424 protein-coding genes, 4 tRNA genes, 1 pseudogene and 1 riboswitch (1 of these 430 running past the window's edge) are annotated in these 454,046 nt (G+C 63.6%); of the genes and pseudogenes, 222 read left to right on the forward strand and 207 right to left on the reverse strand.

Features of this window, described 5'->3' with window-relative positions; translation table 11 throughout:
- Positions 1-929 (reverse strand): isomerizing glutamine--fructose-6-phosphate transaminase (locus KVT37_RS00005; RefSeq protein ID WP_217568422.1); only part of this gene is annotated, 929 nt, incomplete at its 3' end.
- A gap of 215 nt (positions 930-1,144) precedes the next feature.
- On the opposite strand from KVT37_RS00005, the gene KVT37_RS00010 reads away from it, so the two are divergent.
- Complete coding sequence (locus KVT37_RS00010; RefSeq protein ID WP_217568424.1) at positions 1,145-1,513, forward strand: ADP-ribosylation/crystallin J1; 369 nt, start codon at positions 1,145-1,147, stop codon at positions 1,511-1,513.
- Between the two features lie 4 nt (positions 1,514-1,517).
- On the opposite strand, the gene glmU is transcribed toward KVT37_RS00010, so the two are convergent.
- Together glmU and KVT37_RS00020 are read right to left on the reverse strand one after the other, a co-directional pair.
- Positions 1,518-2,888 carry a bifunctional UDP-N-acetylglucosamine diphosphorylase/glucosamine-1-phosphate N-acetyltransferase GlmU gene (gene glmU, locus KVT37_RS00015; protein ID WP_217568426.1) on the reverse strand — a complete coding sequence of 457 codons (1,371 nt, stop codon included), beginning with the start codon at positions 2,886-2,888 and terminating at the stop codon, positions 1,518-1,520.
- A 148-nt stretch (positions 2,889-3,036) separates the two neighbouring features.
- On the reverse strand, positions 3,037-3,783 hold the full coding sequence (locus KVT37_RS00020) for a cytochrome c biogenesis CcdA family protein (protein WP_217568428.1): 747 nt from the start codon (positions 3,781-3,783) through the stop codon (positions 3,037-3,039).
- Positions 3,784-3,980: 197 nt separating this feature from the next.
- Between KVT37_RS00020 and KVT37_RS00025 the strand changes: the two genes are divergently transcribed.
- From KVT37_RS00025 to rpmG, 9 genes are all read left to right on the forward strand, one after another.
- Positions 3,981-4,358, forward strand: coding sequence for a hypothetical protein (locus tag KVT37_RS00025; protein WP_217568430.1), 378 nt, complete (start codon positions 3,981-3,983; stop codon positions 4,356-4,358).
- A gap of 331 nt (positions 4,359-4,689) precedes the next feature.
- Positions 4,690-7,257: a type I DNA topoisomerase gene (gene topA / locus KVT37_RS00030; protein ID WP_217568432.1), complete on the forward strand. Its 2,568-nt coding sequence runs from the start codon at positions 4,690-4,692 to the stop codon at positions 7,255-7,257.
- A gap of 6 nt (positions 7,258-7,263) precedes the next feature.
- Positions 7,264-9,573 (forward strand): ribonuclease R, encoded by a 2,310-nt coding sequence (rnr, locus tag KVT37_RS00035; RefSeq protein WP_217568435.1) that lies wholly within the window; start codon positions 7,264-7,266, stop codon positions 9,571-9,573.
- Positions 9,573-10,016: a DUF983 domain-containing protein gene (locus KVT37_RS00040; protein ID WP_217568437.1), complete on the forward strand. Its 444-nt coding sequence runs from the start codon at positions 9,573-9,575 to the stop codon at positions 10,014-10,016. The genes rnr and KVT37_RS00040 overlap by 1 nt, the downstream gene beginning before the upstream one ends.
- Positions 10,017-10,107: 91 nt before the next feature.
- Positions 10,108-10,848: an NUDIX hydrolase gene (locus tag KVT37_RS00045; RefSeq protein ID WP_217568439.1), complete on the forward strand. Its 741-nt coding sequence runs from the start codon at positions 10,108-10,110 to the stop codon at positions 10,846-10,848.
- Between the two features lie 22 nt (positions 10,849-10,870).
- Positions 10,871-12,046, forward strand: coding sequence for an MFS transporter (locus KVT37_RS00050; protein WP_217568441.1), 1,176 nt, complete (start codon positions 10,871-10,873; stop codon positions 12,044-12,046).
- An 82-nt stretch (positions 12,047-12,128) separates the two neighbouring features.
- A complete protein-coding gene (locus KVT37_RS00055; protein WP_217568443.1) occupies positions 12,129-12,587 on the forward strand; it encodes a hypothetical protein in 459 nt (152 codons plus the stop codon).
- A 261-nt stretch (positions 12,588-12,848) separates the two neighbouring features.
- Positions 12,849-15,677, forward strand: coding sequence for a TIR domain-containing protein (locus KVT37_RS00060; protein WP_217568445.1), 2,829 nt, complete (start codon positions 12,849-12,851; stop codon positions 15,675-15,677).
- A 328-nt stretch (positions 15,678-16,005) separates the two neighbouring features.
- Complete coding sequence (rpmG, locus tag KVT37_RS00065; protein WP_006201775.1) at positions 16,006-16,173, forward strand: 50S ribosomal protein L33; 168 nt, start codon at positions 16,006-16,008, stop codon at positions 16,171-16,173.
- Between the two features lie 499 nt (positions 16,174-16,672).
- Here rpmG and KVT37_RS00070 read toward each other — a convergent pair whose 3' ends face one another.
- On the reverse strand, positions 16,673-18,046 hold the full coding sequence (locus KVT37_RS00070) for a PleD family two-component system response regulator (protein ID WP_217568447.1): 1,374 nt from the start codon (positions 18,044-18,046) through the stop codon (positions 16,673-16,675).
- A 33-nt stretch (positions 18,047-18,079) separates the two neighbouring features.
- The gene (locus KVT37_RS00075; protein WP_027166515.1) at positions 18,080-18,451 is read right to left on the reverse strand and encodes a response regulator; all 372 of its coding nucleotides are present in this window, start codon (positions 18,449-18,451) and stop codon (positions 18,080-18,082) included.
- A 239-nt stretch (positions 18,452-18,690) separates the two neighbouring features.
- Here KVT37_RS00075 and KVT37_RS00080 point away from each other — a divergent pair, with 239 nt between their 5' ends.
- Entirely contained in the window at positions 18,691-18,990 is a 300-nt protein-coding gene (locus KVT37_RS00080) for a DUF3572 domain-containing protein (RefSeq protein ID WP_127227217.1), read from the forward strand.
- On the forward strand, positions 18,987-19,640 hold the full coding sequence (locus tag KVT37_RS00085) for a hypothetical protein (protein ID WP_217568449.1): 654 nt from the start codon (positions 18,987-18,989) through the stop codon (positions 19,638-19,640). The genes KVT37_RS00080 and KVT37_RS00085 overlap by 4 nt, the downstream gene beginning before the upstream one ends.
- A gap of 8 nt (positions 19,641-19,648) precedes the next feature.
- On the opposite strand, the gene KVT37_RS00090 is transcribed toward KVT37_RS00085, so the two are convergent.
- Together KVT37_RS00090 and KVT37_RS00095 are read right to left on the reverse strand one after the other, a co-directional pair.
- Positions 19,649-21,259, reverse strand: coding sequence for a hypothetical protein (locus KVT37_RS00090; RefSeq protein WP_217568451.1), 1,611 nt, complete (start codon positions 21,257-21,259; stop codon positions 19,649-19,651).
- A 101-nt stretch (positions 21,260-21,360) separates the two neighbouring features.
- Positions 21,361-21,936, reverse strand: coding sequence for a GNAT family N-acetyltransferase (locus KVT37_RS00095; protein WP_217568453.1), 576 nt, complete (start codon positions 21,934-21,936; stop codon positions 21,361-21,363).
- Positions 21,937-22,001: 65 nt separating this feature from the next.
- Between KVT37_RS00095 and KVT37_RS00100 the strand changes: the two genes are divergently transcribed.
- Positions 22,002-23,330, forward strand: coding sequence for a DNA polymerase IV (locus tag KVT37_RS00100; RefSeq protein WP_217568455.1), 1,329 nt, complete (start codon positions 22,002-22,004; stop codon positions 23,328-23,330).
- 28 nt (positions 23,331-23,358) lie between these two features.
- On the opposite strand, the gene KVT37_RS00105 is transcribed toward KVT37_RS00100, so the two are convergent.
- The 5 genes from KVT37_RS00105 to KVT37_RS00125 form a co-directional block, all read right to left on the reverse strand.
- Positions 23,359-23,865, reverse strand: coding sequence for a hypothetical protein (locus tag KVT37_RS00105; protein ID WP_217568457.1), 507 nt, complete (start codon positions 23,863-23,865; stop codon positions 23,359-23,361).
- 157 nt (positions 23,866-24,022) lie between these two features.
- On the reverse strand, positions 24,023-25,201 hold the full coding sequence (locus KVT37_RS00110; protein ID WP_217568459.1) for a hypothetical protein: 1,179 nt from the start codon (positions 25,199-25,201) through the stop codon (positions 24,023-24,025).
- 44 nt (positions 25,202-25,245) lie between these two features.
- The gene (locus KVT37_RS00115; RefSeq protein ID WP_217568461.1) at positions 25,246-26,256 is read right to left on the reverse strand and encodes a succinylglutamate desuccinylase/aspartoacylase family protein; all 1,011 of its coding nucleotides are present in this window, start codon (positions 26,254-26,256) and stop codon (positions 25,246-25,248) included.
- Between the two features lie 10 nt (positions 26,257-26,266).
- Complete coding sequence (locus KVT37_RS00120; RefSeq protein WP_217568463.1) at positions 26,267-26,611, reverse strand: RidA family protein; 345 nt, start codon at positions 26,609-26,611, stop codon at positions 26,267-26,269.
- 34 nt (positions 26,612-26,645) lie between these two features.
- On the reverse strand, positions 26,646-27,971 hold the full coding sequence (locus tag KVT37_RS00125; RefSeq protein WP_217568465.1) for an alanine racemase: 1,326 nt from the start codon (positions 27,969-27,971) through the stop codon (positions 26,646-26,648).
- A 65-nt stretch (positions 27,972-28,036) separates the two neighbouring features.
- Here KVT37_RS00125 and KVT37_RS00130 point away from each other — a divergent pair, with 65 nt between their 5' ends.
- A complete protein-coding gene (locus KVT37_RS00130) occupies positions 28,037-28,978 on the forward strand; it encodes an amidohydrolase (RefSeq protein ID WP_217568467.1) in 942 nt (313 codons plus the stop codon).
- Here the strand turns inward: KVT37_RS00130 and KVT37_RS00135 are convergent.
- From KVT37_RS00135 to KVT37_RS00150, 4 genes are read right to left on the reverse strand one after another with little or no spacing between them, the layout of a single operon-like run.
- Positions 28,952-29,923, reverse strand: coding sequence for an ABC transporter permease (locus KVT37_RS00135; RefSeq protein WP_217568469.1), 972 nt, complete (start codon positions 29,921-29,923; stop codon positions 28,952-28,954). The two genes, KVT37_RS00130 and KVT37_RS00135, sit on opposite strands and share 27 nt — an antisense overlap.
- Positions 29,924-29,925: 2 nt before the next feature.
- On the reverse strand, positions 29,926-30,885 hold the full coding sequence (locus tag KVT37_RS00140) for an ABC transporter permease (protein WP_217568471.1): 960 nt from the start codon (positions 30,883-30,885) through the stop codon (positions 29,926-29,928).
- The gene (locus KVT37_RS00145) at positions 30,882-32,390 is read right to left on the reverse strand and encodes a sugar ABC transporter ATP-binding protein (RefSeq protein ID WP_217568473.1); all 1,509 of its coding nucleotides are present in this window, start codon (positions 32,388-32,390) and stop codon (positions 30,882-30,884) included. The genes KVT37_RS00140 and KVT37_RS00145 overlap by 4 nt, the downstream gene beginning before the upstream one ends.
- A gap of 18 nt (positions 32,391-32,408) precedes the next feature.
- Positions 32,409-33,461 carry an ABC transporter substrate-binding protein gene (locus KVT37_RS00150; RefSeq protein WP_217568474.1) on the reverse strand — a complete coding sequence of 351 codons (1,053 nt, stop codon included), beginning with the start codon at positions 33,459-33,461 and terminating at the stop codon, positions 32,409-32,411.
- Positions 33,462-33,699: 238 nt separating this feature from the next.
- Here KVT37_RS00150 and KVT37_RS00155 point away from each other — a divergent pair, with 238 nt between their 5' ends.
- Positions 33,700-34,494 carry an IclR family transcriptional regulator gene (locus KVT37_RS00155; RefSeq protein WP_217568476.1) on the forward strand — a complete coding sequence of 265 codons (795 nt, stop codon included), beginning with the start codon at positions 33,700-33,702 and terminating at the stop codon, positions 34,492-34,494.
- Between the two features lie 72 nt (positions 34,495-34,566).
- Positions 34,567-35,454 (forward strand): DMT family transporter, encoded by an 888-nt coding sequence (locus KVT37_RS00160; RefSeq protein ID WP_217568478.1) that lies wholly within the window; start codon positions 34,567-34,569, stop codon positions 35,452-35,454.
- Between the two features lie 102 nt (positions 35,455-35,556).
- On the opposite strand, the gene dnaE is transcribed toward KVT37_RS00160, so the two are convergent.
- Positions 35,557-39,084: a DNA polymerase III subunit alpha gene (dnaE, locus tag KVT37_RS00165; RefSeq protein ID WP_217568479.1), complete on the reverse strand. Its 3,528-nt coding sequence runs from the start codon at positions 39,082-39,084 to the stop codon at positions 35,557-35,559.
- A gap of 92 nt (positions 39,085-39,176) precedes the next feature.
- Positions 39,177-41,189 (reverse strand): acetyl/propionyl/methylcrotonyl-CoA carboxylase subunit alpha, encoded by a 2,013-nt coding sequence (locus KVT37_RS00170; RefSeq protein WP_217568481.1) that lies wholly within the window; start codon positions 41,187-41,189, stop codon positions 39,177-39,179.
- A gap of 251 nt (positions 41,190-41,440) precedes the next feature.
- On the opposite strand from KVT37_RS00170, the gene KVT37_RS00175 reads away from it, so the two are divergent.
- The 9 genes from KVT37_RS00175 (at position 41,441) to KVT37_RS00215 (ending at position 47,196) form a co-directional block, all read left to right on the forward strand.
- Entirely contained in the window at positions 41,441-42,568 is a 1,128-nt protein-coding gene (locus KVT37_RS00175) for an S-(hydroxymethyl)glutathione dehydrogenase/class III alcohol dehydrogenase (RefSeq protein ID WP_217568483.1), read from the forward strand.
- Positions 42,569-42,832, forward strand: a complete 264-nt coding sequence (locus tag KVT37_RS00180) for a hypothetical protein (RefSeq protein ID WP_217568485.1) — start codon at positions 42,569-42,571, stop codon at positions 42,830-42,832.
- A gap of 23 nt (positions 42,833-42,855) precedes the next feature.
- Positions 42,856-43,425, forward strand: a complete 570-nt coding sequence (gfa, locus tag KVT37_RS00185; RefSeq protein ID WP_217568487.1) for an S-(hydroxymethyl)glutathione synthase — start codon at positions 42,856-42,858, stop codon at positions 43,423-43,425.
- 56 nt (positions 43,426-43,481) lie between these two features.
- Positions 43,482-43,808 (forward strand): hypothetical protein, encoded by a 327-nt coding sequence (locus tag KVT37_RS00190; protein ID WP_217568489.1) that lies wholly within the window; start codon positions 43,482-43,484, stop codon positions 43,806-43,808.
- Complete coding sequence (locus KVT37_RS00195) at positions 43,795-44,295, forward strand: YaiI/YqxD family protein (RefSeq protein WP_217568491.1); 501 nt, start codon at positions 43,795-43,797, stop codon at positions 44,293-44,295. The genes KVT37_RS00190 and KVT37_RS00195 overlap by 14 nt, the downstream gene beginning before the upstream one ends.
- 27 nt (positions 44,296-44,322) lie before the next feature.
- Positions 44,323-45,012 carry a DUF1345 domain-containing protein gene (locus tag KVT37_RS00200; protein WP_217568493.1) on the forward strand — a complete coding sequence of 230 codons (690 nt, stop codon included), beginning with the start codon at positions 44,323-44,325 and terminating at the stop codon, positions 45,010-45,012.
- Positions 45,013-45,099: 87 nt separating this feature from the next.
- On the forward strand, positions 45,100-45,972 hold the full coding sequence (locus tag KVT37_RS00205; RefSeq protein WP_217568495.1) for a cytochrome b/b6 domain-containing protein: 873 nt from the start codon (positions 45,100-45,102) through the stop codon (positions 45,970-45,972).
- A 1-nt stretch (position 45,973) separates the two neighbouring features.
- Positions 45,974-46,765 (forward strand): molybdopterin-binding protein, encoded by a 792-nt coding sequence (locus KVT37_RS00210; RefSeq protein ID WP_217568497.1) that lies wholly within the window; start codon positions 45,974-45,976, stop codon positions 46,763-46,765.
- Entirely contained in the window at positions 46,765-47,196 is a 432-nt protein-coding gene (locus tag KVT37_RS00215) for a GNAT family N-acetyltransferase (RefSeq protein ID WP_217568499.1), read from the forward strand. The genes KVT37_RS00210 and KVT37_RS00215 overlap by 1 nt, the downstream gene beginning before the upstream one ends.
- Here KVT37_RS00215 and KVT37_RS00220 read toward each other — a convergent pair.
- Positions 47,193-48,197 (reverse strand): hypothetical protein, encoded by a 1,005-nt coding sequence (locus tag KVT37_RS00220; RefSeq protein ID WP_217568501.1) that lies wholly within the window; start codon positions 48,195-48,197, stop codon positions 47,193-47,195. The genes KVT37_RS00215 and KVT37_RS00220 overlap by 4 nt on opposite strands.
- Before the next feature lie 254 nt (positions 48,198-48,451).
- Positions 48,452-48,538, forward strand: a riboswitch (glycine riboswitch).
- A gap of 149 nt (positions 48,539-48,687) precedes the next feature.
- Here KVT37_RS00220 and gcvT point away from each other — a divergent pair.
- The 3 genes from gcvT to gcvP are packed head-to-tail and all read left to right on the forward strand — an operon-like array spanning position 48,688 to position 52,988.
- Entirely contained in the window at positions 48,688-49,788 is a 1,101-nt protein-coding gene (gcvT, locus tag KVT37_RS00225; RefSeq protein WP_217568503.1) for a glycine cleavage system aminomethyltransferase GcvT, read from the forward strand.
- 7 nt (positions 49,789-49,795) lie between these two features.
- Entirely contained in the window at positions 49,796-50,164 is a 369-nt protein-coding gene (gene gcvH, locus KVT37_RS00230; RefSeq protein WP_217568505.1) for a glycine cleavage system protein GcvH, read from the forward strand.
- A gap of 16 nt (positions 50,165-50,180) precedes the next feature.
- On the forward strand, positions 50,181-52,988 hold the full coding sequence (gene gcvP / locus KVT37_RS00235; RefSeq protein WP_217568507.1) for an aminomethyl-transferring glycine dehydrogenase: 2,808 nt from the start codon (positions 50,181-50,183) through the stop codon (positions 52,986-52,988).
- Positions 52,989-53,001: 13 nt separating this feature from the next.
- Here the strand turns inward: gcvP and KVT37_RS00240 are convergent, their stop codons facing one another.
- The 9 genes from KVT37_RS00240 to cpaB form a co-directional block, all read right to left on the reverse strand.
- Positions 53,002-54,174, reverse strand: coding sequence for a GGDEF domain-containing protein (locus tag KVT37_RS00240; protein WP_217568509.1), 1,173 nt, complete (start codon positions 54,172-54,174; stop codon positions 53,002-53,004).
- Positions 54,175-54,572: 398 nt separating this feature from the next.
- Entirely contained in the window at positions 54,573-55,046 is a 474-nt protein-coding gene (locus tag KVT37_RS00245; protein ID WP_217568511.1) for a hypothetical protein, read from the reverse strand.
- Between the two features lie 187 nt (positions 55,047-55,233).
- Entirely contained in the window at positions 55,234-56,199 is a 966-nt protein-coding gene (locus KVT37_RS00250; RefSeq protein ID WP_217568513.1) for a type II secretion system F family protein, read from the reverse strand.
- Between the two features lies 1 nt (position 56,200).
- Positions 56,201-57,166 carry a type II secretion system F family protein gene (locus KVT37_RS00255; protein ID WP_217568515.1) on the reverse strand — a complete coding sequence of 322 codons (966 nt, stop codon included), beginning with the start codon at positions 57,164-57,166 and terminating at the stop codon, positions 56,201-56,203.
- Positions 57,167-57,170: 4 nt separating this feature from the next.
- Entirely contained in the window at positions 57,171-58,592 is a 1,422-nt protein-coding gene (locus KVT37_RS00260; protein WP_217568517.1) for a CpaF family protein, read from the reverse strand.
- Positions 58,589-59,803, reverse strand: a complete 1,215-nt coding sequence (locus KVT37_RS00265) for a response regulator/pilus assembly protein (protein ID WP_217568519.1) — start codon at positions 59,801-59,803, stop codon at positions 58,589-58,591. Before KVT37_RS00265 ends, KVT37_RS00260 begins: the two co-directional genes overlap by 4 nt.
- 13 nt (positions 59,804-59,816) lie before the next feature.
- Positions 59,817-60,095, reverse strand: a complete 279-nt coding sequence (locus KVT37_RS00270; RefSeq protein ID WP_254633731.1) for a hypothetical protein — start codon at positions 60,093-60,095, stop codon at positions 59,817-59,819.
- A 4-nt stretch (positions 60,096-60,099) separates the two neighbouring features.
- A complete protein-coding gene (locus KVT37_RS00275) occupies positions 60,100-61,467 on the reverse strand; it encodes a type II and III secretion system protein family protein (RefSeq protein WP_254633732.1) in 1,368 nt (455 codons plus the stop codon).
- 101 nt (positions 61,468-61,568) lie between these two features.
- Positions 61,569-62,489, reverse strand: coding sequence for a Flp pilus assembly protein CpaB (gene cpaB, locus KVT37_RS00280; protein ID WP_217568523.1), 921 nt, complete (start codon positions 62,487-62,489; stop codon positions 61,569-61,571).
- A 254-nt stretch (positions 62,490-62,743) separates the two neighbouring features.
- Here cpaB and parE point away from each other — a divergent pair, with 254 nt between their 5' ends.
- The 3 genes from parE (at position 62,744) to KVT37_RS00295 (ending at position 67,448) form a co-directional block, all read left to right on the forward strand.
- A complete protein-coding gene (parE, locus tag KVT37_RS00285) occupies positions 62,744-64,798 on the forward strand; it encodes a DNA topoisomerase IV subunit B (protein WP_217568524.1) in 2,055 nt (684 codons plus the stop codon).
- A 41-nt stretch (positions 64,799-64,839) separates the two neighbouring features.
- On the forward strand, positions 64,840-66,921 hold the full coding sequence (locus KVT37_RS00290; protein ID WP_217568526.1) for an FUSC family protein: 2,082 nt from the start codon (positions 64,840-64,842) through the stop codon (positions 66,919-66,921).
- An 89-nt stretch (positions 66,922-67,010) separates the two neighbouring features.
- Positions 67,011-67,448 (forward strand): VOC family protein, encoded by a 438-nt coding sequence (locus KVT37_RS00295; RefSeq protein WP_217568528.1) that lies wholly within the window; start codon positions 67,011-67,013, stop codon positions 67,446-67,448.
- Positions 67,449-67,463: 15 nt separating this feature from the next.
- On the opposite strand, the gene KVT37_RS00300 is transcribed toward KVT37_RS00295, so the two are convergent.
- Positions 67,464-68,585 (reverse strand): DUF2336 domain-containing protein, encoded by a 1,122-nt coding sequence (locus KVT37_RS00300; protein WP_217568530.1) that lies wholly within the window; start codon positions 68,583-68,585, stop codon positions 67,464-67,466.
- A 152-nt stretch (positions 68,586-68,737) separates the two neighbouring features.
- Between KVT37_RS00300 and KVT37_RS00305 the strand changes: the two genes are divergently transcribed.
- Both KVT37_RS00305 and KVT37_RS00310 read left to right on the forward strand, forming a co-directional pair.
- Positions 68,738-69,190, forward strand: coding sequence for a MaoC family dehydratase (locus KVT37_RS00305; protein WP_217568532.1), 453 nt, complete (start codon positions 68,738-68,740; stop codon positions 69,188-69,190).
- A complete protein-coding gene (locus KVT37_RS00310) occupies positions 69,190-70,071 on the forward strand; it encodes a CoA ester lyase (protein WP_217568534.1) in 882 nt (293 codons plus the stop codon). Before KVT37_RS00305 ends, KVT37_RS00310 begins: the two co-directional genes overlap by 1 nt.
- A gap of 4 nt (positions 70,072-70,075) precedes the next feature.
- Here KVT37_RS00310 and KVT37_RS00315 read toward each other — a convergent pair whose 3' ends face one another.
- Positions 70,076-70,750, reverse strand: a complete 675-nt coding sequence (locus KVT37_RS00315; protein WP_217568536.1) for an isoprenylcysteine carboxylmethyltransferase family protein — start codon at positions 70,748-70,750, stop codon at positions 70,076-70,078.
- Between the two features lie 132 nt (positions 70,751-70,882).
- Here KVT37_RS00315 and KVT37_RS00320 point away from each other — a divergent pair, with 132 nt between their 5' ends.
- A complete protein-coding gene (locus tag KVT37_RS00320) occupies positions 70,883-71,620 on the forward strand; it encodes a TetR/AcrR family transcriptional regulator (RefSeq protein ID WP_217568538.1) in 738 nt (245 codons plus the stop codon).
- On the opposite strand, the gene KVT37_RS00325 is transcribed toward KVT37_RS00320, so the two are convergent.
- Complete coding sequence (locus KVT37_RS00325) at positions 71,574-72,182, reverse strand: flavin reductase family protein (RefSeq protein ID WP_217568540.1); 609 nt, start codon at positions 72,180-72,182, stop codon at positions 71,574-71,576. The genes KVT37_RS00320 and KVT37_RS00325 overlap by 47 nt on opposite strands.
- 2 nt (positions 72,183-72,184) lie before the next feature.
- Positions 72,185-72,769, reverse strand: coding sequence for a nitroreductase (locus KVT37_RS00330; protein ID WP_217568542.1), 585 nt, complete (start codon positions 72,767-72,769; stop codon positions 72,185-72,187).
- 161 nt (positions 72,770-72,930) lie between these two features.
- On the opposite strand from KVT37_RS00330, the gene KVT37_RS00335 reads away from it, so the two are divergent.
- Positions 72,931-73,896 carry a hypothetical protein gene (locus KVT37_RS00335; protein WP_217568544.1) on the forward strand — a complete coding sequence of 322 codons (966 nt, stop codon included), beginning with the start codon at positions 72,931-72,933 and terminating at the stop codon, positions 73,894-73,896.
- 12 nt (positions 73,897-73,908) lie between these two features.
- Here the strand turns inward: KVT37_RS00335 and KVT37_RS00340 are convergent, their stop codons facing one another.
- Positions 73,909-74,850 (reverse strand): lysophospholipid acyltransferase family protein, encoded by a 942-nt coding sequence (locus tag KVT37_RS00340; RefSeq protein ID WP_217568546.1) that lies wholly within the window; start codon positions 74,848-74,850, stop codon positions 73,909-73,911.
- A 76-nt stretch (positions 74,851-74,926) separates the two neighbouring features.
- Entirely contained in the window at positions 74,927-76,900 is a 1,974-nt protein-coding gene (gene thrS, locus KVT37_RS00345) for a threonine--tRNA ligase (protein ID WP_217568548.1), read from the reverse strand.
- A 225-nt stretch (positions 76,901-77,125) separates the two neighbouring features.
- On the opposite strand from thrS, the gene KVT37_RS00350 reads away from it, so the two are divergent.
- On the forward strand, positions 77,126-77,959 hold the full coding sequence (locus tag KVT37_RS00350; RefSeq protein ID WP_217568550.1) for an SAM-dependent methyltransferase: 834 nt from the start codon (positions 77,126-77,128) through the stop codon (positions 77,957-77,959).
- Positions 77,960-78,066: 107 nt separating this feature from the next.
- Here the strand turns inward: KVT37_RS00350 and blaOXA are convergent, their stop codons facing one another.
- The 3 genes from blaOXA to yidD all read right to left on the reverse strand — a co-directional run bounded on the left by blaOXA (position 78,067) and on the right by yidD (position 79,654).
- Entirely contained in the window at positions 78,067-78,879 is an 813-nt protein-coding gene (gene blaOXA, locus KVT37_RS00355; protein ID WP_217568552.1) for a class D beta-lactamase, read from the reverse strand.
- A gap of 122 nt (positions 78,880-79,001) precedes the next feature.
- Positions 79,002-79,205, reverse strand: a complete 204-nt coding sequence (locus tag KVT37_RS00360) for a hypothetical protein (RefSeq protein WP_217568555.1) — start codon at positions 79,203-79,205, stop codon at positions 79,002-79,004.
- Between the two features lie 74 nt (positions 79,206-79,279).
- Positions 79,280-79,654 (reverse strand): membrane protein insertion efficiency factor YidD, encoded by a 375-nt coding sequence (yidD, locus tag KVT37_RS00365; RefSeq protein ID WP_217568557.1) that lies wholly within the window; start codon positions 79,652-79,654, stop codon positions 79,280-79,282.
- Between the two features lie 320 nt (positions 79,655-79,974).
- Here yidD and KVT37_RS00370 point away from each other — a divergent pair, with 320 nt between their 5' ends.
- Positions 79,975-80,892 carry a LysR substrate-binding domain-containing protein gene (locus tag KVT37_RS00370; protein ID WP_217568559.1) on the forward strand — a complete coding sequence of 306 codons (918 nt, stop codon included), beginning with the start codon at positions 79,975-79,977 and terminating at the stop codon, positions 80,890-80,892.
- A gap of 30 nt (positions 80,893-80,922) precedes the next feature.
- On the opposite strand, the gene KVT37_RS00375 is transcribed toward KVT37_RS00370, so the two are convergent.
- Both KVT37_RS00375 and KVT37_RS00380 read right to left on the reverse strand, forming a co-directional pair.
- A complete protein-coding gene (locus tag KVT37_RS00375) occupies positions 80,923-81,318 on the reverse strand; it encodes a cell envelope integrity protein TolA (RefSeq protein WP_217568561.1) in 396 nt (131 codons plus the stop codon).
- A 40-nt stretch (positions 81,319-81,358) separates the two neighbouring features.
- Positions 81,359-81,805 (reverse strand): iron-sulfur cluster assembly scaffold protein, encoded by a 447-nt coding sequence (locus tag KVT37_RS00380; protein ID WP_217568563.1) that lies wholly within the window; start codon positions 81,803-81,805, stop codon positions 81,359-81,361.
- A gap of 236 nt (positions 81,806-82,041) precedes the next feature.
- Here KVT37_RS00380 and folE point away from each other — a divergent pair, with 236 nt between their 5' ends.
- From folE to KVT37_RS00395, 3 genes are all read left to right on the forward strand, one after another.
- Positions 82,042-82,674, forward strand: coding sequence for a GTP cyclohydrolase I FolE (gene folE, locus KVT37_RS00385; RefSeq protein WP_112101201.1), 633 nt, complete (start codon positions 82,042-82,044; stop codon positions 82,672-82,674).
- Positions 82,675-82,712: 38 nt separating this feature from the next.
- Positions 82,713-83,171, forward strand: a complete 459-nt coding sequence (gene hisI, locus KVT37_RS00390; protein ID WP_217568565.1) for a phosphoribosyl-AMP cyclohydrolase — start codon at positions 82,713-82,715, stop codon at positions 83,169-83,171.
- 84 nt (positions 83,172-83,255) lie between these two features.
- Entirely contained in the window at positions 83,256-84,221 is a 966-nt protein-coding gene (locus KVT37_RS00395) for a patatin family protein (protein ID WP_217568567.1), read from the forward strand.
- Between the two features lie 260 nt (positions 84,222-84,481).
- On the opposite strand, the gene recJ is transcribed toward KVT37_RS00395, so the two are convergent.
- The 5 genes from recJ to KVT37_RS00420 all read right to left on the reverse strand — a co-directional run bounded on the left by recJ (position 84,482) and on the right by KVT37_RS00420 (position 90,564).
- Positions 84,482-86,266 (reverse strand): single-stranded-DNA-specific exonuclease RecJ, encoded by a 1,785-nt coding sequence (recJ, locus tag KVT37_RS00400; RefSeq protein ID WP_217568569.1) that lies wholly within the window; start codon positions 86,264-86,266, stop codon positions 84,482-84,484.
- A gap of 139 nt (positions 86,267-86,405) precedes the next feature.
- Complete coding sequence (gene glpX, locus KVT37_RS00405) at positions 86,406-87,389, reverse strand: class II fructose-bisphosphatase (protein WP_217568571.1); 984 nt, start codon at positions 87,387-87,389, stop codon at positions 86,406-86,408.
- Between the two features lie 207 nt (positions 87,390-87,596).
- On the reverse strand, positions 87,597-88,910 hold the full coding sequence (locus KVT37_RS00410) for a homoserine dehydrogenase (RefSeq protein WP_217568573.1): 1,314 nt from the start codon (positions 88,908-88,910) through the stop codon (positions 87,597-87,599).
- 41 nt (positions 88,911-88,951) lie between these two features.
- A complete protein-coding gene (locus KVT37_RS00415; RefSeq protein WP_217568575.1) occupies positions 88,952-90,169 on the reverse strand; it encodes an LL-diaminopimelate aminotransferase in 1,218 nt (405 codons plus the stop codon).
- A gap of 41 nt (positions 90,170-90,210) precedes the next feature.
- The gene (locus KVT37_RS00420; RefSeq protein WP_254633734.1) at positions 90,211-90,564 is read right to left on the reverse strand and encodes a hypothetical protein; all 354 of its coding nucleotides are present in this window, start codon (positions 90,562-90,564) and stop codon (positions 90,211-90,213) included.
- 151 nt (positions 90,565-90,715) lie between these two features.
- Between KVT37_RS00420 and phaC the strand changes: the two genes are divergently transcribed.
- The 4 genes from phaC to KVT37_RS00440 all read left to right on the forward strand — a co-directional run bounded on the left by phaC (position 90,716) and on the right by KVT37_RS00440 (position 95,146).
- The gene (gene phaC, locus KVT37_RS00425) at positions 90,716-92,551 is read left to right on the forward strand and encodes a class I poly(R)-hydroxyalkanoic acid synthase (RefSeq protein ID WP_217568578.1); all 1,836 of its coding nucleotides are present in this window, start codon (positions 90,716-90,718) and stop codon (positions 92,549-92,551) included.
- 327 nt (positions 92,552-92,878) lie between these two features.
- A complete protein-coding gene (locus tag KVT37_RS00430; RefSeq protein WP_254633772.1) occupies positions 92,879-94,051 on the forward strand; it encodes a YcbK family protein in 1,173 nt (390 codons plus the stop codon).
- 474 nt (positions 94,052-94,525) lie between these two features.
- Positions 94,526-94,600, forward strand: a tRNA-Glu gene (locus KVT37_RS00435).
- Positions 94,601-94,657: 57 nt separating this feature from the next.
- Complete coding sequence (locus KVT37_RS00440; protein ID WP_217568582.1) at positions 94,658-95,146, forward strand: hypothetical protein; 489 nt, start codon at positions 94,658-94,660, stop codon at positions 95,144-95,146.
- A gap of 132 nt (positions 95,147-95,278) precedes the next feature.
- Here the strand turns inward: KVT37_RS00440 and KVT37_RS00445 are convergent, their stop codons facing one another.
- Together KVT37_RS00445 and KVT37_RS00450 are read right to left on the reverse strand one after the other, a co-directional pair.
- Entirely contained in the window at positions 95,279-95,572 is a 294-nt protein-coding gene (locus KVT37_RS00445; protein WP_217568584.1) for a hypothetical protein, read from the reverse strand.
- Between the two features lie 72 nt (positions 95,573-95,644).
- Entirely contained in the window at positions 95,645-96,538 is an 894-nt protein-coding gene (locus tag KVT37_RS00450) for a LysR substrate-binding domain-containing protein (RefSeq protein ID WP_217568586.1), read from the reverse strand.
- 96 nt (positions 96,539-96,634) lie between these two features.
- On the opposite strand from KVT37_RS00450, the gene KVT37_RS00455 reads away from it, so the two are divergent.
- From KVT37_RS00455 to KVT37_RS00475, 5 genes are all read left to right on the forward strand, one after another.
- On the forward strand, positions 96,635-97,657 hold the full coding sequence (locus tag KVT37_RS00455) for an agmatine/peptidylarginine deiminase (RefSeq protein ID WP_217568588.1): 1,023 nt from the start codon (positions 96,635-96,637) through the stop codon (positions 97,655-97,657).
- Positions 97,658-97,713: 56 nt separating this feature from the next.
- Positions 97,714-98,745 (forward strand): agmatine deiminase family protein, encoded by a 1,032-nt coding sequence (locus tag KVT37_RS00460; protein ID WP_306796721.1) that lies wholly within the window; start codon positions 97,714-97,716, stop codon positions 98,743-98,745.
- Positions 98,746-98,753: 8 nt separating this feature from the next.
- Entirely contained in the window at positions 98,754-99,644 is an 891-nt protein-coding gene (aguB, locus tag KVT37_RS00465) for an N-carbamoylputrescine amidase (protein WP_217568592.1), read from the forward strand.
- Between the two features lie 36 nt (positions 99,645-99,680).
- Positions 99,681-100,769, forward strand: coding sequence for an extracellular solute-binding protein (locus tag KVT37_RS00470; RefSeq protein ID WP_217568594.1), 1,089 nt, complete (start codon positions 99,681-99,683; stop codon positions 100,767-100,769).
- A 162-nt stretch (positions 100,770-100,931) separates the two neighbouring features.
- Complete coding sequence (locus KVT37_RS00475; RefSeq protein WP_217568596.1) at positions 100,932-101,183, forward strand: hypothetical protein; 252 nt, start codon at positions 100,932-100,934, stop codon at positions 101,181-101,183.
- A 24-nt stretch (positions 101,184-101,207) separates the two neighbouring features.
- Here KVT37_RS00475 and KVT37_RS00480 read toward each other — a convergent pair whose 3' ends face one another.
- Both KVT37_RS00480 and KVT37_RS00485 read right to left on the reverse strand, forming a co-directional pair.
- Positions 101,208-102,455 carry an ATP-binding protein gene (locus tag KVT37_RS00480; protein ID WP_217568598.1) on the reverse strand — a complete coding sequence of 416 codons (1,248 nt, stop codon included), beginning with the start codon at positions 102,453-102,455 and terminating at the stop codon, positions 101,208-101,210.
- Positions 102,452-103,177: a response regulator gene (locus KVT37_RS00485; protein WP_217568600.1), complete on the reverse strand. Its 726-nt coding sequence runs from the start codon at positions 103,175-103,177 to the stop codon at positions 102,452-102,454. Before KVT37_RS00485 ends, KVT37_RS00480 begins: the two co-directional genes overlap by 4 nt.
- A gap of 214 nt (positions 103,178-103,391) precedes the next feature.
- Between KVT37_RS00485 and KVT37_RS00490 the strand changes: the two genes are divergently transcribed.
- From KVT37_RS00490 to KVT37_RS00525, 8 genes are all read left to right on the forward strand, one after another.
- A complete protein-coding gene (locus KVT37_RS00490; protein WP_217568602.1) occupies positions 103,392-104,060 on the forward strand; it encodes a hypothetical protein in 669 nt (222 codons plus the stop codon).
- A gap of 107 nt (positions 104,061-104,167) precedes the next feature.
- Positions 104,168-104,371, forward strand: a complete 204-nt coding sequence (locus KVT37_RS00495; RefSeq protein ID WP_254633735.1) for a hypothetical protein — start codon at positions 104,168-104,170, stop codon at positions 104,369-104,371.
- Positions 104,364-105,491 carry an efflux RND transporter periplasmic adaptor subunit gene (locus KVT37_RS00500; protein ID WP_217568603.1) on the forward strand — a complete coding sequence of 376 codons (1,128 nt, stop codon included), beginning with the start codon at positions 104,364-104,366 and terminating at the stop codon, positions 105,489-105,491. The genes KVT37_RS00495 and KVT37_RS00500 overlap by 8 nt, the downstream gene beginning before the upstream one ends.
- Complete coding sequence (locus KVT37_RS00505) at positions 105,488-108,634, forward strand: efflux RND transporter permease subunit (RefSeq protein WP_254633736.1); 3,147 nt, start codon at positions 105,488-105,490, stop codon at positions 108,632-108,634. The genes KVT37_RS00500 and KVT37_RS00505 overlap by 4 nt, the downstream gene beginning before the upstream one ends.
- On the forward strand, positions 108,618-109,907 hold the full coding sequence (locus KVT37_RS00510; protein WP_217568606.1) for an efflux RND transporter periplasmic adaptor subunit: 1,290 nt from the start codon (positions 108,618-108,620) through the stop codon (positions 109,905-109,907). The genes KVT37_RS00505 and KVT37_RS00510 overlap by 17 nt, the downstream gene beginning before the upstream one ends.
- 3 nt (positions 109,908-109,910) lie before the next feature.
- A complete protein-coding gene (locus KVT37_RS00515; protein WP_217568608.1) occupies positions 109,911-113,054 on the forward strand; it encodes an efflux RND transporter permease subunit in 3,144 nt (1,047 codons plus the stop codon).
- Between the two features lie 13 nt (positions 113,055-113,067).
- A complete protein-coding gene (locus tag KVT37_RS00520) occupies positions 113,068-114,561 on the forward strand; it encodes an efflux transporter outer membrane subunit (protein WP_217568610.1) in 1,494 nt (497 codons plus the stop codon).
- 114 nt (positions 114,562-114,675) lie between these two features.
- Entirely contained in the window at positions 114,676-115,362 is a 687-nt protein-coding gene (locus KVT37_RS00525; protein WP_217568612.1) for an aspartyl/asparaginyl beta-hydroxylase domain-containing protein, read from the forward strand.
- A gap of 16 nt (positions 115,363-115,378) precedes the next feature.
- Here the strand turns inward: KVT37_RS00525 and KVT37_RS00530 are convergent, their stop codons facing one another.
- The 3 genes from KVT37_RS00530 to KVT37_RS00540 form a co-directional block, all read right to left on the reverse strand.
- Positions 115,379-115,684, reverse strand: a complete 306-nt coding sequence (locus tag KVT37_RS00530; RefSeq protein ID WP_217568614.1) for a DUF982 domain-containing protein — start codon at positions 115,682-115,684, stop codon at positions 115,379-115,381.
- 180 nt (positions 115,685-115,864) lie between these two features.
- Positions 115,865-116,101 (reverse strand): hypothetical protein, encoded by a 237-nt coding sequence (locus KVT37_RS00535; RefSeq protein ID WP_217568616.1) that lies wholly within the window; start codon positions 116,099-116,101, stop codon positions 115,865-115,867.
- A gap of 112 nt (positions 116,102-116,213) precedes the next feature.
- Positions 116,214-116,546: a hypothetical protein gene (locus KVT37_RS00540; protein ID WP_217568619.1), complete on the reverse strand. Its 333-nt coding sequence runs from the start codon at positions 116,544-116,546 to the stop codon at positions 116,214-116,216.
- Between the two features lie 268 nt (positions 116,547-116,814).
- On the opposite strand from KVT37_RS00540, the gene map reads away from it, so the two are divergent.
- The 15 genes from map (at position 116,815) to KVT37_RS00615 (ending at position 131,022) form a co-directional block, all read left to right on the forward strand.
- Positions 116,815-117,642: a type I methionyl aminopeptidase gene (gene map / locus KVT37_RS00545; RefSeq protein WP_217568621.1), complete on the forward strand. Its 828-nt coding sequence runs from the start codon at positions 116,815-116,817 to the stop codon at positions 117,640-117,642.
- 32 nt (positions 117,643-117,674) lie between these two features.
- A complete protein-coding gene (gene radC, locus KVT37_RS00550; protein WP_217568623.1) occupies positions 117,675-118,439 on the forward strand; it encodes a DNA repair protein RadC in 765 nt (254 codons plus the stop codon).
- A 259-nt stretch (positions 118,440-118,698) separates the two neighbouring features.
- Positions 118,699-119,877, forward strand: a complete 1,179-nt coding sequence (locus KVT37_RS00555) for a PfkB family carbohydrate kinase (RefSeq protein ID WP_217568625.1) — start codon at positions 118,699-118,701, stop codon at positions 119,875-119,877.
- 66 nt (positions 119,878-119,943) lie between these two features.
- Complete coding sequence (locus KVT37_RS00560) at positions 119,944-120,720, forward strand: glutamine amidotransferase (protein ID WP_217568627.1); 777 nt, start codon at positions 119,944-119,946, stop codon at positions 120,718-120,720.
- 28 nt (positions 120,721-120,748) lie between these two features.
- Positions 120,749-121,519, forward strand: coding sequence for an ATP-binding cassette domain-containing protein (locus KVT37_RS00565; protein WP_217568630.1), 771 nt, complete (start codon positions 120,749-120,751; stop codon positions 121,517-121,519).
- A gap of 32 nt (positions 121,520-121,551) precedes the next feature.
- Positions 121,552-122,538: an autoinducer 2 ABC transporter substrate-binding protein gene (locus KVT37_RS00570; RefSeq protein WP_217568631.1), complete on the forward strand. Its 987-nt coding sequence runs from the start codon at positions 121,552-121,554 to the stop codon at positions 122,536-122,538.
- Between the two features lie 68 nt (positions 122,539-122,606).
- Positions 122,607-123,533 (forward strand): ABC transporter permease, encoded by a 927-nt coding sequence (locus KVT37_RS00575; protein ID WP_254633737.1) that lies wholly within the window; start codon positions 122,607-122,609, stop codon positions 123,531-123,533.
- Positions 123,530-124,489, forward strand: coding sequence for an ABC transporter permease (locus KVT37_RS00580; RefSeq protein ID WP_217568635.1), 960 nt, complete (start codon positions 123,530-123,532; stop codon positions 124,487-124,489). Before KVT37_RS00575 ends, KVT37_RS00580 begins: the two co-directional genes overlap by 4 nt.
- Entirely contained in the window at positions 124,489-125,805 is a 1,317-nt protein-coding gene (locus KVT37_RS00585) for a M20 family metallopeptidase (protein WP_217568637.1), read from the forward strand. Before KVT37_RS00580 ends, KVT37_RS00585 begins: the two co-directional genes overlap by 1 nt.
- A 116-nt stretch (positions 125,806-125,921) precedes the next feature.
- A complete protein-coding gene (locus KVT37_RS00590; protein WP_217568639.1) occupies positions 125,922-126,809 on the forward strand; it encodes a cytochrome c oxidase subunit II in 888 nt (295 codons plus the stop codon).
- A 17-nt stretch (positions 126,810-126,826) separates the two neighbouring features.
- Positions 126,827-128,596 carry a cytochrome c oxidase subunit I gene (ctaD, locus tag KVT37_RS00595; RefSeq protein ID WP_217568641.1) on the forward strand — a complete coding sequence of 590 codons (1,770 nt, stop codon included), beginning with the start codon at positions 126,827-126,829 and terminating at the stop codon, positions 128,594-128,596.
- On the forward strand, positions 128,593-129,297 hold the full coding sequence (locus KVT37_RS00600; protein WP_217568643.1) for a cytochrome c oxidase subunit 3: 705 nt from the start codon (positions 128,593-128,595) through the stop codon (positions 129,295-129,297). The genes ctaD and KVT37_RS00600 overlap by 4 nt, the downstream gene beginning before the upstream one ends.
- A 10-nt stretch (positions 129,298-129,307) precedes the next feature.
- A complete protein-coding gene (locus KVT37_RS00605) occupies positions 129,308-130,030 on the forward strand; it encodes a heme-copper oxidase subunit III family protein (RefSeq protein WP_217568645.1) in 723 nt (240 codons plus the stop codon).
- Positions 130,031-130,039: 9 nt separating this feature from the next.
- Positions 130,040-130,444, forward strand: a complete 405-nt coding sequence (locus KVT37_RS00610) for a cytochrome C oxidase subunit IV family protein (RefSeq protein WP_217568647.1) — start codon at positions 130,040-130,042, stop codon at positions 130,442-130,444.
- Positions 130,445-130,548: 104 nt separating this feature from the next.
- A complete protein-coding gene (locus KVT37_RS00615; RefSeq protein ID WP_217568648.1) occupies positions 130,549-131,022 on the forward strand; it encodes an aminoacyl-tRNA deacylase in 474 nt (157 codons plus the stop codon).
- A gap of 42 nt (positions 131,023-131,064) precedes the next feature.
- On the opposite strand, the gene KVT37_RS00620 is transcribed toward KVT37_RS00615, so the two are convergent.
- Together KVT37_RS00620 and KVT37_RS00625 are read right to left on the reverse strand one after the other, a co-directional pair.
- Positions 131,065-131,883 carry a DUF2189 domain-containing protein gene (locus KVT37_RS00620; RefSeq protein ID WP_217568650.1) on the reverse strand — a complete coding sequence of 273 codons (819 nt, stop codon included), beginning with the start codon at positions 131,881-131,883 and terminating at the stop codon, positions 131,065-131,067.
- Positions 131,884-132,352: 469 nt separating this feature from the next.
- Positions 132,353-132,733 carry a cytochrome c family protein gene (locus KVT37_RS00625; protein WP_217568653.1) on the reverse strand — a complete coding sequence of 127 codons (381 nt, stop codon included), beginning with the start codon at positions 132,731-132,733 and terminating at the stop codon, positions 132,353-132,355.
- A gap of 269 nt (positions 132,734-133,002) precedes the next feature.
- Between KVT37_RS00625 and KVT37_RS00630 the strand changes: the two genes are divergently transcribed.
- A complete protein-coding gene (locus tag KVT37_RS00630) occupies positions 133,003-133,629 on the forward strand; it encodes an isochorismatase family protein (protein ID WP_217568655.1) in 627 nt (208 codons plus the stop codon).
- A 10-nt stretch (positions 133,630-133,639) separates the two neighbouring features.
- Here KVT37_RS00630 and KVT37_RS00635 read toward each other — a convergent pair whose 3' ends face one another.
- From KVT37_RS00635 to KVT37_RS00665, 7 genes are all read right to left on the reverse strand, one after another.
- The gene (locus KVT37_RS00635; RefSeq protein WP_217568657.1) at positions 133,640-134,518 is read right to left on the reverse strand and encodes an SMP-30/gluconolactonase/LRE family protein; all 879 of its coding nucleotides are present in this window, start codon (positions 134,516-134,518) and stop codon (positions 133,640-133,642) included.
- A gap of 37 nt (positions 134,519-134,555) precedes the next feature.
- Complete coding sequence (locus KVT37_RS00640) at positions 134,556-135,518, reverse strand: 3-keto-5-aminohexanoate cleavage protein (protein ID WP_217568659.1); 963 nt, start codon at positions 135,516-135,518, stop codon at positions 134,556-134,558.
- A complete protein-coding gene (locus tag KVT37_RS00645) occupies positions 135,515-136,462 on the reverse strand; it encodes a 3-hydroxyacyl-CoA dehydrogenase (RefSeq protein ID WP_217568661.1) in 948 nt (315 codons plus the stop codon). Before KVT37_RS00645 ends, KVT37_RS00640 begins: the two co-directional genes overlap by 4 nt.
- Positions 136,463-136,472: 10 nt before the next feature.
- Positions 136,473-137,279 carry an SDR family oxidoreductase gene (locus KVT37_RS00650; RefSeq protein WP_217568663.1) on the reverse strand — a complete coding sequence of 269 codons (807 nt, stop codon included), beginning with the start codon at positions 137,277-137,279 and terminating at the stop codon, positions 136,473-136,475.
- 12 nt (positions 137,280-137,291) lie between these two features.
- Positions 137,292-139,367: an ABC transporter permease gene (locus KVT37_RS00655; RefSeq protein ID WP_217568665.1), complete on the reverse strand. Its 2,076-nt coding sequence runs from the start codon at positions 139,365-139,367 to the stop codon at positions 137,292-137,294.
- Positions 139,364-140,896 carry a sugar ABC transporter ATP-binding protein gene (locus tag KVT37_RS00660; protein ID WP_217568667.1) on the reverse strand — a complete coding sequence of 511 codons (1,533 nt, stop codon included), beginning with the start codon at positions 140,894-140,896 and terminating at the stop codon, positions 139,364-139,366. The genes KVT37_RS00655 and KVT37_RS00660 overlap by 4 nt, the downstream gene beginning before the upstream one ends.
- Positions 140,897-140,995: 99 nt before the next feature.
- The gene (locus KVT37_RS00665) at positions 140,996-142,123 is read right to left on the reverse strand and encodes a sugar ABC transporter substrate-binding protein (protein WP_217568668.1); all 1,128 of its coding nucleotides are present in this window, start codon (positions 142,121-142,123) and stop codon (positions 140,996-140,998) included.
- 217 nt (positions 142,124-142,340) lie between these two features.
- Here KVT37_RS00665 and KVT37_RS00670 point away from each other — a divergent pair, with 217 nt between their 5' ends.
- Positions 142,341-143,021, forward strand: a complete 681-nt coding sequence (locus tag KVT37_RS00670; protein WP_217568669.1) for a GntR family transcriptional regulator — start codon at positions 142,341-142,343, stop codon at positions 143,019-143,021.
- 25 nt (positions 143,022-143,046) lie between these two features.
- On the opposite strand, the gene KVT37_RS00675 is transcribed toward KVT37_RS00670, so the two are convergent.
- On the reverse strand, positions 143,047-143,574 hold the full coding sequence (locus KVT37_RS00675) for a hypothetical protein (protein ID WP_308642531.1): 528 nt from the start codon (positions 143,572-143,574) through the stop codon (positions 143,047-143,049).
- 175 nt (positions 143,575-143,749) lie between these two features.
- Positions 143,750-145,234: a trigger factor gene (gene tig / locus KVT37_RS00680; protein WP_217568670.1), complete on the reverse strand. Its 1,485-nt coding sequence runs from the start codon at positions 145,232-145,234 to the stop codon at positions 143,750-143,752.
- Positions 145,235-145,577: 343 nt separating this feature from the next.
- On the opposite strand from tig, the gene KVT37_RS00685 reads away from it, so the two are divergent.
- Together KVT37_RS00685 and KVT37_RS00690 are read left to right on the forward strand one after the other, a co-directional pair.
- Positions 145,578-145,662: transfer RNA gene (locus tag KVT37_RS00685), tRNA-Leu, on the forward strand.
- A 335-nt stretch (positions 145,663-145,997) separates the two neighbouring features.
- Complete coding sequence (locus tag KVT37_RS00690) at positions 145,998-146,924, forward strand: hypothetical protein (RefSeq protein WP_217568671.1); 927 nt, start codon at positions 145,998-146,000, stop codon at positions 146,922-146,924.
- 48 nt (positions 146,925-146,972) lie between these two features.
- On the opposite strand, the gene KVT37_RS00695 is transcribed toward KVT37_RS00690, so the two are convergent.
- Entirely contained in the window at positions 146,973-147,554 is a 582-nt protein-coding gene (locus KVT37_RS00695) for a GDYXXLXY domain-containing protein (protein ID WP_217568672.1), read from the reverse strand.
- Positions 147,551-148,669, reverse strand: coding sequence for a DUF2157 domain-containing protein (locus KVT37_RS00700; RefSeq protein WP_217568673.1), 1,119 nt, complete (start codon positions 148,667-148,669; stop codon positions 147,551-147,553). Before KVT37_RS00700 ends, KVT37_RS00695 begins: the two co-directional genes overlap by 4 nt.
- A gap of 302 nt (positions 148,670-148,971) precedes the next feature.
- Here KVT37_RS00700 and KVT37_RS00705 point away from each other — a divergent pair, with 302 nt between their 5' ends.
- The 6 genes from KVT37_RS00705 (at position 148,972) to KVT37_RS00730 (ending at position 152,288) form a co-directional block, all read left to right on the forward strand.
- Positions 148,972-149,112 carry a DUF1127 domain-containing protein gene (locus KVT37_RS00705; protein WP_006335194.1) on the forward strand — a complete coding sequence of 47 codons (141 nt, stop codon included), beginning with the start codon at positions 148,972-148,974 and terminating at the stop codon, positions 149,110-149,112.
- Positions 149,113-149,163: 51 nt separating this feature from the next.
- Positions 149,164-149,304: a DUF1127 domain-containing protein gene (locus tag KVT37_RS00710; protein WP_084508100.1), complete on the forward strand. Its 141-nt coding sequence runs from the start codon at positions 149,164-149,166 to the stop codon at positions 149,302-149,304.
- Between the two features lie 398 nt (positions 149,305-149,702).
- Positions 149,703-151,112, forward strand: coding sequence for a methylenetetrahydrofolate--tRNA-(uracil(54)-C(5))-methyltransferase (FADH(2)-oxidizing) TrmFO (gene trmFO, locus KVT37_RS00715; RefSeq protein WP_217568674.1), 1,410 nt, complete (start codon positions 149,703-149,705; stop codon positions 151,110-151,112).
- Between the two features lie 3 nt (positions 151,113-151,115).
- Positions 151,116-151,625, forward strand: coding sequence for a hypothetical protein (locus KVT37_RS00720; protein WP_217568676.1), 510 nt, complete (start codon positions 151,116-151,118; stop codon positions 151,623-151,625).
- A 65-nt stretch (positions 151,626-151,690) separates the two neighbouring features.
- Entirely contained in the window at positions 151,691-151,981 is a 291-nt protein-coding gene (locus KVT37_RS00725; protein ID WP_217568678.1) for a type II toxin-antitoxin system ParD family antitoxin, read from the forward strand.
- Entirely contained in the window at positions 151,965-152,288 is a 324-nt protein-coding gene (locus KVT37_RS00730; protein WP_217568679.1) for a type II toxin-antitoxin system RelE/ParE family toxin, read from the forward strand. The genes KVT37_RS00725 and KVT37_RS00730 overlap by 17 nt, the downstream gene beginning before the upstream one ends.
- A gap of 8 nt (positions 152,289-152,296) precedes the next feature.
- Here the strand turns inward: KVT37_RS00730 and KVT37_RS00735 are convergent, their stop codons facing one another.
- The 7 genes from KVT37_RS00735 to yajC all read right to left on the reverse strand — a co-directional run bounded on the left by KVT37_RS00735 (position 152,297) and on the right by yajC (position 159,151).
- On the reverse strand, positions 152,297-153,247 hold the full coding sequence (locus KVT37_RS00735) for a sterol desaturase family protein (RefSeq protein WP_217568681.1): 951 nt from the start codon (positions 153,245-153,247) through the stop codon (positions 152,297-152,299).
- Complete coding sequence (locus KVT37_RS00740; protein ID WP_217568683.1) at positions 153,247-153,672, reverse strand: hypothetical protein; 426 nt, start codon at positions 153,670-153,672, stop codon at positions 153,247-153,249. The genes KVT37_RS00735 and KVT37_RS00740 overlap by 1 nt, the downstream gene beginning before the upstream one ends.
- 82 nt (positions 153,673-153,754) lie before the next feature.
- Entirely contained in the window at positions 153,755-154,603 is an 849-nt protein-coding gene (locus KVT37_RS00745) for a phytoene/squalene synthase family protein (RefSeq protein WP_217568685.1), read from the reverse strand.
- A complete protein-coding gene (locus tag KVT37_RS00750; protein ID WP_217568687.1) occupies positions 154,604-154,993 on the reverse strand; it encodes an Mth938-like domain-containing protein in 390 nt (129 codons plus the stop codon). It lies immediately after the preceding gene.
- A 113-nt stretch (positions 154,994-155,106) separates the two neighbouring features.
- The gene (secDF, locus tag KVT37_RS00755; RefSeq protein ID WP_217568689.1) at positions 155,107-157,662 is read right to left on the reverse strand and encodes a protein translocase subunit SecDF; all 2,556 of its coding nucleotides are present in this window, start codon (positions 157,660-157,662) and stop codon (positions 155,107-155,109) included.
- An 89-nt stretch (positions 157,663-157,751) separates the two neighbouring features.
- Positions 157,752-158,765 (reverse strand): hypothetical protein, encoded by a 1,014-nt coding sequence (locus KVT37_RS00760; protein WP_217568691.1) that lies wholly within the window; start codon positions 158,763-158,765, stop codon positions 157,752-157,754.
- Positions 158,766-158,815: 50 nt separating this feature from the next.
- A complete protein-coding gene (yajC, locus tag KVT37_RS00765) occupies positions 158,816-159,151 on the reverse strand; it encodes a preprotein translocase subunit YajC (RefSeq protein ID WP_217568693.1) in 336 nt (111 codons plus the stop codon).
- Positions 159,152-159,417: 266 nt separating this feature from the next.
- Between yajC and KVT37_RS00770 the strand changes: the two genes are divergently transcribed.
- Positions 159,418-160,290, forward strand: a complete 873-nt coding sequence (locus KVT37_RS00770; protein ID WP_217568695.1) for an ATP-binding protein — start codon at positions 159,418-159,420, stop codon at positions 160,288-160,290.
- Positions 160,291-160,390: 100 nt separating this feature from the next.
- Here KVT37_RS00770 and KVT37_RS00775 read toward each other — a convergent pair whose 3' ends face one another.
- The 13 genes from KVT37_RS00775 to KVT37_RS00835 all read right to left on the reverse strand — a co-directional run bounded on the left by KVT37_RS00775 (position 160,391) and on the right by KVT37_RS00835 (position 176,445).
- Positions 160,391-161,911: a peptidoglycan DD-metalloendopeptidase family protein gene (locus KVT37_RS00775; RefSeq protein ID WP_217568697.1), complete on the reverse strand. Its 1,521-nt coding sequence runs from the start codon at positions 161,909-161,911 to the stop codon at positions 160,391-160,393.
- Positions 161,912-162,170: 259 nt separating this feature from the next.
- Complete coding sequence (locus tag KVT37_RS00780) at positions 162,171-162,824, reverse strand: protein-L-isoaspartate(D-aspartate) O-methyltransferase (RefSeq protein ID WP_217568699.1); 654 nt, start codon at positions 162,822-162,824, stop codon at positions 162,171-162,173.
- Positions 162,821-163,579: a 5'/3'-nucleotidase SurE gene (surE, locus tag KVT37_RS00785; RefSeq protein ID WP_217568701.1), complete on the reverse strand. Its 759-nt coding sequence runs from the start codon at positions 163,577-163,579 to the stop codon at positions 162,821-162,823. The genes KVT37_RS00780 and surE overlap by 4 nt, the downstream gene beginning before the upstream one ends.
- Before the next feature lie 4 nt (positions 163,580-163,583).
- Positions 163,584-164,888, reverse strand: coding sequence for a serine--tRNA ligase (serS, locus tag KVT37_RS00790; RefSeq protein ID WP_217568703.1), 1,305 nt, complete (start codon positions 164,886-164,888; stop codon positions 163,584-163,586).
- 94 nt (positions 164,889-164,982) lie between these two features.
- The gene (gene tatC, locus KVT37_RS00795; protein ID WP_217568705.1) at positions 164,983-165,858 is read right to left on the reverse strand and encodes a twin-arginine translocase subunit TatC; all 876 of its coding nucleotides are present in this window, start codon (positions 165,856-165,858) and stop codon (positions 164,983-164,985) included.
- The gene (gene tatB / locus KVT37_RS00800; protein WP_217568707.1) at positions 165,855-166,589 is read right to left on the reverse strand and encodes a Sec-independent protein translocase protein TatB; all 735 of its coding nucleotides are present in this window, start codon (positions 166,587-166,589) and stop codon (positions 165,855-165,857) included. The genes tatC and tatB overlap by 4 nt, the downstream gene beginning before the upstream one ends.
- Positions 166,590-166,672: 83 nt before the next feature.
- Positions 166,673-166,891, reverse strand: a complete 219-nt coding sequence (locus KVT37_RS00805; RefSeq protein WP_027167260.1) for a twin-arginine translocase TatA/TatE family subunit — start codon at positions 166,889-166,891, stop codon at positions 166,673-166,675.
- Between the two features lie 179 nt (positions 166,892-167,070).
- Entirely contained in the window at positions 167,071-167,826 is a 756-nt protein-coding gene (gene scpB / locus KVT37_RS00810) for an SMC-Scp complex subunit ScpB (protein ID WP_217568709.1), read from the reverse strand.
- Positions 167,823-168,623: a ScpA family protein gene (locus KVT37_RS00815; RefSeq protein WP_217569847.1), complete on the reverse strand. Its 801-nt coding sequence runs from the start codon at positions 168,621-168,623 to the stop codon at positions 167,823-167,825. The genes scpB and KVT37_RS00815 overlap by 4 nt, the downstream gene beginning before the upstream one ends.
- A 62-nt stretch (positions 168,624-168,685) precedes the next feature.
- Positions 168,686-169,705, reverse strand: coding sequence for a beta-N-acetylhexosaminidase (gene nagZ / locus KVT37_RS00820; RefSeq protein WP_217568711.1), 1,020 nt, complete (start codon positions 169,703-169,705; stop codon positions 168,686-168,688).
- 132 nt (positions 169,706-169,837) lie between these two features.
- Positions 169,838-173,293, reverse strand: a complete 3,456-nt coding sequence (locus KVT37_RS00825) for an SPOR domain-containing protein (RefSeq protein WP_217568713.1) — start codon at positions 173,291-173,293, stop codon at positions 169,838-169,840.
- 103 nt (positions 173,294-173,396) lie between these two features.
- Positions 173,397-175,154, reverse strand: coding sequence for an arginine--tRNA ligase (gene argS / locus KVT37_RS00830; RefSeq protein WP_217568715.1), 1,758 nt, complete (start codon positions 175,152-175,154; stop codon positions 173,397-173,399).
- A gap of 61 nt (positions 175,155-175,215) precedes the next feature.
- A complete protein-coding gene (locus KVT37_RS00835; RefSeq protein ID WP_217568717.1) occupies positions 175,216-176,445 on the reverse strand; it encodes a deoxyguanosinetriphosphate triphosphohydrolase in 1,230 nt (409 codons plus the stop codon).
- A 70-nt stretch (positions 176,446-176,515) separates the two neighbouring features.
- On the opposite strand from KVT37_RS00835, the gene erpA reads away from it, so the two are divergent.
- The 3 genes from erpA to KVT37_RS00850 all read left to right on the forward strand — a co-directional run bounded on the left by erpA (position 176,516) and on the right by KVT37_RS00850 (position 178,170).
- A complete protein-coding gene (gene erpA, locus KVT37_RS00840; protein ID WP_217568719.1) occupies positions 176,516-176,863 on the forward strand; it encodes an iron-sulfur cluster insertion protein ErpA in 348 nt (115 codons plus the stop codon).
- 154 nt (positions 176,864-177,017) lie between these two features.
- The gene (xth, locus tag KVT37_RS00845) at positions 177,018-177,812 is read left to right on the forward strand and encodes an exodeoxyribonuclease III (RefSeq protein WP_217568721.1); all 795 of its coding nucleotides are present in this window, start codon (positions 177,018-177,020) and stop codon (positions 177,810-177,812) included.
- A 64-nt stretch (positions 177,813-177,876) separates the two neighbouring features.
- On the forward strand, positions 177,877-178,170 hold the full coding sequence (locus KVT37_RS00850; RefSeq protein ID WP_217568723.1) for a hypothetical protein: 294 nt from the start codon (positions 177,877-177,879) through the stop codon (positions 178,168-178,170).
- Positions 178,171-178,475: 305 nt separating this feature from the next.
- Here KVT37_RS00850 and KVT37_RS00855 read toward each other — a convergent pair whose 3' ends face one another.
- From KVT37_RS00855 to KVT37_RS00900, 9 genes are all read right to left on the reverse strand, one after another.
- Positions 178,476-179,303, reverse strand: coding sequence for a tetratricopeptide repeat protein (locus KVT37_RS00855; RefSeq protein ID WP_217568725.1), 828 nt, complete (start codon positions 179,301-179,303; stop codon positions 178,476-178,478).
- Complete coding sequence (gene ilvD, locus KVT37_RS00860) at positions 179,290-181,014, reverse strand: dihydroxy-acid dehydratase (protein WP_217569849.1); 1,725 nt, start codon at positions 181,012-181,014, stop codon at positions 179,290-179,292. The genes KVT37_RS00855 and ilvD overlap by 14 nt, the downstream gene beginning before the upstream one ends.
- Before the next feature lie 289 nt (positions 181,015-181,303).
- Positions 181,304-182,542: an OmpP1/FadL family transporter gene (locus KVT37_RS00865; RefSeq protein WP_217568726.1), complete on the reverse strand. Its 1,239-nt coding sequence runs from the start codon at positions 182,540-182,542 to the stop codon at positions 181,304-181,306.
- Between the two features lie 362 nt (positions 182,543-182,904).
- A complete protein-coding gene (locus KVT37_RS00870) occupies positions 182,905-185,688 on the reverse strand; it encodes a valine--tRNA ligase (RefSeq protein WP_217568728.1) in 2,784 nt (927 codons plus the stop codon).
- A gap of 577 nt (positions 185,689-186,265) precedes the next feature.
- Positions 186,266-187,114, reverse strand: coding sequence for a PopZ family protein (locus KVT37_RS00880; protein WP_217568730.1), 849 nt, complete (start codon positions 187,112-187,114; stop codon positions 186,266-186,268).
- 250 nt (positions 187,115-187,364) lie between these two features.
- On the reverse strand, positions 187,365-188,747 hold the full coding sequence (locus KVT37_RS00885; RefSeq protein ID WP_308642532.1) for a TolC family outer membrane protein: 1,383 nt from the start codon (positions 188,745-188,747) through the stop codon (positions 187,365-187,367).
- Between the two features lie 184 nt (positions 188,748-188,931).
- The gene (locus KVT37_RS00890; protein WP_217568732.1) at positions 188,932-189,606 is read right to left on the reverse strand and encodes a protein-L-isoaspartate O-methyltransferase; all 675 of its coding nucleotides are present in this window, start codon (positions 189,604-189,606) and stop codon (positions 188,932-188,934) included.
- 89 nt (positions 189,607-189,695) lie between these two features.
- Positions 189,696-189,769: transfer RNA gene (locus KVT37_RS00895), tRNA-Cys, on the reverse strand.
- A 175-nt stretch (positions 189,770-189,944) separates the two neighbouring features.
- On the reverse strand, positions 189,945-190,205 hold the full coding sequence (locus KVT37_RS00900; protein ID WP_127227111.1) for a hypothetical protein: 261 nt from the start codon (positions 190,203-190,205) through the stop codon (positions 189,945-189,947).
- 220 nt (positions 190,206-190,425) lie between these two features.
- Here KVT37_RS00900 and KVT37_RS00905 point away from each other — a divergent pair.
- The 10 genes from KVT37_RS00905 (at position 190,426) to KVT37_RS00950 (ending at position 198,307) form a co-directional block, all read left to right on the forward strand.
- Positions 190,426-190,500: transfer RNA gene (locus KVT37_RS00905), tRNA-Asn, on the forward strand.
- A 301-nt stretch (positions 190,501-190,801) separates the two neighbouring features.
- A complete protein-coding gene (locus KVT37_RS00910; RefSeq protein WP_217568733.1) occupies positions 190,802-191,845 on the forward strand; it encodes a PilN domain-containing protein in 1,044 nt (347 codons plus the stop codon).
- Entirely contained in the window at positions 191,835-192,452 is a 618-nt protein-coding gene (gspM, locus tag KVT37_RS00915; RefSeq protein ID WP_254633738.1) for a type II secretion system protein GspM, read from the forward strand. The genes KVT37_RS00910 and gspM overlap by 11 nt, the downstream gene beginning before the upstream one ends.
- Entirely contained in the window at positions 192,449-193,003 is a 555-nt protein-coding gene (locus KVT37_RS00920) for a hypothetical protein (protein WP_217568734.1), read from the forward strand. The genes gspM and KVT37_RS00920 overlap by 4 nt, the downstream gene beginning before the upstream one ends.
- On the forward strand, positions 192,996-193,895 hold the full coding sequence (locus KVT37_RS00925) for a general secretion pathway protein GspK (protein ID WP_217568736.1): 900 nt from the start codon (positions 192,996-192,998) through the stop codon (positions 193,893-193,895). The genes KVT37_RS00920 and KVT37_RS00925 overlap by 8 nt, the downstream gene beginning before the upstream one ends.
- 3 nt (positions 193,896-193,898) lie before the next feature.
- A complete protein-coding gene (locus tag KVT37_RS00930) occupies positions 193,899-195,542 on the forward strand; it encodes a GspE/PulE family protein (RefSeq protein WP_217568738.1) in 1,644 nt (547 codons plus the stop codon).
- On the forward strand, positions 195,542-196,759 hold the full coding sequence (locus KVT37_RS00935) for a type II secretion system F family protein (RefSeq protein ID WP_217568740.1): 1,218 nt from the start codon (positions 195,542-195,544) through the stop codon (positions 196,757-196,759). Before KVT37_RS00930 ends, KVT37_RS00935 begins: the two co-directional genes overlap by 1 nt.
- On the forward strand, positions 196,756-197,226 hold the full coding sequence (locus KVT37_RS00940) for a GspH/FimT family pseudopilin (RefSeq protein ID WP_217568742.1): 471 nt from the start codon (positions 196,756-196,758) through the stop codon (positions 197,224-197,226). The genes KVT37_RS00935 and KVT37_RS00940 overlap by 4 nt, the downstream gene beginning before the upstream one ends.
- A complete protein-coding gene (locus KVT37_RS00945) occupies positions 197,223-197,588 on the forward strand; it encodes a type II secretion system protein J (RefSeq protein ID WP_217568744.1) in 366 nt (121 codons plus the stop codon). The genes KVT37_RS00940 and KVT37_RS00945 overlap by 4 nt, the downstream gene beginning before the upstream one ends.
- A 140-nt stretch (positions 197,589-197,728) precedes the next feature.
- Positions 197,729-198,307: a hypothetical protein gene (locus tag KVT37_RS00950; RefSeq protein ID WP_308642533.1), complete on the forward strand. Its 579-nt coding sequence runs from the start codon at positions 197,729-197,731 to the stop codon at positions 198,305-198,307.
- 47 nt (positions 198,308-198,354) lie between these two features.
- Here the strand turns inward: KVT37_RS00950 and gspG are convergent, their stop codons facing one another.
- From gspG to KVT37_RS00985, 7 genes are all read right to left on the reverse strand, one after another.
- Positions 198,355-198,822, reverse strand: a complete 468-nt coding sequence (gspG, locus tag KVT37_RS00955; RefSeq protein ID WP_217569855.1) for a type II secretion system major pseudopilin GspG — start codon at positions 198,820-198,822, stop codon at positions 198,355-198,357.
- Positions 198,822-199,316 (reverse strand): A24 family peptidase, encoded by a 495-nt coding sequence (locus KVT37_RS00960; protein ID WP_217568746.1) that lies wholly within the window; start codon positions 199,314-199,316, stop codon positions 198,822-198,824. The genes gspG and KVT37_RS00960 overlap by 1 nt, the downstream gene beginning before the upstream one ends.
- Before the next feature lie 2 nt (positions 199,317-199,318).
- Positions 199,319-201,445 (reverse strand): type II secretion system secretin GspD, encoded by a 2,127-nt coding sequence (gspD, locus tag KVT37_RS00965; RefSeq protein WP_217568748.1) that lies wholly within the window; start codon positions 201,443-201,445, stop codon positions 199,319-199,321.
- Between the two features lie 378 nt (positions 201,446-201,823).
- Complete coding sequence (locus KVT37_RS00970) at positions 201,824-202,069, reverse strand: hypothetical protein (protein WP_217568750.1); 246 nt, start codon at positions 202,067-202,069, stop codon at positions 201,824-201,826.
- 5 nt (positions 202,070-202,074) lie between these two features.
- Positions 202,075-208,281, reverse strand: a complete 6,207-nt coding sequence (locus KVT37_RS00975; protein ID WP_217568752.1) for an RHS repeat-associated core domain-containing protein — start codon at positions 208,279-208,281, stop codon at positions 202,075-202,077.
- A gap of 331 nt (positions 208,282-208,612) precedes the next feature.
- Entirely contained in the window at positions 208,613-209,455 is an 843-nt protein-coding gene (locus KVT37_RS00980) for a plasmid partitioning protein RepB C-terminal domain-containing protein (RefSeq protein WP_217568754.1), read from the reverse strand.
- A complete protein-coding gene (locus KVT37_RS00985) occupies positions 209,431-211,020 on the reverse strand; it encodes a recombinase family protein (RefSeq protein WP_306796724.1) in 1,590 nt (529 codons plus the stop codon). Before KVT37_RS00985 ends, KVT37_RS00980 begins: the two co-directional genes overlap by 25 nt.
- Positions 211,021-211,286: 266 nt before the next feature.
- On the opposite strand from KVT37_RS00985, the gene KVT37_RS00990 reads away from it, so the two are divergent.
- The 7 genes from KVT37_RS00990 (at position 211,287) to KVT37_RS01020 (ending at position 222,885) form a co-directional block, all read left to right on the forward strand.
- Positions 211,287-211,604, forward strand: a complete 318-nt coding sequence (locus KVT37_RS00990) for a YMGG-like glycine zipper-containing protein (protein WP_127234358.1) — start codon at positions 211,287-211,289, stop codon at positions 211,602-211,604.
- A gap of 121 nt (positions 211,605-211,725) precedes the next feature.
- The gene (locus KVT37_RS00995) at positions 211,726-212,337 is read left to right on the forward strand and encodes a methyltransferase domain-containing protein (protein WP_217568756.1); all 612 of its coding nucleotides are present in this window, start codon (positions 211,726-211,728) and stop codon (positions 212,335-212,337) included.
- Positions 212,338-212,614: 277 nt separating this feature from the next.
- Positions 212,615-214,246 carry a serine protease gene (locus KVT37_RS01000; protein ID WP_217568758.1) on the forward strand — a complete coding sequence of 544 codons (1,632 nt, stop codon included), beginning with the start codon at positions 212,615-212,617 and terminating at the stop codon, positions 214,244-214,246.
- Positions 214,247-214,258: 12 nt separating this feature from the next.
- Positions 214,259-215,332, forward strand: a complete 1,074-nt coding sequence (locus KVT37_RS01005) for a MoxR family ATPase (RefSeq protein WP_217568760.1) — start codon at positions 214,259-214,261, stop codon at positions 215,330-215,332.
- 16 nt (positions 215,333-215,348) lie between these two features.
- The gene (locus KVT37_RS01010) at positions 215,349-218,390 is read left to right on the forward strand and encodes an acyl carrier protein (protein WP_217568762.1); all 3,042 of its coding nucleotides are present in this window, start codon (positions 215,349-215,351) and stop codon (positions 218,388-218,390) included.
- Positions 218,387-221,557: a WD40 repeat domain-containing protein gene (locus KVT37_RS01015; RefSeq protein ID WP_217568764.1), complete on the forward strand. Its 3,171-nt coding sequence runs from the start codon at positions 218,387-218,389 to the stop codon at positions 221,555-221,557. Before KVT37_RS01010 ends, KVT37_RS01015 begins: the two co-directional genes overlap by 4 nt.
- A 44-nt stretch (positions 221,558-221,601) precedes the next feature.
- Complete coding sequence (locus KVT37_RS01020; protein WP_217568766.1) at positions 221,602-222,885, forward strand: S8 family serine peptidase; 1,284 nt, start codon at positions 221,602-221,604, stop codon at positions 222,883-222,885.
- A 108-nt stretch (positions 222,886-222,993) separates the two neighbouring features.
- Here the strand turns inward: KVT37_RS01020 and hxsA are convergent, their stop codons facing one another.
- The 4 genes from hxsA to KVT37_RS01040 form a co-directional block, all read right to left on the reverse strand.
- Positions 222,994-223,545 carry a His-Xaa-Ser repeat protein HxsA gene (hxsA, locus tag KVT37_RS01025; protein ID WP_217568768.1) on the reverse strand — a complete coding sequence of 184 codons (552 nt, stop codon included), beginning with the start codon at positions 223,543-223,545 and terminating at the stop codon, positions 222,994-222,996.
- On the reverse strand, positions 223,542-224,528 hold the full coding sequence (gene hxsC, locus KVT37_RS01030) for a His-Xaa-Ser system radical SAM maturase HxsC (protein WP_306796725.1): 987 nt from the start codon (positions 224,526-224,528) through the stop codon (positions 223,542-223,544). The genes hxsA and hxsC overlap by 4 nt, the downstream gene beginning before the upstream one ends.
- A gap of 116 nt (positions 224,529-224,644) precedes the next feature.
- On the reverse strand, positions 224,645-226,054 hold the full coding sequence (hxsB, locus tag KVT37_RS01035) for a His-Xaa-Ser system radical SAM maturase HxsB (protein WP_217568772.1): 1,410 nt from the start codon (positions 226,052-226,054) through the stop codon (positions 224,645-224,647).
- A gap of 462 nt (positions 226,055-226,516) precedes the next feature.
- Positions 226,517-226,831 (reverse strand): hypothetical protein, encoded by a 315-nt coding sequence (locus tag KVT37_RS01040; protein ID WP_217568774.1) that lies wholly within the window; start codon positions 226,829-226,831, stop codon positions 226,517-226,519.
- A 116-nt stretch (positions 226,832-226,947) separates the two neighbouring features.
- Between KVT37_RS01040 and KVT37_RS33970 the strand changes: the two genes are divergently transcribed.
- Together KVT37_RS33970 and KVT37_RS01045 are read left to right on the forward strand one after the other, a co-directional pair.
- A complete protein-coding gene (locus tag KVT37_RS33970; protein ID WP_368860633.1) occupies positions 226,948-227,160 on the forward strand; it encodes a helix-turn-helix domain-containing protein in 213 nt (70 codons plus the stop codon).
- Positions 227,157-227,426, forward strand: coding sequence for a hypothetical protein (locus KVT37_RS01045; RefSeq protein WP_217568776.1), 270 nt, complete (start codon positions 227,157-227,159; stop codon positions 227,424-227,426). The genes KVT37_RS33970 and KVT37_RS01045 overlap by 4 nt, the downstream gene beginning before the upstream one ends.
- Before the next feature lie 89 nt (positions 227,427-227,515).
- On the opposite strand, the gene KVT37_RS01050 is transcribed toward KVT37_RS01045, so the two are convergent.
- Positions 227,516-228,148: a hypothetical protein gene (locus KVT37_RS01050; RefSeq protein WP_217568778.1), complete on the reverse strand. Its 633-nt coding sequence runs from the start codon at positions 228,146-228,148 to the stop codon at positions 227,516-227,518.
- Positions 228,149-228,365: 217 nt separating this feature from the next.
- Between KVT37_RS01050 and KVT37_RS01055 the strand changes: the two genes are divergently transcribed.
- Complete coding sequence (locus KVT37_RS01055; protein WP_217568780.1) at positions 228,366-229,520, forward strand: tyrosine-type recombinase/integrase; 1,155 nt, start codon at positions 228,366-228,368, stop codon at positions 229,518-229,520.
- Between the two features lie 462 nt (positions 229,521-229,982).
- Here KVT37_RS01055 and KVT37_RS01060 read toward each other — a convergent pair whose 3' ends face one another.
- Together KVT37_RS01060 and KVT37_RS01065 are read right to left on the reverse strand one after the other, a co-directional pair.
- Positions 229,983-231,011 (reverse strand): bifunctional 2-polyprenyl-6-hydroxyphenol methylase/3-demethylubiquinol 3-O-methyltransferase UbiG, encoded by a 1,029-nt coding sequence (locus KVT37_RS01060; RefSeq protein WP_217568782.1) that lies wholly within the window; start codon positions 231,009-231,011, stop codon positions 229,983-229,985.
- Positions 231,012-231,111: 100 nt separating this feature from the next.
- Entirely contained in the window at positions 231,112-231,345 is a 234-nt protein-coding gene (locus KVT37_RS01065) for a hypothetical protein (RefSeq protein WP_217568784.1), read from the reverse strand.
- A 188-nt stretch (positions 231,346-231,533) separates the two neighbouring features.
- On the opposite strand from KVT37_RS01065, the gene KVT37_RS01070 reads away from it, so the two are divergent.
- Both KVT37_RS01070 and KVT37_RS01075 read left to right on the forward strand, forming a co-directional pair.
- Positions 231,534-231,980, forward strand: coding sequence for a MucR family transcriptional regulator (locus KVT37_RS01070; protein ID WP_217568786.1), 447 nt, complete (start codon positions 231,534-231,536; stop codon positions 231,978-231,980).
- A 273-nt stretch (positions 231,981-232,253) separates the two neighbouring features.
- Positions 232,254-232,544, forward strand: a complete 291-nt coding sequence (locus KVT37_RS01075) for a hypothetical protein (protein WP_217568788.1) — start codon at positions 232,254-232,256, stop codon at positions 232,542-232,544.
- A 12-nt stretch (positions 232,545-232,556) separates the two neighbouring features.
- Here the strand turns inward: KVT37_RS01075 and KVT37_RS01080 are convergent, their stop codons facing one another.
- Positions 232,557-232,874 carry a hypothetical protein gene (locus tag KVT37_RS01080; protein WP_217568791.1) on the reverse strand — a complete coding sequence of 106 codons (318 nt, stop codon included), beginning with the start codon at positions 232,872-232,874 and terminating at the stop codon, positions 232,557-232,559.
- 99 nt (positions 232,875-232,973) lie between these two features.
- Here KVT37_RS01080 and KVT37_RS01085 point away from each other — a divergent pair, with 99 nt between their 5' ends.
- From KVT37_RS01085 to KVT37_RS01115, 8 genes and pseudogenes are all read left to right on the forward strand, one after another.
- Positions 232,974-233,564 carry a hypothetical protein gene (locus tag KVT37_RS01085; protein ID WP_217568793.1) on the forward strand — a complete coding sequence of 197 codons (591 nt, stop codon included), beginning with the start codon at positions 232,974-232,976 and terminating at the stop codon, positions 233,562-233,564.
- Positions 233,565-233,577: 13 nt separating this feature from the next.
- Positions 233,578-233,828: pseudogene (locus tag KVT37_RS33430) on the forward strand (hypothetical protein).
- A gap of 19 nt (positions 233,829-233,847) precedes the next feature.
- Positions 233,848-234,540 carry an SOS response-associated peptidase gene (locus tag KVT37_RS01090; protein WP_217568795.1) on the forward strand — a complete coding sequence of 231 codons (693 nt, stop codon included), beginning with the start codon at positions 233,848-233,850 and terminating at the stop codon, positions 234,538-234,540.
- 199 nt (positions 234,541-234,739) lie between these two features.
- The gene (locus tag KVT37_RS01095) at positions 234,740-235,198 is read left to right on the forward strand and encodes a hypothetical protein (RefSeq protein WP_217568797.1); all 459 of its coding nucleotides are present in this window, start codon (positions 234,740-234,742) and stop codon (positions 235,196-235,198) included.
- A 221-nt stretch (positions 235,199-235,419) separates the two neighbouring features.
- Complete coding sequence (locus tag KVT37_RS33435; RefSeq protein ID WP_308642548.1) at positions 235,420-235,521, forward strand: excalibur calcium-binding domain-containing protein; 102 nt, start codon at positions 235,420-235,422, stop codon at positions 235,519-235,521.
- A gap of 25 nt (positions 235,522-235,546) precedes the next feature.
- Positions 235,547-235,711: a hypothetical protein gene (locus KVT37_RS01105; RefSeq protein WP_217568799.1), complete on the forward strand. Its 165-nt coding sequence runs from the start codon at positions 235,547-235,549 to the stop codon at positions 235,709-235,711.
- A 348-nt stretch (positions 235,712-236,059) separates the two neighbouring features.
- Positions 236,060-236,392 carry a hypothetical protein gene (locus KVT37_RS01110; protein ID WP_217568801.1) on the forward strand — a complete coding sequence of 111 codons (333 nt, stop codon included), beginning with the start codon at positions 236,060-236,062 and terminating at the stop codon, positions 236,390-236,392.
- 355 nt (positions 236,393-236,747) lie between these two features.
- Positions 236,748-237,044 carry a hypothetical protein gene (locus KVT37_RS01115; protein WP_217568802.1) on the forward strand — a complete coding sequence of 99 codons (297 nt, stop codon included), beginning with the start codon at positions 236,748-236,750 and terminating at the stop codon, positions 237,042-237,044.
- 90 nt (positions 237,045-237,134) lie between these two features.
- On the opposite strand, the gene KVT37_RS01120 is transcribed toward KVT37_RS01115, so the two are convergent.
- The 5 genes from KVT37_RS01120 to KVT37_RS01140 all read right to left on the reverse strand — a co-directional run bounded on the left by KVT37_RS01120 (position 237,135) and on the right by KVT37_RS01140 (position 244,550).
- Positions 237,135-237,539, reverse strand: coding sequence for a hypothetical protein (locus KVT37_RS01120; RefSeq protein WP_217568804.1), 405 nt, complete (start codon positions 237,537-237,539; stop codon positions 237,135-237,137).
- Positions 237,536-238,000 carry a Panacea domain-containing protein gene (locus tag KVT37_RS01125; protein WP_217568806.1) on the reverse strand — a complete coding sequence of 155 codons (465 nt, stop codon included), beginning with the start codon at positions 237,998-238,000 and terminating at the stop codon, positions 237,536-237,538. Before KVT37_RS01125 ends, KVT37_RS01120 begins: the two co-directional genes overlap by 4 nt.
- Before the next feature lie 218 nt (positions 238,001-238,218).
- Positions 238,219-241,155 (reverse strand): hypothetical protein, encoded by a 2,937-nt coding sequence (locus tag KVT37_RS01130; RefSeq protein WP_217568808.1) that lies wholly within the window; start codon positions 241,153-241,155, stop codon positions 238,219-238,221.
- A 72-nt stretch (positions 241,156-241,227) separates the two neighbouring features.
- Positions 241,228-241,938, reverse strand: coding sequence for a hypothetical protein (locus tag KVT37_RS01135; RefSeq protein WP_217568810.1), 711 nt, complete (start codon positions 241,936-241,938; stop codon positions 241,228-241,230).
- Positions 241,935-244,550, reverse strand: a complete 2,616-nt coding sequence (locus KVT37_RS01140) for a tape measure protein (protein WP_217568813.1) — start codon at positions 244,548-244,550, stop codon at positions 241,935-241,937. Before KVT37_RS01140 ends, KVT37_RS01135 begins: the two co-directional genes overlap by 4 nt.
- A gap of 150 nt (positions 244,551-244,700) precedes the next feature.
- Here KVT37_RS01140 and KVT37_RS01145 point away from each other — a divergent pair, with 150 nt between their 5' ends.
- Positions 244,701-245,441: a hypothetical protein gene (locus KVT37_RS01145; RefSeq protein WP_217568815.1), complete on the forward strand. Its 741-nt coding sequence runs from the start codon at positions 244,701-244,703 to the stop codon at positions 245,439-245,441.
- Here the strand turns inward: KVT37_RS01145 and KVT37_RS01150 are convergent.
- Together KVT37_RS01150 and KVT37_RS01155 are read right to left on the reverse strand one after the other, a co-directional pair.
- Positions 245,383-245,601, reverse strand: coding sequence for a hypothetical protein (locus tag KVT37_RS01150; RefSeq protein WP_217568817.1), 219 nt, complete (start codon positions 245,599-245,601; stop codon positions 245,383-245,385). The genes KVT37_RS01145 and KVT37_RS01150 overlap by 59 nt on opposite strands.
- A gap of 380 nt (positions 245,602-245,981) precedes the next feature.
- On the reverse strand, positions 245,982-246,323 hold the full coding sequence (locus tag KVT37_RS01155; protein WP_217568819.1) for a P27 family phage terminase small subunit: 342 nt from the start codon (positions 246,321-246,323) through the stop codon (positions 245,982-245,984).
- 244 nt (positions 246,324-246,567) lie between these two features.
- Between KVT37_RS01155 and KVT37_RS01160 the strand changes: the two genes are divergently transcribed.
- Both KVT37_RS01160 and KVT37_RS01165 read left to right on the forward strand, forming a co-directional pair.
- The gene (locus KVT37_RS01160) at positions 246,568-247,056 is read left to right on the forward strand and encodes a hypothetical protein (protein WP_217568820.1); all 489 of its coding nucleotides are present in this window, start codon (positions 246,568-246,570) and stop codon (positions 247,054-247,056) included.
- 554 nt (positions 247,057-247,610) lie between these two features.
- A complete protein-coding gene (locus KVT37_RS01165; RefSeq protein ID WP_217568822.1) occupies positions 247,611-248,228 on the forward strand; it encodes a hypothetical protein in 618 nt (205 codons plus the stop codon).
- A 23-nt stretch (positions 248,229-248,251) separates the two neighbouring features.
- Here the strand turns inward: KVT37_RS01165 and KVT37_RS01170 are convergent, their stop codons facing one another.
- The 5 genes from KVT37_RS01170 to KVT37_RS01190 all read right to left on the reverse strand — a co-directional run bounded on the left by KVT37_RS01170 (position 248,252) and on the right by KVT37_RS01190 (position 252,524).
- Positions 248,252-248,836, reverse strand: coding sequence for a hypothetical protein (locus tag KVT37_RS01170; RefSeq protein WP_217568825.1), 585 nt, complete (start codon positions 248,834-248,836; stop codon positions 248,252-248,254).
- Between the two features lie 646 nt (positions 248,837-249,482).
- On the reverse strand, positions 249,483-249,713 hold the full coding sequence (locus KVT37_RS01175) for a hypothetical protein (protein ID WP_217568827.1): 231 nt from the start codon (positions 249,711-249,713) through the stop codon (positions 249,483-249,485).
- A gap of 208 nt (positions 249,714-249,921) precedes the next feature.
- Positions 249,922-250,116: an AlpA family transcriptional regulator gene (locus tag KVT37_RS01180; protein ID WP_217568829.1), complete on the reverse strand. Its 195-nt coding sequence runs from the start codon at positions 250,114-250,116 to the stop codon at positions 249,922-249,924.
- Positions 250,117-250,352: 236 nt separating this feature from the next.
- On the reverse strand, positions 250,353-251,630 hold the full coding sequence (locus KVT37_RS01185; RefSeq protein WP_217568831.1) for an integrase arm-type DNA-binding domain-containing protein: 1,278 nt from the start codon (positions 251,628-251,630) through the stop codon (positions 250,353-250,355).
- 702 nt (positions 251,631-252,332) lie between these two features.
- Positions 252,333-252,524, reverse strand: a complete 192-nt coding sequence (locus KVT37_RS01190) for a DUF1059 domain-containing protein (RefSeq protein WP_217568833.1) — start codon at positions 252,522-252,524, stop codon at positions 252,333-252,335.
- An 869-nt stretch (positions 252,525-253,393) separates the two neighbouring features.
- Between KVT37_RS01190 and KVT37_RS01195 the strand changes: the two genes are divergently transcribed.
- The 7 genes from KVT37_RS01195 (at position 253,394) to KVT37_RS01225 (ending at position 259,457) form a co-directional block, all read left to right on the forward strand.
- Positions 253,394-254,887, forward strand: coding sequence for a pilus assembly protein TadG-related protein (locus KVT37_RS01195; RefSeq protein WP_254633779.1), 1,494 nt, complete (start codon positions 253,394-253,396; stop codon positions 254,885-254,887).
- Between the two features lie 151 nt (positions 254,888-255,038).
- Positions 255,039-255,230 (forward strand): DUF6074 family protein, encoded by a 192-nt coding sequence (locus tag KVT37_RS33440; protein WP_308642549.1) that lies wholly within the window; start codon positions 255,039-255,041, stop codon positions 255,228-255,230.
- Between the two features lie 570 nt (positions 255,231-255,800).
- Entirely contained in the window at positions 255,801-256,274 is a 474-nt protein-coding gene (locus KVT37_RS01205; RefSeq protein WP_217568838.1) for a hypothetical protein, read from the forward strand.
- 405 nt (positions 256,275-256,679) lie between these two features.
- A complete protein-coding gene (locus KVT37_RS01210) occupies positions 256,680-256,823 on the forward strand; it encodes a hypothetical protein (RefSeq protein WP_217568840.1) in 144 nt (47 codons plus the stop codon).
- Positions 256,824-257,021: 198 nt separating this feature from the next.
- On the forward strand, positions 257,022-257,207 hold the full coding sequence (locus tag KVT37_RS01215) for a hypothetical protein (protein ID WP_217568842.1): 186 nt from the start codon (positions 257,022-257,024) through the stop codon (positions 257,205-257,207).
- 233 nt (positions 257,208-257,440) lie between these two features.
- Complete coding sequence (locus KVT37_RS01220) at positions 257,441-258,517, forward strand: histidinol-phosphate transaminase (protein WP_308642534.1); 1,077 nt, start codon at positions 257,441-257,443, stop codon at positions 258,515-258,517.
- 22 nt (positions 258,518-258,539) lie between these two features.
- Positions 258,540-259,457, forward strand: a complete 918-nt coding sequence (locus KVT37_RS01225) for an allantoinase PuuE (protein WP_217568844.1) — start codon at positions 258,540-258,542, stop codon at positions 259,455-259,457.
- Positions 259,458-259,544: 87 nt separating this feature from the next.
- Here the strand turns inward: KVT37_RS01225 and KVT37_RS01230 are convergent, their stop codons facing one another.
- The 4 genes from KVT37_RS01230 to KVT37_RS01245 form a co-directional block, all read right to left on the reverse strand.
- On the reverse strand, positions 259,545-260,447 hold the full coding sequence (locus tag KVT37_RS01230; protein ID WP_217568846.1) for an SMP-30/gluconolactonase/LRE family protein: 903 nt from the start codon (positions 260,445-260,447) through the stop codon (positions 259,545-259,547).
- Between the two features lie 69 nt (positions 260,448-260,516).
- A complete protein-coding gene (locus KVT37_RS01235) occupies positions 260,517-262,934 on the reverse strand; it encodes an FAD-dependent oxidoreductase (protein WP_217568848.1) in 2,418 nt (805 codons plus the stop codon).
- 149 nt (positions 262,935-263,083) lie between these two features.
- Entirely contained in the window at positions 263,084-264,739 is a 1,656-nt protein-coding gene (locus tag KVT37_RS01240) for an ABC transporter substrate-binding protein (RefSeq protein WP_217568850.1), read from the reverse strand.
- A gap of 176 nt (positions 264,740-264,915) precedes the next feature.
- Positions 264,916-265,809, reverse strand: a complete 894-nt coding sequence (locus KVT37_RS01245) for a LysR substrate-binding domain-containing protein (RefSeq protein WP_217568852.1) — start codon at positions 265,807-265,809, stop codon at positions 264,916-264,918.
- A 172-nt stretch (positions 265,810-265,981) separates the two neighbouring features.
- Between KVT37_RS01245 and KVT37_RS33925 the strand changes: the two genes are divergently transcribed.
- The 9 genes from KVT37_RS33925 to KVT37_RS01290 are packed head-to-tail and all read left to right on the forward strand — an operon-like array spanning position 265,982 to position 277,292.
- Positions 265,982-267,379 carry an MmgE/PrpD family protein gene (locus tag KVT37_RS33925; RefSeq protein ID WP_308642535.1) on the forward strand — a complete coding sequence of 466 codons (1,398 nt, stop codon included), beginning with the start codon at positions 265,982-265,984 and terminating at the stop codon, positions 267,377-267,379.
- 7 nt (positions 267,380-267,386) lie between these two features.
- Positions 267,387-268,628: an FAD-dependent oxidoreductase gene (locus tag KVT37_RS01255; RefSeq protein ID WP_217568854.1), complete on the forward strand. Its 1,242-nt coding sequence runs from the start codon at positions 267,387-267,389 to the stop codon at positions 268,626-268,628.
- A 3-nt stretch (positions 268,629-268,631) separates the two neighbouring features.
- Complete coding sequence (locus KVT37_RS01260; RefSeq protein ID WP_217568856.1) at positions 268,632-268,898, forward strand: sarcosine oxidase subunit delta; 267 nt, start codon at positions 268,632-268,634, stop codon at positions 268,896-268,898.
- Positions 268,895-271,750, forward strand: coding sequence for a 2Fe-2S iron-sulfur cluster-binding protein (locus tag KVT37_RS01265; RefSeq protein WP_217568858.1), 2,856 nt, complete (start codon positions 268,895-268,897; stop codon positions 271,748-271,750). Before KVT37_RS01260 ends, KVT37_RS01265 begins: the two co-directional genes overlap by 4 nt.
- Entirely contained in the window at positions 271,751-272,332 is a 582-nt protein-coding gene (locus KVT37_RS01270) for a hypothetical protein (RefSeq protein ID WP_217568860.1), read from the forward strand.
- A gap of 9 nt (positions 272,333-272,341) precedes the next feature.
- A complete protein-coding gene (locus KVT37_RS01275) occupies positions 272,342-273,250 on the forward strand; it encodes a dihydrodipicolinate synthase family protein (protein ID WP_217568862.1) in 909 nt (302 codons plus the stop codon).
- Between the two features lie 7 nt (positions 273,251-273,257).
- A complete protein-coding gene (locus KVT37_RS01280; RefSeq protein WP_217568864.1) occupies positions 273,258-274,226 on the forward strand; it encodes a D-2-hydroxyacid dehydrogenase in 969 nt (322 codons plus the stop codon).
- Between the two features lie 21 nt (positions 274,227-274,247).
- Positions 274,248-275,789, forward strand: a complete 1,542-nt coding sequence (locus tag KVT37_RS01285; RefSeq protein ID WP_217568866.1) for a trimethylamine methyltransferase family protein — start codon at positions 274,248-274,250, stop codon at positions 275,787-275,789.
- A 12-nt stretch (positions 275,790-275,801) separates the two neighbouring features.
- The gene (locus KVT37_RS01290) at positions 275,802-277,292 is read left to right on the forward strand and encodes an amidohydrolase family protein (RefSeq protein WP_217568868.1); all 1,491 of its coding nucleotides are present in this window, start codon (positions 275,802-275,804) and stop codon (positions 277,290-277,292) included.
- On the opposite strand, the gene KVT37_RS01295 is transcribed toward KVT37_RS01290, so the two are convergent.
- The 7 genes from KVT37_RS01295 to KVT37_RS01325 are packed head-to-tail and all read right to left on the reverse strand — an operon-like array spanning position 277,277 to position 284,410.
- Positions 277,277-277,942 (reverse strand): cysteine hydrolase family protein, encoded by a 666-nt coding sequence (locus tag KVT37_RS01295; RefSeq protein WP_217568869.1) that lies wholly within the window; start codon positions 277,940-277,942, stop codon positions 277,277-277,279. The genes KVT37_RS01290 and KVT37_RS01295 overlap by 16 nt on opposite strands.
- Positions 277,939-279,216, reverse strand: a complete 1,278-nt coding sequence (locus tag KVT37_RS01300; RefSeq protein ID WP_217568870.1) for a Zn-dependent hydrolase — start codon at positions 279,214-279,216, stop codon at positions 277,939-277,941. Before KVT37_RS01300 ends, KVT37_RS01295 begins: the two co-directional genes overlap by 4 nt.
- Positions 279,213-280,373, reverse strand: a complete 1,161-nt coding sequence (locus KVT37_RS01305) for an FAD-binding oxidoreductase (RefSeq protein ID WP_217568871.1) — start codon at positions 280,371-280,373, stop codon at positions 279,213-279,215. Before KVT37_RS01305 ends, KVT37_RS01300 begins: the two co-directional genes overlap by 4 nt.
- Complete coding sequence (locus tag KVT37_RS01310) at positions 280,370-281,677, reverse strand: Coenzyme F420 hydrogenase/dehydrogenase, beta subunit C-terminal domain (RefSeq protein ID WP_217568872.1); 1,308 nt, start codon at positions 281,675-281,677, stop codon at positions 280,370-280,372. The genes KVT37_RS01305 and KVT37_RS01310 overlap by 4 nt, the downstream gene beginning before the upstream one ends.
- A gap of 13 nt (positions 281,678-281,690) precedes the next feature.
- A complete protein-coding gene (locus KVT37_RS01315) occupies positions 281,691-282,605 on the reverse strand; it encodes a nitrilase-related carbon-nitrogen hydrolase (protein ID WP_217568873.1) in 915 nt (304 codons plus the stop codon).
- Positions 282,590-284,020, reverse strand: a complete 1,431-nt coding sequence (hydA, locus tag KVT37_RS01320) for a dihydropyrimidinase (protein ID WP_217568874.1) — start codon at positions 284,018-284,020, stop codon at positions 282,590-282,592. The genes KVT37_RS01315 and hydA overlap by 16 nt, the downstream gene beginning before the upstream one ends.
- Before the next feature lie 39 nt (positions 284,021-284,059).
- On the reverse strand, positions 284,060-284,410 hold the full coding sequence (locus KVT37_RS01325; protein WP_041007422.1) for a RidA family protein: 351 nt from the start codon (positions 284,408-284,410) through the stop codon (positions 284,060-284,062).
- 234 nt (positions 284,411-284,644) lie between these two features.
- On the opposite strand from KVT37_RS01325, the gene KVT37_RS01330 reads away from it, so the two are divergent.
- From KVT37_RS01330 to KVT37_RS01360, 7 genes are all read left to right on the forward strand, one after another.
- Complete coding sequence (locus KVT37_RS01330) at positions 284,645-285,898, forward strand: MFS transporter (protein ID WP_217568876.1); 1,254 nt, start codon at positions 284,645-284,647, stop codon at positions 285,896-285,898.
- Positions 285,898-286,656 (forward strand): SDR family NAD(P)-dependent oxidoreductase, encoded by a 759-nt coding sequence (locus KVT37_RS01335; RefSeq protein ID WP_254633739.1) that lies wholly within the window; start codon positions 285,898-285,900, stop codon positions 286,654-286,656. The genes KVT37_RS01330 and KVT37_RS01335 overlap by 1 nt, the downstream gene beginning before the upstream one ends.
- 30 nt (positions 286,657-286,686) lie before the next feature.
- Entirely contained in the window at positions 286,687-287,709 is a 1,023-nt protein-coding gene (locus KVT37_RS01340; RefSeq protein WP_217568878.1) for an NAD(P)-dependent oxidoreductase, read from the forward strand.
- Between the two features lie 27 nt (positions 287,710-287,736).
- On the forward strand, positions 287,737-288,669 hold the full coding sequence (locus tag KVT37_RS01345) for a polysaccharide deacetylase family protein (RefSeq protein ID WP_217568880.1): 933 nt from the start codon (positions 287,737-287,739) through the stop codon (positions 288,667-288,669).
- Between the two features lie 11 nt (positions 288,670-288,680).
- On the forward strand, positions 288,681-290,015 hold the full coding sequence (locus KVT37_RS01350) for a dihydroorotase family protein (RefSeq protein ID WP_217568882.1): 1,335 nt from the start codon (positions 288,681-288,683) through the stop codon (positions 290,013-290,015).
- A gap of 5 nt (positions 290,016-290,020) precedes the next feature.
- Entirely contained in the window at positions 290,021-290,794 is a 774-nt protein-coding gene (locus KVT37_RS01355) for an SDR family NAD(P)-dependent oxidoreductase (RefSeq protein WP_217568884.1), read from the forward strand.
- Between the two features lie 153 nt (positions 290,795-290,947).
- Positions 290,948-291,379 carry a cupin domain-containing protein gene (locus tag KVT37_RS01360; RefSeq protein WP_217568886.1) on the forward strand — a complete coding sequence of 144 codons (432 nt, stop codon included), beginning with the start codon at positions 290,948-290,950 and terminating at the stop codon, positions 291,377-291,379.
- Positions 291,380-291,419: 40 nt separating this feature from the next.
- Here KVT37_RS01360 and KVT37_RS01365 read toward each other — a convergent pair whose 3' ends face one another.
- A complete protein-coding gene (locus KVT37_RS01365) occupies positions 291,420-291,875 on the reverse strand; it encodes a carboxymuconolactone decarboxylase family protein (protein WP_217569867.1) in 456 nt (151 codons plus the stop codon).
- Positions 291,876-292,069: 194 nt separating this feature from the next.
- On the opposite strand from KVT37_RS01365, the gene KVT37_RS01370 reads away from it, so the two are divergent.
- From KVT37_RS01370 to KVT37_RS01380, 3 genes are all read left to right on the forward strand, one after another.
- Positions 292,070-292,822, forward strand: a complete 753-nt coding sequence (locus KVT37_RS01370) for a copper homeostasis protein CutC (protein WP_308642536.1) — start codon at positions 292,070-292,072, stop codon at positions 292,820-292,822.
- A gap of 11 nt (positions 292,823-292,833) precedes the next feature.
- Positions 292,834-293,331, forward strand: coding sequence for a GNAT family N-acetyltransferase (locus KVT37_RS01375; RefSeq protein ID WP_217569871.1), 498 nt, complete (start codon positions 292,834-292,836; stop codon positions 293,329-293,331).
- A gap of 75 nt (positions 293,332-293,406) precedes the next feature.
- A complete protein-coding gene (locus tag KVT37_RS01380) occupies positions 293,407-293,892 on the forward strand; it encodes an SRPBCC family protein (protein ID WP_217568888.1) in 486 nt (161 codons plus the stop codon).
- A gap of 2 nt (positions 293,893-293,894) precedes the next feature.
- On the opposite strand, the gene KVT37_RS01385 is transcribed toward KVT37_RS01380, so the two are convergent.
- From KVT37_RS01385 to KVT37_RS01400, 4 genes are all read right to left on the reverse strand, one after another.
- Positions 293,895-294,917 (reverse strand): acyltransferase, encoded by a 1,023-nt coding sequence (locus KVT37_RS01385; protein WP_217568891.1) that lies wholly within the window; start codon positions 294,915-294,917, stop codon positions 293,895-293,897.
- A 203-nt stretch (positions 294,918-295,120) separates the two neighbouring features.
- Positions 295,121-295,918 carry a xanthine dehydrogenase family protein subunit M gene (locus tag KVT37_RS01390; protein ID WP_217568893.1) on the reverse strand — a complete coding sequence of 266 codons (798 nt, stop codon included), beginning with the start codon at positions 295,916-295,918 and terminating at the stop codon, positions 295,121-295,123.
- Positions 295,919-295,930: 12 nt separating this feature from the next.
- Complete coding sequence (locus KVT37_RS01395; protein ID WP_217568895.1) at positions 295,931-298,279, reverse strand: xanthine dehydrogenase family protein molybdopterin-binding subunit; 2,349 nt, start codon at positions 298,277-298,279, stop codon at positions 295,931-295,933.
- 108 nt (positions 298,280-298,387) lie between these two features.
- The gene (locus KVT37_RS01400) at positions 298,388-298,888 is read right to left on the reverse strand and encodes a (2Fe-2S)-binding protein (RefSeq protein ID WP_217568897.1); all 501 of its coding nucleotides are present in this window, start codon (positions 298,886-298,888) and stop codon (positions 298,388-298,390) included.
- A 259-nt stretch (positions 298,889-299,147) separates the two neighbouring features.
- Between KVT37_RS01400 and KVT37_RS01405 the strand changes: the two genes are divergently transcribed.
- Positions 299,148-300,341: an FIST N-terminal domain-containing protein gene (locus KVT37_RS01405; RefSeq protein ID WP_217568899.1), complete on the forward strand. Its 1,194-nt coding sequence runs from the start codon at positions 299,148-299,150 to the stop codon at positions 300,339-300,341.
- Positions 300,342-300,346: 5 nt separating this feature from the next.
- Positions 300,347-301,684: a hybrid sensor histidine kinase/response regulator gene (locus KVT37_RS01410; RefSeq protein WP_217569873.1), complete on the forward strand. Its 1,338-nt coding sequence runs from the start codon at positions 300,347-300,349 to the stop codon at positions 301,682-301,684.
- 594 nt (positions 301,685-302,278) lie between these two features.
- Here the strand turns inward: KVT37_RS01410 and KVT37_RS01415 are convergent.
- A complete protein-coding gene (locus tag KVT37_RS01415) occupies positions 302,279-302,962 on the reverse strand; it encodes a response regulator transcription factor (RefSeq protein WP_217568901.1) in 684 nt (227 codons plus the stop codon).
- Between the two features lie 201 nt (positions 302,963-303,163).
- Here KVT37_RS01415 and KVT37_RS01420 point away from each other — a divergent pair, with 201 nt between their 5' ends.
- From KVT37_RS01420 to KVT37_RS01430, 3 genes are read left to right on the forward strand one after another with little or no spacing between them, the layout of a single operon-like run.
- Complete coding sequence (locus KVT37_RS01420) at positions 303,164-303,862, forward strand: fumarylacetoacetate hydrolase family protein (RefSeq protein WP_217568903.1); 699 nt, start codon at positions 303,164-303,166, stop codon at positions 303,860-303,862.
- Positions 303,859-304,509, forward strand: a complete 651-nt coding sequence (maiA, locus tag KVT37_RS01425) for a maleylacetoacetate isomerase (protein WP_217568905.1) — start codon at positions 303,859-303,861, stop codon at positions 304,507-304,509. Before KVT37_RS01420 ends, maiA begins: the two co-directional genes overlap by 4 nt.
- Positions 304,499-304,972, forward strand: coding sequence for a DUF4262 domain-containing protein (locus KVT37_RS01430; protein ID WP_217568907.1), 474 nt, complete (start codon positions 304,499-304,501; stop codon positions 304,970-304,972). Before maiA ends, KVT37_RS01430 begins: the two co-directional genes overlap by 11 nt.
- Here KVT37_RS01430 and KVT37_RS01435 read toward each other — a convergent pair whose 3' ends face one another.
- A complete protein-coding gene (locus KVT37_RS01435; protein WP_217568909.1) occupies positions 304,973-306,202 on the reverse strand; it encodes an MFS transporter in 1,230 nt (409 codons plus the stop codon). It lies immediately after the preceding gene.
- A gap of 91 nt (positions 306,203-306,293) precedes the next feature.
- Here KVT37_RS01435 and KVT37_RS01440 point away from each other — a divergent pair, with 91 nt between their 5' ends.
- Both KVT37_RS01440 and KVT37_RS01445 read left to right on the forward strand, forming a co-directional pair.
- Positions 306,294-306,752 carry a helix-turn-helix domain-containing protein gene (locus KVT37_RS01440; protein WP_217568911.1) on the forward strand — a complete coding sequence of 153 codons (459 nt, stop codon included), beginning with the start codon at positions 306,294-306,296 and terminating at the stop codon, positions 306,750-306,752.
- Positions 306,753-306,857: 105 nt separating this feature from the next.
- Complete coding sequence (locus KVT37_RS01445; RefSeq protein ID WP_217568913.1) at positions 306,858-307,898, forward strand: zinc-dependent alcohol dehydrogenase family protein; 1,041 nt, start codon at positions 306,858-306,860, stop codon at positions 307,896-307,898.
- 7 nt (positions 307,899-307,905) lie between these two features.
- On the opposite strand, the gene KVT37_RS01450 is transcribed toward KVT37_RS01445, so the two are convergent.
- On the reverse strand, positions 307,906-308,769 hold the full coding sequence (locus KVT37_RS01450; RefSeq protein WP_217568915.1) for a DMT family transporter: 864 nt from the start codon (positions 308,767-308,769) through the stop codon (positions 307,906-307,908).
- A gap of 106 nt (positions 308,770-308,875) precedes the next feature.
- Here KVT37_RS01450 and KVT37_RS01455 point away from each other — a divergent pair, with 106 nt between their 5' ends.
- Positions 308,876-310,297, forward strand: coding sequence for a PLP-dependent aminotransferase family protein (locus KVT37_RS01455; RefSeq protein WP_217568917.1), 1,422 nt, complete (start codon positions 308,876-308,878; stop codon positions 310,295-310,297).
- 172 nt (positions 310,298-310,469) lie between these two features.
- Here KVT37_RS01455 and KVT37_RS01460 read toward each other — a convergent pair whose 3' ends face one another.
- From KVT37_RS01460 to KVT37_RS01470, 3 genes are all read right to left on the reverse strand, one after another.
- Positions 310,470-310,964 carry a MaoC family dehydratase gene (locus KVT37_RS01460; RefSeq protein ID WP_217568919.1) on the reverse strand — a complete coding sequence of 165 codons (495 nt, stop codon included), beginning with the start codon at positions 310,962-310,964 and terminating at the stop codon, positions 310,470-310,472.
- 183 nt (positions 310,965-311,147) lie between these two features.
- The gene (locus KVT37_RS01465) at positions 311,148-311,573 is read right to left on the reverse strand and encodes a phasin family protein (protein ID WP_217568921.1); all 426 of its coding nucleotides are present in this window, start codon (positions 311,571-311,573) and stop codon (positions 311,148-311,150) included.
- A gap of 65 nt (positions 311,574-311,638) precedes the next feature.
- A complete protein-coding gene (locus KVT37_RS01470) occupies positions 311,639-312,934 on the reverse strand; it encodes a DUF445 domain-containing protein (protein WP_217568923.1) in 1,296 nt (431 codons plus the stop codon).
- Positions 312,935-313,145: 211 nt separating this feature from the next.
- On the opposite strand from KVT37_RS01470, the gene rirA reads away from it, so the two are divergent.
- Positions 313,146-313,607: an iron-responsive transcriptional regulator RirA gene (gene rirA / locus KVT37_RS01475; RefSeq protein WP_217568925.1), complete on the forward strand. Its 462-nt coding sequence runs from the start codon at positions 313,146-313,148 to the stop codon at positions 313,605-313,607.
- A gap of 317 nt (positions 313,608-313,924) precedes the next feature.
- Here rirA and KVT37_RS01480 read toward each other — a convergent pair whose 3' ends face one another.
- The 5 genes from KVT37_RS01480 to hemP are packed head-to-tail and all read right to left on the reverse strand — an operon-like array spanning position 313,925 to position 318,053.
- Positions 313,925-314,713: a heme ABC transporter ATP-binding protein gene (locus KVT37_RS01480; protein WP_217568927.1), complete on the reverse strand. Its 789-nt coding sequence runs from the start codon at positions 314,711-314,713 to the stop codon at positions 313,925-313,927.
- A gap of 7 nt (positions 314,714-314,720) precedes the next feature.
- Complete coding sequence (locus KVT37_RS01485) at positions 314,721-315,821, reverse strand: iron ABC transporter permease (protein ID WP_217568929.1); 1,101 nt, start codon at positions 315,819-315,821, stop codon at positions 314,721-314,723.
- 6 nt (positions 315,822-315,827) lie between these two features.
- A complete protein-coding gene (locus tag KVT37_RS01490) occupies positions 315,828-316,727 on the reverse strand; it encodes a hemin ABC transporter substrate-binding protein (RefSeq protein ID WP_217568931.1) in 900 nt (299 codons plus the stop codon).
- Between the two features lie 11 nt (positions 316,728-316,738).
- Positions 316,739-317,800, reverse strand: coding sequence for a hemin-degrading factor (locus KVT37_RS01495; protein ID WP_217568933.1), 1,062 nt, complete (start codon positions 317,798-317,800; stop codon positions 316,739-316,741).
- Between the two features lie 46 nt (positions 317,801-317,846).
- Positions 317,847-318,053, reverse strand: a complete 207-nt coding sequence (gene hemP / locus KVT37_RS01500) for a hemin uptake protein HemP (protein ID WP_040981784.1) — start codon at positions 318,051-318,053, stop codon at positions 317,847-317,849.
- 266 nt (positions 318,054-318,319) lie between these two features.
- Here hemP and KVT37_RS01505 point away from each other — a divergent pair, with 266 nt between their 5' ends.
- From KVT37_RS01505 to KVT37_RS01520, 4 genes are read left to right on the forward strand one after another with little or no spacing between them, the layout of a single operon-like run.
- Complete coding sequence (locus KVT37_RS01505; RefSeq protein ID WP_254633740.1) at positions 318,320-320,470, forward strand: TonB-dependent hemoglobin/transferrin/lactoferrin family receptor; 2,151 nt, start codon at positions 318,320-318,322, stop codon at positions 320,468-320,470.
- Between the two features lie 6 nt (positions 320,471-320,476).
- Complete coding sequence (locus tag KVT37_RS01510) at positions 320,477-320,929, forward strand: hypothetical protein (RefSeq protein WP_217568937.1); 453 nt, start codon at positions 320,477-320,479, stop codon at positions 320,927-320,929.
- Positions 320,930-320,983: 54 nt separating this feature from the next.
- On the forward strand, positions 320,984-322,018 hold the full coding sequence (locus KVT37_RS01515) for a TonB family protein (RefSeq protein ID WP_254633741.1): 1,035 nt from the start codon (positions 320,984-320,986) through the stop codon (positions 322,016-322,018).
- Between the two features lie 45 nt (positions 322,019-322,063).
- Positions 322,064-322,378, forward strand: coding sequence for an antibiotic biosynthesis monooxygenase (locus KVT37_RS01520; RefSeq protein ID WP_140647668.1), 315 nt, complete (start codon positions 322,064-322,066; stop codon positions 322,376-322,378).
- 110 nt (positions 322,379-322,488) lie between these two features.
- Here the strand turns inward: KVT37_RS01520 and KVT37_RS01525 are convergent, their stop codons facing one another.
- Positions 322,489-323,073: a TetR/AcrR family transcriptional regulator gene (locus KVT37_RS01525; RefSeq protein WP_217568939.1), complete on the reverse strand. Its 585-nt coding sequence runs from the start codon at positions 323,071-323,073 to the stop codon at positions 322,489-322,491.
- A gap of 98 nt (positions 323,074-323,171) precedes the next feature.
- Between KVT37_RS01525 and KVT37_RS01530 the strand changes: the two genes are divergently transcribed.
- On the forward strand, positions 323,172-324,236 hold the full coding sequence (locus KVT37_RS01530; protein ID WP_217568941.1) for an alcohol dehydrogenase catalytic domain-containing protein: 1,065 nt from the start codon (positions 323,172-323,174) through the stop codon (positions 324,234-324,236).
- A 188-nt stretch (positions 324,237-324,424) separates the two neighbouring features.
- Here the strand turns inward: KVT37_RS01530 and putA are convergent, their stop codons facing one another.
- Positions 324,425-328,033 carry a bifunctional proline dehydrogenase/L-glutamate gamma-semialdehyde dehydrogenase PutA gene (putA, locus tag KVT37_RS01535; RefSeq protein ID WP_217568943.1) on the reverse strand — a complete coding sequence of 1,203 codons (3,609 nt, stop codon included), beginning with the start codon at positions 328,031-328,033 and terminating at the stop codon, positions 324,425-324,427.
- Positions 328,034-328,199: 166 nt separating this feature from the next.
- Here putA and KVT37_RS01540 point away from each other — a divergent pair, with 166 nt between their 5' ends.
- A complete protein-coding gene (locus KVT37_RS01540) occupies positions 328,200-328,652 on the forward strand; it encodes an Lrp/AsnC family transcriptional regulator (RefSeq protein ID WP_217568945.1) in 453 nt (150 codons plus the stop codon).
- On the opposite strand, the gene KVT37_RS01545 is transcribed toward KVT37_RS01540, so the two are convergent.
- Together KVT37_RS01545 and KVT37_RS01550 are read right to left on the reverse strand one after the other, a co-directional pair.
- Positions 328,649-329,857: a cytochrome-c peroxidase gene (locus KVT37_RS01545; protein WP_217568947.1), complete on the reverse strand. Its 1,209-nt coding sequence runs from the start codon at positions 329,855-329,857 to the stop codon at positions 328,649-328,651. The genes KVT37_RS01540 and KVT37_RS01545 overlap by 4 nt on opposite strands.
- Positions 329,858-329,864: 7 nt before the next feature.
- Positions 329,865-330,308 (reverse strand): FixH family protein, encoded by a 444-nt coding sequence (locus KVT37_RS01550; RefSeq protein ID WP_217568949.1) that lies wholly within the window; start codon positions 330,306-330,308, stop codon positions 329,865-329,867.
- A gap of 158 nt (positions 330,309-330,466) precedes the next feature.
- On the opposite strand from KVT37_RS01550, the gene KVT37_RS01555 reads away from it, so the two are divergent.
- A complete protein-coding gene (locus KVT37_RS01555) occupies positions 330,467-331,384 on the forward strand; it encodes a sugar kinase (protein WP_217568951.1) in 918 nt (305 codons plus the stop codon).
- 44 nt (positions 331,385-331,428) lie between these two features.
- Here the strand turns inward: KVT37_RS01555 and KVT37_RS01560 are convergent, their stop codons facing one another.
- From KVT37_RS01560 to KVT37_RS01570, 3 genes are all read right to left on the reverse strand, one after another.
- The gene (locus KVT37_RS01560; RefSeq protein ID WP_217568953.1) at positions 331,429-332,454 is read right to left on the reverse strand and encodes an aldose epimerase family protein; all 1,026 of its coding nucleotides are present in this window, start codon (positions 332,452-332,454) and stop codon (positions 331,429-331,431) included.
- A gap of 95 nt (positions 332,455-332,549) precedes the next feature.
- The gene (locus KVT37_RS01565; protein WP_217568955.1) at positions 332,550-334,007 is read right to left on the reverse strand and encodes an NAD-dependent succinate-semialdehyde dehydrogenase; all 1,458 of its coding nucleotides are present in this window, start codon (positions 334,005-334,007) and stop codon (positions 332,550-332,552) included.
- Between the two features lie 178 nt (positions 334,008-334,185).
- Positions 334,186-335,136: an AEC family transporter gene (locus KVT37_RS01570; RefSeq protein WP_217568957.1), complete on the reverse strand. Its 951-nt coding sequence runs from the start codon at positions 335,134-335,136 to the stop codon at positions 334,186-334,188.
- A 160-nt stretch (positions 335,137-335,296) separates the two neighbouring features.
- Here KVT37_RS01570 and KVT37_RS01575 point away from each other — a divergent pair, with 160 nt between their 5' ends.
- The 6 genes from KVT37_RS01575 (at position 335,297) to KVT37_RS01600 (ending at position 341,093) form a co-directional block, all read left to right on the forward strand.
- Positions 335,297-335,845: a histidine phosphatase family protein gene (locus KVT37_RS01575; RefSeq protein ID WP_217568959.1), complete on the forward strand. Its 549-nt coding sequence runs from the start codon at positions 335,297-335,299 to the stop codon at positions 335,843-335,845.
- Positions 335,846-336,068: 223 nt separating this feature from the next.
- A complete protein-coding gene (locus KVT37_RS01580; protein ID WP_040981809.1) occupies positions 336,069-336,350 on the forward strand; it encodes an acyl carrier protein in 282 nt (93 codons plus the stop codon).
- Positions 336,351-336,465: 115 nt separating this feature from the next.
- Complete coding sequence (locus tag KVT37_RS01585; protein WP_217568961.1) at positions 336,466-337,653, forward strand: beta-ketoacyl-ACP synthase; 1,188 nt, start codon at positions 336,466-336,468, stop codon at positions 337,651-337,653.
- A gap of 12 nt (positions 337,654-337,665) precedes the next feature.
- Positions 337,666-338,937 carry a beta-ketoacyl-ACP synthase gene (locus KVT37_RS01590; protein WP_217568963.1) on the forward strand — a complete coding sequence of 424 codons (1,272 nt, stop codon included), beginning with the start codon at positions 337,666-337,668 and terminating at the stop codon, positions 338,935-338,937.
- A 116-nt stretch (positions 338,938-339,053) separates the two neighbouring features.
- Positions 339,054-340,082 carry a zinc-binding dehydrogenase gene (locus KVT37_RS01595; RefSeq protein ID WP_217568965.1) on the forward strand — a complete coding sequence of 343 codons (1,029 nt, stop codon included), beginning with the start codon at positions 339,054-339,056 and terminating at the stop codon, positions 340,080-340,082.
- An 18-nt stretch (positions 340,083-340,100) separates the two neighbouring features.
- Positions 340,101-341,093 (forward strand): lipid A biosynthesis lauroyl acyltransferase, encoded by a 993-nt coding sequence (locus KVT37_RS01600; protein WP_217568967.1) that lies wholly within the window; start codon positions 340,101-340,103, stop codon positions 341,091-341,093.
- Positions 341,094-341,116: 23 nt separating this feature from the next.
- Here KVT37_RS01600 and KVT37_RS01605 read toward each other — a convergent pair whose 3' ends face one another.
- Positions 341,117-341,548, reverse strand: coding sequence for a L,D-transpeptidase (locus tag KVT37_RS01605; protein ID WP_217568969.1), 432 nt, complete (start codon positions 341,546-341,548; stop codon positions 341,117-341,119).
- A gap of 261 nt (positions 341,549-341,809) precedes the next feature.
- Here KVT37_RS01605 and KVT37_RS01610 point away from each other — a divergent pair, with 261 nt between their 5' ends.
- From KVT37_RS01610 to KVT37_RS01630, 5 genes are all read left to right on the forward strand, one after another.
- Complete coding sequence (locus KVT37_RS01610; RefSeq protein WP_217568971.1) at positions 341,810-343,087, forward strand: acetylornithine deacetylase/succinyl-diaminopimelate desuccinylase family protein; 1,278 nt, start codon at positions 341,810-341,812, stop codon at positions 343,085-343,087.
- Between the two features lie 109 nt (positions 343,088-343,196).
- Positions 343,197-344,678 carry an ABC transporter substrate-binding protein gene (locus tag KVT37_RS01615; protein ID WP_217568973.1) on the forward strand — a complete coding sequence of 494 codons (1,482 nt, stop codon included), beginning with the start codon at positions 343,197-343,199 and terminating at the stop codon, positions 344,676-344,678.
- 28 nt (positions 344,679-344,706) lie between these two features.
- Entirely contained in the window at positions 344,707-345,654 is a 948-nt protein-coding gene (locus KVT37_RS01620) for an ABC transporter permease (protein WP_217568975.1), read from the forward strand.
- Positions 345,651-346,520, forward strand: a complete 870-nt coding sequence (locus KVT37_RS01625; RefSeq protein ID WP_217568977.1) for an ABC transporter permease — start codon at positions 345,651-345,653, stop codon at positions 346,518-346,520. The genes KVT37_RS01620 and KVT37_RS01625 overlap by 4 nt, the downstream gene beginning before the upstream one ends.
- The gene (locus KVT37_RS01630; RefSeq protein ID WP_217568979.1) at positions 346,517-348,139 is read left to right on the forward strand and encodes an ABC transporter ATP-binding protein; all 1,623 of its coding nucleotides are present in this window, start codon (positions 346,517-346,519) and stop codon (positions 348,137-348,139) included. Before KVT37_RS01625 ends, KVT37_RS01630 begins: the two co-directional genes overlap by 4 nt.
- Position 348,140: 1 nt before the next feature.
- Here the strand turns inward: KVT37_RS01630 and KVT37_RS01635 are convergent, their stop codons facing one another.
- Entirely contained in the window at positions 348,141-348,572 is a 432-nt protein-coding gene (locus tag KVT37_RS01635) for a TerB family tellurite resistance protein (protein ID WP_217568981.1), read from the reverse strand.
- A gap of 198 nt (positions 348,573-348,770) precedes the next feature.
- Here KVT37_RS01635 and KVT37_RS01640 point away from each other — a divergent pair, with 198 nt between their 5' ends.
- The 4 genes from KVT37_RS01640 (at position 348,771) to KVT37_RS01655 (ending at position 351,253) form a co-directional block, all read left to right on the forward strand.
- Positions 348,771-349,556 carry a TSUP family transporter gene (locus tag KVT37_RS01640; protein WP_217568983.1) on the forward strand — a complete coding sequence of 262 codons (786 nt, stop codon included), beginning with the start codon at positions 348,771-348,773 and terminating at the stop codon, positions 349,554-349,556.
- 51 nt (positions 349,557-349,607) lie between these two features.
- The gene (locus tag KVT37_RS01645) at positions 349,608-349,778 is read left to right on the forward strand and encodes a hypothetical protein (protein WP_112127440.1); all 171 of its coding nucleotides are present in this window, start codon (positions 349,608-349,610) and stop codon (positions 349,776-349,778) included.
- Between the two features lie 138 nt (positions 349,779-349,916).
- On the forward strand, positions 349,917-350,750 hold the full coding sequence (locus KVT37_RS01650; protein WP_217568985.1) for an AraC family transcriptional regulator: 834 nt from the start codon (positions 349,917-349,919) through the stop codon (positions 350,748-350,750).
- Positions 350,751-350,833: 83 nt separating this feature from the next.
- On the forward strand, positions 350,834-351,253 hold the full coding sequence (locus tag KVT37_RS01655; protein ID WP_217568988.1) for a VOC family protein: 420 nt from the start codon (positions 350,834-350,836) through the stop codon (positions 351,251-351,253).
- 273 nt (positions 351,254-351,526) lie between these two features.
- Here the strand turns inward: KVT37_RS01655 and KVT37_RS01660 are convergent, their stop codons facing one another.
- Both KVT37_RS01660 and KVT37_RS01665 read right to left on the reverse strand, forming a co-directional pair.
- The gene (locus KVT37_RS01660) at positions 351,527-353,002 is read right to left on the reverse strand and encodes a cobyric acid synthase (protein WP_217568990.1); all 1,476 of its coding nucleotides are present in this window, start codon (positions 353,000-353,002) and stop codon (positions 351,527-351,529) included.
- The gene (locus KVT37_RS01665) at positions 353,002-353,607 is read right to left on the reverse strand and encodes a dimethylsulfonioproprionate lyase family protein (protein WP_217568992.1); all 606 of its coding nucleotides are present in this window, start codon (positions 353,605-353,607) and stop codon (positions 353,002-353,004) included. Before KVT37_RS01665 ends, KVT37_RS01660 begins: the two co-directional genes overlap by 1 nt.
- A gap of 139 nt (positions 353,608-353,746) precedes the next feature.
- Here KVT37_RS01665 and KVT37_RS01670 point away from each other — a divergent pair, with 139 nt between their 5' ends.
- The 3 genes from KVT37_RS01670 to mmsB all read left to right on the forward strand — a co-directional run bounded on the left by KVT37_RS01670 (position 353,747) and on the right by mmsB (position 356,288).
- Positions 353,747-354,913 carry an isobutyryl-CoA dehydrogenase gene (locus KVT37_RS01670; RefSeq protein ID WP_217568994.1) on the forward strand — a complete coding sequence of 389 codons (1,167 nt, stop codon included), beginning with the start codon at positions 353,747-353,749 and terminating at the stop codon, positions 354,911-354,913.
- Between the two features lie 48 nt (positions 354,914-354,961).
- Positions 354,962-355,330 (forward strand): four helix bundle protein, encoded by a 369-nt coding sequence (locus KVT37_RS01675; RefSeq protein ID WP_217568996.1) that lies wholly within the window; start codon positions 354,962-354,964, stop codon positions 355,328-355,330.
- Positions 355,331-355,403: 73 nt separating this feature from the next.
- Positions 355,404-356,288: a 3-hydroxyisobutyrate dehydrogenase gene (mmsB, locus tag KVT37_RS01680; RefSeq protein WP_217568998.1), complete on the forward strand. Its 885-nt coding sequence runs from the start codon at positions 355,404-355,406 to the stop codon at positions 356,286-356,288.
- Positions 356,289-357,248: 960 nt separating this feature from the next.
- Here the strand turns inward: mmsB and KVT37_RS01685 are convergent.
- From KVT37_RS01685 to KVT37_RS01695, 3 genes are read right to left on the reverse strand one after another with little or no spacing between them, the layout of a single operon-like run.
- Positions 357,249-358,628: an aspartate aminotransferase family protein gene (locus KVT37_RS01685; RefSeq protein WP_217569000.1), complete on the reverse strand. Its 1,380-nt coding sequence runs from the start codon at positions 358,626-358,628 to the stop codon at positions 357,249-357,251.
- Between the two features lie 51 nt (positions 358,629-358,679).
- Positions 358,680-358,802, reverse strand: coding sequence for a hypothetical protein (locus KVT37_RS01690; protein ID WP_041003987.1), 123 nt, complete (start codon positions 358,800-358,802; stop codon positions 358,680-358,682).
- A gap of 45 nt (positions 358,803-358,847) precedes the next feature.
- On the reverse strand, positions 358,848-360,923 hold the full coding sequence (locus tag KVT37_RS01695; protein ID WP_217569002.1) for a prolyl oligopeptidase family protein: 2,076 nt from the start codon (positions 360,921-360,923) through the stop codon (positions 358,848-358,850).
- A 117-nt stretch (positions 360,924-361,040) separates the two neighbouring features.
- On the opposite strand from KVT37_RS01695, the gene KVT37_RS01700 reads away from it, so the two are divergent.
- Positions 361,041-361,577, forward strand: coding sequence for a hypothetical protein (locus KVT37_RS01700; RefSeq protein ID WP_217569004.1), 537 nt, complete (start codon positions 361,041-361,043; stop codon positions 361,575-361,577).
- A 14-nt stretch (positions 361,578-361,591) separates the two neighbouring features.
- Here KVT37_RS01700 and KVT37_RS01705 read toward each other — a convergent pair whose 3' ends face one another.
- Together KVT37_RS01705 and KVT37_RS01710 are read right to left on the reverse strand one after the other, a co-directional pair.
- Positions 361,592-362,752 carry an MFS transporter gene (locus KVT37_RS01705; protein ID WP_217569006.1) on the reverse strand — a complete coding sequence of 387 codons (1,161 nt, stop codon included), beginning with the start codon at positions 362,750-362,752 and terminating at the stop codon, positions 361,592-361,594.
- A 164-nt stretch (positions 362,753-362,916) separates the two neighbouring features.
- Positions 362,917-363,609, reverse strand: coding sequence for a helix-turn-helix transcriptional regulator (locus KVT37_RS01710; protein ID WP_254633743.1), 693 nt, complete (start codon positions 363,607-363,609; stop codon positions 362,917-362,919).
- Positions 363,610-363,781: 172 nt separating this feature from the next.
- On the opposite strand from KVT37_RS01710, the gene KVT37_RS01715 reads away from it, so the two are divergent.
- The 6 genes from KVT37_RS01715 (at position 363,782) to KVT37_RS01740 (ending at position 372,688) form a co-directional block, all read left to right on the forward strand.
- On the forward strand, positions 363,782-364,837 hold the full coding sequence (locus tag KVT37_RS01715; protein WP_217569010.1) for a hypothetical protein: 1,056 nt from the start codon (positions 363,782-363,784) through the stop codon (positions 364,835-364,837).
- 122 nt (positions 364,838-364,959) lie between these two features.
- Positions 364,960-366,537 (forward strand): trimethylamine methyltransferase family protein, encoded by a 1,578-nt coding sequence (locus tag KVT37_RS01720; protein WP_217569012.1) that lies wholly within the window; start codon positions 364,960-364,962, stop codon positions 366,535-366,537.
- A gap of 138 nt (positions 366,538-366,675) precedes the next feature.
- The gene (locus tag KVT37_RS01725) at positions 366,676-367,161 is read left to right on the forward strand and encodes an endonuclease domain-containing protein (protein ID WP_217569014.1); all 486 of its coding nucleotides are present in this window, start codon (positions 366,676-366,678) and stop codon (positions 367,159-367,161) included.
- Positions 367,158-369,740: an FAD-dependent oxidoreductase gene (locus KVT37_RS01730; protein WP_217569016.1), complete on the forward strand. Its 2,583-nt coding sequence runs from the start codon at positions 367,158-367,160 to the stop codon at positions 369,738-369,740. Before KVT37_RS01725 ends, KVT37_RS01730 begins: the two co-directional genes overlap by 4 nt.
- 31 nt (positions 369,741-369,771) lie before the next feature.
- On the forward strand, positions 369,772-371,334 hold the full coding sequence (locus KVT37_RS01735; RefSeq protein WP_217569018.1) for a glycosyltransferase family 39 protein: 1,563 nt from the start codon (positions 369,772-369,774) through the stop codon (positions 371,332-371,334).
- A 52-nt stretch (positions 371,335-371,386) separates the two neighbouring features.
- Entirely contained in the window at positions 371,387-372,688 is a 1,302-nt protein-coding gene (locus KVT37_RS01740) for a Xaa-Pro peptidase family protein (RefSeq protein WP_217569877.1), read from the forward strand.
- Here KVT37_RS01740 and KVT37_RS01745 read toward each other — a convergent pair.
- A complete protein-coding gene (locus tag KVT37_RS01745) occupies positions 372,656-373,495 on the reverse strand; it encodes a phosphate/phosphite/phosphonate ABC transporter substrate-binding protein (protein ID WP_217569020.1) in 840 nt (279 codons plus the stop codon). The two genes, KVT37_RS01740 and KVT37_RS01745, sit on opposite strands and share 33 nt — an antisense overlap.
- Before the next feature lie 77 nt (positions 373,496-373,572).
- Positions 373,573-374,574 (reverse strand): fatty acid desaturase, encoded by a 1,002-nt coding sequence (locus KVT37_RS01750; protein ID WP_217569021.1) that lies wholly within the window; start codon positions 374,572-374,574, stop codon positions 373,573-373,575.
- A gap of 250 nt (positions 374,575-374,824) precedes the next feature.
- On the opposite strand from KVT37_RS01750, the gene KVT37_RS01755 reads away from it, so the two are divergent.
- The 3 genes from KVT37_RS01755 to bmt all read left to right on the forward strand — a co-directional run bounded on the left by KVT37_RS01755 (position 374,825) and on the right by bmt (position 377,456).
- Positions 374,825-375,682, forward strand: a complete 858-nt coding sequence (locus KVT37_RS01755) for a helix-turn-helix domain-containing protein (protein WP_217569023.1) — start codon at positions 374,825-374,827, stop codon at positions 375,680-375,682.
- Positions 375,683-375,752: 70 nt separating this feature from the next.
- Positions 375,753-376,355 carry a DUF1989 domain-containing protein gene (locus tag KVT37_RS01760; RefSeq protein WP_217569025.1) on the forward strand — a complete coding sequence of 201 codons (603 nt, stop codon included), beginning with the start codon at positions 375,753-375,755 and terminating at the stop codon, positions 376,353-376,355.
- 84 nt (positions 376,356-376,439) lie between these two features.
- Positions 376,440-377,456 carry a betaine--homocysteine S-methyltransferase gene (gene bmt / locus KVT37_RS01765; RefSeq protein WP_217569880.1) on the forward strand — a complete coding sequence of 339 codons (1,017 nt, stop codon included), beginning with the start codon at positions 376,440-376,442 and terminating at the stop codon, positions 377,454-377,456.
- Between the two features lie 10 nt (positions 377,457-377,466).
- On the opposite strand, the gene KVT37_RS01770 is transcribed toward bmt, so the two are convergent.
- From KVT37_RS01770 to KVT37_RS01795, 6 genes are all read right to left on the reverse strand, one after another.
- On the reverse strand, positions 377,467-377,736 hold the full coding sequence (locus KVT37_RS01770; protein WP_254633745.1) for a hypothetical protein: 270 nt from the start codon (positions 377,734-377,736) through the stop codon (positions 377,467-377,469).
- A gap of 147 nt (positions 377,737-377,883) precedes the next feature.
- Positions 377,884-380,079, reverse strand: a complete 2,196-nt coding sequence (locus tag KVT37_RS01775) for a VWA domain-containing protein (protein WP_217569027.1) — start codon at positions 380,077-380,079, stop codon at positions 377,884-377,886.
- Positions 380,080-380,081: 2 nt separating this feature from the next.
- The gene (locus tag KVT37_RS01780) at positions 380,082-380,642 is read right to left on the reverse strand and encodes an RNA polymerase sigma factor (RefSeq protein WP_217569884.1); all 561 of its coding nucleotides are present in this window, start codon (positions 380,640-380,642) and stop codon (positions 380,082-380,084) included.
- 176 nt (positions 380,643-380,818) lie between these two features.
- Positions 380,819-381,550 carry a dienelactone hydrolase family protein gene (locus tag KVT37_RS01785; RefSeq protein WP_217569029.1) on the reverse strand — a complete coding sequence of 244 codons (732 nt, stop codon included), beginning with the start codon at positions 381,548-381,550 and terminating at the stop codon, positions 380,819-380,821.
- Positions 381,551-381,654: 104 nt separating this feature from the next.
- Complete coding sequence (locus KVT37_RS01790; RefSeq protein ID WP_217569032.1) at positions 381,655-382,344, reverse strand: 4Fe-4S dicluster domain-containing protein; 690 nt, start codon at positions 382,342-382,344, stop codon at positions 381,655-381,657.
- Between the two features lie 89 nt (positions 382,345-382,433).
- Complete coding sequence (locus KVT37_RS01795; RefSeq protein WP_217569034.1) at positions 382,434-384,008, reverse strand: trimethylamine methyltransferase family protein; 1,575 nt, start codon at positions 384,006-384,008, stop codon at positions 382,434-382,436.
- 272 nt (positions 384,009-384,280) lie between these two features.
- On the opposite strand from KVT37_RS01795, the gene KVT37_RS01800 reads away from it, so the two are divergent.
- Complete coding sequence (locus KVT37_RS01800) at positions 384,281-384,979, forward strand: B12-binding domain-containing protein (RefSeq protein WP_126099636.1); 699 nt, start codon at positions 384,281-384,283, stop codon at positions 384,977-384,979.
- A gap of 82 nt (positions 384,980-385,061) precedes the next feature.
- On the opposite strand, the gene KVT37_RS01805 is transcribed toward KVT37_RS01800, so the two are convergent.
- Positions 385,062-385,196: an entericidin A/B family lipoprotein gene (locus tag KVT37_RS01805; protein ID WP_041003961.1), complete on the reverse strand. Its 135-nt coding sequence runs from the start codon at positions 385,194-385,196 to the stop codon at positions 385,062-385,064.
- 52 nt (positions 385,197-385,248) lie between these two features.
- Between KVT37_RS01805 and KVT37_RS01810 the strand changes: the two genes are divergently transcribed.
- Positions 385,249-385,878 carry a DUF1638 domain-containing protein gene (locus KVT37_RS01810; protein ID WP_217569036.1) on the forward strand — a complete coding sequence of 210 codons (630 nt, stop codon included), beginning with the start codon at positions 385,249-385,251 and terminating at the stop codon, positions 385,876-385,878.
- 5 nt (positions 385,879-385,883) lie between these two features.
- Here the strand turns inward: KVT37_RS01810 and KVT37_RS01815 are convergent, their stop codons facing one another.
- Complete coding sequence (locus tag KVT37_RS01815) at positions 385,884-386,798, reverse strand: NAD(P)-dependent oxidoreductase (RefSeq protein ID WP_217569038.1); 915 nt, start codon at positions 386,796-386,798, stop codon at positions 385,884-385,886.
- 125 nt (positions 386,799-386,923) lie between these two features.
- On the opposite strand from KVT37_RS01815, the gene KVT37_RS01820 reads away from it, so the two are divergent.
- From KVT37_RS01820 to KVT37_RS01845, 6 genes are all read left to right on the forward strand, one after another.
- Positions 386,924-387,499 (forward strand): DUF4893 domain-containing protein, encoded by a 576-nt coding sequence (locus tag KVT37_RS01820; protein WP_217569040.1) that lies wholly within the window; start codon positions 386,924-386,926, stop codon positions 387,497-387,499.
- 159 nt (positions 387,500-387,658) lie between these two features.
- On the forward strand, positions 387,659-388,441 hold the full coding sequence (locus KVT37_RS01825; protein WP_217569042.1) for a formyl transferase: 783 nt from the start codon (positions 387,659-387,661) through the stop codon (positions 388,439-388,441).
- Between the two features lie 134 nt (positions 388,442-388,575).
- A complete protein-coding gene (locus KVT37_RS01830; RefSeq protein ID WP_112099163.1) occupies positions 388,576-388,878 on the forward strand; it encodes a virulence factor in 303 nt (100 codons plus the stop codon).
- Positions 388,871-389,461, forward strand: a complete 591-nt coding sequence (locus tag KVT37_RS01835; protein WP_217569044.1) for a methylenetetrahydrofolate reductase C-terminal domain-containing protein — start codon at positions 388,871-388,873, stop codon at positions 389,459-389,461. Before KVT37_RS01830 ends, KVT37_RS01835 begins: the two co-directional genes overlap by 8 nt.
- Positions 389,458-390,549 (forward strand): methylenetetrahydrofolate reductase, encoded by a 1,092-nt coding sequence (locus KVT37_RS01840; protein ID WP_217569046.1) that lies wholly within the window; start codon positions 389,458-389,460, stop codon positions 390,547-390,549. Before KVT37_RS01835 ends, KVT37_RS01840 begins: the two co-directional genes overlap by 4 nt.
- A gap of 80 nt (positions 390,550-390,629) precedes the next feature.
- Entirely contained in the window at positions 390,630-391,604 is a 975-nt protein-coding gene (locus tag KVT37_RS01845; protein ID WP_217569048.1) for a methyltetrahydrofolate cobalamin methyltransferase, read from the forward strand.
- Positions 391,605-391,683: 79 nt separating this feature from the next.
- On the opposite strand, the gene KVT37_RS01850 is transcribed toward KVT37_RS01845, so the two are convergent.
- A complete protein-coding gene (locus tag KVT37_RS01850) occupies positions 391,684-391,926 on the reverse strand; it encodes a hypothetical protein (RefSeq protein WP_254633746.1) in 243 nt (80 codons plus the stop codon).
- 89 nt (positions 391,927-392,015) lie between these two features.
- Between KVT37_RS01850 and KVT37_RS01855 the strand changes: the two genes are divergently transcribed.
- Positions 392,016-394,085 (forward strand): ASKHA domain-containing protein, encoded by a 2,070-nt coding sequence (locus KVT37_RS01855; RefSeq protein WP_217569050.1) that lies wholly within the window; start codon positions 392,016-392,018, stop codon positions 394,083-394,085.
- 4 nt (positions 394,086-394,089) lie between these two features.
- On the opposite strand, the gene KVT37_RS01860 is transcribed toward KVT37_RS01855, so the two are convergent.
- Positions 394,090-395,106, reverse strand: a complete 1,017-nt coding sequence (locus KVT37_RS01860) for an acyltransferase (protein WP_308642537.1) — start codon at positions 395,104-395,106, stop codon at positions 394,090-394,092.
- 290 nt (positions 395,107-395,396) lie between these two features.
- Between KVT37_RS01860 and KVT37_RS01865 the strand changes: the two genes are divergently transcribed.
- The 3 genes from KVT37_RS01865 (at position 395,397) to KVT37_RS01875 (ending at position 396,806) form a co-directional block, all read left to right on the forward strand.
- Complete coding sequence (locus KVT37_RS01865) at positions 395,397-395,582, forward strand: hypothetical protein (protein WP_217569052.1); 186 nt, start codon at positions 395,397-395,399, stop codon at positions 395,580-395,582.
- Positions 395,582-395,767 (forward strand): hypothetical protein, encoded by a 186-nt coding sequence (locus KVT37_RS01870; RefSeq protein ID WP_217569054.1) that lies wholly within the window; start codon positions 395,582-395,584, stop codon positions 395,765-395,767. The genes KVT37_RS01865 and KVT37_RS01870 overlap by 1 nt, the downstream gene beginning before the upstream one ends.
- Positions 395,768-395,843: 76 nt before the next feature.
- A complete protein-coding gene (locus KVT37_RS01875; protein WP_217569056.1) occupies positions 395,844-396,806 on the forward strand; it encodes an alpha/beta hydrolase in 963 nt (320 codons plus the stop codon).
- 102 nt (positions 396,807-396,908) lie between these two features.
- Here KVT37_RS01875 and KVT37_RS01880 read toward each other — a convergent pair whose 3' ends face one another.
- Complete coding sequence (locus KVT37_RS01880) at positions 396,909-397,808, reverse strand: LysR substrate-binding domain-containing protein (protein ID WP_140627085.1); 900 nt, start codon at positions 397,806-397,808, stop codon at positions 396,909-396,911.
- 219 nt (positions 397,809-398,027) lie between these two features.
- Here KVT37_RS01880 and KVT37_RS01885 point away from each other — a divergent pair, with 219 nt between their 5' ends.
- From KVT37_RS01885 to KVT37_RS01895, 3 genes are all read left to right on the forward strand, one after another.
- Positions 398,028-398,213, forward strand: a complete 186-nt coding sequence (locus tag KVT37_RS01885; RefSeq protein ID WP_217569058.1) for a hypothetical protein — start codon at positions 398,028-398,030, stop codon at positions 398,211-398,213.
- 339 nt (positions 398,214-398,552) lie between these two features.
- Positions 398,553-398,699 (forward strand): hypothetical protein, encoded by a 147-nt coding sequence (locus KVT37_RS01890; protein WP_167509393.1) that lies wholly within the window; start codon positions 398,553-398,555, stop codon positions 398,697-398,699.
- Positions 398,700-399,003: 304 nt separating this feature from the next.
- The gene (locus tag KVT37_RS01895) at positions 399,004-399,942 is read left to right on the forward strand and encodes a GlxA family transcriptional regulator (protein ID WP_254633786.1); all 939 of its coding nucleotides are present in this window, start codon (positions 399,004-399,006) and stop codon (positions 399,940-399,942) included.
- Positions 399,943-399,959: 17 nt separating this feature from the next.
- Here KVT37_RS01895 and KVT37_RS01900 read toward each other — a convergent pair whose 3' ends face one another.
- The 4 genes from KVT37_RS01900 to KVT37_RS01915 all read right to left on the reverse strand — a co-directional run bounded on the left by KVT37_RS01900 (position 399,960) and on the right by KVT37_RS01915 (position 403,438).
- The gene (locus KVT37_RS01900) at positions 399,960-400,751 is read right to left on the reverse strand and encodes an ABC transporter ATP-binding protein (RefSeq protein ID WP_217569062.1); all 792 of its coding nucleotides are present in this window, start codon (positions 400,749-400,751) and stop codon (positions 399,960-399,962) included.
- A complete protein-coding gene (locus KVT37_RS01905; protein WP_217569889.1) occupies positions 400,748-401,521 on the reverse strand; it encodes an ABC transporter permease in 774 nt (257 codons plus the stop codon). Before KVT37_RS01905 ends, KVT37_RS01900 begins: the two co-directional genes overlap by 4 nt.
- 158 nt (positions 401,522-401,679) lie before the next feature.
- Positions 401,680-402,630 (reverse strand): ABC transporter substrate-binding protein, encoded by a 951-nt coding sequence (locus tag KVT37_RS01910; protein ID WP_217569064.1) that lies wholly within the window; start codon positions 402,628-402,630, stop codon positions 401,680-401,682.
- Between the two features lie 130 nt (positions 402,631-402,760).
- Positions 402,761-403,438: a class I SAM-dependent methyltransferase gene (locus KVT37_RS01915; RefSeq protein ID WP_217569066.1), complete on the reverse strand. Its 678-nt coding sequence runs from the start codon at positions 403,436-403,438 to the stop codon at positions 402,761-402,763.
- A 210-nt stretch (positions 403,439-403,648) separates the two neighbouring features.
- On the opposite strand from KVT37_RS01915, the gene KVT37_RS01920 reads away from it, so the two are divergent.
- Positions 403,649-404,497 (forward strand): hypothetical protein, encoded by an 849-nt coding sequence (locus KVT37_RS01920; protein WP_308642538.1) that lies wholly within the window; start codon positions 403,649-403,651, stop codon positions 404,495-404,497.
- Between the two features lie 8 nt (positions 404,498-404,505).
- On the opposite strand, the gene KVT37_RS01925 is transcribed toward KVT37_RS01920, so the two are convergent.
- The 13 genes from KVT37_RS01925 to KVT37_RS01985 form a co-directional block, all read right to left on the reverse strand.
- Positions 404,506-405,354, reverse strand: a complete 849-nt coding sequence (locus KVT37_RS01925) for a DUF1194 domain-containing protein (RefSeq protein WP_217569068.1) — start codon at positions 405,352-405,354, stop codon at positions 404,506-404,508.
- Between the two features lie 77 nt (positions 405,355-405,431).
- The gene (locus KVT37_RS01930; RefSeq protein ID WP_217569070.1) at positions 405,432-406,373 is read right to left on the reverse strand and encodes a phosphoribosylaminoimidazolesuccinocarboxamide synthase; all 942 of its coding nucleotides are present in this window, start codon (positions 406,371-406,373) and stop codon (positions 405,432-405,434) included.
- 59 nt (positions 406,374-406,432) lie between these two features.
- A complete protein-coding gene (locus KVT37_RS01935) occupies positions 406,433-407,197 on the reverse strand; it encodes a site-2 protease family protein (protein ID WP_217569072.1) in 765 nt (254 codons plus the stop codon).
- 110 nt (positions 407,198-407,307) lie between these two features.
- Complete coding sequence (locus tag KVT37_RS01940; RefSeq protein ID WP_217569074.1) at positions 407,308-409,869, reverse strand: FAD-dependent oxidoreductase; 2,562 nt, start codon at positions 409,867-409,869, stop codon at positions 407,308-407,310.
- 143 nt (positions 409,870-410,012) lie between these two features.
- On the reverse strand, positions 410,013-410,765 hold the full coding sequence (locus KVT37_RS01945) for an FkbM family methyltransferase (RefSeq protein ID WP_217569076.1): 753 nt from the start codon (positions 410,763-410,765) through the stop codon (positions 410,013-410,015).
- Entirely contained in the window at positions 410,762-411,994 is a 1,233-nt protein-coding gene (locus tag KVT37_RS01950) for a hypothetical protein (RefSeq protein ID WP_217569078.1), read from the reverse strand. The genes KVT37_RS01945 and KVT37_RS01950 overlap by 4 nt, the downstream gene beginning before the upstream one ends.
- Positions 411,995-411,997: 3 nt before the next feature.
- Positions 411,998-413,464, reverse strand: a complete 1,467-nt coding sequence (locus tag KVT37_RS01955) for an aspartate aminotransferase family protein (protein WP_217569893.1) — start codon at positions 413,462-413,464, stop codon at positions 411,998-412,000.
- Between the two features lie 33 nt (positions 413,465-413,497).
- Positions 413,498-414,505, reverse strand: coding sequence for an NAD(P)-dependent oxidoreductase (locus KVT37_RS01960; protein ID WP_217569080.1), 1,008 nt, complete (start codon positions 414,503-414,505; stop codon positions 413,498-413,500).
- Positions 414,502-414,936, reverse strand: a complete 435-nt coding sequence (locus KVT37_RS01965) for an EamA family transporter (protein ID WP_217569084.1) — start codon at positions 414,934-414,936, stop codon at positions 414,502-414,504. The genes KVT37_RS01960 and KVT37_RS01965 overlap by 4 nt, the downstream gene beginning before the upstream one ends.
- 122 nt (positions 414,937-415,058) lie before the next feature.
- Positions 415,059-416,411, reverse strand: a complete 1,353-nt coding sequence (locus tag KVT37_RS01970; protein WP_217569086.1) for an FAD-binding oxidoreductase — start codon at positions 416,409-416,411, stop codon at positions 415,059-415,061.
- Complete coding sequence (locus tag KVT37_RS01975) at positions 416,411-417,844, reverse strand: UbiA family prenyltransferase (RefSeq protein WP_217569088.1); 1,434 nt, start codon at positions 417,842-417,844, stop codon at positions 416,411-416,413. The genes KVT37_RS01970 and KVT37_RS01975 overlap by 1 nt, the downstream gene beginning before the upstream one ends.
- A gap of 261 nt (positions 417,845-418,105) precedes the next feature.
- Complete coding sequence (locus tag KVT37_RS01980; RefSeq protein ID WP_217569090.1) at positions 418,106-418,369, reverse strand: hypothetical protein; 264 nt, start codon at positions 418,367-418,369, stop codon at positions 418,106-418,108.
- Between the two features lie 181 nt (positions 418,370-418,550).
- Positions 418,551-421,040: a mechanosensitive ion channel family protein gene (locus KVT37_RS01985; protein ID WP_217569092.1), complete on the reverse strand. Its 2,490-nt coding sequence runs from the start codon at positions 421,038-421,040 to the stop codon at positions 418,551-418,553.
- Between the two features lie 194 nt (positions 421,041-421,234).
- On the opposite strand from KVT37_RS01985, the gene KVT37_RS01990 reads away from it, so the two are divergent.
- The 5 genes from KVT37_RS01990 (at position 421,235) to KVT37_RS02010 (ending at position 428,047) form a co-directional block, all read left to right on the forward strand.
- Positions 421,235-422,494: a sarcosine oxidase subunit beta gene (locus tag KVT37_RS01990; protein WP_217569094.1), complete on the forward strand. Its 1,260-nt coding sequence runs from the start codon at positions 421,235-421,237 to the stop codon at positions 422,492-422,494.
- Between the two features lie 71 nt (positions 422,495-422,565).
- Entirely contained in the window at positions 422,566-422,859 is a 294-nt protein-coding gene (locus tag KVT37_RS01995; RefSeq protein ID WP_217569097.1) for a sarcosine oxidase subunit delta, read from the forward strand.
- Entirely contained in the window at positions 422,856-425,849 is a 2,994-nt protein-coding gene (locus KVT37_RS02000) for a sarcosine oxidase subunit alpha (protein WP_217569099.1), read from the forward strand. Before KVT37_RS01995 ends, KVT37_RS02000 begins: the two co-directional genes overlap by 4 nt.
- Positions 425,850-425,856: 7 nt before the next feature.
- Positions 425,857-426,444, forward strand: a complete 588-nt coding sequence (gene soxG, locus KVT37_RS02005; protein WP_217569894.1) for a sarcosine oxidase subunit gamma family protein — start codon at positions 425,857-425,859, stop codon at positions 426,442-426,444.
- Positions 426,445-426,664: 220 nt separating this feature from the next.
- Positions 426,665-428,047: an MFS transporter gene (locus KVT37_RS02010; protein ID WP_254633748.1), complete on the forward strand. Its 1,383-nt coding sequence runs from the start codon at positions 426,665-426,667 to the stop codon at positions 428,045-428,047.
- Positions 428,048-428,060: 13 nt separating this feature from the next.
- On the opposite strand, the gene KVT37_RS02015 is transcribed toward KVT37_RS02010, so the two are convergent.
- Positions 428,061-428,765: a nitroreductase gene (locus KVT37_RS02015; RefSeq protein WP_217569103.1), complete on the reverse strand. Its 705-nt coding sequence runs from the start codon at positions 428,763-428,765 to the stop codon at positions 428,061-428,063.
- A gap of 236 nt (positions 428,766-429,001) precedes the next feature.
- On the opposite strand from KVT37_RS02015, the gene KVT37_RS02020 reads away from it, so the two are divergent.
- From KVT37_RS02020 to KVT37_RS02040, 5 genes are read left to right on the forward strand one after another with little or no spacing between them, the layout of a single operon-like run.
- Complete coding sequence (locus tag KVT37_RS02020; RefSeq protein WP_254633749.1) at positions 429,002-429,589, forward strand: helix-turn-helix domain-containing protein; 588 nt, start codon at positions 429,002-429,004, stop codon at positions 429,587-429,589.
- A gap of 18 nt (positions 429,590-429,607) precedes the next feature.
- The gene (locus KVT37_RS02025) at positions 429,608-432,061 is read left to right on the forward strand and encodes an FAD-dependent oxidoreductase (RefSeq protein WP_217569105.1); all 2,454 of its coding nucleotides are present in this window, start codon (positions 429,608-429,610) and stop codon (positions 432,059-432,061) included.
- Positions 432,058-432,957, forward strand: a complete 900-nt coding sequence (locus KVT37_RS02030) for a homocysteine S-methyltransferase family protein (protein ID WP_217569107.1) — start codon at positions 432,058-432,060, stop codon at positions 432,955-432,957. Before KVT37_RS02025 ends, KVT37_RS02030 begins: the two co-directional genes overlap by 4 nt.
- Positions 432,957-434,138 (forward strand): pyridoxal phosphate-dependent aminotransferase, encoded by a 1,182-nt coding sequence (locus KVT37_RS02035; protein WP_217569109.1) that lies wholly within the window; start codon positions 432,957-432,959, stop codon positions 434,136-434,138. The genes KVT37_RS02030 and KVT37_RS02035 overlap by 1 nt, the downstream gene beginning before the upstream one ends.
- Entirely contained in the window at positions 434,135-436,582 is a 2,448-nt protein-coding gene (locus KVT37_RS02040) for an FAD-dependent oxidoreductase (RefSeq protein ID WP_217569111.1), read from the forward strand. The genes KVT37_RS02035 and KVT37_RS02040 overlap by 4 nt, the downstream gene beginning before the upstream one ends.
- A gap of 208 nt (positions 436,583-436,790) precedes the next feature.
- Here KVT37_RS02040 and KVT37_RS02045 read toward each other — a convergent pair whose 3' ends face one another.
- The 7 genes from KVT37_RS02045 to KVT37_RS02075 all read right to left on the reverse strand — a co-directional run bounded on the left by KVT37_RS02045 (position 436,791) and on the right by KVT37_RS02075 (position 443,582).
- On the reverse strand, positions 436,791-437,378 hold the full coding sequence (locus tag KVT37_RS02045) for an NAD(P)H-dependent oxidoreductase (protein ID WP_217569113.1): 588 nt from the start codon (positions 437,376-437,378) through the stop codon (positions 436,791-436,793).
- On the reverse strand, positions 437,378-437,959 hold the full coding sequence (locus KVT37_RS02050) for an NAD(P)H-dependent oxidoreductase (protein ID WP_217569116.1): 582 nt from the start codon (positions 437,957-437,959) through the stop codon (positions 437,378-437,380). The genes KVT37_RS02045 and KVT37_RS02050 overlap by 1 nt, the downstream gene beginning before the upstream one ends.
- 205 nt (positions 437,960-438,164) lie before the next feature.
- Positions 438,165-439,562: an FAD-binding oxidoreductase gene (locus KVT37_RS02055; RefSeq protein ID WP_217569898.1), complete on the reverse strand. Its 1,398-nt coding sequence runs from the start codon at positions 439,560-439,562 to the stop codon at positions 438,165-438,167.
- Positions 439,562-440,863, reverse strand: coding sequence for a cytosine deaminase (locus KVT37_RS02060; protein WP_217569118.1), 1,302 nt, complete (start codon positions 440,861-440,863; stop codon positions 439,562-439,564). Before KVT37_RS02060 ends, KVT37_RS02055 begins: the two co-directional genes overlap by 1 nt.
- Before the next feature lie 42 nt (positions 440,864-440,905).
- Positions 440,906-441,757 carry an ABC transporter permease gene (locus KVT37_RS02065; RefSeq protein WP_217569120.1) on the reverse strand — a complete coding sequence of 284 codons (852 nt, stop codon included), beginning with the start codon at positions 441,755-441,757 and terminating at the stop codon, positions 440,906-440,908.
- Positions 441,744-442,562: an ABC transporter ATP-binding protein gene (locus KVT37_RS02070; RefSeq protein WP_217569122.1), complete on the reverse strand. Its 819-nt coding sequence runs from the start codon at positions 442,560-442,562 to the stop codon at positions 441,744-441,746. Before KVT37_RS02070 ends, KVT37_RS02065 begins: the two co-directional genes overlap by 14 nt.
- A 15-nt stretch (positions 442,563-442,577) precedes the next feature.
- Complete coding sequence (locus KVT37_RS02075; RefSeq protein ID WP_217569124.1) at positions 442,578-443,582, reverse strand: ABC transporter substrate-binding protein; 1,005 nt, start codon at positions 443,580-443,582, stop codon at positions 442,578-442,580.
- Between the two features lie 254 nt (positions 443,583-443,836).
- Here KVT37_RS02075 and KVT37_RS02080 point away from each other — a divergent pair, with 254 nt between their 5' ends.
- From KVT37_RS02080 to KVT37_RS02090, 3 genes are all read left to right on the forward strand, one after another.
- Positions 443,837-444,220, forward strand: a complete 384-nt coding sequence (locus KVT37_RS02080) for a RidA family protein (RefSeq protein ID WP_217569126.1) — start codon at positions 443,837-443,839, stop codon at positions 444,218-444,220.
- A gap of 59 nt (positions 444,221-444,279) precedes the next feature.
- Positions 444,280-445,077: a creatininase family protein gene (locus KVT37_RS02085; protein WP_217569128.1), complete on the forward strand. Its 798-nt coding sequence runs from the start codon at positions 444,280-444,282 to the stop codon at positions 445,075-445,077.
- A 66-nt stretch (positions 445,078-445,143) separates the two neighbouring features.
- Positions 445,144-445,563 carry a lipocalin-like domain-containing protein gene (locus KVT37_RS02090; protein WP_217569130.1) on the forward strand — a complete coding sequence of 140 codons (420 nt, stop codon included), beginning with the start codon at positions 445,144-445,146 and terminating at the stop codon, positions 445,561-445,563.
- Between the two features lie 43 nt (positions 445,564-445,606).
- On the opposite strand, the gene KVT37_RS02095 is transcribed toward KVT37_RS02090, so the two are convergent.
- Both KVT37_RS02095 and cobD read right to left on the reverse strand, forming a co-directional pair.
- On the reverse strand, positions 445,607-446,116 hold the full coding sequence (locus KVT37_RS02095; RefSeq protein WP_217569132.1) for a tyrosine phosphatase family protein: 510 nt from the start codon (positions 446,114-446,116) through the stop codon (positions 445,607-445,609).
- Positions 446,113-447,168, reverse strand: coding sequence for a threonine-phosphate decarboxylase CobD (gene cobD, locus KVT37_RS02100; protein WP_217569134.1), 1,056 nt, complete (start codon positions 447,166-447,168; stop codon positions 446,113-446,115). The genes KVT37_RS02095 and cobD overlap by 4 nt, the downstream gene beginning before the upstream one ends.
- Here cobD and cbiB point away from each other — a divergent pair.
- Positions 447,167-448,156: an adenosylcobinamide-phosphate synthase CbiB gene (gene cbiB / locus KVT37_RS02105; RefSeq protein WP_217569136.1), complete on the forward strand. Its 990-nt coding sequence runs from the start codon at positions 447,167-447,169 to the stop codon at positions 448,154-448,156. The two genes, cobD and cbiB, sit on opposite strands and share 2 nt — an antisense overlap.
- Here the strand turns inward: cbiB and cobO are convergent.
- The 3 genes from cobO to KVT37_RS02120 all read right to left on the reverse strand — a co-directional run bounded on the left by cobO (position 448,153) and on the right by KVT37_RS02120 (position 450,150).
- Positions 448,153-448,782, reverse strand: coding sequence for a cob(I)yrinic acid a,c-diamide adenosyltransferase (gene cobO / locus KVT37_RS02110; protein WP_217569138.1), 630 nt, complete (start codon positions 448,780-448,782; stop codon positions 448,153-448,155). The two genes, cbiB and cobO, sit on opposite strands and share 4 nt — an antisense overlap.
- A 1-nt stretch (position 448,783) precedes the next feature.
- Positions 448,784-449,329 (reverse strand): bifunctional adenosylcobinamide kinase/adenosylcobinamide-phosphate guanylyltransferase, encoded by a 546-nt coding sequence (cobU, locus tag KVT37_RS02115; RefSeq protein ID WP_217569140.1) that lies wholly within the window; start codon positions 449,327-449,329, stop codon positions 448,784-448,786.
- 134 nt (positions 449,330-449,463) lie between these two features.
- Positions 449,464-450,150, reverse strand: coding sequence for a gamma-glutamylcyclotransferase (locus KVT37_RS02120; RefSeq protein ID WP_217569142.1), 687 nt, complete (start codon positions 450,148-450,150; stop codon positions 449,464-449,466).
- Positions 450,151-450,254: 104 nt separating this feature from the next.
- Between KVT37_RS02120 and KVT37_RS02125 the strand changes: the two genes are divergently transcribed.
- A complete protein-coding gene (locus tag KVT37_RS02125; RefSeq protein WP_217569144.1) occupies positions 450,255-451,433 on the forward strand; it encodes an aromatic ring-hydroxylating dioxygenase subunit alpha in 1,179 nt (392 codons plus the stop codon).
- Here KVT37_RS02125 and KVT37_RS02130 read toward each other — a convergent pair.
- Complete coding sequence (locus tag KVT37_RS02130) at positions 451,425-452,624, reverse strand: MFS transporter (RefSeq protein ID WP_217569146.1); 1,200 nt, start codon at positions 452,622-452,624, stop codon at positions 451,425-451,427. The two genes, KVT37_RS02125 and KVT37_RS02130, sit on opposite strands and share 9 nt — an antisense overlap.
- 227 nt (positions 452,625-452,851) lie before the next feature.
- On the opposite strand from KVT37_RS02130, the gene KVT37_RS02135 reads away from it, so the two are divergent.
- Both KVT37_RS02135 and KVT37_RS02140 read left to right on the forward strand, forming a co-directional pair.
- Complete coding sequence (locus tag KVT37_RS02135; RefSeq protein WP_217569147.1) at positions 452,852-453,853, forward strand: heparan-alpha-glucosaminide N-acetyltransferase; 1,002 nt, start codon at positions 452,852-452,854, stop codon at positions 453,851-453,853.
- Positions 453,850-454,046 carry the 5' portion of an isoprenylcysteine carboxylmethyltransferase family protein gene (locus KVT37_RS02140; protein ID WP_217569148.1) on the forward strand. Its footprint extends 283 nt past the window's final position, so the window shows 197 of its 480 coding nt (coding positions 1-197); it begins with the start codon at positions 453,850-453,852; the stop codon falls past the right edge of the window. The genes KVT37_RS02135 and KVT37_RS02140 overlap by 4 nt, the downstream gene beginning before the upstream one ends.

The raw sequence follows: 454,046 nt of genomic DNA on the forward strand, positions 1-454,046 counted from the left end.
TATTTCGAGATCAGTCCGGCGAGATAGGCTGTGCCGCAGGCCGACAGCGCCAGCCGGCCGATCTTGGCGAAGTCGAACGGCAGGTCGAGCGGCTTCGACATACCGGAGACGAAGTCGACATAATGCGCCAGCGTGTGCGAGATCACCTCCGGCTGCTCATGGATTTCCTTTTCCATGAAATGCCGGCGGTTGCCCTTGTCGACCATGAAGCTGGTCGACAGCGACTGCTGCCGCTTGCGATCGACCTTCCTGCCATCGATATCGTAGATGGCCACGCCGTCGCGGCGCACCACCGCCCAGTCGCCGTCCTCGAGATAGGTGATCGAGTTGGTGAAGGGCGCCAGCGCGATCGCGTCCGAGCCCAAAAACATCTCGCCCTCGCCATGGCCAACGGCCAAGGGCGGACCGTTGCGGGCGCCGACGATGAGGTCCTCGTCGCCCTTGAACATGATCGCCAGCGCGAACGCGCCCGAAAGCCGCTTCAGCGCGGCATGCGCCGCCTCGATCGGCTTCAGCCCCTTGGCCAGCTCGCGCGCCACCAGATGCGCCACGACCTCGGTGTCGGTCTGCGAGGAGAAGCTGTAGCCGTCGCGGGTGAGTTCGTCGCGCAATTCGGCGAAATTCTCGATGATGCCGTTGTGGACGATGGCGACGCCGTTGGAAAAATGCGGATGCGCGTTGGTCTCGTTGGGCACGCCATGCGTGGCCCAGCGCGTGTGGCCGATGCCGATCGTGCCATCGAGCGGTTCGTCCTTCAGCCGCCGTTCGAGGTTGACCAACTTGCCTTCGGCGCGGCGGCGGCCGAGTTCGCCCTTCTCGATGGTGGCGACGCCGGCGGAGTCATAGCCACGATATTCAAGCCGCTTCAGCGCATCGACGATAAGCGGCGCGACTTGGCTTCGGCCGACGATTCCAACGATGCCGCACATGCGATACCCCCCCGATTCCCAGCGGAAAACCCGGCGTTATCTAGGGATCGCCGGGCTTTCGCGAAAGTCACTTTGCGTTTCGTTCCGTATCAACCGAAACGGTCTTTTTGCTCCATGCACCATGCCAGACGGCGCTTGCAATCCGGTTACTGCAAATGTTCGCCTTTTCAGGCATTTGGTTCTCTTTTCAGCAGGATTTGGCTAAATATCCAGCCATGAGCGAACCCACCACGACACTCTGGCGTCCAGTCGGACCGAAGGAGCTGGAACTGATCGAGGCTTCGGGCATGCGCGAGTTTCCGCCGCGCCTGCCCGACCAGCCGATTTTCTATCCCGTGCTCACCGAGGCCTACGCTGTCCAGATCGCCCGCGACTGGAACGTGCCGGCGAGCGGCGCCGGCTTCGTCACCCGGTTCGAGGTCCTCAAAAGCTTCCTCGACGGCTACCGCGTCGAGCACGCCGGCAGCAGGGCGCATCTCGAATACTGGATACCTGCCGAGGACCTGCCTCAATTCAACAGGGCGATCGTCGGCAGGATCGAGGTGACGGCGGCCTTTGGCAAAACCACCGAAAGCACCGCCTGAAACGCTATTCCGCCGCTGCTTTCTTCCGCGCCGCGGCAGCCGAGGCAAAGCGCTCGCGCAATTCCTTGCCCTTGCCAGGGATCGTCTTCTGGCGCGCGCGACCGAAGGCGAGTGCGTCGTCGGGCACGCTTTCGGTGATCACGCTGCCCGAGGCGATGTAGCCGCCCTTGCCTATGGTGACCGGCGCCACCAGCGAGGAATTCGAGCCGACAAAGGCGCCCTCGCCGATATCGGTGAAGAATTTCGAGTAGCCGTCATAATTGCAGGTGACGGTCCCCGCGCCGATATTGGCCGCGGCGCCGACGCGCGCGTCGCCGATATAGGTCAGGTGGTTGACCTTGGCGCCTTCCTCGATCGTCGCCTGCTTGACCTCGCAGAAATTGCCGACCTTGGCCTTCTGCTTGAGGTCCGCGCCCGGCCGCAGCCGCGCGAACGGCCCGACATCGCAATTGGAGGCGACGGTCGCGCCTTCGATGTGGCTGAAGGCGTGGATCTTGGCGCCCGACGCGATCTTGACGCCCGGCCCGAACCAGACATTCGGCTCGACGATGGTATCGGCGCCGATCTCGGTGTCGTGCGAGAAATAGACCGTTTCCGGCGCGATCAGCGTGACGCCCGCAAGCATCGCCTCGCGCCGCCGGCGCGCCTGCCAGATCGCTTCCGCCTCGGCGAGCTCGGCGCGGTTGTTGATGCCGAGCGCGTTCTCGAAGCTCGCCTCTGTAGCCACCACGTCGAGCCCCTCCGCCCCGGCGATCTCGACGATGTCGGTGAGGTAGAATTCGCCCTTGGCGTTCTTGTTATCGACCTTGTCGAGCAGTTTCAGCGCATGCTTGCCCGCCACCGCCATTATACCGGCATTGCAGAAGCCGATCTTTTTTTCCTGTTCGGAGCAGTCCTTTTCCTCGCGGATGGCGATCAAATGGCCAGCTTTTTCAATCAAACGGCCATAACCGGTCGGGCTCGGTGGGCGAAAACCAATGACAGCAACGGCGGCACCCTCAGCCAGCTTCTGCCGCGCGGCGGCCAGCGCCTGCGCATCGATCAACGGTGTGTCGCCGAACATCACCAGGATATCGTCGTAACCCTTTGATATCGCTTCGCGAGCGGCCAGCACCGCATGCGCGGTGCCGAGCCGCTTCTCCTGCACGAAGGACTCCGCCTTCGGCGCGAATTTCTGCACCGCCTTGCGCATCTCATCTGCGCCGTGGCCGATCACCAGCGCCAGGCCGGTAGCCCCAGCCGCCTCGGCGGCCTTCACGACATGCGCCACCATAGGCAGGCCGGCAATGGCATGCAGCACCTTGGGCATGGCGCTTTTCATGCGCGTGCCCTCGCCGGCGGCGAGGATGACGGACAGGCAGGTTCTCTGGCTCATGGATGGCAACCGTATGAAAAGCGTTTGAATCAATGCATGTTAGCAGCGGCGTGATGCTGCACCAATGCGGTTAAATTCCGGTGAGATGGCGGAACTGCTGACTCTTAGTCAGCGGGTCGATTGCTCAACCTACGTGCAGATTGCAGGCCTACCCCAACCTTCCCAGCACCGGGAAATTCTCCAAGAGCCAGTAGGACGCGCTCTGTACGCCGCCCGTGAGGAAGAACACGCCGGCGACGACCAGCAGCGCGCCGATCGCTTTTTCGACGCGGCCGAGATGGACGCGGAATTTGCCCAGGAAGCGCATGAAAGCGCCGGAAAACAGCGCCGCGATGAGGAACGGGATACCGAGGCCTAGCGAATAGGCGGCAAGCAAAAGCGCGCCCTCGCCCACCGTCTCGCGCCCGCCAGCCAGCGTCAGGATCGGCCCCAGCACCGGGCCGATGCAGGGCGTCCAACCGAAGGCGAAGGCCAGCCCCATGACATAAGCCGCAACCATGTTGGCCGGCTTGCCTTGCGACTGGAAGCGTGCCTCGCGCGACAACAATGGGATGCGCAGGATGCCGAGGAAATTGAGGCCCATGATGATGATCAGCGCGCCCGCGACCATCGCCAGCGGTTCCTGCCAGACGCGCAGCAGGCGCCCGATCGTCGAGGCGCCGGCGCCGAGCGCTACGAACACGGTGGAAAAGCCGAGCACGAAGGCTAAAGAGGCATAAAGCAGCGCACCGCGCGCGCCTTCCTTCGCCGTGACGCTCTGATTGCCGCGAAAATCCTCGACCGAAACGCCGGCCATGTAGCAGAGATAGGGCGGCACCAACGGCAGCACGCAAGGCGACAGGAACGAGATCGCCCCGGCCCCGACCGCGCTGACATAGCCGATGTCCAATGCCATTTCGTCCGCCCTGCTTGTGCTGGCGCCGATATAGCGACGCGAATGGCTCTTCGCCAATCACCATTGTGTGGCACGTGGTCGCCTCGCCCGGAAGAATTGGAAGAGAAGAATTGGAAGAAATTGTGCCTCGAACGCGTTGACTAGAGGAGGCTGCCGGTTTTTCCGCCTGCTTCGTTTTTCACCTCAGGGAGGTTGTCATGAAATCGATCGCAATAGGCTTCGCGGCGCTTTTGCTCGGAACCGCGGCATCCCATGCCGCCGAGGCATGGAAGGAAGCGACTGTCGGAGGCGTCAAGATCTATACGGATGCCAAGGGCATGACGCTCTATACCTATGACAAGGACGGGAAGGGCAAGTCCAACTGCGACGACAAATGCGCCGCCAACTGGCCACCGCTGAAGGCCGCGGCCGGCGCGAAGGCTACCGGCGGATGGACAGTCGTCAAGCGCACCGACGGAACCAAGATGTGGGCCTATGACGGCAAGCCGCTCTACACGTTCGTCAAGGACAAGAAGGCCGGCGACACGGCCGGTGACGGCGTCGCCGGCGTCTGGCACGTCGCCAAGGCCGACTGATTTTTCACGGGTATCGGCTGGCTGCCGCATATTCGCACAGGCAGCCAGCCTCGTTGCGCCTTCGATGACGTTGGCCTCGACGGTCTCCATCGCTGTCTCGACTCTGCCGGGACGCACTGCGTTCGCCGCGATTTGAGCGCCTACCTCGCCGTCCCCAAAAATGTGATCTTTGCCATACACTCTTAGAGTGTATTGCCGATTGGCGCTTCGCAAATTGGCCGCCTCCCCTTGACCGATCGCAAAAGCGCGGCCATGTGAGCGACGAAAAGAGTGGGATTTCGTCGTGCGTCGCGGAGTTCTTCCGCCACCTCACAGCTGATTAAGAGACCTCATGGACGTCGTCGTCGTCGAATCGCCGGCCAAGGCGAAGACAATCAACAAATATCTCGGCAAGAACTATAAGGTCCTGGCCTCGTTCGGCCACGTCCGCGATCTGCCGGCCAAGGACGGCTCGGTTCGCCCGGACGAGGATTTCGCCATGTCCTGGTCGGTCGATACCGCCTCGGGCAAGCGCCTCGCCGACATCGCCAAGGCGGTCAAGGATGCCGACGGGCTGATCCTCGCCACCGACCCGGATCGCGAAGGCGAGGCGATTTCCTGGCATGTTCTGGAAGTGCTGAAGCAGAAGCGCGCGCTGAAGGACAAGCCGGTCAGCCGCGTCGTCTTCAACGCCATCACCAAGGCCTCGGTGCTGGATGCGATGGCCAATCCGCGCCAGATCGATGTGCCGCTGGTCGACGCCTATCTCGCCCGCCGCGCGCTGGACTATCTCGTAGGCTTCACGCTGTCGCCGGTGCTGTGGCGCAAATTGCCGGGCGCCCGTTCCGCCGGCCGCGTGCAGTCGGTGGCGCTGCGCCTGGTCTGCGATCGCGAGTCCGAGATCGAGCGCTTCATCCGCGAGGAATATTGGCAGATTGCCGCCATCCTCAACACGCCGCGCAACGACAGTTTCGAGGCACGGCTGACCGCCTTCGCCGGCAAGAAGCTGCAAAAACTCGACATCGGTAACAAGGCGCAGGCCGACGACATCAAGGCGATGCTCGAAGGCGCGACCTTCAAGGCTTTGTCGGTCGAGGCCAAGCCGACAAAACGCAATCCCGGCCCGCCCTTCACCACCTCGACGCTGCAGCAGGCAGCATCGTCAGGGCTCAGCTTTTCGGCCACGCGCACCATGCAGGTGGCGCAGAAACTCTACGAAGGCATGGATGTCGGCGGCGAGACCGCCGGCCTGATCACCTATATGCGAACCGACGGCGTGCAGATGGCGCCGGAGGCGATCGAGGCCGCCCGCAACGCCATCGTCAGCGAGTTCGGCGCGAAATACCTGCCGGAAAAGCCGCGTTTCTACACCACCAAGGCCAAGAACGCGCAGGAAGCGCATGAGGCGATCCGTCCGACCGATTTCCGACGCACGCCGGCTTCCGTGCGGCAATATCTCGACGCCGACCAGGCCCGCCTCTACGAACTGATCTGGAAGCGCGCCATCGCCAGCCAGATGCAGCCGGCCGAGATCGAGCGCACCACGGTGGAGATCGAGGCGGTCAACGGCGCCCGCACCGCCGAGCTGCGCGCGGTCGGCTCGGTCGTCCGCTTCGACGGCTTCATCGCCGCCTACACCGATCAGAAGGACGAGGACGCCGAGGACGAGGAAAGCCGCCGCCTGCCCGAGATCCGCGCCGGCGAGCAGCTCGCCCGCCAGGCGATCAACGCCACCCAGCACACCACCGAGCCGCCGCCGCGTTATTCGGAAGCCTCGCTGATCAAGAAGCTGGAAGAACTGGGCATCGGCCGGCCGTCGACCTACACCGCCATCCTGAAGACGCTCGAGGACCGCGACTACGTCACCATCGACCGGCGCAAGTTGGTGCCTCAGGCCAAGGGCCGGTTGCTTTCGGCCTTCCTCGAGAGCTTCTTCGAGCGCTATGTCGAATATGACTTCACCGCCTCGCTGGAAGAGAAGCTCGACGAGATCTCCGACGGCAAGCTCGCCTGGAAGGACGTTCTGCGCGATTTCTGGAAGGATTTCTCCGGCGCTGTCGACGACATCAAGGAATTGCGCGTCACCGACGTGCTCGACGCCCTCAACGACGAGCTGGCGCCACTGGTGTTCCCCGAGCGCGAGGACGGCTCCAATCCGCGTATCTGCCCGAAATGCGGCTCGGGCAATCTGTCGCTGAAGCTCGGCAAGTTCGGCGCCTTCGTCGGCTGCTCGAACTATCCGGAGTGTTCCTACACCCGCCAGCTCGGCGACGCCGCCAATCCCAACGGCGAGAACGGCAATGGCGACGACGGCGTCAAGCTGCTGGGGAAAGACCCTTACACCGCCGAGGAAATCACGCTGCGCAGCGGCCGTTTCGGCCCCTACATCCAGCGCGGCGAGGGCAAGGAGGCCAAGCGCTCCAGCTTGCCCAAGGGCTGGACTCCCGAATCGATTGACCACGAGAAGGCGCTGGCGCTTCTCGCACTGCCGCGCGACGTGGGAAAACATCCGGAAACCGGAAAAATGATCTCAGCCGGACTCGGGCGCTATGGCCCGTTCGTGCTGCATGACGGCACCTATGCCAATCTGGAAAGCATCGAGGACGTGTTCTCGATCGGCTTGAACCGCGCCGTCTCGGTGATCGCGGAGAAGCAGCAGAAGGGCAAGGGCGGCCGCAACGGCGCGACGCCCGCGGCGCTGAAGGAACTCGGCGACCATCCCGACGGCGGCGGCAAGATCGTCGTGCGCGACGGCAAATACGGGCCCTATGTCAACTACGGCAAGGTCAATGCGACGCTGCCCAAGGGCAAGGACCCGCAATCGGTGACGATGGAAGAAGCGCTCGCTTTGATCGCCGAAAAGGAAGCCAAGGGCGGAGGCGGCAAAAAACCCTTCCGCCGAGTGGCAAAGAAAGGCTAGCGGGACGTGGCGCGCAGGATCTCCGGAAGAAGCCACGGCGATCCGCGCCACGCCGACACGAGGGCCAAGGTGGTCAAGGACGATTACCGGCCCTCGCGTGACGAGATCCTGCGCTACATCGCCGAAAATCCCGACCGCTCCGGCAAGCGCGAGATCGCCAAGGCCTTCGCGCTGCGCGGCGAGGACCGCGTCTGGCTGAAGGACCAGTTGCGCGACCTGCAGGACGAGGGTCTGCTCAACAAAGAGCGGAAGCGTCTCACCCGCGCCGGCGCCGTGCCCCATGTCGCCGTGCTCGACATTTTCGGCCGCGACGACGACGGCGTGCTCCTGGCGCATCCGAGCGAATATACCGGCAACGGCTCGCCGCCCGTCATCGCCATCCGCATCTCGCGCGGCGCCGGCGGCCCGGCGCCGGGCATCGGCGACCGCGTGCTCGCAAAAACCTTCCCGACCGACGATCCGTCGGGCCCCGCCTATACCGGGCGGGTGATGAAGATCTTCGAGAAGCGCAGCGACGCGGTTCTCGGCGTCTTCCGCGTGCTGAAGGACGGCACGTTCCGCATCGAGCCGGTTGAGCGCCGCCAACCCGAGTTGATCGTCGACAAGGAATTCCAGAACGGCGCCAGGAATGGCGACCTGGTCGAGGTCGAGCCGGCGCGGGCGTCCCGCTACGGCCTGCCGCGCGCCAAGGTGCTGGCGGTACTGGGCTCGCTGAGTAGCGAGAAGGCGGTCTCGATGATCGCCATCCACGCCCACGATATTCCCCACGTCTTTCCGGCGGACGTAATCGCCGAAGCCGACGCAGTGAAGCCGGCGACGCTTGATCACCGCGAGGACTGGCGCGACCTGCCGCTGGTGACCATCGATCCGGCCGACGCCAAAGACCATGATGACGCCGTCTTCGCCACGCCCGACACCGACGAGAAGAATCCCGGCGGCATTGTGGTCACGGTGGCGATCGCCGATGTCGCCGCCTATGTCCGCTGCGGCACGCCGCTCGACCGCGAGGCGCTGAAGCGCGGCAATTCGGTCTATTTTCCGGACCGCGTCGTGCCGATGCTGCCAGAGCGCATCTCGAACGATCTCTGCTCGCTGCGCGAAGGCGAGAACCGGCCCGCGATTGCCGTGCGCATGACCTTTTCCTCGGAGGGTCGCAAGCTCAGGCATTCGTTCCACCGCGTCATGATGAAGTCGGCGGCCAAGCTCGCCTACCCGCAGGCGCAGGCCGCGATCGACGGCGTCCCCGACGACAAGACGCGGCCCATCCTCGACAGCGTACTGAGGCCGCTCTGGGATGCCTATGCGGTGCTGAAGCGTGGCCGCGACGCCCGCCAGCCGCTGGAGCTAGACCTGCCGGAGCGCAAGATCCTACTCAAGGCCGACGGCACGGTCGACCGCGTCGTCGTGCCCGAGCGCCTCGACGCGCATAAGCTCATCGAGGAGTTCATGATCCAGGCCAATGTCGCGGCCGCCGAGACGTTGGAGGGCAAGAAAGAGCCCCTCGTCTACCGCATCCATGACGCGCCGTCGCTCGCCAAGCAGGAATCGCTGCGCGATTTCCTGCAAACGCTCAGCCTGTCCCTGGCGCGCGGCGCGCAGATGCGGCCGAGCCAGTTCAACGGCATTCTGGAGCGGGTGCGCGGCGCCGACAACGAGGCGTTGGTCAACGAGGTGGTGCTGCGCTCGCAGAGCCAGGCCGAATACTCGCCGAAGAACATCGGCCATTTCGGCCTCAACCTCAGGCGCTACGCGCATTTCACCTCGCCGATCCGGCGCTATGCCGATCTTATCGTGCACCGCGGATTGATCGCGGCGCTCGGTCTCGGGCCAGGCGGCCTGACGCAAGCCGAGGCGGATCGGCTGGAAGAGGTCGCGGCGCTGATCTCGGCCACGGAACGCCGCGCCATGGCCGCCGAGCGCGATACGGTCGACCGGCTGGTCGCCGCTTATCTCGCCGAGCGCGTCAACGACACGTTCGACGCGCGCATCTCGGGCGTCACCAAGGCGGGACTTTTTGTCCAATTGCCGCAGTACGGCGCGGACGGCTTTATTCCGGTTTCAACTTTGGGCGGCGACTACTACATTTACGACGAAACCGCCCGCTCGCTCTTCGGGGAACGCACAGGCAAGGGCTATCAGCTCGCCGATCGCGTCGAAGTCCGGCTGGTCGAGGTCGCGCCAATGGCCGGCGCGATGCGTTTCGAGATGCTGACCGACCCGAAGCCCCTGCCCGGCTCGAAGCGGTCGTTCCATAAGGCCAAAGGCCGCGCCCGCGCCTCGCAATCGCGCGTCGGTCCGCGCGGCAGGAGACGATAATGCCAGGCAACTTGCCGGTGGAAGAACAGGTTTTTGGCGGCGAGCATCATTCCGGCCGCGTCGCGCGTCCGCTGTGGACGGCGATGAAGCGCGGCTTGCTCGGTCGCTGCCCGCATTGCGGCGAGGGAAAGCTGTTCAGCGCTTTCGTGAAGCCGGTGGACAAATGCGAGGTCTGCGGCGAAGAGCTGCATCATCACCGCGCGGACGACCTGCCCGCCTATCTGGTCATCGTCATTGTCGGCCACATCGTGGTTGGCTCCTTCATGGCAGTGGAGGCGACCACTACGCTGTCGACCTGGCAGCACGCGCTGATCTGGGTGCCGCTGACCATTATTCTGGCCGTCGCGTTGCTGCAGCCGGTCAAGGGCGCTGTCATCGGCCTGCAATGGGCGCTTTATATGCACGGCTTCGGCGGCGAGAAGGACGAGTTCGAGAGCCATTGATAAGCCGGAATGCATCGCTCTGCGCCCTGGTGCAAAGACCGCGGCGCGCAAGCCACTTTCACATCCGAGAAGTTTCCGCTAGGTCGAGCGCATGGAACGAATGACCAAGGCGGATGTCGACAAGCTCGATAAAGGCCTGGCCGTACGCAGCGGCCGGGCATTGCGTCCGCGTGATGCCGCGACCCTCATTCTGCTCGATCGCAAGGACAAGGACGTTCTGGTGCTGATGGGCCGGCGCCATGCCGGCCACGCCTTCATGCCGGGGAAATTCGTCTTTCCGGGCGGCCGCACCGATCCGGCGGACAGCCGCATTGCCGTCGCCGCCGCCCTGCCCGGCGAAGAAGAGAAAAAGCTGGTCGCGGGTCCTGGCCGCGCGAGCGCGGCGCGGGCGCGGGCAATTGCCCTGTCGGCGATTCGCGAGACCTATGAGGAGGCCGGCCTGCTGCTCGGCCGCAAAGGCGCCTTCTCGACCGCGAAGCGCGATTGGCAAGGCTTCGTCGAGCATGGCGTCGTGCCCTCGCTGGACGTGCTCCGCTTCATCGCCCGCGCCATCACCCCGCCCAATCGCGTGCGCCGCTTCGACACCCGCTTCTTCAGCGCCTGGCGGCACGACGTCGCCGTGGAACTGCCAGATGGCGGCCCAACCAACGAGCTGGAAGAACTGGTCTGGCTGCCGCTTTCCGATGCCCGCAAGGCCGACATCCCCGACATTACCGGCATGATCCTGGAAGAACTGGAAAGACGGCTTGCCGACGATCCCTTGCTGCGGCCAGGGGGCGCTGTGCCGTTCTTCCGGCTTGTCCGCAACCGCTTTGTCCGCGAAGTCCTTTAGAAAAGCAGAGCATTTTGATCCCATGACGGTCGATACCCAACAACAGGGCGACGAACGCGTACACTGGCTGCCAATGATCGCGGCGATCTCCTCGATCAGCGTCGTCGGCATCGCCATCGGCCTCGGCATGCCGCTGCTGAGCGTCATCCTGGAGACGCGCGGCCACTCGGCCTCGATGATCGGCCTCAACACCGCGGTTGCCGGCCTCGCCTCGATCGCCGGCGCGCCGCTCGCCACGCCGCTTGCCATGCGTCTCGGCGTCGCCTGGACCATGCTCCTCATGATCTTCCTCGGCGCGCTTGCCTTTGTCGGCTTCCATTTCGCGCCCGATTTCTGGATGTGGTTTCCGCTCCGCGTCGTGCTGCACATTTCGCTGACGGTGCTGTTCATCCTGTCGGAGTTCTGGATCAGCACCTCCGCGCCACCGCATCGGCGCGGCCTGGTGCTCGGCATATACGCCACGGTCCTGTCCCTGGGCTTTGCCGCCGGGCCGTGGCTGTTCGCGCATCTTGGAAGCTCGGGGTTCAGGCCCTTTGGCGTCATCATCGCCCTGGTGACGCTTGCCGCCATCCCGGTGCTAGCCGCCCGCAATGAGAGCCCGACCATCGTCGCCGACAGCGAGACCAGCCATTTCCTGCGCTATATTTGGCTGGTGCCGACCGCCACCTTCGCCGTGCTGGTCTTCGGCGCGGTCGAGACCGGCGGCTTCGCGCTGTTCCCGGTCTATGGCAACCGTATCGGCTATTCGGAGGCCGACGCGGCGCTGCTTCTGACCATGATCGGTCTCGGCAATGTGCTTTTGCAAATCCCGATCGGCATGATCAGCGATCGCGTCTCCGACCGCCGCTATCTGCTCCTCGTCTGCGCCACGGTCGGGTTGATCGGAACCGCCTTCATGCCGTTCTTCGCCCAGAACTGGCATCTGATGGCGGCGCTTCTGTTCGTCTGGGGCGGCGTCGTCGCCGCCATGTACACGATCGGCCTTGCCCATCTCGGCTCGCAGCTTTCCGGCCATGAGCTGGCCTCCGCCAACGCCGCCTTCGTGCTTTGCTATGGCGTCGGCATGGTGCTGGGTCCACAGGCGATCGGCATCGGCATGGATGCCTTCGGCCCATCCGGTTTCGGCTGGTCGCTGGCGCTCTTCTTCGCCGCTTACATGCTTCTCGTTCTGGTCAGACTGGTGCGCAAGATTCTCTAGGCGAATGTCGGGCATCCTGACATCACCGTGTCAGCAGCCCCCCTGCTATACCCTGCCTCCAACGCGAGGTAGGAGAATTGCGATGATCGACAGCGGCTTTGAAACCAAATCCCTCAGGATGGAATTGCTTCTGCTCGTCACGTTCCAGGCGCCGGCCGCCGATGTCGAGCGCATCATGGAGGCCGTGGTGGCGATCACACCGCTGCGCATGGGTAAGTATGACGCCAACGCCTATCAGTCGGCGCAAGGCATCGAGCGCTACCGGCCTCTGGAAGGCGCTGCCGCAGGCGCTGAGACGGAGTTGCGCCGCCGGCCTGGCACCGTGGAAGTATCGTTCGAGATCGCCGACGACCAGGCGCTTGCCGCCCGCATCGTCGAGGCGATATTCCAGGCCCATTCCTACCAGGAGCCCGTCATCCGCATCCAACCGCTGCTTGCCAGCCGTTCCAAGGGCCTTGACGACCGCGCCAATCCGAACCGCTGGTGGAACACGACAGGCGACTGGAAAAAGGTTGCTGCGTCGGAGGCGGAAATCGCATGATTTCAAGCCACTACCTGGCCCTGGCGGATCGCCAGGGCCGCTGAGCGGTCGCCAGCCAGATGGGCGATCACTTGCTGGCGGCAAGATCGGACGACGAATATTCGTATCGGCGCTTGCCGCCCCCTTCTTGATCGAACGCCTGTAACAGGATAGCAATCGCGACCGGGCCAACCGACGTTCGCTACGATCGATACAGAATTACTGCCGGGGAATTACTGGACGCTGTCCGCTTGATATTTGATGGCTGGATCGTGTGGGCAGATGCTCTACAAAGCCTTCATATCCTATAGTCACGCCGCCGATGGCAAGCTGGCGCCGGCCCTCCAGCGGTCGCTCCATAACATCGCCAAGCCCTGGTATCGGTTGCGTTCGATGCGCGTCTTCCGCGACGAGACCAATCTGGCGGCATCTCCCGGGCTCTGGTCCAAGATCGAACAGGCCCTGAATCAGGCCGATTACTTCGTCTTCCTTGCTTCACCCACCGCCGTCTCGTCAGGCTGGGTGCAAAAGGAGGTCGACTGGTGGTTGACCAACCGCTCGTCACAGACTTTCCTGATTGTTCTCACCGACGGCGCCATTCATTGGGACGTCGCCGCTGGGGATTTCGACTGGCCGTCGACCACGGCGCTGCCGCGATCTGTTGCCAAGGCCTTCGCGGAGGAGCCGCTTTATATTGACATCACTTGGGCCCGCGGCGTCGACCAGCTCTCGCTCCGCCATTCGCAATTCCGCGCCGCCGTGCTGAACCTTGCCGCAACGCTGCTCGATCGGCCCAAGGACGAACTCGATGGCGACGATGTGCGCCAGCATCGCCGCACTCGCAGGATAGCCTGGTCGGCAGCCGGAGTGCTGGCGGGCCTACTGGTCATCGCCTCGCTTACCGCCTGGTTCGCGATCCAGCAGGGGCTCGTCGCCACCTCCCGCTCGCTCGCTGCCAGTTCCGAAGCCGTGCTGCCTACCAATCCCGAGCTTGCCCTTCTGCTCGCGCACGAAGCCCTGCGCTACGCCGATGGAGACCAGGTCGACTATGCCTTGCGTGAGGCCGTGCTCCACAATCCCGAAACGATCATTCATCATTCTCAAGTGGCAGCCACCTTGACGGCGCGCTTCCTGGGCGATGACCTCGTGGTCGGTGAGGAGACGGACAAGAACCCTGTCGTGTGGAGCGTGACCACCAAGCAGCGCCGAGGTGCACTTCCCTCCGTTGCCAACAACTGGCTTCGCGCATCCAGTGTTGTGTCCGACCAGTCACTCGTTGCAGTCTCCTCGGGAGAAGAGGTCACGCTTTACGATGCGGCGCGCTCGAAGGTTCTCGCCACGCTGCCGGGACAAGGCGTGCGCATCAGCCATGACGGCAAAGTGCTGACGGTGTGGCACGAGGGCAAGATTCAGCAGTGGGATCTGCCGTCGCTGCAACAGCACAAGGTGACTGCCGCCCTGCCGGAAGGCTTCTCGGTGCTGGATGTCAGTGCCGACGGCAGCGTCCTGCTGCTGGGGGAGGAGGGCATTCGATCGGCCGTGATCATTGCCGAAGCCCTGTCAGGCAAGGTCCTCCTGAAACTGCCCGAGCGCCCGCTGGAAGATGGCAGCGGGCTCACTCCAGACGGCCGCTTCTTCGTCTCCCAGACACCGGAGGAGACCGTCTTTGAAGTTTGGAACACCTCGACCGGCAAAAAAGTACGGTCGCTGGAGCAACCAAGCTTCGGCCTCGGTGCGGTGACCTACCTCGCCTTCAGCCCGGACGGTAAGCTGTTCGTGTGCGGCGACCGTTCAGGCGCCATGCACCGATGGAACCTGGAGACGGGCGAATGGCTCGGCATGGAAGACAGCAGCCATGGCGTCGACATCCGCGCAATAGAGTTCAGTCCTGACGGCAACACCATGCTGTCAGTTGCAGGCGATGGCAGCGCCTTTCTATGGGACGTGACGACGTGGCGGCGGATTGCAGCTTTGGGCGGTAAGGGCAACGAGGCATGGGATGTGGCATTCGCTCCCGACTCCCGGCATTTCCTCACCACCCACCGGGACGGCACGATCCGCATCTGGGACCGTGAGACCTGGTATCCGAGCCTGACATTTTCAGCCGGCCAGGCCGTCGCGGGCGAGGCAGGCCGGCTTGTCGCGGGCACACGCGAGGACGGCCGGATCGGCCTGTGGAGCACTGAAACCGGTGCTATGACGGGCAGCCTCGACAGGGCGGCCGGCGATATCAATGCCATGGCGCTGAACAAAACGGGCGACCTCCTGGCGCTTGCACCGGCCAAGGAACCCGTCGAGCTCTGGAACCTTGCAACCCGCCAGGCAGCGCACCGTCTCGCGGCTCCTTCCGCCGACGCGACGTCGCTGGCCTTCTCGGACGACGGCAGCCAATTGGCGACGGGGGATCAGGAGGGAAATCTCCGCCTCTGGGGCATGCCTGCCGCCAGCATGCGGAACGAGTGGCGACCGGCACAAAGCAGGATCACCAGTATTGCCATCCATCCGGACGGTGTTCGCGCTGCTGTCGCCACGCTGGAGGATGGTGTTTTCCTGCAGAATCTGAGTACGGGAAAAGTCAATTTCCACGCCGGGCCCAGCGACGATTCCCGCGTCTGGGACGTCACCCTCAGTCCCGGCGGCGCTTTGCTTCTCGTCAGCAAAGAGAAATCCGCCGAGGTCTGCGATTTCAGCTCGCTAGCCCTGAAGATGGCCCTGACGGGCTACAGCGACGAGGCAATCTCCGGGGCTTTTAGCCAAAGCGGCAGGTTTCTGCTGTCGGGAAGCGGCAACGGTCCGGCTGACCGGGCCGGTCCGGTCGACGGAAACGCGGCCTATCTTTGGGACATGCGCAGTGGCCGCCTTCTCCAGACCTATCTGTCGGCCGGGGATTCCGTCCGCATGGTCTCGTTCGTCGGCGACGAAACCCGCTTCATTACCGGCAGCGATGACCGCCTCGTGCGACGCTACGAATGCAAAGCTTGTCTGCCCCTGCCCGAACTCGCAAAGCTGGCCACATCGCGGCTCGGACGAGCGCTGACGGACCAGGAGCGTAATCAATACCTGCCGCAAAACTCCCTGTTGGCCTGGATAGGCGATCATCTGCCGCGTTAGGTCCCGGATCGAGGCACGCTTTCTGCGCACGGCGGGTTCGCTGCCTGCCGCGGGGCGGACGGGCCGGAAAATTCCGGCTGATCCGCTGTGGAACGATCCGAAAACGCCTGCTCGTCGACCCGTAAGCGGCGGAGGTTTCCGCCCTCGCTCGTTGTCGGGGGGAGCTCGAGCAGACAAGATAGCGGACCTCTTCTTGCTGCCGGGTGGTCGGACACGGGCTTGACTTTCCGGGCGCGTTCTTTATGTGTCGCGCCAAGTTTCCCGCGTCCGGGCGTTTTCCCCCGTGCTCCAGCGGCCAAAACTCCACGAACATTAACGGACGAAAATCATGGCCAAAGCCGCAAACATCAAGATCAAGCTTCTGTCGACCGCCGACACCGGGTTCTTCTACGTGACCAGCAAGAACAGCCGTACCAAGACGGACAAGCTCTCGTTCCGCAAGTACGATCCGGTTGCCAAGAAGCACGTCGAGTTCAAGGAAACCAAGATCAAGTAATCTGGTTATCCCGAGAAATCAAAACGCCGCCCTCCGGGCGGCGTTTTTGTTTATGGAAACGACCGGACGACAAAGGAACCGCGCCGCTGTTCAGCGCAGGTTCCCCCGTCGGTTTCAGTCTTTTGAAAAAGGGGGCCGGTCGGCGTTTGGCAGCGGTACGAGGAGGCCACTATGTGCCAGCGCCGGCCGGCCGACCCCACGGACCCAGGAGATGCGGCGGACCTGAGCATCATGGGGTATTTTTCGGATCGGGCCGGCTTGTCTACCCTCGTGCCGGCCTCGTCTTCGGTCTATGGGCCGCAGATTTGCGCAAGACCTTATAAAAATCAACCATTTCTTAACCACCGCTCGCGAATCGCTTGGGTTAAGGTAAATTCGTAACCCTGTGGGGGCGGCCAGGAATCAGCGCCTTTTGCGAAGCATGTCTCCGAAAGTGGGAATATGCGCAAAGCCTAAATGTAAAGCATAAACGGCGGATCTGGAAGTCCGGCGACGCGCGTCAGGCAGCCTTGGCGACCACCCGGTTGCGGCCGCCGCTTTTGGCTTCATAAAGCGCAAGGTCGGCGCGCTTCATCAGCGCCTGGACGCTGTCGGCCCCCTTCAGCAGCGAGGATACACCGACGCTGACCGTGACCTCGATCGTCTTGCCGTCGGTTCCGATGGCAAAAGGCGCCTGCGCGATCTCGGCGCGGATGCGCTCGGCCACCTTCTCGGCGACCGCGCCGTCGGTGTCCGGCATCACCACGACGAACTCCTCGCCGCCGAAGCGGCAGGCGAGATCGATGCCGCGCACATTCTTGCGCAGCCGCCTGGCGAACTCGCGCAGCACGTCGTCGCCGCCGTCATGGCCATGGGTGTCGTTGATCGACTTGAAGCGGTCGAGGTCGGTAATCATCACCGACAACGGCCGCCGCCGCGCCACGGCACGATCGAACAGCGTCTGCAGATGGCTGTCGAGGTAGCGCCGGTTGTGCAGCCCCGTCAGCCCATCGATCACCGCCATCTCGATCGTCTGGGCGACGCTGGCGCGCAATTGGTCGTTGTAGCGCTTGCGCCGCACCTGCGTGCGCAGGCGCGCCGTCAGCTCGTGCTGGTCGATCGGCCGGATCAGGTAATCGTTGATGCCGAGTTCCAGGCCGCGCAGGATGCGACCCTCCTCGCCCTCGTCGGCAAGCAGCATGATCGGCAGAAAGCGCGTGCGATCGAGCGAGCGCAGCTGCGAACACAGCCTGAGCGCATCGAAGTCGGCGAAGGCGGTCGAGATCAGCACGCATTCATAGGGCGTCTCGGCCGCCTGGAAGAATCCCGCATTCGGATCGGTCGCGACATCGAGCTCGGCGCTGTTGCGCAGCATCTTCTGGATGCGTTCGACGGAAGACCGGCGTTCGTCGATCAGCAGCACCTTCGGCTTGACGTCTTCGGTCGCGAAATCGCGGCTCAGGAGTTCCTCGATGCCGATATTGCGCGTCGTGGAGGCGCGCAGCCTGAGCTCGTCGGTCAGCGATTTCAGCCGGACCAGGCTCTTCACGCGCGTCATCAGTTGCAGGTCGTTGACCGGCTTGGTCAGAAAATCGTCGGCGCCGGCCTCGAGCCCGCGCACCCGGTCCGAGACCTGGTCGAGCGCGGTGATCATGACGACCGGGATATGCGAGGTCGCCGGATCGCTCTTCAGGCGCTTGCACACCTCGAAGCCGTCCATGTCGGGCATCATCACATCGAGCAGCACGACGTCGACCTTGCCGTTTTCGCAGGTTTCGATCGCATCCGGGCCGTTGTTGGCCGTCAGCACCTCGAAATACTCGGCCAGCAGCCGAACCTCCAGCAGCCGCACATTGGCGGGGATATCGTCGACGACGAGGATCCGCGCGGTCATCTCAAAAGGCTCCGGTTCTGCTGGTGTTCGGCATCAGGCATCGCCCAGATAGGATTTGATCGTCTCGATGAAGCGCGGCACCGAGATCGGTTTGGAAATATAGGCCTCGCAGCCGCCCTGGCGGATGCGCTCCTCATCGCCCTTCATGGCGAAGGCGGTGACGGCGATGACGGGAATCGAGTGCAATTCGTCGTCTTCCTTCAGCCATTTGGTCACTTCCAGGCCGGACACCTCGGGCAGTTGGATATCCATCAGGATGAGGTCCGGTCTGTGCTGGCGCGCCAGATCCAGCGCTTCCAGCCCATTGCGGGTGCGAACCGTCTCGTAACCGCTGGCTTCGATGAGGTCACGAAAGAGCTTCATGTTGAGCTCGTTGTCCTCGACGATCATGACCTTCTTAGCCATCAATTTCCCGTCCCGATCGCCCTCGAAGCCGAAGGCGATCGCAATGCGTCCCCTTCGGACCGCACCCAACCCTTTTCCACTCTAGCCCAATATGATTGACGAAACGGAAACCGGAGGTTGGAAAGCTGCACCAATTCCACCTTCGGACGTTGTACGGGAGAGAGCGGAGGCTTGCCGCAAGCGACGCTAGCCGCTACTGCGAAGGGAGACTCAAAAAATCCACCATTGCAAAGGTAATGATGGCGAACGCAGCGTCAATGCGCGAGGAAGCGGAAACCATTGCCGTCAAGGCGCTGGGCTTCGTCGCCGCCGACCCGGAACTTCTGCCCCGCTTCCTGGCGATCACCGGCATCGACGCGCAGTCGATCCGCAAAGCCGCCGCGGAGCCTGGCTTCCTCGCCGGCGTGCTGCAATTCATCCTCGCCCATGAGCCGACTCTGCTGCGCTTCGCCGAGGAGACCGGCACGCCGCCGGCCGCCGTCGGCAAGGCATTGCGCGCGCTTCCGCTAGGCAATGACGATCACGAGCGCTCGACATGAGCGACGATCCAGAGACGGCGCGGCAGATCGAGGAGCTTGCCGCCGATGACCGGCCGCTGCTGGTGCTCGACGTCGACGACGTCGTGCTGGAATTCATCCGGCCCTTCCCGCACTATCTGAAGTCGCGCGGTTTCGGCCTGACTCTCGCCTCCTTCCGCCTCACCGGCAACATCGCCGAGACCGCGACCGGCCGGCTGATCGAGCAGCCGGAAGTAACCGCGCTTCTCGGCGAATTTTTCGACGCTCAGGCCGATTGGCAAAGCATCACCGACGGCGCGTCGGATGCGCTGGCGATGCTCGGTCGAGGCGCCGAGATCGTCCTGCTGACCGCCATGCCGCACAGGCATCGCGCCGTGCGCCGCGCGCATCTCGATGCGCTGGGGCTCGACTACCCGCTGCTGACGACGGAGATGGCCAAGGGCCCGGCCATTGCGAAACTGCGCGGCACGAAAGGCCGGCCGGTCGCCTTCGTCGACGACCAGCCCTCCAACCTGGTCTCGGCGCGCAATTCCGTGCCGGACGCGCACCTCTTCCATCTTATGGCCGACAACGCGCTGCGCGCCTTCCTGCCGCCAACGCCCGAAGACATCATCTCGGTCGACAACTGGCGGGAGGCGGCCCCGAAGATCGCGGCCGCGCTCGGGCTGTAGAGCAGGCGTTAGGGCTGCAGCTTGGCGCCGGCCCCGCCATTGTCGCCGCCGCCATTGTCACCACCGCCTGAATCGTCGCCCCCGGTTGAATTGTCCGTTCCGTTCGCGCCGCCGTCGCCCGAGTTGTTGTCCTGGCCGGCGTTGTTGTCCTGACCCGCGCTGTCGTCCTGGGGGGCATCCGGCCCCTTCAGCATGGCGCCGTTGACCGTGACGGACCCGTCGGCCTTGGTGTTGATCATCCACTCCAGCCGGCCGTCCGGCAGCGTCTTGCCAAATCCCTTGACGGCCAGCGCAAACGGGAAGGCCTGCGCCATCTGCTCATCGCTCTTGGCTCCTTCCTTCAACGCATCGACGATCTTGTCATAGCCGGCGACGTCGATGGTCACGGTCGCGTCGGGTTTCTCGCCGGGAAACGTCATCTCGCCTTCCAGCGCAACCTCGATATTGCCGTTCTTCACCGTGCTGTGCGCGATCACCACCTTCGGATTCTTGGCCTTGAAATCAGCGACCAAAGCCGTGCCGAACTCGTCCGAAAGCGGCGGATTCTTATTGAGATCAAAGGCTTCGATCGCCTTCTTCGCCATCGTATCGAGATCGAGATTGGCGCCGCCGAAGTTGAGGTCGATATCGGTCGGCAGCAACGGGACGGTCCATTCGGGCAGGGTCTGATGCGGGATCGTCAGGCCGCTGGCCTTGATCGTGTAGTCGACCTTGCCGTTCTGGGAGACGCCGTCCATGCCGAATGCGGCGCTGAATTGCGCCGCCCCGAATTTGCCGACGGGGCTATCCACCTCGAAATCCTTGAAGCCGTAATTGCCATTGACCCTTTCCCAGACGGGCAGCGCGGCCAGCATCAGCGATTTGAGCTCTGCCTGGTTCGCCTTGAGCTGGGCTTCGTCCTCATTGGCCACGGCGAAGGCAAGCAGGTCGAGCAGGGGCTTCGTCCGCACGCCCTTGCCGTTCGCGTCCACCGACAGTTCCGGCGTTTTCAGGGTGAGCGGGAAGTTCAATCCATTTTCGGGATCATCGACCTTGATCATCTCGACGAAGTTCGAGATTTTTTGCGTGGCCGTGAAGTCGACGCCGCCACTGGCGGACTTGGTCGCGGTAATGGTGGCCGTGCCGGCGCCGGTCGAGACATCGGCTTGCTGCTTGGCTTCCCGGGACGTCATGGTCATCCCGGCCAATGAGCTGGTCGCGTTGGTGAAGGCCGCGAGCGCCGGATCGTAAACGCTGGTCAGCTTGCCGTCCTTGATCGTGAAGTCCATGCTCTGACGGCCTTCCGGCCCATCGAACTCGAAGGATGCGCCCTGCGAGAAATTCGACGAGACATCCCATGACCCGTCGCTGCGCGGCTTCACCATCAAGGCGTATGGCGCCATGTCGAATTTCAGGAGCTTTTGTTCCGGCACAAGATTGACGAGCGCTTTGACGTCGAGTGCGATCTTGTAGGCGTCGCCCTCCACCGAAACCTTGAGCACGCCCTTGTCGAACGCCTGCTTGCCGAAATAGCGCGCCAAATTGTCTGACAGCTGTTTGGCGCCCTGGTTGTCTACGGTTTGGGCAAAGCCGGGCGCGCTGAACGCAAGGGCAAAGGCAAGTGGCAAAATACGCTTCACGTCGGTTCTCCGTTGGTCTCGGAAGACGAAACAATCCGCCTCTGGTAGGCAAGAAGCGTTACAGCCGCAAGACGCCGACTGTAGGCCAAAAGCGCATCCGGCTAAAGCACCAGCCGCATCAGCGGCCGGCCCGGCTTGCGTTCGAGAAGCCTCTCGAAGCCGGCCTTCTCGAACACCCGCGAGGAGCCGACGAAAAGCCCGATCGAACGCGAATCGCGCGACAGGTCGATCGGGCAGGCTTCAAGCAGCCTGGCGCCGTTCTCACGCGCAAAGGCGATGCCGCTCTCGACGAGCCGGTGCGAGACGCCGCGGCCCCTCGCCTTGACGCGGATGAAGAAACAGGAGATCGCCCAGACGTTCGGGTCGCCTGCATCGGCCGGGTCGACCGGCGCCGACCCCCTGCCCAGATTGTTCCACTCGGGCACGTCGGCGCGCGGGCCGACCTGCATCCAGCCGACGGCCTTGCCGTCCTCGAACGCCAGCAGCCCCGGCGGCGGGCCCGCCTCTATGCGCGCCTTGATGAGATCCTTGTTGCGTTCCTTGTCGCTGGCGCGGCGTTCCGCCGGCGCCAGCCGGAAATGCGTGCACCAGCAGCCGTAGCAGGCACCCTGCTTGCCGAAGAGGTCTTCGAAATCGGGCCAGAGCTCGGGGGTCAGCGGTGCTATGGTCGTGCTCATGCGTTCTCCCCAGGCCAAGCTTGTTGCCAGCCTTGCGCTGTCGTACCATTGCGTTTGTTCTCTTTATGTTCGCAGCGATGGCGGCTCCTGTCAACAATCCCGAACACGGTTTTTGCCGTGACTGCCTGGCGCTCCAGCGCTCGGAGACGCGTCGCTGCGATCGCTGCGGCAGCCCGCGCCTTGTCCGCCACGCCGAACTTTACCGGCTGAGGATCGCCCATATCGATTGCGATGCCTTCTACGCGGCGATCGAAAAGCGCGACAACCCGGCGCTGAAGGACAGGCCGGTCATCGTCGGCGGCGGCCGGCGCGGCGTCGTCTCCACCGCCTGCTACATCGCCCGCATTCAGGGCGTGCGTTCGGCCATGCCGATGTTCAAGGCGCTCGAACTCTGCCCGGAAGCCGTCGTCGTTCCGCCCAATATGGAAAAATATGTCGGCGTTGGGCGCGAAGTCCGCGCGTTGATGCAGGCCTTGACGCCGCAGGTCGAGCCGCTGTCGATCGACGAGGCCTTTCTCGATCTCGCCGGCACCGAGCGACTGCACGGCATGCCGCCGGCACTGGTGCTGGCGCGCTTCGCGCAAACGGTGGAAAAGGAGCTCGGCATCACCGTTTCGGCCGGCCTCTCCTACTGCAAGTTCCTGGCCAAGATCGCCTCGGACTTCCGCAAGCCGCGCGGCTTTTCGGTGATTGGCGAGGCCGAGGCGCCGAGCTTTCTCGCCGCGCAGCCGGTGACCATGATCTGGGGCGTCGGCAAGGCGTTGGCCGCGACGCTGGAACGCGACGGCATCCGCATGATCGCCCAGCTGCAGCGCATGGATCGCGGCGACCTGATGCGCCGCTACGGCGTGATGGGCGACCGGCTCTACCGGCTGTCGCGCGGCGAGGACGACCGCCCGGTCAACCCTGACGGCGACGCCAAGAGCGTTTCGGCCGAAACCACCTTCGACACCGACATCGCCGCCCTGGCGGAACTGGTACCGGTGCTGCGCGGCTTGTCTGAAAAGGTCTCGGCGCGGCTGAAGAAATCCGGCATCGCCGGCCGCACCGTGGTGCTGAAGCTGAAGACGCAGGATTTCAAGCTCCGCACCCGCAACCGGCAGCTCGGCGACCCGACCCGCCTTGCCGACCGCATCTTCCAGACCGGGCTCGATCTGTTGCGCCGGGAGACCGACGGCACCAAATTCCGCCTGCTCGGCATCGGCGTCAGCGATCTTTCCGACGACGAAAAGGCCGATCCGCCCGACCTGGTCGACGTCCAGTCACGCAAGCGCGCGCTGGCAGAAGGCGCCATGGACGCGTTGCGCGACAAATTCGGCAGGAAAGCCGTCGAGACCGGCTACACATTCGGCAAGGGCCGCGCCGCCAATCCGCCGGAGCCGCTAGAGGAGTGACATCGAGGCAAGTCGATGTCCCTGGGGGCTATTTGGCGCGTTTGAGGTCGATCTGGCTCGTCACGACCATTTTGCCCGTGGCCGGATCCATGTCGGTGACCGTCATACGCATATCGTCGCCATCGACCTTCTCGACGGTCAGCTCCGCGTCGCGGTCGCCATTGATGATCTTCGCCCAATGGATGTCGAGGTTTATCGCGTTGCCTTCCCGGGCGCCGCTGAGCCCGGCCGGTCCGCTACGTGAGCCGATATAGGTGCCGGTATAGGTCTTGCCGTCGGTCTTCAGATCCGCCCGGATCTCGCGCGTCATGATCAGCAAGGCGCGGCAGGTGCCGTCGAGCGACAGCGAGTCCGCCGTGGCGTCCGACGTGAAGGAACAGGTGATGTTCATGATCGGAGAGTTCGTCCTGATCCGCACCGTTCCCTTGCCAGCGAACTTTCCCTGCAAAGAGCGCAGGAAGCCCGCCTCGTCGGCATGCGCGCCGGTCGCGCTGAGCAGGCAGGCGGCAAGGATGAGCGAGACGGTTGACCTCATCGATTCATGTCTCCCGGCGTGAATTGATTGAAAGCGTGGATTGGAAAGCGGCTTGCGGCTGTATAGGCGACAGAAGACTCAAAACGCCAGCGCCGGCGGCAGGTTCCGCCTTCGACATGACCGTTTTGCAACAATGCCAGGTTGAGCGAGCTCGCTCTCAGCCCCTCAGGGCCGAGCCGACCCAATCGAGCCGCGCGGCCGGCACAAGGCCATAATTGTAGAAATTGATGCCGTCGATGCCGGCCGCTCCCGCCGGCTTCACCTTCGCCGCCAGCACCTCTTGGCCCGACATCTCCGGGTAAAACAGCCGGTAACCGGTGCCGAGGAATTTCTCCGCGCCAAGCGCGGCGCGCCCCGCTTCGAGCAGTTCCCCGACATCGTCCGGCTGCATGTCGTAGGCGCACAGGATCGCCCCGTCGCAGACCTTGCCGAGCGCCGCAAGATCGCAGCCGCCGAGCCAGCCGTCCTTGAGGTCGATGATGAGCACCTTCGTCGCCGGATGCGCCACCTCGCGCAGTTCGGCGACCAGGCTGGTGACCGGCTCGAAGCGCCACAAGAGATAGGCGTGGAGTTCGGGCCAGGGCCGGAAGACATCGAGCCCGCCCGCCGGAAAATCGGGAAAGCGCCGCGCCGGTACCTCCCGCTCACAGGTCTCGACGATCCATTGCGCGACCAGCTTTCGCGCCGCCTCACCGTGGACGCCGGCTTTGGCCGCGCGTTCCAGACAAGACGGGCAGAAGCATAGCGAGAGGAGAAAATCATCCTCCGGTGCCAGCCCGACGCCGTCCTTTTCATGATGGTATTCATGCGCAAAGCCCATGAAACAAGGGCTTTCGAGCTCGATCCTGTCCGGCCTGTAGCCATGTGAGATATCGGCGACCAGCGCGCGGACATAGGCGCGCGCGTCGGCATGCGATGGACAGAGATTGTAATAATTGGGATCGCCGAAGGCGTTGCGGGTGACGGCTTGCGGGTACAGCATACCGAGGCGCGTGTTGTGCAGGCACACGGTCCAGCATGAGACTCCCGGCCCGCCTGCCTCACGGTGGCGGACAAGCTGGCCAAGCACGTCACCGCCCTTCTCGATCACATCCGCGACCTTCGGCTGGATGGCGAGATCGGCCCATCGCGCGGCCGTCGGCTTGAAATAGATCGTGCCATCCTCCGGAAAATAGGCTTTCCGCTTCGGGCTGCGCGGCTGCAGGAAGCGTCCGGCATGATAGGAGGTCGCCAGGCTGATCATGTTCAGCCCGGCGCGGTGCACAATGTCGCGCTCGACGGTCTCCAGGCCGAGATCCTGGATGTCCCACGGATAGGTCCATATCGAAAGCTGCATGCTGGTCCTCGGGTTTGCTGGCGCCGCCAGGCACTGGTTCGTTGTCAGCCTTCGACCGGCTCGGCCACCTGCAGCAGGCAGTCGCCGGCCTCGCACATCGTGTGCAGCCGGCGCGACAGCACGATGCCGCTTTCGGCAAAGTGCAAGGCTTCCTCGGCGGCGTCCAGCCGTTCGAAATCATGGTACCAGCCCGCCACCTGTCCGGCGCTGACGCTGTCGCCGAGCTTGACCGCCGGTTCGAACCAGCCGCGCCGCGTCGCGTAGAGACCCTGGCTGTGGCGCGACAGCGAAAGCAGCCGCGTCGGCGCCGCCGGCTCGGCCCCGGGCGCGAGCACCGGCGTCTCGACCACGCCCAGCGCAATCATGAGGCTGTCGAGCGCGCGGGCGGTCAGAGCCATCGTATCGACCGTCGCCGTGCCGCCGCCGCCGAACTCGCCGCTGACGCCGATGGCTCCAGCGCGACGCGCCGCGCCCATCGAGGTCGGCGATGCGTGGCCGTTGTCGGCGATGAAGCCATAGGGCATCCCGAGGGTGCGCATCAGGTCGACGCCGCGCCGGTGGCGTTCGGGTTCGGCGTTGCGTTCGACCAGCGCCGTCGGCAGATGCTCCATCGAGGTGCCGCCGGAATGGACGTCGAAGACGACGTCGTGACGGGCAAACAGTTCCTTCTCCAGAAAATGCGCAAGCCGGCTGGTCGGCGTGCCCGATGGGTCGCCTGGAAACGCCCGGTTGAGATTGCCGCCGTCGAGCGGCGAGCAGCGCTTGGCCGCCATCACCGCCGGAGCATTCGCCATCGGCAGGATGGTGACGCGGCCGCGGATTGCCGCCGGATCGAGGCGGCGCACCAGCTTCGCCAGCGACAGCTCGCCCTCATACTCGTCGCCGTGATTGCCGGCCATCAGCAGCAGCGATGGACCTTCGCCGTTGCGAATCAGGCAGATCGGCACCTTGACCTGGAAATAGGGCGACCGGTCGATCGAGAACGGGATGCTCAGATGAGCGAGCGTCTTGCCGTCACGGTCGAAATCGAGCGAGTGGACGAGGCCGGTATGCATGGCTCCCCTTTCAGACAGCCGCGACCGCGGTGACTTCGATGCGCAAGTCCGGATCGGCCAGCCGCGCCTCGACGCAGGCCCGGGCCGGCAGCCGCGCCGGATCGACCCAGGCGTCGTAGATCTTGTTCATCGCTTCGAAGTCGCCGATCTGCGGCAGGAAGATGTTGACCGCCACCAGCTTCGACTTGCTGCTGCCGGCCTCATCAAGAAGCGCCTCGACCTTGGCCAGCACGTCGCTCGTTTGCGCCTCGATTCCTGCCTTGCGGTCATTCGCGACCTGACCGGCTATGTGCACCATGCCGCCATAGGCCACCGCCTGCGACATGCGGGAGCCGGACTGGAAGTACTTGATCATAGCGGGTCCTTTCGAGGTTCTCTTCTTTGGCCGGTCAGCCGAAATAGGTGGGAAAAGCATGGGCGACGCGCCCGCCTTCGTCGACGCCGAAGATGACGCGATAGCGGTCGAGGCAGGTGCAGGGATGCGAGATACCGAATTCGATGACGTCGCCGACGGCGATGTCGTCGCCCGGCTGAAGCGACAAGAAGGCGTGCTGATCGTTGAGCTTGATGACTTGCGGCTTCACCGGCGAGGCGGGTAGCGGCTCACCGGCGCGATAAACGGCGAGCGGCTTCGGAAAACCCTGGTCGAACGAGACGTCGCGCATGCCCATGCCGCAGATGGCGAGGCCAGGTTCCGGCCGCGACAGCACTTCGGCCCAGACGCGCAGCGCCGGGCGGAATGAACGCCGCGCCGAAGCGCCGGCGCCGCCGATCGCGAAGCCGTCTCGCGCGTCGACCGCGCCGAGCGAGCGGTCGTAGACACCGTGGTCGTGGAAGAAGATGGCGCCGCTGCGCAGCACCAGCGTCGCATTGGGATCCTTGGCGACAAGGGCAGGAAGCAGCGCGACGACCCTGTCGAAGAACACTGACCCGCCGGCTGTCACCATCAATGGCGCCTCACCGCCGACCCGGGCGCGAAGCCTGAGGAACATGTCGCCGACATTGGCCAGCAACGCGGAGACGACTTCGTCGGTTCGCACCGGATCGGGTTGGGCGGCAGCCCCTTCATAGGTGGCGACCCCGGCGATCTGGAGCCGTCCGCCGGTCGCCGCGATGGCATCGGCGATCGCCTCGGCCTCGGCCGTGGTTCGCGCGCCGGCCCTTGCCACGCCGAGCTCGACCAGGACGCGCAAGGGCGGCAGAGCGCTATCGGCGCGCCAGGTCTGCGCAAGCGCGTCCACGGCAACGACCGAGTCGGCAAACACATAGAGCTCGGCTTCGGGCCAGGCGCCGACCAGTTTCGCGAGCCGGCCCGCGCCGCCAGCGCCGCCGACCTCATTGGCAATGATCAGCCGCGTCAGCCCGCCCTTCAGCATCACTGTCGCCTGCCTGATATCGGCGACCGTCGTGCCCCATGCCCCCGCTTCGACCAGCGAGCGGGCAAGGTCCGGCGCCATCGGCGTCTTGGCATGCGGCGCGACCTTGGCGCCGTGCTCGCGGGCATAGCGCAGGAACAGGTCGCGGTTGGATGTGAAGGCCGCCTCGTCGAGCGTGAGCAGCGGCAGGGCCATGCGTCCGTCGGCCGGATGCCAGCCTTGCGAAGCGACAAGGCCGCTGTCCAAGCCGGATGTGCCCGGCGGCACGCCGCGGATACGGTCGTCGAGCACGAAATTTTCATGCACGGCAAGCGGCAGGCCGGGTGTGTTCTCGCTCATCCGATGCTAACCCTTTCGCCGTTCCAGACTGATCGCCGGCGCCGGCCGTCGCCACGGAGAAACCTATGTCCAGCCCGTACTCCGGACCGATCGTCGACGCCCATCATCATCTGTGGGATCTCTCCCTCGGCCGACATCCCTGGCTCGCCGCAACCGCGGGCGAGCGTGGTGGATTGGGTGATCTTGATCGCCTGCGGCGGAACTATCTTCCCGAGGACTATCGGCGCGACGCCGCGAGGCACGACGTCGTCGCCACCGTCCATGTCGAAGCCGGATGGACCGCCGATGACAGTGTCGGCGAGACGCGCTGGCTGGAGACGCTGGACAAGGAGCGAGGCGTCGCCGCCCGCTATGTTGTCCACGTGCCGCTGGCTAGCCCGAATGCGCCGGCGCTCATCGAAGCGCAGGCCGCCTTCGACCGCGTCGCCGGCGTGCGCGAGATATTGAGCTGGGATCCCGATCCCGCCCGCCGCTTCGCCGCGCGCGACGGCATCATGGACGATCCGGCCTGGCGCGCCGGCCTTGGCCTGCTTGCCCGGCACGGGCTGTCCTTCGACCTGATGGTGTTCCCGCGCCAGCTGGCCGGCGCGGCGCGCCTCGCGGCATCGTTCCCGGACCAGCAATTCGTCCTCAACCATTGCGGCAGCCCGATCGACCGCGACGCCGAGGGCATGCTGAGATGGCGCGATGGGCTGCGGCTTCTCGCCGAGCGCGAAAACGTCGCCATCAAGATCTCGGACCTCGTCGCCTACGATCATGACTGGACGCTCGACAGCTTGCGGCCGGTGGTGCTGCACTGCATCGACTGTTTTGGCGCCCGCCGAGCCATGTTCGGCTCCGACTTTCCGGTCGCCGGAATGCATGCCTCGTTCGACGAGGTGTATGACAGCTTCAAGGCCATCACGGCCGACCTTTCCGCGGACGAGCAGGCGGCGCTGTTCTTCGGCAACGCAAGGCGCATCTACCGGCTGGACGACATCTCATCGGCGCGCCTGCTCCCTGCCTGAGAGAAGCAGCAGGCCCAGGATCAGCGAACCGAACAGGATGCTGCGCCAGCCGGGCGACGCATTGACCACGGTGATCAGCGCGGTGATCGTCACCAGAAGGATCGCCCCGGGGATCGTGCCGGCATAGGTGCCGAGCCCGCCCAGGATCGAGGTGCCGCCGAGCACCACGGCGGCGATCGAGGCGAGCAGGTATGGATCGCCGATCCCGACATAGCCCTGGCCGTTCATGCCGAGCACCAGCACGCCGGCCAGGCCCGCCGTGAAGCCGCTGATGCCGTAGACGGCGAGTGTCGTCGACGTCATGGGAACGCCCGACAAGGAAGCCGCCAGCGGATTGGCGCCCATGGCGAAGATGCGCGCGCCGAAAGGCGTTGCGTGCATGACCGTGAGCACGACGGCCGAGGTCGCAATCCACAGGATGATGCCCGCAGGAATGCCGGCCGGCCGCGCATTGCCGAGCCAATGGACCAGCGGGTTTTCGGCGGTGACGGCGCTGCCGCCGGCGATGATGATCAAAAGGCCCTGCAGGAAGGTCGCCATGGCGAGCGTCATGATCATCGGATGGACGCGCAGCAACGCCACGCCCAGACCGTTTATCACGCCGATGATCGTGGTCAGCACGAGCACCGCCAGGATGGACACGAGGCCGGTCGGATCGGCCTGCCATGACAGCAGCGGCAGGCTGATGGCGCTGACGGTGACGATCGCAGCCACCGACAGGTCGATGCCGCCGGCGATCACGACGAAGGTCTGACCCGCCGCGACAAGGCCGATGACCGCGCCGAGCTCGACAAGGTAGCGCAGATGACCATAGGCGCCGAAGCCGCGCGAGACGAAGCTCGCCACGATCCAGACGGCCGCGACGATGGCGAGCGTGAGAAACGGCCGGCTTTTCAGGATCGCGCTCGCGCGTTTGCCGCCGGCGCTGTCGTTCCAGGCTGTCATTTCTACACCTTGCGGAATTGCGGGATGGCGACGGCGCCGATGATGATCAGGCCTTGCGCGACATATTGCGCGACCGGCGTGAAGCCGAGGAAGAACATGACGCTGATCATCAGGCTGAGCAGCAGGCTGCCGGCGAGCGCGCCGCGCATCGTGCCTTGCCCGCCGAGGAAGCCGATGCCGCCAAGCACCGCCGCGGCGATCGAGTTCAGCGTGAAGGCCGTGCCGATCACCGGATCGCCCGAGCCCGTCTGCGCGGCGACGAACAGCCCAGCGCCCGTCGACAGCAATCCGCTGATCGCATAGGCGGCGACGCGCGCCGCGTCGACCGGCACGCCGGAGCGATAGGCACCGACCGGATTCTCGCCGGCAGCATAGAGGCTGAGGCCGAGCGGCGTGGCGAGGTAGAGCTTCCATAGCAGGACGATGACGACGAGCAGCACGAACGCCGCCGGCGTATCGCCGGCGAGCAGATCCGAGAGCCATGCCGGAATGGCGCCGCCCGGCCGCGGCAGGATCAACAGCGCCGCGCCGCCGATGATGAAGGAACCGGCAAGCGTCACCACGATCGCCGGCAGGCGTAGCTTGACGACAATGAAGCCGGTCGCCGCCCCGATACCCAGCCCTGTCAGCGCCACGGCGGCCGCGCCGCCGGCGACGCCAAACGGCCCGGCCATAGTGGTCGCGGCGATGACGGCGCCCAGGCTGACGGTGGCGCCGATCGCCAGGCTGATGCCGCCGGTCAGCATGAGGATCGCCTGCGCCATTGCCACCAGCGCCAGCGGGAACCAGCTCTGGGTGAACTTGGCGAAGCCGGAGGCGGCGAATAGGCCGGGAAACAGGACGCCATAGGCAATGAGGAATGCCAGCACGACGAGGAACAGGCTGCGCACGCCGATATTGCGGCGCGCCTGCACCGGCCAGTAGAGCGCGCCGGTGGATTTCGCGGAAGGAACGATGCTCATGCCGCGACCTTCTGCTTCTCTGCACCCATGGCCGCCGACACGATTGCCTCCTCGCTCAGCGCCGCTCGCTCCAGCGTCGCCGTGATGCGGCCTTCGCGCACGACGGCGACGCGATCGCATAGATGCACCAACTCCGACGTGTCGGAACTGAGCAGCACGACGGCCTTGCCGGCGGCGGCGAAGGTGCGCAGCATCAGATAGATTTCGCGCTTGGTCTCGACGTCGACGCCGCGCGTCGGGTCGTTGAGCAGAAGCACAAGCGGATCATGCGGCATCCATTTGGCCAGCGCGACCTTCTGCTGGTTGCCGCCGGACAGCGCCTGCGCCGGCCGCTGCAGATCGCCCTTGATGGCAAGCTGGGCGGCAAGGCTTTTTCCCGTCTCGCGTTCGGTCTTGCGGCTGCGCAGCTTCAGTGCCGGCAGCCTGGCGAAGGCAGGCAGCATCATGTTGGTGAGGATCGGATGGATCAGGTGCAAACCTTCCCGCTTTCGGTCGGCCGGCACGTAGGCGAGCCCAAGCGCGTTGGCCTTCGGCACACCGCCCGGCAGGCCCGATATTCCATTGACCACCGCCGATGCAGTCCTGCCTGGAATGGCGCCGTAGAGCCCGAGCAGCAGATCCTCCTGCCCCTGCCCGACCAGGCCGCCGATGCCCAGCACTTCTCCGGCCCGGATGTCGAGATCGACATCGCGCATCAGGCCGGCCGAGAATTTGCGCACGGAGATGGCCGTGGTCGTTGATACGAATGGCTGCCATTTCGGGAAAAGATCGCCGGGATCGCGGCCGACCATCAGCCGCACCAGGCCGGTGGCGTCGGTTCCCACCAGCGAACGGTCGGCCGTGCAAGTGCCGTCCTTGAGCACTGTGACATGCTGGCAGAGCGCCATCACCTCGTTCAGCCGGTGGGAGATATAGAGAATGGCGATGCCTTCTCCACGCAGCCGTTCCAAAAGGTCCGTCAGGATCTTCGTTTCGGTGGACGACAGCGATGAGGTCGGCTCGTCGAGGATGAGCACCCGCGGCTTGCGATAGAGCGCCTTGGCGATCTCGACCATCTGCCGGCGCCCGAGCGCAAGGTGCCCGACGGGCGTCGACAGCGGCTCGTTGAGCCCGACCAGCGCGCAGGCGGCTTTCGCTCGCGCGGCGAGCTCCTTGTAATCGATCAAGCCGAACCGTTTGGGATAGGCGCCCAGCCCGACGTTTTCGGCGATCGAAAGACTGGCTGTCAGGCTGAGCTCCTGCTGCACGACGGCAATGCCGGCCTGGCGCGCGAGCGCCGGCGTCATGCGCGGCACGGCGCGTCCGTCGACTTCGATCTCCCCGCCGTCCGGCCGCAGCGCGCCGGACAACAGGTTGATCAGGGTCGACTTTCCGGCGCCGTTCTCGCCGAGCAGCGCATGCACGCGGCCCGGCTGGAGAGCGATGGAAACGCCGCGCAGGACCGGGTTGCCGAAGAATGCCTTCGACACACCCCGCGCGGCCAGGAGCGGAGCCACGGTTGTCAATGCTACAACCCTTCCGGCTTATTTTTGCGCCAGCAGCTTCTTGAACAGCTCCTCATCGTAGGGCGAATAGATATAGCCGTCAGCCGGGAAATCCTTGGCGCGGGCGAGGTATTCGTCGATGTTGGAATTGTCGATGACCGGCAGCGGGATCTTGACGAAGGCCGGCACATCCTTGCCCTGCAGCGCCTGGACCGCTGTGTAGGCGGCGAAGGCGCCCAGCCAGTTCGGCTGCATGGTGGCCCAGCTCTTCAGGCCCTTTTCCTTCCACAGCTCGAGGAACTGGCGCGCGTTCTCGCCGGTGATCGGCACCTGGTCGCGGCCCTGCTTGTCGAGCGCCAGCACCGCGCCGGCGGACAGCGCGCCGCCGAGCGACAGGATGCCGTCGATCTCGGGGTTGGCGAAGAGCAGGCTGGTGACGGCTTCCTGAGCAGGCGCGACGTTGTAAGGCGTGTTCGTCTCGGCCAGGACCTTCACGTCGGGATGGGCCTTCAGCTCCGCGTCGGCGCCCTTGCGGCGATCGTCGCTGACCGAAATCCCGGCCGGGCCGTTGAGGATGAGGATCTTGCCCTTACCGCCGATGGCGTTGATCAGGAACTTGGCGGCCTGGTCGCCCCATTGCGAGGAATCGGTGTTGACCTTGGCGGTCACCTTGTCGGTGTCGACGAGGCTGTCGAAATTGATGATGGCGATACCCTTGGCGCAGGCGTCGGCCAGCACGCGCGCCGGCGCCGTCGAGGAGCCGGCGATCAGGATGATGGCATCGATGTTGGAATCGATCATCGACTGGATCTGCTGGATCTGCACATTGGCGTCGCCCTGGGCGTCGGTCACGACCAGCTTGTCGACAAGTCCCTGCTTCTTCAGCGTCTCGACCTCGGCTTCGATCGTGCCCTGCGTCTGCTTCATCCAGGTCGGCACGGAATAGATGTCGGCCCAGCCGATCGTATAGGGCGGCTTGCGATCGCCCTTGATGCAGTTGGCGGCCGCGTTGGCCGTGGTGCCGGCGCTCACGGCCAGGACGAGACCGAGGCAAAGGGCGCTGGCGGATGCGAAAAACGACGATTTCTTCATGACGGTTCCCCTTGGTGGCTATGTCCGGACGCGCGAAGTCGGGACGACAAAGACCCTCGGTCGCCGCATCGCGGAAACCGCTGCTTTCTCGTCTGGACTTTCTCTGCCCGGCTCGTTAGTTTGTCCGGTATTTCAGACATTGTGTCTGTATATCGGACAAAGCGGATGCTAGACTCAGCCTTGACTTCTTTCAAGCGTCTTGAGACGAGGGCCTGAAAAATGATCATGGGCGGCTGGTATGACTGATGGGGCAAGCGATCTGATCGAAGCGAGCGCGCAGCCGCAGGGCGGCGAGCGGCGCCGCGGCATCGACCGCGTCATCATGCTGCTGGAAGCTCTGCTGAAACATCGCGCGCCGGTGCGCGTCGGCGACCTCGCCAAGATGATCGGCGCGCCGCGCTCGACGACCTACGAGATCGTCAACAGCCTGCTCGAGGCGGAAATGCTCGAGACTGTCGGCTCCGAGGGCTATGTCTATTTCGGCCGCGCGATGCATCTGTTCGGCTGGGCCTATTCGCATCACAACGCGCACTATCGCCGCATTCTCGAAACCCTGGACAAGATGTCCGCGGAGACCGGCGAGACCGTTCAGCTCTGCGGACTGCGCGGCAACAAATATGTCGTGCTCGACTGCCGCGACTCGCCCGGCCCGTTCCGCATCTCCAGCGATGTCGGCGTCGAGGTGCCGATCCCATGGACGGCGTCCGGGCGGCTGCTGGTCGGCCATATGGACGAGGCTGAGCTCAAAAGCTTCATTCCGGCCGACGACTACAAGCTGCCGGATGGCCGCACCGTCGCGACGCAGGACTTCTTTTCCGATGTCGAGCGCGCGCGTCTGCAGGGTTTCAGCGAGACCTCGGCCCTTGCCGACCGCTTCACCTGGTGCATGGCCGCCCCCATCCGCGACGGCCATGGCGCCATCAACCGGACGCTTTGCTTCGTGCTGCCCGTCGACACGCCGGAACCGCGGCGCAACCAGCTGCTCGACCTGCTGCGCGAGCGCGCCAAAGGATTGTCGCTCGCCGGAGGCTAACCCTCCGGCTGGCCCAGTCGAATGCCGCCACTATGGGTTGCGGCAGGAGCCCTGGCTTGCGAGATAGCGCCAATGGCACCCGCTCCCTCGATCCCAAAAGCCGCGTTCTGGATGGCTCTGTCAATTGCCTCGTTCCTGGGGATGTCGGTTGCCGGCCGCGAGACGACGGCCGAACTGAACGTCTTCCAGGTGCTGGAACTGCGCTCGGTAATCGGCTTCTTCATCCTTTTGCCGCTGGTGATGACGAACGGCGGCTTTGCCGCCATGCGCACCGGGCGCCCATTCGCCCATCTCGCCCGCAACGTCATCCACTATACCGGCCAGGCTGCCTGGCTTTACGCGCTGACGCTTATCCCGCTCGCCGTGCTGATCTCGATCGAGTTCACCACGCCGATCTGGACGGCGGTTTTCGCAGTCGGTTTTCTTGGCGAACGCCTCTCCAGGCCAAGGCTGGCGGCGATCGTGATCGGCTTGATCGGGGTGATCATCATCGTGCGTCCAGGCGTCAGCTCGGTCAATCCGGGGCAGCTCATCGTGCTGGGCGCCGCAGTCTGCTTCGGCACCTCGGTGGTCATGGTAAAGTCGCTGACGCGGACCGAAAGCGTGGTGCGCATCATCTTCTGGATGCTGATCATCCAGTCGGTGCTCGGCCTGCTGCCAGCGCTTTACGAGTGGCGCAGCCCGCCGCTTGCGCTTTGGCCATGGATCGTCGTGATCGCTTTTACGGGCATGTCGTCGCACTTCTGCATGGCGCGCGCACTGGCCTACGCGGACGCCACCCTCATCTCGCCGATGGATTTCCTGCGCGTGCCGCTGTCGGCGCTGGTCGGCTGGCTGCTCTATCATGAGCAGATCGATGTCTTCACCGCCGGCGGCGCGGCGCTGATCCTGGCCGGCAATTTGCTCAACCTGCAGCGCAAAACATCGCAGGTGGCGGAGGCGGAAGCGGCAACGCCCTGAGCTAAAGCAATTCCAGGAAAAGTGTGATCGGTTTTCCGTCCGGAATTGCTTTAAATCAAAGAGATAGAGCGGTTCGCCGTTTCCGTGAAACGGTGAAACGCTCTAGACCAGTTCCACCTCGACCACACCGGGTACCGCGCGCATCGCCGAGGCAACCTGCGGCGAGATGCGGTAGCGGTTGGGCAATTCGATCTCGATCTCGCCCTGTCCGGCTTCCTTGATCAGCACGAAGCTTACCTGCCCCTCGCCCTTGACCGAAAGCTGGTTGGCGAGCGTGCCGAGCGGTCCCGAATCGCGCACGAAGATGCGCAGCGCCTTCTGGATGCGGCTGGCCTCATCCTCCAGCGACTGCACGGTCTGGATGCGCAGATTGATGCCTTCCGGCCTGTCTTCCGCCGAAACGGTGATCACCACCGAGCGTCCCGGCTCAAGCATGTCGCGATATTGCGCCAGCCCTTCGGAGAACAGCACCGCTTCGTACTGGCCCGTCGTGTCGGAAAACTGCACCACGCCCATCTTGTTGCCGGTGCGCGTCTTGCGTTCCTGCTTGGTGGTGACGGTGCCGGCGAGCCGGCCTGCGGCAGCACCGCGTTTGACCGCGGCCGAGAATTCGCCCCAGTTCTGCACCCGCATCTTCTGGAGGGCTGCCTTGTACTCGTCGAGCGGATGCGCCGAGAGGTAGAAGCCGACCACCTGGAACTCGCGGTGCAGCCGGTCTGCGGCAAGCCACGGATCGGTCGCCGGCAGGTTGAGCGCCTGCGACTGGCTGCCGAGCGAAGCGCCGAAAATGTCGGCCTGCCCAGAGATGGCGTTCTGCTGCGCCAGCGAGGCAAGCCCCATCATCCGCTCGACACCCGCCACCATCTGGGCGCGGTCATGCCCGAAGCAGTCCAGCGCGCCGGCCATGATCAGGCTTTCGAAGACGCGCTTGCCGACGATCTTCGGATCGACCCGCTCGCAGAAATCGGCAAGGTTCTTGAACGGTTTCTCGCCGCGCTTCTCGACGATGTGTTCGACCGCCGCGTCGCCAACGCCTTTCAGCGCCGCCAGCGAATAGAAGATCTTGTTTTCGCCGACCTCGAAGGGGCGGAAGCTCGACATGACCGACGGCGCCACCACCTCGATGCCAAGGCGCATGGCGTCCTGGCGGAAATCGGCCAGCTTGTCGGTGTTGCTCATGTCGAGCGTCATCGACGCCGCCAGGAATTCGACCGGGTAATGCGCCTTGAGATAGGCGGTCTGGTAGGAGACGACCGCGTAGGCGGCCGCGTGCGACTTGTTGAAGCCGTAGTCGGCGAACTTGGCCAGGAGGTCGAAGATGAAGTCGGCCTGCGGTTTGGAGACGCCGCGCTCGACCGCGCCCGTGACGAAGCGCTCGCGCTGCTTGTCCATCTCGGCGCGGATCTTCTTGCCCATGGCGCGGCGCAGAAGGTCGGCTTCGCCGAGCGAATAGCCGGACAGCTCCTGCGCGATCTGCATCACCTGTTCCTGGTAGACGATGACGCCTTGCGTCTCCTTGACCAGATGGTCGATCTTGGGATGAATCGAGGCCATCTCCTCCTCGCCATGCTTTCTGGCGTTGTAGGTCGGGATGTTCTCCATCGGACCGGGGCGATAGAGCGCCACCAGCGCGATGATGTCCTCGATGCAGTCCGGCCGCATACCGATCAGCGCCTTGCGCATGCCGGCACTTTCAACCTGGAACACGCCGACCACCTCGCCGCGCGACAGCATGGCGTAGGTGTCCTTGTCGTCGAGCGGTATCGTCGCGAGATCGATGTCGACGCCGCGCCGGCGGATCAGCTTCACCGCCGTTTCCAGCACGGTCAGCGTCTTCAGGCCGAGGAAGTCGAATTTCACCAGGCCGGCCTGCTCGACATATTTCATGTTGAACTGCGTGACCGGCATGTCCGAGCGCGGATCGCGATACATCGGCACCAGCTCCGACAGCGGCCGGTCGCCGATGACGATGCCGGCGGCGTGTGTCGAGGCGTGGCGGTAGAGGCCTTCGAGCTTCTGCGCCGTGTCGAGCAGCGTCTGGACGATCGGCTCCTTCTCCGCCTCCTCGGCGAAGCGCGGTTCGTTGGCGATCGCATCCGCCAGCTTGACCGGGTTGGCCGGGTTCTGCGGCACCATCTTGGAAAGCTTGTCGACCTGGCCGTAAGGCATCTGCAGCACGCGGCCGACGTCGCGCAGCACCGCGCGCGCCTGCAGCGTACCGAAGGTGATGATCTGGCCGACCTGGTCGCGCCCGTATTTCTGCTGGACGTAGCGGATGACCTCCTCGCGCCGGTCCTGGCAGAAGTCGATATCGAAGTCCGGCATCGACACGCGATCCGGATTGAGGAAGCGCTCGAACAGCAGTGAGAAGCGCAGCGGATCGATGTCGGTGATGGTGGTCGAATAGGCGACCAGCGAGCCGGCGCCCGAACCGCGCCCCGGTCCGACCGGAATGCCTTGCGCCTTCGCCCATTTGATGAAGTCGGCGACGATCAGGAAGTAGCCCGGGAACTTCATCTTCTCGATGATGCCGAGCTCGAATTCGAGCCGCTCGCGATATTGCTCGACCGTATAGCCGGGCGTCGGCCCGTGCGCGGCAAGCCGTGCATCCAGACCTTCGCGGGCCTGGCGGGCGAGTTCGGCCGCCTCGGCCTTCTCCGCCGCATCCTTGTCGGTGGCGTCGGCGCCGGTGAAGCGCGGCAGGATCGGGCTGCGGTTCTTCGGATAATAGGAACAGCGCATCGCGATCTCGACGGTGTTGTCGATCGCTTCCGGCAGGTCCGAGAAGAGCCGCGCCATATCGGCCTGGCTGCGCAGGAAATTGTCCGCCGCGAGCCGCCGCCGGTTGTCGGCGGCAACGACTGAACCCTCGGCGATGGCGATCAATGCGTCATGCGCCTCATAGTCGTCACGCTTGGAAAAGAACGACTCGTTGGTCGCGACCAGCGGCAATTCATGCGTATAGGCAAGGTCGACCGTCGATTTTTCGACCATGCGGTCATAGCCGGCGACGCGTTCCAATTCGACATAGAGCCTGTCGCCGAACAGGCCTTTGAGGAACAGCAGCCGCTGTTCGGCGAGGTCGCGCCGATCGGCTTTCAGCGCGGCGCCGATCGGCCCGCGCGGCCCGCCGGTCAGGCAGATCAGCCCGTTGCTTTTGCCCTCCAGCGCCGCGCTGGTCAGATGCACCGGCTCGCCGGGCGGCGTCTCCAGATAGACCTTGCTGATCAGCCGCACGAGATTGCTGTAGCCGTCCTCGCTGGCGGCGATCAGCACGATCGGCGACATCTCCGGCCCATGGCGGCGACGGTCGCGCTGGCCGTCGCTCGCCTCACCGGAAAAGGCGAGATCGATCTGACAGCCGATGATCGGCTGGATGCCGTCCTTGACCGCCTTCTGGGCGAATTCGAGCGCGCCGAACAGATTGTTGGTGTCGGTCACCGCGATCGCCGGCGCCTCGTCCTTGACCGCGTGGCCGACGATCGCGCCGAGCTGCAGCGCGCCTTCGAGAAGCGAATAAGCCGAGTGCACGCGCAAATGGATGAAGGTGCGCGCCGGCGTTTCGGGCGGCGCGGTCTTCAAGGCCGCTTCGCGCTGCAACGGGTCGCGGGGAAGTCGTTCATCCGCCATGGGGGCTCGTGTCGCTCGAAAGACTCAACATCGGTGGAGATGTATTGTCCGGGAGCGCGTCTTGCGAGTCCAGCGATAGACTGTGCACAGGCTCAGGCAAATTCCATGATCACGGCGTCTACCGCCAGGCTGTCGCCGGGCTTGGCGTTGAGCTTTGCGACGGTCAGGTCGCGCTCGGCGCGCAGCACGTTTTCCATCTTCATCGCCTCGACCACAGCCAGCGTCTCGCCGGCCTTCACCTCCTGCCCTTCGGCGACGGCGATCGAGACGACGAGGCCGGGCATCGGGCAGAGCAGCATCTTCGAAGTGTCGGGCGCCACCTTCTCCGGCATCAGCCTTTCGAGCTCCGCGGTGCGCGGCAGCATGGCGCGCGCCGTCACCGACATGCCTTTCCAGGCGATGCGCAAACCGTTCAGCATGGGACGGATCTGCGCCGCCACTTTGTCGGCGCCGACCGTGCCCTGCCAGATCGCGTCGCCCGGCCGCCAGTCGGAGGCAACCGTCAGCGGCTTGCCGCCGTCGATCGACAGATCGACCTCCATCGGTATGGAAATCATGCCGTCGACGATCTCGGCCGAAAGATACTCCGCGCCGATCTTCACCACCCAGTCGCGCTTGAGATGGCCGGAATGCGGGGCCAGCCGGCCGCTCAGGCGGTCGAGCCGGTCGCGGCGCAAAAGTTCGATCGCCGTTGCGACGGCGGCGAATACCGCCCTCTCCTCGCCGTCCGGCGCGACCGGCGCGAAGCCGTCCGGATATTCCTCGGCGATAAAGCCGGTCGACAGCCGCCCCTCGCGCCAACGCGGATGCTGCATGAGCGCCGAAAGGAACGGGATGTTGTGCTCGATGCCGTCGACGACAAAGCTATCGAGCGCCTCAGACATCGCGTCGATCGCTTCCAGTCTTGTCGGCGCCCAGGTGCAGAGCTTCGCCACCATCGGGTCGTAGAACATCGAGATCTCGGACCCTTCGGTGACTCCGGTGTCGTTGCGCACGACGATGTCGCCGAATGTGCCTTCTTCCGGCGGCCGGTAGCGGGTCAGCCGGCCGATCGACGGCAGGAAGTTGCGGTACGGGTCTTCGGCATAGAGGCGGCTCTCCACCGCCCAGCCGTTCAGCTTGACGTCGCTCTGCTTGATCGCGAGCTTTTCGCCGGCGGCGACGCGGATCATCTGCTCGACCAGGTCGATGCCGGTGACGAGCTCGGTCACCGGATGCTCGACCTGCAAACGCGTATTCATTTCAAGGAAATAGAAGTTCTTGTCCTTGTCGACGATGAACTCGACGGTGCCGGCGCTCTGGTAATCGACGGCCTTGGCCAGGGCCACCGCCTGCTCGCCCATCGCCTTCCTGGTCCTGGCGTCGAGGAATGGCGACGGCGCCTCCTCGACCACCTTCTGGTTGCGGCGCTGGATCGAGCATTCGCGCTCACCGAGATAAAGCGCCGTGCCATGCGCGTCGGCCAGCACCTGGATCTCGATATGACGCGGATCGACGACGAATTTTTCGATGAAGACGCGGTCGTCGCCGAAGGAGCTTTTCGCTTCCGAACGCGCCCGGTCGAAGCCGTCGCGCACTTCCGCCTTGCTCCAGGCGATGCGCATGCCCTTGCCGCCGCCCCCGGCCGAGGCCTTGATCATCACCGGATAGCCGATCTCGCCGGCGATCTTTTCAGCATGGTCGGCGTCTTCGATGACGCCGAGCCAGCCCGGCACGGTCGAGACCTTGGCCTCGCTGGCAAACTTCTTCGATTCGATCTTGTCGCCCATCGCCTTGATCGCCTTGGGTTTCGGCCCGATGAAGACGATGCCTTGTTTCTCGAGCGCCTCGCAGAAAGAGGCGCGCTCCGACAGGAAGCCATAGCCCGGATGCACGGCTTCAGCGCCGGTTTCCTTGCAGGCGGCGATGATCTTCTCAGGCAGGAGATAGCTCAGCGCGGCGGGCGGCGGGCCGATATGCACCGCTTCGTCGGCCATGTCGACATGCACGGCATCGCGATCGGCATCCGAATAGACCGCCACGGTGGCAATCCCCATCTTGCGCGCCGTCTTGATCACGCGGCAGGCGATCTCGCCGCGATTGGCGATCAGGATCTTCTTGAACATTCGGATGTCGTTCCTCCGGCGAAGCGGTCCAGTTCTATGGATAATTCCGGCGCGCCTCAAGTGTCCGCGGATTGGCCTTCCCGGCCGATGCCGATTGCAGAAACCGCGCCGAAAAACGTCGCAAGAGACGTTGGCCGCCAGCGCGGAACTCGCTAATGTTACCCACAAGGCTGAAGGGATGGCAGGCTGGCATTCGCCACGGGCAGCTTGCCGTTAGCTAAAACTTACAAATCGCTTGGGAGGAATGCCTCATGAAAACGCGTGCCGCCGTTGCCGTCGCCGCCGGAAAGCCGCTGGAGATCATGGAGGTGGACCTCGAAGGGCCGCGCGAAGGCGAGGTGCTGGTCGAGGTCAAGGCCACCGGCATCTGCCACACCGACGAGTTCACGCTGTCCGGCGCCGATCCGGAAGGTCTGTTCCCGGCGATCCTCGGCCATGAGGGTGCCGGCGTTGTCGTCGATGTCGGCAAGGGCGTGACCTCGGTCAAGAAGGGCGACCATGTCATCCCGCTCTATACGCCCGAATGCCGGCAGTGCCCGTCCTGCCTGTCGCGCAAGACCAATCTGTGCACCGCCATCCGCGCTACCCAAGGCCAAGGCTTGATGCCGGATGGCTCCTCGCGCTTCTCGATGGGCAAGGACAAGCTCTTTCATTACATGGGCTGCTCGACCTTCTCCAACTTCACAGTGCTGCCCGAGATCGCGCTGGCCAAGGTCAATCCCGACGCGCCCTTCGACAAGATCTGCTACATCGGCTGCGGGGTGACGACCGGCATCGGCGCAGTGATCAACACCGCCAAGGTCGAGCAAGGCGCGACCGCGATAGTCTTCGGCCTCGGCGGCATCGGCTTGAACGTCATCCAAGGTCTTCGCCTTGCCGGCGCCGACATGATCATCGGCGTCGACCTGAACAACGACAAGAAGCCCTGGGGCGAGAAATTCGGCATGACGCATTTCGTCAATCCGAAGGAGATCGACGGCGACATCGTCCCGCATCTGGTCAACATGACCAAGCGTGGCGCCGACCAGATCGGCGGCGCCGACTACACTTTCGACTGCACCGGCAACACCAAGGTGATGCGCCAGGCGCTGGAAGCCTCGCATCGCGGCTGGGGCAAGTCGGTCATCATCGGCGTCGCCGGCGCCGGCCAGGAGATCTCGACGCGCCCGTTCCAGCTGGTCACCGGCCGCACCTGGATGGGCACCGCCTTCGGCGGCGCGCGCGGCCGCACCGACGTGCCGCGCATCGTCGACTGGTACATGGAGGGCAAGATCCAGATCGATCCGATGATCACCCACACGCTGAAGCTCGAAGACATCAACAAGGGCTTCGACCTCATGCATGAGGGCAAGTCGATCCGGAGCGTCGTGGTTTACTAGGTGTCCGTCCGTGTCCGGATACGCTTCGTCGATTGGGAACAGTCGACGATCCACCGGATACGCAATTTTGGCGAGGATCTGTGGCGCAGCTTTCGGGAGAGCAAACAGGTTGAAGTCGATCTGGAGGAGATCGACCGTGCCTTGGACGAAATCACCTATCTCGTTCGGCGCAGATTTTTGAAGAGGAGCCTGAGTGAGGTGCATCACTTGCTGAAGGTGCATTTCATGGAAAATGAGGTGGTCATCGACACAGCGTCGGCATGACCGAAACATGGGAGGAAGTAGGAATGGCGGAAAAACTGCATCACTCGATCGACAACGGCCTGCCGAAGGAAAGCGCGAGTTTTGCCGGCGGCACGCTCGTCTGCCTCTGCACCAGCAAGCCGGTGAAGGTGAAGGTCAAGGGCCAGATCGCCCACAACCATGCCTGCGGCTGCACGAAGTGCTGGAAGCCGGAAGGCGCTATCTTCTCGGTCGTGGCCGTTGCCGGCAGCGGCGACGTCACCGTCACGGAGAACGGCGACAAGTTGAAGGTGGTCGATCCCTCGGCGCTGATCCAGCGCCATGCCTGCACCGGCTGCGGCGTCCACATGTACGGCCCGGTCGAGCGCGACCATCCGTTCAAGGGCCTGTCCTTCATCCATCCCGAGCGCTTCGAGGAGGACGGCTGGTCGCCGCCGGGCTTCACCGCCTTCGTCTCCTCGATCATCGAATCCGGTGTCGATCCCAAGCGCATGGACGGCATCCGCGCTCAGCTGAAGTCGATCGGGCTCGAACCCTATGACTGCCTCAACCCCGGCCTGATGGACTACATCGCCACCTGGACCGCCAAGAAGTCCGGCGCGCTGCCGGCATAATTCAGAGTAAGGAGGGCTGGTCGACAGACCGGCCCTTCTTACCTACAAAGCGCTCCATGGATCTTCGCGGCGTCAAGAACTGGAAGCTGAAGCTCCGCTACGGAAGAGCGAAAACGCAATTTCGTCATTTCACCATCTTGGCCGACGGCGATGTGACGGCGCCTAATACGGACTTCGAGACCCGACTTGGTCCGGCATTCTTCGGAATGAGTGCCTGGGCTTCAGATTCCGATCAGGCAATCGACATGGCGCGGGCAATCGGCAAGCACCTAGGTTTCACCTGTACCGGCAACGTTTATGTCTATGATACCGAGCCTGCGGAACCACCCGGCGATGAGCCGCGCGGCTATAACCTGAATTTCACGCCCTATGAACGCGATTGAAGGCCAGGCTCCCCAAGAGCGCATTCGCCCGCAAATTTATGTCGATGCCGACGCCTGCCCGGTGAAAGCCGAGGTCGAGAAGGTCGCCGAGCGTCATGGCGTCGTCGTCACCTATGTCTCCAATGGCGGCCTGCGGCCGTCGCGCGATCCGATGATCCGCAACGTCGTCGTCTCCAAGGGCGCGGATGCCGCGGACGACTGGATCGTCGAGAACGCAAGGGCCAACGACATCGTGGTGACGGCCGACATCCCGCTTGCCGCGCGCACGGTCGCGTTCGGCGCGCATGTGCTGGGGCCTACCGGCCGTCCCTTCACGCCCGAGACCATCGGCATGGCGGTGGCGATGCGCGATTTGAAGCAGCATCTGCGCGAAACCGGCGAAAGCCGGGGCTTCAACGCCTCGTTCACGCCGAAGGATAGGTCGCAGTTTCTCGGCGAACTCGACCGCATCTTGCGGCGCGCCTTGAAATCCGTCACACCGGACTGATCCGAACGCCTTCCAGAAGGCCGGGCCATGGGTGACGACACATCCTTGAAGACGCCGATGCATCGGCATATGCAATTCGCCCTGGCCGCGGCCATCGGCATCGTCGCGCTACTGCTTGCCCTTTTGCTGCGCTGGCCGCTGCCTTACTCCATCGGCGCCAACGTGTTCTTTGTGAGCTATATCGGCCTGGTGCTGGCCCTGATGCCCAGCCTTACCGGCCGCTATCTCAGCAAGAACGCGCGCGCCACCGACATGCCCGTGCTGCTGATCTTCGCCGTCACGCTCTTCGTCGTCGTCGCGGCCATCGTCTCGCTGTTTCTTTTGATCAACCAGAAAGACGCCGCGCACCCCTGGCAACTCGGCTTTGCCATGCTGTCGATCCCGCTTGGCTGGTTCACGATCCACGCCATGGCGTCGCTGCACTATGCGCATGTTTACTGGAAGGACGGCGACGAGGTTGACGAGAAAACGCAAAAGAAGATGCCGGTCGGCGGCCTCGATTTTCCCGGCGACAAACGCCCGGAAGGCTGGGATTTCCTGTATTTCGCCACCGTGATCGGCATGACGGCGCAGACCGCCGACACGGCCATCACCACCTCGCACATGCGCATGGTCGTACTCGTCCATTCGATCCTGACCTTTTTCTTCAACACGGTGATCGTCGCCGCGGCAGTCAATCTCGCGGTCGGCCTCGGCGCTCCCGTAATAAATCCGTGATCGCATGAAACATTGCCTTGTGCGGCGACGTATTGAGGGGGAGACAATGACCTGAGAAGCCGCCTCCATGAGGCGGCCGGAGGCAAGATGGATACTGCTGCCAACAACCAATCCGCCGCCAAGGCGGATGGCAACGATACGACCCTCATCTATCGGCAATCGCGCTGGACGCGGTTGACTCACTGGATCTGGGCTTTCTCGCTGTTCTTCATGCTGCTTTCGGGCCTGCAGATCTTCAACGCGCGGCCGCAACTCTATATCGGCAAGCAGTCAGGCTTCGAGTTTCACAACACCATCCTAGAGATTGGCGCCGAGAACACCGCGAACGGTCCGCGCGGTTTCACGCAAATCTTCGGCCATCGCTTCGACACCACCGGTGTGCTCGGCTGGTCAGGCCCGCCGGGACAGGAGACGCAGCGCGCCTTCCCTTCCTGGGCGACGATCCCCTCCTATTACGATCTCGGCACCGCCCGCGTCGTGCATTTCTTTTTCGCCTGGGTGCTCAGCGCGACGCTGCTGATCTGGCTGATCGCCGGCCTGATCAACGGCCATGTCCGCCGCGATCTCGCCCCTCGCCTGTCCGATCTGCGCAAGCTGCCGCGCGACATCGTCGACCACGCCAAGCTGAAGTTCCATCACACGCGGGAATACAACACGCTGCAGAAGATGGCCTATGGCGGCGTGCTGTTCGTGCTTCTACCGCTGATGATCATAACCGGCCTCGCCATGTCGCCGAGCATGGATTCGGTGCTGCCCTGGCTCAACGAAATCCTGGGCGGTCGGCAGACGGCGCGCACCATCCACTTCACGATCATGCTGCTTCTGGTCGGCTTCTTCATCATCCACATTCTGATGATCCTTGCCGCCGGCCCGATCAACGAGTTGCGCTCCATCATCACCGGCTGGTACCGCACCGACCCACCCGCAGAGCACGACCAGCCGACCGAGAGGAGCGTCTGAGATGGCAAAGTTTCAGATCACCCGCCGCAAGTTCCTGACCGCCAGCAGCCTCGGCCTGTCAGGTATCGCGCTGTCCGGCTGCGATGCCTTCGACAGCGGTCTCGGTATCGGCGGCGGCCTGCGCAGCTTCCTCGAAAACGCCAACGGCCTGACCTACCGCGCACAGCGCCTGCTTGCCGGACGCGACGCGCTGGCGCCCGAATTCACCGAAGCCGATATCCGCCAGCCGCAGCGGCCGAACGGCGTCACCGCACCCGACGACGACACCTATAAGGGCCTGCTGGCCAACAATTTCTCCGACTGGCGGCTGGAGGTAACCGGGCTTGTCGAAAAACCGCTGTCGCTGACCCGAGAGCAGCTCCAGAACATGCCGAGCCGCACCCAGATCACCCGCCATGACTGCGTCGAGGGCTGGAGCTGCATCGCCAAATGGACCGGCACGCCGCTATCGCTGGTGCTCGACCAGGCGGTGGTGAAGCCGCAGGCGCGTTATGTGATGTTCCATTGCCTCGACACGATCGAACAAAGTCTGTCCGGCGACATCAAATATTACGGCACGATCGATCTTATAGACGCCCGCCATCCGCAGACCATCCTGGCCTATGGCCTGAACGGCAAGCCGCTGCCGGTCGAGAACGGCGCGCCGCTGCGCGTGCGGGTCGAACGCCAGCTTGGCTACAAGATGCCGAAATATCTCTACAAGATCGAGCTGGTCGACAGTTTCGCCAATGTCGGCGGCGGCCGCGGCGGCTACTGGGAAGACAATGGCTACGACTGGTATGGCGGGATTTGATGGTTCCTCGCCTGCTGGCCGAGCATGATCTTGCGCCGGCCGAACTTGATGCCATCGAGGAACGTCTCGATGGTCACAACCGGCGTCTGACAGGCTGCGACGATGATCGTGGCCTGGTCTTTCTGCTGCGGGACACAGCCGGATGCCCGATCGGCATCGCCGCGGGTTATTCCTGGGCGGGAATCGCCGAATTGAAGCTGATGTGGGTCGATGAGGCTCATCGAAGTCTTGGCCACGGCGGCAAGCTGCTCGATGCCTTCATAGCCGAGGCTTCCGCGCGAAGCGTTCGACGCATCTGGGTGTCGACACACGACTTCCAGGCGCCGGCCCTTTACGAAAAGGCCGGCTTCGAGCGCATGGCCGAACTGGCGGGATGGCCCGAAGGCCATTCCAACATCATCCTCTGCAAGACACTTCGAGGAAACGCCTAGGCGACCTTATCCAACAGCGGCTTCAGCGCCGGATGGATTTCCGGCGAAGCGTGCTTGATCAGCGTCAGCAGCGCGCGTTCGTTGTCGCGCAGCGGCCGCTGGCCGCCGCCGACGCGCTCGGCCAGCCATTGGGCTTCGTCGGCGTCGATGGTCTCGGCGCGGCGGGCGAGCGCCTCGCTGGCCCGGTTCCTGGCTTCCCATTCGGCCTCGATGTTGTCAGGGGAATTATAGGCCTCGAGGATCGCGGAAAATCCGCCCGAGACCATGCGGCTGAAGAACCCGCCAAGCGTCGGCGCCGCCTCGTCGAGGAAGTTTTCATGGCGAAGTGCTGCCTCGCGCGTCGGCGGTTCGTAGCCTGCCGAGCACATGACATAGTTGGCGATCGCTTTGACGAAGAGGTCATTCCACGATGGATCGTTGTCTGCGGCCGCGGCCCGGTCGTTGATCCTGAACAGGACCTCCGCCTCGGCCTTGCTGATGGCGATGTTGCCGTCGCCGCCATAGGCATAGAGGATGCGGCGCAGGAGATCGACTTCGGCTTTCGCGATCAGTCCGGGCACAAGTTCGCCGCCGAGCATCAGCGGCCCCTTGCCGTCGATCACCGCATGCGCGACTTGCTCCAGCGCATAGGCCGAAAGCTGATTGGGCGAGGATTTCGCCTCCTCCAGCACATGCACCAGCAACTCGAGCTCGGTGCGGCTGTCGACCATGCCGTCGCGCGAGATGGTACGGACCAGCCAGTCGGCGTTTTCCTGCGAGATATAGCCTTCCGGCTTTTCCTGGTGGACGATGTAGTCGGTCACCGCCTCGACGAAGAACGGCGCCCACTCGCCGCATTTGTCGCGAGCCGTCTGGTCGAGCGCGAACAACGCCTCGGCCTCGCCGCGACTCACCACGCCGTCCGCGAACACCTCGCGCCGCAGCATCGTCACGTCCTCGGCCGTGATCTTGTTCTTCGAGGTCAGCCCCGCCACCGGAGCGCTCATGATCAATTCGCCCATCTGCCCCTGCCCGTCGCCTGTTGCCGGCGAACTTAATGCGTCATGCGGCGGGTATATCAGAAGTATCTTGAGAAACCGGCAAATGGCGTGGTTAGCGAAGGCTTGTCGGCCAATGCATGTCGCCGAAGGTGTGCTGCAGTTTGGAAGGGGCCGGCCTCACCTGAATATCAACGCGCCTAAGATGTCGCTGGGAGGTGACAACGTGTCGCCGACGGGCTATGGATTGCGCGTCGAGGGCTCAGGCGACTGAGTCCTTCCTGTTTGCGGGAGAGAACAGCGCAAGCTGTCGCCGAAGGGGAAATCGCCCGAAATCTCTCAGGCAAAAGAACCGTGGACGGGAAAGACAACTCTGGAAAGTCGGGAATCTTCCCGCGCCGAAGGTGTAAGCGCTGCCGACAGGGTTACGGGGCGCGAGTCTCTCAGGCTTCAGACAGAGGGGCACGACTAGGCCGCCATTGGCGGTCGATTGCCGTGCGACTCTGGAGAAGACATGACAGGCGAAGACACCAGACACCTACCCCTCGAGGATTTGCATCAGGCCGCCGGCGCGCGTTTCGGCGCCTTCGCCGGCTGGTCGATGCCGCTCACCTACCCACCCGGCGTGATGAAGGAGCACCTTCACACGCGCGAGCATGCCGGCCTGTTCGACATCTCGCATATGAAGCTTTTTGCGGTCAGCGGTCCGGGTGCGGCGGCGCTGCTGAACCGCGCCTGCCCGCTCGATGCCGGCGCGCTGGAAGCCTCGCAGTCCAAATACACCTTCTTCCTCAATGAGGCGGCAGGCATCATAGACGACCTGATCGTCACCCGCCTTGGCGACGACCGCTTCATGGTCGTGGCCAACGCCGGCAACGCCGTCGAGGACGAGAAGCATCTTCGCGCTCTGGCCGCCGGTTTCGACGCCAAGGTCGAGCCGCTCGACCGGGTTTTCCTGGCGATCCAGGGTCCGGACGCCTGGGCGGCTTTGGCGCGGGCCGGCATCGAGACCGGCTCGCTGCTGTTCATGCATGGCATCGAGCCGCGCCAGAACTGGTTCATGAGCCGCTCCGGCTATACCGGCGAGGACGGTTTCGAGATCGGCCTACCGGAGGCGGATGCCCGCGGTCTCGTCGCCAAACTCCTGGAAGACGAGCGCGTGCAATGGATCGGCCTTGCCGCCCGCGACAGCCTGCGCCTCGAGGCCGGGCTCTGCCTGCACGGCCAGGATTTGACGCCCGAGATCGATCCAGCCAGCGCCGGGCTGATGTGGGCAATCCCCAAGGAGGTCCGCGCCGCCGGCCATTTCATCGGCGCCGATGCGCTGCGCTCGATCCTCGATCGCGGGGCCCCGCAGAAGCGTGTTGGCCTTAAGCCCGACAGCCGCCAGCCGGTGCGCGCCGGCGCGGCGCTCGTCGATGCCGACGGCAACCCGGCCGGCCACGTCACCTCCGGCGGCTTCGGCCCTTCGACCGGACACCCGGTCGCGATGGGCTACATCAACACCGCGCTGGCCAAGCCCGGCACGAAACTCTTCGCCGACGTCCGCGGGACGAAAATTCCCGTCGACATCGCCGCCCTGCCCTTCACCCCACATCGCTACCGCAAAGGATGATTTCCAGATGGCAAAGACCTATTTCACCGAAGATCATGAATGGCTGCGCGTCGAAGGCGGCGTCGCCACTGTCGGCATCACCGACTATGCGCAGGAGCAGCTCGGTGATCTCGTTTTCGTCGAGCTGCCGGAAATCGGCCGCAAGCTCGCCAAGGGTGACACCGCGGTCGTCGTCGAATCCGTCAAGGCGGCATCGGACGTCTACGCGCCGGTCGACGGCGAGATCACCGAAGCCAACGGCTCGCTGTCGGCCGACCCCTCGCTGGTCAATTCGGCGGCGACCGGCGACGGGTGGCTCTGGAAGATGAAGCTCGCCAACGAAAGCCAGCTCGACAGCCTCCTGGATGAGGCCGCCTACAAAGCCCATATCGGCTGATATCAGGATTTTGGAAATGACCGCAGCACTTACTCCCTTTTCGGCCCGCCACATCGGTCCCGGCGTCAGCGACGTCAGGGCAATGCTCGCCACCATCGGCGTGCCATCCGTCGAGACGCTGATCAGCCAGGCCGTGCCGAGATCGATCCGCCTCGACCAGCCGCTCAACCTGCCCGCCCCGGCGAGCGAAGCCGAGGCGCTGGCCGAATTGTCGGCGATCATGGCGAAGAACACGGTGCTGAAGAGCTTCATCGGCGCCGGCTATCATGGCGTCTTCGTGCCGCCGGTCATCCAACGCAACCTGTTCGAGAATCCGGCCTGGTATACCGCCTATACGCCCTACCAGGCCGAAATCAGCCAGGGCCGGCTGGAAATGCTGTTCAACTTCCAGACTTTGGTTGCCGAGCTCACCGGCCTGCCGGTGGCTTCGGCCTCGCTGCTCGATGAAGCCACCGCCGTTGCCGAAGCCGTCGGCATTGCGCTCCGCCACCACCGCGACAAGCGCACCAAGGTGGCGCTTGCCGGCACGCCGCATCCGCAGACGCTGGATGTCGTGCGCACCCGCGCCGAGCCGCTCGGCACCGAGGTGGACGGTGAGACGATCGACGACAACACCGCAGCCCTGCTCGTCTCCTGGCCGGACACTTTTGGCGTTTATGGCGACCACAAGGCGGCGATCGAGAAGGCCCGCGCCGCCGGCGCGCTTGTCATCTTCATCGCGGACCCCCTGGCGCTCACGCTGACCGATGCGCCGGCAGCGCTCGGCGCCGACATCGCCGTCGGCCCGATGCAGCGCTTCGGCGTGCCGATGGGTTTCGGCGGCCCGCACGCCGCCTATTGCGCCGTTTCCGACAAGCTGACCCGTCTGATGCCCGGCCGCCTTGTCGGTCAGTCGACCGACACCAAGGGTCGCCCCGGCTACCGGCTGGCGCTGCAGACGCGCGAGCAGCACATCCGCCGTGACAAGGCCACCTCCAACATCTGCACGGCGCAGGCGCTGCTGGCCAACATGGCGACGGCCTATGCGATCTGGCACGGCCCCGCCGGCCTGCAGGCGATCGCCGGGCAAATCCATGGGTTGGCCGACCGCCTTGCTTCCGGCCTCAAGGCCGCGGGCATTACCGTGCTCGGCGCGAGCCGCTTCGATACGGTCACAGTCGAGGCGAAGGGCAAGGCCGCTTCGCTCGCGCAGGCCGCCGAGAAGACCGGCCGGCTGCTGCGCGTCATCGATGCCGACCATGTCGGTATCGCCTTCGACGAGACCTCCACCGAGGCCGATCTCGAGGCCATCGCCGGCCTCTTCGGCGCCAAGCCCGGCATTGAGGGGCTCTCGATGCCCGGCAAGCCGCGCGGCAAGGCATTCCTGACGCAGCCGGTCTTCCACGAGAACCGTTCCGAGACCGAGATGATGCGCTTCCTGCGCCGTCTCGCCGACAAGGACCTGGCGCTCGACCGCACCATGATCCCGCTCGGATCCTGCACCATGAAGCTCAATGCCGCCGCCGAGATGATGCCGGTGAGCTGGCCTAGCGTCGCCAATCTGCACCCCTTCGCGCCGGCCGGCCATTCACAAGGCTATCGTAAGATGGCCGGCGACCTGGAGGCCTGGCTGTCGGAGATCACCGGCTTCGACGCCGTCAGCCTGCAGCCCAATGCCGGCAGCCAGGGCGAATATGCCGGCCTGCTTGCCATCCGCGCCTATCACCGTGCGCGCGGCGAAGGCCACCGCACCGTTTGCCTGATCCCGTCCTCCGCGCATGGCACCAATCCGGCGAGTGCCGCGATGGCGGGCATGAGCGTCGTCGTGGTGAAATGCCTGGACGACGGCAACATCGATATGGACGATCTGCGCGCCAAGGCCAACGAGCATTCGAAAAACCTTGCCGCGCTGATGTTCACCTATCCTTCGACGCATGGCGTCTATGAGGAAGGCGCGCGCCATCTCTGCGCGCTGATCCACGAGCATGGCGGCCAGGTCTATTTCGACGGCGCCAACCTCAACGCCCTGGTCGGCCTCGCCCGCCCCGGCGATATCGGCGCCGACGTCTGCCACATGAATCTGCACAAGACCTTCTGCATCCCGCATGGCGGCGGCGGCCCGGGCGTCGGTCCGATCGGCGTCAGGGCGCATCTGAAGCCCTATCTGCCGGGTCATGTCACCGAAGGCTCGGCGCATGCCGTGGCGGCGGCACCCTTCGGCAGCGCCTCCATCCTGCCGATCACCTGGATGTATATCCGCATGATGGGCGGCTCCGGCCTGAAGCAGGCGACCGAGACGGCGATCGTTTCGGCCAATTACGTGGCGACGCGGCTCGCGCCGTATTTCCCGCTCCTCTACAAGGGTCGGAGCGACCGCATCGCGCATGAATGCATCCTCGACACCCGCGTGCTCAAGGAAAGCGCCGGCATCAGCGTCGACGACATCGCCAAGCGCCTGATCGACTACGGTTTTCACGCGCCGACCATGTCGTTCCCGGTTGCCGGCACGCTGATGGTTGAGCCGACCGAGTCCGAGCCCAAGCGCGAGCTCGACCGCTTCTGCGAGGCGATGATCGCCATCGCCGGCGAAGCGGCGAAAGTGGCAAAAGGCGAATGGCCGTCCAACGACAACCCGCTGGTCAACGCCCCGCACACCGCGGCTGAAGCGCTGGCGGGCGCGTGGACCCATCCCTATTCGCGGCTGGAGGCGGCCTATCCGGCGGGTGACGCCGATCTGGCGGCGAAATACTGGCCGCCGGTGTCGCGCATCGACAATGTCGCCGGCGACCGCAACCTGGTCTGTTCGTGCCCGCCGCTGTCTGAATATCTCGGCGCCGCCGAATAGCCGCGCGGGCCTTTCAGGCAGTCTTCAGGACCGGCCCGGAATCGGGCTGGTCCGCTTCGTCCCGGGCAATGACGCGGTTGCGCCCGGCACGCTTGGCCGCATAAAGCGCCGCGTCGGCTTGCGCCAGCACCTCGTCCAGCGGGCGGCCCGCGGCCGAGCCGAAACCCATGCCGCCGCTGACGCTGCTGCGCAGCGGGCCGCGCTGGGTGGGAACGATCTCGGTGCCGAAAGCGACGCCGAGCCGGCTTGCCAGGTCATGCGCCTTCTCGGGCGTGATACGCGTCATGACGAGCGCGAATTCCTCGCCGCCCAACCGGAAGGCGTCGACCCCCGTCCTGCCGTATTTCTTGATCACCGCGGCGAAGCGGCAAAGGACCTGGTCGCCGACGGGATGGCCGAAGACGTCGTTGGTCATTTTGAAATGGTCGAGATCGAACATGGCGATCGCCATGAACGGGCCGAAGCTGCGATCGCCGTAGAGCTCGTTGAGCGCCCTGCGGTTCATCAGGCCGGTCAGCGGATCGGTCATCGTCTCCGCCTTGAGCTCGATCTGCGCCTGCAGATGGTGCAGCGAAAGCGTCAGCGCGCCGAGGCCCGTCATGCAGGCGACCGCGACGACGGAGTTCAACCGTTCCGCCCAATTGTCGGGCGCGGCGCCAAGCACCCATTGCCCCTTGACGAGCAGCGCCATGCAGCACAGCGCGAAGGACAGGCCGCAGGCGCCGCTCAGGAACGAAACGACGAGCAGGATGCGGCGGTCGTGATCGCCTTTCATCCAGAACATCGCTCCGATCGCCGCGAGCAGCGCCGTCACGGAAGCGTAGGTGATCTGGAAGCCGATGCCGTCGAAGCCGAGATAAGTGACCATCGCGCAGGCGGCCATCGCGGCCAGCGTCGGCACGACGGCGCGGCGGTAGTCGCGAAAACCGAGATACTGCATGGCCGACAGGCAGATCACCAGGAAACCCAGGGTCAGCAGTGCCAGCACTGCCTGGCACAGCCAGGGGTCGGCATCCTTGGTATAGCGCCAGAACGCGACGACATGAGCGACGAGCACGAGGATGCCGCAGGCGACGGTGAGCACGAAGCGCGCGCGCGGAGCAGTGAACCAGATCGCTAGCATAGTGATGCTGAGGCATGTGCCCGACAGCGCCGCCGCGAGCAGGAGCGAACTAAAATCCAACATTGTTGAGCCGCAGCCTTTTGGGAGTCGTCAGTTACGCTGCATTCTAGGTTAACGGCGGCCCGCTGATACCGTTTTCAGCTAATCTTTCGACCCAACCTTCCGACAAGGTTTACAAAGCATCCACTACTGCATCTGGCAGACAGGAAGACTAGAAATTTTTGGTTTATATTGAGACAGTTCTTCTCCCACAAGCTCGAGCGATCCGCGCGAAAACGGCATTCTTCCGATGTTGTACACTTGGTAACCGGCTGACAAGCGGGCGTCGGCCCGCCGGAAACTCCGCCCTGTCGCTTTCGCCAATCGACAAACGGAGTGGAACCTGTCCCGTTTCGCAGAAACGGCGTTCGACCGTGGCGGGTGAATTCTACCAGAGCGATTCAATCCAAGCCCGATAAGCCCTAGCTCTTGTTCAGGAGCGCCAGATTGGCGTTGACCACCGTCGGATCGGCCATGCCGGCCCTGGCCTCGAGCAGCAGGGCGCGCGCCTTTTTCTTGTTGCCGCGCAGGAGCTGCGAGTAACCCATATTGTTGACGATCTGCGGCTTGCGTCCGGCGACCTTCAACAGCTGCGCATAGGCGCGATCGGCGAAGTCGAAACGGCCGAGTTCGTCATAGGATGCGGCAAGCCCCATCCAGGCTTCGGCATTGTCGGATTTGAGTTCGACCGCCTTGCGGAAATGCTGTTCGGCAAGGCCGAAATTAGCTTCGCGGAACTGTGCCTTGCCTTCGACGAGATCGTTGGCGCTAACGTCCTTGGCCACCGGCTGGATCGCCGTGGTCTTGGTCGTGTCGACGTTGTTGTTCGTCGTGCAGCCGGTAATCATCAAGACGGCCGCCAATGCCGCCGCTGCCCTGGGAAGTCTCTGACGCATGCCCCTGCCCCATCGCCCGATTTGCCGGGTCGTTCTTCAGGGAAAGACCATACAGAAGAGCGATTAACCTTCGGTGCCGAAATGCAGCTAAAATTTGGTTCCGCGCCAAGGATGCGTTAACCAGCCCCCAGCGACCGTTAAGGTGGGTTCAGCTTCAGGTCAGGCGGAGCTTGAATATCGCCACACCTCAGTGGTGCGCCGTCAGCTTCACGATGATCGGAATGATCGCGATCATCAGCACCACCGGCAGGATGCAGACCGTCACCGGTACCGACATCTTGGCCGGCAAGGCGTGCGCCTTCTCCTCGGCCAGCGACATGCGCTTGTGCCGCATTTCGTCAGAGAAGACGCGCAGCGAGCCGGACAGGCTGGTGCCGAGTTCCTTGGATTGCTGCAGCAATGTCGCGAAGGACCGCACCTCATCGAGGCTGAGGCGGTCGGCGAGCGCTTTCAGCGCATCGTCGAGGCTGCGGCCGGCCCGCAATTCCAGCGACACCAGGATAAGGTTCTGGCTGAGCGAGGGATAGGTGCGGGAAAGCTCCTTGGAGACGCGCTCGATGCCGGCCTCCATACTCATGCCGGCATCGGAGCAGACGATCATCAGGTCCATGAAGTCGGGAAAGCCGTTGCGGTATTCCCGCATCTTTTCCCGCACCTTCTGCGTCAGCACCAGGCCCGGCAGGAAATAGCCGCCGGCGCCCGACAGGATGATGAAGGTCCAGCGGCTGGTCATGGTCGACTCGGCGCTTGCCGCCCAATGGTTGATCAGGAACGCGCCAAGCGCTCCGCCGACCAGGGCGGCGAAACGGATCAGGAAGAACGTGCCGACGGCGCGCGGCTCCATATAGCCGGCCTGGATGAGCTTCAGGCGCAGCCGCGCGACGTTTTCCGGGTCGCTCTTGGCGTAGAATTCCTGCGCCCGCTTCACCGCCTTTTCGCGCACGGCATTGGCGTTCTTCTTGGGCGCGGCCTCGACCTGCTCGGCCGGCTGCATCACCTCGACCTTCAGCCGGCGCTTGACCTCGCCGCGATCGCCCTTGGCGAGCACCAGCGGCCAGGCGACGGCGCCGCCGCCCAGCACCAAAAGCAGCACGGCAACCGGCACCAGCGAGGTCGGCGCGAGCGAAGCGAGGAAGCGGATGATGTCTTCCATCTCAGAACCTGAAATTCGACATCTTGAACATGATGGCGTTGCCGAGCAGCAGCCAGATGATGGAGCCGCCCAGCATGTACCAGGTCTTCGGCACGTCCCAGACATCCTGGTAGAACTGCGGCATCAGCACCATGATGGCGGTGAACAGAAGCACCGGCACCGCGGTCAGGATGTAGGCCGACATGCGCCCTTCCGTCGAAATGGCGCGCACCTTGCGGCGCAGCTTGCCGCGGTCGCGGATCGTCGCTGACAGGCCGTCGAGGATCTCGCGCAGATTGCCGCCCGAACTGCTCTGGATCGACACCGCGGTAACGAACAGCGGCAGATCCTCATGCCCCACCCGGTCGAACAGATTGTTCAGTGCCGAGACCAGGTCGGAGCCATAGGTCACCTCGTCGGCGATGACGCCGAACTCGGTGCCGATCGGGTCGGCCATTTCGCGCGACACCATGGCGATGGCCACCGGCACCGGATGGCCGGCCTTCAGGCCGCGCGTGATCAGTTCCAGCGCCTCGGGCAGCTGCATCCCGAACCGTTTGTGACGGCGCTTGCGCCAGAAGCGCATGACCATCACGGGCAGCACCGGCAACAACACGACGAACAGGCCAAGGCCGAACAACGGCGGCAAGCCCTTCCAGATTGCCAGCAGCGCCAATGCCGCGGCCACACCCGAAGTGATCATCAGGAACTTCGGCAGCGGCGTTGTCATGCCGGACTGCGTGCGCAAGGCGCGGAAGCGGTCGAGGGAAAAGAACGAGCTGCTGCCGTCGATGCCGCGCTCCTTGCGCAGCTGGATCAGCACCTGCTCCTGGCTGATCTTGTTCTCGGCGAGCTTCATGCGGCGGTTGATCGCGGTACGTTTGTCGCTGCGCCCGGCATAGAGCAGGTAGCAGCCTTCGGCGATCATGATGCCGGTGAGCGCCGCCGCCGCGTAGACGACATAGACCGGGCTGAATCCCTCGAACACCGGCCTAGTCCTGCGGCCGGCCGGGTTCGAAATACCTGCCCGGAAATTCGATGCCCATATTGCGCAGGTCCTCGAGGAAGCGCGGACGGATGCCGGTCGCCTCGAAGTGACCGAGGATCCTGCCGTCCGCCTCCATGCCGGTGCGCACGAAGCGGAATATCTCCTGCATCTGGATGACGTCGCCTTCCATGCCGGTCACCTCGGCGACGCTGGTCACCTTGCGCTTGCCGTCGGAAAGGCGCGTCAGCTGGACGATGATGTCGATGGCACTTGAGATCTGGCTGCGGATCGACTGCACCGTCATCGGCATGCCGGTCATGCCGAGCATCTGTTCCAGGCGCGAGATGGCGTCGCGCGGCGTGTTGGCGTGGATGGTGGCCATCGAGCCTTCATGGCCGGTGTTCATCGCCTGCAGCATGTCGAAGGCTTCCTCGCCGCGGCACTCGCCGAGGATGACGCGGTCCGGACGCATGCGCAGCGCATTCTTGACCAGGTCGCGCTGCTTCAATTCGCCGTGGCCTTCGATGTTGGCCGGACGCGTTTCCATGCGCGCGACATGCGGCTGCTGCAATTGCAGCTCGGCCGCGTCCTCGATGGTGATCAAACGCTCATCCTCGGGGATGAACGCCGACAGCGCGTTGAGCATCGTCGTCTTGCCGGTGCCGGTGCCGCCGGAGATGATCGTGGTCTTGCGGGCATGCACCGCCGCCGCCAGCACCTCGGCCATGTTCTGGGTGATGGCGCCGAATTCGACAAGCTTGTGCAGGCCGAGCTTGTTCTTCGAGAACTTTCGGATCGACACCAGCGGCCCATCGACGCCGACCGGGCGGATCGCCGCGTTGAAGCGCGAGCCGTCGAGCATGCGGGCGTCGACCATCGGCTGCGATTCATCGACGCGCCGGCCGACAGCCGCGACGATTTTATTAATGATCCGAAGCAGATGCGCCTCATCCTTGAACGGGATGTGGACCTGCTGCAGCTTGCCGCGTTTTTCGACGAAGCAGTTCTGGTGGCCGTTGATCAGAATGTCGTTGATTTCAGGGTCCTTGAGCAGCGGCTCGAGCGGTCCGAGGCCGACCATCTCGTCGACGATGTCGTCGACAAGCGCGTCGAGCTCGGCGTTGTTGATCGCCATCCGCTCCTCGCGCGTCTTTTCCGACACGAATTCATAAACCTGGCGCCTCATCTCGTCCTTGGGCAGCCGCTCGAGCGCCACGAGGTTGATCTCTTCGAGCAGCATGCGATGGATACGCACGCGCGCATCGAGCACCTTGTTGGCGCTTTTTACAGGCTGGGCTTCAGGCTTCGGCGGCGCCGGCTTGCGGGTCGTCGGGATGACCACCGCATTGTGGACGACGGGTGTGGGTTCCGGCGCCCGCAGCGGACGCGCGTCGCGGCTCTGCAGGTTGGAAAAGCGGCTGTTCATCCTGCCTTCCTCTTCAGCAAGCCCTTGCCCAGGCCGAACAGCGACTTCGACTTGACCGCCGTCTGGACGGCCTCTTCCGGCAGGATGATCTTCTTCAGGTCGTTGACGACATTGGCGTTGGGGTCGATGGCGTGCAGCGGCACGCCGCGGTCGACGGCCTCGCGCACCAGCCGGTAGTTGTTGGAGATGCCGCCGACGAAATGCTCGCCCAATATGTCCTGGACATCGGCCTGCTTGATGCCGCTGTCGAACATCTTCTGCTCGAAGCGGTTGACGATGACGTTGGGCTTCACTTCCTTGCCGGCGGTCTCATAGACGGCCTGGATGAGACGCTGCGTGTGGCGCAGGCAAGGCACCGTCATCTCGGCGACGATATAGAGCTTGTTGGAACCGAGCAGCACCGTCTCGGTCCAGGGGAACCAGGTGCGCGGCATGTCGATGACGACATTGTCGAAATAGGCCGCCACGAGGTCGAGCATGCGCACCACCACATCGGTCTTGAACGAGCGCATGTCCGAAGGGCGCGTCGGCGCGGCAAGCACGCACAGCCCGCTCGCATGCTTGGACAGCATCACGTCGAGCAGTTGCCGGTCGAGGCGCTCCGGCTGGTTCTCGATTTCGGTGATGTCGAAGCGCGGTTCGAGATCGAGATATTCGGCGCAGGCGCCCTGCTGGAAATTGAGGTCGACCACGCACGTCGAGGCGCCGCGCGTCACCGAGTGATGCAGTTGGAAGGCTGTCTGCAGGGCAAGCGTCGTGGTGCCGACGCCGCCAGCCGCCGGCATGAACGTATAGATATGCGATTCTGTGTTCTCCTCCCGTCCCGGCCCTTGCAGCGCGCGGATCACGGAACGCACGAGGTCGGCCGTGGTGATCGGCTTGACCAGGAAATCGGCGACCTTGAGCTGCACCAGGATGCGTACCGCCGCCGCGTTGAATTCCTGGGTCACGACGACCACCGGAACGCTGCCTTCCAGCCGCCGCATGACGCGCTGCAGCGACTCGATCTCTTCGAGCTTCGCCGCATCCATGTCGACGATGACGGTGCCGAAATCCGCCTCGAGGACCTCGCCGCGCAGTTCGTTGACGCTCTTTTCCAGCGTCAGGAGCTCGATGATCTCGGAAGCCGCGAAAGCCGTCCGCGTGTCCTGCAGGAACGCCCTGTCCGTCGAAACAAGCAGGATCTTCTTGGTCTTGGTGCCAGATGCCATCGTCGTCAGCCGATCAGTTCGATGTCGTTGATGCGGATGTCGGCGGCGGCGCCGACCCGGAGCCGGCCTTGGCACCAACGGCGGCGCTCTCCTGACCCGGGCGCTGGGCCGGCACCAGCAGCCTGGTGTTCTGGACGCCGTATTTCCAGGGATCGACCATCTGCATGGCGGTGTTGGACGCCTGCGCGTTGCCAGCCGCCAGCGTCACCCCTTCGGTCCGTGTATAGTCGTCGCTGGTGCAGCCGCTGACGAAGCCGGCCACGAGCAGAGCGATGCAAAGCGGTGCACGCATGGCTTTAGTCCTTTGGCAGGTCGAGGAAATGGCCGGATATGGTGGCGGCCACGGGGCGGGCGGTGCTGCCGTCGGCCAGTGCCACCGGACGCTTCGGCGCCGAGGCGTCGACTTCCTCACTGTTGTTGAGGAAATAGTCGGCGGAACTTGGCGGCTGCGTGCCATCGGTCGGTTCGACCATCTTCTTCGACGGATCGACCGGCTTGACCAGGTAAGGGGTGACGATGATCACCAGGTCGGTCTCGCGCCGCTGATAGGATTTCGAGGAAAACAGCGGACCGAGCACCGGCAGCTTGCCTATCCCCGGCACCCGCGACGTCGTGATGTCGTTCTGCGACTGCAGCAGGCCGGCGATCATGAAGCTCTGGCCGTTCTTCAGGTCGACCGATGTCCTGGCGCGGCGCACGATGAAGGCCGGGATGGAAATGCCGCTGCTGACCTGGATCGAGGCGGACGGGTCGATCGACGAGACTTCCGGCGCGATGTCGAGGCTGACCAGCCCGTCCTTCAGCACCGTCGGCGTGAAATCGAGGCCGACGCCGTACTTCTTGTAGGTGACGCTGATCTTGCCGTTGTCTTCGGAAACCGGGATCGGGAACTCGCCGCCGGCGAGGAAGCTCGCCGTTTGGCCCGAGCGCGCAATCAGGTTCGGCTCGGCAAGCCGCCGTGCCAGACCGCGTTCTTCCAGCGCCTTGATGGCGATGTCGATCGAAACGCCGTTCGACAGCAGGCTGCCGATGATCTCACCGGTTCCGGCCCCCGTCAGGCTCCCCCCGTCCGGGTTCAGCACAACTTTGCGGTTGCCGATGCCATAGGCGAAATTGGCAGCGTATTTGGCGCCGAGATCCTGACCGGCCTGGCGGTTGATTTCGACGAAGCGGACGTTGAGCTGCACCTGCTGCGACGACGAGATGTTGACCGAGTTGATCACTTCCTCGTTGCCGGAAAAGCGCGATGCGATCTTGCTGGCCTTGTCGGCGGCGACCGCATCGTCTGCCTCGCCCGACAGCACGACGCGGCCGTTTGCCGAACCGACCTTGATCTTGGCGTCGGGCACGCTGGCGCGGATGGTGCTTGCCAGTTGGTCGGTGTCCAGCGTCACCTCGATGTCGATGGTGCCGACAAGCTGCTTGTTCTGGTCGAACAGGGCGATACCCGTGGTGCCCAGATTGTTGCCGAGCACGTAGAAGGACTTGTCGGTCAGCGGGTTGACGTTGGCGATCTCCGGATCGCCGATGACGATCTGGTAGAAGGCGGCGCTCGTCATGATCGTCTTCGGCTTGCCCTTGGCGACCTTAATCGAGGCGTTCTTGTTCGCCGAGACGTAGACGACGTCGTTGTCCGCCTTCGCCGACGCGGTAACGCCGAGCATTGCAACCGCCAGCGCGATCACGCCAAGAAGGCGCCATCCTCCGGTCGTCCGAAATGTATGAAGCCCGAACATCTTGCCCTGTCCCCGCCGGTCCCCACCGGCTATTGCTGCAGTTCCTGCGGCGGTTCCCGTGAAGGAACCTTGTATTCCTCGACCTTTTCACCGCGCGTCACGATCACCGTCTTGAATTTCGGCCCCTCCGGCTCCTTCGTCACCGCATTGACGAGCGAGGCGGCGCTCGCCTCAGCGCTTGCGGCAACCGAACCGCCGAAGGACGAAATGGTGGTCAGCCCGCTCTTGCTGGCGCTGGCATCGGCTGCGGAGCGCAGCGACAGCGACAGGGTGCCGACGGTGCGGGCAAGCGCCACTTTCTGCGCGCCTTCGTTGGTCACCTCGAGGGTCACGGAATTGGCGACCTGCGGCTCGGTCTTGCGCTCGTCCGCGCCCTGCCCGACCGAAAGCACCTTGGCGTCGGAGACGACGATCTCGGACGTGACCGTCGAGCCGGCCGCGCCCTGCGCATTCTTCGAGACTTCCTGGATCTCTCCCGCGTCACGCGTCAGCACGACGTCGACCCGGTCTCCCGGCGTGACGAAGCCGCCGACGCCGGCGATCTCATCGGTGCGGATGGTGACGGCCCGCATTCCAGGCGACAGCATGTTGGAAAGGGTGGCGCGACCGTTCGGTCCCGACAATTTGGTCAGCAGCACCGGTTCGTTGACCTCGATCGGCGACAGCACGACCCGGCTGCCGTCGGCCAGCAGCTTGTCGATCGTCGGGAAGGCGCCTTGCGGCAGCGAATCCTGCGGCCACGGGATCTCGGCCAGTTGCGCTCGTCCGAGCTCCATGCCGTAGCGCAGCGGCGCTTGAGCCACGACGATGGTCTTGAACTCGACCTTAGGCTGCTGCGGCGCTTCGACCGTGACGACCTTGACCTCGGGCTGAGCCTTTGCCTGGCTCTTGACCCAGAAGTCCGCCGCAAAGATCGAGATCGCGCCGAAGACGGCTGCGATACCGATCATGGTTATGGCTCTGCCCCGCACGATGAAATCCCTGACGCCCGTGGTCTTTTGTTGGTTGGGCCTCACGCTAGGCATTAATGTTAAAGAATAAGGAACGCCGCGCCGCGCGGACCGCCCTATTTCGGCCGGCTTGGTTATCGAATGGTTTTAGAATAAGAGACAGTTTGATCCCTGAACGGAACAGGAACTCGTTCGCCCGCCAAAAGCGTGGCAGTATCGAGACGTGATTCGCATTACCGGACGCTAGGCCCAGCATGGACGACAGCAACGACCTCTTCGGCAAGATGGAAAAGCCTGCACAGCCGGTGCGCGCGCCCTCGCGCCCCGCCGATCCGCTCGTGCAGGCAGCGAAGCGTTCGACCGCCGTCCGCGACGGCAGCGAAGGCTACAGCGCCGCCGACATCGAGGTGCTGGAGGGGCTAGAGCCGGTGCGCCGGCGTCCAGGCATGTATATCGGCGGCACCGACGACAAGGCGATGCATCACCTGTTCGCCGAGGTCATCGACAATTCGATGGACGAGGCGGTGGCCGGCCATGCCACCTTCATCGACGTCGAACTCTCCGCCGACGGCTTCCTGACCGTCACCGACAATGGCCGCGGCATTCCGGTCGATCCGCATCCGAAATTCAAGAAGCCGGCGCTCGAAGTCATCATGACGACGCTGCATTCGGGCGGCAAGTTCGACTCCAAGGTCTATGAGACCTCCGGCGGCCTGCACGGCGTCGGCGTCTCCGTCGTGAACGCGCTGTCCGACCACCTCGAGGTCGAGGTCGCGCGCGGCCGCCAGCTCTACCGCCAGCGTTTTTCCCGCGGCGTTCCGGTGAGCGGTCTCGAGCATCTCGGCGAAGTCCACAACCGCCGCGGCACCAGGACGCGCTTCCACCCCGACGAGCAGATCTTCGGCAAGGGTGCGGCCTTCGAGCCGGCGCGCCTTTACCGCATGACGCGTTCGAAGGCCTATCTGTTCGGCGGCGTCGAGATCCGCTGGACCTGCGATCCGTCGCTGATCAAGGAAAAGGACCAGACGCCGGCCAAGGCCGAGTTCCATTTTCCTGGCGGCCTCAAGGACTATCTCAAGGCGACGCTGGGCGACGAGTTCCAGGTCACGCGCGAGGTTTTCGCCGGAAAGAGCGACAAGCAGGGCGGCCACGGTTCCCTGGAATGGGCCGTGACCTGGTTCGGCGGCGACGGGTTCCTCAATTCTTACTGCAACACCATCCCGACCCCCGAAGGCGGCACGCATGAGGCCGGCTTCCGCAACGTGCTGGCGCGCGGGCTGCGCGCCTACGCCGACCTGATCGGCAACAAGCGCGCCTCGATCATCACCACCGAGGACGTGATGATCTCGGCCGCCGGCATGCTGTCGGTGTTCATCCGCGAACCGGAGTTCGTCGGCCAGACCAAGGACAGGCTGGCGACCATCGAGGCGATGCGCATCGTCGAAAACGCCATCCGCGATCCATTCGATCACTGGCTGGCCGACAATCCGCAGGAAGCCTCGAAGCTCTTGGAGTGGGTGATCGCGCGCGCCGACGAGCGCGTGCGCCGCCGCCAGGAAAAGGAAGTCTCGCGCAAGAGCGCGGTGCGCAAGCTGCGCCTTCCGGGCAAGCTGGCGGATTGCACGCAGAACGCCGCCGCGGGCGCCGAGATCTTCATCGTCGAGGGCGACTCGGCCGGCGGCTCGGCCAAGCAGGCGCGCGACCGCGCCAGCCAGGCGGTGCTGCCGCTGCGCGGCAAGATCCTCAACGTCGCCAGCGCCGGCAACGACAAACTTGCCGCCAACCAGCAAATCTCCGACCTGATCCAGGCGCTCGGCTGCGGCACGCGCTCGAAATACCGCGACGAAGACCTGCGCTACGATCGTGTGATCATCATGACCGACGCCGACGTCGACGGCGCGCATATCGCTTCGCTGTTGATCACCTTCTTCTACCAGGAGATGCCCAACCTGATCCGCGGCGGCCATCTCTACATGGCCGTGCCGCCGCTCTATTCGATCCGGCAGGGCGGCAAGGTCGGCTACGCCCGCGACGACGCTCACAAGGACGAGTTGCTGCGCACCGAATTCACCGGGCGCGGCAAGGTCGAGATCGGCCGCTTCAAGGGCCTGGGCGAGATGATGGCCTCGCAGCTCAAGGAGACGACGATGGATCCGAAGAAGCGCACGCTTCTCAGGGTCGACGTGATCGATGCCGAGCAGTCCACCAAGGATGCCGTCGACGCGCTGATGGGCACCAAGCCCGAGGCCCGCTTCCGCTTCATCCAGGAGCGCGCCGAATTCGCCGAGACGGACGTGCTGGATATCTGAACGCGGACTGGTCCATAACAGGCTCCGGTACGGAGACGATTGTGACCTGGACGCGTCTGAAAGAGCTTGTCGAGACCCCGCTCAGCGGTCTGACGCGGCCGACCCGTTCCGACTGGATCTTTGCGCTCCGCACGGTTTCGGCCGGGCTGATCGCGCTGCTCGTCGCCTACGCGCTGAAACTCGACCATCCGCAATGGGCGATGATGACGGTGTTCATCGTCGCGCAGCCGGTGGCCGGCATGGTGCTGGCAAAGGGTTTTTACCGGCTGATCGGCACGTTGGCGGGTGGCCTTGCCGCGGTCGGCATCACATTGGTTTTCTGCACCAATCCCTGGCTCTTGGTCACAATCCTGGCCTTGTGGATCGGCGTCTGCACGCTCGTCTCATCACTGCTGCGCAACCCGGAAGCCTACGGCGCCGCCCTTGCCGGCTATACGGCGATGATCATCGCCCTGCCGGCGCTCGGACAGCCGCATATCGTCGTCGACTTGGCGATCGCGCGTTGCGCCGAGATTGTGCTTGGCATCGTCTGCGCCGGCGTCACCAGCCGGCTGATCCTGCCGAAGCTCGCGGCCGACGCCATCATTTCGAGGCTGAAGCGCAGCATCCTCGACCTCGCCGAATATGCGTCGGGCGCCTTTTCCGGCGGCGATCCGGCAAATCTTGCCGCGCTGCAGCGCAAGCTGATCAGCGACGCCCAGACGCTCGCCGAGATGCGCACTTATGCGCGGCTTGAAGCGCCGAGCTTCGCCACCCGCGCCCATCCGGTGCGGCGCACGATCGGTCAGCTTCTGTGGGCGCTCTCGGCGGCACGCGCGCTGCACAGCCATCGCGCGCCGAAGAATGCGGCGCTGATCCCGATGCGCCGGGATCTGAAAAATTTCGTCGGCGAACTGGCGGCGACACCTGGCGCGCTCGACGACACGGGCCCCTGGGTCGCCCGGCTCGACGCGATCGCGGGCAAGGCCAGGGAGATGCCCGAGTTGCCCGACGCTACTGGCCCCAACGCTACCGGTGAAGACAAGGTCGGCACCATCACCCGACTGACCATTGCCGGCGATTTCGCAGAGGCGCTGAAGCAAGTCATGCGTGGGCTGGACGCGCTGCGCTCGCCCGTTTCCCGCAAATCGAGCGAGCGCGGCCAGCCGGCGCTGGTCGTCCACCGCGATTACCAGGCCGCGTGGCGCAATGCCGTGCGCGCCGCGCTGGCCACCTTGCTGGTGGCGATCTTCTGGTTGACGACCAAATGGTCGGAAGCGGCCGGCACCGTCATCCTCGTCGCCGTCGTCTCCAGTCTGTTCGCGGCGCGCCCCGACCCCGTGCAGTCCGCCTGGGGTTTCTTCACCGGCACGCTGATCGCGCTGCCCTTCGCGTTCCTCGTCGGCCAGGTCGCGCTGCCGGCGCTGCCCGGCTTCGGCTGGTTCACGCTCTTCGTCGTGCCGATCCTGGTGCCGGCGGCGCTCGGCATGGCCAATCCGCGCCATGTCGGCGTCGCCACCGCTTTCGCCATCAACTTCCTCGCCTTCCTCAGCCCGCATCAGCAGATGATCTACGATCCCGGACCGTTCTTCGCCGGATCGGCCTCGATCCTGGTCGGCATCCTGATCGCCATCGGCGTCTTCATCGTCGTGCTGCCCGCCGATCCCTGGGTCACTGTCGAGCGCATCTCGCAGGCGATGCGCGAGGACCTGGCGCGGCTTTGCCTGCATGAGCGCATTCCCCGGCGCTCGGCCTTCGAAAGCCTCGCTTATGACCGGATCAACCAGCTTATGCCGCAGGTGCAGCAGACGGGCCGCAAGGGCGACCCCATCCTTGGCGGCAGCATCGCAGCGGTCACCGTTGGATTGGAGGTGCTCAGGCTACGCCACGCGCAGCTGAACTCCGCCGTGCCGCATGAAACGGTCGAGTCCATCGGCAATTTCCTGCGCGGCCTGGCCCGCGAATTGCTGTTTAGGCGACCTGGCGAGCCGCAGACCGCGACCATCTCGGTGGCGCGTCAATATGCGGCCAGCATCGCCAAACGCAGCGACCGGCTCGAAATGCTGCAGATCGCCGCCTCGCTGCGCATCATCGCCGCGGCGATGGAAGATTATCCGGATTTCTTTGCAAAGGGTCGCACTTAGAAACAGCTCAAGGCATGTCGAGGTTCAGGCCCGTGCCGTATCCAGGATCGTTCCTTGTTAGACCAGACGCCACTTTGTAGGGTGGACACATGGCACTCAAACGGATGGACAACATAGGAATCGTCGTCGATGATCTCGGTGCGACGATTGATTTCTTTCTTGAGCTCGGCCTCGAACTCGAAGGGCGAGCCACGATCGAAGGAGAATGGGCCGGACGCGTCACTGGACTGGGCGATCAGCACGTCGAGATTGCCATGATGCGCATGCCGGACGGCCACGGCCGGCTCGAACTGTCCCGTTTCATCAGGCCGCCTGTCGTCGCGGATCACCGCACCGCCCCGGTGAACGCTCTGGGCTACCTCCGTGTCATGTTCGCCGTGGACGATATCGACGGGACACTTGAGAGGCTCCGCAAGCGTGGCGCCGAACTCGTCGGCGAAGTCGTTCAGTACAAGGACGCGTATCGGCTCTGCTACATCCGCGGGCCCGAAGGGCTTCTCATCGGACTCGCCCAGGAGCTCGGTTGAGACCTGACGCGTGGATTAGGCGGCAGCAATCGCCAGCGCATGCCCGCGCGCGTTTTCGCGCAAGGCGTCGAGATGGATCGACTTGACCAGCCCGGCAAGATCGCCCTCGGCGGATTGGCCGCCGAGTTCCTTCAGCATCAGCCAGCTCACTTCCTGCACGCCGGCGACACGCCGGCCATTGGCGACCTCGCGCCAGATCTTGAGCGCGCGCAGGATGATGGCGTGCGTGGCCGGCGCAAGTCCGGCGCTGCGGAACAGCGCCTGCAGCGCCACGTCGTGCCCGCCGGCCAGAAGTGCCGTCACCCGCTGCTCGGACTGTCGGGCGAGCGCCACCAATGTCGAGCCGAAGAAGTCGACCTTGCCATGCGCGATGGTGCGGATGATGAAGCCGGCGGTGAGGTCGCCGCGCAGTCTCAGATGCTCGATCAGCGCGGCATGCTCTTCCATGCGCGTGCCTTCGATCAGCGTCACCGAGGCCTTCACGCAGGCGTCGCGCATCACGCGATCGGCGCGCGCGGCGCCCATCATGGCCAGCACCAGCGGCGACCCTTTCAGGCTCTCGCCGAGCTTGACCAGCAGCATGTGCCGGCAGTCGGCCGGCAGGCGCCGGTCGGCAATCAGCGCCTCGCGCACCAGCGGCAGATGGCCATGCCGCTCGGCCATGCGGCGGAAGCTCAGCGAAGCGATCTCGGCGCCGCTGTTGCCGACCAGCGTGGCACAGGCTTCCGGCTCGCCGATCTCGGCGATCGCCGCCGCCAGCGACATCGAGACGACCGGGCGGTTGGCGATCAGCTTCTGTGTCGCCTTCTGGCCGCAGGCGACACGCTCGACGAGATCGGCATCGGTAAGCAGTGGCGAACGCGCCAGCACCAGCGCCGCCACTTCCGGCTGGTCGGAGGCCAGGGCGCTGATCACCTGCGGCGGCGCGTGATGGCTCATCGACAGCGCTTCCGCGAGCGCCTGGCGCACCTTGGAGGAAGCATCGTCCAAAAGCAGCGTCAGCGCCGCCTCGGCGGCGCAGCGATCCTCGAACGGCAGATCGGAATTGATATAGGCGCGCGCCAGCGCGCTCGCGGCCGCGGCGCGCTCGGAAACCCTTGCCGTATCAATCCATTTTAGAAAGTGCGAAACAACCATACCAACCAGCTACGCCCTTGCCGGAATGGTCCCGGCCCCGTTGTGAACGGTAGGCCGGAAATGGTTTACGAACGGTTCACCATGTTTCTTAACCGGCTTGATGGCGCCGCGACCAACGCCTATCAAACAGGGACATTTGCAGGAGATCGACCATGGCCGGGCTTTATCTGGAAGAGTTTGTCGTCGGCCATGTCTTTCGCCACACGCTGCGCAAGACCGTGACCGAAAGCGACAACATGCTGTTTTCGGTGATGACGCTGAACCCGCAGCCTCTGCACATCGATTTCGACTTCGCCGCGAAAACCGAATGGGGCAAGCCGCTGGTCAACTCGCTGTTCACGCTCGGCCTGATGATCGGCATTTCGGTGAACGACATCACCGTCGGCACCACCGTCGCCAATCTCGGCATGAAGGAAACGATCTTCCCGCATCCGGTCTTTCACGGCGACACCATCCGGGTCGAGACGACGGTGGTCTCCGTGCGCGAGTCCAAATCGAAACACGATCGCGGCATCGTCGAGTTCGAGCACCGCGCCTACAATCAAAACGACGTTCTTGTCGCCAAATGCACCAGGCAGGCGATGATGCTGAAGAAGGTTTCCTGATGCGCTCGCTGCTGTTCGTGCCCGGCGATTCCGAGCGGAAGCTGGAAAAGGGATTTGCGGCCGGCGCCGACGTGGTCATCGTCGATCTCGAAGATTCCGTCGCCGCCGCCAACAAGGTTGCGGCGCGTGCGACCGCGGCCGATTTCATATCGAGCCGAAGCCGCCGGACGGGTTCGGTCATCTATGTGCGGGTCAACGACCTTTCCACCGGCTTGACCGACGACGATCTAGCCGCACTTGTCCCGGTGAAGCCCGACGGCATCATGCTGCCGAAGTCGAACAGCGGGCAGGACGTCCAGCAACTGGCGGCGAAGCTTCGGGTGCATGAAGCCGAAAGCGGGCTGCCGGACGGCGGCGTGAAAATCCTGCCGATCATCACCGAAACGGCGGCGGGCGTGCTGGCGGCGGCAAGCTATGCCGGAGCAAGCGCAAGGCTCACCGGCCTCACCTGGGGTGCTGAGGATTTGTCGGCGGCGATCGGCGCGCGCGCGGCCCGCGACGGGAACGGCCGCTACACCGACGTGTTTCGCCTGGCGCGTGCCATGACCATTCTGGCGGCCGGCGCGGCCGAAGTCGCCGCCATCGACACCGTCTTTCCCGATTTCCGCGACATGGCCGGTTTCGAAGCCGAGTGCAGAGAGGCTGAGCGGGACGGCTTCACCGGCAAGATGGCAATCCATCCGGCGCAGGTGCCGGTCATCAACGCCGCTTTCTCGCCATCCGCCGAAGCCGTCGAGCGATCGCAGGCGATCGTCGATGCCTTCGCGGCGGCGGGAAACCCGGGTGTCGTCGGCATCGGCGGCAAGATGTACGACCGGCCGCATCTGCGGCTGGCCGAGCGCCTGCTCGCCCGCGCCAAGGCGGCCAAGGCTCCTGCCTGAGCCGCTACCAGACCATCGGGATCAGTTTGTAACGGACGCGCGCGGCGTAATCGTCATAGCCGCGCAGGCCGGTCCTCAAGGTCTTTTCCTCGATGAAGGTGCGGATGGCGAGCAGCACGATGAAGGCGAGGACCGACGCCAGTCCCCACCAGGAGCCAAGCAGCAGCGCCGTGCCGGCGAAATAGAGTATGGCGCCGGCATACATGGGGTGGCGGACATAACCGTATGGACCGGTGGTGATCACCTTCTGGCCACGCTCGTCCTGGATCTTCACGACAGGCGCCGCGAAGCTGTTTTCCAGCATCGTGAGATAGCAAATCCAGATGCCGACGAGCAGGACCAGCATGCCGATCGCCTGCACCCAGACGGGAGCTGCCGACCAGCCGAAACGGAAGTCGAGCCCCATCAGCACCAGCCAGGCGAAGATGCTGAGCAGCAATATGCTCAGCACGATCTTGTCGGCCGCTGTCTGGGTCTTCTGGATCGGCGGGCGGAGGCGTTCATTCATCAGGCCTGGATCGCGCCGGGCCAGTGCCACGCCCATGGTAAGGCTCAGTCCGACCATCACGACTATGTACACCCAGGCTCCGCTCCACCGCAGCGTGCCGGCCGACAGAAACATCAGCGCGCCCATGACGCCGAACCATATGAATGTCTGGAAAACCAATCTCGATATCATGACCAACCTTCCGTGCCGTCCCTATTGGCCGAATCCGACCAGTGGTCTATTATACCGACCGACGGTCTATTCTCAAGCGCAATCGCATCGGCCTCTGGACGAGAACGGCCGCCATATGCACAAGGTTTCGCCATGCCCCGCATCATCAAGCATCCGGAACTCAGGCGCGAGGAACTGCTGGACCATGCCCAGGCGCTGTTCCTGACGCATGGCTACGACAGAGCGAGCCTCAATGATGTCATCGCGGCGGCCGGCATCTCGAAAGGCGCCTTCTATCACTACTTCCCTTCCAAGGAGGCCCTTCTGGAGGCACTGGCCGAGCGCTTCGCCAGGCAGGCGCTGGCCGGCGTTCAGGATGTGTTCGCCGATCCGGCGCTCGATCCGCTTGGACGCCTCAACGCCCTGCTCGCGAAATCACGGCAGGCCAAGGTCGAGACCGCGGCGGAAGCCTGGGCGCTGTTCGAGACAATGTTCCGGCCGGAAAACCTGGTGCTGTTCCACCGCATCAACCTGGCGGCAAGCGCGGCCTTTTCGCCCTTACTGGTCGCAATCATCAAGCAAGGCGTGGCGGACGGAACATTCCGCACCTTCGATCCGGAAGGCGTCGCCGACATCGTCATGCAGTTCGGCATGGCCACGCATGACGTTGTCGCCAAGGCCATTGTCGGCGGCAGCGAGTTGGATATGGACATGGCCATAGAAGCCCTGGAGAGGCGCGTCAGGCTCTACGAGATCGCGCTCGACCGCATTCTGGGGCTTGCCGACGGCAGCATCCGGATCGGCGAGCCCGGTTATGTGCGCGCCGTCATGACGGCACGGCGCTCTAATCCCGCCCCCAGCGCGGCCGCCGCATCGAAAAGATCTCGTTGACGCTGGCGTAGTCCATATAGCCGAGACGGCCGACATTGCCGGCTTTGACGATGTCGAAAAGGCCGCCCCTGAGAAAGTCGTCGTCGATATGCACGCCGACGACCTCGCCGGCCACGACGACAGCGCCGGTCTCGCTGCCGTCCAGTGCCCGCGGGCGCAGGATTTCCGTCACCTTGCACTCCAGAGCCGCGGGTGCCTCGGCCACACGCGGCGGCGCAACCAGGCGCGACGGCGCCATGGTGAGACCGGCGTAGCCGAATTCGCTGACGCCGCGCGGCGCGTCGACCGCGGTACGGTTCATCTTTTCCGCCAGCTCGCGGCTGACGAGATTGGCGACGAACTCGCCCGTTTGCGCTGCGATCGCGGCAGTGTCCTTCTCGCCTTCCGATGAAAACCAGACGATGAAGGGGCGTGTCGAAAGCGCGTTGAAGAAAGAATAGGGAGCGAGGTTTACCTTGCCCTCCCCATCGATGGTCGAGATCCAGCCGATTGGCCGCGGCGCCACGATAGCCTTCGACGGATCATGCGGCAGGCCATGCCCCTTGGACGGCTCGTAGAACACGGCTATCCGACCCAGGGACCTGCATAGTCGGCATAGAGCTTCGCCGGATCGGGCCTCGGCCGCTCTGGCGCTGGGCCCTGGTAGGAGCCGATATGGACGAAGCCGACGACGCGCTCCTGTGGCGAAAGCCCCAGGACCGCCCTGCCCTCCGGAACGTCGGAATACCAGTTGCTGATCATGTTGGTGCCATAGCCCAGCGCGTTGGCCGCGATCATCAGGTTCATGGCCGCCATGCCGCCCGACAGGAACATCTCCCATTGCGGGATCTTCGGGCTCTCCCTCGGCACCGACACGACGCCGATCACCAGCGGCGCGCGCGAGAAGCGCGCCAGTTCCTGGTTGCGCCGGCCTTCCGGCAGCGGTCCCTCGCGCTGTTCGGCTAGTGCCGCCAGCTTCTTGCCGATCTCGATACGCGCCTCGCCGCGATAAAGGATGAAACGCCAGGGTTCGAGCCTGCCATGGTCGGGAACGCGCGAGGCCGCCGCGATCATCGTCGCGATTTCGGCATCGCCCGGCGCCGGCTCCTTGAGGTCGGGGATCGGCGCGGAATTGCGGGTAAGCAGGAAGTCGATGATTGGCGACGCCATGGGCGCAAGTCTCCTAGCATTCAATTTTGAGCTGAAGCACGCCATCGGGAGGTCGGGCGGCTTGGGCGGGTAGCGCATTGCGCCGGATAAAGAGCCGCCGGCGCAAGGCCTCGAACTCTTAAGCCTTGAAATTGCCACCGGCTTGGGCTTCAACGCAAGGCATGTTTGAGGGGACACTGCGCCTTTTCGTGATCGCACTCGTCGCTGCGTTGTTCGCGGTGCCGGTTTCCTTCGCGCTGGCCCAGAACGCCAACGATGTCGGCGACCTCAAGCTTCCAGGCATTTCGAGTTACGCGACGCCGAAGACCGGAGCGCCGTTGGCGCTTGGCAATGGCGGCGCCATCACCCTGTCGGCCCAGCTGACCGACAAGGGCGCCGACATTACCCGCGGCATTGTCTGGCGGGTGTTCAAGCCTCAGCCGGCCAGCGACGGCAAGCTTCCGATGGTGGCGTCCGCCCATGGCGGCACGGCGGTCTTCCAGCTCGACCCCGGCAGCTATCTCGTCCACGCCTCCTATGGACGCGCCGGCGCCACCAAGCGCATCACCGTCGGCAAGGACGCCAGGCGCGAAAGCCTGGTGCTCGACGCCGGTGGCCTCAAGCTCGACGCGGTGACATCGGGCGGCGCGCCGATCCAGTCGAAGAAACTGCGCTTCTCGATCTATGAAGACCATGCCGCTACCAATGGCGACCGCGCGCTGATCGCCCCCGACGTCGCGCCGAACACGGTGGTTCGGTTGAACGCCGGCACCTATCATGTCGTCTCGACCTATGGCGCGGTCAACGCCGTGATCCGCTCCGACATCCGCGTCGAGGCCGGCAAGCTGACGGAGGCGACCGTCGAGCACCGCGCCGCCGAGATGACGATGAAGCTGGTGCGCGAGCCCGGCGGCGAAGCCATCGCCGACACCTCCTGGTCGCTGCTCAACGAGAGCGGCGATCCGATCAAGGAAGCGGTCGGCGCCTTCGCCTCGATGGTGCTGGCCGAAGGCCAGTACACCATCATCGCCAAGAACCGCGACCGAATCTATCAGAAGGATTTCACGGTCGTCGCCGGCCAGAATCAGGAAATCGAGGTCGTGGCCAACGAATCCTCGGCCATCGATCCCGAGGAAGGCGCGGACTAGAACGCTTTAGCGTCAGGCCGCCTTGCGCATCCGCTTCGGCAGGAAGGGCACGCGGCCACGCTGCGCCCTCGGCGTCGCAAGGTCGAACACCGAGCGGTAGAGGCGGTCGAGCAACGCCTTGCGGTCGCGCAGCGGTTCGAGTTCGCTCCATGTCAGCACGTCGCCGATACGCACCTCGATCGCCTTGCCCGACAGGCGGGCGAACTCGCGGATGAGCAAGGAAAGGCGCAGCGTCAGCGACGTCCTGCCGATGAATTTGGCCACGCGGTTGTCGCGCTCGGCCATGTTCATCGGGCCGCTGACGAGGTGAAACAGTCGGCCATTCTGACCGGAAAAGTGCATCGGGATGACAGAGGCCTTGGCCTCCTGCACCAGCTTGGCCGGAAACATCTTCCATGGCAGGTCGATGGCACGACCAAAGACCTTGGGCGCGGTGGCGACACCGCCAGCGGGGAAGATCACTATGGTGACTCCTTCCTTCAACAGCCGCACCGCTTCGTGGCGCACCGCCATGTTGTTCTTCAGCGCTTCCTTCGTCTCGGAAAAATCGACTGGCAGCGAATAGGGCTCCATCTCGCGGATCCTGAGCAGGTCCTTATGGATCATCACCCGGAACGGGCGGCCCAGTTGCTCGACAAGCGACAGCACCGCGATGCCGTCGCCGATGCCGAAGGGATGGTTCGCCACGATGACCAGCGGCGTCTCCGGCAGCGCTGCCGGCGGCCACTGGACGGCGTTGCGGACCTTGACGTCGATCAGGTCCAGCATGCGGGTGAACACGCGATCCCGGGTTGGCACCACCTGGCTGCGCCAGAAGTCATAGAGCACCGCGAAGCGGTCGCGGCCCGACAAGCCCTCGACGGAATGGATGAACCAGCGCGTCAGCACCGGCTGATCCGCGTTGGCATAGGAGAGCTCGGGAAAACGTCTTTCCCGAAGTTTCAGCTTGAGCATGGCGGCTGGTTACAGAACTGGCGTGACAGGCGTGTGAAAATGGCGGTGGACGCACCACCGCCATTCAGTTCGTAAGTCAGGCGGCGCGACGCTTGCGGTCAGGCGAGACCGCCTCGTCGGAAAGCTGCTTCACCGCATCCTCGAGCTTCAGCGATTCCTGGTCGCGGGAGCCCAGCCGGCGGATATTGACGGTTTCCTCTTCCGCCTCGCGCTTGCCGCAGACAAGGATGACCGGAACCTTGGCCAGGGAATGCTCGCGCACCTTGTAGTTGATCTTCTCGTTACGAAGATCGGCTTCGGCCAGCAGCCCCGCAGCCTTCAGCCGCTCGACCACCTTCGTCGCGTAATCGTCGGCATCCGAAGTGATGGTCGCCACCACCACCTGCAGCGGCGCGAACCACAGCGGGAAATGACCCGAATAGTTCTCGATCAGGATGCCGAGGAAGCGTTCCATCGAGCCGCACACGGCGCGATGCACCATGACCGGCTGCTTCTTTTCCGAATCCGAGCCGATATAGAAGGCGCCGAAGCGTTCCGGCAGGTTGAAGTCGACCTGCGTGGTGCCGCATTGCCATTCGCGTCCGATGGCGTCCTTCAGCACATATTCGAATTTCGGTCCGTAGAAGGCGCCCTCACCCGGATTGATCGAGGTCTTGATGCGGTTGCCGGAGCGCGCGCGGATCGTCTCCAGCACATTGCTCATGATCGCCTCGGCATGGTCCCAGGCCTCGTCGGTGCCGACGCGCTTGTCCGGCCGCGTCGACAGCTTCACGCTGACCTCTTCGAAGCCGAAATCGGCATAGGTCGACAGGATCAGATCGTTGATGCGCAGGCATTCGGCGGCGAGCTGCTCCTCGGTGCAGAAGATATGCGCGTCATCCTGCGTGAAGCCGCGCACCCGCATCAGCCCGTGCAGCGCGCCGGACGGCTCATAGCGATGCACATTGCCGAACTCCGCAAGTTTCACGGGCAGTTCGCGGTAAGACTTCAACCCATGCTTGAAGATCTGTACGTGACCGGGACAGTTCATCGGTTTCAGCGCGAAGACGCGGTCGTCGTCGGTGTCGTCGCCGGCGACCGTGACCTTGAACATCGCGTCGCGATACCAGCCCCAGTGTCCCGACGTCTCCCACAGGCTCTTGTCCAGAACCTGCGGCGCGTTGACTTCCTGGTAGCCGTGCTCGTCGAGGCGGCGACGCATGTAGTTGATCAGGTTCTGCACCATCTTCCAGCCCTTGGCGTGCCAGAAGACCACACCCGGGCCCTCTTCCTGGAAATGGAACAGGTCCATCTCGCGGCCGAGCTTGCGGTGATCGCGCTTTTCGGCTTCCTCCAGCAGCGTCTGGTAGGCATCGAGCTGCGCCTGGTCGGCAAAGGCGGTGCCATAGATGCGCGTCAGCATCGGATTGTTCGAGTCACCGCGCCAATAGGCGCCCGCCACCTTCATCAGCTTGAAGGCATTGCCGATCTGCCCGGTCGAAGCCATGTGCGGACCGCGGCAGAGGTCGAACCAATCGCCCTGCGCATAGATCTTGAGGTCCTGGTCTTCGGGAATGGCATCGATCAGCTCGAGCTTGTAGCGCTCGCCCTTGTCGGCGAAGACCTTCTTTGCCCTCTCGCGCGACCAGACCTCCTTGGTGAACGGCTTGTTGCGCTGGATGATCTCGCGCATCTTCTTCTCGATCACCGGGAAATCGTCCGGCGTGAACGGCTCGTTCCTGGCGAAGTCGTAATAGAACCCGTTCTCGATCACCGGCCCGATGGTCACCTGCGTTCCCGGCCACAGCTCTTGCACGGCCTCGGCCAGCACATGCGCCGTATCGTGGCGGATGAGCTCCAGCGCGCGCGGATCCTCGCGGGTGATGATCTCGACCTTGCCGGACTTGCCGAGCGGATCGGAAAGATCGCGAAGGGTGCCGTCGAGGCTGTAGGCCACGGCCTTCTTGGCCAGCGACTTGGAGATCGACTCGGCCAGGCCGGCGCCGGTCATCGCCGCGTCGTAGTCGCGGACCGAGCCATCGGGAAACGTCAAGGAAACGGAACTCGGCATCAAGGTTCTCCTATCCAGTCCCGCAAACGAGCGCGGGTGGTTAAATGCATGTCGCAGGATGCGTTGCCGCATGCAGAGGGTTAGCCGGAGGCGTCCGGCAAGCGGCGCGGTTTTAGAGGCAGTGCCGCGCCAGGTAAAGAGCGGCCGTCAGGAAATGTCGCCAGCGATGTCGCAGGCGCTTCGCGACGGCTTGTGAATGCGGCGCGGGGCGGCTTCAATATAGGTATGGAAGACGCATCACCCAGCCGAACCGCCCTTCGCGTCGCGCGCTTGCGGGCATTGCATCAGTTGTCACCGCAGGCAGCGCTGTTTCGCGATCCCTATGCTTTAGCGATTCTGGGCGAAGCCGCGCCGGATGCCGGGGAACTCGAACAGGAAGACGAACACGGCCGTCGCATGCGCCTGTTCGTGGCGTCGCGGGCCCGCCTCGCCGAGGACTGGCTGGCGGCGGCGGTGCGGCGTGGCGTCGCCCAAGTCGTGGTGCTCGGCGCCGGTCTCGACACGTTTTCGCTGCGCAATCCATATCCGGGCCTCGCGGTGTTCGAGGTCGATCATCCGGCGACACAGGCCTGGAAACGCCAACGCATTGCCGAGACGGGTCTTGCCGAGCCGGCAGGCGCCGCCTTCGTGCCGGTCAATTTCGAACGCCAGAGTTTGCCGGCGGAATTGGCGGCCGCGGGTTTGAAACCGACCGAACCGAGCTTTTTCATCTGGCTGGGGGTCGTGCCTTACCTGACACGCGAAGCGATTTTTGCCACGCTTGGCTACATTGCCGGCGTCGCCGGCTCGGAAGTCGTCTTCGACTACAGCGAACCGGCCGAGAACCGCGACACGAAGGGTCGGGCGACGCTTGCCTTCTATGCCGCGCGCGTCGCGGCGATCGGCGAGCCATGGATCAGTTTCTTCGTTCCCGATGAATTGGCGAAGTCGCTCGCCGATCTCGGCTTCGACGACATCGAGGATCTCGACAGCGGCGATATCGCAGCGCGCTTTGCCAGGTCCCCGAGCACCAAAAGCAATTCCGGCGGGCACATCCTGCGCGCGCGCCGCAGCGTCTAGAGCAATTCCAGGAAAAGTGTGAGCGGTTTTCCGTTCGGAATTGCGTAAAAACAAGGAGATAGAGCGTTTCGCCGTTTCCGTGAAACGGTGAAACGCTCTGAGAGACGCTACTTCACCAGCTGCGGCAAATCCTTCAGGAAGGCCGCGCGCGTTGCGAGGCCCTTCGGCGTATCGGTGCGCTTCGTGTCCGCGATCAGCCTGGCAAAGACGATGCGGCGGCCGCCCTTCTCGGCCCAGCCGACGAACCAGCCGAGCGAGCGCTTGCCGTCCTGGCCAAGCTTGGTGCTGCCTGTCTTGCCCTGCACGGTCCAGTCCCCTGCCGTGAAGGTCGGGAGGATCCCCCTGGTCATTTCATGCGCCTTCGCCGACACCGGCATCTTGCCGGCGAGCAGCTGGCGCAGGAAAGCCGTCTGCTCGACCGGCGATATTTCGAGCGAGGAATTGATCCAGGACTGCGTCAGCCCATTGCCCTTGCCGGCATCGCCCGAGACATCCTTGTTGCCATAGCCGAGTTTCGAAACGTAGCCGGCAAACTTTTCGGCACCGAGCCGCCGTGTGATCTCGCGCGAATACCAGACGATGGAATCGCGTTCCCAGATCGTCGGACCGACGGTTTTCTGGTCGCGCTTTGCCGCCTTAAACTCGGGCTTGTAGTCCCAGCTCGGCGTATGCGCATCGCTTAGGATCCCGGAATCGTAGCCGATCAGCGCCAGGGGCACCTTGAACGTCGAGGCCGGGCTGACGCGCTTGTCGCAGACGCCGTCCTGAAAGAGCGTTGCGCCGCTTTGCTGATCCTGGATCAGCGTACAGTGGATGTCGCCGAGCGGCGCCGATTGCGCCCGCACCGGCCAGCCAAGCATCCAGGCCAGAAGGAAAAGGACGATGGCAAAAATGAAGGGATAGCGGTCCATCTGGCGCATGGCGAAGTCACTCCGGTATGAGATTACAGGAGCGGCTTAGCGAAGCGGCTTGTCTCGATTTTGTCTCAAATTCGCAGTGTTTGTGCAGCCTGCCGTTAACCTTACCGAAGCGTAAATACGGCCTACAGGATGACTGGCCTGCGCACGGTCTTGCGCGGCTGCGGATCGGGCTTTGAAGAGCCTTTCGGCTGCTCGAAGCAGACCGGATTCTCATTCACGACTTTGGGTGCATCGTGCGGCCGAGGCGTCACTCCGAGGAATTGGGGCAGCAATCCGTCACCCTGCTTGGCGGCATGGACGTGAAAGGCCAGGAACAGCGACATCATGGGACAACCTCATCTTGTGGAGGTTCCAGTGTCGCTTCGGTCAGCGGACGCAGCCACCCGTTTCAGGGCAAGCTTCAGCCGTTGGCTTCGCCGCGTTTCTTGCCGATGTGCCAATAGCGCCAGGGCATGAACCAGACATAGCGTTGGGCAAGCGTCTCCGGCACGCGGTCGATGCCATGCGTGCCGAACGGCCCGCAGCGCAGCACCCGGAACAGTCCCATCCAGCCGCCGGCCCACAGGCCGTGGCGGGCGATCGCCTCATGCGCATATTCGGAACAGGTCGGCAGATGCCGGCAACTGTTGCCGACGAAGCCTGAAAGCGTCAGCTGATAGAAGCGCACGAGCGATGTGCCGAGCACGCGCCCCGGCGTCTTGCGCCATGGCCCCGGCCAGTTGCGCCCTCGCTGTATCGGCCGGGCGCCGTGCGTATGTCCGTGATGGTCGCCCATCTCTCCGCAGCCTGCTTGACTGCGCGATAGATGTGGGTTTCGACGCTGAAACGCAATGTCTTTGCCTCTCACGACCTGGAGCGGCGGATGGGATGCCTGTCAGTCCACTCGGCATGGTGAGAAGGAAGATCGCAATGGTCATGGTGGCGGCTGCGTATGGCTGTCCCATGCCACTGGAACGTTGCGATCCGTATGACGTCGTTCAGAATGTCCAGAAGCTGGTTCATGGCAGCGGCTCCTTTGAGCGCCGATTAGACTGCCGCTGGTCTTCCTCCTCAAACGAGTATAATTTCCGCGTCGGATAACCTGAGGTTATGCGAATGAAGCGAGGACGGCTGCCCCTGACGGCGTTGCGAAGCTTCGAGACAGCCGGGCGGCATTTGAGCTTCAGCCGGGCGGCGGAGGAGCTTTACGTTTCGCAGGCAGCGATCAGCCGGCAGATTCGCGAGCTCGAGACCTTCCTGCGCCAGCCGCTGTTTCTGCGCCTGCATCGCCGCGTCGAGCTGACCGATGCGGGGCAACGGCTGCTCGGCCAACTGGTCAGAAGCTTCGACGATATCGACCGGGTGCTCTCGGACCTGATCGCATCGCCGGCGCAATCCGTAGTCCGCGTCAGCGTCGAACCTTCGCTGGCCGCCGTGTGGCTGGTGCCGCGGCTCAATCGCTTTCGCCAGTTGCGGCCCGACATCGACGTATCCCTCGAGGTCGATGCCCGTCCGATCGAGTTCCGCGGCGATCAGCCCGAACTCGCCTTGCGCTTCAGCGCGCACGCCACGTCATGGCCGCGCACAGAGGCCGAGCGTCTGGCTTCAACCGTCGACTCACCGGTCCTTTCGCCGGGTTTGCTGGCATCCGGCCCTCCCCTGGAAAAGCCCATCGACCTTCGCCACTACACGCTGCTGCACGAGGAAAACCGCCAGGGTTGGGCGCGCTGGTTCCAGGCAGCCGGCGTGCCGGCCGACGCGGTACCCGCGCGGGGTCCGATGCTGGCCGACGTCTCGCTTTCGAAACAGGCCGCGCTGCTCGGCCACGGCGTGGCGCTTGGCGATCTCCTGCAGATCGGCGAGGAGCTTGCGTCGGGCACCTTGATCAAGCCGTTCGATATCGATGTCGCTTCCGGCGCATATTGGCTGGTGGCCAGGAACTTGCGGGAACTGCCGGAACCGGCCAAGGCATTCGCCGACTGGGTGAGAAGTGAATTCGCAGAAAACAGGCAAGCGCTGATACGGCAGCGATAGGCCGTATCATATGATCTTTCCAGACTTGTTTTATTTCGGCTGTCCACTGGAGGATATCACGCGGGCATCGAAAGAGACGGTCATTTCGCGCCAGGTCTCATAGCTGTCGGCATAGGCTGCCAACCCTGAGTAAGGTGCGCAGCGAACAACAGCGCGCACCGCGCTATCGTTCAGTATCTTACGCTGGGGTTCTGTCTGGCGGTCGAGTGGCTCTGGCTTTTCGGCCAAGGAGCCATCCCGATTGAGCCTTACCTTGACACGCGTGACAACAGATAAGTCGATATCCGCTGGAATGATCCAGCAGCTCCCGACCGTGCTCTCAAAATACTTGGAGACGTTCTTGAGTGCCGGGTTTTCGGCTCCGGCTGCCTGATTAGTCAAGATGATCGAACCGGCAAAACCCAAGATCGATATCAAACGCCGCAAGTTCCCCCTCCGTGATAGCCTGGCAGGACGAAAGACGCTGTCACGCCGCCTCTCCGGCGCGCTTCTTCTCGATCTGGCCGATCGCATCGACCACCGCGTCAAAGGTCAGCATGGTCGAGGCATGACGCGCCTTGTAGTCGCGCACCGGCTCCAGATACTTCAGGTCTGCGAAGCGGCCCTCCGGCGGCGCGCCGTTCTCCTTGAGCATCTTCAGCATGGTCTCGCGCACGGCGCGCAATTCGTCGGCCCTGGCGCCCACCACATGCTGGGCCATGATCGAGGACGAGGCCTGGCCGAGCGCGCAGGCCTTCACGTCATGCGCAAAATCGGTCACCACGTCGCCGTCCATCTTGAGGTCCACGGTGACGGTCGAGCCGCACAATTTGGAATGCGCCCTGGCCGTCGCGTCGGCATCGTCGAGCCGGCCGATCCGCCCGATATTTCCGGCGAAGCCGAGAATTTTCGCATTGTAGACGTCGTCGATCATATTTTTCCAATCCGTCGCCGCCCAGCGAACAGGCTTTGCCGCTCTCGCGTCTTCCTTTCGCTCCGCTGGAACCATATATAATGGTGGCAGTCGGGCATCGACAAGGCGACGACAAGCCATTGTCCCTGCTCAAATGTTCACGCCGCTTGCGGGATGGAAATGGGCGATTTTCTCCCCAAAGGTCGTGGTCCGTTCAACTCGTTCCACCTTTGAGTGGGACTACGGGAGACGCCTTTATGGATGCCGTCATCAAGAAAATCATGCCCCCGTCCGAATATATGGAAAAGCCGGTCACCGACCGGCCGACCGAGGCCGAGGTCGAAGCCGCCGTGCGCACGCTCTTGCGCTGGACCGGCGACAATCCGGAGCGCGAAGGTCTGATCGACACGCCCAAGCGTGTCACCAAAGCCTTCCGCGAGATGTTCAACGGCTATGATATGTGCCCGGCCGACGAGCTCGGCCGCACTTTCGAGGAAGTCGCCGGCTATGACGATCTCGTGATCGTCAGGAACATTAAATTCCATTCGCATTGCGAGCACCACATGGTGCCGATCATCGGCAAGGCGCATGTCGGCTATCTGCCGGACGGCAAGGTCGTCGGTCTGTCCAAGATCGCGCGCGTCGTCGACATCTTCGCGCATCGCCTGCAGACGCAGGAGGCAATGACCGCGCAGATCGCCGGCGTCATCCAGGACGTGCTCAACCCGCGCGGCGTCGCCGTCATGCTCGAGGCCGAACATATGTGCATGGCCATGCGCGGTATCCGCAAGCAGGATTCGACGACGCTGACCTCCACTTTCACCGGCGTCTTCAAGGACACGCCCGAGGAGCAGGTTCGCTTCGTCACCATGGTGCGCGCAGGCGGCTGATCGCCGGCCCTCGCCGGCCAAACATATAAGGACCGGCGATGTCGGCACTGCAATTTCCGCAAGCTCCGTCAGACAAGAAAGCGCTGGAGGAAGGCGCCGTTCTTTCTCCGCGCTTCGATGCCGCAGGCCTCGTCACCGTGGTGGTGACGGACGCCGCGGATGGCATGCTGTTGATGGTCGCGCATATGAATGCCGAGGCGCTTGCGCTTACGCTCGAAACCGGCATTGCCCATTACTGGTCGCGCTCGCGCAGCGCGCTGTGGAAGAAGGGCGAGACGTCGGGCAATTTCCAGCACGTCGTCGAGATGCGCACGGATTGTGACCAGGACGCGATATGGTTGCGCGTCAAAGTGTTGGGCCACGACGCAACTTGTCACACCGGGAGACGTTCCTGCTTTTATCGGACGGTGGGGTTGAACGACGGCAAGGCGACGCTTGCCGACGACGGCAGCAGGCCGCTGTTCGATGCGGACAGGACGTATCGGAAGCCGGTGTGAACCATTCAATATTCACAAACCACTCAGATTCACTATTCTCAAATATCCTTTTGGTAGAAGGGATATGGGACAAGGGAGATCGTGATGCTCGAATGGGCGTCATTGCGCAGCAAACCTGACGTTCGGGAGGCCAACGGCCCCTCCTCGTCCGGCGGCGCGCCTGCTCCGAAACCACCGACGAAGAAAGGCATCTCGTTGGCGCTCGGCGGCGGCTGCGCGCGCGGCTGGGCCCATATCGGCGTGCTGCGCGCGCTCGACGAAGCCGGCATCGAAGTGTCGATGATCGCCGGCACCTCGGTCGGCGCCCTGGTCGGTGGCTGCTACCTGGCCGGCAAGCTCGACGAGTTGGAAGAGTTCGCCAGGAGCCTGACCAAGCGGCGCATCTTCGGCCTGCTCGACCTCAATCTGCGCGGCAGTGGCCTGTTCGGCGGCATGAAGCTCGATCAGCGCCTGCGCGAGCACCTCGACGGCGCTCGCTTCGACGATCTGTCGAAGCCTTTCGTCGCCGTCGCTTCCGAAATCCGCACCGGCCACGAGATCTGGCTGTCGAGCGGCTCGCTGGTCACCGCGATGCGCGCCTCCTACGCGCTGCCCGGCGTCTTCGAGCCGGTGGCCTGCAACGGCCGCGTGCTGGTCGACGGCGCGCTGGTCAATCCCGTGCCGGTCTCGGTCTGCCGCGCCTATGAGCAGCCGCTCGTCGTGGCGGTCAACCTGCATTATGACCTGTTCGGACGCGCCGCCGTCATCAAACACAGCGCCGGCGAACTGGTCGTCGAGAACGACGCGCCGCGTCCCGGCCAGGTCAATCACCAATCACACCAGACACGCCTCGGCATCACCGGCGTCATGGTCGAAGCCTTCAACATCATCCAGGACCGGATTTCGCGCGCGCGCCTCGCCGGCGATCCGCCGGATATGTCGCTGCAGCCGAAGCTCAGCCATATCGGCCTGACGGAATTCCACCGCGCCGACGAGGCGATTGCCCTCGGCTACCAGGCGACGAAGTCGCAGATCAGCGAACTGATCCGTCTGCAGTCCGTTCTCGTGTGAATTCCGCTACTTCCTCTACACAGTGATTTGGAAGGTTCCAGGCTTGTCGGGCAAGGCTATCAACGTCCGTTGCCGTATTCAGCGCAAACGCTGGCGATGAGCTGAAGGCTCCTGAACCTCGTCATTCCAGGGCGGAGCAAGGAGCGAAGCCCGTGGATGACGACCGCGATAGGCGTCTCGGCCAATCGCCAAGGCATGGGATCTGCCAACGCACACTAACCAACCGGTCAAAACGTCTGTGTTAAGGTACTACTGCGTCGTTATGCCAGCGCCGCATCGCTGATGCGAAACTGTACCGTGCGGTTGCCGTTCCAGTAATTGCCCGACAGCGAGCCGGCGATGTGCACGGTCCTGCCCCTGTTCTTGAACAGGAATTCGCCAAGCGCCGTGTCGACGGCGCGGAAGGCGATCGCCTGGATGTTGCCGCCGCTTTGCGACTGCAGGTCGACGCGGATGTGATTGGTGCCGATCGCCCGCGCGTCGGTCAGCCGGTGGCGCGGCAGCACGAACACTGGCGCGATGTGTCCGGCGCCGAACGGCCCGGCCTTCTCCAGCGCATCGAGCAGCGCAATCGTGGCGCCCTCGGCGGCCAAAGCGCCGTCGATCGCCAGGCTTTCCTCATTTTGCAGCCGGAACACATCGGCGGCGGCGCGTTCCTCGAAGAAGGCGCGCAACTCGCCGAGCTTGGCGCGCTCGACGGTGATGCCGGCGGCCATCGCATGGCCGCCGCCCTTGACGATCAGCCCGGCCTCGGCCGCCTCGCGCACAAGCCGTCCGAGATCGAAGCCGGTCACCGAACGCCCCGAGCCCGTGCCGATACCCGTCGAATTGAAGGCGATGGCGAAGGCCGGCCGGCGCGCATAGTCCTTGAGCCGCGAAGCGATCAGCCCGACAATGCCCGGATGCCAGTTGTTGCTGGCGGTGACGATGATTGCGGGACCATTGCCGCCGGCAAGCTCCGCGTCGGCCTCGGCGCGCGCCTGCGCCAGCATCTCTTGCTCCATCTGCTGCCGTTCCTGGTTCAGCCGGTCGAGCGTCTCGGCGATGCTTGCCGCCTCGACGGGGTCGTCGGTGGCCAGAAGCCGGCTGCCGAGCGCGGCATCGCCGATGCGGCCGCCGGCATTGATGCGCGGCCCGATCAGGAAGGACAGATGGAAGGTGTTGATCGGCTCGCCGATGCGCGAGACCCGCGCCAGCGCCGCCAGCCCCTCATTCTTCTGCTGGCGCAACACCTGCAATCCTTTGACCACGAAGGCGCGGTTGACGCCGGTGAGGGGCACCACGTCGCAGACGGTCGCCAGCGCGACGAGATCGAGCAGCGAAAGCAGGTCGACCGGCGCGGCGTTCGGCAGCCTTTCGCGCAGCACCTTTGCCGTCTGCACCAGGCACAGGAAGACGACGCCGGCGGCGCACAGATGTCCCTGCCCCGACAGATCGTCCTCGCGATTGGGGTTGACCACCGCGTCGGCCGCCGGCAGCGGGCCGCCGACCTGGTGATGGTCGAGCACCACGACATCGGCGCCCGCCTCTTTGGCCGCCTCGATCGAGGTCGCGCTGTTGGTGCCGCAGTCGACGGTGACGATCAGCTTCGCGCCGCGCGAGATCAGCTCGCGCATCGCTTCCGGATTGGGTCCGTAGCCTTCGAAGATGCGGTCCGGGATATAGATTTCGGACGGCACCGAAAAATGCGTGAGAAAGCGCTTGATCAGCGCCGACGAGGCCGCGCCGTCGACGTCGTAATCGCCGAAGATCGCCACTTTTTCGCCGGCGACGATCGCGTCGGCAAGCCGCGCCGCCGCTTTCTCCATATCGGTCAGCGATGCCGGATTTGGCAGAAGCTCGCGGATGGTCGGATCGAGGAAGCGCTCGGTCTGCTCCGCGGTCACGCCGCGCCCGGCCAGCACCCGCGCCACGACGTCTGGCACGCCATGGCCCTGCGCGATAGCCAAAGCGGCCATGTCCTGCCGCTCGGTCAGCCGGTGTTCCCAGGAAACACCGGTCGCCGACTGCCTGACATCGAGGAAGAAGCGTTTCTCGCCCGTCATGCGACGCGCCGTCTGCACATCATGACTGCGCAGATATCAACACGCGGCCGCCGGAGCAATTCCAGGGACCCGCGCAATCCGGGGAAAACTGTGGAACGGTTTTCCCCGGACTGCGCGAAAAGCGTTCAAGCCGAAGAAATCAGAACTTGTCCAGATCCTGGTGGCGCGCCTTGATCTCGCGCACCGTGCGCGAGGACGAGCGCAGCACGATGGTGTGGGTGGTGATGAAGGTGCGGCCGAACTTCACCCCGTCGAGCAGATTGCCGTCGGTGACGCCGGTCGCCGCGAACAGCACGTCGCCGCGCGCCATGTCCTGGGCGCGATAGACGCGCTTCGGGTCGGAAATGCCCATCTTGGCGGCCCGCGCGACCTTCTCCGGCGAGTCGAGGATCAGCCGGCCCAGCATCTGCCCGCCGGTGCAGCGCAGAGCTGCCGCGGCCAGCACGCCTTCCGGCGCGCCGCCGGTGCCGAGATAGATGTCGATGCCGGTCTCATCCGGATCGGTGGTGTGGATGACGCCGGCGACATCGCCGTCGCCGATCAGCCGGATCGCCGCGCCCGTGGCGCGCACGGCATCGATCAGCTTGGCATGACGCGGCCGGTCGAGGATGCAGGCGGTGATGTCGGAAACCGCCACGCCCTTGGCCTTGGCCAGGTTGGCGAGGTTTTCCGCCGGCGAAGCGTCGATGTCGATCAGCCCCTCCGGATAGCCTGGGCCGATGGCGATCTTGTCCATGTAGACATCAGGCGCGAACAGCAGGCTGCCCTTCTCGGCAATGGCGATGACGGCCAATGCATTGGGCAGGTTCTTGGCGCAGATCGTCGTGCCTTCGAGCGGATCGAGCGCGATATCGACGGCCGGACCTTTGCCGGTGCCGACCTCCTCGCCGATATAGAGCATGGGCGCTTCGTCGCGCTCGCCCTCGCCGATCACCACCGTGCCCTTGATGGCCAGCCGGTTGAGCTCCTGGCGCATCGCATCGACCGCCACCTGGTCGGCGGCTTTCTCGTCGCCCCGCCCGCGCAGCCTGGCGGCCGCGACGGCCGCGCGTTCGGTAACGCGCACGACCTCCATGGTCAGGATCCGGTCAAGTCCGGCTGCGATGTTCTGGGCGATGTTCATGGATGACGCATTCCTCGTTGACACAGGAGCGGTTCAGGTCCGAACCGCTCTATTTTGCTTCGAGCAATCCGGGAAACCTGGAATTGCTTCTGCCTTCCGCCAAAGGCGAGACCCTTCTGGCAAAGCTCCGTGACAACGGCAAGACTTGCCCGGCCAATTTTTGAAACCGAAGCAAAATCAATCGATTAAGGTGTAATAAGGCTGTGGCTATTCCGCCCGTTCGATTCGGATCACCTGCGGCTTGTCGGTCAGATGACCGTCCTTGGTGATGCCTTCGACGGCCTTGCGTACCGCCGCTTCCGTCGTCTCGTGGGTGACGAGGATCACCGTCTTCTGCGCCTGCGTCTCCGGCCCGGCCGCCTGCTGCACGATCGATTCCAGCGAGATGTCGTTGTCGGCCATGCGCTTGGCGATGGCGGCGAAGACGCCGGTGCGGTCATGCACGGTCAGGCGGATGAAGTAGCCGCCGGCATGACTGCGCATCTGCGCCTTCTTGTAGGGCTTCAGTTCCTTCGCCGGCCAGCCGAACACCGGAGCGTGCTGGAACCCGGGCCGGCTCTTGGCGATATCGGCGATGTCGCCGATCACCGCCGATGCGGTGGCGTTGCCGCCGGCGCCCGGGCCGGAAAGCAGAAGCTCGCCCAGAATGTCGGTTTCGATCGCCACCGCGTTGGTGACGCCATGCACCTGCGCGATCACCGAAGCCGTCGGCACCATGGTCGGATGGACGCGCTGCTCGATGCCGCTGTCGGTGCGCTGCGCGACGCCGAGCAGCTTGATGCGGTAACCGAGGTCGCCGGCCGCGCGGATGTCGGCCTGGGTGATGTTGGAGATGCCTTCCATATAGATGTCGTTGGCGGCGATCCTGGTGCCGAAGGCCAGACTGGTCAGGATCGACAATTTGTGCGCCGTGTCATGGCCTTCGATATCGAAGGTCGGATCGGCCTCGGCGTAGCCGAGTCGCTGCGCATCCTTGAGACAGGCGTCGAAGGAGATGCCTTCGGCCTCCATGCGGGTCAGGATGTAGTTGCAGGTGCCGTTGAGGATGCCGAAGACGCGCGTCACCGCATTGCCGGCCATCGCCTCGCGCATCGTCTTGATGACCGGGATGCCGCCGGCCACCGCCGCCTCGTAGTTGAGCAGCACGCCCTTTTTCTCGGCGATCTCGGCCAGTGCCACGCCATGCTTGGCCAGCAGCGCCTTGTTGGCGGTGACGACATGGCGCCCAGCCTCGAGCGCCGCCTTCACCGCCTGCCGAGCCGGCCCTTCGTCGCCGCCGATCAGTTCGACGAAGACATCGATATCGGCCTTTTCGGCCAGCTTGACCGGATCGTCGAACCATTTCGCGGCGCTGAGATCGACGCCGCGGTCGCGCTTCGGGTCACGGGCCGAAACAGCCGTCACGACGATGTCGCGGCCGCATTGGCGGGTGAGCTCGGCCGCCTTGTCTCGCAGCACGCGCGCCACCGAGGCGCCAACCGTGCCGAGGCCGGCAATTCCAACACGCAACGCTTCAGCCATGTCCGGCGACGCCCCTCAAATTCAATAAATGTCCGGCAAATTCAGCGGCGCGCGGCGAGCGGCACCACATTGTTGGGCTGCTTGGCGGTGGTCGCGAGGAACTTCTTGATGTTGCGCGCCGCCTGGCGGATCCGGTGCTCGTTCTCGACCAGCGCCACGCGTACATAGTCGTCGCCATGCTCGCCGAAGCCGACGCCCGGCGCCACCGCGACATCGGCGTGCTCGATGAGCAGCTTGGAGAATTCGAGCGAGCCAAGGTGGCGGAACTGTTCGGGGATCGGCGCCCAGGCGAACATCGAGGCCGCCGGCGCCGGAATGGTCCAGCCGGCGCGGGTGAAGGAATCGACCATCACGTCGCGGCGCTTGTGGTAGACCTCGCGCACTTCGGCGATGTCGGCGCCGTCGCCGTTCAGCGCATGCGCGGCCGCCACCTGGATCGGCGTGAACGCGCCATAGTCGAGATAGGATTTCACGCGCGTCAGCGCCGCGATCAGCCGCTCGTTGCCGACGGCAAAACCCATGCGCCAGCCGGGCATGGAGAAGGTCTTCGACATCGAGGTGAACTCGACGCAGACATCCATCGCGCCCGGCACCTGCAGCACCGAAGGCGGCGGATTGCCGTCGAAATAGATTTCCGAATAGGCGAGGTCCGACAGGATGATGATGTCGTTCTTCTTCGCGAAGGCGACCACGTCCTTGTAGAAGTCGAGCGAGGCGACCAGCGCCGTCGGGTTCGACGGATAGTTGAGGATCAGCGCCAGCGGCTTCGGGATCGAGTGGCGGATGCCGCGCTCGACCGCCGGGATGAAGCCGTCATCGGGCTCGACCTGCAGCGAGCGGATGACGCCGCCCGACATGATGAAGCCGAAAGCATGGATCGGATAGGTCGGGTTCGGGCACAGGATGACGTCACCGGGCGCGGTGATCGCCTGCGCCATATTGGCGAAGCCTTCCTTGGAGCCCAGCGTCGCCACCACCTGCGTGTCGGGGTTCAGCTTCACGCCGAAACGGCGCTGGTAATAGTTTGCCTGGGCGCGGCGCAGGCCCGGAATGCCGCGCGAGGAAGAATAGCGATGGGTGCGCGGATCGCGCACCACCTCGCATAATTTGTCGACGATGGCCTTCGGCGTCGGCAGGTCCGGATTACCCATGCCAAGGTCGATGATGTCGGCGCCGCGCGAACGGGCGCTGGCCTTCAGCCGGTTGACCTGCTCGAAGACATAGGGCGGAAGCCGGCGGACCTTGTGAAATTCTTCCATTTCAGTTCCAGACCATCAGAGTTTCGGCGCGCGATATAAACCTAATTGCAGTTAGGGTCGAGGGTCGGGTCGCATTTGCCCTCGATCTGCTTCAGCGTGTCGCCGCCATGCGTCTTGGCCAGCGTGTTGAGCGCCGCCGAATTCGCCGGCGGTTTGACGCCTTTGCCCTTGGATAGCTGCGCCTGCTCCTCGGCCTTGAGCTGCGCGAGTTTAGCTGCGGTCTCTTCCTTGGTGAGTTGCTTGGCCGCCACCTGCGGCGGGATGTTGAGGTTCGGATAGGAACCGGTGTCCTTCGGGCCTTCGGTCAGGGCCGTCGGCGCCGCATTGTTCGTGCCGGTGCTGGTGCAGCCGCCGGCGGGCAAAAGCACGCCGACCAGTCCTGCCACGACCGCCATGCGGCAAATCGGACCCGGCCTGAGAAAAAAAGTCCCGCCAACATTAATCGTCATATTGTTTTCCTGGCAGCCGGGTTACTGCGAATTGGACCCGGTCAGATGTCCCATGGTAATATGTCAAGAAAACGCTCCCGGAGGAACCCCGCGAACCATGTCCAAACCTGACGATTCGGACAAAGCGGAAAATGGCGGACCTTCGGCCATCGAGCAATATCTGGTGAAGGACCCCGAGCTCTTCGCCTTGAACATGGCGCGCATGGTCGAGCAGGCAGGCAAGGCGGCTTCCGCCTGGGCCGAGCCGCGCGAGAAGGGCGAGGTGCGCGATCATGTCGCCGAACCCGTCGTCGACATGGTCAAGACCTTCTCCAAGCTCTCCGAATACTGGCTGGGCGATCCGCAGCGCGCGCTCGAAGCGCAGACGCGGCTGTTCGCCGGCTATATGACCGTCTGGGCGAACGCCATCCAGAAGGTTACACCCAATGCCGAAACCGCCGACGACGCGGTCAAGCCGGAGCGTGGCGACAAGCGCTTCCAGGATCCCGAATGGGGCCGCAATGCCTTCTTCGATTTCCTGAAACAGGCCTATCTCGTCACCTCGCGCTGGGCGAACGAACTCGTCGAGCATGCCGAGGGCCTGGACGAGCACACCCGCCACAAGGCGAGTTTCTACGTCAAGCAGGTGTCCAACGCGATCGCGCCGTCGAACTTCATCCTGACCAATCCGGAGCTGTTCCGCGAGACCGTCGCCTCCAACGGCGAGAACCTGGTGCGCGGCATGAAGATGCTGGCCGAGGACATCGCCGCCGGCAAGGGCGACCTCAAGCTGCGCCAGGCGGACTACGCGCCCTTCGAGATCGGCAAGAACATCGCCACGACGCCCGGCAAGGTCATCGGCCGCAGCGATGTCGCCGAGATCATCCAATACGATCCGGTGACGGAGACGGTGCTGAAGCGGCCGCTGCTGATCTGCCCGCCCTGGATCAACAAATATTATATCCTCGACCTCAACCCGCAAAAGTCCTTCATCCGCTGGGCGATCGAGCAGGGCCACACGGTCTTCGTCATCTCCTGGATCAACCCGGACGAGCGTCACGGCGCCAAGGGCTGGGAGGCCTATATCCGCGAGGGCCTGCAATTCGGCCTCGACATGGTGGAGAAGGCGACCGGCGAGAGCGGCGTCAACGCCATCGGCTATTGCGTCGGCGGCACGCTGCTCGGCGCCGCGCTTGCGCTCCTGGCGCAGGAAGGCGACCACCGCATCAAATCGGCCACCTTCTTCACCACGCAAGTCGACTTCACCTATGCCGGCGACCTGAAAGTCTTCGTCGACGAGGACCAGGTCACCGCCGTCGAGCGCTCGATGAGCGAAAAGGGCTATCTTGAAGGCACCAAGATGGCGACCGCCTTCAACATGCTGCGCTCGGGCGACCTGATCTGGCCGTATGTCGTCAACAACTATATGCGCGGCAAGGAGCCCCTGCCCTTCGACCTGCTCTACTGGAATTCCGATTCCACGCGCATGGCGGCCGCCAACCACTCCTTCTATCTGCGCAACTGCTATCTCGAGAACAATCTCTCGCGCGGCGTGATGGAGCTTGCCGGGCGCACCGTCTCGCTGGCCGACATCACCATCCCCGTCTACAACCTGGCCACGAAAGAGGACCACATCGCGCCGGCGCTTTCCGTATTCCTTGGATCGCAGTTCTTCGGCGGCGACGTCGAATATGTGATGGCGGGTTCCGGCCATATCGCCGGCGTCGTCAACCCGCCCGCGGCCAAGAAATATCAGTACTGGACCGGCGGCAAACCGGTGGGCGACTTCAATGCCTGGCTTGCCGCGGCGCACGAGCATCCGGGCTCCTGGTGGACGCACTGGCAGCACTGGATCGAGAACCAGGACGACATCCGCGTAGCCGCCCGCAAACCCGGCAAGCGCATGAAAACCTTGGGAGATGCGCCGGGCACCTATGTCAAGGTGCGTGTGTAACGGACTGTAATGTCTGGTGAGTTGACGGGCCGCCAAAACAGGGCGAAATGGTGGCGTCAATCGTTTTAGCGGCCTCAAATCACCTTCCGACGCAGAATAATTCCGAGGCTTGCAGATTCGACACATGTCCCGTTTCCGGTTGGGAACAGGAGGGTTATCGCGACGCGGTTCTGGAGTGGCGTGGCGGTGACGAACCGACCGGATACCGAGGGGGAATTTGTTTTGAAATCAGCGGGTTGGCGTCTAGGACGAAGGGAGAGTCGCAGCATTGCGGCGGCGCTCTTCTCCGTGCTTCTGGCCTCCTGCACCTCGACTGGCGACCCGACCATGTCGGTCGTCTCGCCAGCCTACAATGCAACCGCTAGCGGGATGAGCGCGACGTCCGGCGCCAAGACCGCGACCGCCGCCAATTCGTCGGTTCAGGCAGCGTCCGCGACCGCCGATGCGGCGGCGACCGTGATGAGCGAAGGCGACACGCCTTTGCCCGAAAAGGTCGCCTATGTGCCGGAGACGCGGCCGCAGGCCGCCTTCCCCGCCGTCGCCGTGCCCGCGGGCGCCGACACGATTGCCGGCAACACGCCGCAACCGCTGGTTCAGCCGACGCAGACAGCCGAACAGACGCAAACCGTCGCCCAGCAGGTCGCCGCCGGCGATGCCGCCGCCGTCGCCTCGAAGGCGCAGGCGACCACGCAGGCCATGAACAACGGCGTCTATGTCACCGCGGGCGAGCCGACGCAGCCGCAGATCGCCGCGCCGAAGAAAGGCCTGTTCGCCTCGCTGTTCAGCACCACGCCGGCTTCGGCCGCGCCCGCGCCGCTGATCAACAACGCGCGCTCTGGCGACCAGCCCGTTGCCGCGCAGGCCAAGACCACGCCACCCCCGCCGGCCAAGCCGATCGTGACGCTGGCCTCGGCGACGCCGGGTGAAAAGCCGGTGCAGCTCGCCTCGATCGACGACCCGAGCAACCACATCACCGGCGCCGATGCCCTGCCAGGCGTGCGCCAGACGGCGCTGTTCGAGATCAAGCGCAAGTCCGGCATCGACGACGAAAGCGACGTCGACCTCAACGAGGACGAAGGCGGCGGCGGTTCCTACCAGGTGGCGTCGGCCGCCGGCATGGCCAGGCTCGCGCCCAACGGCCTGCTGAAGCAGAATGAAAGCGTCGACGTCGCCTGCCTGAAACCGTCGCTGGTGCGGGTGCTGAAGACGATCGAGGGCCATTTCGGCCGCAAGATGGTCGTCACGTCCGGCTATCGCGATCCCTCGCGCAACCGCCGCGCCAACGGCGCCAAGAACTCGCTGCACATGTACTGCGCCGCCGCCGACATCCAGGTGCCCGGCGTGTCGAAGTGGGAACTGGCGAATTACGTCCGCACGATGCCCGGCCGCGGCGGCGTCGGCACCTACTGCCACACCGAATCCGTCCATGTCGACGTCGGCCCCGAGCGCGACTGGAACTGGCGCTGCCGTCGCCGCAGCGGCGGTGGCGAGGACGGCTGAGTTCGGCTAGGCCCCTGCTGGGCCCCTGCATAGCCATTTGGCCGATTGGAAGCCGATCACCGCCACGTTGCTTCAACATGCCATCAGGAACGTTCGCGATTGGCCGAAGCCTTCCGAACTTCGTCATCCACGGGCGGAGCGGGAGCAAAGCGGACGCGCGGACCCGAGGATCCATTCCGTGACCTTCGCCGAAGGGCTCAGCGGAGCAGAATTCTGCACCGCGGAAACGCCTCGACGTCACGGAATGGATTCCATGGTCTGCGCCGCGTCGCTTCGCTCCTTGCTCCGCCATGGAATGACGACCGCGAGGGAGGTTCCGGATAATCTCCAGGGATGCGCGACCAGGCGGGGCCGAAACCGCCACTCCAGCCCACCGAGGGGCGGCTTTTGCCGCTCCTGAAAAAAGTTGTCGCATGTGGCGCCAGATGGGTTGCCGGTTGCCAACAACGCAATTATAAGCCGCTTCGTCTGAGCGCGCCCATCGTCTAGCGGTTAGGACACCGCCCTTTCACGGCGGTAACAGGGGTTCGATTCCCCTTGGGCGTACCAGACCTTTCAGCCACTTAGCACCAGCCGCACTGGAATCGATGGCGATGGGCAAAGGCGATGACCGACACCAGTCAATGGCCGGCGGTCCCGGTCTATAAGCCGCGCGACTATCTCCGCATCCTGGAGCTTTCAGCAACCAGCGATCTGCCGGCGACCTGGGAGGATTGGTGGGAGGGTTTCCAAGCATCCGACGCTGAGCAGCGCCGCCGCGGCTCGCCCGCAATCAGGGTTCAGATCCATGCCGGCAAATTCAAAGCCTGGCTGCAGGCCAACTCGCTTTCGTCGTCGGAACAGACCCGGCAGCAATTCGCCCAACAACGACTCGACATGAAACGAGCCCGGCGGGCAGAGCGTCGAATTCCGAAACTGCCCTCGCCCCCGTCTTGGGGACAACCGCCGGTCCTTCCATCACATTGGACTCATCGACCGTTGGAGCTGCTCGCCTATCTGCTATTGGCCATCGCAATCGGTTCGGTCCTGGCAGCCATTTGGGATGGCTGGCACAGTTGGAGCTTACGGGCGTTACCCGATTGGCCGCTTCCCTAGGCGTTGCGCTGCCGTGTTGCACGGAAGGTCCGGCTAAGGCGCGCTATCATGTCCGCCCAAAACACCAGTCCACACCAGCGTCTCGAAAAACTCGACCTTGAGGCCGCCCCGGTGCTCGGCGCTGGCCGCCTTTCAATCCGGAACCATCGGTGAAGGCTCCTTGCACAGATACACCATGCACTGACCGTCACTGGTCGGGACATAGTCAGCCATCGGCACATCGGGGGCGATGCACTCGTTGCTGAACTGCTGCACATAGCGATCATAGGTGTTCGGCCCGGTGGTCAGCACCACGGCACGCTCACTCCGGATCAAGTCACGGGTCTGCGCGCAGGTCATCTTGCGCGTGTCGGGCCGGGCGTCGGCGAAACTTGTAGCAGCAAGGAGTGCCGCTGCAGCGCAAAGCGTAATCTTGCCCATGGGCATGGTGGTATCCTCGCGAAAACCTCGTATCGCCAAATTCGCATCTTGTGACGTGGCTCCGCAACCGAGGCGCGGTCACGATGCGGCGAGCGGAGCCGCCTGCGCGCGCAGCCAATCCCAGCTTCCCATGACGTCGACGTCGCGCAACCGGTCGCGGGTGGAAACCGCGTACCAGCCGCGACCGGCTTCGAGACTGCGATCGAAGGGCTGCACGAGGTTTCCCGCAACGAGCGCCTCCTCGGCCAAAACCAGGCTGCCCAGCGCCACGCCCTGTCCGAACTCGGCGGCCGCCAGCGCCAGGTCGCTGTCGCTGAAATTGCTTCCGTGCCAGGTGCCGTTGGGCTCGAGGCCGGCGTTGCGCAGCCAGTCCGCCCAGCCGATCGGACGCTCGTCGTGGATCAAGGACGCGCCGAGCAGATCCGCCGGATTGCGCAGCCCGCCGGCCAGCTTCCTGGTCGCGACGGGCGACAGACGATCCCTGGCGATCAGAAAGCTCTCGCAGCCCTCCGGCGGCGCATCCGCGTGGACGATGGCGAGATCGAGCTCCATCGTTTCGAAATCGACCGGCGCGCCGCTGGTGTCGAGCCATGGCTCGCATGCCGGCACTGCGGCCCGCAAAGCCGGCAGGCGATGGAGCAGCCAGCGCCGGCTGAAATCGCGCGGTGCGTAGATGACGACGCTGCCCGGCTTGCGGTAGGGCTCCAGGCGCCGGTACCCCTCCTCCATCATTTCGAGGCAGCGCCGCACGGTGCGCTGGTAATCGCGTCCGGCGTCCGTCAGCCGCACCTCGCGGCCGAAGCGCATGAACAACGGCTGGCCGATATGCCCCTCGAGCAGGCGCATCTGGTGGCTGATCGCCGACTGGGTGAGGCCCAGTTCCTCGGCGGCGCGGCTGAAGCTTTCCAGGCGCGAGGCCGCCTCGAACCCCTTCAGGAACTGCGTCGGCGGAATATGCCGGAACTTCACCATTCATGAATCCCATTCACCAGATCGAGGAACGCTTCTCAGTTGTATGGGCGTTCGGCTCGATTAACAATGAACCCGGTACATGAATGGAGAGTTTCGATGAACGCCATCGAGTGGCCGGCCCAGCAGCTGAAGATCCGCCGGCCCGCCGAGTTCGAGCCACACGCCAGGACCTGGATGGCCTGGCCGCACCGGCAGGATTTGTATGGCGCCACGTTGCCCGCCATGCAGCAGGCCTATGTCGAGGTCGCCCACGCCATCGCGCAATTCGAGCCGGTCGTCATGGTGGCCCATCCCGACCATGCCAGGGGCGCCCGCGCTCAGCTCGGCAGCCGCATCGGTGTGGTCGAAATCCCGATCGACGATTGCTGGATCCGTGATTCCGGCCCGACCTTCCTGAAGCTCGCCGACAGCCGGCTTGCCGGCGTGTCCTGGCGCTTCAATGCCTGGGGCCGCAAGCATGAGCCCTATGATCAGGACAACGCGCTTGCCGAGCGGCTGCTGGCGCGTGAGGACGCTTTCATCCTGCGCTCCTTCCTGCATTGCGAGGGCGGCTCGCTGACCACCGACGGTGAAGGCACGCTGATCGCGACCGAGACCAGCCTGCTCCATTCCAATCGCAATCCCGGCCTGTCGAAGGCGTGGGTGGAAAAAGAGCTGATCCGCATGCTCGGCCTGGAGAAAATCGTCTGGCTGCCGGGCGACCCGCTCGATCTGGAGACCGACGGCCATGTCGACGGCATGTGCTGTTTCGTGCGCCCCGGCGTGGTGATGTTCGAATTCAATCCCGATCCGTCCGACCTGCACGGCCGCATCCTTGCCGACAACCTTGCCGCTCTGGCCAGCCAGACCGATGCAAATGGCCGCGATTTCGAAGTCATTCCGATCCCCGAGGCCTATGACGTCGAGGCGACGAGCGCTGTCTTTGCCCGCTCCTACATCAATTTCGCTTTGACCAATGGCGGCGTCGTCATGCCGGATTTCGGAAAACCCTCGGGCGTGGAAGCAAGGGCCGCGGTCGCCCGCGCCTTCCCCGACCGCCGCATCGTCACCGTCGATGTCGGCGCCGTGGTGCCGGCCGGTGGCGCCATCCACTGCATCACCCAGGAACAGCCGCTGTAGGCGGGTCGAACGATGAGCACCAAATGGACGCGGCGTCACTTCATCACTTTGCACTCATGCCTGAGACCGCCACAAAGACGGCCCGGGCCGAAGAGTGGAAGGTCACAGTCCCCTCCGAAACCGAACCGCATGCCAGGACCTGGATGGCGTGGCCGAGCACGCCGGCGGTCTATGGCGGACGTGGCGCCTATTACGAAAGCGTGCAGGAGACGCTCGGCCGATTGGCAGCCGCAATCGCCGAGAACGAGCCGGTGGCGATGGCCGCTCCGGCGGGCGAACATGAATTGGCGGCGACGCTGTGCGGCCCCAGGGTCGAGCTCGTCGATATTGCGACCGACGACATGTGGATGCGCGATGCCGGCCCTGTATTCGTGCGCGCCGCGGACGGCGCCATCGCCGCCGTCGATTTCAACTTCAACGGCTGGGGCGACAAGCAGGCGCATGCCCGCGATGCCGGCAATGTCGCCCGCCACGCCGATGTGATCCGTCATGTCGCCACGATCCGCGGCGAAGGCGGCGGCATCGAATATGACGGCGACGGCTCGCTGCTGCTGGCCGAGAGCTGCTGGGCCAACGACAATCGCAATCCCGGCCTGAGCCGCACCGACATCGAAAGCCAGCTCAAGACGATGCTCGGCGTGGAGACCGTGATCTGGCTTCCCGGCGTGCGCGGGCTCGACATCACCGACGGTCATATCGACGGCTCGTTCCGCTTCGCCAAGCCGGGCATGCTGGTGGCGAGCAGCGTGGCTGGCGACACCTCCGAATGGGGCCGCGCCCATGCCGAAGCGCTCGCCATCCTGGCGAAGTCGAAGGATGCGCGCGGACGCGGCTTCGAGATCGTGTCCATTCCCGCCGCTACCGATGTGCGCTCGAACAGCGACGACTTCCTGACCAGCTACGCGAACTATTATCTCGGCAACGGCGCGCTTTACACACCGCAATTCGGTGACGCAAAGGCCGACGCCTTCGCCGAGGAGACGCTCGGCCGGCTCTACCCCAGCCGCCGCATCGTCCAGCTCGACATGGACCGCATCTACGAGAATGGCGGCGGCATCCACTGCGTCACACAACAGCAACCGAGATGAGGTGAGCCGTGCGCCAATTGATTGCCGCCGCCGTCCAGATTTCCTGCACCGACGAGGTCGAGGAAAACCTCGGCAAGATCGAACGTCACGTCCGCGAAGCCGCAAGGCGTGGCGCCGGGCTCGTCGTACTGCAGGAATTGTTCGAAGGCGTCTATTTCTGCATGGACGAGGACAAGCGGCACAACAGCCGCGCCTCCCCCGTCGAAGGACACAAGACCATCGCGCGCATGGCGGCGCTGGCGCGCGAGACAGGTGTCGTCCTGCCGGTTTCGCTGTTCGAGCGCGACGGCTCGAGATTGTACAACACGCTGGTCATGATCGACGCCGACGGCAAGGTGCTCGGCCGCTACCGCAAGAGCCACATCCCGAACAGTCCCGGCTACTCCGAGAAACTCTATTTCGCCGATGGCGACACCGGTTTTCGCGTCTTCGAAACCGCCGTCGGCAAGGTCGGCGCCGGAGTGTGCTGGGATCAGTGGTTTCCGGAGGCGGCCCGCGCCATGGTGCTGATGGGCGCCGAGGTCCTGATTTACCCGACGGCCATCGGCTCGGAACCGTCCTATCGAGGTTGGGATTCGCGCGACCACTGGCAGCGCGTCATGCAGGGCCATGCCGGCGCCAACCTGACGCCGGTCATCGCCGCCAACCGCATCGGCACCGAGCGCGGCGACGCCAGCGAAACCACCTTCTACGGCTCGTCCTTCATCGCCGATCACACCGGCGCCAAGCTGGCCGAAGCCGACCGCGTGTCCGACAGCGTGATCACTGCCGCGCTCGACCTCGACGCGATTGCCGACGCCAAGCGCAGCTGGGGCGTGTTCCGCGATCGGCGCCCCGATCTCTACGGCGTGCTGCTGGAGCCGACGCCCGATCGCCTGCTTGCCAAGAATGCGGCCTGATTGAACGGCCCCGACCGGGGCTTACCAAGGGAGGAAATGATGAAACGCTGGCTCGCGCTTGCCGCGGCATGCCTTTTTGCGACCTCGGTTCAGGCCGAGGAAAAGATCCTGCATCTCTATTCCTGGGAGTCCTATTTCGGACCCGGCACGATCGAGAAATTCGAGGCCGAGACCGGGATCAAGGTCACCTACGACATGTTCGATTCCAACGACATGGTCGAGACCAAGATCCTCACCGGCGGTTCCGGCTACGATCTCATCACCATCAACCTCTCGCCGCACTTGCGGCGCGAATTGCCGACGGGGGTCTGGGCAAAGCTCGACAAGGGCCGCCTCTCCAATCTCGGCAATCTCGATCCTGCCCTTGTTGCCCGTGTCGACGAGGTCGACAAGGACGGCGAGCACGGCGTGCCCTGGATGTGGGGAACGACCGGCGTCGGCTACAATGTCGACAAGGTCCGCGAGATCATGCCCGATGCCCCGGTCGACTCGCTGCGCATGCTTTTCGATCCGGAGATCGCCAGGAAATTCGCGCCGTGCGGCATCACCATGCTCGACGATGCCGAACAGGTGCTGGGCCTGGCGCTGATCTATCTCGGACTGGACCCGGACACTACCGATCCCGATGTCCTGCAGAAGGCGGTGGACGTGGTCACCAAGGTGCGCCCCTTCGTGCGCAAATTCCATTCGTCCAGCTACATCAACGACCTCGCCGAAGGCGACGCCTGCGTGTCGCTCGGCTTCTCCGGCGACATGCATATCGCCGATATCCGGGCGAAGGAGGCGAAGCGCCCCTACTCGATCGCCTATCGCCTGTCGAAGGAAGGCAATCTGGTGTGGGCCGACATATTGGCAATCCCGGCCGATGCCCCGCATCCGGAAGCCGCGCACGCCTTCATCGACTTCGTGCTGCGCCCGGAGATCGCCGCTTCCGCGGCCACCGACACCGGTTTCTCGACCGCGAACAAGGCCGCGCTTGCGCTCCTCGACGGGAAACTGCGTTCCGATCCCGATCTCTATCCCTCCGAAGAAGCCCAGAAGCGCTTCCATCTGCCGAAAGCGCTCGATCAGAGGGCATTGAAGATGTGGTCGAAAGCCTGGGACCGCGCCAAGGGCCTGGAATGATCGAGAGCCCATTTACGGCGACGGCTGCGGTCAAGGCCGCAGCCTCGTCCAGCGCACACCTCTTGGAGCGGAAACGCGACGTTAACGTCGTTGGCGGTCGGCGGGAGCCGATCGCGGCTCGAAAGTGTAGGGTTGGGCCGGCTCCCAACGGTGGAGGCGAAGATGAACTTGCTTCGAACAGCGCTCCTGTGCGCGGCAATGACCGGACTTGCGGGGTTCCACCCCGCCCGCGCCGAGGATCAGCCTGCCCAGTCGAACGATGGCGCGGCGCAACAGCAACCGGCCATTCACTGCGAGGGGCAGAATTGCCTGCCGCCGCAGGACGATCCCGCTTTGGAGTGCAAAGGGCAGGATTGCACGCCGGCTCCGGCGACGGATCAGCCGGCCGGCCCGGTGATTGAAAAGGTCAAGTAGGCAAGCTCGACGGCGCCGCGTCCATCAGGAAACGGCGCCGAAAACCACCGTCTGCCGCAGCCCGCCTTCCGGCCTGTTTTCCAGCGTGATCGTTCCGCCGTAGCGTTCGATGATTTCCTTGGCGATGGCGAGGCCGAGACCGGCGCCCGCGATGAATTGTGTGCGCGCCGGATCGACCCGGAAGAACGGCTCGAAGGCCTTGTTCAGAAGATCCGCCGGGATGCCGGGCCCGCGATCGGCGATGGTGAGGACCGCGCGGCCGCCTTGCGCGGCGAGCGAGACGGTGCAGCCCTTGCCATGCGTCGCCGCATTGACGATGAGGTTGCGCAACGCGCGCCGCAGCCCAAGCGCGCCGGCCCTGACCGAAACCTTGTCCAGATGCTCGATCGACACGGCATGGCCGAGCGAGGCCATCTCGACCTCGAGATCGCGGACCAGCCTGTCGAGCTCCAGCGGCTCGACCGCATCCTGGTTCACCTCCTCGCGCACCAGGCGGATGGCGCTGTCGGCGATGCGGTCGAGCTCGTCGAGGTCGTTGAGCCATTTCTCGCGATCCTCGTCGAGGAATTCCGCCCTGAGCCGCATCCTGGTCATCGGCGTCCTGAGATCATGGCCGGCGGCCGCGACCAGCCGCATGCGGCTTTCCATGGCGGTCTTCAGTCTTGCCGACAGCTCGTTCAGCGCATGAGCGGTGGCCCGCACCTCGGCCGAGCCTTTTTCCGGCACGATCGCCAGCATGCCGTCCGATCCGATCTTGCTGACGGCGGTCTCCAGCATTTCCAGCGGCCGCACCAGCACGCCGGTGAAGTAGATCGACACCGGCGTGGCGCCGAGCACGATCAGCGCCATCCAACCCGCCAGCCCGTACCAGACATCGCGCGGCGGGCCGAAATCCGGCACGTCGACAATCATCCAGCGATGGTCGGGCAGCGCCACCGAAGCGACCATTCCCGACCGTTCGGCATTGCGGCTGACCACGGCCGAAACATCGAGGCCGTTGTGATGAAGGATCTCGTTCAGAACCTTTGTGTGCTTGCGATCCTCGAAACCATCGGCCGGGCGATCCCTTACGATGACGGGTGCGTCGCCGGCATTCGGCACGTGACCTGGAACAAGTTGCACCATGTACTGGATTTGGTGAGCAAGCGGACCCATGACCAGTTCGGGTGAGGGCCCGCCGAGCACCTTGACGGCGACGAAGGTGGCAAGGCCGACCACGCCCAGGATCGAAACGACGAGAAGGATGATCAGCCGGCGGCGGAGCGAGGTCATGGTTCGACATCCGTCGTCTCGACGCGCGCGGTGAGCTGGTAGCCGCCATTGCGCACGGTCTTGAACAGGGAGCCCTCGCCGGCCTCGGCGAATTTCCGCCGCAGCCGGCTCATCAGCACGTCGACCGAGCGCTCCAGCGGATCGCGCTCGCGCCCTTGCGTCAGGTCGAGCAGCTGGTCGCGCGACAAAAGCCGCCCCGGCCGGTCGAGGAAGACCTGTAGCAGGTCGAATTCGGCGCCGGTGAGATCGACCGCGGCACCCTCGACATCCATCACCTTGCGCGTGTCCGGCTCCAGCCGGTAGCCGGCGAAACGATAGACCCGCACCTTGACCGGCGCCGCCTCTTCCGGCGCCGCGCGCCTGAGCACGGCGCGGATGCGGGCCGAGAGCTCGCGCGGATTGAACGGCTTGCCGAGATAGTCGTCGGCGCCGAGTTCGAGCCCGATGATGCGATCGACATCCTCCTTCAGCGCGGTGAGCAGGATGACCGGGATATGCGGTTTGCGATCGCGCAGCGAGCGGCAGATGTCGAGCCCCGAACCGTCAGGCAGCATGACGTCGAGAACGATGAGATCGAACTGGCCGGAGCCGAGCTTCTGCTCGCACTCGCGCCGGTCCGCCGCCACCGACACGCGAAACCCCTGCCCGTCGAGATAGCGCCCGAGCAGCGTCCTGATCTCGCGATCATCGTCGACGACGAGGATGTGGGGTTGTGCCTGCATTCTTCGCCCGCTTGCCTTCTGGTTTCGTGATTATAGGGAGCGACGCCGCCAAGCGGCATGGAAAATTGCAACACAACGTTTCCGGAAGGGCGCCGGCAACATTCGGAAACAAATCTCCTTTTTGCGGAAACCTTCGGCAACGCCCAGCCGCAAAGCGGCAAAAGACGCTTCCTATCCTCCGAGCAATCCGAAGCATGCAGGAAAGGATCACGTCATGCGAAGCAGACTTTTGGCGCTCGGCTTGTTCTCGGTCGCGGCCATCCACCCGGTGCTCGCCGCGCAGCCGCAGCCTGGCGCCGCGCCTGGAGACCAGCCGCCGGCAATCGCCCGGCAGGACGACGCGGGCCCCGGCCCGATGCCGTGGCACGGCCCGCGCTGGGCGATGCGGCACGGCCCCGAGGATTTTGGTCCTCGCCACATGGGTCCCCCGCCGCCTGAAATGCTCGCGGCCCGCCTCTCATTGCTTGAGACCCGGGTCGGCATCCGCTCCGAACAGCTCGACGCCTGGCGCGACTACACCAGCGCCCTGCAGGCGGTGCTGGCGCCGCCGGCACGTCCGGACTTCGGTTTGGGCGGCACAGGCGGTCCGGGTCCCGACGGACCGGCGCCAGGTGCCGCCCGCGATCCCTTCGCCTTCCAGGAAAAGCTGGCCGACGAGGTCACCAAACGCGCCGCCTCGGCCGCCAAGCTCAAGGACGCCATCGCGGTGCTGCGTACCACGCTGACGCCCGAGCAGCTCGAAATACTTGCTTCGGCGGATCGGCCGCACGGCCCGCCCCCCGGTCCATGGGGTGATCCGCCGGACGCAGCCGGCCCCGGAGGTCTGCCCGATCACGGCGGACAGCTCCCTCCACCCCTACCCCGGAGTGACGAGCAACTCTGACCGGCTGCGCCGGCCGGCCCCGCTGACCCACCCGTTCAAGGGCCGGCCGGTTCTTTTGCGAATTGGCGGACGTGTGCGCGCGACCGCCGTCAAGGATGGAACGCATTATGATGTGGGAAGCGATGATGATGCTGCGGCTGCTTGCCTCCCTCGGCCCGCCTTTGCCGATCCGCCTCGGTGCCAATGCCGGGCAGCAGATTCTGCCGCGGCAGGTGCTGACAGGGGCGATCCGGCTGAGCTTCGCCGCTTACCGCCTGTCGCTTCCGGTCGCGTCTGCAAACACTGAAAATCATGGCCAGAAAATTGCGTAAAAGGCATCTTCTCCTCGCCGCTATACTGGTCGCGGCCGGCGTCGCCGCGATGCTGAAGGCCTATGGCCGCGGCACGCCCCCGGAGGCTGAGAAAGCCGCGCCCGTCCAGGCAGCCACGCTCACCGTCTCCGTCGAGAAGGTGCTTTCGCGCCAGATCACGTCCTCGGTCAGCGCCACCGGCACCATCTCCGCCTGGCAGGAAGCGACCATCGGCGCGGAAGAAAGCGGCCTGCGCCTCACCGAGATGCTGGTGAAGGAAGGCGACCACGTGAAGGCCGGCGATGTCATCGTCCGGCTCGACGACTCGCTTCTCAAAGCCCAGCTTGCCGAGGAGAAAGCGGCCGTCGCCCAGGCGCAGGCGACGCTCGATTCCGCGCTGTCGGCCGCCGTGCGCGCCGACAAGCTGTTGGCCAGCAATGCCGTCAGCGCGGAGGCCGCCGAGGAAAAGGCAACCTCGGTCAAAACCGGCAAGGCCGGGGTCGAGCAGGCGGAGGCCGCCGCACAGCGGTTGCAGGCCGAGCTCGACAGGACGACCATCCGCGCGCCCTTCGACGGCATCGTTTCCAGCAAGCCGGCCGTGGCCGGCTCCATCGTGCAGGCCAGCACCGAGCTGATGAAGATCATCCGCGACGGCAGGCTGGAGGTCGGCGTGCTCGTCCCTGAAAAGGATCTCGCGGCAATCTCCCTCGGTCAGGCGGCGAACATCGTCGATGCGGCCGGCCGCGCCTTCTCCGGCAGCGTTTCCTCGATCGCCGAGACCGTCAACGCGACCACGCGGCTCGCCACCGTCTATGTCGCGGTCGGCGAAGGCTCGGGTCTGAAGCCGGGCATGTTCGCCCGCGTCACGATCGAGACGGCATCGTCGCGGCAGCTGACCGTCGCCGAAACGGCCCTGGTCTGGCATGACGGCAAGCCGGCGGTTTTCGTCGTCGGCGATGACGGCAAGGTCAGCGCGCGTCCAGTCGCCACCGGCACGCGCCAGAACGGCCGGGTCGCCATCGAAAGCGGCTTGTCCGAAGGCGTTTCCGTCGTCGTCGCCGGGGCCGGCTTCCTCAACGACGGCAACCTCGTGCGCGTCGCGGCCGGCGAGGCCGCCAGCGCGGCGGAGGTGGCGCAATGAACGCCATCTCCTCCTGGTCGATCCGCAATCCGGTTCCGACCATCGTGCTGTTCCTGTCGCTCGCGATCGCCGGCGTCTACGGCTTCATGCAGCTGCGCACCAACAACATGCCCGACATCGACCTGCCGACCGTCACCGTCACGGTGGCGCAACCGGGAGCGGCGCCGAGCGAGATGGAAGTCCAGGTGGCGCGCGTCATCGAAAACGCGGTCGCAACGCTGGAAGGCGTCGACGACGTCTCGACCTCGATTAGCGAGGGCTCGTCCGTCACCACCGTCCAATTCACCCTCGGCACCGATCCCGAGACCGCCACCAACGATGTCCGCAACGCCGTCTCCGGTGTGCAGTCCAGCCTGCCGGCCGCCGCGCAGACCCCGGTCGTGGCGAAGGTCAATGCCACGGGCAATTCGGTGCTGACCTTCGTCGTCGAGGCGCCGGCCATGTCGCCCGATCAACTGAGCTGGTACATCGACAATGACGTCGCCAAGGTCCTGCTCGGTGTCGACGGCGTCTCCAAGGTCACCCGTTCCGGCGGCGTCGACCGCGTCATCCGCGTCGAGCTCGACCCCGACCGGCTTGCGGCGCTCGGCATCAGCGCCGGCGATGTCAGCCAGACGCTCGCCTCGAACAACGTCAACCAGCCGGGCGGCCGCGCCAATATCGGCGGCCAGGAGCAGTCGGTCAGGACGCTCGCCAGCGCCACCACTGTCGAGGCGCTCGCCGATACCCGCATCGCGCTGAGCGGCGCCGGCGACGTCAAGCTCTCCGACCTCGGCAGCGTCACCGACAGTTGGGAAAAGCCGCGTCAGGCGGCCTATCTCGACGGCAGGCAGGTCGTCGCCTTCAATGTCTACAGGTCGGTCGGTTCGAGCGAAATCGACGTGGTCAAGGCCGCCCGCGCGGCGATCGCCGACATGGGCGCGAAGACCACGACGGCAAAATTCACCGAAGTCACCTCCTCGTCCGGCTTCGTCCAGGAGAGCTACGACGCTGCCCTCGAAGCCTTGTGGCTCGGCGCCTTGCTCGCCATCGGCGTTGTCTGGCTGTTCCTGCGCGACATCAGGGCGACGCTGGTGTCGGCGGTGGCGATGCCGCTGTCGCTGATCCCGACCTTCGCGGTGATGGCGGCCTTCGACATCTCGCTCAACAACATCACTTTGCTGGCGCTGTCGCTGGTCGTCGGCATCCTCGTCGACGACGCCATCGTCGAGATCGAGAACATCGTGCGCCACATGCGCCAGACCGGCGTCAGCGCCTACCAGGCGGCGATCGAAGCGGCGGATGAGATCGGGCTGGCCGTGGTGGCAACGACCGCGACCATCGTCGCTGTGTTCCTCCCCGTGGCCTTCATGCCCGGCATTCCAGGCAAATTCTTCTTCTCCTTTGCCGTCGCCGTCTGCGTGTCGGTGCTGTTCTCGCTTCTGGTGGCGCGCATGCTCACCCCGCTGATGGGCGCCTATCTGGTGCGCGCCGGCGGCCATAACGAGGACGACCTGCCCGCCTGGGTGCCGACCTATCTCTGGCTGCTGCGCAAGGCGCTCGATTACCGCTGGATCACATTGTTGGCCGGTATTGCCTTCTTCGCCGGTTCGGTGCTGCTGGCGACCCGGCTGCCGACCGAGTTCATGGCGGCCGCGGACCGTGGCCGCTCGATGATCTCGGTCGAGCTGCAGCCCGGCTCGACCATCGAGCAGACCACGGCGGTGGTGCAGGACATCACCAGACGGCTCGAGAAGGAGCCGGACGTCGACAGCGTGTTTGCCACCATCGGCACGGCGGCTTCGTCGGGTGGCGGACCCAACCAAAGCTTGAGCTCGGCCGAAGTGCGCACCGCGACCGTCACCGTCAACCTCAAGCCGCGCGCCGAGCGGACCGTGAGCCAGCAGCAGTTCGAGGCCGAGGCTTCGCCGAAGCTCAACGACATTCCCGGTGCTCGCATCCAGTTTGGCGCCGACGGCTTCGCCGGCGCCAAGGTCTCGATCACGCTGGTCGGCGATGATGGCGCGGGCCTCGAGAAGGCGAGCAACGCGCTGATCGAGCAAATGAAATCGGTGCCGGGCCTGATCAATCCGACCTCGACGGCCGCCACCACCAAGCCCGAGCTGATCGTGCGGCCCGACAGCGCCAAGGCGGCCGAGCTCGGCGTCACGCCGACTGAGATCGCCGCGACGGTGAAGATCGCCACCATCGGCGACACCGACACCAGCCTGGCGAAATACAATCTCGGCGACCGACAGGTGTCGATCGTCGTCACTTTGCCCGACGGCGCCATCGACGAGCCGGCGAAGCTTGCCGTCCTGCCGCTGACCGGCAGCAAGGGAACGGTGCCGCTCGGCGCCGTCGCCGATATCGGCTTCAATGCCGGCCCGAACAGCATCACGCGTGTCGACCGTAGCCGCAGCGCAACGATAGAGGCCGACCTCTCCGGCCTGACTCTCGGCCAGGCGACGACCGCCATTCGCGCGCTGCCGATCATGAAGAGCCTGCCCCAAGGCGTGCACGAGCTGGCGCGCGGCGACGCCCAGCGCATGCAGGAGCTGTTCTCGGGCTTTGCCACCGCGATCGCCGCCGGCATCATCCTGATGTACCTGACGCTGGTGCTGCTCTTCCGCAGCTTCGTGCAGCCGGTGACTATTCTGGTCGCGCTGCCGCTGTCGGTCGGCGGCGCGCTCGGCTTCCTTCTCATTACCGGCAAGGCGCTTGGCATCTCGCCGCTGATCGGCATACTGATGCTGATGGGCATCGCGGCCAAGAACTCGATCCTGCTCGTCGAGTATGCTCTGGTCGCCGAGAAGGAGCACGGCATGAGCCGCTTCGAGGCACTGCTCGACGCTGCCCGCAAGCGGGCCCGCCCCATCGTCATGACATCGATCGCCATGGGCGCCGGCATGCTGCCGATCGCGCTTGGTATCGGCGCCGACGCGGAGACCCGGGCGCCGATGGCGATCGCCGTCATCGGCGGGCTCATCTCCTCGACCGTGCTCAGCCTCGTCTACGTGCCGGTGGTCTACACCTTCATGGACGACATCCAGAGCTTTCTCGCCCGTCACCTCGGCAAGCTGCTGGTCGAGGCGCCCGGCGCAGCCGAAAAGGCGAGAACCGCAACTCCAGCGAAAGAAACAGCCAATGCACATCCAGCCTAGTCGTTCACTTTCGCTGGCAAGCTCGCGCCGCCTGTCTCCCTTGGCAGGGATGCTGTGTGCCGCGCTTCTTCTGGCCGCCTGCTCGCAGGAGAAGAGCCAGGTGCCGCCCGGCATGGGAGGCGCCGGCAGGCCCGAGGTCGGCGTCGTCACGCTGCATCCGCAGTCGGTCGCGATCACCGCCGAGCTGCCGGGCCGCACGGCGGCCTCGCTCGTCGCCGAGGTACGCCCGCAGGTCGACGGCATCATCCGGCAGCGCCTGTTCCAGGAAGGCGCCGAGGTGGTGGCGGGACAGCCGCTCTACCTCATCGATCCGGCGAGCTACCAGGCCGCTTATGACAGCGCCGTCGCCACGCAGCAGAAGGCGGAGGCCGCGGTGCCCACCGCGCAGGCGAAATTCGACCGATATTCCGGGCTCTTGAAGCAGAATGTCGTCTCGAAGCAGGATTACGACGATGCCGCCGCGACGCTGGCGCAGGCCCAGGCGGACGTCGCATCGGCCAAGGCCAGTGTCGAGACCGCGAAGATCAGCCTCGACCGGACCTCGATCACCGCGCCGATCGCCGGCCGCATCGACAAGTCGACATTGACGCCGGGAGCCCTGGTCACCGCCAACCAGGAAACGGTGCTGACCACCATCCGCTCGCTCGACCCGATCAATGTCGACGTCACGCAGTCGAGCACCAATCTGCTCAACCTGCGCCAGGCGATCAACGAGGGCCGGATCAAGTTCAGCGGGCCTAATGTCAGCGTCAAGTTGAAGCTCGACAACGGCACCATCTACACACGGAACGGCAAGCTGGAGTTCGCCGGCGCCAATGTCGACCAGTCCACGGGCACCTTCGCGCTGAGGGCCCAGTTCCCCAATCCCGATCGCCTGCTCTTGCCCGGCATGTATGTGCGCGCCATCGTCGAGGAAGGCGTCGCCCAGAACAGCTTCCTGGTGCCGCAGCGCGGCGTCACCCGCGACCCCAAGGGCCAGGCGACGGCCATGGTGGTCAATGCCGAGGGCAAGGTCGAGCAGCGGACGCTGAGCGTGCGCAACAGCGTCGGCAACAACTGGCTGGTCGATTCCGGCATCAACGATGGCGACCGCGTCATCGTCGAGGGCCTGCAGCTGGTGCGCGCCGGCGGCGACGCGACGGCGGTCGAAGTGACCATCGACGAGACGACCGGCGAGATCAAGGACCGCGAGCAGAACTCCGCGTCGGCGGCGGCTGACGGCAATGCCGCCGGCGCCGCGAAGCAGCCCGCCTCTGGCGCAGCCGGGAACTGAGCGATGTCGGGATTCTTCATCAACCGGCCGATCTTCGCCTGGGTGATCGCCATCGTCATCATGCTGGGCGGCCTTCTGGCGCTGCAATCGCTGCCGATCTCGCAATATCCGCAGATCGCGCCGACCACGGTCAACATCAGCGCCAGCTATCCCGGCGCCGATGCCCAGACCGTCGAGAACTCGGTGACCAAGGTCATCGAACAGGGCATGACCGGCATAGACAATCTCGACTATATGACGGCGACATCGACCTCGACCGGGCAGGCGTCGATCACGCTGACCTTCACCAGCGCCGCCAATCCCGACACGGCGCAGGTGCAGACGCAGAACAAGCTCCAGCTCGTGCAGTCGCAGCTGCCGCAAGTCGTGCAGAGCAACGGCATCACCGTCTCCAAATCCTCGACCGGCTTCCTGATGGTCATCGGCTTCGTCTCCAGCGACGGCAAGATGAACTCGACCGACCTCGCCGACTACGTCGACGCAACCATCAACGACACGCTGAAGCGCGTCGAAGGCGTCGGCTCGACGCAGCTCTTCGGCTCCGGCTATGCCATGCGCATCTGGCTCGATCCCGACAAACTGGCGCAATACGCGCTGATGCCGAGCGATGTCGCCACTGCCATCGAAGCGCAGAACACACAGGTATCAGCCGGTCAGCTCGGCGGGCTGCCGGCGCGCAAGGGCCAGCAGCTCAACGCCACGGTGACGGCCAAGAGCCGGCTGCAGACCGCCGAACAGTTCCGCAACATCATCCTGAAGAGCAACACCGACGGCTCGTTGGTGCGGCTGAACGATGTCGCCAAGGTTGAGATCGGCGCCGAGAGCTACACCACGCAAGCCCATTACAACGGCAAGCCAGCCGCGGGCCTCGCCATCAACCTGGCGACCGGCGCCAACGCCATCAGCACGGCGGAAGCGGTGCGCGCGACGATCAATCGCCTGAGTTCCACCTTCCCGCAGGGTGTCGAGGTCGTCTACCCGTATGACACCTCGCCCTTCGTGCGCCTGTCGATCGAGGAAGTGGTGAAGACGCTGGCCGAAGCGATCGTGTTGGTGTTCCTGGTGATGTTCCTGTTCCTGCAGAACCTGCGGGCCACCATCATCCCGACGATCGCCGTGCCGGTGGTGCTGCTCGGCACCTTCGGCGTGCTCTCCTTCTTCGGCTATTCGATCAACACCCTGACCATGTTCGCCATGGTGCTGGCTATCGGCCTGCTCGTCGACGACGCCATCGTCGTGGTCGAGAATGTCGAGCGCGTGATGCAGGAAGAAGGCCTGCCGCCGAAAGAGGCGACGCGCAAATCGATGAACGAGATCACCGGCGCGCTGATCGGCATCGCCACCGTGCTGTCGGCCGTGTTCGTGCCGATGGCCTTCTTCGGCGGCTCCACCGGCATCATCTACCGGCAATTCTCGGTCACCATCGTCTCGGCGATGGTGCTTTCTGTGCTGGTAGCACTTGTGCTGACGCCGGCGCTCTGCGCCACCATCCTGCGCCCGGCCAAGGATCATGCGACGCAGAAAGGTCCGTTCGGCTGGTTCAACCGCGTCTTCGATCGCGGCACGATCGCCTACCGCGACGGCTCGCACGGCATCATCAACCGCTCCTGGCGCTTCCTTGTCGTGTTCATGGCCATCGTCATCGGCATGGGCTGGATGTTTGCCCGCCTGCCGAGCTCCTTCCTGCCTGACGAGGATCAGGGCATCCTGATCACCAGCGCATCGCTTCCCGTCGGCGCGACGCAGGACCGCACCGAGCGCGTGCTGGCTCAGGTCACGAACCACTATCTGAACGAAGAGAAGGACGCGGTCGAAGGCGTGTTCACCGCTTCCGGCTTCGGCTTCGGCGGCGCCGGACAGAATGTCGGCATCGCCTTCGTGCGGCTGAAGGATTTCGACCAGCGCAAATCACCGGCTCTGGCAGCGCCCGCGGTCGCCGGCCGCGCCATGGGCGCTTTCAGGGCGATCAGGGATGCCCAGGTGTTCGCGCTTGCCCCGCCGGCCATCCAGGGCTTCGGCAACACCAACGGCTTCGATTTCTACCTGCAGGACGTCAACGGCGCCGGCCATGAGGCGCTGATCCAGACGCGCAACCAGCTTCTCGGTCTCGCCGCCAAGAGCAAGCTGCTCGCCAACACGCGTCCCAACGGCCAGGAGGACCAGCCGCAATTCTCGGTCGACATCGACCAGGAGAAGGCGAGCGCGCTGGGCATCAGCCTTGCCGACATCAACAACACGCTCTCCACGGCCTGGGGCAGCGACTACGTCAACGACTTCATCGATCGCGGCCGGGTGAAGCCGGTCTATCTGCAGTCGGATCCGGACTTCCGCATGCAGCCGGAAGACCTCGACAAATGGCAGGTCCGCAACTCCGGCGGCGCCATGGTGCCGTTCTCGGCCTTCGCCTCCAGCCACTGGACATACGGATCGCCCCGCCTCGAACGCTACAACGGTTCGGCCGCGGTCGAGGTCCAGGGCGCGGCGGCCGCCGGCCAGAGCTCGGGCGCCGCCATGGACGAGATCGACAGGCTGGTCGCGCAATTGCCCGCCGGCTATTCGCATGAATGGACCGGGCTGTCGCATCAGGAAAAGCTTTCCGGCAACCAGGCGATGTCGCTCTACGCGATTTCGGCGCTCGTCGTCTTCCTGTGCCTTGCCGCGCTTTACGAGAGCTGGTCGATCCCGTTCGCGGTGATGCTCTCGGTGCCGATCGGCATCTTCGGCGCGCTGGCGGCGGCCACCCTCTTCGGCCAGACCAACGACGTGTATTTCAAGGTCGGGCTACTGACCACGATCGGTCTTGCCGCCAAGAACGCAATCCTCATCGTCGAGTTCGCCATCGAGCGGCAGGCGGCCGGAATGGGACTGGTCGAAGCGACGCTCGAAGCGGCGCGACAACGCCTGCGGCCGATCCTGATGACGTCGCTGGCCTTCATCCTCGGCGTCACGCCTTTGGCGATCGCCAGCGGCGCGGGCTCCGGCGCGCAGAACTCGGTCGGCATCGGCGTCATGGGCGGCATGATCGCGGCGACGGCGATCGGCGTCTTCTTGGTGCCGCTTTTGTTCGTCACGGTGCGCCGCATCTTCAAGGGCAAGGCAGCCAACGAGAATTCGGGCGGGACACCAGCCAAAGCCACTCAAGAATAAAGGTTTCCCTCAAATGACAGGTTTTGAACGCGGTCTCGCGACCGCGAAGGGGCTCTTTTTGCCCACATTTGCCGCTGTCCTGCTCTCCGGATGCGTCGTCGGTCCGGATTACCAGAAGCCGCTCCTGGCGATGCCGGCGAGTTGGACCGGACGGAAGACGGCCAAACCGGCACAGCCGGCGCAATTGTCGAAATGGTGGCAGCGGCTGCGCGATCCCGAGCTGAACGCGCTGGTCGAGGAAGCCGTTGCCGGCAATCTCGACGTTGCCACGGCCAGAGCCAAGATCCGCGAGGCACGGGCGAGCTACCGCCAGTCGGTCGGGGCATTGCTGCCCTCCGCGGACGGTTCGGCTTCGGCCACCCGCAACAGGGCCTCGGCCAGCAGCGCGGGCACCACGGCCAGCGAGACCTATAGCCAATACCAGGCGGGCTTCGATTCCAGCTGGGAGCTCGACCTCTTCGGCGCCAACCGCAGGGGCGTCGAGGCCGCCAGCTATGGTATCGACGCTTCCGAGGAAAACCTGCGCTCGACGCTGTTGACCCTGGTCGGCGATGTCGGCTCCAACTATGTCCAGGCGCGCGGCTATCAGACCCGCATCGCGCTTGCCCGGCGCGCGGCCGCATCGCAAAGGCAAACCGCCGAACTGACCCGCACGATGGCTCGAGCCGGCACCGCGTCGGCGGCCGATGTCGCCAAGGCCATGGGACAGGCAAGCAGCACGGAAGCCACGATTCCGTCACTGGAAGCGAACTATGCCGAAGCCGTGCACCGGCTTTCGGTGCTGACCGGCCGGCCGCCGGCCACCCTTGTCGAACGGTTGAAGCGGGGGACTCCGATCCCGGCGCCGCGCCTGCCGATCCCGACCGGCATTCCGTCCGACATCCTGCTCGCGCGCCCGGATGTGCGCATGGCCGAGCGGCAATATGCGCAGTCCACCGCCAAGATCGGGCAGGCCGAGGCGGCGCGTTATCCCAGCGTCAGCCTGACCGGCGACATCAGCACCACGGCTCTCAAGCTCGGCGACCTCGGCAAGAACTCCACCATCGGCTGGTCGTTCGGGCCGTCGCTCAGCGTGCCGCTGTTCAATGCCGGGCAATTGGAGGCGGCCGTCGACGTCGCCCGCGCCCAGCGCGATCAGTATTTCATCGCCTACAAAGCCTCGGTCCTGACCGCGCTGGAAGATGTCGAGAACGCGCTCGTGTCGCTGGCTCAGGAGCGGATCAGGAACGGCAAGCTTGCGTCCTCGACGAAATCCTACACGGACGCAGCGCAATTGGAGCGCACCCTCTACAAGGCCGGCGAGGCAAGCCTCCTCGATGTGCTGGATGCCGAGCGTTCGGCCTATTCGGCCGAGGACTCGCTGCTGCAGAGCCGCGTCTCGATCGCCACCGACTACATAGCCCTCAACAAGGCGCTGGGCGGCGGCTGGAACGGCGCGATCGACACCGCCAGGCCCGAAGTCGTCGATGCTGCCACCGGCCCGCGGCTGGCGTCGAAGGCGCAGTGACGGGCGAGCTCACGATGTCGACTCCGCTGTTGACGGCCCGAACAAATCTCCGTGAGTCATGGCCGCGAGCAATCAGCCACTATATAACAATAACAACGGCTTCGAGGTAATGAGATGTCAGGCGCCTACGATCTGGGAACCAATCTTGTCCGCCGTATCTATGAAAAGCGCATAGATGCGCCGGCCATTCTCGATGCCGGAACGCATTTTCCCAATGCGGCGAAGTTCGCCGCCGCCTGGCAGGGCATCCGCGACGAGGCGCTGGCGGCAAAGCTGAACACGGCGCCTCGCTTCCACGACATCATGCCGGAGCAGGCCGACATCTCCGCCAATGACGGCCTGGACTGGCGCATGTTCGTGCTCAAGGCCTACGATATGACGGTGCCCGAAAACCTCGCGCGCATGCCGGTGCTGAGCCGGCTGCTCACGGAGTGTCCCGAGGTCAAATCGGCGGCTGTCTCGTTTCTCGCCCCGCGCAAGCATATCCCCGCCCACCGTGGCCCCTTCCGCGGCATCATGCGCTTCCATCTCGGCCTGGTCATCCCGAAGCAGCCGGATGGCCGGCCGGCAACGATCATGATGATCAATCACGAGGAGCGGCGCATCGCCGACGGCGAATGCATGCTGTGGGACGACACGTTCGAGCACGAGGTGATGAACAACTCGGACCAGCCGCGCGTCGCTCTGCTGCTCGACGTCTGGCGTCCGAAGATGCCGCTCGACATGGAAATCCTGTCGCGCGTGATCGTGCGCGGCGTGCAGGTGGGGATGCGCTATCGTGGCGTGTCGTTCGGCGGCTGACCCAGCGGAACCGTGGTTAAATCCTTGCCTCGCGGGGCAAATTTGCCCCGCCGCCGCGCTTGCCGGGGAACATAGCGTCCCTCGCCAGCAATCCGCTGACGCGGCAGAAGGCAGCGAAGGCGCGGCAGGCTTCCTCGGTGCTGGCGATATCGACCGTCGCGCCGAAGCAGGCATTGAAGGCGGCGTCATAAACCTTGCCTTGGCGGCGCTTCGGCCAGTCCTGCAGAAAGTCGAGCGCCTGCTCGACGCTGTAGATTTCCTCGACCGGCAGGCCGGATGCGGGCGTGATGCGCACCGGCACCTCGAATTGCAGTCTGTCCATTCCCTGTCTCCCGAACTGGCGCAACCCTGGCAACGCCGCTCGTTCTGAAAAGTTGCTTTTGGCGGCCTTCTGACTCGCAAATGTGACCTCAGTGCGGTCGCCGACCGCGCTTGGGCGCGGCGGATCGGACAGGGCGGCGCAACCCGCACCGCCCTGCCCAATGGCGCCTCACTTGTGCGCCTACTGGTTCGCGGGGTCCGTCTCCGCCTCAAAGGCCATGCGGCAGACCACCATCAGAAAATAAGCCGAAGGCACGGCGAAGATGACGCCGAGCACCATCGCGGCCGTTCCTTCCATCCGAAGGGTCGCGGCAACGGCCCAATAGACAGTGCCGATGCAAATGACCGCCTGGACCGTGAGAAAAGACGCGGCCGATGCCGCACGCGTAAGCGTCTTGAACGTCTTGATGCGTTGCATTGAATGAAAATCCGAACTGATGCGCGCGCGACCGGCGGACGGCCAGCGGCCGTCGCCGGATCGCGACGCGAAGAAAAGGTTTTTGGTTTAAGTGCCGCCTTGCGGCTGAGCCTTATGCGGCAGGTGGCGCGCGCGGCTGGTTGGCGTGCGAAGCTGTTGCGCTTGCCGATGCTGATGCGGCGCCGATCTCGGCCGGCAAGGCCTGGCCGACAATCAGGAAACCGGATGCGGGCGCGAGCGCGCCGGTATTGCCGCTGACCAGCTTTATCGGGAGCTGCCGGCTGGCGCGGACTTCAAGCGCCTGCGCCTTGCCGGTCGTTCTGAGCAGCGCGATCGTATCGCCCTGGCGGGCGGCGCTGATGCTGGAACCGCCCGAGAACGAGGCGGCTGACGCGGAGATTTCGGTCTGAGCGAAGCTCAGCAGCGCGAGCATCAGCAACGCCATCAGGCCCGCGCAGGCGGTCCTGACAGACAGCAGCTTCGATCTTTCGCGTTCAGGTGCCGTCAAGGCAATATCTCTCCAGATATCCACCCGCCCTACCGCAGGAGGCCGGGAAAGGAAAGCTTCGCCCCCGCTCTCAGTTCCCGCGAAACATGCCCGGTAAGGCGCGCAATCGCACTTCGTCCTTGAACCTTGCGGCTTCCGGTGCCAAATCTGGAGAAACTTTCCTTGCATCGGCTCACATCATGGGCCGGCACTCCGAACGGACAAAATGGTTACCTATCTCGACGCCTCGACGGCCCCTTTGAGAAACACCGGCCAAATAAGGCTCTATGGCGAGGAAGGCTTTGCCGGCATGCGCAAGGCCTGCGATCTCACCGCGCGCTGCCTCGACGAGCTCGTGCCGATGGTAAAGCCCGGCGTGACGACGGAAGCGATCGACCGCTTCGTCTTCGAATTCGGCATGGACAACGGCGCACTGCCGGCAACGCTGAACTATCGCGGCTACACCAAGTCGTCCTGCACTTCGATCAACCATGTCGTCTGCCATGGCATTCCCGACAACAAGCCGCTGAAGGAAGGCGACGTCGTCAACATCGACGTCACCTATATCCTAGACGGCTGGCACGGCGATTCCTCGCGCATGTATCCGGTGGGCATGATCAAGCGCGCCGCCGAGCGCCTGCTCGAAGTGACCTATGAGTGCCTGATGCGCGGCATCGCCGCGATCAAGCCCGGCGCCCGCACCGGCGCCATCGGCGCCGCGATCCAGACCTACGCCGAGGCCGAGCGCTGCTCGGTGGTGCGCGACTTCTGCGGCCATGGCGTCGGCCAGCTTTTCCACGACGCGCCGAACATCCTGCATTACGGCACCGCCAATGAAGGCGTCGAGATGCGGCCCGGCATGATCTTCACCGTCGAGCCGATGATCAATCTCGGCCGCCCGCATGTGAAGGTGCTCTCGGACGGCTGGACGGCCGTCACGCGCGATCGCTCGCTGTCGGCGCAATACGAGCACACGATAGGCGTCACCGACACCGGCTGCGAGATCTTCACGCTGTCGCCGAAAAAGCTCGACCGCCCCGGCCTGCCGGCCTAGGTTTCAGCCAAAGCCTTCGGGGGGATGGGGCATTGGGCAAAGTCGACGACGAGCGGGCGTTCTTTTCCGAAGCCTGGATCGAACCGCCGCAAAAGCCCCTGAAGAAGGCGGCGGCGGTGGAAGAGAAGCCGCATTATCATGGCCATCGCGACCGCCTGCGCGAACGATTTGTCGCCGGCGGTCCGGACGCCCTGCCCGACTATGAACTGCTCGAACTGCTGCTCTTCCGGCTGATCCCGCGCGTCGACACCAAGCCGATCGCCAAGGCGCTGATCGCCCGCTTCGGTTCGCTCGCCGAAGTGCTCGGCGCGCCGGCATCCCTGCTTGAGGAAGTCAAAGGCATCGGCCCGACGGTCGCGACCGATCTCAAGGTCATCGCCGCCACGGCGCAGCGCATGGCGCGCGGCGAGGTGCGCGGCCGCGAAGTGCTGTCCAACTGGACGCAACTGCTCGACTATTGCCGTTCGGCCATGGCCTTCGAGAGCCGCGAACAGTTCCGCATCCTGTTCCTCGACAAGAAGAACGGGCTGATCGCCGACGAAGTGCAGCAGACCGGCACCGTCGACCACACGCCGGTCTATCCGCGCGAGGTGGTGAAGCGCGCGCTGGAGCTCTCCGCCAGCGCCGTCATCCTGGTCCACAACCACCCTTCGGGCGACCCGACGCCGTCCCGCGCTGACATCGAGATGACCAAGCAGATCATCGATACGGCCAAGCCCCTCGGCATTTCCGTGCACGATCACATCATCATCGGCCGCAAGGGCAACGCCTCGATGAAAGGCCTGCTGCTGATTTGAGCGGCTGGCGACGCTGCTGCAGCTTTGGGCTCCGGCGCGCTGCTGTCTGCCGTTGAACGGCAGGGCCTGTTGGCCAAGGCGCAAAAAGGGCGAGATTTGAAAATCGTTCAATTGCGCAACGAATGATCCCCGCAGCGGTGCCTGCGCGGATCAATCTTCTACCTGCAAAGGACAGAAGCAGCTTCTTTAGAAGATAATTCCGTTGAGGCCCGGCGTGTCCGCTGCTAGCGTTTTGAAACGCTTCAATTGGATCACGCCTTTGCAACGCAAACGCCCGACCATTGCGGATGTCGCACGGACCGCCGGTGTTTCCATCGGCACGGTCTCGAACTTCATCAATGGCACGGCCGGCCTCAAGGAAGGCACGCGCGACCGCATCGAGAAGGCGATCGCAACCTTGATGTACCGGCCGAGCTCGTTTGCGCGTTCCCTGCCCGGCCGTGCGCCGCAGCGGCCGAAAAATCTCGACCATCTGCCCAGGCTTCTCGTCGCCGGCCGGGTGAGCGTCGACTTCCTGTGCCGCGTCGACGTGCTGCCGCATCGCGACGACCGGATCACGGCAAGCCATATCGAAAAGGCGCTGGGCGGCCCCGCCGCCAATCTCGCGGTCGCCGCCGCCGGCGTCGGCGCTCCCTACGCGCTCGACGTGGAACTGGCGACGGCGGTCGGTCAGGACGCGGAAAGCGACTGGGCGCTGGGCGAGCTTTCCAAGCTGGGCGTCCATGCCTTGCCGATCCGCAGCACGCCCAACAACCGGCTCTCGCAGGCGATCGTCATCATCGAGCGCAACGGCAGCCGCACCATCATCAGCGAACCGTTCGAACTGGGCGAAGTCGACCTGACCGCCAATCTCGACATTCAGCCGGAGCAGCGCCCGGCCTGTCTTCACATCGAAGGCTTTCACTATGAGACGATGACGGCTTCCATCGCGCGCTTTCGTCAGGCCGGCTGGAAGGTGAGCCTGCATTCGGCCGGCCTGCCGAAAAGCGCGCGCACGCCGGAAATCTTCGCGCAGATGGTCAAACAGATCGACCTGACCTTCATCAACGACGTCATGATCAGGGAAATCTACGGCTTTCACACCCGCATGGCGACGATGATCGAGGAAGTTCGCCTGACGCTGTCGCGCATCAAGCCGCGCGGAACGGTCGTGCTTACCTTGGGCGAATTCGGCGCGGTGGTCTTTCCGGCGACCGGCGGTCCACAGATCGAGGTGCCGGCGCTGCCCGTCAACCGGGTGGATGCGACCGGTGCGGGCGACAGCTTCGCCGGCATTTTCCTCAGTCTCTGGCTGCATGGCGCCTCGCTGGAAACCGCCGCCCGCTACGCGGCGGTCGGCGCCAGCCTGACGACGACGGTCGAGGGCGCGCAAGGCTACATCGCCGACTTCGCGACGCTGAAGGCGACCGCCGCGGCGAGCGACGTGATGGCCAGCTAAATCAACGGCTTACCGACCCAGGCGGCCGGCAGGCAACCAACCAGGCAATATCGGGAGTACACGGTCATGGCGAAAACGAAAGTCCTTCTGGTCGGCGAGAGCTGGATGAGTTCGGCCACCCACTACAAGGGCTTCGACCAGTTCGGCAGCGTTACCTTCCATCTCGGCGCCACGCCCCTGGTCAACGCCTTGAAGGGCAGCGAGTTCGATCTTGAATACATGCCGGCCCACGAGGCCGTCGAAAAGTTGCCTTTCACCATGGAGGGCCTGTCGCAATACAAGGCGATCGTGCTCTCCGACATCGGCGCCAATTCGCTCTTGCTGCACCCTGATGTCTGGCTGCACGGCAAGACTGTGCCCAACCGTCTCAAGCTGCTGCGCGACTGGACGCAAGCCGGCGGCGGCCTTGTCATGATCGGCGGCTATTTCAGCTTCCAGGGCATCGACGGCAAGGCCCGCTGGCACCGCACGGCCGTCGAGGACGCGCTGCCGGTGACCTGCCTTCCCAATGACGACCGGCTCGAAATTCCCGAGGGTTTCCGGCCCCAGATCACCGGCCCCGGCGATCATCCGCTCTTTGCCGGTATCGAAGGCGAATGGCCGATCCTGCTCGGCGCCAACGAGGTTGTCGCCCGCGACCGCGAAGATGTCGAGATCCTGGCGCGGCTGCCGCAGGACCAGGGCGGCCACCCGCTGCTGGTCACCGGGCGCCATGGCGAGGGGCGCACTCTGGTCTGGACATCGGATATCGGCCCGCACTGGCTGCCCAACAGCTTCGTCGAATGGCCCGGCTATGCGCGCCTTTGGACCAATGTGCTGCGCTGGGTCAGCAAGGCCGTCTAGCCGATCCGCAACCGCCGGAGGAACCGCCATGACCGCCCCCTTTCTCGTCGCCAGGAACATCGCCAAGCGCTTCGGCGCGCTGACCGCGCTTGCAAATGTCGACCTGGAAATCCGCTCCGGCGAAGTGCTGGCGCTGCTCGGCGACAATGGTGCAGGGAAATCGACCTTCATCAAGATCCTGGCGGGCGCCCATCCGCCGAGCGACGGCGAACTTCTCATCGAAGGCAACGCCGTCGCGTTCTCCTCGCCAAAGGATGCGGCCGCGTCCGGGATCGCGACAATCTTCCAGGAACTGGCGCTTTCGGAGAACCTGTCGATCGCCGAAAACGTCTTTCTCGGCCGGGAATTGAAACGCTCCATTTTTGGCGTTCCCTTTCTGAAGCGCGCCGAGATGCGCCAGCGCGTCGACGGCCTTCTGCAGGAACTCGACGCCCATATCTCCGATCCCGAAGCCCCGGTCGGCAGCCTGTCGGGCGGCCAGCGCCAGGCCGTCGCCATCTGCCGGGCGCTCAATCTCAACGCACGGCTGGTCATCATGGACGAGCCGACGGCGGCCCTTGCCGTCGCCGAGACCCGCAAGGTGCTGGCGCTGACGCGGCGCCTTGCCGGGCGCGGCTGCGCCGTCGTGCTGATCAGCCACAACATTTCCGAAGTCTTCGAGGTTGCCGACCGGATCGTGGTGTTCCGGCGCGGCCGCAAGGTGGCCGAAAGGCTGGCCGCCGAGACCAATCACGAAGAAGTCGTCTCGCTCATAACAGGCGCCCATCCCGACGTGCGGGCGCTCGAAAAAACAAACTGACACGCACGTCATTCCAGAGAGGATCAAACACAATGCTTTCACAACTCAGGAAAGTGCTCGCGGCCTCCGCGCTGTCGTTCGTCGTCGCGACGGCGGCGCACGCGGCAGACAAGCACAAGGTCGCCTTCGTCCCGCAGCTGATCGGCATTCCCTATTTCAACGCCATGGAAGCCGGCGGCAATCGCGCCGCCAAGGATCTGGGCGTCGATTTCGTCTATTCCGGCCCGGTCGACACCAATCCGGTCGACCAGCTGCAAATCGTCCAGAACATGATCGATCAGGGCGTAGAGGCGATTTCGGTCAGCGTGCTCGATGCCTCCAGCATCGCGCCGGTGGTCGAAAGCGCCAAGGCCAAGGGCATAAAACTGTTCACCAGCGACAGCGATGCGCCCGACAGCGGCCGCGCCGTCTATGTCGCGCAGGCGACCGACGAAGGCCTCGGCACCACGATCATCGACGAACTGGTCAAGCGCGTCGGCGAGGACGCCACGATCGGCATCGTCTCGGGCGAGGCGACCGCGTCCAACCTCAACGCCTGGATCGGCTTCATGCAGAAGGAAGCCACCGCCAAATATCCCAAGCTGAAGCTGCTCGCCCCGCAATTCGCCGGCGGCACGGCCGAGCGCGCCGCGCAGATTTCAGGCGACCTCATGGCGGCCAATTCTGACATCAAGGCCATCATCGCCGTCGCGTCCTCGACTTGCCCGGGCGTTGCCCAGGCAATCGAGACCGCCGGTAAGATCGGCGCTGTCATCGGCACCGGTTACTGCAGCCCGAACACCGCCCGCTCCTATCTGAAGAGCGGCGCCTTCGGCTTCACCGTGCTGTGGGATCCCGAACAGCTGGGCTACCTCACGGTCTGGGCCGGCAAGCAGCTGATCGACGGCAAGAGCTTCGAGGCCGAGAACAAGATCGCCGGCCTGGACAAGCCCGCCACCTACGATGCCGCCAAGGGCATCCTGCTGCTCGGACCGCCGGCCGTCTTCACCAAGGACAATGTCGACAAGTTCAACTTCTGAGCCCTGACGTGAGCGCGGTGCGGCAGTCTGGAAACGGTGTTCTCTCCATGAACGGGCGGGAGTTGTCCTTGCTTGTCGCCTGTTTGGTGGCGATCGTCGTCTTCTCTGTCGCTTCGCCGCACTACGCCACCTCGGGCAACGCGGTCACGGTGCTGCGCAACAGCGTCGAACTGCTGCTCATCGGCCTCGGCATGACCTTGCTGCTCGCCATGGGCGGCATTGATGTCTCGATCGGCATCGTCATGGGCCTCGCGGCCATCGCCATCGGCCGCATACTTGGCGCCGATGGCAGCCCGTTCCTGGCGCTTGTCGCCGGGCCGGCGGTCGGCGCGCTGCTGGGTTGCGTGACCGCCGCGGTCGTCGTCCTCGGCCGCGTTCCGGCCATCGTCGGAACGCTCGGCCTGCTCGGCGTCTACCGCACCGCCGTGTTTGCGCTGCTTGGCGGGCAATGGCTCTCCGGCCTGCCCTCGAACCTCACCGATCTGCTGGCGGCCACCGTGCTTGGAATCCCCGTGCCAGCCCTGGTGATTGCAATCGCCTATCTGGTGGTATGGCTCGCGGTCCGGCGAACGCCCTATGGCTTGCATCTGCTGGCGATCGGCAATTCGGAGGAAAAGGCGCGGCTTTCGGGAATTCCGGTGATCAAGGTCCGCTTCATGACCTTTGTCGTCAGCGGCGTCCTGACCGGTATCGCCGCCACGTTCTATGTCGCCACCTACCGCAATGTCGAAATGTCGGTCGGCAGCACGTCGGCGCTGGATGCCATCGCCGCGGTTATTCTCGGCGGCACCAGCATATTGGGCGGCCGCTGCAGCCTGCTAGGCACCGTGCTCGGCGTGCTGCTGCTCAGAATTCTCCAGAACGGCCTGCTGCTGATCGGCGTTCCCTCGCTTTGGCAGCCCGTCGTCACCGGCGTGCTGATCATCGGCGTACTCGGCTTCGAAGCGGTCTCCAATCGCCTTCCTCTCACCCGGTTCCAGCGAGCCCGCGCATGAGAACGCTCCGGAATCTGCAGGGCCCTGCCCTGACCCTGGCTTTGCTGTGCGCGCTCTGGCTGATCGTGATCGTCGGCCTGCTGGCACTCAAGCCTTCCGTCTTCAATCTCGGCACGCTCACCACCATTCTTCAGTTCTCGACCATCCTGGCGCTGGTCGGCCTCGGACAGGGGCTGGTCATCCTGGCCGGCGGCACAGGCATCGACCTGTCGGTCGGCGGCGCGGTTTCGCTCTCCGCCATCATCGCCATGCTGTCGCTCAAACTGGGCCTGCCGCCGGTCCTGCTGCCTGCCGTCTGCATCCTGGCCGGCGCGGCACTCGGCGCCCTCAACGGTTTGCTGGTGAACGGTCTGGCGCTGCTGCCTTTCATCGCTACGCTCGGCACCTTCTTCGTCTATTCCGGCGTTGCACTTGCCGTCACCGGCGGCGCGGCCCAGTCGGGCGTGCCCGCCTGGCTTCTCGTGTGGGGGCGCGGTGTCGTCGCCGGCATTCCGGTGCCCTTCCTCACTTTGGCCATCCCCTGCTTCGCGCTGGCCGGCCTGGCGCTGATGGCGACCGCCTGGGGCCGTTGGATCTACGCGATGGGCTTCAACGAACGCTCGGCCCGGTTGGTCGGGATTCCGGTCGATCGCGTACGTTTCATCCTTTATGCGCTGAGCGGCGCGCTGGCCGGCGCCGCCGGTCTGGTTTCGCTCGCCTGGCTCGGCAGCGGCAGGCCCAATATCGGTCAGAACCTCGAGCTTGAATCGCTGACCGCCGCGATGCTTGGCGGCATCGCCATCACCGGCGGGCGCGGCGGCGTCGGCGGCGTGTTCGCGGCCGTTCTGCTCCTGGTCACGCTGAAGACCGGCCTGCTGCAATTGAACATCAACACGGTTTGGCAAGTGGGGATCGTCGGCGCCCTTCTGGTGTTCGTCCTTCTTGCCGACCGGCTTTCCCAACGTTGGAGATCCTAATGCCTTCCATGGAAGAGACCATCGCCGCGCGCGTCGAGGCAGCGGCCGACCGCATCGTCCAGACGCTGAGCGATCTCGTCGCCTTCCCCTCGATCGTGAAATCCAATCCGAAGGAGGCCGGGCCGGGCGAGCGCGATTGTCAGCTCTATCTGCAAAAGCGCATCGAAGCGCTCGGCTTCACCACCGACCTGTGGGACCCAGACGGCCCGGCGCTCTATGAAAAATACAAGGGACGCGCCGGCGCCAACAAGGGCAGGACTTTTGAAGGCCGGCCCAATCTCGGCGGCGTGCTGAAGGGCACGGGAGGCGGCCGCTCAATCATGCTCACCGGCCATATCGACGTCGTCCCGCCAGGTGCCGCCGGACATTGGACAACCGATCCGTTCCAGCCCGTGCTGAAGGACGGCTTCCTGCATGGCCGCGGCACGGTCGACATGAAAGGCGGCGTCGCCTGCATGCTGATGGCGGTCGAAATTCTCAGGGAGCTGCAAATCCCCCTGTCCGGAGACGTCGTCTTCACCACCGTCGTCGACGAGGAGATCGGCGGCATGGGCTCGCTTGCCATGGTCGATCGCGGCTTTCGCGCCGATGCCGGCATCATGACCGAACCGACGGCAAACAGGATCGCGCCGCTCTGTCACGGCATCCTGTGGGGCAGGATCATCGTCGACGGCATAGGCGGCCATGCGGAACTCACGCCGAATGCCTGGTATTCGAGCGGCCCGGTCGATGCCGTGCAGCTCTGTCGGCAGATCCTCGACGGCATCGACATCCTCAACCGGCGCTGGATGTTCGACCCGAAGAAGAACCATCCGCTGATGGAACTGCCCAACCAGATCATCGTCACCCAGATCAATGCCGGCGAGCACCCCTCCTCCATGGCCGGGCGCGGCGAGATCATCATCGACGCGCAGTACCTGCCGAGCGAGCATGACGAATTCAGGCTGGGCGGCAACGTCAAGCGCGAGATCGAGGAGCACATCGCCAATGTCTGCCAGGCGGATCCTTATCTGCGCCTGCATCCTGCCCGCGTCGAATGGATTCTCGATGCCGACTGCGCCGAAATCCCGTCCGACAGTCCGTTCATCGGCGTGTTCCAGGAGGCTGTGAAGGACGCCGATCTGTCGCCGGTGCTCAGCGGCTTCGGCGCGCATAGCGACATCGGCCTGCCAACAGGCCTCGGCAACACGCCGACCGTCAACTTCGGCCCCGGCGACCCGGCGCAGGCGCATCAGCCCAATGAGCGCGTTTCAGTGCGCGATCTCATCGACTGCACCAAGGCAATTGCGATTGCTGTGGAGAAATGGTGCCGCTAGGGCAGCATTTTGCCAATCGGATAGTCGGCTCTGGAATTTCAACCGGAAATCGAGCATGATGCGCTTCGGCATTTTCGGGACGCTTCGCGCGCTTGGAATGCCGGGAGGAACGGGACATGGCCGTTGTGCTTGTACTCGTTTTAATCGTCGTGGGCTCGGTGTTGTTCCACCTCCTGAGCCCATGGTGGTGGACGCCCATTGCCTCGAACTGGGACTATATAGACAACACCATCATCATCAGCTTCTGGATCACCGGCATCGTCTTTGCCGCTGTCGTCCTCTTCATGGCTTATTGTGTCTTCCGCTTCCGGCACCGGGAAGGCAATCGCGCGGTTTATGAACCGGAGAACAAGCGCCTCGAATCGTGGCTGATGATCGTCACCGCGGTCGGCGTCACCGCCTTGCTGGTTCCCGGCCTGTTCGTCTGGAGCCGCTTCGTCACGGTTCCAAGCGATGCGACCGAAGTCGAGGTCGTCGCCCAGCAATGGCAGTGGAGCTTCCGTCTGCCGGGCAAGGACGGCAAGCTCGGGACTTCCGACACCCGCGACGTCACCGCCGACAATCCGTTGGGCGTCGCCCCCAAGGATCCGAACGGCCAGGATGATGTCCTGGTCGAAGCCGCCGATCTTCATCTGCCGATCGGCAAGCCGATCAAGGTGCTGCTGCGGTCGATCGATGTGCTGCACGATTTCTATATTCCGGAATTCCGCGCCAAGATGGACATGATCCCCGGCTCGGTTACCTATTTCTGGTTCACCCCGACCAGGACCGGCACCTTCCAGGTCCTGTGCGCCGAACTATGCGGCCAAGGGCACCCGCTGATGCATGGCGTGGTCGTGGTCGACACCGAGCAGGATTATCTGGCCTGGCTCGGCCAGCAGCAGACTTTCGCGCAATTGTCGGCGCCCCAGCAATCGGGCTCGGCGAACCAGCCGCCAGGAAAGATAATCGCGTCCAATCTGGGCGTCGCGGCAAACTCGAAACTTTCGAGGTCCGCACAATAGGGCGCGGAGGTGCTCAAATGGTCGACGTCACACCCGCAGATGCCGTTCCGCCCGCCGAAGTCGGGGAGGTGGAACTCTACCATCCGCACAGCTGGTGGACGAAATATGTCTTCTCGCAGGACGCAAAGGTCATAGCGGTCCAGTACTCGGCGACCGCAACCGCGATCGGCCTCGTGGCCCTGGTTCTGTCCTGGCTCATGCGCCTGCAGCTCGGCTTTCCCGGCACGTTCGACTTCATCACTCCGGAGGCCTACTACCAGTTCATCACCATGCACGGCATGATCATGGTGATCTACCTGCTCACCGCGCTCTTCCTCGGCGGCTTCGGCAATTACCTCATCCCGCTGATGGTCGGCGCCCGCGACATGGTCTTTCCCTATGTCAACATGCTGAGCTACTGGGTCTATCTGCTCGCCGTGCTGGTTTTGGTGTCGAGCTTCTTTGCGCCGGGCGGACCGACCGGCGCCGGCTGGACGCTCTATCCGCCGCAGGCCATCATGACCGGCACCCCCGGCGGACAGGACTGGGGCATCATATTGATGCTTTCTTCGCTCATCCTGTTCATCATCGGCTTCACGATGGGCGGCCTGAACTACGTGGTGACGGTCCTGCAGGGCCGCACGCGCGGCATGACCTTGATGCGCCTGCCGCTCACCGTCTGGGGCATCTTCACCGCCACCGTCATGGCGCTGCTCGCCTTCCCGGCGCTGTTTGTCGCTTGTGTGATGATGCTGCTTGACCGCGTTCTCGGCACCTCGTTCTTCATGCCGGCGATTGTCGAGATGGGCACGCAGCTGCAGCACAATGGCGGCAGCCCGATCCTGTTCCAGCATCTGTTCTGGTTCTTCGGCCACCCGGAGGTCTACATCGTCGCCCTGCCGGCCTTCGGCATCGTGTCCGACCTGATCAGCACGCATGCGCGCAAGAACATCTTCGGCTACCGCATGATGGTTTGGGCGATCATCGCCATCGGCGCCCTGAGCTTCGTTGTCTGGGCGCATCATATGTATGTCAGCGGCATGCATCCCTATTTCGGCTTCTTCTTCGCGACCACGACCCTGATCATTGCCGTGCCGACGGCAATCAAGGTCTATAACTGGGTGCTGACGCTGTGGCGCGGCGATATCCATCTGACCATACCGATGCTTTTCGCGCTCGCCTTCATCGTCACCTTCGTCAATGGCGGCCTGACCGGACTGTTCCTCGGCAATGTCGTCGTCGACGTGCCGCTGTCGGACACGATGTTCGTCGTCGCCCATTTCCACATGGTCATGGGCGTCGCGCCGATCCTGGTGATCTTCGGCGCGATCTATCACTGGTATCCGAAGGTCACCGGGCGGATGCTCGACGAAACGCTCGGCAAGTTCCACTTCTGGGTCACCTTTCTCGGCGCCTACCTGATCTTCTTCCCCATGCACTACCTCGGCCTGATGGGCATTCCGCGGCGTTACGCCGAGCTCACCGACATGACCATCATGACGGAGTCGGCCCATCACCTAAACTCGTTCATCAGCATCATGGCCTTCATCGTCGGCTTCGCCCAGATGGTGTTCCTGTTCAACTTGATCTGGAGCATCCGCCATGGCCGTGAGGCCGGCGGCAACCCGTGGCGGGCGACGACGCTCGAGTGGCAGACGCCTGAGACGCCGCCGGCGCACGGCAATTTCGGCAAGGAACTGCCGATCGTCTATCGCTGGGCCTATGACTACAGCGTGCCGGGGGCCAAGGAAGACTTCATCCCGCAGAACGTGCCGGGCGACTTCGCCCCCTCCAGGGAGCCGGCATGAGCGTCATCCTGGTCTTTCTGCTGGTGATCGCCGGCTTCGCCGGATGGTGGCTCTCGCACCAACGGCTGACGGCCAAGCCCTGGCTGGAGCAAAATCTGGCCGGGGATTTCGTCGGTTTCGACCGGTCTTCGCTGCCCACCGCCAAGATCGGCCTCGGCGTGTTCCTCGCCGTCGTCGGCTGCCTGTTCTCGCTATTCACCAGCGCCTATTTCATGCGTATGGGCCTTCCCGACTGGCAGCCGCTGCCGCTGCCGCGCCTGCTCTGGCTGAACACCGGCGTGCTGGTGCTGAGTAGCGTCGCGCTGCAATGCGCGGTGATCGCCGCCCGCCGAGGCCAGACCGACAACATCAGGCTCGGCCTTGCCACGGCGGGGTTCACGGCGGTTGCTTTCCTGATCGGGCAGCTGGTGGCTTGGCGGCAACTGACCGCAGACGGCTATCTGCTCGCATCCAACCCGGCCAACAGCTTCTTCTATCTGATCACCGGCGTGCACGGCCTGCACATACTCGGCGGTCTGGTGGGACTTGGCAGGACGAGCATCGGCGCCTGGAACGAAGCGCGGCCGGAGCGGCTTCGCCTCAGCGTCGAGCTCTGCGCCATGTACTGGCATTTCCTGCTTTTCGTCTGGCTCTGCATCTTCGCCCTTCTGGCGGGTTGGGCGGGGACGCTCATCGACATTTGCCGAGGACTGCTGACCTAGGAGACCGGCGATGGCCGAGACGACCATGACACATACCAGCCAGATGGAGCCCAGACCCGCCGGTTGGCGCGGCATTGCCGCCGATTGGGCCTCGGACCAGCGGGCGTTCAAGAACGTGTCCTGGGGCAAGGCCATGATGTGGATCTTCCTGCTCAGCGACACCTTCATCTTCGGCTGCTTCCTGCTCTCCTACATGACCGCGCGCATTTCCACGCGCGTGCCGTGGCCGAATCCGAGCGAGGTTTTCGCCCTGCGCATCGGCGGTTCGGAGATCCCGCTCATCCTGATCGCGATCATGACCTTCGTGCTGATCTCGAGCAGCGGAACCATGGCCATGGCGGTCAATTTCGGCTACCGCCGCGATCGCCGTAAAACCGCGATCCTGATGCTTTTGACTGCTGCGCTCGGCGCGACATTCGTCGGCATGCAGGCCTTCGAATGGACCAAGCTGATCACCGAAGGGGTCCGGCCATGGGGCAATCCCTGGGGGGCCGCGCAATTCGGCTCATGCTTCTTCATGATCACCGGCTTCCACGGCACGCACGTCACGATCGGGGTGATCTTCCTGATCATCGTGGCGCGAAAGGTCTGGCGCGGTGATTTCGACACCGGGCGGCCCGGCTACTTCACCAGCCGCCGGGGTCGCTACGAGAATGTCGAGATCATGGGGCTGTACTGGCACTTCGTCGACCTGGTCTGGGTGTTCATCTTCGCCTTCTTCTATCTTTGGTGAGAGGCAGATATGGCTGAAGCAACCGCAAACGGTCTCGGACAACACGCACTGCACGCCGCCCATGCGCCGGATGCGGCCACGGCAGCGGTCGCCCACGCCGAGGTTCATCAGGAGCACCCGATCAAGCTCTACCTGGTGGTCTGGGCGTGGCTGTTCATCCTCAGCACCTGCTCCTACCTGGTCGACTATTTCGGCATCCACGGCTATCTCAGATGGTCGCTGATCCTGATCTTCATGATGCTCAAGGCGGGGCTGATCGTCGCCGTCTTCATGCACATGGCCTGGGAACGGCTGGCGATGATGTATGCGATCATCCTGCCGCCGATACTGGTGCTGGTCTTCGTAACCATGATGGTTTTCGAAGCCGACTATACGCTGCTGACCCGTATCGCGTTTTTCGGACCCGGCCCCTGACGCGCACCAGCGGAACGGCCGATCGCGGTGCCTTGAAACAACAGGCCGCTGGTCCATTTTGGTTTGACATATGCGTCGTGAACTCAAGCAAAAGGACGCGGACAATGACCATAGCAAACAGGCTGAGGCATTTTATCGACGGCAAGGGAATCCCGTACGACACCGTCGCGCATCACCGCACTTCCACCAGCAGGCAGGCCGCCATCGCCGCGCATGTGCCCGGCAGCATCATGGCCAAGTCCGTGGTCGTTCACCACGAACTCGGCTACGCGCTGGCCGTGGTCCCAAGCACCCACAGGATCGAGCTCGGCAAGCTGCAGGACGTCATGGACAAGCGCCTCGGGCTCGCTTCCGAGGATGAGGTTGTATCGCTCTTCGACGATTGCGACATCGGCGCCGTACCGCCGATCGGCGCGGCCTATGACGTGCCGGTCATTCTGGACGAAAGCCTGCGCGATGCAGCCGATATCTATTTCGAGGGCGGCGACCACAAGACGCTGGTGCATGTCAGCGGCAAGGATTTCCGCAACCTGACCACGGGCGCGCGCCAGGCCCGGTTCAGCCACCGGGCCTTCTGAGCGCGGCGGCGCAGGCCGCCTGCGCGCGGCGACAGGTCTTGCTTACGTCGCCGGTCTGGGGACGGCCGGCGGCTCCACGACCTTGCGATAGACATGCCAGGTGGCGTGGCCGAGAACCGGCAGCACGACCGCCAGGCCTGCGAACACCGGCAGCGAACCGATGATCAGCGCGACGGCGACGATCAACCCCCAGACGGCCATCACGATCGGGTTGGCCAGGACCACGCGCACCGACGTGTGGATGGCTTCGTAGGCGCCGACGTCGCGATCGAGCAGCAGCGGGAAAGCCACCACGGTGGTGCACAGCACGACCACGGCGAACACGAACCCTAGGGCGTGGCCCAGCACGATCAGCGTCCAGCCGCGCCCGGTGGCGAAAATCTCGGCTATGAAACTGGACAGTGACGCCGGCGGTTCAGGGCCGAACAGCTGCTCGTAGAAGATCTTGGCGGTCAAAAGCCAGGCGATGAAGATCGCGAACAACATGATCCCGACCGCGGCGATGGCCGGCAGCGCCGGAGAATTCCTGACCTCGAAAGCATGTTTCCAGGAAGCGTCCAGCCCGGCTTCCCGCCTGCGGCTGATCTCATAGAGGCCGATCGCCGCGAGTGGCCCGATCAGCGCAAAGCCTGATACCAGCGGAAACAGCAGCGGCAACGTGTTTGCTCCCGATGTCCAGGTGGCGAGCACGACACCGACGAGTGGATAGATCATGCACAGGAACACGATGTGCGAGGGTTTGACCATGAAGTCGTCGACACCGCGCCTGAGCGCATCGAAAAGATCGGAAACGCCGATCTTTCTCACTCTGGTATGCTCCAGCGTTTCGCTGGCGCCTGCAATCACGTGAAAGCTTGCCATGACCGTTCCTCCAGATCGGGTCCGGCAAGGTCGCGGTTTCAACGGTGCTACAGCTCTGCGTGACTGGCCACGCAAACCGCGACCTGCACTGACCGCCAACATACTCCTTTGCGCCCGATTTGTCGTCATTTCATTGGAACGGGTGCGGCAGGCAGCCAGGTCTGCATACTGGCTCCAGAAGATATTTTTCGATATTCTCTTGCAGCGTCGCGTGCCCTCTTGGGCGCGCAAAGGACGCTGTACCGCTTTGATGGGCCTACGGTCCTTTTCGAAAATCGATCCCGATTTTCGGGGCATACGCCCGGTCGAAGGTGAACGTGATGGACACGCGCACGCTTGTCATACTCGGCCTTGGCATAGTTGTTCTGCTGCTGTTGGGGTTCTTCGCGCTGCCGGCGTAACGGCACGCGGCGCGACCTTTCAACGGTGCAATTGCCGGACGACCAGCGATGGTGCCCGGAAGGGTCGCCTATTTGGAGAACTGCTTCAGATAGGCGATGACGTTGGCTATGTCCTTGTCGTCCTTGAGGCCGGGAAATGTCATCTTCGTCCCCTTGACCATCGCCTGGGGGGCGTGAAGGTAGGTCGTCAGGGTCGGCTCGTCCCATTTGACGCCGGATTTTCCAGCCGCGATCATGGCTGCGGAATAAGTGAAGTTGGGATGCGTGCCGGCGACACGCCCGATGACGCCGTTCAGAGACGGACCGATCCTGTTCTGGTCCTGGTCGGCAATGTGGCAGACCTTGCACTTGGTGAAGACCTTTTCGCCCGCGGCAGCATCTTGCGCCTGCGATGGGCTTGCGAAGAAGGTCGTAGCGGACAAGACGATGAAAAGCGCGATTATACGCATCGCATTTCCTCCCTGATGGTCTCGTTTTGCGTTGGAACGATCGGCACCACACCTGACCCGCTTGCGTGCGCCGCACGTTAGAGCGGAGAATCCGGATTTCTTCAGTGGAATTGCGGCACCTACATACCACAGAATCGTCCAAATGGGATAGAAAAAGCCAGCTTTTGCCGAGGCTTAAGCCGTCGGCGATACGCGAATGACCTCCAGCCATTTCGGCCAAATTTATGCTAGAGGACGGCTGACCGCCATCAACCGACAGGAAGACAGCAATGCCTCAGCACGGCAATGAGCCTTGGCCGTTCGACAGCAAGCGCGCCGCCCTCTTGGTCATCGACATGCAGAGCGACTTCGTCGACGAAGGCGCCGTCATGGAAGTCGCGATGGCGCGGCAGCGCATTCCGGCCATGCGGCAGGTGATAGAGCTATGCCGCGCGGCCGGCGTCCCGGTGATCTACACGCAGCACGTCTTGAGCGACCATTTCGATATCTCGCCGCTCGAAACCGCCTACCAGCCAAGACTGAAGGCCAAGGGCATGCGGGAAGGCAGCGCCGGCACCGGGATCGTTTCGGCGCTCGCGCCCCTGCCCGGCGATGTGATCATCAAGAAGCATCGCTATGACGCCTTCCATAACACGCAGCTGGAGACGGTGCTGCGCAACATTCGCGGCGCCGGCCAGGTCGACACCGTCATCATCATCGGCACGGTGACCAGCATCTGCTGCGAATCCACCGCCCGCAGCGCCTTCATGCGCGACTACAAGGTGGCCTTCGTCAGCGACGCCAATGGCGGGCTGGACGAGGCCTCGCACAATGCGACGCTCGATATCATCGGCAAGGTCTTTGGCCGCGTCATGAGTTCAGCCGAACTGGCGCAAGAGCTCCAGGCGGACGCCTGAGCGCAACCCGTCAGCCGCCAAATCTCGGTTCGGGAACGCCGGTCACGCCTAGGTCGGTGATGGCGAACAGGCTGCCGCGCAGCACGCCGTCGCCGGGAAACCGTGGCAGCGGCGGCTTGGCCATCGACGTCACGTAGAGCGTGTCGAGCTTCGGCCCGCCGAACATGACGCTGGTGATCTTTTTCACAGGCATGTCGATGATGCGGTCGACGGTGCCGTCGGGCGCATAGCGCACCAGCCTCCCATCATAGACCAGCGCGTTCCACAGATAGCCCTCGCTATCGACGGTCGAGCCGTCGGCGGCCCCGCCCTTGCTGGTGTCGACGCGAACGAAGGTGCGGCGGTTGGTGGCGGCACCCGTGGCGATGTCGTAGTCATAAGCCCAGATCTCGCCGGTCCAGGTGTCGGCGAAATAGAAGGTGCGGTCGTCCGGGCTCCAGCACGGACCGTTGGAGCAGATGATGCCGGAATCGATGCGGGTGACGGAGAAGTCCTGATCGAGCCGGTAGAGGCCGCCGGACGGTCCTTCTTCCATCGTGTCCATCGAGCCGGCGAAGAAGCGGCCGCGCCGGTCGACCTTGCCGTCATTGAGGCGGTTCGCCGGGCGATCCGGTTCCGGATCGTGGATAAGGGTCACCTCGCCGGTGGCGAAGTCGAGCAAATGGAAGCCGCGCTGCAGCGAGACCACGGCGCCGCTGCCATCCTTGCGCAGCGCCATCGAACCGATCTTCATCGGCACGTCCCAGGAGCGGATCTCGCGCCCATCGGCGGTGGCACGGAACACGCGCCCGTCGAAACTGTCGATCCAGTACAGGCGCTCCTGCTCGACATCCCACAGCGGCCCCTCGCCCAGTGTCGTCTTGACGTCCACGACCACGTCGATCTTCATCCCATCCTCCTCGGTTTTCGCGCGTCTGCCGGCGGCCTCAGAAAGCCACCTGGTCGCCGCCTTTCAGTTGCAGGATCTGCCGCGCCTCGTCGGGCGTCGCCACCTCCATGCCAAGCCCTTCGATGATCTTGCGCGCCAGCACGACCTGTTCGGCATTCGACTTGGCGAGCTTGCCTTTGCCGGCCCACAGGCTGTCTTCGAGCCCGACGCGGATGTTGCCGCCAAGCGCGGCCGACTGCGCGGCGATGCGCAACTGGCTGGCGCCGGCGCCTAGCACCGACCAGCGGAACTGGTCACCGAACAACCGGTCGGCGGTACGCTTCATATGCGCGACATCCTCCGGATGCGTGCCGATGCCGCCAAGCAGGCCGAACACCGACTGCACGAAAAAGGGCGGCTTCACCAGCCCACGGTCGGCGAAGTGGGCAAGATTGTAGAGATGCGCAATGTCGTAGCACTCGAACTCGAAGCGCGTGCCGTTGTCGTAACAGGTGGCCAGAATGTATTCGATGTCCTTGAACGAATTGCGGAAAACCAGGTCGCGCGTCGCTTCCAGATGCGGCTTTTCCCAATCGAACTTGAAGGTCTCGTATTTGTCGGCGAGGTGGTAGAGGCCGAAATTGATCGAGCCCATGTTGAGCGAAGCCACCTCCGGCTTGAATTGGGCGGCTGGGCGCACCCGCTCCTCGACCTTCATATACGGGCTACCGCCGGTGGTGATGTTGATGGCGGCAGCGGTGCCTTGCTTGACGCGCGGCAGGAAGCGGGCAAAGGCCTCCGGCGTCTGGTCGGGTTTGCCGGTCTCGGGGTCGCGGGCATGCAGATGCAGGATCGCAGCGCCAGCTTCCGCCGCGGCGATCGCCTCCGCGGCGATCTGGTCTGGCGTGATCGGTAGATAGGGCGACATCGTCGGCGTGTGGATCGCGCCGGTCACCGCGCAGGTAATGATGACCTTACCCTTGGCAGCGGGCGCGCCGGACTTGCGGCTGGTTTCGTTCATTGTCCAAACTCCTGATCCGATTTCTTCTTGTGCGCCGCCAACGCCATCAGCCGCCGATCCCGCCATACCTGCCGGTCGCCCAGGTCTTTTCTGGGCAAGCGCTTGCTTCGCTCGGCCTCGACGGTCTCCATCACCTCGCCGCCCCAGTCGACGCGACGCAGCATCTGCGGAAAGATGTTGGAATAAATGCCCTGATAGCGCTCGACATAGTCGCGCACGCCGCCCGGCGCGTTGAGATCGATGGTCTCGAACGGCCCCATGAAAGACCAGCGCAGCGCCAGCCCGTCGCGAATGCCGATGTCGACATCCTCGACGCTGGCGTAGCCGTCCGCGACAAGCCTGAATGCCTCTTCCAGGAGAGCGCCCTGCAAGCGGTTCATGATGAAGCCGTCGAGCTCGCGCTTCATCACCAGCGGCGCATGACCGGCATCGATGAGGAAGGCGCGCGTTCTTTCGAGCGTCTCGGCGGACGTCCACGGCGCCGGCACGACTTCGGCCGCGGGAATGAGATAGGGCGGATTGATCGGATGCACGACCAGGCAGCGGTCCCGCCCTTGCAGATGGTCGGTGAATTTCGACGGCAACAGCGCCGAGGTGGAACTGGCGATCACCGCGTGCGGACCGGCAAGCCTGTCGATCAGCGAGAACACCTCTCGCTTCACCTCGAGGTTTTCGGGCGTGTTCTCCTGGACATGGGCCGCATCGGCCAGCGCCTCCGCCAGCTCGCCGACGATGGTGATACGCCCTAGCACGGTGTCGACGGGCTGGCCGCGCAGCAGGTCGTTCGCGGCAAGGTCGCCGAGCACCCCTTCAATGTAGTCGCGGGCACCACCCGTCGCGTCAGGTGACTGGTCCCACATGCGCACATCATGTCCGGCGCGGGCGAAGCTGATCGCCCAGGCCCGGCCGATGAAGCCGCTTCCGACAATTGCGACATTGGCCATGGAAGGTTCCTCAGAGTGTTTCGACGTTGCCGTCGACGCCGAGCGACTGGCCGGAAATGTTGATGCCGGCGTCCGACAGCAGGAAGGCGACCATCGAGGCCACATCGTAGGGGCTGGTCATTCGGCGCAGCGAGATGTTCTGCAGGTAGCGTCCGGTCATCTCCTCATGGCTGATGCCGATCTGCTTTGCGCGGGCCGAGATGACGCCTTCGATGCGTGGCCCCTCGATGATGCCGGGCAGGATGGCGTTGACCCTGATGCCGTGCGGGCCGAGCTCCTTGGCCAGGCTCTGCGTGAAACCGATGACGCCGAACTTGGCGGCCGAATAGGGCGTGCGGAACGCGTAGCCGTGGCGGCCGGCCGCCGACGACATCGAGACGATCGAGCCGCCGCCGGCGGCCTTGATGAGCGGAACCGCGCGGCGCGCGCAGAGGAACTGGCCTGTCAGACAAACGTCGATGCACCGCCGCCAATCCGCCGGGTCGATCTCGTCGACGCCGCCAGTCGGCCCTGCGATACCGGCATTGTTGATCAGCGCGTCGAGCCCGCCGAGTTTTTGCTCCACGGCTTCGAACAACCGGTCGACGTCGTCATCGCGCGAAACGTCGGCTTTGATCGCGCCGACCAGCGCGATCTTCCTAGGCGCGGCCGCCAGAGCCTCGTCGGACACGTCGCATACCATGATGCGTGCGCCGAGCCGCGACAGCGTTTCGGCAATCGCAAAGCCGATGCCGCCGGCGCCTGCCGTCACCAGCACGCGCTGGCCTTTGAGCCCCGCCAGAAATTCATCCGCCGACACCGGTGCCTTTGAGCTCATAGTTCAGTCCTTTCATTGCAGCCGCCGTTCGCGCAGCGCCATGACGGCGCCCAGAACGACCAGCCCGTAGAGAATTGCCCGCGTCGCATACGGCAGCGTCGTGCCGGCAAGCAGCATCTGCAACGCTGTCAGCAGCAGCACGCCGCCGAGCATGCCGAGATAGTGGCCGCGCCCACCGGTGATCAGCGCGCCGCCGACCACCACAACGGCGATCGACGGCAAGAGATAATCGTCGCCCATGCCGAGGCTCGCTTGACCCGAAAAGCCGGTCAGCATGACGCCGACAATGGCAGCGCAGAAAGCCGAGAGCATATAAACCAGGATCAGCGTCCGCTCGACGCCGATGCCCGACAGGCGCGCCGCGCGCAGCCCGTTGCCGATGCCATACACCCGGCGTCCGAACGGCGTGCGCCCGAGCAGCAGCACTGCCGCTACGACGAAGATAATCATCAGCAGCACGATCGGTGTCACGAAACCGAGTTTGGCCGTCATGAACCAGCGCAGCATCGGCGAGGAGAAACCGGCCGGCGTTCCCTGCGAATAGACAAGTGCGAAGCCTTGCAGGATGCCGTTGGTGGCGAGCGTCATGACGATCGGCGAGATGCCGAGATAGGCGATGCCGAAACCATTGGCGAAACCAATGGCGCAGGCCATCACCAGCACGACCGGCAAGGCGTAGACAAGAGCGGCGTCGGAGCCGTTGACCATGCCCGCCAGGATGATGCCGGAAATGCCGATCGTCCACGGCACCGAAAGGTCCAGGCCTCCCGTCAGGATGACCGTGCCCTGCCCCAGCGCCAGCACGGCGAGGAAGGACGACAGCACCAGCAAGGAGTTCCAGTAACCCGGATTGAAGATGGCGCGGCCGAGCCAGATCTGTGTGACGATCACGATCGCCAGCAGGCAGATATAGGCAGGCAGCGCATAACGCAGCGCCTCGGCGTTGCGCAGCCGAAAAGCCGGGCGTGGCGAGGCCGGCCCGCGCTGGCCGTTCGGTGGTCCGGCCATCTTCAGCCGCCGGTCGATCGGTTCAAGCTGCGAAGGCAACATCCCGGCGCGCCAGGCGGCCAGCCGGTCGCGTGCCGCGCGCAGTTGCACGGCAAGCACCGACGTGTGGGACAAGGAGCCGGCAAGGGCCGCCAGCACCAGGATGGTGCCTTCAGCGATGGTCGAATAATAAGCCGACACATTGAGCACCAGCAGGATGTTCACCACCATCATCAGGATGTAGGCGCCGAAGACGGTGCCGACGGGACCACCCTGCCCGCCGCCAAGGCGCGAGCCGCCGACGACGACCGCGGCGAACATCGACAGAAGCAGCGGATTGCCGACCAGCGGGTCGCCGCTGCCGGTCTGCGCGCTGATGAACACGCCGGCAAAACCGTAGCAGCCGCCGGCGATCACATAGACGGCAAAGCGCACCAGCACGATGTTGATGCCGACGGAAGCGGCCGAATCCACATCGCTGCCGACGGCATAGAGCGCGGTGCCGAAACGGGTACCCTTCAGCCAGAACCAGGCGAGCAGCACCACGCCGATCACCACCAGCGGCATCGGCAGCCAGCCGGCGATCGCATCGCCGAGATAGAAGGTGCCGAGATCGGGCGACACGAAGCCGCCGGGCTTGTCCATGACCAGCAGCGTCACGCCTTGCAGGATGAACATGGTGGACAGCGTCACGACGATGGGCTGCATGCGCAGCACCGCGATGAAGAAGCCGTTGAAGGCGCCCACGGCCATACCGACACCTATGCCGACCGCCGTCCACAACAGGATGCTGGCGCCTGGAGCCATCGGGTCCATGCTCGATGCCAGCACGACATTGACCAGCGAAATCACCGCGCCGGCGGAGAGGTCGAAGCCGCCCGAAAGGATCACGATGGTCTGGCCGATCGCCGCAAGCGCCGATGTCGCGCCGCCGCTGGACAGGAACGACACGTCGAAATAGGTGAGCGGCCCGGCGCTGATCCAGTCGACGATGAAAAGCAGGATCGCCAGCACGGCCGCCGCGATCAGCGCGCCGCGATTGCGCATCAGCGCGCGGCGCAGCCCAAGGCGTGTGGAAGCGGGAGACGAAACGCTGCTCATGCGGCGACATCCCCGGCATGCCCGAGCGCCGGCCGCATGATGGCAGGCTCGGTGATGGCGTCTCCCTCGAGCTCGGCGGCGATGCCTCCGTCATAGAGAACCAGAACCCGGTCGCATTGGTGGACCAACTCGGGGATCTCGGTCGAGTGAAGCAGGATCGAGCCGCCGGCGGCGACATAGTTTCGCATCATCACATAAAGCTCATGCTTGGTGCCGACATCGATGCCGCGCGTGGGATCGAACAGCAGCAGGATGCGGCTCTGCGCCACCAGCCATTTGGCGATTGCGATCTTCTGCTGGTTGCCGCCGGAAAACGCCCCGGCCCGCGTCCACAAAGCGCGGCGGTCGACCTCGACGGTGGCGAACGCCTCCTCGACCGAGCTTCTCTCGGCAGCGGCGTCGACAAGTCCGAGCCGTGTGAAACGCGACACGACCGGCAGCGTGGCGTTCTGGCTACCCGACAGTTTGAGGAACAGGCCCTCGGATTTGCGGTCCTCAGGCACGAGCCCGATCGCCATGTTGGGTCGGAGCGCGTCCGCCGGTGAGCCGAGCCACACCTTGCGGCCGTCGACAAGGATGTGGCCTCGGGTGATTTCGGCCATGCCGAAGCAGGCCAGGAACAGATCCTGCTGGCCCATGCCCTGCAGTCCGGCAACACCCAGGATCTCTCCCCGGCGCAGATCGAAGCTGGCGCCGTCGAGCTTGTGCCCGACCTTGAGGTCACGCGCGCCCAGGACCGGCGGGCCGAAAGCCTGGGCGCCGTCGGGCTTGGGTGGGAAAGTCTGCTCGATGCTGCGGCCGATGATCTTTTCGATGACGTCGGCGTCCGAGACATCGCTGACTGGCGCGGTCACGATGTGGCGGCCGTTTCTCAGGATCGTCAGCGTATCGCAAAAGGCGCGCACCTCGCGCATGCGGTGAGTGATGAAGACGATGGTGGTGCCCGCCGCTTTCAGCCTGGCGATGATGTCGCCCAGCCAATCGACGTCGCGGCCGGCGAGCGTCGAAGTCGGCTCGTCCAGCAGCAGGATGCGCGGCTTGCGGTAGACCGCTCGCGCGATCTCGATCTTCTGACGCACGGAAAGCTCGAGCTCGCCCACCTCGGCGTCGAGATCGACGAAAAAACCGAGATCGTCGATATGGCAGCGCACTGCCTTGCGCGCCGCCTTGCGGCGGATCAGCCCGGTCACGCCGACAGGGGCATAGGGCAAAAGCATGTTGTCGAGGACGGAGAGATCGCGCACCAGGGTCATCTCCTGGAACGCCGTCTGCACCCCCAGAGCATGTGCGGCGCGCGGCGCGCCATAGCCGATCTCCTTGCCGAAGACCCTGATATGACCGGCACTCGGTCGCACCAGTCCCGACAGCAATTTGACCAGTGTCGACTTGCCGGCTCCGTTCTCCCCCAACAGCGCGTGAACGCTGCCGGGCTCGATGCGAAACGACACGCCATCCAGCGCGACGGTCGGGCCAAAAGCCTTGCCGATGCCGTCGATCTCAATGGCGGGGAGCGCGGAGTGTTCTGTCATGTCCTCGATCGCCGGGCTGCGCCCTTTGAAACGCATTAGCGCGGATCGACGATGCGTGGACAAGACGCCCGCGCATCACCGAGATTTGCCTTGGGAGGCTTAGTTCTCCGGCTGCCCGACAAGCGCGGCGTTGAGGCCGATCTCGGGCGTCTGGTCGGAGAAGATCGAAGCGAACCAGCCGGGGTTGGAAACCAGCGACGGCTTGAACACGTTGCAGCCGGCCTTCATTTCCGCCCACGTGCCTTCATTGCACAGCTTGATCGTCTCGTTGGTGACAACCGGGAGCGGCAGGATCGTGGTTTTCGGCACGTCCTTGCCTTCGATCGCTTCGACGGCGAGCTTAAGCGCCAACGCACCCGAATAGGGAGGCGAAGCGTATGAAATGCGCTGCGCGCCCGCCGGCGCATAAGGGGCAGCCGCGCCTTCGACTTCGGTGCCCTCCGGCAGCATCTGGATACGGCCGCCATTGGAGCCCTCGCCGGCGCAAGGCAGGAGTTCGCTGGCCTTCTTGCCGGCCTCGAGCTGCATCGAGTTGGCGGTGAAGCAGCCGACCTGCATCCACAGCCCGTTGATATCGCCCCAGTTACGGGTCGCGAGGATCTTGGAGAGCTCGGTACGGGCAACCGCCTGGCTCCACATGCCGACAGCCTCGCCGACGATCTTGATGTCGGGGTATTTGGCAAAGACTTCCTTGGCCGCCTTCGTCCGCTGGTCATCGACCGATGTTCCGGGAACACCGGTAATGGCGATGATGTTGCCCTTGCCGTTGAGCTTCTTGACCAGCCACTCGGCTGTCACCCTGCCCGCTTCCAGCTGATCGATATGGACATTGTAGGCGCAGGGCTCGGTGATCTCGGCGTCGTAAGCGAAGACCTTCACCCCCTTGTCGCAGGCATTTTTCACGACCTGATTGAGCGCGGTCGGCGAGATCGGATAGACGACGATCGCCTCGGCGCCGCTTTGCACCATGGCATTGATCTGCTGGATCTGGCGCTGCGCGTTGGGTCCGGCAACCTGGACCTGCAGGTCGACCTTGTCGGCCAGGCTCTTGTGAGCGGCCATGGCTTTGACCATGTTTGCCGCCTCGGCCTGCCAATCGTTGCCGATGTAGCTCATGCTGAGAAATATCTTGTGCTTCTGCGCTGCTTCAGCGCCCGACATACCAAAGGCGCAAGCGGCCATGCCGGCCAGCAGCGCAAGCCGCCGGACTTTCGATCCGATTCCCATGTGAATTCCTCCCGATACGAACGGCCGAATGCCTCCCAAAGGCACGAGACGTGACCCTTGCCATTCGACAGCTGCGACCGTACCATCATTTGATCAAAGATCAATGATGAAATCGTGCCTATTTCGGGTTAAGGTGCGGACGCTTGACGCAGCAGCCGGAACCCTGCATTCGGGAAACGGGTAACAGAGCGGTCTTACGCGGGAAGATTGACAGGAGATGGCTGGAGCGGCGTTCAGGAAGCCGGGTGTGGAAATCGCGCCGCTGTCCAAGGAGACCTTGCAGGACAGGGTCTACCGCCATGTCACGGAATTGATCCTCGACGGCAGCATCGTGCCCGGCGAGATGGTGACGGTGCAAAGCCTTGCCGATGCGTTCGGGGTCAGCCCGATGCCGGTCAGGGAGGCGCTGCGGCGGCTCACCGCCGCCGGCGCGCTGATGGTCGTGTCAGGCCGCTCCATAGGAATTCCGGCTCTCAGCCGCGCGCGTCTCATCGATCTCAGGAATGTCCGCTTCGAGATCGAGGCGATCGCCGCCGCATGGGCGGCCGAGCGCATGAGCGACCAGGACATCGCGCGGTTGCGCCAGCTTCTGGATGCGCTTGAACAGGCCAACGCCGCCGGCGACGTCAAATCCTACCTGCGCGCCAACTACGCCTTCCATTTCTCGATCTATCGGGCGGCGGGCTCCGAGAACATCCTCAGCATCATCGAAAATCTGTGGCTGCAGATCAGCCCCTATTTCAACATGCTGCACGATTCCGGAAACTATTCGACAGCCAACGAGCACCATCAGGAGATGTTTGCCGCATTGCGAGACCGCGACGCGCAAGCGGTCAGCAAGGCCGTCCGCGCCGATATCGACGCCGCATTCGATGTTCTGGTGGATCTGCTGAAATAGGATCTAAGCAGCCGGCGGATGAAATTCACGGCGGATCGGTCTTGCAGCTTGCGGCGATCTGGCCGATCGCTTCGGAGAGACCCGCGAGCTCGAAATCGGCCTCGCCGCGTCCCGACAGGAGGCCGAAGCGCCATGACAGCGTCAGCCGGTTCGCCGAGGCCAGGCGCCTGATGCCGTCGTCTCCATCCCTGACCAGCGTCCTGCCATGCGCACCGACCGACCAGCTTTCGTCGGTCTTGCCGCCACCGTCGACAATGACGGAGATGGTGATCTTGCGGCTGGCGGACACCGAATCGTTGAGCTGCAGCCATTCGCTCCAGCGTGGTTCGCCATCGGGCCGGCAAGCCAAGGTCAGCACCGGGCTGTAGCCTAGCGCTCCGCCCCCGGTGATCAGCTTGTTGCTGGCATGCAGCGACGCGGTGATCTGGCCGTCGCTGCCGGCGCCGACGCTCCAGCTGCCGAGATTCGGCTCAGCCCGCGCGGCGCCGGCCGCTGCGGCAAACAAGAGCGCCGCGGCAACGACCACGCCTCTCATCATGAACCCCAGCTTCACCAATGCCTCCAAGCGCCCGCGAATGCGATGAAGCGCAGATAATGCTCAACGGTTCGTATCGCCAGCAGCGGGCCATCAAGACAGATTGCCGGTGTTGCCGCGCCGCCACAATGAAATACCCCACAATGAAAAAGGCCGCCCTGAGGCGGCCTTTCGAAGTCGGTGCTGAAACCTGTTACTCGGCTTCCTTGGCGGCCTTTTTCTTCGGCGCGGCCTTCTTCTTCGGCTCTTCGGCCTCGTCGGCGCCTTCACTTGCCTTGGCTTCGGCCTTCTTCGAGGCAGCCTTCTTGGCCGGCTTTGCCTTGGCCGCGGTCTCGGTCTCCTCGTCGTCGGCCATCAGCTCGTCCTTGCCGACCTTGACGTCGTTGACCGAGATCTGGCCGAGCAGATAATCGACGACCTTCTCTTCGAACATCGGCGCCCGCAGCGCGTTGATGGCTTCCGGGTTGCCGCGATAGAACTCGAAGGCTTCCTGCTGCTGGTTGGCCGGGAAGCGACGCACCTGCTCGAACAGGCCGCGCTGCAGTTCCTCGTCCGACACGGTGACGCCGGCCTTCTCGCCGATCTCGGCCAGAACCAGGCCCAGGCGCACGCGGCGTTCGGCAAGGCGCATATATTCGGCGCGCGCCTCTTCTTCCGTCGTCTCTTCGTCGGCGAAGGTACGGCCGGCGGCCTCGAGGTCGCGGTTGACCTGTGCCCAGATGTTGTTGAACTCGGCCTCGACGAGCTTCGACGGCGCCTCGAACGAATAGGAAGCATCGAGCTGGTCGAGCAGTTGGCGCTTCACCTTCTGGCGGGTCATCGAGCCGAACTGGTTCTCGATCTGGCCGCGCACGATCTCGCGCAGGCGCTCCAACGATTCCAGTCCGAGATTCTTGGCCGTCTCGTCATTGACCTCCAGCGCGCCGGGTGCCGACACTTCCTTGACGGTGACGTCGAAGGTAGCTTCCTTGCCGGCCAGATGCGCCGCCTGGTAGTTTTCAGGGAATGTGACGGTGACCTGCTTCTCATCGCCGGCCTTCGTGCCGACCAGTTGGTCCTCGAAGCCCGGGATGAACTCCTTGGAGCCGAGCACCAGCGGCTGGTCGGTGCCGGCGCCGCCGGCGAAAGCCTCGCCGCCGATCTTGCCGAGATAATCGATGGTCACGCGGTCGCCCTCGGCGGCCTTGCCGGTCTTCGGCTCGTAGCTGCGCGCCGATTCGGCAACGCGCTTGACCTGATCGTCGACTTCCGATTCCGGCACGTCGTAGACCTGACGCGTCACCTTGATGTCGGAGAAGTCCTTGATCTCGATCGCCGGGATGACTTCGTAATTGAGGCTGAACTCGAAGTCGGAGCCGCCGGCCAGGATCTTCTCGGCCTCCTTCTCGTCCTCGGTCATGATCACTTCGGGCTGCATGGCGGCCTTTTCGCCGCGACCCGAGATGATCGAACGGGTCGAGTCGTTGAGGATCTCGTTCACGACCTCGGCCATGAACGACTTGCCGTACATCTTGCGCAGGTGCTGCACCGGCACCTTGCCCGGGCGGAAGCCGTTGATGCGCACCTTGTCGCGGGCATCGGTAAGCCGCGCCATCAGCTTGGCTTCCATGTCACCGGCCGGCACGGTGATCTTGATCTCGCGCTTGAGACCGGAGTTGAGCGTTTCGGTGACTTGCATCCTAGAACCTTTGTTTTCAACAATGAGACTGCCAAACGGTCCTAGCCGTTTACAGCCTGCCGGTATGATGTTGCCGGAAATGGCTTTTGGTACGGAACCTGGCGATTTGACCGCTAACGCGGTTCAAACTCCCTTGAACTACGCCTTGCCAGATGCGAATAAGTCTTTGTTTTTCCTATAACTTTTCACATCTTGCAGAAGCGGAAACTCACGTTCCGTCACATTCGACACGCCTTTTGTCACAGGCTAGGCCAATTTTCAACTATCTTCGCGTCTAGCCGGATAAGCATGATCTGAGCCCCGACATTGACAGAATGATGGCTACATGGGATTGCCGGGGAAAGCGGATGTGGCGGAATTGGTAGACGCCCTGGATTTAGGTTCCAGTGCCGAAAGGCGTGGGGGTTCGAGTCCCTTCATCCGCACCATCCTTCGCTCTGACCAGCTTCGGGTGGCAAGCCACCTGGAGCTCGCTAGAGCGTAGGGTGTCCTCCGAAGCCGTGGAGAAGGTGGACCGGCACCAACATCCCCTGACAGCGCAAACGAGCCCCTTATACTCGGGTAGACAACGCTGCCTTCGCGCATCCGACGCACTTGAAATAGCCCATTAACAGGTTCTTAGTTGCAACAGGCAGGTTGGGGGCTCTGTCAGGTTGTGCGCGTAGTTTCTTTAGTTCTGGGGATCGGGTCAGCTCTCGCGGCGGCAACGTCCCAGGTTGAGGCTTTGGAGTACACTCCGGCTTCTCCTCCGGGTCAGCGGCCAATGCTCGTTGTCTCCGGTGAGTTCGACGCCAATGAGTCCCTGAACGGCTTTAACCGCGCTGTTGCGAGCAGCGGGGCCAAGGTGATTATATTCAACTCCCCCGGCGGCAACGTCGGCGGAGCCATTCGGTTGGGGCGTATGATCCGCGCAGCCGGGTTGGACACGCTTCAGCTTCGCCAATTGCAGTGCGCTTCAGCTTGCTCGCTGGCTTTCCTGGGCGGCATCCACCGTTTCGCCGAACCAGATTCCATCGGCATTCATCGGGCGTTTCTCAAACCGGCTGACGGGATGTCCACCCAAGAAGCGGAGGCCCGTGTCCAGCTCGGAACGGCCGCAATCACATCCTATGTCGTCGAGATGGGAGCGGACCCCAAGCTGCTGGAATTGGCCGCGAGCTATGGCAAGCATGACTTAAGATATCTATCGGCCAACGAAATGGCTGAGTTGCGTGTGACCAATGTCGCGGTGAACCAGTCGCCCGCAGATACATCGCAGGTGCCAACGAGGCCAAACCCCGCCCCGGTATCTGTGCCTGCACCCGACGCCAGGCAACAGCCGGAGAGCATTGCGGTCGCCTTCGTCCGGAATCTCATCGAGCACCATGGCGACAACGACGATTTCGCTCTTGCCCAGGTCCAGGCGTCCTACGCTCCCAAGGTCGACTATTATGGCAAGCCAACCAGCTTGAGGTCGATCATCCAGGACAAGAGGAACTACTACAAGCGATGGCCCAATCGCGTGTCTAACGTCCGCGATGAAAGCATTGCGGTCACCTGCGCCGACGATCGCTGCACGGTCTCCGGCGTCTACGACTGGGTTGTGCGCAGCCCTTCGAAGCAGGAAAAAGGCGCAGCCAACTTCAGCTATACGATATCGATCGGTCCCTATCCCAAAATCATCGCGGAGACCGGCAATATTCAACGGTAACCGAGACCATCATACGGGCTGTCGCTGACGCCAAGGCCCTTAAACGCCCTAATATAGCGGCTCCTCGAACAGCGTCTTGTCGCCATCCATCAGCGCCTTGATCTGCGCCGTGCCGTTGGCCGAGAGCGCCAGCTTGATGCCGAACGGCCGCACGCGAATCTCGTCCTGGATCGTCACGCCCTCGCCTTCCGGCAGGTAGAAGCGGTCGATCCCGTAGTCCGGCGCGACCGTCGCGTCCGCGTCACGCAGACCCCAACCTTCGGCGACGCGTCCGGCAATATCGGCCTCGTCCGGGCCGGCCGGCGCCGGCGCCTGGCCGAACCAGGCGGTGGTCGGCTGCCAGTAGCCGTCAGCGCCCTTCTTCAGCCGCACCACGATCGATGTGTCGTCGCTGGAGAGCTTGCCCTCCGGAATGTTGGCGATCAGCTTCACCGGGATCCGCGAAATGTTGTTGTTGAGCGAGATATAGTCGCCGCGCAGCAGATCGCGCGGATCGACGGGCTGCACCTTCAGAAGCACTTCCTTGCCGTTGCGCAGGATGGCGGCGCGGCCGGCGATGATCCAGCTGAGAAAGCCGATCTGGACAAGTGCCAGCACCAGCGCCGAGACGATCAGTTTCTTGCCGGTCATGCGGTTGCTCCTGTCCCGGCGGGCGCTTTCATGCGCTTTTCGATGCGGATGATGACCAGCGCCAGAATGCCGAGCAGCACCGCCGCCGCCAGGAAGAAGCCCGCCGTATCCAGCATCGACTGCAAGGTGACGCTGTAGATGATGGCGAGTTCGAAGGCGAAGCCGGCATAGGCCAGCCAGCGCAGCCCCCTGCTCTCGCGGCCCGCCAGCATGATTGCCGCCACGATGCCGGCCAGCGCTGCGATCGAGGCGACGGCAAAGCCGCTGTTGTAAGTGCTTTCATCGGCCAGATCGAACTGGATTATCGCCACGCCGGTGAGGAAGCCGAACAGGGCATGCAAGGGCAGCCGGCCGCCAAGCTGAAGGATCCTGTCGACCGGATCGCCGGCAAAGACGGAAGCAGCAAAGAGCAGGGCCGAGACGATGGCCAGCGACACGCCCACCGGCAGCGTGTTGTGATCCGTCGCCAGCAGCACCAGATAGAGAATGACCGACAGTACTAGCAGGTGACGCGCGGCCTGGCTGCGCGTCCAGAACGAAATGGCGAACAGGACGATCGCCACGACGATGAAGAGATGCGGAATTTCCGCCCGCCAGTAGAAGCCGAAGCCCTTGAGCACCAGCCATGCGTCGGCAATGCCGATCGCCGCCACGGTCAGCGGGTTCGAACGCAGCGCCACGGCAGCTAGCGCGGTGCCGGCGCACCAGGTGAGCAGCGCCGAGGTCTCGTCGCCCGAAAGGTGGTACATCTGGCCGATCAGCGCGATCGATCCGCCGAAGGCCGCGGCGGCAACGATCCACAGCGCTTCGCCGATCGCTGCGTGGTCGCGCGTTTTCAGCACCGCACCGCCGACATAGCCGCCAAGGATCAAGGCAAAAAGTGCCGCCACGCGCAGCAGACGCGGGAACGCCTCCCAATTGGCAGCGACGAAGATCAGGATCGCGGCGCCGAACAGAAGTGCCGCCATCATCGCCAGGATCGAGCCGAAGCTCAGGGACGCGCGCTCATTGGCGGCGACGTCGCGCGTCAATGCATCCGCCGTGGCAGGATCGATCAGCCCTGCCTCGCGCCAGCGGGCGATATCCGCCCTTACCCGTGTCGCATAGCCCGCCATGCTTTTCCCCCGAGCCTAGAGCATGATGCCGAAAAGTGTGAAGCGGTTTTCGGACGACATCATGCTCCGCTTTTTTGATTTAAGAGCCATTTCCTTAGCCGGAACAGCCAAACCGTTGACGCGGCGGCATTTTTCCGATTCGGCCTTCATTGTGACGCAGGCGTGAATAGCCGTTAATGTTGCATTGCACAATTTGCATTGCTGCCATGCGCCAACAGCACTTTTAAACCGATATTATCCCACCTATTTTCTGTTCGTACACAAACGGAATGATCCGAACCAAAGACGAAACGAGAACTACCATGAACCTGATCCGCAACTACCGCAACTGGCGCCGCTACCGGGACACCGTCTCCGAGCTGAGCCGCCTGTCGAACCGTGAACTGACCGACCTCGGCATCAGCCGCAGCGACATCCACTACGTCGCCCGCAAGGCGGTCTAATCCGCTTCGGGCCGCAAATGGTCCGAACCAGTTTTGAAGAGAGTAACGACAATGAACCTGATCCGCAGCTATCGTAACTGGCGCGTCTACCGCGACACCGTTACTGAGCTGGGTCGGCTTTCGAACCGCCAGCTCCATGATCTCGGCATCGTTCGCGACGAGATCAAGATGGTCGCCCGCAAGGCGATCTAAGTAAGGAATTTCGCCAGGGTCGACCTCCTCCCCGACCCTGACGAATACGGTCAACCTTCACCTCCTCCCGAGGGTTGACCACCGAAACGGCGCCCGCCGGACCTCCTCCCCCGGCGGGCGTTGTTCAGCAGTGAACGTAGTTCGTCTTCCAAGCGAACGAAGTTCGTCTTCCAGGGGTTTCGCCCCCTCTAAAAAGCGAAAGGAATTTCGTCAAAGCCGACCTCCTCCCCGGCGATGACGAATTAGGTCGATCTTCACCTCCTCCCGAGGATCGACCAACAAAACGACACCCGCCGGACCTCCTCCCCCGGCGGGTGTTGTTGTTTCTGGCGCAGGCACCCGCGCCCGTTCTCAGCCGGCAATTGCAATCGCGTTCTCAAGCGACTATTCCGGCGCTCATGAGCAAAAATCCCGTACACGTCATCGGCGGTGGCCTCGCCGGCTCCGAAGCCGCTTGGCAGATTGCGCAAGCCGGCGTTCCGGTCGTTCTGCACGAAATGCGCCCGGTGCGCGGCACCGATGCGCACAAGACCGACGGTCTGGCCGAGCTCGTCTGCTCGAACTCCTTCCGCTCCGACGATGCCGAAAACAACGCCGTCGGCCTGCTGCATGCCGAGATGCGGTTGGCAGGTTCGCTGATCATGAGCGCCGGTGACGCCAACCAGGTGCCGGCCGGCGGCGCGCTGGCGGTCGACCGCGACGGCTTTTCCGACGCGGTCACCGCGAAGATCGAGGCGCATCCGTTGATCACGATCGAGCGCGAGGAAGTGCCCGGACTGCCGCCCGCGGACTGGGACCAGGCGATCATCGCCACCGGTCCCCTGACGGCGCCCTCGCTGGCGCAGTCAATCGCCGAGGCTACCGGCGCCGATGCGCTGGCCTTCTTCGATGCGATCGCGCCGATCGTGCATTTCGACACGATCGACATGAACACTGCATGGTTCCAGTCGCGCTACGACAAGGTCGGCCCCGGCGGCACGGGCAAGGACTACATCAACTGCCCGATGGACAAGGATCAGTATTTCGCCTTCGTCCAGGCGTTGCTCGACGGGCAGAAGACGGAATTCAAGCAGTGGGAAGGCACGCCCTATTTCGATGGCTGCCTGCCGATCGAGGTGATGGCCGAGCGCGGCGTCGAGACTTTGCGCTACGGGCCGATGAAGCCGATGGGGCTGACCAACGCCCACAATCCGACGGTCAAGGCCTATGCCGTCGTGCAGCTTCGCCAGGACAATGCGCTGGGCACGCTCTACAACATGGTCGGTTTCCAGACCAAGCTGAAGCATGCCGAGCAGGTGCGCATCTTCCGCACCATTCCGGGGCTCGAAAATGCCGACTTCGCCCGCCTCGGCGGCCTGCACCGCAACACCTACATCAACTCGCCGACGCTGCTCGATCCCTCGCTGCAGCTGAAGTCGCGGCCGGGCTTGCGCTTCGCCGGCCAGATCACCGGCTGCGAAGGCTATGTCGAAAGCGCCGCGATAGGCCTGCTCGCCGGCCGCTTCGCCGCCGCCGGGCGGCTCGGCCAGGCGCCATCGCTGCCGCCCGCGACCACCGCCTTCGGCGCGCTGCTCAGCCACATCACCGGCGGCCACATCGTCTCGGACGACGAGCCCGGCAAACGCTCCTTCCAGCCGATGAACGTCAATTTCGGCCTGTTCCCGCCGGTGGAAGCGCCGAAGACCGAAGGCAAGCGCCTGCGCGGCAAGGACAAGACGGTGGCCAAAAGGCACGCGATCACCTCGCGCGCGCTGGCCGATTGCAGGCAATGGCTGGGGCTGCCGGCGCGGGCCGAGGCAGCGGAGTAGTCCGTGGCCAAACGCTCCGGGATGCCGCAGCTTCTGCCGCCGGGTTATCAGACAACCGGTGAACCCTTCACCGGCAACTACGAGATCATGTGGAGCATCTACATCAGATGCAACAACCTGCGGAAACTTCGCGAGGTCCACATACCAGCGCTCGAGGCGCTTATCGGCCAGCCGCACGGCGGTAAGGGCTGGACAATCGAGAAAGAGGAAGACAGCGACCCGAACTTGCAGAGGATCGTTGCGTTGCAGCAGCTAGGTGGGCCCTATACCGATCAGTTCCTCCTTGATTTCATGAAGACCCTTTATCGCCTGGCACCGTTCTGGAGCATTCAGGCCCGCCTCGACCCGTCACACCCGCATGGCGCCTATGTCATGGCCCGATTTTCGCGAGATGCACCTGGTTCCGAGGCGCCGGCTGTTGTCGACGCTCTGGTAGAACTAGAGGCCAATTTCACCGACGCAATGGGCGGTGAATCAGGGCGCTACCTCGGCTCCGGTCAGCGCATCAGCTAAATAGCTCTAGGTGTTTGACCTGCCGGGAGTAGGATACTATCCTACTCCCATCCAGGAGTGCTGCCATGGAATCCGCCGAAAAACTGTCTATCACCGTCACGCCGGCCATGGCCCGCATGATCCGCGAAAAAGTCGAGGACGGCTCCTTCGGCTCCGCCAGTGAAGTGATCCGCGCCGCGCTCCGCGCCTTCCAGCGCGAAGAAGAAGAGCATGCGGAACGCATGGCCTCGATCCGAGCGCGGGTGAAGGCTTCGCTTGAGGACAAGAGGCCTAACGTTTCAAGAGAAGAGGTTCGTGCCCATCTTCAGGGGCTTTTTGCCGAGTATTCGAGCTCCGACGATGATTCATCGGCTTGAAGTCGAATACCGTCAAAGCGCGAGAGACGATCTTGCTAACATCTTCAAACACATAGCCGAGGCGAGCGGAAATCCTCAAGTCGCCCTGAAATTCGTTCTGCGCATAGAAGATCGCTGCCAAAGTATCGGCAACGCCCCTCGCGGCGGCCGCTTGCGCGACGACATCGCACCGGGGCTAAGAACCGTTCCTTTTGAGCATTCAGCCGTCATCGCCTACGTGAGCGAGGGCGATGCTGTTTATGTCGTCAACATCTTCTACGGCGGCCGCGACTTTGAAGCGCTGATGCGCGGCGGCGACCCGTCCTGACAGGCCGACTACTCCGCCGGCTCTGAGGCCGCGCTTGGCAACCCCGGCTTCCCGGCCTCTCCCGGATTCCGCCGCACATAAGCCGCCTTCAGCGTCTCCGACGTATCGCGCGAGCCATCATGGCTCCAGCCGGGCGGCTGGATCAGATAGTTCAGCCGCTGGCTGAGCGTCAGGCCCGGCGCCAGCGCGTCCTTGAACATGCCGATCCATTCATGGAAGGCGACCTTCAGCGGGTTGAAGGTGCCGATATTCTTGACGATGCCGTAGCGCGGCCTGTCCTCCTCCAGTTCCTCGACGAAGGTGCCGAACATGCGATCCCAGATGATCAGCGTGCCGGCATAATTGGCGTCGAGATAGCGCGGATTGGTGGCGTGGTGGACGCGGTGGTGCGAGGGCGTGTTGAAGACGAATTCGAACCAGCCCCACATCTTGCCGATCGTTTCGGTGTGGATCCAGAACTGCCAGACGAGGTTGAAGCCGAAGACGAAGGCGATCACCGCCGGATGGAAGCCGAGCAGCACCAGCGGCGCCTGCAGCACGAACATGAAGGTGAACAGCCCGGTCCAGCTTTGCCGAAGCGCCGTCGAGAGGTTGTAGTGCTGGCTGGAATGATGATTGACGTGCTCGGCCCAAACCCAGCGCACCCGGTGCGCGATGCGGTGATAGACGTAGTAGCGCAAGTCATCGAGCAGGAAGGCGGCGACGAACACCCAGACCGACAGGCCGAGATTGAAGAAGCGGAACTGCCATAGCCACAGCAGCGCCCAATAGGACACGACGCCGAGCAGCAGGCCGGCGACGACGTTGCCCGTTCCCATCATCAGGCTGGCCAGCGTATCGCGCGTCTCAAACGATCCCTTGGCGCGGCCGGTGCGCACCAACCAGAGCTCGATCAGGATCGCCGTTACGAAGAACGGAATGGCAAGCTGGGTGACCTGCGGGAAATTATACTCGTCCATCACGCCGCCTTTCGGATTTGATCGCGGCCTTGCAGCGCCGCCGCTATGGCCAGCGCATCGGCTTCGTCGGCAAAGACGAACCTGCCGCCTTTCCAGGTGAAATCATTCGGCCGCAGCGAGACGACATTGCCTTCCCTCACCAGTGCCAGAATGTCGTGCGGCGAGACGATGCGCGTCAAAAAACAGTCGCCGATGCTGTGCACGATGCCGCAGCGCCGTGGGCCAAGATCGAGGAAGGCCGCATGGTTGTCGGCTGTCAGCCGTACGGTGCCCGGCTTTTCGTCAGGAAAATCCTCGGCAAAGCGTGCGAGCGCCTGACCGGCGCCAGCAAGCGTCGCGTTTGTCGTGCCGCCGGTGAAATGCACGGCCGCGACCGACAAGGCGATGCCGAACACGACAAGGACGACCAGGACGGGCAGGCTCATGGAAAGGCGGGCTCCTCCGGTGGCTCGCATTTCTTTGATGCGAGTCCACGCGACAGAACCCCTAGCACGATTGACGTTTACGTCAAAGGGGTGTCCAGCCTCGCATCGCATGACGCAGGAGCAACCAGTGCCGGCGCAAGGTGGAGAGCGTCGCCGTTCTACCAAGCGGCGACCAGTGAGTCGTCTCCATCTTGTCGAGATAGGCGCGGGTCAGCGCCAGCGGCAGGAAAGCGGGCCGCAGCGACACGGGGAGCGCCGGCGCGCCTTTCTCGAAAGCGCCGAGATGTTCCCGAGCCAAGGCGATCATCGCGCCTGCTGCCCGCTCCGCGCCAGCCCCGCCCTCGCCCTTGATGAACTCTTCCGGTGTCGTGCCGGCAGCCGCGAGGATATCGGCGGGCACAAAGCACTGCCCGCGCCGGCGATGCAGCGGCAAGAGCAACAACAGGCCTGTGATCGCCTGGGCGCAGCCTGCCCGGCCCGCCAGTTCGGCAAAGCCTGGCGCCGCCACCGGATCGAGCATCATGGCCGCAAGCTGGATCAGTGCCGCGGCCGTCTCCCCGCAATAGCCTTCGAGGTCGGTCCGCGACGGCATCGGATCGTCATAAAGATCGAAGATGCGCGCCTCGAGCATGTTGTCGAAAGCGGTCTTCGGCAGCTTGTTGGCGGCGATCGTCGCGCGCAGCGCATCGGCGGTCGGGTGGCCTGTTTCCGCATCCCCGTCGGCCATGATGACGTCGCGCCACCATTGCAGCCTGACCTCCCCCGGCAGCGGCTCGTGGATGCGGTCGCGCACGCCGGCGATCTCGGCGTTGAAGGCATAGAGCGCTAACAGCGCATCGCGCCTGTCGGCCGGCGCATAGAGCGCCGACAGATACCGGTCATGGTCGGCGGCGCGCACCGCATTCATGACGATGTCAGATATGCCGGCCATTCAGTCGACGGCGATCAGCGCCGCAGCCACGGCGCGGTCTTCGGCCAAGAGCACATTGTAGGTCCGCACCGCCGCTCCCGTCGACATCGGGTCGGCGGAGATGCCTGCCTCCTTGAGCGCGGCGCGCAACGCGGCCGGCAGCGGCCGCAGATCCCTGCCCATGCCGACCAGCAGGATCTCCACCTTGCCGGCCTCGGCGAACAGCCTGTCGAAGTCCGAGGCCTTCAGCGCCAGCGGATCGGCTGGCTCCCAGCCATGGATGCCCGACGGCAGGACGAGCAGCGATCCGCGATGCGACATGTCGGCAAAGCGGAAGCCGCCATTGCCATAGGCTTCGATCGGCGCCTTGCCCGGGAAATGCGCCTCGCGGATGATGATGCCTTTGGCCATCGGTCTAGAGCATGATCCCGAAAAATGGGAGCCGGTTTTCGGACAAGATCATGCTCCAACAAAGGTTAGATCAGGGTGACGGTTCAACGAAACGCCAACCTGATCTGGCGGCGTCAGGTCGTCAGGGCCTTGCCGTTCACCGGCTTCTTGTCCTCTTCCGCCGCGGCCTGCGGCCGCAACTTGAACAGGATCAGCAGCGGCGCGGCGATGAAGATCGACGAGTAGGTGCCGAACACCACGCCGAACAGCATCGCCAGCGTGAAGGAACGGATGACCTCGCCGCCGAACAGCACCAGCGCCAGCAGCGCCAGGATGGTGGTGACCGAGGTCAGCGTGGTTCTCGACAGCGTCTCGTTGATGGCGTTGTTCAACAGCTGCGGCAGCGGCATCTTCTTGTATTTTCGCAGATCCTCGCGAACGCGGTCATAGACCACGATCGTGTCGTTCAGCGAATAGCCGATGATGGTCAGGATCGCCGCCAGCGATGACTGGTTGAACTCCAGACCTGTCAGGACGAAGAAACCGATCGTCATCACCACATCGTGCACCGTGGCGACAATGGCGCCGACCGCGAACTGCCATTCGAAACGGAACCAGACATAGAGCAGGATGCCCACCAGCGCGATCAGCATGGCGATCGTGCCCTGCTTGGCGAGCTCGCCGGAAACCGTCGGACCGACCACTTCGACGCGGCGGAAATCATACTGGTCCTGCAGCTCGCCCCGCACCTTGTCGATGACGGTCTGCTCGGCATTCTCGCCGGCGTCCTGCGTGCCGACGCGGATCAAGACGTCGTTCGGCGCGCCGAACTGCTGAACCTGGATTTCGCCGATGTTGAGCTCTGACAGCCGGTTGCGGATGTCGCCGAGGTTGGCGTCGCCCTGCTTGGACTGCACCTCGATCATCGAGCCGCCCTTGAAGTCGATGCCGTAATTGATGTCGATGGTCAGGAACCCGACGACCGACAGGATCGACAAGAGGCTGGACAAGGCGAACGTCCAGCGGCGGATGCCCATGAACGGGATCTTGGTGCCTGGCGGAATGAAGGTGACCGGCGCCCGCGGCAATTCCTTCGGGCGGGCGCGGCGCAGCCAGATCGACACCAGCATGCGGGTGAAGGTGAAGGCGGTGAAGACCGTGGTCAGAATGCCGATCGCGTAGGTGATGGCAAAGCCCTTGACCGGGCCCGTGCCCAGCCAGAACAGCACGACGGTGGCGATCAGCGAGGTGACGTTGGAGTCCACGATCGTCGCCAGCGCCTTGGAGAAGCCGGTGTCGATCGACTGGATCACCGAGCGGCCGTTTCGTCGCTCCTCGCGGATGCGTTCATAGATCAGCACGTTGGAGTCCACCGCCATGCCGATGGTGAGCACGATACCGGCGATACCGGGCAGAGTGAGCGTCGCCCCCAGCAAGGACAGCAGCGCCACGATCATCGCCACGTGGACGGCCAGCGCGATGTTGGCGAGGAAGCCGAGGAAGCCGTAGGCGACGAACATGAAGGCGACGACGAGGATCGAGCCGATCAGGCCGGCCACTTTACCGGCATGGATCGAGTCCTGGCCAAGGCCTGGACCGACGGTGCGCTCTTCGATCACCGTCAGCGTCGCCGGCAGCGCGCCGGCGCGCAGCAGCACGGCGAGATCGTTGGCGCTCTGCGGGGTGAAATTGCCGGAAATCTGGCCGCTGCCGCCAAGAATCGGCTCGTTGATACGCGGCGCTGATATCACCTGGTTGTCGAGGATGATGGCAAACGGCCTGCCAACATTCTGCGCCGTGGCTTGGCCGAAGCGGGTCGCGCCCTTTGAATCGAAGCGAAACGAAACGACGGGTTCGTTGTTCTGCGAATTATAGGTCGCCTGCGCGTCGACCAGGTTTTCGCCCGAAACGATGACGCGGTTCTCGATCAGATAGGGAACCGGCGGATCGTCCTGCGAATAAAGCACGGAGGAGCCTGCCGGCGGACGGCCCTTCAGCGCGTCCTGCACCGGCATCGACAGGTCGACCATCTGGAAGGTGAGCTTCGCGGTCTGGCCGAGGATTTCCTTCAGCCGCTGCGGATCCTGCAGGCCCGGCACCTGCACCAGGATGCGGTCATCGCCCTGGCGCTGCACGATCGGCTCGGTGGTGCCGAGCTCGTTGACGCGCCGCTCGACCACTTCGATCGACTGCGTCAGCGCCGTCGACGTGCGGTATTTGAGGCCGGCGTCGGTGACGGTGAATTTGAGCAGGCCTGGCTCGGATTCATCCAGCGCCATCTCCTGGATCGAGCCGCCGCTGAACAGGCCGGCGGCCACCGGATCGGTCAATGGCTTCAGAACCTTCTTGGCCTGGTCGAGCTGCGTCGGATCGGTGATGCGCACCTGCACGGTGCGCCCCGAGCCGGAAAGCCCGGTGTAGTTGATCTTCGGGTTGGCGTCGCGCAGCAGCGTCCTGATCTCGTCGCGCGTCGTCTCCATCCTGTCCTTGATCAGATCGTTCTGATTCATTTCGAGCAGGATGTGCGAGCCGCCCTGAAGGTCGAGGCCGAGCGTCATCTGCCGCTTCGGCACCCAGCTCGGCAATTGCGCAAGCATGCTTGCCGGGAAAAGATTGGGCGCGGCGAGGATCACTGTGATGGCCACGGCGAGCCAGATCAGGATCATCTTCAGGCGCGAGAAATAAAGCATTCGTTCTTATCCGTTCAGGCGTACAAGCGGCAGCGTTCCGCCATCGGCTTGGTTGTCGTCTATCGTCGTCAGTTCAACCACGGCCGGCCCTATCGTGCTTCCTCGAGGATTGTCAATCTCGCGGGCAGCGCGCCAGTGCGAAACAATAGGGCAAGTTCCTTGGCGCTTTCGGCCGTGAAATTGCCTGATATCTGCACGGTGCCATGCTCGATCGGCTCCCGGATGATAGGCGCGGAAATCACTTGGCCGTCCAAAATTACAGCAAATGGCTTGCCGATATTCCGCGTGGTCGCCCACTTGAAACGTTCCGTACCCTTGGAATCGAGCCGGAATGCGACGACAGGCGCGCCAGCGGCAGCGTCCTGTGTTGCATTGGCGTCCAGCACACTCTCGCCGGCAACGATTACCCGGTTTTCGACAAGATAGGGAACTGGCGGATCGTCCATCGTATAAAGGACCGACGATCCCGCGGGTGGACGGCTGTTGATCGCGTCATCAGCAGGCATCGACGTGTCGACCAGTTGGAAACTCAACCGCCCTTGCCGGACGAGAATCTGCGCCAAGCTATGCAAATCCGCGACGCTTGGCGCTTGTATGAGTATCCCCTCGTCCGTCAATTGGATCGCGGCATCGGCGATGCCAAGTTCGTGCAGCCGATTTTTGATAATCTCAATCGACTGCGCGAGCGCTGCGGATGTTCGATACTTCGAACCTGCATCCGTCATTGTGAACTTCAACAGGCCAGGTTCGCTGTCGTCCAGTGCAAATTCCTGGACCGGGCCTTCCTTGTCGGCGACGGGGTCAAGCAAGGTCTTGAGTGCCGCCTTGGCAGCCTCGACCTGCGCCGGATCGGAAATGTGCACCTGCACGGCGCGGCCCGATGCGATCAGGCCGCTGTAGTTGATCCTAGGCTCGGCATCGCGCAGCAACGTCCTGATCTGGTCGCGCATCGCTTCGGCGCGGCTGCTTCTCAACTCATCCGTATCCAGGTGAAGCAGAACATGTGCGCCCGACACCGATGCGGAAACAGCCGACGCGCCGAAGATCATCGAGACCAGGGCAAGCCCGATCAACATGACCTTCAGGCGCGAAAGATAAACCATATGTTGCCGTTCGTCGGAGCCCTGCCCGCGGCCATTGCCGCCGGCTTCGCTTACTTCTTGGCGTTCTGGTTCGCCACCGGCTCGCCCTTGACGCGCACGTCCGAGATCGTCGAGCGCAGAGCCGTCACCTTGGTGCCGCCAAGGTCGATCTCCAGCTCATTGTCGTCGATCACCTTAGTCACTTTGCCGACAAAGCCGCCGCCGGTCACCACCGTGTCGCCGCGGCGCACCGCAGCCAGCATCTCCTGACGCTTCTTCAGCTGCGCGCGCTGCGGCCGGATGATCAGAAAATACATGATCACGAAAATCAGGACAAACGGCAAAATCGAGATGAACATGTCTGGCGAGGCGCCGATGCCTTGAGCGTATGCCGGGGTAACGAACATCAAGAAACTCCTGGGTGGTGAAATACCGCCGCGGCGGCCCCGCGAAAATTTGGCCGGAATATAGTCGCTAACGTTGCCAATGCAACTGCGCTGCGAGCCCAATCCGTTGCTTTTCCAGCCGTTTGCGGCGTGCTAGAGCGTCGCAGCGGAGCGGCTTCGAGGCCACCGGAAAGATCATGCTCCAACAAAAGCTTGGGCTTGGTTCTTGCAGCGATGTCGTGGAAGCTGCTCCCACACGCTGAAATGCCTCAACGAAAAGACCCCCAATGACCGACAGCCTGGACGCCTTGAACAAGAAACTCGACCGCCTGATCGAGGCGGTTTCCCGCCTCGCAACGCCGCCCGTCCCGGAGACCGATCTCGGCGTCGCCGACTGCTTCGTCTGGCAGGCTGAGCCCGGCTTTCTGGAGCCGGTGCGCAAGGTCAACCGCGTCGATATCGGCCTGATCCGCGGCGTCGACCGGGTGCGCGACATCCTGCTCGACAACACCGAGCGCTTCGCTTCCGGCTACGCGGCGAACAACGTGCTCCTATGGGGCGCGCGCGGCATGGGCAAATCATCCCTGGTCAAGGCCGTGCATGCCACCGTCAACGCCACCGACAAGCTCGACCGGCCATTGAAGCTGATCGAGATCCACCGCGAGGACATCGACACGCTGCCGAAGCTGATGGGCCTCCTGAAGGCCGCTCCCTATCGCTTCATCCTGTTTTGCGACGACCTCTCCTTCGACCATGACGACACCTCGTACAAGTCGCTGAAGGCGGCGCTCGAAGGCGGCGTCGAAGGCCGGCCCGCCAACGTCATCTTCTATGCCACGTCGAACCGGCGCCACCTGTTGCCGCGCGACATGATCGACAATGAGCGCTCGACCGCCATCAACCCTTCCGAAGCGGTTGAGGAAAAGGTCTCGCTTTCCGACCGTTTCGGCCTTTGGCTCGGTTTCCACAAATGCTCGCAGGACGAATATCTCGACATGATCGACGGCTATGTCCGCTATCATGGCCTGACGATCGACCCCGAGCAGCTGCGCGCCGAGGCGCTGGAATGGGCGACGACGCGCGGCAGCCGTTCCGGCCGCGTCGCCTGGCAGTTCACGCAGGATCTGGCCGGCCGCCTCGGCAAGCCGCTGAAGGACTGACCGAGTACCTTCGCCCGACTGAAAAAGCCCGCTCCTTGCGGAGCGGGCTGAAGACGGCGGGCCGGACTGGAGGTCAGACGGCCCGCAAACGGTTCTTGTTCTATTCGAGATAGCCGCTCGGATCGACCGGGGCCGAGTTCTTGCGCACTTCGAAGTGCAGCTTGGGCGAGTCGGTGGTGCCGCTCATGCCCGACAGCGCGATCTCCTGGCCGCGCTTGACCTTCTGGCCGCGCTGCACCTCGATCGAGCTGGCATGGCCGTAGACGGTGACCAGGCCGTTCTCATGCCGCACCAGCACGGTGTTGCCGAACTCCTTGAGGCCGTCGCCGGCATAGATGACGACGCCGTTCTCGGCCGCCTTGATCGGCGTTCCCTCCGGCACCGCGATGTCGACGCCGTCCTTGCCGGAACCGAAGCCGGAGATCACGCGGCCGCGCACCGGCCAGCGCATCTTGCCGATGCCGGTCGCATCGGGCGCCTCGGCATTGTCGTCCTCGGCCTGCTGGATGACCTTGGCGTCCTTTTTCGGCGGCGTGTAGGAGGCGAGCGTCTCGGTGGTCTTGGCCGCGGGCGGCGTCGTTGCCGTCGTCACCGGATCGACCGCTGGCTTGGCGGCCGCCGGCTTGGCGGCTGCCACCTGAACGGTGCCGCCGGCCGGAACCTTGAGCGTCTGGCCGATCTTGAGCAGGCCAGCCTGCATGCCGTTGGCCTGCTTGAGCGCCACGACGCTGACGCCAGTCTTCCTGGCGATCGACGACAGCGAGTCACCCTGCTGGACAGTATAGGTGCCTCCGGCGCCGGCCGGCTTTGCCTCGGCGACCTGCGGCGCGGGCTTCGGGTTCTTGGAACCTGCGGCAGCTGCCGATGTGTCGACCTGGGCAGCCGACTTGCCGTCCTTGACCTTCGGCTGCTGCGGCAGCACCGCGACCTTTTCAGGAGCAGGCTGCTTCGGCGCATTCGCCGGCTTGCCTTCAGCGACCTTCGGCTCGGCCTTGCTCGAATAGGCGTAGGCGGGGATGACGATCTTCTGGCCGGACCGGATACCCTTCTTCGGGTCGATGCCGTTGACCTTGGCGATGGCGTCGGCCGGCACGCGGTAGTGCGCCGCCAAGCCTGAAAGCGTCTCGCCGTCCCGGACGACGATTTCGGTCGCATGCGGCGCGGCGCTTGCGTTGCGGACCGCGTCGGGCTCGGCGGTCTTGAACGGCTTTGCCGGCGCAACCGTGCCGGTGGCCGTTCTGTCGAGATGCGGCGCGGGTGCAAGCGCCGGAGCAGGTGCGAGCGCGGGAGCCGAAGCGGTGCGCATCGGCTTGGCGGCAGTCGGCGCCGACGGAGGCGGCAGCTGCTGCGCCGTGACCGGCTCGAGACTGGAGCGGCTCACCGACTGGGTGTGAGTGCCGTCAACCGGCGCAGGCGCCACCGTGTCGCCCGGATAGGGCTGGTCGGCATTCTGCTTGTTGATGATGGAGCGCTGATTGTTGGTGGACGATGTGAAGACATCATCGACACCGTTGAAGCGCATCGACTGGGAACTGCACCCGGCCGCCGCGCCGGCAATCATGAGGACAGCGCAACCGCGCGCCAGATTGCGTCTGTTTGCTTTCAAATGATTGAATTGCATCGCACTAACCCGCACAGACCCGGTACAAACTGGTCCTTATTAAAGCGCGTTAATGTTACTGGCCGGTTAACCCCTTAGAATCCGACGAAAATTTTCTTAAAACATTTTGGGCATCTGGGGCGAGCTGAGATTCAGGTCAGCCCGAGTCGAGAACGGTGGTGTCCGAGAACCGGAGCGGAGCGTACTAACAGTACGTGAGCACCGGAAGCGCAGGAGACCATCATTCGCAGGCCGGGCTCACCTGAATATCGGCCCGGCCCTAGATCACCGCCGCGACGCTGCGCAAGATCGGCTGCAGCCTGACCATGCCGATATCCTCGCGCTCGAAGCGGCTGCCGACCTTGGTGAGCTTGGCCAGCACCTGCTCACCCTCCTCCGGGCCGATCGGCGCGATGACGATGCCGCCGCTCGACAGTTGGTCGAGCAGGAAGCGCGGCAGGCTGTCGAAGGCCGCCCAGGCGACGATGCGGTCGAACGGCCCCTCATTGGGCAGGCCGTTGGATCCATCGGCCTGGCGGGCGATGATGTTGCTGATCGCGAGCGCCTCGAAGCGCTGCTTTGCCTGCTCGGTGAGCGTCTTGTAGCGGTCGACGGTGATGACGCGCGCCGCAAGCCGCGACATGACCGCTGCCGTGTAGCCCGAGCCGGTGCCGATCTCGAGCACGCGGTTGCCCGGCTCGATGTGAAGCGCGGCGATCACCGCAGCCTGAAGATCGGCCCCCTCGATCGCCTCGCCGCATTCGATCGGCAGCATGCCGTCCGACCAGGCGATCACGTGGAACTGCGCCGACAGGAAGCCGCGCCGCGGCGTCGCCTCGAAGGCGGCGACCAGCGGCTTCGGCGCCGTGCCCCTGCCCCGCAGCCTGAGCAGGAAAGCGGCAAACCCTTCGCGGTCGTCGAGACCCGTATTCATGCCAATGCCTTGGTCAGTTGGTCGCGCAGTTCATGGGCGGTGAGGTCAAGCTGCAGCGGCGTCACCGACACCAGCCGGTTGCGCATCGCGTAAAGGTCGGTGCCCTTCTTGCCTTCGACCGGCTCGCGGCCGAAGCGCAGCCAGTAGTAAGGCAGGCCGCGCCCGTCGCGGCGCTCGTCGACCCACAGGCTGTGCACCAGCTTGCCCTGCGCGGTGACGACGGTGCCTTCGACTTCGTCGGGCGCGCAGTTCGGGAAATTGACGTTGAGCAGCACGCCTTCCGGCAGCGGCGTTTCCACCAATCGCTTGAGCAGCGCCGGCGCCAGCGCCTCGGTCGTCTCGTAAGGAACGACGCGATCCTCGCCGACATAGGAATAGGCCTGGCTCACCGCGATCGAGCGCACGCCAAGCAGCGCGCCTTCCATGGCGCCCGCCACGGTGCCTGAATAGGTCACGTCGTCGGCGATGTTGGCGCCGGAATTGACGCCCGACAGGATGAGGTCCGGCGGTCCGGGCAGGATCTTTTTCGTGCCCATGATGACGCAGTCGGTCGGCGTGCCGCGCACGGCATAATGCTTCTCGCCGATTTTGCGCAGCCTGAGCGGCTCCGAGATCGACAGCGAATGCGCATAGCCGGACTGGTCCTGCTCCGGCGCGACCACCCAGACATCGTCCGACAGCGTGCGGGCGATGCGTTCGAGCGACGCCAGCCCCTCGGCATGAATGCCGTCGTCATTGGTCAGCAGGATGCGCATGGATTCACTTCGGACCGATCTTGACCAGACCACCCATGTAAGGCCGCAGCACTTCAGGAATGGTTACGCTGCCATCCTCATTCTGGTAGTTTTCGATGACAGCTATAAGAGCCCGGCCGACCGCCGTGCCCGAGCCGTTGAGCGTGTGGACGAAGCGATTGCCCTTGCCGTCCTTGTCCTTGTAGCGGGCATCCATGCGCCTGGCCTGGAAGTCGCCGCAGACCGAGCAGGACGAGATTTCGCGATAGGCGTTCTGGCCGGGCAGCCAGACCTCGATGTCGTAGGTCTTGCGCGCGCCGAAACCCATGTCGCCGGTGCAGAGCGTGACGGTGCGGAACGGCAGGCCGAGCCGCTTCAGCACCTCCTCGGCGCATTGCGTCATGCGTTCATGCTCGGCGAGCGAGCTTTCCTGGTCGGTGATCGACACCAGCTCGACCTTGTAGAACTGGTGCTGGCGCAGCATGCCGCGCGTGTCGCGCCCGGCCGAACCCGCTTCCGAGCGGAAGCACGGCGTCAGCGCCGTGTAGCGCAGCGGCAGTTTTTCATGTGCGGTGATCTCCTCGCGCACGAGATTGGTGAGTGGCACCTCGGCGGTCGGGATCAGGCCGAGCCGCCCGTCGCCATGCGGCGTGAAGAACAGATCCTCCTCGAATTTCGGCAGCTGGTTGGTGCCGAACAGCACCTCGTCGCGCACCATCAGCGGCGGCTGGATCTCTTCATAGCCGTGCTCGGTGGTGTGCAGGTCCAGCATGAACTGGCCGAGCGCGCGGTCCAGGCGCGCCAGTTGGCTCTTCAGCACCGTGAAGCGCGCGCCGGACAGTTTTGCCGCCCGCTCGAAGTCCATCATGCCGAGCGCTTCGCCGATCTCGAAATGCTCCTTGACCCAGTTCGGGCGCGTCGGCACCTCGCCGACGAGGCGCTTGACGACATTGTCATGCTCGTCCTTGCCGACCGGCACGTCGTCCAGCGGCACGTTGGGCAGCACCGCAAGCGCGTCGTTCAGCGCCTTGTCGAGCTCGCGCTCGCGCGCCTCGCCGTTCTGGATGAACGACTTGATGTCGCTGACTTCGCCCTTGAGCTTTTCGGCAAGTGCCGCATCGCCCGAGCGCATGGCATTGCCGATCTCCTTCGAGGCGGCGTTGCGGCGCTCCTGCTTGACCTGCAATTCGCTGAGATGCGAACGCCGCGCCTCGTCCTTGGCAACCAGGTCGTCGACCGTGGACTGCGCGTCATCCGCCGACCACGAGCGCTTCACCAGCGCCTCTACAAGGGCCTTCGGGTTGTCGCGAATCCATTTGATATCAAGCATGATCGATCCTCAAAGTAAGGATCGAGGGCGTAAACCGCATCCGCCATCGATGCAAGACGGCGGCTATGCCGTCCGTGTTTTTCCGGCCTTTTGCCTAGCTCGGCGTTTGCGTCGACGAGGTGTCGGCCGCCTTTTCAGCCACAGTCGCCCCCGCCTCTGCCTGCTCGCGGGCCAGGCGGTCACGCGCCTGGCTGCGCTCGATCATGCGCGAGGACCAGATCGCGACCTCGTAGAGGATGATGGTCGGGATGGCGAGGCCGCACTGGCTCATCGGATCGGGCGGCGTCAGCACCGCGGCAACCACAAAGGAAAGCACGATCGCCCATTTGCGCTTCTCGGCCAGCGCCTGCGACGACAACATGCCGACGCGCGTCAAGAGGCTGGTCACCACAGGCAATTGGAACACCAGGCCGAAGGAGAAGATCAGCGTCATGATCAGGCTGAGATACTCCGACACCTTCGGCAGCAGCGAAATCTGCACCTGGTCGTTGGTGCCGACCTGCTGCATGGCGAGGAAGAACCACATCACCATCGGGGTGAAGAAGAAATAGACCAGCGAGGCACCCATCAGGAACAGGATGGGCGACGCGATCAGGAACGGCAGGAACGCGTTGCGCTCGTTCTTGTAGAGGCCGGGCGCGATGAACTTGTAGATCTGCGTGGCGATCAGCGGGAAGGCGATCACCATGCCGCCGAACATGGCGAGCTTCACCTGGGTGAAGAAGAATTCCTGCGGCGCGGTATAGATCAGCTCGACCTTGTGCGGGTCGAGCCCGGCCCATTGCGTCGCCCATTTGAACGGGATGACCAGAAGGTTGAACAGGCGCTTGGCGAAGAAGAAGCAGACGAGAAAAGCGACGAAAAAGCCGCCCAGCGACCAGATCAGGCGGCGGCGCAGCTCGATCAGATGTTCGATCAGCGGCGCGGACGATTTCTCGATTTCTTCCTTTTCCTTGTCCGAAACGCTCACTTGGTGTCGCCCGCCATCTTCTTGCTGTCGCCCGCCACTTTCTTGCTGTCGGCTGCCTTCTTGGCGGCCGGCTTCGTCGCCGCGGCGGGCTTTGCCTCAGCCTTGGGCGCGGCCTTCCTGGCAGGTGCTGCGGCTTTGGCCGGAGCCGGTGAGGGTTTGGCCGGTGCCTTTGCGCCAGGCGCCTTCGATGCCGCTGCCTTTGCCGCGGCGCCGGTCGCCTTTGCCTTGGCAGTAGCCTTTTTCGCCGGCACGGCGGCCGCGGAAGCCGGTGCGGTGACGGAGGCGTCGGTCATGGCCGGGAAGATCGGCGCTGCCGGAGTTGCCTCGGATGCATTGATGCCGGGCATATCCGTGGCGCCATTTTTGAGCGGCTCGGCGGCTTGCGGCGTCTCTGCCGCCGGCGCCGCCGGATCGGCGGCCGGCTTGGGCTTCATCATCGTATCGACGCCGGCGCGCACATCGGCAGCTGCCTGCTCGAACGGATTGAGCTGCTTGCGCACCTCGTTCATCGGATTGAGGCCGCGAAGGCTGTCGATCGAACTCTTCACGTCGTCGAGTTCGGCTTCCTTCAGCGCCTCGTTGAACTGCTTCTGGAAGTCGCCGGCCATGGCGCGCAATTTCGCCGCCGTGCGGCCGAAGGTGCGCAGCATGTTGGGCAAATCCTTCGGCCCGACGACCACGATCATGACGACCGCGATCACCAGCAGTTCGCTCCAACCGACTTCGAACATGGCAATCTATTCCGACGAATGCATGCCGCCCGAACGTGCGAAGCGGTTTTGGGACAACGGCACGCTCAATGCAACAACCGAGATCAGCTCTTGCTGACCTTCTCCTTGGCCGGCGAAACGGTCTCGTCGGCGCGGTGCTCGACGGTGCGCTTGTCGTCGGCGTCGTCGTCAGCCATGCCCTTCTTGAAGCTCTTGATGCCCTTGGCCATGTCGCCCATCAACTCCGGGATCTTGCCGCGGCCGAACACCAGAAGCACGATGACCAGCACGATCATCCAGTGCCAAATCGAAAATGAACCCATTGCTATTCTCTCTCGAATGTTTTCCCTGGCGATGATCTATGCGTTTTCGCTCGGGGATTCAAACACAACCGCCACGAAGTTGATAAAATGGCTAGCGGATGTCACGCAGTTTCGGCGTGAGCGGCTTGCTACCAATCCGCGCAGCCTCTGCTAATAGACCATTCGCGGCGATTTGATGATCACTCGTCGGTGACGCGCGGCGTCAGCAGCCCGAGCTCCTCGAGGTCGATATCGGTCAGCGCATCCTCGTCCTCGGTCAGCGCGTCAGGATCGGCCGGCGGCACCGGCATCGAGAAATTCGAAGGCATGCGCGTCGAGAGCAGCCCAGCGCCCTTCAGCTCTTCCATGCCGGGCAGATCACGGATCTCCTCCAGCGCGAAATGGTCGAGGAAGGCGTCCGTCGTACCATAGGTCACCGGCCGCCCAGGCGTGCGGCGGCGGCCGCGCATCCTGACCCATTCCGTTTCGAGCAGCGTGTCGAGCGTGCCCTTGGACGTCTCCACGCCTCGGATGTCTTCGATTTCGGCGCGCGTGACCGGCTGGTGATAGGCAATGATCGCCAGCACTTCGAGCGCCGCGCGCGAAAGCTTCCTTTGCTGGACGGAGTCCCGGCTCATCAGGAAAGCCAGATCGCCGGCGGTGCGGAAAGCCCAGGCATCGCCCACCCGCACCAGGTTGACGCCGCGCTTGGAATAGATTTCCTGCAGGTCCGCCATTGCGGCGGCGATGTTGACGCCCTCGGGCAGACGCGCGGCAAGCTGCTTTTCGCTCACCGGCTCTGCGCTGGCGAAGACGATCGCCTCGGCCATGCGCACCGCTTCCGACAGTTGCAGCCGCTCGGCGGGGTTTTCGAGTGAACCCTGCTCGGCCATCTCGTCTTCCGGCTCGTCCTCGACCTTGAACGGGATGACCGAAGCGTTGGCGCGTTCGCTCATGATACCACCTCGACTGCCCTTACCCCTTGCGCGCGGCCGCGCAGATAGATCGGCGCGAACACCTGGTCCTGCCGCACTTCCAGTTTGCCCTCGCGCACCATTTCGAGCGTCGCGGCGAAGGAGCTTGCCATCGCCGTGCGCTTCTCTTCCGGCGCCGCCAGATATTCGATCAGGAAACTGTCGAGCGCCGTCCAGTCGCCGACGGCGCCGATCAGCCTTGCCAGCACCTCGCGCGCATCCTTCAATGACCATACGGCGCGCCGGGCGATCGTCACATTGTTGATCGCCTGCTTCTGGCGCTGCTGCGCGTAGGCGGTGAGCAGGTCGTAGAGCGAGGCGGAAAAGCTGTTACGCTTCTCGATGATGACCATTTCTGGCATGCCGCGCGCGAAGACGTCGCGGCCGAGGCGGTTGCGGTTGACCAGCCGCGCCGAGGCGTCGCGCATGGCTTCCAGCCGCTTCAGCCGGAATTGCAGCACCGCCGCCAGTTCCTCGCCGCTTTCGCCTTCTTCGCCCGGCTGTTTCGGGATCAAGAGCTTCGACTTCAGGAAGGCGAGCCACGCCGCCATCACCAGGTAGTCGGCGGCCAGCTCCAGCCTGAGCGCCCGCACTTTTTCGATGAAGGCCAGATATTGCTCGGCCAGCGCCAGGATCGAAATGCGCGCCAGATCGACCTTCTGGTTGCGGGCAAGGTGCAGCAGAAGGTCGAGCGGGCCTTCAAAGCCCGCCACGTCGACGACCAGCGACGGGTCGCCGGTCAGGCGTGAATCGTCGTTCTCGGCCCACAGACGGTCCATCGGTGCGGCCTTCGCGGCCTTCACTTCCAATGTCTCCGCCACTTGCCTTTCGTCCCTTCGGTTCAGGCCACCGCTTCAAAGTAGGTGGCGAATTCTGCGCGTATCGCCGTTTCGTCGGCGACGTCGCGGTTCTTTATATAGGTCAGCGCCCGCTCCGCGCGCTGCAAGGACTTGCCCGTGAGCGCCGTCGTGCGCGACGCGATCCCCGACATTTCCTCGAAAACGCCGTTGCAGTGAAGGACGAGATCGCAGCCGGCCGCAAGGATCGAGGCCGCCTTTGTCGGGAAATCCCCAGAAAGTGCCTTCATCGAGGTGTCGTCGCTCATCAGCAGCCCGTCAAAGCCGATCTCGCCACGGATCACCTGATCGACGACCTTGGCCGACGTCGTCGCCGGGTTGTCGGGATCGACGGCGCTGTAGACGACATGCGCGGTCATTGCCATCGGCAGCGCGTTAAGCGCCTTGAACGGGGCAAAATCATGCCGGCTGAGCTCCTCCAGCGGCGTATCGACGGTGGGCAGCGCGAAATGCGTATCGGCGGATGCCCGGCCATGGCCGGGAATATGCTTCATCACCGGCAGCACGCCGCCGGATATCAAGCCCTCGGCCGAAGCCCGGCCCAGCTCGATCACCGCATTTGGCTCCTTGCCGTAGGCGCGCGCGCCGATGACGTCGCTGGCGCCTTCGACCGGGACGTCGAGCACCGGCAGGCAGTCGGCGGTGATGCCGAGCCGGGAAAGATCGAAGGCATGCAGCCGCGCCAGCAGCCAGGCGGCGCGGCGGCCGGCCTCGCGGTCTTCGCGCCACAACGCGCCGAGCGCGCCGCCGGCCGGATAGTTCGGCGCCAGCGGCGGCCGCAGCCGCTGCACCCTGCCGCCTTCCTGGTCGATGAACACCGGCGCGTCGGGGCGGTCGACGCAGTCGCGCAGCGAGGCAACCAGGTCGCGGATCTGCCCGGCCTCGCCGATGTTGCGCGCAAACAGGATGAAGCCCCACGGACGTTCGTCGCGATAGAAGCGGATTTCGTCTTCGGTGAGGGATTTCCCGGCGCAGCCGAAGATCATGGATTTTGATTCGCTCATGCACACAAGCTTAAGGCTTTGGCCGGGCAAAGGGAATCACCCCTGCCCCACCGGCCGCCAAAGCGCACAACCGTCCACAACGAAAAGCCGGCGCGACCTTGCGGCGGCGCCGGCTTTCGAAGTTGGGATAGTTCAGCGCGATACGAAGCAGTTGCCGCCGGCCGCCTTGTAGCTGGTACAGAGCGCGATCGCATCGTTGCGCGATTTCGCCGGGACTCGAACACGGTAGAACGTGCCCTTGCCCGCGACTTCCGCCTTGACGATGCTGGCCGTGCGGCCGGAAAGAACGCTGCCGTAGCGGCGCTGCAGGTCCTGATAGGTCGACTGTGCGCTTTCGACCGTCGGCTGCGAGGCGATCTGCATCGACCACGAGCCGCCGCTGGCAGCCGACGCCGGATCGATGGAGGCGACCTGGTCCGGCTTGACCTCGCCGACGATATCGACCGGCTGGTCGGACGGACGCGCCGGCGCCACCGGCACCACCGCCGGCGTGTCGGTCGACTGCGCCTTGGCTTCAGTCTTCTTCGCGGGTTTCGCGGGCTTCACTGCCGGAACGGCGGCCTGGTCCGCTTCGTCGGATGCCACGGTTCCCGTCTGCTGGCCATCGGAGGCCGGCGCGACATGCTGCGGCGCCGGATCGCTCGGCTCGGCCGCAGCGACCTTCGGCGCGGCCGGAGCCGGATCCTCGCGCGGCACCAGCGAGCCGTCGGGCTTCACCATCATGGTCTTCACCTTGCGCGGCGCAACGGCGACGACGTCGTTGCTGGCCCCGTTGTCGGCATCCTGCTGCAGCACCTGGGCGATGCGGTCTTCCGACTTCGGCGCAGGCGCGGCCGGCTCGGCGCTTGCCGGCGCGGCCGGCTGGGTGCTTGCCGGCGCCGTCGCTTGCGCGACGCCAGGCAACGCCGTGTCCGGTTTGTCGGCGGCATCGGCGCCAGCCGAAGCGTCGGTATCGTTGGGCGTGAGATCGACCACGCGGCTCTGCGGCGGTTCCTTCGAGGCCAGGTCGACCGGCTGCTCGGTGGTGTTGACCAGCTTCTGCTGCACCGGCTCGGCGGGCTTGGCAGTACCGCCGCCCTTGGCCACCGCGTCATAGACCTTGTTGTCCTGGTTCGGCACCACCGCGCCGCCCGGATTTTCGGGCTTCACCTTGATCGGCGCATTGTCGGCCTTGACGATCACCGGAGCTTCGCTGCCGCCCTTGCCGCCGAAGGAGAAGGCCAGCGCGCCAAGGCCGCCGAGAACCACCACGGCGCCGACCAGCGCCCCGATCATCATACCGCGCCGGCGCGGCTGAGCCGCCTCGCGTTCGGCAAGCCCGGGGATCGCCATCGCCTCTTCGAGCTCGGGATCGTAGTCGAGCTCGTCGGCAGCGAATTCGTCCGCCTGCGAGACCGGTCGGCTGCCGGGCAGATCGTCGGCGTCGTAGTCGTTCGCGGCGGCAAAGGAAGCCGGAGCGGCGGGAGCCGCCGGAGCCTCGGCGCGCAGATCGCGACGGTCGTAGCCGCTAAAGCCGGCATTGTAGGATTCGTCATCATAGCCCCGGCCCGGCGTCGACGCCGATGCGATCTCGGTCGCATTCATGTCGGTGAGAAGGCTGGCGAACTCCGCATCGAGATCGTCGTAAGCGGGGGCCGCCGGCTGATCCTCCTCGAAGCTGAGCTCCGGAATGTCGAGATCGTCGGCGAGCGCGACCACGCGCTCCGGCACATCGACCGTCTCGACATCCGGCACGTCGTCATGCTGGCGAGGCTGCGGTATAGACGTCGGCGCCTGGGCCGGCTTGGCATAGGCGGAATAATCCGGGGCCGGTTCGTTACGGTAGGCAGGCGCCGTCATCTGCAGCGGCGCCGAAGGCGCTGCCATCTGCACCGGTGCCGCGGGGGCCGGCTGCGCCGCGAACGAGGCTTGCACAGGCGGAGCGGCGGTCGGGGTCGACCGGCCCCACGACCTGGACGGTTCCGCAGGCGCCGAATGCAACCATTCGGACGAATTTGCCGGAGACCTCGTCGTGGCGGCGGCAGCCTGTTCGGCCTCGATGCTGCGGGCGAAAGCGGCACCGAAATCGTCGTCGAAATCAACATCGGGCTCGGTCTTGGCCGAGTCTGCAAAATCCTGACGGTCGAGCTCGCCGGCGAGCAGGTCGTCGAGGCCGTTGTCGACCGGCTCGTTCTGCGCCGGCTGATCCTCGTCGATATCCCAATCGAGATTGTCGGCGTCTGCCTTGCCGCTCGCGAAGCTGGCAGGTTCAGAAACCAGCCGCGGCGCGGGAGCAGGCTCCTTGACCACCGGCATCGGCCGCGCGGTCATTGCGCCGAGCAACGCATTGAGCTCGTCTTCCAGGCTGCGCTCGCTGGCGACCGGCTTTGCCGGCGCGACGGCGGCGACCGGCGAAACCGGAGCAGCGACGACGGGGGCTGGCTCGGCCATGGCCGGCTGCACCGTGGCGGCGGGCTCCACGGCGGGGGCTTGCGGCTCCTCGCTCAGCGCATCGCGGAAACTCAGTTCGAAATCGTCCTCGAGGGTCAGCGCGGAGGCAGGTTCGGGCGCGGCCAGCTCAGGCTCGGGCTCGGCGGCGAAATGGGCCGTCGCAGTCGGCGCCTCGACCATCGGCGCCGGCTCGTCGTCGAGCGACAGCTCCGGCTCCTGTTCCTGGCCGAGATTCATGTCCCGGCCAATATCCAGATCGGCATCGGCTATCGCCTGGTCGAAATGACCGGCGAAATCGTCCTCGGAGATCAGCGGTGCAGCCGCATGGGCTTCGACCGGCTCGGCGACCTGCGCATGCTGCTCCGGCTCGCGGCTCTCGAACGACAGCTCGTCTTCGAGCGACATCTGGACCGCATTGTCGAAATCGGCGTCGAACGCCCCTTCGCTGGCCGCCTGCACCGCTTCGACGGCATCCTGACGGGTGTCGGCCGGTTCATGATATTCGGGAGCGGCGGGCTCGTGATGGTCGATCTGGAAATCCTGGTCCAGCGACGCGGCCATCTCCTCATCGATCGGAAGATCGTCTTCGAGCGCCGAAACATCCAGCGAACTGGCGACCGCCTTGTCGAAATCGTCGTCAAAAGCGACTTCCGGCTCGAGAGCGGCTTCCGGCTCCGGCGCAAAATGCGGCTCAGGTGCAAAATGCGCCTCGGAGGCGAAGTGCGGCTCCGGCGCGACTTGCGGCGCCGCGGCGAAATTCGGCTCCGGCGCGCGAGGCATGGCGAAGTCGGCGTGGTCCGCCGCGTCGTCGAAGACGAAATCCTGCTCGAAAGATGCCGTCAGCTCGTCGTCATTCGAGGCGACGCTGGCAGCTTCGAAAGCCGGCTCCTGCCTGATCTGATGCACGACAGCCTGCTGCGCGACCGGTTCGCTTTCCTCGACGGAATCGAACTCCCCCATCAACTCCTTCTCGAGGTCGATGTCGAAGTCGTCCGCCGCGGGAGCCTGGTTAGCCGGCATGGCCTTGTCGGCCGCGGGGGCCGGCTGCCTGACCGGCTGGCGCGGGTCGAAACCCATGATGCGGGTCAGCTCCGCGAACGGATCGTCGTCGGCGATATCGTTGTGGTCGGCTACTTTCAGCGGGGTTCTGTCTGCCATTATTGTTCCCGAACTCGCACACAGTCGGACGCCATGGACGTCGCGCAGGGTTGGCCCTTACCAGCGCAATGTGGGCAAAAGGTGACAGGTGTTTTAGTTAAACCTAACGCATTTCGGTAGGCGCGTCAGCCCCGATCAGCGTCAGGCCGGAGGTCAAAACATCCGAAACAGCCTGCACCAGCCCTAGTCTGGCATAGGTTGATTCTCGGTCGTTAACCTTAACAAAACGTAAGTCCTGATTATCGTGGCCGCGATTCCACTGTGCATGGAAGCCGGAAGCCAGATCGTAGAGGTAGAATGCCAGCCGGTGCGGCTCGAGCGAAAGCGCCGCGGATTCGATCAGCCGCGGATATTCAGCCAGCTTCCTGATCAGCGCGATTTCGCCCTCGTCGGTCAGCGCCGCCACCGAGGCGGTGAGCCGGTTGCGGTCGAAATTCGCCTCGCCAAGCTGCTCGCTCGCCTGCCGGAAAACCGAGTGGCAGCGCGCCGAAGCGTACTGAACGTAGAACACCGGATTGTCCTTCGACTGCTCCGTCACCTTGGCGAAGTCGAAGTCGAGCGGCGCGTCGCTCTTGCGATAAAGCATCATGAAGCGGACCGGGTCACGACCGACCTCTTCCACCACTTCGCGCAAGGTAATGAAATCGCCCGACCGTTTCGACATACGGACGGGCTCTCCGTCGCGGAACAGCTTGACCAGATTGCACAGCAAGACGGTAAGCGCCACCTTGTCGCCGGCAACCGCGCGCGCCAGGGCCTCCAGCCGCTTGACGTAGCCGCCATGGTCGGCGCCGAGCACATAGATCAGCTCGACGAAGCCGCGCTCGACCTTGTCCTTGAGATAGGCGACGTCGGCGGCGAAATAGGTGAAGGAGCCGTCCGACTTGACGAGTGCCCGGTCCATGTCGTCGCCGACCGCGGTCGAGCGGAACAGCGTCTGCTCGCGGTCCTCCCAGTCGTCGGGTTTCTCACCCTTCGGCGGCGGCAGCGTGCCCTTGTAGATATGCCCTTTGAGCGTCAGGTCGGCGATCGCCGCCCTGATCTTCTTGGCGTTGTCGGCATGCAGCGTGCGCTCGGAGAAGAACACGTCGTGATGCACGTTGAGCAGCGCCAGATCCTCGCGGATCATCGCCATCATCGCATCGACCGTACGGTCCTTGACGATCGCCATCGCCTCGTCTTCCGGCATCTGCAGCAGGCCGCGGCCGAACTCCCTGGCCAGCGCCTGACCGACAGGAACCAGGTAGTCGCCCGGATAGAGACCGGACGGGATCTCGCCGATGTCATCGCCGAGCGCTTCGCGATAGCGCAGGAACGCCGAGCGGCCGAGCACGTCGATCTGCGAGCCGGCGTCGTTGATGACATATTCCTTGGTCACGTCATACCCGGCGAAGGCCATCAGATTGGCAAGCGCGTCGCCGACCACGGCGCCACGGCAATGGCCGACATGCATCGGACCGGTCGGGTTGGCCGAGACATATTCGACATTGGCCTTGCGGCCGCCGCCGATCTTCGAACGGCCATAGTTGCGGCCTTCGCCGAGAAGCGCTGCCAGATGCGTATGCCAGAAGCCGTCCTTCAGCCTGAGATTGACGAAGCCTGGTCCAGCAACGTCGGCCGAGGCCACGTCCGTATCGGCGCGCAGCACCTCGACCAGTTTTTCCGCCAATGCGCGCGGGTTCTGTCCGGTAGGCTTGGCCAGCACCATCGCCGCATTGGTGGCGAGATCGCCGTGGCTGGCGTCGCGCGGCGGCTCGACGGTGATGCGCGACAGGTCGAGCGCGGCCCCTTCCTTGTCCTTCAGGTCAAGGGTTTCGACGGCTTTTACGACCCGCGCGTTGAAATCGGCGAAGATATTCATTGGAAGTGCTCTGGGCTTTAAGAGGCGACCGGCTCAGCGGCCGGCAAAATCGAGGCTCGCCCTAGCTCAAATCGGGCGTATGGTCAAACAGACGCCGATGTTCCTTCAGTGCGTAGGTGTCGGTCATGCCGGCCAGGAAATCGGCGACGCTGCGCGCCTTGATGCGATCCTCGGCCCGATCCAGCCCCTCGCGCCAGCCGTCGGGCATGGCGCGCGGATCGGCGAAATAGACATCGAACAGCTCTCGCACGATGCGCTCGGCGTCGGCCCGCACCCGCATCACCTCCGGGTGACGGTAAAGATGCTTGTAGAGGAACGCCTTCAATTCCTTCTCCGCCGCGGCCATGCCTGGCGAGAAGGTCACCAGGGTTTCGCCCGCCGCCCGAACCGCATCGGCGCTGTTTGGCTTGAGACGTTCGATGTTGGCGGCGGTCGATGCGATGACATCCTCGACCATCAAGGTGATCTGCCGGCGCATCAACTCGTGGCCGGTGCGGACATCGTCGAGCTGAGGGTATTTGGCGCGCACGCCCTTCAGGATCGAGCCCGGCAGCCCGACCTCCTCCAGCATCTCCAGCGTCAGCAAGCCGGCGCGCAGGCCGTCGTCTATGTCATGGGTGTTGTAGGCGATGTCGTCGGCGATCGCCGCACACTGCGCCTCGATGCCGGCGAAGCGGTCGAGCTCGAGGTCGTGCAGCTCCGAATAGTCGCGGATCGCCTGCGGCACCGGACCCTTGAGCCCCTTCCCGCTCGCATCGGTCAGCGGGCCATTGTGCTTGACCAGCCCCTCCAGCGTTTCCCAGGTGAGGTTCAGCCCGTCGAATTCAGCATAGCGCCGTTCGAGCCTCGTGACCACGCGCAACGACTGGGCATTGTGATCGAAGCCGCCCCAGGCGGCCATCTTCTCGTTGAGCGCATCCTCGCCGGTATGGCCGAACGGCGTGTGGCCGAAATCGTGAACCAACGCCACGGCTTCGGCGAGATCCTCGTCGCCGCGCAAGGCACGCGCCAGCGCGCGGGCGATCTGCGCCACCTCGATCGAATGCGTCAGCCGCGTGCGGTAGTGATCGCCCTCATGCGCGACGAAGACCTGCGTCTTGTGCTTCAGCCGGCGAAAGGCGGTTGAGTGGATGATGCGGTCGCGGTCGCGCTGGAACGGCGTGCGGGTCGGGCTTTCGGCCTCCTCGAACAGGCGTCCGCGCGAGCGCGCCGGATCGCTCGCATAGACGGCTCGCGGCCGATAGCCGAAGCCGATGTCGCCGAGAGCCTCCTTGCCCTGCCGCTCGTCCATTGGTCCACCAGTTGACTCAGGCCTGCCTGCTTCATACCTATCATGTGAAACCGAAAGCAAGGTGACGCCGATGGGCGCGGATGCCAAGACTGCCATGAAGGTCGAAATGACCGATGCCGCGGCAAAGCGGATCGCCAGGATCGTTTCCGGCGAACCGGGCAAAACGGCGCTGCGCGTCTCCGTCGAAGGCGGCGGCTGTTCCGGCTTTTCCTACAAATTCGACCTCGTCGGCGAGCGCAATGACGACGATGTCGCCATCGAGAAGGACGGCGCGACCATCCTGATCGACGACCTGTCGCTGGTCTATATGGGCGGCTCGGTGATCGACTTCGTCGACGACCTGATGGGCCAGTCCTTCCAGATCAGGAACCCGAACGCGGTCGCCTCCTGCGGCTGCGGCACCAGCTTCTCCATCTGATCGGCTGAATCTCTCGCAAGGCTTGCGGCTGGCGCGCCGGCTAGCGCGTAGCCGTCGCCTGGTTATGGCAGGAATGCGCATGGGCGGCCTTTCTAAAGCCCCGCGCAGGCAATACGATCGACTTCGTCGAACGCCGAACAGCATCGAGGCCTGCATGAAGATCGTCACCTGGAACATCAACGGCGTTCGCGCCCGCATCGGCAATCTCACCCACTGGCTGACCGAAAGCGCGCCGGACATCGTGTGCCTGCAGGAGATCAAGTCGGTCGACGAATTGTTCCCGCGCGCCGAGATCGAGGCGCTGGGTTACAATGTCGAGACCAACGGCCAGAAGAGCTTCAACGGCGTCGCCATCCTGTCGAAGCTGCCCTTCGACGAGGTCAACCGCGGCCTGCCTGGCGATGATGCGGACGACCATGCCCGCTTTATCGAAGGCGTCTTTTCGACCGATCAGGGGGCCTTGCGCGTCGCCTCGCTCTATCTGCCGAACGGCAACCCGATCGACGATGAACGGAAATTTTCCTACAAGCTCGCCTGGATGGCGCGGCTGGAGCGTTGGGCACAGGAGCGCCTGCGGCTCGAAGAGGCGCTGGTGCTGGCCGGCGACTACAACGTCATTCCCGAGCCCGCCGATGCCCGCTTTCCCGAAAACTGGCTGGGCGACGCGCTGTTCCAGCCGCAGACAAGGCAGGCCTTCCGCCGGCTGAAGAATCTCGGCTTCACCGAAGCGGTGCGCAGCGTGACCGACTCGGCCGGCGTCTACACCTTCTGGGATTATCAGGCTGGCGCCTGGCAGAAGAACAACGGTATCCGCATCGATCATCTGCTGCTGTCGCCGGAAGCCGCCAATCGTTTCTCGTCGGCCTCGGTGGAAAAGCACGTACGCGCCTGGGAAAAGCCTTCCGACCACGTGCCGGTCGCGATCGAGCTCAGCCTGCGGCCGGCCTGAGACGATTCCGGACCCAGATATCGCCACAAATCCGGTCTTTGATGCGGATTGCTGTGGGGGTTGAATGGCGATCCGATTTCTTTTCTGGCCGGTCGGCCTTGCTTTGGCGCTTGCCGCGCCGACGCCATTACTGGCGGCGCCGGCCTGCCTTGCCAACGGCAAGTCTTTCAATGTCGGCGAGACGGCGTGCCTGACGGTGGCCGGCGAAAGCCACCTCGCCCGCTGCGATATGGTCCTCAACAACACGTCCTGGACCAGGATCAAGGACGAATGTTCGGGAGAGGCGCCAAAACCGCACCCGACATCGATCTCCACCCCGACGCCCGGCCCAACGCCGACAGAGCCGACGGAGAACTGAGGCTCCGCTGATCACCCCCATACAGGGTACGCTATGCATAGGTAACTGATCGGCCCGAGGCTTGCTTGCCACGTGGTTCCCCCAATCCGTCGCTGCTTCGCAGCGCCACCTTTCCCCCCTCCGGAGGGAAAGGAAGGGAGCCTTGCTGGACGGGGCATTGACGGCAAAAGGCTTGGCGCCTTCCTCTACCCCGTCGATCGGGGGAGAGGTGGCTCGGCGAAGCCGAGACGGAGTGGGGGGTCGACCAGCGCTACTTGGACAATGCATGCGCCAAGCTACCGTGCACGCTATCGCCAAACCTGCGCTTACTGGTCGCCGTTATTGCCCTTGGTCAGGATGTCGTCGGCGAGCGAGATCGCGGTACGGCGATCGGCCTCGCCGGCTGCGGCGAAAGCCTCTTCCTGCATGTTGCGGATCCAGGGCTGATCGGCGGGCGGAGCCCGCTCGAGTGCTGCCGTCATCATCGCCAGGCCGCGCACGACCTTGCCGCTCTGGAACAACAGGTTGCCCAGCGTCGCCTGCGCGCCGGCATGGCCCTTCTCGGCCGCGAGCTGCAGCCAGCGGCCCGCCTGCTTGACGCTGGCCTTCACGCCGCCCTCGCCCTTCAGGAACATCCGGCCGATCTCGAACTGGGCGTTCGGATTGCGGTAGTTGGCGGCGGCGCGCATGTAATATTCCTGTGCCGCGACGTCGTTTTCCTCGACCGGGGTGCCGGGAATGCCCTTGCGCAGATAGTCGCCGAGCGCCACCAGCGCGTCCGACACATAGCTTTCTTCCGGCGAGCCCGGCTCGACATCCTGGTCGACGATTTCCGAGAAGAACTTGAAGGCCGCATAATCGTCGCGCGTCACGCCGTCGCCTTCGGCATACATGCGCGCAAGCTTCCAGGTGGCGCCGATCTGGCCGTTCTCTGCGGCGTATTTATAGGCCTCGACCGCCTGATCCTTGTGGCCGTTCTTGTAGGCCGAAAAACCGAACTGGAACACCGCCCACGGGCTCGACTGCGGCTTCACCCCGGTCTTGTCGTCGAACACCTTGTCGTCGAAGGCCATGGCCTGCCCGACGGCGCCCAAGGTCGCCAAAGCGACCAGTGCCGAAAAGACAGACGACCTCAACACCTCAGATGTCCGCATAGCAGTGCGTTTCTTTGGCCGCGCCCGGATGGGTCACCGCCCCATCGCGGGCCGACCCTACGGTCTGCGCATATTTCCATATCGCGCCGGACTGATAGTCGGTCTTGCGCGCCTTCCAACTCTTTGCCCGGGCCGCCAGCTCGGCGTCCGAAAGGGCCACCTCGATCGTGCCGTTCACGGCGTCTATCGAGATCACGTCGCCATCCTTGATCAGCCCGATCGGCCCGCCGACCGCCGCCTCCGGCCCGACATGGCCGATGCAGAAGCCGCGCGTGGCGCCGGAGAAGCGCCCGTCGGTGATCAGCGCCACCTTGCCGCCCATGCCCTGGCCGTAGAGCGCGGCCGTCGTCGACAGCATCTCGCGCATGCCTGGGCCGCCGCGCGGCCCCTCATAGCGGATGACGAGAACCTCGCCTTCCCGGTAATTGCGCTGCGTGACCGCTTCGAAGCACTCCTCTTCCGAATCGAAGCAACGCGCCGGGCCTGAGAATTTCAGTTCCGACATGCCCGCGACCTTCACGATCGCGCCTTCGGGGGCAAGGTTGCCCTTCAAGCCCACAACGCCGCCTGTCTTGGTGATTGGCCGATTGGCGGGACGCACAACATCCTGGCTGTCATTCCAGGAAACGTGCTCCATATTTTCGGCCAAAGTGCGGCCAGTGACCGTCATGCAGTCGCCATGCAGATAGCCATGGTCGAGCAGCGTCTTCATCAGGAGCGGAATGCCGCCGGCCTCGAACATGTCCTTGGCGACATATTTGCCGCCGGGCTTGAGATCGGCGATGTAAGGCGTCTTCTCGAAGATCGCTGCCACGTCGAACAGGTCGAACTTGATGCCGGCCTCATGCGCGATCGCCGGCAAATGCAGCGCCGCGTTGGTCGAACCGCCGGTGGCAGACACGACGGTCGCGGCATTCTCCAGCGCCTTGCGTGTGACGATGTCGCGCGGCCGGATGTTTTTCGCGATCAGTTCCATGACCTTTTCGCCCGAGGCGAAATTGAAGCGATCACGCATCTCGTAGGGCGCCGGCGCGCCGCAGGAATAGGGCAGCGCCAGGCCGATCGCCTCGGCGACGGTCGCCATCGTGTTGGCGGTGAACTGGGCGCCGCAGGAACCGGCCGAAGGGCACGCCGCCTGCTCGATCTCGAGCAGTTCGGCATCGCTTATCGTGCCGACCGAATGCTGGCCGACCGCCTCGAACACGTCCTGCACGGTGATCTGCCGGCCGCGATAGGAGCCGGGCAGGATCGAGCCGCCATAGATGAAGATCGACGGCACGTTGAGGCGCACCATGGCCATCATCATGCCGGGCAGCGACTTGTCGCAGCCGGCAAGCCCGACCAGCGCGTCATAGCAATGGCCGCGCATGGTGAGCTCGACCGAATCGGCGATCACCTCGCGCGACACCAGCGACGACTTCATGCCCTGGTGGCCCATGGCGATGCCGTCGGTGACGGTGATGGTGCAGAACTCGCGCGGCGTGCCGTTGGCGGCCGCCACGCCCTTCTTGACCACTTGCGCCTGGCGCATCAGCGAGATGTTGCAGGGCGCGGCCTCGTTCCAGCAACTGGCGACGCCGACCAGGGGCTGCGCGATCTCGGCCGCCGACAACCCCATGGCATAGAGATACGAACGATGCGGCGCCCGCGCCGGACCAACGGTCACGTAGCGGCTCGGCAGCTTGGCCTTGGAGATTGCCTTGGCGTCCATCATCGTCCTTGCCGCACACCCCGCGGCCTGCCCCTTCGCCGCGCCAACCTGGCACGCGTTCCGAGACCTATCTCGGGTGCTCCGGGTTTATGGCGGGAAATGGGCAGTTCCCTCGGCAAGTCTTTTAGCCCGGGGGTTGTTCATAAACTGTTGCCAAAACGTCACAATCGTATCGGGCGCCCGTTGTGCAGCGAATCTGCAACATCGGCCGGACAATAGGATTGGATCGCGGCCGCATAAACGAAAAAGGCCGGGCATCGCCCGGCCTTTTCGAAGAATTTTCAGAAACTTAGAACTTGATCTTGACGCCGCCTGAGATCGCCGTGACCAGATCGTTGCCGAAGTCGTAACTGGCGTCGGTGCCGGCCTGGTACCCGTTTTCACCATTCACTATTCCGGAATGGCCGCTAGTCATCACACCTATAGCTCCGGCGAGGCGAATTTCGATGTTCGGCTTCGGGGTATAGGCGACGCCGCCACCCACCGTCCACGTATCGGTCTGCGAGCCATAGCCGTGCGCGGTGCCACGATCCCAGGAAAGTTGGCCGGCAGCCGCCCATTGATCATTGAACTTGTGGCCAATGCCGCCTGTAACCGTCCAGCCGTCACGATACATTAGGTCGAGCGAGGTCACCTGGGCCGAATGAGCCTTGTCGCCCGTGACGCATAGCGCAGCAGGAGTACCCACCGCACAAATCGGAACGCTTTGCAAAACGCTCCAATTGACCCACTTGATCGAGCCAAAGGCGAGCCATCCGGGCGCGATGCCCGACTGCAGTTTCAACTCCACCACATCCGGCATGTACTGTGTCGAGCCGTAAATCGGGATGACGGTGCCGCCGACATTCGTAAGATCGAGTGTGCCCGAGATGTTGTCGAGCTTGACCTTCGAATTGTAGACAAGGCTCGCGCGCAACGCGATGTCCGGAATTTCGTAAGCAAGGCCGGCACGCCAGCCCCAGCCGTTGCTCGTCAGATCGACACGGCCGGTTCCCCCGAAATCCGGCACCAGGGGTGATACCAGGCTTTCCTTGAAGCCATAGACCTTCTGGTAGAAGACGCCGCCGATGAAGCGAAGCTGGCCCTTGCCTGCATCCATCTTGTACGAGCAGGTGCCCGCGTAATTGTCGCTCTTGATGTCAGTTTCCATATTGGAAAACGCACCGTTCCAGACGCCCGGCGCGACATGCGCGCCCCACGGTTGCGAGTAGTCGAACATGCAGTCAATGCCCGGGACAACTTGAGCTTTGACACCGATGCGCGGCACCCAATAATCCTCTGCGCCTTTGGCAGACGTTCCGAACCCTAGATCGAGGCCACCGGGACCCCTCGCATTCTTGTACTTGCGATCGGGCATCACATAGGTCGCCTCAGCCTCGGTCGCGACGGGCGACGGATCGAAAAGCAGATCGATGTCGTAGCCGCCGCGCTCCAGGCCGCCGGCATGCGCCGGGTGCATCGCGGCGCCGAGCAACGCGATCGAAAAGCAGCCTGCCCCCGCCAGAGCTTTGAGCCGCAAAATGTTCATGGAAATCCCTCCCCAAAATACAAGTGGCTCAAGCTAGAACCAATTCGGGTTAATGACGCAACAACGATTTCAAGGGCTGTACATGTACACCTTGACAGCCCGCAATTTTGCCATGGTGATTGGCGCGGCGATTGCCGCTTAAATCACGCCAACCAGCGTCAAACGGTTGAAAAAATCCGAAAAACCCACCCAAAACAGGGCAAAAACAGCCGATTTGGAAGCTAGAAGGCCCCATTGTTACATTATGGCAACAATGGGGCGCAAACTTTCCGTTTACGTCAAAATTAACGCTGCGGCATGCCTGTTTTTGAGGCAGCTAACGTATCGGAAAGCGGCTCTCCGATGCGAGCGAATCTTGCCGCTCAGCCGGCGTCGCGAACCCTTGTCAAAGCCACCGAAAGCTTCTCCTGCGCCTCGCGATATTCGGCGAGTTTCTCGCGCTCGGCCTCGACCACTTCCTCCGGCGCGTTGGCGACGAACTTTTCGTTCGAGAGCTTCTTGTGCAGGCGGGCGATCTCTTCGGTGACCTTGGCCAGTTCCTTCTGCAGCCGCGCCGCCTCGGCCTGGAGGTCGATCAGGCTGCCGAGCGGCAGGCTCACCGTCGCCTCGTTGAGCACGATCTGGGCGGACCCTTTCGGCGGCGCATCGGCCAGTGCGATATCGCCGACGCGCGCCAGCCGCTTGATCGCCTGGGCGTGACGCTCCAGCCGCTCCTGCGTCAGCGTGTTGGCGCCGATCACCATCAGCGGCGCGATAGCCGCCGGCGGCACGTTCATTTCGGAACGCACTGACCTGATGCCAGAGACGAGTTCGACCAGCCAGTTGATGTCGGCGGCCGCCTCGTCGTCCTCGAAGTCGGGCGACGGCCAGGCGGCATGGCAAAGCAGCGAGGATCGCTCCTTGCCCTCGCCTGCGGTCTGCGCCCACAGCTCTTCGGTCATGAACGGCATCATCGGATGCAAGAGCTTGTAGATCTCATCGAGCACGAAGGCGACGCAGGCCCGGCTCTCGGCCTTGGCGGCCTCGTCCGAACCCATGAACACCGGCTTCAACAGCTCCAGGTACCAGTCGCAGAACAGGTTCCAGACGAAACGATAGGCCGCGCCCGCCGCCTCGTTGAACCGATAGCTGGTGATGCCTTCGGTGACCGCGCGCGCAGCCCGCGTCAGTTCCGTCAGGATCCAGCGGTTGACCGGCAGCTTGGCGTCGTTCAGCCAGAAGTCGTCGTTGCGCGCCACTTCGTTCATCTCGGCAAAGCGCGTCGCGTTCCACAGCTTGGTGCCGAAGTTGCGGTAGCCGGCAATGCGCGCCGGATCGAGCTTCACGTCGCGCCCTTGGGCCGCCATGACGGTCAGCGTGAAGCGCAGCGCGTCGGCGCCATATTCGTCGATCAGGTCGAGCGGATCGATGACGTTGCCTTTCGACTTCGACATCTTCTGCCCGTTCTTGTCGCGCACCAGCGCGTGCACATAGACGGTGTGGAACGGCTCCTCGTCCATGAAGTGCAGGCCCATCATCATCATGCGGGCGACCCAGAAGAAGATGATGTCGAAACCGGTCACCAGCACGTCGGTCTGGTAGTAGGTCTTGAGCTCCGGCGTCCGATCGGGCCAGCCGAGCGTCGAGAACGGCCACAGCGCCGACGAGAACCAGGTGTCGAGCACGTCCTCGTCGCGGGTGAGGATCTCGCCCGGCTGGAAGTTCTCGAGCTTGTCCTCGACCCAGGCCTTCCAAGGCCCTTCCAGCGCCAGGTAGTATTCGATGGCGGCGGCCAGTGCCTCTTCCTCGGTCTTTTCGACGAAGACACGCCCGTCAGGCCCGTACCAGGCCGGGATCTGGTGACCCCACCAGAGCTGGCGCGAGATGCACCAGGGCTGGATGTTCTCCATCCAGTCGAAATAGGTCTTCTCCCAATTCTTCGGCACGAAGTTGGTGCGGCCCTCGCGCACCGAGGCGATCGCCGGCTTGGCGAGTTCCGCCGCGTTCGCATACCACTGCTCGGTCAGGAACGGCTCGATCGGCACGCCGCCACGATCGCCGTGCGGCACGGCATGCCGGTGCGGCTCGATCTTGTCGAGGAAACCGCCGGCCTCCATCAGCTCGACGATCTTCTTGCGCGCGGCGAAACGGTCGAGCCCGTCGAGCTCGTCCCAAACGGCCTGGCGCTCCGGCGTCACCTCGAGGCCAGCGAGGAAATCCTCATTGTCCTTGAGCTTGATGGCGGCTTCGACCGTCAGGATGTTGATCGCCGGCAATTTGTGACGCTTGCCGACCTCGAAATCGTTGAAGTCGTGCGCCGGCGTGATCTTGACCGCGCCGGAACCTTTTTCCGGATCGGAATATTCGTCGGCGACGATCGGTATCTTGCGGCCGACGATCGGCAGCACGACGTTACGGCCGACCAGATCGGTGAAGCGCTCGTCTTGCGGATGCACGGCCACGGCCGTGTCGCCGAGCATCGTCTCTGGACGCGTCGTCGCGACCGTGATGAAGGTCTTCGGGTTCTGCGGATCGAATGCCTCGCCCTCGATCGGATAGCGGAAGTGCCAGAGATTGCCGTTGACCTCGTGCTGCTCGACCTCGAGGTCGGAAATGGCGGTGAGCAGCTTCGGGTCCCAGTTCACAAGGCGCTTGTCCTTGTAGATGAGGCCTTCCTTGTAGAGCGTCACGAACACTTCCAGCACGGCCTTGGAGAGGCCCTCGTCCATGGTGAAACGTTCGCGCGACCAGTCGGCCGATGCGCCGAGACGCTTCAGCTGGTTGAAGATCGCGCCGCCGGATTCGGCCTTCCACTCCCAGACCTTCTCGATGAACTGCTCGCGCGTCAGATCGCGGCGATGGATCTGCTTTTCCATGAGCTGGCGCTCGACCACCATCTGCGTGGCGATGCCGGCGTGATCCATGCCGGGCTGCCAAAGCACGTTCTTGCCGCGCATGCGCTCGAAGCGCACGAGAATGTCCTGCAGCGTGTTGTTGAGCGCGTGCCCCATATGCAGCGAGCCGGTGACGTTCGGCGGCGGGATGACGATGGTGAAGGCTTCCGCCCCCTCCTCCGCGCCGGCGCCGGCCCGGAAGGCATCCGCCTCTTCCCAGATTTTGGCGATCTTCGGCTCGACGGTTTTGGCGTCGTAGGTCTTTTCAAGCATGGGAAAGCGGTCCGCGCTGTCGGGATTTTTTACCGGTTTGGTGTAAATCGGAAGGTCTTGGCCAAGTCAACCGCAAGGGTTGCCTCGGTCCATCAGAAGCAAATAGGCGTGCCGGTGTTCATTTCAACGGAAGCCCATGCCCGCACTCAGCGCAAAACTTCGCCCTTGGTGTCCGGTAGGGCTTTCCACAGGACGGGCAGTCAGGACCGTAGTCCGAGCGGCGGACATGCAGGAGCGAGAAAGTATGATGAAGTGTAACTCCGGTCCGTTCACGATAACGATCGGCTGCCGGATGCTTCATTTCCGTCCACCGGCCGTGCTCGGAAACGAACCTTTTGACTTGGAAATATAGAGCTGCGGGGTCGCCGACGACCTCCCGATACTCCTCATCGGTCAGCATCGGAACCATCGCCCGCAATCGATAGCTGTACGTCAGTTTTCGGTCCATCGGCCGAAGATAGCAATCGCATAAGGCTTTGAAAGTGCAATATCCTTTGCCACGATCATAGCGAGGCGACCTTACCAACAAAACGCCGCCAAGGAGGCGGCGCTTCGTCAGGGTATGGGGGTTGAAACCTTACTGCGCGCCACGCGCCACGCGCTCGATCTCCTCGCGCACCAGCCTTTCGACCAGCGTCGGCAGGTTGTTGTCGAGCCAATCCTGCAGCATCGGCCGCAGCATCTCCTCGGCCATCTCGTCGAAACTCTTCTTGCCGCGGCTGGCGAAAGCGTCGGAAAGCTCGCCGAAAGCCGCCGCGACCTGTCTGCCCGCATGCTCGGAAAGAATCGCGAGCCGGGCCGGCTGAGCCTCGGGCGCGGATGCCTGAGGAGCGCTGGCCCGCGCAGGCGCTTCCATCGCCGGTTCGTCCTGCTCGATCTCGATCTTGGCGATCTCGACCTTATCGATATTAACCGGGGGTGCGGCGTTAACCGGGGGTGCGGCTTCCGGCGCCCGGACAGCCGGCTTCGCGGTAACCGTACTGCCGCCGGCCGCCGCGATTTCCCGCCGCCAATCGGCGACGATGGTCTCGGCGGTCTGCGGGGCATTTGCCACGGCGGGCTTGCTCGCCGCCGGCGCGCTCGGCGCGACGGCAGTCCTCGCTTCCGCTGGCGCCTGTGCTGCCCTCACCGGCTCGGGACGAGCCGGCACCGGATCGGCGGCTGCAAGCTGGGCCTGGACTTCCGCCAGCGTCACCGGCTTGCGGGGGCCGGCATCGGCATGCAATTCGGAACGAAAGGCGTCGACCTCGACATTCGGCGCCGCAGCGGCGGGCACGCTGACCGCGGCCGGTTCCAGATCCTGGCGCAGCTCACCGGCCTCGGCCGGCTGTTTGCGGCCGGTGTCGCTGTCCTCGATAATCCTCCGGATGGAAGCCAGTATCTCTTCCATGGAAGGTTCGCGCTGCGCGCTGCTTGCCGTCGCCATCGTCACATCCGCCGCCCTTGTGACCCGATCAAGAAACTTGACCAATCAAGAATTCCGCTCCTGCCCGGGCCGGAATTCGAATCAATGACGACAGCGTAACCGACCGATCGTCATCCGAGAATCCCCAATCTGGGGACTCGTTGGATTTCAACAGATTAGGCGAACCCGCGATCTGATGATCCATCCGGAAAAGACAAACGCCGCGCATCCATCGGACACGCGGCGTTTGCCGGGAACACGGTACCGAAAATCAGCGCCCGTCGGGCGTACGCAGGCCGGTCCATTTATCCTTGACGGCGTTGTAATGCTCTTCCGGCTTGTACTTGGTGACCGGCAGGCCCAGGCGATCGACCGACAGGCGGCCCATCGCCGACAGGATGGCGTAGCTCGCCACCACCACGTCGCGCTCGGAGCTGGCCTGGTTGATCTTGGCGGTGATGACCGCGTTCTGCGCGTTCAGAACGTCGAGCGTCGTGCGCTGGCCGACATTGCGCTCCTCGATGACGCCGTTGAGCGCCAGTTGCGCGGCATCGATGACCTGCCTGTTGGCATCGACGCTTTCTCGCGCGGCGACATATTGCGTCCATGCCGAGACCACGGCCTGGCGAACCTGGTCGCGGCTGACATCGACCTGGATGCGCGCCTCGCTGAGCGATTCCTTGTCCTGCCGAACCAGCGCTTCGGTCCGCCCGCCCGAATAGATCGGGATGGTCAGCGTCGCGCCGATATTGGCTGATGTCGAGCTACCGTTGGGACTGGTGAGAGAACTGGGAACCTGGTGGCTATAATTGTCGGAAATGCCGGCGGAGGCCGTCAGTTGCGGCAGCAGCGTGCCTTCCCTGGATTTCACCGAAAACGCCGCTGCGTCGACAAGGTGCTGGGTCGACAGGATGGCCGGATGCTCGGCCGAGGCCACGGCCAGGGCGGAATCGAGGTTCCCCGGCAGCAGCTTGCCCACCGGCGAGGCCCCTTTGAGATTGCCCGGCTCGTCGCCGACGATCTGGTGATAGGTGGCGGCGCTCGCCAGCGCCGTCGCGCGGGCGGCGCTCAACTGCGCTACGGCCGTCGCACGCGAGGCATCGGCCTGGGCGACGTCGGTGCGGGTGCCTTCTCCGACCTCGAAGCGCGAGCGGGCCGCGCGCGCTTGCTCGGTCAGGAATTGCAGATTCTGCTGGGTCAGCGCCGCCACCTGGCGGTCGCGAATCACGTCCATATAGGCGCTTGCCGCGTTGAACAGGATGTTTTCTTCGGTGTTGCGCAGGCTTTCGACCGAAGCTTTCACCTGCGCTTCGGCGGCGGCGACATTGTTCTTGGTCTGAAAGCCGTCGAACAGCGTCTGGTTGATCTGCACGCCGAAGCTGCCCGTCGTCAATCTCCTGCTGGTGCCGAACCCGTGGGTATTGGTGTAGTCGATGTTGGCGGAACCGTTGACAGTCGGGCGCCAGCCCGACTTGGCGACGGCCACACCTTCATCGGTGACGCGCACGCCGGCGCGAGCAGCGTTGAGCTGCGAATTGTACTGGTAGGCTTTGGCGAGAGCGCCCGTAATGGTTTCGGCGGAGGCGGCCAGCGGCGATAGCGCCGTGGCGGAAACGAGAATAGCTACTAAAACACTCTTGCGTACGGACGGCACGTTATTTCCCTCATTCGTTTGCATGGGAACCACGCCACGTCGGCCTACCCTTGCGGATCGGCCGGCGCCGCGTTGTTTATCGTTCCCCCGCTGACAGCCTCCCGAACAATCCCGGTTAACCAATCAGCAACGATTGTCAGGCGCAAGCGATCATGACAGCGCCTTCGCTGCAAGGCAAAAACACTTAGAATTCGAAAGCGTGGGCGCGTTCGAAGCCCGGTAGTGGCTTAATTGCCGCATTAAAGGCCCGCCTTCCGGTTACAACCCCCCCGGCCTTGAAAAACAGCCGGGCCACGCCAGAGTTGCCTCGTCCTTCGACCACAACCAGGCGTCCGTCTTCGGCGAGCTGGTCGAGCAGCGCCGGCGGCACTTCCTCAACGCTGCCGCCGATGAAGATGACGTTGTAAGGCCCCTTGGCCGCCTGCCCCTGCGGCAGCGGTCCGCTCACCACCGTGACATTCTGGCAGCCAAGGCCGGAAAGCGTGGATTTTGCCGCTTCCGCCAGCGCCGAATCGCTCTCCAGCGCCACGACGGAACGCGCGAGCCGCGACAGCAACGCGGCGGAATAGCCGGTGCCGCAACCGACATCGAGCACCGAATCGCTCGCGTCGATTTCGGCCAGCTGCAGAAGCTTGGCGAGCGGCGACGGCTCCATCAGGTAGCGCGCGCCGCCGCCATTGGCGCCGTCCGAGATACGGATGTCTTCGTCGATATAGGCCAGAGCCTGCTGCCCGGCGCCGACAAAGGCCTCGCGCGGGACGGAAAGCATCGCTTCGATGAGGGGCGCGCTGGTGACGTCGGTGGTGCGGACCTGGCCGTCGACCATCTTCACGCGGCGTTCGGAGAAATCAGCGCTCATGTCCCAACAATCCGCTCCCCGCGCCACGCGCGGCTCAATTCGAATGGAACCCCCGCTCCGGCGCGGTTGCGCTGGAGCCCGCAAGCATCTGGAGGCCTCGCCCGGAATCGAACCGGGGTGCAAGGATTTGCAGTCCTCTGCGTAACCACTCCGCCACGAGGCCTCGCAATGCTCCCGGCGTTCCGAGCGAACTCATTATGTTGGCGCTCAAAGGTCGTCAAGCGCCGGCGCGTCATTCCAGGCGCTTTCACCTGTGCCGGCGAAAGTGGTGATTACCAATCGGTTGTGGGGAGTCGAAGAATCGCTGTCGCGAAGCCAACGGCCGGCTGTCGCCGCCTTCAGTCAGGCCGCCGCCGCCGTTCCCACCAGACGACGAATCGCCTCCGGTGGCGCCGCACCATCGCGAATTCATAAGACAGCACCAGGAGGCCGAGCGGAATCATCCAGAAACCGAGAATCGGCAAAAAGCCCAGAATACCGCCGATGGTGAGCAGCACGCCGATCGCGATCCGCAAGCCGCGCGACCGCGGCATGGCGAATTCGCGGCCGAAGATCGAAATCTTGCGCGCCGGGGCGCTGTCATCGTCCGCTGCGGTCATGCCTAAATCCGTTCCTTTCCCCGCGATCGGGCCGCTCGAGAGACAAAAGCGATGCCGCCTCCCCTTGTTCCAACCGGATGAGAGACGGCTGATATGAGAGCGCCGCCAGCAAATTGCTACAAATTGACGCCCGAAAAACTCCGGAGAAATGTGAAATGCTTCGTTTACAAAGCCCAAACGGTTTTGCTATAGGCACCGCCACTCACATGAGAGCACCTGTTCCCCGGTAGCTCAGTGGTAGAGCAACCGGCTGTTAACCGGTTGGTCGCTGGTTCGAATCCGGCCCGGGGAGCCATTTGGCACATTCAACCTTTTGAAATCGTTAGACTTTTGTTGGTGAAGCCCGCAGCTTCCCCACTTTCCCTCCCCGCTTTTGAAAGCGGCGAGCATGCATCGTCGCAGGAGGCGGCAGGAAGCGAGGGATTACAGCCACGTAATGTTAGAAACTCCAACGCTGACCGTTCGCGTGCTCTCACAATAAACCTGTGGCTAACTAAGCGCGCCACCACTTGTTTCAAATGCACCATGAACAGTCCTTGTAACGTGTGCTGTCAACGTACGACTCAGAATCAGCCGTGCCGTTTGGGTGGGACAGCTTGGCGAGTTACAAAGCGCAAATCCTGGATGGATTCGATTGGTGGCGCGATGAGCTTCGCGCGGCCTGGACGAGCCTTGCCCGCAAGCAGAGACAGCCGAAACCTTCCGACTGCACCATCACCATCGCCGATGACGGCATCCGCGTGCAGTCGGCAGGTGGGCCTGAATTCCAGGCGCCGCCGCTGCCGCTCGGTGCGACCTCGGACGAAATCGCGGCACTGCTGAGCCCCGGCCGCAGGCATCCTGCCGTCGCGATCCGCATCGACAGCGCGCTTCTGCTCAAGCGGCAGCTTGCCGGGCGGCGGCTGCCGGTGCGGCAGGCGCGTGACATGGCCGAGCTCGACCTGATGGCCTCGACGCCGATCGACCCGTCGCAGGTCCATATCGTCTTTGCCGACGGGGCCGATGGCGGCTCGTCCTATTTCGTCGCCAAGACAAAGACGCTCGCGCCGGCGCTGGAAGCGATCCGCGCGGTCGGCGGCAATCTCGCCGCGCTGACCATCGCCGATGCCGAACGGATCCTGCAGCCCGACCCGCTCAGCCTGGCGGCGATCTGGCCAGCGCGGGCGCGCGACCGCTTCGCGCGGCGCGCCTGGACCGCCGCCGTCGCAATTGTGCTTCTTGGCCTTGCCGCCACCTATGGCCATGCGCAATGGCGCAGCTGGCAGGCCGGCAGCGTGCTCGATGAGGAGATCGCCGGCGCCCAGGTCGAGGCGAGGAAAGCGCGAGCCTCGCTGCAGAAACGCCAGGCCGAGCTCGAACAGACCGAAAAGCTGCGCGCCGAGAAGAAGAACGCCGTTCCGGTGGTGCGCATCCTGGCGGAGCTGACGCGGCTCTTGCCCGACAGCGCCTGGGTGAGCGATCTTTCGTCGAAGGGCGACCAGCTGACGATCACCGGCTTCGCCACCTCGGCCGCCGACCTGATCCAGCCCATCGACGCCTCGCCGTTGTTTTCCGCGCCGGAATTCTCCTCGCCGGTGACCAGGGTTCCCGGCCAGACCGGCGAGCGCTTCACCATCACGGCCAAAGTGGATGAGCCCTGAGTCGATGCTGAGCGCGATCCTCAACAGCCGCCTTCTGGTCCGCCGCTCCCTGGCCTTGGCGATCGCCGCCCTCGGCGTGCTGGTGACCGGCTGGCTGAGCTTCGCCGCGCTGGGCAGCGTCGCTTCGGCAAATGCCGACATCGACCAGAAACGCGAGACGCTGGGCCAGATCGAGGCCGTGGTGTCGTTGGCCAAGACCATGGAGGCCTCCGCTCCGCCGGCCGCCGCCTCCGGCAATGGCGAGTTCCTGTCCGGCGAGAGCGAGGCGGTCATCCGCGGCGCCCTGCAGACAAGGCTGAATGCGATGGCCGCCGCGAACAAGGTGGTGGTTCTGTCGGCCGGCAACGCGCCGGCGCTCAACGAGGACGGCGTCGCCTATCTCGGCCTGCGCGCCAATATTTCGGGCACGCTTGAAGGCGTGCATGGTTTCATGCTCAGCCTCGAAACCACGCTGCCGGTGCTGTTCGTCCGCGAAGCCACCTTGCGGGTCACCAACGTCGCCCCTTCCGAAGCGCCCAATGTCGAGCCGGAGATTTTTGCCGAAGTGCTGTTTTATGGCGCGCTGCCGCCGGGTATGGCCACGGCCGCGGCAGGGGCGGCGCCATGATCCGTCTCGTGGCAGCGCTCGGTCTCGGTCTTGCCGCCGCCGCGCTGGCGCTGACCAATATTGTGCTCTACGAAACACCGGTCGACATCTCGCCGACCGCGCCATCGGCGCAGCGCAACATGCGCGAAGCGCAGGCCGGCGCTACGGGTCTGACGGCCTCGGCCGACAGTACCGGCTTTGCCGAGACATTCGCGCGCCCGTTGTTCACGCCGACGCGGCGCAAATTCGTCCCGGTCGCCGAAGGGGCGCCGGCGCCTACCCAGGTGGCGACGGACCCCACCCCGCCGACCCAGCCGGTGGCAAGTGCTGCGCCTCTTCCAGCGCCGGCGCTGCTCGGCATCAGCATAAATGGCGCCAGCGCCCGGGTCCTGCTCAAATCGGCGGGAGCCGATGCGGCCAACTGGTATGGCAATGGCGAGACCATCGACGGCTGGACGGTGTCCGGTGTCGAGAGGGACGCGGCGACCCTGGAGCGCGGTGGAAAATCGACCCGCATCCTGCTCTATCCGCCGGCGCCGCCGGCCACTCAGGCCGGAGGCGGCGATGGTTGATCGCTCCGCGGACAAGAAGGCGGGCTTCGCGCTGGTCGCCGTGCTGGTGTTCATGCTGATCGTCTCCGCGATCGTCGCCCCCTTTGCGCTGACCGCGCGCAGCCGGCTGATGATCGCCGCCAACGACACGGAGCAGCAGCGGCTCGTGATGGTCGCCGACGGCCTGGTCAATGTCGTGGCCGGCGAGCTGTTCGACGGTTCGGCGACGTCGAAATTGCCGCAGAATGCCCGGCCCGCGCGCTGCCATGCCGGACATTTTAGCTTCGAGCTTAGCGTCCAGGATCATCGCGGCCTGATCGATCTCAACGCCGCCAGCGACGAGTTGCTGGCGCAAGGCGTCGCGTCGTTCGGCTTCGATCCGCAGATGGCAGGCGAGATCGCCAAGGCCATCGTCACCTTCAGAAGCCCGCCCAACGCCTTTGCCGCCGGCGCGCAGCCGCGCTCTTCGCTCGGCCCGCCACAGAACAAATTCGCGGGCTTCGAATCCGTTTCGGAGCTGCAGGAATTTTCCGCGCTCGCCGCGATCCCCTTGCGCGATCTCTACGCTGTCTTCACCGTCGATCTCAAACAGGGGGCGATCGTTTTGGCCAAGGCGCCGAGCAGGCTGCGCAATTTCGTCAACACGGCGTCGCAGGGCGAACAGCCGGCCGATCCGAACAAGAATGGTGGCAGCCTTTATACGGTCGAGGTCACTGCCAGGCGCGACGGCTCGGGCATTACCGGCCAGGCTGGGTTCGTGATCGAGAAATCGGCGCTGGCCGCCACGCGCTTCATCCGCATCTCGCGCATACCCGCCGCCGAAATCTACGGCCCTGCCGCATCGGTATCTAGCATCAGCTGCGACGCACTTTTCGGCACGGCCGCGGCGCAGATATTGGCCCGCTGGAGCTAGACCATGACCGCCGCGCTCCAGACCTCCCGCATCGAAGCCTTCCTCGCTTTCCTGGAAAGCGAGAAGATGCTGACCGCGCACAGCGTCCAGCGCGCCATGGGTGCGGCGAGCACATCGGGGCATCCGTTCGATACGGTGATGACCGAACTCGGCCTGATCGGCGAGCAGGAGCTTGCCAGCAGCCTGTGCCGTTTCCTCGATGTGCCGATGCTTGCCGATCTGCCGAAGGAGCTGAGCCCGCAGATGCTGGCCGGCGTGCCGCTCTCCTATCTCAAGGAAAACGCGGTGCTGCCGCTGGAGATGAACGACCGCCAGCTGGTCGTGGCGGTGGCGGATCCTTTGTCGTCGGCGACCATCGATGCACTGGCCTTTCACTGGGAAAGGACGCCGTCGCTGCGCGTCCTGCCGCGGCGCATGATCGGCGAATACATCGATCGGCTGGAGCGCTCGGCGGCGGAAGCGGTGTCGCTCGAAGCCGGCAGCGCCGGGCCGGCCGATTTCGGCTCCGACGATCTCGAGCGGCTTAAGGATTTCGCGCGCGAGGCGCCGATCGTGCGCTTCGTCGCCGACACCATCCACCGCGCCGTCGATGCCAAGGCGACCGACATCCATATCGAGCCCCTGGAAGATCACGTGCGCATCCGTTTCCGCAACGACGGCATGCTGTCGGTCGTCGACACGGCGCCCTCGGCGATGCTGTCCGGCGTTTCGACACGCATCAAGATCCTGTCGCGGCTCAACATCGCCGAGCGGCGGCTGCCGCAGGACGGGCGCATGCGCATCGCCGTGCGCGGGCGCGACGTCGATCTGCGCGTCTCGGTCATCCCGTCGATCCATGGCGAGGCCATCGTGCTGCGCATCCTCGACCGCGCCGGCGTCGAGCTGCGTCTGGAAAAGCTCGGCTTCGACGAAGCCGCGCAGACCAAGATCCGGCGGATGTCGCGAGCCGCCAACGGCATCGTGCTCGTCACCGGCCCGACCGGCAGCGGCAAGACGACGACGCTTTACTCGGTCCTGGCCGAGTGCTCCCGGCCCGACGTCAAGGTGTTCACCGTCGAGGACCCGGTCGAATACCGCATGGCCGGCATCACGCAGTTGCAGGTCAACCCGGCGATCGATCTCGATTTCGCCACGGCGCTGCGCTCGATCCTGCGCCAGGATCCCGACATCATCCTGCTCGGCGAAATCCGCGACCGCGAGACGGCGCAGATCGCCATCCAGGCGGCGCTGACCGGCCATCTGGTGTTTTCGACCTTGCACACCAACAGCGCGGCCGGCGCGCTGACGCGCCTGCGCGACATGGGTGTCGACGGCTACCTGCTCGGCGCCACGATCCGCGGCGTCATCGCGCAGCGCCTGCTGCGACGGGTCTGTCCAACCTGCCATGGCGCCGCCGACGGCGTCGCGTCCTGCAAAAGCTGCAACAGCTCCGGCTATAGCGGGCGCACCGTGACCTACGAAATGCTGCAAGTGTCGCCGCGCATCGCGGCGCTCATCGACGAGGGCGCCAGCGAGCTCGAGATCGCCAAGGCTGCTTCGGAAGCTGATCTGACGCCGATCGCGGCGCACGCGGCCACGCTGGTCGAGCGCAAAGTCACCACATTAGAGGAAGTGCGGCGCGTCATCGATCTCGGTGGAGGCGGCTGATGCCGGCATTCGCCTATCGCGCCTATCTCGCCGACGGCGCCCGGGAGAACGGCGTCGTCGAGGCGCCGACCAAGCAGGAGGCCGCGCGCAAGCTCGCCCAGCAAGGCCGCCGCTCCTACCATCTGGTGCCGGCAAGCGAGGAGAAGGCGCAGATCAGGCTGCCGGGCAAGGCCAGCCTCATGCTGACGCGGCGGGTCGATCTCAGCCGGCTTTTTGCCGAGCTTTCGGTGCTGCTCAATGCCGGTTTCACCATCGACCGTGCCTTGAATGCGGTGATCTCCGGCGAAGGCAACGCTACCAGGCGCCAGCAACTGCAGACGGTGCTCGACCTCACCACAGGCGGGCGCTCCGTCGCCGACGCCTTCCGGACCTTGCCCGGCATCACGCCGGATGTCGCCGCCTTGCTCGCCAGCGGCGAGCGCAGCGGCAAGATGGCCTATATCTGCCAGCGCCTGGCCGATGCGTTCGAGGCCAGGGCCAAACGCAGGACCTCGATCATCGAGGCGCTGACCTATCCAGCCTTCCTGCTCCTGGTGATGTGCGGCGCCATGGTCGTCCTGGCGACGGTGCTGGTGCCGGCGCTGGAGCCGATCTTCGAGGGGTCTTTCGCCCCAAAACCCTTCACCATGCGCATGCTCTCGACCTTCGGCCACGTCTTCAACGACTATCCGTTCGTCTTCCCGCTTGCCGCCTTGCTGGCTCTGCTCTTCTATCTCGCCGCATCGAAGTCCCCGGCGGCAAAAAGCGTCTTCTCGCGCAGGCTTCTCAAACTACCGGTGATTGGCCCGCTGATCGCCAACGCGGTGCTTGCACGCTATCTCGAGACGCTGTCGCTGCTGCTTGGCAACGGCGTCACGATGAGCGAGGCGCTTCGTCTGGCGACCAATGTTTCGCAACAGGCCTCGTTGACAGCGAGCTTTGCCGCGATCGAGGAGGAGGTGGCGAACGGCGCGCGGCTGCACAACGCCGCCGCCAATGCCAAGCTGTTCGACAACGCCACGCTGTCGCTGATCTCGCTTGGCGACGATGCCAACGCGCTTCCCGTCGTGCTCGACCGCGCGGGAAAAATGCTGCAGTCGGCCGTGACGCGTCGCATAGACACGCTGCTGAAGCTCCTGACGCCGGCAATGACGATCTCGCTCGGCTTCCTTGTCGGCAGCCTGGTCGTCTCGGTGATGACGACGATCCTCAGCATCAACGACCTGGCGCTGCAATGAGGACATTCGCCGCCGCGCCGGAACGCGAGGGTGAAGCCGGCTTCACTTTGATCGAGATGATGGTCGTGCTGGCCATCATCGCCGTCGTCGCGGCAATAGCGGCGCCCGGCATCGTCCAGCGATACCGCTCGCAAAGCCTGGACGCGCTGTCGGGCGAGATCGTCGCCCGAATCCGCATGTCGCGCACAGTGGCGATCGCCACGGCCAGGCCGCAGCAGATCGTCATAGATCTCGGCGGCCGCACGATCCGCTTCGGCGACCGGCCCGTGCTCGATTTGCCTGCGGACGTGAAGATGACCGTGACCACGGGCCGCGAAACCGTGGCGGACGGCCGCCAGGCGGCTTTGACGTTCCTTCCCGACGGCAGCTCGTCAGGCGTCGAAATCGACCTGCGGCGCGGCGGCCAGGCGGCGCATATAGAGGTGAGCTGGCTGACCGGGCTCGTCAGCAGGACGATGAAGCCATGACGCCGGAAAACAGCGAAGACGGTTTCTCGATCCTCGAAATGATCGTCGCCATGACCATTCTGGCGCTGATCCTGGGCATCGCCAGCCAGACGATCGTGCTCGCCGGCCGCAGCATCGTGGCCGCGCGCGAACAAATGGAATCGGCGCGCAAGGTCCGCGCGATCATGGCGCAGTACGACACCGATGCCGAAAGCAGCGCAACGGCCGCGCTCGATGCCATCGCCCAATCCGGCTGGACGATCAGGGTTCAGCCGATGGGCACCGGAAAGGCCAAGCTCAACGCGGTCGTCATTGAAAAGGCCGGCGCGGTGGCGGGAACATTTCTCACCTTCATGCCCGCCAAACGGCAAGGTTCGCAATGAGCGGTCTTTTTACCGACGCGACCTGCATCCTCGCGGCTTCATTCCGTTGGAGGGCGTGGCGCGACCAAAGGAAGGCCGCCACCACGCGATCCTGCCCGGCCGCCAAGCGATCGCCGATCGAAGGATTTGCGCTGATCGACGTGCTGGTGGGGCTCGCCCTGGTAGGCGTGGTTTCCGCCCTGATGGTTACCTTTCTCGGCCAAGCGCGAACCATGGTGCGCATCCAGAACGCCACCCAGATGCAGATGGAGGTGGACGCCGCGACACGGTTTCTCGAAACCGCGCTCAGCAATGCCGAGGCCCTGCCTCTCATGCAGTCGACACCCGACGACGTGATCTATTTGAGCGGCGGACCTGACCGGCTGCAGTTCAACGGCATCATGGCGATCGGCTTCGGCTCGTCCGCTCTCAGGCAGATTGCGGTCCAGCCCACGGACAGCAGCCTGACCATCATCCAGATTCCGCGCCGGGGCGGCGCTGCCGCGGCCGACGACACGACGCAAAACCGGGCCGTGCCGCTGATTGCCGGCGTGACCGGCGTGCAGTTCGAATATCTCGACGGCGCGAAAGGCGTCTGGTCGGCGGATTGGAAATTCAACCGCCGCCTTCCGGCCGCGATCCGTTTCAAACTATCCGTCGCCAGGGATGGCGCGACCTTTGCGTCCGACGGCTTTGCGCGGTTGAGCCTGGCAAGCCTTCCGGGAGAGCAGGACAACTGAGGCGGCCGTCTCATGACGCAGGCCTGCCGGCGTTGAAACGGCGTCCGTCAGTTGGTGACGTCCTGATCTTCGCCTGTGCCATCCGGTTTGCCGTCACGTCCGAAGCTGCGGATCACGACGCCGCTGGCGTCGGCCTTCAGTTCGTAGATATACGGCTTGCCCCACGGATCGGTGAGACCGGTCGTCGTCTTCAGATACGGACCGTTCCAATGCGTGTCGCCGGGCGGCGCCGTCACCAGCGCCTTGAGCCCTTCGTCATTCGACGGGTATTTGGCGTTGTCGACATAGTAGAGCTCCAGCGCGCTCTCAATATTCTTGATCTGCGCCTTGGCGGCGCTGGTTCGGGCCGAGCCCAGATAGCGCAGCACCTGAGGCGCCACCAGCGTAGCGATCAGTGCGATGATGGCGAGCACGACCAGGAGCTCTACCAGGGTGAAGCCGGCCTCGCCTTCGTTGTCCCGCTTGTTTTCGAGCCGGCTCCTTTCGGTCAAACCGATACGACGGAAAATCTGCATCATGGCGTCCCCAAATTCAGTCCGACAAATTGTTCGAGCGCCCAGCAGCAAGCCAGCCCGAGCGCGATGAACGGCCCGAACGGCACGCGCGACCGCGCCGCCATAGGACCTGCGACGACGACTTGCCCGCCGAGGAACAGCAGCGCGGCGGTGCTGGCGATAAACAGCAGCACCGGCAAGAGCAGCGGATCGATCCATAGCGCGGCCGCCGCCAGCATCTTCACGTCGCCAAGCCCAAGCCCGATCCTGCCGGTAAGCAGGAAATGGCCATGCCGCAGCGTCCAGAAAACCGCCAGCGTCGCCGCGGCGATGAGCGCATGCATGGCTGCATTGTCGTGCTGGACGATCAGTTGAAAGCCGAGCCCGCCCGCGGCCAGCGCCATGTTGAGCGCATCGGGAATGACCAGCCGCCTGAAGTCGATGACGGCGATGGCGACAAGCAGCGCCGCCAGCACCAAGCCGGCAACGATCAGGATCGCGACATCCGCTTGCATGGTCAGTAGGCCAGTCTCTTCACATCCTGCTGCAGCTTGGTGCCGCCGCGCCGCTGCTGGATCGGCGTTTGCAGATTGATCTTGCCACGGAACTCTTCCGTCACCTCGCGGGCCTCGTTGATATCACGGATGACATGCGGCTTGATGAAGATGATCAATTCGGTCCGCTTGATGCCGTCATCCTTCTGCTTGAAGGCGTTGCCGATGACCGGAATGTCGCCGAGGATTGGCACCTGGGTGCGGCCGACGCTGTTTTTTTCCTGAATGAGGCCGCCCAGCGCCAGGGTCTCGCCATCATTGACCATCACGCGCGTCTGGACCTTGCGCTGCTGGATGGTCGGCGAATCGATGCCGGAGCTCTTCGTTGGGGTGGCGTCGCTGACCTCCTGCTGGATGTCGAGCATGACGCGACCTGCGTTGTTGATGCGCGGCGTCACCGTCAGGATGACGCCGGTGTCCTTCATCTGCACCGAGTTGATGATCGGCGCGGTGCCGTTGCCGGTGTCCTGGGATTGCTGGGTCAGGATCGGCACCTGGTCGCCGACCTGCAGGATCGCTTTCTGGTTGTTGAGCGCCATGATCGTCGGCGCCGATATGACGTTCACGTCGGTTATCGAGGAGAGTGCGTTGAGCGTCACCTGGATGTTGTCAGTCGCATAGCTCCAGCTGAAGCCTCCCATGAAGGCCGAGGCGGCGCCCTTGGCCAGGTCGGATACCGAGACCTTGGTGCCGCCGTTTTCGAAGAACCAGCGCAGGCCGTATTTCAAATCGTCGTCGAGCGTGACCTCGGCGATCACCGCTTCCAGCATGACCTGCGTCGGCAGCACGTCCACCTTGGCCAGGATCTGCTGGATGCGTTCATAGTCGCGGGCGGTGGTCTGGATCAGCAGCGCATTGTTCTCGACATCGGCGACCACCGTGGCATGGGCTGGCCCCTCGCCCTCTTGCTGAGGCAGCGAAGGCGACGGCCCGGTCAGCGGCGCCGGCGTGACGCCGTCCGACTGCATGGCGATCGGCGTCATGTCGGGCGACACATTCGAGCCAGCCGAACCTCCTTCGGTCTTGACCGCGGTGCCGAGAACCGAACTCAGCACGGACGCCAGTTCCTTGGCCGGCCGGTTCTGTATCTGGTAGACGAAGAGCTGCTGCTCGTTGGTCTCGGCCAGCCTGTCCAGCTTGCCGATCCAGGTCGCGGCGCGCGCCAGATAGGCGGGACGCGAGGTGATCACCAGCACGGAGTTCAAGCGGTCGTTGGGGATGAACTTGATCACCTTGGCGCCGGGGCCATCCTTGGTGCCGAAGATGGAATCGAGCTCCGTCGCCACGGCCTCCGGCTTCGAGGCCTTGAGCGGATGCAGCGCCACCGACATGCCGCGCATCCAGTCGACATCGAACACCGAGACCGCCTCGCGAATCGCGGCGAGATCAGTGTTGTTGCCGGCGACGGTGATCAGATTGCGTGTCGAATCGACCCGCAGCACCGAGCCTTGCCGGGTGATCGGCTCGAGGATGGTCTTCATCTCGTCGGCGGCGATGAACTGCAGCTGGATGACCTGGACTTTCACGCCGGGGCCGGACGGCGAGACGGACGGCACGCTGACCGCCGGCGTGCTCGACAGGGTCTCCGACAGCGGCACGATCTGGTAGGTGCCGGCGCGCTTGACGATGCCGGCGCCATTCACGGCCAGCGCCGATTCCAATATGTCCGACAGCGCCTCCTTGGAAACCGGCGTCGAGGTCTGCAGCGTCACCGTGCCCTGGACGCGCGGATCGACGACGTAATTGACCTGAAGTGCGTCGCCAAGAACCGCCTTGGCCGCCTGCGCCACCGACGCGTTCACGAGGTTGAGCTCATACTGCCCGCTGCCGTCGCCGGTCACCTGCGCGACCGGCGCGGCGGAGCCGACGAAGTCGCCCGATCCTTGATACTGCGCGCCATTGAAGCGCTGCGCCCGCTCCGCCGCAGAGCCGATGGTCGTGGGGCCGGTATAGCCCGCGCGCAGGGGCGAATTCTTGGCATGCAGGCTCTCGACGGTCTCGGTGAAGAAGTCGCCGCCCGATGGCGACTGGCAGCCGCCGAGCGCCAGCAGCATGAAAAACACGACGCTACTGACTGGCCTGACCCGCATCCACCCGATTCCCCTGATGGTTTACTTTAGGGCCTCTTGCGGGCGGATAGGCGGATTGATGGGGGTGGCGCGAGTCTATCCACAGGGTTGGTAAGATGGAAAGGTACATAGGACGATCAAGACCGGTTATCTAGACATGGACAGTCAGCAATCTGAGCTAGCAGACCCCCAAAAACCATCGTCAAAGCTCCCACCACCTTCAATGGAGGCTCGGAGATTATACGCAAGCTCAATGTCTACGGTTGAACGAGTGGCAATCAAATGTTTCCAAGTCTGTAACAACTTTATTCTTAAATTCCACGCTCAATCGATATACAATCTAATAAATTCATCCCAACGACCGCAGCACCGTCCACCGGCTAATGAATCAAAACCCACCTATCTCAATTTGTACTTATTTTGCATATATTTTTCGATCAAAATCATCTTACTTCTAACATAATCATAGTCATATAATAAATCACCGCCTCCTGGTCTGTACATCGATAACGTTATCGAAAAATCCTGCAATGTTTCGTCATCAACAAAGTTGTCTGCAAGAAGAACTTCGATCTTGTTTGCCGCACTAATACTTATATCATTTCCAGATATAAACCTGCCAATTAATTCCATTAGTTCCTCCATGAAAATCACTCCTTCGGATTAATCACACTAACTATTCTAGTTGCCGTGGCTTCATCGACAACTACCGATGGCTTGCCGGGCATTTTTGAATTTTGGATCGTCAACGTATCCCCGAGAGGGTGTGGAGATCTTTTGGTTACACGAGTTGCTTCATCCATAACTCTATCGACGTCCTTAGGCGAAATTGGTGCTCGACCCGGTGGTGGGTTAACCATCCTGTCAGCGGCGTGAAAGTTAATCGTGCGACCCGCAGGTGTCTTCGTAACTCCAAGTATCTGCTTTGTCGCGAATTCACCATCCCAGATTGCGACAGCGTTTGGAGTTCTTTCTGCAACATTTGCCACTACCGCGGTCTCGACACCACCAGCTGCAGAAAAGAAGCCAGCTCGAGCCAGATTGAAGACACCCAAAGGGCTCGGTGTCGCGGCGAACATCTCGTCACGCGGTTCCACCTTTCCCGACGCGCTCTGGGCCTCCTGGTTCTGTACCTCGTCGGCAACTCGAGGATTTAAGCGTTCGTATGCATCTTTATCTGTACTAAAGAACGCATCCCCCCGGTTATCTCTTATGGCCTTGGCACGTGCTTGAAACGCTTCCTCCGCCGCTCTGTCCTTGGCAGCTTTGTCGGATGATGGCGTGGCGGCAACGTGGCCATTGCTATCGGCATTATTAACAGGATCGTTCAGGGCATATGCATATCGATTGGTGCCAACGCCTTCCTTCGTCGGATCCCAATCGTCTGGCGAAATGAACCTGCCCAGCACCGGATCCATGTACCGCGCATTGAGGTAGAGCAGCCCTGTCTCGGGATCGAACCGCTCGCCGATATAGCTCTTCTGCGTCTGGAAGCCGGTGTTGAGGCGCTCGCCATAGGTGGCGTAATTGGTGGCCTCAGTGATGGCGCCTGAGCTGTCGGTGACCATGCGCACCGAGGCCAGGTGATCGCGGTGTAGGAAGTATTTTGTTGCGCCGACCACCTTGATGTCGGGATGCGGATAGCGGGTGTAGATTTCCGCTCCGGGCGTTGCCGGATCGATCTCGACGGAAGCGTCGGGATAGAGCGTGGTGGCGAAGGTCGAGGCTTTCTTCGCCCGTGCGCCGTCGGGGCCGTAGGTCAGGTTGACGGTGTTGGAGGCAAGCGTGACGGTCTTCAGCCGGTTGGCTTCGTCCCAGGTGAGTGTCCGGCTGCCGTCGGAGATGAGGTTGCCGTTGGCGTCGTAGGCTAGTGTCTTGGCGCCGACCGATGTCGGCGCATGCGGCCTTGGCGCCGTCGCCGCCGGGTAGGTGTAGGTGCCGGCGACACGGCTGCGCGATGTCATGTTGTCGTTGGCGGCATAGACGAAGGTCTCGTCGAGCGTGTTGTCGCCGAGATTGTCGGACGAGGTCAGCCGATCGGCATTGTCATAGCCATAGGTCCAGCTGTCGGACGCGGTCAGGCCTGTCGTGCCGGTGATGCGACCGAGGTTGTCGCGGGCATATTGATCGTCGAGGAGAATGGTCGCGCCTCGCGAGGTGGTGACACGCGCAACCCAGCGCCGGGTGGGCGAGTAGGTGAAGGCGGTCTTCACGCCGTTGGCATAGTTGATCTCCTTGGTCTGCCCGTCGGCTTCATAGAGCGTCGAGGTGATGAAGCCGGAAGCGGAGGCAAGCTTGTTGCCAGCCGTGTATTGCAGCGGCGCGGCGGCCGTGCCGAAGTCGAGCTGCACCGGCAGGTATTGCGTGGCGATCGGCTGTCCGGAGGCATCGCGGGTCGTGGTGGTGGTGTGGGTCAGCGTGCCGATGGTGACATCCTGACGCGCCACCTTGCCGAAGCCGTCATACTTGAAACTCTGCGTGGCGGCCGGATTGGTCGAGCTGGTCAGCTGGCCGATGTTGTAGGAGCCGGCAGATGCCTGGTCATAAGTATTCTGGGTCAGCGTCACCGCGCTGCCGCCGGAGGGCGTTGCCGTCTTGAGCGTCAGCCGGTCCATCTGGTCGTAGCTGAGACCAGTGACGGTGCCCCTGGCGTCGGTCTGGCTGGTGAGCCGGTTGGCGGCATCGTAGACATAGGACCAGGTGCCGAGATCGGGATCGGTCGCCGACAGCCGGTTGCCGACCAGATCGTAGGTATAGGACCAGTTTGAACCGCCGGGATCGGTGACCCCAATCAACCGTCCGAGCAGATCGTAGCTGCGCGTTTCCATCAGGCCGAGGCCACCGACATCGCGGACGATGACGGCGATATCGCCATGCGTCGTCCAGGCGGTGCGGGTCTGGTGGCCAAGCTCGTCGGTCATCGTCGTGCCGTTGAGGCGGGGATTGACGAGGTCGACCGTGGCCAGATTGTAGGCGTAGCTGCGCTGGCTGGCATCCGGATTGACCGTCAGCACCGGCCGGTCGGACCAGTCATAGGAGTTGGTGGTCCATTGCGCGGTGTCGCCGACGAACCTCGGGAAAGCGGTGCGAAGCACATTGGAGCGCTGATCGTAGTCGGTGTCGGCGACGCGCCTGGCGCCGGCTGCGGTCTCTCCGGGGGTCTCGACGCGGTAGACCCGGCCAAACCCGTCATAATAGGAGCGAGTGAAGTCTTCGCCCGCGCCATTCGGCAGCGGCGTGTACTTGACCAGCGCCTGTGTCGCCGGATTGCCCTCGTTCTCGAAGCGGGTCTTGGCGTAGGCGCCTGTGACGCTCTGCGAGACCTGGTAGGGCCGGCAGAAGGGGTCGTAGGTAAAAGTCTTCACCAGGCCGTTGGGATCGGTCTTGGTTGCCGGCAGGCCGCAGACCGCATTGAAGGTGGCGGCCGAGACGAAGCGCGTGTCGGCAGTCTGGCCGCCGGTGGCAAAATAGCGCGGCGCCCGCTCCGTCACCGGATAGAGGTGATAGGTCGCGTCATAGTCCCACTCGGTCTTGTGACCGAGGCTGTTGGTGGCGGAGATCTTGTTGCCGTAGGTATCGTAGGCAAAATACTGGTTCACGTCCTTCTGCGGCGAACCGTAATAGTCCGAGAAGCTGCGCTTGCGGGTGACGTTGCCCTTGACCGGCGCCGTCGCATTGGCGCCGGCATTGCCGTCGTAATAGGTCTCGTCATAGGCAATATAGGGGAAGCTGGTGTCCATCCCCGAGCGCACTGTCTCGCTGGCCGGCAGCGACACGATGTAGGCCGAGGTGTTGGGTGTGTAGCTGCTGACCTTCCAGGTTTCGTCGCCGCTGACATCGGTGCGGCCATAGTCCTTCAGGCTGACGATATTGTTGTAGGCGTCGAAGCCGCGCTCGACCCGGAGCGTGCGCGTGACATTCTCGGTCAGCGTCGTGTCGGTCGCCGTGTTCTGCACCGTGTAGGGTTTTGACGCCGTGTTGACGACATAGGTCTCGGCCACCTGCTTGTGCACGACACCCGCGCCATCCTTCCACACCGTGAGCGAAGGAAGGCCGTAGCTCGCCAGATCCTGGCGATAGGTGGTCGTCACCGTGGGTGCTGCCGTCTCGCCGTTGGCGAGCGGCTTGGTTTCGACGATCGAGGCGAAGCCCAGGAACTTGCGCGCCGCCGGATCGTAGGTGCCGCCGGAATACTGGTAGGTCGACACCGCCGTCTGGCCGCGGCCGTCGCCGACCGACAGTTTTGTCACGGCATGCACCACCTGCGGCAGGTAGTTGTTCGTCCAGGTCGACGACGGCGAGTACTCGACAGCGACCGTGCCGCCGAGCTCCGTCACGATCTGCTTCACCAGGTTCGGATTGCCCGTGCCTGCGTTCGAGATGAACACGCTGCTGGTGTAGTTGGTGAAGTCCGGCAGGCCGTCGCCGTTGAAGTCGCCGATAACCGAACCCGCGTTGAGCGCTACCGGCAGCGTGAACTCCACCGGAGTCATCGCCGTTGATGACGGCCGCAGCGAATAAACTTTTACTCCGGCCACCCTTTGCGGCTGTCTAGTCTCGGTTCCGGCGATGGTAATGGCATCCGCCTTGCCGTCATTGTCAAAGTCGCGCAGGATAAGGGATGCGCCGGAGAGCGATGGCACTGAATAGGATTTGAAACCCGTTCCGGTCGATAGCCAAAGGCCGACGGTGCTAGAACCCGGGGCGAAGCTGATGAGGTCCGAGGCACCGTCACCGTTGACGTCGGCGAACACGCACTTGAAGCTAATGCCATTGTTGCCCTGGGTATCGTTGGGGCAGTTGGCGCCAAACGTCGATCCGGTTGCTTGCCATGCACCGTTTGCGAGGACGCCCTTTTGTATCCCGCCGCTTGCCCAGAATGCCGGTTGCTGACGGCCATTGCCGAGAAAATCGCCGACACCCACTACCGACAGAGAGGCGTTTTTGCCGTTCAGCGTATCCACGCCGTCGCCATCAACATCGGCCACGATCGGGGAATTCAGAGTCGTGCCACTTGTCGGCAAGGCGTCGCACACCGCTTGATAGCCGGTCGGAACACACGCCGTTTTGGTCAGCCCTAACGAGCCATCCGTCTTGATGATCGATTTGGTCGCCGTATAGGTGATCTGGCCCGTCGCGCCGCTCACATAGTTCTGGACCGCCGAATCCGCGAAATCCATCGTATTCTTGGTGCCGAGAAAGCGACCAGGTGCCGAGAAATACACCGGCGGAAACGAATCGGTATTCGGATTGTCGAGCGTATCCAGAAGCAGGGACATTGTGCCTGCCTGCGTCCCATTCGAGTTGAATTTGAATATGTACTTTGTCCGCTGCTTAGCAGGGCAAGGACCTTGATTGTGGGTGCAGGAATCCACGTCCTCGATTTTGTCCCCGACAATCTCGTCGCGGCCATCAAAATCCAAATCGGAAGCAGAGCCCGGGAAATCAGAGCCGCCAAGCCCCCACTCGAAAGTAGCTGCTGTAGTCCCATACACCCCATCTGTGTTCTGATAGGTCATCTGTGCAATGACCTTCGACGTCCCGCCGGTGATGGTGCCGTCAGCGGTGCCGGTGGCATCGGTGCCGTAGCGGGTGATCTGGGTCAGCCGCGACGTGTTGGAGAATGGCGCCTGGTCGTAGGTGAGCTTATAGGCAGAGCGCATCGAGGCGCCGACCAGCACACCGATCGTCTTGATGCGCTGGCTGGTCTCGGAGATGTCGCGGCCATTGCCCATCAGGATCAGGTCCGGACGGGTTTCGTAAAAGAACTGGATGCTGGCGCCGTTATAGGTGATGCTGGACGGATAGCAGGTCGGGCTTGCCGGGCAGGTGTAGCTGTAGGTGACGGTGTTGCCGTTGGTGTCGGTGACGGAGGTCAACAGCCAGCGATAGCTGAAGGCGAGATCATAGGCCGGCGTGCCGGCAGCGGGGTTGAGGTTGGCGACCGCGCCGACCGAGCGGAAGGTCGAGACCGTGCCGTCCCTGTCGGTCATCGTCCATTGATTGGTGGAACTGTTGAAAGCGATGCGGCGATAGCTTTCGTTCTCCGTCGCATGCGTTCCGCCGGTCGAGCACGAGGGCGAAACCATGCCGGCAACGCAGGCGACCATCGCCTGGCCGTCGAGGAGAAAAATGTCGTTGGCATCATAGGCCGGCATGCCATAGCCGGGCGTGGCTCGCTCGATGACGTCAAAGCCGGTGACCCCCCAAGCATAACCCAGCCAGCCCTGGTAGAGCCCGCCGAGCTTGGTCTTGCGCGAGGAATCGTAGTTGAGCGAGATGTGCGGCTCGATGCCGTGGAAGGCCGGTGCATCAATGGCGATCGAATAGCCGAGATTGCCGTTGCCTGCCGCCTTGGGGAGGTCCACCTTCGGCGTGCCGACCGCTTCGGGATCGCTGGGATCGCTTGTGGTCGTCGTGGTTGTGGCAGTCGCCGCCTGAGTCTCGGCAGGCTGATCGGCGGTTGTTTCCGTATCGCCAGTCTTCGCGGCCGTCCCGGTATCCGCCTGATCGCTGCTCGTTGCAGTTGCACTCGCAGGGCTGGTTCCGACCTTGGCCGCCTCGTCCGGCGTACCAGTTACTTGGCCTGTGCCGGAGTCAACCCCGGCCGACGGAGTATCGTTCGAGGATGCCCCGGACGTAGAAGCACTGCCAAAACCTTGACTTGCGCCCGACCCAAATCCAGCGCCGCCATTACCCAAACCATTTGCCGACGATGATGTATTGCCGGACTGGCTTTGCCCCTCCTGCGCGACGGCTGCTATACCTGCACTTCCGCTAATGTAAGCGACAACAGAAATATCCGCGCCAAACGCGCTCGCGGCAAACACCGCCGCGCCAACAAGCAACCGGTTCATGAGACCCCCAAGCGAAGTTGCTTATCGATACTCAATCCGCTCTTATCGGATACGACACCCGACTGTCACAGTGGGGTTTTCCACAGAGTTATTTTGCATCCAAGGGCAAAGTGCAAAACAACGACATCTCGCAATATGAGAGCGATATGTGAGTACGGTGCTCACCGACATCGCTGCCATCACTCTTCACAGCGTCAATGCCAATCTGGAGCTGTGTGGCTAAGCTCAATGCGCCACCTTCATATGTTGGGTGCACTTTGGCATGAATGCTTCATCAATCCGCTTTCGCGAGGCAACGATCATTGAGCGTGCCGCCACGTGTCGGCACTCCTCACCCGAGGGCGGGCACCGACAAGCTGTGAAACTCTTCAAATTGGCTTGGGAAGTTATGAGCCAGATACCGCACCACCTTGGAATTATCCATCAGCCGGTCAAAATAGCGGCCCGCCGCCAACAGTTCCAAGCTCACAGAGCCATGTCGCTCCACAGTGCTCAGAAACTCAGTGCTTAGTCGGCCAAGTTCTGGCGTCATCGCGCCGAGTTGGTCTTCAGACACGTTGGCTATCGTCGTGGGATCGAAACCCTCGGCCAGCAGAGGACGCGGCGTAAAGGCGACAAGGATCTTTGTGTATGTGAATGTGACCCGCTCCATGGCGACCATCAGTCGGGCAATTTCCATTTGCCTGGCCGGGAGCACATGCCGCAGCAAACCGAAGATCTTCACCTTTACAAAGCAGTCCTGGAGGAAAGCGAGCACGTCCGGGCAAATCCCGCTGACAGGTTGCTGGCTCGCACTGCTGCCCGCAGGCGACATGCCGGCATGCTTTGCTGTTGCCGTCTCTAACGTAGCGTCGTCGTGTAACCTCTGCACCAAGCAATTTGGGATGGTGGCAAGCCCCTCCGACCTCAGCAACGAGAGAAACTCTTTGTCATTCATTATCACGCGAAGCGCTTCCGCCAGACGGCCTAGGCAGTGTTCCGCTTCCTCGGTTTTTCGGATGAAATCGCGCTTGCGGCGGCACGCCGCCTTGTAGGCCGGAAACAGTTTGGGCGCGAACAGCTTCTCCTTCGAACCGGGTTGATCGGCAGCAATTTCGCGGGCGTGCCTCTCAGCGCTGCCGTGTAAAGCCTTGTAGGCTGCTTCGCGGGTCAAACGACGCTTGAACTGCACCATAGGGTCTCCGCACTGGCTCGCGCTGACAGCTTGACGAGGGGGTCGAGCGTGGAAAAGAGATAGGTGTCCAGCTGCGCTCCATTGTTCGCGGCCAATTGCGATTTGCCTACGATTTCAGAAGCGGGGGCAATGAGGTAGTCCCGAATGAGCAGGTCACCAGGGCGCATCCTGATCAGGGTGAAAATGTCGGCCACCGACTGGCGTTGGGTGTCCAAGGACCAGAAAGGGTAGCCGTGGTCGGAAGCGCGGCAGCGTGCGATTTCGACCGCAACCGTGAACTCGTCGTTGATGCGCAACAGGTCGGCCTCTCTGTCGTAGGTCGCCTTCCCGCCAACGCATCCGATCGCGGCCAGCAGGTCCCCGATCGCCTGAGTTCGCAGCGACGCCAGCCGCTCTCGCGATGTGATAAACTGCCAGTTCTTGGGCGGCTGATACCCAATCAATTCGTAGGCCTTCAGAAGGCTTCCGAAGCGATGATGATAAAAGCTGGCCTTGGGGCATTCAGGCGCAGCCTCGATGATCGAGCTGGACAGGGCGCCGTAACGCGCCAGGACCTTCCTAAGTGCAGCCAAAATCTCATCATTGCTCAGGCGCAGATGCGAATAGAGCTTTCTGTGGATCGCTTGAGCCCGATCGAACAGCTTGCGGCCTACAATCGGCTCGAATGCGCCTTCCGCGCGCACCCACTGTTCAGGAGGATTGCTCACGGCCTTTGCTTTGAGCTTGCGGGAGCGCCTGTTCCAGACATTGGTGCCGACGTATTTTTCATTGGTCAGAACGCCGCGCACGGTTTCTCGCTTCCACGGTCGCCCAAGGTCCGTCGGCACGCCGCGCTTGTTCAGGAGCCTTGCCATCTCGAGTTCTGTCATCTGCGTTTTGACGAACTGACGGAAGATCCACCGAACCGTTGCAACCTCTTCGGGCGGCCCGGGCACCAGGATCGTTCTGTCGGTGTGCACGCTCTTTTGCTCGTGCTCGGAGAGAATAAGTCTTGGACGTCCATAATGGTCCATGACTTGGCGTCTTAAGCCGAGCCCTGGCTTCCCACCCTGGCGGAATCCCAATCGGATCAGCCTTGCCTGCCCTATGAACGTCTTTTGCGATAGCATGCGGCTGTGCTCGGCCGCCATGCTGCGTTTGATGGCCTTGAGCACGTCCGAGCCGATACTGCCATCGTTCAAGAACTGCTCGGCACAGAATTCGATCCGAACTCCGGCCATATGGCAGCGGTATTCGTAGGAGGCGCTTTCATCGATGTTCTGAAAGCGTCCCCAGCGGCTCACATCATAGACAATGATGGTTTCGAAATCGGCGCGGCCGCTCTCCACATCGGCGAGCAAACTTTGCAGGCCGCGGCGCCCTTCCAACATGAGGCCGCTGCGACCGGCGTCCTCGTAAGTGGCGACGATCTCGTAGCCCATGATATCGGCATAATCGCGGATGGCGTCTTTCTGGTTTTCGATCGAGTAGGTCTGCTGCTCTTTCGACATGCGCACATACTGCGCAGCGCGAACCCTCCGCCTCCCTTCAGGAGTGGTACGGGTCGATGTAGCCTTGTCCATCATCTTGCGCCGTCGTGCCGACTCCGTAAGCTAGGGGCCTATAGGCTTGTGGCAAGAGCAGCATGTTGGTCCCGCCGTTGGCGAGCGGAGCGGGGCGCTGTTTACCGTCGCGGGCAATACCTTTCCCGTTTGGCAACCATGGTGTTCAACTGCCGGGAAACCGTGATTCACTTCGTGAGCCGACGTGCCGCCGTTCCGCCGCAATGCGACCGCACTTGGCCCTTCCGCCCCCGTTTTCCAATCCCTGGGGCTTCAGAGGAGTTCTAGCGATGATCATCAAGAAGGCTATTCTGGCCGTGCTCATGACCGCCGCGCTCGCCGGCTGCGAGACGCAGACCGAAGGCCAGCAGCGGGCCACCACCGGCGCGCTGATCGGCGGCGCCGGCGGCGCCCTGGTCGGCCAAGCGATCGGCGGCAACACCAAGAGCACGGTTATCGGCGCCGCGAGCGGCGCGCTGCTCGGCGCCGTCGTCGGCTCGGCCACCACGCCGCAGCGCCGCGGCGACCAGCTCTGCCGCTACCAGGACCGCTACGGCCGCATCTACACCGCGCCCTGCGATGACCGCTATTACAACGGCAATTATTGATTGAAGCGTCTGACCGGCGGGAGATCGGCGCCTTTGATGCCGGTCTCCTCCGTGCTGTCATTCTTTTGCACGGTTTGCGGGATAAGGAGATCGGGCGGCGGGCAGGAGGAGGAGGTCGAGAATGACAAGCCTTGCCGGCGCCCTGAAAAATCGGGGCAAACACGCGGTGAAGCGGCTACTTCGCTATGACAACCGCAATTGGCTGCGCATCCGCCAGATCGAAGCTTTCACCACGTTTCTCGAAGCAGCCAACCGCAAGTCGCGCGACGTGATCGAGATTTCGCCGGGCTGGAACCGCTATTGGCGGGCGCTGTGCCCGGACTACCGCTCGGTCGATTTTCCCGACTTCGACATCTGCAAGGATCGCACCGAGGAGCAATATTCCGTCGTCATCGCCGACCAGGTGCTGGAGCATGTGCAGCGCCCGCAGACGGCCGTGGCCAACATCCACGCCATGGTGAAGCCCGGCGGTTGGGCGATGGTAGCGACGCCCTTCCTGTTTCGCGTGCATGCCCGCCCGCACGACTACAACCGCTGGACGCCCGCGGGCCTCAAGCAACTGATGGTCGAAGGTGGCTTCGCCGAGGACGACGTGCAGGCCTTCGGCTGGGGCAACAAGGCCTGCGCCAGGGCGCATATCGGCGGCCCTGTGCGGGCTTATGGCGTGTGGCGGGATCTGAGCAACGACGAGGAGTATCCGCTTATGGTGTGGGCGTTCGCGAAGAAAGCGTGAGTTAGCGTTTTGACGCGACCGAGCTCCAGAGTCCCGGTAGCCTCGCTGTGAAGCGGTTTCTATTCCATTATTGCTAGTGGCTTGGGCACTTGTCAGCCACGACGCAGCTCCCCAGTAATGTTTGCCTGCCCGTGTGAGAGGAGAGTTTCAGAAAGCTGTCCACTTGCTTTGCCGCGCTGTAAGGCGGGTATTCTACTTCGGAAGAGCATATTTGTTTTGCCTAATTCACGCTTATGATAAAGTCTGAGCTGCTATGAGGGGTTGGACGGGGGCCGAATTGCCGAACGACGCGCAGTTGCGAGCGCAGCGCAGAAGCTGGACCTGCGCGCTCGAGGACTTCGCTGGTGTCAATGGCACCGGGGTGCTGATCGCCCCCGATCTCGTGCTAACAAATTTTCATGTCATTCAGAAGCTGCAAAAGTCGTTGCAAGACAACCCAAGGCGCCTCGCCGACGCGCGAATTCATTTCGACTACTTTCAACAGGGCGCGGGGGAAAGTTTCGGGCTAGCGGCAACTGATTGGTTGCCGGCATTCTCGCCATTCGCCAAACGTGACCTCAACATCCAAGAGCCCCCCGCGCCTGATAAACTCGATTACGCAGTTATCCGGCTTGCTAGAAGGATAGGCGAAGAGCCCTTGCCCGCAGGCAATGCGGCCGGTTGGCCCGACGGAACCAAGCCGGCCAAGCGGGGCTGGCTTATCTTGCCCGCGCCCGAAACGCGCCCCACGACCGGCGCCAACATCGTTCTCTACCATCATCCCTGCGGGTTCGTCGAAAACCAGTTCCAGAGCCTGCCCATGGGTGAGACGCGGGGAAGGGTCACGGAGGTTGATGTAGGCTGGCTGCGAGTTGCACATGATGCGAATACCCAGCACGGCTCGTCCGGCGCGATCTGCTATGGTGACAATCTGGAGCCAATCGCCCTGCACCATGCCGGTGATCCGGAGTCGGCGCTCGGCGAACAGTTTCCAAATCAGAGACCCCTGCCCCCCGGTCAGCGCGCGATACCCCTCGGCGCTATAGTTGCGCAACTCTGCCACTCGCCGATCTATCAATCTATGCTGCCGGCGAAGGATCCGCCGATCAGGACCATTTTCGATCCGACCCAAGAAGCGATCAAACTGGAACTTCTCAAAACGCGGCACAAGCGGGCTATGGCATTGCTCGATCGGGATGATCCTCAGTGGGACATCCTCGATTCTATTAACACCGCAAACAGCGTAGTGCATGCTATTGCCTGCCGCTCAGTTGATGGGCTGGAGTTCTTTATGCGGCGCCTGCGAGAGGCCAGTCTTGGCCTGAAACAGCTGCCTCGCCCTGAACTGCAGGAGCGGATCTCACGCTTCCTCAACGAGGGCCTCTCCGAAAACGGTTGGGGGGACGGGTCGGCCTCCGTCGACACGCGTCTGACGCCTGTCGACGCAGCCGCCAAGATCGTCCGGAAGATCGAAAGCGAGATCAGGCAAGATCAAGGAACGGTCTTTGCCATCGGCCAAACATTCGCAAGATTTGACTTCGAGCGGGAGCGCCAGCTCATCACCGAAGTTGCACGCTGTTGCACACCCCTGCTTGGCACTGGACAGGCTAAGTTCCAAGTCTTCTTCATCTATCAGGATAATGCGCCAACGCCCCGAAAATGGGCAGCCGAGCGCGCATCGGTCGCGGAACTCTGGGCAAGTCCGCCACCTAAGGGTTCAAATCTTGGCCAGTGTTTGAATTTCGATGACATGAGCCGCGATCAGATGAAGGGATGGATCTCGGCGATCAACAACGCCTTCCAGATAAACAGCGAGGATCTGTGCAACCGGATGGACGATATTTTTGCGGACCAGAAAATACCGTTCGCGGCACTTGAGCCCAAGCTCAGGGACATTACCAAGGTTTTTTGCGAGATAACAAGAAAATAGGAAACAGCGGCAATGTGGTTCAATTCCTTCTCGGATCAAAAAGAGGATAAGGAAGCGCCGCTGACTGCCAATGGCATGGCGGAGTATTACAAGGGCAAGGGCTACGTCTTCAATCCGGAACTGGAAGCTGCGGTCGATGTTGCAATCGGGCTCGGACGGCCGTTATTAGTCTCGGGAGAGCCGGGCGGCGGCAAGACCGAGCTTGGCTTTGCGATCGCCCGGCGGCTTGGCATTTCCAGGCTCTATTTCTTTTCGACACGGTCAGTCTCCGAAGCCCGTGACCTCTTCTACGTTTATGACGCGGTTCGACGTTTTCGCGACGCGAACTTCCGCAACGCCGACCACGAAAAGCCGGTGACTGCGGCCAACTACATCGACTACCAGGCGCTCGGGGCGGCTATCCTCGATGCGCAACCTTACGCCAGCGTCGCTCACATGCTCGACGGCGAGCGAGCCTATCTACATCCTGAAGACCCCCAATCCGACCTGCCGAAAGAGGACCGACACGCACAGCGCTCGATTGTCATCATCGACGAAATCGACAAGGCATCACGCGATTTTCCCAACGACGTGCTGTCCGAAATCGAGACCTTGCAGTTTGCCGTGCCCGAACTGGGCAGCAGCAACGCGGGTCCCGAATCGAAGCGCCCGCAGACGCCGAGTTTCCCCGCGGATCCTTTGCTCCGACCCATCATCGTCATCACCTCGAACGAGGAACGCCAACTTCCCGACGCCTTCCTGCGCCGCTGCGTGTTCCACCAAATTCAGTTTCCCGACGACACACAGCTGCACGAGATCATCGAAAACAACCTCAAGCGGCGCTTTCTCAAGACCGGCGTCAATCTGGTGCTAGACGAAGGCGACCGAGCTGCGTTGCTAGGCCTTGTCGGCAGGTTCCGTAACCAGCCTGTCGACAAGAAGGCCGGCGTCTCCGAGATCGTCGACGCCGCGTTCTTGCTAGCTTCGCCCAGGGGCGCGGACCAGGAACCGCTCGGCGTGCGGCTGGAGGCGGCGATGGTGGCGCTGGCCAAGCTGAAAAACGACCGCGACCTCCTGCGCGCCCTGCTGCCGTCAAAGGCGGGCTGAACAAGCGGCCAGCGCCATGCAACACGCGGAACCCTATCGCTTTGTGTGGGATGAGGCCGAGCTCAGCGCCTTCTTCCTGGCCTATGAGCGCGAACGGATCACGGCAGGTGTCGGCGCCACCTTGCAGCATGTGTCCATCCGCCAGCGCGCCGACGCCATCATGACGATGACCGGGCTCAATGTCGGCGCCTGCTGGCGACGCGTCGGGGAGGAGAGCGCAAAGGCGCTTTGGCGCCGTTATCTCACGCCCGTCCTTGCCGAGACGCGCGAGTCGGCGGCGGCGCTCGACCGCGCGATCGAGGACAACCCACTGCCGGGGTATTTCGAGCCGGCGGTCGGAACCGAGGCGGAGCTAGGGCGGGGGCCGACCGTGCCGCCTGTCGAGAAATCGAAACCGCGGCCACGACCCCGAGTTGGTTTGGCCGACATCTGGAAGGCCCTCCTTCACGTCGTCGTCCGCCGAGAGACGGGGGCCGCGATCGGGGTACTGGCGGGGGCTGTCCTGTCGCTGTGGCTTTGGGCGAGTTTCGGCGGGAAGGACGAACCCGCCCCGTCAAACTGTCCGCCTGCCTGCGTCACCGCCGACCCGCATGCCGCGGCACCAGCGCAAGTCGCAACCGATCCGTCGCGGCCGGTGGACGAGGCGCGCTCGGCTCGGCTGCGCTTCCTCGACATAACGATAGCGGCCGCGGAACAATACAGGTTCAGCATCTCGCCCTATACGCTGGCCGAATATTATGCCGGCGAAGCCGACTTCGTCGGCGAGCCGGCGCTGTTCCTGCAGGCGATGCTGAAGCGCTGGCCGCTGCCGGCGTACGAACCGATCCCGCCGACGCTCGCCGGCGCCTATGCGCTCGGCCAGTATTCGCTTGCGGCCGCCGAACTCGATCTGGCGACCGGGCTCGACCGCGACCGGCTGAAGCTCGGCATCGACGTAGCGACGCAGGAAACGCCCGACGATGCCGAAGGCGCCCAGGCCCGGCTCTATGCCAGGATAGAGGCCTTTCGCTATGGCGAAACGGAGGAGTTGGTCCGCCGCACCATCGCCGACCGCTTCAAAGTCGATGTCAGCAGGGTGACCGGATCCTCGCTGCTTGCCGATAGCGGAATGGACGACGGCGATGTCCTTCAATTGGTCGGTGTGCTGCAGGATGCCATAGGTGTCAGGATTCCCGACACGCTCGCCAGGCCGATCCTCAACTCCAGGGCAAAGGTCACGGTAGCCGATGTCGCGCGTGTCGTGGCGGCGGCGCTCGACCAGCCCGTGCTGCAAGGCGGCATGCAACCGGTTCCCCGACGCTGGCCCGACTGGCCACGCTGGCTGCTCTTCCTCCCTCTGCTGCCAGTGCTCGGCTGGGCTCTTGTCAGCGGCTGGCGCGCATGGAACGCCGCACTGACCAACCCGCCGGAAAGCCTACGCGGCACACCGACGCCGATTGCCTCGCGCGAGCTCGCCAACACCGCGCCGAAGCCCGAACGCCGGTTGGCGCGGCAGATTTCATGGCACCCGCCAGTGCCCTCCGGACGGCTTGACGTCAGGCGCAGCATCGCGCAGACGGTGCAGCGCGGCGGGTTCGCCCAGCCCGTCTTCGGCACGCGCAGCCGTTCGGCGGAATTCCTGTTCCTGGTACCGCGCCACCGCGACAACGACCATGAGCGCGAGCGCATCGCTAGGCTCATTGCCGCGCTTGAGGCGGGCGGCGCCACCCTCAACGTCTACGAATACAGTCCGGACCCACGCACGCTGGTCGGCGCCAGCGCGCGCAGCACGCAATCGGGGCCGCTCGACCTGCGCGCTCTGCAGGAATTGCACGGCGACGCACAGCTCGTTCTAGTCACCGACGGCAACGACCTCATCGACTACTTTTCCATGCGACCTTATCCATTCGTTGCCGAGAACCTGCGCGCATGGCCGGCGCGCATGCTGCTGACGCCGATACCCATGGCGGAATGGGGCGAGCGAGAGATGAACCTGTCCGCAGCACTTGCCGCCCCGATCGGCCGTGCAACATCGGAAGGGTTTCAGGATCTCGCTGCCGGCTTCGGCACGCGCCGCATCGCCCGCTGGCGTCCGCCATCGCCAGTCTCGGGCGGCGGTATCCGCGAACTGGTCGAGCGTATCCAGGACTGGTTGAAGGCGACGGCCGCCCTGCTCGGCGCCACGCACTCGGTGCCGCCGCGCCCCGAAATGGTGCGCGACAACGACTATCTAATGCTTTCCGACATAGCTCCACCCGATGGGCTGCGTGCCGAACTGGTCGAGGCCCTGCGCAAGTGGCTCGGCGCCGACGGCTTCTACTGGCTGGCGGCCTGCGCCGGCTATCCGCAGTTGCGCTACGCAATCACCGTCTATCTCGGCACCCGACTTTACGGCTCGCGTGGGCCTATCTACGAGGAGGAGGATATGGCCAAGCTCTGCATGCTGCCTTGGTTCCGGCAAGGCCGCATGCCGTTATGGCTTCGCGAAAGCCTGTTTGCGGCGTTGCCCCCCGATAAGCGCAGCGCGGTTGGCCGGACGCTGGCGGCGATGCTAAGCAGTGCGCGCGCGGCTGAAAGCGTGTCTTCCAAGGCCACTGCCGCGGAGAAATCGCACAGAGAAGCCCGAGATAGGCGGGGGCTAACCATCTGGCTGCCCGACGAGAACGGCGCCGAGATCGCGCCCGACGAGGTGGTGGCCGACTTCATGCTGCGTGACATGCCCGAGGTATTGCCAACGCTGCACCTGTCGGTCAGCAGCGCAATTTTCCGCCGGCGCGCGCTTCGCATTGTGCTGGTGCGTGTCGCCGCCATCGCGGCCATCGGGCTTTGGTGCTGGGCGATGCTGCGGTTCTGGCCGTCAAGCGCCAACGCGCCGCACGCGCCAGGTGTATGGCTGCCGCTGATAGCGGTTGCGGTCGTCACGGCTTTCGGTCTGCTGGCGGTCGCGGTTTACCGGCGTCTGAAAAGTCTCGGCTGGTTTGCCGGGCGCTCGTCCGCAGCGCTGGGACTTGAGCAGCGGGGCGAGAATAGCGACACTTCAGCCATGCCGTCACGTGACCCCAGCGAGGTGCTCGGATGATGGCGGAATCGGAAAAGCCTGAACTTGAAGGGATGGAACACCAGCAACCGCTGGCGCCACAGAGCAGTGATCGGTTGCAACACCAGGAGACTTTCGATGAACCGGCGAAAACCGGCCCCGGACTAAGAGAGGAACAAGCTACCAACCTTGAGCAGACACCCAATCGGGCAACTGGATCGTTGTCGGCTGACCCGGATGCTTCGCAGTCGTTAACGCGTTCCGGGCAGGCTACCGACGCGCCCTCAACTGGCGCCACGCAATATCAGCCGCAGGCGCGAGACGTCAGCACCATATCTGGGCGGTTCCCTGCGGCCACGCGTGGATACCTGCGACGCTTAAAAACCGGCCTACATGGCGCGCTTCGTCTCATGTGGCGCGTCCCGGCGACCGGTTTTGTCCTCGTCGGCGCGCTGGCGGCAGGATTCTGCGTCCAGTGGCTCGTGGGCGGTGCCGAAACCGCGCTCGACGGAGAGATCGCTCAGCCAAATGTCGCACAGGAGATGGTGACTAGCTTGGTGTGGCTAGCCGACGACCAGATTGGGATCGGAACGGCCAGCGGTGCGTTCCATCTTCATGGCATAGGCGACGGTCGGACGGTATCGATGACGGCGACGAAGGACCCGATCGTCGGTATCGCTGGCTTGCCAATGAAAGGAGGAGTTGGAACTCACGGCTTCTTCTCGGTCGTTGTCAGCGCCAATCTCACTCAGAAATTCGAGCCAGGGGCACCCTCCGCCGCTCCTTTGCGGCGAGTATTTCTGGGCACCGGGACGACTGATCTGGAGGCCGACGACGGGCTTTTTGCTATTGGCCCTGGAGCACCGGTGCCTATTGTCGCCGGACGCCGCATACTGCCGGCCAATCAGCAGCAGCAACAACAAATGGCGCCGCTGACGCCGGTGACGGGTCTTTTTCGCTACGATGTCAGTGCGGACGGAAAGCCACGGGAGGTCGGCCAGGTGGAAAGCCTCGGGAACGTCCGGGCATTGGCCGCGACGCCGGACGGCACCTTTGCAGTCGCCGGTACGGACAACGGGCAGGTATTTGCCATCGACCTTCTTCAGACTGATCTCAAACGAAGCAAGGAGTTGATGCCGTTCCGGATCGGCACGGCGGGCGCCGCGATGATCCCGCCGCGTTCTGGTGCGGCAGTGACGCGCTCTCCTGTGGTCGCCGTTGCCGCCGGCGGCACCATAAGCAGCCCAGTGATTGCTGCTGCAAACGCTGATGGACTGATCTCGGTATTTAAGGCCATCCCCGACAAGCCGCAGCAAAGCCTACTGGTCAACGATCTCTCTGCCTTCAACTATCAGCTAAACGAAGCGGGCCTTCCCGCTACAAACTGGCATACTCAAGCCATTGCCGGGAAATATACGCTCAGAACAATCAGCAATGATGGCAGCCGGATTGTTGTTAGCAAATGGAACGCCGGTACTCAAGCCGAAGAATACTTTATGACCACAATTAACAAAGACGGCGCCTTTAGTGAGCCGCTCAGATTGCCGGAGCCGTTCGTCTACAATGAAGGCCCAATCACGTTTCCCGCTATGGCCGATGCAATTTATTTTGGCGGAGCGGTTTCTGATGTAGTTCGTAGGGCGGCTTTGAAAATGGCCTCGGATTCGCAAAAATCGGGTGGAAGGGGTATTGCTGCGATATCAGTCGACCGCAACCGTGATGCTGCGTTGATCTGGATGTTCGATGCCACCGTTGCGCTTGTGACGGTCGCAGACCCGCTGCCGCGCGAAATCGACCTTGTGAACGGCCTTACTCCAACCGCATTCGGCGCGGATGGCCACATGAGCCAGGTTGGCGCGATCAATGCCGACGGCCATTTGTTGGCAACAATCGGCTTGGACGGGCAGCTTAATATATACAATCTCCACCAACCAAGTATAGTTCAGAAGAGTAAAGAAGCACCATCAAAATTGAATATGGGTGCGCCATCCCTTTCTTTTTCATCAGATAACCGACGAATCGTCGTGTGCAATCTTGATGGTTCTATCGAAATTTATTCGGCAACGGATCTCCATCTAATTCGGAGGGATGAGACCCAACGCACTTTTTCTAACATAAGTGGATGCGCAGGCGATTTCATCCTGCGCGGGACCTCGGAACGGTCCTTCGAGATGATCGCCACCGCGACCGGGTTACCCGTCCTCAGCGCCGATATGGGACAGCCAATAGAGGATATGGAAGTATCGGGTGACGGTAAGACGGCTGCCTTCAGTTTGGCCGACGGCAGCCTAAGGGTCTGGCGCAAAGTCGACAGCCCTGGGCTTCATCAGTCTGGCGAAGCGTTTGAGATGGTGGTTGCCCCGGTCGGTCTGCCGGACGCGGATGGTCTGAAATTCTCTGCCGACGGCGCTAAGCTGATGCTGCGCACCCGCGAGGGAGGGCTCTACGTCGCGAGAACGGATGTCCGGCAACTCGTCCCGATTTCCGTCCGCTTTACCGAGATTCCTATCGACTCCCCTGCCGTCACCGCTGACATCGCCCCGGATGGCAGCTTCGTTGTGGTCGGAGAAGCGGACAATTCGCTGGTGCAGATCGACTTGACCGGCGACACGCCCCGCAGTTTCGACCTGCCAGAACACGCAGCGGTGGTTAACCAGATCGCGATCTCGCCCGATCGCGCGAAAGTCGCCGCCGCCAGCCTCGACGGGCGGGTGCGCATCGTCGATCTCGCCCGCGAGCGGTTCGTCGCGGGCCTGCCGCTAGCGGGGCTTGCGTCGCATGGCCAGATGCCGCGGATGATTACACGCCGGCTAGACGACGCGCCCGGCACATTCCCCGACACCGCCTTCCTCGACCAGCAGTCCGGCGCGCGCGAAGATGCTCCTGCCGTCATCGTGTTCGGCTCCTATCCGAGCCTCGCCGCGGCAACGGCTGGCGTCGATACTGTACTGCCGGCGTATCGGAACTTGACTGACAGTGGCGATGCGGCGGTCTATTTCCGGGAAGGCTCCTATCGAGCGGTTTTCGAAACCTCGTTCGGGCGCGCCGAAGCCATTCTGCAACAAGTGCGTGAACTAGCACCTGAAATAGCCGACGCGTATGTACGCGTTCTGGTGCCCTGGTGCCTGAATGTAAAAGCCCGCGACGGATACAAGGAATGCGGCCTGCCGACCCCGCCGGCAGCGGCCGACACCAAGAAGGGCGCATAGGCCGCGTTTCGGCCGACCAAGCTCAGAAAGGGAGGCGAAAGGCCATGGCAAAGCAGAAGCGGGCATTCAGCCCGGTGGACTTGGAGTACATCATCATCGAGCGCCCGGTGATCTCGGACAATCTACAGTCCGGCAGTGCCAACAATATCAACGAGGGCATTGTTGGTGGCACTTTGGAAATGGCGGCCGAGCCCTCGCCCCCGATCCTCTCGGTGACGTCGGCCGTACTGACGGCCGAGGAGGCCCAACAACACAATGACACACCCGGCCTAATCGCCATCCCCAACATGCCGGTGACGCTGATCGAGCCGTGCATCGCCGCGGATTTCGACCTTCAGCTTTCGGTCGACGCGGTGGCCGATGCCAAGGCCAAGAAGATGGCTTGGGGCATCGAAAGCGTCGGTGCCAATCTGTCGATGATGGACGGCAAAGGTGTCAGAGTCGCAGTTATCGACACTGGTATCGACGGCGCGCATCCCGCTTTCGCCGGTAAGACGATCATCGGTTGCAACTTCACCGGGGGCGATCCGAACGATTTTGCCGACGGGAACGGGCACGGCACGCATTGCGCCGGCACTATCTTTGGCGGCGCAGTAGACGATGTGCGCATAGGGGTGGCGCCGGGCGTCAAGGACGTCTTTATCGCCAAGGCGCTCGACGATAAGGGACGTGGCTCGACTAAAGCCGTGCTCGATGCGCTGCGCTGGGCGGCGGAGAACAAGGCCCAAGTGGTTTCGATGTCAATCGGCTTCGATTTTCCCGGCATGGTGCAGCGGCTAGTGAAGTCCGGTCAAGACGTGCCGTTCGCCACCTCGATCGCGCTCGTTGCTTATCGCGAGACGCTGAAACAATTCGAGCTATGCGTGGCCGATCTGCTGCAGGAGAACGCGCAGAGCCAAGGGATGGTGATAACCGCGGCTTCGGGCAACGAAAGCCGCGCGAATATAAGCCCAAAGAATGTCATTGGCGTCAGCGTGCCCGCGGCCGCCTCGCCCGACATCATCTCGGTGGGAGCCGCGCTTCGCAACGCTGCCGGCGCCTTTGAGATCGCCCCGTTCTCCAATGTCGGGCCACGACTTAGCGCCCCAGGCGTAGACATCGTCTCGGCCAGAGCCGGCGGTGGACTAGTGGCGATGAACGGCACCAGCATGGCCTGCCCGCATGTCGCGGGTTTAGCTGCGTTGTGGTGGCAGAGTGAGCGAGAAGCCGGCAATGCCGATAGCGGGCAGGCGGTCCGAGCTAATGTTATTGCCGGTGCAAAGCCGATTGGGTTTGCTCCGGGTGTTCCAGTGGTGAGTCGAGGTAAGGGGCTGGCAAGAGCGCCCTAACATGGCTTCTCACACCCTCGCGATGTTGGATGGGCGGGGTCGATCTCTATCCAAATCTACATTCATCGAACCAAGCCTAGTCTAGCTCTTTTTGCCGGGATTCGTCCGTTACCGCGCCTCGATTCTCAGCGCAGTTAGCGTTTCAGGTGTGATCGTACCAGTTACCTTCAACCCATAGTCTGTTTGCATCCGCTGCAGCCCTGATCTCAGTTCGGGGCTCATCTCACCATCTATCTCACCGGTGTAGTAGCCAAACGCCATTAGCGCGAACTCGACTTCTTGGACGATCTCTTTGAACTTGTAGGCATTGCCTGGAAGCACCTTCAAAGGCGCAGGCGCAGGGGCGGATTCCTGATAGGTTGGTGCGGGCGGTTGATAGGACGGCGCGGGTGTCGACGGAGCGCTGTACAAGGGCGCGGGTGCCGGCGGAACGTATGTATATCCGCCGGTCGAGGATCGGTGGCTCGAATGCGAACTGTGGCTGCTGTGACTGCTGTGCCCCGCTAGGGTGTACCGGTGGTCGAGCTTGAAGATGTCGAACAAGGATTTTCGCTTGCCAAGATCGCCATCGAACGTCGGTTTTGCCGGATATGCTTGGCTATTGATAGGTAGGAAACCCGCCGCGAGCAGCGACGGTATCGCGAAAAGCCGTTTCTTCATTGGACAGCCCCCAATCTGCTATATCCGTGGTCACGCGGATGCCATTCGAAAAATCCCCCGCATGCTTCCTTTAACGAGCAACCTTCACACTCAACGCGGTAGGCACGTTTCCAGTCGGAGATTGTGGCCGGTGCTAGATGGCGATATTCAGGCGGTACGGTGCAGAGCGGGAAGTTGTAGAGCCAAGCATCGATACCGCGGCTTCTCACGAAGTCGATGGACCGCCCTACCAATTCGAATCCCTCCGAACTGTCGAAGAACAGGCTCTTCCAGTTCATGCGGCCAAAGCCGATGTTCTCCATCTGCATCACTGCCCAGGTGCGGATGAAGGGTAGCGTCGACCCTATGACTCTTGCCAGGCCGGGCAACCCGTCGGCGTTTGGACGCATTAGTACCGTGCGTAGCTCAATCTGCGCACCGAGACGGCACATCAGCGCTAAATTTCGCAACAGTTGCGCATGCGCTCCTTCTTTGCCGACGATCTCGTCATGCACACCTGCATCACTAGAATAGAGAGGTATACCCCAAACCACCCTCCCCAGATCGATGTGGCTCAACGCGTTCAGATCCTCTTCATCAAAGTGCTGGCCGTTTGTCAGGACGTGGAAGGAAATATCTGGGCGCGCTTCGAGAACTCTCTGCAGAAATCGGAACAGTTCAGTCTTGAAAAGTGTCGGCTCTCCGCCGGAGATGCCGATCGTTGCATGTTCTGGAGCGAGCAACGCCGCGGTTTCGAAATACGGGAATAGGTCGAAGTGATGCTTTTTAGGTGGCTGGGAGCACATCAGACACACCTGATCGCACCGCTCGGTAACGAGGAAGGTGTTGTGCTGCGACGAACTGCGGATGAGGCGATCCGCTGTTCCACGCGACGGGTTCACAAGCAGCACGTCTCCATCGACTTTGGAAGGATCGATGCCGAGCACCCGTAGCCTTCCGCCCTCGCCCGCGTAGTCGGCAGCGTCTGGACCAGCGTGCTTCAAGGCAGCCTCGGACGGATGTAGGGTCGGAGCACTATCCCATGCTTCTGCTTCGAGCGAACGAAGCCTTACCACGTACGGCCGATCGGCATTCGTCTCCACTTTGATGCGAAGGGGGATCATGAGTGAACCGGCGCCATGTCAGCACTCCAGCTGTTCACACCGAGCCATGCCGCTACCGAAGCACGAGTTGGTTTATCCTGGCGATATAAGATCTCGAAGACCTTGTCGAAGATTGACAACTGCCGGCCGCAGAACCACGTATCACGCCGCGCAACGTCTATCCTGCCATATCGTGAAATGTCATCGATTACGTCCGTTCCGCAGAACGGTTGATAGACGCAATGGATGCAGTCAGGGTCGAAGTGGTTAGAAGCTCCGGAGTTGAGTAAAGCTACCTTCGCCCGGTCTATCCCCGCCGCAACATCACCTATGCTGAGATCAACGCGCCCGATCCGAGACAGCATCCGGGCTTCATCGGTAGGATAGAATTTTCCATCGTGATCAATGACCACATAATCGGCCGCGAAGAAGTTCGGGTTCCGAATGTCAACGTGATTGTCGGCGTCGAGACGTAACACCCTCTTCAGGCATTGGACAAAGTAGTACTCTTCCATGAACTGCCCAGTCTGGTAGTTGCGGGCGATGAGTAGCTCGATGAACTCTGAATGGAGGCGGTTCCATCGGACAAGGACGTTGTCGCCTTGGTCCAGCTTGCGCGCGAAGCCTTGATAGTTGATCGGTCGCAGATACACGGATCTGATGCCATAGCGCTCGAAGTTGTCGAGGAGCGCGTGGAAATCTGGCGGTTTCGCAACATCAACTGTCGGCAGCGCCGATATCTTGCCTGCTGGATAACGAGATACCGCGGCTTCCAGGTTTTGGAAAAAGGCATCCGTTGCATCAGCACTATGCGTGCGTTGACGCTCATGGGTGGTTCGATCACCATCAAAGGAAGTACTGATGAACGTGTCCTCGGCATCGAGGAAGGCCCACGCGCGAGCATCCAAGGCCTGCAGGTTCGTGCAGACGACGAATTGGGTGTTTGAGAATCTCCCTCTGCAGTAGTCGCGGACAGCCTCTAGCAAATCTATCCGGAGCAAAGGCTCGCCGCCTTGAAACTCGATTTTGACATCGGGGCCGTCCAGCCCGCTCAGAAAGGCCAGAACGCCTGCCAGAGTCTCCTCAGACCAATCAAAACCCCGAGAATTCTCAGGAGCTCGAGAAACCTGACAATACCCGCAGGTAAGATTGCACCTCAGGGTCGGCACGAGAATCGCATAGCTGAGGTTTTGTGGCTTGGACTGGCGCCGAGCCCACCTGTAGGCAAACGAAGTCCAAGACAAATCGAATTCACAATCGAAGCCATGATTTCCTTCCCGCAGGAACGCTACATCGGCAGCGGTTAGGTCGTCAGTGGCATACCGGCTCAGAAAGCCCTGACCGGATCTGAAGAAGCCTCCCGCGTCGTCAGCGAATAGCGTGGACCCGTTTGATAGTTCCCGAAACCTGAGGGGCCAGATATTCATCGGCTTGTGACCGCGGCAACAAGCGAGTTCCGCATGGCCAGAGTTTCGGCGTAAATTTTCTCACGGTAGACAGCGTGAAGAATATCCTTGCGGATCTGATGCTCAGTAACATCGCGCCCTAGCGCTACCGATATCCCACCGGCACTCTTGACGATCCTACAGCTAGGATAGAGTGACTGAAGCCGAAGCATAGCGGCATCGGCGTAGCGACCGAACTGTGGCTGAAGCTCCACCACAAAGTCGAATGCAGCAACGTTGCCCATTTCGGAAGATCCCCACCCACGGCAATAATGCGCGCGCGAAGTGGAACAATCAACGTCATTTGAGCGAGCAGCTGTGATTTGACAGCGTTCGGACTTTTAGGCGCACTCATCCGGCGAAGGCGCCGAACAGTATCGAGCAATCGAAAAGCCCGCCTCCCCTTCGAGAGACGGGCCTCGCCCGGCGACCTGACGGTGGCTTTCACTGCGACAATGGTCGCGCGATTTCGAATCCGCGATAATATAGGTCCTTGAGCTTCCTCGCCAACACATCGGCGTCGCAGACCATCGTCTCCATCACGGAAAAGTCTTCGCGTAACTCAGCGAAGGTGCTCGTAGCACGCGGGTAGTGCTTTTCCCAAGTGCGCAGTCCTCCAAAAACGCTGTCGGCCACAATATGCATTGCCCTACAGTGCCTCGCTAGTTCGGCGACGTTGTCCTCCAGATCGAACAGCCGACTACGTAGCGCTTCGTATTCCTTGGGATCGATGGCAGTGGGTTCGACGTGTGCGTTCATTACGGTGGTCTCCTCTAGCGAAATTCGATAGGGGTAACGTAAATCGCTATTAACGCTACGGCAAGCGAAATTCGCTATGACTAGCGAAATAAGAAGAGCATGCTATAAAGCCAACTATGATAACACCTGCACAATGCCGCGCGGCCAGAGCGCTCCTCGATTGGTCTCAGCAACACCTCGCTGACGCGTCCAAGATCGGCAACGCTACCATCAGAAATTTCGAGGGTGGGAAATCGGCGCCGCAACACGCGACGTTGGACGTACTGAGGCGCGCCCTTGAGGCAGCCGGGGTCGAATTCATCAACGGCACGGGCGTGAAGCTGAGATGAAGGATGCAAGCTTTGTCCTAGCGGTTGTCGCCGCCGCAACAGGGCTGTTCGCAGCATGGAAATGGTACAAAGCCAGCAAGGTGGAGATAACCCCACTGTGGCAACAGCTTGGCGTTATCGAGCCGCCCGGGGGCGATCCGAACGGCTGGGTGATAGGTATTTTGCAGGCCAGCCAGAAATCCGCCGAACTCAATAAGACGGCCGCCGCTTGGACCGCTATTTCTGTGTGTTTAGGCTGGCTGTCATTCTTGGCTGGCAGTATCTGAAGGCTGACTTCTGCGAGCCGGCATCACAGTCACGAACTGGCAAAAGAACATGGCGGCCGAAGCCGCCATGTTTGTGGGTGTGTGGTCGGTTAGGCGGCTTTTTGCGCCGTGCCGTAGTAGCGGGTCACGCCGTCGACCTTGTCCTTGCGCAGGTCGAGCTTGCTGGCTTTGGCGAGGGCTGGCACCGACACCGAGGGCCACTTGGTAAGTTCGAGGATGGCCTTGGAGGTCGTGCCGCCTTTTTGGGTCAGCAAGGCCGCCGCCTGTTCGCGCAGCGTCGGCCCGCCGTCGCGCGGCGCTTTGGTCTTGGCAGGCTTGTTGTCGATGCCGTGCTGGATGGCGGCGCGGAAGAGGCCGCGCATGAAGGCATCGTCGCGAGTGTCGCTGGCGTGGAAAGCTGCAAGCAATGAGTCGAGCATTCCATCGCCGAGGTCGCCGAACGATGTGGACGCCTCGGTTTTGGTTGCGGGTGCAATCGTCGTGAGCGTGCCGTCTTCGGCCTCGCCAACGAGCGCGCCGTCGTCGGTCGCCGACACGACCACCGAGTTGTCAACGATGGCCTTTTCCTCGTTGGTGAGCGCGGGTGCCGCATCGGCATCCAGCGCGCCGCTGCGGATGTAGGCCCACAGGCCGTCGCCGCTGGCCTTCACTTCGAAGTTGCCCTCGCCAAACTCCCGCTTGGCAGCGCGTACGGCGTTCGATTTGTTGGTGTAGGTGGTCACGTGTAATCCTCCTTGTGGGTTGTCGATGACGGATTGATTGCTCCGTTTCGCCGTTCGATCAAGTCATCTTCTCACATAATTCTGCCGCATGTCGCTTCACCGGAATACTTCTCCACTAAATCGGTAGGCGTTTACGCAACATCTTCTCCAAAACGATTGGCGTGAACGCAATTATATCCGGACTCGACTCCACGTAACTTCTGTGCAATTCGTCGGCATGGCCCTCAAACTGCTTCGGCGCGGCAAGATCTGGTACATTCGCGGCACTGTGCGAGGCATCCGCGTCTATTTTTCAACCAAGGTTTCAAACAAGGCGCTTGCGGACGAAATCCGCATCAAGACAGAGCACCGTCTTTTGGAGCAAAGCATCCACGGCGAAGATGCCGTGGCGACGTTCGGCGAAGCTGCCGAAGCCTACTTGGCTCGCGGCGGATCCAACCGATTTCTGACCCCACTAATCGATCGCTTCGGCCAGACCAGGTTGCGTGACATCAAGCAGGACCACTTGGACGCCCTGGCGCAAGAATTACTGCCGAACATGCTTCCGCAGACCCGAAACCGGCAGGTCTACACGCCGTTCATAGCGGTATGGAATCATGCCGCAAAAACAGACTTGGCCAAGCCGCGCCCTTGGCTTCGCCCTCGACGCCGCAAGGGAACTAATGCGCCTCGTTTGACTGCGACACGTAGCGGTACCAAGCCAGTGAACTACGGCCGCGCCGCTGCCTTCCTCGCAGCCATCAGCCCTGCGCCGGCCATGCTCATGCTGACGCTGTTCTACACCGGTCTGCGGCCGATTGAGGCCTTTGCGCTCGAGGCAGAGGACATCAACGTCGCTGGGCGCTGGATCGTCATCCGCAACAGCAAGACCGATGAGCCGCGTGGTGTGCCGATGCACGAGGTGCTGGTGCCGCTGTTCGAGGCGCTGCTTAAGCGCAGAAATTTGGCTACCGACAAGCGCGTGTTCCGCACGCCACGGGGCAAGCCCTACAGCACAGTGGCCGATGGTGGCGGCGGTTTGAAATCAGCCATACAGGGTGCCCGTCGGCGGACCGGTGAAAATGACATCAGCCCGTACACGGCACGCCATTCGGTATCGACCCAATTAGTGGTCAATGGGGTACACGCGCACATCAAGGACCAGATCCTTGGGCACGTGGCAGACGGCATGAGCCGGCATTACACCAATGTGCCGCAAGAGCCCCTTATTGCAGCCATCAACACACTGCCCGTGCCTGACGCGATCAAGGCGCTGCCGTGGTGGGAAAACCCGCTTGGCTGGTCTGGGCGGCTGGCCGAGGGCACCGGGCGGCGGACGGATCTGGAGAGAAAGAGGATGGCGCTGACGAGCAAGGAATCGGATGACCGCTGACTGCCCACACTGCCATGGTGCTGGTGTCATCTACCTTTGCCCGGAATGGGAGCGAACGCACGGCGAATGCTGCCCATCCGGCACGCACCGCATCGGCTGTCCTGGTGCGACCGTGAAGTGCCCCAGTTGCCATGATGAACGGCCCCCAGCCTCGTTGACTGCCGCGGCACCGATTGTCTAAAGACTAGCGATGCCTATTAAATCCATCTCTCCGATCCCACGAGCGCGCCTTGCTGGCGCACTCCAAGATCGGAGCGGATATGGAAAAGAAAAGAGCTCGGCGCAGGCGCGACCTTCTGCGCATGAAGGCCAAGGCTAGGCGAATTTATTCGTTTTTTGACCGACCAGGCGACAATCCCAAACGACACGAGAAGCTAGCAAATCACATAGCTTCCTGCTCTGGGTGGTGCTGTGGCAATCCGAGAAAATGGTTCGGCGAATTGACTCTGCAAGAGCGTAGATTCAGGGCCGAAGAAATCGACTGACTGGTGCGACAGCAATGCGGCGAAGAGCCGCCAGCACTGCCGTCGGTCGACGCGCCGACGGGCGCCTTCCCAAGGCCTCATGAAGCTGGCTCAACGCCGTCATGTAGGGTGCTGCAATAGTGAAGTCGTGGCCATCAGCCTCATCTTTGCGGACTGCTACCCCTATCGGACCGTTGTCCGTGCCAACACCCTGCGCGATTGAAAGTCGAAAGCCGGCCCTATCAAATGCCGAATGAAGGAACGACATCGACCAGCCGCTTTCGAACCATCCGAATTTGTGGATGCAATAGACAGCGAGCGGATCTGTGCGCAGTCCCCAATTCTTCCAGTTGTCGTTGATAGGCTCACCGGTGAAAACCACCTTGCCACCCGGCTTGAGAAGGCTGCCGACGCGTTTGATCGCTGTCCAAGGTCGCACAGCGTGGTGTAGGCATTCGTAAAATAGCGCAGCGTCGAAGCGCTCAGCCGTCTCAAACTCGTCAAAGGTCGAATGAAACGCCTTGATCGGCAATCCGAGACGTTCGGCGCGTCGGCGGTTAAGCTCAATAAAGTCGGGGTTGATGTCGACTGCCGTCACCTCGACGCCACAAAAGGCCATGATCTCGGAACTGAGCCCCCAGCCGCTGCCCATATCCAAAATCTTGGCGGCTGGCGGCACGTTGGCGGCCATTAGCGCAGACAACACCGCGCGAGAGTGCTTTGCCAAAAATGCAGTGTGGGCGTGGCCGTAGGGATTCGGCGTGTTGACGCGTTCCTCGATGCCAACTGCTGCCTGTTCGCCGTCGTCCTGGTTGAGCTTGCGTAAGGCCAATTCCTCGTAGAGCGCCACCTGTTGCGCCACGTAAGCTTCAGAGAACGGATCAATCGACTGGTCGACAAGTGTGTCGAACTGCAGCTTGAAGTCGCGAATGAACTCTACGCAATTGGGATGCTGCGGCCCCCCTCTATTGTCGCACTCCCTGACAAAATCACCGAGTTCCGATGATCGGACTATACCAGCTCGCATCCCATACCCCGTGTACTGCCGCAATAGATCACGTAAAGGTAAGGCGCAATCGGTATCAGCGCTGCCTTCCGCCGGATAAGATGCAAAGTTTCCAATTGAACTAACTCTTGCGCGAAATCACGTCACCTATGCTTTCGTACGACGACTGCCACCTCTGCAGCGCCTTTTCAGCCTCCTGTTTTTCGACCTCCATGTCCCGCGTAGTCGGACCATCGTCTTCCCAAAATGTCACGGGCTTATCAGTCGAATTCGACACGCCGTTGTCAGCCGGCGGTATTTCGTTTTGCTCTAAACTAACACGCTGAAAGCAATACTCAAAAATGCCGATATCCACCCCAAGCTCCACAAACCCCAAGCCCACAAAGTATGTTCTTTGCAAAATAAGGGTGCATCATTCAATTGCATTTGATAAAACACCCAAAAATGGTCAGCAGTATCCGCTACTAACTCGCGGCTCGACGGGGCTGTATTTGAGAATATGCTAATAGAACGCGCTATTTCTGCTAGCTGATAGGAGATCCAATGACCGACGAGATTGGCAACAACGACCAGTTGATCGCGCTCACCGCCGACATCGTGTCTGCCTACGTCGGCAACAACGCGGTGCCGGTGGCGTCTTTGCCCGAGTTGATCGAAAGCGTGAATTCGTCGCTGTCAAAGATCGGACAGTCGGCCGAGCCCGAGACACCAGCCCTAGTCCCCGTAGTCAACCCGAAGCGATCTGTATTCCCCGATTACATTATCTGCCTCGAGGACGGGAAGAAGTTCAAGTCGCTGAAGCGGCATCTGATGGCCTACGACCTCACGCCGGAAGCGTATCGTGAGAAGTGGGGTTTGGCGCGCGATTACCCGATGGTGGCGCCGAGTTATGCTGCTCAACGATCAGTATTGGCGAAGTCGATCGGGTTGGGGCGGAAAGCCGCAACAAAGCCAGCTAAGAGCGTCGGCAAAAAGCGCGCGGCACGGTGATTGGGGAGCCTTGCCCGTTTTGCACAAGCAATGAGGTAAGGCCGCATGTGGCACCCGAGAGGCGGGTGGTCATGCGATGCGAGGACTGCGGCGCATCCGGCCCCCGTCTGCATCGACGAAGCGAACGCCGTTAGAAACCGGAATCGCCCGCCCGCTACGTCTGATCAGGCCCGCCCGCTACGTCTGATCAGGATTGGGGCTAGGGTCGGCAGCCTCATCTTCGCCAAGGTCACAAAATACCCGACGCCGGGGCTTTGATTGGAGTGTTTTGTGATGATCAAGATTCTTGCCGCGGCAGGCGCCCTTGCGCTGGCCGCACTGCTTGCCGCCCCAGCAAACGCGCAAGGGACGTTCCACGGCTACGATTGCACCGACGACTGCTCGGGGCACGAGGCCGGATATGATTGGGCGGCAAGAAACGACATCACCGACGAGCGGGATTGTGACGCGGACAGCCGATCGTTCAACGAGGGCTGCCAAGCGTACGTTGAAGAGCAAGCAGACGACACAAATCGGAACAGCCAATCCGATGATGAAAACGACAACCAGAACAGTGACGAGTAGGAGAATCCCCCGCTACTCGTCACGCCATATCACGCGCTTCTCCCAACGGATCTGCACCAGGCGCCGGTATCGGATCGTGTGCGCCTGCTCACCGGTCGGATGAAATAGCTCGGCATCCATCCATTCGCCACTGCCACACCTCTGGCACCGCACCTTTTCGCGCACCTCGTCGATCGTGACGTTGCCGACGACCTCGCATAACTCAGCCGGCTTGTAGAAGCGCTTGATGTTGCAGTGGCCGCATGAGATGCGAGCGATCTGCCCGGCATCATGGGCATAACTCAGCGTCCAGGCCGCACCTCGCGGCCACTTCTCGGGTTGTTCCGGCATACCTTGAGATGATGAACATAGTCCTATGCCGTCAAGAGCCTCTTGACTCTAGTGTTCTCATTTTGTTCACTGTGGGCAGGGCAGCCACAGGAGGCAGTCATGAGCATGTTTATGGATGCCAGGAGTGCGACTGCGGAGGAAAAGCAGCGCGGCATCGCCGCTGCAACAGCGGTGCTCGACCGCGCTGGCGTGACAGCAGAGGATGCCGCCAGTGGCTCGTTCGCCGTTGAGCGGTGGGACGATATGGGCTTTCCGCCGGATCAAGAGCCATCGGAAGACAAGTATGCTGCGGCCGAGATTTGGTGGGCGGCAAGCAATGCCGCCATCAATGCATGTTGCGAAGGCTGGTCGGACGAGAAGCGCAGCCAGGTCAGCGGCCTGCAGCTGCTCCACGATCCTGAGACGGAGCTAGCGGACCGCGCAACCGCGCTGGCGCGAATGCGCGAGATCATCCAGGCGGAGGATGGCCAAGGGGAGTTTAGGGACAATCGGGTATTTTTTCTGGCGCTCGCCGCCACTGCGGAGGTTCCAGATAGTTCAAAGGCGCAGGAACTCGTCAGCGCTGTAACGGTTGCCTACACGTCGCTGTCGCTCGCTGGCTTCCACCCGAATGACCCCATAGAGCCTAAACGCCAAGCGGTGCTCGACGCGATCGACGCGCTTGAAGCGGGATCAGCGCCGCTCAATTGAGAAAGGCTGTTGAATGTCCACCCACGTCCTTCCGGAGCAAAAGCCGAAACTCATTGTCGTGGTCGCTTTGACCGCGGCGAGGATGGCGAGCTGTTTCCGATGTACGGCCCGGCCGATCAGCAAAGTGAAGAGCGGGCAATCCGGACTGCCAAAGCCCTAGCAGGCAAGTACGTCGGCGTTATTGCTTGGAGCCGGGATGCCGATCCGGCGCTTGGGGACTATGGATCCCCAAACACCTTTTTTATAAGCGGCGATGTTCCCTGACATGGAGTGATTAGCGCCAATGTGCGGACGCTACACCAGATATCTGCCGTGGTCGGAAATCCATCGTCTTTATCGGCTGACCGCGCCGGCCGATGTCGGTCGGAACGACGCGCCGCGCTACAACATTGCACCGACCGATGAAGTCCCATTCATCACGGCCGCCGACGACGGCAACCACAAGGTCCGCTCCGGCCGCTGGTGGCTGGTGCCATTTTGGGCAAAGGAAATGCCCAAGGGGCAGACGTTCAATGCCCGCATCGAGACCGTCGATACGACACCGGCATTTCGGGACGCCTTCAAATCGAAACGCTGCCTGATCCCGGCTGATGGCTATTACGAATGGACCAAGAGCCCGGCGGACGGTGGCAAAGACCCTTGGCACATTTTCCAGCCGGGGCACGCGCCTTTCTCGTTCGCAGGCCTATGGGCGTATAATTCGAATCTCGACGTGACGAGTTGCACGATCATCACGGAACCGTCGGCGGCGCCCGTCAACCAGGTTCACGATCGGCAGGCGCTCATTCTCGATCCTGCCTGCTACGACGCATGGCTTGATCCGAAGACGCCGGCGGTCGACCTAAAGGACATTCTCAGCCACGACATCGACGGGCAACTGCAATTCTATCGCGTAGGCCGAGAGGTGAACGTAGCCGCCATCAACAAGCAGCCCAACGACCATGCCGGCCTTATCGAACCGATCAAGCTGCTATGAGTGACGAGCCAGCTCGGCCGGCCGAAGCCTCCAGACGCGCGAGCGCGGGACGGTTGGCGCTATTGCTTGGAATAGTTTTTCGGCAATCGAATTTGCAGTTGCTCGTCAGACCAAACTACTGTTGATTGCGCGCGGGAGACGGTGGCGGTTTGGGAAGGAGGCAGCCTGCTTTCTGTCCAAGTAAAAATTGGGGGGGTATATGCGCAGAATTCGAGCATTATTGCTTATCGGCCTAGCACTGACCGCTTGCACCACCGCCAATCAGCAATACAGGTATCTCTCGAAGCCGGGCGTAACAGCGCCGGGGATACAAGCTGCCCTCGACCAGTGCCGCATTGCCTCGTTCAAGGAAATTCCCCAGACCATGGCAACCGACATCAAACCCGGGCTCAACATTCCCGGCACGATCGATTGCCACACATATGGAAGCACGACCAGTTGCAATCAGTCCGGCGGTGTCAACATCCCAGCCACGGCACAGACCTATGACGTCAACGGGTCGCTCCGAGAGCGATACATGGAAAAATGCATGCGCAATGCCGGCTTCACGATCACGATGTTGCCGCTCTGCCGGACTGATGAGGAAAGAGCGGCGTCGCATGCTGCATCATCTAAGAATCAGATCCCCAAATGTGCCATGCAAACGCTTGATGGCTGATTGACCGTTCGCGTGGGCGCGCGTCCCAGAGCAGTTAGACGTATGCCTCATATCGGAGCATTCTCCTCGCGTCGGGGGAGAGGGCTTGGACAAATCCCGCTACGATAACCGTTCTGACCGGTGCCGTCAGCGCACCGGCGCCAAGCGCTCACGCGCTCGCCGATGGGCGAGTGTACCGCGACGTCTAATCTTCGTGACGGTCGCCACGGATATGCAAGCAGATCAGTTCGTGCGACGAAGCGAATTGGTATTTGCAGAACTGCTCTTGGGGTGGAAAGCTCGACCGCGACAACGATGGAATTCCTTGCGAAGGCCTACATTGAGACAGCACAAAGGATGGATGGACCAATGACCGACGAAGCGACAATCAAGGCGGCTGTCGACGCCGTGCGCGCATTCTATGACGTGAAAATCAGCCAGCTTGAGGCTCGCTATGACACAGTCCATGGCGAGGTGCGCAAGCTGGCCGAGACAGTTCGGAAGCTTCAGGAAGAGGTGCGAAAGAAGCGATAGCGCCTACTTTCGCGCTCGTTGGTCTCGCTCGGCTACCGTCAGCAAGTTGTGCAGATGGTTCCCGATCAGGACCAGTGTTGCGAGCGTGCGGCACACCGCGGCCGCGACGGCGAGGCCCGCCACCAGCCAAGGGGCGATAACTAACACCAAGTGCCCGGCGCCTTGCCCATGCATGTGCCGCCAACTGGCGAGACCCGCCGCCAAGCGTTATGAGCACCGCGAAAACCGCGTTCAGTGTCGCGAGAGTGCCTGAAAGCAACCGGATCAACTGTATACCCCCTATTGTCTATTAGAAGATTGCCAAGTAACGCACCCTATGCAAGTATCTTGCCAGGGGGATGGGGGGAAATGCACCTCAAGCAGCTATCTTGGCTTGCAATCGCGCTTGCAATGTCGGGCTGCGCCGCCGACTATCTCAACAATTACGACACCATGACCTTAGCGTCGGGCGACGCCAACCACACCAACCAGCTTCTGCAAACCGTCGACCCTTTCAATCCGAACAGCAACAACACTCACATTGAGGGTGACGGCGCGCGGAGTGTTGCTGTTATCCAGCAATACAAGTCGGGCGCTGGCGGCGGTGGTTACACAGGCAGTTGTCCGACGGACGAAAGCCGAGCGACTGACAATTCCCGCTGCGGCAAGCGTTCGGCTGAGAGCCGTCCAGGTGGCCAATGACCGGCCGAAGGGTTGCTCTCGCCATCGGCATTGCAATTATGATGACGTCGTCTTTTGCCTTTGCGCAGTTCAGCCGAGCACCTGACGGTGAGCCGGCAGAGGTCGCGCAAGAAGTCATCCAGGGCAACTTTCCATCTGACGCGTGCCCACTTGTTGTCGACGCTCGGCGCCTAGGCGACGGCACGATCACTGCGACCTGCAATAACGATGAGACGTTTCGGGTCTTCTCGTTGAACGGAAACGGTGTCGCCATGCGATGCGCTGCAGCCAGACAATTGGGGATTTCAGGGTGTTAGCGCTAAGGGCTTCCGCAGTTTTAACGATATTTGTCGGTGCGGCAAGCGGCACTAACGCCATGGAAATTTCGCGGCAACAGTGCGAGCTTATCCGCCAGCAACTTATAGCCGCCGCGACCGACTCACAAAACACTCATGAGGCGCTGAGGGAGATCAATCTCGCATCGCTCGATCTAGCGCTTTTGAAATTCGAACTGGAGCAGCTCGGCGGCGATAAGGTGCGGCTCGTAACGGATCGTTTGCAGAAGAACCTCGACGCGATATCGGCCGCCACCAAACACTCGGTGGAGACCACAAGCTTCGACAAAGAGGGTGCGCTCGCTTTTATGGCTGTTTGCGGCCCGCCCCCTTCTTAAATTGGCCCGCTACCCGCTGCCGTTACCAGTCCAGCGCCGGTTCGCGGGCCGCTCGGTGTGATCCCTATTCGCGCATCGCGCTCGGACTCCTCACATCCTCTTTTTGAGGTGCCCGGCAGCGAGCGTCGCGAAAATGCCACCGGTGAGCAGGTTCTGAAGCTTCCCGACCGCATCGGCCGTCAGCCAATGCCACGATTCCGGCGTGATCAAATGCCAGAACCAAGCCAGAGCGGCGGCTAGCACAAGGGCGGCCACGAGCCAAAGTCCGCATATCGCGATATGCTCAAAGTGGTCACGGAATTTCTCTGTTCGATTGTGCTCGCTGTTGGCGGCGGCACTCGCAATCTCTTCTTCTGTGAGGTTCTTACCGAGAAGGTTCGCTTCCTTTAGCCCGGTATCGCTACCCGGCAGCACGAGCGGCCTTGGTCTGTCTTCTCGGGAGAGGACGGGGATGCGCTTGAGCTCACCCCCGCCATCTTGCTCGTCGTCTGTCAATCCGGTGTGCTGCCCGTTTCAGCAGCCCTTCTGCGGTAGTGATCTTCAATAACATCGTTGGAAATCACGAGCCCGAATTGGTTCGGACGGTAGGTCAACTGCCAAGGCGTGTTCGCAGCATGCGTCATCCTCGAGAGCTCCGGACCGGAAAGCGGCCCGTAGATATCGTAGACCTGATCGATAATGCTATTTTCCTGCGGATCTAGATCTTCGTCCGGGCAAGGCAGCGGACCCACCACAGGCTGACTGCGGAACTGGCGTATGGCATTGTAGAGCCTCGGTACGACGGGCCCGTATTGCCACGCCTGCACATCGTCTCTGATCAAAGGCCGACCATACAACCCAAGCATCCAGCCGTGGGCGATGTAAACCAGCTTCAAAAGCTGCATCGGCGTTATCGCGTCGCCCCGTTCCCTTGCGCGAGCGAGGAAGCGGTTCGCAACGACTTTGCTATCGTGCATCGGATCCTCCTTTCAACGAATCGAAACGCAACGTCAGGCATTACATAGAGTTGACGATAGCCTGTTTGTATCCCTGCACCAACGATTGGGGAGAGAATTCGTTAAGATACCAGCCAACATAACGGCTTTTGCCACCTAAACGGCCAAGCTAGCGCCACCACAATGCCGGTGGGGAGCACGAAAGCGATCGCGGGCACTATGCCTTGCCCCTTTCTGCGTCACCGCTTGAACACGCTGACTTTCAGCGTGCCGCTCGCCAAGTCTACGGTGGCGCCGGTGACGTTTTCGAGCGACACGGTCACCGTGTTGGCGGACGTGACGATGGCCGAAATGTGCCAGTTGCCAGCCGTGACGGTGGAAAGTGAAGCCAAGGCCATGTCACCTACCGCCGCTCCCGTAACGGTGATCGTCGTGGAGCTTGAAGCCCCATTGGCAGTCGACGCCGGATCCCACGTTCCAGTCGCGGAAAGTTGCCCGTTGACCTGAATTTCCCCAGTCGAGCTGTATGGGGTCGCTGCGCTTGTCGTTGGCTGCGACAACAGCCGAAGTTTGTTGCCTGCGTCGACAGCGAACTCTGCAGGACCATTGGCGTCAGCATCGATCGCGGCACTTTGCGAGCGATCAATCGTGACTAGATTGCCGCTGCCGTTGATCGCTACGAGCGCGCCGTTTGTGTACTGACCGCGAAGAGCCCCGATATAGATGTCCGCATTGTTGCCCAGCAGCCAAACCAAAGACTCGTTCGAGACCGCGGGGGAAGCCGGATCGGAGGCACAATGAAATGCTCCGAAATCGGCCGTCACACCCGTACCTGAAATCAACAGGCCAACATTGCAGTTGTCGGCCTCGAACACCGAGGCGTGTAGCCGGCCAACGGTGCCTATCGGCAGCGACCCTAGCGCACCCTGTTGGTAGATGTTCAGGCCGCGAAAAGCGCCCCAGCTGAAGAACCGGCCGATTTTGGGGTTGTCAACGCGCCCCATGATCAAGGCGCCCAGGTTGGCACGCATGTAGGTAACAACCTGGGCGTTGGCGCTCCAGAAGGGCCAGAAATGAATTTCGTCCAGGTAGCAAACGTCGGTGCAATGCGTCATGCGGATGCCTTCGGTCAGGGGCTGACCGCGCAATCCCTTCATCGAGATGCGCCCGCATGGCGCCGACGTAGTCTGGTTACCGCGAATGTTGATCGCCTTGGTCGGGTTGAGGAAATTGATGTTCTCCAACTCGATGTCCTGCCCGCCCTCGATGTCGAGATCGTAATCGTGGGCAGTCGGCGTGTAGGCACCAGCACCAGGCGTCGGCTGGGTCCGGTACGTGTTGAGGTTCTTCAGCGAGCGAGAACCCAGGTTGGTATTGATCTTGAACCCGACGCCCGTATGTCCGAAGTGGAAGAACGCGGACTTCGCGTTGAAGTAGCCGCCCTCCTTCGCCGGACCCTCGACATGGCACGCATCAGGGATGTTGACAGTTGAGCCAAGGACTATCTTGCCCGCGGGCACATAGAGCTTGCTGCCGGTCCCACCCATAGCGTTGACCGCCGCCTGGAACAAGGTGGCGTTGTCGTTCGTGTCGGTCAGGTCGAGACCGTTCCAGTCGCGAAGATCTGCACGGTCCCAAAGCTTCTGTTCGACGGTGCGCAGCGCCGGTGTCGGAAACTGGCCGACAAAGCGAGCCGAGTTGAACTTCCAGGCGCCGAGCGTTGAAGGCGCGGCTGCCGTCTCGAGCTTCAGGCCGGTCACGTAGAACAGCGAAGTGTTATCGCCGGCATATGATGCAGCGGTGCCGCTGGCCATGCTGATCGACGGCGAGGCCGAGATTGTCGCATTGGCCGTGGCGGTAATGCTGACCCGGTAGAAGCCATTGATCAAGGTGACAGCCGTCGTCAGGCCAGCACCCGCTGCAACGACCGCACCGGTGGAGGGATTGAAGGTTGCAACCTGAGCAGTCGCTGGGAACGCATTGCCCAGCGACATTTGGATGTTTCGGGATCCGACGCCCTGCTTCACATAAGTCGACAGGGTGTAAGTGACACCCGTGGTGAAGCTGAACGTGGCATAGGCAACGTGCTGGCCATTGGAGGCATCCTCCTTGATGGAGGCAGCCTGGCGAGAGGCATAGGGACCAGCGACGACATTGTTGGCCTTGGCTACGCCGACAACGCCAGGCAACGCCGTGACGATGTCCCAGGTGGACGGGAAGATGTTGGCCTGGGACGAGGCCGGCCGGACATAGGTGTTCTCGGACGTGTCGGCGAGCGACTCGGTGGCGAGATCATCGTCTTGGAAGACCCAGACACCCTGGCGATCGCCGGTCATGATGGCGGTCGTTTCCTTGAGGATGTCGAGAGCTCTCAGACTGGGCCGATCAGCAACGTAGGGCGCCGTGTTGAGAAGATCCCGCACATCGGCAAAGTTCTTCGCATCATAGGCGGTGTTGCCACCGTTCCTCACGAGGAACGTGCTTGCGACCGGGCTGGGCAGGTTGATGCTGCTGGCAGAAGCTGCCGCAGCCGCAGCGCTTGCCGCTGCGTTGGTTGCTGCAGTCTCGGCCGCAGAGCGGTCCGCCGCAGAGGCCACATCAGACAGCAGACGGAACGTGCCAGCCGAAACGTAGCCTGCAACGACGGCGCCCGCGACCAAGTAGTTTGCGGCCACATCGTTGCCGCTGTTGGTCTTGATCGTCAGCGGCGATCCGCCGTTAAATGCAACCGTTGCAGCACCAGTGTTGTTGGTGGTGATGTTGAGCGCGATCAGCGTCGCGGCATCATTCGCCGGCAGCGGAATCGCGGTCATTGCAACGATGGCGTTAGCGGTGCCTGCGCCGACATTAGACGCCTTAATGAAACTGTAAGGCAGATCGGTGACGCGCGACCACGATCCGGTGCCCGTCGCGCCGATCTTGCGATAGATGCCGTTGTTGGCGACAGTCGCATCGCCAACAACCCACGCAGACGAATTCGCGCCAGGCGTCAGGTCGGCATTCATCGCCGCCAGGCTTGTGTAGATGAGGCCGCCGTTAGAGGTGAACGCCGTAACGACGCCCTCAATCCAGGCGCCCCACTGGCGTGCGTCTTTTTTCTGCGGCTTCCAGTTGCCGCTGGCCGGTACGCCATCCGTCACGAAGTCACGCCAAACGGTGTTTGCTAATTGAACCATTTCAAGAAAATTCCAAAAGAAAGCCCGCGCGAAGCGGGCAGCAAGGTGTCGGGTTTTTGTAGGAAGGCAGCGCTACTGGTCGTAGCCGGATCCGTCATCGAAGGTGCTGCCGTCGTCGTGGGTGATGATGCCGACATCGGCGAATGGGTCGATTTTATGCCCGACGACATCCGCCCAAGTATGCAGCCGGGTCGTGCTGGTTTCGCTGGCTGTTACTACCGTGTGGTCGAGGTGACCGCCGATGCCGTAGACGCCAGGCAGATGCGGCACGGTGGGATTGAGGCCCGGCTTGCGCCGCATAGCCTCGAACAGCGGCATGGCTAGCTCGGCAAGGCCGTTCTCAGCGCTGGGTAGGTTGGCGACTTCTTCAGGCGCCAGCGCGTTGCCGCCGCCGAACTCCGAGCCAACGTCGTGGAGCACGAACGGCTCGTACTCGGGATAGATGCTGGTTGTAGTGACGAACCACAGACGCGGCCCGCGGCTTTCGGAAATCCCGACAAGCAGTAGCTCGCACGCCTCGGCAAGATAGACAGCTTTGAGGCGCTCAAGCCGCGCCTGCGTCGAGGCAACCAGTGCGTCGACCGTATCTGCAGGGGTGTCGAGTATGGTCTCGGCTAGCGCCGCGAAGGCTGCTGAGCCGCGTCCGGTGACCGCGATTGGAAGGCTGGCTGAGCGCCAGATCTTTTCCCTGATATCGACCAGCGTTCCATCCGGCACGTACATTGCTCCGTCGGTCAGAAGCTCGACGCAATCGGCGTAAGCCCTTGCATAAAATGCGCTCAAGCTGCGCTCCTTGCGTGTTGGAAATTGTCGTTTGTCGCGCCGAGCACGAACAGCGTGCCAAGCAACGCGCTGCCTGGCGTGGCGCCAAACGTGCCGCCGTCAAACAGGTTGTTCAGTGCGATTTCTGCGAGCTTGTCTGCTACTTTTCCAAGGGCATTGGAAAAGGCTTCGGCACCCGTCTTGCCATCGCGCAAGTCCTGAAGGAAACCACCAAGGACGCTTTTTCCGAGCTCAGACGATGCGGCCATTTTGGCGCTGAGGTTTTCAACGCCCTGCTGCATCTTGTTGCGAGCGGCGTCCGCCGTGGCGTACTTCTCGGCCAGGTCGTCAATCTTCGCAGCGTACTCTGGCGTGATTTCCACGCCGTTCTGCATCGCGTCGTTGAGAAGCTTCTGCTTTATTTCGGCCTTGGACTGCGCATAGCCATAGTCATTGACAAGCGGATTAACGAGGCCAAGCGCTTGCGCCTCCTTGTTCAGGAGGTCTATTTGTGCCTGCGTCTCCGTCAGATTCTTGCCGAACCTGTCGTCGGCCTTAACGGCCTTCTGTACACCAGACGGTGCGCCGCTTAGGAAGAGATCGGCCTCGCTGTTGCGGCGCTCTTTGTTGATGCCACCATTGTCCGCGCCAAGCCCGCGGATTGCCTTGACTATCGCTTCCTGATTGCCCGTCTTAATTGCAGCTACGATGCGGTCTGGCAGGCTGCCGTAATTATAAGCAATACTTAGAAGAGCGCTCTGCTGCTTGTCATCGAAACTGTTGAAGGTGTCCGCGCCGATCTGTTTCTTGATGCCGTCCTGAAACTCGCCGATCCTGCGCACCAGGTCTCGGTTGGCATCCGCCACCGAAACCGACATGCCTTCGGTGATTTTCTGAATCGTACCATCGGCCAGAGTGACGGTATCCGAGCCGTAGCCAGCACGGAAGGCATTGCGATCCCACTTTGCGGTTGATACAAAGCCCTCGAAGTCCTTGATCAGACCGACCGCGCCATTGACCGATTGGCTGGCCGACTTGGCAATTTCCTCGTTTGCTAGTTCCTTTGCAGCCAGAATCTTCGCTGCGGCAGCTGTCATTGCGACGCCGATTTGGTCAGCCGCCGCCTTGATCTTGTCGGCGCGCTCATCGATGTCTTTTTGCAAATCAGAGCGGTTGGAGTCGGCTAGTTGCTTTCCAACGAAATCACCATACGCCTTGGATTCCGCTTGGAACTTGCGCGACGCAGCCTTATCCGCATCCTCACCCGCACCAAGATCGGCAAGAGTCTTGTCCGATGCAATCTTGGCTGTTGCAGCAGCAGCCTTCTCGGCCTCGGCCGTAAGCGCCCTCACCCGAACCACGATAGCATCGAACTTGCCAGCCAGGTCTGCCAAGGCAGGCGTGCCGTCAGCTATCGAATGGATGGCCTTCGCAGCGCCGTCCGCGTCAATAGTGCCGTCGCGAAGCTGCTTGCGAAGGTTGGCGAATGCATCTGCTTGCTCCTTCGAAATGACGCCGGCATCCGCTGCCCGCTGCAGGCGGTCGAATAGCTGCTCAATATCTTTGCCGGCGTCATTGAATTGCTTGGCGATGCCGTCGCCGCTCATCGCCTTAGCCAGATTGGGCACTATCCCGCCGCCCGCGCTCGCCTTGCCGATGCTCTGAGAAAGCTCGTTGATCTTGTTTAAGCCGTCGACAATGTGGCCGAGAAACTCGATTGCGCCGCTGTTCTTGACGTTCTCGAGCCCCGTCGAAATGCTATTGACTGCATCCACCAGGTCGTGGCCAAGGAACTGTTTGACCGCGCCGCCGGCGCCAGTGACATCGGAAAGCTTACCGACGAACGCCGTGAGCGCGTTGTTCACGAGGCCGAGATTGTCGCCGATAGTGGCCTGAGTGGAATCAAACGCCTTGTCGATGAGCGGCTTCGCGTCGAGGATGGCTTTAAACACGCGGTCGACGGTCAGTTTGCCGTCCGCGCCAAGCTGCTTGAGGCCGCCAATGGTGGTCTTGAATTCGCTTGCGATCGCCTGCGCAATGAGCGGCGCGTTCTCGCGAATGGAGCGCAGCTCGTCGCCCTGCACGATGCCGCTGGAAAGCGCCTGGCTAAGCTGCAGGATGCCTGCCGCCTGCTCGCTTGCCTCGGCGCCGCCGGCCTTAAACGCCTTGTTGACGACCTCGGTGGCAGTCGCCACTTCCTGCTCGCTTTTGGCAACGCCTGTGGTAGCGCGCAGGAGCTTTGCATAGAGGTCGACGGTTTCCGTCAGCCCAGAGCGCGTGTCCGTCGCTATCTTGTTGAGGTCATCAAGCGAGCGCGCCGACCGTCCGCTGACCACAGAGGAAGCGGCAATCTTGTTGCCTGCCTCGGTCCAGGCGTCGGCATAGTCTTTGATTTTGTCGACCGCAAAGGCACCAGCAAAACCTGCCGCGCCAGCCTTCAGGTCGTTTATGCCACCAACCGAGAAGCCGCCGAATTTGATGCCCTCGGATAATTTCTTATTCGTCTCGGCAAACTTCTTCTGAATATCGCCGAGTTGTTTTTTTGCAATCTGGTTGGATTTGTTGAGGGCATTGTTGAACTGGGTGGTGCGCGCCTCGAGCGAGACGATAAGGCGCTCCAGGTCAGACGCCATGGGCGCCCCATACGGCATGCGGCTGCGATCCGGCCGCGGCTGGTTGGTTGGTCATCGGAGATTCCTGTGAAAAGACCGGCTTTCCGATTTATCGGAGATGTTCGGCAAAGGTGCAGTTGGGCTATTATTGTTTTTTTCGCGAGCCAATCAATGTCGATATATGATGCTTACTTGACCCCGCCATCTCTGGACATCGGCGACGATTTGAATCCAGAGGGATCGGTGCTCTTCTATCAGCTGTCAAATCTCTCTTCGTGCGCCATGCTGTTTGGGGCTGCGGTCCAACTTTTTGACTATGCGAATGGTGAGTCGGATAAGGAAACGGCCGAGGGCTTAGATGCGGCAAGCCATCCCGCAGAAGACGGTGAAAGGCGAATTGCTAAGATTCGCGCTTATATGAACAGACGAAAATCCTCAGCACCATATGTTCTGTGGGCGGGTATAGCCGCTCGAGATGGGGGGATGACGCTCTTTCACACTCTTCGCTCAATGCAATCGGTAAAAACGACTTTAGACCGATCAAAGGCGATAAGAGACAAAACAAAAGTTGAGATGAAAACCATTGAAAAGTCGCTCTCGTTGTTCAGGGAAAAATTTCCTGATATTACTGAAGTTCGCAATGCTATCGCGCACAACGCGGATATTTTGAAGAACCCTGAGAAGAATGCCTTTACTGGCGGCTACGAAAGCGATGCGATATCTATCGGCGAGGAATCGAGTGGGTTTTTTATGGGTAACTTGGAAGGCAATAAATTTACCACCACTGGATATGATGGTAAGCTCTTAAAGTACGAAATAAGCGCTGATTCACTTATAGGGCTGCTAGAGATAATTAAGGTTCATTTTTCTGCCTTTCCAGATAGGTATGCAAAAGACTGGCGGCCTTCTTGAAGTCAAAAAGGCCATCTAGAGTAACGCCATCTATCAGATCGCCATCGTGATATTCGGCAATCAATGGATCACCTTCGATGATGGCGGTGCTCCCGCTTGAGGCAAGCGCGTCATAAATAGCTTGCGCCAGCCTATTGATCGGATCGTCTGATATTGTCATTGAGAATTCCTCTAACTAGATCCCACGCAACCGCATGGCCGCCTTCGGCGCGCCGTACCGCATCGTTGACGGCTGGCGTGGTGGAGCGAGCTATCGAAGTCGCCGGCGCCTTGCGCCAGGCGGCCCAAAAAGCTCCTCCGCCCAGTAAGGATGATCAGGTGGATGGTAGCCTCGATAGAAATCATCCAAATAAGCGATGACTTCGTTGCCGATCCGGCGCCATGTCTCCTCCGCGAGCTTCCGCGGCGGAGCTTCCATATGGGCCAAACTAAGCCCAGCGCCCTCAAGATGGTCAAAGTAGTCATGGCCACTTTGAAAGTACATTGCCCAGGCCTTTACCTCGTCAGGGCGCGCCTTGTTAATGCGACGTCTAACCGGCATCAGCGCCTCCTACCATAGTCCGCTGTTCTAGCCATTCGCGGCGTCTCCGGGGCATCGACACCGTCTAGCGCTAGCTCGCGCAGCAGCCTAGCGAAGCTAATCCTGGCGTTCTGGAGAATTCCAACCTCAGGCCGCTCTTTTGGCTGGCCGAAGCGGTCAGTGAATGTCTGGCCGTCGCGGTCGAGCACTTCACGGGCAATCTGGGATTGATCCCACGCCTCGGCCGCCAGCTGCAATAGGCGTAGGTGATGGCCCTCAAGGTCGAAATCGGCCACAACGGCCCGCCACCATTTCTGCGTCGGCGGCCGCAGATGCGCCGGCGGTTTTGGCGAATTTGCCATAGGTTTTTCACCTGCTTTTTTGGGGTCACCGACTCAAAAGTCGTTGCGAAGCAAGGCTTGCTGGTCGGCGGATTATTTTTTCAACCGGGGCACGCTCGCTCTGCGCGTTTGTGCAAACGCCGGTCCTAGCGATCGATATCGCCAGGGATGCAAGCACCCCCCGACCCCGTTCGGCTTGCGCATTTCAATAGACTCCTAAAGGTCACACTGATTTGATGTCAGCGTGGCCTTGTGGGAGGGAATCGTGGGGGAGCTACTCGACCGAGGATTCCAGCGGCAATTGCTGTCGGAGTTGCAAGACCTTTACCCGCAATCCGCCGATGTCAATAGAAGCTGGGGCCAGCAGCACGACAACCGGCTCTTAGTCAATCTGGAGTATCTGCGTGAGCATGGACTGGTAGAGTTCACTTGGACCAGATTTCTGTCCGGTGACATTCATATGCACACGGCAAAAATAACTGCGGCAGGAATGGATTTCATTGCAGCAGACGGTGGTCTTGGAGCCATTCTTGGTGTCGTCACAGTGAAGCTTCATGACGACACCATTCGCCAACTGTTGATTAGCAAGATCGAGAAATCTGACGGAGACCAGTCGGTCAAAGACCAGATGATAGCAAAGGTGAAGGCCCTGCCCTCTGATGCTCTTGGATCGGTAGCGATGGCGGGTTTGGGTGCCGCCTTAGATCAGACGCCACATCTGTTTACATTGCTTCGCACTGTCATAGGTGTTTAGGCTACTCAGTGCTCTGCCACTACCCAGTTGAATCTAGCCCCAGGCGTCATGGCAGCTTGGACTGTAACCAGGCAGGTATTGTCGAAGGCTGGCGCTCCGGGCCAAGCCCGCTTCTCAACCAGCTTACGTGTCTTAGGTTTTTGGAGCCACTATTTGGCACCTCCTTAAAGGTTGTTCACAGAGCCGACAGCGCCACGCCCATTGTTCGCAGACAATAAGACATTGAAAAACAATGGGTTTCCGCGAGGATCCTCAGATGCGGTCCCGGTCCACATTTTTTCTGAAGAAACTGCTTGTGAAACCAACCGTCTCGCGCGCCATAATTAGAAATCGGCACGAAACGATTCTCGATTTGAGATTTTCAAATGGAGAATTGTATGCGGCGACCTCTCCCCAAAAAGCGAAAATGGTGGCACCTCTCACGAGACGAGGCGTTCAAGATCATGCAGATGTTGCTGACGGTGCTAGGCCTGCTGTTGCATTGGTGAGGCCGTCTTTGCCCATCGCGCTGCGTCCATAAGTGCTTTGCGCCCTCGCCTATCCGCATAGCCGCCGTGCGCGCCCAACGCCTCACCCACGCCGGCGACGGTGGCCCGAGCGAGAATGGCCTCGATTACGATATCGACCTCTGCCGGCAGGACAGCAGCGTCCGGCTCTTCGACACGCCTAACGTCGCCGCGGCTGGTGTGCGGCCTCGGTCGGCCAAGTCCGCCCTGCGCACCAAGAAAGAAGGCACCGTAGGCAATCACTGGGGGACCGAAGCCGAAACGGCAATCATCATGAAGCGGATAGTCAACGGTCTGTGCTTTGATCGTTACTCCGCAGGATTCTCCGTCCCACCCTTTCAACGCGCGGGCGACGGGTCCGGCATCACCCAAGCGTGGCCGGACCGCGGGCAACTCCAGGTACGCTTCAAGATTTCGGGGAGCGGCATTCTTGCCCCGTGCCTTGCCGTCCTTTCGCCGATCAAGCCTCAAGCCGTCTTCTGCATGATTGTCATTTGCGGCCTGCGGCAAGCGCTGGCGGGCCACCAGCCACAGACAAGCCGCCCCAAGCGCATCGTGTTTGGCGAGCCAACTCCAGGCCGGCCGAGTGCCGCGAAAGCGCACAGGTGGCTCGGGCGGCTTGTTGTCATTGTCGGCGGCCAGGATCCGATCTGCTGCCTGTTCTAGCAGTTTGCATCGTGCGGCGGCGTTCATGCTGCCTCCGGTTCGTACACTAGATCGAGAATCTCCTGCGGCGCACGGCGAAATCTTCCATCGGGAAGCAATGTGAACCTGTGAAAGTCGAGGCAGTCAGTCGATTCCACTTCATCGCGTCCGCACGCTTGCGCCAAACGCTGCAATCGCTCCTGGCCTTCGTCTTGTTTCTTGCTGCTGTTGGATTCTATGACAATCTCAAGGATGCCAGACGGCGCGCCCTCGATTACGCCATCGGTCGTTCCGGGCTCGATGAGGTGAAACACTATAACTTTATCGCCCGCGACGTTCTCCGTCATCTCGGCGCGCTCAATCTCGACGTGCCTCGCCGCGGCCTTTGCTGCAGGCGTCGTGCGGTTGTCGTTGGCGGGTGGCGGCTGCCGTATAACCTTGCGGTCGGCTTCGTCGTAACGCTCCTCGGCAAGCCACTTCTCGAGCGGCATTCGCCTCTTGCCCGGCTTCGCGCTGGCTGCCCAAGCCGCAGCCCGCTCAGCGATACGGTCAACATCGGGATCAGCGATAGCGGCAAAGGCCGCCTTACTGGCTTGCCGGCTGCCGTATTTGCCGTAGGCAGCCCACACGCGCTCGAAACCCGCCGTAGCCGCCCCGGTGGCCCCGATAGGGCCAGCCGGGTGCGGCGCCCCAGCGGCGGATACATCAGTACCCTTACCCGTCTCCGGGTCTTTCGTACCCGGGTCGGGTAAGAGAGTCTTCGTCCCGATAGAGTGGGACGCATCACTGCTTAGTGTTCCGGTAGAGCGGGACACCTCTGTCCCGGTAGAATGGGACGCTAAGGGATTATCATTAGCGTCCCGGTAAGGTGGGACGCTAATCGGTGATGGGGTTGGTAATGTTCCCTGGGTTGCCAGTTCAAGCACATTTAGCACCGGCACGTAGCGCGAAGCGCCGCGGCCTTTGCCGACGAATGTACGGACTAGCCAACCTGTCTCAATCAACAAAATGATCGCACGCTGAACAGCCGACCGCGAAAGATTGCGCGCACCGTCTGGCGCACGTCCACGCATCGTGGCTACGATATGCCTAACGGAGGCAAGAGCGTCACCGTATGTGTGCATGTACCAGCCGATAAGAAAGCGATAGACGGTGCGGGCGGGCTCAGTAAGGCGCTCATCGTAATCAATCAACTGGGACATGCGGAACTGGGCCACTGGACCGTGAGCTTCGCCTACTTCGTGGGTCCAATATGCTCGGGTGGATCCGGTTTCTTCAGGTAGCGTTTTCAACACAGGCGACGGCCTCTCTAGCAAGTTCATCTGCAACGGCTGGCGGGAAGGTAACTGCGGCACCACCAAAGTGCTGCGGCCCGTAAACGCGCCACCCATTGCCCGCTCGCGTCAGTTTCAAATCATAGAGGCGCACGCCGTTTTCTAGCTCGGCGTCGAAGCGAGCACGCACGTTGCCGGCAGCTAGTTGGGGTCGAATTGCGAGGATTCTCATCCTATCTCCCTCCGGCAATGCTTGCCGACGGTGGGTTGGCGCCTGGTCAACGTGTGAAAATGTTGCCAAGAAAGTCGTCGACCGCGGTAAGCGTCATCAAAGCGCGCGTCGTCAGGGCGCTCGCGCGCCCTGCCGTAATGATTTTCCATTTTCATCAGTCCTGGTGGGTGGTAGGGCTTCTTGGCGCCAGTAAGATCGCCAGCGTCTTTCAGGCTGCTCGGGCTGCGATGCGGTCAGCAATCCAGGTGCGCACCTCAGACGCCACGAAAGCAATCCTCTTTTCACCGAGCGGCACAGCGCGCGGGAAGCGCCCTTCCCGACGGTATCGATTCAACATAGACCGTGACAAGGATGTCAGGCGGGCCGCGTCATTCAAAGAAAGTAGCTGGTGGTTGTCGTTCATAATTCCTCCGTGCGCTCGGAAGATCCGGTCGCTATTAGACTCTGATCGTGAATGGTCTGATCTGGAGGTTTCGTCACGCTACGCGCGGCGCCGTCTCGTGGCGCTACGACCGGTTCACCGGCGGTTTGAGGCGGAAAACACCGCAGTCACATGTCGAGTCGACATTGACAATAGTACCAACAAAGTTAGCACATTTTTTCTAAAAAGTCAAGCCAATCTCGCGAATTTTCAATGTGTCAAGTTATTTCTTTTATGTGCGACAGTACGCCACAGTAAGCCGCCCAGTCGTCCGCGAGCCGATGCCTCTTCTCTAGTGCATCACCACGCGCATAAGCTCGCTCAACCGCATCACCCACAGCATGGGCCAAAGCCATCTCGGCCAGCTCGCGCGGATGATCGGACGCCTCCGTTGCCCAGTCCTTGAACGCTGACCGCATGCCGTGAGGCGTAGCAATCTTCGGCTTGCCGTCTTCGCCAAGTTGCTTCGGGTCCACCCAGCCCTCGCGACCAGCCTTCCGTTCCGCAGCATCCATCCGCTTGATGACCGCGGCTAGCGTCATGTCGGAAAGCTCACCTCCGCGCACCGCAGGGAATACGAGGTCGTTGTCTTCAAAACGCCGCGTGGCCTTCAGCAGAGCCACTGCGGCAAGAGACAGTGCTACCCGGTGTTCCTTGCCCGACTTCATTCTCCTAGCCGGGATCACCCACATCCTTCCGACAAGGTCAATCTCCGACCATCTTGCGCCCCTGACCTCGCCGCTACGGGCGGCTGTGATGGTCGTGAACTCCAACGCCCTAGCGCCCGCGCCTTCGACTGCTCGCAGTTTCGTCATAAACGCCGGCAACCGCCTCCACGGGAGCGCCGGATGGTTGCTGCTGTTGGCGATGGCATCGGGCTTGTGCAGGACGTGCTCGAGATTGCCCTTCCAGGCGGCCGGATTCGTGCCACTGCGCAACCCCTCTACCGTCGCAGCATCAAGCACACGCTCAATGCGCTCTCGCAGCTTTTCAGCGGTCTCCTGCTTTTCACCCCACAGCGGCCGAACGACGGAAAGCACGTCCTGCACATCGATGCCAGCAATCGCCTTAGGGCGCAGCGGCGCCGCGTGATTGTTTAGAGTGTTGCGCCACCCTGCTTCCGTCTTAGCACCGCGCCAGCGTCCGGCTTTCACGGCCGCGTCAATGTAATCGTCCGAATACTCGCCGAATGTCCTCAAGGCGCTTTTGGCCTTCGCCACCTCGATAGCCTGGATTCGCCGGTTGGCGACAGGATCTGTCCCTTGGCGCAGTAGACTCCGGGCCTCCTCGGCCTTCTGGCGTGCTTCGGCAAGCCCCACGGTATGTAACGGCCCCAGCCCCATCTCGCGCCGCTTGCCACCAAACCTGTAGTCCAAAATCCAGTATCTCGCCTTTCCTTTCGTAACCAGCCACAACCCACCGCCGTCGCGCAGCTTCTTCGCTTTGCTAACCTCGATTTTCTTGACCGTTAGAACGTTCCGTGCATGGCTCCCCAAATCGCCGTTCCCCGCTTTTTCCCCGCTATTGGGTCGGTGGCTAGCAGTATACGACATGGACAGCATGGGCAACCGATTTGCATAATTTCAACGTGTTACACGTGCGTACGTGTGCGCTATGGTCACCAATGGTTACCAAAATGGCTCCGGCCCGGGGAGCCAACTAACCTCAAGCACTGAACCGAAAGCCGAACGGCCGCTTTGCTGGCTGGATTCGTCATGGCCAACGCCGGACGAGATCGTCCGCAAAATCGCTTAGGCAGGAGCCTAGGACGAGCTCCTGGTGCCGTAGGTGACACACGCCAGAGAATGTATCGTTCTACACAATTCCCAATTGGTGGACTCGCCCGAAATATCGGCAGTTAATTCCCCATCAGCACAAAAAGGGACGGAGGGCCTCGAACATCGGGAGGAACGACATTGCCTGCACAAAAAGAGGACTATCGGACCAATAGAGCCGACTATGTGATTGCCGCGATGCAAGGCCGGGCGACTGCTGACAGCGGTCGCAATGAGAAGCTGAAGACACTTTGGCTGAGAGACAGACGATCCGCCAGATTGGCCGCGAATCCGTGTGAAAGTTTGCCAGGACCAAGAAGGCCGACCCGCCCCGTCAGGTAATCTTGCGCGCGGCTCGAAAAAGGCCCGCGGTCAAAGGCGATGACAGCGGGCCAAAGGAGAGCGCCATAAGAACTGCCTGCCTCAGGCGGGTACGCCTTCATGGATGGCTTTCCTGATCTCGGAGCGGAACTCCGGCGTATCGTGCTCCCCATGAACAGACACCGCGTGTTGTACCGCTGCCTCAATCAGCTCGTCCTCGCGATCTGCCGAGATCGCGACCGTGCACTTCATTTCACTCGGGAATTCTCGGCAGTCTATGTATTTGCGTGCCATCGGTTCCTCCCTGGAAATCCTGCCGTTTCAGGCAACGAAACAGGATACTCCTGCCGGCTGACTTCGGAAAGCCTCTGACAAGCCGACACGGCAGGCCGCCAGCACCCGCGCTCTTGCAGATCGCGTCCACCACTAAAACGTCCGGCGTCTTCCCGGCCCACGACGCGCGCCCCAGTGCGCTGTGCTCGGCCGCAAGGGCGGTATCGCTTGCCGAGAGCTTCCGCGATCACACCATGTCGCGCTGGCGAACATTAGCTATCATGCAGGTGAAGATATTCTCGCGGGCCGGCGCCGGGTTTAACCCCAACCAGGCAGCGGCGCCGTTCACTTGGTGGCAACCTGAAAATGAAGGGCTCGTTCCCGTTTGGGCGAGCCCTTATTCTTTCCGGTGGAAGCCGGCATGATGTCTCAATTCGAGACCAAAATCATGGCCCGGATTTTGCACCGTAGAGATTGCCGGTGTTCCTCCCACTGGTCCTGATCGCGGGGATCGGGCAGAACTTTCGCCGGGCTTGAGGATTGGGGACAATCTTCGCCCGGCGAGTTTTCTTTTCAATCCAGCAGATCATCTCTCTCAGCGTCGGCGCTATCAGTGCGGCAACGCGTTCACCTTTCCTTTGCAGCCCGCCTCGGTTCCTGAACCCGAGAGCGCCGGGCTTCGATCGATAGCCTTCATAGCAAATTTGTGCAGGTCGGGCGGCCTGAAGGTCCGCGACTTGCAACTGCCAAATGTCGCAGTCCAGAACGTTCGGTGGTCTTAGGTCGTCCGACGCAAAGGTCTGCCAGACCCCCTTGCTAAAGTCCCAAATATAAGAATATCCTAAAATTGCGAGGAATGTCAGCGGCACAGGGGCAAGGGGGTGGCTGCGATGTTTCGGGGGATTCGTGCGTTTTGGAAGGATCAACGCGGCGTGGCGATGATCCTGGTCGCGATCATGTTGCCGGTCCTCATCGGCTTCGCGGTGCTAGCCATAGACATGAGCCGGGCCACCTCTTTGCACAACGACCTGCAAAAGGGAGCCGACGCCATGGCTTTGGCGTCGGCGGCCGAGCTGGACGGAAGGTCTGACAGCATTACGCGCGCCGACCGTGCGTTGGCGGCCCTTCTGTCAAACAAGTATCAGTTTGCCAGCGGTTCTGATGTCCCCACGGTGCTTGCCAGAGCTGGCGTGACGCGTCGCTACCTGCGCTCGCTCCCGCCATCCGACGACACAGCGATCCGAGTGCAGGACGTCATCACTGATGAGGTGAACGACTCGAAGAACGCGCAACTGGTGGAGGTCACCGTCACTCCGGTAGGCTTCGACGCGATCTTTCCCGTCTTCGGCAGTTCCACCAGCGATTCCTTCACCATAGGCGCGGTCGCCGTTGCCGGCTTCAAGCAGTCAATCTGCGAGACTGTCCCGATCTTCATGTGCAACCCATTCGAGACGACAACCCCAGCTACCAGCAAGACCATTCAACAGGCCTTTGCTGCCGGCGACACCTACAGCCGTGAATTTCGCATTCTCAAGGTCGATTCCAATCCAGGCCCTGGGAACTTTGGATTGATCGATAACAACTTGACTTCGCTGAGGGATGCTATCGCCACTGGAACGGCCGGGACATGCTACAGCCGTGACGCTCTCACAACCAAGACCGGTGTCACGCTCGGGCAAGTGAACGCCGGCTTGAACGTGCGGTTCGATATCTACAGCCAGTCCTTGAAGAAGCAGGACAGAAATTGGCAGTACCGGCCAGCGACCAATGTTCGCAAGGGCGCAAGCAAAACCAGTAACTGCAACAAATACGACGTCGCCACGGACGGATCCGCGCTGCCTCTTCCATCGGGAACCAATTACGATTCCTCCAAGGGCATGACCGACAAGATCACCTCGCAAAGCTTCTGGAATACCTACTGGGCCACCAACCACAAAAACGCGGCCTACCCTAACGTCCCCGCGGCGAGCCATCCGTTGCGGACAACCACGTTGCCGGCATCTCGATATGACGTCTACAAGTACGAGATTTCGCACGGCCTGGTCGGGGACAAATCCAAGGGGCCTTCTAACGAAGTTGGAACCCCCTCTTGCTTCAAGGGTGACACGCCGACCGGGGACCCTGACCGGCGCCTGCTGAATATGGCGATCGTGAATTGCCTTTCTGACGCCACGAAAATCAATGGCCATACGCAACTCCGGCCGGACGGATACGCCAGCGTTTTCCTCATCAGTCCGATCCAGAAGCAGAACAAGAACGATGATGACGAGTCGTCGACCGGAGCCGAGAAACCGATCAGCTTGGAGATTGTGGACGTCGACGGACCGTTCGGAAACGGCACACTCGACAAGGCGCTGCGGAACGAAGCGCAGCTTTACCGGTAAGCAAACGAAAGGCCCGCTGGCCGCCAGGTGGCGCTCTTAAGCTTCCATTTCCTTTCGAGCGGTAGGTTCGGCGCGGAACATTTCGGGAGTTGTCCGATCCGTGTCAGTGCATGCCTTCCCAATCAGCCGAGAACTTCCCGCCATTCGAATCGTGGCCAGCGCAATTGCTCGGCTTCCCAGCGACGAGGCGGCTAAGCTCTGGAGGGAAACTGCTACGCATCTGCTTTCCGTCGCGATCGAACGCGGCCAGAATATCAATGATGCGCGGGCCGAAGTCCGTCGCTTCTTCGACGCGGTTCAGTCGGCTCTGCACAGCAAGCCATCCGTCCAGCCGGTATCCTGAGAAAGCCTCGCTGCCGGTCCCGCTTTAGAAAATACGGTGACAGTGCACTTTTTCTTGTTGCGGCCCGCCCTTTTCCGGGTTCCAGGAACTCACCGTCGAGCGCATGGCTGTCAGGAAAATACGGTGACAGTGCACTTTTTCTTGTTGCGGCCCGCCCTTTTTCCGGGTTCCAGGAACTCACCGTCGAGCGCATGGCTGTCAGGCGTGAAGAAACAATTGTGCTCGCCAGTAGCCTCGCAACGTCAAAATGGCAAACACACTGGAGCGAAGGTCTTGGGGACTACGGTGACGGTGCCCTTTCCTTTTCGGCCAGCCGCGGGCTCCTGAAATCCAGGAGCGATGGGCTTTGACCAATAGCCTTCATAGCAAATTTGCGCACTGTCACCGTAAATCCCCCCAAGCCCCTATCCACTCCGCAATCGCTGGCGCGGGCCAACGGGAGGACGGCCCTTCACTCCGTTGAACCGCCCCCCCATTCGGGCGGCGCCGCTGCTGTACGCTGGGCTTTCCGCACACTGTCATTGCAGCCTCGGCTCTGATACGAGCCGAAGGCGCACATGGGGGCTCTACATGGATGAGAAGAACTATCGTCAACTTGCGGTTCGGATCGCTGAACAGGCAACGCCGGCCCAAAGCGACGCGCTCAAGGCTTGGGCACTCAAGCTTCTCGACATTCGGAACTCGGACCTGCCTGTCCGCCAAAAGGCGAAGAAGGCAATAGCCGCAACGGTCTCAAGCAAGGTCATCTGGCCGCTGGTGAAGATCGTAGCATCACAGACCAAAAGCGTTGGCTGGGACAATCGCTCCGTCGCCCAGCGATTGGGCCTTGGTGCTGCCGCTGTTGGCGTTGCAGTGTTCGGCGGCCAAAGCGCGGGCATTGCTGCCCTTGGTGGGGCCGTTGGTGTGCCATTGTGGGTGGTGCTTGGCGCAGGTTCGATGTTCGTACGCTACCTTTACGAAGAACTCGCCCTTCGCTCGAAGGACAACGGCGGAGCGTCCTACTCCGTCGTAGATGCCGAGAAGATTGACGACGACAAAGCCTAGCCCTTGTCCAACGCCAACGTTCGTTGTGCATGGCAAATGGCGTCCCCGGCCGGTCCGGAGGCGTTCGGGGCTACCCAATGTCCCACACCAGCGCCCCCCTCGAAGCCGCTACCGGAGACACGAATTACGGTGACAGCGCACCTTTTCCTTTTGCGGCCAGCCTCGGATTGCTGAATCCAGGAGCGCTGGCCTTGATCATTAGCCACCGCAATTCGCCAGTCTGCGACCGGCGTCGCGATTGCTCGCCAGTTGAAGGCAAACCAGGGAGAACGACGTTAGGCCCAACGGAATGGGCATTCAGTCCAAATTGCTGGCTTTCACGACGCCCAATAACCTCGCGAAGGGGAAAGGCAGGGGTACATGGCGGGAAAACGGGCGATTGCTGTCAAAGACTGGTCATGCGCCATGAGCGACGAGATCGGCCGCGTGGTCTTGGCCATAAACTCCACCGAAGGTGAAACGACCTACGTTCTCATGACAGTCTTTCAGGCGGCAAAAATGGCCCAGGAACTGCGGTCGCCGAAACTGGTCCCCCGATACGATATGTAGCCCTATGCGGCCTGCTTCGTGTTCCTGAATCCAAAGGCGCTGGGCTTTGACCAACAGCCGTCATGGCTGATTTGTGCACTGTCACCGTAGTTCCCGATCGTACGCGGTTGTCAGGCTGCGCCGCCATATATTAGCAATAGCTTGTATTTGTTGACCCGCAGGCAGATAATATCGGTCGGGCATCTGAGGGACTGTCCGATGCGTTGGCCCCTGTTCGTCATCGCGCTCATTATTGGCTTCATTCTGTGGGACCGCTTCGAGAACGACGGCACCTATACCGCCGAAGTCGAGCGAAGTTTCCGGGACGCATCGTTGGACATGCCGGGAGGCGGAGGGTGGAAGCCTCCAACCATCACCGTCAACCGCGATGCATTCAAACCCTGATAAACCCTGAACGCCTCGCAGGGTGGGTTGAATCTCGATAACCCCGATAGCAAAGAGAGCCGGCTGGCCCGGCTAATCGACGGGAGCCCACGCGCCGCTGCCCTCTGCCCACCCCGCATGGGCCAAATTCGCCTACCCATTGTGCCGGCGAATTTTGCTTTGCGGCTCGGCCACCCTGCCTTAGCCTCGCTCCTCGCAACACCTTGCCGACAAGCCGATCGCCGGACCATGCCGTGCCCCTGAAAGCCACCGCCCATATCGAGGCCATGTCCGCTTTTGCGCTGGCGAATTTCGGTGGCTATGACCGGCCGACGCTGGCCCAGAACGAGAGCGCCTTCCCGCCCAGCCCGCGCGCCGTCGAAGCCGGCCGCGACGCCGTGGCGCGCAGCCATCTTTATCCGGACCCGGACTGGACCTTGCTGCGCGATGCGATCGCCGAGGTGTACGGGGTCGAACGTGACCTGATCCTGTGCGGCGCGGGCTCGATGGAGCTGATCGCCTGCACTATCGCGGCCTTCGCCGGTCCTGGCGCGGAGGTGCTGGGCACGGACTATGCCTATAATTTTGCCGCTTCGGCGGCGGCGCGTGTCGGGGCCGCCTATGTCAAGGCGTCAGAGCGCGACTATGCGGTGTCGATCGATGCCATTCTGGCAGCGGTGACGCCGGCGACGCGCATCGTCTTCGTCTGCAATCCGGGCAACCCGACCGGCACACGCATCCCCAACGCCGAATTGCTGCGCCTGCGCGCGGCGCTTCCCGGCGACGTTCTGCTGCTGATCGATCAGGCCTATGGCGAATTCGACGATCAGGATCCGCACGCCATCTTTGCGCTGGCCGGGCGCGGCGACACCGTCGTCCTGCGCACCTTGTCCAAGGCCTACGGACTGGCCGGCGCGCGCATCGGCTGGGGGCTGTTTCCACCCCAGATCGCCGCCGAAGTGCGCAAGATGCAGAATTCCAACCAGGTCTCCACCGTCAGCCTCGCCATGGCCGTCGCGGTCGTCGAGGACCAGGCCTATATGCGCGCCATCGTGGCGCGCACCGCCGATAGTCGCGGCCGCTTCGCGCAAGGCTTGCGGGCGGCCGGTTACGAGGTGCCTGAAAGCCGGACGAATTTCGTGCTGGTCCGCTTTGCCGACGTAGCAGCAGCGGCGGCCGCCGACACCGCTCTTCGCGGCGCCGAGATCATCGTGCGCGGCCTCGCCGGTTACGGCCTGACCGACTGCCTGCGCATAACCGTCGGGCCGCAGGACGTCATGGACCGCGCGCTGCGCGTCCTGACCGCCATGCGCGGCCGGCAATCCTGGTAGCGGCTTCATCCGAGGGGATTTCATGACGTCAGACGCGCCGTATCTGCCCGCCCGCGATTTCATCGGCTATGGCGAGCGGCCGCCGGCGGCTGAGTGGCCGGGCGGCGCGAAACTGGCGCTCAACATCGTCGTCAACTACGAGGAGGGCGCGGAATACTCGATCGGCGAAGGCGACGGCGTTTCCGAGGCGATCCTGTCCGACCTTGCCGTGTCGCCGGCCGTGCCCGGCCTGCGCAACCGCAACATGGAATCGCTCTACGAATACGGCTCGCGCGTCGGCGTCTGGCGGCTGATCTCGCTGTTCCAGGACAAGGGCGTCATCCCGACCTTCTATGTCGTCGGCCGCGCGCTGGAGCTCAACCCGACCGCCGGCAAGGCGATCGCGACGCTTGGCAGCGACATCGTCTGCCATGGCTGGCGCTGGATCGACTACGCGCCGCTCAGCGAAGAGGAAGAGCGCCAGCATATCGCCATGACGGTGGATACTGTGCGCAAGATCACCGGCATCGACCCGGTTGGCTGGTACACCGGCCGGCCGAGCCTCAACACCAGAAGGCTGGTCGCCGAGCATGGCGGCTTCCTGTTCGACTGCGACGACTACAATGACGACCTGCCCTATTTCGTCGAAGTCGGCGCCAAGCGCCATCTGGTCGTCCCGCACTCTTTCGACAACAACGACAGCCGCTTTTCGCGCGGCTCAGGCCTCGAGACCGGGAGCCAGTTCTTCGAATATGTCAGCGACGGCGTCGACTGGCTGCTGAAGGAAGGCCAGACGGCACCGCGCATGATGACGGTGTCGCTGCATTGCCGGCTGGCGGCGCGCCCCGGCCGCATGATCGGGCTGGAGCGTTTCCTCGATAAGGTCACGTCCCATCCCGACATCTGGGTCTGTCGGCGCTCCGACCTCGCCCGGCATTGGCTCAGCCGGTTCGGCGGCTAGAGCAATTCCAGGAAAGGTGCGAAGCGGTTTTCCGTCCGGGATTGCGTCAAAAACAGCGGAGCCACCGAACCGTTACCGGCGAAGCCCCTACTTGTTCGGCACCTCGTACACCTTGCCGTGCCAAGGTGCTGCATCGATCTGGTCGAGCGCCATCACGTAGAGCACCTTCTCATCCGGCCCGAAGGCGAAGTTTGGCATCGATGGCGACGGCACCGAAAGCGTGCGCAAAAGCTTGGCGTCCTTGTCGACGACGATGATCTTGCCCGGCGCATCGAGCGAGCGCGGGCTCTGGCCGATATACATCTCGCCCGCCTTGTCCATCTTGATCCCGTCGGGCCAGATATGCGCCTGGCTCGGGAAGAGATCGTCGAGCCGCAGGAAGACGCGGCGGTTGCTTAAGGTGTGGTCGGACGAGACGTCGAATTCGATGATCCTGTTGTCCTCGGTCTCGACCAGATAGAGGATCTTGCCGTCATTCGACATGGCGAGACCATTGGCATTGTGCAGGTCGCCCGCGACCTTCTTCACGCTGCCGTCCTTGCCGATGTAGTAGGCCGAAGCATCGATCAACGGACCGCCCTTGCCGGAGCCGGTGAAATAGACGCCGCCATCCTTGTCGGGCGCAAAATCGTTCGGTCCGCTGAACGGCTTGCCGTCCGTGTCCTTGTCATAGGCCGGCAGTGTCTTGCCGTCGGCCGAGATGCGGCCGATCGTGTTGTTGTCGTAGCAGGTGACGAGGAACTCGCCGGTCGTCGTCGGCAGGACGGCAGACGGGCCGCAGCCATCCATCTTCCAGAAAATGTCGTTCTTCGTGCCGTCCCACATGTCCACGGAGCCGCGGCCATATTCGACGTAGAAAAGCTTGTCCTGATACCAGATCGGACCTTCGGCGAACCACGCGTCGTCGTTGACCACTTTGACGTCGGCAGCCTGCGCGGCGGACACCATCACCAGGGCAAGCATCGTGCCCAGCAAATGCCGTTTGATCATGCGTTTCCCCTTTAGTTGCTTGAAGTCCCTTTCGAATGCCGGGCCTGCCAATCGCCGGGTGTTCGCCGCTTACGACCGCAGTCGCTTGCCGCCCGGGTCGAAGGGCGGATGCGGAAGCAACACCGCGTCATGCGGCCTGCCCAATATGGCGACGGTCACCTTGTCCCCGGCCTTGGCGGTTCCGGCCTTGACGTAGCCCATGGCCAGCGACTGCTCGACGAAATAGCCATAGGCGCCTGACGAGACCTGGCCGATCGGCGTGCCGTCCGGCAGGAAGATCGGCTCGCCGCCGGTGGCGTCGGCATCCTTCGCCGATACGGAAAGCATGATCAGTTGATCCCGCGCCGGCTTGTCGGCGACGGCGAGATAGGCATCGCGGTTGAGGAATTCCTTGTCCGTCTTGATCAGGCGATCGAGCTGCACCTCCTGCGGCCAGTATTCCGGCGAGTACTCGCGGCTCCAGCTGCCGTAGCCCTTTTCGACGCGCAGCGACATCAGCGCGCGCGATCCGACCGGTCCGGCGCCGACTTCCGCGCCTGCCTTGAGCAGCGCGCTGTAGAGCTCGACCTGGTTGCCGGCCTTGCAGTGCAACTCCCAGCCGAGATCGCCGGTGAAGGAGACCCTGAGCGCCACCACATCGACGCCGGCGACCGTGATCTGGCGCGAGCGCATGAACGGGAAGGCTTCGTTCGACAGATCGTCATTGGTCAGCCGCTGCAAGAGCTCGCGCGATTTCGGCCCGGCGACATTGAAACCGCCAAGCTCCTCGGTGCGCGAGCGGAAAGTGGTGCCCTCGGGCAGCGGCACCGATTTGAAGAAGCGCTGATGGTAGCGCTCGGCCATGCCCGAGCCGACCACCATGAACTCGTCCTCCGCCAGCCTGGTGACGGTGAAATCGCCGGCGATGCCGCCGCGCTTGCCGATCAGCGGCGTGAGGCAAGAGTTGCCGACCTTGGTCGGCATGCGGTTGGCGAAGAGCTCGTTCAGCCAGGCTTCCGCGCCCGGGCCCTTCACCTCGTATTTGGCGAAATTGGAGATGTCGATGATGCCGGCATGCTCGCGCAGCATGCGCGCCTCGCGGCCGACCGGCCCCCACCAGTTCTGGCGGGTGAAGCCGATCGTCTCCTCGCGCGGCTCGCCTTCGGCCGCGAACCACAGCGGATGCTCCCAGCCGAAATTGAGACCGAAGACGGCGCCCATCTCTTTCTGCATTTCATAGGCCGGCCGGGTCCGCACCGGGCGGCCGGCGGCGCGTTCCTCGTTCGGGAAATGGATCTTGAAGCGGTGGCTGTACTGATCCTGCACGCGGGCCTTGGTGAAGGCCTTGCCGGCCCAGTGGCCGAAGCGCGCCATGTCCCAGCCGAACATGTCGAGCGTCGGCTCGCCTTCGATCATCCATTCGGCGGCGAGCTTGCCCATGCCGCCCGACTGCGAGAAGCCGGGGATGATGCCGTTGCAGCAGAAATAATTGCTGAGCTCCGGCACCGGCCCGAACAGCACGGCACTGTCCGGCGACCAGATCATCGGACCGTTGATCACCTTCTTGACGCCGGCGGTGGCGGCCGCGGGAACGCGCTGGACGGCGCGCATCATGTTCTCCTCGATGCGGTCGAGGTCGTCGGGAAACAGCTCGTGGCCGAAGTCCAGCGGGGTGCCTTCCTCGGCCCAGAACTTCATGTTGCGCTCGTAAGCGCCGATCAGCAGCCCGAGGCCTTCCTGGCGCAGGTAATATTCGCCGTCGCGGTCGGCGACCGACGGCAGACGCCGGCCCATCGAGGCGATTTCCGGAATGGTCTCGGTGACGAAATACTGGTGCTCGGTCGGGATCAGCGGCAGCTGCAGCCCGGCCATGGCGGCGACCTCCCTGCCCCACAGCCCGGCGGCGTTGACCACCCATTGCGTGCGGATGTCGCCCTTCGGCGTGCGCACGATCCAGCTGCCGTCGGCTTGCGCCTCGGTCGCGGTAACCGGCGTGAAGCGATGGATTTCCGCACCGCGCTGCCGCGCGCCGGCGGCGTAGGCCGCCGTCACGCCTGAGGGATCGACGTTGCCGCCCTCTGGCTCATACATGATGCAGCGTATGCCGTCGAAATCGACCAGCGGATGCAGCCGCTCCGCCTCGTCGCGGCCGACTTCATAGAAGTTCATCTTGTAGCGCCGCGCCTTGGCTTCCTGCAGCCGCAGCTGATGCTCGCGCGCCTCGGTCTGGGCAAGGTAGAGCGAGCCCGGCTGGAAGATGCCGCAGCCCTGGCCGGTTTCGGCCTCAAGCTCCTTGTAAAGAGCCATCGTGTAATGCTGCAGCCGGCTGATGTTGGTGGAATCATGCAGGCCGTGGATGTTGGCCGCCGCGTGCCATGTCGAGCCCGAGGTCAGCTCGTTGCGCTCGAGGAGGACGACATCCGTCCAGCCGAACTTGGCGAGATGATAGAGGATCGAGCAGCCGATCAGACCGCCGCCAATGACGACGGCTTGTGCATGAGTACGCATAGTTGAGCTTTCTTCCCTTGGTTCGGCGACTTGTTTGGCGCTCTCTGGCAGCGCTTTGGGATTTCATTTAGCTGACTGATCAAGCGCAGTCGCCGGCTAAGTCAGGGGCACAAAATTGCGCCCCTGACCATTGCTTTGATCTGGCCGGTTCAGGCCTTGTCCAGCCAGACCTTGTCCAGCTGCAGTTCGAAGGTCTGATGCATGCCGAGGTTCTTCACGTAAGGGGCATGGTGGCGGTAGAGCGAGCGCCAGAACGCCTGGACGAGAATGCCGGAGTCCTGCAGGATGAACTCCACCTCCTTCATCATTTCCTTGCGCTTTTCGGGGTCGGCGATGGCCATCGCCGCGTTGAGCTTCTTGTCGAAATCCGGATTGGCGTAGCCAGATTCGTTCCACGCCTCACCGCTGCGATAGGCGATCGCCAGCACCTGCACGCCCAGCGGCCGCATGCCCCAGTCGGTGGTCGACCAGGGATATTTCGTCCAGTCGTTCCAGAACGAGGAACCCGGGATGATGGTGCGCTTGACCTTGAACCCGGCATCGCGCATCTGCGCGGCGACGACGTCGGCCGGGTCCTTCACATAGTCCGCATCGTAGGAGATGAGCTCGAACTCGTGATCCGTCTGGCCGGCCTCGGCCATCAGCGCCTTGGCCTTCGCCAGGTCGCGCGGAACTTTCGGCAGCGCGTAATATTCCGGATGGATCTGACAGACATGGTGGTTTTCGGCGACTTGGCCCAGGCCGCTGTAGCCAAGCTTCAGCACCGTCTCGTTGTCGACCGCCAGCTGGATGGCATTGCGCACCCGCTTGTCGTCATAAGGCTTGTTGGTCACGTTGGTGCGCAGCACGATGGTGCCGGCGGTGACCACCTGCTCCTTGACCAGGCCCATGCTGTCATAGAGATCGACCGTGCCGCCGACCGTCTGATAGTTGCAATCGATCTCGCCGGCCTCGAAGGCGCTGCCGATGGCCGGGTTGGAGGCGTCGGATCCGTAGTCGGTCCAGTCGACGCCGTCGAGATAGGGCTCGCCGCCGAACCAGGTGAAGTCCTTGCGCCGCCGCACCGAGGCCGATTCACCGACCTTGTACGAGATCAGCTCATAGGGGCCGGTGCCGGGCGTCTTCAGCATGTTGGCGCCGTTCTTGTCGAAGTCGCGATGGACGATGACCGCCGGATAGTCGGAAAAGCCCGGGATGATGGTGACGTCCGACTGGTTGCATTTCAGCTTCACCGTATGGTCGTCGACCTTGGTGATGGCGCCTGCGGCGGCCTTCTTGGTGGTCGTGTCGATCAGCGAGCCCATGCGTCCGGCCATCGAATTGCCTTCGGCCGCCTTATCGCACCAGCGTGCGATGTTGTAGACGATGTCGTCGGCGTTGAAGTCGTCGCCGTTCGACCATTTCACGCCCTTGCGCAAATGCAGCGTGTATTCGGTGGCGTCGTCGCTCACCTCCCAGCTCTCGACCAGGTGGCCCTCGAAGGTGAAGTCGGTGGTGTAGCGGATCATATAGTCGTTGCACTGGCGCATGACGTTGGCGATTTCCGACCAGTCCCAGGCGCGCGGATCCTTCATGTCCTTGATGATCATCTGCATCTTCAGGATGCCGCCCTTCTTGCCGGGCAAAGGTGCGGCGGCCTTGGCCGGCTCGATCCCTGCCATCGAATAGGCGAGCGCCGTGGAAGCGCCCATCACGCTGGCCATGGCGAGGAATTCGCGGCGGTCCATCCCGCCTTTTTTGACTTCGACTGCGTAGCTTTCGATGACCGCCGGGACGCGGTCACCGTCGCTCTTGAACATTGTCATCGTTGTTCTCCGGTTCAGGGCTTTTTGCCCGTTGCATTCCCCTTGCGGCACGCATGTTAGGGGCGATGCAAAAATCCCGGAAGGGCTCGATCCTTCACAAACCGCAGAAAACCGGCCTTTGAGACCTAAAAAAACAATGCCATTGGCCCGTCAAATTTTTGAGGCCGAAACCGGTGCTAAGGCCGAGCCGCGTCTTCCCTGGCTCTCGAAAGGATCCATTCCTTGACCGTGCGCGCGATGTTTCCTTTCGAAAGCTGGCTCTCGGTCAGATAGTAATTCCAGGGGCTTGGCGGTCGCACCGGAAACGGCTCGACGAGCAGCCCGCGATCCATGTAGGCGTGTGAGAGCGAACGCTGCGTGGCGACCAGGCCGGCGCCCATGGCGGCGAGCTCGAGCGCGATGTTGGAGGCATTGGTCGACAGGCCCTTGTCGTGCTCCTCCAGATCGACGCCAAGCGCCTCTGCGACCACTTGCCAATATTCCTGGCGGCCGTGAACGAAGATCCAGTCCACCTTGAGCATGTCCTGCGGCGTCTTCAGCGCATGCTCGCCTTCGAGCATGCCGGGCGCGCACAAAAGGACCAGTTCGTCGTTCCACAGCGGAATGGCCGCGGGCGGCCGGTCGTCGAAGCGTCGCGTCGAGATGGTGATGTCGGCGATCTGCTCGCTGATGTCCTCCCAGATCGTGCCGTGCAGCACGATCTCGATCTCCGGATGCTTTTTCCGGAATGCGGCCATGCACCCCGCCAGCCAGTTCTCCGCGAGGCTCATCGGGCAGGAAACCACCACCGTGCGGTTGCGTGAGGAAGCCACGATCGCTTCGGTCGCCTGGTCGATCTGGTCGAGCGCCTGCCGCAGCGTCGGCAGGAACGCCTCCCCCATCTCGGTCAGCTTCAGGCTGCGCGGATAGCGTATGAACAATTGCCGGCCGATATAGTGTTCCAGCGCCCGCACATGTGTGCTGACCGCCGCCTGGGTGTAGCCCAGCTCCTTGGCCGCCGTGGTGAAGCTCAAATGACGGGCCGAGCTCTCGAACGAGCGGATATAATTCAAGGGGGGTGGCGGCTTCATCCCGGTCTCCTGCTTCCACACTCGCCATAGCTATCGCACGAGCAATCGGCCATTGAATTGCAGACGAGCGACATGGCATCAATATTTTTGGCCAAAGCCGCCAAACTAATCGCGTGCCTGCGCGATGAACCCAATTTAATGATGTTGTGAAGAGACAGGGGGAGAGAAGCGCGTGGCTGTGCCGTCATACCGGCGTGAGGGGCCTGTCGTCAGTTCCGATACGTTCGCCCGCCTTGCCGATTTTGTGCTGCGGCGTCCCGCTTCCGTCTTCCCTCAACCGGTGCTGGAACAGGCACGCTACCTTCTGCTCGACACGTTGGGGATCGCAGTCGCGGCCGGGCCGATGGACGCAGGCCGGATCGCGCGCGACGCCGCCGTGCTGCTCTATGGTTCGAGCGATCCGCAATATTCGGCCCGCATGCTGTTCGACGGGCGCCGCGCCAGCATCGCCGGCGCGGCTTACGCTGTCGCCACGCAGACCGACAACCTCGACGGCCATGACGGCTACAGCCCCACCAAAGGCCATATCGGCGTCGCGGTGGTGCCAGCGCTTGCCGCGCTCGCGGAAGCGAGGTCGGATCTTACCGGGCCGGAGGCGCTCGCATCCCTGATCATCGGCTACGAAGTCGCCGGCCGGGCCGGCATTGCCTTGCATGCGACGGTGAGCGACTACCACACCTCCGGCGCCTGGAATGCTCTGGGCGTGGCGGCGGTGGCGGCACGGCTGCGGCGACTCGACGAAACGCAATTGCGCGAAGCGCTCGGCATTGCCGAATATCACGGTCCGCGCAGCCAGATGATGCGCGAGATCGCCACGCCGACGATGCTGCATGACGGCTCCGGCCCGGGCGCTCTCATCGGCCTTTCGGCGGCGGTGCTCGCCGAACGCGGCTTCACCGGCGCGCCGGCGATCACCGTCGAGGCGCCGGACGTCGCGGCGCACTGGCAGGACCTCGGCGTCTTCTGGCAATCATTGCATCAATACGTGAAACCCTACCCTATCTGCCGCTGGGCGCATGCGGCGATCGACGCGGTGCGCGGACTTTGCCTGGCGCACAATCTCGACGCCTCGGACATCGCCAACGTTCAGGTCAACAGCTTCCACTATGCGGCCACGCTGTTCGACGGCATGCCGGACACGACCTCGAAGGCGCAGTACAGCCTGCGCTTCGCCGTCGCGACCTTCATTCTCCATGGGCGCATCGGGCTGGAGCATATTTCCGGCGCCGGGCTCAAGGATGCCGCGGTCGCGGACATGCTCACCCGCATTGCGGTCACCGAAAGCGAGCGCCACAGCGCCCGCTTCCCGGCCGGCCGCTGGGCCGACGTCGTGATCTCGACCAACGATGGACGTGTGCTGATGTCGGGCGACGTGCACGCGCGCGGCGGCCCGGAAGCGCCGATGACCAAGCAGGATGTCGAGGCCAAATACATGGAGTTCGCCGCGCCCGTGCTCGGCTCCGGCCGCGCCACGGCGATCCGCGACGCTGTGCTTTCGCTCAATGACCGCGACAGCCGCTTCTCCGATCTCTCGGCGCTGCTCTACAATCCGCCCAAGATTTCGAGCTGAGCCCGCAATGCCCCTCAGGCTTCTGAAATACGGTCTCAGCAGGGACTATCCGGTCAGCGGCGACATCCCGGCCACACCCGCGCTGAAGCCTGCCTACGACGTCGTCATCATCGGCGGCGGCGGACATGGACTGTCCTGCGCGCATCATCTGGCAAAGTATCACGGCATAAAGAGCGTCGCGGTGCTGGAGAAAGGCTACCTCGCCGGCGGCAACACCGCGCGCAACACCACCACCATCCGTTCCAACTACATCACGCCGGAAGGCATCGCCTTCTACAAGGAAGGCGTCGAGCTGTTCGAGCGCCTGTCGCAAGAACTCGACTTCAACGTGATGTTCTCGCAGCGCGGCCAGCTCACGCTCGCGCACACCGAAGCGACGATGCGCAGCTTCCACATGCGCGCCGAAATGGGCAAGCACATGGGCACGCGCACCGAGGTCGTCGACCAGAAGGGCGTCGAAGAGCTCTGCCCGCTCATCAACATGGACTATGGTGGCGCGCTCGAAATCCTCGGCGGGCTCTGGCATGCCGACGGCGGAACGGCGCGCCACGATGCGGTCGCCTGGGGCTATGCCGCGCAGGCGTCGCGGCGCGGCGTCGAGATCCACCAGCGCACCGAGGTGCAGGGCTTCGAGGTCGTCGGCGACCGCGTTCAGGCCGTCAAGACGAACAGGGGCCGCGTCGCCTGCGGCCAGGTGCTGATCGCCACCGGCGGCATGAACTACGACGTCGCGCTGATGGCCGGCGTTGAGCTTCCCATCCGCTGCTATCCGCTGCAGGCGATGGTGACCCAACCCCTGAAGCCTTGGCTGCACACACTGGTTTCCTCGGTGTCGCTGCACACCTATCTCGTCCAGTCCTCGCGTGGCGAGGTCGTCATCGGCGGCGGCTCCGATCCCTACCAGCTCTATTCGACGCGCTCGACGCTCGACATGAAGGTGCACCTCGCGGAAGGCGCCGTCCATCTGTTCCCCTTCCTGCAGGGCGTGCGGCTGCTGAGGCAATGGGCCGGCATCACCGACATGACGCCGGACTACAGTCCGATCATGGGCGCCAGCCCGCTCGCCAACCTCTGGCTCGACTGCGGCTGGGGCACCTGGGGCTTCAAGGCGACGCCCGTCGCGGGAAAGCGCATGGCGCAGACGATAGCCGATGGCCGCGTGCCCGATATCCTCAAACCATTCGCATTGGAGCGCTTCGAAACCTTCAGGCTGCTCAATGAAATGGGCGCGACCGCCGCGAGCCACTGACAGATGAAACTGCTGACCTGCCCCATGAACGGCCCGCGCAACATCGACGAGTTCCAGTCCTTCGGACCGGTGCGCGCGAGGCCCGATCCGAACGCAACCGCTGACCCGGAATGGTCGCGGCATCTGTTCCGCGCCGAGAACCGCCAGGGCGTCGTCGTCGAGTGGTGGCGGCACGTGCCGAGCAACTATTTCTTCCTGGCCGAGCGCGATCTGGTCAGCAACGAGATCATCCGCACCTTCGACGCGTCCGAACCGCGGGGCCGCGCATGAACCGGCTGCCCGCCCCTTTCGGAAGCCGCATCGATCGCAGCCGCCCCATCCGCTTCAGCTTCGAAGGCAAGCCCTTCGAAGGCTATGCAGGCGACAGCATGGCCAGCGCGCTCGCCGCGTCCGGCCAATGGGTGCTGTCGCGCTCGTTCAAATATCACCGTCCGCGCGGCATCCTGTCGATGACCGGGGCCGACGCCAACGCGCTGGTGCAGTTGCCGTCCGACCCGAACGTTGCCGCCGAGCGCACGCCGATCAGCGAAGGGTTGCGGGTCAGCGCGCAGAACGTCAACGGCTCGCTCGAGCATGATCGTGACGCCGTCATGGACAGGTTCGGCCGCTTCCTGCCGGTCGGTTTCTACTACCGTACCTTCATGGGCCCGCGCCGCGACAGCTGGCTGAAATTCTGGGAGCCTATAATCCGCCGCAAGGCAGGCCTGGGCCTCGTCGACACCAAGGCGCCGCACCGCCATTTCGACAAGACCCATCTGCATTGCGACGTGCTCGTGGTCGGCGCCGGCCCGGCGGGACTGAGCGCCGCGATCGCCGCCGCCGAGGCCGGCGCAGATGTGGTGCTGTGCGACGAGAATCCCGAGATCGGCGGCGCGCTGACTTATGGCCGCTACGATCCGGCCATCCTCTCCGGCCTGTCGTCAAAGCTTGAGGCGCTTCCCAATCTCAAGGTGCTGACCGGCACCGTCTGCAATGGCTGGTACGAGGACAATTGGCTGCCGCTGATCCAGGGCGACCGGCTTCATCGCACGCGTGCCCGGGAAGTGATCCTGGCGACCGGCGCCATCGAGCAACCGGCCGTCTTCCGCAACAACGATCTGCCGGGGATCATGCTCGGCGGCGCCGCGCAGCGCCTGATCCGCCACTATGGCGTGCGGCCCGGCCAAAGTGCGGTGGTGCTCGCCGCCAATGACGACGGTTATCGGACGGCCCTCGACCTGCTCGATGCGGGCCTATCGGTCGTCGAGCTTGTCGATCCGAGGCCTGCCGGTGTAGCCGGCTCGCTGGAAGCCGAACTCCGCGGCAAGGGCGTCGCCATCCGCAACGGCGCGACCGTCGAGGCGGCGGAAGGCACGGCCGGAAATCGTCACCTCGCCCGCGTCCGCGTCGGTGGAAGCTGGACCGCCTGCGATCTGCTCGCCGTTTCGATCGGCAGCGCGCCGGCATGGCAATTGCCATGTCAGGCCGGCGGCAAGGTCGGTTACGATGCCGGCATGCAAACGATGACGATCACGCTGCCGCAAGGTTCCGTCCATCTCGCCGGCGCCGTTGCCGGAGCGGACGATCTGGAAGATGCGATCGCCAGCGGCCGGCGCGCGGCTGCAAACGCGCTTTCACGGCTCGGCCACGCAGTGGCGGTAGAATCTCCGGTCACACCGAAAACCATTCGGCCACGCTATGTGCAGCCCATCGTCGCCGACCCCAAGGGGCGCGACTTCGTCGACTTCGACGAGGACCTGCAGGTCAAGGATCTGCAGAACGCGACCAAGGAGGGCTATCGCGAGATCGAGCTGGTCAAGCGCTTCACCACCGTCGGCATGGGTCCGAGCCAGGGGCGCCATTCGGCCCTGGCCACGGCCCGGATCGTCGCCGAGGCGACCGGCCGAACCGTCGGCGAAATCGGCATCACCACGGCGCGTCCTCCCGTCGGGCCGGAAACGCTCGGCGTGCTCGCCGGCCACCACGAAGTGCTGGAGCGCCGCACCGCGCTGCACGCGCGGCATGTCGCGCTGAATGCCGCGATGAAGCCGGTCGGCGCCTGGTGGCGGCCCTATTACTACGGCGACGCCAGCAGCGCCGGGGAAGCCGTCCGCGAGGAAATCCTCGCCGTGCGCGAAGGCGTCGGCCTGCTCGACGTCTCGACCCTCGGCAAACTGGAGATCCGCGGGCCGGACGCCGGTGAATTTCTCGACCGCCTCTACACGATGGCGCATGCCAACCAGCCTGTCGGTCGCGTCCGCTATTGCCTGATGCTCAACGAGATGGGTTCGGTGGTCGACGATGGCGTCGCCTACCGGATGGCGCAGGATCAGTTCTATGTGACGGCAACCACCGGCGCCGTCGCGCGCGTCTATGCCGACATGCTATTCTGGAACGCCGAGTGGCGCCTGAAGGTCGACGTGCTCAACCTGACCGGCGCGTTCTCAGGCCTCAACGTCACCGGACCCAAGGCGCGTCAAGTGCTTGGGGCGCTGGAGAGCGACATCGATTTCAGCCGCGATGCCTTCCCCTATCTCAGCGGCCGCGACGGCATGGTCGCCGGCGTGCCGGTGCGGGTGATGCGCATCGGCTTCACGGGCGAGCTCAGCTACGAACTGCATTGTCCCTCGAGCCTCGCGCCCAGCCTCTGGGATGCGGTGATGGCGGCGGGCCGACCGCATGGCTTGCGTCCCTACGGCCTGGAAGCGTCCCGCATATTGCGCCTGGAGAAAGGTCATATCCTGATCGGCCAGGACACGGACGCGATCACCACGCCCGACGAACTGGGCTTCGGCTGGGCGGTCTCGAAGAAGAAGCCGTTCTTCGTCGGCAAGCGCTCCATCGAGATGCGCGCAAGGCTCGGGCAGACCCGCAAGCTGGTCGGGTTGAACTTCCCCGCCGGCACCCGAAACATCCCGGGCGAAAGCTGCCTGGTTCTGCGCGGCGGCGCCCCTGTCGGCCAGACCACCTCGGTCGGATATTCGCCGTCGCTCGGGCGCCATATCGCGCTCGCCTATGTCCATGTCGACGACCAGGCGGAAGGCAGCCGCGTGACGGTGAAATGCCGCAACGGCGAACTCATCGAAGCACCAGTCGTCGCCCACGCCTTCTTCGACCCGACCAACGCGCGGCAGGAGATCTAGATGGCCGCCGGCACGGCAACCCGCATCTATCCCTTCATGCCCGGCGGCGCGGCCGACGGCATCAAGCTGGTTTCCGGCGCGGTCGTGCTGAGCGATCTTACCGCCAGCCCGCGTTTTGGCCTGAAGGGCTGCGGCAGCGCCGCCTGGCTTGCCGCGCAAGGCATTCCCCTCCCGGCCGTCAATCGCATCGGCAAGCATCACGGCATGCAGGTCCTGCGCCTCGGCAACGAGGACATCCTGCTTCTCGCCGAGGGCGTGGGCGAGACGCTCGCCGAAGTCAAAACCGCTTGGCACGCCGCGACGGCGCCGAAAGGCTATTCGTCATGGCGCGAGGAAGGCTGGGCATGGCTGCGCCTTTCCGGCCCTCGCCTCGCCGAGGCGATGAACGGGCTTTGCGCGCTGGACCTGAGACCCGAAAAGTTCGGCCCGGACGACATCGCCCAGACGCGCGTCGGCCATATCGAGGCCGTGACGTTCCGTTCGCCGGCGGGTTTCGACATACTCTTCGACATCACCGCTTCCGCCTACTTCGCCCGCAGCGTGGCGGCGGTAGCCACGCATATCGACCAGCACAATGCCTAGAGGATTTTCATGACCCGCCCGCAAGGAACCATCGCCCCCATCCTGACGCCGTTCGAAGACGACGGCCGCATTGCGCGCGATCTCTGGATTTCCCATGCCAAATGGGTCCTCGGCCAGGGCGCGCATTTCCTCTCGCCCTTCGGCACGACGGGCGAAGCGCTCTCGTTGTCCTTGCGAGAGCGCATGCAGGCGCTGGAGTGGCTGGTCGAGGCCGGTATCGCGCCGGACCGGCTGATGCCCGGCACCGGCGTCACCGCGCTGCCCGAAACGGTGGAATTGTCAGCCCACGCGGTCGGCCTCGGCTGCGCTGCGGTCATGGTGCTGCCCTCCTTCTTCTACACCGGTGCCGGCGACAACGGTCAGGCGCGCTATTACAGCGAGTTGATCGAGAAGGTGGCAAAGCCTTCGATGCGCGTGATCCTCTACCACATCCCACAGAATTCGGGCGTGCCGGTCAGCCCGACGCTTACGGCCAGGCTGAGCAAGGCCTTCCCGGACACGGTCGTCGCCTATAAGGACAGCGCCGGCGACTGGAACAACACCGCCGCCGTCATCGCCGCCGCGCCCGATATTTCGGTCTTCCCGAGCTCCGAGGCACAGCTCACCAAGGGTCTCGCCAGCGGCGCCGCCGGCTGCATTTCGGCGACCGTCAATCTGAACGCCGCCGCCATCCGCCGGCTCTATGACGCGGCCCGCAGGGACGAGGACGTCACCGAGGCGGATGCCGCTGTCAAAGCGTTCAGGAAAGTGATCCAGGATGCAGGGCTGATTCCGGCGATGAAGGCGGTGCTTGCGGTCAAGTCCGGCGACCGGCGCTGGCTGAACCTGCGCGCGCCGCATGAGAATGCGACGCTGGAAAGCGGCCAGGCGCTGCTTGCCGCGCTCGGCAGCGCCGCCGACCATATTGGCCGCAATTGAGATCGCGATGTCGGCGCGCCCAACCATCATCCTGCACACCGACAAGCCGGCCGGCGCGCTCGCCGTGCTCGCCGAGACGCATCCCGATCTCGACGTCCACACCTGCGACACCTATGCCGGCCTTCCCGCGCTGATCGAGCGGACCGGCGCCGAGGTGGTCTATTCGATCCGCTTCGACGGCACGCCGCGCTATCCGCGCCAGGCCCTTGTCGAGGGCCCGACGGTGAAATGGGTGTCGATCGGCGGCTCCGGCACCGACCATCTCGGGCATTGGGATCCGACGCGGGTGACGGTGACCAATTCGGCCGGCGTCGCCGCCGGCATGCTGGCCGAATATGCGCTCGGCGCCATGCTCTCCTTCTCGCTTGACCAGCGCGGCTTCGAACGCCGGCAGCAGGCAAGGCAGTGGGGCGGCGGCCGTGTCGAGCCGATCGAAGGCAAGACCGTCCTCATTATCGGCCTCGGCAAGACCGGCGAGGCCGTGGCGCGACGCGCGCAGGCGATGGGCCTGCACACGCTGGGCGTCCGCGCGCGGCCGAAGCCGACGCCCTGCCTCGACGAGGTTCATGGCGTCGACGCCCTGCTGCCACTGATTGCCCGCGCCGATTTCATCGTCTGCTGCGTGCCTTTGCTGCCGACCACGCGGGGGCTGCTCGGCGAGGCCGCTTTTGCCGCGATGAAGCCCTCCGCCGTCCTCATCGACATTTCGCGCGGCGGCGTCGTTGAAGAAGCGGCCCTGCTCACCGCCCTTGACGGTAAGCGGATCAAAGGGGCGGCGCTCGACGTCTTCGCGACGGAGCCGCTGCCTGCGGAGCATCCGCTCTGGCGCTACGACAATGTCGCCGTCACGCCGCATTGCGCGGCGGTCTATGACGGCTGGGACATCAAGTCGGTGCGCATGTTCGCCGACAATCTGGCGCGCTACCGCAAAGGCGAGCCGCTGGAAAACGTGGTCAATCCGGAACGCGGCTATTGAAGGCCGGAAGGGAATAATCCGATGTCGCAGGACAGGCGCGGCGGTGGCCGCAGATCGAAACTCGGACGCAGCGGCGGCGGCATCTCGCAATTGCCGTGGCAGAGCGTGAAAAACCCCTACCCGCCGATGCGGCTCCTCGATGAAGAGCGCATGGAACAGCTGCACAAGACCTCGATGCGCATCCTGTCCGAGCTCGGCATCCGCGTCATGAGTGAAAAGGTGATGGACTTGTTCGCCGCGGCCGGCGCCATCGTCGACCGCGAGGAGCGGACCATCCGCATCGACGAGAGCATCGTCACCGAGGCTCTGCGCAACGTTCCCTCGTCCTTCACGCTGACCAGCCGCAATCCGGAAAAGCAGGTCCATTTCGGCGGCAACTCGTTGGTTTTCGGCCTGGTCGCCGGTCCGCCCAATGTACATGACCGCATCAACGGCCGCCGCCAGGGCAATCTCCCCGACTACCAGAACTTCATCCGGCTGGCGCACCACTTCAACGCCATCCACATCATCGGCAACCAGGTGGTGGCGCCGATGGAACTGCCGGCCAATGCGCGTCATCTCGACACCTACCATGCCAATCTGACGTTGAGCGACCTCTCCTTCCATTGCACGGCGATCGGCCGAGCCAGGGCCATGGACGGCATCAACATGATGGCGATCGCGCGCGGCATCTCCGTCGAGGAGATGCGCGCCTCGCCGGGCGTGACGACGATCATCTCGATCAACTCGCCGCGCCTGTTCGACGACGCGATGGCCGAAGGCCTGATCGCCATGGCCGAGCATGGCCAGCCGGTGACCGTCACGCCGTTCACGCTGATGGGGGCGATGACGCCGGTGACGCTGGCCGCGGCGCTTTGCCAGCAAAACGCCGAGGCGCTGTTCGGCATCGTGCTGACGCAGCTCGTCAATCCCGGCACGCCGGTGATGTATGGCGCCTTCACCTCCAATGTCGACATGAAGTCGGGCGCGCCGGCTTTCGGCACGCCGGAGAACGCCAAGGCCAACATCATCGCCGGGCAGTTGGCGCGGCGCTACAATCTGCCCTACCGCACCTCCAATGCGAATGCCTCCAACGTCGTCGACCTGCAGGCCGCCTACGAGACCGAGATGGCCACCTGGGGCGCGGTGCTCGGCGGCGCCAATTTGATCTATCACGCCGCCGGTTGGCTGGAGGGCGGGCTGACGGCGTCTTACGAGAAGCTCGTGCTGGACGTCGAGATCCTGCAGAACATGATGGAATTCCTGCGGCCGCTGCCGTTCCAGGAAGACGACCTCGGCTTCGAGGCCATCAAGTCGGTGCCGGCCGGCGGCCATTTCTTCGGCGCCGAGCACACCATGTCGCGCTACACCACCGCCTTCTACCAGCCGATGCTCTCCAACTGGCAGAACCACGGCGCCTGGGAGGAGGCCGGCGGCAAGGATGCGCTGGAGCGCGCGACCGACCTTTGGCAGCTGGCTCTGCACGACTACGAGGAACCGGTGATGGATCCCGCGATCCGCGAGGAGCTAGACGCCTATGTCGCGCGTCGCCGCGAGGAGATCGCCGCCAATCCGGAAACTTAGGAATTCCGCCTTATGCCTTATGATCTCGTCATCCGCCGCGCGACGCTGATCGCCGGCGACGGCTCGAAACCCTTCGAGGCCGACATTGCGGTCAACGGCGACAGGATCGCCGCGATCGGTCGGCTGGACGACGCGCAGGGCATCGAGCAGATCGACGCCAAGGGCAAGGTCGTCGCACCGGGCTTCATCGACGTGCACACCCATGACGACGGCGCGCTGCTGGCCCCACTCGGCATGGACCCGAAGATCAGCCAGGGCGTGACGACGGTGATCGCCGGCAATTGTGGCGTCAGCCTGGCGCCGCTGCTTCTCAACGGCACACCGCCGCCGCCCTTCACGCTGGTCGGCGGCCGCGAGAATTTCCGCTTCGACCGTTTTGCCGACTATGTCGCGGAGCTGAAGCGCCGCGGCATCGCCACCAACGCCGCCCTGCTCGTCGGCCACACCACCTTGCGCCAGCGCTGCATGCCAGTGACCGATCGTCCGGCCAATGAAGCGGAAACGGTGGCCATGCAGGACGCGGTGGCAGAGGCCATGGCCGAGGGTGCGTTCGGCCTCAGCACCGGGCTTGACTATCCACCGGCGATCGACTCATCGACCGACGAGGTCAAGGCGCTGGCTGCGACCGCTGCGCATCTCGGCGGCCCCTACGTCACCCACACCCGCAATTATTTCGAAACCATGGACGAGGCGATCGAGGAGGCTATCGACATTGCCGATCACGCCGGTGGCAAGCTGTTCATCTCGCACCACCAGTGCACCGGCCGCGCCAATTTCGGCAAGAGCCGGCCCTCGCTGGAAAGGATCGACCGGGCGCGCGAGACGATGGACATCGGCATGGACGTCTATCCCTATGCCGCGAGCTCGACGGTGCTGCGGCTGCAGCGCTGCGACACAGGGTTGAAGATCCTCGTCACCTGGTCCGATCCGCATCCGGAAATGGCCAGGCGCGAGATCGCCGACATTGCCCGCGAATGGAACTGCACGGAGCGCGAGGCCGGCCAGCGCCTGCTGCCGGCCGGCGCGGTCTACTTCCAGCTCGACGAGGACGACGTGCGCAACATCATCGCGCATCCGCGCACCATGATCGGCTCGGACGGCCTGCCGCACGACATCCATCCACATCCGCGGCTCTGGGGCACGTTTCCACGCGTGCTCGGGCACTACGCGCGTGACATCGGGTTGCTCACCTTGGAAGAGGCTGTGTTCCGCATGACCGGGCTGCCCGCGAAGGAATTCGGCATTGCGCAACGCGGCCTGCTGGCCGAAGGCAACTTCGCCGACCTCGTCATCTTCGATCCGGAGACCATCATCGACACCGCGACCTTCGAGGAGCCGCGCCGGCCCGCTGCCGGCATCGAACATGTCTTCGTCAACGGCGTGCCCGTCTGGCGCGGCGGCAGGGCGACCGGTGCGCTACCCGGCGCGGTTCTGAAACCGTCAGCTTCAAAGACGCTCGTCAGAGGCGCGTGCGGCTGCGCCGAAGATCATAGCGCCTCATAGATCCGGTCGACGCTCTCCAGAGTGTAGGCGAACTCCACCGGCCGCGTGCAGCGCCAGCCATCGAAAGGCTGGCCGGCGAGCGCCTTTAGCGCCTCGGGCAGACGCAATATGCCGCCGCCATAGAGCCGGTTCGCCATGTCGAGCATGCCGGTGCGGTGCATGGCCTCGGTCATGCTGCCGCAGGCTTCCTTGACCAGCCAGACGCGAAAGCCCTGGTAAACCGCGTCGAACACGCTTGCGGTCACGCAGCTGTCGGTCAGCACGCCGGCCACGACGAGATTTTCGATGCCGAGCGCGGCGAGCCGCTGCGACAGGTCGGTGCGGCGAAAGGCGCTCGGCCAGTGCTTGTGGATGACGATGTCGCCCGGCAGCGCCGCCACCTCGGCGCAGATTTGAGCTCCCTCGCTGCCGGCAACGGCGGAGCGGAATTCCTCGGTCAGGATCTCTTCCTGCCGCGCATAGCCGTCACGTTCCTCCGGCTTCACCCAGGCCTGCGCATGGATGACAGGCACACCCGCCTTGCGGGCTGCTTCGATCAGTGTTGCGGCGTTGGCGAGCACCGCGTCATAGCCGATGACCGGCCATGCGGCGCCGGGACGGTATTCGTTCTGCAGGTCGGTGACCAGCAAGGCGGTCTTGGCAAGGTTCATGGCTGATCCGTGTCGAAGTCGGTGACGAAGCGTAGAAGCAGCCGGATCGCCTGGTCGAGGTCGGCGATCTCCATCGCTTCATGCGGATTGTGGCTGCCATTCTCGTTGCGCACGAACAGCATGGCGGTTGGAATGCCGGCGCCGGCAAACGTGGCTGCGTCGTGGCCTGCCCCGCTCGGCACATGCGGCGCCCGCATCTGCAATTCGGTGGCGGCGCGATCGAGCTTCGCGATCAGTGCCGGCGACATGGTCGCCGGTTCCCAAGTGAAGCGCGGACCGGTCTCGAAGGTCACACCGCGCTTGCCGCCGACCTCGGCGAGAATGGCTCGCAGCCGCGCTTCGATCCGCTCCAAAACGACTGCCTCGGCGCTGCGCACGTCAAGCGTGAAACCGAGCTCTCCCAACACCCGGCTGCCGCCGTGCTGCGTCGGATCGGACTGCACGCGGCCGAAGGTGATGGTGGCCTCGAGCCCCTCGCGTTCGAGGGCATCCCATTCCGCCTCCAAACCCGCGACCAGATCGGCAAAGCCGAGCACGGCGTCATGCCGGGCAAAGCGCGGCTCCGCGCCCGAATGGGCGTAAGCGCCGAGGCACTTCGCGTCGACATAGCGGAACCCGCCGGCAATCCCGGTGACGATACCGACCGGCGCTTCGGCGGCGACCAGGCGCGGTCCCTGCTCGATATGGGCTTCGACGAAGACCGCGATCTTGTCTGTATCAATCCCCGGCACGCCCCGCCGCACCGCGTCGGGGTCGAAGCCTTCCTCGCGCATGTGGTCGGCAAGCGTGCGGCCGCTGTCGGAGCGTTTTGCTTCGAGTGCCTGAGGATCGAGCAAACCAAGTGCCGCCTGGCTGCCCGGGTAGGACAGCGGAAACCAGACCGCCTCCTCGGCGCGCGTCGCCAGCACGATGAGATCGCGCGGCAATTGGATGTTTTGTTCGAGCAGTTCGGCCATCACCGCCAGCCCAGCCACGACACCGGCAGCCCCATCAAAATTGCCGCCATGCGCCACGCTGTCGAGATGCGAGCCGATGACGATCGCGGGCAGGTCGGGGCTACGGCCTTTCAGCGTCAGGTACAGGTTGCCGGCGGCATCGATGCGCGCAGCGGCTCCAAGCTTCTCCCCTTCTGCGCGCACGAGATCATGGGCGAAGCGCTCGCCGGGTCCGTAAGCGACGCGCGTGATCCCTGGCGCATCGGTCGTGGCTTCGGCGAGTCTCTCCAGCAGGCGTCCGGCCAACCTGTCACCGGCCGTCAACACGGCATCGCTCATGACGCAACCTGCCGGGCGGCAGTCTCTGCGCCGCGCAGCCGATGCGGCGTAAGTTCTGCAAGCGATACGCCTTGCCTTGCGACATCGTCCGGCATGCCGCCACCGGCGATCAGGCTGGCGCAGACGCGCGATAGCGCCGGCGACGTCTTGATGCCGTAGCCGCCCTGCCCGACCAGCCAGACGAAATCCGGAAATTCGTCATCTGGCCCGACCACCGGCGACCCGTCGGAAACGAAGGTCCGCAAGCCCGCCCAGGAACGCGACACGCGCTGCACCTCAATCGTGGTCGCTCGTTCGAGACGCTCGGCGCCGATCGCGACGTCGATGTCTTCCGCAAAGGCGTCCATCGGTTCCGACGGCGTCGCATCGGCCGGCGAGACGAACAACTGCCCGGCATCCGGCTTGAAATAGAATTCAGCGCCGACATCGTTGACCAGCGGCCAATCGGAAATGTCGACACCCTCAGGTGCGGGAATGTTGAAGGCGGTACGGCGCTTAGGCTCTAGGCCGACCGGACGCACGCCCGCCATCAGCGCAATCTCGTCGCCCCAGGCGCCGGCCGCATTGACGATCAGCGGCGCAAGGAATGTCCCCGCTTCCGTCTCGACCCGCCATTGGCCGCCATGCCTGCCGATACCTCTCACCCCGGCCTTGGTGACGACGCGCGCGCCATGCGCACGCGCGCCGCGCAAGAAACCCTGATGCAGGCCGTTGACGTCGATGTCCATCGAATGCGGTTCGATGTAAGCGCCGGCGAGATAATCCTCGCGCAGCACCGGCACGCGTGCAATCGCTTCGGCCGGTGTCATCGCGACGATCGAGGGGACAAGCGCCTGCGCGGCTTCCAGATCCTCGCGCAGCAAGTCAAGCTGATCGGCGCGCGCTACCGTGATCATGCCGCGTTTGCTGAGCAGCGGATAATCGCAAAATCCCGCCGGCGGCTCGGTGAGGAAGGCTCGGCTTGCCAGCACGATGCGGCGGATGACGCCGTTGCCGTAATTCTCGGTGAAACTCGCCGCCGAACGTCCCGTGGTGTGGTAGCCGCAATGGCTCTCGCGCTCGAGCAGAATGACCTTCCTGTCGCGCGAAATCTCGAAGGCAGCGCCGGCGCCGGCCATGCCGCCGCCGATGATGATCACGTCGGTCTGCTCGCTCATGGATCCCCCAAAACTGTTCCGCGCGGCACGGCAGGCGGCTCGCCCAGGCGGCCGCGCCGGGCGCGATCGCGGGCGCCGCGGCCTTCGGCAAGATTCTCGGCCAGCGAATTCTGCGAGGCGCAATCCCGCAAGGCGAGGTCGCTGATCAAGGGCACCGGCCTGCCTGCGATTGCCATGCCCTTCAGCCGCGCCCAGACGGCACGGCGCTTGCGCACCTGATGCGACTGCAAGTCGCCGATCTCGGCGATCCCGCTCTGCCGCTTGATCTCCAGCACGCCAGCCTCGACTGCCGCATCGAACAACTCCAGCCCGCGCTTGGTGCGCACGATGATACCGTTGAGCGGCTCGTCCTCGACCGCCGGTCCACCATTCAGCCAGGCGTCCGAAACCGCGATATCCGCGACCTGCCCGATCGCGTCGGGGCAGATCTTGCAGCGCGGCTGGATCATCCACTTGTCCTCATCTTCCCAGAGCTGCCGGTAGCTGATCTCGAAGGCGCGGCCATCGCGAGTTTCGATGCGGTTGAGGCCGGGATTGCCGTGACCCCGGTAGCGGAACAGAGATAACTCCTCCTCGCGGAGCCCAAAACGTTGCAGCACCTGTTCCGACTTGGTCAGGTCCGAGGCGCCGCCGCAGACGAAGGCGAGCGCATAGCGCATGTGCTCGTCGACGCGCGGATCGAGCCGCGCCAGGTTGCGCACCGCGGTGATATCGCAAGGCTTGGCGATCAGCGCGAACGGCTCACCACGGTCGAGGATGTCGTTGAAGTCGACCAGGGCTCCCGCTGGACCATAGCGCGAGCCGGCGCCTTCGAGCACGGAAGCCGCGTCGAAGCTCAGCTTGCGTTCCGTGCGCATCGGCATGGAACGCGACGCCGCGACATGCAGCACGAATTTTACCCGTCCCGAGTTGAGCAGGAATTGCCCGAGCGCCGTCAGCGTCCCGCCGCCCGAGCCGACAAACCGCGCCGTAGGGTCGGCCGCGCGGCCGAGCACCAGCCTTTCGACAGGTCCCCAGACAGTGTCCGTCAACACGGCCTCATCCAACTGTGGCGGACCGGCGATGCGCGTTCCTGGGCAGACGGCATTGATCTTCGCCAGTGTCGCCTTGTCCAAAGCCCGCCTCGCCACCGGCCGCTCGCGCCCTTCCGGCGTCATCACCATCTCGACGTCGCCGGGGCCGGCGATCGATCGGCAGAGGCCGCAACCGATGCAAAGCCCGTTTTCGACGATCTCGCTCAGCGTCAGCGGATCGGGCGAGAGCGGCATTGTGGCTTGGCTGTGGCTGGTTTCGATCACGCCCATCGCGATGTCGATCTCAGACCGGTTCAGAGATGCGTCGGTACTGATCCGGCCGCCGGTAGAGCGCGAAGTTGAAATTCACCTTGCGACACATCTCGATCAGGTCGAGATCGGCGCGGTGCACGATCACCTCGTCGTCGAGCGACATCGCCTGCGCCGCGATCTCGCCGGTCGGCGCGATGATGCAGGAGCCGCCGATCAGCGCCTGGCCGTCTTCCTGCCCGGCCTTGGCGGCGGCGCCGATCCAGAGCGTGTTCTGGTAGGCGCCGGCCTGCATCGGCAAATGGTTGTGAAACATTCTCAGATGCGCCAGCGCCGGCGCCTCGTCGAGCAGCAGCGGCGTGTTGTAGCCGAGCAGCGCCACCTCGGCGCCGTTGAGGCAAAGCATGCGGTAGGTTTCCGGCCAGCGGCGGTCGTTGCAGATGGCAAGGCCGACGCGCACGCCGCGATAATCGAAGACCGGAAAGCCGAGATTGCCAGGTTCGAAGTAACGGCGTTCGAGATGCGTTGTCGTGCCTGCCTCCGGCTCGCTCGAACCCGGCACATGCATCTTGCGGTAACGGCCAATGAAGACGCCGTCAGGCCCGACCAGATCCATCGTGTTGAAGTGGCGCGTGCGCCCCTCTTCCCGCGCGAGCTCGCAGTAGCCCAGCGCGAAGCCGACCTTCAGCCGCGCGGCGGCATCGTAGAGCCGCTGCGTCTCCAGCCCCGGCATCGAGGCCTCGAAGAAGGCGTCGATCTCGGCCTGGTCGTCGATGCGCCAGCGCGGGAAGAAGGTGGTGAGCGCCATCTCCGGAAAGACCGCGATCTCGGCGCCGGCGGAAGCGGCCTTCTCAAGCAGATGCACTAGGCGCCCGACCGTCTCGGCGCGCGAGGCGCTGCGCTGGATCGGTCCGGTCTGGCAGACGGCGATGGTCAGGCATCGAGCCATGGTGTCCAATCCTCGACTGGTTTTCTAAGATGCGTGGGATCGGCGGCGGCGCGCGCCACAAAGCGCCCGAACCCCGGTTCGGCCTGCAGCTTGCCGTCGACAACCACCGGCACGCCGCGCACCAGCACCGTGGTCGGCTTGCCGGTGACACTTCTGCCTTCGTAAGGCGTGAAATCGACGCGCGAATGCAGCGCCTTGTGCCCGAGCGTCCAGCGCGCCGTCGGGTCCCACAGGGCAATATCTGCGTCGAGGCCAACGGCGATACGGCCCTTGCGGTCGGCAAAGCCGTAGATCGACGCGGCGTTGCGCGAGGTGAGATCGAGATAGCGCTCGAGCGTCAGGCGGCCGGTGAGCAGCCCTTCCGAGAACAGCAGCGGCAGACGCGTCTCAATGCCGGGAATGCCGCTCAGCGTCGTGGTGAAGCCTGGCGTTTCGGACCGGCCGATCTTGTCGGCGAAATAGTATGGCGAATGGTCCGACGACCAGAGGTCGATGCCGCCGTCAATCAGTTCTTGCCACAGATGCTCATGGCTGCGCGGCGAGCGCGGCGGCGGCGAGAAGACGAAGCGCGCCGCGTCTTTGCCTGGACGATCGAGGTCGACGGCCCCGACGAACAGATATTGCGGGCAGGTTTCGGCTATCGCGTCGACGCCGCGCGCCTTCGCCCGCGCCACCTCCTCGGCCGACTGCCAGGACGAGACATGCACGATGGTCATGCGCGCGCCGGTCATCTCGGCGAAGGCCAGCGCGCGATGCGTCGCCTCGCGCTCCATCGTCTCGCTGTGGGCCACCAGATGATAGCGCATGTCGGTACGGCCGAGATCGATCAGCCGCTGGCGCGTGCGCCGGATCGCGGCGTCGTTCTCGGCATGGACCATGACGATCCAGCCAAGGCGGCTCGCCGTATCGAGAACCTTGAAGAACAAATCGTCGTCGACGGCAAAACCCTGATAGGTCATGAACAACTTGACCGAGGCGATGCCGCGCCCGGCAAGCGCGTCGAGCTGACCCTCGACGTCCGCGCCGGTGCCCATGGTCACCACGGCATGCAGTCCGTAGTCGATCACAGCACGTCCCGCGGCGCGCTCCAGCGCGCGGTCGATGGCGCCGATGGTCGTCATGTCCTGTCCAGGCATGCCGAACGGCACGATGCAGGTGGTGCCGCCAAAGGCGGCCGAGATCGTGCCGGAATAGAAATCGTCGGCATTGCCCGCCCCGCCCCAAACCGGCTGGTCGAGATGGCAATGCGCATCGATGCCGCCGGGCATCACCCAGCGGCCATTGGCATCGATAGCCTTCTCGCCGGAGAGGCTCTTGCCGATGGCGGCGATGCGGCCGTCATCGATGCCGATGTCGCACTCGGCCCAGCCGTCGTCGAGCGCTACGCGCCCGCCCTTGATCACCAGCTCATGCATTGGCCAGCTCTTCTGTTCAAATCTGCCCCGCCGGCCGGCTCAGCCGACAGCCGCCGTCACCATGATCTCGACGCGATACTGGTCGCCGGCGAGCCGCGCTTCCACCGTGGCGCGCACCGGCATGGCGCTCCTGTCGATCCAAGCGTCCCAGGCCGTGTTCATCATCTCGAAATCGGCGATGTCCCGCAGCCAAATCTGCGCGCTGAGCAGCTTCGACTTGTCGCTGCCGGCCTTGGCCAGAAGCGCGTCGATCTTGGCAAGGATCTGCTTGGTCTGGCTGGTGGTGTCGCCGGAAAGGTCATCCGCTGTCAGGCCGGCGACATAGACGGTGCCGTTGTAGCGGAGCACCCGGCAGAAACGCTGTCCGTTTTCGAGGCGTTCGATGGTCATGCTGTTCCCTTCCGCTGGTTCCCGGGTTTGGTTTTTGCCTATGGTAAGGAGGGTGCAAAACCGCTGTAAAGCCCGCCACGCGCCGAGATGCCGCTTTCCTTTGCCGGCATGGCCAAAAAAATTATGGCCATAGCCGCGTCAATCTTCGTTTGTGGCAACCACGGCAGAGTGTAGCTTCTGCTCGGGCTGCCGTCGGTCAACGGTCACGCCAGGGGAGCCACTGCAGCCGCATCCATGAGGTCGATCGCTCAATCCGCGGCGCGGCTCTGGCAAAATGCCGAGCGGTCCCGCGCCATGCTGCCGATCATGGTCGGCGTTTGCCTCGCCTGCATCGGCAGCGCCATGCTGACCACCGCCGTGTCGCTGCATCTCGGCAAGCCCGGCATCTCACCGCAAGTCGTGCAGATCGTGCTGACCGCCTATCCCGTCGGCTTTCTCATCGGATGCCTGGTCACCCGCCCGGCAGTCGCCCAATACGGCCACGAGCGGACCTTCGTGGTGATCCTGGTGCTGGCGCTGTTGGCGGCTTGTGGCTTCGTCTTCACCGACTTCCTGCCGAGCTGGATCTGCTTCCGCCTGCTCGGCGGCATGGCGATGGCATCGCTCTTCGTCGTCTGCGAAAGCTGGATCAACCTCTATGCCGAGCAGCACAATCGCGGCGCGCTGTTCTCGCTCTACATGCTGACCACGGCGATCGCGGTGCTGCTCGGACAGCTCCTCGTCGGACTGGTCGGCCCACAGTCTCCGCATCTGTTCCCGGTTGCGGCCGCGACCGTGCTGCTGGCGCTGATCTCCAAATTCATCGGCGGCCGCTGGCCGGCGTTGCCTGCCGTGTCTGTCGATCCTGACCATGCGAGTTCTGCTAGACCGGTCAAGCGGCTAGGCCCGCTGGCACTGTTCCGGCTGGCGCCCGTCACGGTCGTCGCGATCTTCCAGGGCGGCATCACCAACATGAACATCTTCGTGCTGACGCCGATCTACGGCACGCAGATCGGCCTGTCGGCGGGCACGACGGTCGGGCTGGTCACGACCATCAGCATCGCCGGCATGCTCGCCCAGACGCCGGTCGGCTGGCTGTCGGACCGGTTTGAGCGGCGCATCATATTGCTGGTCCAGGGCATCCTGTCCGTCACGCTGTGCGCCACGATTGCCTGGCTCGGCAATTTCTCGGTGCCGCTGCTTTTCGTGCTGTTCTTCCTCTACGGTTGCACCGCGCTGACCGTCTATCCGGTGGCGATGGCGTTCGGCGCCTCGCAACTGCACAGCCGGCACATGGTCGGCGCTTCCGGCACGCTGCTCCTCCTTTATTCGATCGGCAACGTCGCGACGCCCGGCATTTCCGCAGGTCTGATGCAGCATATGGGCGCGCCGGCGATGTTTCTGCTGCTCGGCGGCGGCGCCGGGCTGGTGACCTTGGCCGCCTGCTACAATCTTCTGCGCCGTCCCGTCACAATGGCGACCCTGCAGCCGATCGAGGAGCAGGTCTGATGACGGATATGAAACGCCTTGAAGGCAAAGTCATCCTGATCGCCGGCGCGGCCAGCGGCATCGGCGCGGCGATTGCCGGCCGCTGTATCGCTGAAGGCGCAAAGGTTGTCTGCGCCGACTACGATCTTGAGCCAGCGACGAAACTTGCCGCAGCGCTCGGGCCTTCCGCGGCCGTTTGCCAGTGCGACGTGACGAAGATTGACTCCGCCAGATCGGCCGTCGACTTCGCCGAGAAGAAATTCGGCCGGCTCGACGGACTGGTGCACAATGCGGCCGCGCCTTCGACCAGCGCCACCGTTGTCAATCTCGATGAGAGCGCCTGGCGGCACGAGATCGATGTCGGCCTGACCGGCGCCTTCCTGATGAGCAAGTTCGCCGTGCCGCTGATGGCTGCCGGCGGCGGCGGCTCTGTCGTCTTCATCGGCTCGCAATTCGGGCGCGTCGCCACCACAAGGGCCGTCGCCTATTGCGCCGCCAAGGCCGGGCTGATCCACCTCGCCAAGGCAATGGCCGTCGATCACGCGCCCGACAATATCCGCGTCAACAGCCTCTCGCCGGGCGCCGTGGCGACGACGCGGCTTTTGCGCCGATTTGCCGATTTCGAGGCCGCCAATGCCGGCCTTGGGCCGGCGCATCTGCTCGGCCGCATCGCCGAGCCTGAAGAGATCGCCGCGGCGGCGGCCTTCCTGCTTTCCTCCGACGCATCCTTCGTCACCGGATCCGACATGCTCGTGGACGGCGGCTATGCGACGCGCTGAACCCGAAACCGCTTTTTCAAAGGAGTTCCCATGACGCTGCTCGTCACCGGCGGCACCGGCTTCGTCATGAGCGTGGTCGCGCGCGCATGGCTCGACCGCGACCCTCTGGCCCGCGCCGTGATCCTCGATCGCTCCGGCCTCGACGCGGCGGCCGAAAAGCATTTCGCGCCGGTGCGCGATAGGCTCACGGTGATTTCCGCCGACATCCTCAACCCGCAGGACTGGTCCGCGACGCTCGACAAGCACGGCATCACGGCGATCGTGCATGGCGCGACGATCACGCCGATCTCGCGCGGCAGCGCCTCGGAGGCGAAACGCCAGCCGGAGGCCGAGGACCCCGCCCGGATCGTCGACGTCAATCTCATGGGCACCGTGCGGATGCTGGACTGGGCGCGCACAAATCCGGACCTGAAGCGCTTCGTCTATGTCAGCTCCGGTTCCGTCTACCGCCACAACGGGCCCGACTGGGCGAGCGAGCCGCTGCCGGAAGACGGCTATGTCGCGCCGCTGACGCTCTACGGCATCTCGAAATTCGCCTCCGAGATGGTCACCAACCGCTATGCCGACTTGTTCGGCCTGTCGGCGGTCTCGGTGCGGCTTGCCTCCGTCTACGGCCCGATGGACCGCGCCACCGAGAGCCGCAATTTTCGCCATGTTCCCAACCGCGTCGCGCATATGGCTTTGGCCGGCGAGACGATCAAGCCGAACAGCCTCGAACCCGTCGGCGATTACCTGACCTCGACCGACGTTGCCGCCGCGATCCTGGCGCTGATCGATGCGCCGCGCCTCAATTACCGCCACTACAACATCGGCTCCGGCTCCAGCCAGACCATCGGCGAGATCATCGGCTGGGCAAGGGAACGCGTGCCCGGGCTGAAGGCCGAGGTGACGGTCGGCGATGACGCCAACATCGTCCAGGATGTGCGGCTGAAAGGCGGCATGTGGGGCGCCTATGACATCGCCCGCATCCTGCGCGACACGGAATGGCGGCCGCGCCCCGGCAAGGAAGCCTTCCACGCCTATATGGACTGGATTGCCGCCAACGAAAGCTGAGCCAAACTGAGCCGAAGGAGGACGACGATGCCGACCGATCCGCAGCAAGCGCAGCAGCCGCGCGACTTCGTCGGCTACGGACCGCATCCGCCCTTCGTCACCTGGCCGGGCGGCATCAAGCTCGCCATCAACCTCGTGCTCAACTACGAGGAAGGCTCCGAATACTCATGGCTGGAGGACGGCCGCAACGACAATTGGGGCGAGTACAATCTGTCCGGCAGCATGCCGGTGCGCGACCTCGGCACCGAGACGCATTACGAATATGGCAGCCGCGCCGGCGTCTGGCGCCTGGCCAGGCTGTTCGACCGCTACGACATTCCGGTCACCTTTTCCGCCTGCGCCGTGGCGCTCGAACGCAATCCGCCTTTGGTCGAGTGGATGAAGGCGCGCAGGCATGACCTGATGGGCCATGGCCTGCGCTGGATCGACTACACGACGATGGAGCGAGTTGAGGAAGAGCGCCATCTGCATGAGGCGATCGCGCTTTACGAGAAGCTGCTGGGCAAGCGCCCGTTGGGCTGGAACTGCCGCTCGCTGCCAAGCGTCAACACCCGCGATCTCCTGGTGAAGGAAGGCGGCTTCCTTTACCACTCCGATCCCTGCAATGACGACCTGCCCTATTTCCTCGACCACCAGGGCACTGAGATCCTGGTCGTGCCTTACTCCAAGGCACTCAACGACAGCCGCTATCTCGTCGCCCCCGGCTACGGCAATCCGCGCGACTTCGCCGAGGACTGCCGCTCGGCCATCGACTATATGCTCTCCGAAGCCGACGAGACCGGCGGCCGCATGCTGACCATCGGCATCCACGCGCGCTGGACGGGCCAGCCCAACCGCGCCTCGGGCCTGCGCGAGGTCATAGAGCATGTCCAGCAAAGCGACGGCGCCGCCTTCATGCGCCGCGAGGATATCGCGCGCTTCTGGCTCGCGAACCACGCGCGTTTCGAACAGCGCGGCTGAGGGATAGCTACGTGTTCGAAACGCTGATCTGCGGCGCAACGGTGGTCAACGCAGAGGGGACTACGCGTGCCGATGTCGGCATCACGGCAGGCAGGATCGCCGCACTCATGCCTCCCGGCGAAACGACGGAAGCCGGCAAAATCGTCGATGCCTCGGGTTGCTTCCTGCTGCCAGGCCTTGTCGACGCGCATGCGCATCTGCGCGATCCAGGACTGACCCACAAAGAAGACTTCTCCTCCGGCACCCATGCGGCGGCACTCGGCGGCGTGACGACCGTGCTCGACATGCCGACTGACGAGCCGTGGACGGCCACCTCTGAGCTGCTCGCCGACAAGATGGCGATGGCCGAAGGCCGCATCCATGTCGATGTCGGCCTGCAGACCGTGGTCAGCCGCGACCTGTCGCTTGTCCCTCGCCTGCTCGACCGCGCGCCGGTCTCGTTCGAGTTGTTCACCGCCGACGTGCCGGACGCCTTTCTGTTCGCAACGCTCGACGCCGTCGCCGAGGCGCTGAAGGCGTTCGCGGGCGCCGAGACGCTGATCGGCATCTCGTCCGGCGACCAGTCGATCCTGGCCGGCAGCGCGATGCGCGACCGTTCCGGCAGCATCGCCGCCTTCCTGGACAGCCGGCCGCCGCTTGCGGAGGCCAACGGTGTCGCCCGCGCGCTCGTCGCCGCTGCTTCGGCTGAGGCAAAAATCCACGTCCGCCAGATCAACTCAGAGCTTGGCGTCGAGACCTGGAGCCGGCTGCGCGGCATGGCTGACGCCAGCGTCGAGACCACGCCGCAGAACCTGTTCTTCACCGCCGCCGACTATGAGACGCAAGGCGCCAATCTGAAGGCCTCGCCGCCGTTGCGATCGCCACACGACGTCGACGCGTTGCGCGCCGCGCTAAGCGCCGGCCTGATCGACATCGTCGCCACCGACCACGCCCCACACGCGCCGGCCGAAAAGGCTGCGCGCTATGCTGCTTTCGCCGACATTACGGGCGGCATGCCGGGATTGCAGACGCTGCTTCAGACCATGCTCAAGCTGACCGACGAAGGGCTCATCGCCCTGCCCGACCTCGTGCGCATGTGCTCAACCAATCCGGCCGAGCGCTTCGGCCTTAGCCGACGCAAGGGGAGGATCGCCGTCGGCTATGATGCCGATCTGCTCATCGTCGACCCGCGCCAATCCAGCACCATCGCCAATGCCGATCAGGTGTCGCGGGCGGGCTACACGCCCTTCGACGGCTGGACCGTGAAAGCGCGCCTGACCAGCGTCTTCCTGCGCGGCCATGAGATCGTGCGCGAAGGCAGGCTGGTCGGTCCGACGCTTGGAAAGATCGTCACCCGGGAGCGCTGAACACCATGGCCTTGCTCGCAGACAAAACCGCCATCGTCACCGGAGCGAGTTCCGGCATCGGCCGCGCGATCGCGCTGAAATTCGCGGCCGAAGGCGCCAACGTCGTCGTCGCCGACACGGTGGAGCGTCCGATCGAAGGTGGTGAGAGCACCGTCGACATGATCCACGCCGACGGCGGCACGGCCATCTACGTCAAGACCGACATTTCGGACTGGAGCGCGGTCGATGCGCTCGTCGGCGCAACCGTCGATCGGTTTGGCCGGCTCGACGTGATGGTCAACAATGCCGCGATCTACACCAGCACCAATCTGGTCGAGACCACGCCGGAGCAGTGGAACCGCGTCATCGGCGTCAACCTGACCGGCTTTTTCTACTGCAACAAACGCGCCGTCACGCAGATGCTGACCCAGGCGCCGGTCAACGACGTGCGCGGCCGCGTCATCAATATCTCCTCGCAGCACGGCATGGTCGCCTGCCCCGGCGACCTGCCCTATTCGGTGAGCAAGGGCGGCATCGTGCAGATGACGCGCCAGATCGCGGTCGACCATGCCGACGACCTGATCGTCTGCAACGCCATCGCTCCGGGCAAGATCATCACCGGAAAACCGGGCGTCGCCAACGATCCCGACGCGCTCGACTATTCGCGCCGCCGCACGCCCTGGCCCCGGCTCGGGCATCCCAACGACGTGGCGGGCGCGGCGCTGTTCCTCGCCAGTGACATGGCCAGCTACGTCACCGGCATCAACCTGATGGTGGATGGCGGCTGGATGGCCGGCTGACGCACTTGGCAGTGGAACGAGGCCTGTCTGCCGGCGCTTCGCCAAGGGCGGATCATCCCCGAGCCGGCGCCAGCGAAGCGTTAGCTATTCCGCCATCCGGAGCTTGCGCCTTAGCGTCCTCCGCGCCAAGCTGGCGGCCTCTGGAGGAACCACATGCGCAACATCACGGCATCGGCGCTGCTTTTGGTGGCGGCATTTTTCACGACCAACGCGAGCGCGCTGGACAGTTCGAACACGCCGGTCGTGGTGACCCCGCTGGCGTCAAAGACGACGACGGCGTCCGGCCAGCCGATCACGCTGCCGCAAAAAAATGTCGAGGTTCAGGTGTCAGCCTATCAGATAGCGCCGGGCGCGACGCTTCCGGTGCACAAGCACCCCTTCCCGCGCTACGCCTATGTCGAGCAGGGAACGCTGAAGGTCACTAATGTCGAGACCGGCGCCGCCAACACCTACAAGACCGGCGACTTCATCGTCGAGATGATCGGGCAATGGCACCAGGCCACCAACATCGGCGCCGATCCGGTGAAGCTGTTGGTGATCGACCAGGTCGAGCAAGGCGCCAAGAACACGATCCTGAAGCAGTAGCGACAAGGCCCCCGCTTCGACGCGGGGGCCTGTTTGTGCCTCATCCCCAGGCGCCCACCGGCTGCTTCGTGGTGGCGTTCAGGCGGTTGAAGGCGTTGATCAACGCGATCTGGATCACCAGGGCGGCGAGCGCCTTGTCGTCATAGTGGCGCGCAGCCTCGTCCCAGACGTCGTCCGGCACCGCGTCGGAACGGTCGGCCAGGCGCGTCGCGGCCTCGGCGAGCGCAAGCGCCGCGCGTTCCGCATCGGTGAAGTAAGGCGTCTCCCGCCATGCCGACACGGCAAAGATCCGTTCATCCTTCTCGCCTGCTTTCTTCAGCTCGCGCGCATGCATGTCGACGCAGACGGCGCAGGCGTTGATCTGGCTGGCGCGAAGATGAATGAGCTTGCGTGTCACATAAGGCACGTCGCCGGCTTCGGTCGATTTGTCGAGCGCCAGCAGCGCCTGCAGCGCGCCGGGAATGAGCATCACCGGGTTCTTCAATCTTGCTTCCATCATCCGTCTCCTCAGGTTCTGCGGCCGACAGGTCCGCATCAATCAATAACTTTTCAGTTATGAGTTATCCATAACTTTGGAGTTATGTGTTGTCAAGCGACTTCCCTGACTGGACCGATGGTTGCGGCTTTCGCGATGGCGCGCCCGATGCTAGGGCAGGACATTTCCTCGAGAAGCATGGACGGAAACCGGTGGTGGACACGCAAAAACCCCTGATCGAAATCTGCGTCGAAGGCATTGACGGGCTGCTCGCCGCGCAGGCCGCCGGCGCCGACCGGGTCGAGCTCTGCGCCAGCCTGGTCGAGGGCGGCATCACGCCGAGCCTCGGCACGGTGCGCGCCGCGCTCGCAAGCGCGACCATTCCCTTCCATGTCATCGTGCGGCCGCGCGGCGGCGACTTCCTCTACAGCGAGGCCGAATATCGCTCGATGCTGGCCGATGTCGAAGCGCTGCGCGAACTCCGCGTCGCCGGCGTCGTCGTCGGCTGCCTGACCGCGGACGGCGCCATCGACGAGGCGCGCATGAGCGCGCTGGTCGAGGCTGCCGGCCCGCTCAACGTCACCTGCCACCGCGCCTTCGACATGACGCGCGATCCGGCCGAGGCGCTCGAAACGCTGATCCGCTGCAAGGTCGGCCGCGTGCTGACCAGCGGCCAGCGCGACACGGCGGTCGAAGGGGCCGAGCTTCTGGCGGAGCTCGTTCGCCTGGCCGGCTCGCGCATCATCATCCTCGGCTGCGGGGCGCTGGCGCCCGACACCATCGGCGACGTGCGCAAGCGGACCGGACTGACCGAAATGCATTTTGCAGCACTTGCGGATGTGCCGAGCGCCATGCGCTACCGCAACCCGAATGTCGGCATGGGCGGCACCGACCTCGACCGCGAATACCGCAACACCGTGACCGACGAGGCCCAGGTGGCGGCGACGATCGCGGCCGCGAGAGCCTGATGGCCAAGACGATGACCAAAGAACTGCTGCCGATCGAACAGGTTTCGCCCGCCGACGAGGCCGTCATCCTGGCGCTCAACAACGAGCATGCGGCGGAGCTGTCCTGGCTCGAGCCGGAACGGCTTTCATTCCTGCTCGGCGAGGCTTTCTACACGCGGCGCATCGGCTCGCTCGAAGCCTTCATCATGTGCTTCGACCAGGACGCCGGCTATGACAGCCCGAACTTCCTCTGGTTCCGCGAGCGCTATCCGCGCTTCGTCTATGTCGACCGCGTCGTGGTCGCGGCCGCGGCGCGTGGCCGCGGCCATGCCCGCCGGCTCTATGAGGATCTGTTCGAGCAGGCCCTGCGCGCCGGCCACACGATCGTCACATGCGAGGTCAATGCCGATCCGCCCAATCCAGCCTCGGACGCCTTCCACGCGGCGCTCGGCTTCGCCGAAGTCGGCGATGCGGTGATCCACGGCGGCAAGAAGTCGGTGCGTTATTGGGCGAAGCCCATCGCAGACTGAGCAGCGCGGCGCCACTGGCCAGGAAAACAAGCCCCGGCTAATATAGCCACTCCGCTGGCTGGGGGGCGCGACATCATGCCGAGCAATGTCTTCCGCTTCGACGAAAGCTGGGACATCCCCGAGGGCACGCCCCAGGAAGTGTGGGATGTGCTGGCGGACGCCGAGCTTCTGCCGCTCTGGTGGGGTGATGCTTATAAGGAGGTCGAGCCGCTCGACAAGAAGGGCAAGGGTGTCGTCGGCTCGCGCGCGAGAGCCAGGGCGCGCGGTGCTCTGCCCTATGAGCTGAACTTCATCATCGAGGCGGCCGAGCTCGAGCCCGGCCGGCTGGTGGTGGTCAAGACCTTCGGCGATTTCGACGGGCTGTGGCGGGCCGAATTGTCGCCCTCCGGAGAAGGCACGCATGTCGAGCTGATCTGGCAGGTCACGGTCGAGAGGCCGATTCTCAAGCTCCTGGCGCCGCTGCTGAGACCCGCCTTCGCCTGGAACCATCGCTGGACCACACCGCGCGGCGAGGCCGGGCTTCGCCGCTATCTCGCCGCGCAAAAGAACGGCAAGGCCTGACCTTACCAGTTGCGGTTGAGCCAGCCGCGAGCCGGTTTTTCGACGATGTAATAGCTCGCCAGCGCGCAGGCGAACACCGCAGCCAGCAGCGGCAGCGGCGCGCTGCCGCGCTCATAGACGAATTTGTAGAAAGGCTGCTGCCAGAGATAGAGCGAGTAGGACCACAGCCCGAGCATCACCATCGGCCGCGACGACAACAGCCCCGTCAGATAGCCGCCGGCGAAGTCGAGCGTGTTGACGGCCAGCGCCAGCAGCGGCAGGGCAACGACATAATGGATCGGGGTCGGCACGGGATCGAGGAACAGCAGCACGCCGCCAATCGCCGCCGCAAGCGCCGCATGCTGGCTCTTCAGGAAGGCCGGCAGGCGGCCGTCGGCCTTGAGCAGGCAGATCGCGGCGGACAAAAGGATCGAGGCGATGTGCACGTCGGTGCGCCAGTAGGTGGTCTCGTAGCTCATGCCGAGAAGCCCATACGAAATGGCGCCATTGGCCATCGCGAGCAGCGCCAGCACCAGGAGCAGCCGCACGACATTCGCCCTTCCGGTGACCACCACGCTGATCAGCGCCAGCAGGATATAGGAATGCTCCTCGACGCAGAGCGACCAGATATGGTCGAGCGCACCGGCCCGGTTGATGAAGATGCCGGCGTAATTGTAGGTGAATGTCAGCGCCGTCAGCGCCGCCTTCCATTTGAAGGTGATGAAGGTCCCGGCAAGGCCGGTCATGGCGGCAAATACGAACACCAGCAGCGCGGGATAGATGCGCGAGAAGCGGCGCTTGAAGAATTTCTTCAGCGGAAAACGCTCGATGAACAGGATCTCGCCCATCAGCCGGCCGCTGAGCACGAAGAAGAACTCGACGCCGAGCACGCCGAGATTGATTCCCGGCACCGGGAAGAAATGGCCGATCAGCACCAGGGCGATCGAAAGGCCGCGCCAGCCGTCGAGATAGGCCAGCCTTGCGCGTGCCGCTTTGTCTTCTGTGGCCCGTGGCAGGACACCGGCGGACGCGGAGATGTCGGTCATGCCCGTCTTTCGCAACTCGAGGTCCCGCACGGGATCGCCGTGCCGGAACCGCTTCGTCTCCCGCCACGTTTATTTTGCAGTGCGGGATATTATTGTGCAAGTGCGAAGCTGCGAATTCTCAGGTAAATCCCGCCAAGTGGTTGCGAATACAAAAGGAAAAGGGGCCGCGACGGCCCCTTCCTTTGATCCGGGTTGAAAGCGTTTCAGGCGTTGGCGGCGGCCGCCGCGCGCTTGGCCATCACCGCGATGAGGTTGGCGCGGTAGTCGGCGGAGGCGTGAATATCGCTCATCAGCCCCTTTGCCGGCACCTTGAGACCGTTGAGCGCCGAGGCATCGAAGCTCTTCGCCAGCGCCGCCTCGACTTCCTTGGAGCGGAAGACGCCGTCCTCGCCGGCCCCGGTTACCGCGGCCCTCACCCCGTCCTTGCCCTTGGCCACGAACACGCCGACGATGGCGTAGCGCGAAGCCGGGTTGCGGAATTTCTCGTAAGCCGCCTTGGCCGGAGCGGTGAAGCTCACCGCCGTGACGATCTCGCCTTCCTTCAGCGCCGTCTCGAACAGGCCCTTGAAGAATTTGTCCGCCGCGATCTCGCGCTTGTTGGTGATGATCGTCGCGCCCAGCGCCAGCAGCGCCGCCGGATAGTCGGCCGCCGGGTCGTTGTTGGCGATCGAGCCGCCGATCGTGCCCTTGTAGCGCACCGCCGGGTCGCCGATCAGCGATGCCATATGGGCAAGCGCCGGGCAGGCCTTCTTCAGCTTCTCGTCGGCCGAGACGTCGTAATGCGTGGTCGCCGCACCAATGGTGACCGTCTTGCCGGAAACCTTGACGCCCTGCAGTTCCTTCAGCCGCGACACGTCGACCAGGTCCGACGGCGCCGCGAGCCGCGTCTTCATGGCGGGGATCAAGGTCATGCCGCCGGAGAGCAGCTTGGCGTCGCCGTTCTTCAACAGCTTGGCGGCATCGGCGACCGAGGCGGCGCGGTGATAGTTGACCGAATACATGATCGCTCCTCCTCAGTGCTTCTTGGCGCGGATGGCCGACCACACGGTCGACGGCGACGCCGGCATGGCGATGTCGGGGACGCCAAGCGCATCGGTGATGGCATTGATGATCGCCGGCGGCGAGCCGATGGCGCCGGCCTCGCCGCAGCCCTTGATGCCGAGCGGATTGCTGGGGCACGGCGTGTTCGAGGTCGAGACCTTGAACGACGGCAGGTCACCCGCGCGCGGCATGGTGTAGTCCATGTAGCTTGCGGTCAGCAGTTGCCCGCTTCCGTCGTAGTGAGCGCCTTCGAGCAGCGCTTGGCCGATGCCTTGCGCGATGCCGCCATGCACCTGTCCCTCGACGATCATCGGGTTGATGATGTTGCCGAAATCATCCGCCGCGACGAACTGGATGATGTCGGTGACACCCGTCTCCGGATCGATTTCGACCTCGCTGATGTAGCAGCCCGCCGGGAAGGTGAAGTTCGCCGGATCGTAGAAGGCGGTTTCCTTCAAGCCCGGCTCCATGCCGGCCGGCAGATTGTGAGCGGTATAGGCGGCAAGCGCCACCTGGAACCAGGGCAGGCTCTTGTCGGTGCCGGCGACCTTGACCTCGCCATTTTCGATGACGATGTCGCCCTCGTCCGCTTCGAGCAGATGCGCCGCGATCTTCTTGGCCTTTGCCTCGACCTTGTCGAGCGCCTTTGAGAGCGCCGACAAGCCGACGGCGCCCGAGCGCGAGCCGTAGGTGCCCATGCCCATCTGCACCTTGTCGGTGTCGCCGTGGACGATCGAGACCGAGTCGAGCGGCACGCCGAAACGCTGGTTGACCACCTGTGCGAAGGTCGTTTCATGGCCCTGGCCATGGCTGTGCGAGCCGGTCAGCACCTCGATCGTGCCGACGGCGTTCACCCGCACCTCTGCCGATTCCCACAGGCCGACGCCGGCGCCGAGCGAGCCGACGGCCGCCGACGGCGCGATGCCGCAGGCCTCGATGTAGCAGCTCATGCCGATGCCGCGCAGCTTGCCGCGCTTGGCGGCATCCGCCTTGCGCCTGGTGAAGCCGGCATAGTCGGCCGCCTTCATCGCCGCGTCGAGCGAGGCGTTATAGTCGCCGGCGTCATAGTTCATGATCACCGGCGTCTGGTGCGGAAAGGACGTGATGAAGTTCCGCCGCCTCAACTCCGCTGGGGACACGCCGAGCTCGCGCGCGGCGGTCTCCATCGTGCGCTCCAGGAGGTAAGTCGCTTCCGGCCGCCCCGCCCCGCGATAGGCATCGACCGGAGCGGTGTTGGTGTAGACGGTGCGCACATTGGCGTGGATCGCCGGGATGTTGTACTGACCCGACAAAAGCGTGGCGTAGAGATAGGTCGGCACGCAGGACGAGAACAGCGACATGTAGGCGCCGAGATTGGCTATCGTGTCGACCTTGAGGCCGGTGATGCGGTTGTCCTTGTCGAAGGCCATCTCGACCGTCGAGACATGGTCGCGGCCATGCGCGTCCGAAAGGAAGCTCTCGGTGCGGTCGGCCACCCATTTGACCGGAACACCGGTCTTCTTCGAGGCCCACAGGCAGACGATCTCTTCCGGATAGATGTAGATCTTGGAGCCGAAACCGCCGCCGACATCCGGCGCGATCACGCGCAGCTTGTTCTCCGGCGCGACATTGTAGAAGGCGCTCATCACCAGCCGCGCGACATGCGGGTTCTGCGAGGTCGTCCAGCAGGTGTAGTGGTCCTCGGCCTTGTCGTAATGGCCAAGTGCGGCGCGCGGCTCCATCGCGTTGGGCACCAGGCGGTTGTTGACGATCTTCATGCGCGTGACATGCGCCGCCGACTTGATCGCCGCGTCGGTCGCCTTGCCGTCGCCGATCTCCCAGTCGAAGATCAGGTTGTTGTCGGACTCGGCATGGATCTGCGGCGCGCCGGCCTGGATCGCCTTCGTGGCGTCGACCACGGCCTTCAGTTCCTTGTAGGTGATCTCGACCGCTTCGGCCGCGTCGCGCGCCTGGCCCTTGGTCTCGGCGACGACGATCACGACCGCGTCGCCGACATAGCGCACCTTGTCGACCGCGAGCGGCGACCACGCACCCATCTTCATCGGCGAGCCGTCCTTCGAGTGGATCATCCAGCCGCAGATCAGATTGCCGATACCGTCGGCCTTGAGCTCCTTGCCGGTCAAGACGCCGATGACGCCTGGCATGGCTTGCGCCTTCTTCACGTCGATCTTCTTGATCTGCGCATGCGCGTGCGGGCTGCGCACGAACACGGCATGCTTCATGCCGGGAACCACCATGTCGTCGACATAGCGGCCGCCGCCGGTGATGAACCTCTTGTCTTCCTTGCGCGCCACGCGGGCGCCGACGCCTTCGATACCCATTGCGGAAATTCCTCCTCCGGAATTCGGTGAATGGTGAATTGCAAAATGGTGAATGGTCGAACGAGCCAGGCAGCGGCTCTATTCACCATTCACTATTCACCATCCACTCTAAGCTGCCTGTTTCGCCCTGCCCTTGGCGCCCTTCGACATCGTCTGCGATGCCGAAAGAATCGCCTTGACGATGTTGTGGTAGCCCGTGCAGCGGCAGATATTGCCGTCGAGCTCGGCCCGCACCGTCGCCTCGTCGAGGCCTTGCGGGTGGCGCGCGATCATGTCGGTCGCCGCCATGATCATGCCCGGCGTGCAGAAGCCGCATTGCAGCCCGTGATGCTCCTTGAACGCGGCCTGGACAGGATGCAGTTCGGCGCCGTTTGCCAGCCCTTCGATGGTGACGATGGTCGAGCCCGAGGCCTGCGCGGCCAGCATGGAACAGGATTTAACCGCCCGACCGTCGACATGCACGACGCAGGCGCCGCATTGCGAAGTGTCGCAACCGACATGCGTTCCGGTGAGGCCCAGATGTTCCCTGAGGAAATGCACCAGCAGCGTTCGGTCTTCGACGCTCCCGCTGACCCGTTTCCCATTCACAGTCAACGACACGTCCGACATGCAACCTCCCTGGGTATTAACCTTGGTTATCGCGTGCCGATGCCGTGCCTGTGCTTCGGCAGTGCGTTATTCAGGCACCGTACAACGCGCAAAACAGCGCTGCCAGCGCTCCGCCCCTTGTACTTTCGGTCATGGCCGGCAGGCTGTTGAGCACGGCGCCCGGCCCATTGCCAAATCAGGGATTGAGGGCAAAGATACCCTCGACGCGGGCGCACAAGAAAAGATGCGCATAGAATAAGAAAAGACACGTATAAAAGCGTTGGAGGAATCGCGGAGAAGGCAGCTGGCCAGTTCGAGCACACGCTATGCATCGGGCCTTTCGGCGCTCACCACGGATGAGCCCGATCCGAACGCCTTTGCCCGCGCTGTCGCTGCCGAAGCCGCAATCGTCGACGCCAGCTTCGCGCTCCTGTTCTTCTCGCAAAGTCTTGTCGATGCGTCGGCGCTGGCGCTGGCGCTTAAACTGCACGCGCCATCGCTTGCCTATGCCGGCTGCTCGACCGCCGGCGAAATCACGCCGCAGGGACTGGAGGAAGGGCATATCCTTGCCCTGCTTCTGCCGTCGGCATCGTTCTCGGTCGTCAGTACCATGGTCGAAAACCTCTCCTCGTCCGGAATGGACAGGATCACCGGCGAGGTCGCGGCGCTGCGGCGCCTGCTGCGCGGCCGCGCCGGCCACGACCGGGCCAAGAACATATTCGCGCTCTGCTTCATCGACGGGCTGTCCTACGCCGAGGAAGCGGTGACCTCGGCCATCCATTGGGGGCTGGACGACATTCCCCTGATCGGCGGCTCGGCCGGCGACGACTTGAAATTCGAGACGACGAGGCTGATCGCCAACGGCAAGGTCGCGTCCGACAGCGCCATCGTCGTGCTGGTCGCGACCGAGATTCCCTTCCACGTCTTCAAGACGGACAATTTCATTCCCACCGACGAGAAGCTGGTGGTGACGGCGTCGGATCCGGACCATCGCGTCGTGCGCGAATTCAACGCCACCAACGCGGCGGAAGAATATGCCGCTTCCGTCGGCATCGTGCCGCAGACGCTGACACCGCTGAGCTTTGCCTCGCACCCCGTCGTGGTGAAGGTCGGCGGCGAATATTACTGCCGCTCGATCCAGCGCATGCACCCCGACGGTTCGCTGTCCTTCTTCTGCGCCATCGACGACGGCGTCGTGCTGTCAATCGCCCAGCCGAAGAACATGGTGGAAGCGACGCGCAGCGCCCTCCAGGACGTCGAGCACAGGCTCGGCGGCATCGACATGATCCTCGGTTTCGACTGCGTGCTGCGCCGGCTCGACGCGCGCAACCGCCAGGTTTTTCGCGATATCTCCGAGCTCTATCGGACCAACAAGGTCATCGGCTTCGGCACTTACGGCGAGCAGTATCGCTCTATGCACCTCAACCAGACTTTCACCGGCATCGCCTTCGGCGAGCGCCAGGCGGCCGAGTGAGCGCGATGCCGCTTCGCGACATCAACGACATCGAACGACTGAAGAAGATCAACGCGGCGCTGGTCAGCCGTGTCGAGCGCTCGATGGACCAGCAGGGCAACGCCTTCACGCTGTTCCAGACCGCCATTTCGCTGGAAAACCGGGTGCGCAACCGCACCGAGGAGCTGCACGCCACGCTGCGCCGGCTGGAACAGTCGAACATCGACCTGAGCGCCGCCAAGGAGAACGCCGAACTGGCGAACCTTTCCAAGACCAGGTTTCTCGCCGCCGCCAGCCACGACGTGCTGCAGCCGCTGAACGCCGCGCATCTGTCGGTGTCGGCGCTGGCCGAGGTCCAGACCAGCGATGAAGGCAAAAAACTGGTGCGCCAGGTCGAGCGCTCGCTGGAGACGATGGAAGACCTGCTGCGCACGCTGCTCGACATCTCCAAGCTCGACGCCGGCGTGGTGCAGCCGGAGACCGGCGATGTCAGCCTGGAGACGCTGTTTTCCTCGCTGCGCTCGGATTTCCTGCCCGAGGCGGAAAAGAAGGGCCTGTCGCTGAAATTCCGGCCGGTCAATGTCGTCGTGCGTTCCGACCGCACGCTTTTGCGCCGCATCCTGCAGAACATCCTCTCCAACGCGCTGCGCTACACCCGCTCGGGCGGCGTGCTGGTCGGCACCAGGCATCGCGGCGACACCATCCGAATCGATGTCGCCGACACCGGCTGCGGAATCCCTGAGGACCAGCGCGAGGCGGTGTTCGAGGAATTCCACCGAGGTACCGCGACGCTTGCCGATACCGGGCTCGCCGGCGGGCTCGGCCTCGGCCTGGCGATCGTGCGCCGCATGGCCGCCGCCCTCGGCCACCCCGTGACCTTCTCCTCCAAGGTCGGGCGCGGCACCATCTTCCACATCGACGTGCCGGTCGGCATGGCGCCGGCCGAACCGGCGACGGCCGTCGCCGACATGGACCGTCCGCGCGGCTATGGCCTGTTCGGCACCAAGGTGCTGCTGGTCGAGAACGACGCCGACGTGCTCTCGGCCATGACCTCGCTGCTCGAACGCTGGCAATGCCTGGTGCGCGCCGCGACCTCGACCGACGATGCGCTCGATCTCCTGGGAGACACCGCATGGGTGCCCGACATCGTCATTGCCGACCAGCATCTCGACGGCGGCGACCTCGGCACCGCGACCATCGCCGAAGTGCGCGACTATCTCGGCCGTCCGGTGCCGGCCCTGATCGTCACCGCCGACGGCTCCGAACCTGTCGCCAAGGCGGCGCGGGCCGCCGGCATCGAGCTGATGCGCAAGCCGCTGAAGCCGGCGCAGTTGCGGGCGCTGCTGGCGCATCTGTTGGCTTAGCTTCTCCGTATCCCTTTGAACTGAGGGGAGCGGGCCGCTGATCGATTGGAAGGGGTTAATAGGCAAACACACGGTCAATAGGAAATCACGCCACACCTCTTCCAAATTATCGACTGCGTTGACGAGCGAGACCGAAATCGATGTAGTAGACCTGTTGGACAGATTTCCAATTGATCACGTCGTAAAGGTGCTCGTTTGGGGAATTACCGATACGCTTGAAAGAAATTTTTCCGACGTTGACCGGGTCAGATATTCTTTTTTTATCGATACGATCCGATATAATTTGAGCTACGATATGAAAGATGAGTACAAAGAATCTTACGGAGCTTACATAACTTTTTTTATTTGAAAAGATGGGAAAAGTATACGAATACGACGAAAGTCTTCTTTTTCTTTTGTGGGGTCTCGTAACTAGAGATCGATGGCTTGACAAGGGAACCACCGTCGACTGGATATTCGAAGTCGTAGAGATATATTTCGAAGAAAGAGGGTTTAGCATCCAAGAGTTGTACAGTAGATCGTTAGACAAACTTTCGAGTCAAACTGCGTAATACGGATTTGTAGAAACTCCTGAGCAGACCAATTCCTCTAACCTCAAAACCCCGCCTGATCCCGAAACAGCTCCGCATTGTCGAGCTTCGATACCTCGATCACCGCCTGAGTGCGGCTATACACATTGAGCTTGCGCAATATCTCCGAGACATGCGCTTTCACGGTGGTCTCGCCCACCTGCAGTTCATAGGCGATCTGCTTGTTCAGCATGCCCTGGCGCAGCATCTGCAGGACCCTGAGCTGCTGCGGCGTCAGCCTCGCCAGGCGCTGCACCATGTCGGCGCGATCGGTGCTGTCGGGGTCCGGCGGCTGGCCCTCATAGTTTTCCGGCACATAGACCGCGCCGTCCATCACCGATCGGATGGCGGCGGCGAGGTCGCTCTTCCGAGCCGATTTCGGGATGAAGCCGGCGGCACCATAGGACAGCGCCTCGGAGATGATCTTCGGCTCCTCGTAGCCGGACACGATCACCACCGGCAGCCGCGGATAGCGGGTCCTGAGTTGCAGCAGGCCTTCGAAGCCATGCACGTCGGGCATGCTGAGATCGAGCAGCGCGAGATCGAACGGCTTGGCGCCGGCGAGCAGCTCGATCGCCTCGGCGATCGAGCGGGCCTCGACCGTGTCGACATCCGGATAGGCCATCTGCACGGCGCTATGCAGCGCCTCGCGAAACAGCGGGTGGTCGTCGATGATCAGGAAGCGGGCGCGATCGTTGACGGTGGTCATGACAGGGGCATCGGTTCGGTTTCTGTGGCCAGAGGATAGTCCCCTGAAGATGTCCAGATTATTGCCAAATAGTACATCGCCCAATGGCAAACGATGTCGCCACCGAAACGGCAAGGCCGTTTCGCCAGCGCAGCGCCTTGCCCAGGCGTCGAAATCGGTCGAAGGTGCGGGCGACTTCGTAGCTCACAGCAGAGACATGAAATGACAGACTACGTCCTTCCGCCGCCGACCGTCGCCTCGGTGGCCATCGCAGATTCGGCGGAGCGCTTTGCCGTGCGCCGCATCTTCTGCGTCGGCCGCAATTATGCGGCGCATGCGCGCGAGCTCGGCAATGACGAGCGCGACCCGCCCTTCTTCTTCACCAAGCCCGCCGACGCGGTGGTCGACAGCGGCGCCGAGATCCCCTACCCGCCGCTGACCTCGAACCTGCACCACGAGATCGAATTGGTCGTCGCCATCGGCAAGGCCGGCTTCCGCATCCCGCGCGAGAACGCGCTCGCCCATGTCTGGGGCTATGGCGTTGGCGTCGACCTGACCCGCCGCGACCTGCAGGACCAGGCCAAGAAGGCGGCGCGTCCCTGGGATTGGTCGAAGGCCTTCGACCAGTCGGCGCCCTGTGGTCCGCTGGTGCCTGCCGCGAAATCCGGCCATCCGGAGAAAGGCCGTATCTGGCTTGCCGTCAACGGCGTGGTGAAGCAGGACGGCGACCTTGCCGAGCTGATCTGGCCGATCGCCGACATCGTCGCGATCTGCAGCGAGGCGGTCGAGCTCCAGCCCGGCGACCTGATCTTCACCGGCACGCCGGCCGGCGTCGGCGCGGTCGGGCCGGGAGAAAAAATCACCGGCGGCGTCGACGGCATCGGCACGATCGAAGTGACCATCGGACAGCCAAGGGCATGAGCGATCTCGTCCTCCACAATTACTACCGCTCCTCCACCTCCTACCGGGTGCGCATCGCGCTGGCGATGAAGGGGCTGGACTACACCTATGTGCCGCATCATCTACGCCATGGCGAGCATCTCGAGCCCGCCTATCTCGCGGTCAATCCGCAAGGTCTGGTGCCGGCGCTGGTGCTGGACGACGGCAGGTTGCTGACCCAGTCGCTGGCGATCATCGAATATCTCGACGAGATTGAGCCCGAGCCTCCGCTGCTGCCCAGGGATGCGCTCGGCCGCGCCCGTGTCCGCATGCTGGCGCAGATGATCGCCTGCGATATCCACCCCGTGAACAATCTGCGCGTGCTGACGTCGCTGCGCAGCTTGTTCGGCGCCGGCGACGAGGATGTCGTCAACTGGTTCCGGCACTGGGTGAACGAGGGATTCCAGCCGCTTGAGAAGATTCTGGCTTCATCGCCCGAGACCGGCACGTTCTGCCATGGCGACACGCCGGGGCTGGCCGATATCTGCCTTGCCGCGCAGGTCACCAACAACGCCCGCTTCGGCGTCGACATGGCGCCCTACCCTGTGATTGCGCGCGTCCACGCCGCCTGCATGGCACTGCCGGCGTTCCAGAAAGCCGCGCCGCAGAATCAGATCGATGCCGAATAGGGAAGCCAAAGACGCCGACGAGGCCAAGACGCTCGCCGACATCGAAGAGTATGGCTGCCACATTCTCTATGTGCTGGAGGAGGACGAGCATCCGCCCTTCGCCTACTCGGTCGGGATAGAGCATAATTTTGGCACCCCCGAATTGGTCGTCATCGGACTCAAGCCGGAGCTTTCGATGACTATCATCAACGAGTATTGCCGACGCGTGCGCGGCGGCGAGAGGTTCAGCGTCGGTGAGCGGGCGTCGGGTTTCCTGGGAGGCGGCTTCGACTGTCAGTTCGGTGCTGTCCATCCCGATCATTACCCGGAGCATTTCGGCTGGGACATATGGTTCTACGACGGACCGGATTTCCGGATTATGCAGCTTATTTTCCCGTCAACATCCGGGGTTTGGCCGTGGGACGCCGAAGCGGATGAATGGTTTCGCGAACGGCAGCCACTGCTTGACACCCCGCCGCCATAACTAGCGCCCCACCTTCAGCGTCGCCGCCCAGAACGCCAGCGCAAGCAGCCCGATTCCCGCGCCGAGCAGGCAGACGCCGGTCCAGCCCCAGGCTGCATAGGTCATGGTCGAGGCAATAGAGCCCAGCGCGCTGCCTAGTGAGTAAAAGATCATGTAGCCGCCGACCAGCCGGCTGCGGGCATCCGGCCGGCGCGCGAAGATCAAGCTTTGATTGGTGACGTGCACCGCCTGGATGGCGAGGTCGAGCATGACGATGCCCAGCACAAGCAGCCAGAGTGAGGAACCCATGCAGGCGATCGGCAGCCACGCGACGGCCATCAGCAACAGGCTGAGGCCGGTCACCAATTGGCCTTGCCCGCGATCGACAAGCATGCCGGTCCAGCGTGCGCCCAGCGCACCGGCAACACCGGCCAGGCCGAACAATCCAATTGCGGTATGCGACAGCGAAAAAGGCGGCGCCGCCAGCGGCAGCACCAGCGGCGCCCATAGCACGTTGAAGCCGGCGAAGATCAGCATGGCGAGCACTGCGCGCACGCGCAGCAGCGGCTCCTCCACGAAAAGAAGCAGCACCGAGCCCAGCAGCCGGGTATAGGATGTGCGTGGCCGCGCGGCCTCATGGCGAGGCAGGACGCGAAACAGGATCACCGCCATCGCCAGCGTCAGCAGCGCCGAGACGAGATAGACGGAGCGCCAGCCGGCGAAATCGGCGACTAGTCCCGAAACGAAGCGCGCCAGCAGGATGCCGAGGATGACGCCGCTGGTCACGGTGCCAACGGCCCGCCCGCGCTCCGCCGGCGCCGCCAGGTCGGCGGCATAGGCGACAAGGACTTGGACGACGACGGCAAGCAGGCCGACTATCGCGAGGCTCGCGAGCAAGACGCCTGCGCTCGGCGACAGGCCGACAACGACCAGCGCCAGCGCCGAAAGCACCGCCTGGGTCGCCACCAGCTTGCGGCGGTCGAAAAGATCGCCGAGCGGCACGATGAAGAACAGACCGACCGCATAGCCGATCTGCGTCACCGTAACCACGATGCCGACCGAGGCCGGATCGATCGCAAAGTCGCGCGCAATGGCGTCGAGCAGCGGATGCGCGAAGTAGACATTGGCGACGCTCAAGCCGCAGGCAATCGCAAAGGTCAGCGCCGTGAGGCGCGGCAATCCTGCTTTGGCCTTCGCTGCCTTGCCGTCTTCGAGCTGCCGCAGGTCGGCTCCTTGCAGTTGCAGATTCATCGCCCCCTCCATTCGGTTTCAACTTGAAACCATTGCGGGATATGCAAGAAGGTTTTATCTTGCAACCAAAATCGGAGACTGGACCAACCACATGGTGAAACGGACGAGCCATCAAAGCGCGGACTGCCTTATCGCCCGGCCGCTGGACGCAATCGGCGACTGGTGGTCGCTGCTCATCGTGCGTGATGCCTTCGACGGAATGCGGCGCTTCGGCGAATTCCAGAGAAGCCTCGGCGTGGCCAAGAACATCCTGTCGGCGCGCCTGCGCAATCTGGTCGCGCATGGCATCCTCGAAACCGTTCCGGCGCCGGACGGCAGCGCGCATCATGAATATGTGCTGACCGAAAAAGGCCGTGGCCTGTTCTACGTCCTGGTGGCACTGCGCCAGTGGGGCGAGACCTATTTCTCCGGGCCGGGCGAACCCTACACCTTCATGGTCGACACCCGGACCGGCAGGCCGATCAGGCGCCTGGAAGTGCATGCCGAGGACGGACGCAGGCTTGTGCCGGGCGAAACGCGGCTGGCCGATTTCCGCCAGCAGCCGGATTAGCTGGATCGGCAAGCCGGTTCAGGACTGGCAGAATCGATTTCCGGTCAACCGGCAGTGGAATCGGCTATCGTCGCCTCAAAACGCGTCAGTAATGGGAGTTTGCCGATGAAAGCCGTCGTCTTCGAAAAATTCGGCGAGGCGCCGACGATCCGGACCGTGCCCGATCCCAAACCGGCCGCCGACGGCGTGGTCATCAAGGTCGAGGCGACGGGCCTTTGCCGCAGCGACTGGCACGGCTGGATGGGCCATGATGACGGCATCACGCTGCCGCATGTTCCAGGACATGAACTGGCCGGCATCGTCGTCGCCGCAGGCAAGCAGGTCAGCCGCTGGAAGGCCGGCGATCGCGTTACGGTCCCCTTCGCCGTCGGCTGCGGCCGCTGCTTCGAATGCACCTCCGGCAACCATCAGGTCTGCGAGCACCAGACGCAGCCTGGTTTCACCGGCTGGGGCTCGTTCGCCGAATATGTCGGCATCGAGCATGCCGACACCAATCTGGTTCGCCTGCCGGAGGAAATGGAATTCGCCACGGCCGCCAGCCTCGGCTGCCGTTTCGTCACTTCATTCCGCGCCATCGTCGATCAGGGCCGGGTGACGCCCGGGGAATGGGTGGCGGTGCATGGCTGCGGCGGCGTCGGCCTGTCGGCGATCATGATCGCCAGCGCCATGGGCGCCAATGTCATCGCCATCGACCTCACCGACGAGAAGCTGGACTTCGCCAGGAAGATCGGCGCGGTGGCGACGATCAACGCCTCGACGACGCCGAACGTGGTCAAGGCGGTCAAGCAGATCACCAATGGCGGCGCGCATATGTCGATGGACGCGCTCGGCCACCCCACCACATCCTTCAACTCGATCTCGAACCTGCGCCGGCGCGGCCGCCACGTTCAGGTCGGGCTCATGCTGGGCGAGCATGCCCGCCCCCAGGTGCCGATGGACAAGGTGATCGCCTTCGAGCTCGAAATCCTCGGCAGCCACGGCATGCAGGCCTACCGCTACACCGCGATGATGGAGATGATCCGCACCGGCAAGCTGAAGCCCGAGCTGCTGGTCGGCAAGAAGATCAGCCTCGAGGAAGCGCCCGCGGCCCTGATGGCGATGGGTGGTTTCGAGGGCATCGGCATCGGGGTGGTGACGAAGTTTTAGCAGGTGCCTACCTTGCGAACTTCTTCGCCCCGAATACACAGGCCACGACGCCCAGCGTGACGACTACCATCATCGGGCTGACCTTTTCGTGCAGCAGGCTCGCCGCCAGCGCCAGGCCGAAGAAGGGCTGCAGCAACTGCAACTGCCCGACGGCGGCGATGCCGCCTTGCGCGAGGCCGCGATACCAGAAGATGAAGCCGATCAGCATGCTGAACAGCGAGACATAGCCGAGGCCTATCCAGGCGCCCGAGCCGACGCCGGCGAAAGAGGCCGGCAGCGTCACGAAAGTCAGCGCCAGCATAACCGGCAGCGACAGCGCCAGCGCCCAGCAGATCACCTGCCAGCCGCCGAGCCGGCGCGACAGGGCGGCGCCCTCGGCATAGCCAAGCCCGCACACGATGATGGCCCCCAGCATCAGGCCGTCGCCGACCGGCGACGCGGTCACGCCCTGCGACAGGGCAAAGCCCGCGACCAGGGCGCTGCCGATGCAGGAGAACAGCCAGAAGGCCGGACGAGGACGGTCGCCGCCGCGCAGCACGCCGAAGATCGCGGTCGCCAGCGGCAGCAGGCCGACGAAGATGATCGAATGCGCCGTGGTGACATGCTTCAACGCCAGCGCCGTCAGCAACGGAAAGCCGACGACGACGCCCAGCGCCACGACGACGAGCGAGGCGAGATCGCCGCGCTCCGGACGCTTCTGGCGGAACACCAGCAGCATCGCAATCCCGAGCAGGCCGGCAATCGCCGCGCGAGCCGACGTCAGGAATGTCGGATCGAAATCGGCCACCGCCACATGCGTTGCCGGCAGCGAGCCGCTGAAGATCAGCACGCCGATGAATCCGTTCAGCCAGCCGCTCGCAGTCTTGTCCATTCGAGGCTCCGTTGTTTCGCTTTCCTATCGGCTGGATGCCTATGGTCCCGCCAGAGACAATGGAGTACAATTCTGCAAAACTGTAATGGCATTATGAGCAGTACAGATGACGGATATTCCTCTTGAGATTGACGGCGCGCGCACGCTGGTCGAAAGCGTGATGGCGACGATCCGCCACCGCATCGCGGCGCGCGCGCTGACGCCCGGAGCGCGTTTGCCGTCGATCCGGGCGCTCGCCAAATCCCTGCAGGTCTCGAAATCCACCGTGGTCGAGGCCTATGAGCGCCTTGCCGCCGAAGGTACGATCCGCTCGCGGCCGGGCTCCGGCTTCTACGCCGCCGGCCAGCTCGCGCCGCTGTCGCTCGCCGAGATCGGTCCTAAGCTCGATCGGGCCGTCGACCCGCTCTGGGTGTCGCGGCAGTCGCTGGAGGCCGGCGAAGAGATGCTGAAACCCGGCTGCGGCTGGCTGCCGGCGTCCTGGATGCCGCAGGCCGCCTTGCGCCGGGCGCTGAGAACAGCCGCCCGCGCCGACGACGCGGCACTTGCCGATTACGGCACGCCGCTTGGCCTGCCGCCGCTGCGCCAGTTGCTGGCGCGGCGCATGGCCGAGCATGGCGTCGAAGCCTCGCCCGACCAGATCATGCTGACCGATTGCGGCACCCAGGCGATCGACCTTTTGTGCCGCTTCCTGCTCGAGCCCGGCGATGCCGTCCTGGTCGACGATCCCTGCTACTTCAACTTTCACGCGCTGCTGCGCGCGCATCAGGCCAAAGTGGTCGGGGTGCCCTACACGCCTTCTGGACCAGATATCGAGCGCTTCGCCGAAGCACTCGCCGAGCACCGGCCGCGCCTCTACATCACCAATTCCGGCATCCACAACCCGACAGGTGCGATCCTGTCGCCGGTCACCGCGCATCGGCTGCTGAAACTCGCCGACCAGGCGGACCTCACCATCGTCGAGGACGACATTTTCGCTGACTTCGAACATAGCCCTGCCCCAAGGCTCGCGGCCTTTGACGGGCTGCAGCGCGTCGTCCAGATCGGCTCCTTCTCAAAAACGTTGTCGGCCTCGGTGCGCTGCGGTTTCATCGCAGCACCCGCCGACTGGATGGAGGGCCTGACCGATCTCAAGATCGCCACGACTTTCGGCGGCGCGCGCTTGGCTTCGGAGCTCGTGCTGACGCTGTTGAAAGACGGCAGCTACCGCAAGCATGTCGAGCAGTTGCGCGCCCGCCTGTCGCGCGCCATGGCCGAGACGGCCGGCCGGCTGAAAGCGTTGGGCATCGCTCCGTGGATCGACCAGACTGCCGGCATGTTCCTGTGGTGCCGGCTGCCCGACGGCATCGACGCCGCCGATGTCGCGCGGCATGCGCTCTCGGACAATGTCGTATTGGCGCCCGGCAACGCCTTCAGCCTGTCGCACACCGCCGGCCGCTTCATGCGCTTCAACGTCGCGCAATGCGGGGACGAACGCGTCTTTCGGGCGCTCGATAACGCCATGGCCGCATCGCGGCGCAAAGCCGCCTAGATGGCCTGATCAGCCGGTGAGCCGACGCCGCAAGGTCTGTCGAGATTCGGGTCAGGCCGAGTCGAAAATGGTGGGTTCCGAGAACCGGAGCGGAGCGTACTTTTCGTACGTGAGCACCGGAAGCGGAGGAAGCCGCCATTTGCAGACCGGTCTCACCCGAATATCGGCAGACCTAACCTGCCCGCTTGCGGCGCTCATACATCATCACCAGCGTTTCGGCTGTCAGTGCCGGCTTCTGCTCGCCTTCGATCTCGACCGTGTTCTCCGCCTTCATCAGATACTGGCCGGGGCCGCGATCCTCCATGGAAAGCAGCGTCGTGCGCAGCCGGATGCGCGCGCCGACCCGCACCGGGGCCAGGAAGCGCACCTTGTCGAAGCCGTAGTTGAAGGCGGCTTGCGTGTTTTCCGGCACGATGCCCATCTCCAGCGCCAGCGCGCCGATGATCGACAAGGTCAGGTAGCCATGCGCGATCGTGGTGCGGAACGGGCTCTGCCGTTTCGCCCGCTCGGGATCGACATGGATCCATTGATGGTCGCCCGTGCACTCGGCGAACTGGTCGATGCGCTGCTGGTCGACCGTCGTCCAATCGGACACGCCGAGCTCCTGCCCGGACATCGTGCGCAACTGTTCGAAAGTCGGCGGCGTTTTCGGCCGTGTCTCCGTCATTCCTGCCTTCCCATCACTCCTGCATGTCTCCCGACCATGAAGCGGCGACCTCTGTCAATTCGTGGCCGCGCTATTTTCGCAGGTAGAGTTGATGCTTTCGCGGCAAGCCAGAACGCATGGGCGCACTAGCCGGTTGCATATCAGCGCGCCCTGAATTGCAAGCCAGGAATGCCGGCCAACCTATTATTTGTCGTAGCCGGCCCGGATTTCCGCCATCGCATCCCTGATCCGGTCGCGCAGGATTTCGACCGATTCGGTGCTGGATTTCCGCACCAGGTCAGCCACTTCGCTGGCATTCTTCAGCGTCGTCTCGAACGACCTGCGGGCAAATTCGGCCTGCTTGGCCATCAGCTCCTGCGGATTGCCGGGCGTCTGGTAGTTCTGCGCCATCCGCGTGACCTCGTGCATGGCGTTCTGCACCATCTCATGCTGTCTCGCCAGCACCGAGGATGCGCCGGCCGCGCTCGTCCGGGCCGACTTTTCCAGCGCTTCGAGGTTCTTGCGATGGTGATCGAGGATCGCCTGGACATCGACATTCGGCAACTTGAGGTCGCGGCCGAACCTGCTGAACATGTCGAGGAACGAGTCGGAACCCGGTTGTTTTGCCATGCTGTGCCTCCCTGCCAGCCGCCACGCGGCGCCCTATAAGCAGAATAGTGCGCGGCTAGTCCACGTCAATTGACCAGGAACAGCCGCTCAGCTGCGTAAAGCACCAGGCCGGCGAGCCCGCCGATGATCATGCCGTTGAAACGGATATATTGCAGGTCCTTGCCGATGTTCATCTCTATAAGCCGCGTCAGTTGCGCCAGGTCCCAGCGCTTGACCTGGTCGGCGATGAATTTCGACACCCCGCTCTTCTGGCTCTCGACGAAGGAGGCCAGCGCCACGACAAAACCCTGGTTCATGTCGGCCCTGATCTGGGCATCGTCGGCCAGATGCCGGCCGACCTCGACGAACATGTTGGCGAGGTGCTCGCGGATCGTCGAATTCGGCGCGTTGACGTCCTGCTCGATGAACAGGCGCAGGCTTGTCCACGCATCGCCGGCCAGCGCCCTCACCTCCGGGCGGCCGAGAAAATCGCGCTTCAGCTTCTCGGCGCGCCTTGCATATTGCCTCGAGGTCCTGAGCCGCTCGATGAAGGCGAGCGCGAAACGGTCGAATTCGGCGCGCATCGGATGCTCGGGATCGGCCCTCACCTCGTCGAGCAGTGAGCCGGCCGAAGCGACGATCTTCTTCAGGAGATAGGCGTCGGCGCGAAACAGGTTGAACAGCGACGGCAATTCCTCGCGGATCTTTTCGCGCATCGTCGCCAACGCCTGCTCGTCATTGAGGAAGCGCCCGACGACTCGCGTGAACTCGTCGAACAGCTTCTGATGGCGGCGATCGTCGGTCAGCGCCGACAACAGATCCGCCGCGAGCGGCGCCAGCGGCACCTTCTCGATCTGCTCGAGCATACGACTGGTGACGAAGTCGCGCAGGCCGGATTGCTCGACCGCCGTCAATGTCTGCGGCACCAGCCTCGCGACGAATCGCGACAGGCCGGCGGCGCGCTCGGCATCGGCCAGCCAGTCGGCGACCAAGGCGGCGAAGTCGACCTCGGCGAGCTTTTCGCGCACCGGCTCCGGCGCCAGGAAATTGGCCTCGATGAAGCGGCCGAGATTGTCGGCGATGCGGTGCTGGTTCTCCGGGATGATGGCCGTGTGCGGGATCGGCAGCCCGAGCGGCCGCCGAAACAGCGCCACCACGGCGTACCAATCGGCGAGGCCGCCAATGGTCGCCGCCTCGGCAAAGGCCGCGACGAAACCCAGCCACGGATAGGTAGCCTGGAACGACTTCGCCAGCGCAAAGACAAGGATGCAGAGGGCGAGCGCGGCGGCAGCAATGAATTTGGTGCGCCGCAATGCCGAGAGCTTTGATTGCGCATCGGCGTCGAACCGAACCGGCGCGAGAGCCGGAGCTGATTGTGACATGGAAAGGCCGTTCCCTGTTTGCACGTGAACTTATCTAGAGCCTGCGCCGGCGAAACGCTCGCTCGAAGCGCAAAGGGCGTATCGGATCGCCATAAGCGCCAGCATGCACAAAAAGTTGACACGATTATTCAGCTATGTAGGTGTCCAGTCTGGAATTGTTCCAAACTATGGGCCATATTCCGGCTCAAGCTAATATTTTCGCGAGGACACCATGCGGCTCACGCGCCAGACCAATTATGCGATGCGCATTCTGATGTATTGCGCCGCAAATAACGACAGGCTGAGCCGCATCCCCGAGATCGCCGCCGCCTATTCGGTGTCCGAACTGTTCCTGTTCAAGATCCTGCAGCCGCTGGTCGAGGCCGGCCTGGTCGAGACCGTGCGCGGCAGGAATGGCGGCGTGCGGCTTGGCCGCGCCGCGGAGCAGATCAGCCTGTTCGATGTCGTGCGCGTCACCGAAGAGAGCTTTGCCATGGCCGAGTGCTTCGAGAACGACGCGGCGGAATGCCCGCTGGTCGACAGCTGCGCGCTGAATTCGGCGCTGCGCGAGGCGCTCAACGCCTTCTTCGCCGTGCTTTCCCGCTACACCATTGCCGACCTCGTCGCCGCACGCCCGAACGTGCGCCATCTGCTCGGCATCGACCTTCTGGAACAGCGCGCCCCGGCGGCGTGATCGCGCCTTGGCGGCTTGGTTTTCGAGAGGCGCCACCGATGACTTCCCCAGGTGCGACGCCGCCCATGACTTCGTCATTCTAGGGCGGAGCAAGGAGCGCAGCGACGCAGCGCAGACCCTAGAATCCATTCCGTGACATTCGAGCGCCCCGGCGATGCAGAACTGGCGCCGTTGGCTCCAGCGCTCGTTCTGGATCGCCGCATTCTTCGGTTGATGTAACGGAATGGATCCTCGGGTCTACGCGTCCGCTTCGCTCCCGCTCCGCCCGTGGATGACGAAGACGGGAAGGCTTCGGCAAATCTCCCTCGCCAACCGGCCTAAGCGGCGGATTGCGGCAGCACGAACGGCACGCTTCCCTCGGGCAGCGCGCCGACCTTCAGGCGGCAATCGAACACCCTCTCGATCAGCTCATCCTTGAGTACGTCCATTGGCGCGCCGGCGGCGGCCAGCTCACCTCGATGCAGTACGAAGATGCGATCGGCATACATGGCCGTCAAATTGAGGTCGTGCAGAATCGCCACGACCCCGCCGCCGCGCCGGGCGAAATCGCGGGCGATGTTCATGATGATGAGCTGATGCTTGACGTCGAGGCTGGAAACCGGCTCGTCGAGGAAGAGATAGCGCGGCCTTCCTTCCAGCACTGGCGCCCAAACCTGGCAGAGCACCCGGGCAAGCTGCACGCGCTGCTGCTCGCCGCCGGAAAGCTCCTGGTAGAAGCGGCCGGCGAAGCCGTCGAGGTCGACACGCGCCAGCGCCCGCTCCGGCAGGCGCGCATCCTCACCGGGCAATACGCCCGAGCGTCCGCCGATCAGGCCGAGGCGCACGATCTCACGCACGGTGAAGGGAAAGGACAGCGCCGTCGATTGCGGCAGCACCGCGCGCAACGTTGCCACCTCCACCGGCTTCATCGAAACGAGGTCGCGACCGTTGAGCCTCACCGTTCCGGTATAGGCAAGCTCGCCGGTCAGCGCCTTGAGCAAGGTCGTCTTGCCGGATCCGTTCGGCCCGACGATCGCCGAAACCTCACCGGGGCGCGCCGCGAAGTCGACATGCGACACGATGCGCTTGCCGCCGACCGCCACCGAGATGTCGCGCGCTTCGATCATGGGCAGCTCACAAATCGACGATGCCGCGCTTGCGCAGCAGGATCCACAGGAAGAACGGCGCGCCGGCGACCGCGGTGACGATGCCGATCGGCAGTTCGGCCGGCGCGACGATGGTGCGGGCGACCGAATCGGCGATGAGCAGCAGCGATGCGCCGAGCAAGGCGGACGCCGGCAGCAGGTAACGATTGTCCGGGCCGATCGCGAGCCGCAGGACGTGCGGCACGACGATGCCGATGAAACCGATGCCGCCGCTGACCGCGACCGAGGCGCCGACCGCTGCCGACACACCGACAATGGCCGTGTATTTCAGCCGCTGCACCGGGATGCCGAGATGCCCCGCGGTCGCCTCGCCAAGCGCCAGCGCGTTGAGGCCGCGCGAGAGGAACGGCATCGCGGTCAGCGCCAGCACGATCACCGGACCGACGGTGCCGACCTTCTGCCATGTCGCGCCGGCCAGCGAGCCGAGTTGCCAGAAGGTCAGGTCGCGCAATTGCCGGTCGTCGGCCATGAAGATGAGAATACCCGTGAGCGCCATGGCAAGCGCGCTGATGGCGATGCCGGCAAGCAGCATCGTGGCGACAGACGTCCTGCCCTGTCGCGTGGCGATGGCGTAGAGCAGCAAGGTCACCGCGAGACCACCAAAGAAAGCCGCGAGCGGCAAGGCGAGCACGCCGAACGCCAGCGTGACCGGCGCGAGCCATGTGGTGCCGAGCACGATGATCGCCACCGCGCCGAGGCTGGAACCGGCGGAGACGCCGATCAGGCCGGGGTCGGCAAGCGGATTGCGGAACAGTCCCTGCATCACCGCGCCGCAGACGGCGAGTGCCACGCCGATCAGCACGCCGAGCAGCACGCGCGGCATACGGATGTCATAGACGATCAGCTGGTCGCGCGCCGCAAGCGCCGCATCGGCCGGCACAGTGCCGGTGAACCAGTTGCGGATGACGCGGACGGCCGACGCATCGGAAGCGCCCGCCGTCAGCGACAGGAACACGGACAGCGCCAGCGCCAGGCACAAAAGCAGGATGACGAACCTTGCCCGGTTAGAACGGTCGCCGTCGGCTGCCATCACCCTGCTCGCGCCGCGAGCAATAGACTGTTCGGCCATCGCCGCTCAGTCCGTGACCTGGTTGCCATAGAGCGAGACGGCAAGATCGTGGATGGCGTCCGCCGTGCGTGGCCCGAAGCCGAGCAGATAGCCGCCCCACATGCTGATAATCTTGCGGTTCCGGTTCGCGCCTGCCGGTGTCGAAGCGACCGCCGGGTTGGCGAACAGCTCGTCTTCCGAGATCGGCGGTCCGCCCCCCTTCATCGTCAGGATCACATCCGGCTTGGCGCTGACGATCGCCTCGTCCGTCATCGACTTGTAGCCGGAGAAACCATCGACCGCGTTGACGGCGCCCGCCAGCTTGATGATGCCTTCGGCGGCAGTATCGCTGCCCGCGGCAAGGATCTTGCCGCCCTGTGTCGACAGCACGAACAGCACGCGCTTGCGGTCCTTGATCGCCGCCGTCTGCTTTTCGGCCGCAGTCAGCTTCGCGTCCGTCTCCCCGGCAAGCTTCTCCGCCTTGGCGTCGACCCCCAAAGCCTTGCCGACGACGCGGATCTTTTCGAGGATGCCCTCATGGTTGAAGTGATCCGGCACCTCGATGAAAGCCACGCTCGACTTCTTCAGCACATCGACCGCTTCCTTCGGGCCGCTGCCCTGCAGCGCCAGGATTCCGGACGGATTGACCGACAGGACGCCTTCCGGTGACAGCGCGCGCATATAGCCGACATCCGGCAACTTCGCCGCCGCCTCGGGATAATTGCTGGTCGAATCGCGGGCGACGAGACGGCCTTCTTCGCCGAGCGCATAGACGATTTCGGTGATCGAGCCGCCTATGGCGACGATCCGCGACGTATCGGAGAAGACGGAGGTCCCTTCCTCGGCGCCGGCCGGCAGCGCCGTGAAAGCAAGCAGGACACCGAGCATCGGCGCAAGCGCCGCGCGGGAACGGAAAACAACACGCATCGGGTCTTGCCTTATGCAGCGGTCGGGCTGGGAATGCGGGGCAGGTTCTCGGCGAGAAAACGCCAGTCCTCGCGCTCGCTTTCGCCCTCATGGCGCTTGCCGAAAAACTGGATGATCATCCCGCCATTGGCGTCATAGACCTCGAGCGAGGTGACATGACCGTCCTTGGTCGGCTTGCGCACCGCCCAGACCTCTTGGATGTGATCGGTCCTGAGATGCAGGTGGAAGGTCTCGTCGAGCACGTTGATCCACGGTCCCATCGGCTTGACCGATTTGATCGGGCCGGAATGGATCTGGATGCAGCCTCGATTTCCCACGAAGAACATGATCGGCGTCTCGCCTTCCGCCGCGTGGTGGAACATGGCGCTGACGGCGTCCTTGTCGAGCAGCCAGGCGTAGTCTTGGCCGACCATGCGCACCGCCTCGCGGCGGCTGAGCTTCAGCGTCTTCAGCATGCCGAAGAACTGATGCACGTCGGTCATCCGGCTCCAGCGGTCGCGCAGATCGTCGATCGAGGCAACCGACCCTCGAGTCTCGCCCTCACCTTCCGCCGCGCTTGGGAGGATCGCGACGGTCGGTTCCTGGTTCGACGATTCGAGGCCCGCCACCAGTTTCTGGTAGGCGTAGAGGTTCGAGGCGGGCCGCAAATGCACCTTGTGCACGGCCTCGCCCGCCGCGTCGAAGAACTGCAGGCTGCGGCGGATCTCGCCATCGTCACGCTTCTCGACGGCAAAGCCGTGCGCCCACACCTTCGGGAAGATGCGCAGGTCGATGTTTTCGCCGAGCACCATGGCGTTGTGGTTGCCGGTGACGACCTTGTCGTAGACGCCGATCTTTTCATGTACGGCGCTCTCGTTGCGGGTCAGCGCCATCACCTCGCCGACCGCCTCGAGGCCGGTCAGCAGATCGTTGACGCGCGGCTCGACGCGCACCGCGCTGATGCCGCATTGCGCCGCGACCAGCTCCGCTTCCGAAATGCCCAGTTGCGCCGAGAGGTCGCGCTCCCGCATCTTCGGATTTTCTTCTCGCGCCCGCCGGATCTCTTCCGGCGACGGTTTTACGCGCTGGTCCATATCGTCCACCTGTCGTGCCTGATATCTGCTCGTTTGCCATTTCCGGTCACTTGTTGAGGATCAGCTTGCCCTGGCGGGTGATCTTCAAACGGTAGAGCGCACCGTGATGCTCGATGCCGATCTCGTGCTCGCCCTGGAACAGCGTGTTGCTGGACAGTGTCCTCACCGCCAGCGGCACCCTTTCGTAGCGCATCTGCGTGTCTTCCGGACGGCGGACGCGGTAGCGGAAGTCATTGGGATTGTGCGTGTTCATCGGGTCGGTCCTTTCCTCTGACGGCCGCCTTGGCCGCAGCCTCGTAAAATGCCGATTCAATTCTTGACTCAAATCATCATGTTTACTAGTCAGTGCATTACCGGACTAAATGAGTCAACATTTAACACGCCGGACATGATCAAAAATGCGAGCGAGCCACCGGCCAGCCAGCTGCGAGCCTGAAAATCTGGAGTTGGGGCATGGGGTTGGTGACTTGGGGACGGACGGGCCTGGCGGGCGATAGCGCGGGTCCGGGCTTCCGATCTATGGCGAAGGCAATCGCCGCATTGATGACCGGCGCGGCGGCGATCGCGCTCAGTGCGCCGGCTGCGCAAGCCCAACAGGCCGCGCAGCCGGCGGTCAGCCAGCAGGCCGATCAGAAAAAGAAGGCTGACGAGAAGGCCGCCGCGGAAGGAACCTTGCTCGACAAGATCCTGGTCATCAGCCGCACCGGCGAGACGGCGATCCAGTCGCTGGCTTCTGCCAGCCATGTCGGCCAGGAGCAGCTCGACCGCCGCATGGCGACGACGCCGAACGAGATGCTGCTCGGCGTGCCCGGCGTCGCCGTGCAGGCCGACGCGCGCCGCGTCTCCTCCAGCATCAACATCCGCGGCCTGCAGGATTTCGGCCGCGTCGCGGTGATCGTCGACGGCGCAAGGCAGGATTTCCAGCGCTCGGACCACGGCACCCAGTCGACTTTCTATGTCGACCCCGAGCTGATCAAATCGGTCGACGTCATCCGCGGCCCGGTCGCCAACACCTACGGTTCCGGCGCTATCGGCGGTGTCGTCTTCTTCGACACCAAGGACGCGGCGGATTTCCTGAAGCCGGAGGAAACCTGGGCCGCCTCGCTGACCGGCCGCTATGAAAGCAACGGCAAGGGCTGGACCACCAGCGCCACCGGCGCCTACCGGATCAACGAGAACTGGGACGTCCTGGGCAACATCGTCTACCGCGACTACGACAACTACAAGAACGGCGGCGGCGACACCGTCGCCGGCACCGGTTTCGACGTGCTGAGCGGCATGCTCAAGACCTCCATACGCCCGACCGAGAACAGCGAGCTCAAGCTTGGCTGGGTCGGCTCCAAGGACGGCTGGACCGAGACCAGCGGCGGCGTGCCGGCCAACGACGTCGATCTCAAGTCGAACACCTTTACCGCCCGCTACAACATCACCGACGACGCCAAGAGCTGGCTCGACCTCCACATCAACGCCTCCTACAACAGAACGAATCTCGACCTGACGACGCTTGTCCCGCAGAAGCGGTTCGACCCCACCACCGGCCTGCCGGTGGTGCTGCCGGCTGGTTCGCTCTCGACCTTCGATGTCGGCACGACCGGCATCGACATCTGGAACACCTCGCGCTTCGAGACCGCGAGCGTAGCCCACGAATTGACCTATGGTGGCGACTGGGTCGGCGACGATGTCGAGACCGGCGGCACCGCCGGCGGCGACAGCTTCTACACGCCGTCAGGCAAGCGCACCGTCTCCGGCGCCTACGTCCAGGACAAGCTGACCTGGGAATGGCTCGAGGTCATTGGCGGCCTGCGCTATGACAATTACAGCCTGAAGGATTCCAAGAACGAGACATCCGGCGACAAGGTATCGCCGCGCGTCACCGTCGGTGTTACGCCCTTTGAAAGCGCCGGCCTGGCTGGCCTGCAATTCTATGGCACCTATGCTGAAGGCTATCGCTCGCCCTCGCTGACCGAGACGCTGATCAGCGGCAACCATCCGGCCGGCGTCAGCTTCCCGTTCCTGCCCAACCCGAACCTGAAGCCCGAGACCGGCAAGACGGTCGAGTTCGGCGTCAACTACAAGCAGAACGACATCATCGCGGCGGGCGACGCGCTGCGGCTCAAGGCCGCCTATTTCAACAACAATGTCGACGATTACATCGACGGCGTGACGCTCTCGCCGTTCGACCCCACCAGCGGCTGCCCGTTCGGCCCCGGCATTCCGATCTGCTTCCAGTACCAGAACTTCGCCAAGGCCAAGATCAACGGCTTCGAGCTGGAAAGCGTCTACGACGCCGGCTGGGGCTATGCCGGGCTGTCAGCCTCGATCATCAACGGCCACACCATCTCCTACGAGGGCGAGCGGGCCGATCTGGCCACCATCCCGTCTTCGCAGGTGACGGCCCAGCTCGGCTTGCGCTTCCTCGAGGACAAGCTGACCGTCGGCGGCGAAGTGCAGTACAACGGCAAGCCGAAGGGCAATGCAGTGGCCAAGGACTATACGCTGGTCAACGCCTTCGCCAGCTACCAGGCGACCGACAATTTCAAGGTCGACTTCCGCGCCGACAATCTGTTCGACGTCAAATACACCAACCCGCTCAACGGCAGCACGACCGCCGTTCTCTATGAACCCGGCGTCACGCTGAAGCTGGCGGCAACCATGCGCTTTGGAGGCTAGGAGAATATGAAGCGCTTGATGACATCCTTTCGTCTGCTGACCCCGACGTTTGCGATGTCGCTTGCAGCGGTGCCGGCGTGGGCGCAGTCCGCGCCGGCTCCGGCCCCAGCTTCGACATTGAGTCTCGAACTCAATGCCGCGCAGCCTTTGGAAAAAGGCTGCCGGCTGACCTTCGTCGTCAACAACGCGCTCGGAACCGACCTGTCGAAGGCCGCGTTCGAGATCGCGTTGTTCAACGGGGCCGGCATTGTCGACCGCCTCACCGTGCTCGACTTCAAGGACCTGCCGGCCGGCAAGACCAAAGTCACCCGCTTCGACCTTGCCGGCGCCGATTGCGGCAAGCTCAGCCGCGTGCTGATCAACAGCGCGACCGAATGCACCGGCAACGGCGTCGAGCCGGCGACCTGCATGCGCGGCCTGAAGACGTCGACCAGGACCGCCATCGCTTTCGGGGTCTGACAAGCGGTGGGCTGCGAGCCGGCACGGACCACCCTTGCACTGGCCGCCGCCGGCATGGGCTTGGCGCTGCCTGCGGCAACCGATCTTGATTTGACAATGTCGGGTCGCTTGCCGCAGGTCTCCCCGCGAGCCATGCAGGATATCGATCCCCTCCCTGACACCGACAGCGAACCGGCGATCCCGCCGGCCGAGCCGCTCGCGCAGCAATCAGCGGCTGACCGCAAATGGCCGGTGGCGATCATCGCCTCCGGCTTGCTGCATGCCGCCGTCGCGGCGGCGTTTTTCATCGCGCCCGCCGACATGTTCGAATCCACCGATGCGATCCAGGCACAAGGCACCGATCGGTCGGGTGCCGATGTCACCGGCAACGTTCTCGAAAACCAGCCTTCCGGCGCGGTGAATGTCACCCTGGTTGCAGATCCGCGACCTCCCGAGCCTGAAACTGCTCAGCCCGCACCGCCAACCGAGGCGCCGCAACCCGATACGAACCAGCCGACGCCGCAGCGAGCACCGGAAGCCATCAGGCAGGCAGCTGCCGCTCCCGAGATACTGGCGACGGACTCCCCGCGCCTGGACGATCAGACCGTCGCCGCGAGCAGTGAACCGGCGGCGTCGCCAAGTCCGGCGCCAGGCGCCGATGCGTCCCCCGCCGAAGCCGCCCAGCCACCGATCCCGAGCACGAAGCCGGATGCAGCCGCCGGATCCCCACGGCCGATCGCGACGCTTGGCGCAACAACCGATGGCAATGAAGCCGACGATGGGAAGATTGCCAGCAAGGGCGGGAAACAGACCGCGACTGGCAATGCCCTGGAATCCCGTTACAGCGGCGAAATCCAGAAGAAGCTCGCTCGCGCCAACCGTCGCGTTTCGAAATCGGTCCAGGCAAAGGCCCGCAACAATGCCAGGGTGGTTTTCATCGTCGCGGCCGACGGCAGCATCAGCGATCTGCAACTCGCCGAAAGCTCAGGGTCTCCGGAGCTGGATGAATTCGCCTTGACGCTGGTTCGCAAGCAAGCCCCCTTCCCTCCCATTCCGCCCGAGACGGGAAGGTCGAGCTGGCTGTTCAAGGCGCGGATCGGTCCTTTTTGAACCTCACCTTAAATCCCGGAATTCGTGCATTTCGAAAGGAAACCAATGTACATCGCCATGAACCGCTTCAAGGTCCAGAACGGCTCTGAGGAGGCTTTCGAGGACGTCTGGAAGAACCGCGATTCCAGCCTCTCCGAAATGCAGGGTTTCAGGGAATTCCACCTGCTGCGCGGGCCGGTCAACGAGACCGAGGGCTACACGCTGTTTGCCTCGCACACCGTCTGGGCAAGCCAGGAGGATTTCGTCGCCTGGACGAAGTCGGAGAATTTCCGCGCCGCCCACCGCAACGCCGGCGGTTCGAAGGTGCACTATCTCGGCCATCCGCAATTCGAGGGCTTTTCGGTCGTCGAAGGCGCATAAGACAGGCCTGCGACAAACGAGATCGTTTCGCGCCAGCCAGCAAAGGCGGGGCGCCACGTCCGCTCATTGCCGAACGGTCGGATACAGCTTTCGAGGCTTCGCTGCTAAGCTCAGAGGGCGGCCATCACCATCGGAACCGTCGCCAGCAGCCGTTTTCTGCTGACGCCATCACGGGCCTGAACGGATAGGCCGTGCAGCGCCAGAGCGACAAAATCGCCAAGCGCTTCTGCATCTGCATCCGGTTCAAGCTCAGCTTCTGAAACTGCCTGCTGGAAACGCGCAATGAGGGCTGCGGTCTGTGCTCGCCGATGATCGGCGAGCAGATCGCGGACTGCCTGGTTCTCCGAAGCGAAGTTGACCGCCGCCGAGACGATCATGCAACCTTTCGGCGCGTCGCCGTCACGGGTGTAAAGCTCGATCGCGTCCATCAGGATGCGCTCGACGGCGGCGCGAGCGCTCGGCGCCTCCTCCAGCGCGCGCAGCGCGAACCCGCCCTCATTCGCTTGATACAGGCCAACCGCCTCTCGGAAAAGTGCCTGCTTCGACCCAAACGCCGCATAGATGCGGGCGGACGCTAGGTCCAACTCCCCGACGAGGTCGGCCATCGAAACACCCTCGTAGCCACGGGCCCAGAACAGGTCGCGGGCCTTGGCCAGCGCCTCGCCGCGGTCAAACTCTCTCGGCCGGCCGGCCATCCCAGTCTCCTTCGCTTCTTTGTCGATCGACAATAAATCGCTTGACTGTCGTGTGCAAGGCTGCATTCTTGAGTGATCAACAAAGAAAGGGATTGCTTATGCGCGCTGCCGTCATCGAACAACTCCGAAAGCCCCTCGTGGTGCGCTCTATTCCCGAGCCCGAATGTCCCCCGGACGGCGCCATCATTCGGATTGGTGCAAACGGGATATGCCGCACCGATTGGCATCTTTGGACCGATGACTGGGCGTGGCGCGGGATCGCAATCCAGCCTCCGTTCGTGCTCGGCCATGAGTTCGCGGGCATTGTCGAGGAAATAGGAAGCGAGGTGAGGGGCTGGAAGCGCGGCGACCGCGTTGTCTATCCCATGAACCCGGGCTGCGGCACGTGTTGGCAGTGCCGGGACGGGCATCAAAACGTCTGCGAGCACGTCGAGCAATTGGTGCCAGGTGTATCGTTCTGGGGTGCCTTCGCCGAGTATAGCGTCGTACGCCACGCTGACGTAAACCTCGTCCGCGTGCCGGAGACCATGCCTCTGCTAAGCGCGGCCAGCCTGGGTTGCCGTTACGTCGCATCGTTCCGCGCCGTGGTCGACCAGGCGGCAACGCGACCTGGGGAGTGGGTTGCCGTCCATGGTTGCGGCGGCATGGGGATGGCTGCCGTACAGGTAGCGGTCGCCCTTGGCGCGAGGGTAATCGCGATCGATTCTTCCCGGGGCGCGCGCGAGTTCGCTCGGGAAATCGGTGCCGAGCATGCCATCGATCCCGCCGAAGCGAACCCCGTCGAGGCGATCCGTCAACTCACGGATGGTGGCGCCCACGCCTCCATCGACGCCCTAGGTATCGCTGAAACCTGTCTCAACTCCGTTCTCTCGCTGCGTCGCCGAGGACGGCATGTCCAGATCGGGCACACGACCAGCATTGAGAAGGGGTATGTGCCGCTTCCCATCGACGAGATCCTCCTCAGGGAACTGAAGCTGATTGGCGCATTCGGTTTACAGGGGCATCGCTACGATACGGTGCTCGCGATGTGCGAAGCTGGACGCCTCGACCCCGGCAAGCTCGTCCGGCAAACGGTCGATCTTGACGGCGTGACCGGCGTTCTCGAGTCGATGGCCGACTACGGCGTGGTTGGTATCGCCGCGATTGACTTTGCGATCGAATAGATGCGGGCCGAACAGTACCCGGCGTCGTCATCGGGCGCTCGTCTGAGTGACAGCGGCGAGCGCTTCATTCGTGACCCGCCTTTCGGCGCCGAGCATCTGCGTCGTGCGATCGACGATCTGGCCTCACGTCAACGCGGCGAGCAGGGACCGCTAAGGTTGGGGTTGTGGGTTCTCTGGCTGCCGGTTTGCTAGGCAGCCGCGAGCAGGCTGGCGTTGCCGCCGGCGGCAGTCGTGTCGACGCACACCGCGCGCTCATGCGCATAGGCCGCCGGGTTGAGCACCTCGCTGACCAGCGGCACGATCGGCCCGGTCCGTTCGGCGATCACCTTGCGCACGATGCGCGCCGCTTCCGGCGTGCCGGAGAAGGCGACGACATCGACGCGCAGCGACCGCGCCTCGACCGGATCCGGCCGGCCGTCGATGGCCGCCAGCGGCAGGCCCTTGCCGGTCAGCGCCGACAGCGCCGCCGGCGCGCCCGGCGCCACCGCCAGCACGGCATTGCCGGCCGCGAGCGCCTGGATCGTCTGGGAAAGCAGCGTCTCGGCGTCGGGGCCGAGGCAGAGCACGCGGCCACGCGGCGACAGCGACAGCGTGTTGGCCTCGCCGGTCGGTCCGGGCAGGTCGACCTGGCCGAAATCGAGGCTGGCGGCAGCGGCGATCGCCGCCGCGCCCTTGCCGCGCAGATGCTTGCGCAGGATCGCGACGCGGTCCGGCCGCGTCGACCAGCCGCCCAGCGTCGGATCCGGCAGATTGTCGGCGAGTTCGGTCGCGGTCACCTTATGGCCGTCGGCAACCTCGGTGCCGGCCTCCGGCCCTTTGCGGAAACGACGCAGATAATGCGGCCCGCCGGCCTTCGGCCCGGTGCCCGACAGCCCCTCGCCGCCGAAAGGCTGCGAGCCGACGACGGCGCCGATCTGGTTGCGGTTGACATAGATGTTGCCGGCATGGATGCCGTCGACGAAATGCTGCACGCGGCCCTCGATGCGGGTGTGCAGGCCGAAGGTCAGGCCGTAGCCCTTGCGGTTGATGGCGGCGATGACCTGGTCGATCTCGTCGGCGTCGAAGGTCGCGACATGCAACACAGGGCCGAACACCTCGCGCTCCATCTCCTCGATGCCTTTGACGCGGAACACGTGCGGCGCGACGAAACGGCCGGTTGTCGGCGCTTCCAGCTTGGCGATCAGCCGGCCCTCCTGTCCCTTCTTCTTGCAGTACTCGCTGATCGCAGCTTGCGCCTCGTCGTCGATGACCGGGCCGACATCGGTCGAGATCAGCCACGGATTGCCGATGTTGAGCGCTTCCATCGCGCCTTTCAGCATCTCCAGCATCTTCTTCTCGACATCCTTCTGGACATAGAGCACGCGCAGCGCCGAGCAGCGCTGGCCGGCGCTCTGGAAGGAGGACGCCAGGATATCGCGTACCGCCTGTTCGGGAAGCGCCGTGGAATCGACGATCATGGCGTTGAGCCCGCCGGTTTCGGCAATCAGCATGGCGTCGGGCGCCGCGGTCTCGGCCAGTTGCTTCTCGATCAGCTTGGCGACCTCGGTCGAGCCGGTGAAGCACACACCCGCAATGCGCGGATCGGCGGTGAGCGGCGCGCCGACCGTGGGGCCGTCGCCCGGCAGAAGCTGGATGACATCTTCCGGCACGCCGGCCTCGCGCAGCATTTCCACGGCGCGGAAGGCGATCAGCGGCGTCTGTTCGGCGGGCTTGGCGATCACCGAATTGCCGGTGACCAGCGCCGCCGCGATCTGGCCGGTGAAGATCGCCAGCGGGAAATTCCACGGAGAGATGCAGACGATGGCGCCGCGCGCCTCGGTGCCGGCTTCCGCATTCGCCGCCTCGGCCGCGTAGTAGCGCAGGAAGTCGACCGCCTCGCGCACTTCCGCCACGCCATCGGCCAGCGACTTGCCGGCCTCGCGCGTGGCCAGGGCGAAGAACTCCGGCGCATTGGCCTCATAGAGGTCGGCGGCGCGGTTGAGGATCGCGGCGCGCTCGGCGACCGGGCGCTTTGCCCAGGCGGGCTGCGCGTCGACCGCGATACGCACGGCGGTCGCCACTTGCTTGGCCGCGGCCTCGTGCACCGTGCCGACGACCTCGTCGGGCTTGGCCGGGTTGACGATCTGGCGCGGCTTGCCGTAGCCGGCGGCGCGCGTCACCGGCTTGGCGTGCCAGCGGTCGGCACCGGCGAACTGCGCTCTCGCCTTGTCGAGCGCCGCGAGCGTCACCGGATCGGTGATGTCGAAGCCTTTCGAATTGCGGCGCCCGGCGCCGAAGATCGCGGCGGGACGCGCGATCGCCGGATTGGCGGCTGGGCCCTGGCTTTCCGCCGTCTGCAGCGGATCGCGCGCGATCTCCTCCGGCTCGACCTCCTCGTCGGTCAGTTGATGCACGAAGGAGGAGTTGGCGCCGTTCTCCAGCAGGCGCCGCACCAGATAGGCGAGCAGGTCGGAATGCGCGCCGACCGGCGCATAGATGCGGCAGCGCGTGCCTTCGGCCTGCCGCACCGTCTCGTGCAGCGCCTCGCCCATGCCGTGCAGGCGCTGGAACTCGAAGCTGTCGCGATCCTTCGCCATCGACAGGATCGCGGCGACCGTATGCGCGTTATGCGTGGCGAATTGCGGATAGATGCGGTCGGTCATCGACAGCAGCTTCTTCGCGCAGGCCATGTAGGAAACGTCGGTGTTGGCCTTGCGGGTGAAGACCGGGTAGCCAGAGAGCCCGAGCGTCTGCGCCCGCTTGATCTCCGTGTCCCAATAAGCGCCCTTCACCAGCCGCACCATGATCCTGCGGTCGTATTTCTTCGCCAGCGCGTAGAGCCAGTCGATGGCGAAAGCGGCGCGCGGGCCATAGGCTTGTACGACAACCCCAAAACCGTCCCATCCAGCGAGCTCCGGCTCGGCCAACACGCGCTCGATGACGTCCAAGGAGAGGTCGAGCCGGTCGGCCTCCTCGGCATCGATGTTGAGGCCCATGCGCGAATGCCGGGCGGCGAGCGCCAGCGACAGAAGCCGCTCCGCCATCACCGGCAGCATCGTCTCCCGCTGCGCCACCTCGTAGCGCGGATGCAGCGCAGAGAGCTTGACGGAGATGCCGTGGTTGTAGCGGATGTCGGGGCCGTTCGACCCGGAATCGAGCGAGGAGATGGCATCCGCATAGGCGCGGTGATAGCGCAGCGCGTCGGCCTCGGTGCGGGCCGCCTCGCCCAGCATGTCGAAGGAATAGAGATAGCCCTTCTGCGTCATCGGCCGGCCGCGCTTGACCGCCTCGGCGATGGTGCGGCCGAGCACGAACTGCTCGCCCATTTCGCGCATCGCCGCGGCGACCGCCTTGCGGATGACCGGCTCGCCCAGCCTGCGCACCATGGCGCGCAGCGTGCCTTCGATGCCGCCCTCGCCTTCGTCGAGCACGCGGCCGGTCAGCATCAGCGCCCAGGTCGAGGCGTTGACGAAGATCGAGCTCGAGCCGCCCGAATGCGCCGACCAGTCATGCGGCGCGATCTTGTCGGCGATCAGATCGTCCATCGTCTCGGTGTCGGGCACGCGCAGCAGCGCTTCGGCAAGGCACATCAGCGCCACGCCTTCCTTGGTCGACAGGCCGTAAGCCGAGAGGAAAACCTCCATCAGCCTGGGATCGGTCGAGCCGCGCACCGCGCGCACCAGGTCGGCGGCCCGGGCCGAGATCGCCTTGCGCTCTTCGGCTGAAAGCCCTGCCGCCGCCGACAGGCGCTTCACCGCCTCATCTTCGTCGGGCAAATAATTGGCGCGGATCTGCTGGCGGATGGCGTCGAGCGGCATATGTCGGATCCATGAAAACGAGCGTTGGGGCGCGGTCTGGCGGCCACCAGACCGAATGGCGCAAGCTAGCACAGCTTAAAATTTCAGTCGGTCCAAAGAAATCGACAGGATAGGCTGATTGAACTATCATTTAGGCCAAGTTTCCACCATTTTAACTGCCAAATCGATGACTGAAGACCAATTGGACCGCATCGACCGCAACATCCTGGCCGCGCTCGGGCGCGACGGCCGTCTCTCCATGTCGGAACTGGCCGGTAAGGTCGGCCTGTCGAAGACGCCGGTGCAGGCACGCGTCAAGCGGCTGGAAAAGGACGGCTACATAAGAGGTTACCGCGCCGTCATCGACCGCGAACGCATGGGCGAAGGCCATGTCGCCTTCGTCCAGGTGAAATTGTCGGACACGCGCTCGGCAGCGCTCGATGCCTTCAACCGCGCGGTGCAAGCCGTGCCGGAAATCGAGCAATGCCACATGATGGCATCGAGCTTCGACTATCTTTTGAAGGTCCGCACCACCGACATCGCCGCCTATCGCCGCGTGCTCGGCGAGCGCATCTCAGCGCTCCCCCATGTCGCCCAGACCTCCACTTTCGTGGCGATGGAGACCGTCAAGGACCGCTAATCCGACAGCGTCTTCAGGAAGGCGACGAGCGCAGCGCGCTCGCGATCCGACAGATCGAGCGGATGCACTTCCGACACGCCTTCCACCGCCAGCGGCGCCTTCGAATAATGCGCTGCCACTTCGTCGAGCGTCGCGAACTGCCCGGCATGCATGTAAGGCGCACGATCCGCTGCGCCGCGCAGTGACGGCGTCTTGTAGGCGCGCACGATTTGCGGGCCGTCCTTGACCATGAAGCGCAGCTCGCGGCAGGCGCTTTCGTCGCCGTCGCGGAATTTACCGAGGCAGTTGAACGGGTCAGCCTGGACCTGCGCCACCGCATCGACCCGGCCCCGGTCCAGCGGCAGGCCGTCGACCGGCGGCACGCCGGTGTTGTGGAAGGAGTTGTCGGTGAAGCGCGGACCGTTGTGGCAGGTCACGCAATTGGCCTTGCCGATGAATAGTTTCAGCCCAAGAACTTCTTCGGGGGAGAAAGCGCCGTCACCTTGAGGCTTGGCACCGGTCGCGAGGTCGATGGCGAAGCGGTCGAAGCGCGTCTGCTGAGGCTCGATCGAGCGCTCGAAGGCCGCGATTGCCTTGCCGATATTGGCATAGACGCGATTGACGTCATCTTGCTGGCCGGCAGGCATGGCGCTCCATGCCGCCTTCTCAGCCTCGCTGCCGAGCGGGCTGGCATTGGCCGGCACGGTGGAAAGGTCCGGCAGCGGCCCGAAAATGCGCTCATAGCGCTCGCCGAAGCGTTTTTTGATGTAATGCGCGAAAGCGGCCCGGTTGCCGGCCTGCTCCAGCGGGTTTTCAAGCGGCGTCAGCGCCTGCGCCCAAAGGCTGTCGCGGCGTCCGTCCCAGAAGAGCCATGGATTGCGGGCCACGCCTGCCAGCGGCATGGTGCGGCGGTTGGTGTGGCCGACCCCGACCGCCTGCGGCAGGTCGTCCTGGAACTGGCGGTCGATCTTGTGGCAGGTCGAGCAGGACACCGTGCCGTCGCGGCTCATGCCGGCATCGAAGAACAGCGTCGAGCCGAGCGCGGCGGCCGCCGGCACATCCGCGTACTGGTTGGTGGTGTCCGCCTTGAGCGAAGGCAGCGCGTTCAGCGCCAGCGAAGCGATGGTCTTCTTCTCCGCGTCGCTGAACTGCGGCTCGCCGCAACCGCCCAGCAAGGCGAGAGCGGCCAGAACCAGCAGGCTTGCGACGCTCGCCAGACGCCTCATCGCCCGCTCACAACACGATGTTGAAGTCGACGGAATCGGAGCCGGCCGCCGCCGAGATGGCGAAGCGCAACTGCCACCAGCCGCTCATCGTGAATTTTATGCCGTCGATGCGGTAGCGCCCGTCGCCCAGATAATCGGTCGCCTGCGGACTGGTTGGCAGGCCGTGATCGTGCTGCGGCATGCCGCCGGAAACGGTGATCGCCGCGCCCTCCACCGGCGCGCCGGCGGCGGTCTTCAGCGTCAGCAGCCAGGACTGCAATTCGCCCTGCCGGATGACGCCGCGCTCCGGCTCGAAGCCCGCCACGAACAGGCCGTTCGCCGTCTTCTTCGCGCGGGAAGTATCCGGACCGGGGGCCGATTGCGGCAGCGTCAGATAAACGGCGGCCACGATGCCGACCAGCAGGGCAGCCAGACCGAGACCCGCAAGAATGTAACGCCATATCGATGCCAAACCCGTTCCTCTTCGGCTGCTAACGTAGCGGGCCGCGTATCGCGTCCCGCCCTGCCTGTGGGAAATCGCTTCTGGCGCAAAATTCAGCCTTCGCCAAGCATGGCGCTGCCAGCCGCGAAAAGCTACAGCAACAACATCTTAGGAAGGGATAAGCTCGCATGGCCAACGGTATCGCATCGATCGGCGAGTGCATGATCGAACTGTCGGGCCAGGCCGGCGACAGCTGGCAGATGGGTTTTGCCGGCGACACCTTCAACACGCTCTGGGCATTGCACGCGCTGAGCCCGGCCCGGCCGGCGACCTATGTCTCGGCCTTCGGCGATGACCCCTTCTCGCGCGACCAGATCGCTTTCTTTGCCGCAAACGGCATAGGTATAGGCAACAGTCCGATCATCGCCGGCGCGCGCCCCGGCCTTTACGCCATCACCCTCACCGGGGCCGAACGCGCCTTCACCTATTGGCGAAGCGACGCTGCAGCGCGCCAGCTCGCCTCCGATCCGGCGGCACTCGCAAAAAGCCTCGAAAACCAGGCACTTGTCTATTTTTCCGGAATCACCCTGGCAATTCTGGACGCGGCCGCGCGAAAAACCCTGCTTGCGGCCGTGGCGGCCGCCCGCAAGGCCGGCTCGCTCGTCGCCTTCGACCCGAATTACCGGCCGCGCCTGTGGCCGAGCCGTGAGGCGGCGCAGGCCGCGATCCTCGAGGCGCTTGCGGTCTCAGACATAGCGCTGCCGACTTTCCCGGATGAGCAGATGCTGTTCGGCGACGAAACGCCGGAGGTCACGGCCCAGCGCCTGGGTAGATTGACCGGCGAGGTTATCGTCAAGAATGGCGAGCAGCCAGCCTTGATTGCGCTGAACGGCGCTTCGCAAACCGTTGACGCGGTTCACGTTGCCAGGCCGGTCGACACCACCGGCGCGGGCGACTCCTTCAACGGCGGCTATCTCGCCGCTAGGCTCGCCGGCCATGCACCCGCCGACGCGGCGCGCCGCGCGCACAAAGTCGCGGCCGCGGTGGTGCAGGTACGCGGCGCCCTTGCCCCGTTCGAAACCTTGCGGACAGCCTTCGACAATTAAGCGCTGTCGAAGCTTAACCGCAGATCACTTCAATATCGATGAACTTAGGGCAGACGGAACCGGTATTCCGTCACCTGATGATAGATCTGTCCCGGCCATAGCGTGGCCTGGGGGAAATAGGGCCGGTTCGGCGCGTCCGGCCAGGTCTGCGCTTCGAGGCAGAGACCGGAAAACGCCTTGTAGCGGCGGCCGTCGAGCCCCGGCGATGCCGGCGCGACGAACTGGCCGCTGTAGAGCTGCAATCCCGGTTCGGTGGTCCAGACTTCCATCTCGACGCCGGAATTGGCGCCCTGCACCCAGGCCGCCTGGTGCAGCGGGCCGCGGCTGGAGGCCAGGCAGTAATTCAGGTCGTAGCGAAGCTGCTCACCTTCCATTTCCATGCGCAGCGCCCGCGCCTGCCGGAAATCGAAAGGCGTGCCGTCGACCGGCTTCACCACGCCGGTCGGGATCATCTCGTCGTCGACGGGCGTGTAGGCGCCGGCGTTGAGCATCAGCCGGTGGTCGAGGATGTCGCCGGCCCCGCCATCGTCGAGGTTGAAATAGGAATGCTGCGCCAGATTGCAGAGCGTCGGCTCCTCGCAGGTCGCGGTCAGCTCCATGCTGAGCGTGCCGGGGATCTTCAGCCGGTAGGTGCAGGTGACGTCGAGCGCGCCGGGAAAGCCCATTGCGCCATCCGGGTCGTGCAAGGTCAGCGTCACGAAATCGCGGCCGTGCAGCGAGACCGTCCATGGCCGGTGGAAAAAGCCCTCGGAGCCGCCATGCAGTGTGTGCTTGCCGAGAAAATTCTGCTCGGTCTGGTAGCGGTTGCCGGCGATGGTGAAGCGGCCGCCGCCGATGCGGTTGGCGAAGCGGCCGACCACGGCGCCGAAGAAGGCGCGGTCGGTCTCGTAGGGCTCGAAGCGGTCATAGCCCAGCACCAGCGGCGCATCGTGGCCGGAAAGACGCAGGTCCTGCACGATCGCGCCGAGACCGATGATGTTGGCGGTGAGCCCGCCTCCCCGGATCGTGAACCGGCGCACGGCCTCGCCTGCCTGCGTCGTGCCAAAGACCTCGCCGTCTTTCATCGCCATGCCCGAAATGTCATTTCCTGATCCGGCGATTTAGGCCGACGGCGCACAGTCCGGCAAGGGCAGGCGTAAAGCCTGCCCCGATCCGTGGGCAGATATCAGAGGCCAAGGCCGCCGATGCAGACATATTTGGTGTCGAGATAGTCCTCGATGCCCTGATGTCCGCCTTCCTTGCCTAGGCCGGATTCCTTGACGCCGCCGAACGGCGCCTCAGGCGTGGTGATCAGGCCTTCATTGACGCCGACCATGCCGTATTTCAGCCCTTCCATGACCCGGAAGGCACGGCCGAGATCGCCGGTGTAGAAATAGCAGGCAAGGCCGAACTCGGTGTCGTTGGCCAAGGCGATCGCCTGTTCCTCGGTCTCGAACTTGAACACCGGAGCGACCGGCCCGAAGATCTCTTCCTTCATGAAGCGCATCTTCGGGGTGGCGTCGGCGATCACCGTCGGCTGGAAGAACGAGCCGCCCAGCGCATGGCGCTTGCCGCCGGCGACGACCTTGCCGCCCTTGGACGTTGCGTCGGCGATCAGTTCCTCGACCTTCTCGACTGCCTTCTCGTCGATCAGCGGCCCCTGCTGCACGCCTTCCTCGAGGCCGGAACCGACCTTCAAGGCATTGCTTGCGGCGGCGAGCTTCTCGACGAACTTGTCATAGACGCCGGCCTGCACCAGGAAGCGATTGGTGCACACGCAGGTCTGGCCGGAATTGCGGTACTTGGCGGTGATGGCACCGGTCACGGCACGGTCGATGTCGGCATCGTCGAAGACGATGAACGGCGCATTGCCGCCGAGCTCCATCGACACTTTCTTGACCGTCACCGACGACTTCTGGATGAGAAGCTTGCCGACCTCGGTCGAGCCGGTGAAGGTGATCTTCGACACCAGCGGATTGGCGCAGATTTCGTCGCCGATCTCGGCGGCCGAGCCGGTCAGGATGTTGACGACGCCCTTGGGGAAGCCGACTTCCTCGGCGAGCGCGCCCCAGGCCAGGCCCGAATAAGGCGTCTGCGTCGCCGGCTTCACCACTGCCGTGCAGCCCGCGGCCAGCGCCGGGCCGAGCTTGCGCGCCAGCATCGAGGACGGGAAGTTCCAAGGCGTGATGGCGGCGATGACGCCGACCGGCTCCTTGGTCACCAGGATGCGGCGGTCGCCCCACGGCGACGGCACGATGTCGCCATAGGTGCGGCGGCCTTCCTCGGCGAACCACAGGATGTAAGCGGCGGCGGAGCCGATCTCGCCCTTGGACTCGAACAGCGACTTGCCCTGCTCGATGGTCAAGAGCTCGGCCAGCACGTCCTGATTGTCCATCATCGCGTCATGCAGCTTGCGCAGAAGCTTCGAGCGCTCGAGCGCGGTGGTCTTGCGCCAGCTCTTGAAGGCTTCGTTCGCCGCCTCGATGGCGCGGCGCGTCTCGGCCTTGCCGGCCTTCGGCACGGTGCCGATCTTGAGGCCCGTCGCCGGATTGTTGACGTCGATGGTCTGGCCGCTGTCGGCCTGCACCCATTCGCCGTTGATGAGATTGGCCTGGCGCATGAAATGGCTGGTTTTCTGAAGCATGGTCTGGCCTCCGTTCGGCCCGCTGATCCGGCCGTTTTTTGTGTTTATCCGTTGGAGCGTGCTTTAAGAGCCGCACGCCGGCGCATTGCTCTTACCTAGGGAAAGGCGGGCAGGCAATCACAAGATGGCATATAGGGGTTGGGCCAGCGAAATCGAGCGCAGGCAGGCCTGCTGAAGCCTATCCGAAAATATGCACCACCACGGTGAGCCAGAACGAGGTGGTCAGCACGGCGCTCGCCGTGGCAAGCGTCATCTGGTTCGAGGCCAGCGCCTGACCGGTGTTGAACTGGACGGCGATCAGATAGGAGTTGATGCCCGACGGGAGTGCTGCAACCACCACCGCGACCTTGGCCGTCAGCGGCGGCAGGCCGAGCAGCCAGACGAAGGCCAGCACCAGCGCCGGCATAAGGAACAGTTTCAGCCCCGACAGCGCCAGCGCCGGCCGGATATTGCCGGAGATGCCGAAGCGGCGCAGGCTGAGCCCCATGGCGAACAGCGCCACCGGGCCGGCCGTGTCCGCGAGCGTGTCGACCAGCCGTTCGACCAGGTCCGGCAGCGGCGAGCCGGTCAGGCGCCAGGCAAGCCCCGCCAGGATGCCGATGATCAGCGGATTGATGAACAGCCGCCTGAGGAAGCTTTTGATGACGCGCAGCGGATGCACCGTCTCGCCGCTGCCGCGCCCGAACATCTCGAACAGCACGATCGAGGCCATCATCATGATCGGCAGGTGGACCGAGACCAGCAGCGACAGCACCTCGAAGCCGCTGGCGCCGAAAATGCCGAGGATGAAGGGCGCGCCGAGCAGCACGACATTGGAATAGGCCGAGGACACGCCGCCGACGATGCCCGCGCGGGCATCCCGGCCGAAGACGCGCGTCGTGACCAGATGGCCAGCGGCCCAGGTGATGGCGACGGCGGTGAAATAGGCGCCCCATAGCGACCAGGGCGTGACGCCATGGAAATCCGATTTGACCATGGTCTGGAACAACAGCAGCGGCATCGCCACGTTGACGGCGAATTCGGAAATGCCCTCCCCGCTCGCCGGCTTCAGATAACCGGTCAGCCCGGCCAGATAGCCGAGCGCCACGAGGCTGAAGACGAAAAGGACGGTTTCGGTGAGCGGAGTCATTTCTTGGGCGGAGACATTTTTCCCGTGATAGGCGAGCCCTGAGCGCCATGCAATCGGCGTGACGCGCCGTTCCCACGCCCTCCGCTTGTTTTCCGTCCGGCTTTGCGGTCCCTATATGCCAATCACGGCATGGCCCCGCCGGGCCGCCAAAGGACTTCCGATGCTGCGACTTGCCCTGGCGCTTTTCCTCCTGGCTGTTCCGAACCTTGCCCACGCGACCGACGCCGGCTGGGCGCTGCTGCGCGACGGCGGCCATGTCGTGCTGCTTCGCCATGCCTTCGTCACCGGGGCGACCGACCCGGCGAATTTCGACGTCGGCAATTGCGCGACCCAACTCAATCTGTCGGAACGCGGCAAGCAGCAGGCAAGCCGCATCGGCGCGCTGTTTGCGGCTCGCGCGGCGCCGATCGATCACGTGCTCTCCAGCCGCTACTGCCGCTGCCTCGACACGGCCCGCATCGCTTTCGAATCCGAGCCGCAACCTTTCGCGCCGCTCGATCTGCTGAAAACCGACCCTGGCGAGAAAGCCGCGCAGATCGCCGCGATCATCAAGGAGATCCGCGGCTATTCCGGTTCCGACAATCTGGTGCTGGTCACGCATCTCGAGGACATCGAAGCGCTGACCGGCGTGGCGCCGCGCGAGGGCGAGGCCGTGGTGGTGGCGCCGGACGGCGACGGCCTCAAGGTACTGGGGCGCGTGACGTTCTGACGGCCGGTTATCCATTTTTAAGGCGCTTTTGTTGCAGAAATGCCACCGGCGGCGGCCGCAAACGCAAATCGGGAAGCCCGGCGCACTGCTTTCGGATTGCGTTCCCAAAGCCGGCATCCCATCTGCGGCCGGCGCATCAGGCCTTTTCCTGCCGGGAAAAACCGATTAGACAGCGCCCAAACAAGATGCGGACAGATTCCGCCCGCAACCGAAGGAAGAGCCCTTGTCCACCACGTTCGAGAAAGTCGCCAAGATCATTGCCGACACCAGCGAGATCGATATCGACACCATCACGCCGGAGAGCCACACCATCGACGATCTCGGCATCGACAGCCTCGATTTCCTCGACATCGTCTTTGCCATCGACAAGGAATTCGGCATCAAGGTGCCGCTCGAGAAGTGGACGCAGGAAGTCAACGACGGCAAGGCCTCGACCGACGATTACTTCGTCATGAAGAACCTCTGCGCCAAGATCGACGCCCTGGTCGCGGCCAAGAACGCCTGATGTTCAGAGGGCGCGTGAACTTGACGCGCTCAGCGCATGACCCCGAAATCGGCATCGATTTTCGGAAAGGATCATGCGCAAAATCAAAAAGTCGCCTGACCCACAACAGCCGCCCATGAGTTCCCACGACGTCGTCATCACCGGCATCGGCCTTGTCTCTTCGCTGGGAGAAGGCCCAGACGCGCATTGGCAGAAGCTGACGCAGCCCGGTTTCCAGCCGGTGCTGGAGGCCGAGCGCTTCGCGCCCTATACCATCCATCCCCTGCCCGAGATCGACTGGAACCTGCAGATCGCCAAGCGCGGCGACCAGCGCCAGATGGAAACCTGGCAGCGCCTCGGCACCTATGTCGCCGGCCTCGCGCTGGACGACGCCGGCATCAAGGGCAATGACGAGCTTTGCACGACCATGGACATGGTGGTGGCGGCCGGCGGCGGCGAGCGCGACGAGGCCGTCGATGCCGCGATCCTCGCTGCTTCGGAGAGCCGCAACGACCGCGACGTGCTGCTCAACGAGAAGCTGACCACGGAATTGCGGCCGACGCTGTTCCTCGCCCAGCTCTCCAACTTGCTCGCCGGCAACATCTCGATCGTCCACAAGGTCACCGGTTCGTCGCGCACCTTCATGGGCGAGGAGGGCGCCGGCGTCTCGGCCGTCGAGACGGCCGCCGCGCGCATCCGCTCGGGACAGTCGACCCATGTGCTGGTCGGCGGCGCCTTCCAGACCGAGCATTCCGACATGCTGCTCGGCTATGAGCTCGCCGGCTATTTGCATCGCGGCCCGTGGAAGCCGGTCTGGCAGCGCCAGGGCGCCGAGGGCGGCGGTGTCGTGACCGGCTCCGGCGGCGCCTTCCTGGTGCTCGAACAGCGCGAGCACGCGCAGAGCCGCGGCCGCAAGATCTATGCCGAGCTTGGCCCCGTCGTTTCCGGCCGCGCCAGGCGCCGGCGCGGCGAGTTGAATGCCGAGATCGCCGCGCTGCTTAAGCAGGCGCGCCTTCCCGATGGCGACCTGCTTACGATTTCCGCCGCCTCCGGCGCGCATGCTGCCACCGCGGCCGAAAAGGCGGCGTTCGACGCCAATCCGGCCTTGGCAGCGCGCGCCTTTTCGACGCTGACCGGCCATATGAAGGAAGCGCAGTTCCCCTTCGCCGTGGCGCTGGCGGCTCTGGCCGTCGACCGCAAGGCTGGCTACCCTGTCTTCGATGCCACGGTGGAGCGTCCATTCGAAGGTGCTCCCACCTCCGTCCTTGCAACGGCGATCGGCTATCACCAATTCGAGGGCCTTGGACTGGTTAAAGCCGCTTAGAAAGAAACAAGCATGGCCAATCTCCGCGATCATATGGGCAGGCCGATCGTCGCCGTGACCGGCATCGGCGTGGTCACTTCCCTTGGCGTCGGCAAGAACGACAACTGGGCGGCGCTGACCTCGGGCAGATCCGGCATCCACCCGATCACCCGCTTCCCGGTCGATCACTTGAACACCCGCATTTCCGGCATGGTCGACTTCCTGCCGTCGAGCACGAAGGGCGCGAGCCCCCTCACCTATGAGTTGGCTGAAACGGCAGCCCAGGAAGCGGTCTCCGAGGCCGGCCTCGATTCCGGTGATTTCGGCGGCCCGTTGTTCCTCGCCTCTCCACCGGTCGAACTCGACTGGGCCGACCGCTTCTCGCTCTACAATTCCGATAAAAAGGACGCCGGCGCCGAAAGGCTGCTGCGCGTGGCGCGCGCGCTGAAAGAACTCGGCATCTTCGAGACCACGCAGTTCGGCTCGATCGCCGACCGCCTGGCTGACCGCTTCGGCACCCGCGGGTTGCCAATCACGCTGTCGACGGCTTGCGCCTCGGGCGCCACCGCCATCCAGCTCGGCGTCGAGGCGATCCAGCGCGGCGAATGCGACAAGGCGCTGTCGATCGGCGCCGACGGCTCGGCGACGGCCGAGGCGCTGATCCGCTTCTCGCTGCTTTCGGCGCTCTCCACCCACAACGATATTCCCGAGAAGGCGTCAAAACCCTTCTCCAAGGACCGCGATGGCTTCGTGCTGGCCGAAGGCTCCGGCGCGCTGGTGCTGGAATCGCTGGAAGCCGCCTTGGCTCGCGGCGCGACGATCCTCGGCATCATGCGCGGCTGCGGCGAGAGGGCCGACGATTTCCACCGCACCCGTTCCAAGCCTGATGCTTCACCGGCGATCGCGGCGGTGCGCGCCGCCCTTGCCGATGCCGGAATGAGCGAGGACGAGATCGACTACGTCAACGCGCATGGCACCTCGACGCCTGAAAACGACAAGATGGAGCATTTGTCGCTGTCGACCGTGTTCGGCGAGCGCATCGGCTCGATGCCGATTTCGTCCAACAAGTCGATGATCGGCCACACCCTGTCGGCCGCCGGCGCGGTCGAGGCCGCGTTCTCGCTGATGACCATGCGCGAAAGCGTCATCCCGCCGACCATCAACTACGACAATCCCGATCCGGCGATTGTCCTCGACGTGGTGCCGAACAAGAAGCGCAATGCCGAAGTCGGCTCGGTTTTGTCCAATTCCTTCGGCTTCGGCGGCCAGAACACCTGCCTTGTCATGGCGCGGGAACCGGTCTAAGCGGATTTTTTCCGCCATTGCATGTCGCGCAAAAGTGAAATCGGTTTTGCGATAACGACATGCATAAACAAAGAAACTAAAGCGCAGCGCGCTTTAGAACCGAACTGACAGGCCCCATGCGCGCATTGCAACTTATCGAGGACCGCCGCCTTGAGACGGTGGACCTGCCGCCTCCCCCGCCGCCTTTGCTCGGCGAAGTGACGCTCCGCATCAAGGCGGTGGCGCTCAACCACATCGACGTCTGGGGCTGGCGCGGCATGGCCTTCGCCAAGCGCAAGCTGCCGCTTGTCGTCGGCGCCGAGGCCGCGGGTGAGGTCGAGGCGGTCGGCCCTGGCGTTTCCAACCTGCTGCCCGGACAATTGGTGTCGATCTATGGCGCTCGCACCTGCGGGCTGTGCCGGGCCTGCCGCGAAGGCCGCGACAATCTCTGCGAGCACGTCTCCGGCGTCCACGGCTTCCATCTCGATGGCTTCGCCCAGGAAAAGATCAATCTGCCGGCTCGCCTGCTGGTGCCGGCTCCGCCCGGCGTGTCTGAAATCGGCGCGGCGGTCGCTCCGGTCACCTTCGGCACCGTCGAGCACATGCTGTTCGACAATGCCAGGCTGGAACCCGGCGAGACCATCCTGGTCCATGCCGGCGGCTCCGGCATCGGCACCGCCGCCATCCAGCTCGCCAAGAAGATGGGCTGCACCGTCATCACCACGGTCGGCTCGAACGACAAGATCGACAAGGCCAAGGCGCTTGGCGCCGACCATGTCATCAACTACCGCGAGGACCGGTTCGAAGGCGTCGTGCGCAAGCTGACCAAGAAGAAGGGCGTCGACGTCGTGTTCGAGCATGTCGGCGCCGACACGTTCGCCGGCTCGATGCTGTGCCTGAGGCGCGGCGGCCGCCTTGTCACCTGCGGCTCGACGTCCGGCGTGTCGACGCAGGTCAACCTGATGCAGCTCTTCCAGCAGCAGCTGAAGCTGCTCGGTTCCTTCGGCTGCCGCATGGAGAACATGGCCGATGCCATGCAGAAGATGGCTGCCGGCCTCGTTGCCCCGGTGATCGATACCGAGGTGGGTTTCGACGACATCGACGCGGCGCTGAAGCGCATGGAAGGCCGCGACGTCTTCGGCAAGATCATCCTGCGCGTTTCCTAAGCATTTCAGGAAAGGCGGATGGTCGGCAAGGTGTTCAGGAAAGCCCGCCGGGACTTCATGTTCCGCTACGGCCTGCGGCTGCGCCAGACGGAGCACTGGCTGGTCGCCAGGCTCGCCATGGTGCTGCTGTCGATCCTGCGCCTGCTGCCGCCCGACAGCGCGCTCAACTTCGCCGACCGTGCCGCCCGCCGCGTCGGCCCGATGGTCGGGCGCCACCGCGTGGCGGTCGACAATCTGCGCCTTGCCTATCCGGAAAAAAGTGACGCCGAGATCCAGGCCATCGCGCTCGACATGTGGGGCAACATGGCCCGCCTCGCGGCCGAGTACATCTTCCTCGACGCGCTCTTCGACTTCGATCCGAACGCCTCGAAGCCGGGCCGGGTCGAGGTCCGCGGCATCGAGCATTTCGTCGAGATCGCCGGCGAGAAGAAGCCGCATATCCTGTTTACCGGCCATCTCGGCAATTTCGAGCTGCTGCCGGTGGCCGCCGCCACGTTCGGCATGAAGATCACGGCCTTGTTCCGCCCGCCGAACAATCCCTATCTCGCCGACTACATCCACTCGACGCGCCGCTCCTCGATGGGCGCGCTGCTGCCCTCCTCCACCGGCGCGTCCTTCGCGCTTGCCGCTATCCTGGAGAATGGCGGCAATATCGGCGTGCTGGTCGATCAGAAATTCTCGGGCGGCGTCGAGACGACCTTCTTCGGCCGGCCATGCCAGAGCAACCCGATGCTTGGCATGCTGGCCCGCCACTATGACTGCGACGTCTACCCCGCTCGCTGCGTCAGGCTGCCGGGCAATCGCTTCCGGCTGGAAATCGAGGACAAGCTGACCTTGCCGCGCACCGATGGCGGCAGCGTCGACGTCGCCGCCACCACCCAGCTTCTCACCGACGTGGTCGAGCGCTGGGTGCGCGAGGACCCCGGCCAGTGGATGTGGTTCCACAAGCGCTGGGAAATCAGCGGCCGCCGCCGCAAGCGCGGACAGGCGAAGGCGGCGGCCGGCCAGTAGTCGGCCGGCACTGCCCACCCGGATCAATTAGTGACGACGATCCGCGTGTTGCCGAAGCCGACTTCCTTGACCATGGTATAGAAGGTCGCGGCGTTGGCCGGATGCAGGCGCACGCAGCCATGCGAGGCCGGGCGTCCGAGATTTCTCACCGCTCCGGTGCCGTGAATGGCGTAGCCGCCGTGGAAGAACACCGAATAGGGCATCGGCGAGTTGTCATACTTGCGCGAATACCACATCCGGGCGGTCCATTGCGGCCGGTAGCTGCCGCGCGGCGTAAAATATCCTGGGCGCGCCGTCGACACGCTCCAGCGATAGAGCACCTGCCCGTATTTGCTCACGGTCATGGTCTGCGACGAGACGTCGATATTGGCGACCAGCGTGGCCGCCCGGCTTGCGATGGACATGCCGAACAACGCGGTTGCCAGCACGGTTGCCATGAGAACGAACTTTTTCATGCGATCAAACCCCTTTGATTGCCCCCTGCCATTCGCGCGGTTTTTCCATCTTTTTGTCGGCAGATGCGTTAAATACCACACACTCGTTGACGAATCCGCCAATCCAATGCGGTGAATTTGAACGATTTTCCCGGCATAGTTGCCGCCGCGACACGCACCCTCTGAAGTTTAAGCCTGGCGTTGGGCCATGCCCGGATCGTCGTGTGGCAATGCGCGACTGCTTGCTTGCAAAAGTGCCGCGTTCCTTCTTCAATCCGCCGAATGAGTGAACGACTTTTCAAGGCGGTCGAGGACCGGGTCGACGACCTGGTCGCGCTGACCGCGGACCTGATCCGCTTCCCGACCGTCAATCCACCAGGCGACGCCTATCGGCCATGCGCCGAGTTCCTTGGCGCGCGCTTGAGGAAGCTCGGCTTCGAAACCGAATTCATCCGTGCCGAGGGCGCGCCCGGCGACAGCGACCGCTACCCGCGGGTCAATGTCGTCGCCCGCTTCGACGGCCGCTCGCCCGGTCCCTGCGTGCACTTCAACTCGCATATCGACGTGGTCGAGGCCGGCGACGGCTGGACCGTCGATCCCTTTGCCGGCGTGGTGAAGGACGGCAGGGTCTATGGCCGCGGCGCCTGCGACATGAAAGGCGGCCTGGCAGCCTCCGTCATCGCCGTCGAAGCCTTCATGGCAACCTATCCGGACTTTCCCGGCGCCATCGAGATATCGGGCACGGCGGATGAAGAATCGGGCGGTTTCGGCGGCGTCGCGCATCTGGCAAGGCTCGGCTATTTCTCGAAGCCGAAGGTCGACCACGTCATCATCCCGGAGCCACTGAACAAGGATCGCATCTGCCTTGGCCACCGCGGCGTCTGGTGGGCCGAGATCGAGACCAAGGGTGAGATCGCGCATGGCTCGATGCCGTTCCTCGGCGACAATGCGGTACGCCATATGGGCGCCGTCCTGCAGGCTTTCGAGGACGAGCTGTTCCCGGCGCTCGACCGCAAGATGACGCGCATGCCGGTGGTGCCGGAAGGCGCCCGGCGCTCGACCATGAACATCAATTCCGTCCATGGCGGACAGACCGAGGATTTCCGGCCGGGGCTTCCTTCGCCCAACGTGCCGGACTGGTGCCGGCTCACCATCGACCGGCGCTTCCTGCTCGAAGAGGATATCGCCACCGTCAAAAGCGAGGTCACCGGCATCCTCGAGCGGCTGAAGCACGAGCGCAAGAAATTCGACTACGAGATCCGCGACCTGATGGAGGTGCTGCCGCTGATGACCGAGCGCGACGCCCCGGTGGTGAAAGCCGTCGCCAAAGGCATCATGGAAGTGTTCGACCGCGAGCCCGATTACGTGATCTCGCCCGGCACCTACGACCAGAAGCACGTCGCGCGCATCGGCCACCTCTATGACTGCATCGCCTATGGCCCGGGCATTCTCGACCTCGCCCACAGGCCGGACGAATGGGTGGGCATCGCCGACATGGTGGAATCGGCCAAGGTGATGGCGGTCGGCCTCAATGTGCTCTTGCGCGGCACGACCGGATGACAGGTAAAAACATTCCGCCTGGCGCCGCCGGGAAGCACGAAACGCAATTTACTCGCACGCGAAATCACGCTTCTATCCGCCGGCTTGAGCAAGCAATGGGAGTTCAGCGATGAAACTGTGGAAGACCACCCTGGCCGCGGCCGTCCTGTCGCTTGCCGCCGCCACGTCGGCCTTTGCCGCCCGCACCGATCTCACGCTCGGCATCGTGCTCGAGCCGCCGCATCTCGATCCGACCGCCGGCGCGGCCGCGGCCATCGGCGAAATCACCTATGCCAATGTCTTTGAAGGGCTGACCCGCATCGACGACAACGGCCAGGTTCAGCCCGGTCTGGCCGAGAGCTGGACCGTCTCCGACGACGGCAAGGTCTACACGTTCAAGCTGCATGCCGGCGTGAAGTTCCACAATGGCTCGGCCTTCAGCGCCGACGACGTCAAATTCTCGCTGGACCGGGCGCGCGCCAAGGATTCGCTCAATCCGCAAAAGCAACTCTTTGCGCATATCACCGATGTCACAGCGGTCGATCCGGCGACGGTCAAGGTCACCCTCGACGGGCCGCAGGGCGATTTCCTCTACAACATGGGCCTGGTTGCGGCGGTGATCGTGGGCAAGGGATCGGCCGACGGCAATAAGGACAAGCCGATCGGCACCGGTCCATTCAAGCTCGATCACTGGGCCAAGGGTGCAGAGATCACGCTCGTCAAGAACCCGGATTACTGGGGCACACAAGCCGCGCTCGACAAGGCGACATTCCGCATCGTTCCCGACGCCGCCGCGGCTGTCCCCGCCTTGCTCTCGGGCGACATCCAGGCCTTCGCCAACATGCCCGCGCAAGACGCGCTCGCGCAGCTCCAGTCCGATCCGCGCTTCAGCGTCGTGATCGGCGCGACCGAGGGCGAGACGATCCTGTCGATCAACAACAAGAAGCCGCCCTTCGACAAGCTTGCGGTCCGGCAGGCGCTCGCCTCGGCGATTGATCGCAGTGCCATCATCGCAGCCGCCTCGAACGGTCTTGGCAAGCCCATCGGCTCTCATTTCTCGCCAGGCGATGCGGGCTATGTCGATCTCACCGGCGTCTATCCGCACGACATCGCCAAGGCCAAGGAATATCTGAAGGAAGCGGGGCTGGAGAACGGCTTCTCGGCCACGATCAAGCTGCCGCCCGTGCCCTACGCACGCGACGGCGGCCAGGTGATTCAGTCCCAACTGAAGGACATCGGGGTCAATCTGCAGATCATTCCGGTCGAATGGGCGGAGTGGCTGAGCCAGGTCTTCACCAACAAGGACTACGACCTGACGATCGTTTCCCATGTCGAGCCAAACGACATCGATATCTATTCGCGGCCCGGCTACTATTTCCAGTACGACAATCCGAAGTTCAACGATGTCATCAAGGCGCTCGGCACCACGGTCGACAAGGACAAGAGGCTGGAACTGCTGGGCGAGGCGCAGAAGATTCTCGCGCACGATGTGCCCGCCGTCTACCTGTTCGAGTTGCCGAAAATCGGCGTCTGGGACGCCAAGCTGCAGGGCATGTGGACGAACTGGCCGATCGAGGCGGATGATCTGACCAAGGTGAAGTGGACGGATTGAGGCCTATGCGATCGCCCGATCGCCTCCCATGACCGCCTACCTCCTGAAACGCCTCGTCATCGCGGCCCTCACCCTGGTGCTGGCCTCGATGGTCGTGTTCGCGGTCATGGAGGTCCTGCCCGGAGATCCGGCACGCCTGATGCTGGGCCTCAATGCCACCGCTGATCAGGTCGAAGTGCTGCGCAACCAGATGGGGCTGAATGCGCCGCTGGCGCTGCGCTACCTGCACTGGGCGGGTGGGCTGCTCAGCCTCGATTTCGGCCGCTCCTACACCTATTCGGTTCCCGTCATCGATCTGGTGCGCGAACGCATTGCCGTCTCCCTGCCGCTGGCGCTGATTGCGCTGGCGCTCTCGACCATCATAGCCATTCCGGTCGGCGTGTTCTCCGCCAGCCGCCAGGGCCGCGCAGGCGACACGCTCGCCATGGGTGCCTCCCAGCTTGGCGTCGCCGTGCCGAATTTCTGGTTCGCGCTGATGCTGATCTACCTCTTCGCCGTCTGGCTGCGGCTGGTGCCTGCCGGCGGTTTTCCCGGCTGGAATGCAGGCATCTGGGCTGCGCTGAAATCCCTGATCCTGCCCGCCATCGCGCTGGCGCTGCCGCAGGCGGCGATCCTGGCGCGCGTCGCCCGCTCGGCGCTGATCGAGGTGCTCAACGAGGACTATATCCGCACCGCCCGCGCCAAGGGCCTGCCCTACCGCGCCGTGCTCTGGCGCCACGCGCTGCGCAACGCCATGATCCCGGTGCTCACCATTCTCGGCCTGCAATTCGCCTTCCTGCTCGCCGGCACCATCATCATCGAGAACGTCTTTTACCTGCCTGGCCTCGGCCGGCTGATCTTCCAGGCCATCACCCAGCGCGACCTGATCGTGGTCGAGAGCATCGTCATGCTTTTGGTCGCCGCCGTGATCCTCATCAACCTCCTCGTCGATTTTTCCTACGCAATCGTCGACCCGCGCCTCAGAGGCCGGCAATGACCATGCGCATCGATCTGCCCGAGGAAACCCTTGCCGGCGTGCTGGCCAAGGCCTTCGGCAACCGCTCCTTCCTGATCGGGCTGGCCATTACGCTGCTGATAGTTGCCGTCGCGCTCATCTCCTTCGTCTGGACGCCTTACGACGTCACCAGGCTGGTGATCGCCGACAAAACCCAAGCGCCCTCTTCGGCGCACTGGTTCGGCACCGACCATTTCGGTCGCGACATCCTGTCGATGGTCATGGTCGGCGCCCGCAATTCGATCGCCGTGGCGCTGGTCGCGGTCGGCATCGGCATGGGCATCGGCGTGCCGCTCGGCGCCTTCGCCGCCGCGCGCGGCGGCTTGGCGGACGAGGCGCTGATGCGCGTCAACGATCTCGTCTTCGCCTTCCCGGCGCTGCTTTCGGCAATCATGATCACCGCGATCTTCGGCCCGGGCGCCGTCAACGCCATCATCGCCATCGGCATCTTCAACATCCCGGTTTTCGCCCGCGTCGCCCGCGCCGGCGCGCTGGCGATCTGGCCGCGCGAATTCATCCTCGCCGCCCGCGCCGCCGGCAAGGGCATGACGCGCATCACCGTCGAGCACATCCTGCCCAACATAGCGACGCTGCTCTTGGTCCAGGGCACGATCCAGTTTGCGCTGGGCATTCTCGCCGAAGCCGGACTTTCCTATGTCGGCCTCGGCGCCCAGCCGCCGATGCCGAGCTGGGGCCGCATGTTGTTCGATGCGCAGACGCGCATGGTGACCGCGCCCTGGATGGCGATCTTTCCCGGCATGGCGATCGTCATCACCGTGCTTGGGCTGAACCTGCTCGGCGACGGCATCGCCGACATCCTCGATCCGAAATCGCGGCGGCGCCGATGAGCCTGCTCGAGATCGAGAACCTGTCGCTGAAGATCGGCGCCACGCCGATCCTGAAAGGCGTCGAGCTGGCGCTCTCGCCCGGCGAGGTCGTCGGCCTTGTCGGCGAATCCGGCTCCGGCAAGTCGATGACGGCGCTGACCATCATGCAATTGCTGCCGCATCTGGCGCGTGCCGACGGCCGCGTGACCTTCGATGGGATCGACCTCCTCGCCGCGACCGAGGACCAGATGTGCGCCCTGCGCGGCGACGATATCGGCATGGTCTTCCAGGAGCCGATGACGGCGCTCAACCCGGTCAAGACCATCGGTGAACAGGTCGCCGAAGGCATTCGCTGGCACACCAAGGCAGGCCGCGCCGAAGCCGAGGAACGTGCACGAAAAATCCTCGACCGGGTCGGGCTGCCGGAAGCCAAATTCCCGCTGTCGCGCTATCCGCACGAACTCTCCGGCGGCCAGCGCCAGCGCGTCGTCATCGCCATCGCCTGCGCGCTCAAGCCGAAGCTGCTGATCGCCGATGAGCCGACGACGGCGCTTGACGTGGTGCTGCAGGCGCAGATCCTCGATCTCCTGCGCGATCTGGTCCGTGAGAACCGCATGGGGCTGCTGCTCATCTCGCATGACCTCGCGGTGGTGACCGAGATGGCCGACCGCCTGACCATCCTGCGCCGCGGTGAGGTGACCGAGGCCGGCGACACGGCGCGCACGCTATCAGAGCAGCAGCATCCCTACACGCGCGAGCTGGCGCTGGCTTCGATGCATGTGCCGGCGCGGCCGAAATCGCACCTTGCCGGCTCGGCGAAACCCTTGCTCGAAGTCGAGGGCGTCGTCCGGGATTATCCGGGTCGGCGCACATCGCTGTTCCGGCCGGCGCCGCCGATCCGCGCCGTCGACGATGTCTCGCTCACCATCGAGCCCGCGCAATCGGTGGCGCTCGTCGGCCGCTCGGGCTGCGGCAAGTCCACCCTCGCCCGCATGATCCTCGCTTTGGACAAACCAACGGCGGGCACGATCCGCTTTCGCGGCGAGGCCATCACCGGCAAGCCGGAACAGGCGCTGAAGCCGGCCCGGCGCGACATGCAGGTCGTGTTCCAGGATCCTTACGGCTCCTTCGACCCGCGCCAGAAGGTCGAGAAGCTGGTCGCCGAGCCGCTGCATCTTCTGGAGAAGCAGCCGACCGGGACCGAGCGCCGCGAGATGGTCGCGCACGCGCTGCACGAGGTCGGGCTCGGTCCGCGTGACATGGACAAATATCCGCATGAATTCTCGGGCGGCCAGCGCCAGCGCCTGTCGATCGCCCGCGCCATCATCACCCGCCCGAAGCTCGTGGTGGCCGATGAGCCGGTCTCGGCGCTCGACGTCTCGATCCGCGCCCAGATCCTCGACCTTTTCGCCGAGCTCAACCAGAAGCTAGGGATCGCATATCTCTTCATCACCCATGACCTGACAGTCGCCCGCGCGATGGCGGACGAAATGCTGGTGATGCACGAGGGCCGGATCGTCGAGCGCGGCAGAGCGAGTGACGTGCTCGACCACCCGCAATCGGAAGCTGCCAAGGCGCTTGTCTCGGCGGCGCCCGATCTGCACCGCGCGATCGCGCGACGCATGCAGGAACAGGGGTAGTTCAGCCTTCCGGCTTCACCACGTCGACCGGACTGATATCGAGCAGGTCGAGCGTGCGGCGCAGCAGCCGCACCTCGCTCTCCGCCAGCTTGGAATCGGCCTTGGCGATCTCGGCCATGTGGCGCGCAAGCAGTTTCCGGCGCTCGATATCGAGGTCGCGGAACAGCGCGATCGCCTGCGAGCCGTTGGTCTCGTAGCCATAGTCGTTGAGATATTCGATGACGCTGTCGATCGAGGTTTCCGGAATGCCGAAGGCTTCCTTGCAGATGCGCCGGAAGACGACCATCTCGCTCTCCGAGACCGAGCCGTCGGCCAGGATCATGCGGAACAGCATCAACAGCTCCGCCGACAGCACCGGATCGTCCGCTACCTTGCGAACCCCTGGGTCGCCGTCGAAGATCGAACGTATCTGGTCGAGCAGCGCCATTGCCACCAAGCTCCCTTTGCGAGTCTGGCCTGATTGTTAGAGCAATTCCAGGAAAAGTGTGAAGCGGTTTTCCGTTCGGAATTGCACCAAAACAGAGGGCAGAGCGGTTCGGCGTGGAACGGCGGACCGATCTGGCGTGGAATCGCTCTTGCGCAAACGGGACGAGCGTGATGGAAGCTTCATTCCCTCACAGCGCCCTCCCCGATGATCGCCCTTACACTGCAGACCGTCCTTATTCTCATCGCCGCCGCCTTTGCCGCCGGTTTCGTCGACTCGATCGCCGGCGGCGGCGGGTTGATCACCATCCCGGCGCTGCTGCTTGCTGGCTTTTCGCCGGTCGCAGCGCTCGGCACCAACAAATTGCAAGGCATGTTCGGTTCCGGCTCGGCCACCATCCATTATGCTGCCAACGGCCAGGTCGACCTGCGCCGCCAACTGCCGTCGGCGCTGCTGGCGCTTGTCGGCGGCGCGGTCGGGGCGCTTTTAGCGACGGTCGTTCCCGGCGATGCCCTGCGCGCCCTGCTGCCGCTGCTTCTGATTGCGATTGCGCTCTATTTCGCGCTGAAGCCGAACATGGACGATGTCGACCGCGCCGAGCGGCTGTCGCCTTTCCTGTTCGGGCTGATCATCCCGCCGCTGGTCGGCTTCTATGACGGCGTCTTCGGCCCCGGCGCCGGCTCTTTCTACATGCTCGCCTTCGTCACCCTGGCCGGATATGGCGTGCTCAAGGCGACGGCGCATACCAAGCTGCTCAATTTCGCCTCCAACATCGGCGGCTTCGTCGTCTTCGCCGCCGTCGGCGTCATCGACTGGAAGATCGGCCTGATGATGGGCGTGGCGCAGTTCATCGGCGCCCGCGTCGGCGCGAGCCTCGCCATCCGCATCGGCGCCAGGCTGATCAAGCCGCTGCTGGTGGTCGTATGCCTGGCGCTGGCGGTCAAGTTGTTAGCCGACCCGGCCAATCCCCTGCGCCAGCTCATTGGTGTGTGAGGCTCCTGCTGGTAAAGTTCGGGTGTTGCGAATCATGTTGGAGGGACAGACATGAATCTCAGTGCACCCACCCAGATCGTGTTCATTATTTCGTTGGTCATCGCCATCATCGGCCTTCTCGCCGCTCTTGGCGTTCTTGCATTCATTCCGCTTGCGTCCGTTTGGATCATGCTCATCGCCTATATCGTGCTCGCCGCCGGCTGTTTGATGCGCGGTGCCTGAAGCAATTCCAGGAAAAGTGTGCAGCGGTTTTCCGTCCGGAATTGCGTTAGCTGCTAACAGCAATCTTAGGCAACTCGGAGCGCCCGGCCCTGCCGGGCGCTTTTGATTTTTGCGAGCGTGTTCTGCTAGGCTCGCGCCATGTCCGACGAGACGGAGCGCCATCGACAGGATAATCGCTCTCACGCCCTCCACTTCGAGATGGTGCGGCGCAAGCCGGCCGTCTCGCTCGCGGGCATCGTCACGGACATCTGCGGCTATCGCGAGACAAGGCCGGGCCATTTCCGCATCGTCGAATATGCCTCGCTCACCGTGCCGCTGGTGATCAGCTTTGCCGAAGCCTTCGCCATCGGGCTCGGCCACACGCCCGGCGACAATGACCGCTACGCCAGCTTCGCCGCCGGCCTCTATGCCGGGCCGGTGATGATCGAATCCTTCGGCGCAGCCTGCTGCGTCCAGGTCAACTTCACGCCGCTCGGCGCAAGGCAATTCTTCGGCCTGCCGATGAGCGAGCTGCGCGACCGCATGGTCGGGTTGGACGATGCGCTGGGCGTTGACGGCATGGCGCTGCGCGAACGGCTTGGCGAGGCGTCGGATTGGGTCATGCGTTTCGACATCGCCGAGACCTATGTCGCCAACCGCCTTGCGGAAGCGAATGCGCTTTCACCCGAAATCGCCTGGGCCTACAGGACGGTCATCGCGTCGGGCGGCCGCACCCGCATTGCGGCGCTCTCCGGCGAGATCGGCTGGAGCCGCAAGCACCTGGCGGCAAAGTTCACCGACGCGATCGGCATCGGCCCGAAGACATTGTCGCGCATCGTACGCTTCAACCGCGCGCTGTCCCTGTCGAAGCAGCAGGACGACGACTGGGCCGGCATCGCCGCCGATTGCGGCTATGCCGACCAGGCGCATCTGGTGCGCGAGTTCCGCCAGCTGGCCGGCGAAACGCCGACCGGGCTCGCGGCGTTGATGTAGGCCCAGGCGAGGTAACATTTCTTCAAGACGCCAAGACGGCCGTGATGGACGCTGGGCCTATCGACGCGAACAAGGAGATCGTCATGCCCTCGTCAACCGAAGCACCCCGTATCTATCCCGCCCTGCGCTACAGAAACGCCGCCAGGGTGATCGACTGGCTGAGCGAAGCCTTCGGCTTCGAACTACGCGCCCGCTATGGCGAGGGCGAAATCGTCCACCACGCGGAGCTGACCTTCGGATCCTCGATGATCATGCTGGGTAGCGCGCGCGACGACGATTACGGCAAGATGGTCGGCGATCCAAGCGGTGGCGGCGGCAAGTCGATCTACATCGCCGTCGAAGACGCCGACGCCGCCTATGCAAGGGCGAAGCTGGCCGGCGCGAAAATCATCCAGGAACTGGTCGACCGCGACTATGGCAGCCGCGAGTTCATCTGCCTCGACCCCGAAGGCAATGTCTGGTCCTTCGGCACCTATTGGCCGAAGGCGGGCGAGAAAGGCTGAGGATCATTGCCACGCTCGAGACTAGCCGATGCGTCCGAACTTCGTCATCCACGGGCGGAGCGGGAGCGAAGCGGACGCGCAGACCCGAGGATCCATTCCGTGGCCTCGATCGAGGAGCGCAGCGGAGCAGAATTCTGCACGGTAGCAGCGCCTGAACGTCACGGAATGGATCCTCGGGTCTACGCGCGTCGCTTCGCTCCTTGCTCCGCCCGTGGATGACGACTGGATGGACGTTTTCGCCAATCGCAAACGTGTGCGGTTCGGCAGGACAACCTACCGCGCCAGCGAAAAAATCGCGTCGCAATCCAAATGCGCTTCCAATTCCGCAGCGACCTCGTCCAGCGCTTTCTCGACCTCGGCGCGGTAGTCGATGCCGCCGCCGCTGACGCCGAGGCTCGCGAGGTAGGCGGCGCGAAAAGCGTCGGCGGAAAACAACCCGTGCAGATAGGTGCCGATCACCTTGCCGTCGGCGGAAACCGCGCCGTCCTCGGCGCCGTTGAGGATGGTCGAGGGCCGCGCCGTATCCGGGCCGGTGGTACGGCCGAGATGGATTTCGTAGCCTTCCAGCGGCAGGCCGAACTGCACCGAATGCGCGCTCGAATTGCGCACGGTCTTTTCAGGCTCCATCACCGTTTCGATGTCGAGCAGACCAAGGCCCTCGGCCTCGGTCACATTGCCTTCGATGCCGTCGGGGTCGGTGACCCTTCTGCCGAGCATCTGGTAGCCGCCGCAAATGCCGACGATATGGCCGCCGCGCTTGCGATGGGCGAGAAGGTCGCGGTCCCAGCCGTTCTCGCGGAATTTGATGAGATCGCCGATCGTCGACTTCGAACCGGGGACGACAATCAGCCCGGCATCCTCCGGCAGCCTCTTGCCCGGCGGCACGAACACCACCTCGACTTGCGGCTCGGCCTTGAGCGGATCGAGGTCGTCGAAATTGGCGATGCGCGCCAGCATCGGCACCGCCACTTTCAGCGCTCGCCTCTCGCCGGAAGCGAGGCGCTCGAGCACGACGGAATCCTCTGACGGCAGCCGGCCGGCCGCCTTCAGCCACGGCACGACGCCGAAGCAGCGCCAGCCGGTGAACTTCTCGATCGCGCCTATCCCCTCGTCGAACAGCGAAACATCGCCGCGGAACTTGTTGATGAGATAGCCGGCGATCATGCGCCGGTCTTCCTCCGGCAGGATGAGGTGCGTGCCGGCAACCGAAGCGATGACGCCGCCGCGATCGATGTCGCCGACCAGGATCACCGGCACATTGGCGCGCGTGGCGAAACCCATATTGGCGATGTCGCGGCTGCGCAGATTGATCTCGGCCGGCGAGCCCGCCCCCTCGACGATGACCAGGTCGGCGCCCTCGCCGACCTTGACCCAGGAATCGAGCACAGCCTCCATCAATCCGGCTTTCATCGCCTGGTAGTCGCGCGCCCGCGCCTCGCCAAAAACCTTACCCTGCACCACCACCTGCGAGCCGATATCGCTCTGCGGCTTCAGAAGCACCGGGTTCATATGCACGGTCGGCCGAACCCCGCAGGCCAGCGCCTGCAGCCATTGCCCGCGGCCAATCTCGCCGCCGCCGGAACTGTTGTCGCCGGGGATGTCGGCAACGGCGGCGTTGTTCGACATGTTCTGCGGCTTGAACGGCCTGACCTTCAGCCCGCGATTTTTTGCGGCCCGGCAAAGCCCCGCCACCAGCACGGTCTTGCCGACATCCGAGCCGGTGCCCTGCAGCATGATCGCTTTTGCCATCAGCGCCTGCCCCCCGAGCCGATAGTCGACTTCTGCGCCAGCGGCCCACCGCGCCAGAGATAAAGCGCCATCAGCGGCCCCTTGCCGGTGCGCATGGCATGATTGACGTTGGACGCATGGTGAATGACCTCGCCGGCGTCGCGACGATGGAAACTGCCCTCGCCCATCCGCCACTCCGTGCCGCCGGTCAGCGGAATGTAGATTTCCTCGGCGATGTGATGATGGTCGGGATAGACGATTTCAGGCCCCAGGATCAGCAGGCCGGCAGCGACCTGGTCATTGGCGAAATGCCCGCGTGTGCCAAACACTTCCAGCCAGCCGTAATTGTCGATGAAACCCTGCCCGAAATCGGCGGCGGTATAGGTCTGCCCCCAGCGCAACGCGCTCCGATGGTCGGCAGCGAAGCGCGCCAACGGCTTGGCGTCGATCGGCGCAAGTTCTGCGATGCGATCGAGATAGCGGAGGCAGTCAAGCGCGCGCGGTTCTAGCGAGCGGACAGGCATGTCCCAGCCGATGCGCGCGACTTCGAGCGCGACGAGATCGCTGTCGACGCCGGCCAGATAGGCGTGGAAATGGTCCAGCAACGCATCGAAAATTGTCGGCACGCAAGAGCTCCGTTAGTCATTCCATGCACAGCCGGTTCTCAACGGCCCGGGTTGCGCGGCGGCATCATTGGTCTAGATTGAACGGCGCGCAAAGCCAAAAACGACAGGCCAGAAGGCCTGAAACGACAGGGAGCACGCCATGGACGCGGCAGTCGATGCTGGTGCTGGCCAGTTCGAACTCAACGAGGAGCAGCGCGCCATCCAGGAGATGGCCCAGGCCTTCGCGGCGGACCGCGTCGCGCCCAACGCGCTCGACTGGGACAAGGCAAAGCACTTCCCCGCCGATGTGATCCGCGAGACCGGGCCGCTCGGCCTGGGCGGCATCTATGTGAGCGACGATGTCGGCGGCTCGGCGCTTGGGCGGCTCGACGCAGTGCTGATCTTCGAGGCGCTGGCCCACGCCGACCCGGCCTTTTCCTCTTTCATCTCGATCCACAACATGGCGGCCTCGATGATCGACCGCTTCGGCTCAGACGAGCAGCGCCAGCGCTTCCTGCCGAAACTGACCTCGATGGAGTGGCTGGCGAGCTATTGCCTGACCGAGCCGGGCTCCGGCTCGGATGCCGCGGCGCTGAAGACGCGCGCGGTGAAAAACGGCAGCGACTATGTCTTGAACGGCGCCAAGCAGTTCATCTCCGGCGCCGGCGACAGCGATCTCTATGTCGTGATGGCACGCACCGGCGCCGACGGCCCGAAAGGCATTTCCACCTTCGTCGTGCCCAAGGACGCGCCCGGCCTTTCCTTCGGCGCCAACGAGCACAAGATGGGTTGGCACATGCAGTCGACTCGCCAGGTCATCTTCGAGGATTGCAAGGTGCCGGCGGAGAACCTGCTTGCCGCGGAAGGCGCCGGTTTCGGCATCGCCATGGCCGGGCTCGATGGCGGCCGGCTCAACATCGCCGCCTGTTCGCTGGGCGGCGCGCAATCGGCGCTCGACAAGGCACTCGCTTACACTTCTGAGCGCAAAGCCTTCGGCTCCAAGATAAACCAATTCCAGGCGCTGCAATTCAGGCTCGCCGACATGGAGACGGAGTTGCAGGCCGCCCGCATCTTCCTCTACGCCGCAGCTTCCAAGCTCGACCGCAAGGCGCCCGACGCCGGCAAATGGTCGGCGATGGCCAAGCGCTTCGTCACCGATATCGGCTTCGACATCGCCAACCAGGCACTGCAGTTGCATGGCGGCTACGGCTATCTGCACGACTACGGCATCGAGAAGCTGGTGCGCGATCTGCGCGTCCACCAGATCCTCGAAGGCACCAACGAGATCATGCGCGTCATCATCGCTCGCTCGCTGATTGGGCGATAGGCAGTAGGCAGTAGGCAGTAGGCAGTAGGCAGTAGGCAGTAGGGAAAGATGACCAGTAAGATCAACTCATACAAGGATTTGATCGTGTGGCAGCAGGCGATGGATCTGGCTGTCGCCACCTACTCCCTGACCAAGAAATGGCCAAAAGAGGAACTGTATGGGCTGACCAGCCAAATTCGCCGCTCAGCCACATCTATCCCCGCAAACATTGCGGAAGGCTACGGCCGAGATAACACCGGCTCTTATCAGCAGTTTCTCAGGATAGCCCAAGGCTCTCTAAAGGAGCTTGAGACGCATCTCCAGATCGCTGAACGCATCGGCTTGGCCACTCGCGATGAGGTTCATCACATGCTGTCAGCCACGGAAGCCATCGGAAAAATGCTTCGCCAGCTTATTATCAAGCTCGCACCTGAATAGACCCCCTACCCCCTACTGCCTACTGCCTACTGCCTACTGCCTACTGCCTACTGCCTAACCTGGGAGCACCACTATGACGACGATCGCCTTCATCGGGCTCGGCAACATGGGTAATCCGATGGCCGCCAACCTCGTCAAGGCGGGGCATGCGGTGCTGGGCTTCGACCTGGTACCCGAAAACCTTACGGTTGCGAAGGAACACGGCGTGACAGTGATGGCGAACGCCACCACGGCGGCAAAGGACGCTGATGTGGTGATCACCATGCTGCCCGCCGGCAAGCATGTGCTGTCGGTCTATGAGGACATCGCGCCCAAGGCTAAGAAGGGCGCGCTGTTCATCGATTCCTCGACCATCGATGTCGAATCGGCGCGCAAGGCGCATGCGATTGCCGCCAGGCATGGTCTGCCCTCGATCGACGCGCCGGTTTCCGGCGGCACCGGTGGTGCCACGGCCGGCACCCTCACCTTCATGGCCGGCGGTTCGGACGAAGCCTTCGCCGCCGCCGAGCCGATCCTGAAGCCGATGGCCGGGCGCGTCGTCCATTGCGGCGGCGACGGCGCCGGCCAGGCGGCCAAGATCTGCAACAATATGATCCTCGGCATCTCGATGATCGGCGTCGCCGAAGCCTTCGTGCTGGCCGAAAAGCTTGGCCTGTCGCACCAGGCGCTGTTCGACGTCGCCTCCACTTCGTCCGGCCAATGCTGGTCGCTCACGACTTACTGCCCGGTGCCCGGTCCGGTGCCCGCCTCGCCGGCCAACCGCGATTACAAGCCGGGCTTTGCCGCGGCGCTCATGTTGAAAGACTTGAAACTGTCGCAGGAAGCCGCGCAAAGCGCGGGCGCCGTGACCCCGCTCGGCGCCGAAGCCACGCAACTCTATGCCTTGTTCAACGCCCAAGGACATGCCGGCGTCGATTTTTCCGGCATTATTAATTTCCTGCGCGGAAATTCAGCTTAAGCCACTGCTTTTAAAAGGTTATTTTCAAAATTTTCCGATCCGAAGCCGGCAAATTTAGATTTGCTTAAGGTCTCGCTAACTCACCGGTAACGATGTGCCTTTAAAACGGATTGCGAGGCGGACATCGCGTCTGCCCGGCGCTCCGGATCAGGTCTCGCGTACCGGAGCCCGTAAGTTTCGCAAGTATTCTTGTCGCGAAACGCCATGCGTATCTGGCAGAGCCGCGTTCCCGCAGGGACGCGGTTTTTGCGTTTCAGGGACTGTACCGCGCGGTCCGCATCATGTTCCGATTGCCACGTTCGGAATGGCCACATGGTCTTCATTGTCCAGCACGATCGGCGCATCGACGCCTTGCACCCTGAGCCGGTGAACGCTCATCCTTGCCTATTCATCGATGTTGCTGAATGCTGACCAAAAAAAGGGGGGGGACATGACATGACTACATTGAACAGCATGCGGACAGTACTTGCCGCTATCGTGTTGTTGGGATGCTCGTCGGCATTTGCGGGGGCCAACGATCCCACTTGGAACCCGCCCCGTCGCTTCGATCATGCCTTCGCCGGCAAGCTGACCATCAAGCGTTTGCCTCAGCGGGAAGTCGAAGCAACCTGTCGTGCGCTTTTCGTGAAACATAAAATCCGAGTAGGGTCCGTCACCGCCTGGCGCGGGTGTTCGCTTCCTGTGTCGAAACGCTCATGCATAATTATCGTCGTGAACAAGACGTTCATGCGCGCAACGCCAAACGCGGTTATCCGACACGAAGTCGGCCACTGCAACGGTTGGCCGGCAAGCCATCCGAGCTAATTCAGGACGGTCGGGTGAAATACCGGTCCTCGGATGCGGTTACGTTTCTGCTGGCCGGGCAGCCGGTTTTCCAAAGCGATTTGGCTTATGTCTTGCTCGACAATCGTAGGAAGTTGAGCCGGGCGCCCCATGCCAACAGGCGCCCGGCCCTTTGTCTTAGCGCTTGCGCAAATCCGCATCCGCCAGATCGAGCGCCTTGGCGATGCGCTCGCAAGCCATGTCGATCGTGTCGCGCGTCCAGATCAGCGGCGGCGAAAGAATCATCGTGTCGCCGGTGGCGCGCAGCATCATGCCGTTCGCGATCGCATGGTCGCGCACCACGACCGCGGCGCTTCCGGACGGCAGATAGCGCTCCTTGGTCGCCTTGTCCTTGACGATCTCGATCGCGCCCATCAGGCCGATCGAGCGCACCTCGCCGACCAACCTGTGGCCGGCGATCCGCTCCTGCAGCGCCTGCGCGAAATAGGGTCCGGTGTCGTTCTTGACGCGCTCGACCAGCCCTTCCTTTTCGATGATCTCGAGGTTCTTGAGCGCCACCGCGCAAGCCACCGGATGACCGGAATAGGTGTAGCCGTGATAGAACTCGCCGCCCTTCTCGACCAGCGTCCTGGCGACACGATCCCCGACCAGCAGCGCCGATAGCGGCTGGTAACCCGAGGTCAGCGCCTTGGCCGTGGTGATGGTGTCGGGCTCGATCCCGAAGGTCTGTGCCGCGAACCATTCGCCGGTGCGGCCATAGCCGGTGATGACCTCGTCCAGCATCAACAGCACATCGTATTTGCGGCAGATGCGCTCGACTTCCGGCCAGTAGCTCATCGGCGGAATCTTCACGCCGCCGGCGCCCATCACCGGCTCGCCGATGAAGGCGGCAATCTTGTCGGCGCCGGCTTCGAGGATCGCGTCCTCGACCGCCTTGGCCGCGCGGATGCCGAAATCATGGTCGCTCTCGCCGGGAAGCGCCAGCTCATAGGCATAAGGCATCATCACATGGACGATGTTGGGCACGGCGCCGCCGAGCTGCTTGTGCATCGGCTCCATGCCGCCGAGCGACGTGCCGGCGATGGTCGAGCCGTGATAGGCCGACTTGCGCGAGATGACGCGGTTCTTCTCGGGCTTGCCTTCGAGCGCCCAATAGTGGCGCACCAGCCTGAGCGCCGTGTCGTTGGCCTCCGACCCGGACGAGCCGTAAAAAACCTGGCTGACATGCTTGGGTGCCAGCTCGGCGAGCTTCTTCGACAACAGCACCGGCGTCGGCGTCGAGCATTTGAAGAAGGAGTTGTAGTAGGGCAGCTCCTTCATCTGCGCATAGGCGGCCTCGGCCAGCTCGTCGCGACCATAACCGACATTGACGCACCAAAGGCCCGCCATGCCGTCGAGGATTTCGGTGCCGTCGGCATCGTAGATGAACGGGCCATTGGCATGGGTGATGATGCGGGAGCCTGTCTCGCGCAGCTCCTTGTGGTCGGTGAAGGGATGAAGGTGATGCGCGGCGTCGATCTGCTGAAGCTGCTTCAGCGAATAATTCTGATAGGTCATGGATTTGATCTTTCCTCTTGAATCAATCCGGCAACGGCCGGGGGCGGATTCTTAGAGGAAGGCAGGCGGCGAATAGCCGATGCGGGCGCACAGCCGCAACAGCTCGGCGCGAAGGGTCCGCGGTGACGGCGTCACCGCGACCCCGAAGGCGCCTGAAGTGCTGAAACGGATCATGGCGGCAGCTTATGCCGCCTGAGGCCTAAAATTCAAGCCATCCAGTCAGGCAGTCTTTCCGAGTGCCCGCTGCAGGAACATATAGCGCATCGCCGTCTGCGCCGCTTGCGGCCGGCGGTCGCCGCGCCCGCCATGGCCGCCTTCGGTCTCCTCGAAGAACAGCGTCCGGCCATGCCCTGCCTCCTGCAGCCGCGCCGCCATCTTGCGGGCATGACCAGGATGGACACGGTCATCGGCGGTCGACGTCATCAACAGCACCGGCGGATAGGCAACACTCGCCGCGACATGCTGATAGGGCGAGTAGGCGCCGAGCCAGGCGGCTTCCTCCGGCTTCGAGGGATCGCCATATTCGGCGATCCACGAGGCGCCGGGCGGCAGTTCGGTGTAGCGCAGCATGTCGAGCAGCGGCACGTCGATGATGACGGCGCCGAACAGTTCCGGCCGCTGCGTCAGCGACACGCCGGTGAGCAGGCCGCCATTCGAGCCGCCCTGGATGCCGAGCTGAGCCGTCGTGGTGATGCCGCGCCTGACCACATCCTCGGCCACCGCCGCGAAATCGTCGAAGGCGATCTGGCGCTTGCCCTTGAGCGCCGCCTGGTGCCAGGCTGGGCCGAATTCGCCGCCGCCGCGGATGTTGGCCTGCACATAGGCGTTGCCCTTGTCCAGCCAAAGCTTGCCACGAATGCCGGCATAGCCGGGCAGCAGCGGCACTTCGAAGCCGCCATAGCCGTAGAGCAGCGCCGGCACTGGTCCTTTCTGGCCGCGCCGCCGCACCACGAAATACGGGATCATCGTGCCGTCCTTCGAGCGCGCCTCGAACTGCTCCGAAACATAGGGCGAGGCATCGAAGCGGGCCGGCTGCGACTTCACGGTTTTAAGCGTCTCGCCATCGTCGTCCGACCAGATGATCGAGCTCGGCGTCAGGAAATCGGTGAAGGAGAAGGACACGCTCGAGCCGAAATGCTCGACGTGACTGATGCCGACATTGCCGTTGTCGGGCAGCGCGATCCGTTTCAGCGACCAGCCGTCGGCGGTGCGGTCGCAGGCGATGACCTTGCCGCGCACATTGTCCATCAGGTTGATGAACAGCCGGTCTTGCGTCCTGGCAAGCCCGGCGATCGACACGCGATGCGCCGGCTCGAGCACGGTTTGGAATGGGCCAAATTCGCCGGTCGCGATCCAACGATCGAAATCGAAGGAGTAAAGCCCGTCGGGCAGGCAGCGCGTGCCGCCGGGCGTCGTCCATGGGCTGCGCACGCCGAAGATCATCTGTCCCTTGAAGACCGCCGTGTCGGTGGCGTCGTCCGGCAGCGGAATGCGTCTGTTTTCGTCTGAATCCAGCCGCAGGAAGCTATGAGAGGTGAAGAAGTCGATGGTCTTGCCGAGCAGCACATGCCGCTTGTCGCCGTCATACTCGACGCCGCCGCCGACCGCGAGGTCGTGCTTTTCGCCCTCGAAGATCGGCGTCGCATCCTCGAGCTTCGTGCCGCGCCGCCAGAGTTTTATGACGCGCGGATAGCCGGACTGCGTCTTGTCTTCTTCCTCGAAAGCCGCCGAGACGAGAACCGTGTCCTTGTCCAGCCAGGAAAAGCCCGACTTCGAGGCGCGCGCGGAAAACCCGCCCTCGACAAAGGACCTCGTCGCAATGTCGAATTCGCGCATCTCGCTGGCGTCGCCTCCGTCGGGCGACATGGAAAGCAGGCAACGGTCGAAATCCGGATAGAGCCGGCTTGCCCCGCCGAACACCCACTTCACGCCCTCTTTCGCCGAGAGCTGGTCGAAGTCGATGATCGTTTCCCAATCCGGTCTGTCGGTCTTGTAGGAAGCGACCGTGGTGCGCCGCCACAGGCCCAGCGCGTTGGTCTTGTCCTGCCAGAAATTATGGACGTAGCCGGCTAGTGCGGCCCCGACCGGCATGTTGTCCTCGGCCGTCATCAGGTCGAGCGCGGTGTCGAACGCCGCCTGATAGGAAGGATCGCCCTGCAGTTCGGCGACCGTCAGCGCATTTTGGCGGTGAACCCAGTCGAGCGATTGTTTGCTGTTGCGATCCTCCAGCCAGAGGAAGGGATCTTCGGTGCTATCGGCCGAAGCGGGCTGCATTTGTGCGGTCGATTGGGTCATGCGGTCTCCGAATTTCGTCATGCTCGGTGCCACAAACATCGGCACGGCGCTACCGACATTCAATTGCAGCCGGTAAAAAGGAGCACTTCGAAATCGCTATGGCCGGGCGGGGAAATTATGCAGCGTCTCTATATCGCAACGGAGAAGTTTGATCCGTCCCACGGCAGCGGGTGGGAGGAATACGTCGAGTGGTCGGGCCTAGCCCAATTGACCGAAGTTGTCACGATTGATGGGATTCTTTGTCCAACGGCGCTTGGCGACATAAAGGACAGCTACTGGCCTCATATTGTAAATGAGGACTATATGCTGGATTTCTTCGTGGACCTGGATTTCTTGCTTTCGGAATTGGGCGATGCGCACGACCTCAACGTCCTTGGCGTGATCCGAAGGCCATTGGCCGATGTGCGTTCGCTCGCGTGGGGCGGGTTCGCGTTCCTTGGCTACGATCTCATGGACAAGGTTGTCGGCAACAGCGCGTTGAGCAATTGCGGCGGCTTTCCCGATGTCTTCGCGAACTCGGAACTCTCCAACGTCGGGCTGTTGGACGACTTCGATCGCGCGGTCGAAATTCGCGATCTGCTGCACAGAACATATCCGGAAGAGCGACACGCCGACTGCGATCTTTGGGCAATCTTCCGACGGCAAGGCGGCTGAGGATTCCGACCGCCCTATAACACTCGTTTTCGCACAACCGTCGCCGCCGCCAGCGCCGTGCAGATCGCACCGAGCGTGACCGGCAGGCCGGCGGCGCCGACGACGTCCATCACGCCGCCAGTCAGCGGCGGCACGATGATGCCGCCGAGACCCCACATCAGCGAGAAGGCGGCGTTGCCGGCAACCAGCGCCGAGCCTGTAAAACGTTCGCCGAGTTCGATGATCGACATCGTGTAGATGCCATAGGAAACGGCACCCCAGACAAAGACGCAGGTCCAGATCAGCGGGGTATCGATCAGAACAGGCAACAGCGCGCAGCCCAAAATCGTCACGGCTACGCAGCCAAAGCGGACCAGGCGCGCCGTGAGCTTTTCGGCGAGCAGGCCGAGCGGCACCTGCATGGCGATGTTGCCGGCGATCATCACCGACAGCAGCGCCGACATGCGCGCCTCGGGAATATCGTGATGCGTTCCATAGACCGGCAGCAGCGCCAGGATCGCCTGCTCGAACCCTGCCGCGACGACCACCGCCGACATCAGCAGCCAGGCCATCGGTATGAAGCCCAGCACCGAAACCTTGTTCTCGGCCTCGTCGACCTTCGGCAGCCGCTTCACCACCACGGCTAGGCAGCCGCCGCAGAAGAGGAAAGCCAAGATGCCGACCAGGAAAGGCGGCCAGCCCTCGGTGCCGACCGCAAGCAGGCACAGCGGCCCGGCCGCGAAGCCGGCCGAAATGATGGTGGAATAGATGCCCATGACGCGGCCGCGCCGTGCCGGCGGCGCCAGCGCGATCACCCAGATTTCGCTGAGCACATAAAGCGGATTGGTCACCACGCCGATCAGGAAGCGCAGCGGGAACCACAGATAGAGATTTTGCGTCCAGCCGACCAGCGCCAGCACCAGCGCCGAGAGCGCCGCGCAAGTGAGCGCGGTGCGCCCTGCCCCGAACCGGCGCGCCAATCCCGGGATCAGCGGCGAGGACAGGATGAAGCCGACCGGGGTCATCGCCGCCGACAGCCCGATCATGGCCGGCGAAACGCCTTGCCGCTGCAGGATGAAGCTCAGCAGCGGATAGGAAAGCCCTTGCGCGATGGCGAACACCGACACGGTCGCGATCACGCCGGTGATCGCGGCCCACTCTACGCTCTCGCTGCTCTTCGAATCCGCCAGAGCCATCGTTTCCTGCTCCAATCGCTTGGAGGCTTAGCCGTTGCGGCCGATTGCCGTAAGGCCCACCGCCGGCGAAAGCGGATGCTCCAGCCAAACCCTGTCAGGAGCCCCGGCGCTGCAGCGAACGATACAAGGCGAACGCCACCAGCAGGCTGCGGCGCTTCACCCGATCATGTCAGCAATTTCGCGTATCCGGCGTCGACGATCATGCTGAGATGCCTCTGACAATCCTGATATTCGGCATCGCCTTGCTGAATGCGCCCCAATTTCGGATTGCCGATGCCAGGCCATGGCAGCAGCGCGATCGGCGTTGCAACAGGAGTGAGATTGCTGCCTGCGCCGACGGCCAGCGTCGCGAGCAATCCATAGATTTCGCCGCCGATATGCGGGCGATTGAGGATGGCCACCCGCATCTGCCCCTGGTCGTTGGTGTAGAGATAGATTTGCCCGGATTTGCTGGGTATCGAGACCACGCCCTTTTGCGAAAACGGCGCGTCCAGGCGGTCCATTTCGCGGAACGCCAGACACCCCTGGCCCTCATCCCAGTAAATCTGCGTACGGTAGGCATAGATGGTGTCCGCGACCTCAAAGGAAGGCCGCAGCGTCAGGTAATCTCCTTCGAGCCAAGCAACGCCGGCTTTGGCATATCCGCCCAGATCCGGGCTCGACGACGAGAGCTTGGGAGCCTTGTCGCGCAGCGAAACGCCCAAGGCGGCTTCCAGCCGCACGACACTCGCGGTGGTGAAGGGACGGCTTCCGTTCAGGGCCTTTTCAAGCGTCGAAATGCTGATTTTGGCTGACTCCGCCAGCGTCTGACGAGACATGCGACGGCGGGCCAATTCTTCCCGAACGCGCTCCGCCATCGCTGTGTTCTGGTTCTCGGACGGTTCGATATCTGGCCTCATCTCGCACCGGACAAATCCGCACAACCGCATACATCGCGCGGCTGCCGGTGCCAATCAAGGCCAAACAAGACGCTGGCCTCGTGGACACCGCGAAACGCATTGTTCGCGCTCGAACGAGAGCCGGGATCCGATGAAAACTTCCATCCTCTACAGGCAGTTGGCCATCGCCTGGACCTGTGTACTTTTCACAGCCAAAGCAGCGCTCGCATGGCCGCTGATGACTGGCGACATACAGCGATCCGAGTGCCGCGAGGCTCTGGCCATGGCCTCGGTGCTATTCAAGTCGGACGCGTTCAGCATGATGGCGCCACTGTCGGCAGCGGCCGACGTTGCGTCTCGGTTGGTGCTCGGCCTCGACCAGGATAAAATCTTGGGAGGAGACGACGTTCAGAACGCCGATTCTCAGGTTTTCGAAAAGATACCTTACAAGGGTGATCCCAACACGCTGCGCAACCTGTATTGGCAGGTCACGCCGCAGAACGGCAAGCGCCTGCTTGTGACCGAGCAGCAGGTAGGCTGGCGTGGCGATCGCTACACTTATTACCTGGCCGACGGCTCTCTTCCCGCCGATACCTTTCTGGTCGATCCCGACGACCCGGAAATCAGCGCCCAGCATCCCATCATCAGTGGCGTATGGTGGCCTCTGCAGATTTTGCAGGGCCCGGTCTCGAACCGGATATGGGCAATCGACCAAAACGACGAAACAGGCTGGGACGTATACGTCTTGGACGAAGCCGGGATGTCCGCGCGTTGCCGCATCGCCTTCATGGCGAATGTGAGCCGGGCTGTCCTGCTGCTGCCAAAGCCGGTACAACGCTTCGCGACCTTGCTGGCCGAGGCGCTGGGGTCCGGAACAAATGAGGGCACATTGCAGCCAACCGCGCGCATAGCGCATCTGGCCGAACAAGCCTGGACCAACGCCGTCATGCGTCCATGGGCATTGAAACGCGAGCCCTACAACTCACGCGCAGAAGTTGACGACGGTCTTAGAAAATGGGCGGTGCGCGGCCCCCGATATCGCAGCGCCTACCGCGCGCTCCGCGGGCAATACCCCCGCGCGGTTGCGTCACTGGCATCGTACTATCGCTCGACCTTCCACATGTCGCCGCGTGCCGCGCGGGCGACGGCAATGCATTCCATCGACTACGTGTACCGCAGCTACTTCGTCTTCCATCATGAGCCTTGAGGCTGGCGCACCCTCCCCTCCGTCATGTCGCTTCCCTCGCCCTAGTGGTCGCCGCCTCCTCACCGGCTGCATGGCCGCCGGTCCATTATGCCGGCCAAATACGGACCCTGACGAGGCATTTCATGACCGCTGCCCTCCATCCCGCCGAACCGGCCCTGGCAACCGATCGCGCCCGCCGTGGCGGCCGCGCGGGAAAACGCGCCGGCGGCTCGGCCGCTTTCGAGCAGCCCGCCTTCCGGCAGCTGAAGAACCCGCTGACGCCGACCAAGCTGGTCTCCGACGACGAACTGGAATCGATCCACCTCGCATCGCTGCGCGTGCTGAAGGAAATCGGCGTCGACGTCCTGCATGATGAAGCCCGCCGCATCATGAAGACGCATGGCGCGGATGTGCGCGAAGGCTCGGAGCGCGTGCGCTTCGACAGCGACATGATCCTCGATCTCGTCTCGCACTGCCCGTCGGAATTCACGCTGCATGCCCGCAACCCCGCGCACAATCTTCGTTTCGGCGGCAACAACGTCATCCTGTCGATGATGGCCTCGGCGCCCAACTGCTCCGACCTCGACCGCGGCCGCCGGCCCGGTAACCAGGCCGATTACCGCAACTTCCTGCGCCTGGCGCAGATGCACAATATCCTCAACTGCACCGGCGGCTATCCGGTCGAGCCGATCGACATCCATCCCTCGGTCCGCCACCTCGAATGCATCCGCGACCTCGCCATGCTGACCGACAAGGTCTTCCACATCTATTCGCTCGGCAAGGAGCGCAACGTCGACGGCATCGAGATCACCCGCATCGCCCGCGGCATCAGCCGCGAACAGCTGATGCAGGAGCCTTCGGTCTTCACCATCATCAACACCAATTCGCCGCTCAAGCTCGACGTGCCGATGATGGAAGGCATCATCCAGATGTCGAGCATGGGCCAGGTCGTCATCGTCACGCCGTTCACGCTCTCCGGCGCCATGGCGCCCGTCACCGTCGCCGGTGCGCTGGTGCAGCAGAACGCCGAGGCGCTTTCCGGCATCGCCTTTGCGCAGATGGTGAAGAAGGGCGCCCCGGTCGGCTATGGCGGCTTCACCTCCAACGTCGACATGAAATCCGGCGCGCCGGCTTTCGGCACGCCCGAATACATGAAGGCGCAGCTCGTCGGCGGCCAGCTCGCCCGCCGCTACAACATCCCTTATCGCACCTCCAACACCTGCGCCGCCAACACGGTCGACGCGCAGGCCGCCTATGAAAGCGTCTTCTCGCTGTGGGGCGCGATCCAGGGCGGCGGCAATCTGATGATGCACGGCGCCGGCTGGCTGGAAGGCGGCCTGCGCTGCTCCTACGAAAAGACCATCCTCGACATCGACCTGCTGCAGATGGTGGCCGAGTACCTGACCCCGCTCGACCTGTCGGAGGACGCGCTCGGCTTCGACGCCATCCAGTCGGTCGGTCCGGGCGGCCATTTCTTCGGCACCCCGCACACGCAGGCGCGCTACAAGACTGCCTTCTACTCGCCGATCGTCTCCGACTGGCGCAATTTCGAGACCTGGACGGAAGCCGGCTCGCCGACGGCGATGGAACGCACCAACAAGGTCTGGAAGGAACGCCTTGCGTCCTATGAGGAGCCCTACATGGACCCCGCCATCCGCGAGGAACTCAACGATTTCGTCGAGAAGCGCCGCGCCGAAGGCGGCGCGCCGACGGATTTCTGATCTTCTGGGTTGAGGATGAGCAGTCGACCCCCATTCCGTCGAGCTTCGCTCGACACCTCTCCCCCGATCGACGGGGGAGAGGAAAGGCGCGCGGCGATTCCAGCTGGCGCCCTTCCTCTCCCTCCGGAGGGGGGAGAGGTGGCGCCGCGAAGCGGCGACGGAGTGGGGGAAGGCGCTGCTCAAACGCGAAGCCGCCGCAAACAGGGCACCACCCAGCGGGCAAGAAACCTGCGCCAGGCCGGCAATCAAGCGGAAGCATTACTGTGGCTTGAACCTAAGAGCCGCAAGCTCGGCGGTTACCGATTCACACGCCAGTTTTCCATCGGCCCCTTTTTTGCTGATTTCGCATGCCGCGAGCGTTGGCTTGTCGTCGAAATCGATGGGTCCCAACACGCCGACAGCTCATATGACCGGCACCGCGACGATTTCATGCAGGCTCAGGGCTATTCCATCCTGCGTGTTTGGAACCATGATGTCCTGAAGCAACGCACTCCCGTCTGTGAAACCATCCTTGCCGCGCTTGACGGCAGGCTGGCCGAAGACATCGTCGCCTCCGATCTGCGCTTCGTATTCACACCCCGATCATCCGATACAGTATTTTCAAAAACGGACCCATCTGTATGAAATCTCACGTTAAAGCGGTTGTCATCGGCGGCGGCGTCGTCGGCTGCTCGGTGCTCTATCACCTCGCCAAGGCCGGCTGGACCGACATCATGCTGATCGAGCGGTCGGAGCTCACCTCCGGCTCGTCCTGGCATGCGGCCGGCGGCTTCCACACGCTGAACGGCGACCCGAACGTTGCCAAGCTGCAGGCCTACACGGTCCAGCTCTACAAGGAGATCGAGGAGATTTCCGGCCAGTCCTGCTCGCTGCACCTCACCGGCGGCGTGATGATGGCCGATACGCCCGAGCGCATGGACTTCCTGCGGCTGGCGCACGCCAAGGGCCGCTACCTTGGCATGGACACCGAGCTGATCACGCCTTCGGAAGCCAAGGCAATGTTCCCCTTGATGGACGAGAAGAACTTCGTCGGCGCCATGTGGGATCCGGTCGAAGGCCATCTCGATCCGTCCGGCACCACCATCGCCTATTCCAAGGCGGCGAAAAAGCTCGGCGCAGAGATCGTGCTGCGCAACCGCGTCGTCGACCTGACGCAGCAGCCGGACGGCACCTGGAACGTCGTCACCGAACAGGGCACGGTCCATTCCGAGCATGTCGTCAATTGCGGCGGCCTGTGGGCGCGCGAGATCGGCCGCATGGTCGGCGTCGAGCTGCCGGTGCTGGCGATGGAGCACATGTATCTCTTGACCGAGCCGATGCCGGAGGTCGAGGAATTCAACAAGTCGACCGGCCGCGAGATGATCGGCGTCCTCGACTTCAAGGGCGAGATCTACACCCGCCAGGAGCGCAACGGCATCCTGCTCGGTACCTATGAGAAGGCCTGCAAGCCGTGGTCGCCGGTCAACACGCCGTGGGATTTCGGCCATGAGCTTTTGCAGCCCGACATCGACCGCATCGCGCCGTCGCTTGAGATCGGCTTCAAGCATTTTCCGGGCATCGAGAAGGCCGGCATCAAGCAGATCATCAACGGCCCCTTCACCTTCGCGCTCGACGGCAATCCGCTGGTCGGCCCGGTGCAGGGCCTGACCAATTTCTGGTGCGCCTGCGCCGTCATGGCCGGCTTCAGCCAGGGCGGCGGCGTCGGCCTGGCGCTGTCGAACTGGATGGTGCATGGCGATCCGGGCTTCGACGTCTGGGGCATGGACGTCGCCCGCTTCGGCGAATGGGCGAGCCTGCGCTACACCAACGCCAAGGTGCGCGAAAACTATTCGCGCCGCTTCTCCATCCGCTTCCCGAACGAGGAACTGCCGGCCGCGCGTCCGGCGCAGACCACGCCGCTCTACGACACCATGGTCGCCAACAACGCCGTCATGGGCGATAGCTGGGGCCTGGAGACCCCGCTCTGGTTCGCGCCGAAGGGCAAGGAGCCCAAGGACATCGTCTCCTTCCACCGCTCCAACGATTTCGGCCCGATCGGCGAGGAGGTGCGTGCGACGCGCGAGCATGTCGGCGTCACCGAGATCGCCAACTTCGCCAAATACGAAGTCTCCGGGCCCGGCGCCGAGGATTTCCTCAACCGGCTGATGACCAACCGCATGCCCAAGGTCGGCCGCATCGTGCTGACCCCGATGGTCAACGAATTCGGCAAGCTGATCGGCGACTTCACCATCGCCAAGTCGGGTGAGGACCGCTTCATGATCTGGGGCTCGTCGGCCGCGCAGAAATACCATATGCGCTGGTTCGAGAAGCACCTGCCGAAGGACGGCCCAAGGGCGTCAGAGGTGCGCATCCACCGCTTCGACCAGACGCTTGTGGGTCTGTCGATCGCCGGACCGAAATCGCGAGACCTGCTGCAGAAGCTGGTCGATGTCGACGTCTCGACCAAGGCCTTCCGCTTCATGGATTTCCGCCAGATGGCGGTCGGCGGCGCGCCCTGCATGGTCAATCGCATCACCTATACCGGCGACCTCGGCTACGAGATCTGGATGGCCCCGGCCTATCAGCGTCTGGTCTATAAGGCGATCAAGGACGCCGGCGCGGAATTCGGCATTGTCGACTTCGGCATGCGCGCGCTGCTGTCGATGCGTCTCGAAAAGAACTTCCCGACCTGGTTCCGCGAGCTGCGGCCGATCTACGGGCCGTTCGAAGGCTCGATGGACCGCTTCATCAAGCTCGAGAAGAACGACTTCATCGGCCGCGAGGCCTCGGCCAAGGAACACGCCGAAGGGCCGAAGCTGCGCCGCGTCTCCTTCATCGTCGACGCGGCCGATGCCGATGTGATGGGCGACGAGCCGATCTGGGCCAAGGTCAGCAAGGATTACGGCACGGTCGAGAAGCCGCACGGCTATGGCGCACCCCGCTTCGACACATCGGGCAAGGAAGTGCGTGGCTCCAAGGCTGCCGAAGGCGCATCGGCCGTGCGCGGCATCGTCGACGGCGAATGGCGCGTGGTCGGCTGGGTGACGTCTGGCGGCTATGCGCATTACGTCCAGAAGTCGATGGCGCAAGGCTACGTGCCAGCCGCCCTCGCCGAGGACGAAAGCGCCGGCCTATTCGAGATCGAGATCCTCGGCCACCGCCGCCCGGCCCGCATCAATGTCGAGCCGCCCTTCGACCCGAGCGGCGAGAAGATGCGGACCTGACGCGCCCTGTCGTTGGATTGCGCCGGTTGCTATGGCATGGTCGAGCCTGCTACCGGCGCATCAGCATGAGAAGACGATCCCCTTGCGGCAGTTAGAGAAATGGACCGACTGGCTCTGCGATGAACGGGTCGGTCCCTTCAGCGCCGCGGTTACGTTTACCCTGCTCTACTGCCTCACCCAGATCCTGGTGATGGCGCTGCTGTCCCACGTCGCGGGCACCGGCGTCGGCGTCGACGATTCCGAGCAGTTGATGGAAATGCGGTTCCTGGCCGCCGGCTACGGCAGCTCGCAGCCGCCTCTATACACCTGGCTCGCCATGCTCGCGGCCTCGCTGGTCGGAACCAGCGTTCTTGCCCTCAAGATCGTCAAATACGGCCTGCTGGCTGCGGGGCTGATCGCGTATTTCACGGCCATACGCCGCTTCGGCTATTCGAACCGCGCCGCTGCCGCCGGCATGTTCGGGCTGCTTCTGTTCCCGCAGATCTTCTGGGAAATGCAGCATGCCCTCACCCACTCCATCGCCATATTCTGCTTCACCTCGGTGCTGCTTCTGGCGCTGGTCGAGGTCGAGAAGCGCCGGTCGGCCATCGCCTATGCGCTGTTCGGCCTGGCGACGGCGGCGGCGATGCTGTCGAAGTACAACATCGTCATCTTCCTTGCCGCGCTGTTCCTGGCGGCTCTGTCGCTTCGCGAAACGCGGGAGTCGATCTTCGACCGCCGCTTCCTGATCAGCGTGGCCGTGGCGATCCTCGCCTGCCTCCCGACACTTCACTGGAACCTCGCGCACCCGGATGACTTCCTGGCGCACAGCGGTGGCTTCGGCGCCGGCCAAGGCGACAACCTCGTGGAGACGGCGGCGCTCGCCCTGCGGGGGCTTGGCAACGCGATGCTCAATTTCGCGGGTCTGCCGATCGCTATCGTTGCCGTCGCGTTTTTCCTGGTCGCACGGAAAACCGTGACGACCCCACAGCCGATGCGCTGGCCCGAAAAGCTGCTGTGGCGCACGATTGCCCTTGCCTTGGCTGTTACGCTGGTGGTGGTTCTGGCCGGCGGCATCACGCAGTTTCGCGATCGCTGGGTGCTGCCCATATTCGTCCTTTTGCCCGCCGCCCTTGCCATGCGTTTTGACGCCATCGGCCAAAGGGGCGCAAAAGCGCAAGCAACCATCGTCTTCGTCGGCGCGGTCCTCGCCATCCTTGTGCTGCCGGTAAGCTGGTACATGCACGTGAACGGCGGCGACAGCCGCGGCGGCATTGTGCGCATGGACTACCGGTCGCTTTACGACCAGATCAAAGCCGATGGTCCGGTCAAGACCGTGGTCTCGAGCTGGTTCTGGGTCGGCAATCTGCGCCTCGTCGATGCCGACCTCATCGTGCTCGATGACGAGATACCGGACTTCGCCCGCCTCATCCGCGAACCGGCGGTGCTTGTGCTCGCCGATGACAGGGAACCGCCCTCGGATGTTTTCGTGGAGTTGGCGAAGGCCGGCTACGCGATGGACACCGTCCATCGCCGTGTCGAGGTGCCGCAGGCGCTCGGCTTCCCGCCGCGCCAGGTCATCGTCACCAGGCTGCACAAGATGGCCGGGCAGTAAGTTTCAGGGGGAACGATTGGATACGCAACGCTTCGGCCGCCACCGCAAGATCATGCCCTTCGAACCCGGCTCGGTCGAAGCGCTTCGCGAAGCCTCGCGTGAGAAGGCGGCCTCGCTCAACCAGCATGTGCTGGGTTATGGCGCGACAGCGGAGGCCGAATGGGCGGCGGCCGGCATTGCGGCGCCCAACCTGCCCGCCATGCGCAAATACCGGCTGGAGCGCATCCGCGCCGAGCTGAAGCGCCGCGACTATGCGGGCGCCCTGCTCTACGACCCGGTCAACATCCGCTATGCGACGGACTCGACCAACATGCAGCTCTGGGTCGCGCACAATCCGACCCGCCACTGCTTCGTCGCCACCGAGGGGCCGGTGGTGCTGTTCGACTATTTTTCCTGCGAGCACCTGTCCGACCATTCGGGCGTCGTCGACGAAGTGAGGCCGGCAGTATCGTGGATGTATCTCTACAGCGGCGAGTTGACCGATGCGAAGGTCCGCCGCTGGGGAGCCGGCATTGCCGAGCTCATGGCCGAGTTCGGCGGCAATCGCCGCATCGCTGTCGACCACATCAATCCCGAAGGCGTCGAAGAGCTCGCCCGCCGCGGCATTTCCGTCGGCAATGGCGAGGCGGTGATGGAAAAAGCCCGGCTCATCAAATCGCCGGACGAGATCCTTGCCATGCGCCGTTCGATCGTCGCCTGCGAGGCGGCGATGGGCGAGATGGAAGCGGCGCTGAAACCCGGCATCTCCGAGAACGAGCTATGGGCGGAACTGCATCGCGGCAACATCGCGCGCGGCGGCGAATGGATCGAAACGCGGCTGCTGTCGTCGGGGCCGCGAACCAACCCCTGGTTCCAGGAATGCTCCTCGCGCGTCATCGAGAACGGCGACCTCGTCGCCTTCGACACCGACCTGATCGGTCCATACGGCTTCTGCGCCGACCTTTCGCGCACCTGGCTTTGCGGCGACAGGCAACCCTCGAACGAGCAGCGTGATCTCTTCCGCATCGCCGCCGACCAGATCGCCCACAACATTGATCTGATGCGGCCGGGCATCTCCTTCCGCGACCTCGTCGAGCGCTCGGCGGTGCCGCCGGGCGACTGCTTCCCGACCCGCTACGGCGTGCTCTACCATGGCGTCGGCCTGGCCGACGAATATCCGACGCTGCCGCACGCAAGCGATTGGACCGCCGACACGCCGGACGGCGAGCTCGAACCCGGCATGGTGCTTTGCGTCGAGAGCTACATCGGCAGGCTGGGCGGGCGCGAAGGCGTCAAGATCGAGGAGCAGATCCTGGTCACCGGGACCGGCAACGAGAAGCTTTCATCCTATCCGCTGGATGCGCGACTGCGCTGAGGCACCGCCTTCGACCGCCGCGACGGCCTCGCGCATCGCGGCAACGACCGAGGCCGGGGTGGTCCTCGCGGTGATATAGGGCAGGCCCTTGCGCCGCGCCGTCCATCCGACGATTTTGACGTCCCGCGCGGCCGGTTCGAAGCGCTGCGCCAGCGCCCAACTCTGGCAGTCGATGGCCGCGATATCGGCCCTGCCCTCGGCGATGGCGACGATCGACGACCGGTGGCCGCCGCTTTCGCTGCGCGAGGCGAAGATATCCAGGCTTTCGCCCATCGCTTCCAGGTCGCGCGTCAGCCCGAGCAAGCCGGACATCGAATCCGGATTGTTGAAGGTGAAGCGCTTGCCGCGCAGAAGATCGATCGGGATGGCGGCCTTGCCGTCCCGCGGCGAGGCTACCGAGGATCCGCCATCCGCGGCCATCACCAGCGCGCTGGAATAGAGTTCGCCCTGCCCGCCCTCGAACGCATCGTAATTCGGCTGGGCAATCACCTGCACATGCCGCGCAAGGCCGAGCTCCATCGGCCCCCAGCAGGTCTGCCCGAAGAGCAGCGCCGGGCTCAGCCAGAGCTGGTGAAAATCCAGCTCGTCCGGGGGCAAAGTCGCCGGGTCGGGCGCGATCAGCTCGCCGGCGGCGTCGAGGATGCCGCCGGGCACCTCCGGCAGCTCGCGATTGCTGCGCACCACCGCCTCCGGCGCATCGATGCCCCTTTGCCGGATGGCGTCGCCGAGAAGCGCCCATTGCGCGTCGACCTCGCCACGCGCTTCGGGCCAGTCATACATCGGCAGGGCCGCAACGAACTTGCTCATGTCGAATAGCTTTCAAAGGCAGGCGATCCTCGGCGCCTGCGTTCCGCCGCGAAAAAAGCGGTCGCGGAAAGTCGAGATTACTCTTTCGGCGGCTCGGCCGGAACCGGCGCCGTGCCAAGCCCGCTGACATTGCGCGCCCGGACACGGGGCTTGAAAGCGCGGCCGGGTTCAGGCGAGCGCCTCAGCACCGGATGGACGATCGGTTCCTTGGCCTTGAAGGCATGGGCCTTCAGCATGGCGAAATAGTTCGGATAGGCGTAGCCATTGTTCATCCGCAGCCATTCCTCGCGACGATCGCGAAACAGCTTCGGCAGCTTGTACCAGGCAATGGTCGGGCTCTTGTGATGAACGAAATGCAGATTGTTGTTGAGGAACAGGAAGGAGAGCGGCGAGCGCTCGACGATCACCGTGCGCCCTTCCGGATGTTCCGACCACTGATGCTCGGCATAGGTGCGGACCGAGATCAGCGACTGGCCGAGCCAGACCGGCACGAGGATATAGAGCCAGAGCGGAATGCCGAAGCCGAGCGTCACGATCGGCACCACCACGGCGAGGCCGATGGCGTGCAGCAGCCAGGCCTTGCGGATCGCCTTGTCGCCGGCGGCGATATGCTTGGCATCGTCGATAAAGAAGCCGACCGAGGACAGCCACGGGCCGAGGATGAAGCGGCCGACCATGGTGTTGTTGATCTTGAGCAGGACCTTCATTGCCGGCGGCAGTTCCTCATGCATCCAGAGCGCCTGGTAATAGCTTTCCGGATCGTCGAGCGGATCGGTCAGACGCTCGTCGGCATGATGGCGAAGGTGGATCGTCTTGAAGCGGCGGAACGGCCAGACCATGCCGATCGGCAGGAAGACGAAGGCTTCGTTGATCCTGGCGTTGCGGGTCGGATGACCATGCAGCACCTCATGCATCAGCGAGGATTGCAGCGCCGCGATCAAGGCGAGAAGGATGAGGGCGAGAAGCGGGCAGGAAGGCCAGAGCAGGAAGCCGATGGCGAGCCAGGCACCGTAGCAGAAGAGTGTGAGAAAGACTGTCGGCCATTCGACCGCTGGTGTGCTGCTACGTCTCTTGTTCATGCCGGTATTCATGCTTGCCATGCTATCGACCACTGCCTTTCAGTCGCCGGAACCCCCTCGATTCCTGACAGCATTGTGTCAGGAGCCTGCCGTGACATCAACGCGACAATGCGCACAAACTGTTGCGAATGCGCATTTTTGGCGGCAGATGTTATACATTGTAAACAAATATGGGGATTCATTTCCGCCTGAGCCACGTTCAGTACGGCTCCGGCGCAAATTTTTCCTCTTCGAACCGGGAGCAGCCCTGATGGACAAGCGCGATCTGTCGACGACCTTCCGGGAGCGCCTGAAATTGCTCTTGACACGCTCCGACCTGAACCAGTCGGCCTTCGCGACGGCGGTCGGCATCGACCGCTCGGCGCTGTCGCAACTGCTGTCCGGCGCCTCGACCCGCCTGCCCCGCGCCGAGACGCTCCTCAACATCGCCGCCGAGTTCAAGGTGTCGCTCGACTGGCTGCTGGGCTTGAGCCACGACGAAGGCGTGACCGGCGAAATCCGCGAAAGCCTGGAGATCGAGGAGGCGCCCGACGGCTTCGACCGCACGCTGCTGGCAAAATGGCATGCCGAGGCGGCCGGCACCAAGATCCGCTACGTGCCCGCAGGCATTCCCGACCTTTTGCGCACCGAGGCGCTGGTCGACTACGAAGCCGGCATCGCCAACAAGAGCCGCGAGGCGCAGGCCGGCGAGACGCAATACCGCATCGACTACAACCGCCGGCCCGAGACCGACATGGAGGTCTGCATGCCGCGCCACACGCTGGAGATTTTTGCGCGCGGCCTCGGCGTCTGGGATCGTTTCCCCGAGGCCGAGCGGCGCAAGCAATTGCTGCACATGGCGGCGCTGCTCGACGACCTTTACCCGACCTTCCGCCTATTCCTCTATGACGGCCGCATGCGCTATTCGATCCCCTATACGATCTTCGGCCCCTATCGCGCCGCCATCTATGTCGGCGACATGTATATCGTCTTGAGCGCCACCCAGCCGATCCGGACGCTGACCAGCCATTTCGACAATCTGATCCGCGCCGCCGACATCAACGCCCACGAAGCCGCGAGCTTCGCGCAAAAACTGGCCGCAATGTCCTTCCCATCAGGCTCTGTCTGATCGCCGGCCGCGCTATCATGGTGACGGTCGGCCGCCGTCCCGGCCGCCGATCATCGTTTCAGGGAAATCCATGCGAGAACCGCGTCACCTCGTCGTTCCTCCTCAGTCGGGCCGGTCCATGCGCGTCAGGCGCGGCGATCTGATCCGCATCGTCGATCCCAAGGGCCAGCAGGTCTCGGACCTCTGGGCCTTCTCGACCGAAGGCAGGCTCGACTGGCTGAGCACGTCGCAGACCCGCGACATCACCGAGCGGCTGTTTCCCAAACCGGGCGACCATTTCTACAGCGCTGCCGGCAAGATCATGCTGACATTGGTCGAGGATGCCTCGCCCGGACCGCATGATATGCTTTACCCGGCCTGTGACAGCGCGCTCTACGAACGGGCCGGCCTGCCTAACCATCCGAACTGCCGCGACAATCTGATGAAGGCGCTCGGCGCGGAAGGCATCGAACTCCCCTTTACGCCCGATCCGGTCGATCTCTTCCAGAACTCCATGCCGCAACCTGACGGGACTTTGGTGGTCGAGGCCTCGATCAATCCGCCGGGCGGTTACGTCACGCTGCGCGCCGAACAGGACCTCCTGCTTGTCGTCACTGCCTGCTCGGTCGACCACCACCCGACCAATGGCGATGCCTGCACCGAGATCGAGGTCGAGATCACTCCGGCTTCGTAGGGCCACCCTGGCCGCAAACTCATTGACTGGACATAAAGACTTCTTTATATCGTTATTTGAATTCCTGACATGAAAGCTATGGCCATGACCGCGACCAATCCGATTGACGCTCTGCTTGCCGAAAAGGGTGTGCTTCTGGCCGACGGCGCCACCGGTACCAATCTGTTCGCCATGGGTCTTGAGGCCGGCGAAGCGCCCGAGCTGCTCAACGAGACGTCGCCCGGGACCATCGCCAGCCTGCATCAGAATTTCGTCGACGCCGGCGCCGATATCATCCTGACCAACTCCTTCGGCGGCACCCGCCACCGCCTCAAGCTGCATCACGCGCAGGACCGCGTGCATGACCTCAACAGGCGCGCCGCTGAAATCGCCCGCTCCGTTGCCGACAAGGCCGGCCGCAAGGTGATCGTCGCCGGCTCCGTCGGTCCGACCGGCGAACTGCTGGTGCCGCTCGGCGCCATGACCTATGACGACGCCGTCGATGCTTTCGCCGAACAGATCGAAGGTCTCAAGGCCGGCGGCGCCGAAGTCGCCTGGATCGAGACCATGTCGGCGCCCGACGAGATCCGCGCCGCGGCGGAAGCCGCGATCAAGGTTGGCCTGCCCTACACCTATACCGGTTCCTTCGACACCGCCGGCCGCACCATGATGGGCCTGCTGCCGAAAGACATCCACGGCGTTGTCGATGGGTTGTCGCAGGCTCCGCTCGGCGTCGGCGCCAATTGCGGCGTGGGCGCTTCAGACATCCTCGCCTCGCTGCTCGACATGACCGAGGCGAAGCCGGAGGCGACCGTCATCGTCAAGGGCAATTGCGGCATTCCCGAATTCCGCGGCAGCGAGATCCATTATTCCGGCACGCCGGAGCTGATGTCCGACTACGTCCGGCTGGCGGTCGATGCCGGCGCCAGGATCGTCGGCGGCTGCTGCGGCACCTCGTTCGCCCATCTTGCCGCCATGCGCAAGGCGCTGGACGCGCACACCAAGGCGGAGCGTCCGACCGTCGAGACGATCGTCGAGCGCATCGGTCCTATGCGCAACAAGACGGCAAGTGCCGGGGATGCCGGTGAAGGCAGGCGCGAACGCAGGCGCAGCCGCGCCTGACAGGTCTGTTTTATTCGCTGCTTTCGGCGTAGCGCGACAGCGCGGTATTGAAATCGACAACCTTCTGGCTGTCGGAACCCATCGTCATCAGGGCGCCCGACGTGCCCGGGTCGCTGATCTGCTCCAGCATCGCGCGGAAACGGTCATTGTTGAGCGCCGAAAGTGCGGTTTTGCGGGCGGCATCAACCTCGCTGCGGATGCGCGTCGCTTCCGGCGTCGGAGCACGCGCCGGCGTCGTGTTTGCCGTCGCCGTCGCGTTCCAGTTCGTGGTGATATGCAATGCCCGCCCCTCATGCTCGTCTATCAGCACGAACTAACAAAAGTTAATTGCGACGAGGTTCCGGAAAAGCCACGCAATTTAACGATCACAAATAAGGCCGGCAGGACAACCTGCCGGCCTTCGCTATTCGGTCTCTGCCTTTCGACCCTACTTGTTGCCGTCCAGCGATGCGGCCAGGCGCACCAGCGACAGGAACTCGGCCCTGTAGCCGAAAGGATCGGCGCCGCGCGCGGCGTTGGCGATCTCGGCGATCCGGTCATAGCCGAAATTCGCCGTCTGATCCTCGTCGCGCAGCTTCTGCCCGAAGGCGGCGACCGCGACCGAGAAGCGCTGGTCCACGCCTGCCGCGTCGAAGGACTTGACCTCGTTGGCGGCGGTCACCGGCGTGGTGATCAGCTTCGAGACGTTCTCGTCCGGCAGCTTGTAGCGAATCTTGACGAAGGCATATTCGTCGGCATTGGCAACGCCGCCATTGTCGACCTTGGCCTGGCCGTAGCGCAGCGGATCGACCTGCTCGCCGCCGCTGCCCTTCGGCGTGATCTCATAGACCGCCGTCACCGAATGTCCCGAGCCGATATCGCCGGCATCGACGCGGTCGTTGTTGAAATCCTCGCGCTTGAGCGCCCGGGTCTCGTAGCCGACCAGCCGATATTCCGACACGGTCGCCGGATTGAACTCGACTTGGATCTTGACGTCCTTGGCGATGGTGAACAGCGTCGAGGAGGCATCATCGACCAGCACCTTCTGCGCCTCGGCGAGCGTGTCGATATAGGCGGCGGTGCCGTTGCCGTTCTGGGCGATGGTCTGCATCATCTGGTCGTTCAGATTATCGTGGCCGAAGCCGAACACCGACAGGAACACGCCGGTCTTGCGCTCTGTTTCGATCAGCCGCTTGAGGTCGTCGTCATCTGTCTGGCCGACATTGAAGTCGCCGTCGGTGGCAAGCATGACCCGGTTGACGCCGTCCTTGACGAAGGATTGCTGCGCAAGCTTGTAGGCTTCGCGGATGCCTGCCTCGCCGGCCGTCGAGCCACCGGGCTCGAGATTGTCGATGGCTGCGAGGATCTTCTGCGTTTCTGCCGCCTTGGTCGGCATCAGCACCGTGCCGGCATTGCCCGCATAGGTGACGATCGAGACGGTGTCGTCGGGCTTGAGCTTGCTGATCAGGAGCCGGAAGGCGGATTTGAGCAGCGGCAGCTTGTCCGGCTCGTCCATCGAGCCCGAGACGTCGATCAGGAAGACCAGGTTGGCCTTCGGCTGCTCGGCCGGCTTCACGTCGAAACCCTTGATCGCGACATGCATGAGCTTGGTGTGCTCGTTCCACGGCGTCGGCATGACGGTGACGGTCGAATTGAACGGCGTTGCGGCCGAATCCGGACCCTTCCAGTCATACGGGAAGTAGTTGATCATCTCCTCGATCCGCACCGTGTCGGCCTGAGGCAGCGAGCCTTCCTTCAGCGAGCGCCGCACGAAGGAGTAGGACGCCGTATCGACATCGATCGAGAAGGTCGAGACCGGGTCCTGCGCGGTTTCATGCACCGGATTGGTCTTGAAGGTCTCGATGCGGTCGCGGTTTTCCTCCTGCGGCTGCATTTGGTCGGAAGGCATTGGCGCGGGCTGCACCATCAGCTTGGAATCGGCCATTGCGGGCGGAGACGCCGGAATGGCGGCGGCTACACCCGCCGGCGCCTGGTCGGAGCGCTCGGCCTCGTCGGCACTAGGCGGCGGCGTCATGGACATGATCACCTTGTTGGACGAACCGTCCTTGCCACCGGCCGCGAGTTGGCCACTTTCGGCCGGCGCGGTTTGCAGGGCGGGCTCGGCCTCGGGCGCCGCCTCCTGTTTGAGCAGGCTGTCGACCTCGCTCGCCGGCTTCGGAGCTGCCGGTACCGCTTGCGAATTGGCCCGGGTCTCGGCGTCCGCGTCGGTCTTCTTTTCCTTGGCGGGCGCCGCCACCACCGGCTCGTTGATCGCGGGTTGTTCGGGCGCAGGCTTTTGCGCAACCGGCTTGTCGGCCACCGTCTCGGTGACCGTGCCTTTGCCGCCGATGACCGGCGGCTGCTCCTTCAGCATCTCGAAAGCGGCATAGCCGGCGATGGGCAGCGCGACCAGCGCGGTGATGGCCGGCGTGGCAATGAGTTTCCGTTGCATGATTTCTCTCCAGAGCTGTCTTGCTCGCTCCGTGAGACGAAGGCCTGCGGACGTTCCTTGGGAGACCGTCGAAATTTTTTCTTGCGCGTCGAAGGCCTGCATGGCGGCGGCAAGCGCGCGCGCCTTCGCCTCGCCGTCCGGCGCCGGCACGGCGAGATTGCGCAGCCTTTCGAGTTCGTTGTCGTCGACCATGGTCACACTTCCCCGGCTGAACGCATCAGCACTTTCAGCCGTTTCTTCGCTTCATGGATGTGCCAGGAAACCGTCGTCTCCGAGATCGCCATCACCTCCGCCGCCGCCGCGTGATTGAGACCTTCGCCATAGACCAGCAGCACCGCGTCGCGCTGCTTGTCGGGCAGCATCCGCACCGCCGCCCACAGCGCCTCGGCCGGATCGTCGGCCTCCGCCGGGGCCTCGCCCGCGATCGACGCATAGGCGCCATAGGCATCGACCTTGGCGGTGTCGCGGGCGCGCTTGCGCATCATGTCGCGTGAAGCATTCAGCGTCATGGCATAGAGCCATGTCGTGAAGGCGCCGCTGCCCTGATAATCGCGGATCGCGCGGCCAAGCCGCACGCAGACGTCCTGGGCGATGTCCTCGGCGTCGGCCTTCTTGCCGCACCAGCGATAGGCGGCGCGATAGACGAAGCCATAGTGCCTTTCGAGCAGTTTGCCGAAAGCCCCCCTGTCTCCGCCCCTCGCCCGCCCGATCAGTTCGGCATCGGAGGCTTCGCTGTCGTCCAGCATCATCGCCATCATTTGCCTGTTGGACGAAGGCTAATGGCCAATCCTTGGGGCGATGAAAAGATTTTTTTTGTGGCACCCGTTTCCTTCTCCCCGTTCACGGGGAGAAGGTGCCCGAAGGGCGGATGAGGGGCGGCGCGAGCGTTCGAAGACTCGCGCTACACGGGGCCCTTTCCGCGATCTGCAGGCTAGCCGAGCGTCTCGCCAAAAAACGTCGTCAGCCGCTTCCAATGCCGCTCGGCGCCCGCCTCGTCATAAACGCTATGATCCGGCACGCACCAGCCATGGCCGACGCCGACATAATTTTCGATGACATGGTCGACCTCTGCCACCCTGAGCGCCTCCGCCAGCCGCGCCGACTGTTCCGGCGGAAAACTGCGGTCGACGCCGGCGACACCGACATAGACGCGCGCCTTGATCGAAGCCGCCTTGCGGTACGGGCTGTCGGGCGCATCACTTGCCAGATTGCCGCCATGGAAGCTGGCTGCCGCGACGATCCGGTCCGGATAGCTCGCTGCCGCGTTCAAGGCCCGCGCGCCACCCATGCAATAACCGACGACGCCGACTGGTCCGGCGATGCCCTCGGCGGCGAGCGCATCGAGAAAGGCGGCACCGTCGCGAATGGTCATGCCCTGCGTCGTGCCGCCGCTCAACAGCGTCAGCTGGGCCTTGGTCTTGTCCTCGGCAAAGGCGGTTTTGGGGTCGAACGGACCATAGGGCACCATGCGATAGAATAGATCGGGCACCAGAACGGCATAGCCATGCCCCGCGAGACGCTCGGCCATCTGGTCGAGCGCCGGACGCGGACCGAAAATATCCATGTAGAGGATGATTCCGGCCTTGGCCGGCGCGGCTGGACGAAACAGCCGTGCTTTCGCTGTGCCGTCCTCGGTCTTGATCTCGACGTCCTGCTTCGTCATTGCGCGCTCCGCATGTTGCCACGCGATAGATATCCGCGCCGCCCGTCAGGGCAAGCCACGACATCTCAATCGCGGTCAAGTTTCCGTGCGGCTCAGAAAAATGCCTACAGGCCGGCGAACGCCGCCATGTGAAAGGCCTGGACCTCGGCCGGATACCGATAGCTTTTCCCGTAGGGGCAGGCGTTGCGGTCGAGGCAGCCGCCTGTCCGGCAAGGCGCCCCGTGAGGGCCGCACACATGATCGAGGCAGGCCTCATGGGCAAAGCCCTGCCCGGAATAGGCGTCGACCGGGCAGGATTTCAGGCAGGGTTTTTCGATGCATGTGTCGCAAAGATGAATCACCGCATGAGGTTCGGCGATCGCGAGTTCGTCCTCGAACAGCAGCGCGCCGCGATAGGCGTGCCAGAGCCCATAGGTCGGATGCATGAGGATGCCGAGCGGCGACGGCTTCAGCCCCTCCGCCCGTATCGCCCATTGCTGGAACGGCAGATAGGGCCGGTCGGAGGGCGACACGGCACGGCCGCCGAATTCCCGGGCGACCGAGCCGATCACCTCGCGCGACCAACTGTCGAGCGGATTGGCGATACCCTTCGCCTGCCGTTCCCGCCAGCGCTGGAAATGCGGCCAGGGCGCCGCGCCCGCCTGCCCGACCAGCAGCACGGATCGGGCTGGCGCGGCGGCCCCTGCCGCGGGCGCCATCTCACCGTCGCCAAAGTTGAAACCGCCGCGAAGAATCAGGCCGTGGGCCGCGAGCGCGGCCGCAATCTCCTCGACCGCTTCGCGCGAAAGAATCATCCCTTCCGGTCCGGGTCGGAGAAAGCGCTCCGCCAGACTTCCTTGTGGATGATGTCGGCCACTTTAGCCCGGCCTGAATCGGGCTCCTTTCAAGTGAAGGCGTCGGGCATGGAGCCCTTCTTCCTGGCGATGTAGTCCTTCAGCGCCTCGTCGATCGCCGGATCGAGATGCGGCGCCTCGTAGCTTTCCAGCCAGCGGCGGGCGAGCTCGTTGGCGCGCTGCGGCGCGGTCTTCTCGCCTTCGGCCAGCCACTGCTCGTAGGAATTGTTGTCGGCGATGTTGGAGCGGTAGAAGGCGGTCTGGAAATTCGCCTGGGTGTGGTCGCAGCCGAGATAATGGCTGCCCGGCCCGACCTGGCGGATGGCGTCCATCGCCTGGCCGTTTTCCGACAGGTCGACGCCCTCGGCAAATTTCTGCTGCATGCCGAGCTGGTCGATGTCCATCATGAATTTTTCGTAGCAGGAGGCGAGACCGCCCTCGAGCCAGCCGGCCGAATGCAGCACGAAATTGGTGCCGGCAAGGATCGTCGAGTTGAGCGTGTTGGCGCTTTCATAGGCGGCCTGCGCATCGGGGACCTTGGAGGCGCAGAGCGAGCCACCGGTGCGGAACGGCAGGCCGAGCCGGCGCGCGAGCTGCGCGGCGCCATAGGAGACCAGCGACGGCTCCGGCGTGCCGAAGGTCGGCGCACCCGACTGCATCGAGATCGACGAGGCGAAGGTGCCGAACAGCACCGGCGCGCCGGGCCGGATCAACTGCGTGAACGAGGCGCCGGCCAGCACTTCGGCCAGCACCTGCGTCAGCGTGCCGGCCACCGTCACCGGGCTCATCGCGCCGGCCAGGATGAACGGCGTGACGATGCAGGCCTGGTTATGACGCGAATAGACTTTCAGCGCGCCGAGCATGGTCTCGTCGAACACCATCGGCGAATTGGCGTTGATCAGGCTGGTCAGCACTGTGTTGTTCTCGACGAAATCGTCGCCGAACACCAGTTTGGCCATCGCCACCGTGTCTTCCGCGCGCTCCGGGGCGGTGACCGAGCCCATGAACGGCTTGTCGGAATATTTGATGTGGCTGTAGACCATATCGAGATGGCGCTTGTTGACCGGCACGTCGACCGGCTCGCACACCGTGCCGCCCGAGTGGTGGATCGACGGCGCCATATAGGCGAGCTTCACGAAATTCTGGAAGTCCTCGATCGTGGCGTAGCGGCGGTTGCCGTCGAGGTCGCGGACGAAGGGCGGACCGTAGACTGGCGCGAACACCGTCGCATTGCCGCCGATCTGCACCGAACGTTCCGGGTTGCGCGCATGCTGGGTGTAGATCGAGGGGGCGGTCTTCAGCAGCGAGCGGCAGAGCCCCTTGGGGAAATGCACGCGCTCGCCCTTGACGTCGGCGCCCGCTTCCTTCCACAGCGCCAGCGCCTCGGCATCATCACGGAAGATGATGCCAATCTCTTCCAGCACCGTGTCGGTGTTCTTTTCGATCAGCGCCAGGCCTTCCTCGTTGAGGACCTCGTAAACGTTGATCTTGCGCTTGATGTAGGTGAGCTGGGTGCCCGGGCCGCCGCCCGAACGGGCCGCCCGGCGTGCCGCCGCGCCGCCGCTGGCGCCGCGTCCGCGTCGTCCACCCGACGCTTCCTGCTCGACTGCCGCGTTATCGCTCATGATCGTTCTTCCTATAACTTGGCCTGAATTGGCTGGGGCGGCCCATCGTCGCCGCTTCTTGCCGGATCGTAGCCATGCACCCTATTGGAAACGGCCAGCCAGCGCCAACGCCTGTCGCAAAATCGACAAGAAAAGCGCCATTTTTTCAGTCGCTTTCCTTTTGCGGGAAGTCGCAAATCAGCTATGGCTAGCTCGCCCTCACGGGTTAGGTATTGGCGCATCGATTTTTAGGCTGCCGCAGTCATTCCGAGCAGCAAGGAGCCCGAGAAAAAATGTCCGACGACGAGATCATCCTTTCCGAGCTTTCCGACGAGGAGCTTGTGCAGCAGATGCACGACGACCTCTATGACGGTCTGAAGGAAGAAATCGAGGAAGGCACGCATATCCTTCTCGAGCGTAATTGGGCGCCTTACAAGGTGCTGACCGAGGCGCTGGTCGAAGGCATGCGCATCGTCGGCGAGGATTTCCGCGACGGTATCCTGTTCGTGCCGGAGGTGCTGCTCTCTGCCAACGCCATGAAGGCCGGCATGGCGATCCTGCGTCCGCTGCTTGCCGCCACCGGCGCGCCGAAGCAGGGCAAGATGGTGATCGGCACCGTCAAGGGCGACATCCACGACATCGGCAAGAACCTCGTCGGCATGATGATGGAAGGCGCCGGCTTCGACGTCATCGACCTCGGCATCAACAACGCGGTCGAGAAATATCTCGACGCCATCGAGCAGCATCAGCCCGACATCATCGGCATGTCGGCACTGCTCACCACCACCATGCCCTACATGAAGGTCGTCATCGACACGATGAAGGAAAAGGGCATCCGTGACGATTACGTCGTGCTGGTCGGCGGTGCGCCGCTCAACGAGGAATTCGGCAAGGCCGTCGGCGCCGACGCCTATTGCCGCGATGCGGCGGTTGCTGTCGAGACCGCGAAGGACTTCATGAAGCGCAAGCACAACGTTCGCGCTTCCGCCTGACCCCAAGGCATCAGGATGGATCGAAAAAGCCGCGCCTTGCAGCGCGGCTTTTTTGTTCCCAGATGATGGAAGAAGCTGAAGATCAGTTGACGGTGTCCTTGACCGCCCTTGCCGTCGATTTGACGTCCTTGCCGACGCCCCGAATGGTGTTGGCGCAGGCCGTGAGTGCAAGCGCGCAGGCAAGGATGGCGATCGGCGCGATGCGTAGCAGTTTCATAAACGGTGTCTCCCTCGACAGATATTAGCCCCGCAGCGAAAGCCGGCCCGACTTGGTCAAGACGCAAAAAACGGAACCGAATCAAACAGACAGGCTGCTCGTCATCGCCTGCGGGATGATTGCGCGCGAAGTTTTGGCCGTCAAGCAACAGCTAAAGCTCGACCATCTGGAACTGACCTGCCTGCCGGCCGAGTTCCATTTCTATCCGGACCGCATCGTGCCGGCGATGGACAAGGCGATCGAGAAGGCCAAGGCAGAAGGCTACCAGCGCATCTTCGTCGGCTATGCCGATTGCGGCACCGGCGGCCTGCTCGACCGCGTCATCGAGAAGCATGGCGTCGAGCGCATGGCCGGGCCGCATTGCTTTGCCTTCTACCAGGGCATGGACACCTACGCGAAGGTCGCCGAGGACGACATGATGTCGTTCTACATGACTGACTTCCTCTGCCGCCAGTTCGAGGCCTTCTTCATCAAGCCGCTCGGCCTCGACCGGCATCCCGAGCTCATCAAGGATTATTTCGGCAACTACGAGAAGCTCATCTATCTCGCCCAGACCGACGATCCGGAACTCGACAAGGTCGCTGAGAGAGCCGCGGCCATGCTCGGGCTTGCCTATGAGCGCCGAGCGACCGGCTATGGCGACCTGACCAGCGAGCTGGCGCGAGCGGCGGCTCACGCCTGAGGATTTCACGCCTCCGCTTCGAGCGCCGCCAGCACGTCGGCAAAGCCGGTCCTGCAAACAAAACCCAGCCGCTCCCTTGCCCGCGACGGATCGTAGACGCGGTCGATTGACGAGAACATCGTCCACCCCCTCATGGCGTAGAGCCGTGGATAATCCGGGAAATAGCGCGCGACGACGGATGGCGCGTCGGCGATCAGCTCGGCGCAGTCCTGCGGCCGGAACGGCGTCGGCGCCGAGATGATAAAGGTGTCGAAACCGAGCCGCGGCGCCTTCTCCAACGCCGCCACATGGGCTTCCGCCGCATCCTCCACCGTCAGCCGCCGGAACAGCAACTCGTTCGCCTTGGTGTTGGCGTCGGACTGCTCGATGGCGTGCGCCATGTCGTCCGCCTCGGGAAAGAAACGCGCCGTGCGCAGCACCACCACCGGCAATCCATGCTCGATATGACAGAGGCGGCACAGATGCTCGGCCGAAAGCTTCGTCACGCCATAAATGTTGCGCGGCTCCGGCGACATCTCCTCGGTCAGCCAGACTGCCTTGCGCGCGCCGCCCTGAAAACCGGCGCGGATCGCCTGCGAGATCATCAGCGATGTCGTCGAGGTGAAGACGAAGCGTTGCACGCCGAAGGCTACGGCCGCGTCGAGCAGGTTCAGCGTGCCTTGCACATTCGTCGCGACGAAGTCTGTATTCTCGAAGTGCTCGATGTTGGGCTTATGCAGCGCGCCGCTGTGAATGATGGCCTCGATGCGATTCTCACGGACGGTTCTCAGGACAAGATCGCGATCCGCGATCGAGCCGACGATCTGCGTGCGCGCCGAAGCAACCGGATCGAGGCCGATGACGTCATGGCCAAGCGCCTTGAGCCTTGGCTGAAGCCCGCTGCCCAGCCAGCCGGACGATCCCGTCAGCAATATTCGCATTGATCGACCACCATTTTTCCGAGCTCACGCTGTTAAGCACGGATGACAGACGATGGCGAACCGGTAAGTTGTGCGCCAGCGATAGAAAGAACTTTGTTCCAGCCATTGATTGAGGAAGACATTTCATGACCCCTCGCCTGCTTTTTGCCGCCCTCGGCCTCGTCGCCTTCACTTTGCCCGCCCATGCCGACGGCGAGGTGCAGAAGCTGATCACATCCGCCGACAAGGCGCGGCTGGACAAGTATGGCGAGACGCGCAAGGCGGCCCTCGCCGAGGCCAAGGCCGGCGATCCTGCCGAGGTCAAGCAACTGGATGACCTGCTCGCGAAGCCGCTCGTCGCCTTCTCCGACAAGGATCTCACCGGCAACTGGAAGTGCCGCACCATCAAGGCCGGCGGCCTGAGTCCGCTGATCATCTATGGCTGGTTCAAATGCAAGGTCACCGACGACGGCTCCGGCTGGCGGCTTGCGAAGATCAGCGGCTCGCAGCGCACCACCGGCCGCTTTTTCGACGACAACGAAAAGCGCGCCATCTATCTCGGCTCGTTCTCGGTCAACAACGACAAGGCCAAGCCCTATGGCAGCGGCCCCGAGAGCGACCAGGTCGGCTACGCCTTCCGCAACAGCGCTACCGAATGGCGGATCGAATTCCCCGCGCCCCATTACGAATCGAAACTCGACATCATGGAATTCAAGCGCTGAGCCAAGAGCATGATGCCGAAAAGTGTGCAGCGGTTTTCGGATGACATCATGCTCTGTCTCTTTGATTTAGAGCCTTGGCGGCTGACTGAAAGACTGCGGCACACCAAGGATTAACCCGCGCCGAATAGCATCCGCCGGTCTCCAGAGCGGGTGCTTGCCATGGCAGCGTCGGAATCGAGTACGCGACCAATCGCGGTCGTCACCGAAGGTGGTCCGCATATCTGGGCCATTGTCAATGCGCTTGCCGATCGCGTCGGCCCGGTAAGCGTCATTCTCGAATCCCCCGAATCCAAAAAGCGGCTGCTCGTCGGCCGCGCGCGGCGGCAGGGCTGGATCTCGGCCATCGGCCAGCTCGGCACCATGGTGCTGACCAGGCTCGGCAAACGCTTCCTTGCCGGCCACGCCGAGCGGCTGATCGCCGAGGAAAAGCTTGCGACCGAGCCGCGGCAAGGCCAGGCGATCATCCATGTGCCTTCGGCCAACGGGCCGGAATGCCTGAAGGAAATCAAGGGCATCCAACCTGGCGTGGTCCTGCTGGCCGGCTGCAGGCTGCTGTCGAAGGATATGCTGGCAAAGATACCTTGCCCCGTTCTCAACTATCATGCCGGCATCGCCCCCAAATATCGCGGCATGAATGGCGGCTACTGGGCGCTGGCGTCCGGCGACGCGCAGAATTTCGGCACCACCGTGCACCTGGTCGATGCCGGTGTCGACACCGGCGGCGTGCTGAAACAGGCGCGCGGCAAAGCCCAAACGGGCGACACCATCGCCAGCTACGCGCTGCGCCAGGCGGCCTTTTCGCGCGACATCTGCGTCGAGGCGGTCGGCAATGCGCTGGCCGGCAGGCTGGATACGATCGACCCCGCACTGCCGTCCAGGCAGTGGTATCACCCGACGATCTGGTTCTATCTCTGGACCGGCCTGACGAAGCGCGTCTGGTAATCAGCCGGCGACGGATTTCAGCATTCGCTTTGCGTCATCGCCAGCGTCGCTTTTGAAGGCGCGCGCGTCGTCCCATAACAAGCGGCCCAACAGCGCTTGCGGCAATGCTCCAAGACTTCGAGGAGTGAGAATTCATGGCCGATCTGATCGTCGTCTATTGGCGCGACATACCCGCCCAGGTCATCGTCAAGAAGGGCCGGCAGAACGCCAAGCGCGAATTGCCGCTGCGCTTCACCGAGGCGATCGACATGTGCGCCATGCGCACCGGCGCCGGCGGCACCGACGACTATCTGGCGGAATGGCGCAAGGCCGACCCTATCCCTGTCGGCGACGACATCGAGGCCGAGGTCGAAAAGGCGTTCCAGGAACTCGACGCGAAATATGACCGCGAGCGGCTGGTCGCTCTGGTCAAGGCTGGCGGGAAAGAAAATGTCTGACAAGCAGCCGACGGTTACCCAGGCCACCTTGGTCAAGAAGGCAGCGCCGAAATCCGACTACAAGCCCGCCGACGTGTCGCCGCAGCGGCGCGTCCAGCGCACCTTTGCCGTGCGGCTGTGGTCGATCCGGCACTCGCGACTGCTCGAATGGTTCTACAGCCGGTTCGCCGACGTCTTCCTGCTGTTGCACCCGCTGTGGAAGGGCATCGGCTACGGCCGTGTCGAGGCCCCGGTGAAATTCGTCGAGAAGCGCGTCAAGGGCTTCATGTTCGACTGCCGCATGTGCGGTCAGTGCGTGCTTTCGTCGACCGGCATGTCGTGCCCGATGAATTGCCCCAAGCAGCTGCGCAACGGTCCCTGCGGCGGCGTGCGTGCCAACGGCAATTGCGAGGTCGAGCCGGACATGCCCTGCGTCTGGGTCAAGGCCTGGGAAGGCTCGCGCAACATGGTGCATGGCGACAAGATCCTGACCGTGCAGAAGCCGGTCGATCAGTCGCTGCGCGAAACCTCGGCCTGGCTGCGGGTGACCGCCCAGTCCGCCGCGGCGCGCGAAACGACCCAGAACCCCGGAGCTTCGTCATGACTGCCCGCCAGCTCGACGAGAACCCGGCCGGCATCCACCTGCCGCTTGATCCCCTGCCTGGCCACACGTCGCGCGGCCGGCTGGAGCGCGTCCTGCGCCGCGGCGAGTTCGCGGTGACGACCGAGCTCAACCCGCCCGACAGCGCCGATCCGGAAGACGTCTACAACCGCGCCAAGATCTTCGACGGCTGGGTCGACGCCATCAACGCGGTCGATGCCTCGGGTGCCAACTGCCACATGTCGTCGGTCGGCATCTGCGCGCTGCTCACCCGCATGGGCTATGCGCCGATCATGCAGATCGCCTGCCGCGACAAGAACCGCATCGCCATCCAGGGCGACGTACTCGGCGGCGCCGCGATGGGCGTCGCCAACATGCTGTGCCTCACCGGCGACGGCGTGCAGGCCGGCGACCAGCCGGGCGCCAAGCCGGTGTTCGACCTCGATTCCATGTCGCTGCTCGAGACCTGCCGCATCATGCGCGACAACGGCAAGTTCCTGTCCGGCCGCAAGCTGACGACGCCGCCACAGATCTTCCTCGGCTGCGCCGTCAATCCCTTCGCGCCGCCTTACGATTTCCGGCCAATCCATCTCGGGAAGAAGATCGCCGCCGGCGCCCAGTTCGCGCAGACGCAGTACTGCTTCGACGTGCCGATGTTCAAAACCTTCATGCAGAAGGCCCGCGACCTCGGCCACACCGAAAAGCTCTTCCTGCTTTGCGGCGTCGGCCCGCTGGCTTCCGCCAAGACGGCGAAATGGATCCGCTCCAACGTGCCTGGCATCCACATCCCCGACGCGGTGATCAAGCGGCTGGAAGGCGCGCAGGATCAAAAGAAGGAAGGCAAGCAGCTCTGCATCGACATCATCAACGAGGTGAAGGAAATCCCGGGCGTCGCCGGCGTCCATGTGATGGCCTACCGCCAGGAAGAATATGTCGCCGAGATCGTCGATGAATCGGGCGTGCTGAAGGGCCGCCAGCCATGGAAGCGCGAAATCCGCCGCGACGACCAGATGGTCGCCGACCGGCTCGACCACATTCTGCACGACGAGATTACCGAAACCCAGGTGGACATGGTGAAGACCGCGCATTGACGGCGCGAGCGACGACCATTTGCTTGAACGAAATCAGATAACGATATAAAGAACTCTTTATATCCAGACGGAGAGATCGCATGACCCGCACCATCGTCGCCTCGGCGACCCGAGAAATCGTCATCGGCTTCGATCAGCCCTTCTGCGTGATCGGCGAACGCATCAACCCGACCGGCCGCAAGAAGCTTGCCGCCGAAATGGTGGCCGGCAACTTCGAGACCGTCATCAAGGACGCGCTGGAGCAGGCCGCCTGCGGCGCCACCATGCTCGACGTCAATGCCGGCGTCACCTCGGTCAACCCGAATGAGACGGAGCCGGGCCTGCTGGTTCAGACGCTGGAGATCGTGCAGGGACTGGTCGATCTGCCGCTGTCGATCGACTCTTCCGTCACCGCCGCGATCGAGGCCGGTCTGAGGGTTGCCAAGGGCCGCCCGCTGGTCAACTCCGTCACCGGCGAGGAAGAAAAGCTCGAGGCCATCTTGCCGCTGGTCAAGAAATACAACGTCCCGGTGGTCGCCATCTCCAACGACGAGACCGGCATCTCGATGGACCCGGACGTCCGCTTCGCCGTCGCCAAGAAGATCGTCCAGCGCTGCGCCGACCACGGCATTCCGGCACATGACGTCGTCGTCGACCCGCTGGTGATGCCGATCGGCGCGCTGGGCGATGCCGGCCGCCAGGTGTTTGCGCTGCTGCGTCGCCTGCGCGAAGAGCTCAAGGTCAACACCACTTGCGGCCTTTCCAACATCTCCTTCGGCCTGCCGCACCGCCACGGCATCAACGCCGCCTTCATCCCGATGGTGATCGGCGCCGGCATGACCTCGGCAATCATGAACCCGGTGCGCCCGCAGGAAATGGAAGCCGTGCGTGGCGCCAATGTGCTGAACGGCACCGACGAGAACTGCACCAACTGGATCCGCACCTACAAGGATTACAAGCCCGCCGAAGGCGGCCAGGCGGTCGCGGCTCCGACGGCAGTCAACGCTCTCGGCGAAGGCGCCGGCAACGGCGGCCGCCGCCGCGGCGGCCGTGAAGCCCGCATGGCCAGGGGATAAGCGCGCAATCGTGAGCCGCATCGCAAACAGTGCTGGTCCGATCGCATCGAGGATGCGGTCGGACAGCTCTGCTTTGCGCTCAGGCCGTGCCCAATATGGCGTCGAACAGCGCCATGCCTGCCCACGATCCGAAGATGCCCGTCACCCCGCCGACGATGAAATCATCGTCATAGGCGGGCCAGAAAGCGTGCAGCAGCAGCGCGCCGACGATCGCGCCGAGAATCCCGGTGGCAAGATATTGCGGATTGCGCAGCCACGAGCCCTTGATCACGCGCACCATGGTGAACGCGGTGAGGACGGCGGAGAGCAGCAGATCCGACATGGTTGGCCCCTGGACCAGCAGACTCTCCACCCAACAGTAAAACGATCCGTTAAACGGCATCGGCAATTGCCATCGAGACGCGTGCCAGCATGAACCCTCCGCCCAACATCACCGATCCGCTCGTGCTGTTCATGCCGTCCGGCAAGCGCGGCCGGTTCCCGGTCGGCACGCCGGTGCTCGATGCCGCGCGCCAGCTCGGCGTCTATGTCGAAAGCGTCTGCGGCGGCCGCGCCACCTGCGGGCGCTGCCAGATCGAAGTGCAGGAAGGCAATTTCGCCAAGCACAAGATCGTCTCGTCCAACGACCACATCTCGCCCAAGGGCGCCAAGGAAGAGCGCTACGAGCGCGTGCGCGGCCTGCCCGAGCGCCGTCGCCTCTCCTGCTCGGCGCAGATCCTCGGCGACCTCGTCATCGACGTTCCGCAGGATACGGTCATCAACGCCCAGACCATCCGCAAGGACGCCGACACCAGGGTGATCGCCCGCGATACGGCGATCCGCATGTGCTATGTCGAGATCGAAGAGCCCGACATGCACAAGCCGCTCGGCGATCTCGACCGGCTCAAAATCGCCCTGATGAAGGACTGGGGCCTCAAGAACCTCGAGTTCGACTTCTACCTCATGCCGCAGGTGCAGGGCATCCTGCGCAAGGGCAACTGGACAGCGACGGCCGCCATCCACAAGGATGCCGACAGCGACATCGCGCGCGTCATCGCGCTGTGGCCGGGCCTGAAGAACGAAGCCTACGGCCTTGCCTGCGATATCGGCTCGACCACCATCGCCATGCATCTGGTGTCGCTGCTGTCGGGCCGCGTTGCCGCGTCCTCGGGCACGTCCAATCCGCAGATCCGCTTCGGCGAGGATCTGATGAGCCGCGTCTCCTATGTGATGATGAACCCCGACGGCCGCGAAGGCATGACGGTGGCCGTGCGCGAGGCCGTCTCTAGCCTCGTCGACAAGGTCTGCGCCGAAGGCAATGTCCAGCGCGCCGACATCCTGGATTCCGTCTTCGTCGGCAATCCGATCATGCATCACCTTTTCCTCGGCATCGATCCGACCGAACTCGGCGGCGCGCCCTTCGCACTGGCCGTCTCCGGCGCCGTGCGCATCAAGGCCTCCGACATCGGCCTGAAGCTCAACCAGGGCGCCCGCCTGTACATGCTGCCTTGCATCGCTGGCCATGTCGGCGCCGATGCCGCCGCCGTCACGCTGTCGGAAGGCCCGCATCGCCAGGACGAGATGATGCTGATCGTCGACGTCGGCACAAATGCCGAGATCGTGCTCGGCAACTCGACGCGCGTCGTCGCGGCCTCCTCGCCCACCGGCCCCGCCTTCGAGGGTGCCGAGATTTCCGGCGGCCAGCGTGCGGCGCCGGGTGCCATCGAGCGCGTGCGCATCGATCCCGAAACGCTCGAGCCGCGCTACCGCGTAATCGGGTCGGAACTGTGGTCCGATCAGCCGGGCTTCGCCGAAAGCGTGCAGGCGACCGGCGTCACCGGCATTTGCGGCTCCGGCATCATCGAGATCGTGGCGGAAATGTACCTTTCCGGCATCATTTCCGAAGACGGCGTCGTCGACGGCTCGCTGGCCGCGCGTTCGCCGCGCATCGTCGCCAACGGCCGCACCTTCTCCTATGTGCTGAAGGAAGGCGAGCCGAGGATCACCATCACCCAGAACGACGTGCGCGCCATCCAGCTTGCCAAGGCGGCGCTCTATGCCGGCACCAAGCTGTTGATGGAAAAGCAGCACACCGAGCATGTCGACCGCATCCATTTCGCCGGCGCGTTCGGCTCCTTCATCGATCCGAAATACGCCATGGTGCTGGGCCTCATCCCCGACTGCGACCTCGACAAGGTCTCGGCCGTCGGCAACGCCGCCGGCGCCGGCGCGCGCATGGCGTTGCTCAATCGCGGCTACCGCCGCGAGATCGAGGAGACGGTGAGCCGGATCGAGAAGATTGAGACAGCGCTGGAGCCGAAATTCCAGGAACACTTCGTCTACGCCATGGCGCTGCCGAACAAGGTCGACCCGTTCCCGAAGCTGGCGGCCGCGGTGAAGCTGCCGCCGCGCAAGGCAATGAGCGAGGACGGCACGGCCGGCGACGCCACCCCGCGCCGGCGCTCCCGCGAGGAGCGGGCTGCAAGGCGCGGCGGCGGCTAGAGGCTCATTCGGCAGCGGCCGTGGCGCCTGCTGCCTTCACGGGGCCCTTGGGGCGTTGCGGGTGCAGCAGCGCGACGAGTGGCTTTTCGACGACCAGATAAAGCATTGCCGATAACGCGAGCGTGCCGACCAGCATCGCTGCCGGCTGCAAGGCCGTCGGGAGTCCGATCCGCAAGACGACACCCGTCGCCAGGACGCCGACCACGACATGCCATAGATAGATCGAATAGGACGCGTCGCCGAGAAAGCTGGGCAAGGCGCTGGGCTTGAACGGCCTCGCCCGCTCGGCAAAGACTGAGCCCGCCACGACCAATGTGGCTGGAAGCCCCCAGCGCAGGACGCGAGGCATGTCGGCGTCGAGCAGCGGACTGGCCGCAAGCAGGAGAAATCCCGCGCCGGCCATCGCCAGCGCCGCCCCGAGCGGAAGCCTTGCGCCCTGGAGCCACAGGCGCCCCACGACGACGCCGGCCGCGAATTCGAGCACGACGGGATCGGTGAAGGCTCGCGCATGTCCCGCAGGAAGAACGAAATGCAGCGCGACGATGGCAACCAAGGCGCCTACCAGAACGCCGAATCGCCAGCGCTCGCCAAGGAACAGGACCAGGGTGAAGACGACATAGAACATCATTTCATAGCAGAGCGTCCAACCCTGTATGACCACGGGATGTAGCGCGTTGTCCTGCAGCACCGGCACGAAGAACAGCGAGCCGACGAAATTCGCGACACTGAGGACATGGCCGTAGAAGAACTGCGGCTTGATCAGGATGCCAGCCGCGGTCAGCAGCGTGACGATCCAGTAGAGAGGCACGATGCGGGTGATGCGGCGGCTCATGAATCGCCAGGGATCGGCCGGTCGGCCGGCCGTCGTCACCCACATGATGAAGCCGCTGATGACGAAAAAGATATCGACGCCGGCGGCTCCAACGTCGAACGGACCGCCGAACTGCTCGCTGACGTGGAAGCACACCACCGCGCATGCCGCGAGCGCCCGCAGATATTGAATACTGTGGATGCTGGTCACGATGCTCGGGTCCAGATCGCACTATGCTGCAGTGCGTACAGACGATATCGCATTGCACAATAACAAAGCATCGGGTCAATGCTGTCAACCCGCTAAAGGCCGCATCCGGGTAAAAGCCGGAATGCCGACCGATCCAATTCGTTTGTATGCAAATGTTTCCGGAATCGCGCAGTCCGGAAACCGAAACGCTGTTTTCGTGAAATCGATCCGATACATGCGTGAGCGATTTAACGGGCATCGCATGGCGGCGGGGATAACTCGGCCGCCGCTGCTCTCAAAGGGAGATGAAAATGTCGATGTTCGATAATCTCGGCCGCTTCGGTGTGACCATCAGGCAGGCGCATGCCAAGAACAAGGCGATCCGCGAGTTGAACAGCCTGCCGGCGCATGTCCAGAAGGACATCGGTTGGCCGGCCTCGCCGCCGAGCGATCCGCAGGCAGCCCTTCACAAGCTGCTGCTAGGCACGCCGCGCTGATGACCTTCGCCGACAAATGCAAGCTGCTCGGCAAGCGCCGGGGCCAGAAATCGGCCTCGGCGACCGCGGACAACAAATTGCGCTCGGCGCTGCTGCCGCAGCGGCGTAGCCTTCCGTCCGGAACTGCGCAAACACGGACACTGGCATTATCGGTTCACGCCGATGTGCCAGCAGGAAAACCTTGAAATTTTTAACTGACATACAATCTTCGGATAGCAGGGGAATTCTCTTAGTCGGCTCCGCCGAGATCCGTGTATTCGTATGCCCAGCTTGAAAAGCCATCTCGTTTCATTCGTTCTGCGGCACAGCCGCAAGAAGGCTTTTTCCAGCCCCGAGAACCTGCAGCGCTGGATCGCCTACGCCCGCAAGACCGAGGACCACCATCCGCCGGCCTTGCTCAAGGCGCGGCTGGACATCACCGAGACCGAAATCGACGGCTTTCCTGTCTACGAGATCGCCCCCAAGGCTGGCGAACGCCGGCGCATCCTCTACATGCATGGCGGCGCCTATGTCTTCCAGATCACGTCCTACCACTGGGGACTGATCGCCGAGATGGCCGAACGCCTCGGCTTCGGCATCACCGTGCCGGTCTATCCGATCGCGCCTGAGCATGATTTCCATGACATGTTCGGCATGGTCGGCGACGTCTACCGGCGTATGCTCGAGGAGACCGACGCCGAGGACATCGTCTTCATGGGCGATTCCGCCGGCGGCAACATGGCGGTCGTGCTGACCATGATGGCCGCCGAGGAGGGCCTGCCCTCGCCGTCGCGCCATGTGCTGATCTCGCCCGGCCTCGACATGTCGCTGTCCAATCCGGAAGTGTTCGAGGCCGAACGCCACGATCCCTGGCTGGGCATTCCAGGCGGACTGGAGGCGATCCGCCTCTACAGCGCCGGCTTCGAGCGCTCCGACTGGCACATCAGCCCGCTCTACGGCGATCTTTCGGTACTGCCGAAAACATTGCTGCTCACCGGCTCGCGCGATCTGCTCAGCCCCGACAGCCTGATCTTCGCCGAACGCGCGCGCGCCGCCGGCGTCGAGGTCGACGTGGTCTATGAGGAAGGCATGTTCCACGTCTGGCCGCTGATCGAAATGCCGGAAGCGCGCCGCGCGCGCGAACGCATCGTCGACTTCCTCAGTGTTCCGGCACCGCGTCCTGCCCATGCGCCGCGCAGGACAAGAGCCGCTTTCGCTGCCCGTCCCGCGCCGGCGGCCGAATAACCAGAGCAATTCCAGGAAAAGTGTGAAGCGGTTTTCCGTCTGGAATTGCGCTAAGGAAAAGAGATAAAGCTGTTCGCCGTTTCAGTGAAACGGCGAACAGCTTTAGAACTTGCCGGTTTCGCGGAACAGTTCGAACGTCGCGCGGATATGGTCGGCGACGGCCTTCACCGGCGCGCTGGCGTCGGGCGCCACCACCATGGCGAGATTGTAGGTGCCGATCTCCGGCATGCCGTCCTTGGCGCCTAGCGAGACCATATCGTCGCCGAGGAAGGATTTCGGCAGCGGCGCCACCGCAAGGTCGGCCATGATGGCGGCGCGCTGGCCGGCCGTATGGGCGCTCATATAGGCGATGCGGTAATTGCGGCCCTCGCGCCCGAGCGCTTCCAGGGCGCCGGCCCGCCATGCGCAGCCTTCTTCCCACAGCGACACCGGCAGCGGTTCGCGCAGATGCGCGCAGCCGCCCTTGGCGCCCGCCCACACGATCGGCTCGGTCAACAGCACCTCGGCGCCGATCGCGCTGGTCTTGTAGGAATTGGTCAGCAGCGTGATGTCGAGCGCGCGGTCGTCCATGCGGCGGCGCAGATTGATGCTCTGGTCGATGGTGACGTCGACGGCGATCGAGGGATGCGACTGGGCAAAACGCTTCAGCACATGCGGCAGCACGCGCTCGCCATAATCGTCCGGGGAACCGAGCCTCACCACGCCGACGATGTCGGGAATGATGAATTTCGACACCACCTCGCGGTTGATCGACAGCAGCCGGCGGGCATAGCCGAGCAGCATCTCGCCATCGGTTGTCAGCGTCACCGAACGCGCGTCGCGCGCGAAGACGGAACGGCCAAGGATGTCCTCCAGCTTCTTGATCTGCATGGAGACGGCCGAGGGCGTGCGGAACACGGCATTGGCGGCGGTGGTGAAGCTACCGGTCTCGGCAATCGCCACGAACGTGCGCAGCACATCGAGATCAAGCAGCGGCAAAGGATGATTAAGCGGGGCATTCATGGAAGTTTGCCTTCAATTTTTCTGATGCAATCCATCATTCCATTTCGTTTGATTGAACATCACTCCAGGCGCATAGTCAACCCGATCGATGCAGGCTGCTGCCAAAAGCAGCCATCAAACGACCCCGACATAGTCCTGCAATCGACATGAAATGAAGCTGAAACAGACCTGATCTAACGCAATGCCGGGCGCCTCCCTGCCCGCTAGAGGAGAAAGAAAATGTCCATCCTGTCGTCCATCGGTCGGCTCGCGACCGAATTCAGCGCGGCCCGCGCACGCTACCAGACCGAACGCGCCATCCACGCGCTGCCGATCGAACTGCAGAAGGATATCGGCTGGCCGGAAGCCGCCGATGCCAAGAGCGGCCTGCGCCTCGGCGTCGGAAGCTGGGCCGGAGCAAAGTAATCACGTGTGTATGGAGTTCTGAAGGCCTGCCGCGTCAGCTCGGCAGGCCTTTTGCTTGTTTTGGGCCTTTTTTGTTTGCACTCAAACGACTTTCCCAGCCATGCGGCCGCTGCATGACGCATATGAACCACCCGCATAACGGGTTAATTTGCAAATTAAAGCACTGTAAATAATAGGAAATTTTAGGCAGCCCGCTCAAAAACGTCGCAAATCATGTCGCTTTTCATATCAAGCGCTTCGTTTTTGCGATTTAGTTTTTACTGAAGCGAACCTATATCAGCGTCAGCAAAAACGAGCTGCCCCACTCCTTAAGCGAAGGCGACCCGTCTGAGCAACCAAATGGAGATGATGATGAAGCTCTTTGCCCGCCTGTTCGCCCGCCGTGAAATGAACCTGACGACTGCTTTGGAGCGTCAGCGCCTCGCCAAGACCATGCCCGGCCAGACCGGCGCCGTGGCCGCTGCCCGCCTCGGCTTTGTCGCCTAAGACGATCCGGCATACTGAATTCGACGCCGCCCGGCTTGCCGAGGCGGCGTTTTCATTTGGCTGTTGCCACTTACCGTCGGTGCAGTGACGCGCTGCGGTTGCACGCATTGCCCATTTGCGACCCGTGTCGCAAATATAATCTTCACTTAGCCGCCTACCCGATTGACAGGAATGGTTTTTCCTGATGACGCTATGCTGTTCGCGACATCCTGTTCGCGTCATGGCTGCGTGAGGTTTCCCCGTGAATGCCGTAAAGCATCCGATCACGAGATCGTTTGTGTTCTTCCTCGTCCCTGATTTCACCATGATCGCCTTCGCGACGGCGCTCGACCCGCTGCGTTCGGCAAACCGGATGCTGGGCTACGAGGCCTACCGGTGGCGCCTAGCCAGCATCGACGGCAAGCCGGTGCGCGCCTCGAACGGCGTCGAATGCGCCGTCAACACCTCGCTGGAGGAAGAGCGCAAGAAGATGGCCGGGCCGGACAGGCCGAACATGGCGATCGTCTGCAGCGGCATCAATGTCGAGCGCTACCACAACAAGTCGGCCTTCGCCTGGCTGCGCGAGGAGTATAACCGCGGCGTCGCAGTGGGCGGCCTGTGCACCGGCGCGCATATCCTGGCCGCCGCCGGCCTGTTGTCCAACAAGCGCTGCGCCATCCATTGGGAGAACCTGCCGGGCTTCTCCGAGGCCTTCCCGAAAGCCAATGTCTTTGCCGACCTCTTCGAGGTCGATCAGAACGTCTACACCTGCGCCGGCGGCACCGCCGCGCTCGACATGATGCTGAAGCTGATCGGCGACGATTTTGACGAGAGCCTCGTCAACCGCGTCTGCGAGCAGGTGCTGACCGACCGCGTGCGCAGCCCGACCGACCGCCAGCGCCTGCCGCTACGCGCCCGCCTCGGCGTCCAGAACTCCAAGGTGCTCACCATCATCGAGCTGATGGAAGCGAACCTTTCCGAGCCGCTGTCGCTGATAGAGATCGCCGACCATGTCGATCTTTCCCGCCGGCAGATCGAGCGCCTGTTCCGTACCGAGATGGGCCGGTCGCCCGCCCGCTACTATCTGGAGATCCGGCTCGACCGGGCCCGGCACCTGCTCATCCAGTCGTCGATGCCCGTGGTCGAGGTGGCGGTCGCCTGCGGCTTCGTCTCCGCCTCGCATTTCTCCAAATGCTATCGCGAGCTCTATGCCCGCTCGCCGCAGCAGGAGCGCGTCGACCGCAAGCAATTGCTGGCGGCTTAAGCAGGCAGAAACGAAGTCTAAGCGGACTGCGTCTGCGCCGTCCGCATCGCCTCGATGCGGATGTCTTCGGTGAGCTGCGCCTTGAGCGCCGAGAATTCCGCGCTGGTCTTCAGCGTATAGTGGCGCGGATGCGGCAGGTCGACCGGAACGTCGGACTTGATACGGCCGGGCCGAGCGCTCATCACGATCACCCGCGACGCCATGAAGATCGCCTCTTCGATGTCGTGGGTGACGAACAGCACCGTCTTCTTGCGCCGCTCCCAGATGCCGAGCAGCAGTTCCTGCATCAGCCCGCGCGTCTGATTGTCCAGCGCGCCAAACGGTTCGTCGAGCAGCAGGATAGCTGGGTCGTTGGCCAATGCGCGGGCGATTGCCGTGCGCTGCTGCATGCCGCCCGACAGCTGCTTCGGCCAATGGTTCTCGAAACCCTTGAGACCAACGAGATCGATGTAGGAAGCGACGACCTCGGTACGCTCCCGCTCTGGCATGCTGCGTTCACGCAGGCCGAAGCCGATGTTTTCGGCAACCGTCAGCCAGGGAAACAAGGTATAGGATTGGAACACCATGCCGCGGTCCGGTCCAGGCCTGGTGACCGCCTTGCCGTCCAGCACCACGCGACCTGTGCTCGGCGCCTCCAGTCCCGCGACGATCCTGAGCAATGTCGACTTGCCGCAGCCGGACGGGCCGAGAATGGTGATGAAATCATTGGCCGCGACGGCAAGATCTACGGGCTGCAGCGCCTGCACCGGCTGGCCTCCGCCGACCCCGGCGAAGGTCCGCGAAACGCCTTCGATCAGAAGCTTGCTCATGCCAGGCTCCATGGATAGAGCCAGCGGTTGAGCGCCTTGAAGGCGAAGTCGGACAGAAGCCCGATCAGCCCGATGACGATGATGCCGAAGATGATCTGCCCCGTTGCCAGCCGCGACTGGCTGTTGATGATCATGTAGCCGATGCCTGACGACGAGCCGATCAGTTCGGCGACGATCACATAGGTCCAGGCCCAGCCGAGCACCAGCCGCAGCGTTTCGGCGATCTCCGGCGCGTTGGCCGGCATGATGACGCGCTTGACGATACCGTTGTCGGTCGCCCCTAGCGTATAGGCAGCTTCGACAAGGTCGCGCCTGGTGCTGCCGACTTTCACCGCCACGATCAGGATGATCTGGAACACCGAGCCGACGAAGATCACGAGCAGCTTTTCGAATTCACCGATGCCCGCCCACAGGATGAGCAGCGGGATGAAGGCCGATGCCGGCAGGTAGCGCGCAAAGGACACGAACGGTTCGAGGAAGGCTTCGACCGGCTTCCAGGCGCCCATGGCGATGCCGATCGGCACCGCTACGATCGAGGCGAGCGCGAAGCCGCCAAAGACGCGCCAGATGGTGATCAATATGTCGAGCCAGAATCGATCTTCGGTGAGCAGCCGCCAGCCGTCCTTCAGCATCGACAGCGGATCGGCGAGGAAGATCCGGTTCACATGGCCGCCGAGCGTGATCCATGCCCAGAACACCACGAACAGCACGAAGAAGAGGATGCCGAGCACGGTTCGCGTGCCCGGTCGAACGGGATGCAAGGGACGCAGCATCAGGCCCTGTCCTCAAAGCATGTCTCCCGAAAGTGGAAACCGGTTTCGGGTAAAGACATGCGTAAAATCAAAGCGAGGAGCGTATCTGAAGGATCGCGACGCGCTTTAGCGAGAAGGAATCGGCGGCCTTGTGCCGCCGATCGGGTGATGCGCGATCAGTTGGCCACCGCGCTGGGGTCGGCAAGCGTCGTCACATCCGGCGCTTCCTTGATCAGCCCCATCTGCAGCAAAAGGTCCGCAGCGGTCTTGGAGAAATCCTGGAATTCCTTGGTGAAGAACTGCTTGTTCTCTTCCCTGTCGGCCCATTTCAGGTACTTGGCCGAATCCTCGAACTCCTTGGCCGACTGCTTCACGTCGGCGCCCATGATCTCATAGGATTTCTGCGGATCCTTCTTGATCAGGTCGAGCGCGTCGAAATAGCTGTCGGCGAGTGCCTTGGCCGCGTCGGGGTTGGCCTTGAGGAAGTCCGGCGTGCAGCCGACGGTATCCAGCACCATCGGGTAGTCGAGCGTGGTCGCCAGGATGTGACCCTGGTCGGCTTTGTCGCGGACCGCCGAAATGAACGGCTCATAGGTCACGGCGGCATCGTTCTGGCCGGCCAGGAAGGCCTGTGCCGCCGCATCCGGCTCCAAATTGACGACGGTGACGTCCTTGGTCGACATGCCGTTCTTGTTGAGCACCCAGGCGAGCAGGAAATAGGGCGACGTTCCAGGCGCCGACGAGGCGACATTCTTGCCCTTCAGGTCGGCAACGGTCTTGATGTCGTTGCGCACGACGATGCCGTCGGCGCCATAGGACTTGTCGAGCTGGAAGATCTGCTTGGTGGTGACGCCGCTGGCGTTCCACACCATCCAGGTCTCGACCGTGGTCGCCGCGCATTGCAGGTCGCCGCTGGCTATGGCCAGTGGACGGCTCGCCTGCGGCACTTTCTTCAGCGTGACGTCGAGCCCGTGCTTTTCGAAAAGCCCAGCCTGCTTGGCGAGAGTCAGCGGCGCAAAGCCGGTCCAGCCGCTGATGCCGATGGTGAGCGACGTTGCAGCCATCGCCGGCGCGCCGAGCACGGCAGCCGCCGTCAGCGCCGCCGCGAAAATGGTGGTCCTGTTCATTGTGGTTCCCCTTTTTTTGGTGAGCCCAAATTGTCTCACAGACGCCAAAAGGCTTGTCAATGAAGCAGAAGCCGCACTGGACGATGGTCCAATCCCCGGGCGTTGCGCCGGCGCATCCGGCGTTCGCGTATCAGTCTCGCGGCGCGCTTACGACAAGGATAGGGCAGCGCTCGGCGACCGGATAGCCACCGCTGGCAACCAGGCGGACATCTTCAAAATAACGTGAAGCCTCCGCCACGTGGATGTCCTCGTTCAGCCAGCAGCAGATCGTGTCGGAGCCTTGATAGAGGTCGATGAAGGCAAAGGCTCCCGGCTGCCATCCGCCCGCCGCCATCAGTTCGGTCCGGTCGCCGAACATCTCGTTGATGCCGTCGAGAACCGCCGACATCTTCAGCCCGTAGTCGGGCGCGGCAGCCGGTAACGACAGTGCCGTGCGGAGCACGATTTCGGCCAGCGCCTTTATCCTGCCGGCCAGGGCATCGGCTTTTATGGCGCCGAGCGGCTCCACCTTTTTTGGCCTTGCGAACAGCCGGATGGCGGCTCGGCCGCCCGGCTTCAGCACGCGAGCCATCTCTTCCAGACATCTGAGGCGCTGAGCTTCGGTAATGACGGCGGAAAGGCAACCGTCACCGACGATCGCATCGACGCTCCGGTCCGCCAGCGGCAGGTCGAGCCAGTTGCCGACCACCGCCTTGCGGCTGGCGTCGTCGCCGATCCACAGTGCACCGATCATGTTCGGATTGGCATCGACGGCGATGAGCGACTTGCCGAGCCTGGCGAACTCCGGCGTGACGCCGAGCAGCGCCATGTCCGCGCCATCGGTCCGAAGCTCGCGTTTCATGACCGCCACCACATCGGAATGCGGGCGTAACGGCGCGCCGATGAGATCCCATGTACGAAAAAGATTTGCCCACAGATCGGACATGCCCCTCACCCCTTTTTGTAGTGCATCGCACTTCCCCAGGGGCAGCCCTGTATATTATCACCTGCTCAAACGGAAGATGGCCGGGGGGCCAGGGTGGCGCACATAGTGGTGATCACGCACGAGCACGATCGATTGCTCGAGCGGAAGCTGTTTCGGCGAGCCGAAAGCAGCTACATGCTCCACGCGATCCTTGAGGATTTGCGTCGGCGGGGCCATTCCTGGACCATCGCCCAGGGTGTCTCGACCAGATTTGCCGGAGACGCCGCGGTCCTCCACGTCGACTCCACGATCGTCGACAGGGCATACGTCGACTATGGGCTCAGCTTTCCGCTTTGCCTCAATATCGGTGTGACCGACATTTCAAAATCGCGCGTCAGCATGGCAAGGGTGGCTCCGCACGATGGCTGGGAAGGTCCCGTCATCGTCAAGGGCGTTCTGAATTGCGGCGGGCTGCCGGAGAGCCGCCTCAACCATCGCGCCGCGCGGGCCAGGCGTCCTCTGCCCTTCCCCAATGCCAGGGTGATGAAGGAATACCGGGTCTTCGACCGAGTCTGCGAGGTGCCACCCGAAGTCTTCAGCGACCCTGATCTTCTGGTCGAACGATTCCTCCCCGAGATCGTGCCGGACGGCTTTGCCCTGCGCTATTGGCTGTTTTGCGGCGACTACGATTTCTGCGGCCGCTTTGTCTCCCATGACCGCATTGTGAAGGGCGCGGGCGTTTTTCGCGGCGAGCCCTGTCCGGTCCCCGATGATCTTCGTGAACGGCGCAAGGAGCTGGGCTTCGACTACGGCAAGTTCGATTTCGCGGTCCACGACGGCAAGACCTATCTGATGGACGCCAACAAGACGCCCGGCAGGGTGCCCACGGATGCCGGCGAGGTAGCCTCCATGCCCCGCATGGCCGACGCGCTGGAGCGCATGATCAGGAGCGCCCTCGCCTGAAACTGCTTTCAGTGGGTATCCAGCCCCCAGCCGCGGTTGCGCCACATCTTCTCGCCGGCGAGGCAGTCGGTGGCAGGCTTGTCGTCGGCAAGCACGACCGGCACATGCGCGGCCTCTTCCGCCGCCCATTGCGGCGAAGCGGGGCCGGCTAGCTCGAGCACCAGCTTTCGCCGGATCGCCTCGGGAAACTGCGTCCAGTCATTGACCGGGATCATGAAGGCGCCCGGTCCGCCGATCACGCAGTCGCTGTAATAGCGGTCGAGATTGTCGACGTCGAAAGCGCCGCCGATCCCGCCCCGCGTCATCAGCGGCAGCCCGTTGATGGTGATGCCTTGCCTGACCACCTCATCGCGCGTGAGGTTGACGGGCGCGCCCTGGTTGTTGGGCCCGTCGCCGGAAACGTCGATGACGCGCTTGGTGCCTTGAAAACCGCTTTCGGCGAAGAGGTCGCTGCCGAAGGTCAGCGCACCGGAGATCGAGGTGCGCCGGGCGCTGTCCGGCGGGCGCGCGTCGAGCTGCGCGACGAACCCCTCGGCGTCGGCGCGGTTGGCGATCAGCGTCCACGGCACGATGACACGCTGCCAGGTCGTGCCGGCCCATTCGACATAGGTGACGGCGATCTTGCCATAAGCGCCGTCGGCGACGGCCTTCAGCACATTGTCATGCGTCAGCGCCGCCGCGTAGCCGTGGCGCTGGATTTCCAGCTCGGCCGGCGACATGGAGAGCGAAACATCGACCGCCAGCACCAGCTCGACATCGACGGGTTCGGCGGGAGACGCTGCCGACGTCAGCCCAAGCGTCAGCGCCAGGACGGCGCTTCCCCAGACGATATGCCTTGCGCTGGCATAAGCAGACATGGGGGAAGGTTAAGCGAAAACCGCCGCGCGCAAAAGCCGGCAATTCCCGGGCATCGGATGTCCGCCGGCGCAGAACCTCAAAAATACCGCGCCAGATTTGAGCGGATACGTTCCAGCACGGTATCGCCGGAAAGGTCGGGCACGAATTTCGCGCCGGTGATCGCTTCATAGGCCTGGATATAGACCGTCGAGGCCTGGTTGACGATCTCGTCGGGAATTGGCGGGATCGGGTCCTTGTAGGGGTCGCATCGCGCCGACACCCAGGAGCGAACGAAATCCTTGTCGAAACTCTGCGGCCGCCCGCCGCTTTCGAACGCCTCGTCGTAGCTCGCCGCGATCCAATAACGGCTGCTGTCGGGCGTATGGATTTCGTCCGCCAGCACGATGGTGCCGTCCGGCGCGGTGCCGAATTCATATTTGGTGTCGGCCAGGATCAGGCCGCGCTCGGCGGCGCGCTGCTGGCCCCGGGCGAACAATTGCAGCGCATAGCGCGATACCGTGTCCCACTGCGCCCGCGTGAGCAGCCCCTGGTCGATGATCTCGGCTTCCGACAGCGGTTCGTCATGGCCGCCATGGGCAGCCTTGCTGGTCGGCGTGATGATCGCTTGCGGCAGCTTTTCATTGTCGCGCAGCCCATCGGGAAAGCTGTATCCGTAGAAACTGCGTTCGCCTTTCCGGTACTTGGTCAGGATCGAGGTGCTGGTGGTCCCCGCCAGATAGCCGCGCACCACCATCTCGACCGGCAGCATGTCGAGCCGCGTGCCGACGACAACATTGGGGTCGGGATATTCCAGCACATGGTTGGGGCAGATGTCGGCGGTTTCCTCGAACCAGTAGCGCGCGGTCTGGGTGAGCACCTCGCCCTTGAACGGGATCGAGGCCAGGATGATGTCGAACGCGCTCAGACGATCGGTGGCGATGATGATGCGGCGCCCGTCCGGCAGATTGTAATTCTCGCGTACCTTGCCGTTGTAGCGATTGGGCAGTTCGGGAATGAAGGCGTCGGACAGGATGCGCATGGGGCGTCGGCTTTCGCAGGCTTCTGATCGGGCCACATAAGCCGCTGGCCCTCTGGACATCAAGCCGGACGCTGCGGAACAGGCTTCTTGTTGCCGGTAGCGCGAAACGCTCGCCAGTTCGGCCTGAAGGAAGGCGGAATCCACAGCAGGATTCCGGCGATTGCGGCAGGCACGATGACCGCGAAACGCAGGATCGAAAGCAAGACACCGCAGAAGCCGACGATCCGCGCGGCGGTCTCCGCGCCGAAGCGCGGCGCCAGCAGATGCCTCGCGATGGCCCCGCCATCGAGCGGATAGGCAGGAAGGAGGTTGAGAATGGCCAGAACCGCATTCACCAAGGCGCCAAGCCAACACGTCCACGCAAGAAGCGTGTCCGGTCTCGGAGGCGGCGAGCTGAAAAGACCGTCCGGATCGACAGGCAACAAGGGCCGGGCAAAAAGGTAATAGGCAGCGGCAAAGGCCGCCACCAGGATGATGTTCACCAACGGCCCGGCGAAGGCAATCCATGCCCAGCCATAGGGTGAGGTTGCGCCGGGCTTGAACCAGGCAATGCCGCCGAAGAGATACAGGTCTATCCGTTGGGTGCCGATGCCTCGCCGTCGCGCGGCCCAGACATGGGCAAGTTCATGCAGAAACACCGACAGGAACAGGAGCGCGGCGAATATGGCGGTGTGGATCAGGGCGGTCTGGGGGCGCCTCGACCACTCATGCAGGAACGGCAGGGCGGCGGGAATGGCAAAAGTCCAGCTGACATGAACGGGAATGTTCCCCTTCATCGTGAAGACGAATGCGTCGTTCTTCCTGTCCCAGCCGAACCGTTGCAAGCTTGCCCACTCCGCCCGGCGCAACGCTACGCGAGAATCTCGGCCCGCACAAAAGCAAAAGCCCGACCGAAGCCGGGCTTTCGCATTGGTGCTCCGCGACGTCCGCGATCTCAGCTCCTCGGCTTGAGGTTCTCCGGGTCGTAGAGCGGTTTGTAGCCGACACCCGCGACCTCGACCGGATAGGTCTCGCCAAAATATTCGACATTGAGCTTGCGGCCCTCCTGGGCGTAGGCCCGGGGCAGATAGGCAAGCGCGATGTTCTTGCCGATGGTCGGACCGTAGGCGACCGAAGTGGTGAAGGAACGGCGGCCGAGCTCGTCGACCAGCGTCTCGCCGGTCGCGGGATCCTGCACCGGCATGGTGCCGACCGGATAGCGCGCGACACCCTTGGCGTCCTTGTTCTCGGTCATCACCAGCGTGCACAGCATCGCCGGCTGGTGCTCGCGGGCGCGGTACTCCACATGCTTGGCCTTGCCGCAGAAGTCGTTCTCCTTGACCTTCGGCCGAGCGAGGTCGGCTTCGAGCAGATTGTATTCGGTCAGGAGGTCGGCGTTCTGCAGCCGCAGGCTCTTTTCCATGCGGCGCGTGTTGGCATAGGTCTCGACGCCGAACGGCATGACGCCGGTCGAGCGCAGCGCGTCCCAGACGGCCAGGCCGTCCTCGTAGCGCATATGCAGTTCCCAGCCTTGCTCACCGACATAGGAGATGCGGAAGGCGGTGACGTCCTTGCCGCCGATCTTGATCGGCTTGATTGCCGCGAACGGGAAATTCTCGACTGAAAGGCCGGCCGGATTCTCAACGACCTTCTGCAGGGTCGTGCGCGCATTCGGACCCCAGATGCCGATGGTGACGTATTTTTCCGTCACGTCGGTGACGGTCGCGTCGAAGCCTTTGTCCTGCGCGGTGCGCTGCATGTAGCGGAAGTCGCGCGGACCGGCATCGGCGCCGTCGATCACGCGGCAGCGATCGGCCATCCGGATCACGGTGAAGTCGGCGCGCACCATGCCTTCCTCGTCGAGGAAGTGGGTGTAGATGCCCTTGCCGATATTGTTGTCGCCGCCGATCTTGGCCGCGCACAGCCATTCCAGCAGCTCGACATGGTCGGGGCCCTCGACGTCATACATCGAGAAATGCGACAGGTTGACGATGCCGCAATCCTCGCTCATCGCCAGGTGCTCGGCATTGGAGACGCGCCAGAAATGGCGGTTATCCCATTCGTTCTCGCGCACCGGAACCCGGTTGCCATACTTCTCCAGCAAATGCTCGTTGGCGGCGTAGCCGTGGGCGCGTTCCCAGCCGCCCAGCTCCATGAAATAGCCGCCGAGTTCCTTTTCGCGCTCCCAGAACGGCGAGCGACGGATGTTGCGGCCCTTGGAGAATGGCTCGCGCGGATGGACGGCCGGATTGTAGACCTTCATCGCCGTTTCGGTGCAGCGATCCCAGATGAACTGTTCCTGCGTCTGGTGCGGATAGAAGCGCGAATAATCGATGGCGTGATGGTCGATCGAGGTGCGGCCGTCGGTCATCCAGTCGGCAATCAGCTTGCCCATGCCCGGGCCGTCCTTGACCCAGATGGCGACGGCGTACCATAGGCCCCTCACCTTCTGGCTTTCGCCCATCGACGGGCCGCCATCGGTCGTCACCTGCAGCAGGCCGTTGAAGGAATGGCCTTCATTGTAGCCGAGCTCGCCGAGGATCGGCGTCAGCTCCATGGCGCGCTCCAGCGGCGCCATGATCTGCTCCATGTCGAGGTCGCGCTGCGACGGCGACAGCCGCGCCTGGTCCTTTTCGAGGAGGTCGCGCGGGTGGCACAGGCGCGGATTGTTCTCCTCGTAATAGCCCCATTCGATCTGGCCGCCCTCGGCGGTCTTGGGATCGCCGGTATCGCGCATATAGGCCGAGTTGCCCTGGTCGCGCAGCAGCGGCCAGCCGATCTCCTTGCCGGTGCCGGCAAACTCGTTGTAGGGGCCGAAGAAGGTCAGCGGATGGTCGATCGGCATGACCGGCAGGTCTTCGCCGACAAGTGCTGCGGTCAAACGACCCCAGATGCCGGTGCAGACGACTACATAGTCGGCCTCGATCGTCCCGCGCTCGGTCACCACGCCCTTGATGCGGCCGTTTTCGACGACCAGCGACTTGGCGGAGGTGTTGGCGAAGGCCTGCAGCTTTCCGGCGGCGACACCCTGGTCGACCAGTTTGCCCGCCACCGTCTGCGAACGCGGGATGACGAGGCCGGCATCAGGATCCCACAGTCCCCCCTGCACCAGATGCTCCTCGATCAGCGGGAACTTTTCCTTGATCTCGGCCGGCTCGATCAGCCGCGCACGGGTGCCGAAGGATTTCGCCGAGGCGATCTTGCGCTTGATCTCGTCCATGCGGGCAGCGTCGCCGACGCGCGCCACTTCGAGACCGCCGACGCGCGCGTAATGGCCCATCTTCTCATAGAAATCGATGGAATAGAGCGTCGTCCAGCAGGACAGGAAATCGTGGCTGGTCGTGTAGCAAAAGTCCGAGGCATGCGCCGTCGAGCCGATATCGGTCGGGATGCCCGACTTGTCGATGCCGACAATGTCGTCCCAGCCGCGTTCGATCAGGTGATGGGCGACCGATGCGCCGACGATACCGCCCAGGCCGACGATGACGACCTTCGCCTTTTTCGGAAACTCTGCCATTGCCCGCGACTCCAAAGGGATAGACGGGCGCGTTTGCGCGCCCTTCGAATGGCGCACAATATGCAGAGGACGCGGTTCGGGCTACCGCCTGTTTGCGACACGCCGCAGGTGCGCCGCGACCCCTAGGCCGAGCATGAATTAACTCAGGCGAAGGCCCAGATGTCCTCGGCCTGGAAGCCGACCTGGTAGCCGGCGGTCTTGAGCTTGACCACGACCTGGCCGATCTCGGCGGCGGGCAGCGCGCCGACCTCGATCTTGATCATGCCGGGACGGTAGCGTTGCAGATCGAGCTGCTCGAACACCATCCAGTCGGCGCCCTCGCAGTCGACGAGGAAAGCGTCGATATGGCTGATGCCGTTGCGGTCGAGCAGCGTCTGCAAGGTTTCCGACGGCACCTCGATGTCCTTCAGATGCGGCGCGAACTTGTTGAAATTGGCGTCCGCCTCGCCCCAGGCATTCTTGCCCGACATCAGATTGGTGTCGGTGACCGACGAGCAGCCGATGAACTCGATCGGCAGCGTGCCGGCCTCGAGCGCGGCGGCATCGAACGTATGGACGGTGATCGTGCCCTTGGTTTTCGTGACGGCCACCGGCTCGATGACGAAGCGCGTCGCATCTGGATAATTGGCCCGCAGCCGCTTCTGGTTATAGGGGATCGGCTCGACCAGCATGGCGCGCGCGCCGCGGATGCTGTGCAGCCATGGCGTGACGTCGTCGAACAGCGCGCCGTCGCAGGCGCCGACATTGACCATCTGGAACGGCCGGCCGCCGAAGCGCGCCTTGAGCGCCGCCTTGGCAAGAAATTTCGTGCCGTGCAGCGCCGGCCCGCGATCGAGCAGGCCCGCAGGCAGGCCGAGCGACAGGAGAATGCGCGCGAAGCTGGACAGCGAGCTCATGACTTGTCTCCGGGAATGGCCTGCGGCGCCGTGTGATGCCCGCCCTGGCTTGCCGCTGCCCACAGCGCCGTCAGCGGCGCGGCGAGCAGCAGGAAGGGCGGCAGAAGGTTGGGGAAGTAGATGCGGGTGTCGTGGATCGGGAAGACGGTGAACTTCGCCAGCACGCCGAGCACCAGCGCCGCAAGCAGGATGCCGGCGCGGCGGTCGAGCCGGAAGCCGACACGGCTCAAGCCGAACCAGCCAGCCAGCGCCAGCACCGATACGCCGACCCAGCTGTTGACGGTGACAGCGCGCACGACCGAAGCGGCAAAGGCCTTGAGATAAGCCGCCACCGAAAACGGCGGCTCGAACCCATCCATGTTGTAGTGCTGCTCGATGCTGGAAAACCACAGATGCGGCCACCAGCCTGGATGCTGCGCCCAGTGCGAGATGGCGAAATAGGCGACGAAGGAGGCGGCAAAGCCGGCCAGCGCGCCCCACGCTCGCTCGCGGAACGCGACGAGCAGCACCGCGAAAATGGCGAGGAAGACGATGTTGTCGGGCCTGGCCATGAAGGCGAGGAAGAGCAGGACCGCCGTCGCCGCCTCGCGTTTGCGCACATAGGCAAAGAGACCGCCGAGGAACAATGCCGAGCACAGCAGATCCGGCGTCGAGGCCCGCGCCGCGTCGCCGAAATCGGCCATGATCAGGATAGCGCCGACCACCGGCGCCAGCGCCAGCGCGCCTTCCGCGCGCAACCAGGCCAGCGTGATGGCGCCGAACAGAAGCACGGAAAACACCTGCACCAGCCGCATCGCCTCGACCGGCGAGACGACATGGCTGAGGCTGGACAGGATCTCGGCATAGAGGAATTTGATGCGGTACATGCCGAGCAGCGAGTGGAAGTCGGCTGCATTCTCCGTCATGTGGCTGCGGAAGCCGCCGCCATCGTCGGTCAATGTCTTGTAGTCGGCAGCCGACACGCCGGCCTTGACGGTGCCGTAGGCATAGTCATGCAGGGCCTGCGGATCGGGATGGCTGCCTTCCTCGGCGATCGCCAGATAAGGCAGCATGTCCCAGTTGGCATCGGGCATGAACCAGGCGGTCGCGGCGGTCAGCAGGATGTAGAGCGAAAACGCAATCGCCCCGATCGAAGCGGCCCATGTCGCGTAAGTCCCCTCGCCCCACGCCAGGCCGACGCCGGTCAACCGTTCCAGCGGATTGGTCGGAGCGGACGGCCTGGTCAGCATCCGTTATTTACCGACCTGGCTTTTCACGAAATCCTTCACGATCGCCACGATGCCGCGTGACAACAGGCTGTCGAAGGCATCGACGAAGCGGTCGACATGCTCGCGCTGGCAGATCAGCGGCGGCTCGAGCCGGATGACGTTGCGATTGTATTCGGTGAACGCGACGAGCATGTCGTAGTCGCGCAGAAGCAGCGAACCGACGAAGCCCGACAGCGAGCCCTTCAGCTTGTCGTCGAGCACACTCACCACCGGTCTGAGCACCATCGGTAAGGTCTGCGAGAAATCGTGGAACTCGAGCCCGATCATGAAGCCCTTGCCGCGCACGTCCTTGATGATCTTCGGGTATTTCTCCTTCAGCGCCTGCAGGCGCTGCAGAAGGTAGTCGCCCGTCGAGGCGGCGTTGTCGATCAGCCCTTCGTCATAGAGCACGTTGATGCCCTCGATCGCGGTGACGCAGGCCTCGCCCATGCCGCCGAAGGTCGCCATGGCGTGGATCATCGCCGTCTTCGGCGTGCCATAGGCCTTCATATAGACTTCGCGTTTGGCGATCATGGCGCCGACCGCCGCCTTGCCGGCGCCGAGCGATTTCGCCAGCGCCGTCACATCCGGCACCACGCCATAGTGCTCGAAGGCATAGAAGCGGCCCGAGCGGCCATAGCCGCACTGCACCTCGTCAGCCACCCACAGCACACCATGCTGGTCGCAAAGCGCGCGCAGCTTCTGCCAGTATTCGCTCGGCGCCTGGATGATGCCGCCGCCACCCTGGATGGTTTCCAGCACGATGACGCCGATCTCCGGATCACTCTTGAACAGGCGCTCGACGGCGTCGATGTCGGCGAAAGGCACCCGCACGACATTGTCGGCCACCTTGAAGTCGGCGCGATAGAGCTGGCCGTCGGTGATCGCCAGCACGCCCTTCGTCTTGCCGTGGAAGGAATTTTCCGCATAGACGATCTTCGGCCGCTTCGGGCCGGCGGCGCGCTCGGCGAGTTTCACCGCCGCTTCCATGGCTTCCGAGCCGGAGGAGCCCAAAAACACCATGTCGAGGTCGCCGGGCGAGCATTTGGCGATGTTGTGGGCAAGTGCGGCCGCATATTGCGACATGAAGGCGATGGCGATCTCCTGGCGCTTCTCCTCCTGGAATTTCTTGCGGGCGTCCAGGATGCGCGGATGGTTGTGGCCGAAAGCCAGCGAGCCGAAACCGCCGAAGAAGTCGAGGATCTTGCGGCCGTTCTGGTCGATATAGAACATCCCTTCGGCGCGCTCGATCTTGACCTTGTGGAAGCCGAGCAGCTTCATGAAATGCAGCTGTCCAGGGTTGAGATGCGCCTTGAACAGGTCGGTGATGCGGGCGACGTCCATCGCCTTTGCCTGCTCGACGCTGATCAGGTCGGGCTTGGCGATGGAAGCGGGTGACAGCGCCGGCGCATCGACCAGCGTGCGCGCGCCCGTGTGTTCCGGCTTGGCCATGACGGTCATCTGAAAAATCTCCCCTTCGTCGCCTTATTCGGCAGGCACGTGTTCGGTAGCGACGGCGTGGCCGTCCTTCTTGGCGCGGTATTCGCTATAGGCGGCGATCAGCATGTCCTCGTCGCGATATTGCGGCACCCAGCCGAGCTGGCGCTCGGCCTTGGACACGTCGAGCACGCATTCCTCGTCGGCGATCAGATACTGCTCCGGATCCATGATTGGCATGTTCAACAGATCGAGCAGGTCGAGCGTGCGCTTGACCGCCCAGCCCGGCGTCGGCAGCAGGATCGACTTCGAGCCGGCATGGCGGATCAGCTCGCCCAGCAGTTTCTTCACCGGCGGCGGATTGAGCGAGCCGAGATTGTAGGCCTCGTTCGGCACGCCGGCCTTCCATGCCGCGCGGGCGGCCTCCGCGCAGTCGAACACCGAGATGAACTGATACGGATTCCTGCCCGAGCCGATCATCGGCACCGGCAGATTCCAGTCGATCAGCTTGAACAGTTTTTCGAGGATGCCGAGCCGGCCGGGGCCGATGATCAGGCGCGGCCTGAACAGCGAGATCGACATGCCGCGCTTGCGCCATTCGGCGGCGAGTTCTTCGGTCTTCAGCTTCGACAGCCCATATTCGCCGAGCGGCGAGACCGGATGGTCCTCGGTCATCGGCAGCACCACCGTGTGGCCGTAGATCATGTCGGTCGTGTAGTGGACAAGCCTCTGCGCGCCGGCCTTGTCCATCGCCTGGATGATGTTCTCTGTGCCGTGGAAATTCACCGGGAAGAAGAAATCATGCCGCTTGGCGCGCACCTGGATCGGCGACAGCATCTTGGCCGACAGATTGTAGACCATGTCGTCGGGTTTGAGCCCGACCTTCGCGGCCGAGGCGGGATCGGTCACGTCGCATGTGATGAAGCGCACCGAGCGGTAATGCGGCAGGTCGCTCTTGACGATGTCGGCGACGACGACGTTCTCGCCATCGGCCACGAGCTTGGGGGCAAGGTGACGGCCGACGAAGCCGTCACCGCCGAAAATCACATGTCTCATCGAACGATCTCGCTTGTGCCGATCTTGTCGGGAGTGATGGAGGCGGTCTGCTCTTCATGTCCGCGCCCGCTTTGCGCGATGAGGACCGTGCCGACGCAGATGCAGGCGATGCCGGCGATGCGCCAGCCATTGAGATCCTCGCGGAAGACGAAATAGGCAAAGATCGCCACGGCGACATAAGCCAGGCTGAGGAACGGATAGGCGAAGCTGAGCTCGACCTTGGACAGCACATAAAGATGCGAGGCCATCGAGATGACGAAGGTGCACAGGCCGAGGAACACCCAGGGGCTGAATACGATCTGCAGCAGCTTGACGAGCGGATTGACGCCTTCGAAGGAGATCGGCCCCATCGACATCATGCCCTGCTTCAGCATCAGCTGTGCCGCCGCATTGGTCATGACTGTGAAGAGAATGAAGATTATGTATTTCATTGTTGCCACCCCGCCCCTTGAGCGGTCCTATTACAAACCTGCAAATATTTCATGAAGCCACGATGATGTTTGAGCAAATCGAGGTTTAACGCTTCGTTTACCGTGATTTATTCAATCTTTATCTATTCCGCGGCTTCGGCACTCCCTTGTCCGATATCCAGTTTCATGGCCGTCCGCGCCCAGAAGCTCGACAGGAAAGCCGGATCGCGAAGCGCCTCCAGCCGCTGCCATTGCGGGAACGACGCGGCGAAAGTCTCAGGCCCCATCCGGGCGTCCTTGTAGGGGTTGACCGCCCCGCCGGCCCCGACCGTGATGCGGTCGAGTTCGGCAAGCAGCCGCAACGTCCTTTCGCCCCGGTTCGGGAAATCGAGCGTCAGCGTGTAGCCGGGCCGCGGAAACGACAGCAGCGCCGGCGAGCGGACATTGCCGAAGCGCTTCAGCACCGTAAGGAACGATCCCTGCCCTGCCCGCCGCGCCGCTTCGAGCAACGCCGGCACGGTGTGTCGGGCGTTGGCCTCCGGCACCACGCTCTGGTGCTGGAAAAGCCCGCGCGGCCCGTAGAGCCGGTTCCAGTCGCGGACGCCGTCGAGTGGAAAGAAGAAGCCCTGATAGCCCGCCTGGCGCGGAACCGGAGATTTGCCCTTTTTCCAGCGGTAGGCCGCGTTGAAGACCGTGAGGAACGGCCGGTTCAGCACATTGAACGGCGGCTGCACGGGCACGGAAAGCTGGCTGCCGGCATTCGCGGCGGCGTGCGAGCCGCGCTCGGCATGATTGCCGGTGAACAAAACGCCGCGCCCGCGCCCATGCCCGCCGGCAAGCTGGTCGATCCAGGCGACGGCATATTCGTTGGCCTGGTCGGCGGCCTCGGCAAGATCGAAGAATTCTGAGAGATCGCGAAACCGCGTCGCCTTTTCCATTATGTCGAGCGATGGCACCCGCATCAGCTTGATCGAGGCCGACAGGATCAGCCCGGTCAGGCCCATGCCGCCGATGGTCGCCCTGAACAATTGAGCGTTCTCGGTCTGCGAGCACTGATGGATGCGTCCATCGGATCTCAGCAGCGTGAAAGCCTCGACATGGCAACCAAAAGTGCCGCGCCGATGATGGTTCTTGCCGTGCACGTCATTGGCGATGGCGCCGGCCAGCGTCACGAACTGCGTGCCTGGGACCACAGCCGGAAAGAAGCCGTAGGGCGCGGCGTGCGCGATGATGTCGCAAAGCAGCGTGCCGGCATCCGCTTCGAGCAAACCGGTCTCGGCGTTGAAGGAACGGATGCGGCTGAGCGGCCGCATGTCGACCACGGCGCCGGCAGCATTCTGGCAGCTGTCGCCATAGGAACGGCCATTGCCGTAGCCGAGCAGCGATCCGGTTTTCGCCTCGCCGCGCTTCAGCAAGGCGATCGCCTCATCCGCCGCAATCGCCCCGCGCGCCGGCGGGGTCGCCCGTCCAAAGCTGCCGAACTGCCTGTCCCCCATCACCAGCCTCCGGCGACGAGGAAGACCGCGCCGATGGCGACGACGATCTGGCTGCGCCAGTCCCGGATGATGAAGACGACCGGGTCGTCATGCATCTCGTCGCGCCGGGCGAGGATCCAGACGCGCATCGTCAGGTAGAGCACGATCGGCGCCAGCGGCCATATCAGCCAGGGATGCGGATAGAGCTCGCGCACCGCCGGGCTGTCCATATAGAGCGCCAGCACCAGCGCCGAGGAAAAGGCCGAAGCCATGCCGGCCTGGGCGACGATTTCCTGGTCTTCGGTGCGGTAGCCGCGACCGGCGATGCGCTCGCCCGGCGGAATGGCCGTGGTGCGCAATTCGACGAAGCGCTTCACCAGCGCCAGCGACAGGAAGAAGAAGATCGAGAAGGCGAGCAGCCAGAAGGAGACGTCGACGCCGGTGGCGGCCGCGCCCGCCAGCACGCGGATCGTGTAGAGGCCGGCAAGCGTCAGCACATCGACCAGAAGCATGCGCTTGAAAGACAGCGAATAGGCGGTGGTGACCGCCATGTAGCCGGCAAGCACGCCCAGGAATTGGATCGGAAGGAAGAGGCTCGCCGCGATGCCGATCGCGAGCAGCACGGCAATCGCGCCGAGACCGAACGGGATCGACAAGGCGCCGCTGGCGAAGGGCCGGTTGCGCTTTGTCGGATGCTTGCGGTCGAGCGCCAGGTCGAAGAAATCGTTGAGGATGTAGATAGCGGACGCCACGGCGCTGAAGGACAAAAACGCCAGCAGGCATTCCCAGATCATATTGGGATTGAAATATTCGTGCGACAGCACCATCGGCACGGCGATCAGCGCGTTCTTCAGCCACTGATGCATGCGCAGCATCTTGACGTAGGTCCGAAGCGTCGGCTTCGGCGCCGGCATGGCCTCGGCTTGATGCGCCGCCTGCCAGCGCCGAGCGCTGCGGTCGGGCGCCACGACCAGCGCGTTGCGCGCGGCGTCGAACACCTTGAGGTCGTGGCGGCTGTTGCCGGCATAGTCGAAGCCGGCATCGCCATAGGCGGCGACAAGCGCTGCGCACTTGCGGCCCGAGGTCATGTTGTGCGGGCCGTCGGTCGCCAGCACGCGATCGAAAATGCCGAGATACGCCGCGATCGCTTCGGCGAATTTGCGCGGCGTTCCCGTCGCCAGCACGATCACGCGGCCCTCCCGATGCTCGGCGCGCAAGCGGTCAAGCAAGTCCTGACGGTAAGGCAGCGAGGCCGGGTCTATGTCGACGCGCCTGGCGATTTCCTGCTTCAGCCGCGCCGGGCCGCCGGTCAGCCAGAGCGGTAGCAGAAAGAGATAGAGCGGGTTCTTCTTGAGGAGGATGAACAGGCCTTCCCACAGAAGATCGGTTGCAATCAGCGTCCCGTCGAGATCGACCGCAAGCGCAATTGCGTTCCTGTCCGACCTCGCGTCCATTGTCCTGCCCCGATCAGGCGCAGGATCCCGAAACTCCGATCTCGGAAAGGATCACGCGCCAATTCAACCCACGCCATGTGCCGGCGTCCTCGGGTTCGGATATAGCGGGAGATGACGCAGCGAACGTTAAAACGCCCGGTTGCAGCGCATTGTCATACCGGTTTTTCAGCGTCATCGTTAAGCGACGCCTACCGGGAACGATAAAAGGCCGGACATCGGTCCGGCCTTTGCCAATCCTGCAACGCCAACTCGTGGCGAGGCTTACTTGATACGGGCCGCGCCGCCCGAAATTTCGACCGTTTCGGAACCGGTCAGGGCTTCGAGGTCACCATTGGGCAAGGTGACGAAGCAGCCGTTCGAGCAGAACTCCACCGTCTCGCCGGCACCGAGCGTCAGCTCGCTCTTGGCGCCGCCTTCGGTCACGACCAGGGTCCGCGTCTGAGCGTCCTTGTTGATCGCGCTGGCGGCGAAAGCCGAACCGCCCAATGCCAGCAAAGCGATGGCGGCAACGACAGACTTCCACATTGCTATTCCGGTGTTCACACACCGCCTCTGTTCAAATTTGCAAGGCATTCTCGCCCTTTGCATCGAAGCTTATATGAGATGTTACCTGAACCGCAACTGAATGCCGCATTCATGCCACAATCGGTTTTGGGGCATCGGATGAGCAACGTGCTCCGGCGTTTCACCCGAATGTCGATGCACCTTAGCTGGGATCGGGCTTCCGCCCCTTCCGTTTCATCTTGGCTAGCCGCTCCCGCTCGGCCGCGGCTTCCTCCTCCAGCCTCTGGCGCTCGGCGAATTCGGCCTCGATCTTGTCGTCGTCGATCGGCCAAGCTTCGTGCTTCCTGCTCTCGACCACGGCGCGCGGTGTCGATGGGATCTCGATCTGCTCTTCCTCGAAGATATCGGAGATGGCGAAGCGGATATCGTTCTGCACGACGCTGCCGTTCATGATGTCGGCCACGAACACGCGGACTTCGAATTCGAGCGCGGCAAGTCCGAAATTGGCGAAGAGAACGAATGGCTCGGGATTCTTCAGCACCATCGGATGGGCGCGTGCGATGTTGGCCAACAAGGCATGGACGCGCTTGACGTCGCTGCCATAGGCGACGCCGACCTTGATGTCGACGCGGCCGAGCTTGTTGCGGTGCGTCCAGTTGCCGACGGCATTGTTGATGAGGTTCGAGTTGGGTAGGATCACCGACTGCCGCTGGAAGGTCTCGATCTCGGTGGCGCGCACGCTGATCTTCCTGACCGTGCCGCTGACGTCGCCGGCGACGATCCAGTCGCCGACCTTGAACGGCCGCTCGGCAAGCAGGATGAGGCCCGAAACGAAATTCGACACGACGTTCTGCAGGCCGAAGCCGATACCCAGCGAAAGCGCGCCGGCAACCAGCGCCAAGTTGGAAAGATCGATGCCTGCAGCCGAGATGCCGACAAGACCGGCAACCGCGACGCCGGCATAGCCGACGCCGAGGCGGATCGAGTTGCGCACGCCGGCATCGACCTTGCCGCGCGCCATCACCGAGCCATCCAGCCAACCCTGGAACCAGCGTGTCAGGAAATAGCCGATGATGAAGACGACGATACCGCTGAGGATGCCGAGGAAAGAGATCGTTACCGAGCCGATGGTGACACCGGTCGCAAGCTTATAGGCCCAGGCCTCGATGTCGCCGGGCTGAAAACCCCACATCAGAAGGATCAGCGGCAGGAACACCAGCACGATCATCAGGTTGATGGCGATGCTGACCACCAGGCCGAGCTGGTCGAGTGCGGTATCCTCGTAGCTGGAATTTGTCGAAAGCCAGCGCCCGACCGAAGTGTCGGCGAAGCCGCCCTCCTCGCCGATCGCGCGCGCCGACAGGAAGCCGATATAGGCCGTCACCAGCGCGGTGCCGGTGACCACGACCTGGAACGAAACGAAAAGCGCTAGACCGATATAGCCGAGCAGCGCCGCGGCAATGGTGAACAGGCCGAGCCCGATGGCGATGAAACGAAGCCAGGCCGGCCAGGGACGCCATGAACCGTCGGCCGCCCTGAACGGGCGCAGCAACCCCATCAGGATCAGGATGACGCCGACGATGATGGTGGCGACGAAGCTCCTCGCAATCGTCAGTGACAGCGGCGACCCCATCTTCTCGTTGACGACCGACAGGAAGTAGTTGAAGCCCAATACGATTGCCATCGCCGTTGCCAGGCCGACGAGCCAGCGCGCCGGACCGGTCGCGACCGGGATCAGCCGCCAGTTGGGCAACCGCGGCTCGAGCGCCGCATTGGTCAGCCGGTTGACGCAGAACACCGTGCCGATCACGGTCAGCAAGGCGTTGAGGAACGTCCCGATATCGCCACGCAGAACGGTGTAGTAGTTGAAGAAGAACACGGCCGAGGCGAAGAAGGCGCCAAGCGCCGCGGTCGGCAGCAATGTCGACCAGAAGGCGACGGAAAGCCGGCTGAGATAGGATGGCTCTTCAACGGTGGGATCGGCCTCGAAGATGCGGCCGAACAGGCGCCTGCCGCCGATGAAAAGCACCGCCGCAAGCACCAGCGCCATGAACGTCGCGGCAAGAATTGCCTGGAACTTGAACTTGAGCGCGAAGCTCAGCCAGGACGACACCGCCTTGTAGAGGCCCGTGAACTGCTCATGCGCGTCGGAAAAGGCCTGCGGGCTCAGCGCTTCGGTCAGATCATAATGCTTGGTGATGACGTTGCGGAAAAGCTCGCTGCGCATGACCGCGATCTTGTCGACCAGCCCGTTGACGCGGATCGACAGGTTTTGCGCGCTGGCGACGACCGCGTTGATCTCGGCCTTCTCCGAGGCAAGCGCGCCGCGCTCGTTGCTGACGATCACCGGCTCGGGAGGCTGCCCCTGCGCCGGCGGCGCGCCAAGCACTTCGATGCGGTTGTTGATGTCGTTGAGGCGCGGCCGGAATGCCAGCGCGCTGGTCAGCGCCGCCCGCGAAATATCCTCGAGCTGCAGCCGGACGTCGACCAGTCCGGCATCGTCCTCGTCGGGGTCGCTGAGTTTCTTCTCCAGCCCGTCGGTCTTGGTCGTCAGGTCCTGGATGACCTTGGTCTGGTCGGCGATGAGCTGCGACGAGCCATGGCCGATCGCCTGCGCCGACGCCTCGAGCGCCGGCTGCCCGAAGGCAGCGACTATGACGACCAGAATCAGGCGTAGCAGGCGCAGGAACATGAGTTTGTTGGCGACTCGCGGCCGAAATATCCTCGAAATTCCCGCCCTTGATAAAGACCGGCCTATCAGGCGGCAAGCCGTCCCGATCATGCCGGCAAGAGTCGGCCTGTCGAAAAGCGATGGCGCAATCTTGGCTTTGCGCTTCCCGCCTGCTCTATAGTCTGCCGCCTCGCATCATAAGGACGATAGGAAGAATGGCGGAATATTCAGCCTTTTCGCTGCTCAAGAACGCGCTGACGGGCAACAAGGATTGGAAGCCCGCCTGGCGCAAGCCGGACCCAAAGGCTTCCTATGACGTGATCGTCATCGGCGGCGGCGGCCACGGCCTTTCGACCGCCTATTACCTTGCCAAGGAACACGGCATCACCAATGTCGCGGTGCTGGAAAAGGGCTGGCTGGGTTCCGGTAATGTCGGCCGCAACACCACGGCGGTGCGCTCCAACTATCTCCTGCCGCAGAACACCCGCTTCTACGAACATTCGATGAAGCTGTGGGAGAACCTTTCGCACGACCTCAACTATAACGTCATGTTCTCGCAGCGCGGCTGTCTGAACCTCGCGCACACGCCCGCCCAGCTCGACGATTACGCAAGGCGCGGCAACGCCATGCGCCATCTCGGCGTCGATGCCGACCTGATGAGCGTCGATCAGATCAAGCGGCTCGTGCCGGCGCTGGACATCTCCGGATCGGCGCGCTTCCCGGTTCTTGGCGGGCTGATGCAGCGGCGCGCCGGCAGCGCCCGTCACGACGCCGTCGCTTGGGGCTATGCGCGCGGCGCCGACCGGCGCGGCGTCGACATCATCGAGAATTGCGAGGTTACCGGCTTCCTGCGCGACGGCGGCCGCATCACCGGCGTTTCGACGACGCGCGGCGAGATCCGCGCCAAGAAGGTCGCGCTGGCGGTTGCCGGCAGCACCGGCCGCGTCATGCAGCTCGCCGGCATTTCGCATATGCCGATCGAAAGCCACGTGCTGCAGGCCTTCGTCTCGGAATCGCTGAAGCCGATCATCGACACGATCCTGACCTTCGGCATGGGCCACTTCTACATCTCGCAGTCCGACAAGGGCGGCCTCGTCTATGGCGGCGACCTCGACGGCTACAACAGCTACGCTCAGCGCGGCAGCCTGCCGATCGTCGACGAGGTGATGAGCGAGATGGTGGCGCTGTTCCCTGGCCTGGCACGGGTACGCATGCTGCGCTCCTGGGGCGGGCTGTGCGACATGACGATGGACGGCTCGCCGATCATCACCACCGGCCCGCTGCCGGGCATGTATCTCAATTGCGGCTGGTGCTACGGCGGCTTCAAGGCGACGCCCGCCTCCGGCTGGTGCTTTGCCCACACCATCGCCAAGGACGAGCCGCACGAATTCAACGCGCCCTTCACGCTCGACCGTTTCTACCGCGGCCTCGTCATCGACGACAAAGGCCAGGGCGCGACGCCCAGATTGCATTAGGGGACCATGATCCCAAAACGTGGGAACCGGTTTTTGGAAAAGATCATGGTTGAACAAGAAGATACAAGAAAATGCTGATCACTTGTCCCTATTGCGGCCCGCGCGACGTCATCGAATTCACCTACCAGGGCGACGGCAACCGCGAGCGTCCGCAGCCCGCCTCGCAGAACCTCGACGCCTGGAATGCCTATGTCTACGACCGGCTGAACCCGGCCGGCGACCACAACGAAATCTGGCAGCATTCCGGCGGCTGCCGTTCGCATCTGCGCGTCGTGCGCAACACGCTCACGCACGAAATCCGCAGCACCACCTTTGCCCGTGGCGGCCACAAATCTGCTGACAACAGGGCGGAGGGCCGCTCGTGAGCCCGCGTCGTGCCGAGACCGGCGGCCGGATCGACCGGCTGCGCACCATCCGCTTCACCTTCGACGACGCGCCCTATACCGGCCATGCCGGCGACACGCTGGCCTCGGCGCTGCTTGCCAATGGCGTGACGCTGTTCGGCCGCTCGTTCAAGTACCATCGCCCGCGCGGCCTGCTCGCCGCCGGCGTCGAGGAGCCGAACGCGCTGGTGACGGTGCTGCGCGGCGAAGTGCGCGAGCCCAATATCGCCGCCACCATGGTCGAGATCTATGACGGGCTTGTCGCCGTCAGCCAGAACCGCACGCCTTCGCTCGCCTGGGACATCGGCGCGATCAACCAGCTCGGCGGCAAGATCCTGTCGGCCGGCTTCTACTACAAGACCTTCATGGGTCCGGTGATCGGCCCGATGAAGGGCACACGCTTCTGGATGTTCTGCGAGCATTTCATCCGCCGCGCCGCCGGCCTCGGCAAGGCAGGCACCGCTTCGGATCCGTCACGCTACGAGCGCATGAACGCGTTCTGCGACGTGCTGGTGGTCGGCTCCGGTCCTGCCGGCCTGATGGCGGCAAAGGCCGCCGCCGACCAGGGCGCGCGCGTCATCCTTGCCGACCTCGAAGCCCATTTTGGCGGCTCCGCCAACTGGTCGGGCGAAACCATCGATGGCATGCCAGCCGCCGACTGGGCCCAGCGCGCGGTCAAGCAGCTCGAAGGCAATGACAATGTGCGGCTTTTGCCGCGCACGACGGTGTGGGGCTATTATGACGGCAACACGCTGGCCGCGCTGGAACGGGTAACCGACCACAAGGAAGCGCCCGCAAAGGGCGAGCCGCGTCAGCGCTACTGGGCGATCCGCGCCGGCACGGTGGTGCTTGCGACCGGCTCCTTCGAGCGACCGCTGGTGTTTCCGGGCAACGACCGTCCCGGCGTCATGCTGGCGCATGCGGCCGAGCGCTACGCCAATGAATATGGCGTGCTGCCTGGACAGCGCATCGCGCTGTTCACCAACAATGACAGCGCCTACCGCTCTGCCCTTGCCTTGAAGAAGGCGGGAGCGGCGATCGTCGCCATCGTCGATGTCCGCAGCGACGTCTCAAACGAGATGCGCAAGCTGACGAGCGAAGCCGAGGCCGAGCTGCTTGCCGGCCATGCGGTGATCGCGACTGAAGGCGGTAAGGCGCTCACCGGCCTCAAGGTGCAGCGCTTCGACTTTATGAGCGGTGCGCTCAGTGGCGACGAGCGCAGCATCCATGCCGACTGCCTTCTGATGTCGGGCGGCTGGTCGCCGACGATCCACCTCGCCAGCCAGGCCGGCGCGAAGGCTGAATGGGATCCGGCGAGACAGGCCTTCCTGCCGCCAAAGCCGACGCAGCGCTGGATCGGCGCCGGCGCCTTCACCGGCAGCTTTTCGACTGCTGAGGCCATTGCCGAAGGCCGCGCGGCTGGCCTTCAAGCCGCCGGCGGGGCAGCATCGCCCGCGCCGCTGACGGTCGTCGAAGCGGCCCCGGGCGACCCCGATCCGGCGCCGATCTTCGAGATCAAAGCCAAGGGCAAGAGCTTCGTCGATTTCCAGCACGACGTGACCGCCGAGGATGTGCGGCTCGCGCATCGCGAAGGCTTCGTCTCGGTCGAGCATCTGAAGCGCTACACCACGCTCGGCATGGCGACCGACCAGGGCAAGAACTCCAACGTGCCGGGTCTCGCCATCATGGCCGAAGCGCTCGGCAAGCCGATCCCCGAAGTCGGCACGACACGCTTCCGCCCGCCTTACACGGCGGTGTCGATCGGCTCGCTGGCCGCCGAACGTTTTGGCGACCTGAAGCCGGAACGGCTGACGCCGATGCATGACTGGCACATCGCCAACGGCGCAAGAATGTATTCGGCCGGCCTCTGGTACCGCCCGATGATCTACGGCCTTGCCGGCGAAACGGTCGAGCAGGCCTATGTCCGCGAAGCCAAGGCAACGCGCGAAAGCGCCGGCATCGTCGATGTTTCGACGCTGGGCAAGATAGCGGTTCAGGGACCCGACGCGGCCGAGTTCCTCGATCGCGTCTACACCAACATGTTCTCCACGCTTGCGGTCGGCAAGGCCCGTTACGGACTGATGCTGCGCGAGGACGGTCTTGCCTTCGACGACGGCACCACCTGGCGGCTGGGCGAGCAGGAATTCCTGATGACCACCACCACCGCCAATGCCGGCAAGGTGATGCAGCATCTGGAATATTTCCTCGACGTCATCTGGCCGGAGCTGAAGGTCAGCGTGACCTCCGTCACCGACGAATGGGCGGGTGCCGCGATCGGCGGGCCCAAGGCGCGCGCCATCCTTGCCGCCTGCGTCACCGGCACCGCCGTCGACAACGCCACGCTCCCCTTCATGGGCATCGTCCACGGGCAGATAGCCGGCGTTCCGGTGATGATCTGCCGGCTGTCCTTCTCCGGCGAAATGGCCTTCGAGGTCTATTCCGGCGCCGGCTACGGCACGCACGTCTGGGAGGCCTTGATCGAGGCCGGCAAGCCTTTCGACCTTGTCACCTACGGTCTCGAGGCGCTGGGAACCATGCGCATCGAGAAGGGCCATGTCACCGGCGCCGAGATCGACGGCCGCACCACCGCGCGCGATCTCCATCTCGACTGGATGCTGTCGAAGAAGAAGCCTTTCATCGGCTCGGCCATGATGGACCGCGAGGGTCTTGTCGCAAATGACCGGCTGCAGCTCGTCGGCCTGATCGCGCTCGACAACCGGCCGCTCAACGGCGGCGGCCACATCGTCGAGGAACTGGACGAGGCTAATCCGCACGATTCGCTCGGCCATATCACCGCCTGCTGCTATTCGCCGGCGCTCGGCAAATACATAGCGCTTGCGCTGGTCAAGGGCGGCAAGGCAAGGCATGGGACCCGCGCCTTCGTCTCGGACCCGCTGCGCAACCGGTTCGGACCTATCGAGATCGTCTCCAACCACTTCTACGACCCGGACGGGAGCCGCATGCATGGCTGACCACCAGTTGCCTGAACGCCTGTCGCCGCTGGAGCCGGAATATCATCCGGGCTCGCATGGCAATTTCGAACATGGCGTCGATGTCATCCTGTCCGAGACGCGGCCGGGCTCGATCCTGCAGCTTGCCGCATGGCCGAGCGAGGAGAAGCGACTGATCGAGGCCATCCGCAAGGTCACCGGTCTTGCCCTGCCCGACGGCGCCGGCGGCGGCGTTAGCAATGGCGGCCGCGCCGCCTTCGGCTTCGCGCCTGGCAAATTCACCGTCGTCGACGAGGCCGAGGGGCTGGCCGCGGCCTTCGCGGGCGCCATCACGCCGGCCATCGGCACGCTGACGGATCTTTCGCATGGCCGCACGGCGATCCGCATCGCCGGCCCGAAGGCCGAATGGGTGATGGCAAAATTCTTCGCCATCGACTTCGCCCTGCCGGCCTTTCCGCTCGGCGCCGGCCGTTCGACCAATCATCACGACATCTTCGCCCAGATCCAGCGCAGCGGCGCCGACCAGTTCGACATCTATGTCTTTCGCTCCTTCGCCCGCTCGTTCTGGAAGGCGCTGTGCCACGCCAGCGAAGAGGTCGGCTATGAGGTGCAGTAACCGGCAGGCAGGTCAGGAATTGGTCCAGCCGATTATCTGGCACTATTGACGGCTACAACTGCTGCTTGAGCGTTGGGCCAGCAAGGCGATAGATAAGGAATCATCGGCGTTTGCCTGGGCAAACGTCCGCTCAGGCAACCAGTTCGACCATACCTTTCCCATGACTGTTGAGACTTCGGCGACGGCCACGACCCGCTTTGCTCCGGCGGAGGGTCCGTCGATGCTGTTGCCGGCAACCGTCGCTTGCGGCGTGTTTATGACCAGCCTCGACCAGAACGTCGTGGTCACCGCGCTTCCCGGCATCGGCGAGAGCCTCGATCGTCCGCCTAGCGAGCTTGGCCTGCTGATCACCGTCTATGTCGCCAGCCTCATCGTCACCATGCCGCTCGGCGGCTGGCTGGCCGACCGCTTCGGCTTGCGCAATGTCTACTGCTTCGCCCTGCTCGTCTTCGCCAGCGCCTCGGCGCTGTGCGGCCTTTCGGAAAACATCTGGATGCTGGTCGGCTCGCGCGCCTTGCAGGGCTGCGGCGGCGCGCTGATGGGTACGCTCGGCCAGGTCGTGATCCTATCGAGCTTCCCGCGCGATCGCACGCTCAAGATCAACATGTATATCTCGCTCGCCGGGCAATCGGGACCGCTGGTCGGGCCGCTCGTCGGCGGGGCGCTTACCACCTATGTCTCGTGGCGCTGGATCTTCTACATCAACATCCCGATCGCGCTGACCGCCGCGCTGCTTGCCGCCTCGCTGTTTCCGTCGACGACCAAGCCGGTGCGCACGCCATTCGATTTCCCCGGCTTCCTGCTCGTCGGCAGCGGCATGGGCTTGCTGGTTTTCGGCATGGACTCGCTCGCCGCCAAGGATGCCGCGGGCAGCCTTATCGGCATCGAGCTTGGCCTTGCGATCCTTATCCTGACGGTTGCTGCCCTCTACTGCCTGCGCGCCCGCAACCCGCTGCTCGACCTCAATCTGCTGCGCATCCGCACCTTCCGCATTGCCTTCCTCACCGGCGGCGGCCTCGACACGATCGGCCTGAGCTCCGTGGTTTTCCTGTTGCCGCTGATGTTCCAGCTCGGCTTCGGCATGAGCGCCGTGCAGGCCGGATCGCTGACCTTCGTCGCCGCGATCGGGTCCTTGATCATGCGCTTCTTCATGCCGCGCCTGTTGAACCGCTTCGGTTTCAGGCGCGTGCTCGTCACCAACACGCCGATCGTGGCTTCTCTGGTCGCCGGCTTTGCCCTGATGCAGGCGAGCACGCCGGCCTGGATCGTTCTGGCCTACATCTTCACCTTCGGCGTCTTCCGGTCAGTGCAATGGGCCTCGACCGGCAATCTTTCCTATTCCGACATCGCGCCGGAGCAACTCGCGCGCTTCAGCGCGCTCTATTACATCCTGTGGCAGCTCGCGGTGGCGGTCAGCGTCGGTCTCGCCGCGGCATTGCTGTCGCTGCTTGCCGGCGGCGGCAAGGCCAGCGTCAACGACTACCGCATCCTGTTCGTCATCGAAGGGCTGATCACGCTTTGCGCGCTGTCGGCCTACTTGCGGCTGACGCCGCGGGACGGCGCCCATGTCAGCGGGCACGGCGCGCATATGAGCACCGACTAGCTGGTCGCCGGCACTATTCCGAGAAGCTTACCCAGTCCTCGAGCGGCGCCCGGTCGGTACGAAATTCGTTCTCGGGCTTCGAGGTGTCCTCGTAGCCGAGCGCCATGCCGCACACGACGATCTCCTCGTCGGGAATGTTGAGCACCGGCCGGATCTGCTTGTGATAGGGCGCAAAGGCCGCCTGCGGGCAGGTATGCAGCCCCCTGCCTCGCGCCGCGACCATGATGTTCTGCAGGAACATGCCGTAGTCGATCCACGACCCCTGGTTCAGCCTCCGATCGATCGTGAAGATCATGCCGACCGGCGCATCGAAGAAGACGAAGTTGCGGTCATGCTGCGCGCGCATCTTGTCGACCTCGCGCCGGCCGATGCCCAGCGCGCCGTAAAGGCCGAAACCGTTAGCGCGGCGTCGCGTGAGGTAGGGCTCGAAGAACTGGTCGGGATAATAGCGGTATTCGTCCCACTCGACCTTTTCGGCGCGGATGCCGGAATTGAGGATCGCGTCACTGATGCGCTGCTTGACCTCGCCCTTGGTCACATAGACACGCCAAGGCTGCATGTTGGTGCCCGACGGCGCGCGCGCGGCAACCGCCAGGATCGCGCGGATCGTATCGTCGTCGACCATATCGGGCAGGAATGCGCGCACCGACCGGCGCGACATGATCGCCTCATCGACGATCTCCGCATCCGACGCGATCCGGATGTTCTTCTCAAGCATGGGTCGTCCCTTTCGGCATGGCCAGAAACCCGCAACCCGGTTTCCTTGACGACCATCCGCAGACTATAAGCTAAAACTAGTCCCCGACCCGGCGCCCCACTCGCCGCTCGTGCGCGAGCCTTTGCATCAACCGCCGAAATCGCGCAAGCAAATCTTGTGGCCTATGAAAATCCCCTTGATTTTTTCATGATTTTACCCTCCCATGAAATTTATTCGGATTTTTTCACGAGCGGCATTTGACCTCGACCGTCACCAAATCGGAGCAGGACAATGGCGACCGGCTGCTGGCCGGCGACATCCGTGCGCTTCGCAAGGCGCGCGGCCTCACGCTCGCTGAAATAGCGCTGAAGCTCGGCCGTTCGGTCGGCTGGGTCAGCCAGGTCGAGCGCGGTCTCTCGATCCCCTCGGTTGGCGATCTCAGGGCGTTCGCCAACCTCTTCGGCGTGTCGATCAGCCTGTTCTTCAGCCATGACGTGCCTGCGGAGGAGGAGCGCGGCGTGATCGTGCGCGCCGGCCGCCGCCGTGTGCTTGGCACAAGTGAATCCGGCCTCGTGGAAGAGCTTCTGTCACCCGATCTCGGCGGTAGTTTCGAGATGGTGCGCTCGGTGTTCGCGCCCGGCGCCGAGATGAAGACGGCGGCGCTGCGGCCGACCGAGGAGGCCGGATACATCGCCTCGGGACTGTTCGACATCGAGATCGCCGGCGTCTGGCATCGGCTTGGCGAGGGCGACTCGTTCCGCTTCGAGGGCAAGCCCTACCGCTGGCGCAATCCGGGCACCGAGCCGGCCGTCGTCATCTGGGTGGTTTCACCGCCTGTGTATTGATTTATTTTGGAGGAAAGAATGGCCGGTTTGCCGACCACGGCACGCGTGGTGATCATCGGAGGCGGTGTCGTCGGCACCTCCTCGCTCTACCACTTGTGCAAGGCAGGCTGGACCGACTGCGTGCTTTTGGAGAAGAACGAGCTGACCTCGGGCTCGACCTGGCATGCCGCCGGCAACGTGCCGACCTTCTCGTCCTCGTGGTCGCTGATGAACATGCAGCGCTACTCGACCGAGCTTTACCGGGGTCTTGCGGAAGCCGTCGACTATCCGATGAACTACCATGTCACCGGCTCGCTGCGGCTTGCCCATAGCAGGGAGCGCATGCAGGAATTCCAGCGCGCCAAGGGCATGGGCCGCTACCAGGGCATGGACATCGACGTCGTCGGACTGGACGAGATCAAGCGCCGCTACCCCTTCATCGAGACGCATGAACTGAAGGGCGCGCTCTACGATCCGAGCGACGGCGACATCGATCCGGCGCAGCTGACCCAGGCGCTCGCCAAGGGCGCGCGCGACATGGGCGCCAGGATCATTCGCTTCTGCCCCGTCACCGGCGTCCGCCGCGAGAACGGCGAATGGGTGATCGCGACGCCGCAAGGCGAGATCCGCTGCGAGATCGTCATCAACGCGACCGGCTACCGCGCCGCCGAGGTTGGAAAAATGTTTGGCCGCGAAGTGCCGATGATGGTGATGAGCCATCAGTACATCCTGTTCGAGGAAATCCCCGAATTGGCGGCATGGTCGAAAGAGCAAGGCAAAAAACTGCCGCTGCTGCGCGACGTCGACACCTCCTATTACCTGCGCCAGGAAAAGAGCGGCATGAATCTCGGCCCCTATGAACGCAATTGCCGCGCGCATTGGGCGACCCACAACGATCCGATGCCGGAGGATTTTTCCTTCCAGCTTTTCCCCGACGATCTCGACCGTCTCGAGCACTACCTCGCCGATGCGGTTACCCGCGTGCCGATCCTCGGCACCGCCGGTCTCTCCAAGGTGATCAACGGGCCGATCCCCTACGCTCCGGACGGCAACCCGCTGATCGGGCCGATGCCCGGCGTGCCCAATGCCTTCGAGGCCTGCGTCTTCACCTTCGGCATTGCGCAAGGCGGCGGCGCCGGCAAGGTGCTGGCCGAATGGGTCACCGAGGGCCAGACAGAATGGGACATGTGGTCCTGCGACCCGCGCCGCTTCACCAGCTTCGCCTCCGCACCCGACTATTGCGTCGCCAAGGGCATGGAAATCTACGGCAACGAATACGCCATCCAGTTCCCGCGTCATGCCTGGCCGGAGGGGCGCAACCGTAAGCTCTCGCCGCTGCATGAGCGCATCAAGGCGCTTGGCGGCCAGTTCGACGCCTATAATGGCTGGGAGCGCGCCACCTGGTACGCGAAGCCCGGCGACGATACCTCGGAGGAATCGACCCTCACCTTCCGCCGCGAAGGGCCGTGGCACCGGGCAGTGCGCGAGGAATGCCTTGCCGTGCGCGACGCCGCCGGCATCCTCGACCTGCCCGGCTTTTCGCGCTTCAACCTCGAAGGTCCGGGCGCCGCCGACTGGCTGGTAACGCAGGTGACCGGTCTCGTGCCGAAGCCCGGCCGCATCGGCCTGGTCTACTTCTCGGACGACAAGGGCCGCATCGTCACCGAAATGTCGGTGGTGCGCCACGGTGAGGACCAGATGACGCTGATCACCGCCGCGGTGGCCCAGTGGCACGACTTCGAATGGCTGAAGTCGCGCATGCCGACGGACGCCCCCTTCAAGCTGACCGACCGTACCGAGGAATACTCGACGCAGATCCTCGCCGGACCAAACTCGCGAAAAATCCTGGCCGATGTCTGCGACGCCGATCTGACCCTGCCCTGGCTGACGCACCAGGAAACCACCATCGCCGGCCGCTGGGCCAAGCTTGTGCGCGTCTCCTTCGCCGGCGAGCTCGGCTGGGAAATCCATACCAAGATCGCCGACACCGCGACCGTCTTCGATGCTGTCTGGACCGCCGGCCAGAAGCACGGGCTGAAGCCGTTCGGCATGTATGCGCTGGATTCGCTCAGGCTCGAAAAAGGCTACCGCGCCTGGAAGGGCGATCTTTCGACCGACTATTCGATCCTGCAGGGCGGGCTCGAGCGTTTCGTCAAATGGGACAAGCCGGACTTCCGCGGCAAGGCAGCCTTGCTCAATGAAAAGCAGCAGGGCGTGAAGAAGCGCTTCGTCACGCTGGTCGTCGAAAACCCCGGCGACTGCGACGCGCCCTATATGTCGACACTCTGGCATGACGGCAGGATCGTCGGCGAGACGACGTCGGGCGGCTGGGGTCACCGCGTCGGCAAGTCAATCGCGCTCGGCATGCTGCGCACCGATCTCACCGAGCCGGGCACGGCGATCGAGGTCGAGATTTTCGGCGATCGCTTCACGGCCGTCGTGCAGAATGACGAGCCGCTCTGGGATCCGAAGAACGAGAGGTTGCGAGCATGACATCGGTCGTCCTTACCGATGGCGGCATGGGCCAGGAACTGGTCCGGCGCAGCAAGTCCGAGCCGACGCCGTTGTGGTCGGCCAGGGTGCTGATCGACGAGCCGGACCTGGTGCGCGACCTGCATGCGGAATTCATCCGCGCCGGCGCCCGTGTCATCACCATCAACACCTATTCGGCAACGCCCGAGCGTCTGGCGCGCGAAGGCGCAGAAGACCTGTTCAAGCCTCTGCAGAAGCGCGGCATCGAACTGGCGAGGCAGGCCCGCGATGAAGCGGGCGACACGGCGATCGCCGGTTGCCTGTCGCCTCTGTTCGGCAGCTACGCGCCGGCGTTGACCATATCGTTCGAGGAGACGCTCGACATCTATCACCGCATCGTCGCCGAGCAGGCCGATGGCGTCGACCTGTTCCTGTGCGAGACGATGGCGTCCGCCGAAGAGGCGCGCGCGGCGGTTACCGCGGCCTCGGAAAGCGGCAAGCCGGTATGGGTGTCCTGGACGCTTGCCGACCATGGCGCACCGCGCCTGCGCAGCGGCGAGGCCATTGCCGATGCGGTCGGCGCCCTCGGCGACCTGCCGGTCGCGGCCCGGCTGCTCAACTGCTGCCGGCCCGAAGCCATCGCCGCCGCCTTGCCGGAGCTCATCGCTTTTGGCGGGCCGGTCGGCGCCTATGCCAATGGCTTCACCTCGGTCGAGGCGCTGAAGCATGGTGGCACCGTCGAGGTGCTGCACGCCCGCCACGATCTCGACCCGCAGGCCTATGCCGACCAAGCCATCGGCTGGGTCGAAGCCGGCGCCCATATCGTCGGCGGCTGCTGCGAGGTCGGCCCCGCCCATATCGCCGCCCTGCGCGACCGGCTCGCGCAGGCCGGCCACCAAATTTCGGGAGTTTCCTGATGCCAAAACCATCAAAGCGCATTACCGGCATCGTGCCTTCAGGCAAGGATGGCTGGGAAGTCCATTCGGCCGCCTGGGCGCGCAAGCAGGCTGGCGAGGACATCATCATGTTGTCGGTTGGCGACCATGACTTCGATACGCCTTCGGAGACGATCGAGGCCTGCGTCAACGCCGTCCGCGGCAGCAACCATCATTACACGCCGCTGCCTGGCCTGCCGCGCCTGCGCAAGGCGATGGCGGCGGCGTCCACCGCCTGCACCGGCATCGAGACGGAACCCGACGAGATCATCGCCACGCAAGGCGGCCAGGCAGCACTTTACGCCGCCGTGCAGACCGTGCTCGATCCCGGCGACCACGCCATCGTGGTTGCGCCCTATTACGCCACCTACCCCAACACCTTCAGCGCCGCCGGGGCGACGTTCACCGTGGTCGAGACACCGGCCGAAGACGGGTTCCAACCCCGCGCGGAGATGATCCGCGCCGCGCTGAGACCCAACACCCGCGCTATATTGATCAACACGCCCAACAATCCGACAGGTGCCGTCTATTCGCGCGAGCGTCTGGAAGAGCTGGCCGCCGTCTGCAAGGAGCATGATCTCTGGCTGCTGTCAGACGAGGTCTACTGGACGCTGGGCGGCGGCGAGCATATCTCGCCGCGTTCGCTGCCCGGCATGGCCGAGCGCACGCTGGTCATCAACTCGATGTCGAAAAGCCACGGCATGACCGGCTGGCGCATGGGCTGGCTGACTGGCCCGAAGGAGATGATCCGGCTGTTCACCGACCTCAATCTGGTGACGACCTATGGCCTGCCGGCCTTCATCTCGATCGCCTGCGCCGAAGCGCTTGAGAACCACTATGGCGTGAAAGAGATCGCCGAGCGCTATGCGGCGCGCCGCGCCCTGATGCTGGATGCCATCCGCGGCATGAACGACGTCACCGTGCACGGCTCGGAAGGCGGCATGTATGTCATGCTCGACATCTCGTCCATCGAGCCCGACGACGAGAAATTCGCCTGGGGCCTGCTCGACAAGGAGAAGGTCGGCGTCATGCCGGGATCGAGCTTCGGCGAAGCCGCCGCCGGCCATATCCGTATCAGCCTCTGTCAGCCCGAGCCCATCCTCAAGGAAGCAGCACTTCGCCTGCGCCGCTTTGCGTCCACCTACCGCCGCGAGGCAGCATGACCAAGACCATTCCCACGAAAGCCCGCGCCGTGATCATCGGCGGCGGCGTCTCCGGCTGCTCGGTCGCCTACCACCTGGCCAAGCTCGGCTGGACCGACATCGTGCTCTTGGAGCGCAAGCAGCTCACCTCGGGCACCACCTGGCATGCGGCAGGGCTGATCGGCCAGTTGCGCGCCTCGCAGAACATGACGCGGCTGGCGAAATATTCGGCCGACCTGTACGTCAAGCTGGAGGCCGAGACCGATGTCGGCACCGGCATGCGCCAGGTCGGCTCGATCACGGTGGCGCTGACCGAGGAGCGCAAGCACGAGATCTACCGGCAGGCCTCTCTCGCCCGCGCCTTCGATGTCGATGTGCGCGAGATTTCGCCGAGCGAGGTCAAGGAGATGTACCCGCATCTCAACGTCTCGGATGTGGTCGGCGCGGTGCATCTGCCGCTCGATGGACAATGCGACCCGGCCAACATCGCCATGGCGCTTGCCAAAGGCGCGCGCCAGCGGGGTGCTGCGATCATCGAGAACGTCAAGGTCACCAAGGTCCACACCAAGAATGGTCGCGTCTCCGGCGTCTCCTGGGCACAGGGCGAGGAGCAAGGCACGATAGAAACCGACATCGTCGTCAATTGCGCCGGCATGTGGGCCCGCGAGCTTGGCCGGCAGAACGGCGTCACCATTCCGCTGCATGCCTGCGAACATTTCTATCTCGTCACCGAGCCTATCCCCGGCCTGTCGCGGCTGCCCGTGCTGCGCGTGCCGGACGAGTGCGCCTACTACAAGGAAGACGCCGGCAAGATGATGCTCGGCGCCTTCGAGCCGGTGGCGAAGCCGTGGGGCATGGACGGCATCCGCGAGGATTTCTGCTTCGACCAGTTGCCCGAGGACATGGACCATTTCGAGCCGATCCTCGAAATGGGCGTCAACCGCATGCCGATGCTGGGCAGCGCCGGCATCCATACCTTCTTCAACGGCCCCGAAAGCTTTACCCCCGACGACCGCTACTATCTCGGCGAAGCGCCGGAACTCGCTGGCTATTGGATGGCGACCGGCTACAATTCGATCGGCATCGTTTCCTCCGGCGGCGCCGGGATGGCGCTGGCGCAATGGATCAATGACGGCGAGGCGCCCTTCGACCTCTGGGAGGTCGACATCCGCCGCGCCCAGCCCTTCCAGAAGAACCGCCGCTATCTGAAGGAGCGCGTATCGGAAACGCTCGGCCTGCTCTATGCCGACCACTTCCCCTACCGCCAGATGGCGACATCGCGCGGCGTGCGCCGCTCGCCTCTGCATGAGCATCTGAAGGCACGCGGCGCAGTCTTCGGCGAGGTGGCGGGCTGGGAACGCGCCAACTGGTTCGCCCGCGACGGCCAGGAGCGCGAATACCGCTATTCCTGGAGGCGGCAGAACTGGTTCGACAACCAGCGCGAGGAACACCTCGCCGTGCGCAACGGCGTCGGCCTGTTCGACATGACCTCCTTCGGCAAGATCCGCATCGAAGGCCGCGATGCCTGCGCCTTCCTGCAGCGGCTCTGCGCCAACGACATGGACGTGGCGCCCGGAAAAATCGTCTATACGCAAATGCTCAACGCCAAGGGCGGCATCGAGAGCGATCTTACCGTGACGCGGCTTTCGGAGACAGCCTATTTCCTGGTCGTGCCGGGCGCCACGCTGCAGCGCGACCTTGCCTGGCTGCGCAAGCATGTGGTCGACGAGTTCGTCGTCATCACCGACGTGACCGCGGCCGAGGCCGTCATCTGCCTGATGGGGCCGGACTCGCGAAAACTGATCCAGAAGGTGAGCCCGAACGATTTCTCCAACGATGCCAATCCGTTCGGCACTTTTCAGGAGATCGAGATCGGCATGGGCCTCGCCCGCGCCCATCGCGTCACCTATGTCGGCGAGCTCGGCTGGGAGCTCTATGTCTCGACCGAGCAGGCCGCCCATGTGTTCGAGGCGATCACTAACGCCGGCGCCGATGTCGGCCTGAAGCTCTGCGGCCTGCATACGCTGGATTCCTGCCGCATCGAAAAGGCGTTCCGCCATTTCGGCCACGACATCACCGACGAGGACCATGTGCTTGAGGCCGGCCTCGGCTTCGCGGTGAAGACGGCCAAGGCCGGTTTCATCGGCCGTGACGCGGTGCTGCGGAAGAAGGAAGCCGGCCTGTCACGGCGGCTGGTGCAGTTCCGCCTGAAAGACCCGCAGCCCCTGCTCTTCCACAACGAGGCGATCCTGCGCGACGGCCGGATCGTCGGCCCGATCACCTCAGGCAATTACGGCCACCACCTCGGCGGCGCGATCGGGCTTGGCTATGTGCCGTGCCAGGGCGAGAGCGAGGCGGATGTACTTGGCTCGTCCTACGAGGTCGAGATCGCCGGCGAGAGATTCGCGGCCGAAGCATCGCTGAAGCCGATGTACGACCCGAAAGCGGAACGGGTAAAGATGTAGCGCGGCTTTCCCTTCTCCCCTTGTGGGAGAAGGTGGCCGAGCGAAGCTCGGACGGATGAGGGGTGCTGGAAGGATCGCTCCCTTGAAGGCATAAGCACCTGATAGCGCTAGATTTTTCTCCGCCTCATTCCTTCGCGCACCCCTCATCCGTCTCGGCGCTGCGCGCCGATCCACCTTCTCCCACAAGGGGAGAAGGGAAGTCCGCACTTCAAAACCTCTCCAGCCTCGCCCTGACCTTCGCGAGGAACGCCGCCCTCGTCTTCGGGGTCGAGGCATCCATCAGATAATGCGCCAGAAAAAACGTCTTGCAGCGCGCGGCGCAGATCGCCCGCATGCCGCGCAGGATGGTCTTGCGGCCCGGCTGGCCGACGACGACGCTCCACCAGGTCGGCGCGCCGCAGGTGGTGATGACGCCGACCTTGGTGACATGCGTCATCAGCGACTTGATGCGGCCCTTCCCGGCCGGCAGCTGGAAGGCGATGTCAGTCGCCCAGACGCGGTCGAACCAGCCCTTAAGCATCGCCGGCAGGCCGTACCACCAGGTCGGATAGATGAAAAGGATCGCCTGCGCCCATTTCAGATGCTCGAAATGCGGTTGAAGGGCCGGATCGTCCGGCGCGCGATCGTTGTAAAAACGCCGCTCCTCGCGGCTCATCACCGGATCGAAATTCTCGGCATAGAGGTCGAGCAGCCGCACATTCCAGCCTCGCCCTCTCAGCACCTCGATCGCCGTGTCGCGGATCGCCGCGCAATAGCTTTCCGGCACCGGATGGCAATAGACCACCAGCACGCGCATCAGAAGGCATCCATTGCCGCCGCGACCTTCGCCATGAAGGCGTTGCGCGTCGCGTCGGTCGAGAGGTTCATCGAATAATGCGCGAGATAGGAGACGGGAGCGCCAGGCAGAATCGTGGCCCGCAGCATGCGCCTGACGATCTTGCGCGGCGGATCGCCCATCAGCATGGCGCGGAAACGGCTGCCGCCATAGGTGGTGATGGCCGTCATTTTGCGGATGTTGTGCAGCGTCGGCCGCACCTTGCCGTCGACCAGCTTGAACGACACGCCGGGCAGGAAGACGCGGTCGAAGAAACCTTTCAGGATAGCCGGATAGCCGTAGTTCCAGACCGGAAACGACAGCACCAGCGCCTCGGCATTTTGCAGCCTTTGGACATAGCCAGCGACGGCATCGTCAGGCCTCCGCGGATCGTGGTAGCCGAGCCGCTCGGCACGCGTCAGGCGCGGGTCGAAATCCTCGGCGTAGAGATCGCAATCGTCAATCGTGTGACCCGCCGCGCTCAACCGCTCGACGATCGTCCGGTGCAGGCCGGCATTGAAGCTGGTCTCCACCGGATGGGCGTAAAGCACGAGGATATTCATTGGAAAGGATTGCCCATGTCAGCGCGAGGCCCCCCTCTCTGCCCTGCCGGGCATCTCCCCCTCAAGGGGGGAGATTGAACTGCGGCGTCGCTTTCGCCAATTGTCGACGCCGAAAGAGGAGCGAGGCGCCGAAACTGCTGATCTCCCCCCTTGAGGGGGAGATGGCCGGCAGGCCAGAGAGGGGGGCCCAGGCGCAAACCTCTCATCACTCCGCCTTCTGCAACCCCTTGAACAGAAAGGGCTTGCCCGAGCGGTAGTCGTAACCGGGATTCTCCCACGCTATCATCTTACCGGGGTTCAGCAGTCCCTGCGGATCGGTCTCGCGCTTGAAGGCAAGCTGCACATCGTCCGTTCGCTTCATGCCGCCCTCTTCCAGCGTGTAGCGGTGCGGATTGAAGATCCAGCAGCCATTGTCCTCATGAATGCGGATGATCTCGTCGAGCCGCTCTTCGGTGGTGTAGCGCACCAGCGGCAGGCCGGCTGCGCCGATCGCGCCATCGAAGCGGATGAATTCGAGATGCGCCGGCACCTCGTCGCCGAAACGCTCGACCATCGCCTTGACATGGGCAAGATGATCCGGCGACGGATAGCGCGTCTGCAGATAGGTGATCGTCGGATCGACCCGGATCGCCCGCAGCGTCGTGTGGTTCCAGGTCAGCTCATAGGCCGGCGGCAGCCCTTTGAGATCGGCTTCCTGGTCGGCCCGGAACACGATCTCGCCCCTGGTGCTGCGCACGAAGGCGACGAAGGCGTCCATCGCGTGCGGCGCGATCATGCACACCACGATGCTCTGCTCGCGCCGGAAGAATTTCTGGTGCCGTTTGAAATAGTCGTAAGGGATGGGCGCGGCGATCGGCGTGATCAGCTTGGCCAATATCCCGTCCTGCACGGCGAGATCGTTGCCGAAGCCGGCCGCGTCCATGAAATCGTCGAAGCCGACGATGACGTCGATCCAGTCGTAGGAGGCTGTCAGCGGCATCTCGACCTCGGTGATGATGCCGTTGGTGCCATAGGCATGCATGACCTTGAGCACCTCTTCGCCGGTGAGCTCCATGACGCGCGGCTCGGCTTCCATCGTCACGGTCCGCAGGCGAATGACATTGCCGAGGTCCCGCAATCCGCCCCAACGGATCGAGCCGACGCCGCCCGAGCCGCCGGCGACGAAGCCGCCGATGGAGGCCGTGTTGTAGGTGGAAGGCGACATGCGCAATTCCTGCGCCGAATGCGCCCGCGTCGCCCTGTCGATCTCGGCCAGCACGGCGCCCGGTCCGGTCACCACGCGGCCCGGGGCGATCGACTTGACGGCGTTCATCTCGGCGAGGTTCAGCACCACGCCGCCCGACAGCGGCATCGCCTGCCCGTAATTGCCGGTGCCGCTGCCGCGCGGCGTCACCGGGACGCCGTGCCGGTGACAGGCTGCGAGCACGCGGATGACCTCATCCTCGCTTTTCGGCGTGACGATCAGGTCGCCCTTGACATGGTCGAGCTGTGCTTTCAGCACCGGGCTGTACCAGTAGAAGTCGCGGCTCTTCTGCTGGACGATGGCCGGATGGTCGTCGACCTTGATCCCGTCGAGATCGCGCTTCAGCGCTGCGATATCCATCATCCCACCATCAATTCGTCGAGTTCGGCATAGTCGGGCAGTTGGCGTTCGATCGCCTTGCCGCCGCGCACCACGATGCGATCCGATTCGGGCCGCGACAGCAATTCGGTCCAGCTCCGTCCCTTGAAGACGATGAAGTCGGCGCTGCCGCCGGCGGCAAGCGTGCCGGCGCCGTCGAGACGCATCACCTCGGCCGGCGTAGCCGCCACCGCCTTCGGCCAGTCGCCGACCGGATGGTCGAAATGCAGGATGCGCGTCGCCATACGGTAGACTTCCAGCATGTCGAGGTCGCCATAGGCGTAGAACGGATCGCGCGTGTTGTCGGAAGCGACCGCCACCTTGATGCCGCGCGCCCTCATCTCATGCAGCAGCGTCACGCCGCGCCAGCGCGGCGTGGTTCCGTTGTTGCGCCGGTCCTGCAGATAGAGATTGCACATCGGCAGCGACACCACGGCGAGCCGCGCCTTCGCCACCTTGTCCAGCGTGTCGAGCACCTCGAGGTCCGGCTGGCGCGCCAGCGAACAGCAATGGCCGACCAGGATATTGCCCTCAAAACCGTTCCACAGCGACGCCTCGGCGATCTTCTTCAGCGAGATCGCCGCCACGTCGTCGGTTTCGTCGGCATGGAAATCGAGATCGAGCCCGTGCTTGATCGCCTGCGCGAAAACCTGGTCGAGCAGTTCCTCGAGGTCGGGCACCATATAGGTGACCACGCCAAGCACGCCCTTGGCCGCGGCGACGCGTTTGGCCAGCCGCTCGAACCACGCCTTGTCGCGCACGCCTTCGATGCCGAGCAGGCAGGCGGCCTGCAAGTCGATCCGCCCGCGCCATTTTTCCCGCATCGCCTCGAACACCGGCCAGGAGATTTCCTCCTGCGGCGGCACGCTGTCGAGATGCGTGCGCACGGCCTTGGTGCCGTAGGCGTAGGCCGAGCGCAGCGAGAAATCCATGCGCCGCGCGACGTCCTCCGCGCTCCAGCGCGCGGCGCGGTCGGCGCCCGTGGCGTTGAGCGCGCCCATGAAGGTGCCGTCGGGATTGGGTTTTCGCGGCCAGATATGGCCCTTGTCGATATGGGTGTGACAGTCGACGAAGCATGGCAGCACGATGCGGCCGGCAAGGTCGATCGCATCGGCCTGGACTTTCGATTTGGCATGCGCCGCAATGCCCGAAATCTTGCCATCGGCAACGGCTATGTCGGCAAGCGCGAAACCATCAGCGTCGTAACTTGCGGCAAGCCCAGGCGTCAGCGAACGGTGAACGCGGGCATTGGTAAGCTGGTAAGAACCAGAGGCAGGTATCAAGATCTGGTCCTCTTCGCGATTTCCTCTGCGGTTCCAACCACCCTAGCGCTCCTGCTTGAGCGCGCTCTCGTGCCAGCGGCGCAGTATCAGATGCGACACCAGGGACAGCACCAGGAAGATCAGGATGCCGGTGAGCGAGATCAGGATCAGCGCCGCGAACAGGCGCGGCGCGTTGAGCCGATAGCCGGCCTCGATGATACGGGAAGCGAGCCCCGACGACTGCCCCTGCGCACCGGCGACGAATTCGGCCACGACCGCGCCGATCAGCGACAGGCCGCCGGCGATCTTCAACCCGCCGAGGAAATACGGCATCGCCGCGGGCAGGCGCAGATAGCGCAATTGCTGCCAGCGCGTCGCGCCGTTGAGCTTGAACAAGTCGCGTAAGTTGCGGTCGACTGAGTTCAGCCCGAGCGTGGTGTTGGACAGTATCGGGAAGAAGGCGACGATCCAGGCGCAAAGCAGCAGTTTGACCGTCTGGTTGTTCACATAGATGTTGATCAGCGGGAAGATGGCGACGATCGGCGTCACCTGCAGCACGATGGCGAAGGGGAAGAACGACATCTCCACCCATTTCGACTGCGCGAACAGCACCGCCAGTCCGACGCCGCCGATGACGGCGAGCAGCAGGCTGAGGAAAGTGATCCTGAGCGTCACCAGCAGTGAGGAAAACAACAGCCCGGCGTCGCTATGCAGCGTCTGCAGCACCACGCCGGGCCGCGGCAGAATATATTGCGGGATCTCGTTCCAGGCGCAGATACGGTCCCACAGCACGATCGCCAGCACCATGATCGCCAGCGGCAGCACCCATTTGCCGATGCGCTCCAGACGCTCCTGACGAGCGCGGCGCGCCTCCTCGGGATCGAGCCTCAGCGCGGTGTCTTCAATGGCCGTCATGATGGGGTCCGGCGGTTGAATTGATGGCGTTGACCAGTACGTCCGAAGCCTGGCGGCAAAGTGCTGCGTAATCGGGCGAGGTCCGGAACGCCTCGTCGCGCGGGTAAGGCGCATCGACAGGGAGTTCGCCGAAAACGCGGCCCGGCCGCGCGGCCATGACGACGACGCGGCTGGACAGGAACACGCTTTCGAAGACGCTGTGGGTAACGAAGACGACGGTGAAGCGCTCGTCCTGCCACAATTCCAGAAGGTCGTTGTTGAGCTTGAAGCGGGTGATCTCGTCGAGCGCCGCGAACGGCTCGTCCATCAAAAGGATGCGCGGCTTGGTCACCATAGCGCGCGCGATCGAAACGCGCATCTTCATGCCGCCGGAAAGCTCCCGCGGCACGGCGTTCTCGAAGCCGGTGAGATGGACGCGCGACAGCATCTCCATCACCGCCGGTTCGGCCTTGGTGCGCGACACGCCCTTCAGCCTGAGCGGCAGCCAGACATTGTCGAAGACGCTGGCCCAGGGCAGCAGCGTCGGCTCCTGGAAGACGAAGCCGATATTCGAGCGGTCGACCGGGCCGCGCCAGTCGAGCTGGCCGGAGGTCGGCGTCGACAGGCCGGCGATCAGCCTGAGTGCCGTCGACTTGCCGCAGCCGGACGGGCCGAGCAGGCTGAGGAAATCGCCCTCGCGGATGGCGAGGTCGACCTTGCTCAGCGCCGTCACGCCGTTGGAAAAGACCTTGCCGACATTACGCAGCGACAGCAGCATCGGGGCCTCGCCCGATGCCGCTTTCTGCGCCACTTTCTCCTGGATCATCTCAGGCGGGCCGCCTTACTTCTTCAGCTCCAGCCCGACACCCTTGTTGATGAAGGCCAGCGTGTAGGCCTTCTTGATGTCGATGCCCGGCTGCGCGACCTTGGCCTTGACCATCTTGTCGTAGAAGCTCTGGATGCGCGCGTCGGTCATGGCGCCGATGCCGAGCTTTTCCGAATCGCCGGAATCGACGACACCGAACTTCTTCAGCTGCTCGATCGAGAAGGCGATCTGCTCATCCGTCATGTCCGGATTGTCCTTCTTGATCATGTCGTTGGCGGCCTTGTTGTCGCCGTAGAGATACTTGTACCAGCCCTTGGCCGAGCCATCGACGAAGCACTGGACGACCTCAGGCCGCTTGTCGATCGTGTCCTGCATCACCTCGACGGTCGTTGCATAGGTTTCCCAGCCATAATCGGCGAGCAGGAACTGGTTCGGCACGAAGCCGCCCGCCTTCTGCACCGCGAACGGCTCGGACGTGACATAGCCCTGCTGGATCGACTTCTTGTTGGCGATGAAGGGCGCCGGATTGAAGGTGTAGGGCACGCGCTTGGCGGCATCGAAGCCGAGCTCGGTGACCATCCACTGGAAGAAGGTCTGCGCGCCCTCGTCGCCGAGAATGTACTGGTCGGCGTTCTTGAGATCCTCCCACTTGTCCAACCCCTGCCCCGGTTGAGACATGATGACCTGCGGGTCCTTCTGGAAATCGGCGGCGACGACGCGCATCGGGATGCCCTGCTGCACGGCGTCGAAGGCCGAAAGCAGATTGCCGCCCATGTAGAAATCGATCTTGCCGGCCAAGAGCATCGGCCGGCCGCTGACCTGCGGGCCGCCCTGCATGATGGTGACGTCGAGGCCGCAGGCGGCATAGGTGCCGTCGGCAACGGCCTGGTAGTAGCCGCCATGCTCCGGCTCGGCCAGCCAGTTGGTGCCGAACGTCACCTTCTCGTTGGCGGCCGCACCCAGCGTGCTCGCGGCAAGCAGGGCGATGGCGCCCGCCAGGATCTTTTCTTTTCCGATCATAAACATCACCCTCTCTTGGCTCCGGCGCGCTGCGCGCTGGGCTCGACACCATTTGTTCAAGAAGCAAGACACATGCCACCGCCTGGGCCGCCTGCTTGCGCGGCAGTCATTGCCAAGACCGGAAGGGGTCATGCTGTGCGCGAGGCATGGTGCCTATTTTTTGGACGCCTGTCCATAATCGCCCCGGCGGCATGCACCGCATCTTGAAGCTTTCATGAATCGAGCCTTAGTCTGCCGGCGAACAGGAGAATGCCATGCTGAAATACCTCGCCCCCAAATCGATCAAGCCGCCCTTCGCCCGCTACAGCCACGGCGTCGAAATCCCGGCCGGGAAGCGCCTGGTGCTGTGCTCCGGCCAATTGGGCATCGGTCCGGACGACGCTGTTCCCGAGGATACCGGCGCGCAAACGGAGCTGTGCTTCAAGAACATCGCCGCGATCTTGAGCGAGGCCGGCCTGACCTTGAACGACATCGTGCGCATCAATGCCTTCGTCACCGGCCGCGAACATCTGCAGGCCTATATGGATGTCCGCAACCGCCTGTTTTCCGACCCGGCGCCAGCCTCGACGCTGATGATCGTTTCCGGTTTCGCCCGCCCGGAATTCAAGGTCGAGGTGGAGGTGCTGGCTGCCGGCTGAAGGTTGCCCGTAGCTGTGAGGCGCTTTAGATCATCTCAAACAAGCCAGCGGAGACGACATTGACGACAAGACGAGTGTGGTGGGGCGACTACCGGACGACCGAATACGCCTCGATCGACGCCGAGGCGACGATCGCCGTGTTGCCGGTGGCGGCGATCGAGCAGCATGGCCCGCATCTGCCGGTCTCGACCGATACCTCGATCATGACGGGCATGCTGGAGACGGTGATCGCCCGCCTGCCCGAGGATCTCGACATCCGCATCCTGCCGGTGCAGGCGGTCGGCAAATCGAACGAGCACCTGCATGCACCGGGGACGCTGACCTTGCCCGCCACCAATTTGATCGACGCCTGGACCGAGCTCGGCCTGTCGGTCGCCCGCGCCGGGGTCAGAAAACTGATCATTGTCAATTCGCATGGCGGCAATGAAGAGATCATGGGCATCGTTTCGCGCGAATTGCGTGTGCGCGCCAAAATGCTGTCGGTGAAGACGAGCTGGCAACGCTTCGGCCGCCCGGCCGGCATGTACACCGATCTCGAGGACCGTCACGGCATCCATGGCGGTGATGTCGAGACCTCGCTGATGCTGCATTTCCGGCCCGACCTCGTCGACATGAGCAAGGCGGACAATTTCGTTTCCAATGTCGGCCGCGCCGAAAAGGAATTCGCCCTGCTGCGCCACACCGGCACGCATGCCTTCGCCTGGATCGCCAGCGACCTCAATCCGAACGGCGTGGTCGGCGATGCCTCGATCGCCACGGCCGAGAAGGGCCGGCTGACCGCGGAAATGCAGGCCGACGGTTTCATCAGCCTGGTCAAGGATGTTCGTAAGGCGAAGCTTGCGGAGTGGCTGGCATAGGGCGTTCGACCAGGCCGAGAAACTTAGAATTTCGATGAGACGCCCTTAACTGGAACAAGAAGTGTCATGTCCAATTCAGCATCGGGGCGCGGCGCATTGCCGGGATGGTGGAAGATCACATCTTTCCATGTCGAATTGGAAGACACTGGCGAGTGCCTAGACGCTTACGGCGTCGACCCTCTCGGCCACATCGTCATCATCGATGACCGGATGATGTCGATCCTCACATCGAGAGAGCGCACCGACACGGACGCTGCAGCCCTCTTCGAAACGATGATCGCCTACTCTGGCTCGTTCCGTATCGAAGATGACGCCAGGCTGGTCATAAAGGTAGACGCAGCGTGGCATCCGGCTTGGGTCGGCTCTGAACAAGTTCGATACGTTAATGTTGACGGTGACACTTTGTCGATAACCACGGCTTGGCAAACCCATCCGAAGTTCCCCGGGCGAACGGCGCGCGGCGTGCTGACGGCGCGAAGGTTGTAACTCTCGGTCCCGGCATGGAGCCCGAGCATGGCGAGCTTGGCGGTCAGCCGTCGATCCCGAGAACAAACGGTACGCCCTCGAAAGCGTCCGCCCCGCGCCCGATCGCCTCGATCGCCGCGATCATGCGGCCGTCGCGCTGAAGCAGCGTATCGGCCACCGCGATCAGCCGTGGATTGGGCGTCGCCGTCGGCGAGAGAAAGCGCAGCGTCTGGGCGAGTTCCATTTCGTCGCGCTCGGGCGAAAGCGCCGCCGCGATGATATAGGCCGACGCGGTCGAGCGGCTGACGCCGGCATAGCAGTGCACCACCAGCGGCTTTGCTCGGTCCCAACGGTAGGCGAAATCGAGCAAGGCGCGGACATGCTCCTCGCCGGGCATCGTCATGCCTTCCTGCGCGACGGCAATGTCGTGCATGACCAGGTGCAGGTGGTTTTCCGCCACGATGGAAGCCGGACGGATCACTTCCGTGCCGGCGGCGAGCAGCGACAGCAACCGCTGCGCCCCGGTCCTTGCCACGGTTTCGTCGACCTTCGACAGCGAACAGACATGGATCATCGTCCGAACTCCTTCGGCGCATCCTCGCGCCGCGCAGGCCAGGCCGCAAGGGCGCCTTCAAGGCGCTGCCATTCCGTCTCGCTGCCCGGCAGACCGACGCGCAAGACCTGCGGCCGCCCGGCAAAATGACGGACCAGCACGCCGCTCGAGCCAAGTGCCGAAAACAGGCTTGGCGCCTCGGGAAACGACAGATAGCGGAACAGGCTGGTGCCGCCGGCGACCGCAACATCGAACCGGCCAAGCAGCGTGTCGAGCCGCCCGGCATCCTGGGCCAGGCGTTGCCGCATATCGGCCTGCCATTCCGTATCCGACAACGCGCGGATGCCATATTCGAGCGCCGGGCCGGCCACCGCCCAGGGCCCCAGCTGCACATCCAGCCGCTCGGCCGTCAGTTGATCGGCCAGCGCGAAGCCAAGCCGTACACCGGCGAGGCCAAAAAACTTGCCGAACGAGCGCAGCACGACAATGCCGCCCTCCCCGACATCGCCGGCCAGGCTATGCTCGATCGGGCCGACATCCATGAAAGCCTCGTCGACGACAAGCAGCCCGCCCTTGGCGCGAAGCCGCGCGGCAAGGTCGAGCAGCCGGGCCTTTTCGATCACCCGACCGTCCGGATTGTTGGGGTTGACCAGCACCGCAAGGTCCGCCTCGACCAGCGCGTCGAAGTCGCCGACTTCCGCAACCGCATGGCCGGCGATGGCAGCGGCCCGGGCATGTTCGGCATAGGTCGGGCCGAGCACCAGCGCTTTGCCGGGCCGCACCAGCGAAGCGACGCGAGGCAAGAGAATTTGCGTGCCGGGCGCCGCCGCCACATGCGCCGCCGACGGCGCGCCATAGGCCGAAGCCGCAATTTCGGCCAATTCGCGCAGTTGTGCTGCCTCCGGCAATCGGGACAGGGCGGTGGCGGGCAATTCGAAAAGCGGATAGGAGTGCGGATTGATACCTGTCGACAGGTCCACGAAAGGTCTTGGTGCATGAGGAAAAAGCGCGCTTGCGCGGCCAAGGCTGCCGCCGTGATCCACCGCTGCAATCGCTCCGCTTAGAAGCTTCATGTCGATCCTGATCGCTTTCCTGTCACTCGCCGTCGAACGTACCCTCGGCTATCCGGACTGGCTGTTCAACGCCATCGGCCATCCGGTCACCTGGATCGGCAGGCTGATATCCTTTCTCGATCGCCGGCTCAACCGCGCCACCGATTCCGACGAAATCCGTCGCCGCCAGGGTGTGCGGGCGTTGCTCATTGTTTTGCTGGTGCCTGGCCTGATCGGCCTGGCGCTGCACGTTCTGCTGTGGATGATGTTCCCAACGGGTCTCGTCATCGCCGCCATCCTCGGCTCCACGCTGCTTTCGCAAAAAAGCCTCGCCGAGCATGTCGAGGAGGTCGCCGACGCGCTGGAGACCGGCGGCCTGACGCTCGGCCGCATCGCCGTTTCGCGCATCGTCGGCCGCGATCCGGAAAAGTTGGACAAGGCAGGTGTCGCCCGCGCGGCGATCGAAAGCCTGGCCGAAAACTTCTCCGACGGCATCGTTGCCCCCGCCTTTTGGACCGGCATCGGCGGCCTTGGCGGAGGTGCTGCCTACAAGGCCGCCAACACCGCCGATTCGATGATCGGCCACCGCACGCCGCAATACGAAGCCTTCGGCCGGGCCGCCGCCCGCTTCGACGACCTGATCAACCTGCCGGCGTCGCGGCTCACCGGCCTGCTCATCGTGCTCGCCGCCGTTCTGGTCCCGGGCGCCGATCCGCGCGGCGCCTGGCAAGTCATGCGGCGCGACGCCAGGAAACACCGCTCGCCCAATGCCGGCTGGCCGGAAGCCGCGATGGCCGGCGCCCTGGGCCTGTCGCTCGCCGGGCCGCGCAGCTATGGCGGCGAGGTCGTCGAGGACGCCTTCATGGGCGAAGGCGGCCGTCGCGAGGCCGAAAGCACCGACATCCGCCAGGCGCTGAAACTCTACCGCATGGCGGATTGGCTGCTGCTCGGCCTGTTCGCGATCCTCTCGGCCATCGTAATCTACCTGACCATTTTGATCAGCGGCTAAAATTCAATTCCCTGCTGGGCTTTCACGCCCGCCGAAAAATGGTGTTTCGTCAGCCCCATTTCGGTGACCAGGTCCGCCGCTTCCACCAGCAGGGGCTTGGCGTTGCGGCCGGTGACGATCACGTGCAGATCGTCCCGGCGCGCCTTCAGCGCCGCGACCACCTTCTCCAGGTCGAGATAATCATAGCGCAGCGCGATGTTGAGCTCGTCGAGCACGACAAGGCTGATCGACGGATCGGTCATCAGCTCCAGCGCTTTGGCCCAGGCGGCTTCGGCGGCGGCGACGTCGCGTTTGAGATCCTGCGTCTCCCAGGTGAACCCCTCGCCCATCGCATGCCAGACCACGCGGTCGCCAAAAGCGGCAAAGGCGTCCTTTTCGCCGGTATGCCATTTGCCCTTGATGAACTGGACGACGCCGACGCGTTTGCCGTAGCCCAGCATCCTCAGCGCCAGGCCGAAGGCCGCCGTGGTCTTGCCCTTGCCCGGCCCGGTGTTGACGATCAGCAGGCCCTTCTCGATCGTCTTGCCGGCCACTTCGGCATCCTGCACCGCCTTGCGCTTGGCCATCTTGGCGCGATGGCGCTCGGCTTCCTTTTCGTCAATGGGCTTATCTTCGATTTCGGCCATGTCATTTCACCTTGAGCGGCAGCCCCGCCACCATCATCAGTACACTATCGGCAACGGCCGCTACCTGCTGATTGAGCCGGCCGGCGGCGTCGCGGAACCGGCGCGCCAGTGCGTTATCGGGTACGATGCCGAGCCCGACTTCGTTCGAGACCACGAACCACGGTCCGCGCGGTCGCGACAGCACATCCGCCAGCCGCCGGCACTCGGCCTCGACATCATGCTCGGCCAGCATGTGGTTGGTGAGCCATAGCGTCAGGCAATCGATCAGCACCGGCTGACGGTCCGGCAGGGCTTCGATTGCGCCCACCAGATCGAGCGGCGCATCGACGGTGACCCAGCCTTCGCCGCGCCGCGACCGATGCAGCGCGATGCGCTCGCGCATCTCGTCGTCATAGGCCTGCGCCGTGGCGATGTAGGCCCAGGGCGACGGATGGGCGGTCGTCAGGTTCTCGGCATGCGAGCTCTTGCCCGAGCGCGCGCCGCCCAGAACGAAGGTCAGCTTCCGATCGGAAGTTTTATTGCCGCTCGCGGCTGTCGCGCCGGTCATTCCCTACCTTCGTGCTTGGATGAAATCTTGTAGCAGCCAATAGGCCCACAGGCCGCGACTTTAGGGAGAAGCACAACCACCGGCAAACCAAATCCCGCCACCGCCGGGCGCGATTGCGGCACGGCTTGCGGGCGCTACGAAGCGGCGATCCGGGCGGCGACGAGCTGCTGCAGCCGCCACAGATGCGCGTCGTGGATGCCGCGCTGCTCGAGATTCTTCACCGTGTTGTAGAGATAATCGGCGCCCGAACCCCAATGACCGCATGAAGTCGCAAGCCTCTCGACCACTTCGTCCTCGCTCATCGGCCCGGCATAGGTAGTGCCCTGGCGGTTGATGACAAAGGCCAACGCCCGCAGCGGGCCCCCCTCGCTCGCCAAATTGAGCAGGCGCGGATGGTAGCTGGTCGGCTTCAGCGTCACCTCTCGCCGCAGGATCTTGTCGAGTTGCTCGCGCCTGTCGCCGTCACCCAACCGAAACGCTACGCCCTTGCATTGTCCGCCGCGATCCAGCGCCATCATCAGCCCGGGTTGCTCCTTGGTGCCGCGCCAGCGCGTCATGTTCATGCAGAAGGATCTGTGCCAGCCGCGCAGCAGGGCCACACGCTCCTCGATATGTTCGATCTCGGGCTTCCAGATCAGCGAGCCATAGCCGAACAGCCAAAGCGGTTCGTTGGCGGGAAGCTGCGACTCCAGCGTACGCACCATTGCGTTATAGTCGCTGTCATCCAGATGCGCCGCGTCGGGATCGGGTCCGCTATCCTCGACAATGCGAAAGCAGCGGGCGACCAGTTCCTCGGTAAGCGACATGGTTCTTGGCAGCATGGGCGTGACCTTAAAGTCCCCGCGCAGGCGCTACAATCCGGGAGGACCGGCAATTGACAACAGCTTTGTCGAGGTGTCGGCTGTCGTCAGCCAGGGAGAAGCCGATGCAGCCCGATCCTAGCCAGCGCGACCCTTATAACGGTCTGACCACCCTGCAGACGACGCTCCCGTCGGCGACCTATTGGAACGTGGACGCCTACCGGCGCGATCTGGAGGCTATCTGGTACCGGAGCTGGCTGATGGTCTGCCGCGAGGCCGACCTCGCCGAGCCACTCGCCTTCCGGACGGTCCGCATCGGCACGCAGGAGATCGTCGTGCTGCGCGACGAGACCGGCGCCTTGCAAGCCTTCCACAACACCTGCCGGCATCGCGGCTCGCAGCTCTGCCAGGAAAGCGCCGGGCGGCTGAAGGCCAGGCTGCTGACCTGCCCCTACCACGCCTGGTCCTATTCGCTGCGCGGCGATCTCGTGCGCGTGCCCTCGAAATCGCTGCCTGCAGGCTTCGACAAGGCCGACTATCCGCTCTACCGCGTCGCGCTCTCGGTCTGGCGCGGCTTCGTCTTCGTCAACCTCGCGGAAGATGCCAGCGGTTCAGCGGAAGCTTCCTTCGACCGGGCCTCCGGCGATCTTTCCAACTGGCCGCTGGAAAGCCTCGTCACCGGTCACCGGCTCACCAAGGTGATGAACTGCAACTGGAAGATCTTCTGGGAAAACTTCAACGAATGCCTGCACTGCCCGGGCGTCCACAAGGATCTGTCGCGGCTGGTGCCGATCTACGGCCGCGGGCTGATGGCAAGGCATGACGACCCGGAATGGGTGCACCATGCCGACAATGACGATCCGGAATTCTCCGGCCGCCTGCGCGCCGGCGCCGAGACCTGGTCGCGGGACGGCCATGTCCACGGCCCGGTCTTTCCGGGCTTAACGCCGGCCGAGCGGGCCGCCGGCCAGACCTACGCCACGTCACTGCCCTCAATGTTCATTGTCGGCCATGTCGATTACATGCGCACGGTGCGGCTCGCCCCGCTCGGCCCCGAGCAGACCGAGCTGACGGCCGAATGGCTGTTCGCGCCGGATGCGCTGGGTAAGACCGATATCGACAACATCGTCGCCTTCGGCACACAGGTGCTCGAGGAAGACGCCGCGATCTGCGAGGTCAACCAGAAGGGACTGCGCTCGATGCGCCATCAAGCCGGCGTGCTGATGCCGGAAGAATACGACCTGCACCGCTTCCACGATTGGGTGCGCGGACGTCATGCGGCACTCCAAGCCAATTCAAAATGACTTCGGCAGGTAGCGCCAGGTGACGAAACCGCAGAAGGCGGCCAGGATGCCGAGCGTGACGAACACCGAACCCAGCCCGAAGAAAGACAGCACCACCGAATAGACCAGCGGCGGCGTCAGCTCGGAGAAATCGAGATAGGTGCGATAGACCGCCGCCATCTGCGCTTTTTCGTAGGAGCGCACCGAGCGCATGAAGGCGGTCGAGCCGAGCGCGTCGAGCGCGATGGTGAACAGGGCGCCGAAGAGCAGCAGCGCGCCGGTCAAGAGCGGCGCGGCCTCGCCCACGCCGCCGGCCGCAAACAGCACGGCCGCCATGGCGAAATAGGCGAAGGTCATGACCCGCCTTCCGCCGAAACGCCTGCCCGCCCTGCCCCAGAAGATCGCCATGAACAGAAGCGCGTTGCCGGCCGAAACCAGCAAACCGCCGGCAAGCTTACCCTCGCCGGTGATCACCATGAACAGCGGGCCGTAGACGAAGAACGTCGTCCAGAAGCAGGAGCGGCCGAAGGCGATCAGCCAGGCAAGCCTCAACCTCGGCTGCCTGACGAAGCGGCCGATATTGGCCAGCGGATTGGCGGGGCGCGACTTGCCGGGCCGGATCGACTGGTTGTCGGTCAGCCGGTAGAACCAGAACAGGCAAAGCAGCGCGAAGGCAAAGACCACGACCGCGCCATGCGCGGCATAGATGCCGAAATGCGTGTAGAGGAAGATGCCGAGCGTCGGCCCGCCCGTCCAGGCGAACATCGACCACGCCATGCGCAGCGATTCCGCCTGCATGAAGTCGGTCTTGCGGATGTGATCCATGATGTAGAGGTTGAGCGTGATCGACAGCGCGCTCGCCCCCATGACGCGGCAGAGCATGCCGGCGATCTGTCCGGGCAGAGTGTGGGTGACGAAGAAGGCCGAGCCGATCGCCAGCAACATGCAGCCGGCCGTGTAGACCCAGCGTCGCGCGAACCGGCGGATGAGCATCGGCATGAACAGCGTGACCGAAAGGCCCATCAGCGACACGATGGTGTAAAGGATCGAGACGATCCGCTCATTGTGCAGGATCTCGTAGGCCTGGATCGGGATCACGCTAGAGATTGTCGCGCGGGCGAAGGATTCCACCGCATAGAGCGAGGCGAAGGTGCGCGCATCCGCCGGCCGCAGGGCCGGAAGCCAGATCGGATGGCGCACATGGGTGGACATCGGCCCTCCGAAAATGAATCGTTTGTCGAATCTGGCCGGACCAGTCCCTGCCCGGTAGCAGGAAACCGACTCTCACCGGCCGAAAAGCGAAGCCGGTCAAAGGCTTTCCGCCGCTGGCCTAAGGCGGAATTTCATGGCTGCCATCAAACGCATTGATGGCCGGCAGCTTCTGTCGTCCAATCGAACCGTGATAGTCGTTCGGCACCACTGAATCGGATTGCGTGACGATGAACCTTCAAACGACGAGCGAACCCGTTCAGGACGCGCCCAAGCAGGGTCGCATCGTCGCCTTCGACATCCTTCGCGGCATCGCGCTGATTGCGATGGCGAGCTACCATTTCACCTGGGATCTCGAAAACTTCGGCTACACCGCGCCCGGCCTCACCGCTTTCGGCTGGTGGAAGTTTTATGCCCGCTGCATCGCCTCGACCTTCCTGTTCCTGGTCGGCGTAAGCCTGTTTCTCGCCCATGGCCGCCGGATCCGCTGGCCGGGCTTCTGGAGGCGCTTTGCCATGGTCGCCGTGGCGGCGGCAGCAATTTCTGCCGTCACTTATTTCGTCACCCCGGACGGCTTCATCTTCTTCGGCATCCTGCACGAGATCGCGCTGGCCAGCCTGCTCGGCCTCGCCTTTCTCAGGCTGCCGGCACTGCTGACCGCGATCATCGCCGCGGCCGTCATTGCAGCACCCTACTATCTACGGTCGGAGTTTTTCGACCATCCGGCGCTGTGGTGGGTCGGCCTTTCCGCCACCAACCCGCGCTCCAACGACTATGTCCCGTTCTTTCCCTGGTTCGGCCCTGTTCTGCTGGGGATCGCGGCGGTCAAACTTGCTTCAGCGTCAGGCCTGCTTGCCCGGCTGGGAGCGTGGACGCCCGGCCGCTGGTCGAACCCGCTGACCTTCATCGGCCGGCACAGCCTCGCCTTCTACCTCATCCACCAGCCGCTTCTGTTCGGCTCGGTGTGGCTGTTCTCGCAGGTCATGCCTGCCGCCCCTCAGGACAGGGAAGCCGCCTTCCTGCCGGCCTGCCAGGCGCAGTGCGAACAGCAGCGGGACAGCAAGTTCTGTTCAAGCTATTGTAGCTGCATGCTGGACACGCTGAAGGGCGAAGGGTCTCTCGACAAGCTCTATAGCAACGACCAGTCCAGCGTCTGGAAATCGCATCTGGCCGACCTGGCGGAAACCTGCACCGCCGCGACCGAGGACCAGATGGAGGGAGGGCAGCAATGACGGGCATCGCAAAGCCCAGACACGGGATCATTCCCTGGCCGCCGGTGATCTATGTCGCGGCAATTGCGGCGAGCATCGCCCTCGGCATGCTCTACCCGCTGCCCTGGATCGGCGACATCTTCGGCGATCTGATGTTCGGCGTCGGTTGGGTGGCGTTGTTCGGGGTCGCCATGCTGTGGATCACGGCCATCCG

The organism is Mesorhizobium sp. GbtcB19, from assembly GCF_019091085.1.
GTDB lineage: Bacteria > Pseudomonadota > Alphaproteobacteria > Rhizobiales > Rhizobiaceae > Mesorhizobium.

Bases quoted from the DNA above. Each gene is read 5' to 3' on its own strand.
- KVT37_RS00010 (WP_217568424.1), top strand. From the start codon at position 1,145: ATGAGCGAACCCACCACGACACTCTGGCGTCCAGTCGGACCGAAGGAG.
- glmU (WP_217568426.1), bottom strand. From the start codon at position 2,888: ATGAGCCAGAGAACCTGCCTGTCCGTCATCCTCGCCGCCGGCGAGGGC.
- KVT37_RS00020 (WP_217568428.1), bottom strand. From the start codon at position 3,783: ATGGCATTGGACATCGGCTATGTCAGCGCGGTCGGGGCCGGGGCGATC.
- KVT37_RS00025 (WP_217568430.1), top strand. From the start codon at position 3,981: ATGAAATCGATCGCAATAGGCTTCGCGGCGCTTTTGCTCGGAACCGCG.
- topA (WP_217568432.1), top strand. From the start codon at position 4,690: ATGGACGTCGTCGTCGTCGAATCGCCGGCCAAGGCGAAGACAATCAAC.
- KVT37_RS00040 (WP_217568437.1), top strand. From the start codon at position 9,573: ATGCCAGGCAACTTGCCGGTGGAAGAACAGGTTTTTGGCGGCGAGCAT.
- KVT37_RS00045 (WP_217568439.1), top strand. From the start codon at position 10,108: ATGGAACGAATGACCAAGGCGGATGTCGACAAGCTCGATAAAGGCCTG.
- KVT37_RS00050 (WP_217568441.1), top strand. From the start codon at position 10,871: ATGACGGTCGATACCCAACAACAGGGCGACGAACGCGTACACTGGCTG.
- KVT37_RS00055 (WP_217568443.1), top strand. From the start codon at position 12,129: ATGATCGACAGCGGCTTTGAAACCAAATCCCTCAGGATGGAATTGCTT.
- KVT37_RS00060 (WP_217568445.1), top strand. From the start codon at position 12,849: ATGCTCTACAAAGCCTTCATATCCTATAGTCACGCCGCCGATGGCAAG.
- rpmG (WP_006201775.1), top strand. From the start codon at position 16,006: ATGGCCAAAGCCGCAAACATCAAGATCAAGCTTCTGTCGACCGCCGAC.
- KVT37_RS00070 (WP_217568447.1), bottom strand. From the start codon at position 18,046: ATGACCGCGCGGATCCTCGTCGTCGACGATATCCCCGCCAATGTGCGG.
- KVT37_RS00075 (WP_027166515.1), bottom strand. From the start codon at position 18,451: ATGGCTAAGAAGGTCATGATCGTCGAGGACAACGAGCTCAACATGAAG.
- KVT37_RS00080 (WP_127227217.1), top strand. From the start codon at position 18,691: ATGGCGAACGCAGCGTCAATGCGCGAGGAAGCGGAAACCATTGCCGTC.
- KVT37_RS00085 (WP_217568449.1), top strand. From the start codon at position 18,987: ATGAGCGACGATCCAGAGACGGCGCGGCAGATCGAGGAGCTTGCCGCC.
- KVT37_RS00095 (WP_217568453.1), bottom strand. From the start codon at position 21,936: ATGAGCACGACCATAGCACCGCTGACCCCCGAGCTCTGGCCCGATTTC.
- KVT37_RS00100 (WP_217568455.1), top strand. From the start codon at position 22,002: ATGTTCGCAGCGATGGCGGCTCCTGTCAACAATCCCGAACACGGTTTT.
- KVT37_RS00105 (WP_217568457.1), bottom strand. From the start codon at position 23,865: ATGAGGTCAACCGTCTCGCTCATCCTTGCCGCCTGCCTGCTCAGCGCG.
- KVT37_RS00110 (WP_217568459.1), bottom strand. From the start codon at position 25,201: ATGCAGCTTTCGATATGGACCTATCCGTGGGACATCCAGGATCTCGGC.
- KVT37_RS00115 (WP_217568461.1), bottom strand. From the start codon at position 26,256: ATGCATACCGGCCTCGTCCACTCGCTCGATTTCGACCGTGACGGCAAG.
- KVT37_RS00120 (WP_217568463.1), bottom strand. From the start codon at position 26,611: ATGATCAAGTACTTCCAGTCCGGCTCCCGCATGTCGCAGGCGGTGGCC.
- KVT37_RS00125 (WP_217568465.1), bottom strand. From the start codon at position 27,971: ATGAGCGAGAACACACCCGGCCTGCCGCTTGCCGTGCATGAAAATTTC.
- KVT37_RS00130 (WP_217568467.1), top strand. From the start codon at position 28,037: ATGTCCAGCCCGTACTCCGGACCGATCGTCGACGCCCATCATCATCTG.
- KVT37_RS00135 (WP_217568469.1), bottom strand. From the start codon at position 29,923: ATGACAGCCTGGAACGACAGCGCCGGCGGCAAACGCGCGAGCGCGATC.
- KVT37_RS00140 (WP_217568471.1), bottom strand. From the start codon at position 30,885: ATGAGCATCGTTCCTTCCGCGAAATCCACCGGCGCGCTCTACTGGCCG.
- KVT37_RS00150 (WP_217568474.1), bottom strand. From the start codon at position 33,461: ATGAAGAAATCGTCGTTTTTCGCATCCGCCAGCGCCCTTTGCCTCGGT.
- KVT37_RS00155 (WP_217568476.1), top strand. From the start codon at position 33,700: ATGACTGATGGGGCAAGCGATCTGATCGAAGCGAGCGCGCAGCCGCAG.
- KVT37_RS00160 (WP_217568478.1), top strand. From the start codon at position 34,567: ATGGCACCCGCTCCCTCGATCCCAAAAGCCGCGTTCTGGATGGCTCTG.
- dnaE (WP_217568479.1), bottom strand. From the start codon at position 39,084: ATGGCGGATGAACGACTTCCCCGCGACCCGTTGCAGCGCGAAGCGGCC.
- KVT37_RS00170 (WP_217568481.1), bottom strand. From the start codon at position 41,189: ATGTTCAAGAAGATCCTGATCGCCAATCGCGGCGAGATCGCCTGCCGC.
- KVT37_RS00175 (WP_217568483.1), top strand. From the start codon at position 41,441: ATGAAAACGCGTGCCGCCGTTGCCGTCGCCGCCGGAAAGCCGCTGGAG.
- gfa (WP_217568487.1), top strand. From the start codon at position 42,856: ATGGCGGAAAAACTGCATCACTCGATCGACAACGGCCTGCCGAAGGAA.
- KVT37_RS00190 (WP_217568489.1), top strand. From the start codon at position 43,482: ATGGATCTTCGCGGCGTCAAGAACTGGAAGCTGAAGCTCCGCTACGGA.
- KVT37_RS00195 (WP_217568491.1), top strand. From the start codon at position 43,795: ATGAACGCGATTGAAGGCCAGGCTCCCCAAGAGCGCATTCGCCCGCAA.
- KVT37_RS00200 (WP_217568493.1), top strand. From the start codon at position 44,323: ATGGGTGACGACACATCCTTGAAGACGCCGATGCATCGGCATATGCAA.
- KVT37_RS00205 (WP_217568495.1), top strand. From the start codon at position 45,100: ATGGATACTGCTGCCAACAACCAATCCGCCGCCAAGGCGGATGGCAAC.
- KVT37_RS00210 (WP_217568497.1), top strand. From the start codon at position 45,974: ATGGCAAAGTTTCAGATCACCCGCCGCAAGTTCCTGACCGCCAGCAGC.
- KVT37_RS00215 (WP_217568499.1), top strand. From the start codon at position 46,765: ATGGTTCCTCGCCTGCTGGCCGAGCATGATCTTGCGCCGGCCGAACTT.
- KVT37_RS00220 (WP_217568501.1), bottom strand. From the start codon at position 48,197: ATGGGCGAATTGATCATGAGCGCTCCGGTGGCGGGGCTGACCTCGAAG.
- gcvT (WP_217568503.1), top strand. From the start codon at position 48,688: ATGACAGGCGAAGACACCAGACACCTACCCCTCGAGGATTTGCATCAG.
- gcvH (WP_217568505.1), top strand. From the start codon at position 49,796: ATGGCAAAGACCTATTTCACCGAAGATCATGAATGGCTGCGCGTCGAA.
- gcvP (WP_217568507.1), top strand. From the start codon at position 50,181: ATGACCGCAGCACTTACTCCCTTTTCGGCCCGCCACATCGGTCCCGGC.
- KVT37_RS00240 (WP_217568509.1), bottom strand. From the start codon at position 54,174: ATGTTGGATTTTAGTTCGCTCCTGCTCGCGGCGGCGCTGTCGGGCACA.
- KVT37_RS00245 (WP_217568511.1), bottom strand. From the start codon at position 55,046: ATGCGTCAGAGACTTCCCAGGGCAGCGGCGGCATTGGCGGCCGTCTTG.
- KVT37_RS00250 (WP_217568513.1), bottom strand. From the start codon at position 56,199: ATGGAAGACATCATCCGCTTCCTCGCTTCGCTCGCGCCGACCTCGCTG.
- KVT37_RS00260 (WP_217568517.1), bottom strand. From the start codon at position 58,592: ATGAACAGCCGCTTTTCCAACCTGCAGAGCCGCGACGCGCGTCCGCTG.
- KVT37_RS00265 (WP_217568519.1), bottom strand. From the start codon at position 59,803: ATGGCATCTGGCACCAAGACCAAGAAGATCCTGCTTGTTTCGACGGAC.
- KVT37_RS00270 (WP_254633731.1), bottom strand. From the start codon at position 60,095: ATGCGTGCACCGCTTTGCATCGCTCTGCTCGTGGCCGGCTTCGTCAGC.
- KVT37_RS00275 (WP_254633732.1), bottom strand. From the start codon at position 61,467: ATGCTCGGCGTTACCGCGTCGGCGAAGGCGGACAACGACGTCGTCTAC.
- cpaB (WP_217568523.1), bottom strand. From the start codon at position 62,489: ATGATCGGTATCGCAGCCGTCTTCGGCGCGATCTCGATCTTTGCGGCG.
- parE (WP_217568524.1), top strand. From the start codon at position 62,744: ATGGACGACAGCAACGACCTCTTCGGCAAGATGGAAAAGCCTGCACAG.
- KVT37_RS00295 (WP_217568528.1), top strand. From the start codon at position 67,011: ATGGCACTCAAACGGATGGACAACATAGGAATCGTCGTCGATGATCTC.
- KVT37_RS00300 (WP_217568530.1), bottom strand. From the start codon at position 68,585: ATGGTTGTTTCGCACTTTCTAAAATGGATTGATACGGCAAGGGTTTCC.
- KVT37_RS00305 (WP_217568532.1), top strand. From the start codon at position 68,738: ATGGCCGGGCTTTATCTGGAAGAGTTTGTCGTCGGCCATGTCTTTCGC.
- KVT37_RS00310 (WP_217568534.1), top strand. From the start codon at position 69,190: ATGCGCTCGCTGCTGTTCGTGCCCGGCGATTCCGAGCGGAAGCTGGAA.
- KVT37_RS00315 (WP_217568536.1), bottom strand. From the start codon at position 70,750: ATGATATCGAGATTGGTTTTCCAGACATTCATATGGTTCGGCGTCATG.
- KVT37_RS00320 (WP_217568538.1), top strand. From the start codon at position 70,883: ATGCCCCGCATCATCAAGCATCCGGAACTCAGGCGCGAGGAACTGCTG.
- KVT37_RS00330 (WP_217568542.1), bottom strand. From the start codon at position 72,769: ATGGCGTCGCCAATCATCGACTTCCTGCTTACCCGCAATTCCGCGCCG.
- KVT37_RS00335 (WP_217568544.1), top strand. From the start codon at position 72,931: ATGTTTGAGGGGACACTGCGCCTTTTCGTGATCGCACTCGTCGCTGCG.
- KVT37_RS00340 (WP_217568546.1), bottom strand. From the start codon at position 74,850: ATGCTCAAGCTGAAACTTCGGGAAAGACGTTTTCCCGAGCTCTCCTAT.
- thrS (WP_217568548.1), bottom strand. From the start codon at position 76,900: ATGCCGAGTTCCGTTTCCTTGACGTTTCCCGATGGCTCGGTCCGCGAC.
- KVT37_RS00350 (WP_217568550.1), top strand. From the start codon at position 77,126: ATGGAAGACGCATCACCCAGCCGAACCGCCCTTCGCGTCGCGCGCTTG.
- blaOXA (WP_217568552.1), bottom strand. From the start codon at position 78,879: ATGCGCCAGATGGACCGCTATCCCTTCATTTTTGCCATCGTCCTTTTC.
- KVT37_RS00360 (WP_217568555.1), bottom strand. From the start codon at position 79,205: ATGATGTCGCTGTTCCTGGCCTTTCACGTCCATGCCGCCAAGCAGGGT.
- yidD (WP_217568557.1), bottom strand. From the start codon at position 79,654: ATGGGCGACCATCACGGACATACGCACGGCGCCCGGCCGATACAGCGA.
- KVT37_RS00370 (WP_217568559.1), top strand. From the start codon at position 79,975: ATGAAGCGAGGACGGCTGCCCCTGACGGCGTTGCGAAGCTTCGAGACA.
- KVT37_RS00380 (WP_217568563.1), bottom strand. From the start codon at position 81,805: ATGATCGACGACGTCTACAATGCGAAAATTCTCGGCTTCGCCGGAAAT.
- folE (WP_112101201.1), top strand. From the start codon at position 82,042: ATGGATGCCGTCATCAAGAAAATCATGCCCCCGTCCGAATATATGGAA.
- hisI (WP_217568565.1), top strand. From the start codon at position 82,713: ATGTCGGCACTGCAATTTCCGCAAGCTCCGTCAGACAAGAAAGCGCTG.
- KVT37_RS00395 (WP_217568567.1), top strand. From the start codon at position 83,256: ATGCTCGAATGGGCGTCATTGCGCAGCAAACCTGACGTTCGGGAGGCC.
- recJ (WP_217568569.1), bottom strand. From the start codon at position 86,266: ATGACGGGCGAGAAACGCTTCTTCCTCGATGTCAGGCAGTCGGCGACC.
- glpX (WP_217568571.1), bottom strand. From the start codon at position 87,389: ATGAACATCGCCCAGAACATCGCAGCCGGACTTGACCGGATCCTGACC.
- KVT37_RS00410 (WP_217568573.1), bottom strand. From the start codon at position 88,910: ATGGCTGAAGCGTTGCGTGTTGGAATTGCCGGCCTCGGCACGGTTGGC.
- KVT37_RS00415 (WP_217568575.1), bottom strand. From the start codon at position 90,169: ATGGAAGAATTTCACAAGGTCCGCCGGCTTCCGCCCTATGTCTTCGAG.
- KVT37_RS00420 (WP_254633734.1), bottom strand. From the start codon at position 90,564: ATGGCGGTCGTGGCAGGACTGGTCGGCGTGCTTTTGCCCGCCGGCGGC.
- phaC (WP_217568578.1), top strand. From the start codon at position 90,716: ATGTCCAAACCTGACGATTCGGACAAAGCGGAAAATGGCGGACCTTCG.
- KVT37_RS00430 (WP_254633772.1), top strand. From the start codon at position 92,879: ATGTCGGTCGTCTCGCCAGCCTACAATGCAACCGCTAGCGGGATGAGC.
- KVT37_RS00440 (WP_217568582.1), top strand. From the start codon at position 94,658: ATGACCGACACCAGTCAATGGCCGGCGGTCCCGGTCTATAAGCCGCGC.
- KVT37_RS00445 (WP_217568584.1), bottom strand. From the start codon at position 95,572: ATGCCCATGGGCAAGATTACGCTTTGCGCTGCAGCGGCACTCCTTGCT.
- KVT37_RS00450 (WP_217568586.1), bottom strand. From the start codon at position 96,538: ATGGTGAAGTTCCGGCATATTCCGCCGACGCAGTTCCTGAAGGGGTTC.
- KVT37_RS00455 (WP_217568588.1), top strand. From the start codon at position 96,635: ATGAACGCCATCGAGTGGCCGGCCCAGCAGCTGAAGATCCGCCGGCCC.
- KVT37_RS00460 (WP_306796721.1), top strand. From the start codon at position 97,714: ATGCCTGAGACCGCCACAAAGACGGCCCGGGCCGAAGAGTGGAAGGTC.
- KVT37_RS00470 (WP_217568594.1), top strand. From the start codon at position 99,681: ATGATGAAACGCTGGCTCGCGCTTGCCGCGGCATGCCTTTTTGCGACC.
- KVT37_RS00475 (WP_217568596.1), top strand. From the start codon at position 100,932: ATGAACTTGCTTCGAACAGCGCTCCTGTGCGCGGCAATGACCGGACTT.
- KVT37_RS00480 (WP_217568598.1), bottom strand. From the start codon at position 102,455: ATGACCTCGCTCCGCCGCCGGCTGATCATCCTTCTCGTCGTTTCGATC.
- KVT37_RS00485 (WP_217568600.1), bottom strand. From the start codon at position 103,177: ATGCAGGCACAACCCCACATCCTCGTCGTCGACGATGATCGCGAGATC.
- KVT37_RS00490 (WP_217568602.1), top strand. From the start codon at position 103,392: ATGCGAAGCAGACTTTTGGCGCTCGGCTTGTTCTCGGTCGCGGCCATC.
- KVT37_RS00495 (WP_254633735.1), top strand. From the start codon at position 104,168: ATGATGTGGGAAGCGATGATGATGCTGCGGCTGCTTGCCTCCCTCGGC.
- KVT37_RS00505 (WP_254633736.1), top strand. From the start codon at position 105,488: ATGAACGCCATCTCCTCCTGGTCGATCCGCAATCCGGTTCCGACCATC.
- KVT37_RS00510 (WP_217568606.1), top strand. From the start codon at position 108,618: ATGCACATCCAGCCTAGTCGTTCACTTTCGCTGGCAAGCTCGCGCCGC.
- KVT37_RS00515 (WP_217568608.1), top strand. From the start codon at position 109,911: ATGTCGGGATTCTTCATCAACCGGCCGATCTTCGCCTGGGTGATCGCC.
- KVT37_RS00520 (WP_217568610.1), top strand. From the start codon at position 113,068: ATGACAGGTTTTGAACGCGGTCTCGCGACCGCGAAGGGGCTCTTTTTG.
- KVT37_RS00525 (WP_217568612.1), top strand. From the start codon at position 114,676: ATGTCAGGCGCCTACGATCTGGGAACCAATCTTGTCCGCCGTATCTAT.
- KVT37_RS00530 (WP_217568614.1), bottom strand. From the start codon at position 115,684: ATGGACAGACTGCAATTCGAGGTGCCGGTGCGCATCACGCCCGCATCC.
- KVT37_RS00535 (WP_217568616.1), bottom strand. From the start codon at position 116,101: ATGCAACGCATCAAGACGTTCAAGACGCTTACGCGTGCGGCATCGGCC.
- KVT37_RS00540 (WP_217568619.1), bottom strand. From the start codon at position 116,546: ATGGCGTTGCTGATGCTCGCGCTGCTGAGCTTCGCTCAGACCGAAATC.
- map (WP_217568621.1), top strand. From the start codon at position 116,815: ATGGTTACCTATCTCGACGCCTCGACGGCCCCTTTGAGAAACACCGGC.
- KVT37_RS00560 (WP_217568627.1), top strand. From the start codon at position 119,944: ATGGCGAAAACGAAAGTCCTTCTGGTCGGCGAGAGCTGGATGAGTTCG.
- KVT37_RS00565 (WP_217568630.1), top strand. From the start codon at position 120,749: ATGACCGCCCCCTTTCTCGTCGCCAGGAACATCGCCAAGCGCTTCGGC.
- KVT37_RS00570 (WP_217568631.1), top strand. From the start codon at position 121,552: ATGCTTTCACAACTCAGGAAAGTGCTCGCGGCCTCCGCGCTGTCGTTC.
- KVT37_RS00580 (WP_217568635.1), top strand. From the start codon at position 123,530: ATGAGAACGCTCCGGAATCTGCAGGGCCCTGCCCTGACCCTGGCTTTG.
- KVT37_RS00585 (WP_217568637.1), top strand. From the start codon at position 124,489: ATGCCTTCCATGGAAGAGACCATCGCCGCGCGCGTCGAGGCAGCGGCC.
- KVT37_RS00590 (WP_217568639.1), top strand. From the start codon at position 125,922: ATGGCCGTTGTGCTTGTACTCGTTTTAATCGTCGTGGGCTCGGTGTTG.
- ctaD (WP_217568641.1), top strand. From the start codon at position 126,827: ATGGTCGACGTCACACCCGCAGATGCCGTTCCGCCCGCCGAAGTCGGG.
- KVT37_RS00600 (WP_217568643.1), top strand. From the start codon at position 128,593: ATGAGCGTCATCCTGGTCTTTCTGCTGGTGATCGCCGGCTTCGCCGGA.
- KVT37_RS00605 (WP_217568645.1), top strand. From the start codon at position 129,308: ATGGCCGAGACGACCATGACACATACCAGCCAGATGGAGCCCAGACCC.
- KVT37_RS00610 (WP_217568647.1), top strand. From the start codon at position 130,040: ATGGCTGAAGCAACCGCAAACGGTCTCGGACAACACGCACTGCACGCC.
- KVT37_RS00615 (WP_217568648.1), top strand. From the start codon at position 130,549: ATGACCATAGCAAACAGGCTGAGGCATTTTATCGACGGCAAGGGAATC.
- KVT37_RS00620 (WP_217568650.1), bottom strand. From the start codon at position 131,883: ATGGCAAGCTTTCACGTGATTGCAGGCGCCAGCGAAACGCTGGAGCAT.
- KVT37_RS00625 (WP_217568653.1), bottom strand. From the start codon at position 132,733: ATGCGTATAATCGCGCTTTTCATCGTCTTGTCCGCTACGACCTTCTTC.
- KVT37_RS00630 (WP_217568655.1), top strand. From the start codon at position 133,003: ATGCCTCAGCACGGCAATGAGCCTTGGCCGTTCGACAGCAAGCGCGCC.
- KVT37_RS00635 (WP_217568657.1), bottom strand. From the start codon at position 134,518: ATGAAGATCGACGTGGTCGTGGACGTCAAGACGACACTGGGCGAGGGG.
- KVT37_RS00640 (WP_217568659.1), bottom strand. From the start codon at position 135,518: ATGAACGAAACCAGCCGCAAGTCCGGCGCGCCCGCTGCCAAGGGTAAG.
- KVT37_RS00645 (WP_217568661.1), bottom strand. From the start codon at position 136,462: ATGGCCAATGTCGCAATTGTCGGAAGCGGCTTCATCGGCCGGGCCTGG.
- KVT37_RS00650 (WP_217568663.1), bottom strand. From the start codon at position 137,279: ATGAGCTCAAAGGCACCGGTGTCGGCGGATGAATTTCTGGCGGGGCTC.
- KVT37_RS00655 (WP_217568665.1), bottom strand. From the start codon at position 139,367: ATGAGCAGCGTTTCGTCTCCCGCTTCCACACGCCTTGGGCTGCGCCGC.
- KVT37_RS00660 (WP_217568667.1), bottom strand. From the start codon at position 140,896: ATGACAGAACACTCCGCGCTCCCCGCCATTGAGATCGACGGCATCGGC.
- KVT37_RS00665 (WP_217568668.1), bottom strand. From the start codon at position 142,123: ATGGGAATCGGATCGAAAGTCCGGCGGCTTGCGCTGCTGGCCGGCATG.
- KVT37_RS00670 (WP_217568669.1), top strand. From the start codon at position 142,341: ATGGCTGGAGCGGCGTTCAGGAAGCCGGGTGTGGAAATCGCGCCGCTG.
- tig (WP_217568670.1), bottom strand. From the start codon at position 145,234: ATGCAAGTCACCGAAACGCTCAACTCCGGTCTCAAGCGCGAGATCAAG.
- KVT37_RS00690 (WP_217568671.1), top strand. From the start codon at position 145,998: ATGCTCGTTGTCTCCGGTGAGTTCGACGCCAATGAGTCCCTGAACGGC.
- KVT37_RS00695 (WP_217568672.1), bottom strand. From the start codon at position 147,554: ATGACCGGCAAGAAACTGATCGTCTCGGCGCTGGTGCTGGCACTTGTC.
- KVT37_RS00700 (WP_217568673.1), bottom strand. From the start codon at position 148,669: ATGGCGGGCTATGCGACACGGGTAAGGGCGGATATCGCCCGCTGGCGC.
- KVT37_RS00705 (WP_006335194.1), top strand. From the start codon at position 148,972: ATGAACCTGATCCGCAACTACCGCAACTGGCGCCGCTACCGGGACACC.
- KVT37_RS00710 (WP_084508100.1), top strand. From the start codon at position 149,164: ATGAACCTGATCCGCAGCTATCGTAACTGGCGCGTCTACCGCGACACC.
- trmFO (WP_217568674.1), top strand. From the start codon at position 149,703: ATGAGCAAAAATCCCGTACACGTCATCGGCGGTGGCCTCGCCGGCTCC.
- KVT37_RS00725 (WP_217568678.1), top strand. From the start codon at position 151,691: ATGGAATCCGCCGAAAAACTGTCTATCACCGTCACGCCGGCCATGGCC.
- KVT37_RS00730 (WP_217568679.1), top strand. From the start codon at position 151,965: ATGATTCATCGGCTTGAAGTCGAATACCGTCAAAGCGCGAGAGACGAT.
- KVT37_RS00735 (WP_217568681.1), bottom strand. From the start codon at position 153,247: ATGGACGAGTATAATTTCCCGCAGGTCACCCAGCTTGCCATTCCGTTC.
- KVT37_RS00740 (WP_217568683.1), bottom strand. From the start codon at position 153,672: ATGAGCCTGCCCGTCCTGGTCGTCCTTGTCGTGTTCGGCATCGCCTTG.
- KVT37_RS00745 (WP_217568685.1), bottom strand. From the start codon at position 154,603: ATGGCCGGCATATCTGACATCGTCATGAATGCGGTGCGCGCCGCCGAC.
- KVT37_RS00750 (WP_217568687.1), bottom strand. From the start codon at position 154,993: ATGGCCAAAGGCATCATCATCCGCGAGGCGCATTTCCCGGGCAAGGCG.
- secDF (WP_217568689.1), bottom strand. From the start codon at position 157,662: ATGCTTTATTTCTCGCGCCTGAAGATGATCCTGATCTGGCTCGCCGTG.
- KVT37_RS00760 (WP_217568691.1), bottom strand. From the start codon at position 158,765: ATGGTTTATCTTTCGCGCCTGAAGGTCATGTTGATCGGGCTTGCCCTG.
- yajC (WP_217568693.1), bottom strand. From the start codon at position 159,151: ATGTTCGTTACCCCGGCATACGCTCAAGGCATCGGCGCCTCGCCAGAC.
- KVT37_RS00770 (WP_217568695.1), top strand. From the start codon at position 159,418: ATGACCGACAGCCTGGACGCCTTGAACAAGAAACTCGACCGCCTGATC.
- KVT37_RS00775 (WP_217568697.1), bottom strand. From the start codon at position 161,911: ATGCAATTCAATCATTTGAAAGCAAACAGACGCAATCTGGCGCGCGGT.
- KVT37_RS00780 (WP_217568699.1), bottom strand. From the start codon at position 162,824: ATGAATACGGGTCTCGACGACCGCGAAGGGTTTGCCGCTTTCCTGCTC.
- surE (WP_217568701.1), bottom strand. From the start codon at position 163,579: ATGCGCATCCTGCTGACCAATGACGACGGCATTCATGCCGAGGGGCTG.
- serS (WP_217568703.1), bottom strand. From the start codon at position 164,888: ATGCTTGATATCAAATGGATTCGCGACAACCCGAAGGCCCTTGTAGAG.
- tatB (WP_217568707.1), bottom strand. From the start codon at position 166,589: ATGTTCGAAGTCGGTTGGAGCGAACTGCTGGTGATCGCGGTCGTCATG.
- KVT37_RS00805 (WP_027167260.1), bottom strand. From the start codon at position 166,891: ATGGGTTCATTTTCGATTTGGCACTGGATGATCGTGCTGGTCATCGTG.
- scpB (WP_217568709.1), bottom strand. From the start codon at position 167,826: ATGAGCGAACGCGCCAACGCTTCGGTCATCCCGTTCAAGGTCGAGGAC.
- KVT37_RS00815 (WP_217569847.1), bottom strand. From the start codon at position 168,623: ATGGACCGTCTGTGGGCCGAGAACGACGATTCACGCCTGACCGGCGAC.
- nagZ (WP_217568711.1), bottom strand. From the start codon at position 169,705: ATGAGCGAATCAAAATCCATGATCTTCGGCTGCGCCGGGAAATCCCTC.
- KVT37_RS00825 (WP_217568713.1), bottom strand. From the start codon at position 173,293: ATGGCAGACAGAACCCCGCTGAAAGTAGCCGACCACAACGATATCGCC.
- argS (WP_217568715.1), bottom strand. From the start codon at position 175,154: ATGAATATCTTCGCCGATTTCAACGCGCGGGTCGTAAAAGCCGTCGAA.
- KVT37_RS00835 (WP_217568717.1), bottom strand. From the start codon at position 176,445: ATGGACGAGCGGCAGGGCAAGGAGGCTCTCGGCGACATCGGCTTCGGC.
- erpA (WP_217568719.1), top strand. From the start codon at position 176,516: ATGGGCGCGGATGCCAAGACTGCCATGAAGGTCGAAATGACCGATGCC.
- xth (WP_217568721.1), top strand. From the start codon at position 177,018: ATGAAGATCGTCACCTGGAACATCAACGGCGTTCGCGCCCGCATCGGC.
- KVT37_RS00850 (WP_217568723.1), top strand. From the start codon at position 177,877: ATGGCGATCCGATTTCTTTTCTGGCCGGTCGGCCTTGCTTTGGCGCTT.
- KVT37_RS00855 (WP_217568725.1), bottom strand. From the start codon at position 179,303: ATGCGGACATCTGAGGTGTTGAGGTCGTCTGTCTTTTCGGCACTGGTC.
- ilvD (WP_217569849.1), bottom strand. From the start codon at position 181,014: ATGGACGCCAAGGCAATCTCCAAGGCCAAGCTGCCGAGCCGCTACGTG.
- KVT37_RS00865 (WP_217568726.1), bottom strand. From the start codon at position 182,542: ATGAACATTTTGCGGCTCAAAGCTCTGGCGGGGGCAGGCTGCTTTTCG.
- KVT37_RS00870 (WP_217568728.1), bottom strand. From the start codon at position 185,688: ATGCTTGAAAAGACCTACGACGCCAAAACCGTCGAGCCGAAGATCGCC.
- KVT37_RS00880 (WP_217568730.1), bottom strand. From the start codon at position 187,114: ATGGCGACGGCAAGCAGCGCGCAGCGCGAACCTTCCATGGAAGAGATA.
- KVT37_RS00890 (WP_217568732.1), bottom strand. From the start codon at position 189,606: ATGAGCGCTGATTTCTCCGAACGCCGCGTGAAGATGGTCGACGGCCAG.
- KVT37_RS00900 (WP_127227111.1), bottom strand. From the start codon at position 190,205: ATGACCGCAGCGGACGATGACAGCGCCCCGGCGCGCAAGATTTCGATC.
- gspM (WP_254633738.1), top strand. From the start codon at position 191,835: ATGAGCCCTGAGTCGATGCTGAGCGCGATCCTCAACAGCCGCCTTCTG.
- KVT37_RS00920 (WP_217568734.1), top strand. From the start codon at position 192,449: ATGATCCGTCTCGTGGCAGCGCTCGGTCTCGGTCTTGCCGCCGCCGCG.
- KVT37_RS00925 (WP_217568736.1), top strand. From the start codon at position 192,996: ATGGTTGATCGCTCCGCGGACAAGAAGGCGGGCTTCGCGCTGGTCGCC.
- KVT37_RS00930 (WP_217568738.1), top strand. From the start codon at position 193,899: ATGACCGCCGCGCTCCAGACCTCCCGCATCGAAGCCTTCCTCGCTTTC.
- KVT37_RS00935 (WP_217568740.1), top strand. From the start codon at position 195,542: ATGCCGGCATTCGCCTATCGCGCCTATCTCGCCGACGGCGCCCGGGAG.
- KVT37_RS00940 (WP_217568742.1), top strand. From the start codon at position 196,756: ATGAGGACATTCGCCGCCGCGCCGGAACGCGAGGGTGAAGCCGGCTTC.
- KVT37_RS00945 (WP_217568744.1), top strand. From the start codon at position 197,223: ATGACGCCGGAAAACAGCGAAGACGGTTTCTCGATCCTCGAAATGATC.
- gspG (WP_217569855.1), bottom strand. From the start codon at position 198,822: ATGCAGATTTTCCGTCGTATCGGTTTGACCGAAAGGAGCCGGCTCGAA.
- KVT37_RS00960 (WP_217568746.1), bottom strand. From the start codon at position 199,316: ATGCAAGCGGATGTCGCGATCCTGATCGTTGCCGGCTTGGTGCTGGCG.
- gspD (WP_217568748.1), bottom strand. From the start codon at position 201,445: ATGCGGGTCAGGCCAGTCAGTAGCGTCGTGTTTTTCATGCTGCTGGCG.
- KVT37_RS00970 (WP_217568750.1), bottom strand. From the start codon at position 202,069: ATGGAGGAACTAATGGAATTAATTGGCAGGTTTATATCTGGAAATGAT.
- KVT37_RS00975 (WP_217568752.1), bottom strand. From the start codon at position 208,281: ATGAACCGGTTGCTTGTTGGCGCGGCGGTGTTTGCCGCGAGCGCGTTT.
- KVT37_RS00980 (WP_217568754.1), bottom strand. From the start codon at position 209,455: ATGGTGCAGTTCAAGCGTCGTTTGACCCGCGAAGCAGCCTACAAGGCT.
- KVT37_RS00985 (WP_306796724.1), bottom strand. From the start codon at position 211,020: ATGATGGACAAGGCTACATCGACCCGTACCACTCCTGAAGGGAGGCGG.
- KVT37_RS00990 (WP_127234358.1), top strand. From the start codon at position 211,287: ATGATCATCAAGAAGGCTATTCTGGCCGTGCTCATGACCGCCGCGCTC.
- KVT37_RS00995 (WP_217568756.1), top strand. From the start codon at position 211,726: ATGACAAGCCTTGCCGGCGCCCTGAAAAATCGGGGCAAACACGCGGTG.
- KVT37_RS01005 (WP_217568760.1), top strand. From the start codon at position 214,259: ATGTGGTTCAATTCCTTCTCGGATCAAAAAGAGGATAAGGAAGCGCCG.
- KVT37_RS01010 (WP_217568762.1), top strand. From the start codon at position 215,349: ATGCAACACGCGGAACCCTATCGCTTTGTGTGGGATGAGGCCGAGCTC.
- KVT37_RS01015 (WP_217568764.1), top strand. From the start codon at position 218,387: ATGATGGCGGAATCGGAAAAGCCTGAACTTGAAGGGATGGAACACCAG.
- KVT37_RS01020 (WP_217568766.1), top strand. From the start codon at position 221,602: ATGGCAAAGCAGAAGCGGGCATTCAGCCCGGTGGACTTGGAGTACATC.
- hxsA (WP_217568768.1), bottom strand. From the start codon at position 223,545: ATGAAGAAACGGCTTTTCGCGATACCGTCGCTGCTCGCGGCGGGTTTC.
- hxsB (WP_217568772.1), bottom strand. From the start codon at position 226,054: ATGAATATCTGGCCCCTCAGGTTTCGGGAACTATCAAACGGGTCCACG.
- KVT37_RS01040 (WP_217568774.1), bottom strand. From the start codon at position 226,831: ATGAACGCACACGTCGAACCCACTGCCATCGATCCCAAGGAATACGAA.
- KVT37_RS33970 (WP_368860633.1), top strand. From the start codon at position 226,948: ATGATAACACCTGCACAATGCCGCGCGGCCAGAGCGCTCCTCGATTGG.
- KVT37_RS01045 (WP_217568776.1), top strand. From the start codon at position 227,157: ATGAAGGATGCAAGCTTTGTCCTAGCGGTTGTCGCCGCCGCAACAGGG.
- KVT37_RS01055 (WP_217568780.1), top strand. From the start codon at position 228,366: ATGGCCCTCAAACTGCTTCGGCGCGGCAAGATCTGGTACATTCGCGGC.
- KVT37_RS01060 (WP_217568782.1), bottom strand. From the start codon at position 231,011: ATGCGAGCTGGTATAGTCCGATCATCGGAACTCGGTGATTTTGTCAGG.
- KVT37_RS01070 (WP_217568786.1), top strand. From the start codon at position 231,534: ATGACCGACGAGATTGGCAACAACGACCAGTTGATCGCGCTCACCGCC.
- KVT37_RS01075 (WP_217568788.1), top strand. From the start codon at position 232,254: ATGATCAAGATTCTTGCCGCGGCAGGCGCCCTTGCGCTGGCCGCACTG.
- KVT37_RS01080 (WP_217568791.1), bottom strand. From the start codon at position 232,874: ATGCCGGAACAACCCGAGAAGTGGCCGCGAGGTGCGGCCTGGACGCTG.
- KVT37_RS01085 (WP_217568793.1), top strand. From the start codon at position 232,974: ATGAGCATGTTTATGGATGCCAGGAGTGCGACTGCGGAGGAAAAGCAG.
- KVT37_RS01090 (WP_217568795.1), top strand. From the start codon at position 233,848: ATGTGCGGACGCTACACCAGATATCTGCCGTGGTCGGAAATCCATCGT.
- KVT37_RS01095 (WP_217568797.1), top strand. From the start codon at position 234,740: ATGCGCAGAATTCGAGCATTATTGCTTATCGGCCTAGCACTGACCGCT.
- KVT37_RS01105 (WP_217568799.1), top strand. From the start codon at position 235,547: ATGACCGACGAAGCGACAATCAAGGCGGCTGTCGACGCCGTGCGCGCA.
- KVT37_RS01110 (WP_217568801.1), top strand. From the start codon at position 236,060: ATGCACCTCAAGCAGCTATCTTGGCTTGCAATCGCGCTTGCAATGTCG.
- KVT37_RS01115 (WP_217568802.1), top strand. From the start codon at position 236,748: ATGGAAATTTCGCGGCAACAGTGCGAGCTTATCCGCCAGCAACTTATA.
- KVT37_RS01125 (WP_217568806.1), bottom strand. From the start codon at position 238,000: ATGCACGATAGCAAAGTCGTTGCGAACCGCTTCCTCGCTCGCGCAAGG.
- KVT37_RS01130 (WP_217568808.1), bottom strand. From the start codon at position 241,155: ATGGTTCAATTAGCAAACACCGTTTGGCGTGACTTCGTGACGGATGGC.
- KVT37_RS01140 (WP_217568813.1), bottom strand. From the start codon at position 244,550: ATGGCGTCTGACCTGGAGCGCCTTATCGTCTCGCTCGAGGCGCGCACC.
- KVT37_RS01145 (WP_217568815.1), top strand. From the start codon at position 244,701: ATGTCGATATATGATGCTTACTTGACCCCGCCATCTCTGGACATCGGC.
- KVT37_RS01150 (WP_217568817.1), bottom strand. From the start codon at position 245,601: ATGACAATATCAGACGATCCGATCAATAGGCTGGCGCAAGCTATTTAT.
- KVT37_RS01155 (WP_217568819.1), bottom strand. From the start codon at position 246,323: ATGGCAAATTCGCCAAAACCGCCGGCGCATCTGCGGCCGCCGACGCAG.
- KVT37_RS01175 (WP_217568827.1), bottom strand. From the start codon at position 249,713: ATGAGAATCCTCGCAATTCGACCCCAACTAGCTGCCGGCAACGTGCGT.
- KVT37_RS01180 (WP_217568829.1), bottom strand. From the start codon at position 250,116: ATGAACGACAACCACCAGCTACTTTCTTTGAATGACGCGGCCCGCCTG.
- KVT37_RS01190 (WP_217568833.1), bottom strand. From the start codon at position 252,524: ATGGCACGCAAATACATAGACTGCCGAGAATTCCCGAGTGAAATGAAG.
- KVT37_RS01195 (WP_254633779.1), top strand. From the start codon at position 253,394: ATGTTTCGGGGGATTCGTGCGTTTTGGAAGGATCAACGCGGCGTGGCG.
- KVT37_RS01205 (WP_217568838.1), top strand. From the start codon at position 255,801: ATGGATGAGAAGAACTATCGTCAACTTGCGGTTCGGATCGCTGAACAG.
- KVT37_RS01210 (WP_217568840.1), top strand. From the start codon at position 256,680: ATGAGCGACGAGATCGGCCGCGTGGTCTTGGCCATAAACTCCACCGAA.
- KVT37_RS01215 (WP_217568842.1), top strand. From the start codon at position 257,022: ATGCGTTGGCCCCTGTTCGTCATCGCGCTCATTATTGGCTTCATTCTG.
- KVT37_RS01225 (WP_217568844.1), top strand. From the start codon at position 258,540: ATGACGTCAGACGCGCCGTATCTGCCCGCCCGCGATTTCATCGGCTAT.
- KVT37_RS01230 (WP_217568846.1), bottom strand. From the start codon at position 260,447: ATGATCAAACGGCATTTGCTGGGCACGATGCTTGCCCTGGTGATGGTG.
- KVT37_RS01235 (WP_217568848.1), bottom strand. From the start codon at position 262,934: ATGCGTACTCATGCACAAGCCGTCGTCATTGGCGGCGGTCTGATCGGC.
- KVT37_RS01240 (WP_217568850.1), bottom strand. From the start codon at position 264,739: ATGACAATGTTCAAGAGCGACGGTGACCGCGTCCCGGCGGTCATCGAA.
- KVT37_RS01245 (WP_217568852.1), bottom strand. From the start codon at position 265,809: ATGAAGCCGCCACCCCCCTTGAATTATATCCGCTCGTTCGAGAGCTCG.
- KVT37_RS01255 (WP_217568854.1), top strand. From the start codon at position 267,387: ATGCCCCTCAGGCTTCTGAAATACGGTCTCAGCAGGGACTATCCGGTC.
- KVT37_RS01260 (WP_217568856.1), top strand. From the start codon at position 268,632: ATGAAACTGCTGACCTGCCCCATGAACGGCCCGCGCAACATCGACGAG.
- KVT37_RS01265 (WP_217568858.1), top strand. From the start codon at position 268,895: ATGAACCGGCTGCCCGCCCCTTTCGGAAGCCGCATCGATCGCAGCCGC.
- KVT37_RS01270 (WP_217568860.1), top strand. From the start codon at position 271,751: ATGGCCGCCGGCACGGCAACCCGCATCTATCCCTTCATGCCCGGCGGC.
- KVT37_RS01275 (WP_217568862.1), top strand. From the start codon at position 272,342: ATGACCCGCCCGCAAGGAACCATCGCCCCCATCCTGACGCCGTTCGAA.
- KVT37_RS01280 (WP_217568864.1), top strand. From the start codon at position 273,258: ATGTCGGCGCGCCCAACCATCATCCTGCACACCGACAAGCCGGCCGGC.
- KVT37_RS01285 (WP_217568866.1), top strand. From the start codon at position 274,248: ATGTCGCAGGACAGGCGCGGCGGTGGCCGCAGATCGAAACTCGGACGC.
- KVT37_RS01290 (WP_217568868.1), top strand. From the start codon at position 275,802: ATGCCTTATGATCTCGTCATCCGCCGCGCGACGCTGATCGCCGGCGAC.
- KVT37_RS01295 (WP_217568869.1), bottom strand. From the start codon at position 277,942: ATGAACCTTGCCAAGACCGCCTTGCTGGTCACCGACCTGCAGAACGAA.
- KVT37_RS01300 (WP_217568870.1), bottom strand. From the start codon at position 279,216: ATGAGCGATGCCGTGTTGACGGCCGGTGACAGGTTGGCCGGACGCCTG.
- KVT37_RS01305 (WP_217568871.1), bottom strand. From the start codon at position 280,373: ATGAGCGAGCAGACCGACGTGATCATCATCGGCGGCGGCATGGCCGGC.
- KVT37_RS01310 (WP_217568872.1), bottom strand. From the start codon at position 281,677: ATGGGCGTGATCGAAACCAGCCACAGCCAAGCCACAATGCCGCTCTCG.
- KVT37_RS01315 (WP_217568873.1), bottom strand. From the start codon at position 282,605: ATGGCTCGATGCCTGACCATCGCCGTCTGCCAGACCGGACCGATCCAG.
- hydA (WP_217568874.1), bottom strand. From the start codon at position 284,020: ATGCATGAGCTGGTGATCAAGGGCGGGCGCGTAGCGCTCGACGACGGC.
- KVT37_RS01325 (WP_041007422.1), bottom strand. From the start codon at position 284,410: ATGACCATCGAACGCCTCGAAAACGGACAGCGTTTCTGCCGGGTGCTC.
- KVT37_RS01330 (WP_217568876.1), top strand. From the start codon at position 284,645: ATGAGGTCGATCGCTCAATCCGCGGCGCGGCTCTGGCAAAATGCCGAG.
- KVT37_RS01335 (WP_254633739.1), top strand. From the start codon at position 285,898: ATGACGGATATGAAACGCCTTGAAGGCAAAGTCATCCTGATCGCCGGC.
- KVT37_RS01340 (WP_217568878.1), top strand. From the start codon at position 286,687: ATGACGCTGCTCGTCACCGGCGGCACCGGCTTCGTCATGAGCGTGGTC.
- KVT37_RS01345 (WP_217568880.1), top strand. From the start codon at position 287,737: ATGCCGACCGATCCGCAGCAAGCGCAGCAGCCGCGCGACTTCGTCGGC.
- KVT37_RS01355 (WP_217568884.1), top strand. From the start codon at position 290,021: ATGGCCTTGCTCGCAGACAAAACCGCCATCGTCACCGGAGCGAGTTCC.
- KVT37_RS01360 (WP_217568886.1), top strand. From the start codon at position 290,948: ATGCGCAACATCACGGCATCGGCGCTGCTTTTGGTGGCGGCATTTTTC.
- KVT37_RS01365 (WP_217569867.1), bottom strand. From the start codon at position 291,875: ATGGAAGCAAGATTGAAGAACCCGGTGATGCTCATTCCCGGCGCGCTG.
- KVT37_RS01375 (WP_217569871.1), top strand. From the start codon at position 292,834: ATGACCAAAGAACTGCTGCCGATCGAACAGGTTTCGCCCGCCGACGAG.
- KVT37_RS01380 (WP_217568888.1), top strand. From the start codon at position 293,407: ATGCCGAGCAATGTCTTCCGCTTCGACGAAAGCTGGGACATCCCCGAG.
- KVT37_RS01385 (WP_217568891.1), bottom strand. From the start codon at position 294,917: ATGACCGACATCTCCGCGTCCGCCGGTGTCCTGCCACGGGCCACAGAA.
- KVT37_RS01390 (WP_217568893.1), bottom strand. From the start codon at position 295,918: ATGTATTCGGTCAACTATCACCGCGCCGCCTCGGTCGCCGATGCCGCC.
- KVT37_RS01395 (WP_217568895.1), bottom strand. From the start codon at position 298,279: ATGGGTATCGAAGGCGTCGGCGCCCGCGTGGCGCGCAAGGAAGACAAG.
- KVT37_RS01400 (WP_217568897.1), bottom strand. From the start codon at position 298,888: ATGTCGGACGTGTCGTTGACTGTGAATGGGAAACGGGTCAGCGGGAGC.
- KVT37_RS01410 (WP_217569873.1), top strand. From the start codon at position 300,347: ATGCCGCTTCGCGACATCAACGACATCGAACGACTGAAGAAGATCAAC.
- KVT37_RS01415 (WP_217568901.1), bottom strand. From the start codon at position 302,962: ATGACCACCGTCAACGATCGCGCCCGCTTCCTGATCATCGACGACCAC.
- KVT37_RS01420 (WP_217568903.1), top strand. From the start codon at position 303,164: ATGACAGACTACGTCCTTCCGCCGCCGACCGTCGCCTCGGTGGCCATC.
- maiA (WP_217568905.1), top strand. From the start codon at position 303,859: ATGAGCGATCTCGTCCTCCACAATTACTACCGCTCCTCCACCTCCTAC.
- KVT37_RS01430 (WP_217568907.1), top strand. From the start codon at position 304,499: ATGCCGAATAGGGAAGCCAAAGACGCCGACGAGGCCAAGACGCTCGCC.
- KVT37_RS01435 (WP_217568909.1), bottom strand. From the start codon at position 306,202: ATGAATCTGCAACTGCAAGGAGCCGACCTGCGGCAGCTCGAAGACGGC.
- KVT37_RS01440 (WP_217568911.1), top strand. From the start codon at position 306,294: ATGGTGAAACGGACGAGCCATCAAAGCGCGGACTGCCTTATCGCCCGG.
- KVT37_RS01445 (WP_217568913.1), top strand. From the start codon at position 306,858: ATGAAAGCCGTCGTCTTCGAAAAATTCGGCGAGGCGCCGACGATCCGG.
- KVT37_RS01450 (WP_217568915.1), bottom strand. From the start codon at position 308,769: ATGGACAAGACTGCGAGCGGCTGGCTGAACGGATTCATCGGCGTGCTG.
- KVT37_RS01455 (WP_217568917.1), top strand. From the start codon at position 308,876: ATGACGGATATTCCTCTTGAGATTGACGGCGCGCGCACGCTGGTCGAA.
- KVT37_RS01460 (WP_217568919.1), bottom strand. From the start codon at position 310,964: ATGACGGAGACACGGCCGAAAACGCCGCCGACTTTCGAACAGTTGCGC.
- KVT37_RS01465 (WP_217568921.1), bottom strand. From the start codon at position 311,573: ATGGCAAAACAACCGGGTTCCGACTCGTTCCTCGACATGTTCAGCAGG.
- KVT37_RS01470 (WP_217568923.1), bottom strand. From the start codon at position 312,934: ATGTCACAATCAGCTCCGGCTCTCGCGCCGGTTCGGTTCGACGCCGAT.
- rirA (WP_217568925.1), top strand. From the start codon at position 313,146: ATGCGGCTCACGCGCCAGACCAATTATGCGATGCGCATTCTGATGTAT.
- KVT37_RS01480 (WP_217568927.1), bottom strand. From the start codon at position 314,713: ATGATCGAAGCGCGCGACATCTCGGTGGCGGTCGGCGGCAAGCGCATC.
- KVT37_RS01485 (WP_217568929.1), bottom strand. From the start codon at position 315,821: ATGGCCGAACAGTCTATTGCTCGCGGCGCGAGCAGGGTGATGGCAGCC.
- KVT37_RS01490 (WP_217568931.1), bottom strand. From the start codon at position 316,727: ATGCGTGTTGTTTTCCGTTCCCGCGCGGCGCTTGCGCCGATGCTCGGT.
- KVT37_RS01495 (WP_217568933.1), bottom strand. From the start codon at position 317,800: ATGGACCAGCGCGTAAAACCGTCGCCGGAAGAGATCCGGCGGGCGCGA.
- hemP (WP_040981784.1), bottom strand. From the start codon at position 318,053: ATGAACACGCACAATCCCAATGACTTCCGCTACCGCGTCCGCCGTCCG.
- KVT37_RS01505 (WP_254633740.1), top strand. From the start codon at position 318,320: ATGGCGAAGGCAATCGCCGCATTGATGACCGGCGCGGCGGCGATCGCG.
- KVT37_RS01510 (WP_217568937.1), top strand. From the start codon at position 320,477: ATGAAGCGCTTGATGACATCCTTTCGTCTGCTGACCCCGACGTTTGCG.
- KVT37_RS01515 (WP_254633741.1), top strand. From the start codon at position 320,984: ATGGGCTTGGCGCTGCCTGCGGCAACCGATCTTGATTTGACAATGTCG.
- KVT37_RS01520 (WP_140647668.1), top strand. From the start codon at position 322,064: ATGTACATCGCCATGAACCGCTTCAAGGTCCAGAACGGCTCTGAGGAG.
- KVT37_RS01525 (WP_217568939.1), bottom strand. From the start codon at position 323,073: ATGGCCGGCCGGCCGAGAGAGTTTGACCGCGGCGAGGCGCTGGCCAAG.
- KVT37_RS01530 (WP_217568941.1), top strand. From the start codon at position 323,172: ATGCGCGCTGCCGTCATCGAACAACTCCGAAAGCCCCTCGTGGTGCGC.
- putA (WP_217568943.1), bottom strand. From the start codon at position 328,033: ATGCCGCTCGACGCCATCCGCCAGCAGATCCGCGCCAATTATTTGCCC.
- KVT37_RS01540 (WP_217568945.1), top strand. From the start codon at position 328,200: ATGACTGAAGACCAATTGGACCGCATCGACCGCAACATCCTGGCCGCG.
- KVT37_RS01545 (WP_217568947.1), bottom strand. From the start codon at position 329,857: ATGAGGCGTCTGGCGAGCGTCGCAAGCCTGCTGGTTCTGGCCGCTCTC.
- KVT37_RS01555 (WP_217568951.1), top strand. From the start codon at position 330,467: ATGGCCAACGGTATCGCATCGATCGGCGAGTGCATGATCGAACTGTCG.
- KVT37_RS01560 (WP_217568953.1), bottom strand. From the start codon at position 332,454: ATGGCGATGAAAGACGGCGAGGTCTTTGGCACGACGCAGGCAGGCGAG.
- KVT37_RS01565 (WP_217568955.1), bottom strand. From the start codon at position 334,007: ATGCTTCAGAAAACCAGCCATTTCATGCGCCAGGCCAATCTCATCAAC.
- KVT37_RS01570 (WP_217568957.1), bottom strand. From the start codon at position 335,136: ATGACTCCGCTCACCGAAACCGTCCTTTTCGTCTTCAGCCTCGTGGCG.
- KVT37_RS01575 (WP_217568959.1), top strand. From the start codon at position 335,297: ATGCTGCGACTTGCCCTGGCGCTTTTCCTCCTGGCTGTTCCGAACCTT.
- KVT37_RS01585 (WP_217568961.1), top strand. From the start codon at position 336,466: ATGAGTTCCCACGACGTCGTCATCACCGGCATCGGCCTTGTCTCTTCG.
- KVT37_RS01590 (WP_217568963.1), top strand. From the start codon at position 337,666: ATGGCCAATCTCCGCGATCATATGGGCAGGCCGATCGTCGCCGTGACC.
- KVT37_RS01595 (WP_217568965.1), top strand. From the start codon at position 339,054: ATGCGCGCATTGCAACTTATCGAGGACCGCCGCCTTGAGACGGTGGAC.
- KVT37_RS01600 (WP_217568967.1), top strand. From the start codon at position 340,101: ATGGTCGGCAAGGTGTTCAGGAAAGCCCGCCGGGACTTCATGTTCCGC.
- KVT37_RS01605 (WP_217568969.1), bottom strand. From the start codon at position 341,548: ATGAAAAAGTTCGTTCTCATGGCAACCGTGCTGGCAACCGCGTTGTTC.
- KVT37_RS01610 (WP_217568971.1), top strand. From the start codon at position 341,810: ATGAGTGAACGACTTTTCAAGGCGGTCGAGGACCGGGTCGACGACCTG.
- KVT37_RS01615 (WP_217568973.1), top strand. From the start codon at position 343,197: ATGAAACTGTGGAAGACCACCCTGGCCGCGGCCGTCCTGTCGCTTGCC.
- KVT37_RS01620 (WP_217568975.1), top strand. From the start codon at position 344,707: ATGACCGCCTACCTCCTGAAACGCCTCGTCATCGCGGCCCTCACCCTG.
- KVT37_RS01625 (WP_217568977.1), top strand. From the start codon at position 345,651: ATGACCATGCGCATCGATCTGCCCGAGGAAACCCTTGCCGGCGTGCTG.
- KVT37_RS01630 (WP_217568979.1), top strand. From the start codon at position 346,517: ATGAGCCTGCTCGAGATCGAGAACCTGTCGCTGAAGATCGGCGCCACG.
- KVT37_RS01640 (WP_217568983.1), top strand. From the start codon at position 348,771: ATGATCGCCCTTACACTGCAGACCGTCCTTATTCTCATCGCCGCCGCC.
- KVT37_RS01645 (WP_112127440.1), top strand. From the start codon at position 349,608: ATGAATCTCAGTGCACCCACCCAGATCGTGTTCATTATTTCGTTGGTC.
- KVT37_RS01650 (WP_217568985.1), top strand. From the start codon at position 349,917: ATGTCCGACGAGACGGAGCGCCATCGACAGGATAATCGCTCTCACGCC.
- KVT37_RS01655 (WP_217568988.1), top strand. From the start codon at position 350,834: ATGCCCTCGTCAACCGAAGCACCCCGTATCTATCCCGCCCTGCGCTAC.
- KVT37_RS01660 (WP_217568990.1), bottom strand. From the start codon at position 353,002: ATGGCAAAAGCGATCATGCTGCAGGGCACCGGCTCGGATGTCGGCAAG.
- KVT37_RS01670 (WP_217568994.1), top strand. From the start codon at position 353,747: ATGGACGCGGCAGTCGATGCTGGTGCTGGCCAGTTCGAACTCAACGAG.
- KVT37_RS01675 (WP_217568996.1), top strand. From the start codon at position 354,962: ATGACCAGTAAGATCAACTCATACAAGGATTTGATCGTGTGGCAGCAG.
- mmsB (WP_217568998.1), top strand. From the start codon at position 355,404: ATGACGACGATCGCCTTCATCGGGCTCGGCAACATGGGTAATCCGATG.
- KVT37_RS01685 (WP_217569000.1), bottom strand. From the start codon at position 358,628: ATGACCTATCAGAATTATTCGCTGAAGCAGCTTCAGCAGATCGACGCC.
- KVT37_RS01690 (WP_041003987.1), bottom strand. From the start codon at position 358,802: ATGATCCGTTTCAGCACTTCAGGCGCCTTCGGGGTCGCGGTGACGCCG.
- KVT37_RS01695 (WP_217569002.1), bottom strand. From the start codon at position 360,923: ATGACCCAATCGACCGCACAAATGCAGCCCGCTTCGGCCGATAGCACC.
- KVT37_RS01700 (WP_217569004.1), top strand. From the start codon at position 361,041: ATGCAGCGTCTCTATATCGCAACGGAGAAGTTTGATCCGTCCCACGGC.
- KVT37_RS01705 (WP_217569006.1), bottom strand. From the start codon at position 362,752: ATGGCTCTGGCGGATTCGAAGAGCAGCGAGAGCGTAGAGTGGGCCGCG.
- KVT37_RS01710 (WP_254633743.1), bottom strand. From the start codon at position 363,609: ATGGCGGAGCGCGTTCGGGAAGAATTGGCCCGCCGTCGCATGTCTCGT.
- KVT37_RS01715 (WP_217569010.1), top strand. From the start codon at position 363,782: ATGAAAACTTCCATCCTCTACAGGCAGTTGGCCATCGCCTGGACCTGT.
- KVT37_RS01720 (WP_217569012.1), top strand. From the start codon at position 364,960: ATGACCGCTGCCCTCCATCCCGCCGAACCGGCCCTGGCAACCGATCGC.
- KVT37_RS01730 (WP_217569016.1), top strand. From the start codon at position 367,158: ATGAAATCTCACGTTAAAGCGGTTGTCATCGGCGGCGGCGTCGTCGGC.
- KVT37_RS01735 (WP_217569018.1), top strand. From the start codon at position 369,772: ATGGCATGGTCGAGCCTGCTACCGGCGCATCAGCATGAGAAGACGATC.
- KVT37_RS01740 (WP_217569877.1), top strand. From the start codon at position 371,387: ATGCCCTTCGAACCCGGCTCGGTCGAAGCGCTTCGCGAAGCCTCGCGT.
- KVT37_RS01745 (WP_217569020.1), bottom strand. From the start codon at position 373,495: ATGAGCAAGTTCGTTGCGGCCCTGCCGATGTATGACTGGCCCGAAGCG.
- KVT37_RS01750 (WP_217569021.1), bottom strand. From the start codon at position 374,574: ATGAACAAGAGACGTAGCAGCACACCAGCGGTCGAATGGCCGACAGTC.
- KVT37_RS01755 (WP_217569023.1), top strand. From the start codon at position 374,825: ATGGACAAGCGCGATCTGTCGACGACCTTCCGGGAGCGCCTGAAATTG.
- KVT37_RS01760 (WP_217569025.1), top strand. From the start codon at position 375,753: ATGCGAGAACCGCGTCACCTCGTCGTTCCTCCTCAGTCGGGCCGGTCC.
- bmt (WP_217569880.1), top strand. From the start codon at position 376,440: ATGACCGCGACCAATCCGATTGACGCTCTGCTTGCCGAAAAGGGTGTG.
- KVT37_RS01775 (WP_217569027.1), bottom strand. From the start codon at position 380,079: ATGGTCGACGACAACGAACTCGAAAGGCTGCGCAATCTCGCCGTGCCG.
- KVT37_RS01780 (WP_217569884.1), bottom strand. From the start codon at position 380,642: ATGGCGATGATGCTGGACGACAGCGAAGCCTCCGATGCCGAACTGATC.
- KVT37_RS01785 (WP_217569029.1), bottom strand. From the start codon at position 381,550: ATGACGAAGCAGGACGTCGAGATCAAGACCGAGGACGGCACAGCGAAA.
- KVT37_RS01790 (WP_217569032.1), bottom strand. From the start codon at position 382,344: ATGATTCTTTCGCGCGAAGCGGTCGAGGAGATTGCGGCCGCGCTCGCG.
- KVT37_RS01795 (WP_217569034.1), bottom strand. From the start codon at position 384,008: ATGAGCGATAACGCGGCAGTCGAGCAGGAAGCGTCGGGTGGACGACGC.
- KVT37_RS01800 (WP_126099636.1), top strand. From the start codon at position 384,281: ATGTCCGACGACGAGATCATCCTTTCCGAGCTTTCCGACGAGGAGCTT.
- KVT37_RS01805 (WP_041003961.1), bottom strand. From the start codon at position 385,196: ATGAAACTGCTACGCATCGCGCCGATCGCCATCCTTGCCTGCGCGCTT.
- KVT37_RS01815 (WP_217569038.1), bottom strand. From the start codon at position 386,798: ATGCGAATATTGCTGACGGGATCGTCCGGCTGGCTGGGCAGCGGGCTT.
- KVT37_RS01820 (WP_217569040.1), top strand. From the start codon at position 386,924: ATGACCCCTCGCCTGCTTTTTGCCGCCCTCGGCCTCGTCGCCTTCACT.
- KVT37_RS01825 (WP_217569042.1), top strand. From the start codon at position 387,659: ATGGCAGCGTCGGAATCGAGTACGCGACCAATCGCGGTCGTCACCGAA.
- KVT37_RS01830 (WP_112099163.1), top strand. From the start codon at position 388,576: ATGGCCGATCTGATCGTCGTCTATTGGCGCGACATACCCGCCCAGGTC.
- KVT37_RS01835 (WP_217569044.1), top strand. From the start codon at position 388,871: ATGTCTGACAAGCAGCCGACGGTTACCCAGGCCACCTTGGTCAAGAAG.
- KVT37_RS01840 (WP_217569046.1), top strand. From the start codon at position 389,458: ATGACTGCCCGCCAGCTCGACGAGAACCCGGCCGGCATCCACCTGCCG.
- KVT37_RS01845 (WP_217569048.1), top strand. From the start codon at position 390,630: ATGACCCGCACCATCGTCGCCTCGGCGACCCGAGAAATCGTCATCGGC.
- KVT37_RS01850 (WP_254633746.1), bottom strand. From the start codon at position 391,926: ATGTCGGATCTGCTGCTCTCCGCCGTCCTCACCGCGTTCACCATGGTG.
- KVT37_RS01855 (WP_217569050.1), top strand. From the start codon at position 392,016: ATGAACCCTCCGCCCAACATCACCGATCCGCTCGTGCTGTTCATGCCG.
- KVT37_RS01865 (WP_217569052.1), top strand. From the start codon at position 395,397: ATGTCGATGTTCGATAATCTCGGCCGCTTCGGTGTGACCATCAGGCAG.
- KVT37_RS01870 (WP_217569054.1), top strand. From the start codon at position 395,582: ATGACCTTCGCCGACAAATGCAAGCTGCTCGGCAAGCGCCGGGGCCAG.
- KVT37_RS01875 (WP_217569056.1), top strand. From the start codon at position 395,844: ATGCCCAGCTTGAAAAGCCATCTCGTTTCATTCGTTCTGCGGCACAGC.
- KVT37_RS01880 (WP_140627085.1), bottom strand. From the start codon at position 397,808: ATGAATGCCCCGCTTAATCATCCTTTGCCGCTGCTTGATCTCGATGTG.
- KVT37_RS01885 (WP_217569058.1), top strand. From the start codon at position 398,028: ATGTCCATCCTGTCGTCCATCGGTCGGCTCGCGACCGAATTCAGCGCG.
- KVT37_RS01890 (WP_167509393.1), top strand. From the start codon at position 398,553: ATGGAGATGATGATGAAGCTCTTTGCCCGCCTGTTCGCCCGCCGTGAA.
- KVT37_RS01895 (WP_254633786.1), top strand. From the start codon at position 399,004: ATGATCGCCTTCGCGACGGCGCTCGACCCGCTGCGTTCGGCAAACCGG.
- KVT37_RS01900 (WP_217569062.1), bottom strand. From the start codon at position 400,751: ATGAGCAAGCTTCTGATCGAAGGCGTTTCGCGGACCTTCGCCGGGGTC.
- KVT37_RS01910 (WP_217569064.1), bottom strand. From the start codon at position 402,630: ATGAACAGGACCACCATTTTCGCGGCGGCGCTGACGGCGGCTGCCGTG.
- KVT37_RS01915 (WP_217569066.1), bottom strand. From the start codon at position 403,438: ATGGCGCTGCTCGGCGTCACGCCGGAGTTCGCCAGGCTCGGCAAGTCG.
- KVT37_RS01925 (WP_217569068.1), bottom strand. From the start codon at position 405,354: ATGTCTGCTTATGCCAGCGCAAGGCATATCGTCTGGGGAAGCGCCGTC.
- KVT37_RS01930 (WP_217569070.1), bottom strand. From the start codon at position 406,373: ATGCGCATCCTGTCCGACGCCTTCATTCCCGAACTGCCCAATCGCTAC.
- KVT37_RS01940 (WP_217569074.1), bottom strand. From the start codon at position 409,869: ATGGCAGAGTTTCCGAAAAAGGCGAAGGTCGTCATCGTCGGCCTGGGC.
- KVT37_RS01945 (WP_217569076.1), bottom strand. From the start codon at position 410,765: ATGAGCTCGCTGTCCAGCTTCGCGCGCATTCTCCTGTCGCTCGGCCTG.
- KVT37_RS01950 (WP_217569078.1), bottom strand. From the start codon at position 411,994: ATGCTGACCAGGCCGTCCGCTCCGACCAATCCGCTGGAACGGTTGACC.
- KVT37_RS01955 (WP_217569893.1), bottom strand. From the start codon at position 413,464: ATGGCCAAGCCGGAACACACGGGCGCGCGCACGCTGGTCGATGCGCCG.
- KVT37_RS01960 (WP_217569080.1), bottom strand. From the start codon at position 414,505: ATGAGACATGTGATTTTCGGCGGTGACGGCTTCGTCGGCCGTCACCTT.
- KVT37_RS01965 (WP_217569084.1), bottom strand. From the start codon at position 414,936: ATGAAATACATAATCTTCATTCTCTTCACAGTCATGACCAATGCGGCG.
- KVT37_RS01970 (WP_217569086.1), bottom strand. From the start codon at position 416,411: ATGGGGGACAGGCAGTTCGGCAGCTTTGGACGGGCGACCCCGCCGGCG.
- KVT37_RS01975 (WP_217569088.1), bottom strand. From the start codon at position 417,844: ATGGACGCGAGGTCGGACAGGAACGCAATTGCGCTTGCGGTCGATCTC.
- KVT37_RS01980 (WP_217569090.1), bottom strand. From the start codon at position 418,369: ATGTGGAAGTCTGTCGTTGCCGCCATCGCTTTGCTGGCATTGGGCGGT.
- KVT37_RS01985 (WP_217569092.1), bottom strand. From the start codon at position 421,040: ATGTTCCTGCGCCTGCTACGCCTGATTCTGGTCGTCATAGTCGCTGCC.
- KVT37_RS01990 (WP_217569094.1), top strand. From the start codon at position 421,235: ATGGCGGAATATTCAGCCTTTTCGCTGCTCAAGAACGCGCTGACGGGC.
- KVT37_RS01995 (WP_217569097.1), top strand. From the start codon at position 422,566: ATGCTGATCACTTGTCCCTATTGCGGCCCGCGCGACGTCATCGAATTC.
- KVT37_RS02010 (WP_254633748.1), top strand. From the start codon at position 426,665: ATGCTGTTGCCGGCAACCGTCGCTTGCGGCGTGTTTATGACCAGCCTC.
- KVT37_RS02015 (WP_217569103.1), bottom strand. From the start codon at position 428,765: ATGCTTGAGAAGAACATCCGGATCGCGTCGGATGCGGAGATCGTCGAT.
- KVT37_RS02025 (WP_217569105.1), top strand. From the start codon at position 429,608: ATGGCCGGTTTGCCGACCACGGCACGCGTGGTGATCATCGGAGGCGGT.
- KVT37_RS02030 (WP_217569107.1), top strand. From the start codon at position 432,058: ATGACATCGGTCGTCCTTACCGATGGCGGCATGGGCCAGGAACTGGTC.
- KVT37_RS02035 (WP_217569109.1), top strand. From the start codon at position 432,957: ATGCCAAAACCATCAAAGCGCATTACCGGCATCGTGCCTTCAGGCAAG.
- KVT37_RS02040 (WP_217569111.1), top strand. From the start codon at position 434,135: ATGACCAAGACCATTCCCACGAAAGCCCGCGCCGTGATCATCGGCGGC.
- KVT37_RS02045 (WP_217569113.1), bottom strand. From the start codon at position 437,378: ATGCGCGTGCTGGTGGTCTATTGCCATCCGGTGCCGGAAAGCTATTGC.
- KVT37_RS02050 (WP_217569116.1), bottom strand. From the start codon at position 437,959: ATGAATATCCTCGTGCTTTACGCCCATCCGGTGGAGACCAGCTTCAAT.
- KVT37_RS02055 (WP_217569898.1), bottom strand. From the start codon at position 439,562: ATGGATATCGCAGCGCTGAAGCGCGATCTCGACGGGATCAAGGTCGAC.
- KVT37_RS02065 (WP_217569120.1), bottom strand. From the start codon at position 441,757: ATGACGGCCATTGAAGACACCGCGCTGAGGCTCGATCCCGAGGAGGCG.
- KVT37_RS02070 (WP_217569122.1), bottom strand. From the start codon at position 442,562: ATGATCCAGGAGAAAGTGGCGCAGAAAGCGGCATCGGGCGAGGCCCCG.
- KVT37_RS02075 (WP_217569124.1), bottom strand. From the start codon at position 443,582: ATGATCGGAAAAGAAAAGATCCTGGCGGGCGCCATCGCCCTGCTTGCC.
- KVT37_RS02080 (WP_217569126.1), top strand. From the start codon at position 443,837: ATGCTGAAATACCTCGCCCCCAAATCGATCAAGCCGCCCTTCGCCCGC.
- KVT37_RS02090 (WP_217569130.1), top strand. From the start codon at position 445,144: ATGTCCAATTCAGCATCGGGGCGCGGCGCATTGCCGGGATGGTGGAAG.
- KVT37_RS02095 (WP_217569132.1), bottom strand. From the start codon at position 446,116: ATGATCCATGTCTGTTCGCTGTCGAAGGTCGACGAAACCGTGGCAAGG.
- cbiB (WP_217569136.1), top strand. From the start codon at position 447,167: ATGTCGATCCTGATCGCTTTCCTGTCACTCGCCGTCGAACGTACCCTC.
- cobD (WP_217569134.1), bottom strand. From the start codon at position 447,168: ATGAAGCTTCTAAGCGGAGCGATTGCAGCGGTGGATCACGGCGGCAGC.
- cobO (WP_217569138.1), bottom strand. From the start codon at position 448,782: ATGGCCGAAATCGAAGATAAGCCCATTGACGAAAAGGAAGCCGAGCGC.
- cobU (WP_217569140.1), bottom strand. From the start codon at position 449,329: ATGACCGGCGCGACAGCCGCGAGCGGCAATAAAACTTCCGATCGGAAG.
- KVT37_RS02120 (WP_217569142.1), bottom strand. From the start codon at position 450,150: ATGCTGCCAAGAACCATGTCGCTTACCGAGGAACTGGTCGCCCGCTGC.
- KVT37_RS02125 (WP_217569144.1), top strand. From the start codon at position 450,255: ATGCAGCCCGATCCTAGCCAGCGCGACCCTTATAACGGTCTGACCACC.
- KVT37_RS02130 (WP_217569146.1), bottom strand. From the start codon at position 452,624: ATGTCCACCCATGTGCGCCATCCGATCTGGCTTCCGGCCCTGCGGCCG.
- KVT37_RS02135 (WP_217569147.1), top strand. From the start codon at position 452,852: ATGAACCTTCAAACGACGAGCGAACCCGTTCAGGACGCGCCCAAGCAG.